309 protein-coding genes, 11 tRNA genes, 2 rRNA genes and 3 pseudogenes are annotated in these 426,074 nt (G+C 41.7%); 193 read left to right on the forward strand and 132 right to left on the reverse strand.

Annotation, left to right across the window (positions count from 1 at the left end; all coding sequences use genetic code 11):
• The 3 genes from HMPREF1532_RS20545 to HMPREF1532_RS09785 all read right to left on the reverse strand — a co-directional run.
• Window positions 1-1,412: leucine-rich repeat domain-containing protein (locus HMPREF1532_RS20545; RefSeq protein ID WP_005928392.1), on the reverse strand; the 1,412-nt coding region annotated here is incomplete at its 3' end.
• Window positions 1,413-1,433: 21 nt separating this feature from the next.
• Window positions 1,434-3,998 (reverse strand): fibronectin type III domain-containing protein, encoded by a 2,565-nt coding sequence (locus tag HMPREF1532_RS09780; protein ID WP_005928395.1) that lies wholly within the window; start codon window positions 3,996-3,998, stop codon window positions 1,434-1,436.
• Between the two features lie 26 nt (window positions 3,999-4,024).
• Window positions 4,025-5,374 carry a PEGA domain-containing protein gene (locus tag HMPREF1532_RS09785; RefSeq protein ID WP_005928398.1) on the reverse strand — a complete coding sequence of 450 codons (1,350 nt, stop codon included), beginning with the start codon at window positions 5,372-5,374 and terminating at the stop codon, window positions 4,025-4,027.
• Between the two features lie 783 nt (window positions 5,375-6,157).
• Here HMPREF1532_RS09785 and HMPREF1532_RS09790 point away from each other — a divergent pair.
• Window positions 6,158-8,224 (forward strand): acetate--CoA ligase family protein, encoded by a 2,067-nt coding sequence (locus HMPREF1532_RS09790; protein WP_005928401.1) that lies wholly within the window; start codon window positions 6,158-6,160, stop codon window positions 8,222-8,224.
• A 26-nt stretch (window positions 8,225-8,250) separates the two neighbouring features.
• Here HMPREF1532_RS09790 and HMPREF1532_RS09795 read toward each other — a convergent pair whose 3' ends face one another.
• From HMPREF1532_RS09795 to xerD, 4 genes are all read right to left on the reverse strand, one after another.
• Window positions 8,251-9,789: a YifB family Mg chelatase-like AAA ATPase gene (locus tag HMPREF1532_RS09795; protein WP_005928404.1), complete on the reverse strand. Its 1,539-nt coding sequence runs from the start codon at window positions 9,787-9,789 to the stop codon at window positions 8,251-8,253.
• 25 nt (window positions 9,790-9,814) lie between these two features.
• Entirely contained in the window at window positions 9,815-10,849 is a 1,035-nt protein-coding gene (locus HMPREF1532_RS09800; protein WP_005928407.1) for a TlpA disulfide reductase family protein, read from the reverse strand.
• A gap of 111 nt (window positions 10,850-10,960) precedes the next feature.
• On the reverse strand, window positions 10,961-12,652 hold the full coding sequence (locus HMPREF1532_RS09805) for a tetratricopeptide repeat protein (RefSeq protein ID WP_005928409.1): 1,692 nt from the start codon (window positions 12,650-12,652) through the stop codon (window positions 10,961-10,963).
• A gap of 149 nt (window positions 12,653-12,801) precedes the next feature.
• Window positions 12,802-13,749, reverse strand: coding sequence for a site-specific tyrosine recombinase XerD (gene xerD, locus HMPREF1532_RS09810; protein ID WP_005928411.1), 948 nt, complete (start codon window positions 13,747-13,749; stop codon window positions 12,802-12,804).
• A 145-nt stretch (window positions 13,750-13,894) separates the two neighbouring features.
• Here xerD and aroQ point away from each other — a divergent pair, with 145 nt between their 5' ends.
• The 5 genes from aroQ to HMPREF1532_RS09835 all read left to right on the forward strand — a co-directional run bounded on the left by aroQ (window position 13,895) and on the right by HMPREF1532_RS09835 (window position 18,595).
• Window positions 13,895-14,323 (forward strand): type II 3-dehydroquinate dehydratase, encoded by a 429-nt coding sequence (aroQ, locus tag HMPREF1532_RS09815; RefSeq protein WP_005928413.1) that lies wholly within the window; start codon window positions 13,895-13,897, stop codon window positions 14,321-14,323.
• Between the two features lie 147 nt (window positions 14,324-14,470).
• Complete coding sequence (gene pyk, locus HMPREF1532_RS09820) at window positions 14,471-15,928, forward strand: pyruvate kinase (protein WP_005928415.1); 1,458 nt, start codon at window positions 14,471-14,473, stop codon at window positions 15,926-15,928.
• 126 nt (window positions 15,929-16,054) lie between these two features.
• Window positions 16,055-16,687, forward strand: coding sequence for an O-methyltransferase (locus HMPREF1532_RS09825; RefSeq protein WP_005928418.1), 633 nt, complete (start codon window positions 16,055-16,057; stop codon window positions 16,685-16,687).
• Window positions 16,688-17,030: 343 nt separating this feature from the next.
• Window positions 17,031-17,366 (forward strand): 30S ribosome-binding factor RbfA, encoded by a 336-nt coding sequence (gene rbfA / locus HMPREF1532_RS09830; RefSeq protein ID WP_005928421.1) that lies wholly within the window; start codon window positions 17,031-17,033, stop codon window positions 17,364-17,366.
• Window positions 17,363-18,595, forward strand: a complete 1,233-nt coding sequence (locus HMPREF1532_RS09835; protein WP_005928424.1) for an FtsX-like permease family protein — start codon at window positions 17,363-17,365, stop codon at window positions 18,593-18,595. The genes rbfA and HMPREF1532_RS09835 overlap by 4 nt, the downstream gene beginning before the upstream one ends.
• A 421-nt stretch (window positions 18,596-19,016) precedes the next feature.
• On the opposite strand, the gene HMPREF1532_RS09840 is transcribed toward HMPREF1532_RS09835, so the two are convergent.
• The 10 genes from HMPREF1532_RS09840 to HMPREF1532_RS09885 all read right to left on the reverse strand — a co-directional run bounded on the left by HMPREF1532_RS09840 (window position 19,017) and on the right by HMPREF1532_RS09885 (window position 36,248).
• A complete protein-coding gene (locus tag HMPREF1532_RS09840; protein ID WP_244266419.1) occupies window positions 19,017-22,979 on the reverse strand; it encodes a leucine-rich repeat domain-containing protein in 3,963 nt (1,320 codons plus the stop codon).
• 107 nt (window positions 22,980-23,086) lie between these two features.
• Window positions 23,087-24,937: a T9SS type A sorting domain-containing protein gene (locus tag HMPREF1532_RS09845; protein WP_005928430.1), complete on the reverse strand. Its 1,851-nt coding sequence runs from the start codon at window positions 24,935-24,937 to the stop codon at window positions 23,087-23,089.
• Between the two features lie 19 nt (window positions 24,938-24,956).
• Complete coding sequence (locus HMPREF1532_RS09850; protein ID WP_005928432.1) at window positions 24,957-26,240, reverse strand: DUF4302 domain-containing protein; 1,284 nt, start codon at window positions 26,238-26,240, stop codon at window positions 24,957-24,959.
• Window positions 26,233-27,132 (reverse strand): zinc-binding metallopeptidase, encoded by a 900-nt coding sequence (locus tag HMPREF1532_RS09855; protein WP_005928436.1) that lies wholly within the window; start codon window positions 27,130-27,132, stop codon window positions 26,233-26,235. Before HMPREF1532_RS09855 ends, HMPREF1532_RS09850 begins: the two co-directional genes overlap by 8 nt.
• A gap of 21 nt (window positions 27,133-27,153) precedes the next feature.
• Window positions 27,154-28,683, reverse strand: coding sequence for a RagB/SusD family nutrient uptake outer membrane protein (locus HMPREF1532_RS09860; protein WP_005928439.1), 1,530 nt, complete (start codon window positions 28,681-28,683; stop codon window positions 27,154-27,156).
• A 15-nt stretch (window positions 28,684-28,698) separates the two neighbouring features.
• Window positions 28,699-32,310, reverse strand: coding sequence for a SusC/RagA family TonB-linked outer membrane protein (locus tag HMPREF1532_RS09865; protein WP_005928442.1), 3,612 nt, complete (start codon window positions 32,308-32,310; stop codon window positions 28,699-28,701).
• 26 nt (window positions 32,311-32,336) lie between these two features.
• Window positions 32,337-33,434 carry a FecR family protein gene (locus HMPREF1532_RS09870; protein WP_005928445.1) on the reverse strand — a complete coding sequence of 366 codons (1,098 nt, stop codon included), beginning with the start codon at window positions 33,432-33,434 and terminating at the stop codon, window positions 32,337-32,339.
• A 124-nt stretch (window positions 33,435-33,558) separates the two neighbouring features.
• Window positions 33,559-34,146, reverse strand: a complete 588-nt coding sequence (locus HMPREF1532_RS09875; protein WP_005928449.1) for an RNA polymerase sigma-70 factor — start codon at window positions 34,144-34,146, stop codon at window positions 33,559-33,561.
• A gap of 24 nt (window positions 34,147-34,170) precedes the next feature.
• Window positions 34,171-34,893, reverse strand: a complete 723-nt coding sequence (locus tag HMPREF1532_RS09880) for a response regulator transcription factor (protein ID WP_005928451.1) — start codon at window positions 34,891-34,893, stop codon at window positions 34,171-34,173.
• Window positions 34,890-36,248 carry a sensor histidine kinase gene (locus HMPREF1532_RS09885; RefSeq protein ID WP_005928454.1) on the reverse strand — a complete coding sequence of 453 codons (1,359 nt, stop codon included), beginning with the start codon at window positions 36,246-36,248 and terminating at the stop codon, window positions 34,890-34,892. The genes HMPREF1532_RS09880 and HMPREF1532_RS09885 overlap by 4 nt, the downstream gene beginning before the upstream one ends.
• Before the next feature lie 184 nt (window positions 36,249-36,432).
• Here HMPREF1532_RS09885 and HMPREF1532_RS09890 point away from each other — a divergent pair, with 184 nt between their 5' ends.
• Window positions 36,433-36,876: a DUF3267 domain-containing protein gene (locus HMPREF1532_RS09890; RefSeq protein WP_005928457.1), complete on the forward strand. Its 444-nt coding sequence runs from the start codon at window positions 36,433-36,435 to the stop codon at window positions 36,874-36,876.
• A 38-nt stretch (window positions 36,877-36,914) separates the two neighbouring features.
• Here HMPREF1532_RS09890 and HMPREF1532_RS09895 read toward each other — a convergent pair whose 3' ends face one another.
• Window positions 36,915-40,619: a hypothetical protein gene (locus tag HMPREF1532_RS09895; RefSeq protein WP_005928460.1), complete on the reverse strand. Its 3,705-nt coding sequence runs from the start codon at window positions 40,617-40,619 to the stop codon at window positions 36,915-36,917.
• A 645-nt stretch (window positions 40,620-41,264) separates the two neighbouring features.
• Window positions 41,265-43,499: a sensor histidine kinase gene (locus HMPREF1532_RS09905; RefSeq protein WP_005928463.1), complete on the reverse strand. Its 2,235-nt coding sequence runs from the start codon at window positions 43,497-43,499 to the stop codon at window positions 41,265-41,267.
• Between the two features lie 134 nt (window positions 43,500-43,633).
• On the opposite strand from HMPREF1532_RS09905, the gene HMPREF1532_RS09910 reads away from it, so the two are divergent.
• On the forward strand, window positions 43,634-44,161 hold the full coding sequence (locus HMPREF1532_RS09910; protein WP_005928466.1) for a Spy/CpxP family protein refolding chaperone: 528 nt from the start codon (window positions 43,634-43,636) through the stop codon (window positions 44,159-44,161).
• A 60-nt stretch (window positions 44,162-44,221) separates the two neighbouring features.
• Here the strand turns inward: HMPREF1532_RS09910 and HMPREF1532_RS09915 are convergent, their stop codons facing one another.
• Entirely contained in the window at window positions 44,222-46,732 is a 2,511-nt protein-coding gene (locus tag HMPREF1532_RS09915; protein ID WP_005928469.1) for a YfhO family protein, read from the reverse strand.
• Between the two features lie 129 nt (window positions 46,733-46,861).
• Window positions 46,862-48,280 (reverse strand): adenosylhomocysteinase, encoded by a 1,419-nt coding sequence (ahcY, locus tag HMPREF1532_RS09920; RefSeq protein ID WP_005928473.1) that lies wholly within the window; start codon window positions 48,278-48,280, stop codon window positions 46,862-46,864.
• Between the two features lie 189 nt (window positions 48,281-48,469).
• On the opposite strand from ahcY, the gene HMPREF1532_RS09925 reads away from it, so the two are divergent.
• The 12 genes from HMPREF1532_RS09925 (at window position 48,470) to HMPREF1532_RS09985 (ending at window position 72,255) form a co-directional block, all read left to right on the forward strand.
• Window positions 48,470-50,050 (forward strand): sensor histidine kinase, encoded by a 1,581-nt coding sequence (locus HMPREF1532_RS09925; RefSeq protein WP_005928476.1) that lies wholly within the window; start codon window positions 48,470-48,472, stop codon window positions 50,048-50,050.
• A 373-nt stretch (window positions 50,051-50,423) separates the two neighbouring features.
• Entirely contained in the window at window positions 50,424-52,022 is a 1,599-nt protein-coding gene (locus HMPREF1532_RS09935) for a tetratricopeptide repeat protein (RefSeq protein ID WP_005928479.1), read from the forward strand.
• 205 nt (window positions 52,023-52,227) lie between these two features.
• Window positions 52,228-55,380: a SusC/RagA family TonB-linked outer membrane protein gene (locus tag HMPREF1532_RS09940; RefSeq protein WP_005928482.1), complete on the forward strand. Its 3,153-nt coding sequence runs from the start codon at window positions 52,228-52,230 to the stop codon at window positions 55,378-55,380.
• Window positions 55,381-55,404: 24 nt separating this feature from the next.
• Entirely contained in the window at window positions 55,405-56,925 is a 1,521-nt protein-coding gene (locus HMPREF1532_RS09945; protein ID WP_005928484.1) for a RagB/SusD family nutrient uptake outer membrane protein, read from the forward strand.
• 78 nt (window positions 56,926-57,003) lie between these two features.
• Window positions 57,004-59,619 carry a zinc-dependent metalloprotease gene (locus HMPREF1532_RS09950; RefSeq protein WP_005928487.1) on the forward strand — a complete coding sequence of 872 codons (2,616 nt, stop codon included), beginning with the start codon at window positions 57,004-57,006 and terminating at the stop codon, window positions 59,617-59,619.
• Between the two features lie 78 nt (window positions 59,620-59,697).
• Window positions 59,698-60,531, forward strand: coding sequence for a T9SS type A sorting domain-containing protein (locus HMPREF1532_RS09955; protein WP_005928490.1), 834 nt, complete (start codon window positions 59,698-59,700; stop codon window positions 60,529-60,531).
• Between the two features lie 115 nt (window positions 60,532-60,646).
• A complete protein-coding gene (locus tag HMPREF1532_RS09960) occupies window positions 60,647-63,316 on the forward strand; it encodes an MGH1-like glycoside hydrolase domain-containing protein (protein WP_005928493.1) in 2,670 nt (889 codons plus the stop codon).
• A gap of 22 nt (window positions 63,317-63,338) precedes the next feature.
• Window positions 63,339-63,623, forward strand: coding sequence for a LysO family transporter (locus HMPREF1532_RS09965; protein ID WP_025818991.1), 285 nt, complete (start codon window positions 63,339-63,341; stop codon window positions 63,621-63,623).
• Window positions 63,620-64,222, forward strand: coding sequence for a LysO family transporter (locus HMPREF1532_RS09970; protein ID WP_005928499.1), 603 nt, complete (start codon window positions 63,620-63,622; stop codon window positions 64,220-64,222). Before HMPREF1532_RS09965 ends, HMPREF1532_RS09970 begins: the two co-directional genes overlap by 4 nt.
• Window positions 64,223-64,234: 12 nt before the next feature.
• Window positions 64,235-67,378 (forward strand): beta-galactosidase, LacZ type, encoded by a 3,144-nt coding sequence (gene lacZ, locus HMPREF1532_RS09975; RefSeq protein ID WP_005928502.1) that lies wholly within the window; start codon window positions 64,235-64,237, stop codon window positions 67,376-67,378.
• Window positions 67,379-67,394: 16 nt separating this feature from the next.
• On the forward strand, window positions 67,395-69,323 hold the full coding sequence (locus HMPREF1532_RS09980; RefSeq protein ID WP_005928505.1) for an MGH1-like glycoside hydrolase domain-containing protein: 1,929 nt from the start codon (window positions 67,395-67,397) through the stop codon (window positions 69,321-69,323).
• 37 nt (window positions 69,324-69,360) lie between these two features.
• Window positions 69,361-72,255 carry a zinc-dependent metalloprotease gene (locus tag HMPREF1532_RS09985; RefSeq protein WP_005928508.1) on the forward strand — a complete coding sequence of 965 codons (2,895 nt, stop codon included), beginning with the start codon at window positions 69,361-69,363 and terminating at the stop codon, window positions 72,253-72,255.
• A gap of 102 nt (window positions 72,256-72,357) precedes the next feature.
• On the opposite strand, the gene HMPREF1532_RS09990 is transcribed toward HMPREF1532_RS09985, so the two are convergent.
• From HMPREF1532_RS09990 to rpsO, 3 genes are all read right to left on the reverse strand, one after another.
• Entirely contained in the window at window positions 72,358-74,007 is a 1,650-nt protein-coding gene (locus HMPREF1532_RS09990) for an AMP-binding protein (protein WP_005928510.1), read from the reverse strand.
• Between the two features lie 107 nt (window positions 74,008-74,114).
• Window positions 74,115-74,690: a helix-turn-helix domain-containing protein gene (locus tag HMPREF1532_RS09995; protein WP_005928514.1), complete on the reverse strand. Its 576-nt coding sequence runs from the start codon at window positions 74,688-74,690 to the stop codon at window positions 74,115-74,117.
• A gap of 178 nt (window positions 74,691-74,868) precedes the next feature.
• Window positions 74,869-75,138 carry a 30S ribosomal protein S15 gene (gene rpsO, locus HMPREF1532_RS10000; protein WP_005928517.1) on the reverse strand — a complete coding sequence of 90 codons (270 nt, stop codon included), beginning with the start codon at window positions 75,136-75,138 and terminating at the stop codon, window positions 74,869-74,871.
• 158 nt (window positions 75,139-75,296) lie between these two features.
• Here rpsO and typA point away from each other — a divergent pair, with 158 nt between their 5' ends.
• Both typA and HMPREF1532_RS10010 read left to right on the forward strand, forming a co-directional pair.
• The gene (gene typA, locus HMPREF1532_RS10005; protein ID WP_005928520.1) at window positions 75,297-77,096 is read left to right on the forward strand and encodes a translational GTPase TypA; all 1,800 of its coding nucleotides are present in this window, start codon (window positions 75,297-75,299) and stop codon (window positions 77,094-77,096) included.
• Window positions 77,097-77,274: 178 nt separating this feature from the next.
• Entirely contained in the window at window positions 77,275-78,729 is a 1,455-nt protein-coding gene (locus HMPREF1532_RS10010; RefSeq protein WP_005928523.1) for a chitobiase/beta-hexosaminidase C-terminal domain-containing protein, read from the forward strand.
• A gap of 138 nt (window positions 78,730-78,867) precedes the next feature.
• Here HMPREF1532_RS10010 and HMPREF1532_RS10015 read toward each other — a convergent pair whose 3' ends face one another.
• The 9 genes from HMPREF1532_RS10015 to HMPREF1532_RS10055 all read right to left on the reverse strand — a co-directional run bounded on the left by HMPREF1532_RS10015 (window position 78,868) and on the right by HMPREF1532_RS10055 (window position 96,632).
• Window positions 78,868-81,852 carry a glycoside hydrolase family 2 protein gene (locus HMPREF1532_RS10015; protein WP_005928526.1) on the reverse strand — a complete coding sequence of 995 codons (2,985 nt, stop codon included), beginning with the start codon at window positions 81,850-81,852 and terminating at the stop codon, window positions 78,868-78,870.
• A gap of 463 nt (window positions 81,853-82,315) precedes the next feature.
• Window positions 82,316-83,326 carry a hypothetical protein gene (locus HMPREF1532_RS10020; protein WP_005928528.1) on the reverse strand — a complete coding sequence of 337 codons (1,011 nt, stop codon included), beginning with the start codon at window positions 83,324-83,326 and terminating at the stop codon, window positions 82,316-82,318.
• A 26-nt stretch (window positions 83,327-83,352) separates the two neighbouring features.
• A complete protein-coding gene (locus HMPREF1532_RS10025) occupies window positions 83,353-84,384 on the reverse strand; it encodes a hypothetical protein (RefSeq protein WP_227096940.1) in 1,032 nt (343 codons plus the stop codon).
• Window positions 84,385-84,579: 195 nt separating this feature from the next.
• A complete protein-coding gene (locus tag HMPREF1532_RS10030; protein WP_005928534.1) occupies window positions 84,580-85,479 on the reverse strand; it encodes a hypothetical protein in 900 nt (299 codons plus the stop codon).
• A 50-nt stretch (window positions 85,480-85,529) separates the two neighbouring features.
• A complete protein-coding gene (locus HMPREF1532_RS10035) occupies window positions 85,530-87,221 on the reverse strand; it encodes a RagB/SusD family nutrient uptake outer membrane protein (RefSeq protein WP_005928537.1) in 1,692 nt (563 codons plus the stop codon).
• A 12-nt stretch (window positions 87,222-87,233) separates the two neighbouring features.
• A complete protein-coding gene (locus tag HMPREF1532_RS10040) occupies window positions 87,234-90,398 on the reverse strand; it encodes a SusC/RagA family TonB-linked outer membrane protein (RefSeq protein ID WP_005928538.1) in 3,165 nt (1,054 codons plus the stop codon).
• Window positions 90,399-90,442: 44 nt separating this feature from the next.
• Complete coding sequence (locus tag HMPREF1532_RS10045) at window positions 90,443-92,194, reverse strand: RagB/SusD family nutrient uptake outer membrane protein (RefSeq protein WP_005928539.1); 1,752 nt, start codon at window positions 92,192-92,194, stop codon at window positions 90,443-90,445.
• 40 nt (window positions 92,195-92,234) lie between these two features.
• Window positions 92,235-95,117 carry a SusC/RagA family TonB-linked outer membrane protein gene (locus HMPREF1532_RS10050; protein ID WP_005928541.1) on the reverse strand — a complete coding sequence of 961 codons (2,883 nt, stop codon included), beginning with the start codon at window positions 95,115-95,117 and terminating at the stop codon, window positions 92,235-92,237.
• Window positions 95,118-95,264: 147 nt separating this feature from the next.
• Window positions 95,265-96,632, reverse strand: a complete 1,368-nt coding sequence (locus tag HMPREF1532_RS10055) for a sulfatase family protein (protein WP_005928542.1) — start codon at window positions 96,630-96,632, stop codon at window positions 95,265-95,267.
• A 264-nt stretch (window positions 96,633-96,896) separates the two neighbouring features.
• Between HMPREF1532_RS10055 and HMPREF1532_RS10060 the strand changes: the two genes are divergently transcribed.
• The 6 genes from HMPREF1532_RS10060 to HMPREF1532_RS10085 all read left to right on the forward strand — a co-directional run bounded on the left by HMPREF1532_RS10060 (window position 96,897) and on the right by HMPREF1532_RS10085 (window position 106,229).
• The gene (locus HMPREF1532_RS10060) at window positions 96,897-98,924 is read left to right on the forward strand and encodes a beta-L-arabinofuranosidase domain-containing protein (protein ID WP_005928543.1); all 2,028 of its coding nucleotides are present in this window, start codon (window positions 96,897-96,899) and stop codon (window positions 98,922-98,924) included.
• Between the two features lie 24 nt (window positions 98,925-98,948).
• Complete coding sequence (locus tag HMPREF1532_RS10065) at window positions 98,949-100,067, forward strand: glycoside hydrolase family 43 protein (protein ID WP_005928545.1); 1,119 nt, start codon at window positions 98,949-98,951, stop codon at window positions 100,065-100,067.
• Between the two features lie 165 nt (window positions 100,068-100,232).
• On the forward strand, window positions 100,233-102,437 hold the full coding sequence (locus HMPREF1532_RS10070; RefSeq protein ID WP_005928547.1) for a glycoside hydrolase family 2 protein: 2,205 nt from the start codon (window positions 100,233-100,235) through the stop codon (window positions 102,435-102,437).
• Window positions 102,438-102,486: 49 nt separating this feature from the next.
• Window positions 102,487-103,620 (forward strand): aldose epimerase family protein, encoded by a 1,134-nt coding sequence (locus HMPREF1532_RS10075; RefSeq protein ID WP_005928549.1) that lies wholly within the window; start codon window positions 102,487-102,489, stop codon window positions 103,618-103,620.
• A complete protein-coding gene (locus HMPREF1532_RS10080; RefSeq protein ID WP_005928552.1) occupies window positions 103,613-104,722 on the forward strand; it encodes a glycoside hydrolase family 43 protein in 1,110 nt (369 codons plus the stop codon). The genes HMPREF1532_RS10075 and HMPREF1532_RS10080 overlap by 8 nt, the downstream gene beginning before the upstream one ends.
• Window positions 104,723-104,729: 7 nt before the next feature.
• On the forward strand, window positions 104,730-106,229 hold the full coding sequence (locus HMPREF1532_RS10085) for a sulfatase family protein (RefSeq protein WP_005928555.1): 1,500 nt from the start codon (window positions 104,730-104,732) through the stop codon (window positions 106,227-106,229).
• Between the two features lie 66 nt (window positions 106,230-106,295).
• On the opposite strand, the gene HMPREF1532_RS10090 is transcribed toward HMPREF1532_RS10085, so the two are convergent.
• Complete coding sequence (locus tag HMPREF1532_RS10090) at window positions 106,296-110,396, reverse strand: hybrid sensor histidine kinase/response regulator transcription factor (RefSeq protein ID WP_005928558.1); 4,101 nt, start codon at window positions 110,394-110,396, stop codon at window positions 106,296-106,298.
• 368 nt (window positions 110,397-110,764) lie between these two features.
• Complete coding sequence (gene pckA / locus HMPREF1532_RS10095) at window positions 110,765-112,372, reverse strand: phosphoenolpyruvate carboxykinase (ATP) (RefSeq protein ID WP_005928562.1); 1,608 nt, start codon at window positions 112,370-112,372, stop codon at window positions 110,765-110,767.
• A 267-nt stretch (window positions 112,373-112,639) separates the two neighbouring features.
• Between pckA and upp the strand changes: the two genes are divergently transcribed.
• Window positions 112,640-113,293: a uracil phosphoribosyltransferase gene (upp, locus tag HMPREF1532_RS10100; RefSeq protein ID WP_005928565.1), complete on the forward strand. Its 654-nt coding sequence runs from the start codon at window positions 112,640-112,642 to the stop codon at window positions 113,291-113,293.
• Between the two features lie 65 nt (window positions 113,294-113,358).
• On the opposite strand, the gene HMPREF1532_RS10105 is transcribed toward upp, so the two are convergent.
• Window positions 113,359-116,073, reverse strand: a complete 2,715-nt coding sequence (locus HMPREF1532_RS10105) for a sulfatase-like hydrolase/transferase (protein ID WP_005928568.1) — start codon at window positions 116,071-116,073, stop codon at window positions 113,359-113,361.
• Window positions 116,074-116,312: 239 nt separating this feature from the next.
• Here HMPREF1532_RS10105 and HMPREF1532_RS10110 point away from each other — a divergent pair, with 239 nt between their 5' ends.
• The 3 genes from HMPREF1532_RS10110 (at window position 116,313) to HMPREF1532_RS10120 (ending at window position 120,220) form a co-directional block, all read left to right on the forward strand.
• Window positions 116,313-117,761: a sialidase family protein gene (locus HMPREF1532_RS10110; protein WP_005928571.1), complete on the forward strand. Its 1,449-nt coding sequence runs from the start codon at window positions 116,313-116,315 to the stop codon at window positions 117,759-117,761.
• Between the two features lie 53 nt (window positions 117,762-117,814).
• Window positions 117,815-118,756 carry a T9SS type A sorting domain-containing protein gene (locus HMPREF1532_RS10115; RefSeq protein ID WP_229103586.1) on the forward strand — a complete coding sequence of 314 codons (942 nt, stop codon included), beginning with the start codon at window positions 117,815-117,817 and terminating at the stop codon, window positions 118,754-118,756.
• Window positions 118,757-118,837: 81 nt separating this feature from the next.
• Window positions 118,838-120,220 carry a sulfatase family protein gene (locus tag HMPREF1532_RS10120; RefSeq protein ID WP_005928576.1) on the forward strand — a complete coding sequence of 461 codons (1,383 nt, stop codon included), beginning with the start codon at window positions 118,838-118,840 and terminating at the stop codon, window positions 120,218-120,220.
• A 95-nt stretch (window positions 120,221-120,315) separates the two neighbouring features.
• Here the strand turns inward: HMPREF1532_RS10120 and HMPREF1532_RS10125 are convergent, their stop codons facing one another.
• From HMPREF1532_RS10125 to HMPREF1532_RS10135, 3 genes are all read right to left on the reverse strand, one after another.
• Complete coding sequence (locus HMPREF1532_RS10125; protein ID WP_240043655.1) at window positions 120,316-121,536, reverse strand: IS256 family transposase; 1,221 nt, start codon at window positions 121,534-121,536, stop codon at window positions 120,316-120,318.
• Window positions 121,537-121,756: 220 nt separating this feature from the next.
• Window positions 121,757-122,767: a 2-oxoacid:ferredoxin oxidoreductase subunit beta gene (locus HMPREF1532_RS10130; protein WP_005928580.1), complete on the reverse strand. Its 1,011-nt coding sequence runs from the start codon at window positions 122,765-122,767 to the stop codon at window positions 121,757-121,759.
• Between the two features lie 3 nt (window positions 122,768-122,770).
• Window positions 122,771-124,621 (reverse strand): 2-oxoacid:acceptor oxidoreductase subunit alpha, encoded by a 1,851-nt coding sequence (locus HMPREF1532_RS10135; RefSeq protein WP_005928583.1) that lies wholly within the window; start codon window positions 124,619-124,621, stop codon window positions 122,771-122,773.
• A 500-nt stretch (window positions 124,622-125,121) separates the two neighbouring features.
• On the opposite strand from HMPREF1532_RS10135, the gene HMPREF1532_RS10140 reads away from it, so the two are divergent.
• Window positions 125,122-125,193, forward strand: a tRNA-Arg gene (locus HMPREF1532_RS10140).
• Between the two features lie 305 nt (window positions 125,194-125,498).
• On the opposite strand, the gene HMPREF1532_RS10145 is transcribed toward HMPREF1532_RS10140, so the two are convergent.
• The 8 genes from HMPREF1532_RS10145 to HMPREF1532_RS10180 form a co-directional block, all read right to left on the reverse strand.
• The gene (locus HMPREF1532_RS10145; protein ID WP_005928588.1) at window positions 125,499-128,531 is read right to left on the reverse strand and encodes an endo-beta-N-acetylglucosaminidase; all 3,033 of its coding nucleotides are present in this window, start codon (window positions 128,529-128,531) and stop codon (window positions 125,499-125,501) included.
• Window positions 128,532-128,621: 90 nt separating this feature from the next.
• A complete protein-coding gene (locus tag HMPREF1532_RS10150) occupies window positions 128,622-130,403 on the reverse strand; it encodes a SusD/RagB family nutrient-binding outer membrane lipoprotein (protein WP_005928590.1) in 1,782 nt (593 codons plus the stop codon).
• A gap of 11 nt (window positions 130,404-130,414) precedes the next feature.
• Window positions 130,415-133,918, reverse strand: coding sequence for a SusC/RagA family TonB-linked outer membrane protein (locus HMPREF1532_RS10155; RefSeq protein ID WP_005928593.1), 3,504 nt, complete (start codon window positions 133,916-133,918; stop codon window positions 130,415-130,417).
• A 1,156-nt stretch (window positions 133,919-135,074) separates the two neighbouring features.
• Window positions 135,075-138,095 (reverse strand): protein translocase subunit SecDF, encoded by a 3,021-nt coding sequence (secDF, locus tag HMPREF1532_RS10160; RefSeq protein WP_005928599.1) that lies wholly within the window; start codon window positions 138,093-138,095, stop codon window positions 135,075-135,077.
• 249 nt (window positions 138,096-138,344) lie between these two features.
• A complete protein-coding gene (locus HMPREF1532_RS10165) occupies window positions 138,345-140,432 on the reverse strand; it encodes a M3 family metallopeptidase (protein WP_005928602.1) in 2,088 nt (695 codons plus the stop codon).
• 39 nt (window positions 140,433-140,471) lie between these two features.
• Complete coding sequence (locus tag HMPREF1532_RS10170) at window positions 140,472-141,566, reverse strand: endonuclease/exonuclease/phosphatase family protein (RefSeq protein ID WP_005928605.1); 1,095 nt, start codon at window positions 141,564-141,566, stop codon at window positions 140,472-140,474.
• A 3-nt stretch (window positions 141,567-141,569) separates the two neighbouring features.
• Window positions 141,570-142,469: a rhomboid family protein gene (locus tag HMPREF1532_RS10175; RefSeq protein ID WP_005928608.1), complete on the reverse strand. Its 900-nt coding sequence runs from the start codon at window positions 142,467-142,469 to the stop codon at window positions 141,570-141,572.
• Window positions 142,450-143,124, reverse strand: a complete 675-nt coding sequence (locus HMPREF1532_RS10180) for a rhomboid family intramembrane serine protease (RefSeq protein WP_025819228.1) — start codon at window positions 143,122-143,124, stop codon at window positions 142,450-142,452. Before HMPREF1532_RS10180 ends, HMPREF1532_RS10175 begins: the two co-directional genes overlap by 20 nt.
• Window positions 143,125-143,352: 228 nt before the next feature.
• Here HMPREF1532_RS10180 and HMPREF1532_RS10185 point away from each other — a divergent pair, with 228 nt between their 5' ends.
• Complete coding sequence (locus HMPREF1532_RS10185; protein WP_005928615.1) at window positions 143,353-143,625, forward strand: HU family DNA-binding protein; 273 nt, start codon at window positions 143,353-143,355, stop codon at window positions 143,623-143,625.
• 86 nt (window positions 143,626-143,711) lie between these two features.
• Window positions 143,712-145,505, forward strand: coding sequence for an arginine--tRNA ligase (gene argS, locus HMPREF1532_RS10190; protein ID WP_005928618.1), 1,794 nt, complete (start codon window positions 143,712-143,714; stop codon window positions 145,503-145,505).
• A 147-nt stretch (window positions 145,506-145,652) separates the two neighbouring features.
• Here the strand turns inward: argS and HMPREF1532_RS10195 are convergent, their stop codons facing one another.
• The 5 genes from HMPREF1532_RS10195 to HMPREF1532_RS10215 form a co-directional block, all read right to left on the reverse strand.
• Window positions 145,653-147,596, reverse strand: coding sequence for an LruC domain-containing protein (locus tag HMPREF1532_RS10195; protein WP_005928621.1), 1,944 nt, complete (start codon window positions 147,594-147,596; stop codon window positions 145,653-145,655).
• Between the two features lie 127 nt (window positions 147,597-147,723).
• Window positions 147,724-150,069, reverse strand: a complete 2,346-nt coding sequence (gene topA, locus HMPREF1532_RS10200) for a type I DNA topoisomerase (protein WP_025819229.1) — start codon at window positions 150,067-150,069, stop codon at window positions 147,724-147,726.
• Between the two features lie 227 nt (window positions 150,070-150,296).
• On the reverse strand, window positions 150,297-151,160 hold the full coding sequence (locus HMPREF1532_RS10205; protein ID WP_005928628.1) for a hypothetical protein: 864 nt from the start codon (window positions 151,158-151,160) through the stop codon (window positions 150,297-150,299).
• A gap of 226 nt (window positions 151,161-151,386) precedes the next feature.
• Window positions 151,387-153,102 (reverse strand): TonB-dependent receptor, encoded by a 1,716-nt coding sequence (locus HMPREF1532_RS10210; protein WP_005928630.1) that lies wholly within the window; start codon window positions 153,100-153,102, stop codon window positions 151,387-151,389.
• A gap of 6 nt (window positions 153,103-153,108) precedes the next feature.
• Window positions 153,109-156,117 (reverse strand): tetratricopeptide repeat protein, encoded by a 3,009-nt coding sequence (locus tag HMPREF1532_RS10215; protein ID WP_005928632.1) that lies wholly within the window; start codon window positions 156,115-156,117, stop codon window positions 153,109-153,111.
• Window positions 156,118-156,771: 654 nt separating this feature from the next.
• Here HMPREF1532_RS10215 and HMPREF1532_RS10220 point away from each other — a divergent pair.
• From HMPREF1532_RS10220 to HMPREF1532_RS10230, 3 genes are all read left to right on the forward strand, one after another.
• Window positions 156,772-157,107: a type II toxin-antitoxin system RelE/ParE family toxin gene (locus HMPREF1532_RS10220; protein ID WP_025819230.1), complete on the forward strand. Its 336-nt coding sequence runs from the start codon at window positions 156,772-156,774 to the stop codon at window positions 157,105-157,107.
• Window positions 157,091-157,393 (forward strand): helix-turn-helix domain-containing protein, encoded by a 303-nt coding sequence (locus tag HMPREF1532_RS10225; RefSeq protein ID WP_005928638.1) that lies wholly within the window; start codon window positions 157,091-157,093, stop codon window positions 157,391-157,393. Before HMPREF1532_RS10220 ends, HMPREF1532_RS10225 begins: the two co-directional genes overlap by 17 nt.
• Before the next feature lie 213 nt (window positions 157,394-157,606).
• Window positions 157,607-157,975: a thioredoxin family protein gene (locus HMPREF1532_RS10230; RefSeq protein WP_005928642.1), complete on the forward strand. Its 369-nt coding sequence runs from the start codon at window positions 157,607-157,609 to the stop codon at window positions 157,973-157,975.
• Here the strand turns inward: HMPREF1532_RS10230 and HMPREF1532_RS10235 are convergent.
• Complete coding sequence (locus HMPREF1532_RS10235) at window positions 157,966-158,502, reverse strand: NUDIX domain-containing protein (protein ID WP_025819231.1); 537 nt, start codon at window positions 158,500-158,502, stop codon at window positions 157,966-157,968. The genes HMPREF1532_RS10230 and HMPREF1532_RS10235 overlap by 10 nt on opposite strands.
• A gap of 257 nt (window positions 158,503-158,759) precedes the next feature.
• On the opposite strand from HMPREF1532_RS10235, the gene ahpC reads away from it, so the two are divergent.
• The 5 genes from ahpC to HMPREF1532_RS10260 all read left to right on the forward strand — a co-directional run bounded on the left by ahpC (window position 158,760) and on the right by HMPREF1532_RS10260 (window position 164,715).
• Window positions 158,760-159,326 carry an alkyl hydroperoxide reductase subunit C gene (ahpC, locus tag HMPREF1532_RS10240; RefSeq protein ID WP_005928647.1) on the forward strand — a complete coding sequence of 189 codons (567 nt, stop codon included), beginning with the start codon at window positions 158,760-158,762 and terminating at the stop codon, window positions 159,324-159,326.
• Window positions 159,327-159,344: 18 nt separating this feature from the next.
• Window positions 159,345-160,895 (forward strand): alkyl hydroperoxide reductase subunit F, encoded by a 1,551-nt coding sequence (gene ahpF, locus HMPREF1532_RS10245; RefSeq protein WP_005928649.1) that lies wholly within the window; start codon window positions 159,345-159,347, stop codon window positions 160,893-160,895.
• A gap of 106 nt (window positions 160,896-161,001) precedes the next feature.
• Window positions 161,002-163,140: a polysaccharide lyase 8 family protein gene (locus HMPREF1532_RS10250; RefSeq protein WP_005928651.1), complete on the forward strand. Its 2,139-nt coding sequence runs from the start codon at window positions 161,002-161,004 to the stop codon at window positions 163,138-163,140.
• A gap of 43 nt (window positions 163,141-163,183) precedes the next feature.
• Window positions 163,184-163,978 (forward strand): inositol monophosphatase family protein, encoded by a 795-nt coding sequence (locus HMPREF1532_RS10255; RefSeq protein WP_005928654.1) that lies wholly within the window; start codon window positions 163,184-163,186, stop codon window positions 163,976-163,978.
• On the forward strand, window positions 163,978-164,715 hold the full coding sequence (locus tag HMPREF1532_RS10260; RefSeq protein WP_005928657.1) for a ComF family protein: 738 nt from the start codon (window positions 163,978-163,980) through the stop codon (window positions 164,713-164,715). Before HMPREF1532_RS10255 ends, HMPREF1532_RS10260 begins: the two co-directional genes overlap by 1 nt.
• A 22-nt stretch (window positions 164,716-164,737) precedes the next feature.
• Here the strand turns inward: HMPREF1532_RS10260 and HMPREF1532_RS10265 are convergent, their stop codons facing one another.
• The 6 genes from HMPREF1532_RS10265 to HMPREF1532_RS10290 form a co-directional block, all read right to left on the reverse strand.
• Window positions 164,738-165,019: a putative quinol monooxygenase gene (locus HMPREF1532_RS10265; RefSeq protein WP_005928659.1), complete on the reverse strand. Its 282-nt coding sequence runs from the start codon at window positions 165,017-165,019 to the stop codon at window positions 164,738-164,740.
• Window positions 165,020-165,090: 71 nt separating this feature from the next.
• Window positions 165,091-165,678: an RNA polymerase sigma factor gene (locus HMPREF1532_RS10270; protein ID WP_005928661.1), complete on the reverse strand. Its 588-nt coding sequence runs from the start codon at window positions 165,676-165,678 to the stop codon at window positions 165,091-165,093.
• Entirely contained in the window at window positions 165,671-166,006 is a 336-nt protein-coding gene (locus HMPREF1532_RS10275) for a hypothetical protein (RefSeq protein WP_005928663.1), read from the reverse strand. Before HMPREF1532_RS10275 ends, HMPREF1532_RS10270 begins: the two co-directional genes overlap by 8 nt.
• A gap of 19 nt (window positions 166,007-166,025) precedes the next feature.
• Window positions 166,026-166,259 (reverse strand): ATP-binding protein, encoded by a 234-nt coding sequence (locus HMPREF1532_RS10280; RefSeq protein ID WP_005928665.1) that lies wholly within the window; start codon window positions 166,257-166,259, stop codon window positions 166,026-166,028.
• Between the two features lie 268 nt (window positions 166,260-166,527).
• A tRNA-Asn gene (locus HMPREF1532_RS10285) sits at window positions 166,528-166,601 on the reverse strand.
• Window positions 166,602-166,631: 30 nt separating this feature from the next.
• Window positions 166,632-166,705: transfer RNA gene (locus tag HMPREF1532_RS10290), tRNA-Asn, on the reverse strand.
• Window positions 166,706-166,781: 76 nt separating this feature from the next.
• Here HMPREF1532_RS10290 and HMPREF1532_RS10295 point away from each other — a divergent pair.
• The 11 genes from HMPREF1532_RS10295 (at window position 166,782) to HMPREF1532_RS10345 (ending at window position 187,921) form a co-directional block, all read left to right on the forward strand.
• Entirely contained in the window at window positions 166,782-167,768 is a 987-nt protein-coding gene (locus HMPREF1532_RS10295) for an adenosine kinase (protein WP_005928667.1), read from the forward strand.
• Window positions 167,769-167,812: 44 nt separating this feature from the next.
• Window positions 167,813-169,495 carry a S41 family peptidase gene (locus tag HMPREF1532_RS10300; protein WP_005928670.1) on the forward strand — a complete coding sequence of 561 codons (1,683 nt, stop codon included), beginning with the start codon at window positions 167,813-167,815 and terminating at the stop codon, window positions 169,493-169,495.
• A gap of 412 nt (window positions 169,496-169,907) precedes the next feature.
• Window positions 169,908-173,924: a hybrid sensor histidine kinase/response regulator transcription factor gene (locus HMPREF1532_RS10305; protein ID WP_025819233.1), complete on the forward strand. Its 4,017-nt coding sequence runs from the start codon at window positions 169,908-169,910 to the stop codon at window positions 173,922-173,924.
• Window positions 173,925-174,397: 473 nt separating this feature from the next.
• The gene (locus HMPREF1532_RS10310; protein WP_130058586.1) at window positions 174,398-177,502 is read left to right on the forward strand and encodes a SusC/RagA family TonB-linked outer membrane protein; all 3,105 of its coding nucleotides are present in this window, start codon (window positions 174,398-174,400) and stop codon (window positions 177,500-177,502) included.
• 10 nt (window positions 177,503-177,512) lie between these two features.
• Window positions 177,513-179,366, forward strand: coding sequence for a RagB/SusD family nutrient uptake outer membrane protein (locus tag HMPREF1532_RS10315; protein ID WP_005928679.1), 1,854 nt, complete (start codon window positions 177,513-177,515; stop codon window positions 179,364-179,366).
• Between the two features lie 58 nt (window positions 179,367-179,424).
• The gene (locus HMPREF1532_RS10320) at window positions 179,425-180,648 is read left to right on the forward strand and encodes a DUF2264 domain-containing protein (RefSeq protein ID WP_005928682.1); all 1,224 of its coding nucleotides are present in this window, start codon (window positions 179,425-179,427) and stop codon (window positions 180,646-180,648) included.
• A gap of 77 nt (window positions 180,649-180,725) precedes the next feature.
• Window positions 180,726-182,522, forward strand: coding sequence for a T9SS type A sorting domain-containing protein (locus HMPREF1532_RS10325; protein ID WP_005928684.1), 1,797 nt, complete (start codon window positions 180,726-180,728; stop codon window positions 182,520-182,522).
• Between the two features lie 85 nt (window positions 182,523-182,607).
• A complete protein-coding gene (locus HMPREF1532_RS10330) occupies window positions 182,608-184,635 on the forward strand; it encodes an exo-alpha-sialidase (protein ID WP_005928687.1) in 2,028 nt (675 codons plus the stop codon).
• A gap of 83 nt (window positions 184,636-184,718) precedes the next feature.
• Window positions 184,719-185,915: a glycoside hydrolase family 88 protein gene (locus HMPREF1532_RS10335; RefSeq protein WP_005928689.1), complete on the forward strand. Its 1,197-nt coding sequence runs from the start codon at window positions 184,719-184,721 to the stop codon at window positions 185,913-185,915.
• Window positions 185,912-186,943, forward strand: a complete 1,032-nt coding sequence (locus HMPREF1532_RS10340) for a glycoside hydrolase family 43 protein (RefSeq protein WP_005928693.1) — start codon at window positions 185,912-185,914, stop codon at window positions 186,941-186,943. The genes HMPREF1532_RS10335 and HMPREF1532_RS10340 overlap by 4 nt, the downstream gene beginning before the upstream one ends.
• Window positions 186,944-187,150: 207 nt before the next feature.
• Window positions 187,151-187,921, forward strand: a complete 771-nt coding sequence (locus HMPREF1532_RS10345; protein ID WP_005928696.1) for a carboxylesterase family protein — start codon at window positions 187,151-187,153, stop codon at window positions 187,919-187,921.
• Window positions 187,922-187,989: 68 nt separating this feature from the next.
• Here HMPREF1532_RS10345 and HMPREF1532_RS10350 read toward each other — a convergent pair whose 3' ends face one another.
• From HMPREF1532_RS10350 to rpoN, 5 genes are all read right to left on the reverse strand, one after another.
• Window positions 187,990-189,837 (reverse strand): 4-hydroxy-3-methylbut-2-en-1-yl diphosphate synthase, encoded by a 1,848-nt coding sequence (locus HMPREF1532_RS10350; protein WP_005928699.1) that lies wholly within the window; start codon window positions 189,835-189,837, stop codon window positions 187,990-187,992.
• Between the two features lie 119 nt (window positions 189,838-189,956).
• Window positions 189,957-190,466 (reverse strand): 5-(carboxyamino)imidazole ribonucleotide mutase, encoded by a 510-nt coding sequence (purE, locus tag HMPREF1532_RS10355; protein WP_005928702.1) that lies wholly within the window; start codon window positions 190,464-190,466, stop codon window positions 189,957-189,959.
• A 123-nt stretch (window positions 190,467-190,589) separates the two neighbouring features.
• Window positions 190,590-190,970, reverse strand: coding sequence for a glycine cleavage system protein GcvH (gene gcvH / locus HMPREF1532_RS10360; protein ID WP_005928705.1), 381 nt, complete (start codon window positions 190,968-190,970; stop codon window positions 190,590-190,592).
• Window positions 190,971-190,996: 26 nt separating this feature from the next.
• Entirely contained in the window at window positions 190,997-191,674 is a 678-nt protein-coding gene (locus tag HMPREF1532_RS10365) for a hypothetical protein (protein WP_005928710.1), read from the reverse strand.
• Between the two features lie 35 nt (window positions 191,675-191,709).
• On the reverse strand, window positions 191,710-193,191 hold the full coding sequence (gene rpoN, locus HMPREF1532_RS10370; RefSeq protein WP_005928714.1) for an RNA polymerase factor sigma-54: 1,482 nt from the start codon (window positions 193,189-193,191) through the stop codon (window positions 191,710-191,712).
• A gap of 144 nt (window positions 193,192-193,335) precedes the next feature.
• Between rpoN and HMPREF1532_RS10375 the strand changes: the two genes are divergently transcribed.
• Window positions 193,336-194,706 carry an aminopeptidase P family protein gene (locus tag HMPREF1532_RS10375; RefSeq protein ID WP_005928717.1) on the forward strand — a complete coding sequence of 457 codons (1,371 nt, stop codon included), beginning with the start codon at window positions 193,336-193,338 and terminating at the stop codon, window positions 194,704-194,706.
• 100 nt (window positions 194,707-194,806) lie between these two features.
• On the opposite strand, the gene HMPREF1532_RS10380 is transcribed toward HMPREF1532_RS10375, so the two are convergent.
• Both HMPREF1532_RS10380 and HMPREF1532_RS10385 read right to left on the reverse strand, forming a co-directional pair.
• Window positions 194,807-196,360, reverse strand: a complete 1,554-nt coding sequence (locus HMPREF1532_RS10380; RefSeq protein ID WP_005928720.1) for a sensor histidine kinase — start codon at window positions 196,358-196,360, stop codon at window positions 194,807-194,809.
• A 117-nt stretch (window positions 196,361-196,477) separates the two neighbouring features.
• Entirely contained in the window at window positions 196,478-198,151 is a 1,674-nt protein-coding gene (locus tag HMPREF1532_RS10385) for a nucleoside kinase (protein WP_005928724.1), read from the reverse strand.
• 85 nt (window positions 198,152-198,236) lie between these two features.
• Here HMPREF1532_RS10385 and HMPREF1532_RS10390 point away from each other — a divergent pair, with 85 nt between their 5' ends.
• Entirely contained in the window at window positions 198,237-199,934 is a 1,698-nt protein-coding gene (locus HMPREF1532_RS10390) for a Na/Pi cotransporter family protein (protein WP_005928727.1), read from the forward strand.
• A gap of 81 nt (window positions 199,935-200,015) precedes the next feature.
• On the opposite strand, the gene rd is transcribed toward HMPREF1532_RS10390, so the two are convergent.
• Window positions 200,016-200,177, reverse strand: a complete 162-nt coding sequence (gene rd / locus HMPREF1532_RS10395; RefSeq protein ID WP_005928729.1) for a rubredoxin — start codon at window positions 200,175-200,177, stop codon at window positions 200,016-200,018.
• 138 nt (window positions 200,178-200,315) lie between these two features.
• On the opposite strand from rd, the gene HMPREF1532_RS10400 reads away from it, so the two are divergent.
• The 9 genes from HMPREF1532_RS10400 (at window position 200,316) to HMPREF1532_RS10440 (ending at window position 208,720) form a co-directional block, all read left to right on the forward strand.
• Window positions 200,316-200,882, forward strand: coding sequence for a hypothetical protein (locus tag HMPREF1532_RS10400; RefSeq protein WP_005928731.1), 567 nt, complete (start codon window positions 200,316-200,318; stop codon window positions 200,880-200,882).
• An 80-nt stretch (window positions 200,883-200,962) separates the two neighbouring features.
• Complete coding sequence (locus HMPREF1532_RS10405; RefSeq protein ID WP_005928733.1) at window positions 200,963-203,647, forward strand: calcium-translocating P-type ATPase, PMCA-type; 2,685 nt, start codon at window positions 200,963-200,965, stop codon at window positions 203,645-203,647.
• Window positions 203,648-203,650: 3 nt separating this feature from the next.
• Window positions 203,651-204,277: an HAD family hydrolase gene (locus tag HMPREF1532_RS10410; protein ID WP_005928735.1), complete on the forward strand. Its 627-nt coding sequence runs from the start codon at window positions 203,651-203,653 to the stop codon at window positions 204,275-204,277.
• A 7-nt stretch (window positions 204,278-204,284) separates the two neighbouring features.
• Window positions 204,285-205,208, forward strand: a complete 924-nt coding sequence (gene ribF / locus HMPREF1532_RS10415; RefSeq protein WP_005928737.1) for a riboflavin biosynthesis protein RibF — start codon at window positions 204,285-204,287, stop codon at window positions 205,206-205,208.
• A gap of 598 nt (window positions 205,209-205,806) precedes the next feature.
• Window positions 205,807-206,313 (forward strand): DUF3836 domain-containing protein, encoded by a 507-nt coding sequence (locus HMPREF1532_RS10420; RefSeq protein WP_005928740.1) that lies wholly within the window; start codon window positions 205,807-205,809, stop codon window positions 206,311-206,313.
• Window positions 206,314-206,350: 37 nt separating this feature from the next.
• Entirely contained in the window at window positions 206,351-207,169 is an 819-nt protein-coding gene (locus HMPREF1532_RS10425) for a CPBP family intramembrane glutamic endopeptidase (protein ID WP_005928742.1), read from the forward strand.
• A gap of 5 nt (window positions 207,170-207,174) precedes the next feature.
• Complete coding sequence (locus tag HMPREF1532_RS10430; RefSeq protein WP_005928746.1) at window positions 207,175-207,825, forward strand: DUF2975 domain-containing protein; 651 nt, start codon at window positions 207,175-207,177, stop codon at window positions 207,823-207,825.
• A gap of 11 nt (window positions 207,826-207,836) precedes the next feature.
• On the forward strand, window positions 207,837-208,484 hold the full coding sequence (locus HMPREF1532_RS10435) for a DUF2975 domain-containing protein (protein ID WP_005928749.1): 648 nt from the start codon (window positions 207,837-207,839) through the stop codon (window positions 208,482-208,484).
• 23 nt (window positions 208,485-208,507) lie between these two features.
• Window positions 208,508-208,720: a helix-turn-helix domain-containing protein gene (locus HMPREF1532_RS10440; RefSeq protein ID WP_005928752.1), complete on the forward strand. Its 213-nt coding sequence runs from the start codon at window positions 208,508-208,510 to the stop codon at window positions 208,718-208,720.
• A 32-nt stretch (window positions 208,721-208,752) separates the two neighbouring features.
• Here HMPREF1532_RS10440 and HMPREF1532_RS10445 read toward each other — a convergent pair whose 3' ends face one another.
• Window positions 208,753-209,409 carry a YczE/YyaS/YitT family protein gene (locus HMPREF1532_RS10445; RefSeq protein WP_025819234.1) on the reverse strand — a complete coding sequence of 219 codons (657 nt, stop codon included), beginning with the start codon at window positions 209,407-209,409 and terminating at the stop codon, window positions 208,753-208,755.
• Window positions 209,410-209,491: 82 nt separating this feature from the next.
• Here HMPREF1532_RS10445 and HMPREF1532_RS10450 point away from each other — a divergent pair, with 82 nt between their 5' ends.
• A complete protein-coding gene (locus HMPREF1532_RS10450) occupies window positions 209,492-210,337 on the forward strand; it encodes a helix-turn-helix domain-containing protein (protein WP_240059876.1) in 846 nt (281 codons plus the stop codon).
• A 33-nt stretch (window positions 210,338-210,370) separates the two neighbouring features.
• Here HMPREF1532_RS10450 and HMPREF1532_RS10455 read toward each other — a convergent pair whose 3' ends face one another.
• Together HMPREF1532_RS10455 and HMPREF1532_RS10460 are read right to left on the reverse strand one after the other, a co-directional pair.
• Window positions 210,371-212,326 (reverse strand): FG-GAP repeat domain-containing protein, encoded by a 1,956-nt coding sequence (locus HMPREF1532_RS10455; protein ID WP_005928760.1) that lies wholly within the window; start codon window positions 212,324-212,326, stop codon window positions 210,371-210,373.
• A gap of 210 nt (window positions 212,327-212,536) precedes the next feature.
• Window positions 212,537-214,804: a glycoside hydrolase family 97 protein gene (locus HMPREF1532_RS10460; RefSeq protein WP_005928764.1), complete on the reverse strand. Its 2,268-nt coding sequence runs from the start codon at window positions 214,802-214,804 to the stop codon at window positions 212,537-212,539.
• 376 nt (window positions 214,805-215,180) lie between these two features.
• On the opposite strand from HMPREF1532_RS10460, the gene HMPREF1532_RS10465 reads away from it, so the two are divergent.
• The 5 genes from HMPREF1532_RS10465 to HMPREF1532_RS10485 all read left to right on the forward strand — a co-directional run bounded on the left by HMPREF1532_RS10465 (window position 215,181) and on the right by HMPREF1532_RS10485 (window position 223,293).
• A complete protein-coding gene (locus HMPREF1532_RS10465) occupies window positions 215,181-218,120 on the forward strand; it encodes a glycoside hydrolase family 2 (protein ID WP_005928766.1) in 2,940 nt (979 codons plus the stop codon).
• Between the two features lie 292 nt (window positions 218,121-218,412).
• The gene (locus tag HMPREF1532_RS10470) at window positions 218,413-220,188 is read left to right on the forward strand and encodes a glycoside hydrolase family 43 protein (protein ID WP_005928769.1); all 1,776 of its coding nucleotides are present in this window, start codon (window positions 218,413-218,415) and stop codon (window positions 220,186-220,188) included.
• Between the two features lie 12 nt (window positions 220,189-220,200).
• On the forward strand, window positions 220,201-221,919 hold the full coding sequence (locus HMPREF1532_RS10475; protein ID WP_005928772.1) for an FG-GAP-like repeat-containing protein: 1,719 nt from the start codon (window positions 220,201-220,203) through the stop codon (window positions 221,917-221,919).
• A 100-nt stretch (window positions 221,920-222,019) separates the two neighbouring features.
• Complete coding sequence (locus HMPREF1532_RS10480; protein WP_005927532.1) at window positions 222,020-222,409, forward strand: hypothetical protein; 390 nt, start codon at window positions 222,020-222,022, stop codon at window positions 222,407-222,409.
• Between the two features lie 8 nt (window positions 222,410-222,417).
• Entirely contained in the window at window positions 222,418-223,293 is an 876-nt protein-coding gene (locus HMPREF1532_RS10485) for an IS3 family transposase (protein ID WP_129649191.1), read from the forward strand.
• Between the two features lie 626 nt (window positions 223,294-223,919).
• Here HMPREF1532_RS10485 and HMPREF1532_RS10490 read toward each other — a convergent pair.
• Entirely contained in the window at window positions 223,920-224,858 is a 939-nt protein-coding gene (locus HMPREF1532_RS10490) for an AraC family transcriptional regulator (protein ID WP_005928775.1), read from the reverse strand.
• Window positions 224,859-225,096: 238 nt separating this feature from the next.
• Between HMPREF1532_RS10490 and HMPREF1532_RS10495 the strand changes: the two genes are divergently transcribed.
• From HMPREF1532_RS10495 to HMPREF1532_RS10510, 4 genes are all read left to right on the forward strand, one after another.
• Window positions 225,097-229,047 carry a hybrid sensor histidine kinase/response regulator transcription factor gene (locus tag HMPREF1532_RS10495; protein WP_005928778.1) on the forward strand — a complete coding sequence of 1,317 codons (3,951 nt, stop codon included), beginning with the start codon at window positions 225,097-225,099 and terminating at the stop codon, window positions 229,045-229,047.
• A gap of 90 nt (window positions 229,048-229,137) precedes the next feature.
• Window positions 229,138-230,532, forward strand: a complete 1,395-nt coding sequence (locus tag HMPREF1532_RS10500; protein WP_005928781.1) for a sugar porter family MFS transporter — start codon at window positions 229,138-229,140, stop codon at window positions 230,530-230,532.
• A gap of 13 nt (window positions 230,533-230,545) precedes the next feature.
• Entirely contained in the window at window positions 230,546-233,887 is a 3,342-nt protein-coding gene (locus HMPREF1532_RS10505) for a DUF5107 domain-containing protein (protein ID WP_005928784.1), read from the forward strand.
• A 65-nt stretch (window positions 233,888-233,952) separates the two neighbouring features.
• Entirely contained in the window at window positions 233,953-234,975 is a 1,023-nt protein-coding gene (locus HMPREF1532_RS10510) for an aldose epimerase family protein (protein WP_005928788.1), read from the forward strand.
• Window positions 234,976-234,988: 13 nt separating this feature from the next.
• Here HMPREF1532_RS10510 and HMPREF1532_RS10515 read toward each other — a convergent pair whose 3' ends face one another.
• Window positions 234,989-235,879, reverse strand: coding sequence for an AraC family transcriptional regulator (locus tag HMPREF1532_RS10515; RefSeq protein ID WP_005928791.1), 891 nt, complete (start codon window positions 235,877-235,879; stop codon window positions 234,989-234,991).
• A 260-nt stretch (window positions 235,880-236,139) separates the two neighbouring features.
• Between HMPREF1532_RS10515 and HMPREF1532_RS10520 the strand changes: the two genes are divergently transcribed.
• The 5 genes from HMPREF1532_RS10520 to HMPREF1532_RS10540 are packed head-to-tail and all read left to right on the forward strand — an operon-like array spanning window position 236,140 to window position 246,105.
• A complete protein-coding gene (locus HMPREF1532_RS10520) occupies window positions 236,140-239,334 on the forward strand; it encodes a SusC/RagA family TonB-linked outer membrane protein (protein ID WP_005928794.1) in 3,195 nt (1,064 codons plus the stop codon).
• Complete coding sequence (locus HMPREF1532_RS10525; RefSeq protein ID WP_005928797.1) at window positions 239,335-241,329, forward strand: RagB/SusD family nutrient uptake outer membrane protein; 1,995 nt, start codon at window positions 239,335-239,337, stop codon at window positions 241,327-241,329. It abuts the gene before it with no gap.
• A gap of 30 nt (window positions 241,330-241,359) precedes the next feature.
• Window positions 241,360-242,568 carry a DUF5000 domain-containing lipoprotein gene (locus HMPREF1532_RS10530; protein ID WP_005928800.1) on the forward strand — a complete coding sequence of 403 codons (1,209 nt, stop codon included), beginning with the start codon at window positions 241,360-241,362 and terminating at the stop codon, window positions 242,566-242,568.
• A gap of 14 nt (window positions 242,569-242,582) precedes the next feature.
• Window positions 242,583-243,809 carry a DUF4998 domain-containing protein gene (locus HMPREF1532_RS10535; RefSeq protein WP_005928803.1) on the forward strand — a complete coding sequence of 409 codons (1,227 nt, stop codon included), beginning with the start codon at window positions 242,583-242,585 and terminating at the stop codon, window positions 243,807-243,809.
• A gap of 16 nt (window positions 243,810-243,825) precedes the next feature.
• Window positions 243,826-246,105 carry a glycoside hydrolase family 3 N-terminal domain-containing protein gene (locus HMPREF1532_RS10540; protein WP_005928806.1) on the forward strand — a complete coding sequence of 760 codons (2,280 nt, stop codon included), beginning with the start codon at window positions 243,826-243,828 and terminating at the stop codon, window positions 246,103-246,105.
• A gap of 421 nt (window positions 246,106-246,526) precedes the next feature.
• On the opposite strand, the gene HMPREF1532_RS10545 is transcribed toward HMPREF1532_RS10540, so the two are convergent.
• The 9 genes from HMPREF1532_RS10545 to HMPREF1532_RS10585 all read right to left on the reverse strand — a co-directional run bounded on the left by HMPREF1532_RS10545 (window position 246,527) and on the right by HMPREF1532_RS10585 (window position 255,660).
• Window positions 246,527-247,027 carry a hypothetical protein gene (locus HMPREF1532_RS10545; protein WP_148301702.1) on the reverse strand — a complete coding sequence of 167 codons (501 nt, stop codon included), beginning with the start codon at window positions 247,025-247,027 and terminating at the stop codon, window positions 246,527-246,529.
• A gap of 270 nt (window positions 247,028-247,297) precedes the next feature.
• Window positions 247,298-247,582 carry a hypothetical protein gene (locus HMPREF1532_RS10550; protein ID WP_224203521.1) on the reverse strand — a complete coding sequence of 95 codons (285 nt, stop codon included), beginning with the start codon at window positions 247,580-247,582 and terminating at the stop codon, window positions 247,298-247,300.
• Window positions 247,583-247,622: 40 nt separating this feature from the next.
• Window positions 247,623-248,057, reverse strand: a complete 435-nt coding sequence (locus tag HMPREF1532_RS10555) for a hypothetical protein (RefSeq protein ID WP_224203520.1) — start codon at window positions 248,055-248,057, stop codon at window positions 247,623-247,625.
• Window positions 248,047-249,069 carry an RHS repeat-associated core domain-containing protein gene (locus HMPREF1532_RS10560; RefSeq protein ID WP_005928816.1) on the reverse strand — a complete coding sequence of 341 codons (1,023 nt, stop codon included), beginning with the start codon at window positions 249,067-249,069 and terminating at the stop codon, window positions 248,047-248,049. Before HMPREF1532_RS10560 ends, HMPREF1532_RS10555 begins: the two co-directional genes overlap by 11 nt.
• A gap of 18 nt (window positions 249,070-249,087) precedes the next feature.
• Entirely contained in the window at window positions 249,088-250,176 is a 1,089-nt protein-coding gene (locus HMPREF1532_RS10565; RefSeq protein WP_005928819.1) for a hypothetical protein, read from the reverse strand.
• Between the two features lie 350 nt (window positions 250,177-250,526).
• Entirely contained in the window at window positions 250,527-252,689 is a 2,163-nt protein-coding gene (locus HMPREF1532_RS10570) for an alpha-galactosidase (RefSeq protein ID WP_005928821.1), read from the reverse strand.
• 413 nt (window positions 252,690-253,102) lie between these two features.
• A complete protein-coding gene (locus tag HMPREF1532_RS10575; RefSeq protein ID WP_005928823.1) occupies window positions 253,103-253,531 on the reverse strand; it encodes a SufE family protein in 429 nt (142 codons plus the stop codon).
• A gap of 142 nt (window positions 253,532-253,673) precedes the next feature.
• Window positions 253,674-254,675, reverse strand: a complete 1,002-nt coding sequence (locus tag HMPREF1532_RS10580; protein ID WP_025819471.1) for a M20 family metallopeptidase — start codon at window positions 254,673-254,675, stop codon at window positions 253,674-253,676.
• Window positions 254,676-254,748: 73 nt separating this feature from the next.
• Window positions 254,749-255,660: a S66 peptidase family protein gene (locus tag HMPREF1532_RS10585; RefSeq protein WP_005928829.1), complete on the reverse strand. Its 912-nt coding sequence runs from the start codon at window positions 255,658-255,660 to the stop codon at window positions 254,749-254,751.
• A 165-nt stretch (window positions 255,661-255,825) separates the two neighbouring features.
• On the opposite strand from HMPREF1532_RS10585, the gene HMPREF1532_RS10590 reads away from it, so the two are divergent.
• The 4 genes from HMPREF1532_RS10590 to HMPREF1532_RS10605 all read left to right on the forward strand — a co-directional run bounded on the left by HMPREF1532_RS10590 (window position 255,826) and on the right by HMPREF1532_RS10605 (window position 260,685).
• Window positions 255,826-256,734 (forward strand): phosphate acyltransferase, encoded by a 909-nt coding sequence (locus tag HMPREF1532_RS10590; protein ID WP_005928831.1) that lies wholly within the window; start codon window positions 255,826-255,828, stop codon window positions 256,732-256,734.
• Between the two features lie 7 nt (window positions 256,735-256,741).
• Complete coding sequence (gene buk, locus HMPREF1532_RS10595) at window positions 256,742-257,803, forward strand: butyrate kinase (protein WP_005928833.1); 1,062 nt, start codon at window positions 256,742-256,744, stop codon at window positions 257,801-257,803.
• Window positions 257,804-257,875: 72 nt separating this feature from the next.
• On the forward strand, window positions 257,876-258,448 hold the full coding sequence (locus tag HMPREF1532_RS10600) for a DNA-3-methyladenine glycosylase I (RefSeq protein ID WP_005928835.1): 573 nt from the start codon (window positions 257,876-257,878) through the stop codon (window positions 258,446-258,448).
• Window positions 258,449-258,864: 416 nt separating this feature from the next.
• Window positions 258,865-260,685: a glycoside hydrolase family 2 protein gene (locus HMPREF1532_RS10605; protein ID WP_005928837.1), complete on the forward strand. Its 1,821-nt coding sequence runs from the start codon at window positions 258,865-258,867 to the stop codon at window positions 260,683-260,685.
• A 265-nt stretch (window positions 260,686-260,950) separates the two neighbouring features.
• Here the strand turns inward: HMPREF1532_RS10605 and HMPREF1532_RS10610 are convergent, their stop codons facing one another.
• The 5 genes from HMPREF1532_RS10610 to pnp all read right to left on the reverse strand — a co-directional run bounded on the left by HMPREF1532_RS10610 (window position 260,951) and on the right by pnp (window position 270,032).
• Window positions 260,951-262,558, reverse strand: a complete 1,608-nt coding sequence (locus tag HMPREF1532_RS10610) for a SusD/RagB family nutrient-binding outer membrane lipoprotein (RefSeq protein WP_005928839.1) — start codon at window positions 262,556-262,558, stop codon at window positions 260,951-260,953.
• A 20-nt stretch (window positions 262,559-262,578) separates the two neighbouring features.
• Entirely contained in the window at window positions 262,579-265,983 is a 3,405-nt protein-coding gene (locus tag HMPREF1532_RS10615; RefSeq protein ID WP_005928842.1) for a TonB-dependent receptor, read from the reverse strand.
• Between the two features lie 186 nt (window positions 265,984-266,169).
• Window positions 266,170-267,102, reverse strand: a complete 933-nt coding sequence (locus HMPREF1532_RS10620; protein WP_005928845.1) for a FecR family protein — start codon at window positions 267,100-267,102, stop codon at window positions 266,170-266,172.
• A gap of 102 nt (window positions 267,103-267,204) precedes the next feature.
• Window positions 267,205-267,765 carry an RNA polymerase sigma-70 factor gene (locus HMPREF1532_RS10625; protein ID WP_005928848.1) on the reverse strand — a complete coding sequence of 187 codons (561 nt, stop codon included), beginning with the start codon at window positions 267,763-267,765 and terminating at the stop codon, window positions 267,205-267,207.
• A 140-nt stretch (window positions 267,766-267,905) separates the two neighbouring features.
• Window positions 267,906-270,032 (reverse strand): polyribonucleotide nucleotidyltransferase, encoded by a 2,127-nt coding sequence (pnp, locus tag HMPREF1532_RS10630; protein ID WP_025819476.1) that lies wholly within the window; start codon window positions 270,030-270,032, stop codon window positions 267,906-267,908.
• Between the two features lie 196 nt (window positions 270,033-270,228).
• Between pnp and HMPREF1532_RS10635 the strand changes: the two genes are divergently transcribed.
• The 3 genes from HMPREF1532_RS10635 (at window position 270,229) to HMPREF1532_RS10645 (ending at window position 272,483) form a co-directional block, all read left to right on the forward strand.
• Window positions 270,229-271,380 (forward strand): DUF4369 domain-containing protein, encoded by a 1,152-nt coding sequence (locus HMPREF1532_RS10635; RefSeq protein WP_005928854.1) that lies wholly within the window; start codon window positions 270,229-270,231, stop codon window positions 271,378-271,380.
• A 179-nt stretch (window positions 271,381-271,559) separates the two neighbouring features.
• On the forward strand, window positions 271,560-272,024 hold the full coding sequence (greA, locus tag HMPREF1532_RS10640; RefSeq protein ID WP_005928859.1) for a transcription elongation factor GreA: 465 nt from the start codon (window positions 271,560-271,562) through the stop codon (window positions 272,022-272,024).
• 57 nt (window positions 272,025-272,081) lie between these two features.
• Window positions 272,082-272,483: an HIT family protein gene (locus HMPREF1532_RS10645; RefSeq protein WP_005928862.1), complete on the forward strand. Its 402-nt coding sequence runs from the start codon at window positions 272,082-272,084 to the stop codon at window positions 272,481-272,483.
• 83 nt (window positions 272,484-272,566) lie between these two features.
• Here the strand turns inward: HMPREF1532_RS10645 and HMPREF1532_RS10650 are convergent, their stop codons facing one another.
• Window positions 272,567-273,742 carry a DUF418 domain-containing protein gene (locus HMPREF1532_RS10650; RefSeq protein ID WP_005928865.1) on the reverse strand — a complete coding sequence of 392 codons (1,176 nt, stop codon included), beginning with the start codon at window positions 273,740-273,742 and terminating at the stop codon, window positions 272,567-272,569.
• 184 nt (window positions 273,743-273,926) lie between these two features.
• Entirely contained in the window at window positions 273,927-275,009 is a 1,083-nt protein-coding gene (locus HMPREF1532_RS10655) for a mannose-1-phosphate guanylyltransferase (protein ID WP_005928868.1), read from the reverse strand.
• 157 nt (window positions 275,010-275,166) lie between these two features.
• On the opposite strand from HMPREF1532_RS10655, the gene HMPREF1532_RS10660 reads away from it, so the two are divergent.
• From HMPREF1532_RS10660 to HMPREF1532_RS10695, 8 genes are all read left to right on the forward strand, one after another.
• Window positions 275,167-275,250: transfer RNA gene (locus HMPREF1532_RS10660), tRNA-Leu, on the forward strand.
• Window positions 275,251-275,486: 236 nt separating this feature from the next.
• Entirely contained in the window at window positions 275,487-276,395 is a 909-nt protein-coding gene (locus HMPREF1532_RS10665) for a hypothetical protein (protein ID WP_004323660.1), read from the forward strand.
• 124 nt (window positions 276,396-276,519) lie between these two features.
• Window positions 276,520-276,807: a helix-turn-helix domain-containing protein gene (locus HMPREF1532_RS10670; protein WP_004310673.1), complete on the forward strand. Its 288-nt coding sequence runs from the start codon at window positions 276,520-276,522 to the stop codon at window positions 276,805-276,807.
• A gap of 5 nt (window positions 276,808-276,812) precedes the next feature.
• Window positions 276,813-277,886, forward strand: coding sequence for an AAA family ATPase (locus tag HMPREF1532_RS10675; protein WP_004323659.1), 1,074 nt, complete (start codon window positions 276,813-276,815; stop codon window positions 277,884-277,886).
• A 163-nt stretch (window positions 277,887-278,049) separates the two neighbouring features.
• Window positions 278,050-279,015 (forward strand): toprim domain-containing protein, encoded by a 966-nt coding sequence (locus tag HMPREF1532_RS10680; protein WP_004323658.1) that lies wholly within the window; start codon window positions 278,050-278,052, stop codon window positions 279,013-279,015.
• Window positions 279,016-279,162: 147 nt separating this feature from the next.
• Window positions 279,163-279,546 carry a MobC family plasmid mobilization relaxosome protein gene (locus HMPREF1532_RS10685; RefSeq protein ID WP_004310825.1) on the forward strand — a complete coding sequence of 128 codons (384 nt, stop codon included), beginning with the start codon at window positions 279,163-279,165 and terminating at the stop codon, window positions 279,544-279,546.
• A complete protein-coding gene (locus tag HMPREF1532_RS10690) occupies window positions 279,512-280,432 on the forward strand; it encodes a relaxase/mobilization nuclease domain-containing protein (protein ID WP_004323657.1) in 921 nt (306 codons plus the stop codon). The genes HMPREF1532_RS10685 and HMPREF1532_RS10690 overlap by 35 nt, the downstream gene beginning before the upstream one ends.
• A 4-nt stretch (window positions 280,433-280,436) precedes the next feature.
• Complete coding sequence (locus HMPREF1532_RS10695; RefSeq protein ID WP_004323656.1) at window positions 280,437-281,156, forward strand: hypothetical protein; 720 nt, start codon at window positions 280,437-280,439, stop codon at window positions 281,154-281,156.
• Between the two features lie 52 nt (window positions 281,157-281,208).
• Here HMPREF1532_RS10695 and HMPREF1532_RS10700 read toward each other — a convergent pair whose 3' ends face one another.
• The 11 genes from HMPREF1532_RS10700 to HMPREF1532_RS10750 form a co-directional block, all read right to left on the reverse strand.
• Entirely contained in the window at window positions 281,209-281,541 is a 333-nt protein-coding gene (locus HMPREF1532_RS10700) for a helix-turn-helix domain-containing protein (RefSeq protein ID WP_004323655.1), read from the reverse strand.
• Between the two features lie 130 nt (window positions 281,542-281,671).
• Window positions 281,672-282,091, reverse strand: coding sequence for a hypothetical protein (locus tag HMPREF1532_RS10705; protein WP_004323654.1), 420 nt, complete (start codon window positions 282,089-282,091; stop codon window positions 281,672-281,674).
• Window positions 282,045-282,284 carry a hypothetical protein gene (locus HMPREF1532_RS10710; RefSeq protein WP_080720260.1) on the reverse strand — a complete coding sequence of 80 codons (240 nt, stop codon included), beginning with the start codon at window positions 282,282-282,284 and terminating at the stop codon, window positions 282,045-282,047. Before HMPREF1532_RS10710 ends, HMPREF1532_RS10705 begins: the two co-directional genes overlap by 47 nt.
• A 98-nt stretch (window positions 282,285-282,382) precedes the next feature.
• Complete coding sequence (locus tag HMPREF1532_RS21785) at window positions 282,383-282,673, reverse strand: hypothetical protein (RefSeq protein ID WP_004323652.1); 291 nt, start codon at window positions 282,671-282,673, stop codon at window positions 282,383-282,385.
• Window positions 282,674-282,687: 14 nt separating this feature from the next.
• Complete coding sequence (locus HMPREF1532_RS10720; protein WP_004323651.1) at window positions 282,688-283,110, reverse strand: SecDF P1 head subdomain-containing protein; 423 nt, start codon at window positions 283,108-283,110, stop codon at window positions 282,688-282,690.
• Between the two features lie 16 nt (window positions 283,111-283,126).
• On the reverse strand, window positions 283,127-283,540 hold the full coding sequence (locus HMPREF1532_RS10725) for a hypothetical protein (protein ID WP_004294812.1): 414 nt from the start codon (window positions 283,538-283,540) through the stop codon (window positions 283,127-283,129).
• Between the two features lie 30 nt (window positions 283,541-283,570).
• On the reverse strand, window positions 283,571-284,002 hold the full coding sequence (locus HMPREF1532_RS10730; RefSeq protein ID WP_004323650.1) for a GNAT family N-acetyltransferase: 432 nt from the start codon (window positions 284,000-284,002) through the stop codon (window positions 283,571-283,573).
• 99 nt (window positions 284,003-284,101) lie between these two features.
• A complete protein-coding gene (locus tag HMPREF1532_RS10735) occupies window positions 284,102-284,644 on the reverse strand; it encodes a Crp/Fnr family transcriptional regulator (protein ID WP_004323649.1) in 543 nt (180 codons plus the stop codon).
• Between the two features lie 9 nt (window positions 284,645-284,653).
• Window positions 284,654-285,226 carry a Crp/Fnr family transcriptional regulator gene (locus HMPREF1532_RS10740; RefSeq protein ID WP_004323648.1) on the reverse strand — a complete coding sequence of 191 codons (573 nt, stop codon included), beginning with the start codon at window positions 285,224-285,226 and terminating at the stop codon, window positions 284,654-284,656.
• 247 nt (window positions 285,227-285,473) lie between these two features.
• Window positions 285,474-286,613 carry a PDDEXK nuclease domain-containing protein gene (locus HMPREF1532_RS10745; RefSeq protein WP_005644680.1) on the reverse strand — a complete coding sequence of 380 codons (1,140 nt, stop codon included), beginning with the start codon at window positions 286,611-286,613 and terminating at the stop codon, window positions 285,474-285,476.
• Between the two features lie 25 nt (window positions 286,614-286,638).
• On the reverse strand, window positions 286,639-287,862 hold the full coding sequence (locus HMPREF1532_RS10750) for a site-specific integrase (protein ID WP_004323157.1): 1,224 nt from the start codon (window positions 287,860-287,862) through the stop codon (window positions 286,639-286,641).
• Window positions 287,863-288,379: 517 nt separating this feature from the next.
• Here HMPREF1532_RS10750 and HMPREF1532_RS10755 point away from each other — a divergent pair.
• Together HMPREF1532_RS10755 and HMPREF1532_RS10760 are read left to right on the forward strand one after the other, a co-directional pair.
• On the forward strand, window positions 288,380-288,973 hold the full coding sequence (locus HMPREF1532_RS10755; RefSeq protein ID WP_005928871.1) for a hypothetical protein: 594 nt from the start codon (window positions 288,380-288,382) through the stop codon (window positions 288,971-288,973).
• Window positions 288,974-288,977: 4 nt separating this feature from the next.
• On the forward strand, window positions 288,978-289,712 hold the full coding sequence (locus tag HMPREF1532_RS10760) for a DUF4145 domain-containing protein (RefSeq protein ID WP_005928873.1): 735 nt from the start codon (window positions 288,978-288,980) through the stop codon (window positions 289,710-289,712).
• Window positions 289,713-289,956: 244 nt separating this feature from the next.
• Here the strand turns inward: HMPREF1532_RS10760 and HMPREF1532_RS20895 are convergent.
• A pseudogene (locus HMPREF1532_RS20895) lies at window positions 289,957-290,130 on the reverse strand (transposase); the annotation flags it as partial.
• A gap of 45 nt (window positions 290,131-290,175) precedes the next feature.
• On the opposite strand from HMPREF1532_RS20895, the gene HMPREF1532_RS10765 reads away from it, so the two are divergent.
• Window positions 290,176-290,640: a CPBP family intramembrane glutamic endopeptidase gene (locus tag HMPREF1532_RS10765; protein ID WP_005928877.1), complete on the forward strand. Its 465-nt coding sequence runs from the start codon at window positions 290,176-290,178 to the stop codon at window positions 290,638-290,640.
• 999 nt (window positions 290,641-291,639) lie between these two features.
• On the opposite strand, the gene HMPREF1532_RS10770 is transcribed toward HMPREF1532_RS10765, so the two are convergent.
• Window positions 291,640-292,128: a prolyl-tRNA synthetase associated domain-containing protein gene (locus tag HMPREF1532_RS10770; RefSeq protein ID WP_005928880.1), complete on the reverse strand. Its 489-nt coding sequence runs from the start codon at window positions 292,126-292,128 to the stop codon at window positions 291,640-291,642.
• A gap of 335 nt (window positions 292,129-292,463) precedes the next feature.
• Here HMPREF1532_RS10770 and HMPREF1532_RS10775 point away from each other — a divergent pair, with 335 nt between their 5' ends.
• Window positions 292,464-294,002 (forward strand): hypothetical protein, encoded by a 1,539-nt coding sequence (locus tag HMPREF1532_RS10775; RefSeq protein WP_005928883.1) that lies wholly within the window; start codon window positions 292,464-292,466, stop codon window positions 294,000-294,002.
• Between the two features lie 255 nt (window positions 294,003-294,257).
• The gene (locus HMPREF1532_RS10780; protein ID WP_005928885.1) at window positions 294,258-294,677 is read left to right on the forward strand and encodes a DUF3836 domain-containing protein; all 420 of its coding nucleotides are present in this window, start codon (window positions 294,258-294,260) and stop codon (window positions 294,675-294,677) included.
• A gap of 96 nt (window positions 294,678-294,773) precedes the next feature.
• Here the strand turns inward: HMPREF1532_RS10780 and HMPREF1532_RS10785 are convergent, their stop codons facing one another.
• The 6 genes from HMPREF1532_RS10785 to HMPREF1532_RS10810 all read right to left on the reverse strand — a co-directional run bounded on the left by HMPREF1532_RS10785 (window position 294,774) and on the right by HMPREF1532_RS10810 (window position 301,746).
• Window positions 294,774-295,319, reverse strand: coding sequence for a DUF3836 domain-containing protein (locus HMPREF1532_RS10785; RefSeq protein ID WP_374693073.1), 546 nt, complete (start codon window positions 295,317-295,319; stop codon window positions 294,774-294,776).
• A 95-nt stretch (window positions 295,320-295,414) separates the two neighbouring features.
• The gene (locus HMPREF1532_RS10790; RefSeq protein WP_005928890.1) at window positions 295,415-296,770 is read right to left on the reverse strand and encodes a glycosyltransferase family 39 protein; all 1,356 of its coding nucleotides are present in this window, start codon (window positions 296,768-296,770) and stop codon (window positions 295,415-295,417) included.
• A gap of 6 nt (window positions 296,771-296,776) precedes the next feature.
• The gene (locus tag HMPREF1532_RS10795) at window positions 296,777-298,087 is read right to left on the reverse strand and encodes a glycosyltransferase family 2 protein (protein ID WP_005928892.1); all 1,311 of its coding nucleotides are present in this window, start codon (window positions 298,085-298,087) and stop codon (window positions 296,777-296,779) included.
• Window positions 298,088-298,183: 96 nt separating this feature from the next.
• Window positions 298,184-299,812, reverse strand: a complete 1,629-nt coding sequence (locus HMPREF1532_RS10800; RefSeq protein WP_005928894.1) for a sigma-70 family RNA polymerase sigma factor — start codon at window positions 299,810-299,812, stop codon at window positions 298,184-298,186.
• 334 nt (window positions 299,813-300,146) lie between these two features.
• Complete coding sequence (locus tag HMPREF1532_RS10805; protein ID WP_005928898.1) at window positions 300,147-301,166, reverse strand: energy transducer TonB; 1,020 nt, start codon at window positions 301,164-301,166, stop codon at window positions 300,147-300,149.
• A gap of 22 nt (window positions 301,167-301,188) precedes the next feature.
• Entirely contained in the window at window positions 301,189-301,746 is a 558-nt protein-coding gene (locus tag HMPREF1532_RS10810; RefSeq protein WP_044097459.1) for an NUDIX hydrolase, read from the reverse strand.
• A 218-nt stretch (window positions 301,747-301,964) separates the two neighbouring features.
• Between HMPREF1532_RS10810 and HMPREF1532_RS10815 the strand changes: the two genes are divergently transcribed.
• The 4 genes from HMPREF1532_RS10815 (at window position 301,965) to HMPREF1532_RS10830 (ending at window position 304,323) form a co-directional block, all read left to right on the forward strand.
• The gene (locus HMPREF1532_RS10815; RefSeq protein WP_005928904.1) at window positions 301,965-302,651 is read left to right on the forward strand and encodes an energy transducer TonB; all 687 of its coding nucleotides are present in this window, start codon (window positions 301,965-301,967) and stop codon (window positions 302,649-302,651) included.
• A 134-nt stretch (window positions 302,652-302,785) separates the two neighbouring features.
• Window positions 302,786-303,415 carry a Cdc6/Cdc18 family protein gene (locus HMPREF1532_RS10820; protein ID WP_005928907.1) on the forward strand — a complete coding sequence of 210 codons (630 nt, stop codon included), beginning with the start codon at window positions 302,786-302,788 and terminating at the stop codon, window positions 303,413-303,415.
• A 50-nt stretch (window positions 303,416-303,465) separates the two neighbouring features.
• Window positions 303,466-304,029, forward strand: a complete 564-nt coding sequence (locus HMPREF1532_RS10825; RefSeq protein ID WP_005928910.1) for a cob(I)yrinic acid a,c-diamide adenosyltransferase — start codon at window positions 303,466-303,468, stop codon at window positions 304,027-304,029.
• Between the two features lie 72 nt (window positions 304,030-304,101).
• On the forward strand, window positions 304,102-304,323 hold the full coding sequence (locus HMPREF1532_RS10830) for a DUF2795 domain-containing protein (RefSeq protein ID WP_002558131.1): 222 nt from the start codon (window positions 304,102-304,104) through the stop codon (window positions 304,321-304,323).
• A gap of 69 nt (window positions 304,324-304,392) precedes the next feature.
• Here the strand turns inward: HMPREF1532_RS10830 and HMPREF1532_RS10835 are convergent, their stop codons facing one another.
• The 3 genes from HMPREF1532_RS10835 to HMPREF1532_RS10845 all read right to left on the reverse strand — a co-directional run bounded on the left by HMPREF1532_RS10835 (window position 304,393) and on the right by HMPREF1532_RS10845 (window position 308,060).
• Entirely contained in the window at window positions 304,393-305,580 is a 1,188-nt protein-coding gene (locus HMPREF1532_RS10835; RefSeq protein ID WP_005928913.1) for a porin, read from the reverse strand.
• Between the two features lie 72 nt (window positions 305,581-305,652).
• Window positions 305,653-306,714, reverse strand: a complete 1,062-nt coding sequence (ansB, locus tag HMPREF1532_RS10840) for an L-asparaginase 2 (RefSeq protein ID WP_005928916.1) — start codon at window positions 306,712-306,714, stop codon at window positions 305,653-305,655.
• A 35-nt stretch (window positions 306,715-306,749) separates the two neighbouring features.
• The gene (locus HMPREF1532_RS10845; protein WP_005928919.1) at window positions 306,750-308,060 is read right to left on the reverse strand and encodes an anaerobic C4-dicarboxylate transporter family protein; all 1,311 of its coding nucleotides are present in this window, start codon (window positions 308,058-308,060) and stop codon (window positions 306,750-306,752) included.
• A gap of 165 nt (window positions 308,061-308,225) precedes the next feature.
• On the opposite strand from HMPREF1532_RS10845, the gene HMPREF1532_RS10850 reads away from it, so the two are divergent.
• The 10 genes from HMPREF1532_RS10850 (at window position 308,226) to HMPREF1532_RS10895 (ending at window position 321,883) form a co-directional block, all read left to right on the forward strand.
• On the forward strand, window positions 308,226-309,659 hold the full coding sequence (locus HMPREF1532_RS10850) for an aspartate ammonia-lyase (RefSeq protein ID WP_005928928.1): 1,434 nt from the start codon (window positions 308,226-308,228) through the stop codon (window positions 309,657-309,659).
• Between the two features lie 684 nt (window positions 309,660-310,343).
• Window positions 310,344-311,309, forward strand: coding sequence for a PorP/SprF family type IX secretion system membrane protein (locus HMPREF1532_RS10855; protein ID WP_005928933.1), 966 nt, complete (start codon window positions 310,344-310,346; stop codon window positions 311,307-311,309).
• A gap of 14 nt (window positions 311,310-311,323) precedes the next feature.
• A complete protein-coding gene (porK, locus tag HMPREF1532_RS10860) occupies window positions 311,324-312,754 on the forward strand; it encodes a T9SS ring complex lipoprotein PorK/GldK (RefSeq protein WP_005928935.1) in 1,431 nt (476 codons plus the stop codon).
• Window positions 312,755-312,756: 2 nt separating this feature from the next.
• A complete protein-coding gene (gene porL, locus HMPREF1532_RS10865) occupies window positions 312,757-313,608 on the forward strand; it encodes a type IX secretion system motor protein PorL/GldL (protein ID WP_005928938.1) in 852 nt (283 codons plus the stop codon).
• Window positions 313,609-313,620: 12 nt separating this feature from the next.
• Window positions 313,621-315,117 carry a type IX secretion system motor protein PorM/GldM gene (gene porM, locus HMPREF1532_RS10870; RefSeq protein ID WP_005928940.1) on the forward strand — a complete coding sequence of 499 codons (1,497 nt, stop codon included), beginning with the start codon at window positions 313,621-313,623 and terminating at the stop codon, window positions 315,115-315,117.
• Between the two features lie 26 nt (window positions 315,118-315,143).
• Window positions 315,144-316,256, forward strand: coding sequence for a type IX secretion system ring subunit PorN/GldN (gene porN / locus HMPREF1532_RS10875; protein WP_005928942.1), 1,113 nt, complete (start codon window positions 315,144-315,146; stop codon window positions 316,254-316,256).
• Between the two features lie 75 nt (window positions 316,257-316,331).
• The gene (locus tag HMPREF1532_RS10880; RefSeq protein WP_005928944.1) at window positions 316,332-316,916 is read left to right on the forward strand and encodes a porin family protein; all 585 of its coding nucleotides are present in this window, start codon (window positions 316,332-316,334) and stop codon (window positions 316,914-316,916) included.
• Window positions 316,917-316,992: 76 nt separating this feature from the next.
• Window positions 316,993-319,449 (forward strand): replication restart helicase PriA, encoded by a 2,457-nt coding sequence (gene priA, locus HMPREF1532_RS10885; protein ID WP_005928947.1) that lies wholly within the window; start codon window positions 316,993-316,995, stop codon window positions 319,447-319,449.
• A gap of 33 nt (window positions 319,450-319,482) precedes the next feature.
• Window positions 319,483-321,282: a DUF4091 domain-containing protein gene (locus HMPREF1532_RS10890; RefSeq protein ID WP_005928950.1), complete on the forward strand. Its 1,800-nt coding sequence runs from the start codon at window positions 319,483-319,485 to the stop codon at window positions 321,280-321,282.
• 136 nt (window positions 321,283-321,418) lie between these two features.
• Window positions 321,419-321,883, forward strand: a complete 465-nt coding sequence (locus HMPREF1532_RS10895) for a low molecular weight protein-tyrosine-phosphatase (protein ID WP_005928953.1) — start codon at window positions 321,419-321,421, stop codon at window positions 321,881-321,883.
• Window positions 321,884-321,886: 3 nt separating this feature from the next.
• On the opposite strand, the gene HMPREF1532_RS10900 is transcribed toward HMPREF1532_RS10895, so the two are convergent.
• Window positions 321,887-322,663, reverse strand: a complete 777-nt coding sequence (locus tag HMPREF1532_RS10900) for a hypothetical protein (RefSeq protein WP_005928956.1) — start codon at window positions 322,661-322,663, stop codon at window positions 321,887-321,889.
• Window positions 322,629-324,719, reverse strand: a complete 2,091-nt coding sequence (locus tag HMPREF1532_RS10905) for an HD family phosphohydrolase (RefSeq protein ID WP_005928959.1) — start codon at window positions 324,717-324,719, stop codon at window positions 322,629-322,631. Before HMPREF1532_RS10905 ends, HMPREF1532_RS10900 begins: the two co-directional genes overlap by 35 nt.
• Before the next feature lie 94 nt (window positions 324,720-324,813).
• Here HMPREF1532_RS10905 and gltX point away from each other — a divergent pair, with 94 nt between their 5' ends.
• Window positions 324,814-326,331 (forward strand): glutamate--tRNA ligase, encoded by a 1,518-nt coding sequence (gltX, locus tag HMPREF1532_RS10910; protein ID WP_005928962.1) that lies wholly within the window; start codon window positions 324,814-324,816, stop codon window positions 326,329-326,331.
• A 10-nt stretch (window positions 326,332-326,341) separates the two neighbouring features.
• On the forward strand, window positions 326,342-327,562 hold the full coding sequence (locus HMPREF1532_RS10915; RefSeq protein ID WP_005928964.1) for a 3-deoxy-D-manno-octulosonic acid transferase: 1,221 nt from the start codon (window positions 326,342-326,344) through the stop codon (window positions 327,560-327,562).
• A gap of 114 nt (window positions 327,563-327,676) precedes the next feature.
• Here the strand turns inward: HMPREF1532_RS10915 and HMPREF1532_RS10920 are convergent, their stop codons facing one another.
• Together HMPREF1532_RS10920 and HMPREF1532_RS10925 are read right to left on the reverse strand one after the other, a co-directional pair.
• Window positions 327,677-328,198, reverse strand: a complete 522-nt coding sequence (locus HMPREF1532_RS10920; protein WP_005928970.1) for a gamma carbonic anhydrase family protein — start codon at window positions 328,196-328,198, stop codon at window positions 327,677-327,679.
• A gap of 16 nt (window positions 328,199-328,214) precedes the next feature.
• On the reverse strand, window positions 328,215-329,996 hold the full coding sequence (locus tag HMPREF1532_RS10925; protein ID WP_005928972.1) for an aminopeptidase P family protein: 1,782 nt from the start codon (window positions 329,994-329,996) through the stop codon (window positions 328,215-328,217).
• Window positions 329,997-330,186: 190 nt separating this feature from the next.
• Here HMPREF1532_RS10925 and rpsU point away from each other — a divergent pair, with 190 nt between their 5' ends.
• The 17 genes from rpsU to rpoC all read left to right on the forward strand — a co-directional run bounded on the left by rpsU (window position 330,187) and on the right by rpoC (window position 344,884).
• Window positions 330,187-330,378: a 30S ribosomal protein S21 gene (rpsU, locus tag HMPREF1532_RS10930; RefSeq protein ID WP_005782152.1), complete on the forward strand. Its 192-nt coding sequence runs from the start codon at window positions 330,187-330,189 to the stop codon at window positions 330,376-330,378.
• Window positions 330,379-330,451: 73 nt separating this feature from the next.
• Complete coding sequence (gene xerC, locus HMPREF1532_RS10935) at window positions 330,452-331,333, forward strand: tyrosine recombinase XerC (protein WP_005928974.1); 882 nt, start codon at window positions 330,452-330,454, stop codon at window positions 331,331-331,333.
• 14 nt (window positions 331,334-331,347) lie between these two features.
• Entirely contained in the window at window positions 331,348-331,647 is a 300-nt protein-coding gene (gene hpf, locus HMPREF1532_RS10940) for a ribosome hibernation-promoting factor, HPF/YfiA family (RefSeq protein WP_005928976.1), read from the forward strand.
• Between the two features lie 96 nt (window positions 331,648-331,743).
• A tRNA-Thr gene (locus HMPREF1532_RS10945) sits at window positions 331,744-331,817 on the forward strand.
• Between the two features lie 154 nt (window positions 331,818-331,971).
• Window positions 331,972-332,057: transfer RNA gene (locus HMPREF1532_RS10950), tRNA-Tyr, on the forward strand.
• 31 nt (window positions 332,058-332,088) lie between these two features.
• A tRNA-Gly gene (locus HMPREF1532_RS10955) sits at window positions 332,089-332,161 on the forward strand.
• Between the two features lie 13 nt (window positions 332,162-332,174).
• A tRNA-Thr gene (locus tag HMPREF1532_RS10960) sits at window positions 332,175-332,246 on the forward strand.
• A gap of 50 nt (window positions 332,247-332,296) precedes the next feature.
• Window positions 332,297-333,481: an elongation factor Tu gene (gene tuf / locus HMPREF1532_RS10965; protein ID WP_005928979.1), complete on the forward strand. Its 1,185-nt coding sequence runs from the start codon at window positions 332,297-332,299 to the stop codon at window positions 333,479-333,481.
• 53 nt (window positions 333,482-333,534) lie between these two features.
• Window positions 333,535-333,607 (forward strand) — tRNA-Trp (locus HMPREF1532_RS10970).
• 14 nt (window positions 333,608-333,621) lie between these two features.
• On the forward strand, window positions 333,622-333,813 hold the full coding sequence (gene secE / locus HMPREF1532_RS22020) for a preprotein translocase subunit SecE (RefSeq protein WP_025819171.1): 192 nt from the start codon (window positions 333,622-333,624) through the stop codon (window positions 333,811-333,813).
• 9 nt (window positions 333,814-333,822) lie between these two features.
• Entirely contained in the window at window positions 333,823-334,365 is a 543-nt protein-coding gene (gene nusG, locus HMPREF1532_RS10980; RefSeq protein WP_002558086.1) for a transcription termination/antitermination protein NusG, read from the forward strand.
• A gap of 57 nt (window positions 334,366-334,422) precedes the next feature.
• Window positions 334,423-334,866 (forward strand): 50S ribosomal protein L11, encoded by a 444-nt coding sequence (gene rplK, locus HMPREF1532_RS10985; protein ID WP_005928985.1) that lies wholly within the window; start codon window positions 334,423-334,425, stop codon window positions 334,864-334,866.
• A gap of 15 nt (window positions 334,867-334,881) precedes the next feature.
• Entirely contained in the window at window positions 334,882-335,580 is a 699-nt protein-coding gene (rplA, locus tag HMPREF1532_RS10990; RefSeq protein WP_002558084.1) for a 50S ribosomal protein L1, read from the forward strand.
• A 15-nt stretch (window positions 335,581-335,595) separates the two neighbouring features.
• On the forward strand, window positions 335,596-336,117 hold the full coding sequence (gene rplJ / locus HMPREF1532_RS10995) for a 50S ribosomal protein L10 (protein ID WP_005928988.1): 522 nt from the start codon (window positions 335,596-335,598) through the stop codon (window positions 336,115-336,117).
• A gap of 88 nt (window positions 336,118-336,205) precedes the next feature.
• On the forward strand, window positions 336,206-336,580 hold the full coding sequence (gene rplL / locus HMPREF1532_RS11000; protein WP_005928990.1) for a 50S ribosomal protein L7/L12: 375 nt from the start codon (window positions 336,206-336,208) through the stop codon (window positions 336,578-336,580).
• 104 nt (window positions 336,581-336,684) lie between these two features.
• A complete protein-coding gene (gene rpoB / locus HMPREF1532_RS11005; RefSeq protein WP_005928992.1) occupies window positions 336,685-340,497 on the forward strand; it encodes a DNA-directed RNA polymerase subunit beta in 3,813 nt (1,270 codons plus the stop codon).
• 103 nt (window positions 340,498-340,600) lie between these two features.
• Complete coding sequence (gene rpoC / locus HMPREF1532_RS11010) at window positions 340,601-344,884, forward strand: DNA-directed RNA polymerase subunit beta' (protein ID WP_005928995.1); 4,284 nt, start codon at window positions 340,601-340,603, stop codon at window positions 344,882-344,884.
• A 156-nt stretch (window positions 344,885-345,040) separates the two neighbouring features.
• Here rpoC and HMPREF1532_RS22025 read toward each other — a convergent pair whose 3' ends face one another.
• The 3 genes and pseudogenes from HMPREF1532_RS22025 to HMPREF1532_RS22035 all read right to left on the reverse strand — a co-directional run bounded on the left by HMPREF1532_RS22025 (window position 345,041) and on the right by HMPREF1532_RS22035 (window position 346,303).
• A complete protein-coding gene (locus tag HMPREF1532_RS22025; protein WP_373133579.1) occupies window positions 345,041-345,280 on the reverse strand; it encodes a DUF3874 domain-containing protein in 240 nt (79 codons plus the stop codon).
• A 30-nt stretch (window positions 345,281-345,310) separates the two neighbouring features.
• Window positions 345,311-345,904: pseudogene (locus tag HMPREF1532_RS22030) on the reverse strand (VapE domain-containing protein); the annotation flags it as partial.
• A 15-nt stretch (window positions 345,905-345,919) separates the two neighbouring features.
• A complete protein-coding gene (locus HMPREF1532_RS22035; RefSeq protein ID WP_005929001.1) occupies window positions 345,920-346,303 on the reverse strand; it encodes a hypothetical protein in 384 nt (127 codons plus the stop codon).
• A gap of 330 nt (window positions 346,304-346,633) precedes the next feature.
• On the opposite strand from HMPREF1532_RS22035, the pseudogene HMPREF1532_RS11025 reads away from it, so the two are divergent.
• The 37 genes and pseudogenes from HMPREF1532_RS11025 to HMPREF1532_RS11200 all read left to right on the forward strand — a co-directional run bounded on the left by HMPREF1532_RS11025 (window position 346,634) and on the right by HMPREF1532_RS11200 (window position 367,270).
• Window positions 346,634-347,223, forward strand: a pseudogene (locus tag HMPREF1532_RS11025) (HU family DNA-binding protein).
• A 104-nt stretch (window positions 347,224-347,327) separates the two neighbouring features.
• Window positions 347,328-347,648 carry a DUF3467 domain-containing protein gene (locus HMPREF1532_RS11030; protein ID WP_005929010.1) on the forward strand — a complete coding sequence of 107 codons (321 nt, stop codon included), beginning with the start codon at window positions 347,328-347,330 and terminating at the stop codon, window positions 347,646-347,648.
• Window positions 347,649-347,981: 333 nt separating this feature from the next.
• The gene (gene rpsL, locus HMPREF1532_RS11035; protein WP_002558078.1) at window positions 347,982-348,392 is read left to right on the forward strand and encodes a 30S ribosomal protein S12; all 411 of its coding nucleotides are present in this window, start codon (window positions 347,982-347,984) and stop codon (window positions 348,390-348,392) included.
• Window positions 348,393-348,526: 134 nt separating this feature from the next.
• A complete protein-coding gene (rpsG, locus tag HMPREF1532_RS11040; RefSeq protein ID WP_002558077.1) occupies window positions 348,527-349,003 on the forward strand; it encodes a 30S ribosomal protein S7 in 477 nt (158 codons plus the stop codon).
• Between the two features lie 54 nt (window positions 349,004-349,057).
• A complete protein-coding gene (fusA, locus tag HMPREF1532_RS11045) occupies window positions 349,058-351,175 on the forward strand; it encodes an elongation factor G (RefSeq protein WP_005929017.1) in 2,118 nt (705 codons plus the stop codon).
• Window positions 351,176-351,258: 83 nt separating this feature from the next.
• Window positions 351,259-351,564: a 30S ribosomal protein S10 gene (gene rpsJ, locus HMPREF1532_RS11050; RefSeq protein WP_002558075.1), complete on the forward strand. Its 306-nt coding sequence runs from the start codon at window positions 351,259-351,261 to the stop codon at window positions 351,562-351,564.
• A gap of 18 nt (window positions 351,565-351,582) precedes the next feature.
• Window positions 351,583-352,200, forward strand: coding sequence for a 50S ribosomal protein L3 (gene rplC / locus HMPREF1532_RS11055; RefSeq protein WP_005929021.1), 618 nt, complete (start codon window positions 351,583-351,585; stop codon window positions 352,198-352,200).
• Complete coding sequence (gene rplD / locus HMPREF1532_RS11060; protein ID WP_005929024.1) at window positions 352,200-352,826, forward strand: 50S ribosomal protein L4; 627 nt, start codon at window positions 352,200-352,202, stop codon at window positions 352,824-352,826. The genes rplC and rplD overlap by 1 nt, the downstream gene beginning before the upstream one ends.
• 16 nt (window positions 352,827-352,842) lie before the next feature.
• Window positions 352,843-353,133 carry a 50S ribosomal protein L23 gene (rplW, locus tag HMPREF1532_RS11065; protein ID WP_005929027.1) on the forward strand — a complete coding sequence of 97 codons (291 nt, stop codon included), beginning with the start codon at window positions 352,843-352,845 and terminating at the stop codon, window positions 353,131-353,133.
• A gap of 5 nt (window positions 353,134-353,138) precedes the next feature.
• Window positions 353,139-353,963 carry a 50S ribosomal protein L2 gene (gene rplB, locus HMPREF1532_RS11070; RefSeq protein ID WP_002558071.1) on the forward strand — a complete coding sequence of 275 codons (825 nt, stop codon included), beginning with the start codon at window positions 353,139-353,141 and terminating at the stop codon, window positions 353,961-353,963.
• Between the two features lie 20 nt (window positions 353,964-353,983).
• Window positions 353,984-354,253: a 30S ribosomal protein S19 gene (rpsS, locus tag HMPREF1532_RS11075; RefSeq protein WP_002558070.1), complete on the forward strand. Its 270-nt coding sequence runs from the start codon at window positions 353,984-353,986 to the stop codon at window positions 354,251-354,253.
• Window positions 354,254-354,288: 35 nt separating this feature from the next.
• Window positions 354,289-354,699, forward strand: coding sequence for a 50S ribosomal protein L22 (gene rplV, locus HMPREF1532_RS11080; RefSeq protein WP_002558069.1), 411 nt, complete (start codon window positions 354,289-354,291; stop codon window positions 354,697-354,699).
• Window positions 354,700-354,704: 5 nt separating this feature from the next.
• Window positions 354,705-355,439, forward strand: a complete 735-nt coding sequence (rpsC, locus tag HMPREF1532_RS11085; RefSeq protein ID WP_005929031.1) for a 30S ribosomal protein S3 — start codon at window positions 354,705-354,707, stop codon at window positions 355,437-355,439.
• 23 nt (window positions 355,440-355,462) lie between these two features.
• Window positions 355,463-355,897: a 50S ribosomal protein L16 gene (gene rplP / locus HMPREF1532_RS11090; protein WP_005929034.1), complete on the forward strand. Its 435-nt coding sequence runs from the start codon at window positions 355,463-355,465 to the stop codon at window positions 355,895-355,897.
• A 5-nt stretch (window positions 355,898-355,902) separates the two neighbouring features.
• Window positions 355,903-356,100: a 50S ribosomal protein L29 gene (rpmC, locus tag HMPREF1532_RS11095; protein ID WP_005929037.1), complete on the forward strand. Its 198-nt coding sequence runs from the start codon at window positions 355,903-355,905 to the stop codon at window positions 356,098-356,100.
• Window positions 356,097-356,366, forward strand: a complete 270-nt coding sequence (gene rpsQ, locus HMPREF1532_RS11100) for a 30S ribosomal protein S17 (RefSeq protein WP_085930778.1) — start codon at window positions 356,097-356,099, stop codon at window positions 356,364-356,366. The genes rpmC and rpsQ overlap by 4 nt, the downstream gene beginning before the upstream one ends.
• Before the next feature lie 2 nt (window positions 356,367-356,368).
• Window positions 356,369-356,734 carry a 50S ribosomal protein L14 gene (gene rplN, locus HMPREF1532_RS11105; protein ID WP_005929039.1) on the forward strand — a complete coding sequence of 122 codons (366 nt, stop codon included), beginning with the start codon at window positions 356,369-356,371 and terminating at the stop codon, window positions 356,732-356,734.
• A 20-nt stretch (window positions 356,735-356,754) separates the two neighbouring features.
• Entirely contained in the window at window positions 356,755-357,099 is a 345-nt protein-coding gene (rplX, locus tag HMPREF1532_RS11110) for a 50S ribosomal protein L24 (protein WP_005929042.1), read from the forward strand.
• Window positions 357,099-357,656 carry a 50S ribosomal protein L5 gene (gene rplE / locus HMPREF1532_RS11115; RefSeq protein WP_005929044.1) on the forward strand — a complete coding sequence of 186 codons (558 nt, stop codon included), beginning with the start codon at window positions 357,099-357,101 and terminating at the stop codon, window positions 357,654-357,656. The genes rplX and rplE overlap by 1 nt, the downstream gene beginning before the upstream one ends.
• Before the next feature lie 6 nt (window positions 357,657-357,662).
• Window positions 357,663-357,962, forward strand: coding sequence for a 30S ribosomal protein S14 (gene rpsN, locus HMPREF1532_RS11120; RefSeq protein WP_004296337.1), 300 nt, complete (start codon window positions 357,663-357,665; stop codon window positions 357,960-357,962).
• Window positions 357,963-358,016: 54 nt separating this feature from the next.
• The gene (rpsH, locus tag HMPREF1532_RS11125) at window positions 358,017-358,412 is read left to right on the forward strand and encodes a 30S ribosomal protein S8 (protein ID WP_005929047.1); all 396 of its coding nucleotides are present in this window, start codon (window positions 358,017-358,019) and stop codon (window positions 358,410-358,412) included.
• A gap of 15 nt (window positions 358,413-358,427) precedes the next feature.
• Window positions 358,428-358,997 carry a 50S ribosomal protein L6 gene (gene rplF, locus HMPREF1532_RS11130; protein WP_005929051.1) on the forward strand — a complete coding sequence of 190 codons (570 nt, stop codon included), beginning with the start codon at window positions 358,428-358,430 and terminating at the stop codon, window positions 358,995-358,997.
• 21 nt (window positions 358,998-359,018) lie between these two features.
• On the forward strand, window positions 359,019-359,363 hold the full coding sequence (rplR, locus tag HMPREF1532_RS11135; protein ID WP_005929054.1) for a 50S ribosomal protein L18: 345 nt from the start codon (window positions 359,019-359,021) through the stop codon (window positions 359,361-359,363).
• Between the two features lie 5 nt (window positions 359,364-359,368).
• Complete coding sequence (rpsE, locus tag HMPREF1532_RS11140) at window positions 359,369-359,887, forward strand: 30S ribosomal protein S5 (RefSeq protein WP_005929056.1); 519 nt, start codon at window positions 359,369-359,371, stop codon at window positions 359,885-359,887.
• 9 nt (window positions 359,888-359,896) lie between these two features.
• Window positions 359,897-360,073 carry a 50S ribosomal protein L30 gene (gene rpmD, locus HMPREF1532_RS11145; protein WP_005929058.1) on the forward strand — a complete coding sequence of 59 codons (177 nt, stop codon included), beginning with the start codon at window positions 359,897-359,899 and terminating at the stop codon, window positions 360,071-360,073.
• A 32-nt stretch (window positions 360,074-360,105) separates the two neighbouring features.
• Entirely contained in the window at window positions 360,106-360,552 is a 447-nt protein-coding gene (gene rplO / locus HMPREF1532_RS11150; RefSeq protein WP_005929059.1) for a 50S ribosomal protein L15, read from the forward strand.
• 4 nt (window positions 360,553-360,556) lie between these two features.
• Window positions 360,557-361,897: a preprotein translocase subunit SecY gene (secY, locus tag HMPREF1532_RS11155; protein WP_005929061.1), complete on the forward strand. Its 1,341-nt coding sequence runs from the start codon at window positions 360,557-360,559 to the stop codon at window positions 361,895-361,897.
• Between the two features lie 14 nt (window positions 361,898-361,911).
• Window positions 361,912-362,709 carry a type I methionyl aminopeptidase gene (map, locus tag HMPREF1532_RS11160; RefSeq protein ID WP_005929063.1) on the forward strand — a complete coding sequence of 266 codons (798 nt, stop codon included), beginning with the start codon at window positions 361,912-361,914 and terminating at the stop codon, window positions 362,707-362,709.
• Between the two features lies 1 nt (window position 362,710).
• Entirely contained in the window at window positions 362,711-362,929 is a 219-nt protein-coding gene (infA, locus tag HMPREF1532_RS11165) for a translation initiation factor IF-1 (protein WP_002558052.1), read from the forward strand.
• A 9-nt stretch (window positions 362,930-362,938) separates the two neighbouring features.
• On the forward strand, window positions 362,939-363,055 hold the full coding sequence (gene ykgO / locus HMPREF1532_RS20900; protein WP_002558051.1) for a type B 50S ribosomal protein L36: 117 nt from the start codon (window positions 362,939-362,941) through the stop codon (window positions 363,053-363,055).
• 36 nt (window positions 363,056-363,091) lie between these two features.
• On the forward strand, window positions 363,092-363,472 hold the full coding sequence (gene rpsM / locus HMPREF1532_RS11170) for a 30S ribosomal protein S13 (protein WP_004296328.1): 381 nt from the start codon (window positions 363,092-363,094) through the stop codon (window positions 363,470-363,472).
• Between the two features lie 11 nt (window positions 363,473-363,483).
• On the forward strand, window positions 363,484-363,873 hold the full coding sequence (rpsK, locus tag HMPREF1532_RS11175; protein WP_005656474.1) for a 30S ribosomal protein S11: 390 nt from the start codon (window positions 363,484-363,486) through the stop codon (window positions 363,871-363,873).
• A 119-nt stretch (window positions 363,874-363,992) separates the two neighbouring features.
• Window positions 363,993-364,598: a 30S ribosomal protein S4 gene (rpsD, locus tag HMPREF1532_RS11180; protein WP_005929066.1), complete on the forward strand. Its 606-nt coding sequence runs from the start codon at window positions 363,993-363,995 to the stop codon at window positions 364,596-364,598.
• A gap of 11 nt (window positions 364,599-364,609) precedes the next feature.
• The gene (locus HMPREF1532_RS11185) at window positions 364,610-365,602 is read left to right on the forward strand and encodes a DNA-directed RNA polymerase subunit alpha (protein ID WP_005929068.1); all 993 of its coding nucleotides are present in this window, start codon (window positions 364,610-364,612) and stop codon (window positions 365,600-365,602) included.
• Between the two features lie 3 nt (window positions 365,603-365,605).
• The gene (rplQ, locus tag HMPREF1532_RS11190; protein WP_005929070.1) at window positions 365,606-366,094 is read left to right on the forward strand and encodes a 50S ribosomal protein L17; all 489 of its coding nucleotides are present in this window, start codon (window positions 365,606-365,608) and stop codon (window positions 366,092-366,094) included.
• A 138-nt stretch (window positions 366,095-366,232) separates the two neighbouring features.
• Window positions 366,233-366,625, forward strand: a complete 393-nt coding sequence (locus tag HMPREF1532_RS11195) for a hypothetical protein (RefSeq protein WP_005929073.1) — start codon at window positions 366,233-366,235, stop codon at window positions 366,623-366,625.
• Between the two features lie 105 nt (window positions 366,626-366,730).
• Window positions 366,731-367,270, forward strand: coding sequence for a hypothetical protein (locus tag HMPREF1532_RS11200; protein ID WP_005929075.1), 540 nt, complete (start codon window positions 366,731-366,733; stop codon window positions 367,268-367,270).
• A gap of 30 nt (window positions 367,271-367,300) precedes the next feature.
• Here HMPREF1532_RS11200 and HMPREF1532_RS11205 read toward each other — a convergent pair whose 3' ends face one another.
• The gene (locus HMPREF1532_RS11205) at window positions 367,301-369,115 is read right to left on the reverse strand and encodes a MutS family DNA mismatch repair protein (RefSeq protein WP_005929078.1); all 1,815 of its coding nucleotides are present in this window, start codon (window positions 369,113-369,115) and stop codon (window positions 367,301-367,303) included.
• A gap of 486 nt (window positions 369,116-369,601) precedes the next feature.
• Here HMPREF1532_RS11205 and HMPREF1532_RS11210 point away from each other — a divergent pair, with 486 nt between their 5' ends.
• From HMPREF1532_RS11210 to HMPREF1532_RS11275, 14 genes are all read left to right on the forward strand, one after another.
• Window positions 369,602-370,234: a DUF6563 family protein gene (locus HMPREF1532_RS11210; RefSeq protein WP_025819175.1), complete on the forward strand. Its 633-nt coding sequence runs from the start codon at window positions 369,602-369,604 to the stop codon at window positions 370,232-370,234.
• Between the two features lie 115 nt (window positions 370,235-370,349).
• On the forward strand, window positions 370,350-372,338 hold the full coding sequence (locus HMPREF1532_RS11215) for a urocanate hydratase (RefSeq protein ID WP_005929084.1): 1,989 nt from the start codon (window positions 370,350-370,352) through the stop codon (window positions 372,336-372,338).
• Window positions 372,335-373,240 (forward strand): glutamate formimidoyltransferase, encoded by a 906-nt coding sequence (gene ftcD, locus HMPREF1532_RS11220; protein ID WP_005929086.1) that lies wholly within the window; start codon window positions 372,335-372,337, stop codon window positions 373,238-373,240. The genes HMPREF1532_RS11215 and ftcD overlap by 4 nt, the downstream gene beginning before the upstream one ends.
• Window positions 373,241-373,278: 38 nt before the next feature.
• Complete coding sequence (gene hutI, locus HMPREF1532_RS11225) at window positions 373,279-374,532, forward strand: imidazolonepropionase (protein WP_005929089.1); 1,254 nt, start codon at window positions 373,279-373,281, stop codon at window positions 374,530-374,532.
• A 26-nt stretch (window positions 374,533-374,558) separates the two neighbouring features.
• Complete coding sequence (locus HMPREF1532_RS11230; RefSeq protein WP_005929092.1) at window positions 374,559-375,188, forward strand: cyclodeaminase/cyclohydrolase family protein; 630 nt, start codon at window positions 374,559-374,561, stop codon at window positions 375,186-375,188.
• The gene (gene hutH / locus HMPREF1532_RS11235) at window positions 375,185-376,681 is read left to right on the forward strand and encodes a histidine ammonia-lyase (protein WP_005929095.1); all 1,497 of its coding nucleotides are present in this window, start codon (window positions 375,185-375,187) and stop codon (window positions 376,679-376,681) included. Before HMPREF1532_RS11230 ends, hutH begins: the two co-directional genes overlap by 4 nt.
• Window positions 376,682-377,025: 344 nt before the next feature.
• Window positions 377,026-377,706 (forward strand): TetR/AcrR family transcriptional regulator, encoded by a 681-nt coding sequence (locus tag HMPREF1532_RS11240; RefSeq protein ID WP_005929098.1) that lies wholly within the window; start codon window positions 377,026-377,028, stop codon window positions 377,704-377,706.
• 26 nt (window positions 377,707-377,732) lie between these two features.
• Entirely contained in the window at window positions 377,733-379,088 is a 1,356-nt protein-coding gene (locus tag HMPREF1532_RS11245) for a TolC family protein (protein ID WP_005929101.1), read from the forward strand.
• A 31-nt stretch (window positions 379,089-379,119) separates the two neighbouring features.
• On the forward strand, window positions 379,120-380,136 hold the full coding sequence (locus HMPREF1532_RS11250; RefSeq protein WP_005929104.1) for an efflux RND transporter periplasmic adaptor subunit: 1,017 nt from the start codon (window positions 379,120-379,122) through the stop codon (window positions 380,134-380,136).
• 92 nt (window positions 380,137-380,228) lie between these two features.
• Window positions 380,229-383,387, forward strand: coding sequence for an efflux RND transporter permease subunit (locus HMPREF1532_RS11255; protein ID WP_005929107.1), 3,159 nt, complete (start codon window positions 380,229-380,231; stop codon window positions 383,385-383,387).
• Window positions 383,388-383,448: 61 nt separating this feature from the next.
• Entirely contained in the window at window positions 383,449-383,742 is a 294-nt protein-coding gene (locus HMPREF1532_RS11260) for a PG0541 family transporter-associated protein (protein WP_005929110.1), read from the forward strand.
• Between the two features lie 192 nt (window positions 383,743-383,934).
• Window positions 383,935-385,308, forward strand: a complete 1,374-nt coding sequence (locus tag HMPREF1532_RS11265; protein WP_005929113.1) for an SGNH/GDSL hydrolase family protein — start codon at window positions 383,935-383,937, stop codon at window positions 385,306-385,308.
• Window positions 385,262-386,191 carry an SGNH/GDSL hydrolase family protein gene (locus HMPREF1532_RS11270; protein WP_148301681.1) on the forward strand — a complete coding sequence of 310 codons (930 nt, stop codon included), beginning with the start codon at window positions 385,262-385,264 and terminating at the stop codon, window positions 386,189-386,191. The genes HMPREF1532_RS11265 and HMPREF1532_RS11270 overlap by 47 nt, the downstream gene beginning before the upstream one ends.
• Complete coding sequence (locus tag HMPREF1532_RS11275) at window positions 386,178-387,665, forward strand: MBOAT family O-acyltransferase (protein WP_005929120.1); 1,488 nt, start codon at window positions 386,178-386,180, stop codon at window positions 387,663-387,665. Before HMPREF1532_RS11270 ends, HMPREF1532_RS11275 begins: the two co-directional genes overlap by 14 nt.
• A 215-nt stretch (window positions 387,666-387,880) precedes the next feature.
• Here the strand turns inward: HMPREF1532_RS11275 and HMPREF1532_RS11280 are convergent, their stop codons facing one another.
• Window positions 387,881-390,223, reverse strand: a complete 2,343-nt coding sequence (locus HMPREF1532_RS11280) for a glycoside hydrolase family 20 protein (protein ID WP_005929123.1) — start codon at window positions 390,221-390,223, stop codon at window positions 387,881-387,883.
• A 304-nt stretch (window positions 390,224-390,527) separates the two neighbouring features.
• On the opposite strand from HMPREF1532_RS11280, the gene HMPREF1532_RS11285 reads away from it, so the two are divergent.
• Window positions 390,528-391,097 (forward strand): RNA polymerase sigma-70 factor, encoded by a 570-nt coding sequence (locus tag HMPREF1532_RS11285; protein ID WP_005929125.1) that lies wholly within the window; start codon window positions 390,528-390,530, stop codon window positions 391,095-391,097.
• 23 nt (window positions 391,098-391,120) lie between these two features.
• Here the strand turns inward: HMPREF1532_RS11285 and HMPREF1532_RS11290 are convergent, their stop codons facing one another.
• From HMPREF1532_RS11290 to HMPREF1532_RS11305, 4 genes are all read right to left on the reverse strand, one after another.
• The gene (locus HMPREF1532_RS11290; RefSeq protein ID WP_005929128.1) at window positions 391,121-394,621 is read right to left on the reverse strand and encodes a DUF4886 domain-containing protein; all 3,501 of its coding nucleotides are present in this window, start codon (window positions 394,619-394,621) and stop codon (window positions 391,121-391,123) included.
• 32 nt (window positions 394,622-394,653) lie between these two features.
• On the reverse strand, window positions 394,654-396,351 hold the full coding sequence (locus HMPREF1532_RS11295) for an alpha-amylase family glycosyl hydrolase (protein WP_005929131.1): 1,698 nt from the start codon (window positions 396,349-396,351) through the stop codon (window positions 394,654-394,656).
• 52 nt (window positions 396,352-396,403) lie between these two features.
• Window positions 396,404-397,378, reverse strand: a complete 975-nt coding sequence (locus HMPREF1532_RS11300; protein ID WP_005929134.1) for a FecR family protein — start codon at window positions 397,376-397,378, stop codon at window positions 396,404-396,406.
• Window positions 397,379-397,462: 84 nt separating this feature from the next.
• Window positions 397,463-398,641 (reverse strand): dicarboxylate/amino acid:cation symporter, encoded by a 1,179-nt coding sequence (locus HMPREF1532_RS11305; RefSeq protein ID WP_005929137.1) that lies wholly within the window; start codon window positions 398,639-398,641, stop codon window positions 397,463-397,465.
• A 226-nt stretch (window positions 398,642-398,867) separates the two neighbouring features.
• On the opposite strand from HMPREF1532_RS11305, the gene HMPREF1532_RS11310 reads away from it, so the two are divergent.
• Together HMPREF1532_RS11310 and HMPREF1532_RS11315 are read left to right on the forward strand one after the other, a co-directional pair.
• Window positions 398,868-399,773, forward strand: a complete 906-nt coding sequence (locus HMPREF1532_RS11310) for an endonuclease/exonuclease/phosphatase family protein (protein ID WP_005929140.1) — start codon at window positions 398,868-398,870, stop codon at window positions 399,771-399,773.
• A gap of 9 nt (window positions 399,774-399,782) precedes the next feature.
• Complete coding sequence (locus HMPREF1532_RS11315) at window positions 399,783-401,780, forward strand: retaining alpha-galactosidase (protein WP_025819180.1); 1,998 nt, start codon at window positions 399,783-399,785, stop codon at window positions 401,778-401,780.
• Window positions 401,781-401,905: 125 nt separating this feature from the next.
• On the opposite strand, the gene HMPREF1532_RS11320 is transcribed toward HMPREF1532_RS11315, so the two are convergent.
• The 5 genes from HMPREF1532_RS11320 to HMPREF1532_RS11340 all read right to left on the reverse strand — a co-directional run bounded on the left by HMPREF1532_RS11320 (window position 401,906) and on the right by HMPREF1532_RS11340 (window position 412,840).
• Complete coding sequence (locus HMPREF1532_RS11320) at window positions 401,906-404,503, reverse strand: endonuclease/exonuclease/phosphatase family protein (protein ID WP_005929146.1); 2,598 nt, start codon at window positions 404,501-404,503, stop codon at window positions 401,906-401,908.
• A gap of 85 nt (window positions 404,504-404,588) precedes the next feature.
• Complete coding sequence (locus HMPREF1532_RS11325) at window positions 404,589-406,385, reverse strand: T9SS type A sorting domain-containing protein (RefSeq protein WP_005929148.1); 1,797 nt, start codon at window positions 406,383-406,385, stop codon at window positions 404,589-404,591.
• Between the two features lie 140 nt (window positions 406,386-406,525).
• Window positions 406,526-407,488 (reverse strand): sugar phosphate isomerase/epimerase family protein, encoded by a 963-nt coding sequence (locus tag HMPREF1532_RS11330; RefSeq protein WP_005929151.1) that lies wholly within the window; start codon window positions 407,486-407,488, stop codon window positions 406,526-406,528.
• Between the two features lie 51 nt (window positions 407,489-407,539).
• On the reverse strand, window positions 407,540-409,303 hold the full coding sequence (locus tag HMPREF1532_RS11335) for a RagB/SusD family nutrient uptake outer membrane protein (protein ID WP_005929154.1): 1,764 nt from the start codon (window positions 409,301-409,303) through the stop codon (window positions 407,540-407,542).
• Between the two features lie 15 nt (window positions 409,304-409,318).
• Window positions 409,319-412,840 carry a TonB-dependent receptor gene (locus HMPREF1532_RS11340; RefSeq protein WP_005929156.1) on the reverse strand — a complete coding sequence of 1,174 codons (3,522 nt, stop codon included), beginning with the start codon at window positions 412,838-412,840 and terminating at the stop codon, window positions 409,319-409,321.
• A gap of 674 nt (window positions 412,841-413,514) precedes the next feature.
• Here HMPREF1532_RS11340 and HMPREF1532_RS11345 point away from each other — a divergent pair.
• Both HMPREF1532_RS11345 and HMPREF1532_RS11350 read left to right on the forward strand, forming a co-directional pair.
• Window positions 413,515-414,861, forward strand: a complete 1,347-nt coding sequence (locus tag HMPREF1532_RS11345; protein WP_005929160.1) for a PEGA domain-containing protein — start codon at window positions 413,515-413,517, stop codon at window positions 414,859-414,861.
• 15 nt (window positions 414,862-414,876) lie between these two features.
• Window positions 414,877-416,940 carry a fibronectin type III domain-containing protein gene (locus HMPREF1532_RS11350; protein WP_005929162.1) on the forward strand — a complete coding sequence of 688 codons (2,064 nt, stop codon included), beginning with the start codon at window positions 414,877-414,879 and terminating at the stop codon, window positions 416,938-416,940.
• Between the two features lie 808 nt (window positions 416,941-417,748).
• Here the strand turns inward: HMPREF1532_RS11350 and HMPREF1532_RS11355 are convergent.
• From HMPREF1532_RS11355 to HMPREF1532_RS11370, 4 genes are all read right to left on the reverse strand, one after another.
• Window positions 417,749-418,822: an alpha/beta hydrolase gene (locus tag HMPREF1532_RS11355; protein ID WP_172680711.1), complete on the reverse strand. Its 1,074-nt coding sequence runs from the start codon at window positions 418,820-418,822 to the stop codon at window positions 417,749-417,751.
• Window position 418,823: 1 nt separating this feature from the next.
• Window positions 418,824-419,384 carry a flavin reductase family protein gene (locus tag HMPREF1532_RS11360; protein WP_005929168.1) on the reverse strand — a complete coding sequence of 187 codons (561 nt, stop codon included), beginning with the start codon at window positions 419,382-419,384 and terminating at the stop codon, window positions 418,824-418,826.
• Window positions 419,381-419,926: a flavodoxin gene (locus tag HMPREF1532_RS11365; protein WP_005929170.1), complete on the reverse strand. Its 546-nt coding sequence runs from the start codon at window positions 419,924-419,926 to the stop codon at window positions 419,381-419,383. Before HMPREF1532_RS11365 ends, HMPREF1532_RS11360 begins: the two co-directional genes overlap by 4 nt.
• 753 nt (window positions 419,927-420,679) lie before the next feature.
• A complete protein-coding gene (locus tag HMPREF1532_RS11370; protein ID WP_005929179.1) occupies window positions 420,680-420,862 on the reverse strand; it encodes a hypothetical protein in 183 nt (60 codons plus the stop codon).
• Window positions 420,863-421,428: 566 nt separating this feature from the next.
• Here HMPREF1532_RS11370 and HMPREF1532_RS11380 point away from each other — a divergent pair.
• From HMPREF1532_RS11380 to HMPREF1532_RS11395, 4 genes are all read left to right on the forward strand, one after another.
• A 16S ribosomal RNA gene (locus tag HMPREF1532_RS11380) occupies window positions 421,429-422,951 on the forward strand.
• A gap of 153 nt (window positions 422,952-423,104) precedes the next feature.
• A tRNA-Ile gene (locus tag HMPREF1532_RS11385) sits at window positions 423,105-423,178 on the forward strand.
• 82 nt (window positions 423,179-423,260) lie between these two features.
• Window positions 423,261-423,334 (forward strand) — tRNA-Ala (locus HMPREF1532_RS11390).
• Window positions 423,335-423,526: 192 nt separating this feature from the next.
• Window positions 423,527-426,074: ribosomal RNA gene (locus tag HMPREF1532_RS11395) — 23S ribosomal RNA — on the forward strand; the annotation flags it as partial.

The raw sequence follows: 426,074 nt of genomic DNA on the forward strand, positions 1-426,074 counted from the left end.
TGGAATATACTGCCGGTTAAATCTGTCAGGCCGTTTCCGATGACCACTTTCTTAAGGTTGTTACATCCCTCAAATGGGCCATAACCCGATATGCTTTTTACTCCGTTTCCGATAATTATTTCTTCGAGAGCACTGCATTCATAGAATACATATTGTTCGATAGATTCAACTCTGTCCGGAATCGTTATGGCTTTTAATGACGCACAATCATTAAAAGCTCTTATGCCGATAGTTCGTAGAGTGGATGGGAGGACGATATTTTGTAAAGAACTACACTTGTAAAAAGCATTAGAATTTATGTCTGTCAATCCTTCGGGCAATACGATACTTTGTAGCCATTCACTCTCTTGGAGTGCCGCAGAATTGATTGTCAATGTTCCTTTTGGCAATATCAACGTCACCCATGTATTCTTTTGGAATTGCGTATTGATGCTGTTGTTTATAAATGAGGCATCCAATAAGTCCAGCGTCTTGACAGCTGTTAGGTTTTGCTTGATGAAAGCGATATCTGTATCATTAATAACGCCTGTCAGCTTAAGATTGTTGATTTTTGCATAATCGCTCGCTGATACTTGATTGCTGAGGTTCCCCGGACTTGTCACAGCGATGCTTGTTATATCGCTTGTACAATTGGCCCGCAAGGAAACCTCCCGTGTGCCTCCATTGGTTACTATGATAGCTTTGGCTTCAATCAGTCCTTCGGCTGTTACAGTGACGGTGAAAGGGATTGTGCGTGTCTCCAATGCTGGAATATTCTTTTCATAATCTCCTATGGAGAAAATGGTATTGTCGGTTGTTACTTTCGTTATGTTTAGTTGTTCACTACCGATATTGCGGACATTCAGGTTGACCGTTGTCGGTGCATTTTTTACTACATTTCCGAAGTAAAGTTGGGTCTCGCATACAGGGTAAGCGACGCCCGGCATTATGAATGATGTTGGCGACATATAGATATTTTTCACATAGCCGCGATCATCTCCGGTGGTAGCGGAACTACTGTTTTTGTAGCTCCATTTCAAAGTATGCACACCCGTTTTTAGATCATAACTATAAGGGGTATAGTTGGATATAATGCCGGATATATTAGTTACTTGCTTGTTGTCCACATAAAATATCAGTTGGTCGCCATTGACAGACCAGTCGAAAGAAACCGTAGCATCAAATGATAGGTTGAACGTTGTACTGAACCCTACTTCAGAGTTCGCTTCTTTATTACTGCTGGTCACAACCCCGTTTCCCGCAGTTGTCCACGGGGCAGTGGTAGATTCCTGTTCAAAGGTCAGTGGGAAAGAGCCTTCTTTCAGCGCATTGGTGGCAAAAGTGTCATCGTTTGCTTGTGTTCCGTTTATGGCAGCGTAGGTGCTCAGACCTGCCAGGCATATCATACATATATATAAGAATATCTTTTTCATATTACTTTTCTGTTTCGAGGGTTATTTATCCGGATTACCCATATCTCCATCACCCGGTACGGGGTCGATGGCGGTGGTGAATGAGGTGATATTAGAGAGAGTTGTGCCTTGTGAATTTGTGGCAAAAGCACGTACATAGTAAGTGGTACTTGATTTCAGGTCGCTCATGTTCAGAACCATCTGGTCTCCTGTGCCTTCGATGGCTTTTACTTGGTCGTTTTCGCCCGGTTCGTGGTTGGTGCTGCTCCAATAAAAACCTTTCCGTGTGATTTCCTGGTTTCCGTTACTGCTGATACGTGCAGTGACTTTAGCTGTGGTGATTGCCACGTCTGTCACGGAGATATTTCCGAAAGTCGGCTTATTGACGGCATCCGTGGTGAATTGTGCATGGCTATTGTAGGTCACTCCCGCTTCGTTGACGGCATATGCACGTACGTAATAGGTCTTTCCGGGCGTTAAGCCGGTGAGGGTGTGGTTGAGGGCGGTTACGTTGCCTTCAATGTCTTGGTGGGTGTTTTTATCCATATCCGGCTGACTCGTTTCGGTGCTCCAGCAGAAACCTTTCCGGCTGATGGTGCCGTTACCTGCCGAGTAGATCGTGGCGGTAAGTACTGCGCTGTTGATGGTGACGCCTGAGACATTTGTACTATACAGGCCGGGAGCGGTGATTTGAGTGGTGGTGAAACTTTCGCTGCTGCTATATCCCGTACCTACGCTGTTGGTTGCAAAAGCGCGTATGTAATAGAGGGTACCGTGATTCAGCCCGAGCAGTTGCTGCGTGAAGTCGTTGCCTTCAACACTGATCACTTTATCAGAGGTTGTCGGGTTGGGATTCGTTGTACTATAACAGAACCCTTTTCCTGTGACCGGAGAATTATTGTCATTGATAATACTGCTACGCACATAGGCCGAGGTGGTATTGATGGCCGAAATATACGGAATGTCCAACGTGGGTTCGGAAATAGTTACAGTGGTGAAGCTTCCGGCCTGAGAATATCCCGTTCCTGCTTCATTGGTGGCGTAAGCCGTCACGTAGTACGGAGTACCGGGGTTTAGTCCGGTAAATTCATGCAGAAATTCCGTGCCTGTCATCTGTATTTTTTCGCATCCTTGCATGTCCAATCGAGGATTCTGTACGGAGGTGCTCCAGCAGAATCCGCGTTCGGTCACGGTACCGTTGCCGTTGCTGAGCAGTGTGCAGTTGACGCTTGCGCCATCTGTTTTGGGTGTGGAGATGACGAGTGCATCCAGTCGGGGCACTGTGAGCTCCATGGTTTTAAATTCTTTGACGTTCGAGTATCCGGTTCCTTTTTCGTTGACGGCATAGGCTGTCACGTAATAGGTGGTTCCCGGTGTCAGTTCTTCTAACATGTACTTGAAGTCGTCGCCTTCTATTGCTTTATGTTCGCATCCTTCCGTGCCTGTTTGCGGATTGTGTACGGATGCACTCCAACAGAATCCCTGTTCGGTGATTGTACCGCCTCCGTTGCTGGCTATGGCGGCACTGAGGTCGGCTGTTTTGGTAGTAAACGTAGGGGTGGTGATCGTAACTTCCGGCAGTGTCACACTGGTGGTAGTGATGGTGACAGCATTGCCGTATCCGGTTCCTTTTCCGTTGGTTGCATAAGCCCGGATATGATAAACGGTGCCTTCTTTGAGTTTATTGATTTCTCCTGCGAATACATTACTTTCTGTTAAAGGCATTTCTGTCTGTCCGTCGCAAGCACCAAGCATGGGGGTAGAGTTTGTACTGCTCCAGCAGAATCCCCGGGAGGTTACGGCAGAAGTTCCGGCATCGGTCACTTCAGCGGTTACTACGGCATAATTACCGCGTACAGTTGGCTCGTCGTATGTGCGTACAGTTGGCTTTTCCGAATTCTCGGTGCGGATAACGGTTGTTTTGCCGTATCCTACGATGCCTTCGTTGTTCATGGCAAAAGCCCGTATGGTATAGTCGGTAGAGGCGCTCAAATTGCTGATGGTGACTACGAAATCGGTTTCGCCTTCGGGTACGGCCACATTGTTGTCTCCCAATTTAGGGTCGCCTTCGGTTCCTTTGACGTAGCAGACACCTCGCAGTTCGATGCTTTCTGCCCCGCTGGAGATGACCTCGCTTGCGACCGTGATACTTTGATTGTCTTTGGTTCGGAGGGTTATTGCATCCAGTTCGGGCGCATTGTTGGCAACTGTGGCAAACTGCAGAATTTCCGGACTGATGACAGTGGTGTTGCCGCAGGTGATGAAAAGGCAGTAAAAATAGTTCGTTCCCGGAATGAGTTCTTCCAATTGTACTTTTACTTCACCGGATGTTTGCTCTACAAGCACTTTGATTACATCTTTGTCACCCAATGCTTTACTTTCGAGCAGAGTCTTGTTGATGGAGTAGAGGAAGCCGCATTCGGTAATTTCCAGATCGTTTTCTCCGATATTCCCTTTCAGTATGGCGCTTTTGCGTTTAATGTCATCTTGCGGTACTACTTGGATCTCCATTTTCGGGGCAATCCAAGTGGGTTCTGTATCTTTTTCACAACCTCCTGTCAGCCAGATAAAGCACAGGATGGCGATGGTTCGTATGAGTCGTTTCATATCGTTTGAAGTGATTTATGTTATTCTTAGAAAATAATACCTACACCGGCGGTGACCTGGTGCTGTTTGAAATTGATTGTGTTGAATCCTGCCGAAAGCAGGAACCCTTTCAGGCGCAGGATAGCCCCTATTTCTGCCGCTACTCCGGATGCGGAGTGATCGGTGTTTTTATACCAGTTGTCTTCCGTGTCGGCTTCGAGCCAGGCAAAAGTGCGGTTACCGTATCCTACGCCGGCATAGCCATAAAGTGGTTTAGCCAGACGGCGCATATATCCGGCTGTAATGCAGAGGTAGGATTTCTCTGTTCTTCCCGGTTCGTAGATGATGGAGGCGCCTTCGGTGGTCTTTTGGTTATCGTCACATTCACCTACGGTTTTGATCGAGTTGAAGTCACTCTTGAAAGCGGCATAGAATCCGTTGGTGCGTGTAAAACCGATCATGCCGCCGAAGGAGGTTTGCCCGCCACCGCCAAATCCTGCCTGTACCATAATGAGCGTGTTCATCGGAACTTTCGGTTTGATGGTGGATATCATGTGGAAGGTAGGGCGTACGGTTTCTCCGGCGGTTACATTCAGCACGGTGTCTATCGGGAAGTATGTTTGTTTCTCGATACGCACTTTATATTCCTTGATCCCCATGCGGTCACTGCGGTAGGGAGTTTTTCCTACCCGTACGCTGTCGATGTATACGTCGGCATCCTGCTCGGGCAGTGAGAAGATTTCCATGTAACCGAATTTGGGTTTTAATGCAACGCTTTTGGTGACCGGAGTATTACCTAACTTGATGACACCGGCATCGGGCTGATACATCGGTGCTTCCACCCGATAGGTGTGTTCTCCTTTCGGCATGGTTGCGTTGAAAAGTCCGTTTTCCACAGGTACCGGTTCTTCGTCAATGTAAACATTGGCTGTGGCCGGCTCGGGGCGGACTACGAGAAATTGCATGTTACTTTCCGCCACGGGCTTGTTCTGGTCGTCGCTTGTGTTGAGTACCATCTCGTATACGGTTGCCTTTTCGATGATGTCCGGATAGAAATAGTTGCGCAGAATTCCCAGTTTGTCATGCAGGATTGAGATGCGTCGTGCACCACGGGGGACATAAACCCACACTTCTCCTGTCTTGTTTTCGCGGGCTGTAATGCCTAAGGCATCGGGCTCGAACATAAGGTCTTTTTCGTTGGTCACGATGCGTATCAACGCACATATTTCTCCGTTTTGATCCCGTTTCGGTGCTGTGATACGGGCGGTGATGTCGTTTTCCATCCGATTAAAGGAAGTTACCATAATTTTACTCTGTTGGGCCGATAGAATACTCGGACATAAGAACAACAGAAAATAAAAAAGTAAAAACAGATGTTTGAAATTGTTTTGATTCATGTAATAATTGTTTGTTTGCGACAGTCTCCTTTCGCAATCATCCCTAATTTTTTAGAAGTATGGAGACTTTTATATTATTAATACTTCGCCTACAAATGTAGTTAATAAAACAGAAATAAGAAGCATTCATTCTTAAAAAAAATAGTTGCATGCCTTATTTCCTTTTACTTGTTTTTGTTTTGTAACGGTTTACAGTGACAAAATTTATATTAGTGTGCTGTTATTTATTTGTTTAATTTGTGTGACGATTGTGCTTTTGACGGATTTTAACAATATGATGATGCTCCGATGGAGCCTTAACTGTACTGTTGCATTGCACATGTCCCCTTGTACAATAGCTAAAAAGCCTTGGTGGCAAGCATTACGGAGCGGAAGAGCTTGCGATATTACGGAAGGGCTTCGGTGATTGGCACTGCAGAACGGAGAGATTTTTGAAAATGGGAGTCTATGTTCATAACCGGAAGATATGGATTATATGGGAGGAAATATATCTTCCTTATTTAATTCTTTACAGATTGTATAACTGTTATTGTATGTTGACAGTAGTCAATTTATCTATTGGTAGTTGTCGGCTTATCCGTTGACTACTGTCAATCGATCAGTTGATGATTACCGACGGGGAATTATATTTAAAACTTTCTTCCCCTCCCTTCCGCACTTAAATGCCGATGAATAACGAAAAGCGGAAGGGGGAAAGGGGAAATGAATTTCCATGTTTTAAGTTGCTTATGTTTTTGGGAAATACTATATTTGTGCATTAATAACCGAATAATATACAATCGTATGATTACAACACAGTTGCTCCGTCCGGAGAGCATCGTCGTCGTGGGTGCATCGAATAATGTGCATAAACCGGGCGGTGCTATATTAAAGAATCTTATCAATGGTGGTTATCGTGGTGAACTTCGTGCCGTCAACCCGAAGGAGACGGAAGTGCAGGGGATTCCTTCTTTTGCCGATGCCAAAGACATACCCGATACCGATTTGGCGATTCTTGCCATTCCGGCGGCGTTGTGTCCGGATGTGGTAGAAGCGTTGGCGAGCGGAAAGCAAACGAAGGCATTTATCATTCTCTCTGCCGGTTTTGGCGAAGAGACGCACGAAGGTGCACTGCTCGAAGAACGGATTCTGGCAACGGTGAATACATACGGTGCTTCGCTGATCGGGCCGAACTGCATCGGGTTGATGAACACGTGGCATCACAGCGTATTCAGTCAGCCTATTCCGCAATTGAGCTTGCAGGGAGTAGATTTGATTTCCAGTTCCGGTGCAACGGCAGTCTTTATTTTGGAGAGTGCGGTGACAAAAGGATTGCAGTTCAATTCTGTCTGGTCAGTAGGCAATGCGAAGCAGATCGGTGTGGAAGATGTGTTGGAATATATGGATAATACATTTGATCCGGAAAAGGATTCACGGATTAAATTGCTTTATATCGAGAGTATCGGTGATCCCGACCGTTTGCTGTTTCATGCTTCGTCGTTGATCAAGAAAGGCTGTAAGATTGCTGCCATCAAAGCGGGAAGTTCCGAAAGCGGGAGCCGTGCGGCCTCTTCGCATACGGGGGCTATTGCCAGTTCCGACTCTGCTGTCGAGGCTCTGTTCCGTAAAGCAGGTATCGTGCGTTGTTTCTCCCGTGAAGAGTTGACTACGGTAGGCTGCGTTTTCACGTTACCGGAATTGCGGGGGAAGAATTTTGCTATTATTACGCACGCCGGCGGTCCCGGGGTGATGCTGACCGATGCTCTGAGCAAAGGCGGACTGAATGTTCCCCGGTTGGAAGGCCCGTTGGCAGATGAATTAAAATCCCGCCTTTATCCCGGTGCTGCCGTTGGCAATCCGATTGATATCTTAGCTACCGGTACTCCCGAGCATTTGCGGCTTTGCATCGATTATTGTGAAGAGAAGTTTGAGAATATAGATGCGATGATGGCTATTTTCGGTACTCCGGGCCTGGTTACTATGTTTGAAATGTATGATGTGCTACATGAAAAGATGCAGACTTGCCGTAAACCGATTTTTCCGATTCTTCCTTCTATCAATACGGCAGGAGCCGAGGTTGCCGCTTTTCTGGCAAAAGGGCATGTGAACTTTGCTGATGAGGTGACATTGGGTACGGCCTTGTCGAGGATAGTGAATGCCCCGCAACCGGCCACCAATGAAATAGAGCTTTTCGGTGTGGATGTACCTCGTATCAGGCGTATCATCGACTCTATCCCCGAAGATGGTTATATCGCCCCCCATTATGTGCAGGCATTGCTGCATTCCGCCGGTATTCCGCTTGTCGATGAGTTTGTTTCCGGCAATAAAGAAGAGGTGGTTGCTTTTGCACGCCGTTGTGGATTCCCGGTAGTGGCAAAGATTGTCGGTCCGGTACACAAATCCGATGTGGGAGGAGTGGTACTGAACATAAAAGGCGAGCAGCATCTCGCTTTGGAGTTCGATCGGATGATGCAGATTCCCGAGGCACATGCCATTATGGTTCAACCCATGCTGAAAGGTACGGAACTCTTTATCGGTGCAAAATATGAAGAGAAATTCGGACACGTTGTACTTTGTGGTTTAGGAGGTATTTTTGTTGAAGTTTTGAAGGATGTTTCTTCCGGTCTTGCCCCGTTGTCTTATGAAGAGGCTTATTCTATGATCCATTCCCTCCGTGCCTATAAGATTATTCAGGGAACCCGTGGGCAGAAAGGGGTAAACGAAGATAAATTTGCCGAGATCATCGTCCGTCTTTCCACCCTGCTACGTTTTGCCACGGAGATCAAGGAGATGGATATCAATCCGCTATTGGCTACGGAGAAAGAGGTGATAGCGGTGGATGCGCGGATAAGAATCGAAAAAGAAAGATGAAGAGAGGGGAGAATTCTCCCTTCTTTTCACCCTCCCCAATTCTCCCTGTCCAGATTCCGATAGCTGATGGCTTCGGCCAGGTGAGCGGAGAGTATTTGTTCGCTACCTTCCAGATCGGCAATGGTGCGCGATACTTTTAATATGCGGTCGTAGGCGCGGGCGGAGAGGTTGAGCCGGTTCATGGCATTTTTTAGTAAAGTCAGGCCTTTGTTGTCGGGTTGGGCATATTGGGCAAGCAGTTTGCTCGTCATTTGTGCATTGCAATAAATGCCTGGTTGGTCGGCAAAACGGGTATCCTGTATTTGCCGGGCTTTGATAACCCGTTTACGAATTTCTGAGCTTGGCTCGGCAGGATGGTTGTTGGCCATCTCTTCAAAAGGAACCGGCACAATTTCTATTTGTATGTCGATACGATCCAGTAAAGGCCCTGATATTTTATTCAGATATTTCTGCACTTGCCCCGGAGAACAGACACAGGCTTTTGTGGGGTGATTATAATATCCGCAAGGACATGGATTCATAGAAGCGATCAGTGTGAAACTCGCCGGATAATCAATGCTGCATCTTACCCGGGATATAGAGATGCGGCGATCTTCCAACGGTTGACGCAATACTTCCAATACACTGCGTTGGAATTCCGGAAGTTCATCTAAAAAGAGTACGCCGTTATGGGCAAGGCTGATCTCACCCGGTTGTGGAAAATTTCCACCGCCAACCATAGCTGATTGCGAAATCGTATGATGGGGGTTACGAAACGGACGTTTTGTAATCAGTGAGGTGTCTCGGCTCAGTTTTCCGGCTACGGAATGTATTTTGGTGGTCTCCAGACTTTCACCGAGAGACAGAGGCGGCAGGATGGACGGTAAACGTTTGGCCATCATGGATTTCCCGCTTCCGGGTGCTCCGATCATAATAAGATTATGCCCGCCGGCCGCCGCCACTTCTAATGCTCTTTTTACATTTTCCTGCCCCTTGACATCTGCAAAGTCGTATTCAAACTCTTCCTGGCGGGTATAGAACTCTTCCCGTGTATTGACGATCGTGGGCTGTAACTCGCATTTCCCGTTGAAAAATTCGATGACCTCTTTGATATTCGTAACTCCGTATACGTTCAGGTTATTGACGACTGCCGCTTCACGGGCATTCTGCAGGGGAACGATCAGTCCGTCGAATTTCTCTTCCCGTGCTTTGATAGCTATGGGAAGTGCCCCTTTGATCGGTTGTATGCTACCGTCGAGACTTAGTTCTCCCATGAGTAAATAATGGGGCAGTTTCTCGGAAGAGATGGTTTCATTGGCAGCAAGGATGCCTATGGCAAGCGGGAGGTCGTAGGCCGAACCTTCTTTACGAATATCTGCTGGTGCCATGTTGATGACTATATTGCTGGTGGGCATTTTGTACCCGGTCACTTGCAGGGCGGAGATGATACGTTGATGGCTCTCTTTTACGGCAGAGTCGGGCAGACCTACCAGATAGAACATGCAACCTCTTGAGCTGTTTACTTCGATGGTGATAAGGGTTGCGTTTATACCTTGTACGGCCGCTCCGAATACTTTTATGAGCATGTTTTTCTTAGTAATTTAAGGGCAATTATTTCTTTTCGTTTTTCTTTAGCACTTCTTCCACTTTGTGGCTTAGGCTGTCTGCCGGGATATCTCTTGCAAGTATTCTTCCGCTCGGGGATACGAGTATGCTGACAGGCAGCTTCTGAACGGCGTATTGTTTGGCTGTTTCCATGTCCCATCCGGTGAAGGTACATACCTGTTCCCAGTTTAATGTGTCTTGTTTGATTTTGTTTTTCCAGGCTTTCTTGTCTATATCGAGTGAAATGCCGAGTATCCCGAAATCTTTGCTCTTCTTGTATTTGGCGTTTATCTTGCGCAGTTCGACATTTGTGGAGTCACAGTCTTCGCACCAGGATGCCCAGAAGTTGATAAGCAGATACTTATCTTTAAATTGCCCTGTGCGGGTTATTTTTTCTCCTTTTTCATTGGGGATACTGAAGAATGGCGCTGCTTTGTCTTTATTTACTTTTTCCAGTTGGCCGATATATTCTGTAAGTTGTCCGATACGAGGTTTGTCCTGTAAGATTCCGGCCATGATGTTGATAAGCTCTTTAATTTTATCGAAATCGGGGTTTTCTTTCTGAACAAAATATTTGTCGAGCAGATAGATACTGGCAAAAGAAAAGTTGTGTTGGCGGATAAATGTTTCGGCTTTTTCTTCAAGTGCTTTATCCGACGGGGTGTCAAGCTCTTGCAGGCTGGCTTGAAAAGCGGAAAACTCTTCGTTATAGATGTTACCGTTGATGTTCAGGCAGCTCAGATTATTTACGTTTCCTGCTATTTTTATTTTATTCTTTTTATCAAGGAAAATGGGGTATTCCGTATTTTTTTTAAATAATAATACGGCAGAAGTAATGGTATCTATTTTGAGGGAATGAGAGAATTTGTCTCCTTTTACGCAGATAGTATCTATCTGTTCGTAAAGTCCGTCCACCCCATACAGATAGATTGTGTCATTACCCAGTCCTTTAATTTCTCCGGTGATACTTGTTGTGTCGGCTTCCTTTTTGCAGCCTGTCATGCAGAGTATCAGAATGAACAGAATATTAATCTTCTTCATTTTCCATTTCTTTTCTGCGAAAGTACGTGTTTTTACAGATAAAAAAAAGAATTGCCCGCCATTTGTCTGGCGGGCAACTCTCTTTTTTATTATTACGTATAAGATATTATCTTATTTGATAATGTTCATGAAGTCTGAATTTGTGAAATATTTAGCAAATTCAAGATCTGTTGCAGCTTTCTTTGCCAAAGAAGAATCTTTAGCAACAGCGTTCTTCAAGCTGCTTGTCAACATAGACTGATTGTTAGTTCTTGCACCCAGAACAGCCATCAGATAATCTGTATAAGCATCCGGCTTTTCAATGTTAGCCAAAGTGTTTTTAGCTTTGTTGTAGTCTTTAGCCAAGATCTGAGCAAGTGCGGCACTGTTAGTCTTAGCATCACCGAATGAGTTTACTGCTCTTTCATACTGACCTTGTGCGATATACAGGTTACCCAATGTTTCGCCTAATTCTTTAGCACCGGCAGCTTTGCCTAAGTATGCTTCAGCAGCATTCTTGTCGCCTTTAGCCAAAGCAACAAGACCGAGGTTCATGTTTACTTCAGGAGCAGCCTGGATGTTTGCAGCTTTCTTCAGGTAAGATTCTGCTTTGTCGATGTTACCGGCTTGATAAGCTAATTTACCAAGGTTGTTGAATGCACGGTAATCGTTCGGGAACAGCTCAGTAGCTTTTGTATAGATAACTTCTTTCTTACCGTTGTCGTTAGTCAGAGTTGCGGCATACAACAGTTCTTCCAGTGTCAGTTCTTTCGGATTAGAAGCAGCCAAAGAAGCGATTTCGTCGTCAGACTTACCGATGATTTCATAGTTCAAAGTCAAACGAGAACGACGCAGTTGCGGCAGGATTTCGTCAGCCAAAGTTTTGTAAACAGAAGAGATGTTTTTGATTTCCTGTTCTCTTTGTTCAGGATCCTGATACATAGACAATACGCGAAGGATCAGTTCTTTGTCCTGGATGTTTGATTTAGAAACCAATTCCTGGAAACCTTCCCAGTCCTGAGCAGTATATTTTGAATCGATAGGAGCGTCCACTTTTGCTTTCTTCAAGTCTTTGCTCAACATTTTAGTAGTGTTGCTTTCACGATTTTCAGCCAAACCTGTGTTCAGTTTCACACCACCGTCAGGAGATGCATAAGCAGATACCTCGATGTTGCTGATCTTCTTGTTGGCAGCTTCGTTTACTTCAGCTACTTCCTTATTGAATTCTTTAGCAGTCTTCAATTCGCTTGCACGGATGTTAGCCTGTTGGATAAGGAACATGATGTTCGCATTGTGCTTTTCTTTGATGATACGTTGGAAAGCGTCGTCACCGTTAGCAGGATTGGCACTTTGCAGTGTGTTTTCAACCAATTCGGATGTCGAGATCACACCATCAGCAATTTTAACGGCAGGAATAGTAACAGTTTTGTTACCGATCTTTGCGTTGAATTCAAGATACAATTCAGACTTAGCCATTTCAGGAACATAGTCGAATGAAGTCTTCATTGTGTAGTTTCCACCTACTTTGTAAGAAATAGTTTGGTCGTTACCTTCCACTTTTTCGCCTTGGAATACAGCTGGCTGACCTTTAGCTTCGCCGCCGTTCCATCTCAGAACCGGAGTTACTTCTACAACCGCTTTCTTGTTGAAATACTTTTCAGGGAATTTTCCATTGATGGTTACGGGAACCTTACCAGCTACTGCCTCCAGCACTTGCGGAGTCGTAGTGAAGTAATCAGATGATAATTCACCCATTTTCTTGTTACATGACGATAATGCAACAACCAATGCCATAAGTAAAGGCAAATACAGCTTCTTAATCATTTTAGGTATAATTTAAATGTTTGTAATTGAAATATTCGTCTATTCGTTCACACATCTTTTCCCATTAACCCGGAAAAAGTAACGCAAAGATATTAAATCTTAAGATATATATATAAACAAGGTATTGTTTTTATTATAATTTAATGAAATCAGCCTTTCTTTTCTTGTCGATATTTAATATTGCGCGGGTGATGCTCTATTATTTCACTCCGCAACATGTTCCGGTCGATGTGGGTATATATTTCGGTGGTGGCAATGGATTCGTGTCCGAGCATACACTGGATGGCACGGAGATTGGCCCCTCCTTCCAGCAGATGAGTGGCGAAAGAGTGGCGAAAAGTGTGCGGACTGATGTTCTTGGTGATACCTGCGGTCTGTGCCAATTCCTTGATGAGATGGAACACCATGATGCGTGATATGTTTTTACCCCATCGTGCCAGAAAAACATAATCTTCGTATTCTTTTTTTATTTTTCCACGGTTACGGTCTGTGAAATAGAGTTTAATTTCTTTAATGGCTCTTGGTGAGATGGGGACTAACCGTTGTTTGCTTCCTTTGCCTTCCACCTTTATGAAACCTTCGTCGAAATAGAGATCGGAGAGTTTCAGATTAGTCAGTTCCGATACACGCAGACCGCAACTGTACAGTGTTTCAAGGATCGCCCGGTTGCGTTGGCCTTCGTTTTTACTCAGATCGATGGCGGCGATGATGGAGTCGATCTCTTCTACGGTAAGTACTTCCGGTAACTTTAAACCGATTTTAGGCCCTTCGAGCAATTCGCTCGGGTCGGCTTCCAGATAATCTGCCATAATCAGGAAATGAAAAAAAGACTTAATGCCCGAGATGATCCGTGCTTGTGAACGCGGATGAATGCCGATGTCGTGCAGTCCGGCAGAGAAACGTTCCAAATCGTCCAGGCATACATCCGATATCTCTATATTTTCTGATTGTAGAAAATTAAGCAGTTTATCCAGATCGGTCATATAAGCATCCAACGTGTTTTTGGATAAAGACTTTTCCAGTTTCAGATATTGTTGGTACTTCCTGATTATCAGAGCCGCCGTATCCTTCTTTTCTGTTTTTTCGTTTACTTTCATTTCTTTTTTCTACCTTTGCCCCGCGAAGACAGGTTGCCCCTCGGCAAAATACAAATAAATTTGCTACTGCATTCGGTTTACGCTATCTTTGCATCTTGAAATAATGTTCTCGGGACAAAGGTATTAAAATTAGTAGGATTGTGTTATGAGGATACAAATTATTAATGGCCCCAATATTAATCTGCTGGGCAAACGTGAACCTTCCATATACGGAAGTGTTACATTTGAAGACTATCTGACCGGTCTTCGTGAAACGTATAAGGATATAGAGATTAACTATTTTCAATCTAACATTGAGGGAGAAATGATTGATTGCATCCAACAGACCGGATTTGAAGCGGATGGTATCATTCTGAATGCGGGAGCTTACACGCATACGTCTATTGCATTGCAGGATGCTATTCGTTCGGTGACGGCTCCGGTGATAGAGGTACATATCTCTAACGTGCACAGTCGCGAAGCGTTTCGTCACGTTTCCATGATTGCCTGTGCGTGCAGAGGGGTTATCTGTGGTTTCGGACTCGATTCGTACCGGCTGGCGCTTGAAGCTCTGAAAGGATGCGCCGGTGAATAATGCGCCGATGTGTTCATGAAAGGTATGTACTAATGTCATAATGGTAAAGAATATAATAAAATAAGTATAGATAAATATAATTAATGTGTGGCTATGCCGAACGGTAATCGGCTATGAATGCATTAACAAATTAAACAATTATTCAAGATGTTGCTGAAACAGACCAAAATCGTAGCTTCCATCTCAGACAGGCGCTGTGATGTAGACTTTATAAAACAGTTGTTCGATGCCGGAATGAACGTTGTTCGTATGAATACGGCTCATGCCAGCCGTGAGGGTTTCGAGGCATTGATTGCCAATGTGCGTGCCGTTTCAAATCGCATTGCTATCCTGATGGATACCAAAGGTCCGGAAGTGCGGACTACCGCGAATGCGGAACCGATTCCTTACCAGATCGGTGAAAGAGTGAAGATTGTCGGTAACCCCGATTTGGAAACGACGCGTGAGTGCATTGCCGTTTCATACCCCAATTTTGTGCGCGATCTCAATGTAGGTGGAACCATTCTTATCGATGACGGTGATCTGGAACTTCGGGTGATCGATAAAACGGATGACTATCTGATATGTGAAGTTCAGAATGAAGCAACTTTGGGTAGCCGTAAAAGTGTGAATGTGCCGGGTGTACGTATTAACTTGCCTTCGTTGACGGAAAAAGACCGTAACAATATATTGTATGCCATTGAAAAGGATATTGATTTTATCGCCCATTCGTTTGTCCGTAACAGGCAGGATGTGCTCGATATCCGTGAAATACTTGATGCGCATAACAGTGATATTAAAATTATCGCCAAAATTGAAAATCAGGAGGGAGTGGATAATATTGACGAGATACTTGAAGTGGCCGATGGCGTTATGGTAGCGCGTGGTGACTTGGGTATCGAGGTGCCGCAGGAACGTATTCCGGGCATCCAGCGTACGCTTATCCGCAAATGTGTATTGGCTAAGAAACCGGTCATCGTGGCTACGCAGATGCTGCATACGATGATTAATAATCCGCGTCCGACTCGTGCGGAGGTTACTGATATCGCCAATGCCATCTATTATCGTACGGATGCCTTGATGCTGAGTGGTGAAACTGCTTATGGGAAATATCCGGTGGAAGCCGTGAAAACCATGACGAAAATTGCTGCACAGGCGGAAAAGGATAAGTTGGAAGAAAACGATATCCGCATTCCGTTGAATGAGAATAGCAATGACGTGACGGCTTTCTTGGCGAAGCAGGCTGTGAAAGCAACGGCGAAATTGAAAATGCGCGCCATCATTACCGATAGTTATAGTGGACGTACGGCCCGTAATCTGGCTGCTTTCCGTGGTAAATACCCTGTATTGGCTATTTGTTACAAAGAGAAAACGATGCGTCATCTGGCTCTTTCCTATGGTGTGGAAGCGATTTATATGCCGGAGTTGGCAAACGGACAGGAGTACTATTTCGCAGCTTTGCGCCGTTTGCTGAAAGAGGGACGTTTGCAGCCTGCCGATATGGTAGGTTACTTGAGTAGCGGTAAAGCCGGTACGCAGACTTCTTTCCTTGAGATCAACGTTGTGGAAGATGCGTTGAAGCATGCGGAGGAAACGGTACTGCCTAATAAAAACAGATATTTGTAATTTGAGATTGGACGATTTACGATTGAAAGAACTATTGTCTTGTGATAGCAGTGTAATTTTAATCGTAAATCGTAAATTGTCCAATCGTCAATCCTTCCACTTGTATAGTCTTGATTTCACTGATGTATGGAAACTATTGATGAATATATCTTGCGTCATATTGACGACGAAGGTGATTACCTGAAGGCGTTGTATCGGGATACTCATGTCAAGTTGCTTCGTCCCCGTATGGCTTCCGGGCACTTGCAAGGGAGGATGCTGAAAATGTTTGTCGAGATGATCCGTCCCCGGCAGATACTTGAGATAGGAACTTATAGCGGATATTCGGCTCTTTGCCTTGCCGAAGGCTTGAGTGAGGGAGGAATGCTTCATACATTTGAGATTAATGACGAGCAGGAGGACTTTACCCGCCCTTGGTTGGAGAAGTCCGCTTATGCTGATAAGATAAAGTTTTATATCGGTGATGCTCTTGAATTGGTGCCGAAGTTGGACATTACGTTCGATCTTGCTTTTATAGACGGGGACAAGCGTAAGTATATCGAATATTATGAGATGACACTTGCCCATCTTTCTACGGGTGGTTATATTATTGCAGATAATACATTGTGGGACGGCCACGTATTGGAGGAACATCCGCACAATAATGATTATCAGACTATCGGTATTAAGGCATTTAATGATCTGGTGGCTTGTGACTCTCGGGTGGAGAAAGTAATTCTTCCTTTGCGTGACGGGCTGACGATTATCCGCAAGAAATAAAATAGATATTTTTATTTATGGTGTCATTGAAATATCCATATATCTATTGAGTCCATGATCCCATTTTCCCATATAGTAAACTTCTCTCATGCGAAATGGGGCATTGCTGTTCAGCGCTATTATTGATTCATTATTCCTGAGTATTCTTTTAGAGAGAACAAATAATACCGGTTCGGTTTGCCGCAAAGATAGCTTTGTGAGTGTAATTCAATAATGAAAACTAAAAATAAGCTATAAATCATTATCCAAACGATATATTTCTGTAACTTTGTGTTCTATACAGGCAGGCTGGAATAGCCTTTGCAATAGAAAAATTACGTTGAACAAACTAACATGTATATTTATGGAAACAACCCGTCAAAATAAAATATCCCGTTTGTTGCAGAAAGAATTGAGTGAAATATTCTTGCTTCAGACAAAGGCGATGACCGGTGTATTGGTATCGGTAAGTGCGGTACGTATCAGTCCCGATATGAGCATTGCACGTGTGTATCTTAGCATTTTCCCATCCGATAAGGGGGAGGAGATGGTGAAGAATATTAATAACAATATGAAATCTATCCGGTACGAACTCGGTACGCGTGTCCGTCACCAGCTACGTATCATCCCCGAATTGAAATTCTTTGTGGATGATTCATTGGATTATATCGAGAAAATAGACTCACTGCTTCAGAAGTGAATCTCCCTTTCTACATAGCCCGGCGTTATCTTTTTTCGAAAAAGAAGCACAATGCCATTAATATCATTTCCGGTATATCAGTATGCGGGGTGGCACTTGCTACGTTAGCGTTAGTCTGTACGCTTTCTGTTTTTAACGGTTTTCAGGATATGGTGGCCAGTTTTTTTACGGCTTTTGATCCGGAGCTGAAAATCACGGTTCGTGAAGGGAAAGTATTTGACGCACAGGACGAACGTATACAAGCGATCCGGGCTTTACCGGAGATTGCCGTGTTTACTGAAACCTTGGAGGAAAATGCGATGGTACAGTATAAAGACCGGCAGACGATGACTGTAATAAAAGGGGTGGAAGATAATTTTGAGGAACTTACGGCTATCGATAGTATTCTTTATGGCTCCGGTGAGTTTTTGCTCCATGATTCTATTGTGGATTATGGTGTGATGGGCATTGAACTGGTCTCGACTTTAGGTACCGGCATCCAGTTTGTTGATCCGTTGAAGATTTATAGTCCGAAGCGGAATGCGAAGGTGAACATGGCCAATCCTTCCGCTTCTTTTAATATGGATTATCTTTTTTCTCCCGGTGCTGTTTTTGTGGTCAATCAGCAGAAGTATGATAGTAACTATATCCTTACTTCCCTTGCGTTTGCACGACGGATGCTCGATTATACGACCGAGGTTTCTGCCATTGAATTGAAACTGAAACCAAATGCCGGCGTATCTTCCGTCAAATCAAAAATCGCTTCTGTGCTGGGTGATGATTTTGTGGTGCAGGATCGTTATGAACAGCAAGCGGATGTGTTCCGTATCATGGAGATCGAAAAATTAATCTCCTACCTTTTCCTTACATTTATTCTGATGATCGCTTGTTTTAACGTAATCGGTTCACTTTCTATGCTGATCCTCGATAAAAAAGAAGATGTAGTGACTTTACGTAATTTGGGAGCGGACGATCGGCTAATTTCCCGAATATTTCTTTTTGAGGGGCGGTTGATCTCTCTTTTCGGTGCTGTATCCGGAATTGTATTGGGCTTGGCTCTTTGCCTGATACAGGAGAAATTCGGCCTTATCTCTTTAGGTGGGGGAGGCGGTACGTTCTTGGTGGATGCTTATCCGGTCAGTGTCCATTTCTGGGATGTGGTATTGATATTTGTAACGGTACTTACAGTCGGCTTTCTTTCGGTATGGTATCCGGTACGTTATTTGAGTAAACGATTACTTTCACATTGAAGAATATAATCAGTTTTGTCTAATTATATTGTCTGATTGGATACCTGTTTTTATTAAGATAATGATGGCTTTGGACTTGAAAATAGGATACAAAAATGGCGGTTTGCAAGTATTTGTATATCAGTGTGTTATATGATGACTTTTTCCCTCTACGAGAAACAGAGTGAAACTCTACGGGAAATGAGGCGAAACTCTACGACGAACTGTTCGGATGTTTATAAGATGTGACAATCAGGTAGATGAGAAAGACGTTCCTTCTCTGTTTTTTTGTACAATTATTTTCTTAGGCTGATTTTCCTGTTTCTTTTGTTTACTCTCTTTATATAAACAGAACTGCCTGTCAATATTTACCGATTATTATCGGTAAATATTGACAGGCAGTTCTGGCCGGAGTTATAAAGACATTGCTTTATAGGCTATTTTATTGAACTGCTACTTTATAGCTCTTAACCTTGTTGTCTGCTGTACGGACAGATACGATATAGATACCGGATAAATGTACAGGGACTTCAATACTTTGTCCGGTCTCGCCGTTGGTGATCACCTGTCCGGTAGCAGTACTCACTGAATATGTGCAGTCTTCGGTCGGTATGATTGTAATGTTTGTACCAGTGGCATAAACTTTGGCTATATTTGCATGGTTTTCTTTCACACTCGTACCTCGTGTTATAACGCAGGAAGTCGTTTTGTAAGGTTCTCCATAATTTTCATAATCGGGATATGCTCTGGAAGAAATCACACAGTAAACAGCGTCGTCCGGTATAGTTATAAATTGGAATTTACACCCTTCTGTTATCGTATAATCCGTTCCGGATTCGAGTTGCTCGTTACTGCCTTGCAGATACCATTCGAAAGTAGGATAAACCCCATTGGCGAAATAAGAGCTTTGTAACCCTTTCTTTTTCACATACCAATCAGAAAAATCGATCGTTTCGTCGGTTGTATAGCTGCTCTCCAGTTCATATTTCATTACTTTTTCTTTCTGGTAGATATAGCTCATTTTGATTTTCTCGCCTTCCGGGAAGGTCGGCATGGTCAGATAATTGTAAGAGCAATCGATTTCCAGAACTTGGTTCGGGTTTTCCGGAACGGTTATTTCAGTCAGTTCGTTGTACGAACAGTCCAGATAAGTCAGGTTGACGCATGAGCTTATATCCAATGTCTTTAGCCCGTTTTCTTTGCATGTCAGAGAGGTTAGTGTAGACGGGTCTGACGGCAGAACCACCTCTTTGATTCCACTACAATTCAAAACCTGCAGAGCGGTGTATTCTCTTAAGTTTATGTCGGTCAATCCGGTATACTCACAGCTCAATTCCATTAGAGCGGTTTTTGCAGTCGGGAGAATCAGGCTTGTAAGCTTGGTATTGGCTTTACAGATCAGTTTGCTTAACTTACCGCATGCATTGACGTCCAATGTTTCTAATGAAGAATTATTGGTGATTTCCAATGAGTTTAGATTACCGTACTTGTTTAGGTCTATCGTTTTCAGGGATAATCTTTTTAGAGTAACGTTTTCCAATTTTTCCGTTTCATCCGGTAGGATAATAGTACCTGTTCCGTATGGGGCGTAATTCAAGCTTCTTAGTCCGGTCCACTCATGTATATCGAGATTTTTGATACTGCTGTTGTCAATCGTCAGATTTTCGATGGTCGTGACATCTTCGGGATATGTGAATGTAGTAATCTTGGAACTTTCTTTCACGATGAGCGTTTTTAAGGCTGTACATTTGCTTAGATTAACCTCTGTGAGATAGTCACAGTAAGCCAAAGACAGTTCTTTGATAGCAGAGGCTTCCCCGTAAATCTTGATAACTTTTGTTCCGGTGGGAGTACCTTGTATCGAAGTTCTGGTTGTATTTATGGTCTTGTCGACCAAAGTGCCGTCTCCCCAATCTATTTGAATGGAGGTATTATCTTCGGCAGCTCCGATAGAGAAGCCGATCAGGTTTTCCTTGGAGGTTGTCAGTGTAATAGCCGGATCGGGTGCTTTCTCTATGATAATATTGGTGGTACGATAAGGAGAGCCATAGTCCTGATAAGCTGGATAGCCCTTGGAAGCAATCACGCAATAAATATCGTTTTCGGGAACTGCTTTAAATTTGAATTTGGCCGGTTCTACTACTGAATAATCCGTTCCTTCTACGAGCGGCTCACTGCTTCCATTCATGTACCAAGTGAAGGTAGGATAGACTCCTTCCGGAAAGTAGGAACCTTTGATTCCTTTTTTCAAGACATAGAGTTCTGACAGATCGATGATATCGTTTGTGCTATATTTCTCACTTAACGTATATCGGGATACTTTTTCCCGTTGGTCCATATAAGATAATTCTATGTTCTCTCCTTCGGGGAAATTGGGCATAAACAGGTAGTTATAGGAGCAATCTATGCTTATGGTCTGACCCGGATTTTCGGGAACCCGTATTTCGGTTAACTGGTTGTATGAGCAATCCAGATTGGTCAGGTTGGTACATGTGCTTACATCCAGTGTTGTTAATCCGTTCTCTTTGCAAGTCAAGGAAATTAAAGTCGACGGATCTTCTGGTAAAACGGTTTCTGCGATTCCGCTACAGTTCAAAATCTGAAGATGAGTGTATTCTTTTAAATTAATGGTTGTCAATGCAGTATACTCGCAATCCAATTCTGTCAAAACATTTCTGACAGTGGGCAGGGTAAGGGCTTTAAGTTTGGTATTTCTTTTACAAATCAGTTTTGCCAATTTGCCGCATGCATTTACATCCAGTGCTTCCAGTGCGGATAGAGAGGTTACTTCGAGTGTAGTTAGGTTGACGTATTTATTCAGGTCTATGGTTTTCAGAGATAGTTTGCTTAAGACAAGGCTTTCCAGCTTTTCCGCTTCATCCGGTAATACGATGGTGCTGGTGCCATAAGGTATATATTTTAAATTCTTTAGCCCTGCCCAATCATGTACATCTATGTTTTTTATACTGCTGTTATCAATGGTCAGGTTTTCAATGGTGGTTACATCTTCAGGATATGTAAACGCGGTAATTCTGTAGCTGTCTTTGACGGACAGGGTTTGCAACGCTGTACACTTGCTTAGATCGACCTCTGTGAGATAGTCGCAATAAGCTAAAGATAATTCTTTGATTTTAGAGGCATCTGCGTAAATCCTGATGATTTTTGTTCCGGCAGGTGTACCTTGGACGGATGTTTTAGTCGTATTTATGGTTTTATCAACCAAAGTTCCGTTCCCCCAGTCTATTTGGATAGAGGTGTTGTCTTCGGTGGCTCCGATGGAGAATCCGATGGGGCTTTCTTTGGTGGTAGTCAAGGTGATAACCGGATCGATCGCTTTTTCTATTACAACATCAGTGGTACGGTATGGCGAACCGTAGTCTTGATAGGCAGGATATGCTTTAGAAGCAATCACACAATAGATTTCGTTTTCGGGAACTGTGCTGAATTTGAATTTGCCCGGTTCTATTGTCAGGTAATCCGTTCCTTCTACCAACGGTTCACTGCTTCCGCTCATGTACCAGGTGAAAGTGGGGTAAACCCCTTCTGGAAAATAAGAACCTTTGATTCCTTTCTTCAAGGCATAGAGTTCTGACAGGTCGATGATGTCGTTCGTACTATATTTTTCATTTAAAGTATACCGTGATACTTTTTCCCGTTGGTCCATGTAGTATAAGGTGATTTTTTCACCTTCCGGAAAATTCGGCATGATCATGTAATTGTAGGAACAATCTACGGATAAATTATTGACAGGGTTTTCAGGGATCTGTACGGAAGTCAAATAGTTGTATTGGCAGTCCAGGTTAGTCAGTTTGGTGTATTTGCTGACGTCCAGAGTGGTCAATCCACATTGCATCAAAGTTAAATCGTCCAATGCATCACTGTTTTCCGGGAGTATCAGTGTTTCCAATGTTGCATTCGAATTGGAAAGATACAACGTTTTGAGTTTCGAACATTGGCTGGCATCAAAAGAGCCCAAGTTGATATAACGGCAATTTACTTTCGTCAATTGGTTTTCTGCAGAAGCAGGCAATGTAATTTCGGTTATATTCGGACTGCTTGAGCATGATAACTCCGTCAAGGCCGTGCATTTGCTGAAATCCAGTGTCTTGAGAATCTGATTAGAGGATACTTCAAACTTTTTTATCAAAAGGGCATCTCCGTATACCGCTATTGAGTTTGATGTGGCAGAACCACTGATAGCTGTTCCGGTAGTCTTGACCGTTTGTTCTACCGGTCCTTCTCCAAAATCTATCTGAAAGGTCGTTTCTTCAGTGGCATACAGTTTGAAGCTTATCTTGCCGGGTGTACAAGTCATACCGATGATCGGTTCGTTCTCACTCTTCTCAGCCCATGCCCCGATGACTATCAGTGACATAAGACAGGTGATTAGTAGTCGTTTTTTCATACTCTTTTGATATGTATTAGTGGTGAATAAAAATTGTCCGGTACGTTAAACGCGGGGTTTAACGCCCGGACAACTGTTTAGAATAAAGTAAAGAGAGAGTATCGTTTTTATTTTTTGATAATTTTCATAGAGGAATTCGTAGAATTACCTTCAACTTTTACCAGATAAATGCCTGCGGTCCAATCGGAAGCTGTAACATCAATGCTGGTTTCGTGGGTTGTTTTCTCAAAAACGACCTGTCCGTTTGCATTAAATACCCGGACGAGTTTGGCGGCATTGTCTTTGGTTGTAATAGTAAAGCCGGACTCGAATATCGCAGGGTAGACATTGACTTTATTATCTTTCACTTCGTTGACAGAAGTTCCTGTGGTCTTATGGAAAGTAATTTCCGGTGACAGGTAGAAAGAGAATCCTGTTTTGTCGAGTTCATTGAAAGGCCAAGGCAGATCCGGAACACAATACCATCCTCCGTTAAGGTTTAATTCTGCAGCTCCGGCAGCATGAATCCGGACATAGGCAGAAGCTACTTTGTCTGCTCTGCGTACGTCATAAGCTAAAGCTAATTTGGTCGTAGCATCCGGCACGATAGACTCATCCAGCTCTATAGATAAATAAAAGCTTCCTTTTACTTTTATAGGTTTGTCAAATTTTATTTTTCTGACAACATTTTCATAGTCTACGGAAACCGAACCGAAAGCGCCACTCATGGTTGTGACATACTCGCCGAATACGTTGTCTGTATCCGGTGCTCCCCATTTGTCGGCGTATAGTCTGACTCTTACCGGTTTACCTTTATTGGTAGTAGCCGCCTTGTATAGATATAATCTGAAATGAACTCCGCTAATGCTTGCTTCGGCTTCTGAAGGCAGTTCGAACTTCTCTGCAAAGGTGGTATAGTATTTATTTATACCGCTTACATAGTCATTGGTACCGGGAACATCTTTTTCCGGTAAAGAGGCTTCGTCATACTTATTTGAACTGTTGCAAACAATGTCTGTAATTTCCTCTTTTCCGAGAACCGTGACATTGACAACATCTGAGAATGAATCCGTATATTTGGCATTTGTGGCATTTAATAACGGTCTGTAATCTCCGCTTTCCGAGTAAGTTACCTCAGGGTTTTCTTCATTCGTAGTTGCCGGATTACCGAATGTATCCCATTGATAATCGGTTGCATACTTTGACTGGTTAATAAATGTAATGGGTTGTCCCGGATATATGTATCGCATATCATCGTTCAAGTGATTGACCGAAGTCGACCATAGCCCGCCATATGCGACATATTTAGCTTCAACCGGGAAAGGATTTTCGTTGTCGTAAACTTCGAAATCATCTATTCCTACTCCATTGGCAGCCGTAGCAGTAAAGCCGAAACCGAAGTAATAGACTCCATCGGTTTGAGGGGTAAAGTCGGCCTCTACCTTTTTCCATTCCTTGTATTTGATATTTTTCAAATCTTTCAATATAATACATTCAGCCTCTTTTGACTGTCCTTTACCAACTGTAAAGCGTACGCTCTCGCTTTTGTTGTCTGATTCGGAAAGTCCCGGAGCCAATAGTTGGAAACTGGCATGATATACTTTGCCGGCTTTCATCTGAAATCCGATGGAATAGGTCCAATTGTCTTCTGTGGCAGAAGAATAAGCACCTAAACAGTTGGGCTCGGAATATATTTCTTTCCAGCCATTGAATGTAGTGACGGCAAAAGCATCTTTTTCGCCTGTACATACCCATCCTTCGGGAACGGTACGGATTTCATAACTGTCAAAGTTGTTGGAATAGGGTAGAGTACCCAACATAGTTGCCCGTGTCTGCGGTACCTGGAATTTTGTTGCTTCCGGTGTGCCTACTTTTTCTGTCTTGTTTCTTTCCGGCTTGATCTGCTGTGCATTCACTTGAAAGCAAGTCAAAGAAACGAATAAAAACATCTGGATGAAAATGTAATAATTCTTTTTCATATTCGTAATTTTTATGTGGTTATTTAATGTATCTGGTGGTCTTGAACCAAACGACGTCGGGGTTATCGTTTCTTCTGAAAGTTATTTCACTCGGACTTTTCAGATTGTCATAGGTCATGTTGTATGGTTCGTCATCGCTCATATAACCCAGCATCATGTCGAAATACTCCATATAGAAATACCGTGCAAAGTCGTCTCCGCCTCCCGCGAAAATGATTTTCATCTGGTCGGCACCTTCAATGGGAATGAAATCCATATAGAAGTTAGCGCTGTATAGCTGTTCGTCGTTGATGGAATAACTGTATATTGTGAATACCTGATAAGAGCCCTGTAGGGAAATTTGTTGCAAAAGTTCCGATCCTTGGCCATTCTGATCCTTTTCCATATTTTCGGCAATTGTACTCCACATCGTGGTCAATCGTGGTCCCATCTGGTTTTTATCAAAGAACCAGTTGCCTTTCTTGGTTACGAAGGCCTCTCCCAAAGGCATTTGTACGATTTGTACTCCGTTTGCTCCTTCATCCGTACAAGTCAGATAAGTGCCGTCTGCCGATGCAGTGAAATGTTGTATTGTTTTTCCCGCAATGGTTACAGGAAATTTGAATTTAATCCCATCCGGTGTATAAATAAAGGCTATACCTTCGGCGGAAGAATTGGTTTTTGCCGGTAGTTTGAACGTTTGATAGCGTCCTATCTCGTCAGATTCTTCCATGTCTATTACTGTGCCGTCTATATTCAGGCGCATGGTAAATCCGGGAAATGCCTGTATCATCTTGTTGAGTCGGTCGCTATAACTCTCCCAGGTCGTACCGGCCGGTAGGGGAATCATCTGCATTTTTACGCCGGTTTTCTTTCCTCTTAATTCGATCCCTTCTTTATTGATGGTAAGAATAACGAATTCATAATCACCCTCATAACCCAATCCGTCCGGGTTCGGGTCAGAAAACTGATGCAATATCCGATTGTATGTGTCAAAACTCAGGACGGGTCCCATATCGGCTTTCACCTGATACATGCTTGTGACCTGTTCGTCCGGCGACTCCAATATGGGCGATTCTGCAGTGACTTTTACTTCTCCCTCTTTGGAAAAAGTCATGTACAGTTGAAAACCTCCGTACTTACTGTCTTCCGGATAGTATTCAAAAATCCAACCGTTTTCCGCACCGGTCAGTATTTCATTACATTCTTGCAACATTGCGTTCATCCTGCGTGCGGAAGAACTGTCGAATATATCGTTTTCATCCGAGCATGAAGAGATGCACAATGTGAATAGGGCGATAAGGATATAAACTGATTTATTCATTGTCCGTCATTTTTTCATTTAAAATTGAATCAATATTTTCAGAGCGTCTGATGATGATCGTTCTTAATTCTTCTATGTCGATGCTCCATGAGGCCATGAGCCATTCTTTAGCCATATCAAACTTGGACTGTATCTTGGCTGCTCCCTCTGTGCCGGCATTTGCCAGCATATTTTCCCAAAAACCATCCGGCTTGACAAGATAGTTTGCTATCACCTCTACGAAATCCTCTTGTGGTTGCATACCTGCATAGGGAGTAACGAATCCCAGTTTCCATGCTTGCAGTTCCGTACGGTTTTGCCAGCCGGTAGAAGAGTAGTCGGCTGCGGATATTTGGTTATATTCCGTAGGATAACTTTTCTTTTGGTGAAGAATATGGGCAAACTCATGGTGCATGGTTTCGAAGTAATATTCATTCAGCATTTCCACGTCCGTAGGATCAATGGAATTCACTTTGTACAATACTACTTTGATACCTTCTTCCGCAGAACCTAAAATCTCCGTTGAAGAAGAGGGATTGATGGCCGACGAGCCGATAAGGAGAATCACCTTAGGAGCGTAGGTCCGCATGAAATCCTTGTTTACTCCGGTCTTGTCGAACATCTCGTCGTATGATTCGAGCCACAGATATTTGATGATCTTTGCCAGTTTCTTGGATTTCTCTACTTCTGCCGGAATATGATTGTACGACATATTGGCTTCTATGTCTTCCAGCCGGTATTTGAAGTCGATGTTGTATTCTTTCACATAATTCCGGAGTAGCCAATTGTCGAACTCTGTGCGTGCCGGAGGATTCGTATCAAAAATACTGTCTCCGAGTTTGTCTTCAGAACAGGAGGAGATCATTCCGCCGGTTAAAAAGATTGCCAATGCGTATAATAAAATCTTTTTCATATTTTTTTTCTGATTTCGTTATTATCTGGGGTTAGGTTGCATGCCGGCTCCGATTACATCTGCCGGTAGTTGTAATGCTCTTCGGGGGTCATCTTTGGTCAGTATGTCATTGGCCTGTCCGGCAATGTTGTGTTCTATCTCTATGCCGAACCGTTTGATGTCAAACCATCTAAGGCCTTCGTGTACCGTTTCTATGCGTCGGAAATGAAGCAGACAATACATAAAGTTGAGTTGTTTACCCGGTTCGATTTCAAACATCGGATGGAGCTCAGGGCGTACTGCCTGGTCTGCTGTTTCATAATAAGAATCGATCCGGTCTTCTGTTAGGGCTTTGACTCCCGGTAAAGTGTGCGAATCATACCAATAGCTCAGGTCTTTTGTCGCGTTGGAATAGTCTTTCATATGAATGTAAGCTTCTGCGCGGCAAAGGAGGGTCTCGTCTGTTGTAAAGACCGTATTCACGATATTCAGATAGCCTATTCCGGAAATGACATCCGTATATTCAATGAAACCATACAATTTGGGATAATAGGATACTTGATCGTTTCCGTATATTTTGAGTGCCTGATAGAGATAATCCGGGGCTACCCATGGTCCGAGGCTCCAGTAGGTGGTCTGCAGTTTAGCGGTGTTCATAGCATATCTGCTATATTGAGATCTCCAATGGTTGTAGTTCCACATGGATGTAGCGGGCATCAGTAAGAGATTGCATGCTAATTCAGATTTGACATAAGCGATACCGCAATCTTTTGCTGCGGCGATACTTTTGTACTGAACTTGATCACGGAGTACTTTTGCCGGATTCTCTCCAATTGCTTTGGTGGCATATTTTATGGCTTTTTCATAGTTGCCGTAATACAAATTGAACCGGGCGGCGAAAGCATATGCCGCTTTCTGATTGAAATGATATTTGATAACGGAACTTTTGTACTTCGTGTCGTCGATAAGGGGCAATCCCTCTTCTATGTCACGGTTTATTTTTTCGTATACTTCGGCAACGGTTCCTCTTGCATATTGTCCGGATACTATCTTTTCCGGCTTTTCCACATAAGGTATTCCCAGATCGACGCTACTTGTCTGGGAATTGTATGCTTTACAAAAAACATTGACTAAGATGAAGTGGGAATAAGCGCGGCAGACAAGGGCTTCTCCTCTGGAGGCAAGCTCGTCTTCGGTTCCTTCTTCAGAATTATTCAGGTATTCCAATGCATGATTGGCGGCAGCTATTGCTTTATAATATTCGTTCCATATGTATTGTGGAGTATCTTGCTGGTTATCGGTGAAATCCTGCCATTTATAACTCTCTTCCACACTTTTATTGAAGGTCATATAGAGCGGTCCGTTATCTGCCACGTTGTCGGACATTAGTTCGGTTATCTGCATATACGTTCCACTGGGGTAGGCGGATACGAGCAGTTGTAACACTTTCTCACTGTTGTCGAGTTCGGTTCTGTTGTCCGGCATCTTATCCAGAAAGCCTTCACAGGAGGATGTGGCCAATAACATTGCTATGGCTGCCAGACCTATTGAGTATTTATTTTGATTTTTCATATTTATTGTCTTTTTTTATAATCCTAATCTTAAAGTTAGAGTAAACTGTTTGGGTACAGGAGAAGCCACCCCGCCGGAACGAAAGAATTCCGGGTCTTGTCCGTTCAATTTAGAATCCGAATAAACGAGGAAGAGGTTGGTTGCCTGCAGTTTCAGTTGCAGATTATTCAGCTTGAATTGCTTGATCCAGGCCGGGTTGAAATCGTATGATAAAGAGATCTCTTTCATCCGGATAAAATCGCCTTTTGCAACGCGGACATCCGAATAGTTATACGCATTATAGGCATATTTTAGATTGGGGATGTCTTGTACCTGGCGTTTGTGAGCTATTACCGGAATGTTGGTATGGGCTTCGTCTCCGGGCACCGTCCATCTGTTCTTAAATTCTTTGGGCATTGCATCCAGATCGGAGTACTCGCTTTTGAATACAGGGTCCAGGCGGACTACATTTCCGAAAGAGTAGGTCATGAAGACATTTAATCTGAAATTCTTGTATGAAAAGATATTTCCGAAACTTCCCGTAATGGTGGGATCGGTAGGACCTTCGTATTTCAGGAAACCTTTTTTCATCGATTCCTGGAAATTGATTTCTGTGATGGTTATCTCTCCGTTTTCATTGATAAAAGTAGGTAGCCCGTCTTCATTCAAACCTTGGAAAGGGATTGAAAACAGTGCACGTACGGGATACCCTTTTTCGGCAAATCCCATTCCGGAGATGAGGCTCATTACTCGTGCTTTAGAGTCCAGTTCGGTTATTTCATTCTTGGATTTTGAGAAGATAAAATCCGTAGTCCACTGAAAACTCTTTGTCCGTATGTTTTTGGTAGACAAGGTCAGTTCGAATCCGCTTGATTTCATAGAAGCCACATTGGCGTATTTCATTCCTTGTCCGCCACTACCTTGTGTATTGATGACTCCGATCAGGTCATAATTATTACGGGTGTAATAGTCTGCACTAAGATTGATCCGATTGTCGATAAAGCCGAAATCAACACCGATATTGAATTCATGCTTTTTTTCATAAGTCAGTTCGCTGTTTTCCAAATCTTCTATTTGCAAACCCGATTCTTTTACATCGGCGAAAGGGCGGTAAGGGGAGTAGTTGCGGTATACCACACGGGAGTTGGTAACAAAGGCCGGGCCCCTGTCGGCAGTCAGACTATAAGAAGCCTTTAGCGTAAAGTGCGACAAGGCCGGAGTCAGTTTCTCAAAAAACTCTTCTTCATGCATGTTCCATGCTAAGGCCGCGTTCCAGGTAGGCAGCCAGCGAGCCGACCGGGCTTTTCCCAATCTGTTGGAACCTTCATAGCGGAGCGTTCCGGTGGCTGTATATTTTCCCATATATGAGTAGGTTGCCATACCGAAGAAGGCAAGGTTCCGGGAATAGGTCAGGTCATTGTAGTAGTATTGGTTATTCTGTTCTATTCCTTGTTTGAATATCAGGTAATCGTAAAAAGGCACCCCTCCTTTTTCATATTGGTAGCCCCAACCTCTTGACCAGTATTGGGTACGGTCGGCCGAGTTCGCTTCTGTTCCGGCAAACAGGTTCATAATATGTTTGTCCTTGAAGCTGGTGTTATAGCTCAGGCTGGCTCTGAAGTCATATCCGAACAACTTGTATTCGTTTTTATCGAAGATACCTCCTTCCGGTAATACGACTACGGGAAGTGAGTTCGGAAGATCCGGATTTTTGTATAGGAGCGGATTCTTATCGAGTATGGTTGCATCTCCTGCGGCACGATATGCCTCGGGTTGATTAGAGTTCTCTTTTATAAGATGATCTTGTGAGGTCATCTGGTATTTTACTGCACCTACAACTTTAGCTTCCAAGCCTTTGATGATTTTCCAATTCAGTTCACCCTGGAATTTGAGATCTACCACATCCAGATCGATGTAGTTTTTGTCCAATTCATTCAGAATGTTGAAAGGGGCATAGTTTCTGGTATAATATACCAGTCCGTTTTCATCTTTCAGAGCTAATGTTCTTGATGTATTCAGCGCATAGCTATATGGGTTGATGTCAAAGTCACGTCTAACTTCTCCGCTCACTACATCTATCTCCTGGCTTAACGTTCCGGGAGCTTTTTGTTTTCTGTAAGAACCGTTGGAAAGCAGCGTCAACGTCAGATTGTCGGACAGGTTGAAGGAAGCATTGGCATTGGCTGTATATCTTTTGACCGAGCTTGCTTTGGTCCAGCCCGGATCATTATAGATACTGATCGAACCGTAGTACTTCGCTTTTTCCGTACCGGAACTGATACTGATCGAGTGATTCATGGTGATGTTGTTATTAAACAATTCGTCAAACCAGTTCGTGTTTCTCATTTCGGCCATCTGAAGGTATCCGGCACGTGCTTCGGGGGTATTTTCCAGTCCCCATGTCTGGGTCTTCGGATTATAATCGTTGATGAGCTGGTACATCTTTCCATAAACTCCGCTATTGGAGGCCCGGTAAGTATCAGAGAAGATCAGCCAGCCTTTTTCTGCCATTTCATTGTAAACACCCATCTGTTCCTGCGAATCCATTATGTTGAAATCGTTATAGTTAGGTTTCAGGCGGGATGTGAATTCACCGGTATAGTTGATCCGGCTGACACCGGCCTGCCCTCTCTTTGTGGTGATTACTACTACGCCCGCCATGGCTCTGGCACCGTATATGGAGGTAGCCGAACCGTCTTTCAGAATTTGAAAACTTTCGATATCGTCGGCACTCAATCCGGCTATTGCAGAACTGATCAAGGTGACGGCGTCGCCGGAAGACAGGTCATCGGCGTTGATTTCAACGGCATCTTCCATGACAACGCCATCGACCACCCATAGCGGTTTGGAACTGCCGTAGATAGAGGTGGCACCGCGTACACGAATCTTCGGGGCAGTGCCGAAAGTACCGGACACATTCTGTACGGATACTCCTGCGGAGCGTCCTTCCAGTGCGCGGCTTACATCGGGTATACCGTCCAGGCGGGCATCTTCTGCTTTCAGTCTGTCGGTTGCACCGGTAAACAGGCGTTTGTCTACTTTTGTCATACCCGTCACGACCACTTCGTCCAGAATCTGCGAATCGGAGTTAAGAACCACCTTTATCGTCCCCTCTTTGATCGGGAGTTCTTTGGTCTCCATTCCGATGTAGGAGACGATCAGGGTTTTTGCCTTTTCCGGAATGTTTATCTGGAAGTGGCCGTCGAGATCGGTGACTGTCCCGACTGTTTCATCCTCTTTAAACCGGATGCTCACCCCTGGCAGACTTTCCCCTTTATCATCTACCACAATACCCGACGCCTGTTTTACTTTCCCTTTCTCGGGAGCTTTACGGGGTTTGAATATCTGGATGTATTTGTCTTTTATTTCATAACTAAGAGATTGTCCTTTCAAAATGATCTCCAATGCTTCGTTGATCGATTTATCCTGGAAACGAACGGTTATTTTCCGTCCCAGGTCTACATCATTCACATTGAACCATAGGGAATAGGTGGTTTTTGCTTTTAGTTGTTCCAAAGCTTCTTTTACTGTTACGTCTTTCAGATCGAGAGAGAAGTTCTTCTCCTGAGCGGAAATGACCTGTGCACAGATTAAAAAACAGGTGATTAAAGCCATTTTCATAAGGGCTTTCCATTCTTTTACATACATCGGCGCTATTATTAAATTATGATTGATTATTTTCTTGATATAATTATTTCATCTCCATCGATCGTGTAATACAGATTGTTGTTGGCGGCCATGATATCCAGTATCTCTGTAATCGTTTCGTCGTTTCGGAAATCGCCATAGAAGCGTTCAGTGCTCAGTTGGCGGTCTTTTATTTCGATTTTCACATTGAATGCCCGTTCCAGATCACGTACAATCTGACTTAGCGGTTCTTCGTTGAAAAAGAGGGTGTTTCGTATCGTTACGCTTGGAACCCGTATGGATGCTGTGGGTTGCCCGGTGACATTGCTCGGGATAACATCCAATATTTCCTGTTTCGGATGTGTCCACATGGCATAACTTTTGGCATCTACGTTTTTCACGGTAACCCGGTTTTCCTTTTTGTTGATGACTGCCTGCTGGTTGGGGATAAGCAGCACGTTTCTTACATTGTTTTCGATATTTCCGACATTCAGGCTACCTTCTACCAAAGTAACCCGTGCACTTTCATCTTCCTTATAAGATTTAAAGTTGAATTTGGTACCGAGTACTTTAATCTTTACCTTTCCGGAAAGTACACTGAACGGGAGTTTCTTATTTTTGGTGACCTCAAAATAGGCTTCGCCGTCCAGAGAAACATTCCGGTTGGAATGACCGAAACTTTCCAGATAAGATAACCGGCTTCCGGAATTCAACCATACAGAGGTTCCATCGGGTAAAGTAACTTTAGATTTGGAGCCATAAGGGATTTCAATTGTTTGTGCCAGGCGAGAGCCTGATGAGCCGGAGCGGGCTATATAGTAGGAACCTGCACCCAGCCCGAATGCTATGGCAAAAACGGCTGCATACCGTATCCAGGAGCGGGGCACGGAATATCGCCTGCTTTCTTTCTGCTTTAGACCGGTCTTTCTGGCGAAGCCGGCATAGGCATCTCCGATTTGTGAGGAGAAGAATTTCTTGTTTTGAGAGATTCGCAATCCTTTTATCAACAGATAATACTCTTTGTACACCTGCTTGTTTTCTGCGCTGTTTTCATACCATGCTTTCAAAACAGCCTCTTCCTCTTTGGATATCTGCTTGGAGAACTGCCTGTTGATAAGATTAAAAATATCGATGTCGTTGTCCATACTTGTCGCCTTTTATAAGTAGGACGTCCGGGAAATACAGTAGGGTAGTGAGAAAAGAACTTTTTTCGATAAAAGTTTTCTTTTTTATCGAAAAAAGTATCACGAAGCTTGTTTAATGCGGATTTTACTGATTAAAAAGATAGAAATATAAGGCTGTAATGGTGAGGAGGTAATCTTTCAGTTCCTCTCTGAATAGGCTGAGTGCTTTTTTGATGTGGTATTTCACCGTATTGACGGAGATGTTCAGCTCATTAGCTATTTCGGCATAGCTCTTGTTTCCATACCGGCTCAGCAGGAATACTTTTTTGCATTCTTCGGGCATCGATTGGATAATTTCTTCTATTTTCTTTTCCAGTTCCGATGAGACGATCTGCTCGAACATCTCTTGATCCGGGATGTAACAGCTCGACGAGCCGATTTCACTTTCAAGGCTGAATACTTCCGCTTCTCTGGACCGGCTTCGTAAGTAATCGATGCATTTATTGTGAACGGAGGTGAGCAGATAGGATTTTACAGAAGTTGAAATGATCAGTTGTTCTCTTTTTTCCCAAATAGACATCATTACATCTTCCACTATGTTCTGGCTGATATAGTAATCTTCTACATATTCATACGCAATGGCGCCCATCAAAGCATAATAATGATCAAAAATGAATTTATATGCATGATGGTCCCCTTCTCTGAGCTTCTTTATCAGTTGCGCATTGTACATGAAAAACGGTCTATTTGGGGTTGTTCATATTTCTAACAGGCTTAATCCTATTCCTTTCACGGTTTTGATATTTACAGACGGATCTTCCGCGAACAGCTTTCTTAGTTTGGTGACAAATACATCCAGGCTGCGTGAAGCGAAGTAATCGTCCTCCGTTCCCCAGAGTTTTTCAAGGATGGTTTCGCGTTTCACTACTTCGCCTTTCTTTTCGCAAAGCATTTGCAATAGTTTTGTCTCGCGGGCTGTCAGTGTTTTATTGGTACCCGATGCGTGTTTCAGGGTAGCATGCTCTGCATCCAGCGTATAGTTCTTTCCTATTTGATAGATACCTTCCGCCATGACCGGTGTTTTCGGGGCCGGTGTTGCGGCGGGTGCTTTCTGCTTCATTTTCATTAAAGCCTGTACGTGTGCATTCAGCTCTTCGGGGAGAAACGGCTTTTTCAGGTAGTTGTTGACTCCCAATTCGTAACCTTTCACCACATCCTTGGGTGAAACACGTCCCGAACTGAAAAGGATAGGGGTATCCGGATCGGTTTCACGAATACGTTTTACCATCTCGTAACCATCCATAACCGGCATTTCGATGTCCGAAACGATTACGTCCGGTTGCCATTCCTGCCACACTTTCAGTCCTTCTTCTCCATTGGCGGCATCTTTTATTTCGTATCCGCCGATCATGTCTTCAAGTCCTCCCCGGATGATGTATCTCAGGTTGGCATCGTCTTCAACCAATAATAACTTTATCATGCTGTTTCTCCGTTATGTTGTGGAATGTTTATCGTAAATTTGCTGTATTCTCCTTCTATGCTTTCCAGCTTTACGCTGCCGTGGTGTGCTTCGACGACATGCAGGACATAGTTCAGCCCGAGTCCGAAACCGGAAGCGCCTCCTTTGCGGTTGCGTATCACGGCCGAAGCGCGTTCGAATTTCTCGAAAATCTTTCCTTGCTCTTTCAAGGGGATGCCCATACCGTTGTCTGTTACACTGATATGGGTATATCCGTCGGTGGAGGCAGAAGAGGATATTTTTATCTGCACACTCTCACCCGAATATTTGATGGCATTGTCTATCAGGTTACTGAGGGCCTCTTTTAGGAATTCTTCGTCAGCGTATGCTTTTTCTTCTTGCAGGTCAAGAACAAATTCCACTTGCTTTTCTGCCTTGGCGGTGAACTTCTCGATCAGGTCTTCGATGATCGGGCGCAGTTCCACTTCTGTTTTCTCAAGTAGCAGTTTTCCTTCTTCCAGTTTCGATAAGGTCAGTACTTTGTTGACCAATGCCAGCAGATGTTCCTCTTCGTCTTCCATGATGTCGAAGTACTTCTCTTTCCGTTCCGGCTTATCGTCGAGTTTTCCACTGCGCAGGATACGTGTGCCCATGAGGATGGAGCTAAGCGGTGTTTTCATGTCATGAATCATGGCATACGAGAAGTCTTCACGTATTTTGGCTATTTTGTTTTGTTTCGCAATCACTTTGATTTGTTGCACCAGGCAATAGATGACGATGAACAGAAGGAGTACGGTTCCTATAAGGAACATACGCATCTGCAGGATGATCATTTTATAAGGATTTTCAATGGTAGCCTGTATACCTTTGGAGAAATCTTCCCGGATAGGGTAGATTTGTGTCTGCATCTTGCTGTGGAGCCGGACGAGATTGTTGTCCTCCGCGAAATCTTCTACGTATTTGTAATGGGCAGAGTCTATTGCAATGGAGTCGATGCGGAAGCGAAGCTTTCCCAGATTGATTTTATCCAGTTCTTCCCGATAACATGAATCCAGTAGTTGATAATCGAGCGGAATGTTGTATTGGTGATGAATGCAATGCAAAGCGGTCACCAAAATCAATCTGTCGGCCAAATCATTCTTTGCACGTACTTTGGTAGAATCGAGCTGGAGTACGGTGCCATTGGGGATATTGTTTTTAAACCGATCGCTGGTCCGTGAGGACTCCTGTAACTGCGCTTCCAGAAAAGCATTGTTTATTTTGTCGTATAATTCATTCTCCAACAGATGGTAGGAGTTGGAAAACCACATTCCCTGTAATGCCATTACCGCAAGGATGGCAATGACAGTAATATAACGAAATAGCGGTTTATTCATACTTTTGTCTTTTAATTTGCTGGCAAATATAACAAATTTCTTCGTTAACGTAACGTTAACCTAACGATAACGTTGTAATAACATTCTTTTTGCAAGCCGCGCCTTACCTTTGTATCATCCGGAATCAGTGATAGGACTGTATGAAGAGTGAAATGTTCCGGTCGGTAGGATCAGAAAGAATGCGATGAGAGAAGACGATACGGAATATGAAAAATCTCCGGTGACTGTGAGCCGTGGCATGAGTGGGACGCAAATCACACTTTGCATGGTTTCATGCGCTTATTCGTTCATAATGTATGAATGGGTTCGCGCACTCTTTTTTCTGCTTTTCTCTAAAAAAGGGAAACGGTCGGTTTCTTTCAGGATGAGAGGACGTTGCCTGTCTGCCCGTTGTCTATGTTGTGAATATCTGCGTGTATGGCAATATGTGGTCGTTTCCTTGATGCCTGCTGTTCTTCTGGGCGTGATTCCTTTGTTTTATGCTTTGCTCTCCGGCAGATATCTGTTACTCCCGGTTGCTGTCCTGTTTCTATTGATGGGGGCGAATGATTATAAGACTGTCTGGCTGCTTCGATATTTTGAGGCGGGGCATTGGGTAAAAAACGACCCTGCACCCCCGGGATGCTGATAACGGATGATAGCATGACGGGGATGCAGGGGGATGAATTATCTTCTCATAAACTTGATGGTAGTTGTTTTCGTTTTGGCGATATACAGGCCGGCATGCAAGTGTTGTACGCTAATATGACTTTCACTTGAAGTGAGCAGGGGCATACCTACACTGTTGTATATAGTCACGGTTTCCTGTTCCGGGTTATTGATGAATCCGTTGAAGTATCCGATTCGGGCGGTGGCTGCGCTGTTTTTTATGCCTACCGGTAATTTGGATGCATAATCGTAATATACGTTCGGGTTCAGCAGATAAGCTGCTGCGTTCTTTAATAGATTGACGGTATTTGTATTGAACAATGTATAGCTGTCTCCTTCGTTGCTTAATCCGATGAGCAGATATTTGGCAGAATTGTCGAGGTTCAGTTCGTGTATATGAACTTTGGCATCGTCTCCGTCAATGGTAGCTAAAGTATGGTTGGCTGTTTCCATTGGAACCGTCCAGCTTGTACCGGTAAAAGGTGCTGAGACATATTGGAATGCGTTGATTACCGTGCTGGGTTGGGCAAGCAATTCCAATTTATCACCGTCGAAAGCTACGTTGGTAAAGATCGGATGGTTTTGCAAAGTTACATTCACATTGCTGTGCATGCGGCCTATTTCCGTATTGTTCGGTGTGGACCAGCTCCATCTGTCTTTGCTATAAGTAAAGGCTTTCAGGTTCAGAATAGGCTTTATGCCTGCCAGATCCGAAGTAGCTACGCCGATCGGGTTATTACCGGCAACACTGGCATGTATCACAATCAGATCGTAATTCCGGTAATAGGCTTCCATGTCTGCCGGTTTAGTTGCCGAGGCATCGAGGAACTGTACGTCATAATCGGCAAAAGCGGATAGAAGCAGACCGTCGTAAGAGGCTGCGGCACCGGTAGCGGTCAGCATGCCTACTGCAATTTTATCTGAAACGATCGCATTTACCGTATATACTGCTTTGCTCCCGTCTTGTGCGGTAACTTCGATGGACAAGGGGCCGTTGGCAAAATTATGCGGATTGCCGCTTTCAAAGTCGGCACTTGCCAGGCTTGAGTTGAGCAGGAAAGTGACAGGCCATTCGCCTGGAATTGTTCCTTTGACGAACTGACAGGTGATTGTTTTGGCTTCATTGTCCACAATGGCTTTTTTTCCGTTGATTGTTGCACTTTTAATCGTATTATCCGGGCTCTTGCTGTTACCGTCATCGTTGGAAAGAAGTTCGGTTGTAGCCGCCAGATAAGCGATGCGCGGACTTCCGCCGCCGGTAAGCGTCATCGGATTCAGGCTGCCGCCGATCTGATAAAGATCTTCTCCGGCAGTAGAAATGGTTACTTTGCGGTAGATACGGAACGATTTGGTTCCGATGGAGGCGGGTATGACGACTCCCTCGCCACCGCTGCGAACCGGAGGCAGTTCGGCTTCTTCATATCCGATAATCGATTGGGCGTCAAAGCTCAGCCCGTCAGAGAACAGGATGATGATACCGCATCCGGAGTCGAGGTCTGCACTGGTTCCGTTCACTTTGACAGAAGCGATATTTTTTTCCGAGCTTTTTTCTGTCAGTGTTCCCTGAATATAGTAGTCATCGCTGGATATATACATGAACGTGTAATTGCCGGAGGTTTCATAGACTCCGTTTTTACTGGTTGTATTCATCATCTTGCTGTTCGAAGCGGAGAAGATCATCTCGTCTATGCTGCCGGCATTGATGGTATATTTGCTGTCGGTAGTAATCAGTGTACCGGTCTGGGCATTTGAAGAAGAATTACCGTCAAAATCTCTTCCTAAGTCCACGCAGGTAGTGGTGAACGAATAGGTACCGGTTTTGAAACTCCATACGCTGCCCGGTGTTGTACCTAAAGTGTTGGTTGCATCCACCCGCCAATAGTAAGTTTTGTTCATTTCCATCTCTCCTTCAAAAGTGAAAGAGGTGGTGGTGAGGTTATTGGCCACTTCTGTCAAGCTGGCTGCATCGGCGCCAAAGAAGAGACTGTAAGAGACATCTCCCGCCCATGGGCCGGTTTCGTTTTCCCATGAAAAATCGACTGAGGTATAAAAGCGGGATACCTCGTTTACGGCAGGAGAGGGAGTATGGCTCTGGTGGGGTATTTGAGGTTCTCCTTCCGTAGCGGTTTTTAGAATTTCCGAGGGAGTCGAAGCATCTAATCCGGCTTTTTGGGTGATGAGACGGAAATGATAAGTTTGGTCTACTAACAGGTTTGTGGCATTGTAGGAAGTGGCATCGGCTTGCAGGGTGGCACAAGTAGTGAACGTTGTTCCGCCGTCGATCGATTGTTCCAATACGATCTGGTCACTTTCCGTAGCATTGTTTTTCCAAGACAGGTTGATCGATGTTTTCGTACGGCCGGTCATTTTCAGATCCGAAGCGCAGCGTACGTAGGCTGCTGTGGGCTTGTCGATGCTGTTGAAGTAATTCTCAATGTTCGGATATCCGTTTGCTCCCAGTTGGAGTGCATCCGATGCGTCGTTTTTGTTCAGTCCGTTTGCATCCTCCCACCAATCGGGTATTCCGTCATTGTCTGTATCCGGTGCTTTGGGGCCTTTACTGATCACTCCGATGTAATTGTATATCTCGTTTTCTCTTTCGTGAACGATTAGCTTTCCTTTTTTTCCATAAGATAATAATTCATCGATCATAAACTGATCTACGGCTGTGCGTGCAGGTAAGGAAGCACCTACTGATGCCACTACCTTATCCAAAGCCTCTTGGGGAGACAGGATACCTCCTGAAATTTCGGGATGTACTTTCGGGATACCGGTGAATGCGCTACGTTCGTTGATGAAGCCGGCATTGCCGTAATCAGAGTTGGTAGTGACTCTTCCATCCAGAACCCCGTCTTTGTTCGTGTCTACGAAGTCATTGTTGTGATATAACTGGAATGTGGGCGTTGCCCGGGTAAAAGGACTGGAACTGTTGGGGCCGGCGATGAAATAGTTACCTTCCAGCCATGCCCATGAAGAGGCTTCCGTATCGCCTAAGATATAACCGTTGCCGCCTCCCCAGTTATAGACTACATTGTTGATAAACTGGTTCAATCCTTTTACTTTCGGATTACGGGTTTTGTTGTCGATGTACAGGCAACCGATGATAGAGACCCCGTTGTTGGTCTGGATCAGACCGCCGGCAGAGTGGGACATGATTCCTTGCCCCATAATCGAATTTTGGATCGTGATATCACCCGGCTCGGTTCCCTTGCCGTCCCAGTTGATGGAAAAGTTCTCATCCAATCCCCAAGCTACAGACAGATGGTCGAAGATCATATTCTGTCCGTTGGCTATGCCGGCGGCATCTTTCCCGGAAGAACCTTTGTCTTTGCCCATGTAGATGCGCAGATAGCGAACGATCAGGTTGCTGGCTCCCGAAAAGGAGACACCGTTTCCATGGATGATAATGCCATCGCCCGGTGCTGTCTGTCCTGCTATGTAGGAATTACCACTGAAGACGAGGCGTGATTTCAGTTTGATTTCACCGCATACGTCAAAAACGATGTAACGTCCGGGCTGGCTTATGGCATCGCGCAATGAGCCGGGGCCGGAATCGTCCAGATTGGTCACATGATATATTTGCGGATTGGCAACCGCACGTGCACCTGTGGCGTATCGTCCGAATCCTTCAGCTCCGGGAAAAGCCAATTGTTGGGCTTGCAGGGATACTGATACAACATTTATCAGTAGAAACAACGATAATAGAAGTAATTTGTTTTTCATTGTACTGTTAATCTAAATTGTTATAAAAAATGATTTAAGCAAAAGGTGCGGGCTATAAACTAACCGGTTATTGATTAGTAAATATGCCAACATGCAAATAAACGGCAAAAAAAAGAAATGGCAAATGTGAGAAATGATACTATTAGTATTGATTTTGACCATTTTGTGCACATTGAGTTATTTTTACCTCGATATAAAACAGAATATCACCTTGTTTTTATCCCCCTTCACCGCCTTCACCTTTTCCGGTCAATCGGCTTATTCATCGGTGTTTGGAGGTGAAGCCCCATTCTGTTTTTTTTATGTATTGTGCAAAAGCCCCTTACGAACGGTGCGTACAGATTGTATGAACAATGCCTAGCGGAGGTAAGCACCGTGCTTACGATTGCTGATGTGCCGTGTTATTTTCTTCGGTGGCGCTTCACCCCGTATGGTCGATGAACAGGGAGATTGACCGGAAAAGGTGAAGACGGTGAAGGGGGCAAAAACTGGTTGAATGAGCGACTTATTGTAGTGTGACGTCGCGGTTCACTGCCGATTGCATGGTGCTTCACTGCCGGTTGCATCACAATAGATTGCCGGTTGCATATTACCAATAAGCGACTATGATTTTTCTTTTTTTTTGAACGATGTATTAACCCGGCATCAATTATCTCTGACCGGAAAAAATAAGGTGAACTCACTGAATTTATTTTCAATACTTTCCAAACTTACTTTACCGTTATGCGCCGTCATCACTCGCTGCACGTAGTTCAACCCCAACCCGAAGCCACCGGCATTGCTTCGTTTGCCGGCATCGGCCCGTTCAAACTTGTCGAATATTTTATTTTGTTCTTTGAAGGAGATTCCTAAACCGTTGTCGTGCACTTTTATTTTTGTGTAATTACTTTCTTCTTCACATACGATGTCTATTTTCACCGTTTCACCGGAATATTTGATGGCATTGTCTATCAAGTTACTAAGAATCTCGCGTAAGCAAAAGGCATCCGCATATACAGAATTACAGTGATGAAATGCTTTTGAAAATTCTACGGGCTTGTGGGTTTTTAGTCGGAACTTCTCTATAAGGTCGTCGATGAGAGGTTCCAGCACGACTGTTTCTTTGTGCAGTTGCAATTCGTCCTTTTCTATTTGAGTCAATAAGATGACGCGATTGGACAGTGTGAGCAGATGATTGCATTCATCGGAAATGGCTTGCAGGTATTTTTTCTTTTTTTCCGCTTGTTCTTCCAGTTTGCCTGTGTTTAATATATGTGCACCCATGAGGATGGTATTCAGTGGTGATTTCATGTCATGAATCATTGCATAGGTGAAATCTCTCTGAAATAGTGCGAGACGGCGTTGCATAAATATCATCTTTACCTGATAGAATACGCAACAGGCAATGAGCAGGAACATAAGCCCCAGTGAAAGAAGCAAGGGCCATAAGGGCATTAATATAAGTACTTGGGGTGAAGACAGCCTTCCTTGTATCACCTTGCTGCTGTCATTGTTCAGAGGGATGAAGCGGGTTGCCAGGTCTGAAATCCTCGCTGCATGGCCGGGGCAGGTACTTTCTTCTGTTTCTCGATCGGGGTAGGTTAATATGTCTATACAGGTGGGGCGGGTGATGCCCGCTTCGTATAGGCGTGCAGTGAATGCCGAATCCATATATTGCAAAGAGAAAGGGGCGGGAGTGGCACAGGAATTTATAGCTTCGAGCATCTTGAGCGCAGAGCGCAGTGTGTAGTTTGCATCTATCGAGTTATACTGATGAAAAACATACACCCTTGTTGCGGGCGATTGGGTTCGGGCTGCTTCCTCTTTTTGTCTTCGGGCAAAGGGTGTGAGGCCGGTTTCGGGATAGTTCAGTATCTCCTTTTTCTCGTCGCTTGCCATATACTGTGGGAACTGGTGATATCCCACTTCCTTGAAGAAAGCCTCTTCGAAATAGGTGTTTACCTCATGCTTTAGGGTCGTATATCCGGTGTGATACAGAAAGCCGAACCAGATAGCCAGTAATAAAAAAGTTCCTGTCAGGCTTATTATCGATAGTATTCTGGAAGAACGTTGTTTCTTTTCCTGACTCTTGCGGGCTGCTTCTTTGGCTGCCGTTAGAGTGTCTTCGGTCATACCGAGCAAAGTATTGCTTTCATTTTCTATTGCTTGCCATTGCTCCAATTCCATTTTCTTCTGAATGCCGGTAACCGGGGTAGCCATGTTTTCGGCCAATTTATAAAAAGATTTTTCTTGTGCTTTGATCGATTGTTGTTGGCGGATGATCCGTTTTATCTGAGAAATGATACTGTATATGACTACGATCATCAAGCCGAATGTCAATAGATAGAATAAGGAGATTTTTTCCAAGATGAGCGTATAAGGAGAAACGATAATGGCTTGTACGGCTATTTGATTGCTGCGGTCGATGAAGAACGGTTCGGATTTCAATACCCCTACTTTCCGGTCGAATGTAGGGTTGGTGCTGTCTAATATCCGATTGATGCCGTTATTTATTTTATTGATTACGACTTCGCTGTCTATATTGTCTATTTTCAGTTTCTTTCTCAATACGGTGGCTAATTCGTCGATAGGGAACTCCACTTTGTATTCTGTTTTTAATATTTGGGCCAGATCCTCGTTTGTTCGCAGATTCTGTTCATCTTGCGAAAGTTTGGAGTTTGGTGCGGTAGGTATGTAGGCGATGGTTGTACCATCGGGATAGGGAAGTTGGTTGGCCAGATTATCGTTGGTTTCGTAAAAGGCAATGGCAAAGTTTTTATTTACGGTAAGTTGCATGGCTTCCATGTTGCTCCGGTAGGCATAGAAGAGTCCTCCGATTTGCAGGATAAGAGTGATGATGAGGCCTATAATCGTAATGATCGTAACTTTTCGGATACGCATGGTCTATATTTTTGTTGCAAAGATAGCATTTTATTTATTTTCTGCTGGTCGGTGAAATAATCCTGCTTGTCGATTTTGCTTTTAAAGGTGTTATGTACATGCTATCTTTGATTATCAATAAATTAAATAGGATTATGAAAACAAATTTTAAAATCGCTTGGCTTATCGCTTTACTGGCGGGTATGCCTCTTTTATTATCAGCACAAGAAAAAGACCGTTCTTCGTTACCGCGTGAAGTTCTTTCGCCCGAGAAGGTAGCCAAACGCGAAACGGATGAGATGAAAAAACAATTGCAACTGACAGAGAAGCAGTATAAGAAAATCTATAAACTTAATCTGAAAGAACAGAAGAAACGGTTTAGTGCGATGCAGAATTCCGAACGGCCGAATCCTCCTATGGACAGACCTCACGGCATGGGCGGAGGACGTCCGCCGATGATGGGCGGAGAGCCACCTGCGATGGGCGGAGGACGTCCGGATAGAGGTGAAAACTCTCAAAGAGAAGATAAAGCTGAGGAAATGCAAGAGGCAGTGGCCGCCAAACAAAAAAAAATAAAGAAGATATTGACAACAGAGCAATATGAGAAATGGCAGGAGATAGGTACTAGGCAGAAAGACAGGCATCCTCAACGTTCGGTTATGAAGGAAGGAGATAATGGATAAAGAAATGAGAGCGTATCCGAAAATTCGGGCACGCTCTCATTCTTTTATTTAAGCAGGTCTTTATTTCTTCTTTTTATAGTATATCCATATGACTGCTATTACTCCAATAAGCAATAGTATCAGTGCGCCATAAGCAATTCCCTCTGTCACATGCAGGCTCTGCGGATCAAAACGCATCTCGATCGTGTGTGTGCCGGCCGGAACATTCATGGCACGCAAAATATAATTAGCACGGGCTATATCCGCCGGCTGGCCATCAACGGTTACCTGCCATCCCGGCTGATAATAGATTTCGGAGAATACGACCACACCGTCTTTGGGAGAAGAAGTCTCATATATCAGGTGGTTAGGCTTGTAGCTGACAAGTTTGACGGTACTTGCTGAGTCGACTTTCAAGCCTTCGGTCACCCCTTTCAGGATATCTTTAAATTTGACATCGACGATGGCCGTATTTTTCAGGTCTACTTTACCTACGGCATCGATCTCTTCGTTGGCATTGTCAACGTATTGCACTTTGTCGACGAACCAGGCATTACCGTACGCGTATGGATTCAGAATAGGGGCTGTTTGTCCCTGCTGGTTGACAGGGAAAATGAAATACTTCGTATTCAGCATATTCAATACCTGGAACTTGCCGGCATCTACACTGTCCATTTCTCCACCGGACGCTGCTACCTCCTTAAAGGCTGCTTGCATTTCGGGTTTGATGTGGTGGTCTATCATTTCCTGATAACGGCGCAATTTGGCGGCATGGTATCCACCGACGCTTTTGTGCCAGTAAGCAGTGTTGTTTTCGTCAAATGTGGAAGTGGCAAAGTTTAGTACCCGGTAATCCAAACTTTTGTCTTGCAGAATCAGTTCATCGGTTTTTGTCTTGTTAAATGTTTCTGTCCGAATGGAACGGGGTACAAACTGGTCATCATGGAGATAACGTTTGTTGACGATCCACATATCCCCCAAACAAAGCAGCGCAATGCCCGCGATGGTAAATGATTTGCGCAACTTGCCCGTTGCATAAAGCCAAAGCAACACACAGCCGATGGCTATGATGATAAAGCTGCGCAGGGCATCGGCACTGACAAGTGCTCCGCGCATGTCTGTAAGGCTGGCCAAAATGCCGGAAAGTTCGTTAGCAGGTATCATCTGCTGGTCGACGGCATTTTGAAGCATCTGAACCTCCCGGGCAGATACAAAACCGGAATTGAGACTACTGGGGGCTATGAACAGCAGTAAGGCAACGCCGGCAGTCAGTACGAAACTAATGCCGAATGCTTTTTTATCTTTCTTCCATATGCCGGGCTCTTCTAAAATGCGCTTTAAGGCAAAGATGGCCAACAGGGGTATTGTGAACTCTGCAATGACGAGAATAGACGATACTGCACGAAACTTGTTGTACATCGGGATATAATCGATGAAAAAGTCCGTCAACGGCATAAAGTTCTTACCCCATGACAGGAGGATGGAGAAGAGTGTTGCTCCGACCAATGCCCATTTCAGAGGCCCTTTTACGATAAAGCATCCTAAGACGAACAGGAATAATACGAATGCGCCTACATAGACGGGGCCTGCTGTCCAAGGTTGGTCACCGAAATATTGCGGGAACGAACTATATAATCCGCCGTACATCGGGTTTGCTTTTTTCATGGCCGTATCGCTTTGGTTGAGGACAGCGCCGGAAGAACCACCTTTAAAGTTGGGAACAAGCAGCGTCCATGTTTCTCCGATACCATAACTCCAGTTTGTAATGTAATCGCGGTCTAATCCGCTACTGGTCTGTTTGGCTGCATCCCCGGTTTGAACCAGTTCGCTTTTACTGCGCATGGTTTCTTTACTGTATGTGTAAGTGTGGTAAAGATTGGTAATATTGGTTGCCACACCGACAAGGGCCGCCACTATTAATATGGCACTTGCCTTGAAGAACTTCGGTAGTGTTTTGTTGCGCCATGCGTCTTCAAAGTAAGCCCCTACAAAAAAGAGGATGACGAACAGGAAGTAATAAGACATCTGTACGTGGTTCGATGTAATCTGTAGGGCAATGAAGACGGCAGTGACAATACCACCTAATAACAGACGCCCCCGGTAGGCAAGGACAATACCGGCCAGAGTAGGCGGTATGTAAGCAAGAGTGATGAACTTCCAGAGGTGTCCGGCGGATATTAATATGAAAAAGTAGGAGGAGAATGCCCACATGATTCCTCCTAATCCGGCAAGCCAGGCCGGTATGCCGAATGCTCGCAGCAAGATGTAGAAACCGAGCATCAGAATAAATGTCAGGCTGACATAATTGGGTAGAAACAGCTGATACACTTTCTGTACCCACTGCAATGGTTTACTCGTGTCGTAAGAGGGGGCTATCTGATAGGTTGGCATACCGCCGAAGATGGAATTTGTCCAACGGGTACGTTCGCCTGTCTGTTCGTAGTACTCTTTGGCTTCTTGTCCGGCACCGGCACCGGCAGCAATATCATGCTGGAACAAAATGCGGTTCTCTATGTCCGCCGGAAAAAAGTAGACGAAGGAAATCAGAATAAATGCCAGAATGGCAATGAGGTCGGGAAGAAATTTTTTCATTTACAATTTGACGATTTACGATTTACAATTGAAATTTGTATCATTTACGATTTGACGATTTACGGGTTCAGATGTTGATATCCAAAGGCTGTTATCAATCGTAAAATCGTAAATCGTCAAATTGAAAAATTAATAGCGATAGTGATCCGCTTTATATGGACCGTCTACCGATACGCCGATATATGCAGCCTGTTCGGGAGTCAGTTTTGTCAGTTTCACACCTATCTTCTCAAGATGCAGACGAGCTACTTCTTCATCAAGATGCTTAGGCAAACGGTATACATTGATATCGTATTTTTTGTTGAACAATTCGATTTGTGCCAATGTCTGGTTAGTGAAAGAATTGCTCATTACAAATGACGGATGCCCCGTTGCACATCCTAAATTTACCAGACGTCCGTCGGCCAGCAGGATGATGCTGTGACCGTCAGGGAAATAATATCGGTCTACCTGTGGTTTGATATTTACACATTTGATACCGGGGTAGTGTTTTAATGCATCCACTTGTATTTCGTTGTCGAAGTGTCCGATATTGCAGACGATAGCCTGGTCTTTCATCTGTTCCATATGGTCGATACGGATAATGTCGATATTACCGGTAGTCGTTACAAATATATTTCCCTCTTTGCACGCGTCTTCCATAGTTACTACTTCGAAGCCTTCCATAGCCGCTTGTAAAGCACAGATCGGATCTACTTCCGTTACCAAAACACGCGCTCCGTACGAACGCATGGAGTGTGAGCAGCCTTTTCCTACATCACCATAACCGCAAACTACTACCACTTTGCCGGCAATCATCACGTCTGTTGCGCGTTTGATACCGTCTGCCAATGATTCACGGCAACCATACAGATTGTCGAATTTCGATTTGGTTACCGAATCGTTTACGTTGAATGCCGGGAAAAGTAATTTTCCTTCTTCCTGCATTTGATACAGACGGTGTACACCGGTAGTCGTTTCTTCGGATACGCCACGTACTTCAGCGGCAACACGGTGCCAACGGCTATTATCTACTGCCAATACTTTTTTCAGAATGGCATTCAGTTCGATTTCGTCTTCGGCATGCACTTCTTTATCTAATACGGCAGCATTGTTTTCTGCTTCATATCCCACATGGATCATCATGGTGGCATCACCGCCATCGTCTACAATGACAGTAGGACCTTTACCACCGGGGAAGTTCAAAGCTTGAAGAGTACACCACCAATAGTCTTCCAGTGTTTCGCCTTTCCATGCATATACGGCAACGCCCGAAGCGGCAATGGCTGCTGCTGCATGATCTTGTGTTGAATATATATTGCAAGAACACCAGCGTACCTCTGCACCCAATGCAACGAGTGTTTCAATCAGTACGGCTGTCTGGATAGTCATGTGCAATGAACCCATAATACGGGCGCCTTTCAATGGTTTGGATTCTCCATACTTTTCGCGAAGAGCCATAAGGCCGGGCATTTCTTTTTCTGCCAGATCGATTTCCTTGCGTCCGAAGTCTGCAAGTTTAATATCTGCCACTTTGTAGGGCAGTGTAGAGAATAATTCTGTAGACATATTTTAATTTGTTTAAAAAATAAAAGTAGTTGCAAAGATAGAACTTTCTGATTAGTAGGACAAAAGCTATCGTTCTTTTTTAATCAATAATAACTTCGATGATGCCGTAGTTTTAATTGTAAATGTTATATATTTGCATGTTTATGGGCAATATATACAACAAAACGGATAAAAATCTAAAGAATCTTTATGGGACTATATGATCAGAAAACGAAAGATGAACTTCTTGAAATTGTAAAAGAATTGGAGAGAAAGGTGGAGGACCTTACCTCGGAGTTGTCTTCGTTGGAAACAGGAAGATTCCGGGATAAATATAGTACCCGTATTTTAGATGCATTGCCTGATATGCTTACTGTCTTTGATCATGATGCAAATATTATAGAACTTGCTTCTTCTCCGGAAACAAACCATGTGGAGGGTACTACTACAGAAAGTATTGTTGGTGCAAATGTAAAGGATATTGTACCTGAAAAAGCTTACGAGAGTGTTCGGGAAAACATGGATAAAGTGATAGAGACCGGTAAGGGATCGATAGCTAAACATTCGTTGATGCTCGATGGAGTTTGGCATCATTATGAGAATCGAATTTTTCCGCTTGATGATAAATATTTGCTTTGTATGTGCCGTGATGTCTCGGAAAAGGTGAAAGTCGAAGAGGTGAATGCCATTCAGCGAAACGAAATAATTCGTCTTAATTCTTTAATGCAGGCCATATTGAATAATGTGCCTGTATATTTATTTATAAAAGACACCGGTAATGATTTCCGCTATCTTTATTGGAACAAGGCTTTTGCGGACCGAACCGGCATTACAGCGGAATTTGCTGTAGGTAAAACGGATGTGGAAATTTTCCGTAGTGATGAGGAGGTCAGACGTTTCAGAAAGGGAGACTTAGCCGTGATGGAGGCCGAGAAGGTAGAGTATCTGGAAGAATATACTACGCTAACCGGTAATACGCGTACCGTGGCAATGATAAAAACACTTGTACCTTCCGGTAATAAGCAACCTTATATTGTCGGAGTAGGATGGGATATGACCGATATTAAAAAGACGGAAAAAGAACTGATCGATGCCAGAGTCAAGGCAGAGGAAGCCGATAAACTGAAATCTTCTTTTCTCGCCAATATGAGCCACGAGATACGGACACCTTTGAATGCAATTGTCGGTTTTTCGAAACTTATCATCGAATCCGGAGACAAAGAAGAACAATCCCAATATGCAGAGATTGTAGAAAAGAATTCCGGTTTGTTGCTAAATCTTTTTAATGACATTCTCGATTTATCTGCTTTGGAAGCCGGATCGCTGAAATTTTCGATAGGATCGGTCAGAATGAGGGACATATGCGCCCGGTTGTATCATCAATATTGCGATTCCGTTCATCCCGGAGTAATCCTTGTGTTTGATGAGGTTGACCCGGACTTGTGTGTGCAGGGTGATTGGGACCGTATTTCTCAGATATGGCTGAATTTGCTTAGTAATGCTATCAAATTCACTTCCGAAGGAGAGATTCATTTCGGTTTTGAGAGAAAAGGGGGGATGATTCAAGGATATGTGTCCGATACGGGTATCGGGATTCCGGTAGAACGTGCTGCAACCATTTTTAGCCGTTTTGGGAAAGTCAACGATTTTGTTCAGGGAACCGGACTCGGACTGACTATTTGCCGGATGTTAGTTGAAAAAATGGGAGGACGTATCTGGGTGCGTTCAAAAGTAGGAGCAGGGACTATATTTTATTTTACGCTTCCGATGGTATGCAAAACCAAAGGATGATATAGATGGAGTTGTGGTCTTTAAAACTGTAAATTGATAGATGAACCGTAAGTAAAAAATGTAACGCATCTTTTTGCGTTATTTATGTAAAGTTGTATATTTGCGGTATGTTCATTTTGTGAACATACCGGTTTTTTGTAAATATAGCCCAAAACGCTGTCGAACTACCACTTGATGCAAATCGGCTATTTTGAGAACTTACTCTATGGGTGAGGTGTATATATACGTCTTTGGCGTAGAAACACTCCCATTGAGTAAGTAGGCTGTGGTAGGCCTTGACAGCGTTGGGCAGTGGTTCTACGTCTTTTTTCATATTTTGCGTAGCACTTGCTGATTGTGAATATTTTAATATTAACTATGGAACTACCAGACTATGAAACCACTATTGCTTATTCTGCTATATTTTGTTTCTGTAGATGTGAACTATTCAGATTCTTATCAAAAAGATGCCTGGAAGTGTTTGGATAATTCTTATAAAACCTTATTGACTGATCCTAAGCAATCTGCTGCATATTCCATGCAGGCTTATGATATATTGAAACAGACAACGGATTCTGCATTGATTGTCTATACTTTGTCCATGTCGGGACATGCTTATATGCTTTATGGGAATTTTGATCTGAGTATGAATGTGTACTATAAAGCTTTATCCTATTGTCCGGAAAAAGATCTAAAAGCAAAGGCTAAGATAAATCTTAATTTGGGAACTTTGTATGGTTCATTGAAAGACTTTTCAAAAGCAATGGAGTTGATTGATAATGCCACTTCAACATATAAGGTTTTGAATGATTCGGCGGGAATAGCCAATGCTTATAATGCCCGTGGTTTGATTCATGTCTATATGAACGAAACGAACATAGCTGATAAATTTTTTAAAGACGCTTTACGCATAAACAAGGTTTTGGGAGATAAAAAAAATATGGCAGCCAATATAAACAACTTATGTCTTTATGAAGGTAATACGGAAGAAAAAATAATGTTGTTGGAAGAGGCCATTGGTATTAATAAACATTTGAATGCATTATGGTCGTTAGCCGAGAATTATAATAATATGGGGATGCAACTATTCTATGCAAAGAAATATGATGATGCTTTAGATGCTTTGAAGCAGGCGGAGGGGTATGCATCTGAGGTGAATGCTCATGAATTGATATGTGATAATTATGAATACCTTTCTAAAGTGCATTCGGCGCAAGGGCATTATAAAGAGGCTTATGTCAACTTACTGAATTTTGAAAAAAAGAAAGAGCAATTACTTCGAAAAAAAGAGCTCGTTGATATTGAAAGAAGTTTGATAAGGAATAAATTGCAAGAACAGAAGAAGGAGGCAGAGTTAGTTCACCAGCGATATCAACTGTCATTATTAAGACGAAATATATGTATTGCGATCGTAATCTTTTTAGGTATCAATGTGCTGACATTTTTGTTAGTCAAACAACTTAAGCGAAAGAAGGATTTACAGATTGCGAAAGCACAAAAGGAATTGGCAGATTTAAAATTACATCAGCAGACGGTGGAATTGGAGGTGCAATCGGAAAAGCTTGAGAGTACCCAGAGTGAACTGACTAATTTTGTTCTCTTTCTGAATAGTAGGAATGAACTGTTGGAGAAAATCAGAGAGATGATAAAAGCTGCCTATAAAATGAATGCTAATGAGATATTGACTCATTTAAAAAGGATAAATACATATATTCTTCAAGTAAAGAAGATGGAGGAAGAAAATGATTGCCTGACGCACGAGGTCGAAATGCAAAATACTGAATTTCTTAACCGGTTAGTACAGAAACATCCGGGATTGACTCCCGGTGAAAAAAGGTTAGCTACTTTTTTGCGGGTTAATTTATCTACCAAGGAAATTTCTTTATTAACGGGGATCTCTGTTAAAGCTATCAGTATGGCAAGATATCGCTTAAGAAAGTCATTGAACCTACATCCTCAAGAGGACATTTTTTGTTATCTGCGTAATATTTGAAAAAGTGATTTTGTAGAGTACTTTTCTGTTGTTAAATTATTGCTAATTAGTGTTTTAGTTCTTGCTTGTGTAGGGCGTAAATATGATTGTTTTATGCTTTTGTAGGGTCTGTGTAGACCCTTTTTTTTAGGCTATATTTAGGTTTTGGGGTTTATTTGCTGCTGTGTTTGAAAAGCGCATTTATTAACTTTAAAATTTAATTGCTATGAAGCAAAGTTATTGTTGGGGAGGCATATTACTATATGCTATAATGCTATTCCTTTTATTTATTCCATCCTCTGCTTATGCACAAAACTACCAATTAAAAGGCTACGTACTGGATACTGCCAATGAGCCGTTGATCGGTGCCAATGTAATTGTGGCCGGGACAACTAACGGGGTAATTTCCGGTTTGGATGGTGGCTTTACCTTATCTGTTTCTCCTAACGATCGGATTGAAGTATCCTATATGGGATATATAAAGCAGATCATTCCTTTGAACGGGCGGAAAACAATTAAGGTGATTATGCAGGATGACAGTCAGTTGTTGGAAGAGACTGTGGTAATCGGTTATGGTACTTTGAAGAAAAGCGATATGACAGGGGCAATTTCTTCGGTAGATGTAGAATCCTTGGCAAGCCGTGCGACGACTAATCCGGCGGAGGCCTTACAAGGAAAAGTTGCGGGAGTTAGCATTTTGAAGTCGGGAGGAAATGCAGGAGCTTCTATCTCTGTTAAAATACGTGGTATCAAGACGATGGGCAGCAATGAACCTCTTTATATAATCGACGGTTTTCCCGGAGATATTACTACGGTTAATACACAGGATATCGAGGCGATGGAGATTTTGAAAGACGGTGCGGCGGCTGCCATATATGGTTCAGTTGCAGCCAATGGTGTGGTCATCGTAACTACTAAAAATGGGAAAAAAGGTGATGTCAAGGTTGATTTTAATACATTTTTCCAGTTTACGAGTGCGGCTAAGAAGTTTGAAATGCTGAATGCAGATGAATACTTAAATGTGCATAATATGATGTATGAGAATGCCGAAGCGAAGAAAATCGGTTATCTGACATTTACTGATAGCGATGGAAGACTGAAAAACCCAACAGGTTTTGATACGAACTGGCAGGATGAAATGCTTCGTGGCGGGTTGTCTCAAAACTATAATGTGAATGTCAGAGGTGGATCTGATATTGCCAAATATTCTGTCTCTTACAATCATTCGGATGAGAAAGGAATTTTAAGAGGGAATAAATATGTTCAGGATAATGCCCGGATGAAATTGAACGTGCAGAAATATATTTTTAATTTCGACGCTTCCTTATCTCTTAAAGTTACCCAAAGCCAGCAACCGCAATATTCTATAAAAGAGATGTATGCAATGGCTCCATTGGTACCTGTATACGATGAAGATCAACCCTCCGGTTATGGTTTGAATGAAATGAAAGTAGACGGTGTTCGTCTGGAACTGCCCAATAATCGCAATGTAATGGCCGATGACCACTTCAAGCATAAAAAATCGAATGGATACGATCTTATAGGAAATATCGGGCTAACGGTTGATTTTGCTCCGTGGCTTAAATTTAAGACCGCATATGCATACAGAGGGTACTACACGAATACAAAATACCATTCTGAAAAATTCACTGCCGATGTTCAAGGACAACAGTTATACCCGTATAATTACGATTATAATTCTTATTGGTTCGAACAGACTTTTGACAATGTGCTGACTTTTGATAAAACCTTTGGTAAACATTCATTGAATGTAATGGCCGGTAGTTCACTGACTGCTGCAAGGAAAGATTGGAGCCAAATAAATGTTGAGGGTAAAAAGACAGTGTATGATGTAGTAAACGGCAAGTTGGATATCAAAGATGAAGCCGCCGGCTTTTTTGATCCTACTTCGCCTACCATTGATGCCGGTAATGGCGGCACATTCACAGGCAACGGTTCATTCTGGAACTATAACCGGGCGTCTTTCTTCGGGCGCGTCAACTACTCCTATGGAGGTAAGTATATGCTTCAGGCAACAGTTCGTGCCGATGGCTCTTCTAAGTTCGGTAAGAATAACCGTTGGGGTGTTTTCCCGTCTGTTGCCTTAGGTTGGCGTATCAGTGAGGAAGAGTTTTTCTCTAAAGATATTATGAGTAATTTGAAGTTGAGGGTCAGTTGGGGACGACTCGGAAATGAAAATGCGTTGGGCTATTATTATGCTCCTACCATGACTAATGACAACACTCAATGGATGAGCTACATACAAGGGGGAAATCCTTGGCCCGGAATGAGTAACCTATATTTGGTAAACGACGATTTGCGTTGGGAAACTACGGATACTAAAAATATCGGAGTAGACTTTGGTTTCTTTAACAATAAACTTTATGGATCGTTGAATTATTATTACAACACTACGGAAGACTTATTGATTGAAAAAGTGATGCCACCTTCTGCCGGTATTTATAATCCTACGGTAAATGTCGGTAAAATGAGAAATAAAGGGTTTGAACTTGAACTGAACTATGCTGACAATATTAATGGGTTCGAATATAATGTAGGATTTAATCTTTTTACGACCAAAAATGAAATGTTGAAAGCAGACCCTAACCAGATTCTGTATGGGTCGGGGTTGAAGGGGGCCGGCCATTTTGTAACTCAGACGTTGGAGGGGTATCCTGTTGCTGCTTTCTTTTTATACCAAACGGACGGTATTTTCCAGTCGGCAGAAGAAGTGGCGAATCACACTGCTGAAATCGAACAGCCGGATGGCTCTGTAAAAACAGTACTTCTCCAACCGAATGCCAAACCGGGAGATATCCGTTTCAAAAATGTAAATGGTGACGGTGTCATCGATGAGAGCGACAAGGAATATTGTGGCTCGGGAATTCCTAAGTTGGAAGCTAATTTATCGTTTAGTGGTTCTTATAAAGGATTAGACCTGTCTTTTTTGTTAGGGAGTGCTTGGGGACATAAACTATATAATGCTAATCGTTTGTATTATGAGGCAATGGACTCTGGAACGAATATGTTTAAATCTACTTTAAATGCTTGGACGGAAAACAATTCGAATACCGCAATGCCCCGTGCGGTTTTGAAAGATCCGAATATGAATACCCGTGAATCGGATCGTTTCTTGGAGAAAGGTAACTTTATTCGTTTGCGGCAATTACAGTTGGGCTATACGTTGCCTAAAACTTGGACAAAGAAAGTCTATATTGACAAATGCCGGTTGTATGTTAGTGGTGAGAATCTCCTGACTTGGACTAATTATTCCGGCATCGATCCCGAATTCTCATCCGATATTTTGGACACGGGTGTGGATGTATTCATTTTTCCTTTTACTCGCTCGTATGTAGTCGGATTGCAGGTGACGTTTTAATTAATTTCTAAAAATAGCTTAATCATGAAAAAACATATTTATATAGCTTTTCTTTTCTGCATTGTCTCTTTGACGGGATGCGATAATTTCCTGACGGTGGAAAGCCCGGACTTTTCGACGGATAAGTTCTGGAGGGACTCTGTTGACGTGGAATCCGGACTGTCGGCTGCTTATGGGCAGTTGGATAACAGAGCCGGTAGTTATAATTTTGCTGAAATAAAATTTGTTGTAGAGACGTTTCGTGAAGATATAATGAATATTGGTGCTGATGTCAATAATTATCCTGAGTGGGGGCCGATGTATGATTTTACGTACAACAACGAAAGTTCACGGATCAAGGAGTATTGGATGAATTGTTACAATGGCATTAACTATACCAACAATGTGTTGTTTGGAATAAGAAAAGTACAGTCCGGTAATAATCCGATGAGTACCGCCAAATGCAATAGCGTACAAGGAGAGGCCTTGTTTCTGCGTGCTTATTATCATATGAAGTTATTATTGAACTGGGAAAAGATAGTCATTCGTAACGAGTATCTGACTACTGAGGTAGAAGTACATAAAGCCCTTTCCTCAAGGGAAGACGGTTGGGATTTTGTCTGTTCGGAATTGTCGGATGCAGCTAAGATCCTGCCACAAACCCGTCCGTCGCTTGAAGTCGGCCGCGTGACTAATGGCACTGCCTATGCCTATTTAGGATGGGCGTATTTGACGAGAGCTTATGAGGTTCCTGATAAAAAGGCGGAATATCTTGAAAAAGCGGCCGGGGCTCTCGATCAGGTAAAAGGATATAGTCTGGAGAAAGATTTTCTGAGTATGTTTAACGGAACAAATAAAAATTGCAAAGAATCTATTTTTGAGATTCAGTTTACCGGAAATACCTCAGATGGTGCTTTCCACCAACATGTATTGCATTATTGGGTCGCTGCTCCGGTGTTGAGAGGTTGGGATGAAATCCGTCCCAGCCAGATGATTTTGGATGAGTTCAGAAAAGAAGGCCGGGTAGCTACTACCGGTAATCTGGATTCACGGGCTTATGCAACCATGTTTTTTAATGATCCTTATTTTAATGATGGTGAAGGGCGTATTTATGGATTTGAGTATTCGGACTTATTTGATGAAAATGATGAAATTAACCGTTGCTTCCGGAAATATATGCCGGATGACATGCAGAAATTAAAACAGTCTTATACTTCGACAAATGTACCGTTGATGCGTTATGCCAATGTGTTGTTGATGCAGGCCGAAATTCATAATGAACAAGGACATCCGGAACTGGCTGCCCCCTTGGTAAATGATATTCGAAAAGTACATGGAGATATGCCGGAGATTTCAGGTGATTCTTATGATTTTATAAAGGCACAGATTGAACACGAACGTTTGATGGAATTTGCATTGGAGAACTATCGCTTTTATGATCTTCGACGTTGGGGTAAATTGGATGAGGCTTTGCATGCGGCCGGACGGGTGAATTTCCATTCGGAAAAACATGCCTTTCTGCCGATTCCGTTAATGGAGATTCAGAGTAATAACAATATCGATTAGAGTAACTTTTTATTAATTGTTGAATGGGATTCGGGGGGTCTGAGAAGACCTTCCTAACCCGCTTAATACCGTAACAGAATGAAGAAAAATGCACTTTTTTTATTGAATGTACTTCTTGGAATAGGGAGTATGGGTACCGTAGCAGGACAACAGGATGTGTGTGGTTTTGAACACCAACAAGCGGAGTATAGAAGAACACATCCCGATGCGAAGTTCGAGTCGGAGAATATTCCGAATTGGAAGCAAACGCGGGCAGCAGCCGATTATTATCAAGGACAATATGTAATTCCTGTTGTGTTTCATGTATTTGGTGAACCCACCAATGATACCCGTCTGAAGGTTACTTATAGTTTGATAGAGAAAGCTCTTAAACAAACGAGTGAAGATTTCCAGGGATTGACGGCAGATTATGATCAGACGGGAGCCAGTAGTCGCTTTGAAAATATCAAGAAACCGTTGAATATTGATTTCCGTTTGGCAAAAATCGATCCGGAAGGTAATCCTACGAAAGGTGTCATCTTCTATGACGAAGCTGAGAAAGGTTTTGGCAACGGTGGGGGATACGATGAAGCTATTCAGAAATATGCATGGGACAATAGTAAATATATGAATGTATACATCATGAAAGATCTTTATGCCGATGGTGATCTCTATAATTCGGGGGTGTCTTGGCTTCCGGATAATGGAATGATGTTGGACAATTTGGCACGGGTGGTTTATAATGGAAGTTATATAGGGAGCAATACGAGCGAGAACTTTCGTCGTGTCTTGACTCATGAGTTTGGCCATTTTATGGGGCTACATCATACATTTGAGGGAGGATGTAATTATCCGAATGACGGAATAGAAGATACTCCGCCGGTAGCAACCTCCAAATGGCCTGCCGATAAGGTAAATTGTGAGGGCGATTATACCGATTGGGAGAATTTTATGAATTATACGGATGCTTACCGGCATTTCACAACAGGGCAGGTGGCGCGGATGGAGTATTATTTGAACGAATCTATGTCTCGTAGCCAGTTGTGGCAGGAAGATAATTTATTGGCCACAGGTGTGGAAGACGGACATCAACTCTCACCGTCGGTATTGGTAGTAAAAGGTCGGAATTTTACGGAGACAGATAATAACCAGGGAGAAGTAGGAGGTACTTTACAACTGGAAGCTGCCTATGGTTTAACTTTTGCCCGGATCGGCACTCTTGAGGAAGGTACGGATTATACGGTTACCAATTTACCGGAAGGCTTGAAGGTGGTAGTTACTCTTTCAAGTGATGTGACTGCCATTGTTAAATTGGAAGGAAAAGCAACCAGTCATCGGTTGGCTGATAGTCAAAAAGAGGTGGGTATAACTTTGGATCCATCAGTTTTGAAACTTGAAGGAGGAGCGGTTACCGCTCAGAAGATTAGTTTTGGGGTTCTGTTTAACGATCCTTACACTTCTTATTGCCTGTTTAATCCACGTTTTGCTCCTTATGCACATATCTCTAAAATAAAATTTGCCCAAATAGAAAGGAATACGGAGTTTGACGGACAGCAGTATAAAGATTTTAGGACAGATTATGTGGCTGGTGTGGAAAAAGGAAAAACTTATCAGTTGGAAGTGACAGTACAGAACTGGAAGTCGGGAGAAGGTGACCCATATACTGTTCGTGCATGGTTTGATTGGAATGGTGACTATGTATTTCAACAAGATGAAATGATAGCTCCCCAAAAAATAGCCAGAATAGGTAAAGCAGGAACCGAACATGTGTTGATCTTTGATATAGCGGTTCCTGATGATATGGTTGAGAATAAAGAAGTTGGATTCCGTGTTATGTTGCACTATACATTGGGAAATGATGGAGCAGATCCTTGTGGAGAGATAGATAGTGGTGATGTGGAAGATTACGGAATGATTATAGGCGAGGACAAAGCTCATGTATTGCCTCCGGATGGACCGGATGAACCGACGGAAGAGGTCTGCACTCCTGAATTCTCTTATCAGGCTTATGCACATATCCAGAAAGTTGAATTTGCCGGGATGTCTAACGAGACTTTCGGAGAACCCGGGAATACGGATATTATAGAGGATTTTAGAGAAAATGAAAAGCTGAACGTACATCTTGAGAAAGGGAAGGAATATGTGATGAAAGTAACTTATGCCAATTTAAATTCTCACCCGAAGGACAGTTATGTATTGCGTGCTTATATCGACTGGAATAATAACAGGATATTGGAAAAGTCGGAATCACAAAAGATAGCTATTCCCGCTATTGGAGCAGCAGGCAGTCCTACTACCGTTGAGTTTAAATGGAAAGCCCCTGAAGATGTCGTTGTAAAGCAAAAATTACACATGCGTGTTTTTATCCATTATGGCGATGCAAACAGCATGGCTGGTGAGTTACCTTGTGGAACCGTTGAGAACGGTCAACTGGAAGAGTATTATGTAATTGTTTCTCCAGACCCGACCGGAATTACGGATAAGCACATGGATGAATGGAATGTATATCCAAACCCGACAGATGGTATTTTACATATAAGTGGCACAGATACGAATGTTTGCAGATATCGACTTTATAGTGTGGATGGTCGTTTGGTTCAGGAAGGGAGCGTATCGGATTCAGTAATCGATATTAGCGGACAGGTCAAAGGTATGTATATTCTGAAAATAGAGACTAAAGAATCTGTTTTACAGAGAACTGTAATTTTAAGATAAATAAAACCGGCCGGTAGGCAGGTGTTGTCTACCGGCTTATTCTATTAAATTATTAATTTATTAAAACAAAATTGGATTATGAAAAAAAGTTTACTTTGTTGCTTTTTGCTGTTTAGTATGATAGCAGGGCAGATGATGGCTCAATCTCAGTTGTGCAGACCGGAATTAACTTGGGGTGCTTATGCCTGCATCTCGAAAGTTGAGATTAATGGAATGGTAAGTGAATCGTCTACTGCTCCGGAAGGGTGGAATGGAGAAATAGGTTCTAATACGTATGATGAAACGGTTATGTATGCTGATTATACGCTGGATAAAGACAGAGTTGTAAAATTAGAACCCGGAAAAGAGTATGAATTGAAAATTACTGTGTGTAACTTTTCATCCGGTGCGGGAGATGAATATTATGTAACTGCATTTTTTGACTGGAATGGAGATAGCCAGTTGACAGCAAGTGAAACCGCTTTTCAGAAATCAATAATGGTAGGAAAGCCCGGACAGACTTCTTTTAAGGTGGTTACAGGTAAGATTACGGTTCCTGCAGATGCTGCAAAAACAGTTACTATGCGTGCATATCTGCACTATAAGACTCCGGATGTACCTTATACAGATCCTTGTTGTACTCAAGATGGTGGAGTATTACAGGATTATACTGTAGATCTTAGCGGTGCCTCTTCTATCCAAAACATTCAATCTGATTCGTTTGTGGTTTATCCTAATCCCACTGAGGGGGAGCTTTCCGTTAATTTGGAGGATGCCAGTGAATATATGCTTTATAGTATTGATGGCAGACTTGTTCAGAAAGGTATTGTAGATAGAAATGTGATTGATGTAACTGGAAACGCTTCGGGGATGTATATTTTGAAGGTAAAATCCGGTGCTGAGATTAAGTGCGCTAATATAATTATCAAATAACATTTTAGAAACTGTATAATAGAACCGGCTTGATAAAAATATTTATCGAGAGTACGAAACCGGTAATGAATATCGAGCCGGTTCTTATTTCTATATTATAATAATGCTGATATTTATGGGAATTTTTAGATTCAGAATAGTACGATTGCTGTTTTATATAGTTTGTTTTTCTATATCAATATCAGCTATGGGGCACAATGATATTTATAGTGTAGACTCTTACAGAAATATTCTGGACATCCGTTATACTCCTTATAGTAATGATTATTTTACGGGCGGCTTTTCTGATTCCGGTGCCTGGGTCTGTTTTACCTTGCCGTCTGAGGATAACTGGGTGAATGGATTTTGCGGTCCTTTTGAATTGGATCATCGTTTATGGATTTCGGACGCTTTGTTGCAAGTCGGATTTACCCCTAATGTAAAAACAGAAATGTTTAAACCTGTGGAGGTGTCTTATGCGCCGGGGGAACTTTATATATCTTCTTCTTCCGACATGGGGAACATACAGCAACGTTTATTTTTCGTTGATCGCTATACGGCACTATGGAGCTGCGAAGCGGCAATGCGGAATCTCTATGTTCTCAATGGCTCGTTGAGTGGTATAAAACAGGTTCAACTGACGGATCATGTCCTTTCTATGACCCTCTTCACCGGAGAATTGTGTACTGTCACATTCTCATCAGATTTTAAGCTATCTTATGAAAATTCAAAGTTTCAGGCTGTACTTCCCAAGGGGATGAAAGGCTATGCGGCAATTTCTTATTTCTATGAATCACAGCGACCGGAAGGATATACAGCTTTTTTACAGAATATGATAGAACGCCCTGATGCGTGTATTGCTAATCATAAAGATCGGTGGTTTCGGTATTTGAAATCCGTGCTACGTCCGGAAATGCCCATTGAATACCATCGGATTGCTGTAAAGGCAATGGTCACTTTGTTGTCCAATTGGCGGGCATCGAGAGGAGACCTGCTTCACGATGGAGTGATACCTTCTCATGCAATGAGTTATTTTATCGGTTTTTGGGGGTGGGATTCTTGGAAGCATGCAGTGGCACTGAGCTGGTTCGAACCGGAATTAGCAAAGAATCAGGTTCGTGCCATGTTTGATTATCAAACGCCGGAAGGGATGATTATTGATTGTATTTATATAGATAAGAATGAGAACAATGAGCGTAATAGTAAGCCTCCTTTAGCAGCCTGGGCAGTGAGTGAGATCTATAAATCGACGCAAGATGCCGATTTTGTGAAAGAGATATATCCTAAACTATTGCATTATCACCAATGGTGGTATAAATATAGAGATCACGATCGGAATGGGTATTGTGAATTCGGGGCGGTAGATGGTACACTCGAGGCAGCGGCTTGGGAAAGCGGAATGGACAATGCCATCCGATTTGATCGTTCTTCTATGGTAAGTAATGGTGCGGGAGCTTGGAGTTTAAACCAAGAGTCTGTTGACTTGAATGCTTATCTGGCTTATGAATACCGCTTATTGAAAGAACTGGCCATAATTGCCGGATATGAATTTGTGGAACCGGACCGGACGGCATCTGTTGCAGATTACTTCTTTGATGCTGAGAAAGGATTCTTCTATGACAGAAAATTGAAAGGTGGAGACTTTGTAAAGGTGGAGGGCTGTGAGGCATATATCCCGTTTTGGACACAAATAGCTACCCCGGAACAAGCTAAAGCGGTATTACCTTATTTCACTGATCCGTTGAAGTTCTCTACTTATATTCCTTTTCCTACAGTGACGGCGGATCATCCGCAGTTTTCTCCGAATGGTTATTGGCGGGGTCCTATTTGGTTAGATCAAGTCTATTTCGGTATACGAGGACTGAGAAACTATGGTTATGCACAATTGGCTGATGATTACACCAAGCGGGTTTTTGACCGATTGAATGGTTTACGTGGAGATGCTCCCATTCATGAAAACTATGAGACAAATACCGGAAAGAGATTAAAATCACCACATTTCAGTTGGTCGGCAGCTCATTTGCTGATGTTGTATCGTGAGGCTGGTGTGTTGGATGCTAAGTCAACCGATTTGTGTCTGTTCCAATCGGATTATCGGAATTATGCATACATTCAGGAAGTAGAGTTCGAAAATATACATCACAAAATGTCTTATTCAGAGACGGGGTGGACAGATTATTCATCGGAATATACGGCTGAAGTGGAAAACGGCAAGACTTACCAACTGAAGGCTACGGTTGCGAATTGGGATTCGGGTGATTCGGATACTTATAAATTGAGACTTTGGATTGATTGGAATAGGAATTACGAACTGGAAGAAACAGAGCTGATCGATACTAAATTGATTAGTCCGATAGGGGAACGAGGTAAAGAGCATATCTGTCGGTTTTCAGTCACTATTCCTGAAAGTTTGGTGAAAGGGGAAAAGCTGAAGTTCAGGTTGTTCCTCCATTTTGTGACCGATGAAGCGGATGGAACAGATCCTTGTGGCTGGGTGGATAGTGGGATAGCTTGTGATTACGGATTGGTGGCAACGCAGAGTAGCGGCTTTATAAGTAATGAAGAAGGAGTTGCAACGGCAAAGGTTTATCCGAATCCGGTGGCTGATAATTTATATATTGAAAGTGCTACTTCTATTAGTCGGTGTTTTATTTATGATATGGAGGGTTGTGAACGGTTCGGGCATTCGGGTAATATCTCTAAGATTGATGTGACGCCTTTACCTCCGGGTAATTATATTCTCCGGATCGTGTATGACGAGAAAGCGAAAAGACGGGATGATTTTTTTAAGGTAGTTGTTCAATAAACTTAGCTTGATACATATGTTTATATTCCTTATTATCGGACTTATGCTGTGCGGAGTACTGACCGGATATCTTTTCCGCAAAAGAAAACTTAACTTTATATATCGTGTAATTACTTTTTTGATCTGGATACTGCTGTTTCTTTTGGGTATAGAAGTAGGAGATAATAAAATGATCATTGAAGGTTTGCATTCGTTAGGGTTGGAAGCATTGGTTATTACTCTGGCTGCTGTCGGGGGTAGTGTATTGTGTGCTTGGTGGTTATGGATTTTTATTTCGACCGGAAAGCTGAAAGGAGGTGAAGAATGAGAGACAGTCTTATTATTGTACTGTTCTTTGCCGTAGGAATATTGTTGAGTTTTTTTGATCTTTATCCATCCGGATTGGAGCAGTTTAATCTGAGCTTTTATGCATTGTGTTTTTTGATGTTCTGTGTGGGTATTAGCATTGGTAATAATCCTCATATACTATTGAGTTTCAGAAGACTTTCCCCGAAATTCTTTTTACTTCCTGTATGTACGATTTTAGGGACACTTGCCGGTTGCTATGTCAGTAGTTTCTTTTTTGAAAGGCATTCTTCTGTTGATTGTATGGCAGTGGGGGCCGGTTTCGGATATTATTCATTATCAAGTATCATTATCACGGAATATAAAAATGCGGAACTCGGTACGATTGCTTTGCTATCTAATATAATGAGAGAAATCATTGCTTTACTGGCCGCTCCTTTTTTAGTTCGTTTTTTTGGAAAACTTGCGCCTATTTCAGTAGGAGGTGCCACAACGATGGATACCACTTTGCCGATAATAACCCGCTGCTCGGGACAGGAATATGTTATTGTTTCTATTTTTCACGGCTGTACGTTGGATTTTTTAGTTCCTTTTTTAGTGACGTTACTATGTTCAATCTAAATTATAATAAATATGGGAAAACATATTTTGTGTCTTATTATTAATAGTTTGTTCTGTTCTACACTTCTATTGGCAGAACAACAAGTAGTTCCTTGGCAGGATCCTCAAGTTTGCGGTATAAACAGGGAACCGGCATGTGCTCATTTTATTCCTTTTTCTTCTGAGGAGAAAGCCCTGGCCAATGATTTACAGTCGAATGAACGACGAATGTCATTGGATGGAACTTGGAAATTCCTTTACTCGAGAAATGTGGATGAGTGCCCGAAGGATTTTTTTAATGAGAAATTTAATGTACGGAAATGGAAAAGTATCCAAGTTCCCGGGAGTTGGGAGTTACAAGGATTTGATGCTCCGATTTATACGGATGTGAAGTATCCTTTTCCGGCTGATCCTCCTTTCGTCCCGTCGGATTATAACCCGGTGGGAATTTATGTCCGTGAGTTTATCGTACCGGTATCTTTTCAAGAGATGGATGTCTTTTTAGATTTTGAAGGGGTTGAGTCGGCTTTTTACTGTTGGGTAAATGGTAAATTGGTTGGTTATGGTGAAGATAGCCGGTTACCATCTCATTTTGATGTAACTTCTTTTCTTCGACCGGGTAAAAATAAGATAGCGGTTCAGGTATTCCGTTATAGTGACGGTTCTTATCTGGAAGGGCAAGACTACTGGAAATATAGTGGTATCGAGAGAAGTGTATATCTGGTGGCACGTCCTACATGCCGTGTAAAGGACTTTAAGATATCGGCTCCATTGAATAAGGATTATAGAGATGGTGATTTTCAATTGGGGGTTACGATGAAATTATCTGATAATTCCATTGGGAACCGGCTTCAATTGAAATTAATGGATGGAAATGAGCTATTGTATGCCGATCAAAAGACGGTAACTTCTCCATCCGATACTCTTTTTAACTTTAAACATCTTGTTCCGAATGTGAAAGCGTGGAGTGCGGAGACACCTTATCTTTATACAATGCTGGTCAGTGTGACGGATAAAGAGGGGAAAATGTTGGAAACATTTCGGCATCGTGTCGGCTTTCGTACGATTGAAATGCGTAACGGGCAATTTTTAGTAAACAATGTTCCTATTCTCATTAAAGGGGTAAACAGGCAGGAACATGATCCTCTTCATGGTCGGACATTGACGTTAGAGACCATGCTGAAAGATGTGAAGATGATGAAGCAGTTTAATATTAATGCAGTTCGTTGCAGTCACTATCCCAATAGGCCGGAATGGTATGAACTGTGTGAAGAATATGGACTTTATATGATTGATGAAGCTAATATAGAATCACATGGAATGGAATATCATGAAGACGGAACTTTGGCTGATAATCCGGATTGGGAACATGCTTTTATGGAACGTATGAAACGTATGGTGATGCGTGACAGGAATTTTACGGCTATTATCACTTGGTCATTGGGTAATGAATCCGGCTACGGAAAACATTTTGAAACCTTATATCATTGGACGAAAGGTTTTGATCCCAGCCGTCCTGTGCAATATGAGGGTGCACGCCGGGAAGGGTTATCGGATATTTATTGCCCGATGTATCCTCGTATCTGGTGGTTAAGGGAGTTTGTGAATGAACGCAAGGCAAGGCCGCTGATCATGTGTGAGTATGCACACTCTATGGGAAACAGTACGGGAAATCTTCAGGATTACTGGGATTTAATTTATAAATATGACAATCTGCAAGGAGGTTTTATCTGGGATTGGGTGGATCAGACTTTTGCAGAGAAAGATCAGGAAGGTCATCTTATCTGGGCTTATGGAGGCGATATGGGATATGTGGGAGTACCTAATGATTCCAATTTTTGTGCCAATGGTTTGGTGGCAGCCGACCGTTCGCTTCATCCGCACATATGGGAGGTAAAAAAAGTTTATCAATATGTACATTGTGAGCCTGTTCCGTTTGCTGATAACAAACTGCTTGTTACCAACCGCCATGATTTTATAGATTTATCCGGTTATTATATGCGGTGGACAATTGAAGCGGACGGAGAAGAGGTACAAACCGGTGAAATTGATTTTCCGGTGATTCCTCCCCACTCTCATATGGAGATGACTGTTCCGTTTCGGAAAATCAAGCCGGATTCAAGAGAATATTTTTTGAGAGTAGAAACTTTGTTGAAAAATGACAAACCGCATGTTTCGAAAGATTTTATAGTTGCGATGGATCAGTGGCAGCTTCCTGTTGAGAGACAGGAAGGGGTGAAAATGGTAACTCATGAACCGATAGTGGTATCCCGGCAAGAGAATGGGTTGAAGATTGGTAATAAAGAATTTGATGTAGAATTTTCTGCAGTTTCGGGAGAAATGATTTCTTTAAAGTATAAGGGTGAGGAGATGCTTCTTGCAGGTTTACAGCCTAATTTTTGGCGTCCGTCGACTGATAATGATGTACCGAGCGGGCTTCTATCACGTTGTATCGGTTGGAAAGAACCGATGAAAAATAGTAAACTGCTTAAACTGGATATGCAAGTTGAACCGGATAGTTCATTGGTTATTGTCGTTGCCGATTATTATTTGCAGGAACAGGAATCTGCGATACAGATGACTTATCATATTTTGGGGAATGGTATAATAAAGGTCGAGATGACCTTTACACCCGGAAATAAACCTCTGTCGGAGATGCCCCGGTTCGGAATGCGTATGATACTAACAAAGGAGTATGACCGTATGTCTTGGTTGGGCAGGGGGCCGCATGAGAATTATGCTGATCGGAAAATGTCTGCTGCGGTAGGGGTATATCAATCCGGTGTGTGGGAACAATACCATCCCTATGTTCGTGCGCAGGAAACTGCTAATAAATGTGATACACGTTGGTTTTCTCTTTGTAATACAGAAGGGGAGGGGCTGTTGTTTGTGGGAACAGAACCTTTGTCTGTAAGTGCATGGAATTTTATGCAGGATGATATAAACTATGTTCCTTTTGAGATAGAGCGCAGGCACGGAGGAAGTATTAAAAAGAGAGATTTGGTTTGGGTTAATATAGATTTGTTACAAATGGGTGTCGGTGGAGATAATAGCTGGGGGGCTCAAGTTCATCCGGAATATACGATTACACCTCTTCCCCGGAAGTATAGCTTTGTTATACAGCCGGTCGATACCTCAGAGAGCATAAGTAAACAGGCACGTCAAATATGGTTTTAACTAAAGAATAGAGATGATGAAAAAACTGATAATGAGAATTTGCGGATTAGTTGGGGCGGTTATGTTTTTTATAAACTGCTCGGAGCGGAAACCGGTGGCTTATAATTCTTTGGTGCATGAATATGGAAATATTCTCGACATAGCTTACACTCCCAATGATTCGGCTTTTGGTAGAGGATGGTTTTCTGATCAGGGTTCCTGGATGGGATTTACTCTACCAGAGAAAGAGCAATGGATAAATGGATTTTGTGGACCATTCGACTTGGAGAGCCGTCGCTGGATTTCCAAATCGCTCTTGACAGTGGGACTGACGGAATATCCGGATGCGGTCTTCCATGCAGACTCGGTGAATTATTTTCCGGGGGAATTATTTATGCGTTCATCAATGGAAAAAGGAGTGATCACTCAACGGTTGATTTTTATAGACCGGTCTAATGTATTGTTGGAGTGTGTTTTGGAGGATGAACAGTCTTTGTGCTTTTCGGGTCGGATAAGCGAACGGAGTACTTGTAATGTAGTTAATAATTCATGTGTCTTATCCTTGTCTTCCGGTCAACAATGTATGCTTACTTTTCCCGACCGTACGAAAATTACTCTTTCGAATGATGGATATGAAGCACGAACAGCTCCAGAGCGTACAGTATATGTGATTATGTCTTTTTTGGATAATCCACAGATACGAAGTTTTGATTTTGGGGCGATTGGTGATATGGAAGCTCATCCTGCGGGATACATTGAAAAACATTATCAGCGCTGGAATGGATATTTGGGAAAGGTGTTACGTTCCGATATGCCCGAAGAATACAATCGGATCGCTGTCAAAGCGGTTGTCACATTAATTTCTAATTGGCGTAGCAGTCGGGCCGGACTACTGCATGAAGGGGTTGTACCTTCCCATGCTGTGGGGTATTTTATGGGCTTCTGGGCGTGGGATTCTTGGAAGCATGCTGCTGCGCTTGCCGATTTTGCTCCGGAACTGGCGAAGAACCAGATACGGGCGATGTTTGATTATCAGTTGGACAATGGAATGATTATTGATTGTATTTATACGGATATCCGTGAAAATAATGCGAGAGATAGTAAACCGCCTTTGGCGGCATGGGCTGTGGATCGTGTTTTCGAAGAAACCGGGGATACTTCATTTGTAAAAGAGATGTATCCTCAGTTATTGAATTATTATCGTTGGTGGTATATCGACCGTGATCATAATTCAAATGGAATTTGTGAATTTGGATCAGTTGACGGTACTCTTGAAGCAGCTGCTTGGGAAAGTGGTATGGATAATGCTATCCGGTTTGATGATGCCCGGATGGTGAAGAATAGTGATACTGCCTGGAGTTTTGATCAGGAATCGGTTGATCTGAATGCTTTTCTGGCTTACGAATATAAGCTGTTGAAGAAACTGGCGAACGTATCGGGACAGGCATTTGATGAAAAAGATCGTACAGATTCCATACGGACTTATTTTTATGATGAAGATGCCGGATTCTTTTTTGACAGACGTATGGATGGAACTTTTGTAAAAGTGGCCGGTAGTGAAGCGTATATTCCTCTTTGGACCGGTATTGCTACGGAAGCGCAAACGAGTGATGTCATGAGACAATTGGAGGACACAACGAAATTTTCAACATATATTCCTTTTCCTACCGTGGCTGCCGATAATCCGGATTTTATGCCTAAAGGGTATTGGAGAGGTCCGATTTGGTTGGACCAGACTTACTTTGCCATTTCCGGATTGAGAAAATACGGTTATGTGAAAGAGGCGGATAAATATACCCGGCAAGTCTTTGACCGGTTGAACGGCTTAAAAGGAAATGGGGCGATACATGAGAATTATGAAGCCCATACGGGTGAGCGATTGAAAGCGCCGCACTTCAGTTGGTCTGCTGCACATCTTTTGATGTTGTATGAAGAGTATGGGCAAAGGGGAAAAGAACGAATGTGAACTGTATCTATTAATATGAATAACAAATTTTTTTAAAATGAACAACAGAAAATGTTACTTGGCTGCATTAGTGTATTTGTTGGCAGCTATGGGAGGAACGGCACAAAATATACCCGGATATAGAGTCGGAGCACCTTTGCCGTGTCGCGCTCACGAACAGATCAAAACTTTTTTTGAAGAAAATCCGCAGGCATTGGAACGGCATAAGGTTCCTTGCCGGACACGAGCAGTAGCGGAGCGTCCGGATCATTATGTAATTCCGGTGGTATTCCATATTTTTGGTGTGGATTTTAACGGGACTACCATTAATGATGAGATTATAAAGGATGCTTTAAGGAAAACGAATGAAGATTTTCAAGGTGTAACGACGAATACCGGAGATGATAATCCGGATTTTAATATGAGGCAGGCCAATATGAATATTACTTTTAAATTGGCAGAAAAAGGACCTCAGGGAGAGGCAACGACCGGTATTTTGTACCATCGTCTCGAAAGTGGATTTGGTAATTATTATGCACCCCGTATGGCTTTGTATGCATGGGATAATCATAAATATATGAATGTGTATGTAATGAATGATCTTTATGGGGACGGAGTGACTAATAATTCGGGTGTTTCCTGGTATCCGGATATCGAAATGACGGATGAGAATTTGGCACGTGTGGTATATAACGGTGCATATATCGGTACGAATACGGATGAGAATTTTCGGCGTGTACTGACTCATGAATTCGGACATTTTTTGAATCTTGCACATACCTTTGATGATAATAGCGGAGCATGGCCCGACGGATGTAACCTGAATAAAGCGGGAGAACCTAATCCGGGAGACTGGGTGGAAGATACTCCTAAGGCCGATCAACCGTTGATGGGGGCAACAGACCGGAACTGTGAGGGAGATTTGACGAATTGGACCAATTATATGAATTATTCTTATGTGCGTACTTCCATGTTTACTAAAGGACAGGTGGATAGGATGTTGGATGCTTTGGATCATCCGGCACGCATAGAGTTATGGCAGGAGGATACTTATAAGCAAGTCTTTTTTACAGACAATAAAACAAAACGCATTGCACTTTCTAATAGGGGAGATATTTTGGAGGCTCCGGCCAATGACGGATCTTTTGATGGAAGTTTTGACTTTACATTGATGAATGGTACGTTGGCTAATAAGGATTTTGTGTATAATACCGATTTTACAGTGGAAGGATTACCGGAAGGATTGACTGCAAAATTACAACGAGTGAATGATACGCGACTAACACTGTCTTTTGAGGGGAAGGCCATATCTAATGACCAAAATATAAATTTATATGTGATCTTCAAAAATGGTATGTTGTCCAGTGGTGAATTATATGATTGTAAATTACCCGTAACTTTGGAATGCCGGGCATCTTATGCCATTAAATATGTTGATTGTGAGGATGTTCGTATATCTTCGACTTATGGTTGGGAGTTTCTTCAGTTGGATTCCAGATATGAACATTCGGACTTTGGTTTGATGTGGAATAGTAATGCCGGAAATTATTATGGATATTTGTTTATCGAATCATATGGTAAGGAAATGATGGGAGCAAGAACCAACTTGACTGTAGTCGATTATGGTGAGGAGATCGGTGCTTCGTCTACGTGGTCAACGGGGATTGATCAATATCCTAATCTTGGAACTTTAGTTTCTAAAGGCTATGACGCTTGGAAAGGTAAAATAGCATTTGTGGGCATTCAGTTTGAAGGTACTCTTCCGGGCGAGACACTATATGGCTGGATGAGGGTATCGGTTGCCGATGACGGAAATTCCTTCACTCTCCTTGATTATGCTTTCAATGAGGCACCTGGAGAGACAATTATGGCGGGTCAAAAAGGGAAAACCCTGTCTAAAGCAGAGATGGTATACGGAGGAACATCGGTGACGGAAGACAGCGAACTGAATGATGGAACCATTACCCAGACCGTTAATCTTGTTATTATGGGAGACAATACATTCAAAAGGACCGGTGAGTTGGCGATGGGAACGGATTATCGGATGACTGTTTCTACGGGGTTGGTATCCAAATTAGAAGTTGTTTCCGCTAAAAAAGCAATTTTATCTTTTACTGGGAAGGCGGAACGTCATGATGCCAAGGATCTTGATATTTCAGAATTGACATTGGAGCCGATGATATTCACTCACTCGGATATATCTAATTTGTCTTTACAGTTGACTTTTAATTTCCTTGATTCTTATAAGATTATTGTTGAAGATTTGCAGATAGGTGCCGGCGCTGATTATGGAAGTTGGACCTATTTTACGGCTCCTATTGTGTCGGAAAATGCTTATGGGGCGTGGGAGTTTGCTGCGCGGCATTTAAAACTGGAAACCTATATGAAACCAATGGTCTGCCTGTCGAATACAAGGAATATTGCTCCTTTAGCTAAGGGGACTATAATAGGGGGCAATTCTAATTGGGTTATTCCCGGTACATATCCTGATCAATTGGATATTGCTACACGGGAGTATACTGATTGGTGTGGTAAGACGGCATATGCCGGTTTCTGTTTCGAATATTTGGGCAAAGATTTATATGGTTGGTTTGAAATCACAGTGGCGGAAGACGGATCTTATTTCACAATAGATAAATATGGATATAATGAAAATCCGGGTCAATCAATTCTTGCTGGAGAGGCGAAAGGTGACGGTGGTACCGGTTTGCAGAAAGATGTGGAACTTGATGGAATTCTTTTATCTCCCAATCCGGTTCATGAACAATTGAGCGTAATGGCTCCGGCAAATACACGGATTATGATTTATAATGCTTCAGGAATGATAGTATGGAATGGTACTATGGAAAATGATCAGACGATAATTCCGGTATCTTCATGGGACAAAGGTTTCTACTTCGTTCGTTTATCTAAGAATGGAATAAATGTAGTGGAGAAGATAATTGTCAGATAAGAGTAAGAAGGGTACATTAAAAAATCCGCTTCACAAATCATTATATTTTTTGTATTCAGATTTATAATGATTTATGAAGCGGATTTTTTGAATAAAACCGGTTTATATGATTTCGATGCCTTGTTCTTTGCAAAGCTGTAATCCCAAATCCTTCAGTTTGAATTTCTGTATTTTACCACTTCCTGTCATTGGAAATTCATCGATAAAGAATACATATTTAGGGATTTTATAACGGGATATTTTGTTTTTGCAGAATTCTCTTACATCCGATTCGTGCATTTTCACTCCTTCATGGAGAATGATGAAGGCGCCTACGGCTTCACCATATTTTTTGGAGGGGATACCTGCAACCTGTACATCTTTTACTCCTTCGAGTTTGTAGAGGAATTCTTCTATTTCACGCGGATAAATATTTTCTCCTCCACGAATAATCATATCTTTAATGCGTCCTGTGATACGGTAATTCCCGTCTTCATCTTTGATACCAAGATCACCCGAATGCAGGAAGTTGTTTTTATCGAGTACTTCCGCCGTAGCTTCCGGGTTCTTATAATATCCTTTCATGGTGTTGTATCCACGATTACACATTTCGCCTTGTACGCCTATGGGACATTCTTCTCCTGTTTCCGGATCGATAACTTTTACTTCCGTAAATTCGAAATCACGTCCTACAGTATTACAACGGACATCAAACGGGTCGTCAATACGGGAGGCTGTCATGCCCGGAGCGGTTTCGGTGAGCCCATATACGCTGGTCACTTTCATGTACATTTTCTCTTCTACCTGTTTCATCAGTTCGACGGGACAAAGCGAACCTGCCATAATTCCTGTGCGGAGACTGGACATATCAAACATGTCGAACATCGGATGGTGCAGTTCGGCGATGAACATGGTAGGAACTCCGTAGAGTGCGGTACAGCGTTCTTTGTGAATGGATGCCAGCACTACAAGCGGATCGAAACGTTCTACCATCACTTGGGTGCAACCATGGGTCAGGCAGTTCATGGTGGCTAATACTACACCAAAACAATGGAATAGAGGGACACAGCAACATAATTTATCGTCTGCCGTGAATTTCATGTGCTCACCGGTAAGAAATCCGTTATTGCTGATATTGTAGTGGGTGAGCATTACTCCTTTAGGAAAACCGGTGGTTCCCGATGTGTATTGCATATTTACCACATCGTGGCAATCTACCTGGTTCTTGAGTTGGGTTAACTCTTTATCTTCTACATTATTTCCCAACAGAAGAATTTCTGCGGTATTGTACATACCTCTGTATTTCTCTTGCCCAACGTAGATAACGTTTTTCATATATGGGAAACGTTCGCTTTTCAAATGACCGCGTTCGCAAGTTTTAAGTTCCGGGAGCATGGTGTAGGTCATTTGTACGAAATCACTGTCTTTTTCACCGTTTACGATGCAGAGTGTATGCATGTCGGAATTTTGGCAAAGATATTCCAGTTCCGCCTGTTTGTAATTGGTATTTACCGTTACATAAACGGCACCTATCTTTGCACAGGCATATAATAGAGTAAGCCAGTCGGGAACGTTTGCCGCCCAAATGCCAACGTGCGTTCCTCTTTCTACTCCGATGGCGATAAGTCCCTTTGCCATATCGTCTACACGGTGGTTGAACTGTTTCCATGTAAAGCGAAGGTTCCGGTCGGAGTATATTATATATTCTTTGTCAGGGGTTGTTTCTGCCCAATGCTCAAGCCATTGACCAAGAGTTCGATTGTATAATTGCATAATTAATGATTAAGAAAGGAAAGGGGGAAGAATGGAGATGGGAGAGGTAAACTGCGCTATCATGCTGCATAGTACCTCTCTATTCTCCCATCTCCATTTTCCCATCTTTAAATAGGTGTATAAATTACTGCCAGGATTTTTGCAGCCTGACCTTCGTAGGCATGTACGTGGTGAGGGACGATGGAATCATAATAAATGCTGTCTCCTTCTTCGAGCAGATAGGTGGCTTTGCCATAGCTGATTTCCATAATGCCTTCCATTACAATAATGAATTCTTCTCCTTCATGAGAGGAAAGAACAAAATCATTGTCCGATGTCGGAGCTACATCGATGATGAATGGCTCCATATGGCGGTCCGCTTTCGATTTTGACAAAGAATGGTACTCCATATGCTTACGTGAGTGAATGGCATTGTTGGAGAAACTGATTGTATCTTTTGCCTCCTCCTTGCGACATACCACAGGCCCTGTTTCGTCCTGATCGTCAAGAAATGTTCCGAGACGTACCCCCAGTACACGGGCTATTTTGATAAGCGGAGCCAAAGAGGGGAGATCGATATTTCCTTCAATACGTTCCACCTGTTCGATAGCCAAACCGGAGCGCTGGGCCAGTTCTTCTATGGTAATCGATTTGTCTTCGCGGAGTGCTTTGATTTTTTCTCCGACAATCTTGCTTGTATCCATATTGATAGTATTTAATCTTAATAAGGTTATAATTTAAAATCGTTAGGGTGCAAAAATAACAAATTCTTTATATCGCAGCAATTATAATAGTGAAAAATGTCAATTTTGCACAGAATAACAAAAGGCCGTTTCCTTTTGTAAGGGAACGGCCTTTTCAATTTTGTTCAGAACAAATAGATTACTTACGCAATCCAAGAGTTTTGATGATAGCACGATATCTTTCGATATCTTTTGCTTTCAAGTAGTCGAGCAAGCGACGACGCTTACCTACCAACATTGTCAAAGCTCTTTCTGTACTATAATCTTTTCTGTTGAGCTTCATGTGCTCAGTCAGGTGAGAAATACGGTATGAAAACAAAGCTATCTGCGCCTCAGCTGAGCCAGTATCAGAGTTAGACTTTCCGTACTTTTCAAAGATTTCTTGCTTTTTAGCAGCATCTAAATACATAATTCTTAGATTTTTTAAATATATAAAATTTTTCTTTTGAGCGTGCAAAGATAGCCATTATCTTTATATCTCACAACGTTTTGCAGGAAATATTTTGTTGTATAGTATATATTTTCTAATCCATTTTCGTACCTTTGTGCCCAAATAATAGGTATTATATGCAAAATATTAGAAACATTGCAATTATTGCCCATGTTGACCATGGGAAAACGACGTTAGTCGACAAGATGCTTTTGGCCGGAAATTTATTCCGTGACAATCAGACGAACGGTGAACTAATTCTGGATAACAATGACTTGGAACGCGAACGGGGGATTACGATTCTTTCTAAAAACGTTTCTATCACTTATAACGGAACTAAGATTAACATTATTGATACTCCGGGGCACAGTGACTTCGGTGGCGAAGTAGAACGTGTACTTAATATGGCTGACGGGTGCATCCTGTTAGTGGATGCTTTTGAAGGGCCGATGCCTCAGACGCGTTTTGTGTTGCAGAAAGCGTTGGAAATCGGTTTGAAACCCATCGTTGTGATAAATAAGGTGGATAAGCCGAACTGTCGTCCGGACGAAGTTCATGAGATGGTATTTGATCTCATGTTCAGCTTGGATGCGACGGAAGAACAGCTTGATTTTCCAACCATCTATGGTTCGGCTAAGAATGGTTGGATGAGTACTGACTGGCAAAAGCCTACAGAATCTATCACTCCGTTGCTGGATTGCATTGTCGAGAACATCCCGGCTCCTACACAATTGGACGGTACACCTCAGATGCTGATTACCTCACTCGATTATTCTTCATATACAGGTCGTATTGCAGTAGGCCGTGTGCATCGTGGTACTTTAAAAGAAGGCATGAATGTATCGTTGGCTAAACGGGACGGTAGTTTTGTAAAGACAAAGATCAAGGAGGTACATGTTTTTGAGGGACTGGGACGCGTGAAAACGACCGAGGTTTCTTCCGGTGACATCTGTGCTTTGGTGGGTATCGACGGTTTTGAGATCGGTGATACTATCTGTGACTATGAAAATCCGGAAGCATTGCCGCCTATCGCTATCGATGAGCCTACGATGAGTATGTTGTTTGCTATCAACGATTCTCCGTTCTTCGGAAAGGATGGTAAATTCGTGACTTCACGCCATATTCATGACCGCTTGATGAAAGAGTTGGATAAGAATCTGGCGCTTCGTGTTCGCAAGAGTGAAGAAGATGGTAAATGGGTGGTTTCCGGTCGTGGTGTGCTCCATCTGTCTGTGCTTATCGAGACGATGCGTCGCGAGGGATATGAGTTGCAGGTAGGTCAGCCGCAGGTTATCTATAAAGAGATCGACGGTGTGAAGTGCGAGCCTATCGAAGAATTGACAGTCAATGTGCCGGAAGAATATTCAAGTAAAATAATCGATATGGTGACTCGTCGTAAGGGCGAAATGACGATGATGGAAAGCAACGGTGAACGGGTAAATTTGGAGTTCGATATGCCGTCACGCGGTATTATCGGTTTGCGTACCAATGTGTTGACTGCTTCTGCCGGTGAAGCGATCATGGCTCACCGTTTCAAAGAATATCAACCGTACAAAGGAGAAATAGAACGTCGTACCAATGGTTCTATTATCGCTATGGAGAGCGGAACGGCATTTGCTTATGCTATTGATAAGTTGCAGGATCGCGGTAAGTTCTTTATTTTCCCGCAAGAAGAGGTATATGCCGGACAGGTAGTCGGAGAGCATTCTCATGATAATGATTTGGTGGTAAATGTTACTAAATCGAAGAAACTGACCAATATGCGTGCTTCCGGTTCGGATGAAAAAGTCCGTTTGATTCCTCCCGTACAGTTTTCTTTGGAAGAAGCCTTGGAATATATCAAGGAAGATGAATATGTAGAGGTAACTCCGAAAGCAATGCGTATGCGCAAAGTGATTCTGGACGAGACAGAGCGTAAGCGGGCGAACAAGAATTGATATTTTACAATATAGTAAGTAAAAGCCTGACAGAATACCATTTGTCAGGCTTTTCTTTTTTTAGAACGCTTTTTTAATATGACAATACTGTAACATTTTGATATTTTAAATATTGGACACTTGATGAATTTAAAATATTACATAACTTTGTAGAGTAATCTTTAAAAACATTATAATTATGAGGAAATTATTACTTTCATTATTTACAGTAGTTGCTGCTTTGAGTATGGCAAATGCAGGAGAAGTAACACTTCTGACAAATTCAGGTGCTTCCACATGGGAAGGAGATTCGGATGGATACTCCACGGTTATTGACGGATTTACAATCTCTTATACAAAAGGTGGATCACCTGCTATTGCTCCATCTGCTGATCACATAAGAGTTTACAAGGGGGCAACTTTTACGGTGAAGAATAACAGTGGCGAAGCGATAACCGGCATTGTTATTAATTGTACGGCAAAATCATATTGCGCAAACATTATGGTTGGCGAAGAGACGGTTGTAGCAGACAAAGATAATAATACGATTACTTGGTCTGGAAATTTGTCGGAATTCATAGCAAAATCTAATGAAGCCCAAATACGTGTCAAATCAATAGTCATTACTTATGGACAGCCGGCTGCTGTAGCTATTCCAAAATTCTCACCGGTAGAAGGAACTTATTATGCAGCTCAAGAGGTCACTTTGTCTTGTGCTACAGCTGATGCTACTATTCACTATACAACTGACAATAGTGATCCTACTACATCTTCTGCTACTTATAGTGATCCTATCAAAATAGAAACCACCACGACAATTAAAGCTATTGCAGTGAAAGGTGGTGACAAGAGTGATATTGCTTCTGCTACTTATACAATTGCTGAGCCTGCAACGGTTGAAAATATAGCTGCTTTTAATGAATTGTCTAAAGAAACTGTTGTTAAGTTTGTCAATCCGGTTAATGTTATTTATCAAAATGATGTATATTTGTTTGTTCAAGATGCAACTGGAGCACTTCAGATTTATGGAACGATTGGACAAACATACAAGAATGGTAATGTAATTCCTGCTGGTTTTATGGGTACAGTTGATGTGTATAGTGGACTTATCCAGATGAAACCTATGATGGAAACGTTTGAGCCTGCTGCTGATGGTGCGGTTATTGAGCCGGTTGTAGTTACGAGTCAGGAAGTAAGTGATAATATGGTGAACAAATTGGTGAAGATAATGAACGCTACTTTAACTCTTGATGACGGTAAGAGTAAAAATTATACTTTGACCGATGATAAAGGACAAATAGCTGTTTATGATCGTTTTAAAGGGGTTACGGTGCCAGATCTTGAGAAAAAGTATGATATTACAGCTATTGTGAATATCTTTAATGGAGCCATTCAGTTGTTCCCGATAGAATATAAGGAATCCGAAGGTGGTGTAGGTTTTGCTGATGTTGAAAGTGCTTCTTCAATTGTTGCCGCCGGTGATAAAGCTATCAATATCGATGCTGCTGAAAATGCCCAAGTACTTGTAGTGAATGCAGTCGGACAGGTGGTTGCGAATAAGGCGATTACTGCCGGTGCTAATACCATTGATGTGCCTGCCGGTTTTTATGTTGTTAGAGTGAATAATGCTGTAACAAAAGTTATTATTAAGTAAATGGCACATATGTGTAAAAGTAAACAGATTGTTTTTATTCAGTTGAGAGACGATTCTGGAAAATTGAATAAATAAAAATATGTTTTCTGATAAAGAGCCTGGTATGCTGATTACATCCGGGCTCTTTTTATTGTTGTTTTAAAATAGCTTCTCCAGGAATTCCACCTCTACAATGTGTAAACTATTTTTTCCTTCGGCTTTTTTATCAATTTCACCGGTTGTTCCGCCTGCCACCTCTACGATTTGCCCGAAAGCATCTTTGTCTGTTATGCTGCCCTTTAAACGGATTGTTATTTTATCTGAGCGAATCGGTCGTATTGGTTGAAGGTGTATGTATCCTAAGCTTTTGTCTGTATCACCTTCCCAAATTTTAGTATCTCCGGCATATATTTCCAATGGATAACTACGAGATCGCCAGCCACTGAGTTTTATACAGATATCATCAATTTTCGCTTCTCGTTCCAGAGTATAAGTGATCCAGGCATTGCTTAATTCTCCGTCATTACACCATTCGCTCAGCTCGTTGTCATCGTAACTTTTCTCTACATCCTGCAGGTTGGAGCCGGCGGTGGCTTTGACAATCGTTACTTCCCTTTTAGTATCTATATAAGAAGGGGTCAATGGTGTTTCACCTTTGTCAAGTCTGCCTTTCAGTGTCGCTTGCGGCAAGTATTCACTCAGACCGTCTGTAACTTTTACAGGAATGGTTTTTAAGGTAACTGATGCAGTGGGTAAACCTTCTGCCTGGGCAGTGACAGTGATTTTTCCGGCTTTGGTGATACTACGGATTAATACCCGGTTGACTCCGCATTCCATCGGCAGATTTTTGTTTAAGATATAGTTTTCTTCCCCTTGGGCAATACCTCCCCGCCATTCGCCTTCACCATCTAAAATGAATTTCACTGTACGATTGTCCAACGGGCAACGTCTCCCGTCTGCATCTACTACTTCTATCTGCAGGAGAGCCATGTCTGCACCGTCAGCATGAAAACCTTCGGGATTTTGTATAGTGGTTAGTTTTAGCGCGGTCGGTTCTCCGACCGTATTCAAGGTATAACGACTTACTTCTTTATTTTTAATATAGCTGACCGCTTCTAATTTTCCGGGTTCGAAAGTTATGTTGTCAAAGGTAAAAAGGAAGTCATAATCACGTTTGCCTTTTCCTAAAGATTTTTCGTTTAGAAGTAGTTCCACCTCATCAGCGTTTGAAACCACATAAACGGGTTTTACAGTATTTTGAGGATAATTCCAATGTCCTATGATATAAGTTTGATACACATCCGTATCGACCCAGCCGTTCCACATCACCTGATGGACGAAGAAACCGTCTTTGGGTATGCGCATGGCATCGGCTACACCGCTTCGGCGGTAATTCTCCATCCCGCGGAAGTGGGTGTTCGAGTCGGAAAAGATAATTTTGGCACCGCCTGAACTCACCCTTGAACCTGTGCCCGGACGCTCGCGCCAATAGTCGTACCAGCGTCGGATTAGTTCTAAGGCGAATGAGTCTTGATTACGGTTGTAGGCACGTGCGTCTATTCCTTTTTTTATTTGGTTGGTGACTGTGGATTTATAAGAACCATTACTGTCTCCGTCTTTGTGGAACGGATATGAATATTCGTCCCAGTATTTGCGTAGGGCTTCATCTCGGCAGTATTCGGTAGCCCACATGGGATGATGCTTGCTTTTGTTTATATAGAGCATCTCTCCACCATATTCCGCTTCACGGATGTCGAGCATCTCGCGTGAGCCGATGGCGCGTCCGCCGAAAGGATCGAACCTGTCACGGATAGCTTTCATTTCAATCATATGTTCGCGGCTGATTGATTCGTTGCCGCATTCATAGAACAGAATGCTGGGGTTGTTACGGTTGTAGATAATGGCGTCCTGCATGAGCTCGGTACGTTGTTCCCATTGGCGACCTTGGCAATCTTTCTCGGCATCTCCGGCAGGCATGGCATGTATGAGGCCGACGCGATCGCATGACTCTACATCCTGCTTCCAGGGAGTGACATGCATCCAACGGATCAGGTTGCCATTTCCTGCCACTACAAGATAATTGGAATAATCGCTCAACCATGCCGGTACGGAGATACCGACGGCAGGCCATTCGTTACTGGTGCGTTGGGCATATCCTTTCATTTGAATAACGCGGTCGTTCAACCGGATTTTTCCTTCTCCGAAATAGGTTTTACGAAATCCTGTACGGGTAGATACTTCATCAAATACCCGGTTACGACTGTCCGTTAGCGTGGTTTTTACAGTGTAAAGATAGCCGTATCCCCAACTCCAGAAGTGCAGGTTATCTACTTCTGCAGAAGCTTTTGCCGTTTTTATTTCACCGGGATTCAAAGAGATATTTCCACCATTAAAGGTTTTTATTTCATTTCCGTCGGTATCGGTTAGGGTCACCCGGTAACTAAAGTTTCGCTTTTCGGGGCTATCGTTTTTTATTTCCGATTCAGCGTGTATGGTGGCTTTGCGGCCTTTAATGTCGAAGTCTGTGGCATAAATATATACACCGGTTGTTTTTAGGGAGCTGTACAAAGGTAATGTTTGATAGACTTTATCCGTGACGTGAAGGAATACATTCTTGGGGATTCCACCGTAATTGGCATTGAAATTACGGTCGTTCCACTGGAATTTTGTATTGCTTTTCTTTTCACGATATTGCCAGTTGTTGTCGATGCGTACAGCCAGGACATTGTCGCCCTTTTGCATATAAGGGGTAAGGTCGAAGCCTACTGCCATAACACCGTTTTCGTGTAATCCTAAATGATGTCCGTTCAGATAAAAATCACCTGCCATACGTATACCTTCAAATTCAATAAAAACTTTTTTGTCCTTGCAGTCCTTCACCCGGAAGTGTTTTCTATACCAGACAGTCGTATCGGTCAGTTGCTCGATGGAAAGTTTGAATGCCTCATCCTCGTTGAAGGCACGGGGTAGGGTTACCTGTAGCCAATGATTGTCATTATATTCCTGTTGATAAGCATTGGCATCATCTCCTATGTGCAGGCGCCATTCGCTGTTGAAGTTATACTTTTTACGTTCGGTAGCAGTGATATTCAGGGTATACAATCCTAATAGCAGGCAGATAAGGAGGTTCGTTTTCAAATTCATGGAATTCGTATTTTTATGTTTCCGGGATTTTGGTCATTGGTCACAAAAATAACTGATTTCGTTTGTAGAAAGAGGCAAAGAAGAATGTAAAATTCTGCGGTTTTTGCTCTTTTATCTATAAAATATGTTTTCTCCGGAAGGGGGGGGAGCAGGTGCTTTTATGTGTTTTTTTCTATGTTAGTGTCCGATAATTAGTAATAAGTTATTGTGTTTTAGTGTTATAAGTGTCTAATGTGTTTTAGTGTACAAAGGAAAAGATTCTTATGTTATAGGATATATATTTCTTATATGCACAACATCCGGATGTTGTTGGTTAAAACACCCGGATGTTGTTACCCGAAACATCCGGATGTTGTGAGGACTAAAATATATACTTTCGCCTATCTATAATATATCTGACATAAATAGAGAAGTATTACGTTTTATATACAGTGATTATATAATGAGGCATTGTCTGATTTTATCAGATTCCCCCTTGCCATGGCAGGTCGGTAACCGGGTCATCTTCTAATTCGCCTTCGTCGGCTATTTTGATACTTAAGCCGGCGTCCGTACCGAAGTTGTCTATGTCACTGATGGCAATCATCGACCTGTAGTTTCGTTTGAAAGAACGGTTGTATTTCATGATTTCTTTTCCTTGACTTTCATCTCCTTTAAAAAGCTCGACCTTGAAAGATACATTTTCAGAGAGTATGTTATTCGTTATAACTTTTCCGGTTAGAGATTTAAAAGAGACGTAGGTGTATTCTGTCTCATTCTTTTTCGGTGTCAATATCCATTTCGGAGAATCGTCCAATTGAATTTCCAGTCTGTAGTTCTCGTGCAAACCGTTTGCTATGAATTTAACGGCAAAATAGCGACGGTACAATTCGAGTTCATTGCCTGTGGTTTTTGTTTCCAATGAATCGATGACCCCGTGATATCGCTTGATATAAGGGCGTGAGACACCATTTTGGTATTTTGTTCCTATTTTGCTGTTATCTGCATCGAAAAGGAAAAGTTGTGAACCATCCGGCTGGTCTGCCAGAAAGAATTGGTTCTTTATTTCTCCAAATACTTCTCCATTACGGTCGAGTGAGAAAGGACGTGCAAATTTGTTGTCTTTATGTTGTAGAGAATCTTTGGCATTCTCTATCATGGTGCAGGCGACACGGTATTTATATCCGTCCAGCAGATTTAGTTTTAGGTTACTCACGTCGTCAAATATTCCGTAAGCATAAGGCTTGCTTTGCAGCCGGCCTCCTGTATCTCTGATCCATTGTGATACGGTGATACCATAGACTTCCCTTATCTGATCCGATGCACGTGACATTGGCGTTTCGGTAGTATTACATTCACCTCCGATGCTGAGAGCTACTTCCGAATAAGTTTCGGGCTTGTTTGTGATCTGTGACAGATCCTTGTCTTTAATACACGAGCTTAACATTGCAATAGTCAGAATGGCAGCTACGGATATTTTTTTTGAGTAATTCATGGTAATATTATGTTTTGTTGATTGTTTTAAGAAATTTCCTGGTATTCCGAATCAGTGGGCGAACCGGTTATTTCACCTTCGCCCATATGGATGTTACCTTCTCCGGTTGCCTGGTCTATATTGACGAATTTGATGATGTTCCGTTTGTTCCGTTTTAAGGTGATACTGGGGGAATTCTGATAGATAAGACGCCACTCATGGGTGGTTGAAGAGTAGTATTGCACGGTAATGCCTACCGATTCGCTGGCATTGATCGCGCCTCCCCAGCGATCGGCAGTTTTATTCAGTGCCAACAGGTGTTCTTCCGATTGTATGATGTTTTTTCCTCCGGTACCTGTGATATAGAAAGCCCGATTGGTACCGGATAAAGTTACTTCTATTTTATCTCCTTGAGGGATATCTTTGGATTCGAACAACAGGTTACAGTATGCCCGGCGCAACTCTATATTTACAATAACATGGGATTCGGTTGTTCGGGTAAGGTCAACCGTATTACTTCCATAATAGCGGTGATTGGATGGATATGGAAGTACCACTCCTTCTTCTGTTTCCGTATTGCCGGAGTATGTTCCTTGATAAAACTGGGTGTTGGTATCGAATGGAGTCAAGGATACTGTCAATTTATTGGTGACAGGCGCATAGATATTACCGTCTTTTGCCAAGGCAAAAGGACGACCGTATTTAGTGATTCCGTTTTCTGAAATGGAATAGGGAAGTTCGCTTTCTTCTAAGAAAGAACAGTCAAAGCGGTACTTATATCCATCGATGAGGCTAATGTCTATTTGGCTGACGTCGTTGAATAAGCCGGAAACATAGGGCTGGTAGCTTGTCAAGCCCTTGCCCTGCCAATATACATTGATGGCGTATAAACCGCGTGAGGTGGAACTGCTGGCACGTACCATCGGTATTTCGCTTTGTTCGATAGAAGGCTCTATGGCAAGGGAAATCTGAGAAGTGGTTTCTTGAATTTCCGGATAGTCTGCGTTTTCATCGTTACTGCATGATGCAATGATGAAAATAGCAGGCAATAAGATTAAGGCAGTGAATCTTAATTTCATCTTAGTTTGAGAGTAAGCTACAAAAGTAGGAATTAATTTCTTACTTGGGCATTTATTATCAAGGAATTGTTGGTGTATTATAATATTCGTGCAAATGAAATCATGATTTGTGAAACGGAGATGTAGATAAAAAAGAACCGGGACATGGCTATAAAGCAATGCCCGATTTCTTTTTGTATTGTGTGATTGCCTGCTTTAAGCAATAACTTTAGTAGTTATAACTACTCTGTAGTATTCTGTATCTTTTACCCATTCACCATTTGCTGTTTCGATTGTGCCTGTACGTTTTGTCATACTGGTGATTGCAATCAGTCCTTTCTTTCCATCGGCTGTTTTAAAGAGATATACTTTATTAGCGCTTATTCCGATGTTTGAAAGTGTAGGATCTGTTAATGTGGAGATCGGTTCGGCATTTACTTTTGAAATATTGTTATATTCAGTAATGGTGAGAGTTGTCAATTCAAACTTAGTATCTTTCAATCCATCGAAAGTAGGAAGATTATATTGACTTCTTTGTGCAGGTGAAATCAAAGAAGGTATACCGTCTATCATTCCCATTGAGAAATCTATCTCTGGTACGTACTGTTCTCCGTTACTTCTTAGATATACTCTACCGTTTAGCCAGGTTGCATAATAGGAGCCGTAATAATCATCGGCCGTTTCGATATTCACAGTTTCCGAGAAGAGAACGGAAGGCGTTATTTTTACTAATAAGTTCCGTTCGATTACTGTTCCTTCCGTGTCGGTGACTGAGACACGGATACACTTATTATCCGTTAGACCTGTCATATGAAATTCCTCAGTGTATTCTGTTTGCGAATCGAAAGACTTGCCGGTACCTTCAATCAAACTGCCCTTTGCCCCGGTTTTAATATCTGCATTATAGATTTCAAAATAACTAATTCCATTAGTGGCCTGCACTCTTATTTTAGCAGTATAGTTGTCAGCCCCTTTTGCAGTAACGGCTATTCCGTCTTCTACTCCATCAAAGGAGATCTTAACCGGAGCATTGTAATTTACTTCGTATGCATCATCACAGGATGCAAATGAGGAAAGGCAAATAAGCGCCAGTAAAAAATTGATTACTTTTTTCATATCTGTAATTTTTTAGTTGTTGCAATATTATTATTCAATGTCTTTTTGTATTAATATCCCGGATTTTGGTATATTAACGGACAGTTATTGACTTCATTCATCGGTAGTGGAGAGAGATCCATGCGATCTACATAAAACCGTGTATCCATGACCCTACGGACAAAACGGCCGTTTTGTATTGTGATGCCTACTGCGGGACGAGTCATCACATTTTTTGCAATTCTCCAACGACGAATATCAAAGAAACGGTGTTCTTCAAAACATAATTCAACACGACGTTCTTTTCTGATTCGCTCGCGTAAAGTGGATTGGGTGAACTTTTCAGCTTCCAGGTCGGTAGTGATGCCTGCCCGTCGACGTATCTGATTCAAAGCATCCACAGCAGAAAATCTTGCGCTTGGAGTATCTTCTGTTTCGTTGATTGCTTCGGCATAGTTCAAAAGAACTTCCGCATAGCGCATCATAATGAAGTTCTGTTGTGACTTGCCGTTTTTGCGATAGTCTATTCTGTTGTCCGACCATTTCAGCAGGAAGTACCCGCTTCCCATATTCTCCGGTTTGGTAATATCCAATGTTTGTTGCGAACCGTTAACCAAAGGCCATGTGTTACCGTGATACAATACTATTTGTTGAAGTCGCGGGTCTCTGTTTGCATACGGATTCTGTTCATCGTATCCGGATTCCGGATTAATGATTGGTTCTGTTCCGTTGTATCCGATAATCGGTTCTGTTCCGTCTGCCATGTCGAATGCATCGATCAGCCATTGCGTCGGACAGGTTGCAAGTTCTTTTCCTACGTTCCATGGATTCCAGGGTGGCATACATTTCATCATAAGATCGGTATCGCTTCCTAAATAGCTGAGTATTATTTCACTGTTCACGCGGGTGTTGAATAGGCGGGCATAATTTCTTTCACCACTGGGATCATAGTATAATTCGTAAAGCCCTTCATCGATCAGTGCTTTGGCGGCATCGGCCGCTTCTTTCCAAGTACGTCCCGAAGCTTTGTGCAATTCGCTGGCGGCATAGAGTAGAGTGCGTGCCTTGTAAGCCATAGCCATGCCACGGGTTGCTCTTCCATAGTCGGAAGCTTCGTAGGAGTCGGGTAATACGCCCGGTTGGGATAATGCGTCAAATTCATCCACGATGAAATCGACTGTTGTCTTAAGGTCTGCCCGTTCGGTCGTTTCAAAAGCAAACGGATCTATCTCTTCGGTAGTAATAACCAACGGACCGAACCAACGGAATAGTTCGTGATAGAAATAAGCTCTCAGGAAGCGTGCCTGATTCTTGCTACTTGTCTTTTCTGAGTTTTCCAGTGGTGACGAGTCTACATTGGCAATAAACACATTGGCATTTTTAATTGCTTTGTAATAGAATGTCCAGGGATGGGTATTGGCTACCGGATTCGAAGAAGCACTGATAGCGCCGGTCAGGTATTGTTGTATGCCGGCTACAAATCCGCCCGGACGCGTACTGTTGCCTGCTCCGTCATCCGTTGCATTATCGAGCATGGCAACCGTGGCATTCATGTTCATCAACATGGAAAAACTATTGCTGTTGGCATCGGTAATCTGACGCATACGGCCGTATAAATCATATAGGACTTGTTTGGTTAGATTTACGTCCGAATAAACTTTCTCTTTAGTCTGAGCATCGATGTCGACTTCAAAGAGCCCGTCTACATCGCACGATATCAGTAAGAGGCTCAAAACTAAATATATTATACTATTTTTTTTCATATCCATGCTTTGTTAGAATGATACATTGATACCCATGTTATACTGTCTCTGTTGTGGATAAAAATATCCTGTATTACTGCTTGGAGCAACTTCTGGGTCTACTTTTTTCAATTTATCCCAAGTGATCAGATTAAAACCGCTGGCAAATATTTTCAGAGAACTGAAAGGTGTTTTCCTTAACATCTTCTTATCAAATGTATAAGAAATCATCACGTTTTTCAAGCGGAGGTATTTCCCGTCTTTTAGCCAGAAGTCTGACAGGTAATAGTTCTGGTGACTCTCTTTGGAACCTTGTAAGAAGCGGGGATAGGTAGCCGTTGCTGCCGTTTCCGGAGTCCATCGATTTATATGTTCTTCATAATAATTTCCGGTCATATTATCCCATCCGAGGTCTTGATAAAGATATACTGAGCTTCTTGCAGCTCCTTGAAACATTACGCTAACATCAAATCCTTTATAACTTGCTCCTAATTGTAATGAGTAGGTCATTTCCGGTACTGTGGAATATCCGATAGGAGCTTGGTCGTTTTCATCAACTATTCCGTCTCCGTTGATATCTTTATATTTAATATCTCCGGGTTTGAGATTGGTCAGTCCGAATTGCTGGGGAGAACTTGCTATTTCATCGTATGAAGAAAAAAATCCGTCATATTGATATCCGATGAATTGTTTGATCGGTAATCCTGCTTCATACATATAAGGATACGGTTTGGCTGCTTCACTCTTTTCAATGACTTTATTACGGTTGAAAGCATAAATACCTTTCAGATAATAGTTTACTTTCCCGATTGTACTGTTCCAACCCAATTCCATTTCAAACCCCTTGTTTTCTACGATACCGAAGTTATAAGGTGGTAATCCTACTGCACCGGCTGCCAGAACATAACGTTTAGGATTCGTGAGAATGTCTTCACGCCTTTCTTTGAAAAAATCTATGTTCATACTTAAGGACGAATCAAACCAAGCCGATTCGACCCCTATGTTATATTTGGTCGCAGTTTCCCAAGTTACCACATTGGGCATTTGAATTTCCGATAATCCCGCAGTGATAGCAGTTCCTGTTCCTTCTCCGAAAGCGTATCCTGAATTAACTCCACCCATTTTCTCTGTTCCGTATGCTCCGACGTAATAGTAATTAAAGGAACTTCCTAAATTATCATTCCCGACTTTACCTATTGAAGCACGGAGTTTCATAAAATTCAGAATTTTGTTTTCCGGGAAGAATGTTTCGCTGGTCGGAATCCATCCGATAGAACCTGAGGGGAAAAATGCATACCGATTTCCTTTAGAGAAACGGTTCGAACCATTGTATCCGCCATTTACTTCGATCAGATAACGACCTCCGAAGTCGTAGTTGATACGGCCTACCAGGTTTTGGTATATATGCGGTACGTATACATATTCCGTTCCTCCTGATGGTCTTGAAATGGATTGGATACTTCCGGAGATCATTCCCGATAGATTATGTAATTCGGCCAGAGTTGTCTTATATCGGAGGGCTATTTCTCCATAGGTTTTATAAGTTGCGGCGATTTTATCGGATCCGACGTTTGGAGGAGAAATTCCTGCCAATCCTTGGGTATAAGAATCACTTTCCGGATTGTATTTATAGATATAAGGTCTCCATTGCATGCCACGCCAGTTACCCCAATCAGAGTCGAAAGAAAATCGTCCATCAATGCTCAGACCTTTTAATAACTTTCTCAGGTTGTATTTAAAGCGGATGGAGGATTCCATCGAACTGTTATAGTCTGTGCGATACCCAGTATAGGCCAGTGTTACTAAAGGATTTTGACGCCATAACCCATCGTTGGCAGCCATGCTTCCGTCAGGGTTTACAATCGGGTAACTTTGCGGTGAACAACGGTAGAACATGCCGAAAAGGCGCATATTCTCGGAATTGGAAGTCAGCCCATCGTAAGCCGCCGGACGGTTCTGTTTACGAAAGATATAAGATAGATCTACACTCAATGTAAAATCATCGTTTAGAGATATGTCAATGTTTGACCGGGCCGTGGTACGGGTAAAATAGTATTCGGCGTCATAATCCGGTTGTGTCAGTGCTTCGCCTACCGCAGGAGACAGTTCTATCAGCTTCTGAATAGTCGGGTGTTTTTTTATTTCGTTGACATCAGTTTGGAACATGCCGTCTTGTTGAAAATGAGAGAAAGAAACAAAATACTTTAATTTCTTTGTTCCGCCGGATATATTCACATTGTATTTTTGGGTAAAACCATTTTTGGTGAACATGTCTACATAGTGATTGTCCGGGTGTGTGAAAGGTGATAGCTGGGTTTTGTACAGATAGATATCGTATTCGGAAACACCGATTCTCTTGGTGTTAGCGACTTTAGAAGGGTCTAAGTCATCGTTCATGGTACCTTCCCTTTGAAATCGTCCTACAGTAGCAGCATCCAATACTTCAGGAATACGGTTGAATTCTGTTATACCTAATTCGGCTGAGAAATTGATTTGTGCTTTAGAGCGTTCCTGACCACGGCGAGTGGTTACCAGGATTACTCCGTTAGCGCCACGGACACCGTATACGGCTGTTGCCGAGGCATCTTTCAGGATAGAGATACTTTCGATATCGTCCTGATTGATTTGTGTAAAACTTCTTTCTACTCCATCTACCAGTACCAATGGTTCCGTTTCATTGAACGAAGCATTCCCACGAATAAACATTTTAGCCTCATCCCCACCGGGACGACCGCTTTCCTGTCGGGTAACTAATCCTGGGATGCGTCCTGTCAAGGCATTGGTAACACTGGATACGGGAACCGAGGTCAGTTCTTTATTTCCCACATTGCTGATAGCCCCTGTGATGGATGCTTTTTTTTGGGTGCCGTAACCAACTACAACTACTTCATCGAGGTTTACATTATCTTCCGTCAGAACAACATTCAAGAGGGAAGTGCCTTGCTTTTGAAGATTCAGTTCTGCCTTTTTGTAACCGATCATGCTTACTTGTATGATTTCCGGCACATTGGGCAGCAACGAGATGGTGAATATCCCGTCGATATTGGTAATTACGCCATTGGATGTTCCTTTTTGGATAACGGTTGCCCCGATAAGGGTTTCGCCGGAACTATCTGTGACTTTACCGTTTATAGTGCGTTGTGCAAATAGAGATAAATAGCTCAACAGGCACAAGCATATTAATAGTATTTTTTTCATATTAATGTTTTTATTTCAAATCATTCATACTGTTTTATTTTCCCTTACCATCCCGGATTCTGCTCTATATTGGGGCTGTTCCGTAGTTCCTGAAGTGGAATGGGGTGGTAGTACATATGCCGGGAGAAACTGCGTCTGCTATCTACGGTGAAGTATGAATAATGGTCTTCTCCTGCGATAGTTTGTATTTCGACCCCTGTTATGTTTTGATTCAGACTTTGTTCGGCATCCAGCCAACGGCGCAGATCGAAGTATCTGTGTTCTTCAAAGCTGAGTTCGATGCGTCTTTCCTGTTTGATCTTTTCCAGCATTTTTTCCGGAGTCGTTACTCCTTCAAGGAATTTGTCGGTTGTGGTGAAACCGGCACGGCGTCTTACCATTTCGATGGCTCCTTTGGCGGTCAGCCCGAAACCTTCCGGATCCGTATCGATGCCGTATCCCAATGTCATTGCTTCTGAATACATCAGTAGGACATCTGCCAGACGAATGATGGGGTAATAATGAAAAGCTGTGGCCGGATTCTGCACTCCATTGAATTTCACGTTCAGGTCGAGGAACTTTTTCAGATAGTATCCTGTGGTAGTTGATCCTCTGACTACTGTATTCAACCCGTTATTATCACCCGGATCCCTTCGGGTGTAGATAGTGCCGTGAGTGCCGAATGTGGCGGCATTATATACTATTGTGCTGTACAGGCGGGGATCACGTCCGATGTATTGTTCTGCGCCGGTGGTTGTAGAGCGTACAAACTGGCTTCCGTCTGCCATTGTAAATGCATCTACGAATTCCTGTGATGGTACGGTTCCACCTCCTTTATTCTCCCCTTGCCGGGACAAGGCAGGAGGATATTGCCGTTCTTCCAGTCCATTTGCCTTTACACTGTTTCGTGTTACGATATATTCTGTATTATTATTGGGTTGTATAATAAATAATTTCTCGTAATCGGTGTTCAGTGTGTATTTATTCTGACCGTTGGTTTTCTTCAGATTAATAACATCTGCACAGGCTTTAGCAGCCGTTTGCCACTTCGTCGTAACATCTGTGCTGCCTACATATCCAAGTAATGGATTGGTATTGGTGGTTTGGTTGTATAGCGGACTGGCAGCATACACTAATGTTTTGGCTTTGATTGCAAGTGCTGCTCCTTTGGTCATGTTGCCATATCCTCCGGCAGCTCCACGCGGTTCTACATTCAGATCGGCGGCTGCAGCATCGCACAGGCCGATAATATGATTCACGCAATCGGCAAATGAACTGCGGCGTATATTGCGCATTTCTTCGCTTCCCAACTCGTATACCTTGTCGATGATCGGATAACCTCCGTAATGGCGGAGCAAGTCGAATTCGAACACTGCCCGGAGCACATTTAGTTCGGCAATGAGTGTCTTTTTGGTCTGTTCGATTTCTTCAGGAGTTTTATTTTGCAAACGCAGTGTATACTTCCGGTAATTCTCTATTGCATACAAAGCTTGGTGAATCCCTTTATAAGAGTTCTTCCAGCATTCTTCTACAGGTGTGTTGGAGGTCGCAAATCCCTGTGCCAGCGTATGTATCTTAGAGTCGTAAACCACAGAAGTTCCATTGTCGGTGGCTGCTTCGAGAAAAGCATCGTCCACTCGGCTCATGCCACCTTTCAGGTAACTGTATGCCTGAGTCGTGGGACGTTCGTACAAGGCTTCCGATGAAAATATATCTTCAGCATCCGAGCGTTCGTAGGGAAGTTCGTCCATGTAGTTGCATCCGGTCATTCCCACCGCTACAAATAATAGAAATAGTATGTTGTTTCTTTTTTTCATATCGTAATCATTGTTTTATTTACAATCATTGTCATGCCGGTCAGAATTTAATGGATAACCCTAAATTGATATTTCGGGTCAAAGGTACGCTGTTACCGTTTTCGTCAGCTTCCGGATCGATTACTTCCATGTTGCTCCAGGTACACACATTGTATGCATTGGCAAATACTTGCAGGCCTTTGACGAAACTCTTGGCGAACATCTTTTCGGGAAATTTATATTCCAATTGAATGGTATTCAACCGGAGGTATCTGATGTTCTTAATCCAGATAGTGTTGTCCATTGTGTTATTGGTCCCTGTAGTATTGTCGAGCGATATACGCGGATATTTTGCTGTCGGGTTTTCTGGTGTCCAGTAATCGGTTTGGTGTGCATAGATCGTTCCGTTATTGTAGAACGGATAAGCTACTCTACCGCCATTGATGTTGCGTGAGAATTTTCCCGCACCGGTAAATACGGCCGAAAGACTGAAACCTTTATAAGAGAAACCGATATTTGCACTGTAATAAAGTTTGGGTACATCGGCATATCCGATAGGCACCTGGTCTTCTGAGTTGATTACACCGTCGCCGTTGATATCTTTATAGCGGATGTCTCCCGGATGAACAGTTCCGAACGTGTGATAAGGTGCTGCGGCTATCTCTTCATAGGAGTTGAAAAAGCCTTCGGCTATATATCCTCTTTTGGTACCGATAGAGTAACCCGCATTACGCATCCACGGGTAGGGCTGTTCAGCCTGTCCGTCTTCTTCCAACAGGTTGTTGGCATAAGAGAAAGTTCCGCCTACTATATATCCCCAGTCACCGATTTTATCGTTCCATCTTGCGGTAAGTTCCACGCCTTGTGAATGTGTTTTTCCCAGATTCTCCGAGATTCCCACATCATATCCGTATAGGAAACTTAAGCGATTGTTGGTCATATAGATGTCTGTTCGTTTATCATGGAAATATTCGGCTGTGATGTTGAATCGGTTATTGAATAAACCGGCTTCAAGTCCGATGTTGCCTTGTTGAACTTTTTCCCAAGTTGCATTGGGATCAGCGATAATACCTTCCCGGTATCCGGGAGAACCCGCCATACTGTTTCCAAAGGGATAACTGCCCGGTACGTTTTCGAGCGACCCGATATAAGCATGTTCGGCAATACCCCGATAGTTTCCTGTTTTGCCGAAGGAACCTTTTAGCTTTAGATAAGGGATCCACTCTTTGATGCCTTCGAAGAAGGATTCATTGGATAGAGTCCAGCCGGCGGCAATGGTCGGGAAGAATCCGAAACGGTCGCCTTTTTTGAAAAGATAGGCACCGGAGTAGCTCATCAGAAGGTCGATTCCATATCTTTGGTCATAATTGTATCCCAACCATGCGTTGGCACTTTGAAAGCGTTTCGGGATACTCACTTCATTGGAACTTTCGTATTGGTTATAGAAAGCAAGTGCGGAGAGCTTATGTTCACCGAAGTTTCTGACGTAGGATAGTTGGGCTTCGATGGTGGTGCGCCTGTATGAATCTTTGGTACCTATGGTATTCTGCATCTTGGTGTCCTCGCCTGTCTTCATCAGTACGTTGGGAGTGTTGCTTTCCGGATTCAACAGATAGGAGGCATATCCTTTGGAACGGTTGGTAACAGCCTGCGTATAGGAATCCATAGAGAACGTGACGGATGCTGAAAGCCCTTTGGTTATCATATTCAGATTTTGGGAAACTTTGGCCCGGAAAGATCCGTATGTGGAATGAAAAGTACCATATCCGGCTCTGTTTAAGAGTGCCCACGGATTGATTCTTCCGTCACCGGCTACTATTTTTCCATTATAACTGCTTACTCTGTCACCTGATTGATCTACATATTTTCCGTTGTCAACGTAATACTCCGGGAACAAGTTGGGCGGAGTGGATAATAGAGCTTGATATACGGCTGCCGAGTTGTTGCCTGGGCGGTTTTGCTTTTCATCGAGCCCGTATAAATCCAGCGAAAACAGGGTAGTGGATGTAACGTCGAATTCTACATTAGAACGTACGTTAAAGCGGTCTATTCCGTTGTTAGTGCTGTAATCGTATTCGTCACCTGTCTTATAGAAACCGTCCTGGGTAAGAAGCCCGGCGTTGATGAAATACCGTACTTTTGCAGAGCCACCGTATAGGTTGAGGTTGTATCGTTGCATCCACGAACATGATTTCATCAGATTATCGAGCCAGTTTACATCCGGATAAAGTTCGTTGTTGGTACCATTGCGGTATCTGGATAAATAATAGTCTGTATAAAGAGGTTCACCTCCCTTGTTTAGCATCGCTTTGTTGTAATGAGTGGCATAACCTAAAGCGTTCAGTCTGTCCAGTTGTTTTAACGGTTGCTGGTTTATGACCTGTGCGGTCAATTCTATTTGTGGCTTGCCAATCACGCCTTTGCGTGTATTAACCAGTATGGCACCGTTCGAGCCACGCATTCCATACAAAGCTGTGGCAGCTGCGTCTTTCAGGACAATGACCTCTTCGATCTCGTATGGGGATAAAGAGCCAAACTCCCGCTCCTGCCCGTCTACCAGCACCAGTACCCCTTCTGAATTGGTTCCTGTACGCAATCCTCTTATCCAATAGTTCGGTGCTTCGTTAAGTATCCCGCCGCTTTTCTGACGGGAATAAAAACCCGGAACGAGACCGGCCAATGCATTACCTAAATTAGAAATGGGTAAATTACGAATTTGATCGCCGCTTACCCGATAAGCTGATCCGTTGAACTCGTCCCAGTTGATTTTCTGGAAGGACAAATCCAGCTCTTTAGTTTTCTCCTTGTCCGTATCCATTGTCTCCTGAGAGAAAGTGAAATTTGAGAAAAGCAGCATGTGGCATGCCAACAGACACCATAACCGTTTTCTTACCAAAGGACGAAAAGTTCGAAAGCGTTTCATGTTTTCGTGTTCTTTCATCATAAAATTAAGTATTAACATTTGATTAATTTATTTAGAAGCGTTTCTTCTTTGTCGTTGCGAAGGTATACGCTTTTTAAAGTTTGTATCTTCATCATTGTTCTTAAGATAGCTATTTATGTTCATCGGAAGGCTTTTCGTGCAGGTATCCTATTGTTTTTTGCGAATATCCATTTCGGCGCCTGTATCGCCCTGTTCCGTCATCCACTTTTCCAATGCCGCTTGCATGGTGGCGATGCGTTTGGTATGTTTTCGTTCGGTGGCGATGTTATTCAGTTCCCAAGGGTCGTTCTTCAAATCGTAGAATTCGATGGCGGGACGTGTGGTATAATGATCGACCAGAAAGCGGGCCTGTTCATTTTGTCCGGCCTGTTGCAGCCAACTTTCCCACATCTCATCTTTATTTTTCTTTCCCATCATATGTTTAAGAAAGAAAGGCTGATCGTGCTTCAGATTCAGAATCAGTTTATAGCGTTTGTCCTGTATGCTTCTGACCGGATACGGATTCCCTTCCGGGACATTGTTGTGCATGCAGTAAGCCCATTCCCGGTGTTCTTTCTTCTTTCCCTGCAATACGGGCAGGAAGCTGCGGCCATCGATCTGCCCGATTGTTCCGTTTCCGGTGAAATCCATCAGGGTGGGTAATATATCTTCGTATTGCACAATGGCGTCGGTGGTACTCCGGGGCTTTATGGCTTTGGGATACCGGGCCAGCATGGCACTGTGGGTTCCGTATTGCCAGCATGTCCATTTGCCGAAAGGGAACTTCGGACCTTGCTCACCCAGAAAAAGAACCAGGGTATTGTCCAATTGCCCGGTACTTCCGAGTACCTCTAATACGGAACCTACTTCATTGTCTAAGGCGCGTATTTCTGCTAAGTACCGGCGGAATAGTTCGCGGGTTTCGTCGTTGTCCACGCAGTTAGGGGGCAACACGATCTTTTCTTTATCGAATTCCTCCGGATTTCCCCATGTCCAGGGGGCATGAGGATGGATGCTGCACACAAAAAGGCAAAAAGGCTCGTTGTCCCTCGTTATAAATTCCCTGATTCCATCGGTGGTATATTCGGCTGTGCGGGAGGTGCAGATGGTTTCGAAACCGGGTACCTCTTCGAAGTTGAATACGGAACGTGGATTAGTGTGCTGCTTGCCTGCGCGTCCCACCCTGTAACCGGCCTGCGAAAGATAATGTGTCACACTTTTTATGTCCGGGTAGGATGCTTTATGGTTTTGAAACGAACCGTGATGGGCCGGATAGAGGCCGGTATACAATGATGCCCGGAGTGGTACACTCATGGCACAGGATGCGTAGTTGTTTGTAAAACGCATCCCTTCAGTAGCTATCCTGTCTATATGGGGGGTGATTAAATTTTCTCCGCCGTAACAACTCAGCTCGTTGGAACCCAAATCATCTGCCAGAATAACGACTATATTAGGTGAATCGGTGCCGGCTGGGGTTACTCCCCAACTTGTAAATAATGGCAGGCCGGAAAAAAGGGTTAACAAATAAGATCTCATAACACGCGATTTTTATTTTTATCTTTTGCAAATGTAAGCAAAGGTAGAGATGTGGATATGCACAGTCTTTCTTTTCAATAGCACTATTGTGCAATGAACTCTGCATTTTGTTTAATATATCTTCACTATGGTTGCCGGCAGGAGCACTTTTAATCTAAATTTCGACCATGAACAATGCTTGTTGTCCTACGAACAATGCTGTCTCGCAGTATGTATACATATGCCTACTTTTGCTTTCGATATAAAACATAAATTTGAATAAAGATGAAACGAGTAAAATTCTTAGTGTTCACCATTATCAGTCTGATGTCATTAACGGTGTATAGCCAAAAGGGGGCAACCCCCAACTATACAAACAATCATTATCCTCTACTGGAGAAGCCTTACGTTGAATTACCTATCGGCGCGATAAAACCTGCCGGCTGGCTGGAACATCAACTCTCTACAATGGTTTCCGGCCTTACCGGTAATTTAGATAAAATCTACGGGCAGGTGATGGGGGAACGTAACGGATGGCTTGGGGGAGATGGAGATGTGTGGGAAAGAGGACCTTACTGGATTGACGGCCTGCTACCGTTGGCTTACATCTTGGATAATGACACTCTGAAACAAAAAGTGCAACCTTGGATTGAGTGGGCGCTGGCTTCTCAAAAAGCGAATGGCTATTTCGGCCCGGATAAAGACAGAGGACCGGAGCGGGGACTTCAGCGTAATAATGCACAAGACTGGTGGCCCAAAATGGTTGTACTAAAAATCATGCAACAATATTATTCTGCTACAGGAGACGAGCGGGTCATTACCTTTATGACTAATTATTTTAAATATCAATTGGAGCAATTACCCCAAAATCCGTTGGACAGATGGACGCATTGGGGAAAATTCCGTGGAGGTGATAATCTGATGGTGATTTATTGGCTTTATAATATTACCGGAGATAAGTTCTTGCTCGAGTTAGGCGATTTGGTACACCAACAAACATTGGACTGGACGAATGTTTTTCTCGAAGGAACTCAATTGATGACACAGCACAGCCTGCATACTGTAAACCTGGCTCAAGGCTTTAAAGAACCTGTTATCTATTATCAGCGTGATTATGACCGCAAGCGCATCGACGCCGTGAAAAAGGCATCGGAGGTGATACGCAATACCATTGGGTTTCCTACCGGTATTTGGGCAGGCGATGAGTTGATCCGCTTCGGCGATCCTACGCAAGGTTCTGAATTGTGTGCGGCTGTAGAGATGATGTTTTCTCTTGAAAAGATGTTGGAAATTACCGGAGACACGCAGTGGGCCGATCAACTGGAAAGAATAGCTTATAATGCGTTGCCTACGCAGGTGGATGACAACTGTTCTGTGCGGCAATATTATCAACAGGTGAATCAGATAAAAGTGTCTTATGAACCGAGGACGTTCGTTACTCCTCATTCGCATACGGGAAATCTTTTCGGAGTATTGGCGGGCTTTCCTTGCTGTACCTCCAATTTACATCAGGGATGGCCTAAGTTGGTACAGAATCTTTGGTTTGCCACCTATGATAACGGAATTGCGGCATTGGTATATGCACCCTCTAAAGTCACGGCGAAGGTGGCTGGGAATGTGACGGTGGATATAGAAGAGAACACCGGTTATCCGTTTGATGAGATCATTCGGTTTAAGATGAATTTCCCCGATAAAAAAGCTCGGACGGCCCGTTTCCCTTTCCATCTGCGTATTCCTGAGTGGTGTGAAAAGCCGGTGATCCGCGTCAATGGCGAAGTCGTTTCGTGTGTACCGGTTGCCAATATTGCCGTGTTGGAACGTACTTGGAAGAGTAACGATGAGGTTACTTTGGAACTGCCGATGTCGGTGACTGCCAGCTATTGGTATGATGGGGCTGCTGTTATAGAGCGTGGGGCACTTATCTACGCACTTAAACTGAATGAAAACTGGGAAGCAAAAAACATTGATGATGGTTCGGAACGTAACGGGGAGAAATATTATCAGGTCACTACCGATTCTCCTTGGAATTATTGCTTGTACAAAAGGAATCTCCGACCAGAGAATTTAAAGGAAAGGTTCGTGGTTGAAAAAACAGGACCGGTTTCGGCGAACCCTTGGAATCAGGAAAATGCACCGGTTATTATTAAGACTAAAGCACGCCGTTTACCGGAATGGACAGAGCACAATGGATCGACGGGGCCTGTTAGTTACTTCTTCCAGCGTATGGAACCTATCAGGGAAAATGCAGAAGTGATAGAACTGATTCCATATGGATGTACCACACTGCGTATAGCCGAATTCCCTATCAGATGAGAATAACCTTCAACAGTAAGTATCATGAATATTAGGCATATTTTATATTTTGTTTTTTTGTTCTGTGCAATAAGTTGTAAGAGACCGGATGCTACGGTCATAAGTTATTGCAATCCGATTCCTATAAATCTGGGGGATCCTTATATTCTAATGGCTTCGGACGGGAAATATTATCTGTACGGTACTTCTGGTGAGAATGGTTTCAGGGCCTACTCTTCCGATAATCTGTCCGATTGGAAAGAAGAGGGAATAGTTTATCAGGGCAGATCGTCTACTTCGTGGGCAACAGACTGTTTCTGGGCGCCGGAGGTATATGAAAGAGATGGAAAATACTACTTATGGTATAGTGCGAACTGGAAATATAATCCGACCGGTGAAAAAGAAAATTTCCGGATAGGCGTAGCTGTTTCCGATAATCCTTTGGGGCCTTTTAAGGAGATGAACGATGGCCCTTTATTTGATCCGGGATATCCTGTGATTGATGCCAATGTGCTCTTTGATGATGAGAGCGGAAAGGTGTACCTTTATTATTCCCGTTGCTGTTACAAACATCCGGTGGAAAGTGAGATTGCTGACTATGCAAAGAAGAATGGATGGTTTGACGAGATTGAGGAGAGTTGGATTTACGGAGTTGAAGTAGCTCCCGACTTTTCGAAGGTGATAGGTGAACCGGTATTGCTTTTGCAACCGCCTTTCTCAATGGATGATTTACAGGCAGAATGGGAGAGCCGCTCGGTACTGAATAAGGAGGTGAACAGGCGCTGGACGGAAGGTTCGTTTATATTCAAGGAGGGGGAGACATATTACATGATGTATTCTGCTAATTATTTTGTGGGTAATGATTATGCAGTAGGGTATGCTACAGCTACTCATCCGTTGGGGCCTTTCCGTAAATCGGCAGATAACCCGGTATTACAGAAGAATGTGGAGAATGGGGGAGAAGTAACTGGAACCGGACATAATATGGTATTGTCACTTCCCGATGGTCAGAAACTTTGTGTTTATCACGGGCGAACCCGGAAAACAGGAAGAAAACGGGTCGTGTTTATAGATCGTATGGAGATAAAGGCAGATGAGACACTCGTTGTTTACGGCCCTACTATCGGAACTCAAGCGATCGAAGTTGTAAAGACGCTCTTTTAAACAGCGTTTCACTATTGTGAGACGAACGTCTCTCAATAGTGAGATGATCATTTCATAGATGTGAGACGTGCGTCTCTCAATAGTGAAACGAAAAATGTTCTTACTGGAAACCGGCTATGAGGACATTAAAATCGATTAATAATAAATTACTCTAATTTTATATTTATGGTACGAATGTTCATGATTATCTGTTCTTTATGTTTTTCTTACATCTCATTTGCCTGGTCTCCACAGGGCAACAAGATAAAGACCCGATGGGCAGAACAAGTAACAGTAGAAAATGTTTGGCAAATTTATCCACGCCCGCAATTGAAGCGAGTGAACTGGAAGAACCTCAATGGTTTGTGGAAATATCAAGTGACGGAAATGAATCGGAAAAAGAAAGATGTGCACTACGGTGATGAAATACTGGTTCCTTTTTCCATTGAATCGTCTTTGTCGGGAGTAGAGGGACAGTTTGGCCCTTCGGATAAGCTATGGTATCGTAAAGAGTTTACTATTGATCCGGACTGGAAGGGCAAGCAGATTCTTTTGCATTTCGGTGCTGTTGATTATGAATGCCAGGTATGGGTGAACAATATACTGGTCGGGAAGCATACAGGAGGAAACAATCCTTTCTCTTTTAACATTACTCGTTTCTTGAAAAAGGATGGTAAGCAGGTAGTTGAATTGAGTGTGACTGATCCTACGGATACGGAATCCATTACCCGGGGGAAACAGCAGCTCAACCAGCGGGGTATTTGGTATACTCCTGTTTCCGGTATCTGGCAGACTGTTTGGATAGAACCGGTGAATCCTGTTTATATTCGGCAGATGTGCCCCGAAACCAATATTGAGAATAGTACGGTGAAACTTCACTTTGACATTGCCGAATCTGTAGGAGACGAATCTCTGCTTGTGAAAGTATTTGATGGGGAAAAGAATATCCTGACCTCCGAACAGAAACTGGGTAAGGACATCGAGTTGCAGATTCCTGGCCTTGTATGGTGGTCGCCGGAAAACCCGAAACTTTACGATTTGGAAGTCTCTTTGTGCCGGAATGGGAGAACATTGGACAAGGTAACCAGCTATTTTGCAATGAGAGATGTTTCGATTGTCAGGGATGAAGCCGGATACAAAAGAATTTGTTTGAATGGAAAGCCTGTGTTCCAGTATGGCACATTGGATCAGGGCTGGTGGCCTGATGGCTTGTTGACACCTCCTTCACCCGAAGCTATGATCTGGGATATGGTTCAATTAAAAGAGATGGGATTCAACACCATACGCAAACATATTAAAGTGGAACCTGCTACTTACTATTATTATGCCGATTCGCTGGGAATAATGATTTGGCAGGATATGCCTTCGGGATTCGCTACGGCACGTAAAGAGACGGAACATCTTTCGCATACGGATGAAAAGGATTGGGATGCTCCTACGGAGGTCTCGGCTCAGTGGCTTAAAGAACTGGACGAGATGATCGATCATTTACGCTTTTTCCCCTGTATCACGAGCTGGGTTGTTTTTAATGAAGGGTGGGGACAACACAACACAGTCGAAGTAGTGGAGAATATGATGCAGAAAGACCGGACGAGAATTATTAATGGCGTGAGCGGATGGACCGACCGAAAGGTGGGACATGTGCACGATATTCATAATTATCCGTCTGCTTCGATGGTGTTGCCTGAGTTTACTGATGACCGGGTAGCCGTATTGGGAGAATTCGGCGGATTGGGGTTTCCGGTAGAAGGTTCGCTTTGGAATCCCGGTATGAATAACTGGGGTTATAAGAATATTGACGGAAGCATTGAACTGTTGGCCGATTATAGCCGGCTGATGTATGATCTTGAAACGCTCATTGCTCAAGGTTTAAGCGCCGCCATTTATACCCAAACGACGGATGTGGAGGGTGAAGTGAACGGGTTGATTACTTACGACCGTAAGAAAATAAAGATTCCGGCCAATACATTGCATATGTTACACTCCCGTTTGTATAGTATTCGTTCGACCCAACCCGTATTTCTGATACCGCATTCACAAAAGCAGAAACAGACCAAGCATGAAGTCAGCGTGAATGGTGAAGTGTATCATACCGAGTTTCCTTTTAAGATTAAAGATAAGGGGGTGATACGGTTGAAGGAGATATTTCATGTGGACAAACCTTTTGAACGTCTGTCTTTATGGTTATATGCGAATGGTCCGACCACCGTGTGGCTGAATGGTGTAAAAGTGCTGGATCAACCGATTAGATATACCCGTAACTATAATCAATATAATCTGAGTGATTATAGTTATTTATTGCACAATGGGGAAAATACGGTGGAGATTACTATAAATAAGCAGAATGGAGAAAGGAGTTTGCTTTTTGATTATGGGTTGACTGCATTTTAAGAGAAAGTATTTCAATTTCTGAAAATTATATATCATAATTAATAATATCATGAAAATTTATCTTTTGTTCATGTTGACGGTGTTTTGTGCTTCCTGTAGAAATGATGGGAAGCCTATACTTCCTTTGTTAGATGCTGATGATTTTTCCACGACGGTCGATGGAAAACCAGTTGCATTATATACGCTTGAATCCGGTAATGGGATATATGCACAAATAACGAACTATGGCGCACGTGTGGTGAGTTTGCTTACTCCCGATAGAAATAGTAATTATGAAGATATCACGTTAGGTTTCGAAAAGATAGATCATTATCTGGATAATAAAGGTGAACGGTTTCTGGGGCCGGTTGTGGGGCGTTATGCCAACCGTATAGCAAATGGCAAGTTTTCCTTGGATGGAACGGAATATAACTTAGTCCGAAACAATGATGGACAAAGTTTGCATGGAGGAAACAAGGGATTGGATAGAATTGTTTGGAATGTAGATAGGGTCACAGATAACGAAGTCGCTTTTTCATACATGTCTCCTGATGGAGAAGAAGGCTATCCCGGTACAGTTGTTTTTAAAGTTGTTTATATGCTGACTTCGGATAACGAACTGAAAATAACGTATAATGCCGTGACTGATAAACCAACTGTCGTGAACCTCTCTTGTCATGCTTTTTTTAATCTGAAAGGTGCGGGTAACGGGACGGTCGATGACCATATTCTAACCATAAATTCCAGTCGTATCACACCGGTTGATTCGTTCTTGATTCCTACTGGCGAAAGAGTGCCGGTAGAGGGAACTCCTTTTGATTTTAGGGTACCAACGGCCATAGGAGCGCGTCTTGATCAGGATAATGAGCAATTGAGATTTGGTAAGGGATATGATCATAATTGGATTATTGATAAGAAAATAGAGGGTGTGGAACAGATAGCTTCTGTCTATGAACCTACTTTGGGCCGTTATATGGAAGTATGGTCTGATCAACCGGGACTACAGTTTTATGGGGGTAACTTTTTCAATGGGAAGGTGAAAGACAAATATGGGAAACCGATGAGGTTTCGGGAGGCAATTGCATTGGAGACACAAAAGTTTCCGGATAGTCCCAATCATCCAGACTTTCCGACTACTCGCCTTAATCCGGGGGAAGTTTATGTTCATACGTGTATTTATAAATTTATGACGAAAAATGAATAACGAGGAACATCCTTTTTCAGAGCAGGCCGGTTGGAGAGAAAGTTGGATTCTGTTTACTCTGCTTCTTTTATTTTCCAGTTCCGGAGTAATACGGGCTGTAGAAGGTGACACCGTAAGAACCTTTAGTAATCCTGTTTTTAAGGGAGCCGATCCTTGGGTATATAAGACCGATAGTTGTTACTATTACTGTTTTGTATATAAAAAAGGACTTGCGGTTTCGAAGACAAAGGAACTACATAAAAAAGGGCAACTTGTAGAAGTTTGGAAGGCTCCGGCAGAAGGATGGAACAGGAGTTGTATTTGGGCTCCCGAACTGCACTATGTGTGTGGAAAGTGGTACATTTATTATGCGGCCGGTGAGTCTGGACCTCCTTATATACATCAGCGTACTGGTGTACTCGAGGCAGTAAGCTCGGATCCTCAAGGAGCTTATATCGACAAAGGGATGATTTATACGGGAGACAATGTAGATTGTTGGCCGGATACCGATGCGAACCGTTGGGCTATCGATATGACTGTTTTTGAATGGCAGAAAAAACTGTATGCCGTTTGGTCTGGATGGGAGAATAATGAATCGACCGATAAAACACGTCAGAACTTGTACATCGCTGAAATGGAAAATCCTTGGACTATATCGACCAATCGGACACTTTTATCCGAGCCGGATCAACCTTGGGAAACAGACGGAAGATTAGACTTGAACGAGGGACCACAGGTATTGATAAACGAAGACCGGTTGTTCATCATTTATTCTTGTGGACAATCGTGGCTACCTACGTATAAATTAGCTCAGTTGAAGTTAAAGAATCCTGACAACAATCTGTTGGATCGTGACAATTGGATAAAGTCGGGGCCTGTTTTTACGGGTAATGAGGAAGTTTATGGGGTGGGGCATGCTGGTTTTACGACTTCCCCCGATGGCACTGAGCATTGGATTGTATATCATACAAAAGTGGATCGAAAACCAGGATGGGAGCGGCATATTTGCTTGCAGCGTTTTATTTTTGATTTTGATGGCTCTCCGTATTTTGGGAAAGCACAACCAGTCACCGTTCGTCAACCTTTACCGTCTGTTAGTGGAATAAATAAAAGGAATAATTAGGTATATTATGAAAAAGAATTTATTTATCGGGGTGTCTCTGACGGTGGGTATTCCCACTACGACAATGGCACAACAGAAACAGCCGGAACACCCCAATCTGATATTTATTATTACCGATCAGTTGAGAAATGACGTATTTGGCTGCCGGGGAGATGAGATAGCCAAGACTCCCAATATCGATCGTTTTAAGGCGGAAAGTGTTGACTTTACAAATGCCGTGGCTGTTACTCCGGTGTCGGCAGCAGCACGGGCCTCTCTTTTTACTGGAAAGTATTCATCCAGCACGGGAATGGTCATTAATGAACTTCGTCTGAACCCTAATCAGCGCGCTATGGGACATGTTTTTACAGAAAATGGATACAATACTTCTTATATCGGGAAATGGCATTTATATGGTACTTGCTCGGATCATGAAAATGATGACTGTGCTTTTATTCCGAAAGGTCCCGACCGTTTGGGGTTTGATGATGAATGGAAAGCTTATAATTTTCATCATACGAATATGAACTCTTATTATTATGAAGATAGGAAAGAAAAAATCTATTACGGTGAAGGAAGTTATGAACCGGAGGAACAGTTCCGTTTAGCGATCCGTTCTTTAGAACGGTTGCAGAAAGAAAATAAGCCATTCGCCTTGTTTCTGTCAGTAGGTGTTCCTCATGATCCGTGGACAAAAGCAAATGTGCCCGAAAAATATTATAACCGTTACAAGGATGTTCCTTTTACGTTACCATCTAATTGGAACGATATTCCGGATAAATATATGGATCGGAATACAAATCCTCAGAGATGGGTGAATTATTGGAAAAAAAATATACCGGAAATGAAGCGGGTGTATTATTCTATGGTGTCCAGCATCGATGATTATTTGGGAGACTTAATGTTGAAAGTTACTGAGCTCGGGCTGGATGAGAATACGATTATTGTTTTTTTCTCTGATCATGGTGAAATGTTCGGAGAGAATGGACGTATCTTCAAGATGATTTTTTACGATAGCGCGGCGAAAGTTCCGTTTATGGTACGTTGGAATGGAAAAATCAAACCCGGTCGGGAGGTAGATACTTGTTTGAATACTCCTGATATTATGCCTACTTTATTAGGGATGATGAATCTGCCAGTTCCAGATTCTGTAGAAGGTATGAACTTGTCTCCATTGGTTTTAGGTGAAAAATGCAAAGAACCGGAGTTTGCTTTTATGCAAGGGATGGGACATACGTTTCAATGGAAAGACGGATATGAATGGAGAGCCGTACGGGATAAACGATATACGTATGCGACGTATCTGGTAGATAATTCCGAATTGTTGTTTGATAATATTAAAGACCCGAAACAAACGGTTAATCTGGTAAATGATCCGAAATTGTTTAAAGTCTTGGAAGAGAAGCGGAGACAGATGAAGAATAAAATGAGAGAATTAAATGATGAATTTAAACCTTGCTCTTGGTATCGTGGGCGTTGGGTCGATGAAGATAGATGTATACAAGCATCAGCGAAAGGTAAATTTTGATTGTTGTGCATTTCAGGAGGACAGAGAAGAAGTTGCTAAAAAACTCCTTCTCTGTTTTTTTAGGTCCTAATTTGTCGGAGATTCTGCCAAAGAGTTGTTTTCATTTTTTTTGGGCGGATGCAGGTTAGCGATATACTCGTTGGGGGATATTCCGAAAACTCTTTTGAAATAACGTGAATAGTAGTTGGGCGAAGTGAAACCTGTAGCATAGGCAGCTTCAGAAACATTCTTTCCTGTTGCCAGGATTTTTAATGACTCTTTCAAGCGTATATTATTAATGAATTCAGTGGCAGAAAGCCCTACGATATTTTTAAGTTTCATATGCAATAAGGTACGTCCTATTCCTATTTCTTTTAACAGGTAATTTAATGAGAATTCATTATTGTCCAGATTTGCTATAATCAACTTTTCGATATTAGCAATCAGTTCTTTGTCTTTATCATCGGCTTTCATTTCATAGACCTCCATTTTGTTAGCAGCAAAGAGTTTTTTCTGGTTTTCTTTTGTTGCTATCAGATTAGAAATCTGTCTTTGGATAAGTACTGGGTGGAATGGTTTCTCTACATATATATCTGCTCCACTTTCATAGCCTTCCAATTGGGCCTCTTCACCTGTTTTAGCAGTTAGCAATATGAGCGGAATGTGACAAGTCTCAATTCTGGATTTTAATTTGTGAGCTAATTCAAAACCATTCATTTCGGGCATCATGACATCGCTGATAATGATATCCGGAAGTTCCTTTTTAGCAATTTGATATCCTTCTTTACCGTTCTGAGCCGTAATGACTGTATACATGTCCGAAAACATTTCTGCATAGGTCGATAGTAGTTCGGAGTTGTCCTCAACCACTAATAATTTATACTCTTTTCTGGAAAGTTTTTTTTCTGTCTCGACTTTTTCAGCGTTATTATCGTACTTGACGGGGAGGTATCTATATTCTTCTATAAAGGAAGCATCGGCATCCTTATCTGATATTTCATCTGTAGAAAAGGCACGGGCTGTAATATTTAATTTCACTATAAAATTGCTCCCTTTGTTAATTTCACTTTCTACTTTGATTTCTCCTTTATGTAGTAAAACCAGTTGGCGGGTAAGTGCCAGACCTATACCAAAACCGGCTTTCTTGCTTTTAACAAAATCATTGATCTGATAATAGTTCTCGAAGATTTTATCCTGCTGATCGGGAGCAATTCCTACACCTGTATCCGAAACGATGAAATTTAGGTAGGTGTAGTCTTTTTTATGTTCATAAAAAGCTCTAACTATGATTTCTCCTTTATCCGTATATTTGAAAGCATTGGAAAGCAAATTGTATATAATCTTCTCGACTTTTACAGGAGCGAACCACACATCTTCTTCTGAATTTTCTATTTTCAATATGTATTCTAATCCTTTTTCATCGGCGAGCATCTGGAAACCTTCGCAGATACTTCTTAGAAAATTTAATAAGTTACCTTTCTTTACGCGAATCTTCTCTTGTCTGGTTTCAACCTTGCTGAAGAGCATTAGTTCGTCTAATAGTATATTCATTCTCATTGCATTGTTGATAACTAATTTCATTTTGGGCCTTATTTCCGGGCTGAAAACGTTTTTCTCAAGAAAAGATTGTAGAGGAATGAGAATTAGGCTTAATGGTGTTCTCAATTCGTGGGAGATATTTGTAAAAAAGTTGAGTTTCAGTGTATTTACTTCTTCCATTTTTTTCTTTTCCATGCGTTCGGACAGTATAAGGCTTTTCTCATATTGTCTTTTCTTGATAAATAGGTAAAGCCCTGTTCCTAAAACTCCGGTCAAGATGAGGTAGGTTAGATATGCGAGGTCCGATCGCCAGAAAGGAGGGGCTACTATGATTTTGATACTCCTTGTCGGTTCTTTGTTGTCCCATTTATTATTAAAAACTGCTTTGACGGTGAGTGTATATTTTCCTTCTGATAAATTGGCATATGTCAGTTGGTTTTGGTTTCCTATATAATTCCATTCTCTGTCTGTATCCAGTTTATATGCAAAGAAAGTACTGTTCGGATGACTGACTGTAGGTACGGTAAATTCGAAAGAGAAGGATTTAGCTTGTTCGCTGTTTAGGTATATTTCATCTGCCTCTTCTATATTTTTATTTAATGGAGAACCGATTGTGTCTGGAGTTACTGATTTTCCATAGATTTTGAAATCTGTAAATTCTACTTGTGCCATGTTGTGATGCATCTGTAGATTTTCTGGATAGAAAGCAATCATACCATTGATTGTTCCGAAATATAAAAGACCGTCGTCTGCCCGATAAACTGAATTATAATTGAACTGTTTGTTGGGCAATCCTTCACTAATGGAATAATTCACAAAAAACAGTTTGTTTATATCTAAGCAACTTAGCCCGTTGTTTGTACTGAGCCATAAATTGCCGGAACTACTTTCAGTAATGGCATATATAGTGTTTGAAGGAAGCCCGTCTTCGATAGTATAGGTTGTAAAGGATTCGTTTGTTTTATTAAATTTGCAGAGTCCTCCTTCCAATGTTCCAATCCAGATATTTTTTCTACTATCTTCAAAAATGTAATTTATGAAATTATCGGGGATACCACTTCTATCCTGTTGATAAGAATAACTTTGCAGGCTTTGCATGGATTTGTTGTAACGGAATATACCGTTGGTTCTTGTCGCAATCCAGATGTCTCCGTCTGAATCTTCCAATAGGTTATTAATACTTTTAGGACCAACTATATTTTTTTCGAATTGTCTGAATTGGTCTTTTCCCGGATTATAAATGAATAATCCGTTGGTAGTTCCAATCCAGATTTCTTCGTCTTTGTCTTGTAGCAGTGTGAATATGTTATTAGATAACAGATCTGGATATTCTGGATGAATGTAGTGAGAGAACTTTTGAGTTTTTAGGTTGTATTTGTTTAATCCACCCAGATAAGTTCCGATCCATAAATTATCTTTTTGGTCGAGAAGTAGAGAGTGAACGTTGTGATATGATAAACAGTTTCCTGTCTGTTGCGGTTTGAAATATTCGAAGCTTTTCTCTTTTTTGTTATAATAATTTAACCCTCCATCTTCGGTGGCTATCCATAAATTGCCTTTTTTATCACCGATAATTTGTCGTACTGCCTTTCCCGACAAGTATTTGTCGGAATATCCACAATCATAATAGGTAAATTGTAGGAAAGAATTTAAGAATATGTTTAAACCACCAAAATAAGTACCTACTAACATATTATTTTCCTTGTCTTTGAAAATGGTGTAGATTGCATTATCGTTCAGCGAGTATTTATCATTATAGTTTTGTTTGTAATTGATGAATTTATTTTCATCTGATAAATATATATATAGTCCGTTTTCCGAACCAATCCATATATTTCCTTCAGCATCTTCTGCAAAAGTGCGTACACAGATTTGTGGAAAACCTTCTATACGGATAAACTTATTGGTGGAACTGTCAAAATAACAAATTCCTTTATCTTCGGTTCCTATCCATATTCTGCCATGATGGTCGGTAAATAATGAGGTGACTTTATTGGAAATTAATGAATTTATATTATGGTCATTATGTTTGTAGCGGGTCAATTTTCCATTTTCTACATCTGCACAAATTAGTCCCCCATACATCCGTCCAAACCACATCTGTCCTTTTTGATCAGAGGTTATGGCGGTGATGAATGCAGTAATTGTTTCATCTTGATTCACATAGAATGGATCGAACTTACTTGTTTGTTCGTTATATATAAAAGCTCCGGAACCACCCATGTAAATTTTTCCTTTATCATCTTGATAAATAACACGGCTAAAATTATTTAAAGAATCAACCGATACAAAATTGAAATTATCTTTATTTCTATTGTATAAGTTTACTCCTTTGTGTGTGATGACCCATAGTCTGTGGCGCTTATCTTCAAATACATGACGTATAATTCCACCTTTTTTTCTTTCACCTTTTGTAGGTTCCACTTCATAGACTGAGATGCTCCTCCCATCATATTTACATAATCCGTTTGCCGTAGCAATCCATATAAAACCCTTAAAGTCTTGGCAGAGTGAATAAATAGTATTGGTAGGGAGGCCGTTGTCATTGGTCAGATGAGTGAATCGAAGATTTCTGTCTACTTGGGCAACTATGTTGATGGTATATCCTATCAATAAAAATAGAGCTAATAAAACGGAATGTGCTTTCATATCATATAAACGTTTATGTAAAAGTAAAAAGAACTATGAATATCCTGTATAGATAAGGTGAAAAAAGGTGAGGCTATGTTTATGACCTCTGTTTTTCCAATACAAATGAAATAAAAAAAAGTGGATGTACATAGTAAAAGTATTCAATTAACTGATTTGTAAAATTCTGATAATCAATACAGTGAACATTCGTGCTTAAAAAGAGAACAATAATACAACTATAGTTATAATATCGAATAGAAAGAATAAACAAAAATAAAGTTTGCTTTGCTTGTTAAAAAGAGGATAAAAAATAGGAGAGAAATTCTTTGATTTCCCTCCTATTCATATGGTTGATTTCTAAATTATTTTAGAAACAAGATGTTGGTTTAGAGTTTTGGACCGGCAGCAACTAAAGCTTTACCAGCTTCGTTACCTTCGAACTTAGCAAAGTTCTTGATGAAACGAGCAGAAAGGTCTTTTGCTTTTTCTTCCCATTGGCAAGCACATTCATAAGTGTCGCGTGGGTCAAGGATTTTCGGATCAACTCCAGGAAGTTCTGTAGGAACAACAAAGTCGAAGAAAGGAATAATCTTAGTAGGAGCTTTGTCGATAGAACCGTCAAGGATAGCGTCGATGATACCACGAGTATCTTTGATAGAGATACGTTTGCCGGAACCATTCCAACCTGTGTTAACCAAGTAAGCCTTAGCACCGGATTTCTCCATTTTCTTAACCAACTCTTCTGCATATTTAGTTGGGTGCAGTGACAAGAAAGCAGCACCGAAACAAGCAGAGAATGTAGGAGTCGGCTCAGTAATACCGCGTTCTGTTCCAGCCAATTTAGCTGTAAAACCAGACAGGAAGTAATATTTAGTTTGCTCAGCGTTCAGGATAGATACCGGAGGCAATACACCGAATGCATCGGCGGACAAGAAGATAACTTGTTTTGCAGCCGGGCCTTTAGATACCGGTTTAACGATATTATCGATGTGATAGATAGGATAAGAAACACGAGTGTTTTCTGTAACGCTCTTATCAGCGAAATCAATTTTACCGTTAGCATCTACTGTAACGTTTTCAAGAAGAGCGTCACGTTTGATAGCTTTGTAGATATCCGGTTCGCTGTCTTTATCAAGGTTGATAACTTTAGCATAGCAACCGCCTTCGAAGTTGAATACACCTTCATCATCCCATCCGTGTTCGTCATCACCGATCAACAGACGTTTCGGGTCAGTAGACAAGGTTGTTTTACCTGTACCTGACAGACCGAAGAAGATAGCTGTGTTTTTGCCTTCTTTGTCGGTGTTGGCAGAACAGTGCATAGAAGCCATACCGTTCAATGGAAGCAGATAGTTCATGTAAGAGAACATACCTTTCTTCATTTCACCACCGTACCAAGTGTTCAAGATAACTTGAATCTTCTCAGTCAAGTTGAATACAACAGCAGTTTCTGAGTTCAAGCCCAATTCTTTGTAGTTCTCAACTTTTGCTTTAGAAGCGTTCATGATAACGAAATCAGGCTCACCGAAGTTAGCCAGTTCTTCAGCTGTAGGACGGATGAACATGTTTGTTACGAAATGAGCTTGCCAAGCAACTTCCATGATGAAACGCAGTTTCAGGCGAGAGTTAGGATTAGCACCGCAGAATGCATCAACAACATACAATTTCTTGTTAGAAAGTTCTTTAGTTGCCAATTCTTTAACGGCTTTCCAGCATTTTTCGTCTACAGGTTTGTTGTCGTTTTTATATTCGTCAGAAGTCCACCATACTGTATTTTCGCTGGTAGCATCTTTAACGAAGAATTTATCTTTAGGAGAACGACCGGTGTAAACACCTGTCATTACGTTTACAGCGCCCAGTTCAGTTACCTGACCTTTCTCAAAGCCTTCCAGACCCGGTTTTGTTTCTTCGGCGAACAAAACATCATAAGACGGGTTGTGCACAATCTCAGTAGCACCGGTAATACCGTACTTGCTTAAATCTAAATTTGCCATTTTCTTTTGAATTAATTAAAATTGGTATTTTGTTTATTATCTCATTCCAGGTATTTATGGAAAGGATGTTTTATAACATCCTCTTGTAAACCGGCTACAAAAGTAACACTTTCTTTCGAAACAAGTGTCGTATTAGAGAAATTTTTCCCTAATTGAATCTCTTTTATAGATTCCTAACAAAATCTGCAAACTGAATGTTGCAAATTGAAACTTTATCATTTACTTTGCATCATATAAATTCTGAATAAATAATAATGATATATAGAAATGAAAATAATCGACTTTAGTAAAACGAATTCAATTCTGAATCAATATGTGTCAGAAATAAGGAATGTAGAGGTGCAGAACGACCGTTTGCGTTTTCGCCGTAATATCGAACGGATAGGTGAGATCATGGCGTATGAAATGAGTAAATCGTTTGCTTATTCGACAAAAGATATCCGTACACCCTTGGGGATAGCGCCGGTTTGTACACCGGACAATCAATTGGTAATAAGTACCATTCTCCGTGCGGGATTGCCTTTTCATCAAGGCTTTTTGAGCTATTTCGACAATGCGGAAAATGCTTTTGTATCTGCTTATCGCAAATATAAAGATACATTGAAATTCGATATTCATATAGAATATATTGCTTCACCTCGTATCGATGGGAAAACATTGATTATTACCGATCCGATGCTTGCTACCGGAAGCAGTATGGAATTGAGTTATCAGGCCATGCTTACCAAAGGGCATCCGTCAGAAATTCATGTGGCGTCTATTATAGCCAGTCGCCAGGCTGTGGAGCATATTATGTCGATATTTCCGGAAGAAAAAACGACTATATGGTGTGCGGCCATTGACCCGGAGATCAATGAGCATTCGTATATTGTGCCGGGACTTGGAGATGCCGGTGACTTGGCTTATGGAGAAAAGGAATAGCCCGTTTATATGCTTTCTTTCATATGGGAAAGAATTTATCTTTGTTGCAGATGTCGGATGTTTTTTCAGAATCTTACTTTTATTGTATCTTTTCCGATGGTAACAATGTATATTCCTCTTTCCCTCAGTTGAAAAATTGTATAGTCTTTATCGTTTTTTACTGTTATTGCATCAATAAGTATGCCTTGTAGGTTGTATAAATGAAGTGTTTCTCCTTTAATAGCTCCGCTGATATATATTTCATTTTCTACCACAAACACTTTTATATGATTGCTAATCTCTGTATAAATATTGTTGGTAAGAGATTGGGTTTCATAAACACCCATGTCGACGGCTTTTCCTTGTATTCTGTCCTGGTGTTGTAAATCAAACAGTATGTCTAATGCTTCGTAGTCCGATCCTGTATCAATACAAGGTGATCCTGGTGCTAACATGTAGATTGCAGTATAAATTGTCTCTATCTCATCATGTGTGCTTCCTTTCCCTATAATACTGGATGGAGATAGAAATGAGGGATTTTTGCTTCTATTTAGATACATGTGATCTGTATCGTCTCCGTCCATGAATTTTTTGCTGTTACTTTCTACTGCACTGTGTGTAGAGATAATAGTTCCTCCTCCGTTTATATCTGTATTCTGGCCGTAGCTATTGTATTTCTTTCCATACATATTGTTGTATAGAATTGAATTTATCAATGTTAAATTGGATTTGTTGGTAGCTGTTCCTATGGCTCCTCCTGGCTTTACGGCACTATTGTTTGCAAATGTACAATTGCGAACAGTAGCGGTTGTTCCTGTTCCAATTTGTATAGCACCTCCGTTACCGTCTGATGTATTATTTATAAATAATGAATTTTCTATAATGCAATGTCCACTGTTACAATGGATAGCTGCGCCATTTCTCCCATTTCGTGTGGCATTGTTTCTAAAAATACAATTTCTCACGAAAGCGCCATTGCTTAGAATCATGGCTCCTCCATTTTCTTCTGGAGGATTGATTGCGTTTTGTATGATAACACCATCAATAATGCAGGGGATATAAGCATCTCTTCCTCCTGGACGATTGTTGCCGGTTGTACTACGGAATGGAGAAATACGATCTTTACATTCGATGACTACTCTGTTTTTATCCCAATTCCGGTCTGTTGACCGTGTTTCGTTTCCCTTGAAACCTCCGAAGATGAAAGTATTATCGAGGTTAATTGGAGCACTTAAGTTGTATGTTCCAGCTTTTAGCCATATTTCATGATTGGGGATGGAATGTGCCAATGTGATAGCCTGTTCTAAGTTGGATGCGTTCTCCCAAGTATTACCAGGGCCTGTACCTTGGGGAGAGACATATATAATTTGATTTACGGACTTATTTTCTCCTTTTTCGATTTCTTCTCTCCAAATTTTTAGTTTTCGGTTTAAAATTCTGGTTGTTTCTATATTTTTAGTTGATAGATTATTCTTTTCATATGGATCGGTCGATAGATCAAATAGTTCTTGCTCTATTACAGATAATTGGCACCCATTGTATGTATATCTTTCGATCAATTTATATTTTCCGGATATAATTGAAGCTTCTATGTTACGTGAATTATCCGATTCTTTTACGCAAGGAGGGTAATACCAGTGAAATTCACGTTCTTCAATCTCTTTATTATTAAAAAGAGGCAATATGGATACACCATCACAAATTTGTTCGGGCATATTGGTGTGAGTCAGTTCACAAAATGTAGGAAAGAAGTCCATGGAAATAATCCGCTGATCAATTATTTTAGGAGCAGAGTCGGTGCCATATCCATAGAAGATCATAGGTATACGATTGCCTCCTTCATACATACTTGTTTTTCCTCCCCTTAAAGGGGTATTAGTGGTTACTCCGGTCGCTCCGCCATTATCGCTTGTAAAGATCACTAAAGTATTATTTAAAAGGTCATTGTCGCGTAAACATTGGAGGATTTCGCCCACTCCTGTATCTATGTGTTTCAGCTGAGCGGCCAAATGTGGATTATTGGGTTTTCCTCGATAATCTGCTGGAAATTTTTTATAAGGATCGTTTTCCGGATTATTCTCCGAAGGCGCACTGATGCCGGATTTAGGCTTGACACGAAAATGATCTACGGTTTCGGGAGGCCCCATCAGTCCGTTATGTACAGCATAATGACTTAAATATAAAAAAAATGGTTTCTCTTTATTTCTTTTGATGAACTCTACTGCTTCGTAGTTCATACGGTCTATCAGAAATTCTTTTTCTTCTGGAAGAATTTTAACGACGGATTCATTGAAATGGTATGGATGGAAATAACTTCCGTTACCTATGTATCTGTTTTCTGAAATAATCATTTCTTGAAAGCCTCTTTCCGAAGGGAGTATTTGGCTCTTTGCTCCTGATAGTGAATATCCAGTTAAATGCCATTTCCCGATAATCCCAGTGTGGTAACCGTTGTCGTGTAATGTTTCGGCAATAGTTTTTATATCTGTTCGCATTGGGTCCGAGTTACCACGAAGATAGTCAACAACTCCTATTCGATACGGATATTGTCCGGTCATTAAGGCTGCCCGGGTGGGGGAACTCAGAGAAGCGGCTGTTTGAGCATGAGTGAAACGAACACCATCGGCTGCCATTTGGTCTAATACAGGTGTTTCATTGAATTTATTCCCATAACATCCTAATTCGGCGTACCCTAAATCATCTGCCATGATAAATATAATGTTAGGACGCTTTTCTTCCTTTGTTTGTGCTATTGATGAAATCAACAAAAGAGTACTTGTCAAAAGGGTTTGTTTTTTCATGGTTATTATTAATTAGATTATAAATGTAATGACTGATGCAAAGGTATTCGATCCCTACCTTAATTGATGAGCACTATCGTTTTTGAGTTTAAAATTTTTGTTCAATAGAGTCTGTCTGCTATTATTTTTTCTCTTTGAACGATACTACTTATACTTAAAACATTCGTGAGGGTATCTTTAAATCGGAAGGCTTACTTTTGCTTACAAATTATCAATGTGCGAAAATGATGATCTGATTTATGAGAAAGGTATTGTTATTCTTTATGTTGTTTTTAATGTGTGGACCACTGTTTGCACAAAATGAAATTACCTGGTTCGGAGATGTCATGGAGATACCTGGTCCGGCCAAATATGCCAGAATGGTTTTGATGAAACAAGGACCAAAAGCTGGACAAATTCTACTGACCTATCAGAAATTCACTTATGGGCGAAAGATTGTTAAGCGATATAGTTCTGATGATGGAGTGACATGGTCGCCGGAAAGTCTATTATTGCAAAAGACGGGAGACTGGACGTATGCTAATTGTAATATAATAGAGTTGACCGACGGGCGATTGTTGATGACTTATCAAAAGCGAAAAGAGGACGGTTATTATTTTACAGGAAGAGATCGCTATGTATGTGTTAAATATAGTGTAGATGGTGGTTCTACTTGGAGTAAGGAAGAAGAAGTTTTTCAGGGAGGTAATTGGGAACCGACTCCTATTCAAACACCTTTGGGTATTTATATTTTCTTTACTTTACAGGATATATATCCGACTTTTTTGTCGGAAGAGGAGTGTATTCAGGAAAATGAGATTGGAGGAAGGGCAGTGGCTTTTGTCGCTTCATTTGATAATGGAGCGACATGGACGAATTTCAGTAATGAACGCTATACGGCTAGGATGTTATTGAGAGATTATAACGAGGAGAGGGCCGGTAATAATTTTTGTGGGAGTGGCGGGGGAATGCCTACTCCGTTTTTGACGGAAGACAATCGTTTAGGGTTTATTGCGGAAAGTATAGAAAGAAAAGTATCTCCATGGATTGTCATTGCTCCGGCCGATGATTATACTTTTGAATCTTCTTATTTTGAAGGTAATTGGCAAACTGCTAATTATAATGGGTTGGGAGATAATAATGTATATCCATTGTCTACCACTGTTCGTTGGGCATTAACAAGGGAACATACCGGTGGTGCACCGTTTGCTTTGAAATTGTCAAATGGTAAAATAGCATTTAGTTATAATAGTGGAAAGAAAATATATTGCTGGGTAGCCGATAAAAATGCAAAAAATCCTGTTAAGCAGGCAATGCCATTTGGGGAACTTAATACTTTTTATTCATCTATGATTCATTTGAATGACAGTACGATTTTGATTGCGGCCCATGAAACGAGCCCAGGAGAAGAAATGAGGGCTTTATATCTTCGTAAAGGTAGAATAAAGGATTATGTTACTACTTCTGTTACTCGATTAAAATCTCCTTTTTATCAGGTTACTGTCTCTAACCGAAATATTCATATCCGAGGTCTCTCTGGAAATGAAACTGTACAAATATCTCAAGTAGCGGGTTGTGCTGTATTGGTTGTAAAAAAAGTGTTGTCGGAAGAGTATTCTTTTCGAACTCTTTGTCCGGGAGTATATATTGTCCGGATTATTAACGGTATTTCCGGAAAAACAGCCTATAAAATAATGGTAAATGACTAAGTTCTGATCACAATATAGGATGTCCGGTTTTTATGAACATTTGTGAACGTGTTATGGCTGAAAGTGACGGTCGTATTACAGATGTCTGCATACATTTATATTATAAATTGTTTGATATAAAATTATTAACTCTAAAAATTACTATTATGAAAAAAAGATTACTTTCTGCACTTTTATTTGTTAGTTTGAGTTTTTTTACGGTGAATGCACAAGATTATTGGTTAAATGAAGATTTTAGTTCTCAAGAATGGCAGGATGCCATACGTGCGTGGATTGATGAAACTGGTGTAGGTACATTTCCGGAAGCTACTCCTTCTAATATAGATATTCCTGACGGGACGGAAATCAATGGATTTACGTTGAATGGGGCATACATCAGACCCGGAGCGGCAGAATTGGAGCAAACTTGTTCGGATGGTGATACTCATCAGTATGGTTTGCGTTTACGGAATAAAGGAGATAGTTATATACAGTTACCGCAAATAGATAATGCTAAAAAAATCTCTATTCATGTAAGAAATGGGAATGGTAACAATGAAAATTGTATTTTGCTTGAAGAATATGATGCTTCTTCATTTACATGGAATTTGCTTGAAACGATTCCTGTTCAGCGCGCTAATGATTATACGAATCAGGACGAAATATTGGAAGTCAATCTGGATAAAACGACTCCGGTTACACTTCGGCTTTTCAGAGGGGGGAATTTCTTTACTGCTGTCTATAAGATAACCGTTGAGAAAAATGTAGGAGGCACGTTGGTTCAGTCTACATCTGTAAATGACATTAATATATATGTCGATCATGCAAGGCTATATGTTATGGGGGATATTGACGTAGCAAAGATTTTATTTTTTGATGTTTGTGGGAAGGTAATCTTTGAGTCTGTTTTGAATGGAAGTACAGTTGATTTACCATCGTCTGTTCAATCGGGTACATACATTGTTAAATTGGTATCACCAGAAATCTCTTTAACAAAAAAAGTTTGTATTCAATGAATTGAAAAAGTAATGGAGAGATAGTTCTTTTATCAATATTTCTCTATTTTTACATGAATAAATGGTTTAAATAAAATACTTATGAATAATAAACTGCTAATTAGTGGGGTTTTAGGCTTGGGCACTTGTATGATATATACGCCTATACACGCTGGAGAGGCTCAGGCACAGAGTAAACCTAATGTTTTGATAATCTATACGGATGACATGGGGGCAGGTGATGTTTCTTTTCTTAATAATGGATGGGTAAAAACACCGAATATTGACAAACTGGCTTCTGGGGGCTTAATTGTAACCAACTACTATTCTTCCTCACCGGTGAGTTCGCCTTCTCGTGTTGGGTTGACAACAGGACGGTTTCCTACTGAAATGGGGATAAATTGTTATCTGCAAACGCGCAAAGGTAATGCAGCCTGTGAACAATTTGATTATTTGGACGCTTCGGTTCCTACGATGGCTAAAGTAATGAAAAGTGCGGGCTACACGACTGGACATTTTGGTAAATGGCATATGGGGGGAGGGCGTGATGTAATAGATGCCCCGCAGATAACCGAATATGGCTTTGATGAATATATTTCTACTTGGGAGAGTCCCAACCCAGATCCTGTTATTACGGATTCGGCGTGGATATGGAGTCGGACTGATCAAGTGAAGCGTTGGGATAGAACAGCCTATTTTGTAGATAAAACACTTGATTTTCTGAAAAGGCATAAAGGAGAACCGTGTTTTGTAAATTTATGGCCTGATGATATGCATACTCCTTGGGTACCAAGTCAGAAAACAATGGACTCGGAAAGGACATCTTGGACTACACCTCCTAATTTTAAAGAAGTATTGACTGAATATGATAAACAGATCGGGCGTTTGATGGAAGGGCTGACTAAACTGGGGTTGGAGAAAAATACAATTGTTATTTTTACCAGTGATAATGGTCCTGCTCCTAGCTTTCAGCAAATGCGTACTAATTCATTGCTTGGCGTGAAGTGTAGCCTTTATGAAGGTGGAATTCGAATGCCGTTTGCTATCCATTGGCCGGAAAAAATCAAGGCTGGTGGAATAAATGATTCTAGTATTGTTTGTGCAGTTGACCTTTTACCCTCTTTATGTGCGTTGACAGGTGCTAAATTACCATTAGATATGGAGCTGAGTGGAGAAGATATGAGTAGAGCCTTATTGGGTGAACCTCAAATACGTAAAAAAGATTTAATGTGGGACTTTGGTAGAAATAAAGCCTTCAATTATCCGCGTGGTAAAAATGCCAAACAGAAAAGTCCGCATTTGGCAATCAGGCGCGGTAGTATGAAACTTTTGGTGGATTCATGGGATGAGAATTTTGAGTTATATGATCTTGTAGCTGATCCGAAGGAAACTACAAATATTGCCGAACAGAACCCTGATCTTGTAAAGGAATTGCATATAGAACTGATGGAGTGGTGGGCAAAAAGAAAAATACCTGCTAAATGAAAAACTGTAGATTTATTTGAAGACTTGTATTTTTATTATGTAGGCAGTATCCATAATTTTGTGTAAATAGAAACGGGATTCAGTTATAAGTTCTCTTATATCTGAATTCTGTTTTCAAAAATAAGCATAAATTGATTCATAATCAATCCCCAGTTAGTAATCGGCATTGTCCATTTCTTCTCAATCTCCATCAGAGAAAGGTATACCATTTTCTTCACAGCATCATCCGAAGGGAATGAAAGTTTTGATTTAGTGTACTTTCTGATTTTTCCATTCAGATTTTCTATGAGGTTTGTTGTGTAGATTATTTTCCTGATTTCCAATGGGAACTGGAAGAAAACAGTCAGGTCATCCCAGTTATTCCTCCATGAGAGGATGGCATAAGGGTACTTCCCTCCCCATTTCTTTTCCAAATTATCCAGTTCCACGGCAGCAGCCTCCTTGTTGGGCGCGTTATAGATGTTCTTCATATCGGCTGTAAACTCTTTCTTGTCCTTGTAAACGACATATTTGCAGGAGTTCCTAATCTGATGTACGACACATATTTGCGTGGAAGATTGAGGAAATACGGCACGTATGGTGTCGGTAAATCCGTTCAGGTTGTCAGTGCAGGTAATCAGTATGTCCTGCACTCCGCGGGCCTTCAAATCTGTCAGGACACCCATCCAGAATGAAGAACTTTCTGATTTTCCAACCCACATGCCAAGGACTTCCTTCAAGCCGTTCTGTTTCAGACCGATACAGAGATAGACAGTCTTGTTGATGATTTTGCCGTTGTCACGAACCTTGAAGACAATACCGTCCATCCAAACGATAAGATAGACCGGGTCCAAAGGGCGGTTCTGCCATTCCTGAGCAGCTTGATTGACTTTGTTCGTGATGATGGAAATGGCTGATGTGGACAGTTCTATCTCATAGATTTCACGCATCTCCTCTTCTATGTCGGACACGCTCATTCCTTTGGCATATAGGGAGATAACAAGTTTTTCTATGGAAAGCCCACGACTCTCGTGTTTGGGAACAACTATGGGCTCGAATTCACCGTTACGGTCACGGGGAATAGGTATGACCGCTTCACCGTGTTCGGTTTGGATTTTCTTGGGGTAGCTGCCGTTACGGGAATTGCCGCTGTTATGACCGGAAACCGAATTCTTCTCATAACCCAGATGGGCATCCATCTCACCTTCAAGCATTTTCTCCAATACCTGCGCGTGTAACTGCTTCAGAAACTTGCTGACATCAGCTTCTGTTTTGAACTGGCTAAGGAACTCCTTACTTAATACCTCATCAGGCACTACATGATTCTTCTCTTTCATAATTTTCTTCATTTTGCAAAGCTATTAAATAAAAAATACGGAACCCATACTGAAGCCCGTATTTTACATTTACACAAAATATTTTATAGTGCCATTATGTATGTTTTCGGGTATATCTATAAGAAAATGTAAACGGAATAATTCTGATGTTTATATAACACAAACGAAAGGGATGACCGACAGCGACCATCCCTTTCGTTTGTATATGTATTTAATAGGATCATTTTACTTCCCAAGTGTCGTTAGTCATAAGCAATTCATTGAAATTGTGATATTTCTTTTTGCCTTTCACTTCTTCGATTTGCTCCATAACTGCATCGTTGTATGTAGGAGCTTCCACATCACGAATTACTCCTAAAGCTATTGGGAACTCCGGACCTTCCATTAACGCCAGTTTTAATTGAAGGGTATTGTCCATACAATGAGCATCGTGTATCAGAATGTCTTTTTCCGTAATCCCGTTTTCACCCAACTTCACTACTTTCAGTCCGAATCCTTGTTGCATCAATCCGTATTCTTTGTTCTCGCCGAATAACATTGGTTTTCCGTGTTCCAGATAGATGGCGTTTTTGGCGCGTCCTTCTTTGGTCGCGACACTTTCATGGGTACCGTCATTGAAGATAACGCAATTTTGCAGTACTTCTACTACAGATGCACCTTTGTGATTAGCGGCAGCTTTCAAAACTTCCACGGAGGCAGCACCGTCAACGGCTACACAGCGTGCAAAGAAGCGGCCGCGTGCACCGAAGCAGAGTTCGGCCGGATGGAAAGGATCTTCAACCGTTCCATAAGGAGAGGACTTGCTGACAAAACCACGTTCTGATGTGGGCGAATACTGTCCTTTAGTTAATCCGTAGATACGATTGTTTAACAAGATCATATTAAGATCGACGTTACGACGGATGGCGTGAATGAAATGGTTGCCACCGATAGCCAAACCATCGCCATCTCCGGATACTTGCCAAACGGTAAGATCGGGATTGGCCACTTTGGCACCTGTAGCTACCGCAGCAGCACGTCCGTGGATGGTATGAAAGCCATAGGTGTTTACGTAATAAGGCAAACGCGATGAGCAACCGATACCGGAGATAACGGCAATATTGTGTGGAGCCACTCCCAATTCGGCCATAGCTTTATGCAGGGAGTTCAGGAAAGCATGATCGCCACATCCCGGGCACCAGCGTGGTTGCCCCGATTTATAATCTTTAGCTGTATATACTGTTTCGCTCATTTCTTATTCCTCCAATAATTTAGTAAATGTATCTACAAGTTCTCTTGTAACGAAAGGCTGTCCTTTCACCTGATTAAACTGGTTGATATTCAGTCCGGGTACTTTCATACGCAGATATCCGGCAAACTGTCCCAGATTTTGTTCGGCTACGATAATTTTTTTGTATTTCTTCAGTACGTCTGCTGTATTTTTAGGCAGCGGGTTGATATACTGGAAATGAGCAAGTGCCACTTTTTGGCCATTTTTACGCATATGTTCTACAGCGGAGTAGAGGTGACCATATGTTCCACCCCATCCTACTACCAACAGCTCGGCATCGGCATCACCCTGTACTTCCAGTTCGGGAATGCAGTCTGCAATCTTATCCACTTTGGCTTGACGCAATAATGTCATCTTTTGGTGATTTTCCGGTTCGGTAGAGATAACGCCGGTTTCATTACTTTTTTCCAGACCGCCGATACGATGCATGAAGCCTTCTGTTCCGGGAACCGCCCAATAGCGTGAACCTGTTTTCTCGTTACGCTGGAACGGTGTCCAAGTACCTTCCATTTCGGGAGTGACATAGGGCGGGTTTATGGCCGGATATTCATCCAAGTTGGGTAATTTCCATGCAGCGGAACCATTAGCGATGAAAGCATCGGTCAGTAGTACTACCGGTGTCATGTGTTCCAATGCGATTTTTGCAGCCATATAAGCGGCATCAAAGCAGTTGGTTGGTGAAGTAGCGGCAATAACCGGCATTGGGCTTTCACCATTGCGTCCATAGAGCGCCTGTAGCAGGTCTGTTTGTTCTGATTTAGTAGGCATACCGGTTGATGGACCTCCACGTTGTACATTAACAACAACTAATGGGAGCTCTGCGATGACAGCAAGGTTCATGGCCTCACTTTTCAGACATACCCCCGGGCCGGAAGTCGTAGTGACTGCAAGGTCACCTGCAAAGGCAGCACCTACCGCAGAAGCGCATCCGGCAATCTCGTCTTCGCATTGTACGGTCTTTATGCCGAGTGATTTGTGCTTAGACAGTTCGTGAAGAATATCTGTAGCCGGGGTGATCGGATAAGAGCCCAGATAGAGTTCCAGACCGGCCTTTTCTGCTGCTGCAATCAAACCGTAGGAGGTAGCTTTATTACCGTTTATGTCTGTATAGAGTCCTTTTGCCTTGGGACTTTTACTTTCTATCTTATAAGTAGAGGTAGAAGCGTGGGTATTTGCACCATAATTATAGCCATCGTTCAAAACTTTGATGTTAGCTGCTGCAATTTCCGGTTTCTTGGCAAACTTCTGGCGAAGCATATTTTCGGCAGCTTTAAGATTTCGATTGAACAGCCAGCAGACTAATCCTAAAGCGAACATGTTTTTACAACGTAGCATGGCTTTGTTGTCCAGACCGGAATCTTTTAGGCTTTCCTTACACATAGAAGATATGGGCACTTCAAGAACTTCTTGTTTGATACCTAATTCTTCGAATGCATTATTTGTCGTAAATTTCGCTTTTTCCAAGTCCTTTGCTCCAAAAGAATCAGAATCGGTAATGACCAGCCCTTGTGGTTTGCAGAATTTGATCTGCGTTTTTAGAGCTGCGGGATTCATTGCTACTAATACATTACAACGATCGCCTGGAGTAAATATTCTGTTTGCTCCGATATGTACTTGAAAGCCGGATACACCGGTCAAAGACCCTTGCGGGGCACGAATATCTGCCGGATAATCGGGGAATGTACAGATGTCATTCCCTACTGTTGCCGACACGTTCGAGAAGATGTTACCGGCCAGTTGCATACCGTCGCCGGAATCGCCGGAGAAGCGTACTACCACTTGCTCCAATTCTTTAACCATCATTTCGTCTGCCATAATTTTACTTACTATTTTAATTTTAGGATCGACTTGTTGTATTCTTGCATAAATATAACCCTTGTGTTGGTCACTTTTGTATATTCATTTATTATGCAGAAGGTTTCGCAAAGGTCGTAAAGTTAAACGACTTAGCAAAATCTTTTTTAGTTTATCTATAGCTGTCTATCAAAAGATTTGAAATATTGTTTGTATTGGACGTATATGTTAGTGTATTGGATAGGTTTCAATTTGTTTGTGATTCATTTTGTGTCATATTGATATCGATGTTTGTGAGGTAAAATGACGAATTGTTGCAGTTTTTATGCAAAATACAATCTTTCTGCTACTTTTTGTTGTGTATTATCTTGCAATGATAAGAATAAATCCCCTCTTTTCTAACTCTATTTCCTGAAATTGTTAATGCCTGCTTCCTTATTGTCCGGATACTTTATAAATCTATGCATTCTGTCTTGTTAAATCGATAGAATACATTATCTTTGCAACTAAAATTAAAAGTAGGTCCTGTAGTTCAACGGATAGAATAGAAGTTTCCTAAACTTTAGATAGGGGTTCGATTCCCCTCGGGACTACTTATGAAAAGTCAATTATTGAGTTTCTATATAGTTTTTTTGAGTTTTACTTCCGCTTTTACTTTTCCCATTTTGTTAAGATTATATTTAGCTTTTATAGATTGTTGTTTGTGTTTTTTCTCATGAAAACAATGGGACATTTGCAAGAATGTGTTTATAAATAAGTCAACTTTGAGAAATGTTTCGGAGGAGGAATTCTGATTGAAACAAAAAGGAAGAGTTATCTGAAACTATAGCTTAACTATAAAAAACAGATAACTCTTCGAATACAATCTTTTTTCCTTAAAGAAAAATGTTATAACTGTTTATTTCTTTATCAGTTTTTGACTGCGTACAATATTTCCTTTTTGCATCTTAACGACATATATAGCCGGAGTGATGTCGGATATATCTGTAGAAGAAGGATTATTGGGCACATATTTAACTAACTGTCCATCAGTTGTATATATCCATGCTTTTTCTACATTGTTGAAATAAATCGTACCTTCGGTAGTTGTTGGCCACATTGTAGAAATAACAGATTCACTGTCTTTCCAAACATTTTCAACACCATCCGGATTGTTATTCAGTCCTTCCGGTTCATCAGCTTCACCTTGATCATGCATATCCGGTGCCGGTTCGCGCGAAGGATTATTACCAATAATTTCTACTGGAATATCCAAAGTGAATCCTTTAGCTGTAAATCCGCAAGGGCCGGGGTGTGCAAACCATGCATCGGAGAACACAAGACGTAGACGACTTTCTCCTGGTTTTGCATCAGCAGGAATAGTAAATTTCTGCGTTACGCCTGTCGTTTGGAATTCAGGAGTTCCCTGTTTTACTGTGCCTAATTCAAAAATTGTTTCAGTGGCCGGTTCGTGGGACTTACTTCCATCTAAATCGATATAAGCTTTTCCTAAGCAGAATTTTAACCCATCATCTAAATCAGCTGCTTTGAAGAAAAGTTCTACTTCTTGTCCTTGATTTACTTTCAATGTTTGATCGCACATTGCATATTGAGTTCCGTCGGCTTGTGGAGCATCAGCAGTGTAATTAATATCTTCAACAGCACCGGTAGTTTTAAACTGTTCGATATAACGAACTTCAATGGCGATGTCAGCACCTTCTGCGTTATAATTTAATGTAGACTCGCAATAAGGATCATTATTGAATGCAGGTAATTCAGAAGCGTTGCCACGACCAATATGAATCCATTCTACGGGAGAATAGGTTTTTCCATCTACAGAAACCGAACGAATACCGATATACGGGTCATCTGTAGCAGTTTCAAACATAATATTACCTAAATAAGCAGACCATGTAGAGGTACGTCCTATTTCTGAAACTTTACCATTTTCACCATTCTTATACATTAGCTGGAAATGGTCAATATTCACTTCGTCATTGTAAATCAAACCATATTTAGCATTATCACTATTGTAACCTGTGGCATTTACTGCCCAATTCAGCTTCACAGAAAGAGATTGAGTTGTTTCTTCTTTCACTTCTACAATAATACTTTCCGCATCAATCGGTGCAGGAGTTTTCACTGCGCAATCGTCAGTCAAAGCAAGTTTACCAATCAGCATATTATAGTTTCCTTCATATGTTCCTTTCACGCGAAAACCGATGTATTCAATTATATCACCACTATTAATACCTGAAAGTGCAATTTCCTTCTCTTCCCATGTCGGTCCATTCAGATTACCTACAGGAAACTCCATCCATGTGTCATCATTAAATTTCTTTAGAATCACATAGAGGTTGGAAGCATTTGTACCATTTACACCAGATTTCAATGCAACATTTGCTTTTGCATTACCACCGGATACGTTCAATTTTGCACGGTAGAGAACAACATCTGACCCTTTTGCTGTCGGCTCACCTGAAAGACGGAGAGCAGAACCGCCGGTATAAGCATCTTCGTGTGTAAATTCGGCATCAACGGCAGTAGAACGAGTCTTTGTGTTGGCATCATAAATTAACCAGCGATATGTAGGAACTATATCCTGTTGTCCCATATTATACCAGCTACCAAATGTTTTCTTTCCTTTGTAGTTATAGCGTTCACCATTACCCAAAGAAAAATGTGTAGTGAAAGGCAAATCTCCTTGAATAGCAGTACGCTCAGGTACAAAATCAGCAAAACCAGCAAAATTAACCATTTGATTTGGTTTATCATCATTGTTGGATATTTCAAAAATATTTCCACTGTTAGACAATGCAGGACGGTCAATTGGAGAACGTTTACCACCAGAAAAACCTTTTTCCAACAATTTCTGGTAATTACTTTGTAATTCCATGGTATTGTCGCCAATGGCAAACTGGAAGAAGCGACTAATCTTGTGCTCACCCCACAAGCAAAGGCCAACTTGTTCAGCGCCATCGGCATGGAAGTTGGTCCATTGGCGATCCATACTGGCAATCCACACACCTTGATACAATCCCTCGCAGTCACCTTGGATAGCAATAGCGTTTTTCTGGGACATAGCTAAAGTTCTCGGAATATCATTAGCAGAATAATTCATCATAACCTCTGTTGTTCTACCATTTTCGTTGGCAAAATAATCAGCAGGATTAGTTAGATAAGATGGACCTCCATACAGCCCAATGTGAAAACTATCAAAATTCAATTCTGCTGCACGTTTATAAAGAGCTTGATGAAAGGCTATTACGGTTTCATTGTTGTAGCCGGTATCTTCCCAATTGTAGTTAATACCATCTAAACCAAAGAATTTTAATACGTTGATAAAAGCATCGACATATCGGAATGAACCATCTGGATTTTTTGTAGAAATCAAATTAATATATTCCGTAGCAGTCTGCCCACGACCACCGGTAGTATCAAAAAATTTAATTCCACTGAACATATCGGTACCATTCTTATGTGCAGCATCCGCCCAAGAACCTGGAGCTTGGAATGGAGAATGATTCCATGCCCCGTAAAGGTTTACATAGTTCCACATAGAAAAAGTATCATTATTGAATAAGGAACTAGGATATCCTCCGACTAAATCGCCTTGACCAGTTGGCATATTCATCCACAAACGACGTTTTGCATATACCTCAGGAACCACATTTTTAGAAGCATCTTCAATAATGTCACGTGGACGAACATGCGAACGGGAAAACTCCAGATCTAAGTTAAATCCAGCTTCTGTCCATTCTTCCGCAGAAGGATAATTTCGACCTTCATTCATTGCTTTGACAAACAACTCCAAGATGGTAGATTCCTTCCATGGGGTAAAGTCGAACACTTCTGTTGAAGCCGAAGGAGGATAATCTGTCTTATCCTGTGCCGGAGCTTGTCCTGAAAGCAGCAACATGGCAGCCATGCTAAACAAAGTAAATTTCTTCATAATACAGAAAATTAAATTATTAAATAAAAATGATTTCTTGAGAGGGGAAGGATCCCCCCCTTTCTCTTATAAATAGTTTGGATTATATCATTAAAAATTTGGCGTTCCTTCTACATCCCACCAAATACGAGTAGATTGGAGATCGGCTCCACCTAAAGCTTTAAGTCCTGTAGCTGCTACATCAGCAGCAACTGCTTGTGTGTCAGTGCCAGGGAAGCGCATTCTGCGCAACAGATCCCCTTCTTGTAGATTGGCGTCGGCGTCTTCCCAATTAAGTACCGGCAAGGTTTTCGGGTAACCTGTACGGCGCATTTCTGTCCATGCCTCAAAAGAGTAGGGAAATAGAGCGATATACTTTTGAGTGATAATTTTTTCCAGTTTTGTTTCATCACTATCACCTGCATTCCACTTTACACCAATGGTTATTGGACTCTGATAGTTGTTAGATGCATCAATTGGGTCAATATATTGATATGGAACAGCTTCTTCCACTTGCTTATAATCAGCTAACCCGGCATCATACTCAAAGGCTGTCATGCGCCATTCACAAGTTGCATTGTCAATACCGCGATTGTAGTAAAATTGTGCATCGCAACCTTCATCACCAACATTCCAACCACGTACTAACCCTTCTGCACGCAAGAAGTCTACTTCTGAAAGTTTAATAAAATAGAGTGGTGCTTCTGTGAAATATTGATAAATAGAAGAATATCCGCAATCTTTATTGCTGGCGGCAGATTGTCCTTCACCCATTTTCTTTCCGGCACGAAGACCTATAACACGAGTATTAGCTTCCAAATCGCCCAATTTTACTGAATTTTTATCAAATAAAAAATTACAATAAGGATGTTTTAATGAAAAAAGGATTGTCTCAAAAGAAGCGTTTAAGCGAGAGTCTCCCCATGAACGGGATATTTCGGCAAGTGGATGATTGGTGCCACTTTTATCTGTTGAAAACGATACTTCGTCTTCTAAAGAGTTAGCAACACCTTCCATAACGGCTTCTTCTGCCCATTTTTTGGCTAAGTCTTTATCTCTTTTTACCACATGCATAGCCATACGGAGTTTTAGAGAATTTCCCATTTTGCGCCAGGTCTCAAAATCTTTTGTATCAGTGATTTCATCTACATCTTTTAATAGTTTGTTCACTTTAGTTTTATACCATTCCGGGCGATTGGGATAATTCTTTAAACAGGCATTAATGCTGTCAAGATTGTCCACAATACCTTTGTAAATATCCTCACAGCTATCGTATGTATAAGGATGTTCCTGTTGATTGGCTTTAAATTGTGTATATGGAAATGAACCATAAAGGTCGACTTCTTCTTGAGAAGCATAATCAAAAAGTAATAAAGCTACTGCTTTCATCTCGGGAATGGAATCAATATCTGGATGATTTAAAATCGGAGATAGATAATTCTTTGTCAATGTATAATTACCATTCGGACCTGCGTTTACTGACTGCTCAAAGGCATAGGTAGAATTTAGGGTAATCATAGCAAATGGAAAGTCTGTATGAGGAACCACCATGTATCCGGCATAATTATCAACTGACATATTAAATTGGTATTGATAGGCATGTGCCCCAGGACGCGTCGCTTCCTTACCGCCACGCATAGAGTAAGTAGCTGAAAGAATATAACCTAACGGTGCTTCTTTAGCAAGGTTTGTTAAAGCAAGGTCAAGTCCCTCTTGAGAAATTTCTTTATGATAATCCAATATATCAGCCGCCCCATGATAAACCTCGTCAGAACCTTCTTCTGTGTTACCTGTTAACTCATCACCTGGCACATCAAAATCCATACAAGATTGCATACCTAACAGTGACATCACAATGCAAGCAATAAAAAAATTATTTTTTTTCATATTCATCTGTCTAATATTTAGAAGTTAGCTTTTAATGAAATACCGAATGAACGAGCAGATGGCATATTAAATACATCGAACGCTCCTAAACCATTCTGAGTAGAAAGAGCAAGGTCTGGATCAACCGGGGCATCTTTATAAAGGAAACAAAGGTTACGAGCTACAAGAGAGAGTGACAAATGTTTAGAAGCACCAAACAAATTTCTAAAGGTATATCCCAGTGATAATTCACCTAAACGGAAATTAGTAGCATTGTAAACATATTGCGTGCCATAAGTATTCCCACCTACTTGTCTATAATATTTTTCGATAGAAACCAATTGTCCATCGGACATGTACATGGCAGGTTCACCCGTAGCAGTATATAGGTTATTGGCTTCGGCTGCTAAACGTGCATCCGCAGTACGTTGAGAATTGCCTACAGCATCCAACATTCCTTCTGTCAAAGAGATTACTTTACCTCCAATACGTCCGTTGATCAAGAAATAAAGTGAAAAGTCTTTATAATTAATTGTATTACTCCATCCTAAATTAAACTTGGAGTTCATATTGCCTAAATAAACATAATTTTGCGTATCAAGTTGTGGCGCTCCATTTACTAATTTAATAGAGCCGTCTTCATTACGCTTAAAGTCTTGTGCGTACAAATCGCCATAAGAACCTCCCTCATCATACCGAACCATTACTTTGCCTCCGGCAATACTTTGTTCTAATTTGGCAGAAGTACCGTCTTCTTTAGTGTAAGTTTTTTCGATTTTATTATAATTATAGGAGAAATTCACGGAAGTACGCCACATCCAATCTTTAGCAAATGCTAAATTATAGCTAAGAGTCGTTTCGATACCTTGATTACGGATAACTCCTGCATTTACAGGCTTTTTTAATCCTCCAAGATCACTAATGGTTAAATAACTATTATGCATGGCACTGTTATAATAGGTCATATCCCAGTTTAGAGCACTCCCAAATAAAGAAATATCAAAACCGGCTTCGAAAGATTTTGTTTTTTCTGGTATTGGGTTATTGAAATAACTATAAGAAGAAGGTACGGCAGCACCTGTAAGTGGGTCTGTGTTACGAGCATTATAGAGAACGTTCGGGATAGAGTTACCCACTTCTGAATATGAAGCGCGAACTTTCAGATTGGTAATTACTTCAGGCAGGGTAACTATTTGATGTAATAGCGCATTGGCACCCACTGAAAAGTAACCATAATTAGTAGGGGTTCCACGATACGAGTACTGTTTGAAAGCGCGGTACCAGTCTCGACGATAACTACCCTCCAGATATACTTTTTCTTGCCACCCTATCTGACCAGTAAAAAGTAAACCCTTATCCCAGTTGGAAGAAAGTGTGTATGAACGTTCACTTACGTTGCCTTGTGAAACAGAAGGTTCGAAAAAGTTGATTAGTGTTGGCATAGTGTCGTGTTTCCAATTGGCTGTAGTAGCTTTGGCCCAAAGTTTTTGCGTTTCTCCTTTTAATGTATGTCCTGTCCAACCGGTAGTGGCTGAGATAGAGAAATCTTTAATTTGTTTGTCATAGCTTAGTAAAGCGTCTACATATACTTCATTTATCCAATTAAGGTCTTGTCCATACATACCATAATCTTCCATAGCTGATATATTCCATGTGGTAGCCATGCGCTCTGATGTTCCTTTCATTTTTGTACGGTCCAAACTCAAACGTCCCTGTATCTTCAAACCATCAATGATCTGATAATTGGCAGAGATATAACCATAAGCACGTTCTTCTTCACTTATAGAATTGCGAGTATTTACCATCCAATAAGGGTTGTTCATACCATTTTGCCAATATGCCCATTCCTGTTTGGGCCCGGTTAGCTCAACAGTACCAGTAGTCCATTTATTGTTTTTAGAATCGAAATAGCTTTGTTCGTTAGAAGTCCATTTACCATTTTCTATGTAGTAATTTTCCTTATAATAATTTAGATCCACATTTCTTGGCATACGATAAAGATCATAAAGTGGATTCATCACTGTTCCTCCTCCAGGACGATTCTTGGTTTTTGCCTGTACATAATTTAGTGATAAATCGACATTTAACTTTTTATTAAATAGTGAATAACTCTGACGAAAAGAGAGCGTGTTACGTTTGTAATTATTGTTGCGCATCATACCGTCAGAATATGAATTTGCGTATGAAAAATAAGTACGAACAGTCTCAGTACCTCCACTAACGGATATTGAGTTATTGAATGTGGCACCTGTACGGAAAAAGTCATTTACGTCATCATTGGAAGCTGTATTACGTAATTTAGCACCTGAATAATTAAGTTCGTCAGCCGTTAAATCTGATAATTTTTTCCCCCAGCTATCTACAGATAAAGTCTCGGCAGTAGGATCAACTGTAGCACCATATACATTTTGGATTTTGGGAGTGAGCAAAGGGCGATCAAATGTTGCACTTGAAGATACATTAATAGAAATACGACCTTCTTTGCCTTTTTTTGTGGTAATCATTAATACGCCATTGGCAGCAGCACTACCATATAATGCAGCAGCATTAGCATCTTTTAGGATATTCAAACTTTCAATATCATCAGGATTGACAAGCGATAACGGATCAGAACCTTCAGAGGTACTGGAATATGTCAGATTAGAGCCTCCATCAAAACCAGTTTGACCATTCACATTATTAGTCATTGGTACACCGTCTATTACAATCAACGGACTGTTGTTACCCAAAATAGATTTATTACCACGAAGCAAAATTTTAGAGGCACCACCAGCACCACCAGCACTTGGGGTAATGGTAACTCCGGAAGCTTTTCCGGAAAGTGCATTCACGAAATTGGCATCCTGCACTTTCATTAATTCATCTCCTTTCACTTGTTGAGTTGCATAAGTCAATGACTTCTCTTTGCGTTCTATACCCATGGCTGTAACAACTACCTCATTTAGCTGTTGTGCATCTTCTTTCATTATTATGTTAAATGAAGAAGCACCAGCTACTCGCAGTGATATTTTCTGATAACCAATGTAGCTGAATTCTAATACAGCTTCGTCATTAAGTATTTCTAAAGTGTAATTACCATCAATATCGGTAATTGTACCTGTAGTAGTACCTTGTACTAATACACTAACCCCGATAAGTGGTTCGCCATATTCATCAGACACGGTACCCTTAATTGTGCGTTGTTTTTGCTGCATGGTAGAATGTACGGTTGGGGTTTCTTTAGTAGAATAAACTACCAAATGATTATCACGTACGGAATAGGTCGTGTTAGTGTTTTTGAGCAAGTCTGTCATGACTTTAGACAACTTTTCACGGTTAGCATGTATCGTAACTTTACGGTTAGGATCCACATCTTTCGCGTTATAAACCATACTCAGTGAAGTCTGACGACTAATTTCATTCAAAACCTCGCTCAAAGGTGCATTCGCAAAATCCAAACTTATTACTATCTCGCTTTGTGCGGTAGCATTCGTTAAGAATGGAACAAAAAGGAATAGGGAAAACAACAGAATTTTAATTCTGTACTCTAAATTTTTCTTCATTTAGCATTCTTTATTACGTTAACAAATACTGATTACTTTACTACTTTAATTGTAGACGTGCATTGCATATCGCACGATATAAGTTTTTTCTATTATCTTCTTTTATTCATGTTCTTCATTATCCAATATAAAACAACATATATTAATTTTAATTCTTTTTTTGAGATTCTTTTCTTATATTACAATTCAGAGATAAAGGTTACTAAATAAATGGAGCGAAAAAATCACTTTTTGGTATTTTTTTATTTAAATATTCTGCTTTATTCGGGATTCATAGATAAGATTAGCTTATTTTTTAAATTTATTCTTTTATGGGTTTTGTTTTTATGTATCAATTTTGTACTTGATCTAAAATGTATCTTGTATTTATGTTCTAAATATATATTATAATAGATGTATATTTTGTTAGATTCTGTTTTTCTTATCTTTATATGCTGTATAGAATTCTTTTCGGTACGCTGTGTAAGGGGTACGGCATATTTTATTATGTTATTTGTGAGGGCAATATTTTATTATAGGGGATAATGCTCTATGTAGCGTCTGGGATATAGCTGGTTGTGCTTTTGTGCAAGTAAATTGTTATAGAGAGTTCTTTTTTGATAGTTTTTAGCAGGAAAGTAAGGATATCACGAAAGTTTATTCGGGCTATGTGAACTGAACCTATGTGGACGTGCATGAAATGGATTGCTTTCAGAGGGTACAGGAAGATTTACTTTATTGATATAATTTTAGAGATATTTTACATTTCTGCAATATATCTTTTTTTGAAAAGATAAGGTCGAAGGTACTCGTTTTGTTTTCCGGTCTTATCTTTTAATTTATACTGTTTTTTACCTTTAATATCTAATAAACAGATATGGCTCTATTAATAGTAGGATAAACGGTGAGCTACCATAAAAAAGAAGAGACTGTCTTAAAATGGAGTGAACCCTAAAAGTTAGATAAAAAACTTTTAGGGTTCACTCCAAAATAGAAATTGAAAGTTGAAAATCTTATAGATTGAAGCTTTAGAAGAAAAAAATTCCCTCTTTTAGTCTTGTATTGTGATGAATTAAGGCTAAAAGAGGGAGGTTTTTATATTGTGACTTACAAGTTATAAGTAAGGCTGTCTCAAAATGAGAAATGAGACAGCCTCTTTTTCTTTTATATGAATAGGTTATTCAGCTTCAATAGCAGTTGTTTCTGCTGTTTCTTTCTTCTTGCTTAGCATTGTGTAAGCAATCGGAGAAGCAATAAATAATGAAGACAATGTACCAATGATAACACCCAGAATCATTGCAAATGCAAAGCTGCGGATAGAATCACCACCGAGGATAAAGATACACAGCAATACGATCAATGTACTTAATGAGGTGTTGATTGTACGGGCCAAAGTTGTATTTAGTGAGTCGTTGAACAATTGACGTTTGTTACGTTTCGGATATAAACCAAAGAACTCGCGTACACGATCAAAGATTACCACTTTATCGTTGATGGAGTATCCGATAGCTGTTAGGATAGCACCGATAAACGTTTGGTCTATTTCCAATGAGAAAGGAACAAAACCCCATAATAATGAGTATGCACCGATGATCATGATCGTATCACTGGTAAGTGCTACTACGGAGCCAACACTGTAAGCAATATTACGGAAGCGAAGCAAAATGTATAAGCCGATAGCAATCAATGCTAAAACTACCGACCAGACGGCCGATGTCTTGATATCATCTGCAATACTTGGACCTACTTTCTGTGAACTGATGATACTGCCACCTGTGTGGTTGTCACGGTCAATGAAAGTAGCCAATGAAATGTTTTGAGTTAACAACGGCTTTAATGTTTCATATAAGTATGCTTCAATTTCAGAATCCACATTGTTACCTTCTTCTTCGATGCGGTAATTAGTACTGATACGAACGGTTTTTTTGTCTGTACCAATAGCGATAACACTTACATTTGCATCACCGAATTTACTTGCGATCAACTCACGTACTTGTTCGGGCTCGATAGCTTGTTCGAACTGTACCTTATAATTACGTCCACCTGTAAAATCGATACTTTGGCTCAAGCCACGAATAGCGAATGATGCTATACATACCAAAATAATAATACCTGTAATCATGAAGGAACGTTTGTTACCTTTCATGAAGTCGAAATGAGTATTTACCAACAGGTTTTTAGAAATTCCGGAAGTAAATGTCAAGTTCAGCAGTTTATCTTTATTCATGTAATGTTCGTAAACTAAACGAGTCATGAATACTGCTGTAAAGAACGAGCAGAGAATACCGATAATCAATGTAGTGGCAAAACCACGAATAGGACCAGTACCGAAATTAAACAGAATAATACCGGTAATAATAGATGTTAAGTTGGAGTCGAAGATTGCCGAGAAAGCATTGGAGTAACCATCAGCTAATGCTTTTTTCACTCCTTTGCCGCTACGTAATTCTTCTTTAGTACGTTCGTAGATAAGTACGTTCGCATCCACAGCCATACCGAGTGCTAATACCATACCGGCAATACCGGACATTGTCAGCGCAGCTTGGAAGGATGAAAGAATACCTAATGTGAAGAAGAAGTTGAGGATTAAAGCACCGTTGGCAATCATACCTGGGATGAAACCGTACATGGCGCACATGTAAATCATCAAAAGGATGAGTGCCACTACAAATGAGAAAATACCTGCATTGATAGATTCCTGACCCAATGACGGACCGACAATATCTTCTTGCACGATGTGTGCCGGTGCCGGCATTTTACCTGATTTCAATACGTTTGCCAAGTCTTTGGATTGTTCCGGACTGAAATTACCGGTAATGATTGAGTTACCGCCTGTGATTTCCGTACTTACGTTCGGAGCAGAATATACATAATTATCAAGTACGATTGCAATAGAGCGTCCGATATTTTGTTTGGTCAATTGTGCCCAACGGCGTGCACCGTCTGTGTTCATAGACATGCTTACAGATGGTTTACCATGTTGGTCGAAATCGTCTTTGGCATCTGTTACTACATCACCTTCCAACGGAGCTTTACCGTTGCGTTCGGTAGATTTGATAGCATACAACTCGAAAGTCTGTCCTTTTTTGTCGAAATCAGCAGGAGCAACTCCCCATTTTAGACGGAGGTCCTTAGGAAGTTCTGCTATTACTTCTCTCATCGCCAAATATTTGTTGATTTCAGCAGTGTCTTTGTAATTAGCATAACCGATAATGGGGCCTTGACCACTTGAATTTAACTGAAGAATGGCCATCAAAGGATGTTCTTTTTTGATTTGCTCCATATTTATAGAAGCTTCCTGTTGGTTACCTTTCAGTGCAGCTGCGATACTGTCGGCAGCACTGATGGCTTTTGCCGGTGTTGCTTCCGCTACTACTTCTTCTGTTGCTATTACTTCAGTAGAGTCGGTTGTTGTGCTTGCGGTTGTTGCCAGAACATCACGCAGTTTACTGTCTACAGACTGCATTACCGGCAATAATTCTTTCGCTGTATAGGTTTCCCAGAATTCCAGATTGGCAGAACCTTGGAGGAGTTTTCTCACACGTTCCGGTTCTTTGATACCCGGAAGCTCTACCATGATACGCCCCATTCTGTCTTCAAGACTTTGGATATTCGGCTGAACTACACCGAAACGGTCGATACGTGTACGGAGTACATTATAAGAGTTTTCTACGGCAGCTTTTACTTCAGAACGCAATACTTTTTCTACTTCAGCATCAGATGACTTCTGGTTAACTTTGTCTTTCAACTGTTGCGTTGCAAAAAGTTCGGAAAGTTTAGCGTCCGGTGCTATTCTGTGGTATTCTTTAATGAAAAGAGTGATAACATCGTCCTGGCTGTTGGTAGCTTGTTTGGCAGCAGTTGCCAGTGCCTGATTGAAATTTTCATCGGGCTTGTTATCAGCCAATGCTTTAATAACATCGGGTATGGATACTTCAAGGATAACGTTCATACCGCCCTTGAGGTCCAAACCTAAACTAATTTCCATTTCACGACACTGTTTCAGCGTATAATTACCCAGCCATACTTTCTCGTTTGAAAGAGAGTCGAGGTAGTCTTGTTCTACTTTAGTATCGCCGTTCGCTATCTCTTTTGCCTTATTGGTATAATGGCGGGTAACGAAGGAGAAAGAGAGGTAGAACACGCATACCAGCGTGAGTAATACCGCAAAAACTTTTACAAATCCTTTGTTTTGCATTTTACTTTTAATTTATTATGATTACTTTTTTAATTAATTCTGTCGCTATAAGGCTGCAAATATAGTTTTTTTTTCACATCCAGTGGTAATTAGCAGCTAAATATTTGAGGTTAAAACCGCATTTTGCCGTTAAACTGATATTTCTTTCAAAGAAATAAAATTTATCCCCGAAGGAAAGTAGCAATCCTCCGAGGATAAATTAGTCGGCTTCGAGTTTATTCTTTTTTAGCCTTAGATCGCTTTTTTTATTTAATTCATGCCTCTGTTTCTCAGCATTGGTTCCAATTGCGGCTCTGTTCCACGAAAGTTTTTGTAGAGTGTCATCGGGTCTTCGCTGTCTCCTTTTTCAAGCACATTGGAGCGGAATAAATTGGCTGTTGCTTTATCAAAGATGCCATGTTCTTTGAAAGCTTCAAAAGCATCATTATCCAGCACGTTTGCCCAAAGATAGCTGTAGTATCCTGCAGCATATCCACCGATGATGTGATTGAAATAGGTCGTACGGTAGCGTGGGGCTATTTCGGGGATGAGTCCTAATTTATCCATTGCTTCTTTTTCGTAAGAGATTACATCCAGATTCTTTACATCTGTCAGGTTGTGCAGATTCATGTCGAGGATGGCGGCGGCCAGTAATTCTGTTGTCATGAAGCCTTGATTGAAAGTCTTCTGTTTTAATATCTTATTGATGAGTGAATCGGGGATTACTTCTCCTGTCTGGTAATGTTTTGCATACATTTTCAACACTTCTGGTTCGGTGACCCAATGTTCGTTTATTTGTGAAGGAAGTTCTACAAAATCACGAACGACGTTGGTGCCCGAAGTACCTTTGTAATTACACTTGGTCAACAGTCCGTGAAGCCCGTGCCCGAATTCATGGAAAAGCGTTTCTACTTCGTCCATCGTTAGTAAGGATGGTGTATCGCCTATTGGTTTGGTAAAGCTGGCTACATTGCAAACCAACGGTCGGATATCTCCCTGCTGTTCACGATAATTGCTCATCCAGGCACCCCCACTTTTTCCAGGACGTGGAAAGTAATCTACATAGAAGATTCCTAAGTGGGAACCATCGGCGTCTTTTACTTCAAAAACTTCTACATCGGGATGATAAACCGGAATGTTTTGCAGTTTTGTCAATGTGATACCATACAGTTTATTGGCTACTGCAAAAGCGCCTTCGCGTACGTTTTCCAATTTGAAGTAGGGCTTGATCTCTTCTTCGTCCAGGTTGTATTTTTCTTTACGCAGCTTTTCCGTGTAGTACCACCAGTCCCAAGCTTCCAATTTTTCACCTTTACCTTCTTTATCCATCAATTTTTGCAGTTCAACAGCTTCTGCTTTGGCTTTGGGAAGTGAATGGTTCCATAAATTATTGAGGAATTCCATTACGGTGGTTGAATTTTTGGCCATTGTATTCTCCAAAACAAAGTTTGAGTAGCAGTCAAAACCTAATAAGTTTGCTTTCTCAAGGCGTAAACTGACAATTTGGGTGATTACTTTCTTGTTGTCGTTCTTGTCATCGTTATTACCACGGTGGGTGTATGCTTTGTATATCTTTTCACGGAGCGGGCGATTCTCAGAATACTGTAAGAAAGGCAGGCGGCTGGCATTGTGTAAGGTGAATAACCATTTTCCTTCTTGCCCGGCAGCTTTAGCTTCTTCCGCAGCACTTTGGCAGAACCATTCGGGCAATCCTGCAAGGTCTTCTTCTTTGTCGACAAAGAGTTGGAAGGCATTATTCTCATTTAATATATTATTACTGAATGTGATACCAAGAGTCGATAGCTCTTTGTTTATTTCACGCAGGCGTGCTTGTTTGTCAGCAGGCAGGTTTGCTCCCGAACGAACAAAATCTTTGTAGGTTTTATCCAACAGGCGTTCTTGTTCGGTGGTAAGGTGCAGGCTGTTTTTCTGCTGATATACGGCATCTACCTTTTTGAATAGTTCTTGATTGAGGGAAATGTTGTCGCTGTGTTCGGAAAGTACCGGCGCTATTTTTATGGAAAGTTCGGTTAGTGCGTCTGTTGTTTCTGCATCTGTCATATTGTAGAAAACGGCACTGACACGATCTAATATAGGAGAGCTGTTATCCAACGCTACGATTGTATTCTCAAACGTGGGCGTTTCGCTATTTTCAATGATTGCTTTAATGTTCCGGTTTTGCTCTTCTATCCCTTTCAGGAAAGCAGGTTCGTAATGTTCCAGCTTGATTTTATCAAAAGCCGGAACACCATACTCGGTTTGAAATTTGTTTAAAAACGGATTACTTTCTGTTTTCGTAGTGCAGGAGTACATCATACAACTTGCTGCTAAAATAATTATTGTTCTTTTTAATTTCATAAGTATTATAATTGGGTTATGATTATCATTTGTAGTGAATTACCGCTTGGCAACATAGCACCATATGGGGTAGTGGTCGGAGTCTTTAATAGAACGGTCTACCGTGCAGTTATAAGCTCTCAGGCTTTTACTGATTAGGATGTTGTCTATTCGAAAATAAAACTTATTCTGATTATAAGAAATTCCCAATCCCTGTCCTGATTCGGTGAAGGCATCATCTAACTTTTCGGCTATAACCCGGTGGGTATAGGAGATCGCAGTATCGTTAAAGTCCCCACATACAATAATATACGGATGCCGGGAAGCTGCAATTTCGGCTGCAATAACATCTGCTTGTTTGGCGCGGATGGCGGAAGCCTCTGCTAATTTACCGACCAAATGTTGAGTGCCACTTTTCACTTTATGGGCATTGGGATCTTTCAGCATTTCTTCATATACCGCTTTATCCGCTTTTGTTAACTTGTTAGATTCCAAATGGTTGTTGATAAGGGTAATTGTATCTTCATTGATTTTTAATTCATAAATGGCCGAGCCGTTGTAGCTACTGTCATATTGTAGTTTTCGTGCCGAAAGGATCGGAAATCGGGAGTAAACAGCTATCCGGTTATTGCCGTTCTCTTGACCTACACGTTGAATATGCCGATAAGGATATGCTTTCATACCCTCTTCTACTTCTTTGGCATTAAGATGTATTTTGGCAGTCGGAGAGATGTTGTGTTCCTGTAAGCAGATGATGTCGGCATCGCTCTTACGGAGATATTCGAGTACCGGATTTTTGCCGTTTTCCTTTTCCATGTTGCCAAAGGACATAATATTGTAGGATAGTATTTTAATGCTTCCCTCCGGAATATTTGCTGTATGAAGATTGATAGGAAGATAGGCCCGGATTTGCGGATAGCAGAAAGCAAAGCCAAGTATAGACAGAAGAGCGAACTTATAGCGTACGATTAACCAGAAAATAAGAAAACAAAAATTGATGGAGAGGAAAATAGGAAAAGTAAGTCCCATGCATGCTTCGACCGGGTGTATTACGGGAGAAATGTGTGGGCTATAGGCGGTCAGCAAGAGAACTCCGACAAAGAATGCATTGACTGCCAAGATCAGATAAGCGAAGACTTTTCCGATGTGTTTCATATCTTATTTTTTACTTGCATCGAAGAGGCTTTTCTTTTCTTCGGTAGTGAGGCTCTCGTATCCTGACTTTTTCAGCTTATCGAGAATGCGGTCCACCTCATCCGATTGCGCTTTTTTCCGGGCATTATAATCATAGTCTTGTTCGCGGCTGTAATTGCCATAATGCACTTTCATTTTGGGTTTACGCTTCCAGTTTTTTTTATAGAAAAGAGAACTCACTCCGTCTAATATTCTGTTTATCCAAACAGTGATATCTGTGCCTTTACTCAGACTGGCGGCAAACCAGAGACCTGCCAATGCACCACCTAAGTGGGCGATGTGTCCTCCGGCATTACCGGAAGTGATGAACAACAGATCTGTCAGGACCACTATTAAGGCCAAATATTTTAGGCGTATAGTACCAAAAAGAAAAAGGCGTACGGGATAGTTGGGCTCTCGATAGGCGGTTGCCACCACGATGGCAAGTACGGATGCGGATGCACCTACCATTGTCGATACTTCCACCATGGGACGGAAATAAGGAAACAAATTATAGGAAATCATGTACAATAATCCTCCGCATATACCTCCCAAAATATATAAACCGCGTAAATGCTTGCCGGAAAAGAAGTAAAGGAATAATTGACCAAACCAATATAGCCAAAGCATATTAAACAGAATATGCATAAAACCGGCATGCATGAACATATAAGTGAACAGTGACCACGGTTGCAGGATAAACCGGGTAAAGGAGGCCGGAAGTGCCAACAGTTCGAATATTCCGGCAGCGCTTCTATTGAATAGTTGCAATAGAATGTTTATCAATGCAGTTGCTACAAAAATCCCTACATTGATGTATATGAGTTGTATAAAGACATTTCCTCTGCGAAAAGCTTCTTTAAGATCAGTTATAATATGTCCCATGATCATTGTTTTTTTTCTTCCAATACATAATCAGAATAAAACCGAATATCATTCCTCCTAAATGGGCAAAATGAGCTACATTATCATTAGGATTATTGGCAAATCCGGAATATAGTTCGATTAAGGCATATCCGATGACAAAATATTTGGCCTTGATAGGAAATGGAAGCGGGAAAATGAACAATTGTTGATTAGGAAATAACATTCCGAAACCTAACAGGATCGCATATACGGCTCCTGAGGCTCCTACGGTATTCATCATATTCAGGTATTCGCTCATCGGTATTGTCCCGCTAAAAGTCTGGACCATGGAATATCCTGATAAGACAGTCTGGTATTCAACGAATTGTACGATCTCCTGGATAATTCCTGCACCGATACCACAAAGAATATAGTAGAATAAAAAACGTTTCGGCCCCCACACTTGTTCGAGAATGCGTCCGAACATCCACACGGCGAACATATTGAAGAAAAGGTGAGTGAATCCTCCGTGCATGAACATATAGGTTATCAACTGGGCGGGATTAAAGTCTTCGGCCATAAAAAAATGCAAACCTAAATAGTTTGCGAGATCTATACCATAACTTTGTGCAACGATTGTTCCTAAATAAAACAGTACATTGATAATTATCAGGTTTTTAGTAACTGTAGGCATCATATATTTGAATCTCTTTTATGCTAATTTACGAGTAATGGTTGCAAAAATACGAATAAATTCTGTTTTAAAGCAGAAAAATGAATCCCTATTAGCTCTTTTTCAGCAAATTGATGCGTTTTTTTGATGTTTTTATTTGATATATTGTTTTGTTAGTCTATATTTGTGAGGATTTTACGTCGTCTATCTTTTTGTGTAACACATATATTAATTAATCATTTACGAATTATGAATAAGGCTGATCTTATTAATGCTATCGCAGCTGAGTCTGGTTTGAGCAAAGCTGACTCAAAAAAAGCACTTGATGCTTTTGTGTCTTCAGTTACTGGCGCTTTAAAAGGTGGTGACAAGGTTTCTTTGGTTGGTTTCGGAACTTTCTCTGTTTCTGAGAGAGCTGAAAGAACCGGTATTAACCCTTCTACAAAACAAGCTATCACTATTCCGGCAAAGAAGGTTGCTAAGTTTAAAGCAGGTGCAGAACTCTCTGAGGCTGTTGAATAAACTATATAGTTGAAAGATTTTAAAAAAAGGGGGCGTGCTAACGCCTCCTTTTTTGTATCTTTGCGCGCAGAAAATAATTGTAAGCTATGAATATAGAGAATAAACTTGTAATGTCCGTAATAAGCGGACTGAAAGCTCTTTATGGTCAGGATGTTCCTGCCGTACAGGTGCAATTGCAGAAAACGAAAAAGGAATTTGAAGGACATCTTACCTTGGTTGTGTTCCCTTTCCTGCGTATGTCGAAGAAAGGACCGGAACAAACTGCACAGGAGATCGGTGAGTACTTACAAGCTAATGAGCCGGCAATAGCTGCTTTTAATGTGATAAAAGGCTTTTTGAATTTGACAATAGCTTCTTCTGCGTGGATTGAATTGCTGAATATGATTCATGCTGACGAACGGTATGGTATAATGGCTGCCGATGCTGATTCTCCACTGGTGATGATTGAATATTCTTCACCTAATACGAATAAACCCCTACATCTGGGGCATGTACGCAATAATCTGCTTGGAAATGCATTAGCCAATATTATTATGGCGAATGGCAATAAGGTCGTAAAAACCAATATTGTAAACGATCGGGGTATCCATATCTGTAAGTCTATGTTGGCCTGGAAACTTTATGGTAATGGTGAGACTCCCGAATCATCCGGTAAAAAGGGAGATCACTTGGTTGGGGATTATTATGTCTCTTTCGATAAGCATTATAAAGCGGAAATAGCTTCGCTGATGGAGAAGGGCATGACGAAGGAAGAGGCGGAGGCAGCTTCTCCACTGATGAATGAAGCCCGTGAAATGTTGGTGAAATGGGAGGCGGGAGATCCTGAAGTACGTGCTTTGTGGGCTATGATGAATAATTGGGTGTATGCCGGATTTGACGAGACTTACCGTAAGATGGGAGTTGGTTTCGATAAGATATATTATGAGTCGGATACTTATCTCGAGGGAAAGGAAAAGGTAATGGAAGGATTGGAAAAAGGTTTCTTCTATAAGAAAGAAGACGGTTCGGTATGGGCTGATCTTACGGGAGAAGGGCTCGATCATAAGTTGCTGCTACGTGCTGACGGTACTTCTGTGTATATGACTCAAGACATCGGGACAGCCAAATTGCGTTTTGCCGACTATCCCATCGATAAGATGATTTATGTGGTGGGTAATGAGCAGAATTATCACTTTCAAGTGCTCTCTATCCTGCTTGATAAGTTAGGATTCGAATGGGGTAAAAGCTTGGTTCATTTCTCATATGGTATGGTCGAACTTCCGGAAGGTAAGATGAAATCACGGGAAGGAACAGTGGTGGATGCCGACGATCTGATGGAAGAGATGATTGCAACTGCTAAAGAAACCTCTCAGGAGCTTGGTAAACTGGATGGATTGACACAGGAAGAGGCAGATGATATTGCCCGCATTGTCGGTTTAGGTGCATTGAAATATTTTATCCTTAAAGTGGATGCCCGCAAGAACATGACATTCAATCCGAAAGAGTCCATCGATTTTAATGGAAATACCGGGCCGTTTATCCAATATACCTATGCACGTATACAATCTGTACTTCGTAAGGCGGCAGAGAACGGTATCGTTATTCCTGAGCAACTTCCTTTAGGAGTTGAATTGAGTGAAAAAGAAGAAGGATTAATCCAGATGGTAGCTGATTTTGCAGCAATTGTTAAACAGGCCGGGACAGATTACAGTCCGTCTGTTATTGCCAATTATACTTATGACTTGGTGAAGGAGTATAATCAATTCTACCATGATTTTAGCATCCTGCGCGAAGAGAATGAAACGGTGAAGATATTCCGTATCGCATTATCTGCCAATGTGGCTAAGGTAGTACGTTTGGGAATGGGCTTATTGGGCATTGAAGTGCCGGCCAGGATGTAAGAGTTGATGTGAGCTAATATAGAACATACGGGAATTCTTCAAGTAAGATTGACTTGCTGAAGAGTTCCCGTATATTGTTTTTATTCCAGTTAGTGTTTTAAGTGAAGTTAGAAAGACTTTTTTGACAGGGATGAATGATGTTTCTGATTATTCTTTCTTGTGTAAGTACCAGTCAGTGTTTTCATTACCATTACTTTTTACCCAATTTGTGAAATTCGGATAAATCTCGTCAATTCGTATGCCTTCATTTGAGCAGTCGAAGTCTTTGATGTTAGGCAAATGTATGGCATAAGGCATGTTGTCTTTAGAGATATAATACATTTGTTGGCTCTCATCGGTCAGATCATTTCCTTTTCCAAAATGGCTGCTGTCTGCCCGTTTAGTGGGTACATAATTGGGAAGATGCAGTTCTTTACCTCTTTCATTCAAGGCATTGATAATGATAAACGGATTATAAGGGGGGAGCATGGCTGCTGATTCGATCTGTGGAGTTCCGAAAGTTGTAGTGACGGTAAACTTACCTTTTTGTTTTACAGCTTGCTTCATGTTGTCTGCAACAATAATAATGGCATTGTCATTATCTGCTCTTTCCTCCAAACCTTTATTGTCAAACTGGAACAGGGGGCTTGCTGTGAATGTATAGTTCTCATAAGCAATATTTACGGCAGTTACTTTATCGGGAGTAACTGATAGGCGGTATCCGAATCCGTTAAAATTATTGTATCCGGCGCCATCCCAATAGGGAGTGAATTCGTCTATAGTAGAGGTAATCCGGTTTTGCATATTCTTATATACTCTTGATTGATAGTATACCACTACGTCGTTCAAGTCATAGTCTCCTTGATCTGGCCATAGATCTTCAAAAGCGAGCAATCCGAAATAGGTTGTATAGTTATCCTCTTCGGAAGGACCCGGATCTTCTGGCTTTTCCAATTCAGCCATGTTGCTCCCATCAATAGCTCCTTCCACATCTGCATGACAATACATAATAACGTCGGTATAGTTTGGTCGCTGGCTTTCCAATGGTCTGTCTTCTATCCCTATGGTAACCGAGCTGTTGGCCTTATCAAAAATAGCGATTGTGTGCTGATTGTTTTCATCGCCGTTTTTGGTATTGAGTGCATTGACGGAGTAATAGTTATGATTTCCACTGGAGTGGCCGATATTTCCTTTGATAAAAGCACTCGAAGAGACTCCCCAACCAATAGTAACTCCTGCTGGAAATTTATCTTCGAATTGATTGGTTTCCTTATTCCAATAATGTAGTTGTATCGTACTTCCACAAGAGATACCTGCCGATACAGGGAAAGCAATAATTTTTTGTATGTCGTTGACAGAACTTGGTAGCTGTCCGGTGGGGTAGGTATAATAGAGAATCGTATTACTTACTGAAGGTGCATATTTTCCTATCATAGCCAAGTTCACCTTTGTTTCCTTCATAATGGGAATGCCTGTTTCTACTCCCGGTGTGAAATATTGTGGAAAATAACTTTGCATTTCTTCTTTGTATGGAGATGTAGTAGCTTTGGTAATGTTGTATAGTTCGTTTTCCGGGAAGATGAAACGCTCCGATAGTAAATAGCTGGGGTAACCGGATTCGTTCCAATTTCCTAATACCAGCATATCGGAAGGATAGGTGTATGTCATGGCTCTGGTATTTCCGCTTCTGTTTTTGGGGGCTTCTATGCCAGCAGAAATCCTGCTTGCAGTAACCTCTGTCTCTATGAAAGGTACACCTACATACGGTGAGTAGATATAGGCTTTCTTGATATAGGCTGGCAGGGTCGTTTCTCCTTTCAGTATGCCTTTGGCATCTGTTATACCGCGATAGATCGGCTCAATATCTTTCTTTGTACTGATCCCATCGTTTTCTTCAAAAGGGTTTTCGCTGTAAATTTCTATCGATACAGTATAGTCCTGCAAGCCTAAGTCTATGTCTATCGGACAATTAAGCGTAGTTTGAAAATCGAAATAATCGCCTTTTACAGGCTTCTCGGGAGCTTGTGATAAATCTACATCTTTTACGCAAGATGATAAACCGAACAGTAATATACTACTGGCGCAGAGGAGTCGGGTCGTAATTTTTTTCATATATATGTTATTTGATTTGTTTGCTGCTGCAAAGATAATAAGAAATAGATATAAAACACTGAAAATGAGTAAAAAATAAGAGACATTCTACAAAATGAGAATGTCTCTTAGAAAAAATCTTATTATGTTATTTCTTTTTTGCTGTCCGTCCCTTTTTAGGAGTGGACGTTGCTTTTTCGCTTTGCAGCTTGATAATCTCCAAACAAGTTTTCAGATTCAAATCTGCGGGAACCACATCTTTAGGGATTTTATAGTTACTTCCTTTATAAGAGATATATGGTCCGTATCTTCCGTTCAGTATTTCCAGTTCCGGTTCTTCGGCGAATTGCTTGATGTGGCGTTTGGCCTCTGTGGCTCTCTTCTCTGTGATAAGTTCGATGGCTTCTTCAAGCGTAATGGCCATTGGATCGAGTGTCTTAGGCAGAGATATGTATTTACCGTCATGGCGTACGTACGGTCCAAAGCGTCCTGTACCTATGCTTACTTCTTTATCCTCGTATTCGCCAACGACACGCGGAAGTTTAAACAAGTCCAATGCTTCCTGAAGAGTGATCGTTTCCATTGACAGGCCCTTCTCCAAACGTGCAAAACGGGGCTTTTCTTCCGAATCCGTACTGCCGACTTGTACGACAGGTCCAAAGCGTCCGATTTTGACTGATACTACCTTCCCGGTTCCCGGTTCTTCACCCAGAATACGTTCACCTACTTTATGTTCTGTTTTAGTAGCTAATGTCGACTCTACCGAAGGATGGAATCCTTTATAGAAGTGTTTCATGATTGCTGTCCATTGCTTCTCTCCGTCTGCTACCTCGTCAAACTCTTTTTCGATATTAGCCGTAAAGTTGTAGTCCAGAATATTTGAGAAATATTCGTTCAGGAAGTCATTCACTACCGTTCCGATATCGGTAGGCAGTAATTTTGATTTTTCTGCTCCTACTATTTCGGTATGTATGGCATCACTTATATTTTGGCCTTTTAGTGTCAGTATATTGAAAGAGCGTTCCTCACCTGCTTTGTCTCCTTTCTCTACATACTCGCGTTGTTGGATAGTAGAGATAGTAGGAGCATATGTGGAAGGACGGCCGATACCTAATTCTTCAAGTTTGCGTACGAGACTGGCTTCTGTGTAACGCGGCGGACGTTGGGTGAAACGTTCGGTAGCGACAATATCATTGTGCTCGAGCACCTGTCCTTTTTTCAATGGAGGAAGCAGATGGCTTTCATCTTCCTGTTCGTTTTCGTCGTCATACGATTCTTTATATACGCGAAGGAAACCGTCGAAAGTAATAACTTCTCCGGTTGCTGTAAACACATCATCATTGGTACTGATACCGATGGTTGCAGTTGTCTTTTCCAGTTCGGCTTCTGCCATTTGTGAAGCGATGGTACGTTTCCAGATCAGGTCGTACAATCTTTTTTCCTGTGAGGGTGCTTCTACGGTGGAGTTTTCCATATAGGTAGGACGGATGGCCTCATGCGCTTCTTGTGCACCTTTGGTTTTGGTGGTAAAGTGGCGCGGATGCACGTATTGTTCTCCCATCATGTTGATGATAGCCTGTTTGCTACCTTCAGTTGCATATTCCGACAAGTTGACCGAATCGGTACGCATATAAGTGATTAATCCGGCTTCGTATAATTTTTGTGCCAACATCATGGTTTGTGCCACTGTATACCCCAATTTGCGGGCCGCTTCCTGTTGCAGAGTCGAGGTTGTGAATGGTGCGGCCGGGCTTTTCTTTATCGGGCGTTTGGTAATATCTTCGATTGTGAATATAGCATCTTTGCAACTTTCCAAAAATGCTTTGGCTTCTTCTTTTGTCTTAAGGCGATGAGCCAGTTCCGCTTTCATTTCTGTCAGTTTACCGTCAGTGTCCGGTACGAGGAATATGGCGATAACGCGATAAGACGCTTCGCTCTTGAATGCCTGTATTTCCCGTTCCCGCTCTACAATTAGCCGTACGGCTACTGATTGAACACGTCCGGCGGAAAGAGCCGGTTTGACTTTCTTCCACAATACTGGAGAAAGTTCGAAACCAACGATACGGTCGAGGATGCGTCGTGCCTGTTGTGCATTGACCAAGTTGATATCGATTTCGCGTGGATTCTCGATGGCTTTTAATATGGCATTCTTGGTGATTTCATGAAAGACGATTCTCCGGGTCTGTTCCGGTTTTAGTTTCAATACCTCATAAAGATGCCAGGCGATGGCTTCTCCTTCGCGGTCCTCATCGGATGCTAACCATACAACGTCTGCTTTCTGGGCTTCTGCCTGTAGTTTTGTTACCAACTCTTTCTTGTCTGCCGGTATTTCATAATTGGGCTTGAAGTTTTTATCGATATCGATACTGAACTCTTTCTTCTTCAAGTCTCTGATATGACCATAGCTGGAGAGTACTTTGAAATCTTTCCCCAGAAATTTTTCAATGGTTTTTGCTTTTGCTGGAGACTCGACAATAACAAGGTTTTTCTGCATAACTTTTACTTTAATTAAGAATGCCGAGAGTGGTGCTTTTCTAAGTTTCAACTCCCATTTATTCTGAAATTCGCCGACAAAAGTAGAAAAAAACATTTTCCTTACCTTATAATATAGAGAGAATCTGTTCCTTTTTTGCAAAAAAAGACTTTTTTTAGGAGTCAGGGAAGCGGGGAGACGAGATTTTTTAGTAATGGACAAATCCCGGAATAGAGTGCAATATAGCTTTATCGTATCGGTATCGAAAAGCGTGGCGGTGTGAGGGTGGGACCGCTGCTGTTTTGTTTGTCAAAAACTACTTCACGGAGAATTTCGTATATCAATCCGCCTACGTCCAATCCGAGTTTGAATTTCTCAAAGCGGTAGTAAGGAATCACGATCGGCACTGTTTCCCAACGCCCTCTCATAGCATTATAATAGCGCTGTGCCCCTACTTCCATACTGAACCGGTCGGACATGTCGACGGACATGGTGGCGCCGTATCGGTGGGTGCTCATCCCATAGGAGTTTCCAATATCATACGAGCCGAAGAACTTGAGGGTAACTTGATCCGAAGGATGATAGAGCAAGGCCCCCGAGGTACTGAATGCTTGTCCACTGATGTGGCTCATATTTATTTTCATAGCATTGACGCTCAGTTGTAATGCCAGTTTGGGATTTAAAACATGTTGGTAACCGAGAGAAGCGTTGTTGAAGCGTCCGATTCCCGGTAGACTTGTCTGTGTTCCGGAACCGAAGAAAGCTCCGTGGCGGAATTGTTTTATGATGCCGTCTGTTTGATAGTCTCCCCGAAAGATCGGGGAGGGATTGGTATAATAGGGCAGATAGATTTCCTTTTTCAGTGAGATTTCAGGTGGATGATTCATAGGTTTGTATGGATACGCATCGGACGGATACAAAGGATAAGTGGCTCTCTCCATAAACGGATCGGGTGGAAGAAGCTTAAATGAGGTTCGGGAGGAGGTATGTATGCTGTCGTTGATCATGTGTGTACTATCTTCTTGGGCAGAGAGCGACAGCGAAACCGAAATCAGCAGGAGAAACATGCCTAAACGGATTGAAAGACACGATATATCGGCTTTTTGTATCATATGCTTTTACCCTCCTTTGTTTTTGTGAGTTTTATGTACAAAAATAACTAAAATATTCTGAATAGCAAATAGTTAGTCTGTTTTTTGATTCTGTTGACAGGCGCTTTGTAGGGAATTTCCTTTTCGAAGAAACAGAATATGGGAATGGTACATAATAAAACACCCTTTGCTTTTGAAGTGCAGAGAGTGTTTTATCGTACCTATATTAATGAGAAAGTGATTCTGTTTAGAATTGGAAACTCAGTCCGCCTACGAAATTGATGCCTTGGGTCGGATAATCCAGGTAGTACTGATACTCCTTATTCAGTAAATTGTCTGCTTTGGCGTAGATGGAAACGCCTTTGAACAGGTTATAAGTCGCCTTTAGTCCAAGGTTACTGACAGCCGGCAGTTTGGCTCCGGTAAAGAAATAGGGTTCCGTCCGGGAGATATATTGATAGCTGATGTTCAATGACAGTGCATGGATGGGGCGCGCTTCTATCTGCAATCCGAGTTTAAACTGAGGTTTCATTAATAGGGCGTCGTTATAATTGACTGTTTCCGAATCGACGTTAGGATCGTCGGCATCCCAATGATAATAAGTAGCATCGGCAGCGAAAGAGAACAAATCCTTATAAGCATAACTGATTTGTGCTCCGGCATGGAAATTGTAACTGTCCGTTTGCCCGTAATCTGTAAATACGCCTCCCTGACCACCGGTTATGTCACTCATGTATGGGTACAGGTCGTTTTTCAGATTCTGGTATCCACCAAATAAGTCAAACCAAAGTCCGTTCACCGGACTGGCTTTGAAACCGATACGGGCATTGACCTGTTCATACGTGTCTGTAATGGGGTGTGAGAAACAAGCGTATGGGTTTATCTGCTCCAGACGACGGAAATCGTTCAGCAATCGTCCTCCGGTTGCTCGGGCATAAAGTACATAGCTGTCTGAGAAAATGTAGGCAAGATCAATATCGGGAGAGACATAAAAACTTTTGCCGTTTTTGAAAGACAGGTCTACGTTAGCTCCGATATGAAGTCGCCAACTGTCGTCATTCAGTTCATAATATGGGTTTAAGTTTACCGTGGTACGGTTGTGGAATAACGTTTCTTTGTAGCTTCCCATTTGTCGCGGATCATAAAGGAGGTTATCCATTTCTACAGCGATACTAATCAATTGTTCTTCGTTGATCATTCCCGTTACATTTCCTTTGGTGCGAATTTGGGTTTCGGTGACTCCTAATTTATTTATCGCCGGGAAGCCTTGTTGTCGGTTGTACAACAACAGATTCGTTTCTGCCTGAAATTGAAGCGGTAATGTTTCGTCGGTCGACTTTAATCCGACGTGCATATCACCGGAAGTAAACTTCTGTTTATTGAAGATGGAATACGGGCGATAGTTGAAGTTGCTCAGTCCGAAGTGTCCGGCTATGTTCAGATTCATTCGGTTGAACTGGTGCAGGTAATCGATGCCTGCTCGTGTACGGTAGTAAAATGCATCCCATTCATCTGGCTTTGAAGTGCGGTAAGAAGGCATGTCCAATGTTCCTTTCATTCCCGCCATGTTGAAATTCACATTCAACTTATCCCGGTCGGAAAGGCGGAAAAGGTAATTGGCATAAGCGTCCAGATTATTGTAATTACCGTATCCTAAGCGTACATATCCCGGATGACTCGTGGCTTGTGTCTCTTTTCCCGTATAGGCCTGCATGGTTCCTGCCGGGATATTCGAAGCCGGTGTGGAACTGACAGCATATTCCACCTCTTTTTTATTAACTACGGGCTCTTCTACTTTCGGCAGAACATTCACCTTAGCGGCATCCATGATAATGGGATTGTATTCCTGCTCCACCACTACCGTGCGGTTTAGGGTAGTATCTTTTGGCTGGGTTTGTGCCTGTACTAATGAAGGGATGGCAATAAAGACCATTCCCAAGAAGATATATTGATTACGTTTCATACTTCGTTACTTATTAAGTTTTTCCAGTCTGCTTTCAATCATACTTTCGATATCGTCATTGGCATGGTAATTCTGTTGCAAGCTCAACAAGTATTGGCGTGCATCCAGTTTTTTATCCATGGCTACGTATACATCCGACAACAGGACGAAACTCCGTGCCAGCCAATAAGCATGTGGGGTGCTCCGTTCGATATAATCGAGTAGTTCTTTCTCGGCTGCTTCGTATTCTCCGGAGATGTAATATTGCTGGGCTACCAGGTATTTAGCTTCCGCACCGTAAAGGTTTCGGGTATCTTTGGCGAGTGCTTGTAAGTCGGCCAGTGCCTTTTTATCTGCCTTCTGATTCATATATGCCTTGGCACGATAGTAGAGAGCCTCGTTGCCCAATTCCGGAGTCAGTTTGGCTTCGGCCAGCAGATCGGTTGCTGCATGAATGGTTTCCGTATCATCTTTGATGAGATAGGCACAGCGCAGCATTCCTGTTTCGGCCAATAGGCGGCGGTCGGCTGTGGTTGCCTTTTCTTTCAGCATTTTATACGAAGCCAATGCATCGGCAAACTGTTGCATGTTGAATTGTACCTCTGCACGCATCACCAATGCCTCTTCTGAGAACGGATTATCCGGATATTCCAGTAACTTGCCCGAATGAAGCAGAATCATATCGTAGTTTTTCTGTTCTTTGCCGATGAGACAGAGATAATAATGGGCATTCAGACCGAAAGCCCCTTCAGGGAATGTTTGCAGGTATTTATTGAAACTGCTCTTGGCTTCTTCGATGCGGCCACGTCCATAAATCTTCTCGGCAGCAATGTAAGTCAGTGAATCCTGTTCGCTCGCATCGAAGCGGATATTGCCGGGCATGGCAGCCGCCAACGCTGCGAATTCGTCGATACGGTTCATGTCTACATAGATGGATTTGAGGTCGAGCATGGCCAGGCGGGCCTCTTCACTTCCCGGATATTTATTGATCACCTGTTTATAAGCCTCGATGGCTTGGTCGTAGTTCCCGTCCTGATAGTACAGCAATCCGATTTCGGCGGCGGCTTTTCTTCCGACCGGACTTTCGGGGTATTTGCTTAACAGATCTTTGAAAGAGGAGATGGCTTGACTGTTATTGTCCATCAGTACGTATGAACGTCCTTTTTCATAAAGGGCGCTGACTGCATAAGGGGATGAAGGGTACTTCCCGACCAAGCGGTTCAACAAGGTTATTTTTCCTGAATAATCTTTCTGTAATCCCGAAACAAGGGCAAGCTGATAGAACGAATAGTCTCCCGAAGGTGTCCCCATGTTTTCTGCCTGAGCATAATATTGCTTTGCTTCATCAAAACTGCGTTCGTTCAGGAAGCAGTCGCCGATGCGGTTGTAAGCATCCGCCAAGGCCGTTCTGTTTTCGCCTTTTTCCAGTTGTATGTATTTAAGGAACCAGTTTCGTGCTTGTGCGTAGTCTTTCTGGTGGAAAGCAGTATAGCCCAGGTTATAGTGTGCCAGTGCATACATTTCGTTGTTTGTCTGGCGCGTCAGTTGCAGGTATTCGTTGAAGTTGCGGGTGGCTTCCTGCATCCGGTTCAGCCGGTAGTAAGATTCGCCACGCCAGTAAAGGGCATCCGCCTTTATCTGTCGGTTATATTGGCCGATGGCGATAGATCGGTCGAAATACCCGATGGCCTGTTCAAAAGAAGCATTGGCAAAAGCCTGCGTACCCAGTTGGAACAGGATTCTTTGTTTGGCTTCCAGAATGCGTGCACCCGGATGTGTGATACGGTCAATCGATTTTAAAGCTGCATCGTAACTGCGGGTGTTTAGATAGACCTCCACCAGATAGTTGCTTACCATGTCGGCATAGGCAGAATTCGGGAACTCGTTTAAGAACTTCTCGAATACGGTGACCGACTCTCCGAAAGCGGAGTAGGACGTCTCATGGATACACAGCGCGTAATTGTAGGCTGCCTGTTCTTTGATCTTCATATCGGCATTGGAGGCGGCTGCCTGCTCGAAAGCCATGCGGGCTTTATTCTTCTCGGCCAGTTGCAGATAGGCAAGTCCCATATGCAGATAAGCATTTTGCGTCAGGGCATCATTAACGGTGGTTACTTCTCCCAATGTTTCGGCGGCCTTGGAGTATACGCCTATCTGAAAATAGGAGAGTCCCAACATGTAGAGAGCGTCCCGGCGGGGAGAAGCGTCGCTTTCAAGATAGCTTTCGAATGCTTTGATGGCTTCCTGATATTTACGGAAATGATAAGAAGCGTCTCCCAAAATACGGTACATTTCGGCGGCATGTTCGTTTTGCGGATAAGCCGACAGGTAATTTTGCGCTACTATTTCCGCTTTGTCGTAGTTTTTCTTGACGATGTAAATCTCGGCTATGTAATAAGGTACCAATGCTTTGTATTTCGGGTCGTCTTGCAAAGGCAGAAATCCCGCAAGGGCCTCGTCGTAACGTTTTTGAGTATAACGGATGTATGAGATGTAGTAAGCACAATCTTTTTCATATTTTTCGCTGCTGGCTCTCAGTGTCTCAAACCAGATAGCTGCCTCTTTCAAGTTTCCTGTTTTCAAATAACAGGTAGCCAGGAGGTAGGTCATATCATCGCGTTCGGTGTTACTCAGTTGGTCGAGCCGGGAAGAGTTGAGAAGTGCCAACGCTTCGTCGTATTTCCCTTCGTAGAAATAGCAGGCCCCTAACAGTGCATAAATCCGGTTGGCATAAGGAGTGTCCGGATGCTGTTCGAGATAGTCTCGAAGCAGGGTAATACTGTTTTTATCTTTCAGTTCGTAGGCCGAACATACAAGCATATACTCTGCTTCTTCGCGAAATCGGGTAGCAGGTTCCTGTTTCACAAAAGCTTTCAGGGAGGCAGTTGCCGCTGCATAATTTTTCTGTTCGAACAGGTATCTTCCTTCTTTATATAAATTGGCAGGCGAAGTGATCTTTTCGCTGGTTTGTGCCGAAGTAATGATAGGTGCACAACATATCAGGGCACATATAAATCGTGAAATTTCTCTTTTCATAATTTAGTGTTTTGGCAAAAGTACTTGTTTTTGTAGACTTTACAGCAAACAACTCTTTAGTTTTACAGGTTTTAACGTCAACGGGAAGAAAATGTTTTTGTTATCTGACAAAATATCTTTGTGAGGGAGTTGTTTCTGTAATCCGATCGGATAAGCATATAGTTGCTTAAAACCGAAGTAGAGATCTTGGAATGAAAAAGTTACTTAGAAAAATTAAACGAGTGTTTGGATTGTAATGTTTTGGTTTATAGTGATTTATTGCTTCTAATTCTAAGAGTGCAAGAGTCTGTATTTATCTGGATGAAAAGTCTATGCTTTTACTATGTAAGAGTATAGAGGTTTGTAGTGCTTAAGTGTATACTTTTGCATCACAAAGATTGGAATGTTAAATCAGAAGGTTAATAAGGTTAATGCAGATAAAGGAATAGGTGGATATTAGCGCTTCTCATTTAGGATTATACTTTATCTTAGAAACACCTCAACTGTGGGAAGAAGTTTAAGATGAAGGATAAATTTCTCATTTTTCTTTATTTGGAGAAGGGAAACTTCTGTAAAGCCGGTACAATAATAAAGAATCAAAGTAAGTTGTGGCTGAAATCGAAGAAAAAGCCGAATGAAGTTGTTATATATGTAAACTTTATCTATATTTGCACCATGAGAAAAGAAAGAGAAATATTATACTATGAGAATTATTTCATAGACTTCTTTATGTCATTAGAAAATGGCGCAAAGAAAAAAATCTCTTATGTGCTCGATATGCTTAAAACACAAGAACGGCTTAACAAGAATTTCGTTAAGCTAATTCGTGATGGTGTTTACGAGTTGAGAGCAAGCCATAATGGAAATATTTATCGGGCTTTCTTCATCTTTGATGATGGGAATATAGTAATGCTATTCAATGGATTTCAGAAAAAGACGCAGAAAACGCCGGATAGTGAGATAGAAAAAGCATTAAAACTTAAAAATGAATATTATGCAAGCAAACCCTAAGATTGGAAGCATGGATGCCGTATTAGATAAATTGTACGGTAAGGTTGGCTCACCTGAAAGAGAGGAGTTTCGCAAAGAAGCATACTCTTACTGTGTGGGGCAGATAATCAGTAACGCGCGGAAACAAGAAAAAATGACACAATCCGAATTGGCTGAAAAAGTAGGAACTAATAAAACTTATATATCAAGAATAGAAAAGGGAGTTATAGAACCGGGGGTTGGTTTGTTTTTTCGTATTATTGATGCGCTTGGGCTTAAAATTGAAATTGTAAAACCGATCATGTAGGCAAGGGCCGGAATACTAAACTGTTACAATAGAAGTCTCTCTCCAACTCTCTCCGTGGGAGAGGGGGTATAGATACTCTTGTTTGTTAATTAGTTACAGAACTAACTTGGCTCCCTCTCCTATGGAGAGGGTTGGGGAGAGGCTTTTTCGACTTCCGAAACCCGTAATTTTGCATTGTGAAGATTGATAATGATAAATGGAAAATAAGAAGATATGAAAGTAGTTGATTTGACACATGAGAGTTTTGCCGAGAGAGTATCGGATTTTCAACAATATCCCAATGGTTGGGAATTTAAAGGCAACAGGCCTTGCATCGTTGATTTTCATGCTCCGTGGTGTATTTATTGTAAAAGATTATCCCCTGTTCTTGATGAACTGGCAGTAGAGTACGATGGTAAAATCGACTTTTATAAAGTGGACGTTGATCAAGAACCTTTGCTGGAATCAGCCTTTTCCATCCGTACCATTCCGAATCTCCTGTTTGCACCGGTAGAGGGTACCCCTTGGATGAAGTTGGGGACAATCGGAAAGCCTCAATTAAAGAAAATGCTCGACGATTTGCTGGCCGGGATTCATGAATAACTCGGAGAGTTACTGTGAATAAACATGTCCAGTCCTTTCCGGATAGAATCCAATCCGAAATCTTCCGGGTGTATTTCCATAAGAGGAACGAAGAATGCATCAGCTGCATCGTCCATAGCGGCGATGTGGCTGGTGTCTTTAACTCTGCAGAGGAAGAACATGTCCAATGTGTGAACCGGGAATCCCGAATAAACGTAAATGTTCGGTAGCGTAAACAGATAGGTCGTTTTTTCTACTTTGAGTCCTGTCTCTTCCAGTACTTCACGGGCCACTCCTTCTTCTCCGGTTTCATTCATATCAATAAATCCACCGGGGAGGTCAAGCGTGCCTTTTGCGGGGTCTTTTGCCCGGCGGCATACAAGCAATTCGTTTTTCTCATTCAAAATCAATGCAACAGTGGCGGACGAGGGATTGAAGTAGTATATAAACCCGCAATCGGCGCATTGTTTGGATTTCTCATTATGTACCTTAAAATGCTCCGAACCGCATTTCGGGCAATATCTGAATTGGGATAGAGGATGTTCCATGTCTGATAAAGATTGATTCATTACTGCTTTTTTGATGTGTATCCAACAAATACTTGTTGCAAAAGTATTTTATAAAATGGAGAAAACAAAAGAATAGGCTATAACATTTAAGGAAAGTTGATATACGCCTGTATGATGGATTTTATCTATCAAGGCATAGAATTATTCGATTGGACTTTTTTTGTTTTTCCGGTAGCCATCCCCTTATCTTTGCATCGAAATCAAAACAAGTTTAATCAATAAATAATAAGTTTAGTATGGAACCAATTCTTAATTCTCAACTTCCTGAATTCAGTGTTCAGGCTTTTCATAATGGTAGTTTTAAAACAGTGACCAACAATGATGTTAAAGGTAAATGGGCTATTTTCTTTTTCTATCCTGCCGACTTTACTTTTGTTTGTCCGACAGAGTTGGTGGACGTGGCCGAGAAATATGATCAGCTTCAGGCAATGGGTGTCGAAGTGTATTCCGTAAGTTGCGATTCGCACTTTGTACATAAGGCATGGCATGATGCTTCCGATAGTATCCGTAAAATTAAGTATCCGATGTTGGCAGACCCTACAGGCGCTTTGGCACGTGCTTTTGGTGTGTACATTGAATCGGAAGGTATGGCTTATCGTGGTACTTTCCTGATTAATCCGGAAGGTCAGATTAAAGTGGCAGAGATGCATGATAATAATATCGGTCGTGATGCAAACGAATTACTTCGTAAAGTAGAGGCTGCTCAGTTTGTGGCTACCCACGATGGAGAAGTTTGCCCTGCCAAATGGAAGAAAGGGGAAGCTACCTTGAAACCGAGTATTGATCTGGTAGGGAAGATTTAACTTCTAATTTTCACCACTATGCTTGAATCCGCACTAAAAGAACAACTGAAAGGCATATTTGCCAATTTGGAAGGTAATTTTACCTTTGATATCTATGTATCCCCTCAACATGAACATCGCAATGAGCTGGTTGAGCTGCTGACTGATGTAGCTGATTGCTCTTCTCATATCTCTTGCCGGGTGAATGAGGGAAAGAGATTGGAATTCACTTTGTTGAAAAACGGCCATAAAACCGGTATTACTTTCCGGGGAGTACCTAACGGACATGAGTTCACCTCTTTACTGTTGGCAATTCTTAATCTGGATGGGAAAGGTAAAAACTTTCCTGATGAACAGGTTTGTAACCGGGTGAAGGCTTTGAAAGGGCCGATACGGTTGACTACTTATGTCTCATTAACTTGTACCAACTGTCCCGATGTTGTACAGGCACTTAATGCCATGACTACGTTGAATGAGGCCATTACCCATGAGATGGTGGATGGCGCTCTTTATCAAGATGAAGTGGAAGCTTTGAAAATTCAAGGTGTACCTTCTGTTTTTGCCGACGGCAAGCTATTGCATGTAGGACGTGGCGATTTCGGTGAACTTCTGTCTGAATTGGAAGCCCGATATGGTGTGGAGGAAAGCCGGATAGAGGCAACGGTGAAGAATTATGACGTTATTGTTGCCGGTGGAGGCCCTGCCGGAGTTTCTGCCGCCATTTATTCGGCCCGTAAAGGTTTGCGTGTTGCCATTGTTGCTGAACGTGTCGGTGGTCAGGTGAAGGAGACAGTCGGTATTGAAAATTTGATTTCTGTAGTACATACTACAGGGAATGAACTGGCTGATAACCTCAAAAGCCATCTCTTGCAGTATCCGGTTGATTTATTGGAACATCGGAAAATAGTATCAGTCGAAGTCATCGGGAAAGAAAAGGTGGTAACTACCTCTGTCGGCGAAAAGTTTTCCGCTCCTGCTTTCATCATTGCTACGGGGGCGAGTTGGCGTAAACTGAATGTTCCGAGAGAAGCTGACTATATCGGCAAAGGGGTTGCTTTCTGTCCCCATTGTGACGGCCCGTTCTATAAAGGAAAACATGTTGCGGTAGTGGGTGGTGGAAATTCCGGTATAGAAGCAGCTATCGATCTTGCCGGAATCTGTTCGAAAGTGACGGTTTTTGAATTTATGGATGAGTTGAAAGCTGATAGCGTTTTGCAGGAAAAAGCAAAAAGTCTTTCCAATGTCGAGATTTTTGTAAGTTCTCAAACGGTTGAAGTTATTGGAGACGGTGATAAGTTGACGGCTCTTCGTATAAAAGACCGTAAGACGGAGGAAGAGCGTCTGGTAGAGTTGGATGGAGTCTTTGTACAAATCGGCCTGGCTGCCAATAGCGCATCTTTCCGTGATGTTGTGGAGATGAATCGTTCCGGTGAAATTGTGATTGATACACATGGTCGCACCAATGTACCCGGTATTTATGCTGCCGGTGATGTTTCAACTGTCCCTTATAAGCAAATTATAATTGCCATGGGAGAAGGTGCAAAAGCTGCTTTATCAGCGTTTGAGGATAGGGTACGCGGAGTTATTTGACAAATAGGTTTTTCTTAGGAGATTTTTTTAAGAAGGATAATCGGTATTTCATGAAAAATCGCCAACTTTACTCACTGTTATGATAACTCTTAAAAAAACGTACAGTATGAGAACCGTATTTCATTGCATGTGGTTGGTTGTGTTGTTGGTGGTGCCTTTTGTGTCCGGAATGGCAGCTTCTCCGGAAGTCGATGAATTTGAAATACTTATGGACAAAATACGGATGGATTTTGTCCATAATCCTTCGATAGAATCTGCTTTGTCCAAATACAATCCGGCTGATGGCTCGTTTACCGATATCGATTATAGTCGAACGGATCGTACAAACTGGGAGCCGTTGATTCATATCGATCGTATTTCTGATTTTGTTTTTGCTTATACGAATGAGGAAAATAAATATTTTCAGGATGAGGCGCTTTATGATAAGATTGTTGCAGCTCTTGAATATTGGTATCGGCGTAATCCGAATTGCAGTAATTGGTGGTACAACCAGATTGCCGAACCGCAAAAAACAGGTGTACTTTTGATTCAGATGCGGGCAGGGAAAAAGCAAATACCATCTGATTTGGAAAACAGGACGCTGCAACGGATGAAGGCGGAGGGCGGTGATCCCGGCAAATGGACCGGAGCCAACATGACCGATATTGCCCTGCATTGGATTTACCGGGCTTGCCTGACAGCTGATGAAGATTTGCTGAAAACGGCTATCGATTATTCGTATAGTACGGTCAAGTATACCACGGCTGAGGGGTTTCAGTATGATAATAGCTATTTTCAGCACGGTGTGCAATTGTATATCGGTGGATATGGTGACGAGATATTAAAAGGAGTGACGCAGGTGGCAATGTATACACAGGGTACTCAGTACGCTTTGCCTTCTGAGAAAATGGCTATTCTGGATAAGTTCATGCGGGAGACTTATTATCAGACCATTCGTGGTAAGTATATGTTGTTTGATGTACTGGGACGTGGAATGAGCCGTCCCGGTATTACCGATAAAAGCGCTATGTCTCTGTTTGCCAAACGAATGATTGTATTGGCTCCGGAGCATGCCGATGAATATCGGGCTATTGTGGAACGTCTGGAGGGACAAAGACCGGCCGATTATGGGATAACTCCTTTGCATACACATTACTTCCGGGGAGATTATACTTTGCATGTACGCCCGGGTTATACGTTTGATGTCCGTATGGTTTCTGCCCGTACGGCCCGATGTGAGTATGGTAATGGTGAGAATCTGAAAACTTATTTTCTTTCGGACGGTTGTACGAATATGGTTATTGACGGGGATGAATATTTCGGGATTTTCCCTGTATGGAACTGGACAAAGATTCCAGGGGTGACGGCTCCACAAATGCCTGTTGTGCCGAAAGCTGCCAGTGACTGGCAAACACCGGGAACTGCCACATTTGCCGGTGGGGTTTCGGATAGTATTTATGGAGTAACCGCTTACGCTTACGATGATAAGTATGCCGGAATAAATACGGCTGCTAAAAAGGCGTGGTTCTTTTTTGATGATGAGATTGTATGTCTCGGGGCAGGCATTACCTCTACGGCAACAACGGATTTATATACTACTGTCAATCAATGCCTTCTTAAAGAAAAACCGGTTACCGCATCTGTAAATGACCGGATCACTACATTGGGAATGGGAGATTTCTCTTATGAAAATAATCTGAACTGGGTTTTGCACAATGGGATGGGATATATGTTTCCGTCAGGCGGTCGTCTGTCTCTTACCAATCGTATACAGACGGGAGACTGGTATGATATCAATACTTCGGCTCCTAAGGGCGAACAGGAAAAAGAGGTGTTTACATTGGGGGTTGAGCATGGACGGTCTCCTAAGAGTGCGGCTTATGCTTATATAATTATTCCTAATAAAAATACAGTGGAAGAAATGGAGGCTTATCGGACTGATGATCTGGAGATATTGACCAATACTGATTCAGTACAGGTAGTCAGGCATAAGAAATTGGGTATCTGGCAGATGGTATTCTACCGGGAAGCGACCTTTAAGCATAAGCAGATAAGTGTAACGGTAGATAGAGGGTGTGCTTTGCTTTTTAAAGAGACAGATCGGACTATCACGCAGTTTCATATTGCAGATCCTGCTCAAACACAATCTGTAATTAATGTAGATATTCGTATACCTGCTAAAGTGAAGAAAACCCAAAGAGTAGTATGTGATTTTACCGGTACGGGAATTTATGCCGGAATGTCTAAGGTATATTCTCTCAAATGAATTATCTTCGCCGGGAGAATCGGAGAAATAAATAAAAGAAGATATGTTGGATTTAGAGCAATTGACAGCGGATGTATGCCGTATCGCTACTGCTGCCGGGCATTTTTTGAAAGAAGAGCGAAAGAATTTTCGTCGTGAATCAGTGATTGAGAAATGTACGCATGATTACGTCTCTTATGTCGATAAGGAATCGGAACGCAGATTGGTTACCGAACTTTCGGCTTTGCTTCCGGAAGCGGGATTTATTGCAGAGGAAGGTTCTGCTACATATAATGACGAGCCTTATTGCTGGGTGATCGATCCTTTGGATGGTACTACCAATTATATTCATGATAATGCGCCTTATTGTGTCAGTATCGCTTTGCGCAGTCGGGATGAGTTATTGCTTGGTGTTGTCTATGAAGTTTGCCGCGATGAATGTTTTTATGCATGGAAAGGTGGAAAGGCGTGGTTGAATGGTGAACCGTTACATATCTCCGATATCGATGATGTGACAAACGCTTTCTTGATTGTAGAACTGCCCTATAATGATGCGGCTTATAAGCAGATTGCCATGCATTTGCTTGATGATTTATATGGCAAAGCCGGTGCTATCCGTATGAACGGCTCTGCTGCTGCCGCTATTTGTTATGTAGCTGCCGGACGCTTTGACGGTTGGCTGGAGGCTTTCATCGGGAAATGGGATTATTCTGCCGCTGCACTGATTGTGCTCGAAGCCGGTGGGGAAGTTACGGATTTCTATGGAAGTAGAGATTTTATGGAAGGACATCATATTATCGCTACCAATGGTCATCTGCATGCTTATTTGCAGGATTTGGTGAAAGAGTTTCGTTTTTAGTGATAAGCGAGGTAGTGATAAGTACTGTGCGGAGGAAGAGTATATTGATAAAAGACTGGTTGGATGCTTTTCTTTCGATCTTTTTTCCGCGGTGCTGCCTTGTATGTGGTGGGGTGCTGGCAAAGGGAGAAGAGTGCTTGTGTGCCCGTTGTAACATGGACCTGCCTCGTACGAATTATCATCAAATGAAGGATAATCCGGTGGAAAAGCTTTTCTGGGGGAAAATTCCTTTGGAACGGGCTACTTCTTATTTCTTTTACCGGCGGGGAGGAGACACGCGGCGCATACTTCATTCACTGAAATATGGCGGGCAGAAGGAAATCGGGGAAATTATGGGGCGGCATCTGGCGGTGGAATTATTGTCTTCCGGCTTTTTTGAAGGAATCGATATGCTTGTTCCCGTCCCTCTTCACAAGAAAAAGGAAAAGCTTCGTGGCTATAACCAGAGTGAATGGATTGCCCGTGGAGTTTCGGTAATAACGTTGATACCCGTGTTCATTTCCGGTATGGTACGTGAGAAGAATACCGAGACACAAACTCACAAATCTGCTTTTGAGCGTTGGGAAAATGTGGACGGTATTTTTCGGGTTACTATTCCTGAATATTTTTCGGGTAAGCACATACTTATCATTGATGATGTGCTTACTACCGGAGCGACTACCGTAGCTTGTGCTTCTGCTTTTGACAAAGTGGAAGATATCCGTATCAGCATTCTGACATTGGCAGTAGCGGAGTAATGCCTCTTTTGGAGCTTACCTTTTAGAATGACTCGATTACTAACTCTGAAGCCAATAACCTTTCGATTGCCTTTCCGAATGCCTGAAAATGTGCAGATGCGGCATGTACACTTATGGCATTTTGGTCTTTGTACTCCTCATAAAAAATAAATGCTGTAGGATTGGAAGGATTTTGATAAAGGTTGTAACTGATGTTGCCCTCTTCTGCTCTTGTTCCCTGAATCAGCGGCTCAGCCTTACTGATAAATTCCTGTTCTTTGCCCGGGAGTACCTCGGCACGGGCTACGATTGTTTTCTTTTCCATGATGTTATGTGATTGATATACTGCAAAAATAGATATTAGTCTTGAGAAAAGGCTTGGTTTACATCAAAAAATCAATTGTCATTCAGAAGTTCGTCGTATAATCGTGCTAAACGTTTCCGCAAATGAAGCACGGCATAGCGTTTTCTTGATATCAACGTGTTGACTGTGATACCTGTGGATTCGGATATTTCTTTAAAAGAAAATCCTTCCAGTTCTGTCAGTTTAAATATGGTGCTCTGCTCTTCCGGAAGTTCATTCATGGCATTTTCCAGTTCTTCCCAAACCAGTGAACGGATGAAATCCATTTCCGGTGAAGCATCCTCGTCTAAAAGCAGACCGGTGAGCTCACTGATAAATGATTGATCCTCTTCGTTATTGTGAACTTCGGGTAATGCTTCTTCACGCTTTTTGCGGCTCCAATCTATGATCTGGTTGCGCGTTACGGAATAGAGCCATGCTGATACCTGCTCAATAGGATTGGTTTCAATGTTTATTTTAGCAAGCTGATAGAAAACATTCTGCAAAATATCTTCGCAATCCTCTTTGGAGGGAACCCGCTTGGCAATGAAACCTTTCAGTTGGGCTTGGTATTTCCGGAAGAGCTCTGATACATATTGATTCTGATTATCTCCGATTTTCTGAGACTTTTTCTCATTCATGTGCTTCTTGCTCGTGGAATTTAGCCATACGGCTACGTATATAAGCGCGTTTTTCGTCCCAGGTCATATGTTTCATTCTGTCGTGCATTTCAATATGCTCTTTGTTGAAACGGAAAGTGTTTGCGGGATGAGGGAAACCGAATCCCTTGAATAAAATGCGGCATAGGATCAGCAATCCGGCAGCTTGCCAGTAATTGATGGTACTCCAGCCGATGATAGATGGAATTAACGCATTCCATAACAACATAACAATGACAGCAGCAACAGCTATCGACAATATTACAATGGTGATTCCCCGAAAGATGTGTACGGCATTTCTTCTTTTCATTTTCATATTTCTTTTTTGATTAATCTACTATTTTCTTTGTCATTAAGCGGATAGCGTCTTCCGGACAATATCTTTGACATCTGCCACAACCGGTACATTCATCCGGACGTACCGCCCAAGCCCATTTATATCCGCCTTCTTCTGCAAGAGATATTACATTTCTGCGACATTTGTCTATGCATGTTCCACAACCGGTGCACTTGGCATCTATAATGAGTAAAGATATGATTTTTCTACTTCTTATTCCAAACATATTTCTAACTTGTTTTTATTCAACTGATTTTTATTTGATGGTATACCTTCTACTGTTGAAGACGAATCAGCACCGAAGATATTTTAAAGAAAAGTGTTTTTGTGTGTCGTTTTCGCACTTGTTACGATGGGATAGTCTTTGTATGGATATTAGAGAGTGAGAACGGCCCTTCACCCTGTATTGCCGATGAATAAGACTTAGAACTTATGTGTGGGTGTATCAAAAATCGTTTATAAAAAAAGGCTCGCCATTATGGCGAACCTTCTTGCTCTTCCTCTTGGACTTGAACCAAGGACCCTCTGATTAACAGTCAGATGCTCTAACCGACTGAGCTAAGGAAGAATGTCTTGCAACTGAGATTTTCGAACTTTGCTCTTCCTCTTGGACTTGAACCAAGGACCCTCTGATTAACAGTCAGATGCTCTAACCGACTGAGCTAAGGAAGAATGTTTTTCTCAATTGCGATGCAAAAGTAATAGGATATTTTGAAATATGCAATATCTTTGCAAAAAAAATATTGAAATGGACAAAATAATTGGTTTGGGCAATGCCCTTGTAGACGTACTTGCAACCTTGAAAGATGATACTCTGCTTGATGAAATGGGTTTACCGAAGGGGAGCATGCAACTCATCGATGACATTAAGTTACAGCAGATTAACGAGAAATTTGCTAACATGAAAACCCATCTTGCAACCGGCGGATCAGCAGGAAATACCATTCTCGGACTCTCTTGTCTCGGAGCAGCAACCGGTTTTATTGGAAAAGTGGGAAATGATGATTATGGGAAATTTTTCCGCGAAAATCTGCAAAAAAACAATATTGAAGATAAAATTCTCCTCTCTGATTTGCCTTCGGGGGTAGCTTCCACTTTTATTTCTCCTGGTGGTGAGCGTACTTTTGGTACTTATTTGGGAGCAGCCTCCACTTTGAGAGCCGAAGACTTATCTTTGGATATGTTTAAGGGATATGCTTACCTATATATTGAAGGATATCTGGTGCAAGATCACGATATGATTCTCCGGGCTATTAAATTAGCGAAAGAAGCCGGTCTGCAGATATGTCTTGATATGGCAAGTTATAATATCGTTGAAAATGATAAAGAATTCTTTTCCTTATTAATAAGTAAATATGTGGATATTGTGTTTGCTAATGAAGAAGAAGCAAAAGCGTTCACTGGAGAAGAACCTGAACAGGCTTTGGAAACGATAGGCAAACAGTGTAGTATTGCCATTGTAAAGATAGGTTGCAGAGGGTCTTTGATCCGTAAAGGTACGGAGGAGGTAAGGGTATCTGCTATTCCTGTGGCGAAAGTGATAGATACGACCGGAGCCGGTGACTATTTCGCTGCAGGGTTTTTATATGGTTTGACCTGCGGTTATTCATTGGAGAAATGCGCAAAAATAGGTTCTATTCTTTCGGGAAATGTTATACAAGTTATTGGAACCACTATCTCAAAGGGACGTTGGGATGAAATAAAGTTAAATATTAACGAAGTTCTGTCTGAATAAGCAGGTAATGAGTTACTTTTACGTTTCATTTTAACTAAAAGTGTATGAAAAAGTTTCTGAATAGGCGAAATGGTATCATTGTAGCAATTGTATTGATTACTGTTGCGTTCTTTAGTTTTAAAAGCGGTGACGACCGTAATTTTCAGATCGCTAAGAATCTGGACATATTCAATTCTATTGTAAAAGAGCTGGATATGTTTTATGTAGATACGATTGATCCTAACAAGACGATCCGTGAGGGAATCGATAATATGCTGTATTCTCTTGATCCTTATACCGTATATTATCCTGAAAATGATCAGGATGAATTGGAAATGATGGTGAAGGGGTCCTATGGTGGTATCGGATCTTTAATCAGATATAATCCCAAAAGCAAATATACGGTAATTGCCGAACCTTATGAAGGAATGCCGGCAGCAGAGAGTGGACTCAAAGCCGGAGATTTATTGTTAGAGATCGATGGAAAGGATTTGAAAGGGAATTCGGATGTGAGCACGCTGCTTCGTGGACAGGTAGGTACCAGTTTTAAACTGAAAGTACAACGTCCCGGTGTAAAAGAACCACTCGAATTTAATATTGTACGTCGCTCTATTCAGATGCCGACTATTCCTTATTATGGAGTCATGGACGGCCAGGTCGGCTATATTAACCTTAGTAGTTTTTCTGGAAACCCTTCAAAAGATTTCAAGAAAGCTTTTCTTGATTTGAAGAAACAAGGAATTACTTCATTGGTGATCGATTTGCGTAATAATGGCGGTGGTTTGCTGGATCAGGCGGTGGAGATTGTGAATATGTTTGTGCCGCGTGGTAAAACGATTGTGACAACAAAGGGTAAAATCAAGCAGGCAAGTAATACCTATAAAACTCTACGCGAGCCGTTGGATACCGATATTCCGATTGCAGTGTTGGTAAATAGCGGTACGGCTTCTTCTTCGGAAATTCTTTCCGGATCATTGCAGGATCTTGATCGTGCTGTCATTGTGGGTAATCGTACTTATGGAAAAGGTCTGGTACAGGTGCCCCGTTCTTTGCCCTATGGCGGTAATTTGAAGATCACTACTTCCAAATATTATATTCCCAGTGGTAGGTGTGTGCAGGCTATAGATTATGCACATCGTAATGAAGATGGCAGTGTGGCACGTATTCCCGATAGTTTGACAACAGTCTTTCATACAGCTGCCGGACGTGAAGTGCGGGATGGGGGCGGAGTAAGTCCCGATATTGAAGTGAAGCAGGAACGGTTACCCAATATTTTGTTCTATCTGGTACGTGATAATTTGATTTTTGATTATGCAACGGACTATTGTCTCAAACATCCGGCCATTGCTTCGGCAAAAGAATTTGAGTTGACGGATGCTGATTACGAAGAATTTAAGAATAAGGTGAAAGGGGCGGATTTCAAGTATGACCAACAAAGTGAGAAGATTTTAAATACTCTGAAAGAAGCAGCCGAATTTGAGGGCTATATGAAAGACGCTTCTGATGAATTCAAGGCATTGGAGAATAAGCTTAAGCACAATCTGGATCGCGATCTTGATTATTTTTCTAAAGATATAAAGAAGATGATCGCCGAAGAAATAATTAAGCGCTATTATTACCAAGAAGGTGCAATCATTCAGCAGTTGAAGGACGATAAAGACTTGGATGAGGCTGTTAAGGTTTTGACGAATCCGGAACGTTATCAACAGATATTGAGTGTAACTGCCGTTACTGCAAAAAAAGAATAGTTTGATGCCAATATAGAGGATGCCTGTTATTGATGGTAACTTGTGGTATACTGGTATTTTTAATGATTTAAGATTGTGTGAGTAGAGAAATACAGGATTCGGTATCGAATCCTGTATTTCTCTATTTATTTATGAAAAATAGATGATTTTTTTGTTGGGAAATAAGTATATTTTAGCGGTGTGTTAAAAACAAGTAAGTTCTAATAGAAAGTAAATAGCGATAAAGTTTTAATATTTAAATATGTTAAGAAGAAAGTTGACATGAATGTTCGTGTGTCAGCGATATATTGAGTCTATACAAATTAATTATGAATATGGTATTAGACAATTTTGCTATTTTTTGGGTAGATTTTGGGGCTTTCAAAATGTAACATGTTTTATATTTGGTCGCTATTTTATATCACGAATAATTATGAGGTATGTTTTTAGTACAGTTATTTTTTTATGTATACATATAATTTGTGTTGCTCAACAAACTGATAATTGTTATTATTTTAAGAATATCAGTATTCGGGATGGACTATCACAAAATACAGTTAGTGCTATTCTACAGGATAAAAAGGGGTTTATGTGGTTTGGGACTAAGGATGGGTTAAATCGTTATGATGGACAAACGTTTCGTGTTTTTAAACACGATTTACATAACAAACAAAGCATAGGTAATAATTTTATTACAGCTTTGTATGAGGATGCCGATGGAAATATTTGGGTTGGAACTGATGCTGGGATATATGTATATCAACCGGAAAAAGAGTCTTTTGAGCAATTTATGCAATCTAGCACAAAAGGAACAAAAATAGAGCGGGCTATATCAATGATTACTGATGATAAAGATGGAAATATTTGGATAGCGGTAGAATCTCAGGGCTTATTTTGTTATAATCCCCAAAACAGCTTACTTAATAATTATATTCTAAGTGACTCGAAACAGGTCTCCAGTAATGTAAAATGTTTTGCTGTTGATAACAGTGGAACAATGTGGATTGGTTTTTATGGTGATGGATTGTTTTATTCAAAAGATAATATGGAGACAATTGTTCCATTTGTCTCATCAGATAATGAAGAAACATTTAAGAATGACGTTGTCACCAAAATACTACAAGGGCCTTATAATCGTTTGTATATTGGTTCATTAAAAGGAGGAGTTAAAGAATTGAATCTTACTTCGGGAAAAATTAGTAATCTTTTACTAACAGATGAAAACGGTGAAAATATTTTTTTTCGTGAATTTATTTTGTGTTCGGAGAATGAACTATGGATAGGTACCGAGTCTGGAGTATATATTTATAATCTTCGTACAAAGAAATTGATTCATCTCCAGAGTTCAGCATACGACATCTATGCGTTATCCGATAATGCCATTTATTCTTTATATAAAGATAGAGAAGAAGGTATTTGGCTTGGTTCTTATTTTGGTGGTATAAATTATTTTCCAAAACAATATACTTATTTTGAGAAGTATTATTCTCGGAATAGTGGAGATGGATTGCATGGAAAACGTGTTAGAGAATTTTGTCAGGATAAAAATGGGATACTTTGGATAGGGACAGAAGATGGTGGATTAAATACATTTAATCCACATACGAATAAATTTCGTTATTTCAATCCTAGTAAGGCATTTACCAATATTCATGGATTATGTATGGATGGTGATAATCTTTGGGTAGGAACTTTTTCTCGGGGTGTAAAAATTATTAATACAAAGACTGGAACTATTATAAAGAGTTATAAAAAAGAGGATAAATCTTCTAAATCTTTGAGCGATAATAGCGTCTTTGCTATATGTAAAACATCTTCTGGGGACATTTATCTCGGTACTTTATTGGGATTACATCGTTATAACCGCCAAAATGATAATTTTGAATATATACGTGAATTGACTGGTAAATTTGTTTATGATATAAAAGAAGATTCATATGGTAATCTCTGGATTGCGACTTATGCAAATGGGGCTTATTGTTATGATATTAATGCTAAAAAGTGGAATAATTACTTATATGACGAGAAGGATAGTACAAGTCTTCCTTATAATAAAGTAATCAGTGTTTTTGAAGATAGTCGTCACCGAATATGGTTGACAACGCAAGGAGGAGGTTTCTGTGAGTTTAATCCAGAAATGGGAAATTTCGTTAGATATAGTTCCAAAGATGGATTACCTAATGATGTTGTATATCAAATGTTGGAGGATAGTGATGGCTTTTTATGGTTAACTACTAATAATGGATTAGTACGGTTTAATCCACAAAATAAGGAATTTAGGGCATTTACAACAGCAAATGGATTGTTGGGCAATCAGTTTAATTATCGTTCGAGTTTTAACGATAATAATGGTAAATTATATTTTGGAAGTATTGATGGATTTATAGCTTTTAATCCAAAATCATTCACTGAGAATAAGTATATTCCTCCGATAGTAATTACTGATTTTTTATTATTTAATAAAAAAGTTCCAGTGAATTCACCAAAATCACCTTTAAAGAAGAGTGTGACTTTTTCTGATACTATTACACTCAATGCTAATCAGAATTCGTTTTCGCTTCGCATAGCGGCATTGGGTTATCAAGAACTTCAAATAAATAAATTGATTTATAAATTGGATGGTTTTGATAGAGAATGGAATTTTGTCAATGAAAGTTTTATGGTTAATTATTCGAATCTGAGACATGGAAATTATGTTTTTAAAGTAAAGGCATCACATGATAATGGAACATCAGATGGATCGGAAACAACTCTGTTTATTCAAATACTTCCTCCTTTTTATCTTTCAATGTGGGCATATTTTATTTATATATTTGTGTCCATAGGATGTGCTACATGTATATTTCTTTATTTTAAAAGACGTAGTTATAAAAAACATTTTCATCAAATGGAGAAATTTGAACAAGAGAAAGAACGAGAAATTTATAATGCTAAGATAGAATTCTTTACTAATGTTGCACACGAAATCCGAACTCCGCTAACTCTTATAAAAGGTCCACTTGAAAATATCATTTTAAAAAAAGAGGTAGATTTTGAGACTAAGGAGGATTTAAATATTATGAGTCAGAATACAGAACGACTATTGAGTTTGATTAACCAGTTGTTGGATTTTCGGCGTACAGAGCATCAGGGTTTTCGCCTTAACTTTATCGAATGTAATATTTCTGAAATTCTAAAAGAGACGCAAACTCGTTTTACTTCTTTGTCAAAACAGAGAAATATAGAATTTACATTAAATATACCTGAAGTTGATTTTTATGCGCATGTTGACAAGGAAGCATTTACAAAAATTATCAGTAATCTGTTTAATAATGCAATTAAATACTCGTCAAGTTATATTCATGTTACTTTAGAAATAGATGTATATGGCGAGAATAAATGTTTTCATATATATACTAAAAATGATGGAATAATTGTTCCTGACGAAATGAAAGAAGAGATATTTAAACCATTTGTTCAGTTTAATGCTGGTAATACAAATAAAATAGCTGCAGGTACTGGTATTGGTTTAGCTCTTTCTCGTTCTTTAGCTGAGCTTCATCAAGGGACGCTTTATATGGTAAAAGGTGAAAATTGTAACAGCTTTTGTCTTACTCTTCCGTCTATTCAGAATAATGCTATAAATTTGACATCAGAACCGATACTTAGAACAGATGAAATCGTTAAACAGCCGTTTGTCGAGAAAATGAAAACAGTGGCAAGTAGACAGACAGTACTTGTTGTTGAAGATAATTTGGATATGCTTTCTTTTATTACCCGTCAATTATCAGTAGAATATTCTGTTTTAGCAGCAGAAAATGGGAGAAATGCCTTGGAAATCTTAGACAATAATTATGTAAGTCTTATAGTTAGTGATGTTGTCATGCCACAAATGGATGGGTTTGAATTGTGTAGAATGATAAAATCAAATATTAGCTATAGTCATATTCCTTTAATACTGCTTACAGCTAAAACAAATATTCAGTCGAAAATAGAAGGATTAGAGTTGGGTGCAGATGCCTATATTGAAAAACCTTTTTCTATGGAATATTTACAAGCCAATATCGTTAGTCTTATAAATAATAGAGAAAAGTTGAGAGAAGCATTTACAAAATCACCTTTTATAGCAGTAAATACAGTGGCAATAACAAAGGCTGATGAAGAATTTGTTAGAAAATTGGATGAGATAATTCAAAATAATCTTGATAATCCTGATTTCTCTATGGAGGATATAGCAGATATGCTTAATATGAGCCGTTCCAGTTTTTATCGAAAAATCAAGGGGGTTCTAAATTTAACTCCTAATGATTATCTTCGTCTTGAACGGCTTAAGAAGGCAGCTCAATTATTAAAAGAAGGAGAGAGGCGGATAAATGAAATTTGTTATACTGTCGGATTTAACTCTCCGTCTTATTTTACAAAATGTTTTCTTAAGCAATTTGGAGTATTACCTAAAGATTTTCAGGGATAAAATAAGAATATTTTTTCATTGTAAGTATCATTGTCTTCATGTGTATTTTTACATATGTGGAATTGGTATGGAATAGTGCCAGACATTTTATTACTGTTGTATTGATTTTATAAGTTTCTTTTGCTGCTTTTGAAATTACTAAAGTATTGTTTTGGTATAAAGAAAGTTTTTTGGAAAAGAACTTATGCTATTATAAATTCTATATTATTGATAATCAGTGCATTTTTTGTGATGTTCTAATGTGTTGAATTGATATTTTCATTTTCTTGTCGATTGAGACGTTTGTTTTATTTATTGGGATGTTTATTTTACTCAAAGTTAATGACGGGTAGTAATTTTGCTACCATCCAAGGAACGTAATATATGCGAAATAGACATTTGTATAATAATAATTTATAATACCTCGATATGTGAGAGAGAATAAATACTTGTTAATGTATAAGAATCTTTTATTAATTGTAAAATTGTGGGATATGAAAAATGCATTTCTTGAATGGTGTAAATTGAAAACACACCTATTTGTACTTATTGGACTATTTCTAACAATAGGATTGCATGCACAACAAAAGGTAATAACTGGAAAGGTGCTAGATGAAATAGGAGAACCTATTGTTGGCGCTAATGTTGTTGAAAAGGGTACAACGAATGGTACAATTTCTGATGTGGAAGGAGATTTTTCTTTGAAAATAGATTCCGATGCGTCAATAACAATCTCTTTTTTGGGTTATGTACAACAAGAGATTTCCGTCAGAAATAAGACTAATATAACGGTGAAACTTATTGAAGATTCGAAATCTCTAGATGAAGTAGTCGTAATAGGATATGGTAGTGCTCGTAAAAGAGATTTGACGGGAGCTGTGGCACAAGTAAAATCATCTGATTTACAAAATGAAAGTCCTTCATCTATGCAGGATCTATTAAGGGCAAATATTCCAGGGCTGAATGTTGGTTTTAGTGCTGGACCTAAACCGGGGGGGAGTCTTCAAATTCGTGGTCGTAATTCGATTAATGCAGGAACCGATCCTCTAATTGTGCTAGATGGAGTGATTTATCCAGGCGATTTATCTGATATTAATGCTAATGACATTGAGCAAATTGATGTGTTGAAAGATGCTAGTTCGGCAGCAATCTATGGGGCACGATCGGCAAGTGGTGTTATTATTATTACAACCAAAATGGGGAAAAGTGTTAAGCCGACAGTAAAATTCGATGTGACTTTAGGTATAGCATCTATGCAAAAAAGACAAAGGGTATATGGCCCGGAGGAATTTTTAGCATGGAGGGGGGATGTTCTTGAAAGTATCAATGTCAATCATAAGCCTTATGAGTATGACGACCCTAGGACACTGCCATCTGATATTTCTGTTGAAGATTGGCTGGCATACGATAATTCTAAAGGGGATCCTGTCGAAGTTTGGTTGGGAAGACTTTCTTTAAAGCCGATTGAGATACAAAATTACTTGGCTGGTAAGACGGTTGATTGGGAAGATATGGTATTTCAGAATGGATTCCGTCAAGATTATAATGCAAGTATTTCGGGAAAGAGTAATGGTTTAAATTATTTTTGGTCAATGGGATATACCAATAATGAAGGATTATCTGTAGGAAATGGATATAAATCATTCCGCACTCGTTTGAATCTCGATACAAAAATTACGGACTTTTTAACTATTGGTTTGAATTCTCAATTTGTTTCCCGTGATGGTAGTGCCATAGGTGCAGATTGGGCTCAATATCAGAAGCTGACACCTTATGGTTCTCCAACCAATGAAGATGGAAGTCTTAAATTAAACCCGACCGATGACAGGGAAAGTAAACATCCATTAATTGATGCATATTACACTGATAAGAAAATGATGACAAATAATTTAAATGCCAACATTTATGCAAAAGTCACATTACCTTATAATATTTCTTATCAGATGAATTTCTCGCCACGATATGAATGGGTAGATGATTATGAACATAAATCTTCCAATCATCCGGGTTGGGCAGATTTAGGTGGAACAGCATATAGGAATACTCGTAAAGACTTTTTGTGGCAATTAGATAACATTGTAAAATGGCAGCAGTGTTTCAATAATGCACATGATATTGACTTTACATTTCTATTTAATGCGGAAAAATTTCAGAGATGGACAGGTAAAATGAGTAATGAGCAGTTTAGTCCGACTGATATTTTGGGGTTTCATAATATTGGTGCGGGTTCGAATCCTATAATATCCAGTAATGATGAATATAGAACTGGAGATGCTTTAATGGCTCGAATATTTTATTCATATAAGCAACGCTATATGACTACTGTTACAGTTAGAAGAGATGGTTATTCTGCCTTTGGGCAAGAAAATCCCCGGGCTGTTTTTCCTTCAGCTGCTCTTGGTTGGGTATTCTCTGACGAATCTTTTCTTAAGCATGCAAAATGGCTCGATTATGGAAAATTACGTGTATCATGGGGGGTAAATGGTAATAGAGATATAGGAGTATACCGTGCTTTAGCTCAACTAACAGATAATAAATATTTGTATGTAAAACCAGATGGTACTGTATATGAAGGGGCTTATATTTATGTAAATTCATTAGCAAATAAAAGCTTGAAATGGGAAAGAACGACCTCAACCAATATTGGGATTGATTTTACTGTGCTCCATAATAGGTTGAGAGGTAGTATTGATGTGTACAAGATGAATACAAAAGACTTGTTAATAGCTCGTACTCTTCCTAATATAATAGGCTACGCTAGTGTAATGTCTAATTTGGGAGAGGTTGGAAATAAAGGATTAGAATTTACGTTGTCATCTGTTAATATTCAAAAGAAAAATTTTATATGGAGTTCAACATTTAATTTTTCGTTGAATAGAAATAAAATACTTCATCTTTATGGTGATATGGAAGATATTCTCGATGCTGATGGAAATGTCATAGGGCAGAAAGAAGCTGATGATAAGAAAAATAAATGGTTTATTGGGAAGGCTATTGACGAAATATGGGAACCCAGAGTTATTGGAGTTTGGCAGAGTGATGAGGCTGAAGAAGCTGCGAAATATGGATTGAGTCCAGGGGATTTCAAGGTGAAGGATGTTAATAAAGATTATAAATATACGGAAGATGATAATGAATTCTTGGGAACTACCACTCCCAAATTTCGCTGGACTCTTAGAAATGATTTTCAAATATATAAAAACTTTGATATATCTTTTATGCTATATTCTTACTGGGGGCATAAAGGTAATTTTAATATAGCAAAACATAATTCTGGTTATCAAGATAGGTATAATGGCTTTGTATTACCTTATTGGACTCCTGAAAATCCAACAAACAATTGGGCTCGGTTGAATTCGAGCAATGGTAGTGCCAGTTTTAATGTTTGGAGGGATAAATCGTTTGTTCGTTTGGATAATATATCTATAGGGTATAATTTCCCTAAAAAGTTATTGAAAAAAGTAAAGTTTGAGAATTTGCGGATATTTACTAATATTCGAAATGTAGCGGTTTGGGCACCTGATTGGGAGTTCTGGGACCCAGAGAATGATGGTCCTGTCCCACGTACATATTCGTTTGGATTAAGTCTTACTTTATAAAAATACAATCATGAAAAATTATGTAAATATATTTTATACACTGTCTCTCGGCATGTGTATTATGAGTCTACTCGGTTGTGATGATGAATGGTTAAAACCTAAACCATTATCTTTTTATGCACCAGAAAATACTTTAGTGGATGCAAAAGGAATGAGAGCGGCATTGGCTACTTGCGAGAAACATATTCGTTCTGAATTTTATGGGGATGGAGCACCTATCATTACAGAACACATATTCTCGGAAGTTGCAGTTGAAGGTACTACTGATAAAACTAGCCCAGCTCAAGATTTGAATTTGTTAATACGACCAGATGCAAACTTAAATAGCCCCAATAGTAACAGAATTGGTTGGTATTGGGATGAGGAATTTAAAGGAGTTAAATATGCGAATACAGTGATATCTCGTATAGATGATGCTTTGTATTCTTCAGAGGCGGAAAGAAATGAGATTCTTGGTACCGCTTATTTCTTTAGGGCTTATTACTATTATAGACTGACACATCAATTTGGAGATGTTCCGCTTATTCTTGAAGAAATAACATATGCTAAATTGGACTTTTATACGACAAAAAGATCTGTCATTTTACAAAAAATGAAAGAAGACATGGAGTTTGCTGTTAAGTGGATGCCTGAAATAGTGGATAGAGGTAAAGTTTCTCGTGGAGCAGCCTATCATTTATTGACAAAGATAAATTTGGCACTTGGCCTTTTTGATGATGCAATATCTTCTGCTTCTGCGGTTATCGAAGATAGCCGGTATGCTCTGATGAAAGAGCGGTTTGGGAAAGATAAAAATGATAATACAAAAAATGTGATTTGGGATTTACACAGACCAGATAATAAGTGTTTGGCAGAGAATACAGAGACGTTATTGTTGGTTGTGGATAAATTAGGATATAATGGTTCTACTGGAGGAATATCATCAATGAGACAAGCTGTGCCTTATTATGGAAATACTACAAATAAGATATTAACTCCTACTGGTAGAACAGGGATCACGGACAGAAAAGATCAAGATGGTTCTGTGGAAATCTCATTGGTAATGAATTATGGTAGAGGCATTGGACGTTGTAGGGGGACATCTTACCATACTAGTCAAATATGGTCAGATCCGAATGATTTGCGTCATGCCAAAGGCAACTGGATGAATATGGAAGATTTAGTTTATAATGACCCTAATCTGAAGAAATTAAAAGATCCTTATTATGGGAAACCATTACAACTTTATACATCGGCGGGAAAAATATTATGTAAAGATACGATCCGTAGTTGGTATGGATGGCCACATTATAAATTATTTATTGATGATCCTGAGCATTCTTTACAACCTGAAGGAGGAAATACGGATTGGTATGTTTTTCGTTTAGCGGAGACGTACTTGCTAAGGGCTGAAGCTTACTGTTGGAAAGGAGATGAGGAAAGTTTAAAAAAAGCTGCTGCCGATTTGAATGAGGTGAGGACAAGAGCAGGTGGAGCTAGTGTTCAAAGTAGTGATGTGAATATAGGGGTTATATTAGATGAACGTGCCCGTGAGTTATTCTATGAGGAGCCCCGCAAATGCGAGTTGACTCGTATAGCTTATTTATTTGCAGAAACCGGTAAACCGTCCGAATCGGGTAAGACATATAATACAAATGATTTCTCCACAGATAATTATTTTTATGATCGTATATTGGCGAAAAATGAATTTTATAATAAGGGGGTAATGACTGTAAGTGGGGCGACCTATACGATAAGCCCATACCATGTTTTATGGCCAATTCCGGCAAGTGCGATTAATACAAATACTCAAGGGCGGATAAATCAGAATTTGGGATATTCCGGATCAGAAAATAATATTCCTCCTTTGGAGTCAGTATATTGAAAATAGATTATAATATCATGTTTTTATTTATGAATCAATTTAATTTTAGAAATAAAGTATGAATAATTGGATAAAGATATTATCTTTTACATTATGTATTGCATTTTTGGCTAATACAAGTTCAGCAAAAAATAAAGATCGTGATTATTGGGTTAAGACAATGGTCAAAATAGTTGAACCTGTATTTGAAAATCTTAGCCAAAATAAATTGAGAGCGAATATGCCTGTTGAAACAAATGATGGGTTAAATACAGGTAGAAGAAAAGAGGTTACTCATCTTGAAGCCTTGGGGCGCTCTTTCTCTGGTATTTCTCCATGGCTAAATTTAGGGATAGATGATACAAGCGAAGGAAAGTTAAGAGGAAAATTTATTGACCTTTGTGTCAAATCTATAACTAATGCCGTTAATCCGGATTCTCCTGATTATATGCGTTTTGATGGCCCTGGTGGGCAACCTCTTGTTGATGCTGCATTTTTTGCACATGGATTATTAAGGTCAAAAGAACAAATATGGCCGAAATTGGATAATGAAACTCAACAGCGAATTATCAAAGAACTAAAAGCTTCAAGAAAAATAAAACCATCTCAATCAAACTGGTTGCTGTTTTCTGCAATGATTGAAGCTGCTTTGTTGGAATTCACAGGAACATGTGATAAAGTACCTATTCAATATGCAATATCTAAGCACAAAGAGTGGTATAAGGGGGATGGTTGGTATGGTGATGGTAAAGATTTTCATTTAGATTATTATAATAGTTATGTCATTCAACCGATGCTTTTAGATATTGTTTCCCTTTTAAAGCAAAAAGGATTAGAGGGCGGAGAATTTTATGATGTTCAGTTGAAAAGATTTACCAGGTTTGCAATACAACAAGAGAAGATGATTTCTCCGGAAGGTTCCTACCCTGTATTGGGGCGTTCTATGGCTTATCGATTTGGTGCTTTTCAAGTTTTGTCACAAGCATCCTTAATGAAAATTTTACCCCAAGAGATTCAGCCTGCTCAGATTCGTTGTGCATTAACGAAAGTTATTAAACGGCAGATGAAGGGAAAAAACACTTTTGATAGAAATGGATGGCTACGGTTAGGATTTTGTGGACATCAGCCTGAAATTGCGGATAACTATATTTCAACTGGAAGTTTGTACTTATGTACATTTGTTTTTTTGCCATTGGGTTTAGATGCAAATGATGAATTTTGGGTTAACCCACCCGAAGAGTGGTCGTCAGTAAAGGCGTGGAGTGGAAAAAAAATAAAGGCTGATCACTCTATTCGTGACTAAAAAATAATGTGATATGAAATTTAGAATATTTGTATTTAATAATATTTACTAATACTAATTATTAAAAAAGGAAAGACATGAAAAAGATTTTACTTGCTGCTGTCGTGTTTGCCAATGTTGCAATTTTATCAGCTCAACAGGAACTGTTGTTAATTAATGAAAATGGTACTGGGCTTCGTGAAGGGAAAATTTCTGTTATTGATAGCGATAATGACGGAAAACACAATGTTATTTTTGCTGGTCGTGCGGATAAGAATACGAAAGATATGGTTTACATTTTTAAAGTCCAAGGAGATGATACATTTACTCCTGTAGATAATACTATTCCGATTCCAGGCGGACAATGGATCTCAACTACGTGGGAAGATATAAATGGTGATGGGAGAATAGATTTATTTACGTCTGGTATTAAAGGAGAAGGAGGTGGAAACTATGTAATTTTATTAACAAATAATGGAGATGGAACTTATACAGACAATTGGGAATTGGATTTACCACAAAATGCGCCAGGATCGGCTGCTGCTGATTTTGACAATGATGGTATTATTGATTTCCTCATTTATGGTTTCAAAACAGATGGCACATTAACATTCCGGAATGAAGATAACTCTGTGGATGAATCTATCAATGTTTTACCACAAGGTGTTACTTTGTTTGGCGATGCCAATGTTACTTTATTGGATATAAATAATGACGGGTATATAGATTTTTATCTGTGTGGTTATGTACATGATGCTGATGCAAAGAGAAGATATTCCGGATTGTTTATAAATAATGGAAATAGAACATTTACAGAAACCTCTGTATTACCGAGTGGTAAAGCATCGAATCAGGCTACAACTCTTTTTGCTGATATTAATGGAGATGGGATTATGGAAATGATTTTTTATGGTCATGAGGGTTCGGGATCTATGTATGTATATCAATATATCGATGGAGAGTTTGTTGAATCAATGCCTATTGAGGGAATCTACCAGACTAAAACAGTGGTTAATTCAGGAGTTTTAGCAGATATAAATAATGATGGTTATTACGATTTGATTGCTAATGTTTACAATGGTATAAATAATAATCCTAGGGAGAGACTATTCTTTTTTATAGGGGATGAATTTGGATTGTTTGAACTTAACGAAGAACTCTCATCTCAGGTTATGGGAGGGAGTAATGGTAGTGTTGCTGTATTAGACAGTAATAACGATGGAATATTAGATTTTGCCGTGATGGGATATAATTTTAATCAAAATAACAATGATGCTTTTTGCGCGATTTACAAGAATACTACTTATACAGCAACCAATGCAGCGCCATCGGCACCGAGTAACTTAGAGAATTCGGTTGATGGGAATAATGTTGTTTTGTCATGGGGAGAGGCTACGGATGACAAAACTCCTACCCAAAGTTTAACCTATAATATTTATCTCAGGAACAAAACGACAGGTAGATATTATAGACATCCCAAAGCTAATTTGTCAACAGGCAAACGAATGGTATTAGAGCATGGAAATACTTTTCTTGCTAAACAAATATCTTTCAATAATCTGCCTGATGGTGACTATGAGTGGACTGTTCAGGCGATAGATGCTGCTTATGCAGGTGGAGCTTTTGCTGAGATGAAAAATTTTACTATAGGTAAAGGTATGTCTATAAATACTCAAGAATCTGAAGCTGTAAAAGTTACCGTTGATGTACAAAATAAAAATATAAAGATTGTTACAGCTGATGCTATTAGTGAAGTGTGTATATATAACATGGAAGGAGAATTATTGAAATCTACTTCCAATAATGTTATTTCTGATTTTGGGTATACGTCTGGGGTGTATATTATTAAAGTCAGAACTCTAAAAGATATTATTACTAAGAAGATTGTTTTCTGATAAATACGAATTAACATGGAAGCTGGCTATACGACAATTGATTTGTGTAATAGCCGGCTTTATAACTTAATGAAGTTAAACTATCATGAAAAATATTATTGTAAGTTTTTTTGTTGGATATTGTTTTTTCCCTTTGGGTATCAAATCTCAACCGGTAGATGTGCGTATAGGCTGGAACTATCGTACTTATCAAGAACTTCGCTCGTATACTGTAAAGACTAATAATACGATTGTGAAATCAGCTCATTATCCTCGTATAAAACGTTTAAGTGGAGGTGATTTACTTATGATATACATGGATGGAAAATTTGGATGGAATATTTATGCAAGAAAAAGTAAAGACGATGGATTGACATGGTCAGATGCGGTCATTGTGCGTCAATCTTATAAAGACCCTGGAAAGAACGATAATGTATGTTATGCTTGCCCGGATTTTATAGAATTGCCGGATGGAAAAATTATGGTTGCATATCAATGGAGATATAATAATGGCTATAATGATTTGGAAAATACGAACAGTAATTGTGGTATAGAAATAATACAGAGTATTAATCAAGGTGAATCTTTTATTGCGGCTTCAGCTAAAAAAGCTTTTTGGGGTCGAAATTGGGAACCGTCTTTTATTTTGTTACCTACGGGGGAATTGCAACTGTTTTGTACTGATACTCATACCTTAAAATGTAATGTGGGACTACTACGTTCTTTTGATTATGGAAAAACATGGCTTCCAGCTACTTCTTCTACATTTTCAGAAACTGAATATATATCACGAACTCAAGAAGGAGAGAAGACAATGGATGGAATGGCTGTGGGGCAGTATCTTGATAATGACAACGGAATTGCTATTGCTGTGGAATGCGATGGGGGTACACAAACCCCTTGGATTGTCTGGACATCAAAAGAGAATAACTGGAGATATGCAGATTTCCAAGCTCCTATGATTGGTCCGGGAGAGGATCGGAAATGGCTTGTACATGAAAATTTCCGTGGTTTTGCTCCATATATGATGAAATTACCTACTGGAGAAATTGTAGTTCAGTCTAATGGTAAATTTAAAAATGAGACAGCTGAGAAAATGTGGGTTTTTATTGGGAATGACAAGGCAAAAGATTTTTCTTATGCTTCATCACCTTATGCAGCTTGGTGGGGGTCGATTTCTTATATAGGTAATGATGAAGTGATAAGCTCTGGCAATAGCGGATATAAGGAAAATGGAGCGGATTATCAAATGCTAAAAGTGATGAAAGGTGTGATAAATCGTAGCAAAAAAGTCCAAAAAGGAGATACGGAATGTGTCGATTTAGATAAATTTGACCGTTCTTTAAATAATGATTGGTTCATCGGAGGAAAATCTCAAGCGCAGGCATATCTGAATTTGGAGTATACAGATAAGGATTTAAATGTTAATGCTCATGTTTTTGATAAAAAACTAAATTATTATTCTCCACTTAATTGTGATGGTCTCCAATTACTTGTTTACCGAAAAAATAAAGTAACTTTGTCAGAGTGTGTTTATCGTTTGACTATAAATATAAATGGAGGTACTAAATTAGAACTGCAAAATGGTGGCGGAGGGTTTGACCCATTTTCAACAGAAGGGTTTATAAATAATGTAAATTTGGAGGGTTCTTTAAATAATAATGAAGATCAAGATATCGGATATACATCAAAGTCATCTGTTTTGTGGACATTAATTGGAGGGTATCCTTCTGAATCGGATGAGTTCAGAGTACATTTGATTCAAAAAAATAATGACAATTCTACTGCTGTTTTACCAGTGACAACAGAGGATATGCCTGGTGAAAAAGCGGATGATCCAACAACTTGGTTACCTATCTATTTTGTTGAAGATGAAGTCTCATCTGTCAAAAGTATAGGTATGGAGAAAGTAAAAGTTTTTATTACTGAAGATAAAATGCTGAACGTTGATTTTGATAAAGGTTTAAATGGGGCTGTAAGGGTTGGTATCTATGACGTTAAAGGTATCTGCTTTTTTAGCCATTTAATATATAAGCCAGGTATTATTACTATTCCGACATTAGAGCGAGGAGTTTATTGTATTGTTTCAATAAACGATAATGGTGAACAGTTCGTGAAGAAAATAATAATTTAGAAGTTACATGGGTCTAAATAATGAAGTATTAGATAACTGGAATTAAATAATTTATTCTTATTGATTATAAAAATAAACAAATGATGAAATATCTTTTTAGAATCGTGTGTGCGGTATGCCTATTTGCAGGGTGTAGCAATGGTGGAAAAGACGGAATGGACGATCTTGTCGATAGGAGTCTTGAGAGGGCTATAGTGCAATCTAAATTAATGGCATCTGATTTAATAAGTAAGCCGGGGCTCCTTCCTCGAACCATAGATAAAGAGGGAAAGTTGGAGACATCAACTTCTCGTTGGTGGTGTAGTGGTTTTTTTCCTGGGGTATTATGGTATTTGTATGAAGTGTCTTCGGATGATTCATTAAAAAATTATGCACAAGAATTTACTAAACGAATAGAACGTGAACAGTATACCACTACTAATCACGATGTTGGTTTCATGCTTTATTGTAGTTTTGGAAATGGACTACGACTTACAAAAGACGAATCTTATAAAAAGGTTTTATTACAGGGCTCTAAATCATTATCTACTCGTTATCGTCCAATGGTAGGTTGTATACGTTCTTGGGATTGGAATAAGAAAGTATGGCAATATCCTGTTATTATCGATAATATGATGAATCTGGAAATGCTGATGTGGGCATCTAAAAACTCTGATAATCCGGAATTCTCAAAGATTGCACGATCACATGCTGACGTAACAATGAAAAATCACTTCCGTTCTGATTATAGTTGTTATCATGTTGTGTCATACGATACGATTACGGGATTGCCGGAAAAGAAAAATACATGTCAAGGTTATTCTCATGAATCATCTTGGGCCAGAGGGCAGGCGTGGGCACTTTATGGCTATACAATGATGTATAGAGAAACAAAGGATCTTCGCTATTTGGAACAAGCAACTAACATTGCAAAATTTATTATAAATCATCCCAATTTACCAACAGATAAAGTACCATATTGGGATTTCGATGCTCCGGATATTCCTAATACATTGAGAGATGCTTCAGCTGCTGCTATTATGGCTTCGGCTTTTATAGAATTAAGTGTATATGCAGAAACGAATATTGCAAAACTGTGTTTGGAAACAGCAAAAATACAAATAAAGACTCTTTCTTCACCAGAATATTTGTCTGAACCGAATACAAACTGTAATTTTATTCTAAAACATTCGGTTGGCAATTATCCGGGGAAGGGAGAAATAGATGTTCCTCTTACTTATGCAGATTATTATTATGTAGAAGCATTGGTACGTTATAAAAAATATGTGTTAAAAAAATGAGGAGTATATTAGCTGTTTACTTATTGGCCATACTGTTATTAGGAGCTTGTCGGTCTGGTGGTTTTTATACTAATCCCATCCTCTCTAATGGAGCAGATCCTTGGATTGTGAGATATGACAGTAACTATTATTACTGTTGTGTTATGCCAGGGAATAGGATCGGGGTTTCAAAATCACAAAAATTACATCAAATTAATGGGCCTATCGAGGTATGGAAAGCACCAATAGGGAATAAATGGAATTCGTCTTGTATTTGGGCACCTGAATTACATTTTTGGAATGGGAAATGGTATATTTTTTATGCTGCCGGTTATTCTGGACCTCCATTTATTCATCAAAAAACCGGGGTACTTGAGTCTGTTACGTCTGATCCACAAGGAGAATACATAGATAAAGGGATGTTGTTTACAGGTGATACTTTAGGGGATTGGAGCAATAATATGTGGGCTATTGATATGACTTTGCTGGAACATAAAAAAGAGTTATATGCGATATGGTCTGGTTGGGAGAAAAAGGAAATGACAGATAAAACTCAGCAACATTTATATATTGCAAAAATGGAAAATCCTTGGACAATAGCTTCTAGTAGGGTTAAAATCTCCTCTCCTGAACTTGATTATGAACAAGGAGAACTTCCACTAAATGAAGGACCACAAATTTTGAAAAACAAAAATGATCTTTTCATTATTTATTCTTGTGGACAATCTTGGTTACCGACTTATAAATTGGCGTATCTAAAACTGAAAGATGAGAATGCTGATCCGCTTGATAAAGATAGTTGGATTAAAGGAACTAAACCTTTGTTTGAAGGGAATAAGAATGCATATGGAGTGGGACATGCTAGTTTTACAACCTCTCCGGACGGAGAAGAATTCTATATTATGTATCATGCTAAAGTAGAGAAAAAGCCTGGATGGAGGAGAGATATAAGACTACAGAAGTTTGCATTTGACGAGAAAACAGGATTACCTGATTTTGGTAAACCTATGTCGATTAAAAAGAAGATGAAATTGCCTTCAGGTAGCTAATTCTAAAAAAATATTCTTGTGCATCAGGCTATTGTAGTTTTATGGGGGATAATCCTCTTTTGTTGTTTTTGTTTTTGAATACTAATGTCAACACGCAGTAATGAAAGAGAGACTATATTATCAGATGCTATAGATAAACAAGTAATATGGTTATTTGATGAATATAGTGTATCTTTACGTTTAATTTTCAATTAGATAGAAGAATATATGCGAAAGATTTTTAGTTTTTACTTGCTGTGTCTGTTAACTGTTTCAAGCTGGGCACAAGAGAATTATCAAAAGAAAGAATTTGTTTCTTCTTTCGGTGATTCATTGTCATACCGTCTGTTACGACCGGAAAATGAACAAGCCGGTAGTAAATATCCGCTTGTTCTTTTTCTGCATGGTGCCGGAGAACGGGGAAGTGACAATGAAAAGCAGCTTACACATGGTGCACAGATGTTTCTTAATCCGGTGAACCGTGAAAAATATCCGGCTTTTGTTTTAATCCCGCAGTGTCCGGCAGATGCTTATTGGGCATATACATCCCGTCCGGCCTCGTTTTTCCCGGCAGAGATGCCTGTGGTACAGGACATATCTCCGATATTCAAATCATTGAAGGAGTTATTGGATACTTATTTGGCTTTGCCACAAATCGATAAGAACCGTATTTATATTATAGGGCTTTCAATGGGAGGAATGGGGACATATGACATGGCTATCCGCTTTCCGGAGGTGTTTGCGGCAGCTATTCCTATTTGCGGTACGGTCCATCCAATCCGGTTGGCAAACGCTAAAGGAGTGAGATTTCGTATATTTCATGGAGATGCGGACAATGTAGTAACGGTAGAAGGTTCCCGTATGGCTTATAGAGCATTAAAGGCGGCCGGTGCTGATGTGGAATACATTGAATTTCCGGGATGTGGTCATGATAGTTGGACTCCGGCATTTAATTATCCGGGATTTATGGATTGGCTGTTTAGCCAAAAGAAGAAATAAGAATAAAAACAAGGACGCGTTCCTGAGAGAGTTCTTGGGGGCGCGTCCTTGTTTTATGTATCTGGTGATTATTTCTCCGTATAATCGTTGTTCCTTTTGATTAGCTCGATCAATTTTTCCACGGCTTCTTCTTCCGGAATATTTTTCTCTATACATTCCTTGCGCTTGTATAGGCTGACTTTTCCCCGTCCGGCTCCGACATATCCGTAATCGGCATCTGCCATTTCTCCAGGACCATTAACGATGCAACCCATAATTCCTATTTTTAAACCTTTCAAGTGTGAGGTGGCTTCTTTAATACGGGCAATGGTATGCTGCAAATTGAATAAGGTACGTCCGCATCCCGGACAAGAAATGTATTCTGTCTTGGAGGTACGGATACGTCCAGCCTGCAAGATCCCAAAGGCAGTAGCATCTATTACGGAATGGCTTAGTGAACCTTGGTTGAAAAGGAAAATACCGTCGCATAAACCGTCGAATATTAATGCCCCCATATCAGCGGCGGCCTTTATTTGCAGGTCTTCAGCAACTTCTTCCTGATAGTGCTGGAAGAAGATTACCGGATTTTTCAGTCCTTCGGACATTAACTGGTGTATCAGTGCGCGGTGTTCACCTACCCGGTTGGGATGATTACTTTGAGAAATAATGACGACTTCCGGATGTATTTTGAGACAGGCGATCACTTCATCGGTCTGTGCCATATAAGGCATAAACAGAAATTTCAGTTCTGACTGACACATGCCTATCAATGGAAGCTGGGCATGATTGAATGCCGGCCATGTCCCTGTCTCGCCCTCCCATACATCTGCATCCAAAATGTACTCGACATTGGCTTCACGTTCGGCCGGAAGTTCTCTTCCTGCATAGATATAATCGGGAGTAAATTGCGGATTTACTTCTGTGTTACCATCCATGCGGTCAGCCAGAACAACAGGGAGGTGATCACCGCCTATATTACGGATGGCATTTGTCTTTCTCCGGGAAGGAGACACGTAATTGAATCCGGTTGCTTCTATACCGGGAATATAGGGGTGTTCGTGACGGGCAGTGATATAATCGACTAATTTACGTGCAACCGGAATTTCTGCTTCCGGTTCTTCACTGAGCGACACGCGAATCGTATCTCCTAATCCATCTGCCAACAGGGCACCGATGCCCAAGGCCGATTTGATACGTCCGTCTTCTCCATCTCCGGCTTCGGTAACGCCTAAATGCAATGGGAATGCCATTCCCTCTTTTTCCATAACAGTTACCAGCAGGCGGACCGTTTTAACCATTACCACAGTGTTGGATGCTTTGATGGAAATTACTACGTCGTGAAATTGTTCTTCTACACAGATTCGTAGAAACTCCATACACGACTCTACCATACCTTCGGGGGTATCACCATAACGGGACATGATACGGTCGGACAACGAACCATGATTTACTCCGATACGGATAGCCGTACGATTCTCTTTGCAGATATTTAGAAAAGGAACAAAGCGGTCACGGATTTTCTGCAATTCCTGGGCATACTCTTCATCCGTATATTCCAGTTGTTTGAAAGTACGTCCCGGGTCAACGTAGTTTCCCGGATTGATGCGTACCTTTTCGGCATATTGTGCCGCCACATCGGCTACTTTGGGGTTGAAGTGTACGTCGGCTACCAATGGTACCATGTATCCCTGACTGCGCAAGCCGATATTGATATTCATCAGATTTTCCGCCTCTTTGATACCCTGCGTTGTGAGACGGACATATTCTCCACCTGCATCTACGATACGTTTGGCTTGCTCTACGCATGCTTCCGTATCTTGTGTCGATGTGTTTGTCATCGACTGAATGCGGATAGGATGGGGGCCGCCCAATGGGACGGCCCCGATATTTACTTCTGATGTCTCTCTGCGGGAGTAATTGAATAAATCCCTTTCCATTTACTGTTTGCTATTTATTATTTACCCTTTGAACCGTTGCGATTTACATCTTGCGACTGCGACAAACATGCGGCTGTCATGCAGCTAAACAGTAAATTGCAAATCGTTCAATCGTAAATTTAATTGGTTTTATATTCAAACTTAACTTCTTTCAGTTCCTCATTGGCTTTTACAATTTTCTTTTTCAAGCCTTCTTTGTAAGTCGCAAAAGTGTTTGCAAGTTCTGTATCGCCCAAAGCTAACATCTGTACAGCCAAGATAGCTGCATTCATTGCCCCGTTGATTGCTACGGTTGCTACCGGTATTCCGGGAGGCATCTGGATGATAGAATAGAGCGCATCTACACCATCGAGTACGGAACCTTTAATAGGTACACCGATAACCGGAAGAGTCGTATTGGCAGCGATTACCCCCGGAAGTGCAGCCGCCATGCCAGCAGCGGCAATGATTACTTTTATACCGCGTGAACGGGCATTCTTGGCAAATTCTTCTACTGCCTCAGGAGTGCGATGGGCAGAGAGGGCGTTCATTTCGAACGGCACATGCAAATCATTGAGCAGTTGTGCCGCCTTCTCCATAACAGGAAGGTCGGATGTGCTACCCATGATGATACTTACAATTGGAGTCATGATTTTATTTAAAAATTTAATGATTCTAAATTTGGCATTCTGATTAGTAAAAGTATAGCTGTGTAGTCATTAATCACTTATCACTAATCATTTATCACTATTTATATTACTATTTACCAGGTCTTATCCATTAACTACCGCTTTATATGCTTCCGCATCCAGCAAGTCGTCGATGTCTTTTATATCGGCAGGTTTCATTTTGATGAGCCAACCTTCGCCGTAAGGGTCTTTATTTACCAATTCCGGGTTTTCTTCAAGACTCTCGTTCTGTTCGAGCACTTCACCGGCTACCGGCAAGAAAAGGTCGGAGATGGTTTTTACCACTTCAATCGTACCGAAAGTTTCATTTGCTTCCAGTGTTTCGCCTACCGTCGGGATGTCAACGAATACGATATCACCTAATTGTTCTTGTGCGTAATCAGTGATACCTACATAAGCGATGTCACCTTCTACACGAATCCATTCGTGTTCGTTGGTGTACTTTAAATTTTGTGGGAAGTTCATAATAATTAGTTTTTAAGAATTTATATTTAAAATAAAAAGATTCGAAACAATACATTACTTAGCGGATGCAGTACAAGTAATGCACATATCAGTCCGACGGCAAAGCCGGATAATACTTCACCCAATGAATGATGCCGTAGTATGATTCGTGCCGATCCCAATACTCCGGCAACCAGAATAAACAAACATAGCCACCATACCGGGTTATATCCGAAGAGTTCGCTGAATGAGATTAATCCACCGATAATTCCACCTATACCGGCCATATGTTCACTCAACTTCCATCTCAGATTGACGATGATGCAAATGATCTGTACGACCAGTGCAGCCAGTATAATGCCGGTCATATACCAGGGGATATTCAACTTATGCATCATCAGCAGGCAGAAAACATATGAGATGATGGTGAGTGTAAAAGGTATGTAGCGTTTTTTACGTTCGCTTAGTTCCTGTAAGGCAAATCCGTTAATCTTACGAAACAGGAAAATGGTGATGGTAGGCATCAGTATGGTGAAACAATATACGATTCCCAATACAATTAGCTTGTATTGTAAAGGCATAATACGCAGGTAAGAAAACAGGAAAAGAACCAAAAAGGCTAAAAAGGGGATAGAGAACGGGGTCAGTATCCATGATGTAACCTGTGCTGTTCTGATAAGCGTTTTATCTGCAATAATATGTTGTTCTACATTCACTTCTCCCATACGACGGGCCTTTGATTTTAATTATTAATTCTTCATTATTTCCTCAGCCTTGCTACCGGTATATTCAATTGTTGCCGGTATTTGGCTACGGTACGTCTTGCGATTGGATATCCTTTTTCTTTCAGGATATCTGCCAGCTCGTCGTCTGTCAACGGTTTCTTTTTATCTTCGTTGTCGATACATTCTTTTAATATTTTACGTATTTCACGGACAGACATCTCTTCACCATCTTCAGTGGTATATCCGTCACTGAAGAAAAATTTTAACGGGTAAATTCCGAAATTAGTTTGTACGTATTTACTGTTGCTGACACGTGAAATGGTCGAGATATCCAACCCTGTACGCTCAGCAACGTCTTTCAGAATCATGGGGCGAAGCAATGATTCGTCTCCTTCAAGGAAGAACGGCCGTTGCAGGTCGATGATAGCCTGCATGGTGGTCATCAATGTATTCTGCCGTTGCTTGACGGCGTCGATAAATCCTTGGGCTGCATCCATTTTTTGCTTTAGAAACATCATGGCTTCTTTGGCCTCTTTGGATTGATTGGCTCTGTTTTTCGTATGTTCTTCCACCATCTCCGTGAAATCACGGCTCATGCGAAGTTCCGGTACATTCCGGTTGTTGAGGCTGACATTGATACTGCCGTCGTCATAAGTGTCTACGATGAAGTCGGGAACGATTTGTTGCAAGTTACGTCCGATGGCTTCTCCTAAAGAGGCACCGGGGCGCGGATTTAGTTTCGTAATTTCCGCAATGGCAGCATTGAAATACTCTTCATCACAGCAGAGTTTTTTTATAATTTTATCCCAGTGTTTACGGGTGAATTCTTCATAATGATCTTGGATAATTCTTATTTCCATCATCAGTAACCCGTTGGGTTTTCCTTTCTTTATTTTTCGGCGAAGTTGTATCAGCAGGCATTCCTGAAGATTTCGTGCACCCAATCCGGGTGGGTCGAAACTCTGAATAATATGCAGGGCGTCTTCCAGTTCTTCTTCTGTGGCATCGATACCGGCGTAAATCGCCAATTCGTCACTGATGCTTTCAAGTGATTTGCGGAGCAAACCATCGTCGTCCAGTGATCCGATAAGGTATTCTGTCAGTTCACGTTGGTGTTCCGTGAGATTACGCTCGCGCAATTGCTCTTTCAGTATTTCATAAAAAGAGGTAGCATCGGAAAAGGGAATTTCTTCCGCTTGTTCGCCTTTCGAACGGTTGTTTTCCTGTAATTTATAATCGGGGATATCGTCTTCGTTCAAGTAGTCACTTAAAGAATCATAGTCATTGCTGTCGCCTTCTGTTTCGCTATCTGCAGCATTGCTTTCGCCCAGTTCATCGGAGGAGGATTCTTCTTTTCCTTCTTCAAGTGCCGGATTCTCCAGTAGCTCGGCATGTACACGATCTTCCAGTTCTACGGCAGGAAGCTCCAGCAGTTTTACTACCAGAATCTGCTGCGGAGAAAGCGTTTGTATCTGTTGCTGCGCCTGGGATTGTATTTGACGGGAACCTTGTGCCATACAATTTTTGTTTTCTATATTTGGTTATTTCTCGCTACAAAAGTAGCTTTTTCACCACAGATTACACATATTATGAAGATTATTTTTATTTGTATAACGCTAAATTCTCTATCTTTGTTGCATTAACTTAAAAAATAGAACATTATGTTTGGCAAAGAGACGTATGTGCAGCGACGAGCCCTGCTAAAAAAGAAATTAGGCTCCGGGGTATTGTTATTTCTTGGTAATGACGACTATGGGTTGAATTATGAGAGTAACACGTTCCGTTACCGTCAGGATTCTACTTTCCTTTATTATTTCGGCTTACCGTTTGCCGGGCTTTCTGCCATTATTGATATTGATGATGATAAAGAGATTATTTTCGGTGATGAACTGACGATTGATGACATTGTATGGATGGGAGTTCAGCCTACTTTGAAGGAGAAAAGTGAGCGGGTAGGAGTGACACAGACCTTACCGTCTGCGGAAATTATGAATTATCTGCATAAGTGTGTTCAGAAAGGCAAGGCTATTCATTATTTACCCCCTTATCGTGCCGAACATAAATTGAAGCTGATGGACTGGTTGGGCATACCGCCTGCGCGTCAGGAAGGTTCTATCCCATTTATCCGTGCCGTAATAGCCCAACGGAATTATAAATCTGCCGAAGAAATAGTCGAAATAGAAAAGGCGTGTGATGTTACTGCCGATATGCATATTACTGCTATGCGAGTTCTTCGTCCGGGAATGTATGAATATGAAGTGGTGGCGGAAATGAATCGGGTAGCGGAGGCAAATAATTGTGAACTATCCTTTGCCACAATTGCTACAATTAACGGACAAACATTGCACAACCATTATCACGGGAATAAAGTGAAATCGGGTGATTTATTTTTGATTGATGCCGGTGCAGAGGTAGAATCGGGATATGCCGGTGATATGTCATCTACTATTCCTGCCGATAAGAAATTCACTACTCGTCAGCGTGAAGTGTACGAGGTGCAGAACGCAATGCATTTGGAGTCGGTGAAAGCGCTTCGTCCGGGCATCCCGTATATGGATGTATATGAATTGTCTGCCCGTGTGCTGGTAGAAGGGTTGAAAGGGCTTGGCTTGATGAAAGGCAATGCTGCCGATGCGGTACAGGAAGGTGCTCATGCCTTGTTTTATCCGCATGGATTGGGACATATGATGGGGTTGGACGTGCATGATATGGAAAATTTAGGTGAAATCTGGGTAGGCTATAACGGCGAGCCGAAGAGTACGCAGTTCGGGCGTAAATCACAACGTTTGGCCGTTCCTTTGGAACCGGGCTTTGTGCATACTGTGGAGCCGGGTATTTACTTTATCCCCGAATTGATCGATATGTGGAAAGCGGAAAAGAAATTTACTGATTTTATCAATTATGATAAAGTGGAGACTTATAAGGATTTCGGCGGTATACGTAATGAAGAAGATTATTTGATTACCGAAACCGGCGCCCGGCGATTAGGTAAAAAGATTCCGTTGACACCGGAAGAGGTGGAAGCGGTATAAAGGCAGAGGATGTAATAAAGGGAGATGGGAGAATGGAGATGGGAGAAGTGCTATGCAACATGATAGCGCAGCCACTTCTCCCATCTCCATTCTCCCTTTATTACCCGTGTAGTTCCAGTATAAACCGGCTTCCCTTTGTATAACTATTATCCAATGTCAGACTGCCGTTCATCTTTGTGGCAATAAGTGAGCAAATGGGTAACCCCAATCCGTCACCCAGAGTGAGGTCTTTTACTTCCGTGAAAGGTTTGAAGATTGTTTCTTGTTGCTCTGCCGGAATGCCTGTACCGGTATCCGTTACGATAAACTGATGGGTATGTGCACCGCGTTTTTTAAAGTCGAGACTGATACGTCCTTCTTCCGTATAGTAGGCGGCATTTTGCAACAGATGGAGAAGGATGCGTTCCAATTGTTCTTTATTTGCTTTTACTTGTAGTTTGGGTGCATTTACTGAAGTCGTAATGTCTGCTTTTATATTGTTTTTAGCCTTCTCCATTATTTCTTCACAGAAAGTATTTGCGTTGATTTCGTTCATTTCATAAGGTTCGGTTAAAGAACTCTCAAGAGAAGAGAGTTCTTGAATGTCGTCACTGAATTTCTTCAATGCTCCTACTTGAGTCTGTATCTGCCGGGACTGTTGCGCTGCTATCGCGGACAAACCGTTTGCCGAGGCCGACAGGGTATTCAAGGTCGGTTCCATTTGCGAAGATATATTTTGGATAAATTGAGTCTTCAATTCGTTGTGTTCATTGGCTATTTGAATGTTCTTTTTTAGTTTTCGGTTGCCAGCCATGAAACGTAGCAATACGAATGCTAAAAGTACCAATGCGGCGACGAGAATGGCTGCGAGGGTACAAAGTCCTATGATAACATACTGTTTGGTCGATAGTGTATCATCTTTATCTTGTATCGTTTGCAGGCTTTCATCATATTTTCTTTTCAATACATTCAGTTCATCTTGGGCGGTAAGTGCTTTTACCGAATCTGTCCATACAATATAGTTTTCGTAGGTACGTCCCATCAGTGCAGCATTATTTGCTTTACGGGCTATGGATATCAGATTTTTATAACATTCGTCCACCTTCTCATAGTTTTTCTTTTCTTTGTATTGGAGGATGAGCTTCCGAAAACATGCATCTCCTTGTGTATTCAGTCCGAAAGTGTAATAGTAATTGGTCTTTGTATAAAGAAGATCTTCATTGATCGAATCGTTTTTAGCAAGCTTGGCTGTTTCTTCCAACTTGTCGAGTTGGAGTTTGGCTTGTGCAGGATTTTTCAGTGCAATATACATTTGCAGACGCTCTTTGGTGATTAGAAAACGTAGGTCGTACAGCGTTTTTTTAGTTTTCTGCTCGCCGGCCCAGACCAGTTGATCCATGCTACGGCAGAGTTCGAACCCTTCTTTGTAGAAATTTTCCCGGATATAGAGCCCGTTGGCTTTTATGCCGCATTCGATGGCTTGTGGATAGTCTTCCCGGGCAGCAAATGCTTCATAGGCTTTCTTGAAAAGATAGCGTGCTTTGATATAATCTTTCTGACTCAGACTGTTTTGAGCTTGTTCTTTTAACTCTTGTCCTCTGTTTGGAGTTGTTTGCGCTTGAGAGAGTACATTGAAACAGAGCATTATGGCAATGATGACTATGGGTGTTTTCATCTTTATATTGTTTGTTTATAACCGACACAAAAATAGGATAAATATATTATTTAAGGCAGGAAAACGAATTAAAAAACAGGATTATCTGTAATTACAGATAATCCTGATGATGCTTTGTTAATATTTAAAGCTGCTTCCTCCTAAAAATTCCCTTAACAAAGAGGTTGGTGGAATTTCTTTATCTTGTACGGGAGTGAAATATTTTATGAATTTTAATAACCGGTACGCTTCACAATATTCCGGACAATTTCGTGGTACTCCCATAAGGATAGGCTCGGCATGAAGCCTCAGTACTGCAAATTCAAAAAGTAGGGCGGAATTGAACATTACGTCGGCATTTTCCTGATAAGGGAATATCCATTTATCTTCGCCGGCACGTACACTGGGCCAACGAGAGATTGTTTCCTGCGCCGAATATCCGCGATAATTAAAATCACGAATGATGCGCCGTAGCAGGCGGTTGTCTGTCGTAGGAATCCAGTTATGGTCATCCAGTGAAATGGTGGTCAGTGCCGATACATATATTTTGAATTTATTCTCACTCGGAATATGTGGAGTCAGTTCCGGATTGAGTGCGTGAATACCTTCCAATATTAAAATGGTATGTTCGTCTATTTTTAGCTTGTCCCCTTTGTACTCCTTTTTTCCGATGTTGAAGTTGAATCGCGGCAACTCGACTTCTTCTCCGCGGAGTAATGCTTGAAGTTGCCGGTTGAACAGATCCAGATCGAGGGCGTATAAGGATTCATAGTCATAGTTTCCATTTTCATCGCGGGGAGTTTCTTCGCGGTCAACAAAGTAATTGTCCAATGAAATCGGATAAGGCTTTAAGCCGTTTGTCATCAGTTGGATAGAGAGACGCTTGCTGAAAGTGGTCTTTCCCGACGAAGACGGTCCGGCTATCAGTACTAATTTTATACGGTCACCGTTTTCTCCACGATGGAAGATCGTATCGGCTATTTGGGCAATTTTCTTTTCTTGCAGTGCTTCTGCTACATTGATCAGGTCGGTGGCATGTCCTTCTTCACAGGCCATGTTAAAGTCACCGGCATTGTTCAGTCCCATGATGTTGCTCCAGTTCAGATACTCTTTAAATACGTCGAGCATTTTTTCCTGCTTTACTACTTCTTCGAGTATTTCCGGATTTTCTTTGTTGGGAATACGTAATAGCAGTCCATCGTAATATTTTACCAGATCGAACAATTTGATAAAACCGGTACTGGGTAACAGATTCCCATAATAATAATCGATGGTATCACCTAACGTATAATAATAGGTGTATAATGAACCGGAGGTTTCCAGTAATTTAACCTTGTCATTCATCCCGTGCTCGCTGAAAATGCGTACGGCTTCCGCAGTATGGCATTCGATACGGTGGTAGGGAATGTTTTCGGCAATAATCTCCTGCATCCTTTTTTTGATGAGCGATACATCTTCCAATGTGATGGCACGGCCGATGCGGAGGTTACAGAAGTATCCTTTTGATACGGGATGCTCCACGAAAAGTTTACCATCGGGAAACAATTCGCTGACAGCTTTGTATAATACAAAGCAAAGCGAACGCACATAGGTGCGCATTCCGGAAGAATCTCTTACATCGAGAAAGTCTACATCTTTGTTGTTATAGACACGGAAGTTGAGACCTTCGGAACGATTATTTACCTTGGCGCTAACAACCTGATAGGGAAAATTAAGATTAAAACCGTAATAAATATCCAAAAGTGAACTGCCAATAGGGAATTCTTTAGAAATATTATTATTTTTGCAATATATTTGTAACATCTGTTTCATTTTGGCTTTTTAAGGGGTTAAAATAGAATTGGATAAATATAGACATAATCGGTTAGAGAACAAACAACTATTAAAATAATTATAGATGGAATATTCTTTTTATGATTTTTTAAAGCTCATCGGTTCATTAGGGCTTTTCCTTTATGGAATGAAAATAATGAGCGAGGGCTTACAAAAAGTCGCAGGTGACAGATTACGAAGTATTCTGACAGCAATGACCACCAATCGGGTAACAGGCGTTTTAACAGGAGTGCTAATAACCGCCCTTATCCAATCCTCGTCGGCAACAACAGTAATGGTGGTTAGTTTCGTAAATGCCGGGTTGTTGACTCTAACCGAGTCTATCAGTGTGATTATGGGAGCTAATATCGGTACTACGGTTACTGCCTGGATCATTTCCATATTTGGTTTTAAAGTCGATATGTCTGCTTTTGCTCTCCCGCTTCTGGCCATTGCACTTCCACTTATCTTTTCCGGAAAAAGTAACCGCAAGTCTGTCGGTGAATTTATTTTTGGCTTTTCTTTCCTTTTCATGGGACTTGCTTATTTAAAAAGTAATGCTCCCGATCTGAATGCTAACCCCGATATGTTGGCTTTTGTACAGAATTATACGGATATGGGTTTTTTCTCTGTGCTCCTGTTCCTTTTTATCGGTACGATATTGACAATGATTGTACAGGCTTCTGCGGCAACCATGGCTATTACTTTGATAATGTGTGCTAATGGTTGGATTAGTCTCGAACTTGGAGCGGCATTGGTGTTGGGTGAGAATATCGGTACTACTATTACCGCTAATCTGGCTGCTCTTACTGCCAATTCGCAGGCCAAACGGGCAGCGTTGGCGCACTTGGTATTCAATGTGTTCGGCGTTATCTGGGTATTGATTATTTTCCATCCGTTTATGACTTTTGTTAATTGGGTAGTCGATACTTTCTTCCATCCGGGAAGCGCAGAAGTCGCTATCTCTTATAAGTTGTCCGCTTTCCACTCTATCTTTAATATATGCAACGTTTGTTTATTGATATGGGGGGTAAAATTAATAGAACGTACGGTGTGTGCTATTATCCGTCCGAAAGAGGAGGATGAAGAACCGCGTTTGCGATTCATTACCGGCGGTATGCTTTCTACGGCAGAACTTTCTATTCTCCAGGCCCGTAAGGAGATTCATCTTTTTGCAGAACGGACGCATCGGATGTTTGGCATGGTACAGGATCTTCTCCATACGGATAAGGATGATGATTTTAATAAAGTGTTCAGCCGTGTAGAGAAGTATGAAAATATTAGCGATAATATGGAATTGGAAATAGCTAACTATCTGAATCAGGTTTCCGAAGGACGTTTAAGTTCGGAAAGTAAATTGCAGATACGTGCCATGCTTCGTGAAGTAACGGAGATTGAAAGTATTGGTGATAGTTGCTATAATCTGGCGCGTACAATCAATCGTAAGCGACAGACCAATCAGGACTTTACCGAAAAGCAGTATGAACATATCCATTTTATGATGAAACTCACAAACGATGCTTTGGAACAAATGATTGTTGTCGTAGAAAAACCGGAACATCACAGCATCGATGTCAATAAATCGTTTAACATCGAAAATGAAATAAATAATTATCGTAACCAATTGAAGAACCAGAACATTTTGGATGTCAATAATAAGGAATACGATTATCAGATGGGTGTTTATTACATGGACATTATTGCAGAATGCGAAAAGCTTGGAGACTATGTAGTCAATGTAGTAGAAGCAAGCAGTGATGTGAAGGAGAAAAAAGCATCATAAATAAAGGGAGATGGGAGAATTGCTATGCAGCATAATAGCGCAGCTACTTCTCAATTCTCCCATCTCACATCTCCCTTTCAATTACCCTTCGTACGGTTCGAAATCTTCTTTTCCTACCCCACAGAGCGGACATACCCAATCATCTGGAATGTCTTCGAAGGCTGTACCTGGTTCAATACCACTTTCCGGATCGCCCAATTCTGGGTCGTAAATGTATTCGCATACAGTGCAAATGTACTTCATATGTTTTATTTTTTAATAGTTTACCATATAATATAACGGAGAAAAACCGGATATTGTTCATCGAGCTTTCTTTTTTATCTGATAAAAATAAGTATCTTTGTCACAAGATAGGTGTAACAATCAGCTATTAAAAGAATTATGGTTATAGAAATCTTCTTAATTACTTTATGTTTAGTTCTTTTAATCGCTTTCCTTTGGGAGAGAAGAAAGTGGATGCAGACACGCCGGGCATTGCAGAAAGAGGCGGATGAATTGAAAAAGACAAGTTATATTGCAGGGGCGGTATTGAGAAGCGTACATGCTTTTGTATTGTTGATCGATTCAAGCTTCACTGTATTGAATACAAATTATTACAGGCGTACCGGAACCAGAAAAGGATCGGCTGAAAAGAAAGTCGGTGATTTGCTACAATGCCGTAATGCTTTGTCTGCATCGGGCGGATGCGGTACACACGAACTTTGTGGTACTTGCCCTGTGCGTTGTGCTATTCAAAGTGCTTTTGATAAGAAAGCAAATTTTACCGACTTGGAAGTTATTTTGAACATCTATACTTCTAATTACGAATCGGTAGAGTGTGATACAATTGTTTCGGGAAACTATCTTTTATTGAATGGCGAGGACCGGATGGTTATTACTGTACATGATATTACTCGTCAAAAGCGTGCCGAACATGCTTTGCAGCAATTGAGAAGCAAAGAGAACTGACTCCTTAAAAAAAACTAATAAACATTCTATACCAATTTAATGTTGTATTTTTGTGACTTAAACTTAACGTATGTATCTGAATGACTGCAAAGAACGATGATTATTATCATTTAGGCCTTACAGATAGTGAGGTTTTACAAAGTAGAGAAAAAAATGGTGTAAACTTATTGACACCTCCTAAGCGCCCTTCCCTCTGGAAACTCTATCTGGAAAAATTTGAAGACCCTGTTGTACGCGTATTACTTGTGGCTGCTGTTTTTTCATTGATTATCTCAATCATAGAGAATGAGTATGCAGAAACCATCGGTATCATAGCTGCTATTTTGCTGGCTACTGGTATCGGTTTCTTTTTTGAGTATGATGCGAACAAGAAATTTGACTTGCTGAATGCTGTCAATGAAGAAACCTTGGTAAAGGTGATTCGGAACGGAAAGATTCAGGAGATTCCCCGTAAGGATGTGGTTGTGGGGGATATAGTAGTACTCGAAACCGGAGAAGAGATTCCTGCTGATGGTGAACTGATAGAAGCTATCTCATTGCAAGTCAATGAATCGAACTTGACGGGTGAACCGGTTATTAATAAAACGATTATCAAAGCCGATTTTGATGAAGAGGCTACGTATGCTTCCAATAGGGTGATGCGCGGTACGACGGTAGTCGATGGACATGGTATGATGAAAGTGCTTCAGGTAGGAGATGCCACTGAGATTGGGAAAGTAGCCCGCCAAAGTACGGAACAGAGCGGGGAGCCTACTCCTTTGAATATACAGTTGACTAAACTGGCTAAACTGATTGGCAAGATAGGCTTTACGGTAGCTGCCGCTACTTTTATTGTTTTTGTTTCCAAAGATTTGTACCAATATATTTCGGCGAATGAGATTAGCGGGTGGCACCATTACATGGCCATCGCCCAGATTGTATTGAAATATTTTATGATGGCCGTAACGCTGATTGTTGTTGCTGTCCCCGAGGGGCTTCCGATGAGTGTTACCCTTAGCTTGGCATTGAATATGCGGCGTATGCTTTCTACTAATAATCTTGTACGCAAAATGCATGCTTGTGAAACAATGGGAGCTATTACCGTTATCTGTACGGATAAGACCGGTACATTGACACAAAATTTGATGCAGGTGTACGAGCCCGGTTTCTATGCATTGAAAGAGAGAGGTATCCTTTCGGATGACGATATCAGTAAGTTGGTAATGGAGGGAATCAGTGTCAACTCTACGGCTTTTCTTGAAGAAACGGACGATGGTGGCAAGCCGAAAGGTGTCGGTAATCCGACAGAAGTCGCGTTGTTGCTGTGGCTGAATTCTCAACACCGTAATTATTTGGAGTTGCGTGAACAAGCTGGTGTGTTGGACCAGCTTACTTTTTCTACCGAGCGTAAATTTATGGCAACATTGGTACAGTCTCCTCTCATCGGGAAGAAGGTATTGTATATAAAAGGTGCGCCTGAGATCGTGTTGGGAAAATGTAAAGAGGTGGTGCTCGATGGCAAACGGATAGATGCAACGGAATATCGTTCCACTGTGGAAGAACAGTTGTTAGGGTATCAGAATATGGCGATGCGTACTTTGGGTTTTGCTTTTAAAATAGTGGACGATCATGCTCCGGATGATTGTGTGGCATTGGTTGCGGAAAATGACCTGAACTTCTTGGGAGTGGTTGCCATTTCCGATCCGATCCGCCCTGATGTACCTGCTGCTGTGGCAAAATGTCAATCGGCAGGCATCGATGTTAAGATAGTGACAGGTGATACTCCGGGTACCGCTACGGAAATAGCTCGGCAGATCGGACTTTGGAAACCGGAAGATACGGAGCGTAATCGAATTACGGGCACTGCATTTGCAGATCTCACGGATGAGGAGGCTTTGGATCGGGTGATGGACTTGAAAATAATGTCCCGTGCCCGGCCTACCGATAAACAGCGTTTGGTACAACTGCTTCAGCAAAAAGGAGCCGTTGTTGCCGTAACCGGTGACGGAACAAACGATGCACCTGCTTTGAATCATGCGCAGGTAGGACTTTCAATGGGTACGGGAACTTCCGTTGCCAAAGAGGCCAGTGATATTACATTGCTGGATGATTCGTTCAATAGCATTGGAACCGCCGTTATGTGGGGACGTTCGCTTTATAAAAACATTCAGCGTTTTATCGTATTCCAGCTTACCATCAATTTTGTGGCGTTGCTCATTGTGCTGCTCGGATCGTTCGTGGGGACAGCCTTGCCTTTGACCGTAACTCAAATGCTGTGGGTGAACCTTATTATGGATACTTTTGCTGCTCTGGCTCTTGCTTCGATTCCGCCCAGTGAGGATGTAATGAATGAAAAGCCGCGTCGTAGCACTGATTTTATTATCAGCAAAGCGATGCGATACAACATATTCGGAGTCGGTACTGTCTTTTTGATCGTATTGATGGGAATGATTTACTATTTTACGAATGCTGAAAGTGGAATGACGGTACACCGGCTTACTATTTTCTTTACTTTCTTTGTCATGTTGCAATTCTGGAACCTGTTCAATGCCCGTGTATTTGGAACGAACGACTCTGCTTTCAAAGGACTTACCAAGTCTTATGGAATGGAATTGATTGTGATTGCCATTTTGGGTGGTCAGATTCTCATTGTGCAGTTCGGTGGAGCTGTGTTCCGTACGGAACCGCTCGATTGGCAAACGTGGTTAGTGATAATAGGGGCTTCGTCACTTGTTTTATGGGTGGGAGAACTTATTCGTTTCGTTCAGCGTTTAATACATAAATAAGGAATGAAAGCTAAAGGAATTAAAAACCTTCTTATTGATTTTGGCGGTGTCTTGATCAATCTCGATCGTCAGCGTTGTATAGAGAATTTTAGGAAACTGGGCCTGCAAAATGTAGATGAACTATTGAATGTCTATCATCAGCAAGGGATTTTTATGCAGCAGGAAAAGGGATTGATCACTTCTGCGGAATTCCGGGACAGCATTCGGGAGATGGCGTCAAAGTCGTTGACCGATCAGCAGATTGATGAGGCATGGAACTCTTTTTTGGTGGATGTACCGACTTATAAACTCGATTTGTTGCTGAAACTTCGTGAAAAATATGTCGTTTATCTTCTGAGCAATACCAATGAGATACATTGGAGGTGGTCTTGCGAGCATGCCTTTCCTTATCGGGGCTTCCGGGTGGAAGATTATTTTGAAAAAATATATCTCTCATTTGAAATGAGGATGGTGAAGCCCGATGCGGAGATATTCGAGACGGTGCTTGCTGATGCCAATATCGACCCGAAAGAGACTTTTTTTATAGATGATTCCGAAGCAAACTGTCAGGCGGCACAGAAATTAGGTATTTCTACCTATACACCGCAGGCTGGTGAAGATTGGAGTTCTATTTTTAACTTGAAGAGATAGCTTACTGATGCAGATTATTAGTGATATACCGGATATATTGTCCGAACTTTGTGTAGCTACCATCGGATTCTTTGATGGAGTACATGCCGGACACCGTTTCCTGATCGAACAGGTGAAAGAGGTGGCGGCTGCTCGTGGAATGCGTTCGGCATTGATTACTTTTCCTGTTCATCCCCGTAAAGTGATGAAGACGGACTATCGTCCGGAGTTACTGACTACTTTGGATGAGAAAACAGCATTGCTTTCTGAAACCGGGGTCGATTACTGCATCATGCTTGATTTTACTCCGGCGGTTTCACAACTTACCGCCAGAGAATTCATGACCGATATTTTGAAAGAACGTTATCGGGTAGAGGCGCTCGTGATTGGCTACGATCATCGCTTCGGTCATAATCGCAGTGAGGGCTTCGAAGAGTATCGCCGTTATGGTGAAGCGATTGGGATGCAGGTTATCCTCGCGCGCGCGTACATATATAATGATCTTCATATCAGCTCTTCCGCCATACGCGATTATTTGCATTTAGGAGATGTGAGCATGGCAAACCGTTGTCTTGGATATGATTATTTTCTGGATGGTATCGTTGTGGGAGGATATCAGGTAGGACGTAAGATCGGTTTTCCTACTGCTAATTTGAATGTGGACGATCCGGATAAACTTATACCGGCAGATGGTGTATATGCAGTTCATGTCAGTTTTGATGGCCGTATTTATGCCGGAATGTTGAATATCGGACATCGGCCTACTCTTGATAATGGTATGAACCGGAGTATCGAGGTACATATTCTTCATTTTCATTCTGATATTTATGATAAGTTTATCCGTATCTCTTTTGTACAACGTATCCGTTCTGAAATGAAATTCGATGGGATAGATGCACTTATCGAACAGCTTCATAAGGATGCGGCAACTGTAGAGGCATTATTGCTGTAACTATTGTCATTCTTTTATTTTTTTTGGACTTTTTCTTACATGATAGGAGCAGGCTTTTTCTGCTTGCTGTACTTTTTGTTGTATTTTATAAATAGACCTCTTATTGGTCGTAGAGTTTTGAACCGTTCCTCGTAGAGAAACGACCTCTTTCTCTACGAGTTTCACTCTTTTTCTCTATGGGGAAAAGTATGAGTGATTAATATGTTGATAACTAATGTGTTGTATATCTACTTTCCTGTTCGTATTTTTCATTTCCGAATACCTTCTTACTTTTCTTTTAGGAGTGAGTGATTGATGTTAAATAGTTACAAACGACTAATGACTGTTTTCATATACTGTATTTGGAACTGAATTGCTGTTGTCAGTTACTCTCTCTGCGGATCATTTTTCGGGTTGGTATTCCCTTTTCCCACCTCGTAAAACTCATATTTTTCGTATGATTATCGAAAAATAGGTGGAAAATATCGAAAAACGCACTTTTTTTATTGTTTTTCGATAATTTTTTATCGATTTACTTTGTGGGTTTAAAAAATATATCTTTCTTTGCATATCGAAAAACGATAAATAATCATTGAATAACAATTAAAAATATAGTCTTATGAAAAAGTCATTTATGAGTATCTCGATGTTGGTTGTATCCATCTCAATGTTAGCCCTGTTTTTGTGTAGCTCTGCAATTAATGCACAGGCCTCTTCAAAGTTTATTTATGATAAGAGTGAAAATTCGGAAACTGTGTATACTCTTGACAAAAGTGGAAAGTATCTGACTCCGAAACTTAAATACGAATATAATAAGGAAACAAAAGGCAATAAGGAGACGAAGAAAGCATACCGTTGGAATGCAAGTGAACGGAAATGGATACCTTATTACTTGATCAGTATGTCCGAGTCGGGAAATAATTCTATTGTAGAGTATGCGGCATGGGATAACCAAACGCAGGATTTTTCATTAAACTGCCAGAAAGCCGTATATAACAGAGGTTTTGAAAATGATATTCTGTCATATGTGCTTTATAAATGGAATCCGGTAGAGGAAAATTGGGAAGCCGATCAATACTTATTGTGCGGGGATTATCTGGCATTGGAAGCTGACAGTATGAATTAAAACAATTATCTTTGTACTCCTTTAAATACAGAATGAGATGAAAACTGCTATACAATTAGTCCTTATTTACTTTGGATTTCTACAGATTTTGGCACCGATGTTGATGGTTGTCCCTTGTATAATTTATTTACTGGCCACTACCGGTGCGGTAGACAAAGATTCGCTGATGCAGATGATCATTATTCCGGCACAGATGACGGGAATCCTGTTGATGGTAATCTATCTTTGGAAAGCAGGCTATATAAGTAAAGAGAAAACAACCTGGTCTGCGGTATCCCCTTCTTATTTGGGACTGAGTGTTGTTAGTCTTCTCTCATGTTCATGGCTGGTTTCTACATTAATTTCTCATATGGAGTGGTTGCCCAACATAATGGAGCAGACTTTCGATATTCTGCAATCCGGTTGGGGAGGTATCTTGGCTATCGCCGTGGCAGGGCCTGTTCTTGAAGAACTGTTGTTTCGCGGTGCTATCACCAAAGCCTTGTTGAAGCAGTACGATCCAGCAAAAGCAATTCTGATTTCCGCATTTATATTCGGCATTTTCCATATCAATCCGATACAGGTGGTTGCTGCATTTCTCATCGGGCTTTTGTTGGCGTGGGTGTATTATAAAACGGCCAGTTTGCTGCCTTGTATTCTGATGCACATATTGAATAATAGTATTTCGGTATATCTTAATATAAAATATCCCGGCGTGGATGATATGGATGCTCTTGTTGGAGGAACGGCCAGTTTGATAATTACTTGCGTGGCTGTTGTATTATTGGTTGGATGTTATTGGCTGATGAAACGGACCACGATATCTTATCCCTGGAAAAAAGATACTGACATAGAAATATTGACTGATAACGATTGATAGCCATGAAAAAAAGATTGAATATACTTTGTTTATTGGTGATGCTGGTATTCTGCTACTCGGTATTCGAGTCCGCTTACTACATTAGTAGTGCGTTTGTAGATGGCTTTCGGGCGGGTATGAACCATGTTGACAACAAGGAGCAGTTTCAGAAGACGAATAATATGAAGAGCATTGCCTTGTTTCCGGATAACTTTGCAAACTTGAAAGATTCGGTTTATAATGAGAAAATGGGCGAGTTCGTTCCGGCTATTTATGGTAAACTGGTTGTGAGTGTGAATACACCTGTCAATATCTGGCTGAAGTTTATCACCATGATGTGTAACTTTATAGGGATTTTCACCATGATCTTCTCTGTGGTATTTTTTGCCAAATTGATTATTGCCATCAATAAGTCCAGAATATTTGATTGGAAGAATGTCCGGCGGCTTCGTTGGTTAGGGGCTATACTCATTCTTAATTTTATTTGTTCGGCTTTTCCTGCTTATATTTCCGCTTATGAGTTATCGGGGGTATTTTCTATATCCGGTTATTCAGTGAATTTGTCCGGTCTTGTTTCTAAATTGACTTTAGTCCTGGGGCTGGTTGCATTGATCGTTGGTGAGGTCTTCGCTATCGGATTGAAGATGAAAGAGGAGCAGGATTTGACTATTTAAAGAAAGAGGTTATGAAAAGAATTAGTTTTTTAGCTTTTTTTACATTATTATTTATGGCGGTAGAAATGGTAACTGCATTTATTGATATGTGGGGACATACCAATCCGCGTACTTTGGTAGAAAAGAGAACGGAACTGATACAAGAACAGGTGGAAACAGGAAGTCAGATTGGGACAAAGTTTGTGCAGGAACTGAATATAATGCCGGCTGATGATCAATTGACTTTAGATTCTGTACAAAACACCCGTTTTGACGTGCAGACCCCTTACGCAGTGAAGAAAGTGATCGCTTGCGGGTGGGTTCCCTGGTGGATGGGGCTTTTCGGAATTTTGTTTTTGCCGATTCTTCCGTTGCTTATTTGGGGGGCTGTCAACTTTATTAAATTGTTGATTTCTGTATTTAAGCATGAAATATTTACGCGGAAAAATGCGCGTAGATTGCGCATATTCGTATATACTATCAATGGCTCTTTGGCCTTCATCTCATTGTATGATTGGTTGGTATATCATTGTATAGCCAGTCAGACTACAGTGCCCGGATATGTGATAAGCAATTATGAATTTGCTATAAGCTGGAGTGATATGTTCCTGATGTTGCTTTTCGCCGAGATTTTTGCATTGGGTGTGAAGTTGCAAGAGGAACAGGAACTGACCATTTGACCTAAACTGAAAATAAAGAAATTATGGCTATAATAGTAAACCTTGATATTATGATGGCCCGAAGAAAAATCTCTTTGGGCGAGTTGGCGGAAAAGGTGGATATTACACCTGCTAATCTTTCGATCTTGAAAACCGGTAAGGCAAAAGCGATCCGGTTTTCTACGCTTGAAGCTATTTGTAAGGAGTTGGATTGCCAACCGGGAGATATTTTGGAGTATAAGGAAGGCGACGAATAAAAGGAGGGGCTTCCTGTTCGGTGCAATTTAGTTTACAGATGAACCGGATCAGGAAGCCTTTTCTGCAGGAAAGTCAGCTTATGGTTGAAGTACCGGGCTACTATCCCGACAAGTAATGCCGCAATGATGGTGCCTTCGCGTACTCCCGTCACTCCACCGGACAATAGCAGCGATGTGATGCATGCCAGTGTCATTAACGTGCAGTCAAAACCTATTTTTACCCATCCGAATTCTTTCTTCTTTTTCTGTGAGATTGCATGTACGAATGCTTCTCCGGATAGCATTACCACATTGGCTATTACTTCCAGACTTACCCCTAACCCCAAGATGATACAGCCCAAGACCAGAGTTGTTATTTTCCAAAGATAAAATTCGGGCACGACCCATGACAGCATAAGCATGGATATGTCTATGAAAAAGCCGAAAAGGACGGAAATGGGGAGCTGTAGCCATTGCTTTTTCTGGAAATCTTTTTTTAATAATAGCATTTGTCCCGTTATGAGGAGCAGATTCAGGATAAAAGTCAATGTTCCCAAAGTGACAGGGAATCCTAAGCTGATGGTGTAGGGTAAACTGGAAATGGGAGAGGAACCGAGACCTGCTTTGATAATTAAACTGATACCTACTGCATTTGTGAATAGTCCGATGGTGAATAGTGTGTATCTTCTTACCGTTTCTTTTTTTGACATCTTTATTACTTTTCTTTTCGGCGGCAAAATTAAGCAATTCTTCTTTGGTAAATTTATCGCTAAGTTTCAAAGTTTGTTGTCTGTGAGAGTCAGATTTGTTACCTTTGCCGGTATGAATCAACAGCGTGAATTTCGAAAATCAGAAGAACCTTTCTATTTTGTGTGTTATGACAAGCCGACACAGAAAGAGTTGTACGAACGCAATTATAAGCTGATAAAGGTAGCGGAAGGCGGAACGATTACCTTGTCTTGCTGTGGGGAGACACTTACCGCGAAGGAGGGAGATTATTTGTTTGTAAATCGTGGTGGATTTTCAAAAATACGGATATTACCCGGAAAAAGCGGCCGTTTTCGTTTGTTATGTTTGAATCTTACAGAAAAGTTTCTGAAAACATATGCGCAGAATAATTTGATTCCCGTGTATTCCTGCTCTACTTCATTTTATTTTCGGAAGATCGGTGAGAATACTCTGCTGAAAGCTCTCTTTTCTTCCTTGGCTGTTTATGCGGATGAGGAGGTAAAGCCCGATAAAAAGCTGGTTGAGTTGAAGTTAGAAGAATGTTTGCATCTGTTGACTTTTATAGATAAGGAAATTGTTTCGGCTCTTTTTTCCGGTCAACTGGATATTCAGAAAGATTTGGTGGAGTTTATGAATGCAAATTATATGTTTAATGCACCTTTGGAACATTTTGCCGAGTTTTCCGGCAGGAGTCTTTCCACTTTCCGTCGGGAGTTTGTACGGCTTTTCGGTACCACACCCAATAAATGGTTAATAGCTAAACGGCTTGAAGTGGCTTATCAGAAGATAACGGAAGAAAATCTGAAACCATCGGATATTTATTGGGAGTTGGGTTTTGAAACATTGGCACATTTTTCCCGAAAATTTAAAGAGCGGTATCATATAGCGCCTTCACAGTTGAGAAAATAATGTGCCAATGTGTCAATAGGTTAATGTGCCGGATTAAGGCAGTACGCACACTTTGTGCATAGTACCGGCTACTTTTACAATATAGATGCCGTTGTTTACCGTTTCGTCGGCTTTCTGATTGCATGTACCGTTTGCCACCGGTTTGCCATCGGTTGTAACGATTGTATAGTCTGCACAAATATCGCTTTCGATGATGATTTTACCATTGGCAGCATATACTTTTGCGTTTACGGCTTGAGCTTGTTTGATGCCGGTATCCTTGGAACTTGCCACGACAAATTTGCCGCCAAGATTACCGTTATCTACCGGCTGCACGGCAAATTCATAATCGGTAGTATTGAAACCTTTCATGCGGATTTGCTGACCGTTGATTAAACGCGCGCTTACTTTGGAGTCATAAGTGGTGTTTCCGAGTTGAAGATTGGTTTCAATGTTGGCAGGAACATAGGTATATGTATAGGTAGTTCCGAATTCATCCGCTTTTTTGGCTTTGATGTATATATTGTAACGGATTGCTTCTGCCGGAGTGGTATCATCTGTTGCACTTCCCCAAGAGATGATTACGTCGGAATCTTCTTCTTTTACTTGCACATCTGCATCATTCACGAACTTCGGAGCTTCGTTCATGGCCAGATCGCTGGTCAGATTGTTAGGAACGACCCGGTTGAACCAGTTAGGTTCTTTCGGTCCCCATCCACTGATAGAGTAGTCCAAAGCACCGTCATGGTTGAAATCAACGAAGTTAACATCGGATTCGTGAGAGTTAACATTGTCATTCAGGTATTCACGGGTAAAACTATTGTCTCCGTTGTTGTAATACAGGTTGGTAAGTGAATATTCTGTTTCGGTCTGTCCGTCTGTCGATGACCAGCCACACTGAATCATAATGTCGATTTTTCCATCGTTATTGATGTCACCTACAGCCGGTACGGCTCTGGCTGCCAACAACTGAGTCACTTCGGTTTTTAAAGGTTCGGCAAAAGTTCCGTCACCATTGTTGATATATAGGTTACCGATGGTGTTTTGAGTTTCTGTTTCGCTGTTTTTAAAGTCTCCAAACTCCAGAATATCCGGATAGCCGTCGTTATTGACATCTGCGGTAAAGGTGGTACCGCTTTTTTGTCCTTCAAAGAAGCCTTGTTGGGTTGTTTCGCGGAAAGTTCCGTCACCATTATTAAAGTAGATGGTAGTTGTAGCCACCCAGCCATTGGTCTGATCGTTTCCGGAGACAATGAGGTCGAGATAACCGTCTTTGTTTAAGTCACTCAAGTAGATAGAACCGGTTGTGATTGTCTTGAAAGGCTCGATCCCTTCACCGTTTTCTCCTACCGGATTTTGTACCTCTTCGAAGGTTCCCTGATTATTCCGGTATAGAATGACGTGCCAGCTTTCGTCTTTACGCGCCCAGCCGGTCATGAATAAATCTGTCCAGCCATCATTGTCATAGTCGCCGGCTGCACAGAAATATCCCCGGTGTTGGCCTTCGCTTTCTCCGATGCCCAATTCGTCTATTTCTTGCTGAACCGCATGCTCAAAAGGATTTTCCGGGTCTCCCGTTCCTCTCCAAATGGCTGTATAGTTTTCCCGGCCGTTATCGGTTGCTCTTTTTCCTTGCACGTAGAGGTCCATGATACCGTCGTTGTCAAAATCTAAGACCACCGCTCCGGCAATTTCCAATTTGGGGATATCGACCGGTATGTTTGTGAATTCGCTTCCCTCTTCATTTCTGAACAGATATGCATGTCCCAAATCTTCGTGTTTTCCACCGATAACAAAGCGATCCATGTATCCGTCGTTGTTATAATCGAACCATAAATCCTGTCCCCATTGGAACCAGGAGCATACATTTGCCCCTTCCGGGTCGCTGGGGTCTCCCCAAGGTTGTTTGACGGGATCTCCCCATTCCACTTTTACAGGTTCTGTTGCCAGTGCATTCGAGGCTACTATAGCGCTCAATGCCATTGTCGATAGTAATTTTCTAATTTTCATAGCGTGAATATTTAATAGTTAATATTAATCAGAATAACTCATGGTCAGTAGTAAGCTGCTAAGTAGTAAATTTTTTAGTAGTAAGTAGTTAAGTAGTAAGTAGTTAAGGAGGATACATTAGACAAGTCATTTCTACTTAACTACTTGACTACTTAACTACTTACTACTGATCAGCTTACTACTGCATATGAATGATTCCGGTTGAAATGATTAGTTTTTATAAATAAGTGTACTTTGGCTGATATCGGGGGTGGTACATTTTATACAGTAATATCCTTTGGATAAATAGGGTACCGGGATGCAAAGCGGATTATTATTGGCTGCATAGTTCGGATAAAACGGACGCCCTGCAATATCGTAAAGACGAATGTCGGCAGTAAGCTCCCGTTCCGGAAGTTGTACGTAGATACTTTCATTCTTCTGCTCATACCATATTTTTACTTTCTCCGTTATTTCCGTGCCTTTCATTCCGGTGTCATCGGGATCCGGATAAATACGTATCACGAAACCGCCTCCTTCTGCTACTTGAAAACTCATTTGAGTCTGACTGGTAACATCGGCCGTATAACATTTGCATGCTGTCGCATCTCCGGTACGGCTCGATGTGTCGTTGTTCTTTTCCGGTATATCTTCAATAATGTAGGCTTTATAACGTGTATTAGGATCAAGGAATGAAAAACCAACGTTGAGACTGCGTTCTGTCCAGTTGCTTAATCCGCCTATATACCATTCGTTTCCTGCCCTGCGTGCCATGACTGCATATTCGCCGATTTTCCCTTGCAGGGGTTTTGTCTCATTCCAGACGGTAGGTACGTGCTTTAAGAACTCCATTATCTCCGGGAATTTCCGGTATTCCGTCGGTGCATCGCTCACGAATCCCAATGTCTGATGATATACTACATACTGAGCCATCTGGTGTGCGCGTGTACCCAAGCTCCAAGGGGCGCCGGTACCTTTCCAGGTCCATCCTTTCCGGGTTTTGTTGCGCAGAGAGCCGGGGGTCATATCCATTGCTCCTCCAAGCATGCGCAGGAAAGGGATCACCGTGTGGTATACCGGGTTACAATTATCGTTCCATTTGTTACTTTCTTCACCTGTCACTGCCTCATAACTGATGATATTCGGGTAGGTACGGTGCCATGCCACCGGTTTGGGACAGCCGTGCAGCAACAGCATCAACTGGTTCTTTGCACAACGTTCTGCCATAGTCGGTATCCAGCCGGCTGCAATCTGATCGTCTCTGGACATGAAGTCGGCTTTCACACCGGATACCCCCCATTCTTTGAAACGGGCAAGCATCGGTTCGTCAACAAGCAGGAAATTGAAATAGCTCCACACCATAATTTTAATGTTCTTGCTCCGGGCATATGTACACAGCTCTTTGATGTACTCTTCCCCCCAGCCGGCATCACAGGTCATCCATTCAAATCCCATTTCTGCTGCAAAGTCGACATAATACTTATAGAATTCGAGCGTATGAGGACGTCCGTCGCCGAACGGACCATAGATAAAGCCTAAATCACCTTCAAGCTCGCCGTCGTGCAACCATTCGAAAGCGGTTCTGCCTCCCGATATCCAGGAAAAGTCTCCTTCTACCTGTGGCTTTGCTAATTTGTAAACCAAGTCATTGTTCATAAGTTCCGAATCATCATGGCTGATGATAAATCCACGCCACGGGTAAGTGCGTTTTCCCGGTGTCACGGCAATGTAGTCGTAACGCTCTAATACAGCCTGAGAGTCGTATTTATTTTCGTTCTTGATCTTTTTGGGATATTCGGCCCATTTGCCTACTAATTTATTTCCGGCCTCTTTTTTTAATAAGTACATACCCGGGTAATTTTCCAAATCGGACTCGATAACCGTGATTCCGATTGCTTTCTTATTATTTCTGAAAAAGCAGGGATTAATGCCGTAGTCTCCTGTTTTGATCGACTTCACACTTAACTCACGTTTATAGGGGAGTTCCCACTGGCTCATGGTACGTTTGTCTTCGTCATAGGCAATCCAGACTTGCGGATTGTCTTTAAAATTGAATTCTGCTATTTCGGTACGAACGGTGATACTTCCACTGATTTTACTTTCCATCCGGTAGGCTACTCCTTCGTCATACGCCCGGCAGTGCAAGGAGTAAAGAGAGCCTAAATCGAGTATCATTTCGTTGTAGGTGTCGTCTATTTCGTCATTTTCGCCCAGATGCATCGGGATTTTCTGACTGATAAAATTCCGGGTACACTTCTCCACTACCGGATTTTCTCCTAAAACCAGTTGGCGGCCGTTCCTCTCTACCACCATTGCAATGGGAGAGATTTCAGAGATCGCCTCTCCGCCGGAAAATAGTTGGTAAGAGAGAGTATCTTCTGTTATAATTTTAAGTTCCAGCGTTCCGTTAGGCGAACTGACTGTATACTCTTTTTGTGCTTTTAGCTGCAAGGTTGCTGCAAAGCATAAGACGATGATTAAAATAAGATGTTTTTTCATATTCCGTATGGTTATTAACAAGTTCTATCTGTCTCTTTTATTGGCTGCTACAAAGGAACGGCATAGTTGTCACATGTGGAATGGATAATTCTATTCTGAATATGGATAATTTTACCTTTACAGAAAGCGTTATCATGAAAAGTAAGATTATCCATATTCGTGGTAAGATTATCTATTCTTTTTTTCCTGTCAATCAGCTTATTTTGCAATCGGATAGGTCAGGGGGAGGTAAGTAGTCAGGTATTAGGTAGCAAGTAGTAAGCAGGTAGGTGGATAAGTAGTTAATTAATAGGGTTGTAGATAGGTAAGTGGTTCGATGGTAAGGTAAGTATAAGTTATATATTATAAATACGATAAAATGGAAATAAAAAGAAAGATGAGTAACACATTGGGGGCCGGCCTTTTACTGCTGGCATCCGCTTTTAGTTTTTCTGCACAGGCTGCACAGGTTTTTCTGCATAGCGGCGAACCGGTTGTTGCCTGGAAGTTGAAACCGCAGGCCGAAGTGAAAGAAGACGCAAACACTTTGTGTAATAAGGGATACAATGCATCTTCATGGGTAGATGCTGTAGTTCCGGGGACTGCTTTTACGGCTTATGTAAATGCCGGACTGGAAAAAGACCCTAACTTCGGTGATAATATCCATAATGTAGATCGTGCCAAATACGATCGCAGTTTCTGGTACCGTACCGAGTTCAGGATTCCTGCCGATTTTGATAAAGAACTGATCTGGCTCAATTTTAACGGGGTGAACCGTAAGGCGGAAATTTATCTGAACGGACACAATTTGGGTATTCTGGATGGCTTTATGCACCGGGGACGTTTTAATGTAACCGATATGGTGGATAAAACCGGTGAAAATGTATTGGCTGTGCTGGTGCATATGCCGCAAACTCCGTTGGCCAACTGCGGTAGTCCTACCTATCTTTCCAGTGGTGGCTGGGACTGGATGCCATATGTCCCGGGATTGAATATGGGTATTACCGATAAAGTATTTTTGAGCAATACGGGAGGTGTGACCTTGATTGATCCGTGGATACGTACTGATTTACCCACTCGTGCGCGGGCGGATATATCTGCACAATTGGAAGTGAAGAATAATGAGAATAAATCGGTTAAGGTCGTAGTGACGGGTATGATCAAGCCGGGTAATATTACTTTTAGCAAAGAGATCGATTTATCTGCCAATACGACTTCTACCGTCAGCTTTGACAAACGTTATTATCCGCAATTGATGCTCGACAGTCCCCGGTTGTGGTGGCCGAACGGATACGGAGAGCCGAATCTGTATACTTGTACTTTCGAAGTAAAGGTGGATGACAAAGTTTCCGAAACGAAAGATGTTACTTTCGGTATAAAGAAATATACTTATGATAAGGAGAATAACACTTTCCACATTTATATCAATGGGGTTCCCGTATTTGTAAAAGGGGCCAATTGGGGGATGTCGGAATACATGCTTCGTTGCCGTGGTGCCGAATATGATACAAAGGTTCGTTTGCATAAAGAGATGAACTTTAATATGATACGTAATTGGCTGGGCTCTGTGACCGATGAGGAATTTTATGAAGCTTGTGACAAATATGGAATTATGGTGTGGGATGATTTCTGGATTAATTCCAATCCGAATTTGCCTTACGATCTTAACGTGTTCAATAATAACATGATGGAGAAGATTAAACGCATACGCAATCATCCGAGTGTGGCAGTGTGGTGTGGAGATAATGAGTCCAATCCACAACCGCCGTTGGAAGGCTGGATGGCCGAGAACATCAAAACGTTTGATGGGGGCGACCGTTATTTTCAGGCAAATTCCCATGCACAGGGGCTGACCGGTAGTGGCCCGTGGGGGGCTTTCGAACCTCGTTTCTACTTCTCTAAATATCCTGACGGATTGGAAGGCGATCCGGCACGCGGCTGGGGATTCCGTACGGAAATAGGTACTGCTGTAATGACTACTTTTGAGAGCTTTAAAAAGTTTATGCCGGAAGAAAACTGGTGGCCGCGTGATGATATGTGGAATAAGCACTATTTCGGGCAGAATGCTTTCAATGCGGCTCCCGAGCGTTATGACGCTTCTATCGCAAAAGGTTTCGGTAAGCCTGAAGGCATTGAAGATTATTGCCGTAAAGCGCAGCTTATCAATATCGAGTCGAACAAAGCAATGTATGAAGGCTGGCTGGATCGTATGTGGGAAGATGCATCGGGCATCATGACCTGGATGGGGCAGTCGGCATATCCTTCAATGGTTTGGCAGACATATGATTATTATTATGATCTGACAGGTGCCTATTGGGGGGCGAAGTCGGCTTGCGAACCGGTACATATTCTTTGGAATCCGGTGACGGATGGTGTAAAGATTGCCAACACAACGGCACGTGATCTGGAAGGGTTGACTGCCGAGGTTAAAGTATACAATCTGGATGGTAAACCGGTAGCGGCTTACACGAAATCGGCTACGGTCAATTCGCCCAGTAACACTACCGTACAGTGTTTTACCATCGATTTTAATAAAGAACGCAAAAATCTGTCTTTAGGAAAACCGACTTATGCGTCGAGTGTCACTTACGGGCAACCTTCGGATGCTACGGACGGTAAGAAGGACACCCGTTGGGCAGCAGCTAAAGCGGATAATGAGTGGATCTATGTAGATCTTGGTAGTGTGCAGCCTGTCGGTGGTGTTCGTTTAGATTGGGAGGCTTCGTTCGGAAAAGCTTATAAGATACAGGTATCGAACGATGCGGAAAACTGGAAGGAAGTCTATAAGACGGATGAAGGACGCGGTGGTGTAGACGAAATTACCTTCCCCGAAGTGGATGCCCGTTATGTACGTATGTTCGGTATCGAACTCGGCTGGTGGTTCGGTTATTCCTTGTGGAGTTTCGATGTCTTGAGTGGAACGCAGCCCAGTGAAGGATTGAGCGATGTTCATTTTATCCGCCTGACCTTGAAAGATAAAGCCGGAAATGTAGTTTCGGAAAATAACTATTGGCGTGGTAACGACCGTTTGAACTTTACGGCTTTGAACACTTTGCCGAAAGCGGATTTGAAGGTTTCTTCCAAAATGGTGAAAAAAGATGGAAAGGCGGAAATCCAGGCTTCCATCACCAACCCCGCTTCTGCCAAAGGTGTTGCCTTTGCCGTGCATGTGCAGGCATACCGCACCTCGGATGGTGAGCGCATTTTGCCGGCTATCATGAATGACAACTATTTTACCCTTATGGCGGGTGAGAGGAAGAATGTTACCATTACGTTCGACGAAAAGTTATTGGACGGCGGTTCTTATAAACTGGTGGTGACCCCTTATAACAACTAACATATAACTGTTCGGGATTTGCGATTAGACGGTTTATGATGTTGTACGATTGAAATAACTCCAATCGCATATCATAACCGTCTAACTGCAAATCCCAATTTTTTTCTCGAAGATAGATCAATACTCTCATTTTATAGTACAAATGTAGAAGATCGGCCCGGAATATATTTAAACACACCAAGATATCTACATTGATTATATTTATCGATACATTTAAAACTCGATCCGAGAGTCGATAATACTACATTTGCAACAGGTCTTTGACTATTAACCAAGTTTTAAATTAAAAATTATGAAGCACATTTTCTCTTTAAAGAAAAGTATTTCCCTTTTGTCGGTTGCGTTTGCCTGCTTACCTTTTACAAGTGGCGTTGCCCAGCAAATGACTGCTTTTGAAAGGGTGGGAACAGATGATGAATCCGTACAGGAGTTTTTTCCCGGTGAGCACCGGGCGCGCCCGGTATTGGGCGCATATACCAATAGCGGATATATGGGATTGTTCAGTGGTGGCCAGGATTTAGGCGGTTCGAGTGGTTGGTACACCGATTCCCGTTGGGGAGATTTGGGTGACGGGACATTTGCCAACCCCATCCTGAATGGCGACTATTCCGATCCGGATGTTATCCGGGTGGGAAATAAATATTATATGATCTGTTCTGAGTTCCATTTTATGGGAATACCGGTTCTCGAATCCGAAGATATGGTTAACTGGACCATTATCGGTCAGATATACGATCGTATCGACTATCCCGGCTTTTCGGAAATGAAACGTTATGGCGACGGTAGCTGGGCGCCTGCTTTGCGCTATCATGACGGGAAATTCTGGATGTTCGTCTGTATGCCGAATGACGGTTTGTTTATGTCTACCGCTACAAATCCGGCCGGCCCCTGGTCTCCGTTGCATTGTGTGAAGAGTGCCGGTGGTTGGGAAGATCCTTGTCCGTTCTGGGATGAGGATGGGCAAGCTTATGTCGGGCGTAGCCAGTTGGGCGGTGGCCCTATTTATATTCATAAAATGAGTGCGGACGGCACACGGCTTCTTGACGATGGCCAGAAAGTATATGAAGGTCCGGTGGCCGAAGGCACGAAACTTTTTAAAAAGGATGGTTACTATTACATCAGCATTCCCGAAGGCGGCGTCGGTTCCGGTTGGCAGACGGTGATGCGTTCTAAAGATATTTACGGTCCTTATGAATCGAAGCGTGTGCTGGAGATGGGAGTGACCAAAGTAAATGGTCCGCATCAAGGTGCTTTGGTAGATACTCCCGAAGGAGAATGGTGGTTCTATCATTTCCAGTCGGCCGATCCTCAGGGGCGTGTCGTACATTTGCAGCCGGTGGTATGGGAAGACGGTTTCCCGGTTATCGGTATGGATTATGACAAGAATGGAGTAGGCGAGCCGATGAAAGTCTGCAAGAAGCCTTCTATAAAATGTAATGTAACCCCTCATGCCCCGCAATCGAGTGACGACTTCACATCGGATAAGTTGGCTTTGCAATGGCAGTTCAACCACAATCCGGCAAACGAAAACTGGTCTTTGACATCCCGTCCCGGCTGGCTGGAAATTAAAGCGTTAAAGGCAGAAAACGTGCGCGAATCCCGTAATCAGTTTACACAGAAAACGATGGGATATAAAGGAGAAGCCGTCATTCGGATGGATTATTCGGATATGACAGAAGGACAACGGGCCGGTCTGGAATGTATCGGTGATAAATTCTGTGGTGCAGGTATCTTGATGCAAATGGACGGCGGAGTGTTGCAGCCGGTTGTTTATTATGAGAATGAAGGGCAGGTAAAATTGATTAAAACAATAGAGGGAGCGGATGACCGGATAGTTTATGTGAAATTAGCGATCGACGCCTTGACGAATAATCATCAATTTTCCTACAGTTTGGACGGACAGAATTATCTGGACTGCGGCGATTCGTTTCGGGAAGGTTCCCGCGACTGGAAGGGTTCCCGCGTAGGCCTTTACTCCTATAATACGAAAGCGGATGGCGGAAGTGCCTGGTTTGATTCATTTGAGTATAAATTTGACGGCCCCGGCGGGTTGGCGGCAGAAGAATAAAAGGAGGGACTTATGAAAAAGAGATTGATTGCCTGTCTGCTTATGGCATTGCCCTGTATCGGGGGGATTGCCCACGTCTGGGATGAATTGGCTATTCTTGTACGGCGTAATAGTGATGGAACTTTTACACTTGAAAAGGAATCCTATCTGCCGATAAGTACGTATACTAATGCAGTGTTTTTTGATTTTAACAATGACGGGAATCTCGATTTGCTGATTATGGGGCAGGGAGGAGATTGGAATGTAAGCAGTGATGTTAAGATTGTGGCCTTGTATCGGAACTTGGGAGAAGAGAATGATTATCGTTTTGAGAAAGTTGCCAATCCGGGATTCTTCCCATACAAAGATGAAGGTTTTTACAATCCGATCTCCGTAGGCGATTATAATCACGACGGATATACGGACGTTGTTGTGATGAACTATCACGAGGGGAGGCGTGTGGACTTGTATCTGAATGACCGTGGGAGCGGTACCTTTATCCATCAGGAGCAACAAGTGTTTGAGGGGGCTACCAATGGTTCGGTTATGTTTGGCGATCTGAATAACGACGGTTGGCTCGATATTGAATTTTCCGGATATAGTGACCGGGCGTCTACCGGAATTAAAACCTATATCAACAAGCGTGACGGCTCATTTGCAGACGAGACTCCGGCAAATATTTATGGCGCTTTTCAAGGACAATCCACGTTGGCAGATATTAACGGTGACGGAACATTGGATATTATCAGTACCGGGAATGGCGATAATTGGGTTTGTCTTGCTTCTTTGTTCTACAACACGGTTGATAAGGACGGTAAATGTACCTATCGGTATGTTTCGGAAAAAGAAAGCAACCTTTTGGGAGTCAGTAGGGCCAATCCGTTGGTTGCCGACTTTAACGGTGACGGCCGGATGGATATGGTGATAAACGGGGAACCCAGTGACGGTTCCGGATATAGAAACCGTATCTATTATCAGACTCCGGAAGGAAAGTTTGTGATGGATAAATCTTATCCGGTGGTTCCGGTCAATCAGGACGGGGGTATTAATATGGGTGATGTGAATGGCGACGGCAATATGGACTTGATAGTCGGCGGTTATGTAGGAACTTACGATAAAGCTCCCGACTCTTATTATTCTTCACCGTTGCGGGTTTATGAGAACAATCCTCAGAAAAACGGGCTTCCTGTAAATACTTTTCCCGAGCCTCCCGCCAAGGTTACGGCTACGATGGAGGGGAATGAACTCCTGATCACCTGGTTACCCGGTTCCGATAAAGAGACCCCCGAAGCGGCCCTGCGCTATAATATTTATGTTCGTAACGAGACTACCGGTGAACTGTACACCATGATCCCGGTAGATATTGAAACCGGTAAGCTGAAAGTCGGTACTGATTTGCAGACTTCTCTTTCTTCCGCTCTCAACTCTTATCGGATGCGTGTGTTCGGTGAAGGTAAATATACGGTAGGGGTTCAGACGTTGGACCAGTCATATGCCGGTAGTAAGTTTGCGACGGCAGGTTTCTCGGCAACGGGTATCCGGCAAGTTGCGGCGTTCGATCATTTCAGAGTCGTTACTGTAGATTCCGGAGTAGTGATCCGGGGAGTGGATAACCACAAGGTGGTGGTTTATGACATGGATGGCAGAACGGTTAATACGGGCTTTTCCAATACGGTTATCCCTTTGTCGGAAAAAGGAGTGTACGTTGTTTCGGTAAGTGGAGAAGACGCACCGCTAAAGTGCATGTATTGACTACTCCGAGAAATATACTGATTAAGTAATGGTAATATAGTTTATTATTCGCTTCTTGTAGTGTACTGAATAAGTTGACACTTTCTAAATCAAAAAAAGTATGTCAACCAAAAGAAAACCTCACAGAAAGTTTACAGAATTGGAAAGTAAGTCTTATATTCGCGAGTATCTTTCCAGCTCCGACCGTCGGAAAACATTTGAACGACGTAATGGATTAAGTTTAGGTACATTGTCCCGCTGGATGAAAATGTACGAGATAGAAGATCCTAAGATGCAAAAATCCATCATTGATCCACAGCTGATAGACGAAGACTCAGCGTCCCTTATCGCTCAGCTTCGTGCTGAAAATGAAGCGTTACACAAGTCTAACCGTCAACTTCAACGGGATTTGGATACGACAAAGATGCTTCATGAAGCCTGCGAGGTGCTAATTGATCTGACAGAGCAGACCTATCATATCCCCGTGCGAAAAAACTCAGATGCCAAGTAATCGACACCTTGTCACAGAGAGGCTCGGTCAACCGTAAATGCGGTGGTCTGAACAGACTCTGTGGTTACTTCGGCATAACCAGACAAGGTTACTATAAACATGTGGACAGACAGTGTGAAGTTAATGTTTTGAAGACAAGTATTGTTCTGTATTGCAAAGAATTAAGAACTTTAATGCCCCAATCGGGTATGCGTGAGCTATATGTATGCTGTGTTCGTTACTTTAAGGAGAAAATGGTGATAGGTCGTGACCAGTGCTATGAGATATTCCGCTCTAATGGTCTGGTCCAGAGGAAGAAGCGTGTACGTCCCAAAACAACGAACTCCAATCATAATTATTATATATATCCTGATTTGCTGAACACGACACCTAAGTTCGTAGCAAGCACAAGCGGAAGTATGGTTGTGGCAGATATTACCTATGTCTCCACCAGGGATGGCTGGGCATACCTGTCCTTGCTTACTGATAGCCACAGTCGTGCAATAGTAGGCTATTCGTTCTGTCCTTCATTGACAACGGAAGGCCCGATGAAAGCTTTGGAGTCAGCTTTTCTGTTTTACAGAGAGAACGGGATAGACATCAGCGGGTTGATACATCATTCAGACCGTGGGGTTCAATACTGCTCAAACCAATACGTTGACACGTTAAAAGCACAACATATAAGCATAAGCATGACACAGTGTGGTGATCCTCTGCATAATGCATTGGCCGAGCGGATGAACAATACTATTAAGAACGGATGGCTCTTTGACTGCGGGAAGGAGACTTTTAACCAGGTGGAAGAACGTATTAAACAGGCTGTGTACACATATAATAATATCCGGCCACACCAAGCTTTGAAAATGCGCACACCAATGGAAATTATAAAGGAGGAGAAGGTATGAAAGTGCCCCGACTCAGATTGTGCTCGTCGGGACGGGTGGTCCCGCCCCTTGCCGCACGGCGATCCCCGACCAAGGATATTTCTTGGCAAACGAGATAATAACAAAAATCAGTTCAACAACATTTGGAATAAATAGAATAATTAGCATTATATTTGGAAATCCAAATAGGACAACTACAGTAGGTCTAACAAACAGAAATGTAAACCTATTCAGGTATTGAAAATTGTTGAGTGAACGAATACAGTAATAACAATCGAAGTTGTCAACTAAATCCAGTACACATCATCTTGATAAACTTTAGGTGTAAAAACATCCGGATGTTTTCATGCACAACATCCCCATGTTGCATATAAGAACATCCCCATGTTTTGTGTGACAACATCCGGATGTTTTGATATCCCGGTTTTATAGAAAAATGATGGCGGAGCATATATGGCTATGGAATTACTTGTTATGTATTGGTAATAAGGATGTTTATGCTTGTTTTTAAATAAAAGCTTCTGGAAGTCACGTATATAAGTTAGTCCTGAAATGTAAAAAGGAGTGAGTGGGCGAAGAGGATACTACTTTGAACACTGGATTACATGGATATGGCAAAAAAACTTGTAATCCAGTATTTAAAGTATTTATATGGCCATTGTATGATGTGCTGTCTGTGTTGTTGTTCTGAAAAATAGAGTTCTGTTTCTATTTTCTCTATATTGGGTAGGAGATAATTTCAGATAATTGGTAAATAGCCTTGAGAAATAAAGAGGATCATCGAATCCGACCAACGGACTGATTTGATTCACTTTCATCTCCGTTTCTTCTAAATAATGGCAGGCTTTCTCCATACGGAGCTGTGCCAGATACTTGGATGGTGAAGTGCCGATCTGGGCAATAAATATTCTGGAGAAGTAAGAGACGGAAAGATTCACGTGCTCTGCCATATTTCTTAAAGAAAGATGCTTGTGCAGATTCTCCCGCATGAATTTCAAGGAAGTATCGATAATGCTACTCTCTTTGATGGCTTCCGATTCTTTCTTTCCCGAACTAGAACACTTTATGATGCCTAAGAAATGGAAAAATACGCTGGTGGCATAAGACATTTGTTCGGTACTGCTTTCTGATTGCAGGGTACTGAATATTTCCTCAAACAGATCTATTTTGTTTTTGAATCTCGATTGTGAGTTATACGGCATATCTTGAGGGATATCGAAACCTTTACTGAAATACCCGGCTTTTTTACCGTTGAAGTGTATCCAGTAGATAGACCACGGCTTCCCTTTGCTGCTTCCGTAAGCATGGGACATGCCTTGTGGAATGATAAAGAACTGATCTTCTGCAACTTTTAATTTTTTTCCGTTATATTCGAGCCAGCCTTCGCCTTTTACGCAATAGATAAGAATATAGTCGGCAGAATTAGCTGCTTCTCTCCGGCAATAATGATATTCGGCATTTGGAAAATAACCTATATTAGTAAGGTATAACTCTTTGCCTAATTCATCCTTTTTGAACTTCTCGATAGCAAATAAGGGAAGACTGATCAGTCGTTCGCCTTTAAATCCTTCTTTGATCTTCAGCATAGCATTAAAATAATTAAAGGTTATTGTTCATGATGCAAATATAGGAGAGTGGTTTCGCAATGGATATTCGATAAAAATGAAAAAGTATCAAATTTTAATTTTGACGGGGATTACCCGGCTTTTGAGTGAATATTTTATATTTTGATATCAAAATTTTATATTGTGAGACTTTATATTGGTCTGAAAAGGCGTTTTTTGATACTTTATGGTTATTTTTGCATTTATATATTATATAATCATGAGAATAACTCTGTGTTTTATCATCTTTATTAATCTATGTATATCGTTGTTCGGGCAGGTACATTTTACTCGTTTGAATAATGAAGACGGGTTGTCGCATAGTGAAGTGAAAGCCATATTGCAGGATAGCTACGGTTATATGTGGATCGGAACCCGTAACAAACTGAATCGTTATGACGGATGCGAGTTTAAGGTGCTGGATTGTTATGATCCGGTGGCGAACAGACGGAATAATAACATTGCTGCTTTGTGTGAAGACGCTAACCGGCTTTTGTGGATAGGCACGGACGACGGAGTTTTTGTCTATGATCCGGCTTTGGAAACTTTTACGTATTTGGAACGTTGGTTGAATCCCGACCAGAGTGCGGACTTTTTATATAATTGGGTCTCAAATATTGTTGCCGATAAGGAGGGGAATATGTGGGTCGTCTTACCTTCCCGTGGTATACTGAAAGTGAATATACAGACAAAAGCCTATCGACTCTATTCGATATCGGAGGATACGGTATTTGGAAAGGGGGGGCCGTTGTCACTGACGGTAGATGAACAGGGAACGATCTGGGCCGGTTGTATCGAACAGGGCATTTGCCGGTATGACAGGAAGAAAGACGAATTTGTGCGGGTATTGAAAGAAACCGGAATGTTTCAGGGAAAAGGAGTTTATACGATGCTGTCTTATAAGGAATTCCTGCTTATAGCTTTGCATGAGGGGGGCTTACTGAAATATAATATGGATACGAAAACACTTTCCCTGCATGATTTTCCGGAAGTGGATAAGGTAATGCTCCGTTGCCTGATGATGTCCAAGGAGGAGGAATTGTGGGTGGGTACGAATAATGGTATCTATATCTATAATGTGTTGACCGGGAGCTGTACTAATGTCAAAAATGATTCTTTCGATTCGCATTCGCTTAGTAATAATACGGTAACAACGATGTATACCGATAGGGAAAAGGGGATCTGGGTAGGTACGTTGTATGGCGGTTTGAATTATCAGAGCCGTAGTGCGGAGAATTTTACGGTTTATATTCCGAATGATCATCCGCAGAGTGTACAGAGCCAGTGGATTCATGGTTTGTATTGGGATGAAGAGACCCAGAAGCTCTGGGTGGGAACGGAAGATGAGGGCTGTTCGGTTTTCGATAAGAATATGTCTGTTTTTACTCCGGTCAATACGCATCCTACTGTTACGGTCACCTGTATCCGGAAAATCGACGGGAATATCTGGATCGGATATTTTAAGAATGGTTTGGATGTGGTGTCTCCGTCTATGAAGGTGACGCATTATACAGGTAAAGAACTGGGCTTGAAAGAGGAAAGCATCTTTGCTTTTTGTGAAGATCATACAGGTACTATTTGGATAAGCGACGGCGGGGGCGTATATACGGCGAAAAAAGGGACGATGCATTTTGAGAAAGTGACGGAGTTCGGCTACGGATATATACAGGATATCAAAGAAGACAGCCAGGGGAATATTTGGATTGCGGCAATGGGAAATGGGGTATATCGGTATAATATCCGTTCACAGGAGGCGGAGCAGTATCTTGCGGATGGTAAGCCCGGTTCTATCAGTTCGAATTCGGTCAGCAGCATTTTGGAAGATAGCAAGGGACGCATCTGGCTTAGCACGGACCGGGGAGGTATCTGTTGTTTTCAGGATGAGGCTTTCGAAGTCTATTCGCTTGAAGAGGAATTGCCGGACGATATTGTTTTCAAGGCTGTGGAGGATACTCGTGGAAATATCTGGTTTGGAACGAACCACGGGCTTGTGTGTCTGAATCCGGAGAGCAAAGAAGTACAGGTGTTTGGTAAAAAAGACGGTTTGAGCGTCTCCCGGTTTAATTATAACTCGGCGGTTGTGGTGGATGGAGAAACGATTTTTATGGGAACCATGCATGGGTTGGTCTCATTCAATCCGGAGCAGTTCGTCAGAAACGATTTAATGCCTTCCGTCTATTTCACAGATTTTCTTGTAAATGGGAAAAACCTTCTCCCCAATGTCATCAACCGGTATGATAAGGATTATAAAATAACACTTAAATACGACGAGCGAAACATCAGTATCCGTTTCGTTGCATTGAGTTTCGCTTCTCCGGGGGCTAACCGGTATGCCTATCGTATGAGTAACGTCGATAATGACTGGATCTATACGGATAAGAATGTGATATCTTATGCGGGGCTTACTACCGGAAAATATGTTCTCCACGTGAAAGGGGCGAATAATATGGGAGTATGGGATGAATCGGAGAAGGTCTTGATGATTGATGTACTGCCGCCTTGGTGGGCATCGCCTGTTGCTTATATCATTTATATTCTGGTAGTGTTTTCATTGCTTTTTTACTGGATACGTTCTTACCTGAAAAGAATTGCCCGTAGAAATGAGGAGAAGAATCTGATTTATACAATCGAGAAAGAGAAAGAGCTTTATGAATCCAAAGTGGCTTTCTTTACGAATATTACGCATGAGATACGTACGCCTCTGACATTGATCAGTGGTCCGATGGATCTGGTGATACAGGAGTCTGTACAGTTTCCGAAGAATATACAACGTTATCTGGGATTGATCAAACAGAATGTAGACCAGTTATTGAATCTGGTAAATCAATTATTGGACTTCAAAGCGGCCGGAAATATGAATAAACCGTTGATCTTTTCGGAGATAAAGGCATTGCATCTGATTGAGTCCTTGAAAGAAAGATTCTCTGTGTTGCTCTCGGAAAAGAATAAGACTTTTGAGATTATAGCAGACCGCGTAGATCCGGATATCTGTGTGATAGCCGATAAGGATGCGGTTGACAAGATAATGAATAACTTGATATTCAATGCTATAAAATACAGTGACGCTCGTATTACGGTACGGGTGAGTCGTGATGACGAATACCTGACACTTGAAATTATAAATGACGGCTTGTTGGTATCGAAGGATATGCATGAAGCGATTTTCGAACCGTTTGTCCGGGCAGAAAACAGTAAGGAGAATATAGGCGTGGGGATCGGATTATCGCTTTGCCGGAGCTTGGTGGAACAGCACCGGGGTACTTTGACCTACGAGGAGATGGATGGGCTGAACTGCTTTGTTCTTAAACTTCCGGTTCGGCAGAAGATAACCGAGAATGTACAGACGGTGGAGATGAGCGACGGGCAGATTCTGCTGAATAAAAACAGCATGAGGGTTACTCTGTTGATTGTGGACGATCATCCGGATGTGGTGGATTTCTTATCGGAACAGTTGCATGAAGAATATACTGTCCTGACGGCGGCCGATGGCAGACAGGCTTTGGACGTGATAGAACATAATAAGGTGGACATCGTATTGAGTGACATCATCATGCCCAATTTAGACGGATTGTCTCTCTGCCGGAAATTGAAGGCGGAGATAGCTACCAGCCATATATTGGTGGTGCTGTTGACATCGAAGAATGACGTTAGCACGAAGATTCAGGGACTGGAGGCCGGGGCGGATGCTTATGTCGAGAAACCATTCAACCTGAATTACTTATCGGCTTTGCTGAGAAGCTTGATAGTGAACAAAAACCGGGACATCAGCCTGCAGAACACCAAACCACTGATACCGATCGGGCAGGTAGAGATCAATAAGTCTGATGAGAACTTTGTAAATCAGGTAGTGGATATTGTGAATGCAAACATATCCGATCCCACTTTTAATGTGGAGATACTGACGGCCAAGATGCATATGAGTCATTCTAATTTTAGTAAAAAGCTGAAGGGCATTGTAAATATGAGTCCGGTGGAGTTTATCCGTTTCATTCGGCTGAACCGTGCAGCCACTATTTTGTCGCAGGAAGATTGTCAGGTTAATGAGGTGAGTGTGTTGGTCGGCATCAACTCTACAAGTAATTTTATCCAGCAATTCCAGAAACAGTTCGGAAAAACGCCTAATGAATTCCGGAAAGAATGCAAACGGAGAAGGAGCGAACCGGAAAAGTAAAATCGTCCATACTTTAAGTGATTCTCTCTATTTCTTTATAGGGTAAATCCCGGTTACTTTGCGGTCATCAAATGAATGATTAATATTTGTATGACCCTGATGAAAACACAATCGAATCTTTATCTGTTCCTGATAGCCCTGATATCGGCTATGGGAGGTTTTCTTTTTGGCTATGACTGGGTAGTGATAGGAGGTGCGAAACCTTTCTACGAACAATACTTTCAGATAGCAGGTAATCCCGTACTGCAAGGATGGGCGATGAGTAGTGCACTGATAGGTTGCCTGATAGGTGCGTTAAGTGCCGGAAAAATGAGTGACCGCTTCGGTCGGAAGCCGGTTCTTACATTGGCGGCAGGACTCTTTATTTGTACCGCTATCGGTACGGGAGCCGCCAATTCCTTTACTTTTTTCAATGTTTTCAGACTGGTCGGCGGGTTTGCCATCGGTATTGCTTCCAGCCTGTCGCCGATGTATATTGCGGAGATAGCTCCGGCTCATCTGCGCGGACGTTTTGTCGCTATCAATCAGTTGACGGTTGTGCTGGGTATTTTAGCTTCTCAGATCGTGAACTGGCAGATCGCGGAACCGGTAGCGATAGGAGCTACGTATGAAATGATACGTGAATCGTGGAACGGGCAGATGGGATGGCGCTGGATGTTTTGGGCGATGACTGTGCCGGCTGCTTTGTTTTTCATTTTTAGTTTTATACTTCCCGAGAGTCCTCGCTGGCTGGCCTCTTCCGGCCGTAGGGAAGCCGCTTTAAAAGTCTTTACCCGTATGGGCGGATCTGATTATGCCCGTCGGGAATTGGAAGCGATTGCCGTGGCGTCTTCGGATAAAAACCGGCAAGGTAGCTTTAAGCAATTATTGCGTCCCGGCATGCGTAAAGTGCTGGTAATTGGTGTTGTGATGGCCGTTTTGCAGCAATGGTGCGGTATCAATGTGATATTCAATTATGCACAGGAGATATTTATGGCTGCCGGATATGGAGTATCGGATGTACTGATGAATATCGTTGTGACCGGAATTACGAATGTCGTGTTTACGGTTCTGGCCATGTTCGTGGTCGATCGTTGGGGACGCAAGGCGCTTACTTTGATAGGGGCATTCGGGCTGACTGTGATTTATGCCTTTATGGGGGCAGCCTATTATTTTCACATTACCGGGGTCGTGTTGCTGATTATTGTCGTGACTGCCATTGCATGTTATGCCATGACGTTGGCTACAACCATGTGGGTGATTATCTCCGAGATCTTCCCCAATCGGGTTCGTGGAGTGGCGATGTCGGTTTGCACTTTCGCCTTGTGGGCTGCCTGTTTCATCCTTACTTATACTTTTCCGGTATTGAATAACGGGTTGGGAGCGGCCGGTACTTTCTGGCTTTACGGCATCATCTGCCTTACCGGCGGAATATTTGTAGCACTCTATTTACCCGAGACCAAGGGAAAGAGTCTGGAAGAATTGGAAAAAGAATTAATAAAATAGCAATTATTATAGTATGGAAAAAGTAACTCAATATCTGATTAAGAGTACAGTGTATACCAGTGAGGTACGCGCGTGGGAAGAGGATATTCTACTTCCCACCTATGAAATAGGAAAGGAAGAAAAGAATCCTATTTTCCTGGAAAAGAGAGTGTATCAAGGTAGTAGCGGGTCTGTCTACCCTTACCCTGTGGTGGAAAAGATCTCCGATACGAAAGTGGAAAAGAAATATCATGCTCTCTTTATCGAGAATGAATATATCAAGGTCATGATCCTGCCGGAATTGGGTGGTCGCATACACATGGCTTATGATAAGGTGAAACAACGCCATTTCGTATATTATAATCAAGTGGTGAAACCTGCTTTGGTAGGTCTTACCGGTCCGTGGATATCAGGAGGAATCGAGTTCAACTGGCCGCAACATCACCGCCCCTCTACTTTTCTGCCTACCGACTTTTCTATCGAGGAGAATGCCGACGGCAGTAAAACGATCTGGTGTAATGAAGTGGAGCGCATGTTCCGTACCAAAGGGATGCAGGGTTTTACACTCTATCCGGGCAAGGCCTATATTGAAATCAATGTGAAGATCTATAATCGTACAGCATTTCCCCAGACATTCTTGTGGTGGGCCAATCCGGCCGTGGTGGTGAATGACCATTACCATTCGGTGTTTCCACCCGATGTAAATGCCGTGTTCGATCATGGTAAGCGGGATGTATCTTCTTTCCCTATTGCTACCGGGGTGTATTATAAACAAGACTATTCGGCCGGGGTGGATATTTCCAAATATAAAAACATTCCTGTTCCCACTTCTTATATGGCTATCCAATCGAAATATGATTTTGTAGGTGGTTATGAAGACGATATCCGGGGAGGTTTGCTGCATGTTGCCGACCATCATGTTTCTCCGGGTAAGAAACAATGGACTTGGGGAAACGGGGATTTTGGCAAGGCTTGGGACCGGAATCTTACGGATGAGGACGGACCTTATATCGAACTGATGACAGGAATGTATACGGATAATCAGCCAGACTTTTCATGGTTGCAACCTTATGAGGAGAAGTCGTGGGTGCAATATTTCATGCCTTACAGCGAGGTGGGTTATGTAAAGAACGCCACTAAGGATGCCCTGTTGAATGTAGAACTGAAAGACGACAATGCCCGTTTGGTTCTTTATACGTCAGGTGTCAACAAGGATGTGCATCTGTTGGTGAAAGATGTCCGGGGAACATTGCTGTTCGATAAAACGATTCAGGTTTCTCCGGCAGAGCCGTTCATTGCCACTTTCCCGGCCGAAGGATTGAAAGAGGAAGAGATCCGAATAGAGGTTCGGGATAGCGAGGGCAAGGTAATGTTGACTTATCAGGCTGATAAGCCGGAGATAAAACCGATACCGGATCCTGCTAAGGCAGCAAAAGATCCGAAGGAGATCGCTTCGATGGAACAACTGTTCCTGACCGGGCTTCATTTGGAGCAATATCGCCATGCTACCTATAATCCGATGGATTATTATCAGGAAGCTTTGCGGCGTGAACCGGGAGATGTACGGTGCAATAATGCCATCGGGTTGTTACTGATGCGTAAAGGGCAATTTGCTGCTGCCGAGAAGTATTTCCGTACGGCTGTGGACACGCTGACCGAACGCAATCCCAATCCATATGACGGTGAACCCTATTATAATTTAGGCTGGAGCTGTAAGATGCAGGGAAAGATGGACGAAGCTTATGATGCGTTTTTCAAATCGGCCTGGAATGCGGCCTGGCAGGATGCCGCTTATTATGCCCTGGCACAAATAGATACGGCAAGGGGTAAGTATGAGAGTGCTTTGGATAAGGTGGAACGTTCGCTCATTCGTAACTGGCACAATCATAAGGCTCGCCAGTTGAAAGCCTCTATTCTGCGTAAACTGAACCGGAAGGAAGAAGCATTGGATCTGATACGGGAATCTTTGAAAATAGACCGTTTCAATATGGGATGCCGTTTCGAGCATTATTTATTGACGGAGGATCGGAATTTAATGGCAGAGATGAACGGATTAATGCGTCGTTGGGAACATACATTTATTGAATATGCGCTCGACTTTGCCGGTGCGGGTCTGTATGATGAAGCCATTTTGTTTTTGGAAAGCTATCTTTCGGAAACCCGTAAAGTGTATCCGATGATTTATTATGCCCTCGGGTATTTTCATGCCTGCCGGGGAGAGAAAGCGCATGCACTGGACTATTACCGGAAAGCGGAAAAGGAAGACCACTCCTATTGTTTTCCGAACCGTATAGAAGAGGTCTTGATTTTGCAAAATGCCTTGGAATTGAACGACCGGGCTGCTAAGGCCGCTTACAGCTTGGGGAACTTCTGGTATGCTGCCCGGCAGTATGACCGTGCCATTGAATGTTGGGAGACCTCGGCCGCTATTTGTCCTGATTTCCCTACCGTATGGCGTAACTTGTCATTGGCGTATTATAACAAACAGGATAATAAGGCCAAAGCATTGGAGGCGTTGGAAAAGGCATTCCGTCTGGATGAGAACGATTCACGTATCTTGATGGAGTTGGATCAATTGTACAAGCGTTTGGGGTATTCGCATGAACGGCGTCTTGCATTTCTTGAAACTCATTTGTCCACAACGGAAGAACGGGATGACTTGGCTATCGAACGCATCACGCTCTATAATCAACTGGGACGTTATGATGAGGCGAAAGCATTGATTGCTGGTCGTAAATTTCATCCGTGGGAAGGTGGAGAAGGAAAGATTACCGGTCAGTACGTGTTGTGCCGGGTGGAGCTTGCCAGGGTGGCATTGCGTGAACAGCGTTATGCGGACGCATTAGCTTTGCTGGAAGAGACGGATCAGTATCCCCACAATTTAGGAGAGGGCAAACTGGCAAATGCCGAAGAAAATGATATTTGGTATTATAAAGGAGAGGCTTACCGAGGTTTGGGTGATGAAGAGAAGGCGAAAGTTTGCTTCGAGAAAGCGACTGTCGGTTCCGCCGAACCGCAGCAGGCATTCTATTATAACGATCAGCAGCCGGATAAGATATTTTATCAAGGTCTGGCCTGGCGTGCATTGGGAGATGAGAACCGGGCTCGGGGTTGTTTTAACAAGCTGATCAAACATGGAGAAAAGCACTTGTTTGATACTTGCCGCATCGATTATTTTGCCGTTTCATTGCCCGATCTGGCTATTTGGGAAGACGACTTGAACAAGCGGAACCGCATTCATTGCAATTATGTGATGGGACTGGGTTATCTGGGATTGGATGAAATCCCGGAAGCTGCCGGCTTTCTGGATAAAGTCATAGAGTTGGATATCAATCATCAAGGTGCGCAAATTCACCGCAGTTTATGTGACGCTTAATTTTTATATGAGAAGATCTCCATAGGTTTGCATATGGGGATCTTTTTTCTTTTCAATACTTTATAATGAAGGTAATACACGAAATCGCAGGTTATACGGCAATGGGTGAACCTGTTTTTTATTTTAAGGTAGTCAATGCTTCCGGTGCCTGGGTAGGATTTACCAATTGGGGAGCCCGGTGGATTGAAGCGGGGGTACCCGATAATGAAGGACGGCTGACGGATGTGATAACCGGTTATGATAATCCGATGGAGTATTTGTCCGATACCTATTATATGGGAGCTACGGTCGGTCGTTTTGCCAACCGGATCGCAAACGCATCGTTTCTGATAGACGGCCTTACCTATCGGTTGGAGACGAATGACGGGCGACATACAAATCATGGAGGCTATTCCGGTTTTCATCAGCGATTGTGGAAATGGGAAAAGTTGGCTGACGGCATCTGTTTTATGTTGGCTTCACCGGATGGCGATGGAGGATATCCCGGTAATTTGGAGGTAACGGTGGAGTATCGCTGGAGCGAATGTAATGAATTGTCGGTGGATTATTTCGGAGTGTCGGACAAGCCTACCTATTTGAATATGACGAATCATGCCTATTTCAATTTAAGCGGAACAAAGGAGAAGATTCTTTCGCATTCATTGTATATTCCTGCCCAAAAGATAGTAGAGACAAACGCCGGGTTTATCCCTACGGGTATGGTAACTCCGGTGGCAGGCACTCCTTTTGATTTCACTTGCCGTAAACAACTTGGTGTGGATATATATACGGATAATCAGCAGTTGCGTGATAATAGGGGATATAATCATTGTTATATCCTGAAAGAACAGCCTTCCCGTGATATGGTATTGGCGGCTTGTCTCTGCGAACCTGCATCCAAGCGCCGTCTGACAGTGATGACGGATCTGCCGGGGGTATTACTCTATACGGCAGGCTATTATGAATCCCCCGATACGGCAGTCTGCCTGGAGACGCAATTCTTTCCGGATACGCCTTCGCATTCTCATTTCCCTTCGTGCCTGTTAAGACCCGGAAACGAATACAGACAACGGACCGTCTACCGGTTTGACTTGGATTTTTCGGAATGATACAGGATGTTTTTTATCCCTTCTTTTTGGCTTTGTATTCCGAGGGAGGTATGCCCATCGTTTTAGTAAATAACCGGGAAAAGTAGAGAGAATCTTCATAACCCACCAACGGACTGATCTGGCTGATTTTCATATCGGTGAAATCCAGATAGTGGCATGCTTCCTGTATTCTTAGATAGTTCAGATACCGCAAAGGCGAAGATCCGGTCTTCTCTTCGAACAGGTTGGAGAAATAAGAAGTGGATAATTTTACTTCACCGGCAATGTCTGTCAGACGAATCTTCTTATTCAGGTTCTCTTTCATGTAATGAATGGCAAGCTGTACTACATCTTTTTGTGAATAGTTCATAGAACCGCAGTCACGGTATTCTCCGATAAATTTCATAGAACCTAAAAAGTGGAACAGGCTGGTGGTGGCGTACAACATATAATTCTTGTTGTATCCGGAATTGATGGCGGAATAAATCTCCTCAAAGAGCGTCAGCCGTTCTTTTATCCGGGAGTGTGCTTCGGGAGTAATGTTACATGGACGGTCGAATCCGCTACTGAAGAACGCCGCCTTTTTCCCGTCGAAGTGTATCCAGTAGATGGTCCAGGGATTGGCGGTATTACTGCCATAAGCATGTGCCACGTGTTTGGGGAGAATAAAGAATTGGTTGGAATTGATTTCGTTCCGCCGGTGGGCCAGTTCAAACCAGCCTTGTCCTTCTACACAGTAGATAAGGACAAACTCATTAACCTCTTCGGCGGTACGTTCGCAATAATGAAAATTGGCATGCGGATAATAGCCTATATCAGTGATATATAGCTCCTGGCCCAGAGGGTCTTGTTTTAATTTTTCGATCAGGAAAGCCGGTAATACAATGGTACGCTCTCCTTTGAATCCATTTTTAATTCGTGGCATGTCTTGTCAGGTATAGGGTTGATAAATCTGAATATAACAGTTCACGTTATCTGTATTCAAAGTTACCAAAATATTTCTAAACCGGATTGGTTTTATCATAAGTTTTTGATCGCTTTTTTTAGGGTAAGATTCTCCATATCCATAATTTTTTTCTCTATTGATTTCCCTTTCTTTTTAAGCTTACTTTGCATATGATAAATATAATTCTTATTAATATGTTTTTATGATAATATAAAGTGATAGATTTAAAATAATTATATATGGAAAAACACATGTTTGAAGAACTTTCTTTCCGGAAAGTTTTTAAGTTCATTTTAGCCTTGTTGTTGTTTTCCTGTGGTGCGTCGGGATATGCCGGAGTACTTGACAACCGGGTTGTGAAAGGAGTGGTTAAGGATGAAACCGGTGAACCGCTGCCGGCTGTTACCGTGGTGGTGAAGGGTACGACCAACGGTGTCACTACCGATATGGACGGTGAGTACACTTTGTCTAATGTTCCCGCCGGTTCCACACTGGTATTCTCTTTTTTGGGAATGCAGACACAGGAGATTGTGGTACGAAACCAGAAACGTATCGATGTGGAGATGAAAGAAGATGCCGTCAGCATTGACGAGGTGGTGGTAGTGGCATTCGGTACTCAGAAGAAGGAGAGTATGGTCAGTTCCATCGAGACGGTGAAGCCGGCTGCGCTGAAAGTGCCTTCGAGTAACTTGACTACCGCACTGGCCGGGCGTATGTCCGGTTTGATAGCTTACCAGCGTAGTGGAGAACCGGGACAGGACAATGCCGACTTCTTTATCCGTGGTGTGACGACTTTCGGTTATAAAAAAGACCCGTTGATCCTGATCGACGGTATCGAAACAACGTCTACCGAACTGGCTCGTTTGCAGCCGGATGATATCGCTGCTTTTTCTATCTTGAAAGATGCGACCGCAACCGCTTTGTATGGTGCACGTGGTGCTAACGGCGTTATTCAGGTGCAGACAAAAGAAGGAAAGGAAGGGCCGGCTAAGGTCAGTTTACGCGTGGAGAATTCATTTTCATCCAATACGTCGAATATAGAGTTGGCAGACCCGATCACTTACATGCAAATGGCCAATGAAGCGGCTGTTACACGTAATCCGTTGTCTCCGTTGGTCTATTCGCGCGAGAAGATTGCCAATACGATTGCGGGTAAGAATCCTTATCTGTATCCGGCCAACGACTGGCGTAAGTTGATGACTAATCCGCTTGTGGCAAACCAACGTGCCAATTTGAGTGTGAGCGGTGGTGGTAAGGTAGCCCGTTATTATATTGCGGCCACTTTCTCGAAAGATAATGGTAACCTGAAGAATGACAAGTATGCCGGTTATAAGAATAATATCGATTTGAGCACTTATCAGTTACGGTCGAATGTAAATATTAATCTGACAAAGACGACTGAGGCTATTGTGCGTCTGGCCGGTACGTTCGACGATTACACCGGTCCATTGGATGGCGGTGATACGATGTATAAGAAGATCATGGTTTCCAATCCGGTATTGTTTCCGGCTTATTATCCGTCTTCCGACCTGCCCTCTGCCAAGCACGTGTTGTATGGTAATGCACTGTACAATAACGGTGTGGAATACACGAACCCTTATGCCGAGTTGACAAAGGGATATAAAGATTATTCGAAATCGACGATGGACGCACAGTTCGAGTTGAAACAGGACCTGTCGTTCATCACGAAAGGATTGAATGTTCGTGGTCTGTTCAATACTTCCCGTTATGCCTATTTTGAGGTGGGACGTGCATCGAATCCTTATTTCTATAATGTAGGATCTTATGACAAGAATAGCTCGTATACCATCATGCAATTGAACGAAGATGCCAACCCGACGGAATATCTGGAGTCTACCGGTTCATGGACAGACGTACAGTCTACGGTCTATATGGAGGCGGCTATGTCTTACAACCGTTCTTTCGGTAATCATGATATAAGCGGTTTGCTGGTTTATCAACGTCGCGAAAAGAAGGTATCCAATATCACTGACGATTCGGGGAAAGACAATTTGCAGAAATCGTTGCCTTACCGTAACCAGGGCTTATCCGGCCGTTTTACTTATGCATTCGACAATCGCTATATGGCTGAGTTTAACTTCGGGTACAACGGTTCGGAACGCTTTTACCGTTCGGAACGTTACGGTTTCTTCCCGGCTATCGGTGTCGGTTATGACCTTTCGAACGAGAAGTTCTGGAAACCATTGAAAAAGGTTCTTCCCAAGTTTAAGTTGAAATATACCTATGGTCTGGTCGGAAATGATGCGATTGGTGACGAAGACGACCGTTTCTTCTATCTTTCCGAGGTGGATGCAAACGATGCCGGCAAGAGCTATAATTTCGGTACGGACTTCAATTATACAAAGAACGGTGTGACCGTGAGGCGTTATGATAACCGTGATATCACTTGGGAGAAAGCCTACAAATCGAATTATGGCGTAGAATTTACATTGTTCGACGGATTGAATATCCAAGCCGACTATTTTACGGAACACCGTACTAATATCCTGATGGATAGGGAGTCTATACCTTCTACAATGGGACTTTCGGCAAAGGTGCGTGCCAATGTGGGTGAAGCGAAAGCGCGTGGCTTGGACTTGTCGCTCGATTATAACAAGGCATACCGGAATGGCATGTGGTTGCAGGTGCACGGAAACTTCACCTATGCCCATAGCGAATTCCTGAAATATGAAGAACCGGAATACAATGAGAAGTACAAACTTCACGTCGGACAATCGTTAAATCAGGAATTCGGTTATATTGCCGAGCGTCTGTTCATTGACGATGCCGATGTGGCCAACTCTCCGAAGCAGACCTTTGGCGAATATGGGGCGGGTGATATCAAATACCGGGATGTAAACGGTGACGGACAGATTACCGAACTGGACCAAGTGCCTATCGGTTTTCCTACCGTTCCGGAAATCATCTACGGTTTCGGTTTCTCTTTCGGTAGCGCCCGTTTTGACGTTTCCGCTTTCTTCCAAGGGTCTGCCCGTTCCTCTTTCTGGATCGATGCAAAGAATACTTCTCCGTTTGTGCACGTATACGAGGATACCAATTGGGATAACGCTTATATGTGGAAGGATATTCCTTTGCTGAAAGCTTACGCTGACAACCATTGGACAGAGACCAACCGGGACATTTACGCTTTGTGGCCACGCCTGAGTACGACCCGTATGGAGAACAATATCCAGAAAAGTACCTGGTTTATGCGTAACGGTGCTTTCCTGCGTATGAAGACGCTGGAAGTGGGATATACTTTCCCGGAGACATTGACGAAAAAGGCTTATATAAATTCGGCCCGTATCTATTGTAGCGGTAACAACCTGTTTGTTTTGAGCGGATTCAGCATGTGGGATATCGAAATGGGAGGTAATGGCCTGGGATATCCTATTCAACGGGTGATTAATATAGGTGTTCAATTAACTTTTTAAATGAAGGAGACGAAAGCAATGAAATATAATCTTAAAAATAAATTGAGAAATCTGGCATGTGTCTCGTTATTGACCGGCGGAATGTGGGGATTGAGTGCATGTAGTGACTATCTGGATGTCGTGCCCGATAATGTCGGTACGATCGAACATTCTTTCAGCAACCGTAATGAAGCCGAGAAGTATCTGTTTACCTGTTACTCATACATCCCTGAGTATCATAGCGAGCGTGCCAACGTAGGGTTGATGGGAGGTGACGAGCTGGCTACTTTTTATCCCATCCAGAGTGGGGATGATTATGCAACCTGGCGCATCGGTTTGGGATATCAGAATGTGAACGAGCCTTATATGAATTATTGGGACGGCGGTAATGGGGCAGCCCACAGCTTGTACGAAGGGCTTCGTGATTGCAATACCTTTCTTACTTATGTTTCCGATCTGAACTATGTAGGTGATCTTGCACCTTCCATGCGAAAGAGATGGCTGGCGGAGGCAAAATTCCTGAAGGCTTATTATCACTATCTGCTGTTGCGTATGTATGGTCCGATTGTGATTATTAATGAGAACCTGCCTATCTCTTCCACACCCGAAGAGGTGCGCTTGAAACGTGCCCCGGTCGATAAGGTGGTGGCTTTTATTTCCGACCTGCTTGATGAAGCAAAAACAGATTTGCCTGTGAAAATAGATGATCAGGCAACCGAACTGGGGCGTATCACCCGTCCGGCCGTTTTGATGCTGAAAGCTAAGTTGCTGGTGATGGCAGCCAGCCCGTTGTTCAACGGAAATCCGGATTATGCCGATTTTACGAATAAAGACGGGGAGCATCTGTTTAGTCAGGAATACAGCGTACAGAAATGGATCGATGCCCAAGAGGCCTGTGAAGAAGCAATCGAGATGTGCGAACAGGGAGAGGGCGGTGTCAGCCCGGAGATCGTATTGCACGAAACCCATACGAACATGCTGTTCAGTGACCGGTTGAAACGGGAGTTGAGCTTGCGTGAATGCGTGACGGAGAAATGGAACGATGAACTGATCTGGGGATTGTCCGGTCGTCCGGTAAGCGGCTTGCAGCAGTCTTGTATGTCACGTGTCGGTAAATATCCGTCGAATATGCACGGTGCTTCCGAGAAGATTAATCCGACCATGTATGTTACGGAATTGTATTATACTAAAAATGGTATTCCTCTCGACGAGGATAAGGAGTGGGAATATGCCAACCGTCTGAAAGTGAAGAAAAATACCAGTAACACGGTGAATGAATTTTATCTGATACCGGATTACGAAACGGTGACTGCCAATTTCGACCGTGAACCTCGCTATTATGCCAATATCGGTTTTGACGGTGGTTTGTGGTATCAGAGTAACTGTGTTTCCGGAAACTCATCCGATATTTGGCAGTTGAAAGGACGTGCCGGTCAGGCACAAGGTATCTTAGGAGCTTACGGATATTCTAAAACAGGTTATTGGGCAAAGAAACTGGTCAATCTGGGCTTCGTAAACACAGAGAGCGGCTGGAACTCGGAACAGTATCCGTGGCCGGAATTTCGTTTGGCCGATCTGTATTTGCTGTATGCAGAGGCTGTTAATGAGGCTTCCGATTCGGAAGCGGCCCGTACTTTGGCAATCAGCTATGTCGATAAAATCAGAGAACGTGCCGGTTTGTCGGGTGTAAAAGAATCTTGGGAAGAGCATTCGCGTAAACCGAATAAGTTCAGAACGCAGTTGGGATTACGGGAAATTATCCAGCGTGAACGCACCATCGAGTTGATGTTTGAAGGGCAGCGTTTCTGGGACGTCCGTCGTTGGAAGATTGCCGATAAAGAATATAACAAGACGCTGATGGCATGGAATCCCCGTGGCAAAACAGTGGATACTTATTATCAGCTCACTACGATGTATACGCAGCAGTTTGTGGCACCGCGCGATTACTTTTGGCCGATTAAAGAGAAATCGTTGGTAATCAATCCCAATCTGGTGCAGAATCCGGGATGGCAATAAATGGTTTTAGGATTAAAAACAGAAAGAAATATGAAATCAATAAAAATATATGCACTCACTTTAGGGCTGCTGGCGGTCTTTGCCGGTTGTCAGAACGACGTTGTGAAGCCTTTGGAAAACGACAAGGAAGCACCGGCGCCGGTACGTGATGTTACTTATACAAAGATGTCCGGTTCGGTACTTCTTACCTATACCCTGCCTTCGGATCCGGACTTGCTTTATGTGGCGGCGAGTTACACGAACAAGGCAGGAAAGAAATACGAATTCAAGGCTTCCTACTTCACCAATACATTGCTTGTAGAGGGGTTTGGAGATACGGATACTTATTCGTTGGATGTATATGCCGTGGATCGCAGTGAAAATTATTCGGAACCGGTGAACATACAGGTCGCGGCAGATACGCCTCCGGTGCAGGCTGCTTACGAAACATTGGAGGTGCAACCGGACTTCGGCGGAATGACTTTCTCATTTGACAATGCTTCGAAAGCCGACCTCACAGTGTACGTCTCTACTCCGAATGCAGACAATGAAATGGCCAATGCGGAGACTTTCTATACAGGATTGGCCAAAGCGACTTTCTCTGTACGTGGTTTTCTGGATGTTCCCCGTGATTTTGAGATCTGTTTTGAAGATAAATGGGGAAACAGATCTCCGGTGAAAAAGGAAAACCTGACTCCGATATACGAGGCCGAACTCGATAAGAAGAAGTTTAAAGAAGTTATTTTGCCGGGCGACTTCCCCTGTACTTTCTATGAAAGCAAGATGGAATATATCTGGGACGGACGGGCGGCAGCCGATGGTGACGGACAAACCGGCGCTCATACGGGTATTGAAGAACACGATGGGCCTACCTGGTTCACTTTCGATCTCGGTGTGCTGGTCAAGTTGAGCCGTTTCAATTTGAAATTCGTGCAAGACGATAAGCACTTCTATAATGACGTTTCTCCGAAGATCTATGAAGTCTGGGGATGTGCGGAATTGGATAAATCCGGAAGTTGGGACAGTTGGACAAAACTGCTTCATATTGAGAATGAAAAGCCGTCCGGCCTGCCGGGAAGCGAACTGACCGAAGACGACCGTCTGGCCGCCAAGGAAGGGGATAACGCGAATTTCCCGTTGGATGCACCGCGTGTACGCTATATCCGCATTAAGTGTATCGATAACTGGACTGGTAACTCGAATATGACGTTTACGGAAGTTACTTTCTGGGGAGATGATAAATCGGAAACGAATAATTGATAAATGCTTGAATTATGAAATTGATAGTTAAATATATATCGGCAATAGGAGTGTTGCTTTTGTTGCTTGGCAATTTTTCCTCTTGCACAAAGATGGATGATTATCTGAAGTATACAGATGGAAAGGAAATACTGTATATCGGCAGACCGGAGGCGATGCAGATGCGTTCGGGCAGAGGACGTGTGCAGTTTTACGGTATTCTGATCGATCCGAAGATTACCCGGTTGCGTATCACTTACAACATGGGAAAGGATGTGATCGACCTGCCTGTTCAGCGTCAGGAGGGAGCGGAAGTGTTTACATACGATATTCCGTTGAAAGAGGGTATTTATAACTTTGTAGTACAGACTTTTGATGATGAAGGACATGCTTCCGTACCGGAATCGCTGATCGGTTCTTCTTACGGCTCGATCTATGAGAGCACATTGTACAACCGGGGCATTTCGGATGTGAAATGTGAGAACAACTCTACCACGATTAGTTGGTCTACTGCCGACAGCCATTCTCCGTACGTCCGTATCTGGTATACGGACGTCAATGGGCAGGAACGTATGGTTCAGGTAGAACAGAGTGAACAGGAAACCATTTTAGAGGAGTACAAATCGATGAGTGGTTTCAGAATGAAAACTTACTATCTGCCGGATACGGCTGCTGTGGATATCTTTGACATTGAGGCGAATGTGGAGGCGGATGAAACATTGACGGGGACTGTGATGAAGAATGCTACCGAACCGTTTGCGCGTCAGGATGAGGGGACAGAAAAGAGCGGTGTATTGAAAGATTGGGAATATACTCCTAATCTGCTTACTCAAAACGGCGGTCGTACGGGAACTTTCTATGAGGCTTCTGCCGGTAAGACATTCATCAATATGTCTACTCTCAATTATGACAGTGCCATTGAAAACGGTAAAATCTGGCAAAAGGTGACCTTGCCTGCCGGAACCTATGAATTCTCCTTTAATGTGAATACCTCTAAGGGGAATAATCTGAACCCGTATGGCGCTGTGGTGGTGGCAGATGTTTTTCCGGATACCGATCAGGTAGCGGCTGCCGCTTTGGTTTCTGTCAATTGGGGGCGTACTACCGGTACAAAGACTTTGAGTTTCACATTGGATGAGGAAACAACGCTTTTGTTGGGTTGGGTAGCCAGTATGGGAGAAAAGAGCGCGGATATCCGTATCAATGCCGTTGCTCTGAACAAGATTCATAAAATAAACACGATAGAGAAAGAAGTAGAATAACATTTTAGGATAAGGTATGAAAACAAGGAAACTTTTGATTGCCCTCGTATTAGGTATGGGAACTGCCACCGCTTGGGCTGGGGAAACGGAGGAGAGACCTTTGTATAAAGATTCTCTGGCGCCTATCGAGAGCCGGGTAGAGGATTTGCTGAGGCGTATGACGCTTCATGAAAAAACATTGCAATTGCAAAATAAGCCTGTCGGGAGAATAGATGAGATAGAATCCATCTTTCAAGGGCAGAGCTATGGTTGCACACACGAAATGGGAAAGACTGCCGAAGAGTGTGCGGGCATCTATAATGAATTGCAAAAGTATATGCTTACCAAGACCCGTCTGGGAATTCCTATCCTGACAGCCGTGGAGGGTATTCAAGGAATCCTTCAGAATAATTCGACTCTTTTCCCACATTCCATTGCGCAGGGGAGTACTTTCAATCCGGAACTGATTGAGCGTATGACGGATGCTGCCGGCAAGGAGGCTGCGGCAATGGGAATCCACCAGGTACTTTCACCGGTATTCGACATTGCCCGTGAATTGCGTTGGGGAAGAGTAGAGGAGACCTATGGAGAAGACCCTTTCCTTATCTCGGAAATGGGAATTGGCTTTGTGAAAGGATACCAGAAACATCAGATAACCTGTACGCCCAAACATTTCGTGGCCCACGGAACACCGGCCGGTGGTCTGAATTGCGCTTTTGTCAGTGGCGGTGAACGGGAATTCCGGAGTATCTATCTTTATCCTTTTGCCCGTGTGATTAAGGAGACGAATCCGTTGTGCATCATGAGTTGTTACAGTGCATATGATGGCATACCTGTGTCGGCTTCTCCTTACTATATGACGGATGTGCTGCGTGATGAATTGGGCTTTAAAGGGTATGTTTATTCCGACTGGGGGTCTGTGGACCGGGTGATGACTTTTCATTATGCCGTCCCCACCCGTGAAGAGGCTGCAAAGGTTTCGTTGATTGCCGGTGTGGATCTGGACGTGGATTCGGATTATGAAACGTTGGAGCAACAGGTGAAAGAGGGTAAAATCGATGAAGCTTATATCGATAAGGCGGTTCGTCGTGTTTTGTACGTGAAGTTTGCTTTGGGCTTGTTTGACCGCCCTTATTACGGTGACCCGAAATTGGTGAAAAAGGTGGTTCGCTCGGACAAACACATTGCATTGGCAAAAGAGGTAGCCGACGAAAGCACTATTCTGTTGGAAAATAAGAATAATATCCTTCCGCTCGATTTGTCTAAATATAAATCTATTGCCGTAGTAGGCCCAAATAGTAATCAGACTGTTTTCGGCGATTATTCCTGGACAACACCGGATACCAAAGAGGGTGTGACGTTGTATCAGGGATTGCAGCAAGTGTTGGGTAAAAAGAAAACCATTTTGCAGGCGGATGGCTGTAACTGGTGGAACCGGGCGGATAGTAAAGACATAGAGCAGGCTGTGAAAGCCGTAGAGCAGAGTGATCTGGCTATTGTGGCGGTAGGCACGCGCAGTACGTTTCTGGGTCGTGGCCCTCGTTACTCGACAGCCGGTGAAGGCTTCGACCTTTCTTCTTTGGAGCTTCCCGGAAACCAATCGGAACTGTTGAAGGCTGTCAAGGCCACGGGCAAACCGATGATTGTCGTTTTGATATCCGGTAAGCCGTTGGTAATGAGCTGGGCAAAGGAAAATGCAGATGCAGTGCTGGTGCAATGGTATGCAGGAGAACAGCAGGGACGCTCGCTTGCCGATATTCTGGTAGGGAACGTCAATCCTTCGGGACGCGTGAATGTGTCGTTTCCGAGGAGTACGGGTAACACGCCTTGTTTCTATAATTATTATCCTACGGACCGTGTGCAGCGTTTTGACCGTCCGGGTACCTATGAAGAACCTGCCGGACATTATATTTTTGAACATCCGTATGCACTTTGGGAGTTTGGTTATGGATTGAGTTATACGAACTTCAATTATTCCGGATGTACATTGAATGACTCCATTTACTCCGATCAGAGTACGATTGTGGCCACAGTAGAGGTGGAAAATACCGGAAAGCGGGATGGAAAAGAGGTGGTTCAGCTTTATGTCCGCGATAAGATCAGTTCGGTATCTACTCCTATCAAGCAATTAAAGGCTTTTAAAAAAGTATTTATTAAAGCCGGAGAGAAGAAAAAAGTGACTTTGGAAGTACCGATGTCCGAACTGGCCCTTTACGATGTCCGGATGAAACCTGTGGTGGAACCGGGTGAGTTTGAAATACAGATAGGAAGTTCTTCCGACCGTATTCATTTTAATAAAACGATTCTGGTAAAATAATCGGTCGGTAAGGTTGCTCAAAAGATAAAATCCGGTTCCGGATAACAGAATATCACTTGGGATTTACCCCCTTCACCGCTTTCACCCTTCACTCTGTATCGCCTTGTTCAAGGGGGATACGGGGTGAAGGGTTTTTGCAACCGTGCAAAAGCTGTCCGAACACGGTGCCCGTAGGAGCTAAGGACCGTTTGCAGGATTCGTAAGGACACATCCCGGCGTGCCTTCACCCTGTATCTCCGATGAATAAACCGATTGAGAAAAAAAGTGAAGGGGTAAAAACATACTGAATGCAGCTTATTTTGCAGAATAGATTCTGTTTATGAAAAAGATGTAGCGTCTTTCAGAAAAATTTGCTACGTCTTTGGGGAACTTCTCATACAGTGTTTTGAGTTCTGTTTCGTATTGACATATAGACTAATTGTTAATGGCAATCCTGACCTTTGAACTCAATATTTCCAGTTTGGATATGATATATTAAAGTCCAAAAAGGGGGATCGTAGAAAGCAGGAATAGGTTCTTTGTAAGAAAACCTTTTTTTAGTTTTAGTTTTTGATATAATATTAGGAGGTATTTCTCCATGTAACCAGTAATAAAAATCATTATACTTAAAAAAAACTATAGATTTTTCTGCTGGTATATCCTCAAGACTTAAACAGATCGAATAACTCGTACTGTCTATTGCCTTAAAAAGTATGAAAAAATTTTTCCACTTACTATCTTTCTTTACTCCACATCCTTTTTGAGAAAATAATACAGTGTTTAAATTAGTAATAAAAGTACTGTCAATTTGCAATTCAGGTAATGCGAATGTATGAGTTTTTTGTGTCATATTTGGAGGGGTAAACCTTTCGTTTTTTTGTGCTTGAATTACGGTTACACCTCCAATGAGCAAAAATAAAAAAATCTTTTTTTTAACGTCCATATTGACTCCTTGTTGGTTTACAATAAGTATCATACATGTCTCTAAAAAAGAATCTATCACTAATATAATGATAAATCCAAAAAGAATAGGTGTCGTTATAGTAGTTTATGACAACATTATTGGTTTCTATATAATAAGAAATTTGCTTCTTTTGGTTTGTGTTGATGAATAATGAATTCTTATATCTTTCTACAAGAAACAAATGTCCGGCATATTCAAAGCACTTCTCATCCAATTCTAATCTGGTTAATATTGAACCTATCGCGCGATTTACACTTCATCAATAGAATCGTTAAGGTTACGGGAATAAATGTTAAAAATTAAGTTGGGAGTATAGTAAACACATTGTTGCTCATGTTTGATTATACAATCAAGAATAGGTAGTAATTTTTTATTTTTTTTACTTCCAAAACCTCCAAGTAGGCTGTATGACTGACTGCCTCTAATCTCAATGATAAACAAAGGCTGACTACAGTTAATAGTAGTGAGGAATAGCATATCTTCATATCCATTTTTTATAGATTGATTACCTGTGGAATTTAATTTACCTTTCAAGTTTTTTTTAATCACAAAACAGTATTTACTACGATAAATACTATTTGAAATAATCAATATAAATAACTATCCATCTGTTTTGGCGTTTTTCTAATCCGTAAGTTATCTTTTTTATAGAACTGTTTGTATTCCTTGCTTTGAAACAAACGACCGCATTATTTTCTGTTATAGTTTCTTCTATGTTATAGTCATAATATTTAAAATCGTTTGAGATTTTTTTGTCTTTACCGAGATTGTATTGAAGTTTTATTGTTCTTTTCCAATCCGATTCAGGATTTTCTAACCCTAATTTTGAATATACCTGTATTACATCTATGTATTGTATTGCTTCTTCAAAAGCCAAACTTTGTTCTGCAGATACTAATTTCACCACCGTTACAAATGGGGTTTCTAAAATTGTGGATTTATTTTCGGTACAAGAAAGCATTATCAACGCAGATATAATTATATAAGATTTTAAATGTCTATTTTCCATAATATTGCAAATAAGGTTTAGCAACAACAGATTTTGGCCCCTTTATATTTGTAGCACCTGGTAATGCCATTGTAGCATTGTATAAATTGTTTGGTGCTACAACTCTTGTGTCGTTATATATAAACCTTAAAGCACCTGGGATTTTCACAAACTGGCTGGCATCTAATGTTGGAAATACCTGTTTTAAAGCATTTTCGGCAAATGTAGAACAATTAAAACTGCTAGCATTATATGCTTTTCCCGAATTTGATGTATTAGAAGCATAACCTTGAATTTTTGTATCTTGGTCGTAAGTTGTATTTATCTGCACAATTCCATCAGCAGCTCTGCCTTCAGCACTAACACTTCCACTTCTCAATCCTGTTGGATCTTTTGTTTGTAAATCAGATAAACTATTGATTGTCACCCCTTTCGAGTAATCAGATTTTACATTGCTTTGTAACTCAGTTTTTCCTACAGGACTATTGGGCCACAAATCGTAATATGTCATAGTCCCATCTTTGACCATTTCATAAGTGGGATTTCCTTTACTGTCTAATACGACATTTCCTTTCTTATCTCTGACTTCTTGTTGTTTATAGTTATCAATTGCAATTCCAGCATGTCCAGTTTCGTTATTTCCTGAAAACCAAATCAATAGATAGCTGTCTTTTCCATCTGGATCAATAACATTTACGGGATTATTAAAACAATAGGCATAAGGACTAATACTATAGTACTTTTCAGCATGTGGATCAATCGACATAAATTTTTTCTCATTTGGGTTGAGGATAATTGATTTAAGCACACTGTCGCTCTCATTTAATAAATTCAAAGACAAGGTGTTTTTATCAAACTCAATGCTATGTATTTTGCTATTTGAGTCCGAATTTACTACTTTGAATTTCGTTTCGGGCATTTCAATCATTGATTTTACACTCTGTTCCGGTGCAAAATTGTCATAAGGAGTCTGTGCCAAAGCACTCAACGCAAAAAACGTTATTATGCTCAAAAATAAAATTTGCCTTTTCATAATGTATACTGATTTATGTTATTTCTCTGTATTCAATTTTGTCTGTTTCACTTTTATATCATTGACCATCTTTTCATAATCTTCAGGTTTTATTGTAGAGTAGCCAATTTTCGAAAGATATTGGAACGTGGAATCCATTGCTTCAAATTCTCTCATAAGTTCCGGATAATTAATAATGTCCCTATATCCTTTCAGACCCATATCGATTATTTTACTGTCTAATCGGAATTTTAAATCGTTTCCTTTGTTAGTTTGCAATTGGCTATTGGGATAGTACTGTAAACCAATGCTGTAACATTTCCTGATAAAATCATCTGAATATCTTCCTGTTTTATACTCATAATAATTTAATAGGTCACATATGCAATATGCAACAGATTCAATATCTGACAATGATTTCATAAACAAACCGCTTTCTATAGCAATTTCGGAAACATTGAAGGTTTCCATAATAAAGCTTGATCGTGAAAAAGATCCGGTTGTCATTTCTAAATTCCACCAATTTCCTTTTTCATCCCTGTGCTTTACATAGCAGTGCATAGGAGCAATTGCTATAAATGCCTCTACATTCACTTCATTGGCCAAAATCTTATAAAGAAAAGGTAAGGACCTACAATTGCCTCTTTTGGTTTTTAAAAGGCGTGAAACTAAAGAACTTTCCAGATCTGAATCACTCATGAAATTTTCAAAATCATATTGATACGGTTTGAAGTTATTTTCCGGGATACTATCAGACATATAGGTAAATACAGCCCAATTTCCAGCGGTTTTATATTGTCTTAAATTGCGGTTGTCTATCATTTTATTAAGTATGGGCTTTATTCTCAATATTTCATTGTTATAATCCTCCCAACTCATTTTGCCTTCATAATAAGCATTCTCTACAAGAAAAACCGCCCTTTTAAAACTTAAAGGTTTTTCCCTTTTCAACATCTGGCTTATTTCATTTATAGCAATGTCGAAATGTTTCTGGATATTGGTAGGTACGGGATGAGATAAAGCCTTTTTGTTGGTATGAAAATCTGCCCATTTCTGACCTGAACCGAATGTTTGTGCATTTAATTGCAAAAACACAATAAAAGGCAATATATAAATTAATCTTTTCATATTCTACGAAGTCTATATGACCATAAATTCTTATTCAATTAACTTTATAAATTACATTGTTTTTTTTATATCATGGGCATTTCATAATGAATTTATGTTGTTAGCAAAATTAGAAAAAAATATGAAATAAAATAGTGATTACATCATATTTTTTAAAAACTTCTATTTCAGTTACTTATTTGCTGAGTAAATTCCACTATGTGAAAAGAGAAGAAATTGTGCGAGATGAATTTTATATTGAATTCTGATTAAAAAAGTTAGTGCCCCTGCACTGCCGGAGGGCAGATACAGGGGCACAGGATACTAATGAAGAATTTTTATAAGATAGTACTTTCTCTTGACGGATTTTCTTATTGGGCACTAACCTCTATGATGCGGCTGCTTAAATCTTGTCCTGTGAACAGGCCGAGACCTACCGTCATCAGGTATTCTCCGGAATAAACCTGATCATTTCCTCCCAAGCTGGGCCATGCGCCCGGCATCAGGTTGATCTCTTTCACTTTATACATTCTGTTAGCTTCCAAGCCTTGCAGACGTACCGGAAGCAGCCGTTCTCCGTAGCGCGGATGGATATCGAAAGCAAATACGACTGCATTGCTTTTGTCCTTGCTGATGTACATGGAAGAGGTATGTTCGCGTTCACCTTCATAAGGAGATACGAGACGATAAAGGTCACCCTCTAAAATAACGGGTTTCAGGCGATTATATTCCTGTACGGCTTGGCGGCAATACGTTTGTTCGTCGTTTGTCAGATCATCCATTTTGATGTCGAACCCTAATTTGCACATCATGGCTACGTCGGTACGGAATTTGACACTGGTTTTCTTGTTCCATGTAGTCACGTGTGCACACAGGGTTTTGCTGGGGAATACCTGTGAGAATCCCCATTGGATGAACAGGCGTTCGATCGGATCGGTGTTGTCACTTGGCCAGAATTCTGTAAAGTACTTCAATGCCTCGAAGTCGGAACGTCCTCCGCCACCGGCGCAGAGCATCATCGGCAAGTTCGGATATTTGGCTTTGACGCGTTCAAGCACTTTATAGAGTCCGCGCACATAGTCTATATATAGATGTGTTTGTTTCCCTTTCAGGTAGGTTGAATAAATGTTGGTGATGGGGCTGTTGCAATCCCATTTAAAGAAAGCGATATCCGGATATTTTGTCATCAGTTGGTCTACTACGCCGAATACATGGTCTTGTACGGCCGGATTACTGAGGTCGAGTACCAATTGGTTGCGGAAATAATATTCTTCGCGATTGGGGAAACGAATCACCCAGTCTTTATGTTTTTCATAAAGTTCACTTTTAGGATTTACCATTTCCGGTTCGATCCAGATACCGAACTTGACTCCTTGTTTCTTTGCTTCGGCAGTCAATTTACCGATGCCGTTAGGCAGTTTGTCGGCGGTTTCCGTCCAGTCGCCCAAACCTTGATGATCACTGCTGCGCGGGTATTTATTGGCAAACCATCCGTCATCCAGCAGGAACATGTCTACACCTAAATGTTTGGCTTCGCCGATAAGAGCAACTAATTTATCTTCGTTGAAATCAAAATAAGTAGCTTCCCAGTTGTTGAGCAGCGTCATGCGTGTTTCGTCTCCGGCTTTCACCTGATAGCGGCGCGCCCAGTCGTGGAAATTGCGGCTGGCCTGTCCTTTACCGTTCAAACTATAGGTAAAGTAGAAATCCGGTGTACGGAACACTTCATTCGCCGGCAGGCTGTATTCCGATGCATAAGGGTTGATACCACTGATAACGCGCAGATGATTCTGATGATCTACTTCGAAAGTAAAACGGAAGTTACCGGTCCATCCTAAAGTACCTACCAATACCTCACCGGCATTTTCTTCCGATGGATTATCCAGCGATACCTGGAAGAAAGGGGATACGAACATGTTGGCGCGTGCACCTAATTTGGTGTCGATTACTTTTTTACCGTAGGCCAGTTCGCGTTCGGTGACATTGGCTTCGTGTGACCAGTCACCGCTAAATTCCGTCAGGAAGTATTTATTGCGGTTCAGATGCAACATGGATGAAGCATACTTCTGCAAGCTGACCGGTTTTTTTTCTTTGTGGCTGATTTCGCTGAATGTCTTGATGATGTTTTCGGCGGGATAGGCCACATAATGCAGTTTGACGGTGATCGGATACTGGTCGTCATTCAGAGTGATGACCGTTTCGGTAGCACCGTCTGCCAATTTTTGGCTGCTATGTGAGGTGTATTTCAGCAATGTCGAAGGATTGCCGTCATTGTGTACGATGTGCAGGGCCGGTTCATAATAATCTTCCAGACCGTGTGTCAGATAACCCTCTGTACCTTGGGGCAGATGACGGATGTCGGCTTCGTTGTGAAGTCGTTTCCCCAGATAGGATTGATAGAGCCGGCCGTTATCTCCTACGCGGAAAATAAGGCTGGTAGTTGCCGTCTCGATTTTTATTACTGGGTTATCTGCGGCATGGATGATGCCGGAGAGGCAGAGAAGTCCTGCCAGTAAAATCGCTTTTAATTTCATGGTATAAATACTATTTAGTTTGTAAATGAATTCTGCTGTTTTATTCATATTGCAAAGTAATCGGGTTTTTCTGCACAGGGAAATAGAGAAAAATACTTTGAATATGGATTATTTTGCTTTATTCATGTTATTCCGGAAAAACAGACAGGTATACAGTACGCCCCGGATAAGGCAAAGTTAGCCGTTTTGGAAGTTTTATACTGTTGTAAATTTGGCAATAAATGAGACTTTTGTAGCAATAATGCTGCATGGAAAGCACGTGGAGAGGGATTTTCTACATGTGAGCTATATTTTGCGTCATTTGTTAGATGAATGATCCGGCATAAAAAATGCACAGAGGTCACAGAGTTTACCATCTTTTGATTGTAACTCTGTGACCTCTGCACATTTCTGACGGGCGGACGGACCGGATCTTATTCTTTACTCTCTTTGGCTTTGAATGCCAATGCATAGAGTCGCATTTGTTTTACCATCGAAAGCAATCCGTTGCTCCGGGTAGGAGACAGGTGCTCTTTCAATCCTATTTTGTCTATAAAGTAAAGGTCGGCATTCAGAATCTCGTCCGGAGTATGCCCCGAAACGACTTTAATCAGTAGGGCTATGATGCCTTTTACGATCAGCGCATCGCTTTCGGCTTTGAATATAACTTTTCCGTCCACCTCATCCGCCTGCAACCACACGCGGCTTTGGCAACCTTCAATGAGGTTTTGCTCCGTTTTATATTTCTCATCGAGCGCTTCTTGCTCGTTTCCTAAGTCGATAAGTAATTGATAGCGGTCCATCCAGTCGTCGAAATCACTGAATTCCGCAATTACTTCGTCTTGTAATTCATTAATTGACATAGTTATAATATTTTGGTGGTCTTTCTTTCAAGAACCTCTCCACAGGAGAGGGGATCAAAGATGCTTTATGATTACCATCCGGTTACAGATCCAACTTTACTCCCTCTCCCACGGAGAGGGTCGGGGAGAGGCTTCCCCTCTCTTATTTCTCGTTGTAAATGACTCCCATCACCGTTTGTCCCACAGCCTTGAGGGTATTCCGGTCAATGTTGTCCATATCATCTTTGATTGTGTGCCATGTAGGATCGAACGAATATTCTCCTTCCGGGTCACAAGGGATGATGTCGATCGTCTTGATTCCGGCAATTTCGTTGATGAACAGGTGGTCGTCTGTAGCACCCCCCATTACTTCATCGATGAAATATTTCCCGTATCCCAATTCGTTAGCCTTTTTCCAGACTTTCCGGTTGACGTCTTTGGCATATTTTTCAGAATAGGCTTCGCGATAGAAAGTAGGTTGCTGGCCGCCTACCATGTCGAGCAATATGCCGAAACGGGCGTTATACCCCGGCACATGCGGATTACGTGCCCAGTATTGTGATCCCAGACACCAGGAGTCCTCCTGATGCTTGCCGCTGGCCTGGTGCGTGCCGTAGTCTTCGGCATCGAGGAAGATGATATCGATACCGAGTTCGGGTTGTTGCTGTTGAATCTGACGGGCTATCTCAAGAAGTACTCCTACACCGCTTGCACCGTCATTGGCTCCTAAGATTGGCGTATAGTGGTTCTTTTTATCCGGATCATTGTCTGCCCAGGGACGGGTATCCCAGTGTGCAAAGAGGGCGATGCGCTTTTTATTTTCCGGCTTATAAGAACCGATAATGTTGCGTGCTTTCAGCAGGGTACCGTCATAGGCGATAAGATCGGCATACTGGTTGGTAACCGTAGCACCGAACTTTTCCAGTTGTCCGGCAAGATAGTTGCCGCAGGCCACATGCCCTTTGCTGTTGGGCACACGCGGTCCGAAATCGACCTGTTCTTTTACATATTGATAGGCACTGTCGGCATCGAACTGAGGTGCCTGTATGGTGGCTACGGTCTCTTTCGTCATTTCGCTTGCTTTATTCTTGTTGCCGCAAGAAGAAAGTGACAGTGTGAAAAGTAATAATAACCCCACTAATGACATGATATAATTCTTTTTCATTTTAAGTAACTGTTGTATTATATCGGCAAAAGTAATGATTTTCACTGTAGTTTGCTTCTGCGGACATGGTTTATTAACAAATGAACTTTAATTCTGTTGCTTTCTTGCCGACATTCAATTCTACTTCCGCTCCGTTGATCAGAGGAAGATTGCGGGTGACGTGCCCTACCGGAAAGTCAAAACAGACCGGATAATCGTACTCTTTTACCAGATCGGCCAGTGCGGCGTATAGCTCTTTCCCTAATGAACGGTCTTCTTCATATTCCGTGAATTGACCGATGATGAGTCCGGAGAGCTTTTCAAGTACCCCTCCTAACTTCAAATTATACATCATACGCTCTATGGCATGCGGGCGTTCGCTGATGTCTTCGATAAACAGAATGCTGCCTTCGGGCGGAATGTCGTAAGGAGTGCCGCGCAATCCGTAAAATACGGCCATATTCCCCCCTCTCAGAATCCCCCTGGCGGTTCCTTGGCGGTTCAATTTGTGTTTCGGACAGGAGTATTCCGGTAACGTGCCGCTTAGAATATTTTTCAGATGCAGAGAACAGGGATCGTCTTCGGGTTCTACTGTCAGATGCCGTGCCATGGGGGCATGCAAAGAAGCAAAACCGTTGGATTGAATCAGATTGTGCAATGCTGTGATGTCACTGAATCCTATCAGCCATTTGGGGGATTCGCGAAAGAGGGTGAAATCCAGTGCCTGTACGAGGTGTACCGCACCGTATCCGCCACGACTGCAGAAAATGGCCTTTATCTCCGGGTCATTCATCATGCTTTGGAGGTCGCTCAAACGTTGCTTGACGGTTCCGGCATATCTACCGGAAGCACTGCCGGCGTGTTTGCCCATAATCACCTTCAGTCCCCAGGATTCCAATCGCTTTTTCGCTCCTTTCAGAAATGATTTGTCTATCTTGCTCGATGGAGAGACGATGGCGACTTTATCGCCTTCGTGCAAATAAGGGGGAAGAATCAGGCTGTTCATATGTTCGGTTATTTTTGCAAATGTACGTATTCACCGGATTATGACATAAGTTTTTAAAATAATTTTTCTTTCCATGACAAAATGTTATATAAACGCGTTATTTTTCTCCCTTACTATGCTGTATTTCTCAATCATTTTTCTGATATTTGCTAAAAATCTAACGTTATGGAACCTATTAGAACTTTCGATCAGCTGACTTCCCATCTGAAAACACTGAACCGACGCAAGAGAATTGCGGTAGTATGTGCCAATGACGCCAATACGGAATATGCCATAGCCCGTGCTCTTGAAGAAGGAATTGCCGAGTTCCTGATGATTGGTGATTCGGCTATTCTTGAAAAGTATCCGACTCTGAGAAAATATCCGGAATATGTAAAGACGATCCATATGGAAGATTCGGATGAGGCGGCCCGAGAGGCGGTGCGTATTGTCCGTGAAGGCGGTGCGGATATTCTGATGAAAGGTATTATTAATACGGATAATCTGCTTCATGCTATTTTGGACAAGGAAAAAGGGCTGCTACCCAAAGGGAAAGTGCTGACGCATCTTGCGGTCATGCAGATACCTACTTATAATAAACTGCTGTTTTTTTCTGATGCTGCCGTTATTCCGCGACCTACTTTGCAGCAACGTATCGAGATGATCTGGTATGCCATTCATACTTGCCGTTCTTTCGGAATAGAGCAGCCGCGCATCTCTCTTATCCATTGCACGGAGAAAGTCAGTGCCAAATTTCCTCATTCCCTGGACTATGTAAATATCGTCGAGTTGGCGGAGGCTGGTGAATTCGGTAATGTAATTATTGACGGTCCGCTGGATGTCCGTACTTCTTGTGAACAGGCAAGCGGTAGCATAAAGGGAATTGTTTCTCCTATCGACGGGCAGGCGGATGTACTGATATTCCCTAATATAGAATCGGGCAATACGTTCTATAAGTCGGTTTCCCTTTTTGCCAATGCCGATATGGCGGGACTGCTGCAAGGTCCTGTTTGTCCGGTTGTATTGCCCTCGCGTAGCGATTCCGGTCTGTCTAAATATTATAGCATGGCGATGGCCTGCCTCACCTGTAAATAAACAACTTATGAAGATTCTTGCTATTAATCCCGGTTCTACCTCGACAAAGATTGCCGTCTATGAAGACGAAACGCCGTTGCTGGTTCGAAACATCCGACATACGGTAGAAGAACTGGCTGTTTTCCCGGAGGTGACCGATCAGTTCGAATTTCGTAAATCACTTGTGCTTACCGAATTGGAGAAGGAGGGCATTCCTTTCCGGTTTGATGCCATTATCGGTCGTGGCGGTTTGGTGAAACCTATTCCCGGCGGGGTGTACGAGGTGAATGAGGCCATGCGGCAGGATACGCTTCATGCCATGCGTACGCATGCCTGTAACTTGGGGTGTCTCATAGCTGATGAGTTGGCTTCCATGCTTCCCGGTTGCCGTGCCTTTATAGCAGATCCCGGTGTAGTGGACGAGATGGATGAGATTCCTCACATTACAGGCTCTCCTCTGATGCCGCGCATCACCATCTGGCATGCGTTGAATCAACGGGCGATTGCTCGTCGGTATGCCCGTGAGCATCATACGAGATACGAAGATCTGAACCTGGTGATTTGCCATCTTGGCGGTGGAATTTCCATCGGTGCGCATGAACATGGCCGTGCCATCGATGTGAATAATGCGCTCGACGGTGAGGGGCCATTCTCACCCGAACGTGCTGGCACGCTTCCGGCAGGACCATTGATCGACCTTTGTTATAGCGGGCGTTTCACAAAGGATGAATTAAAGAAACGCATTTCCGGTCGTGCCGGGCTGACAGCCCATTTGGGTACGACCGATATTCCCGCTATCGTGGCTTCTATCGAAAAAGGAGATCAAAAAGCCGAACTGATATTGAATGCCATGATCTATCAGGTAGCCAAAGGTATCGGTGCGGCGGCTGTTACCCTTTACGGCAAAATCGACGCTATCCTGTTGACTGGCGGAATTGCCCATTCCGAGTATGTAGTTTCCCGCCTCACGGCACGCATCTCTTTTCTGGCACCGGTGCATGTATATCCGGGTGAGGATGAGTTGGAGGCTTTGGCACAGAACGCATTGGGAGCTTTGCGGGGAGAATTGCCGGTTGCTGTTTATGAGTAGAATAGTTTGTTGAGCATTTGGTGTGCTGCGGTGAATCCATTATCTTTGAAACGTATTATAAATGTTATGATTATGCAAGATATAATAAACGGACGTTGCGGTTGGTGCGGAACTGACGAACTGTATGTGAAATACCATGATCAAGAGTGGGGGAAATTGGTGACCGACGACAAGACGCTGTTTGAGTTTCTTGTATTGGAGGGTGCGCAAGCCGGATTGAGCTGGATAACGATCCTTAGGAAACGGGAGGGATATCGCAAGGCTTTTTGTAATTTTGATGCCGGGTTGGTGGCACAAATGACCGATGAAGATGTAGAGCGGTTGATGCAGTTTGACGGCATTGTGAAAAACCGTCTGAAAATCAAGTCGACCATCATCAATGCAAGGCTGTTTCTCGGCCTGCAAAAAGAGTTCGGTAGCTTTTATGAATATACATTGTCATTCTTTCCCGACAGGAAACCGATTATCAATACTTTTCGTTCATTGAGTGAGATTCCTGTATCGTCTCCCGAATCCGATGCTATGAGCAAGGATATGAAAAAAAGGGGATTCAAATTCTTCGGGACGACCATTTGCTATGCTCATTTGCAGGCTTCGGGGTTTATCAATGATCATCTGGCGGACTGTTTTTGCCGGAAAGGATAAATCACGATATAACTTTCACAATAACCATGATATACTTATGCTATGGTCGAGCACTATGGTAATGAGTTGTTGATGATAGAGTATACTTGACATTAGGATAGTAGATGATGCATGAAAACATCCGGATGTTGTGGTGTACAACATGGGGATGTTCTATTTCAAAACATGGGGATGTTTTACTTGAGAACATGGGGATGTTCTGCTTCTGAAAATATATATTTATCAACAGCAGGAAGGTATGTGCTTTGTCGGGAGGAATATATGGGACTGCTCTCCTTAATTTTGTATTTTGATTCTAATTTCTCCTTATAAACCCTCATTTGGCATAATAGAACTATTAAATGGCTTAAATCTTGTATTCAGAAAGAGAACTTCGGGCTATTTTTGTGCAAATTTAAAACTAAAAACATAGCACGATGAAGAAACTTTTATTTTTCTCTTTTTTATTAATCTCTTTTGTGTCTGTATCTTTTGCTCAGTGGAAACCGGCTGGAGACCGTATTAAAACAAAGTGGGCCGATGAGATAAATATAGCTGAAGTGTTACCGGAATATCCCCGGCCGATAATGGCTCGCGATGACTGGAAAAATCTGAACGGTTTGTGGGATTATGCAATTACGGAAGTCGGTAAACCGGGGATACCTACCAGCTTTGACGGACAGATTCTGGTTCCTTTTGCGGTAGAATCTTCTCTTTCGGGAGTAGGAAAAACGGTAGGCGCAAAGAGAGAGCTCTGGTATCGGCGTACATTCAGTGTGCCGCAGGCATGGAAAGAAAAGAAACTACTGTTGCATTTTGGTGCTGTAGACTGGAGAACTGACGTGTGGGTAAATGATGTGAAGGTTGGTAGCCATACCGGAGGTTTTACTCCGTTTTCTTTCGACATAACGACAGCAATGAACCGTAAGGGTGATAACAAGCTGGTTGTAAAGGTATGGGATCCGACGGATGACGGCTATCAGTCTCGTGGAAAACAGGTAAACCGCCCGGAAGGTATTTGGTATACACCGGTCACCGGAATATGGCAGACAGTGTGGCTGGAACCCGTGGCCGGTCATTATATCACCAATTTGCGTATTACACCCGATATTGACAGGAATCAGTTATCTGTGAAAGTCTTGACGAATAAAATCGATGCTTCGGATTTGCTGGAAGTGAATGTATTCGACGGAACTCGTCTGGTGGCTACCGGAAAAAGTGTGAATGGGGAAACGGTGGATATTGCCATGCCTGCCGACATGAAATTGTGGAGCCCTTCTTCTCCTTTCCTCTACACGCTGAAAGTGGCATTGAAGAATGGAGGGAAGATTGTGGACGAGGTGGATAGTTATGCTGCCATGCGTAAATTCTCTACCGGACGCGATGCCAACGGGATTGTTCGTCTGGAATTGAACAATGCACCTTTATTCCAGTTTGGTCCCCTCGATCAGGGCTGGTGGCCGGATGGTCTGTATACGGCGCCTGCCGATGAGGCTTTGCTGTATGACATTCAGAAAACCAAGGATTTCGGTTATAATATGATCCGTAAACACATCAAGGTGGAGCCGGCACGCTGGTACACCCATTGTGACCGTTTGGGCATTATCGTATGGCAGGACATGCCGAGTGGTGATCGTGGTCCCGAATGGCAGAATCGCAGATATTTTGATGGTACGGAGAATAAGCGTTCGGCAGAGTCGGAGGCTTGTTACCGCAAAGAATGGAAAGAGATCATGGATTGTCTGTATTCATATCCCTGTATCGGTACATGGGTGCCGTTTAATGAAGCATGGGGACAGTTTAAAACACCGGAAATCGCCGAGTGGACGAAACGGTATGATCCCACCCGTCTGGTGAATCCTGCGAGTGGCGGTAATCATTATACTTGTGGTGATATGCTCGATCTGCATAATTATCCGGCTCCTGACATGTATCTCTATGACGGGCAACGGGCCAATGTGTTGGGTGAATATGGCGGTATAGGATGGGTTGTGAAAGATCATATCTGGGAACCGAACCGTAACTGGGGCTATGTTCAGTTTAATTCATCGGAAGATGTGACGAATGAATACATTAAATATGCCAATCAACTGTATGACTTGATTGCACGCGGGTTCAGTGCAGCCGTTTATACACAGACTACTGATGTGGAAGTAGAGGTGAACGGGTTGATGACTTATGACAGGAAGGTTATTAAGCTGGACGGGAAGAAGTTGAAGGCTATCAATGGGAAACTGGTAGATTCATTGAATCAATGATGAGGATATCGATTTTTTTATTTGTGAGATGTTCGGGAAGGTTTTAAAAATCGAGTTGCTCTTGCTGTAACATTGCGGTTATAAGAGTGATTTGCTTCGAATCTTTCAAGCGTTTGGATTCTGATTTTTATGAAAATAAGTTACCGGCAGTCTTAAAATACGAAGGAGTAAAATCTCACGATCTTACTCCTTCCAATCTTCTCCTTACAACACTAAACTAATACGGAGAAAACACCATTAATCAAAGTCTTTATGTTTGGGCTTTTTAGAAGTTATTTTTGCCTGCATCCCACCATAAACGGGTACCGCCGTGATCCGGACCTCCGAGAGCTTTCTTTAGGAGATCGTATTGTACGGGATCTTTATCTGCGTCGTCCGTAGAGAAAGGCAGACGGCGTATCATATCATTCGTATCGATGGTGCCGCCACTGTTGTTTGTTTGTACCTTAAATAGTTTAGGATAACCGGTACGGCGTTGTTCGCTCCATGCTTCGTAACTTTCGGGCCAGCAAGCCAACCATTTCTGAGTAATGATTTGCTCTAATTGTCCTTCTTTTCCGGCAGTATCATTCCATTTAGGGGAGATGGTGATAAGAGCTTTCATATCTTTTCCACCACTGGCAGGAACCATTTCTTTATAGTCCGACGGTTTTTTATCGCTTGCCAAATAGTTGGTTGCATCACCCACACCCCATTGGGCAAATGAAGTTTTTATACCTGTTTCATAACAGGTTTTGGGAGTTTCGTTGCTGAACCCACGTAAAGCGGCTTCTGCACGGAGAAACCAGACTTCGGCAGCTGTCATCAGAATAGCCGGAGTCGTTTCGCCGCCGGCCGTATTGAGAGCTGAATATCCACCGTAATAATTAGGATCGCCCTCTTGCATGAATACACCTTGCGGTATTCCTAACCATTCATTTTCATATCCTTTTAAAGTTGCCTTGTTATACCATTTTTCCCGACGGGGATCTTCGTAACCATTGAGCACGGAGGCCATGGTAGCACCCATATACGCTTCGCCCCAACCGCCGATCGCGATGAGCGGATTGGTATAGCCATGTCCGGAAACTTGGATGATTTCATTGGCGGCTTCAAGTACTCCGTATGGATTTGCCAATGCTTTCTTAGCTTGGATTTCGGCATTTGTTTTATCTACGTTGGATATACGCATGGCCAGGCGGAGACGCAGGGAATTAGCGAACTTGATCCAGCCTTTTATGCTTTTGGCATTCAGCATGTCGTTGGCGTTGAGTGAAAGGTCATCACCTCCGTTTTTCAGATATTTGTCCATAGCATCGATTCCCTTGTCAAGGTCACTGAAGAAAGCGGCATACGCTTCTTGCTGTGTATCTACGGAATTGACTTCACCGTTTCCGAATTTGCTGTACACTACAGGGCCGTAAGTGTCCGAGATGCGGTGCATAAGCTCGACTTTCAGAATTTGGGTCAATCCATAATAGTGAATGGCTTGTTCTACGCCTTCACTGTTCAGCTCGGAAGAGTGGACTACGGGAAATATGTATTTATAAGTATAATTCCAGGCTGCATTCGTCCATCCGGTATTGATTTTATATACAGAATTTTTGTCATTGAACTTCGAAACCTGATCATGGAAATAACCGGAGAACATATCGTGCTGAAGAGCCTGAGTGATCTGCCAGGGCCAATTGATTCCGTCGCCCCAGTTATACTGAAAGTAAATACCGGATTGAATGATTTCGAGAGGCATCGTGTATTTTTGATAATCGTACTCTTTTACTTCGTCATTGAAGGCGCCTTTTATTTCATTGTCCGATTCGAAATTATCGGTACATCCGGAAAAACCGATCAAACTTCCTATGAGTAATGCTGCAATATATTTATATCTTTTCATAATGATCTGTGGATAAAGGGTTAAAATGTAAATTTTACGTTGAAACCGATGTTACGGGTGGTGGGCATACCAAAGACATCGATGCCTTGATTGTTGTTTCCTACCGACAGGGTGGCATCCGGGTCGAACGGTGCATCTTTGTAGAAGAAGAACAAGTTGCGGGCTACCAATGAGAGGTCGATGCCTTTAAATACTTTTGTCTTTGCCAACAATGACTGCGGAAACGAATAGCCGAGCGATAATTCGCGTAAACGGATATTGGTTGCATCATACATATAGTATTCGGAAATACCGTTACGACCACCTGTTGTACCGTAGAATCCTTTGACGTTCTCGAATCTCTGGCCTTGATATTCTACGTAGCCGCGATCACGGGCTTCTGCTGTTTCCTTAGTTACCCCGCGTGAATCGAGATCGGCCTGCGTGAGTGACATAACATCTCCTCCGATACGGGCATCGATCAGGAAGTAAAGGCTGAATCCTTTGTAAGTAAAGGTATTGCTCCATCCCAGCATGCAGTCCGGGTTACTGTTACCCAAAAGGTCTTGGTTACCGGTTTTCCCGATTGGAGTGCCGTCGGCATTGGTTTGAATGGTACCGTCTGCATTGCGGGCAAATGCGTTTCCATAGATGTCACCCAGCTTGCCGCCTTCCTTGATGCGCATTTGGTAAGCCATGGAGAAACCTTCTTGTCCATAGCTGAATTGGGTATAATCGGGATGGAGGGAGATCACTTCATTGCGATTGGCCGATACATTGATAGCGGTTTTCCAACGGAAATTATCATTCATAAGAGGTGTGGCATCGACTGTCAGTTCGAACCCTTTGTTCCGGATTTTTCCGGCATTGACATAGCGGTATGCAAAAAGCGAACCGGCCGGGTTGGGCATTCTCAACAATTGGTTCTTCGTGTCTGTCTGATACCAGGTGAAGTCGATACCCAGGCGACTGCTGAAGAAGCGCCATTCTGTTCCGAACTCGATGGAATTGCTTATTTCCGGTTTTAAGTCGCCACGCTGCTCGGTATCATTGACTTGGATGGTACCTCCTGCCTGAATGATATCGGCCGGATTGGTGATTCCGATCGGAAGGTCGTTACCTACCTGTGCCCATGAACCTCGGATTTTACTGAAAGAGATCCAATCCGGCATTCTCAGACTTTTGGATAAAATCCAGGTAAGCCCTACTGACGGATAGAAGAATCCGGAGTTCATGCTGTTGGTATGTGCTAAAGTGGAAGACCAATCGTTACGGGCAGTAATGTCCATATAGATTGCTTCGTCCCAACCCAACTGGGCGGTTGCAAATACCGATTGGGTCGTTCTTTTGGAATCGATCTCTTGCGTTATGCTCGCCTTTGAAGAGGTCACGACATTGGCTACGGTAAATACGTTCGGACGGTATAGAGAAGCCGTCTTGGAGTCTATCATCAATGAGTTGACTGTGCTGACGTTGATACTTGCACCGATTGCACCGTTTATGGAGAACTTGTCGAATGTCTTGTTGAACATGGCCATTGCATCTCCGTAGAGCAGCAACTGCTGGTTGTCCGACCACACATAGCGTCCGTTCATTTTACCTTCGTATGTTCCTGCAATATTCGGTGAGGTGGATGCATACATTTTGTTTTCAAATTTATCGCTTACGTAGTCTACATTACCACGGGCTTGGATGGTCAGCCATTCCGTAGCTTCCACACTTGCGGTCAGGGCAGCCATGGCACGATAGCGTTTATTGTTGTTTGTAACCCGGTTTTTAATCCAGTAAGGATTCTGATCCCATTCGCTGATAGTACCGTCTTCATTGGTGACATACCAGTTTTGGAGATTCATGTTACGGTCGGTGTCGTATGTTTCGAAGCTGTCCCGGTAGGGAGCCATATCCATACCACGGGGGAAACCGTATACATTTACCAATGGGTTGAGGTAATAACCGCCGGATGACGGGCTGTTCTTGATGGTTTGCGTCATCAGATTGGCATTTCCATCCAGTTTCAAACGTTCGTTGAAGAAGTTTGCCGTTTCTCGCAAAGTAAGATTGTGTTTTTGCAATTTGTTGGAATCGATGATACCTTTGGCGGTAGTGTTCGCATAAGAAAAATAGGTCTGCATCTTTTCGTTTCCCGTCATGATGGATACGGAATTCATAGCAGTGATGCCGTTGTTAAAGAAATTTCCGGCATTATCATAATCGGTGAGAGACGCTTGGTTGCCCCAACTGCTTGTCCCGTTTTCCAGGCGTCCGTAAGAATTTTGAAATTCGGGCAGGCTGATGGCATGATCTACGGTCAGATTGGAAGAATAAGTAATGCGTTGCATACCGGCTTTCCCTTTTTTGGTCGTTATCAGAATAACGCCATTGGCAGCTTGTGAGCCGTATAGGGCGGCTGCGGAGGCTCCTTTTAGTATATTCATACTTTCGATGTCGTCCGGGTTCAGATTGGAAATACCGTCACCGGCATCCCGGTTTACACCGTCGTTCTCGCCACCCATTACGGTAGAAGTCGATTCCGTACTGTTGTTCAGCATGGGGACACCGTCAATGACATACAACGGCTGGTTGTTGCCGGTAGCGAAAGCCGAACGGGCACCACGGATGGCCACTTTAGCCGATCCACCCAAACCGGCGGCACTTTTGGTGATCTGTACACCGGCTGTTTTTCCTGCCAGGGCATTGATCATGTTCGGATCTTTGGCCCGTGTAAGTTCATCGCCGCCGAGCTGCTGGGTAGAGTAAGTCAAAGAAGCTTCTTTTTTCTTGATACCCATTGCCGTAACTACTACGGTTTCGAGGGTGAGTGCTTCTTCTTCTAGCTTTATGTTGAAATTCCTCAACCCGTTTACACTGATTGTTTGTGGCTGATAGCCTACATAGGTGACCACCAGAATGGCGTCGGCAGGAACGTTCAGGCTGAAATTGCCATCTATATCGGTGATTGTACCGTTGGTGGTGCCTTTCTCCAAAATGTTGGCGCCGATTATCGGTTCGCCTTTTGTATCGGTTACTATTCCTTTGATAGCAAGCTTGTTTTGTTGTACGGATGCTGTATCTTCGTTATTTCTGGTAAGAACAATGTTGTGTCCTTCCATGACATAATGGATACCTGTGCCTTCGAACGCTTCATCCAGTATTTCTGATACGGCTTTATTTTCTGCATCGACAGTTACGGTGCGTTTGGTATCCACATTCTGTTTATTGTAAACAAACAGATAATCGGTCTGTGATTCTATTTTGGATAGTAACTCACTTACCGTCAAGCTTGAGCGGGGGATACTGATTTTGGCGCTTTGAGAGTACCCGTTTTCGCTGTAGACCTGGAATGTTACGAACAAAAGAAAGAAAATAGTAATCTTCATAGTAAGTAATATTTGCTTGAATGCTAAACTTTTTGGGCATAAATGCCCTTTCAAAGAAATTTTTCTCATATCTTTGTAATGTGTTAAGTTAATAAATTGATTAAGGTCGATTTTTGACTGTTTCGAATCGGAAAGTATGGGGGTACTTTCCGATTCTCTTTTTTAGAGGATAAATGGATTTTTTATAACTTCATGTGCATTCTGGTTTTTAAAGGGTTAGTACTAAATTAAAGGTTTTATTGAGCTCTTTTTTTCCTATTCTATGGCTATGCTATCTCTTTCTTCGTTGATGTGATAAGTGAATTTATGATCTTTTTGAATCACTCGGAGGATATGTTCGATGCCGTCTTGCTCTTTAAATTTGCCGGTACAATGGTAATCTAATAATTTCGGATTATTGACGGTAATCTTTACATTATAGTATTTTTCCAACTTAGAGAACATGCAGCTCAGAGGGGAGTCGTCGAAACAGTACAGGCCCTCTTTCCATCTCAGATAGTCGTAAGAAGGAAGGATTTTCTTTTGTGCTTTTCCGTTATATAAACCGAAAAATTCTCCTTTTTCCAGGCGGGTGATCGGTTTTTCCCCTTTCAAGGTATAGATGTCGACTATACCCGTTACGAGGGTCGTTTCAAATTCGTTGCTTCCGTTATAGGCACATACATTAAAACTGGTGCCTACCACACGTACTTTATTCGTTTCGGTATTGACGAAAAAAGGAATCTTTTCGTTCTTGCTAACTTCAAAATAGGCTTCTCCGTCCAGCAGGACGTTTCTTTCCTGGCGTCCGAAGTTACTGGCATAAGTCAGGGTCGATTGAGAGTTCAACCATACCTTGGTTCCGTCTGCCAGTGTGATTTGTGCGCGTTGCCCTGCGGGCACTGCAACTGTTTGCAGTTGGGCGGATTTATTATACCGGTAATCTTTGAACAGAAGGCCGCTGCCGAATAAGATTATCATTACTGCGGCAATACGGGCTGTCCATTGCAGTATTGGCAGGATGCGGGTTTTTCTTTTGAGACGCTCGGATTGTTTTTCTTCGGAGAAGAGGGCGATGTCATAAAGCATACGTTCTTTTTGAAACGCTTTTCTGTTTTCATCGGAGGCGTCTACCCAATCAAGGATTTGCTTTTCTTCTTCGATATTGGCATTCCCTTTAAAATACTTATATAATAGATCTTGGTTCATAAGGTTTTTTGTTTCTGTTATTATAGGGAGAGGTCTTTCTTCCCCCTTCTATAATAATAACAGGTTACCCTAAGGTTACCCTAACGGAAAAAGAATCTTTTTTTAAAAAAGAATAGAGATCAGGTAATCTTTTAGTTCGGTACGTAGTATTTTTAGGGCTTTGGTGATATGGAACTCTACACTTTTGATGGAGATGCCGAGTTTTTCAGCTATCATTTTGTTAGGGTTGTTTTGATAGCGGCTCAATATGAATATATCCCGGCTTTGTTCCGGCATTTTGGTGAGTGCTTTGCGGACTATATGTTGGATCTCTGTGTTGAAGATCGTATCCGGTTCGCAGGCTTCAAGGGTAGATATGCGTAAGTTCAGTTCTCTTTGCCGGTGGGTGTTGATGTCGTCTTCCGCACGCAGACGTACTTGTTCGTGTGCGAGATAGTTTAAAGCCCTGTTTTTGATAATGGTTAGTAATAGCGCTTGTAGATTGGAATCATTTTCCCATTTATCGCGGTTCTCCCAAAGAGCAATCATTGATTCCATCAGTATATCTTCGGCCTCTGTCTTATTTCTGATATAGGAATAAGCGAATGATAGAAACTTGGCCTGGTTCTCTTGAAAGAACCGGGTGAAAGTATCCATGGTATGAAGATGGTTGCTCTGAGACATTAACTGGTTTTAAAGGTTTTTTCTTTTTCTTATAACAAAGCAACGTATTCTTTTTGAGAAAAACAAATTAATTGGAAAGAAAATGGCTGAATCTGTTGTGATTCAGCCATCTGTCTATAAATATAAGAATTGTATTCTGCTTATTTCTTTTCCGGTTTCGGAAGTAATACTTTTCTTGATAGTTTGAATTTTCCTGTCTTAGGATCGATATCCATCAATTTTACGTCGATTTCGTCTCCCTCTTTGATACCGGCTTCTTCTACTGTTTCCAGACGTTTCCAGTCGATTTCAGAGATATGCAACAGACCATCTTTGCCCGGCAGGAATTCAACGAATGCACCGTAAGGCATGATCGAACGTACTTTACCTTTATATACTTCTCCGACCTCCGGTACGGCAACAATACCTTTGATCATACGCATTGCGTCGTCAATAGATTTTTTGTTAGTGCCTGCAATCTCGATATGGCCTACACCGTCTACCTCTTCGATGGTGATAGTAGCACCGGTATCCTCTTGCATTCCCTGAATAATCTTTCCGCCCGGGCCGATGATGGCTCCGATGAATTCTTTCGGAATAGTCATGGTCTCGATACGTGGAGCATGGTCTTTCAGTTCGGTACGTGGTTCTTCAATGGTTTCATGTATCTTGCCGAGGATGTGCATACGGCCTTCTTTTGCTTGTTCCAATGCGCGTTCGAGAATGTCGAATGACAAACCGTCTACTTTGATATCCATTTGGGTAGCAGTGATACCGTCTTTGGTTCCGGTAACTTTGAAGTCCATATCTCCCAAGTGGTCCTCGTCACCTAAGATATCCGAAAGTACTGCGTATTTGTCTTCACCGGCATTCTTGATCAATCCCATGGCAATACCGGATACCGGTTTTTTGATCTTCACACCGGCATCCATCAATGCCAGTGTTCCGGCGCATACGGTAGCCATAGAAGAAGAACCGTTTGATTCGAGAATATCGGAAACTACACGAACTACGTACGGATAGTTTTCAGGGATCATTCCTTTCAGGGCACGCCATGCCAAATGTCCGTGGCCTATTTCACGACGTCCTACACCACGCTGTGCTTTTGCTTCACCTGTTGAGAACGGAGGGAAATTATAGTGCAATAGGAAACGTTCTTTTCCGTGAACCAATACATCGTCTATGATTTTTTCATCCAGTTTGGTGCCTAATGTCACAGAAGTCAGTGATTGAGTTTCACCACGGGTGAAGATAGCAGAACCGTGAGGTCCCGGCAGATAATCGACTTCACACCAGATAGGACGAATTTCGTTTGTTTTACGTCCGTCAAGGCGTTTGCCTTCGTCGAGAATACAACGACGCATCGCCTCTTTTTCTACATCATGGTAATAACGATCGATCAAAGCTCCTTTTTCTGCCAGTTCTTCTTCTGTGAATTGTGATTTGAATTCGTCGCGGATCGCATCGAAAGCATCTTGACGTTCGTGCTTGTTTCTGTTTCCGGAAGCAGCGATGGCATATGATTTCTCATAGCAAGCTTCGCGAACGGCTTTACGAAGATCTTCGTCATTGACTTCGTGATTGTATTCGCGTTTCACCGTTTTACCAACCTCTTGAGCCAATTCCATCTGAGCTTTACAGTGGCCTTTGATTGCTTCGTGGGCAACTTTCATTGCTTCCAGTAATTCTACTTCTGATACTTCGTGCATTTCACCTTCTACCATCATGATATTTTCATAGGTAGCGGCAACCATGATATCCATATCGGCCTTTTCGAGTTGATCGAAAGTAGGATTGATCACATAATTACCGTCAATACGTGCTACACGTACTTCTGAGATAGGTCCGTTGAATGGAATATCTGAAACAGCGAGTGCGGCCGAAGCGGCAAGCCCTGCCAATGCATCAGGCATGTCGACACCATCGGCAGAGAACAGGATAATATTTACGTAAACTTCTGCGTGATAATTATCGGGGAATAAAGGGCGGAGAGCACGGTCTACCAAACGGCAGGTAAGGATTTCGTAATCAGAAGCTCTTCCTTCTCTTTTGGTAAAGCCACCGGGAAAACGGCCGAATGCTGAAAATTTCTCTTTGTACTCTACCTGAAGCGGCATAAAATCTGTTCCGGGAACTGCATCTTTAGCGGCACAAACAGTAGCAAGCAACATGGTGTTTCCCATGCGAAGCATTACAGAACCGTCTGCCTGTTTTGCCAACTTTCCCGTCTCGAGCGTGATGGTTCTGCCATCTCCTAACTCGATTGTCTTAACAATTGGGTTAATCATAAAAATTGTTTTATCTATATTTTCTTTCAAAATTCCTGCAAAGATATACATTTATCATTCTAATATAGTGGAAATGAGATAAAAAGTTATTGCTTATTTGAATTTTTTATCCAAAAAAGGTGAAGAACGAGGCAAAATGCTTTGACAAGTCTTGAAAAGAAGTATATTTGCAGTTCAAAAAATAACACGCATGGATATGAAAAAAATAACTTTTGTAGCACTTGCTGCCTTAGCTTTGAGCTCTTGTAATTCCGGTTCTCAATTTAAGGTAAACGGAGAAGTCTCGGATGCTAATGGGAAAATGCTTTATTTGGAATCATCGGCCTTGGAGGGAATTATCCCTTTGGATTCGGTAAGAATAAAAGGCAATGGTTCGTTTAATTTTACACAACCCCGTCCCGAGTCTCCGGAGTTTTATCGGTTGCGTGTGGAAGATAAGGTTATTAATTTTTCTGTTGATTCTACTGAAACTGTCACAATCAAAGCGCCTTATGTTGATTTTGCAACGGCCTATACGGTAGAAGGGTCTGAAAGCAGTCGGAAAATTAAAGAACTTAGTTTGAAGCAGGCACGCTTGCAGAGTGATGTAAATGCTTTGTTGATGGCCGTCCGTACCGACAAAATGGGGCACGATGTTTTTGAAGACAGTCTGGCGATACTGATTAAAAATTATAAGGACGATGTGAAGGTTAACTATATTTTTGCAGCACCTAATACGGCGGCAGCTTATTTTGCTTTGTTTCAGAAATTGAATGATTATCTGATTTTCGATCCTTTAAACAGTAAGGACGATGTGAAGTGTTTTGCTGCTGTAGCTACCAGCCTGAACAATTCTTATCCTCATGCAGTCCGCTCTAAGAATCTGTATAATATCGTTATAAAAGGGATGAAGAATACCCGGGCTCCCCGGCAAAAAACAATCGATATACCGGAAGATAAAATAGCTGAGACAGGAATCATTGATATCAGCCTTCGTGATATAAAAGGGAATGTCCGTAAGCTGACGGAACTGAAAGGTAAGGTCGTGTTGTTGGATTTCTCTGTCTATCAAACGCCTGCGGGGGCGCCTCATAATCTGATGTTGCGTGAGCTTTATAATAAGTATGCAGGGCAGGGATTGGAAATCTATCAGGTGTCTTTGGATGCTGATGAGCATTTTTGGAAAACATCGGCAGATAATTTGCCATGGATTTGTGTGCGAGACGGTAATGGCGTGTATTCTACCAACGCGGCGGTATATAATGTTCGCGAGGTTCCTGCTTATTTCCTTATCAACCGGAATAATGAGCTAAGTGCACGTGGTGAAGATGTGAAAGATTTGGAGAACGCGATCAAATCACTGCTTTAAGTTGTTATAAATAAGAAGATTTCCTTTAAAGTATGTTACATAGCATTGTTTTTTGCTTGACGCATATCATTTAAAAGCTTATCTTTGCAGAGGAATAATGAGAAGAGGGTTCCAGCATGATTCATGTTGGAATTCTTTTTTGTTTTATATGACCGTTTAAAATAAAGGAGGAAAAAATCATGGCTTATATGTCAGAAGATGGTTACAAAAAATTGATGGCAGAACTGAAAGAGCTGGAAACAGTAGAGCGCCCGAAGATTTCTGCTGCTATAGCCGAAGCGCGCGATAAGGGTGACTTGTCGGAAAATGCGGAATACGATGCGGCTAAAGAGGCTCAGGGCATGCTTGAGATGAGAATCAATAAGCTGAAAACAGTGATTGCTGATGCGAAGATTATTGATGAATCAAAGTTAAAGACAGATTCAGTACAGATTCTTAATAGAGTGGAGCTGAAGAATATGAAGAATGGTATGAAGATGACTTATACCATCGTTTCCGAAAGTGAGGCAAATCTGAAAGAAGGAAAGATTTCCGTAAATACACCGATTGCACAGGGTTTACTTGGTAAGAAAGTAGGTGATATAGCTGAAATCCAGGTGCCACAAGGTAAGATTAATCTGGAAGTAGTAAATATTTCGATTTAACACAAAGGCAAGTCTCTGCAAAAGGGCTTGCCTTATTTTATATATCATATTTAGATTATGGCAACAATATTCAGTAGAATTATCGCAGGTGAGATTCCCTGCTATAAGGTGGCGGAAGACGAACGCTTTTTTGCTTTCCTTGATATCAATCCGCTGGTGAAAGGACATACCCTGGTGATTCCTAAGCAAGAGATTGATTATATTTTCGATTTGAGTGATGATGATCTGGCTGCTATGCATGTCTTTGCCAAATCTGTAGCTCGAGCTATTGAAAAAGCTGTTCCTTGCAAACGCGTGGGGGTAGCGGTTATGGGAATGGAAGTTCCTCATGCTCACATTCATCTTATTCCTATCAATAAGGAGTCGGATATGATTATTTCTAATCCAAAACTAAAATTATCTGGTGATGAGTTTAAGGAGATAGCCGAACGAATTCATCAAGCTTGGAATAATAAATGATATTTTCTTCTTTTTAATGAATAGAAAGGCGTACTGTCCGGTTGGATCGTACGCCTTATTGCTTTTCTATGATTTGATCTTTTTTATAATTTTATCCATGTGCCTTTCCGCCATAAGAATTCCAATGGCCCTTGTTTATGCAGTGTCAGCCAATAACGGCTGAATATCAGTTGGATTGTGAATATAAGGAGTCCGATGAACAAAGTTGCCGTTGCTCCGGTGGACGAGTAAAGTCCTAAACCGAAGCCGTAATAGATGCAGACGCCCATAATTGATTGGGATATATAATTTGTCAGACTCATTCGTCCGTATGGGATAATAATTTGTTGCCACTTATATCCGTTCTCTCTTTTGAACCATAGCAGCGTAAAGGCCGATACCAGAATGGTCATAAAGGAAAAATTGGCTAATGATGAGAGGACGACGTTGTAAGGTGTCAGTATGGAAGGATTACTGATATGTTCCGGTATGAATGTGCGCAGGATATACAGTGGAATGAAAGCAATGACGGATAGTCTTAATATGCGTTTCCATATTCTGATGGAGGCATTGCTCTTGACGAAATACTTCATACGTCCCAGTAACATACCGAACATGAACAATGCGGCAGTTTGGAATAGGCGTCCGTTTTCTACCTGCCAGATGTTGCTGTATAATTGCCCGTTCCATATATTATTGTTCAGCACTTCTAAGAATGTACCGTGACTTGTAACTTCCGTAGCAAGCAGGGCGTAAGGCATGAATTTATTTCCATTGATCACATAATCGGGATTACACATCGCGTAGAACATTCGTCCCCATTCAAAAGGTTGTAATAGCAGGATTAATGCGATCCAGAATACGGTTTTGTTTTTCAATTTGCAAACGGGAATCAGGGTAAAACCTACAATTGAATATAAAACCAGAATGTCGCCATTGTAGAATAATGCATGAAGCTGGGCAAATAAGAATAATAGAACCATTCGCCAGGCGAAACGTCCCCGGAAATCTATTCCCCTTTTTTCTGCATTGTGATATTGAATGTAAAAACTGAATCCGAATAACAGTGAGAAAGTGGCATAAGCTTTCCCGGCGAATAAGAAAAACAGTGTATCCCACACTCCCTTGTCTATAATTTGTAACCATTCGGGCTGAGAATTGGGGATAAAGTAAATGTTGTAATGTTCCAAATTGTGTAATAATACAATTGCCAGTAAGGCAAAACCACGGAGTGCATCCACTACACCGAGTCGGGAAGATGTCTGAAGAGGTTTGTTCATTTTCTAATAGGTTGTTCTTTTATTGGGGGATAAACAAAATGGTCATAGATTTAGTGGCAAATATAAAGAAATAGTTGTTATAAAACCGATATCTTTAGAAAAATGTGGATGAATAATTGTAATGATATAAAAAAGACCGGAAAATACATTTTCCCGGTCTTATATTGATTTTATTTTCTGTCTTTTAGATATAGTCGTCTCCCAATTTAATTTGGGCGTCATTTACGTATTTGCGTATAGCGTGTTCTTCGTCTTTCTTACAAATGAGCAATACGTTGTCTGATTCTGCAACCAGAAATCCTTCAAGGCCTTCGATAACAGCTAACTTTCCTTGAGGGAGTACGACTATGTTGTCTTTGCTGTTGTATATCAGTGAATCGCATTTCAAAGTGACATTGTCGTTCTCGTCTTTGGGTGAAAGGTCATAAAGAGAACCCCAGGTTCCCAAATCCGACCATCCGAAGTCTCCGAGAGAAACGTATACGTTTTCTGCCTTTTCCATTATACCGAAATCGATAGATACATTGGGGCAGGCGGGGAAATTTTCTTTAATAAACGCTTTTTCTTCTGGTGTTCCGTAAAGGTCTTTTCCGGCTATCAACTTGGAAGCAAGTTCCGGAAGTAATGTTTCACCGGCTTTAATAATGGTGTTAACGTTCCACATGAATAATCCGGAATTCCAATAAAACTCACCACTTTCTACAAAGACTTTTGCAAGTTCAAGTTCCGGCTTTTCCGTGAAAGTTTTCACTTTGTAGAAATTATCGCCATCCTGTTCGGCTATCTGGATATATCCATAGCCTGTTTCCGGGCGATTGGGTTTAATGCCTAATGTGAGTAGTTTGTCTGAATGTGAAACAAAATCAAGTCCCTTTTCAATTGCTTCCAAAAACTCCCCCTCTTTTAATATTAAATGATCCGAAGGCGCTACTACGATATTGGCATTTGGATTTAGTGCACGGATATGGTATGCTGCCCAGGCGATGCAAGGAGCAGTATTTCTTCTTGCCGGTTCCAACAGGATTTGGTCCGGATTCAGTTCCGGAAGTTGCTCTTGTACAAGATCCGAATACATTGCGTTGGTTACAATGAATATATTTTCAGTAGGGATCACTTTACTAAAGCGGTCGAAGGTTTGTTGCAACAAAGAACGCCCCGTGCCAAAGAAATCCAAGAATTGTTTTGGAAGTGTTTTGCGGCTGAATGGCCAAAAGCGGCTGCCAATGCCGCCTCCCATGATTACACAATAATTATCTTTACTTGTCATGTCGTAGACTGTTTTAAAAGTTTCTGCTAATGTACAATATATTCCTTTAACAGGGAAGCATTTGGAGAATGTTTTATATCTTTTCTCTCTTTTTTTTATTAAAACGCTTGCAGGTTTAGAAAAAAGCTGTATCTTTGCACCGCATTTGAAACTAATTGCCCAGATGGCGGAATCGGTAGACGCGCTGGTCTCAAACACCAGTGGATTCACTTCCATCCCGGTTCGACCCCGGGTCTGGGTACGAAAAACCCCTGATAATCACTTGATTATCAGGGGTTTTTGTTTTTATAGGGCGTACTAAATGTGTACTGAATGACGAATACAAAGAAAAGGTGTACTTTTATAATTTTTCTCCCTGTATCTTTATAATTTCTTAACTCTTATCCTGTCTTTTCTTCCTTATTATTGCCGATGTTTTCGGGAAAAGTGAGATTCTTACCTTATATTTGTAGTAAGAACGTTTAAAGGCACACGATTATGGAAAATCATATAGAAACCAATTTCAGAGAAATACAGAAGATATTAGATAGTTGTATAGCTCATGACTATAAAACTAAAGTAGATGCACTCTTTTTAAAACGTGAGTATTTGACGCAAGCCCAGCTAAAGGACTATTTGCGCCAAGAAATTTTTCGTGTGACTGAAAATATTGTAGCCATCCAACAAAAATACCGTGTCGTGCGTAACATTGTATTGGATATGGATATTCCCGATTTTTTGTGGGAAAGCGGTTATTTTGAGGACTTGAATTCTGATGAAAGAAAAAAGTATATCGGTTTCCGCTGCTCTGATTTTGATATGGACGCATATTTGCACGAACCGTCCTGCTATGATGGGCGGCTTCCTTATTTGTCCATCATCGTTAACCTTGTCGTTCTTTCCAAGTATTTGCGCCATCTGCAAGAACAGGAAAGTAATTACTATACAGATGTAGTTACCATCCAAGAGCAATCCTTACCAAAAGAGAAAGAGGAAAGTGTAGTTACTAATCCAACCAAGATTGTGGGCAAAAGCAATCCTTTCAAGTCCACGTTGAAAGCCAATGAAATCAAACTTCTGACTGAATGTGTGAACGAAGCGAATATGTTTACTACTACCGTCAGTGCCAAAATACTTACCGATTTTTTCAACTGCAAACTGAATGGGGTATTGAAAGTTAATAATACCCGTCTGTTAGCCTATCTTATGATGCAATTGAGTTGCTATAATTATATTGTTTATGAATGGCAGTCTGTCATAGCAAACAACAAACTGATATTGAAGAAGATAAAAGGAGAACCGCTTACACGTACTGACCTGTCGAGTGCGACAGACCAAGCAAAAAATATCTATCCGAAAGGATATGAAATCATAGACAAATACATCAAACAACTGAAAAAAGGTTGAGCATAGATTGAACGCTCAAACAAAGGTCAATTAGACTTCATTTTCAAGCTCTTAACTTTGCCCTCGTTAACAAAAAAACGAGGGTGCGCACCTTCATATTGTTTCACCTAAATTCCTAAACAATATGGAAAGAGATTTAGAGTTAAGAGTTTCCGAACTCGAAAAGATGTTGTTCCTTTCAAAGAACGTGCTTAGCTTCGATGAAGCGAGCAAGTTCTTGAACCTTTCTAAAAGTTATTTGTACAAGTTGACTTCGGGTAACTTGATACCCCATTACAAGCCGCAGGGCAAAATGCTTTATTTTGAGAAAGCGGAGTTGGAAGCATGGTTACGTCAGAATCCGGTCAAGACGCAGGCGCAGATAGAGCAGGAAGCGCAGAAGTATATCCTTAACCGTCCTCTAAAGAAATAACGGCTATGGAAAATAGAAAAGCGACAGAAGCCGGGCAGGACATCACCATGCAGAAAGAGGATTTCGCAGCCCTTTGGAAAACCATTCATCTAAAGGTGACGGACACTTACGAAGTGCCACCCGAAATACTCTGGGTGAACGGCTCTACCATTGGCACGTTGGGTAATTTCAGTGCATCCACGGGTAAAGCCAAGAGCAAAAAGACATTCAACATTTCCGCTATCGTTGCGGCAGCGTTGAAGAATGACGAGGTATTGAAGTATTCGGCATACCTGCCACCGAACAAACGGAAAATCCTCTATGTAGATACCGAGCAGAGCAAATACCATTGCCACAAGGTCATGGAGCGTATTTTGCGGCTTGCCGGACTGCCTACCGACAAGGACAGGGACGATTTTGTTTTCATCGTGCTAAGGGAGCAGACACCCGATAAGCGGAAACAGATTATCGGTTATATGCTTGAAAATATGCCCGATGTGGGGTTGCTCATCATTGACGGAATCCGTGACTTGATGTATGACATCAACAGCCCCAGCGAATCGACTGACCTAATCAACCTCTTGATGCGCTGGTCAAGCGGATATAACCTGCATATCCATACCGTACTGCATTTGAACAAGGGGGATGACAACACAAGGGGGCATATCGGTACGGAACTGAACAATAAGGCTGAAACCGTCCTGCAAATTACCAAAAGTACGCAGGACGGCAACATAAGCGAGGTAAAGGCGATGCACATACGTGACCGGGAGTTTGACCCGTTCGCATTCCGTATCAACGACAGCGCATTGCCCGAAGCCGTGGACGGTTATGTATTCAAGCAGCCCAGCCAAGACAGGGGCTTTCCACTGGCAGAACTGACGGAGCAACAGCACAGGACAGCTTTGGAAAACGGTTTTGGCAAACAGGTCATATATGGTTACGAGAATGTCCTAAAGACCTTGAAACAGGGTTATGCAAGTATCGGCTACAAGCGTGGACGCAATATCCATGTGGATTTGAACAAGTTCCTTGTGAACAAGCGCATGATTGTGAAAGAGGGCAAGGGCTACCGCTATAATCCCGATTTCCATTATTAAAAGTCAGTTTGGTTTAGTCCGGGTGTATATATAAGAGGAACGGACTTACTATTTCCCTGTATCGGAACAGGCAGGTTTAGTATGGTACGGGTATATATATAACGGACTAAACAGGACTGGCGCACTTTTCAACTATTTTTTAATCCCCAAAAAAGAAAATGTTATGAACATCGAAGATGTGAAACAAATACCCATCGTAGACTATCTGCATAGTTTAGGTTACTCTCCTGTCAAGCAGCAGGGTAACGGCTTATGGTACAAATCACCGTTAAGGGAGGAACACGAACCGTCTTTCAAGGTGAACACTGACCGCAACCTTTGGTATGACTTTGGCGCAGGCAAGGGCGGCAACATCATCGCACTGGCAAAGGAACTCTATTGCTCCGACAGCCTGCCATACCTGTTAAACCGGATAGCGGAACAGACACCGCACGTCCGCCCGGTCAGTTTTTCTTTTCCCCAGCGTAGGACAGAACCGAGTTTCCAACATTTGGAAGTCCGTGACTTGACCCATCCGGCATTGCTCCGTTACTTGCAGGGACGGGGTATCAATATCGAACTGGCAAAAAGAGAATGTAAGGAACTCCATTTTACCAATAACGGCAGACCGTTCTTTGCTATCGGTTTCCCGAACATAGCAGGAGGTTACGAGGTTCGCAATTCCTTTTTCAAAGGCTGCATCGCCCCGAAAGACATCACCCATATACGGCAGCAGGGAGAGTCGAGAGAGAAGTGTTTGGTATTCGAGGGTTTTATGGACTATCTTTCTTTCCTCACGCTCCGGATGAAGAACTGCCCGACCATGCCCGACCTTGACAGGCAGGATTATGTCATACTCAACTCTACTGTCAATGTGCCGAAAGCTATTGACGTGCTGTACCCGTATGAACGCATCCACTGTATGCTTGACAATGACAAGGCAGGATATGAAGCGACACGGGCTATCGAATTGGAATACTCCTACCGTGTGCGTGACTTCTCGGGCAATTACAGGGGGTATTCGGACTTAAACGATTACCTGTGCGGCAGGAAGCAGGAACAGAAGAACAGCACCAGCCAAGCGCAGGAGATAAAGCAGGAAACCGGACAACGTGCCGCCCCAAGACAGAAAAGGGGCAGGGGCATTTAGTCCGGCAGGATTACCAGCGACAGGCGGTTTAATTTGGAGAGCAAGGTTATGTTTCGGTAAACCGAAACTACCTTGCTTTGCTTGACAGCAAAGAAAATTTCTCCCGTTGGTCGCAATTTTTAAGATACTATTTAAATGTAAAAACCTATGACGAATATAAAGGATAAGCCGGGGGGACGTCCGGCAAAGAAACGGATAGAGAAGCAGCAACGGGTAGTCAGCACGAAGCTGACCGAGTTGCAGTATTATGCCATCAGGAAGCGAGCCGGGGAAGCCGGGTTGCGTGTCAGTGAGTATGTCCGGCAGGCGGTTGTTTCGGCAGAGGTCATACCCCGGCTGAATAGGCAGGATGCGGACACCATCCGCAAGCTGGCAGGGGAAGCCAACAACATCAACCAGCTGGCGCACCGAGCGAATGCCGGAGGTTTCGCACTGGTGGCGGTGGAACTGGTGAAACTCAAAAACAGGATTGTCGAAATTATAAATCAGTTGTCGGATGATTGGAAAAATAAAAAAGGGAAGCGGGTTTAAGGGCTGTGTGAACTATGTGCTTGGTAAGGAGCAGGCGGTTTTGCTTCATGCGGACGGGGTTCTGACTGAAAGCCGGGGCGATATAATCCGCAGCTTCTGTATGCAGACCGGGATGAATCCCGATTTGAAGAAGCCTGTCGGACATATTGCGTTAAGTTATTCGGCAGTGGATGCACCCAAATTGACAGACGAGAAGATGGTACAGCTTGCGCAGGAGTATATGCGTGAAATGAAAATCACCGATACGCAGTATATCATCGTGCGCCATCAAGACCGGGAACACCCACATGTGCATATCGTGTTCAACCGCATAGACAACAACGGCAAGACCATTTCGGACAGGAACGATATGTACCGTAACGAGCAGGTATGCAAGAAGCTGAAAACCAAACACGGGCTTTATTTTGCTGGTGGAAAAGAACAGGTAAAGCAGCACCGCTTGAAAGAGCCGGACAAGTCGAAATACGAGATTTACACGGCTGTAAAGAACGAAATCGGGAAGTCCAAGAACTGGCGGCAGTTACAGGAGCGGTTAGCGGAAAAGGGTATTACTGTCCGGTTCAAGTACAAAGGGCAGACAAGCGAGATACAAGGTGTTTCCTTTTCCAAAGGCGAATACACGTTCAAGGGTTCGGAGATAGACCGCAATTTTAGTTTCTCCAAACTGGATAAATGTTTCGGGGATGCAGGACTGAATACGGTCGGAAATCAACGGCAGACAGCTTTTACACCCGTTCGGGAGCCATTGCCGACACAGGGAAAGACTGACAGTCCGTTGATAACTGGCTCACTCGGTCTGTTCACCGCTTCATCGCCCCCTGCGGATGAAGAACCCAACTTGAATTTAAGAAAGAAGAAGAAAAAGAAAAAACAACTTAATTTGTAAACACATGGAGAAAAATTTGATTTTAGAGGGGCTTCTCTCAATGGTTACAGAACTGAAAGAGAAGCAGGAAGCACAGGTAACGCCAGCCAGTCGGGAGGAAACTCTTGAAAGGCTGAACGCAATCGAACAGGTATTGTCGGAATTGCACAGCAACCCGGCTATTCCCGAAAAAGATTTGCAGGCTATTCAAAGCCAGCTTGACGAGATACGGAACGGGATGCAAAGTCAGCAGAAACATATCGAAGACACCAAGAAAATAGTATTGGAAACCTACCGTTGTTTCAAGGTAATGCTTGATACTTTGGGCTCTTGCAAGACGGATAAAGAGGAAGCTGCGCCCTTACCGCTCTATCAACGGATTTACAACAAGGTCGCTTCTTGGATTCGTCCGGGATTGTTCCTTTTTTCGGCAGTGCTGGTTATCTGTTCCGTTTCCATATTCTTGAATATCCGTTTGGCTGAACGTATGCAGCAGTTACAGGACAACGATATGAAATACCGCTATTTGCTGATGCAAGGACAGGCAGACGGGGAAACTTTTGATATACTGGAAAACAAGTTCAAGTGGCAACGGGATAACGGCTTTATCCGAAGTCTGACCGATTCAGTGATGGATTTTGAATACCGCATCCAAAAGCAGGCGGAAGCACTGGAACGTGCAAGGCTGTTGAACGAGCAAGCCGAACAGCTAAAGAAAGAAGCTGATAAGCTGGGTAAGCCATAAACGGGGAAAGCCGGGATGGATGAAGCACATTCACCGTTCCGGCTTTTCAGATTCACTTCTTTTTCTTCGTACAGTGTTCTTTCTCGAACTGGCGTAGCGTGGTGACGCTGAACCTTTCCTTGATGAACTCCCGGACATCGGAAGCCTTGTAATACACTTTTCCGCTGATAGTGAAGTATGGCAACGCACCGATAGCCCGGTAGCGTTGCAGGGTTTTGATGCTTACTTTGAACAGCAGGCACAAGTCTTGATTATCCAATAGGTTATCATCTTCGGGCAGTACCCTGTCTGCATTGCGTAGTACCCGTACATCTTTGCAGAGTTCTTCCAGTTTGGCATACAGCTTCTGCATCCATCCACCAAATTCGTCATTGTCTATATACATAATTGCTTCATGTTTCAGATTATACATTCTTGTTTGTCAATCGATTGATGAAGCAAAGTTCTAAAAACGGATACAAAGAAATTACAGGAGAACTAATGGAGTCCCCTATAAATAAATCATAAGTTGCTGATTATCTATATCCTTTCTTATCATGTTCATTTTTGATTAGGTTTGCCAGTCCATTAAGAAATTCGGTGAGTTTGCCCGGCTTCCGTTTTATCACGTCCTCATGTTTTTGGTGGCAGTCGCTTATCTTAATGTTAAACAACCATTCAAAACCTTTGGATAAGTCCACTAAATAGGCAGGTTTACCGTTCTGATAAACGATGTCTTTGGAGAGGAATAAGCCGCTTACCACTTCCATGATATTGATAAGGGTTGTTTTGTCGGCGAGGTAGAGAGGGGAAAGGGGCTGTTTATTGATGCGTTGCTGTAGTTGTTCCGGGTATTTGATGCGCCATTCAATAAGGCGTATTTCAGTGTTCAAAAGTCCTATCGCTTCATCAATTAAATGCAAATAGGGCATTTTTTTCTTGCTCAAACCGTACACGATACGATTTAAGACGGTGTAAACCAAAGGAAAAATAGCGAAGTAAAATACTGTAATCCTGTTCGTTGATACCAAAATCGGCTACATGCGTAGCCAATTCCTCAATAGCTTCTGTAAACTCCGATGCAGAAACTTTACGTTGTGAATATTCCGACAATAAGCGGAAAAATCGCTGTTCTAAAATTAGATTCATGTATGTATTCATATAAAAAATAAGCCTTAGCGAGACTTAGGAAAAGGCTTATTTCAATTCATAATATTGTAATCCGCAAGTTGTTGTTTTGGGGGAATTTAGAAAAATAGTTTATAGCAAAGTAATCCCAATAAAAATAGCACTAAAAGGCATATTGTAAGAAATATATATATCCTAAACATATATATTTGGTCTGATTGCTCCTTTTCTATGGTTTTTTTACGGATTTCTTCTATCTTTTCAATGGAAACATTGGATAAATCAGCATTTTTACCTTTGCCTACAAGATATTTGTGATGTTCTTTCATCCTGTCTCTATTCAACTTGCGAAGCTCACGGTTCTCTTTGTCCCGTTGTAGCATATCATTTATGCAACCTAATGTTCCCATTTTCCAGTTAACATTTAATTTCCAAACCTTGATATATCAATTTCTTTTTGTAGTTCCCTAAAGATACGTTCCAAATCATATCCATGCGGATTGGAAATTTGGAAACATCCGCTTTCTATGGGGCTATTAACCTGAGGGGCAGTTATCACTGTGTCATTGAAAACGAAAGCGATGTACTTTCCTACACTCTTTGTTGTGGCTTCTCTCCATATAGGCAATTTATCTTGGAGGAAGACACCGGTAATGACCGAGTGTCCAAAAGCATCAGTTTCCAAACGTAAAGAATCGAAATCCTTAACAGTAAGGAAAGGTGTTTGTGAAAGGCTGTCTGTAATCTGTGATGTTACGTAGTACCAGCCGTTTATCCGGTGAAAGGATTTTGTCTGCATACAGGCTGTCATTAGTAGGCAGAAAAAGAGAATTGTTGAAATCTTCATATCCGCTATTTTTAGGTTAATACATCTTCTCCAACGTCCACACCATCTTATTGGGATTATAGGCTTCCATTACGAGGTGTGTTCCTGTGTATTCCAGCACTGTCCACGGACCTGCTATGTTGTCGAACGTGATGATTTTTCCATTTACTTGGTAAGTAAAATCTGTGTTCCACATATATCCGTCTTCTTCGTTCGTCCTTGTATAAATGCCTTCTGATTCGTTGGTAAACTGAAGAATGGATTGTTTTGTGTAGTCTATCTCATCTTCGATATTGTACACGGTCATTTGCGCTTGCCAAGTAGTTTGCTTCAGGGCTTCGGGGGTGAAGACAGAAGTAGGGGCATCATCGTTACTACAATTTGTCAGACATAACATGGCGCAAATAATGAATGTGGAAAGCACCATACATAAAGTAATTTTCTTTTTCATCTTATCTCTATTTTAAGTGATTGACAATAATTATATATTTCTCTTCATAGGGATACTAACAATACCTTTATTAATCTCTTTTTCACCCACTTTTTTGAAGCCTAAAGATGTATAAAAAGTTTCTGCATAGGTTGAAGAATTAACTGTTATATAAGTGAAATTACAATTGCTCATCATATAGTCAAATAGCGATTTCCCTATTCCTTGCCGATGATAGTGTGGCAAGACAAAGAAGAGGGATATATGTTGCCTTTCCTGATGTACACCGATTATTCCTATCAATAAATGATTGTCAAAAGCACCATATATGTCAAGTGTATTCATCAACGATGTGTCATACACGAAACTTTTAAAGGTTTCAATACCTTCTTGGGTGAAATCATTCCTGCCACATTCCATATATACTTGATAGGACAAATCAGCAGCATTATTATATTCTTCTTGTGTTAATTTACGTATCATATCAATGTTATTAAATCATGAATGCAAAATACGGAAGAATAAAGAAAAAAGGTCTTGACAATTGTCAAGACCCCGGTATAATGGATGTTAAAAGATTGGCTATTTCTCCAGTTTGCGGCGTATGCGGCTAATGGTTTCCGGTGTAACCCCTAAGAATGAAGCGATGTTTTTCAAAGGAACTACTTCTGTCAAGTTCCTGTATCGTATTTCAGGCGTACAATATGAATCAAGTAATCGTTCATATACCATTTCAAATAGACTCTCCGCCACATGCCTTCCGAATCGTTGAGTTTTCATATCCGTTTCCCAATATTCAATAATGTCATGACGGGATATTTCATGTACAGAGCAATCTGTTATAGCTTGAATATTCACTAATGATAAACTACCTTTCATAAAAGAAGAATAGTCACAAATAAATTCATCCGTAAAAGAGTATCCTACAATATGTTCTTCTCCTTCCTTATCTATATATGTATATTGGAATGTACCGTTTTCTACCCACCCGGCAAAACGTTCTATTTCATTCTGACGGATAAAGAAATTTTTTTTGCGGTATATACGTTGCTTCCCTTTTTCATGAAATAAATCTTTTACGAGGGAATAGTCTAAATTGTCGAGGTATGAATTAAAATCTTTCATTGTCGTAAGCTATTTATTCAGTCCACGGCGTATGCGACTGATTGTTTCCGGTGTGACTTGCAAGAAAGAGGCAATCTCCTTTAACGTAATGTACTCTTGAATATCGGGGCATCTATTCAATAAGTCAAGATACAGTTCTGCCGTGGTCTTGCAGTACATATCTATTAATCTATGATACATTAATAAGTATGATTGTTCAATAAGAGTACATTTTACTTGCATGGTTTCTACATTTGTGGCAAAGAATTCCTCTACTTTTAAATAGGGTATATAACAAATCTTTGTATCGCAAACGGCTTCAATTGTTACTAATGACGGTTGATTAGGTGCTATAAGTGTGCATAAACTTCCTGCAAATTCTCCGGAGAAAGTATATCCTACTATGTGTATATTTCCTTTTTCATCCACACGAGTATATCTCAATAAGCCGTGTTCGATATAAGCTCCTCGATGATTCACTTTGCCTTGAATAGTGAATTGTTCACCCTTTTTGAGTTCGATATAAGTGCCATGTTCCAAAATGAACTGCTTTAGCTGTTCTAATTTCGAATGGTTGGCATATTGTGAGTTAAAATCTTCCATACTATAAACTAATTGCAATTAAAATATAGAATAATCTCGTGAGTTGTTCTCTTAAAAAGCAAAAATAGATTCCTGACTTTATCAAAACATCTTCCTCCCTTTTTATAAATCCATTTTATTGTGAGTTTAGTTTATGCTTTTGTATATATATCCAAAACGAACTAAACTTATTTCTATTGACTGAAAGTATATGCTGGCGAAAAGAAAAAAAGTATTCTTCTTTTCGCCAGTTTTTAGGTTTGTTGTTCTAATAGTTTGAAGAAGAAATGAACTCCTTTATTTCTTCTTCGGTTGGAAGCTCTATCCTATACTTCTGTACAAAGATATTTGGGTCTAACCCGGCAGTGGCATACTTTACTAATGTATCTCCCTTTTCGGTGCAGAGCAAAATACCGATAGGCGGGTTATCATCCGGCTGCATCACTTCTGCTTTAAAATAGTTCAGATACATATTTAGTTGCGAAGCATACTCATGGTGGAACTTGTCTATCTTCAATTCTACAATAACATGACATTTCAAAATACGATGATAGAACACAAGGTCGGCAAAGAAATAATCTTCATCAATCAAGATGCGTTTTTGCCGGGCTTCAAAGCAGAAGCCATGTCCCATTTCCAATAGGAAGCGTTGCAAGTTGTCAAGAATGGATTGTTCCAAATCGTTTTCCGTCACTAATGCACGTTCATTCAACCCTAAGAATTCCAAAGTAACAGGTGTATTGATAACATCTTTAGGTTGTAATAAGGTTGCTTGTTGCTGGACTAAAGCGGAGAGAGCTTCTTTGTTTTTGGATAGTCCGCTACGTTCGTAATATAAAGATGCGATTTGTCGCTCCAACTCCTTAACAGACCAGCAGCCACGAATAGTTTCCATTTCATAGAAAGCACGTTTTACCGGGTTCTCAATTCCCGATATAGTGTTTAAATGGGTGGAAGATAATCTATTGAATAATCTATCAGCCGGAATCATCCATGTTTCGGTTTGTGGGTATTCTGTTGATAGTTTCCAAACGCCATTTTCAGATTCGGCGGTCACCAACCGCCGAATTGGTTCTGTGAATTCGGCGGTCAATGACTGCCGAATTTGAATTTGTGATGCAATATATTGTGTAACAGGTCCTTTTAGTTGTGGATAAACAAGGTACAACCGCCTAAATTCACGGAATCTACGTTCATTCAGACCTTTTGTTTTCAGTTGTTGTTCCAGCTTCTTCAAGAGTTGTTCACCGTAGGCGGCACGGTCTTCTCCGTTCTGCTCAAATTCTACGATATAGCACCCCATAAGCCAGTTACGGGAAGTAAGGGCAAGGTTTACAGCGTGTGCGGCTTGTGCCTGCAACGTGTTCTGTATCGTGCTGATATGTTTTACTAATGCTTCAAAGTTCATAGTTACAAAGATAAGTCTTTTATGGTTAAAACTTTAGTTCGGGTAAGCTGTTTATTGCTTCCTCTTTCAATTTATCCACCGCACGGGTGTACTTCTCCGTATGCTTCAATCCGCTATGCCCTAAAAGGCTGGCTACGGTTTTGATATTTGCCCCATTGTTCAGAATGTTCACAGCAAACGAATGCCGGGCACAATGCCAGCTTATATGTTTGTCTATCCCAGCTCTCTTTACCCAACGCTTTACTGATTTACAGCAACTTTCGTAAGTAGGTAAATCGAATATCAAGCAGTTTTTATCTGCCGGGGTTTCACCAATGATAGACAATAGACCATCATTCAGGGGAATAACCACACCACTACTGGCAGAATGTCCCTTTGTCTTGCTTTGTTCAAATTTCAATAACCGATTAGCGTAATCCACATTCTTATAGGTAAGGTCTTTTACATCACAGAAGCGCAGACCGCAGTATAAGCAGAAGATAAAAGCACGTCTAACATTCGGGTTCTCGTTGTCATAATGGCAAGCCGCCAACTTTTGTATTTCTTCGGGAGAAAGAACATCTTTTCGAAGCATTTGGCTATCCACTTTACAGGTAACACTTTTGCATGGGTCTTTCAACATTACATCGTGGTCAATCGCATATCGAATAACTTTCTTGAAACGCTGGTAAATGCTTTTAGCACCCTCACCCACACTTCGGGATTGCAGATAGGTTACAAACTGTTCCATCATTTCTTTGGTGATAAGTTCCGGTTTGATACTAAACTCATTCATGGGGTATTGCTCTTTTAAGAAGTCTTTAAAACGGCTAAGCGCAATTTGCACCATGCGAATATCTTTCTTGGTATAACTGTTGATATAGGCTTGGAAATAGTCTAAGAAATTGACCGTTCTATCTTTTTTCAACCGATAGCCCAACATACTTTCTTTAAATTCCTGCTCACGCTCCGCACGTATCTTTGTGGCAAGCTCCAATGTTTCTTTGTTCTGCTGGCGTTCCGCAGGGGTACGGGGCTTATCTATCAGATACAGACTAAGGTTTTCTTTTCGCCTGTTATGCTTTACTGCAAACTTGGGTTTACCTTGCATCTTTCCACTATCATAGTACACTTGATTGCCGTTTTCATCTAATACGGGCTTTTCCTCTCTACCTAAATAATACTCTAAGTAAAGGCTGATTCTACCATCCGAGAGCTTATTTTGCTCTAACTTGGGGTTTTCTTTCGTTTTATTTTCTAACTTTGCCATTGTTTAGAGGTTTTATCCCGATTTAGGTACCATAACCGGGTGATTACGCTAAACAGTTGATTTTCTTTTGTTTTCCGATATTGCAAAGGTACAAAAGAAAATGATATTTCAAAGTGTACTAAAAGTGTACTGAATAACGGAAAATGGGCAAAATATGGCAAAAATAGAGAAAATAGGAAATACTCAAGTGATTGATAATAAGGAAGATAATTTCTTTTATTTTCCTATGATTTCTATGGCTTGTACCGGGTCTGGGTACTGAAGCGGAGAAAGTTGAAAAACTCTCTCCGCTTTTCTTTTCTATCCATCGTAACTCGTTGGTTTGCTGATATATTAAGTCAAGTACTTTGTTATAAGAATTGGTTCGGTATATACTATAGAACTCTTCTTCTAAAGAAGAAAAATGAAAGGTAGGGGTATGGATGTATTTTATGCTTAACTGAAATTCGCAATTATCTTTATTAATATTTCGTAATGAAAAAAAAACTAATTATTTTTGCATAAAATAAATCTAATTATGGGAGTTTACGATGACGATTTAGAATCAGAAGCTATTGCTAAATGTGCAAAAGCACTTTCTTTGATTGAGAATAATGCAAAGGTAAGAGTAATTAAACACTTGCTGGATAGATTTGAACTAATAGAGACAAATAATGCTATAAGTTCTATTTCTAATCAAGCTAATGTCTCCAATTTGACACCTACCACTTTTGCCCAAATTGAATCACACATACCACACTCTCAAGAAGTGGTGGAAGTCGATAACTGTGAGCCAGATGTTCCTTCAATATATGAGCTAATGACTAAAGGATTTGCGAAAAGTGAAATGGATATTTTATTATTAGTTTTTTATTTTAAATCTAATAAAGGTACTCAACCAGTTGAGAGATTAGCTTTGATAGATGGTTATAAAGAATATGATATTCATACGCCTACACGAACTAAAAATTTATCTTCAGCACTTAATAATTTGCTTAAAGCAGAATATATTACAGCACTAAATAAAACTAAATTTTCCATTACCTCCAAGGGAAAAGAACAAATTTCATTAATTGCTTTAGGAAAGTCTGTGACAAGAACTAAGAAGAAGTCTCTTTCTAAGAAAAAATAATCTTATGGATTTGAATACACAGTCATTGTTGTATGCAATTTGTCGTGAATATGCTAAAAAAATAGATAAAGCATCGGCCTTTATATGGTTGCACTATAAAATGTTTCCAGATGGCTGTGATATAAAAATGATAAATAAATATTTTGAGGCTTGTGATTTGCCTAAATACAATCCAACATACCTAAAAAATGATTTGAGAAAATCAAAGGGTATTATTGCAGGTAAAACTATTGGGACATATAAACCAAATCGTGAGCTAATTGAAAAATTGGATGCTCAATTCTGTGATTTGATATTAAAAGATGAAACAATTATTTCTGATGATAGAATTATTCCTAAAATATTATATGAAGAAACAAGGGGGTATATTGAATGTCTTTGTAAACAAATAAATGCGAGTTATGAATATAATATCTATGACGGGTGTGCTATTCTTATGCGAAGATTATTAGAAATATTACTCATTCATTCTTACGAAGCTATTGGTAAAATAGGACTAATACAAGAAGCCAGCGGAGAGTATAAAGGGTTGAGTTATATAATTAACTATACCTTAAGCAATAAACCTTTTTCTTTAGCAAAAGAGAGTCAAGAATTATTGGACACTTTTAGGCAGCTTGGAAATTTCTCTGCACATAAAATTCAATATAATGCTAAAAGAAAATATATTGACGATGTTAAGGTGGTATATCGTTTGACAATGGAAGAGCTATTGTATATTTCGAAAATGAAAAAATAATCAGATTATATTGTTGTAAGATAAGATTGGTGATTATGGATTTGGTATCCAAGATTTTAATTCATAAATTAGGTCCAAATCATGTAGGAATTGGTTCGAGAACAGAACGGTCAAGGGTACTGAAGCGGACAAAATTGAATTATTCAGTTTGTCCGTTTTTTCTTTTCTTCTTAACTTATTGGTTGGGGATCAAGGATCCATAAGCAAAAACGGATCAACGTAAAAACCTGAGGGATTTTCTTTTTTAAGCATACAACATTTTCAGTCTATATAAAAAGAAAGCCTTATCTTTTACGCCTCTGAACTGTGCCCTAAACGCTTTGATCTTAGCATTGAACGATTCCGCCGCTGCATTGGTTGCCCTCCTTTCAAAGAAATTGATAATATTCAGATAGTGAGTCTGAATGGATCGTGCCAAAAACTTTTCCAAACAATAGGATTAGATAAAGGGTTCTTTACAGGAGTGAAATTAGCTCTGTTGAGTGTTTCGCCTATGCTCCTATATTCTCTCATTTGGGGAACTTGGGATGATTCTATTTCTCTTATGAAGTTATTCAATATAGTGGTTATAGGCGCTTTTTTTGAGGAGCTTTTTTTTCGAGGATTTCTGTTAGGACAGCTTTTTAGATATGCAAAATGGGGATTCATTCCTGCCGGTTTAATTGTTGCTGTGATTTTTGGATGTGGACATTTATACGAAGGGACTGATATTGTATCTTCTATAATGGCAGGACTCGTTACCGGATTGGGAAGTCTGCTCTTCGGCTGGATATTTATAGAGTGTAAGTATAATCTGTGGTGTAGCATCTTTTTGCATATGTTTATGAATTTCGCGTGGAGTTCTTTTGCTATTGCTGATAATGGGGCTGTTGGGGATATCACGACTAATGTTTTTCGTATTTTAACGGTAGTAATGGCAATAATGTGAATTGTTATTTATAAAAGAAAAAACAATATTCCATATTATATAACGAAAGTAACTCTATGGACTAACAAATAATCTGACATTAGAGAATAAATTAAAAAACTGACAGACAGAAGGAAATACATTCTCTTTCCCAGTTCGTTTAGTCCTTTAGTCTTCAATTACTTTCCCGACTTTTTTGAAAGTTGTTTACCGTAGGATGGGATCTATCTTATATCTTATTATTTTCGTAATATTCCTTGTTGCCGTTCTTGTTCAAAACGGGCTACTCTTGTTTGCCTAAATAATATTCAAATAGAGACTTATCCTCTGTCTAAAAGTTTATTTTACTCTAATTTTGGGAGTCTTTCGTTTTATTTTCTATGGTTTGTTGATTACCTACCATCATATACATACAAGTGAAATACATCCCAAGGTTAAAATACGAAACTTCTGAGTGCTTCAAAAATATTATGGCAAAAAATTTTCATTTTGTTTGTTGGAGAGCGTCATTTAGTAATGATAAAAAATAACTTAGTATACATTAGGACGTTAGAAGAAACGTACAACTGAAGTTGTTAATTTGATAAGTACAGGCAGGAACTGTTTTTGGAACCGATGAGAGGCATTCCATACAGAAATACAGATGTAGATGATACTAAATGTTGTATATCAGCGACTTAGTTGTTCGTTTTGTAACCAAATAAACCGATATTCTTAGCTTGTAAGAATACGTGTTTAATGCTGTGTTAAACGCGTGTTCTTGTCAGCAGGAATAGGCTCCTTTGCAAACAAAGAACGTATGTTTTGTGGAGAAAGGAACGATGTGTTGAAAACGGGAATTAACAATGTTAAAATCCGACGTGGGATATTCCCACTGTATACTATTTGATGATCCGTGAAAACTATTTACGTTTTTCTGTGAATGGTTGTAAGATTAATCGTTCTGTTTCTATGTAATTCATTATTTCCTTCTTTATTGTGCAAGCAAAATTCTCTGTAAAAAACATCGAAAGTGAATGCTTAATCCGCATCTATTTCTTCAAAATCTGCGTGACCGATTGCAGGAAGGAAAATGTCTAATATATCTTTTGTTTTTAATTTTAGACTGTAAGTGTTTTCGCATGGGTGGCAACCTATATAGTCAGTTCTCATGATTTCTTTATCTATCAGTAGCTTTACTTTATTCGTATTGTCATAAATAAGCCCAAGAATACTAACAGCTCCGGGTGTTGTGGAAAGAAGTCTTTTCATGTCTTCATCGGAAGCGAAAGAAAGATGTGAACTATCTATTTGTTTAGCGATGCTTTTCGCTGATAATTTTTTGTTCTCCGAAAGTAGAAGTAGAAAATATTCTTTTTGTTTGTTTACCAAAAACAGATTCTTGCATGGTGTAACGTTTAACTTTTGTGCTATCATCGTGCCTTCCTCCATTGTCATAATGGGAGAGTGTTCAAGGCTTGTGTAATCAATGCCTAACTTGTCGAGTGTATGATAGATTTCTGGTTTCATTTATAGCTCTGCGTTTACTTTTATTTTCTTAAAGGTTATGGATATCATGTGTCATGAAAACGTTCAAGTTTTGCAAATATAATAAAAATGCAATTTGTCATAAATAACTTTTCTGAAATAGTCTTCAGCACGATGTACTTTCTCCATAGGACTTTCAATTTTTTGTTTTCTTGAGTACATAGTCTCTTTGAGCGATTGTGTGCAGAGTTGTTTTATGCGATGCTTTAAAATCTCGTAGAAATACAGGATGTTTTGTTTTCTTCGCAATCTTTGTTATATTTGAATGTGATTAAACTATTATCTATCAATTTATTATACTAACCAAAAGCTAAACGATGGAAACAGTAAGGACTTTTTCAATTGGAGCAGTCGTTGTTGCTGCACTCTCTTTGTATTCGCAAATTACAACACGGACACTTCACCGAAATTTAAAGCGGGCTCTCTTTCTTGTTTTTACTTTACACTTTTCTGTATTGGCTTATTGCCAGACTTATCCCTATGTCCGACATGATGTATTACCAAAGAATCATGTCTATCTCCGTGAGACCCCCGGTATGGATCAGCCTGTAACGGATACGGTCGGTTCCGGGCCTGTAAATACCCTGTATATGATTGATAACAGTGATCCTAAATGGGTAAAAGTTGAAATTATAAAAACGATAGTAGTAGATGAATATAAGGGGATTCAAGATTATGAGGCCGTTTTTGTGCCACGGTATGCCGAGAGGGCAAGCTTTGAAGCAGCGACAGCGTGCGAGTATAAAGTGACCGAAGGAAAGGAGATTCTGCTTCGAGAACGTCCGAATATACAAAGTAAAGTGGCTGATACGCTGAAGTCCAATGCTGTTTTTCAAGTTATGGGGCCCCGTTCCCGGCAATGGGTGGAAGTCGGTGTGACAAAGTATGTGCATAAGTATAACCGCAGAGGAAAAATTACGGGGGTTGATAAGGTCGACTATACTTATTATATGACACAAAAAGATTTTAGCAGCAGTACTTATGCTAATGAAGTCGATCTTTCTGATTATGAGCCCGATCTGATAGAAAAATTTGGTGTAATACAAGAGAAGATTACCAAAACGGTTACCAGAACAATAGGCAGGCATATAGATAGTGAGGTTTGGTTCCCGTGGTTGGTGCTGGGCGGAATAGTGCTTTATTTTTTACTTTCTCTCCTGTTGACAAATACTCCCAGGCTTGCATTAGCGGTAAAATATCTGATACTTACGTTTGTTTTCCTGATTGAGGTGGTCTATATTGCCCTGTTAGGAAATGACTTTTGGTTCTGTGAACCCGAGCAGGTCGGATGGCTCAAAGCTATATTGTTTACCCTTGTGACGCTTGGGGTGGTTTTTGTGGAATTTAATCTGTTCTTCAGCTTATTGGCTGAAATGAAAACCGAAAGCCGTGATTTTAATACTTCGATCGGAGTTATACTTTTCACAGTTATTGCTCTTGTCATGTTCGTTTATGCGTTATTTTCGGGTGGGTTGAGTGATGAGGAAAATATGTGGCTGATCTACGCTTTACTCGGAACACAAGTGCTACAAGTAATAATCTCGGCAGTGCAGTTAAGGCGTTATCCGCTATTTGCGTTAATGGTGATCCTATTCATTCCTTTGGGTACGTTCGCTATTCTTCTTACGGCTTTGAGTGTATTTAAGTTTCTTGTCTTTTTTGCTATTATCGGCCTGGTTCTCGGAGGAATTGCCAACGGACGGACGGGGCGTCCCAAAAGCGGATATGGTTCTGAAGGCTGGGAGTTGGCAAAAAACTGTCTTCATTATATCCCGAGTGGTAGCGGGTACCGGCTTAAACATGGAGAGGGGTGTTCGCTGGTATATAATGGTAAATGTGAGTTTGGCAGAATGTAGTTTCACAGAACGATGCTTGCAGAGAAGAATGTTATTTCAACGTTATTTTTACGTTAACGTGGCATATTTCATCTCCATTGTTCGTTTCTGTGCGGACACCTGTTCGGAAACGAACGTATCCTTAAAATAAATATTTTCTGATAATCAGTGTTTTATGATTTTGGCACAGCTCTTGACTATATAAAAGCGAAGGCGGCTGATAAAAACCTCCGCCGATAGTCAAAGAAAATAATAACAATAAAAAAAATAACGATTATGAAGACAAATGTATTTTTCAAAGCAGTGGTAATGGTAGTAGTGGTAATGGCAAGTGTAATGAGTGCAAATGCAGGTAATCCCACCAATTATGTGAAGAATGATGAGATGAACGGTGAGCAGTTGGTAGTTAAAACGATCTATCGGAATGAAGACGGTCATCTGTTCCGCCACCTCCGCTACACGTATACTTATGATTCCGAGAACCGGGTGGTCTGTAAGGAAGCTGCCAAGTGGGACAGTGTAAAAGCATGCTGGACTCCTTATTTCAAACTGAATGTGTCCTATCATTCCGATGCCGTAGAAATGAATTATGCCCTCTGGAATACAAAGAGCAATTCTTTCGATAAGAATACGGAAAAGAGCACTTATGATTTGAATAGCGATGGTATGACCCGTCTTCTGGCAAGTACGAAATAAGAGAATACGAAACGGGTACATATGTAATACGGCTGTGAGGGGCAAACCTTTCGCAGCCGTATTTTTTGTTAGAGTTTTTATAGAGAGAGAATTTATTTACTTGTTAGCCAACAGGGTACTGTTTCCATAAAGGATGGCGTGTTCTTTCGCTAAATTCCAGTTATTTTCTTTCTTATTCCACTCGTAGCTCAGATAATTAAAGCCTTGTCCGGTATTCGTAGTTTGATACACGGCTTTGGCTCTGGAATCGGAGTATGCCCCTGTTTTGTTATCCCATGCGGTGTATTCGATGCTTGTTTCCTGCGCATTGTACGTAATATTCAGGCAATATTGCTTTTCGAAAACTTTTGTGATCTCATTCCATTTCAGAACCTCTTTCTGCGATACATTTCCTTTATTGTCATAGGTATAGTTGTACTTCAGATATTGTTGGAGATACTTTTCGTTTTCCACTGTATATACGGTCTGACTTTCTACTTTTTCTCCGTCTGTAGTGGTGTTATAAGCAAACTGGGTGAGATTTCCGTTACTGAATGCATTGAATACGGTTGTCATTACGATTACTACTGATACTACTAAAGCTTTCATATGGCTCTTGTTTTTATGGTTTATATTCGATTTTTGTTTCTTTCGATGTTGCAAAGATAGGATAGCCTTATATCATAGTATGTTATCGTAACGTTATCTTTACGTTAATGTTTTTCTTCATATATCTCCGGAATATTGCTTTGTTTTGGTTATTCCAGTTTTTTCAAAATTTGCCTGATCCAATTGTTCGACATGGCGTAAAACCAGGCCATAGGTACAAAACAAAACAGGAATCGTTTAGCCGAATATGCCAGAACATTTTGGATACTGTCCCACTTGTAGTCGATTTGGTAGAGAGCAATCATATATAAAGCAGACGAAATTAGGATCATCATCAGTATCGGGAGATTATCTCTCTTTTTTATTAAATACCAACTGTTCAGTATGAGTGATAGTGATAGGAAAGTAAAGGTCCAACCGTAATAAGTCGTATTCATAAAATGTAGTTTCATGTATTGCCAGATGATACCGGCTTTGTCCGCATCCCAATAAGGGTGAAGTATTGCGATGCTTTCTGCATATAAATTGGCCAGCTTCTCAAAAAGTATCCATAATAAAGCTGGAATGAAAGAAAAAAGTACAGGCATCGGACTTTTCCATGTTTTCTTTATTATTGCATCTATCGTAATAACGAATAATGCAGCCAGAATAAACACGATTCCATCCGTGCGGGTCCAGATATTCAGCCCCAGTGATAAGGCACCGAGATATAAGTCTTTTTTTTCTCTGTATTTAAACCAGATAGCTATATAAATAATTCCCAATGATGCACTGACGGCATGAATGACATTCGTGGCTGACAGTGATGAAAAGGCAAACATCTCCGGGGTAATCATCATGAAAAATACGGCAATGGCGGAACCTGTCTTGTTTATGACGCGTTTCATGCAGCCATAGAATGCTATCAGAAAGGACAGGTATATCAATGCCGGAATAAGTTTTGAGGTTTCCGCTCCCAATAGATATACGAATGCATAGCTTAATTGGACCATCGGTGCATATACGATATAGCTTCCTGCATTGTGAATTTGTGGCATATAATCTGCCTGGAATAAACTTAATCCTTTCAATGTATGTTCCTGTGCTATTACATAGCCTATGGTGTCGAATCCGGCAAGGCTGTCCCTATCGTAGGTCGGGAAATAGATGCATTTGGAAAAATTCATATATTCCAGATACACAATAAGCGCAATGAAGAAGAGCCAGATAAGATTATAATCAGATAATTTGAAAGAAAGGGGTTGCTTGTAGTATGCCATAAGCTCTTCTTTCCGCAGATATAGCGGAACCGATAAGATGATAATCAGAAAGAGACCGGCTGTCAATATACTTGTGGCGGTTAGTGGAATCCCCGACAGATCAATCAGAGCCATCATCATGGTTTCCAGTCCCAGTCCGACGGGAAAGGCAAGGCCTGCTTTTTCACTTGTAGAAAACCGGATCGAAATAAGATGGATCGTGAGAAATCCTATTATGAATAGGATAATTATTCCTAAGATAAGCATATGTTATTATTTGGTTTGAGGTTTTAGAGGTAATACGCCGTGCTGAAATTCTGTATCGACCGGATAAGGCAATTTTTCCATTCCTTTTCCGTTTACGATGGCAACATGGGTTATTTCATTCTTATATTTGCCGGTTTTCCGTTCACTTTCCAATATTAATTTACGGGGATACAGGAAACGGGTGGCGTAGATTTTGTTATCGATGTTTTGGGTGAATGGGCTGCCTTTCTCACGGAAATCTTTTGAGTCGGGATAAAGAATAACGGCATTTTCCGGTGTTGCCTGTTTAAGGTATAAGAGATATTCATAGCTGGTGCCGAGTTTCATCTGCATTTTCTGTTCAAAAGTCAGTTTGGGATACTTTTTGATTGTTTCCATATTGCCCCTGAGTAAGTTAAAATACACCCAGTGATATCCGGGTTGTTTGGAGAATGCATAAAATACTAAAAGTGCGGCAAGGATTAAAAAGGATACATTTTTTAGAAGCCTTCTTCTGTTTGTCACAGGCCGTGATTGGTAAGCGGTGTTTGCTTTACGCATGTTTCTGTATTGCATCGGTTGCCACTTGTTGTGGAATCGGAATTTGAATAGAATGCAGATTGCTTCAACCCCATCACACCATTTAATCTTTTTTCCCTCTTGCTTGGAACGTGGATAATAATTTATCGGAACTTCTTTTATAGCGTAGCCGCATCTGCGTGCCTTTGCGGTAATTTCGGGACAGAATCCGAACCGGTCATAGGTAAGCGGGATAGATTTCAACACAGATGCATCGAACATTTTGTAGCAAGTAGGTTCATCGGTAATTTTGCAGGAGAAAAGCAGACTTGTAATCAAGGAAATCAGTCTGCCGCCCCAATAGAAACTGTGATACGAATATTTATTATTTCTGTTTAAGAGTCTGGAGCCGTACACGATCTTGTACTTTCCCGATAAAATAGGTTGCAATAAGATTGAATAATCATTGGGATCGTATTCTAAATCGGCATCTTGTACGATGATAATCTCGCCTGTGGCATTGGTAATTCCGGTTCGTACGGCATATCCTTTTCCTCTGTTTTCTTTGAGCCTGATATATTTGATGTACATCTCGGAATGCGATTTCATTACCTGTGCCACTTTCTCGTCTGTGTGATCGGTAGAGCAATCATCGATGATGATGATTTCTTTTTTAATGGTTTCGGGTAAATCCACACGTATGATCTTTTCTAAAATACCGACGATTGTTTTAGATTCGTTGTAAGCAGGTATCAGTATCGAGAGTTTTTTAATGCTATTCTTCGCTTGCTTTTTATTTTTCATGGTATACGCATTCATTCTTTTTTATTATCTATAAGTAAGATAATCTTTCCGGCAAAAGACTGCATGCCCAAATGATTTTACGGAGAATTTCTTTCTTTTTTATTCAACTCTTTACCAGCTAAAACGTATCCCGACAGGGATGGTGAAGGTCACCGGATGCTCTTTTCGGATGGTGCGTAGTCCGCTTCCGTCGGGAATGTAATAATTGAGAGTAGGCTCTACGTAAAAGCTGGTGTGAGGAGTGAAATGATATTGCGCACCCACACTTGCATTGATCGACCATTGGAGAGGCACGCTCAGTGAACGGTTGTCAATGTTGACTGATGCGCTGTCCATCATGTGCGAAAAGGTGTGGAGCGTTCCTTTCAGAGGAATATCTACCTGTATACCGGCCGTAGAGTAGAATGAAAGTTTTTTGAAATGTCCCCAACGGTAGGAGGCGCGTAGTGGAATGCCTATATAATGGAGCTTTTGTATTTCCTGGATGCGGTATTCTTCTCCCGTACTGAAGTCCGATTTCAGAAAGGTATATTGCAATCCCGTTTCGAGACTCCAACGACTGTTTAGCTTTTTATTTATGGCAAGTCCGATTGTAATCGGAGAATCATGATGTTGGTATTCTACAATCCTTCCCTGATTGTTTTCGGCAATTTTCATCAGGGTAAGCGAATCTCCTAAAGTTCCCTCTTGGTAACGGGTGTTCAGATAAGCATAATATTCTTCCCAAGTGCCTACTTGTTGGGGGAAGTCTGCACCTACTTCATCATCATGAGGGGTCGCGATCAATTTGTATAGATTCTGTGCTAATTGCGGGCCTACCGATCCTGCTAACATAAGTTTCCATTTCCCGGTTTTCCGGGTACGCTGGTGGGGTACAATCTTTTCTATCGGATATGTACCGGAGATCGTTGCGTCTGGTAATTTCGAATCGGACGATGGTAAAGGTATGCTTGCCGTAAGTTCACTTATAGGCAGGGTAGATGGAAGTGGCTCAGTATATACCGGCGGAGGGGTAATGGCCATATCGGGTAGTTGCCGGTATTTATCTTTGTGGCGAACAGGCTGTTCCGAGGAATCTGTCTGTTTGGTCTCCTGCTTTTTCTCTGCTTTTGTTTGGCGTATTACCAATTTCGACAGACAGTTTTGTTTTTTCCAATGATCATGAAAGTTGAACAATGGAATGAAGAACAGTAACAACAGGATGAGAATCAAGCGGTAATTGACGATCATCTTTTTTAGCAGGGCTTTTGCGCGATGCAGTTGAGAAGATGATGAATGAGGGGCTATATTCAGTAGATCGCCTATTTCTTTGTGGGATAATCCTTCGAGCACTGCCAGTTTGAAAACTTTTGAGTATCCTTCCGGCAAGCGTTCCACCAGTTCCATCATTCGGTCGTACGATATGAACTCCGTCACTAAAGGATTGTCTGCCGGTTCGTCTTCTTCGCACATTTCGGATAAAGGAACGGTGTAAGTAGAATTACTTTGATTGAGATACCGGAGTACTGTGTTCTTCATTATGACTCCCATCCAGCTTTCCAGCCTTTCAGGATTACGCAAAGAGCCGATAGAACTAAAAATAACAATGAAACCATCATGAAGCAGGTCTTGTGCAATTTGCCTGTCGGGCACATAACGAAGGCATATCTTCATCATCTTCCCCGAATAAGTATTGTAGAGCGAGTTTAGAGCCTGCTCATCTCCTTTTTTGCACAAATCTACAAAATCAGTTCTATCCATGTATGTATCACGACAATATTATAAATATGATACATAAAAATAGTAAAGACTGCATAAACCGGATAAATTTAACATTATAAAACGATCGGTCTTTTTGTAACAGTATGAAGTTGAGGAAAAATGTTGGTTATATATAATTACAAATGTTGAATATTAATTGAAATGTATAATTAGTTGATAAATAATGGATTATAATCTTTACTTTTTCGACATGGAGTTTCGATCTATTTCTCGTAGAGTTTCGGACTGTTCCTCGTAGAGGAACGGTTCGTTTCTCTACGAGAAACAAATTTGTAACATTGCTTCTTGATGATAAATTGTGACGTTTTAGCTGTTACTGTTTTTGTGCTACCGATGGTCTGAAAGGTATATAGAGCACATAGTTGCATGCCACCGGTCGGCTTTCTGACATTGCCGGCAGATATTTGGGCATGCCCTTGACTATTCTCAGTGCCTCTTCTGCGAATTCCGGATGCGAGTATTGCAAGATATGTGCATTTGTCACATTACCTTCCCTGCTTACTGTAAACTGGCAGAGGGCATATCCTTTGATTGATTTTTCCAGTAGAGAAGGCGGGTAGGTCATGTGCTTTGTCGCATAAGTTTCCGGAGTACCTTCCGGAAATTGCGGTATCGCTTCCAGTTCTTTTCCGGATTCGATACTTTGCCACAGCCCGGCAGGAAAGATACCCGAATATTTCGGCTGTTTGTATTCATCGGGAAATGCTTTGTTTCGGTCGCGCAAATCTTTTAGCAATGTTTGAGTGTCTTTTATAATCATACTTTCCGGAACCTCTTTTCCTGTGGATAAGGCATAGGCCGATTCGCAGATCTGCACCAGGCGGCCCATCAGCGTAGTACTATCCGGTGACCATTTTTTTCCTGTCATTACTTTTCCCTTATCGTTTGTGGCGCTAAAATAATAAGTGGTTCCGTCCAGTCCGGTGGTCGAACCGTCCATATCTTGTATCTGCCCGGTGGTTAGTTGCAGAAGTTCACCGAATGCCTGATAGAGTGCTTTGCTTATTGCCACGGATTTCCTGTTTACTTTAATTTGGTTCCTTTCTGCTTGCCAGCTATTTTGCGACAGTGTGTTCGAAACAAGGTAATATTTGCCACCTTGTACTTCTGTCGATACGGTGTATTCCGGTGAGAAAGAGGGCAAGGCGGTATATTGTGCGTAAGGCTGTTTGGTCAGTCCGGTGTTCAATAGTGAGAATACGTTGCAATAATATCCGCTTAATTCGTCTTTATATTTGGTGTAATCCTTTATAGGTTCCAGATAGTCGATTTGTCCCATCACCCGGCATGACAGCAGGAAAAGCAGGAGTAGAATCGTCGTTGTTTTTTTCATATCCGATGTTAGTTGAGAATGTTTAGATGAGCCGCTTTTCTGCCATGTACCTCCAGAGCGGGGCGGCGTGCAGTGATTGCATTATTTCATTGTTCAATAGTAGTTGTTTCACCTCTTCCAGTGTGAGCAGGTGTACCGTCAGGTCTTCCGTATCTTCCAGATGCTGTGGGGCTATGGGTTCCACGTCAGTTGCTAAAAAACAATAGGTAACGTTGGTATGTGTACTGGGATTGGGCGACAGTACCATGTATTCCTGCCAGTTTCCGTTTCCATATCCGGTCTCTTCCAGCAGTTCGCGTTGTGCGGAGACCAGTGGTGAAGCGTCTTCTGTTTCGCATACTCCGGCGCACAATTCATAGCAGGTCCGGGCAATTCCCGGTCGGTACTGGCGTACAAAGATAAAACGGTCGTCGCGGGTTATTGCGATCATGTTTACCCAGTCGGGATATTCGAGGATATAATATTCCGGTATGCGGTTGCCGTTGGGCAATTCCATGTCGTCACGGCGTACGGTGAGCCACGGACGGCGGAAAATATATTCACTGCTGAGGGTTTTCCAGACAGAATCTTTTGTCTTCATAAAATCAAAGTTTGGTACATCTGTAGGCAAAGATACTACTTTTAGCTTAATTTTAAGAAAATAACGCACTTATTTCTTAAATAATCATTTGAGAATGAACAGGCTATCGGTAAAAATGCTATATTCACAGTAAATAAAAAAGCGCGTTAAGTAATCTGAGCAAGAGATAGTATATACTATATATATTTTCTATTATTAATTACTTAAATTCATTTTTTATGGAAGTAAAGAAATCCAAAAGAGCAGCGATTGAGAACCAACGCGGTACTTGGTTGCTTATGGGTTTTGTAGTAGTGCTTGCTTTCATGTTTGTTACGTTCGAATGGACACAGCATGATATCAAAGTTGCTACCGGCTCGCTCGCCGATGAACCCGTTTTCGTTGAGACACTTCTCCCTATCACGTATCCCGAAGAGAAGTTGGAACCACCGCCCCCACCGGTTGTAAAAGTGGCAGAATTGCTCAATATAGTCGATGATGATGATCTGGAAGCAGATGCAGTGGTTTTGGGATTTGATGATTTTGAAGATCCGGTTGAAATAAAATACAGACCGGTTGTTGTAGAAACAGAAAACGAGCCAGTCGAAGATGAAATTCTTGTTACGGCCGAAAAGATGCCGGAATTTCCGGGTGGAAATGGGGCTTTGTTACAGTACCTTAACAAGAATATTAAGTATCCTGTTGTCCCCCAGGAACAGGGGATCCAAGGGAGGGTGATTATTCAATTTGTGGTTGACAAAGACGGAACGATTACCGATCCTGTGGTAGTGCGCAGTGTAGATCCTTATCTGGATAAAGAGGCGCTTCGTGTGATTAAAGCAATGCCGAAATGGAAACCGGGTATTCAGGGAGCCAGATCGGTTAGAGTGAAATACACAGTGCCTGTTACCTTTAGATTGCAGTAAGATCTTTTAATTGATTGAATGAATAAGCCGGCCCGGTTGTAAACGAGCCGGCTCATTTTTTATTCCGGTGTTTGATTATTCTCTATGAACTAAAAAATATATCTTTGCTGCAAAATATTACAGTATACCCCGCTATGAACATCATACTTGCTTTAAAACGGCCTTTTATCTGGCTTTCCCGTGTGCGCCATCGCTGTGGATATGGCGTACATTCCCCTTTTGCCTTTGAATTGATCACTTGTCTTTTCTACGAGAAAACTCCTTATTACGCTTATAAGGAATTGGCGCAGGAAGAAAAAAAACAGAAGAGGAATCATGGTAAAGGATGGCGAAACGAGTCTCTTAAAGTAAAGCGTCTGCTGTTCCGGTTGGTAAACAGGATACAACCCGGTACGATTATCGATTTTGGTACTCCATCCTCTTCTTCTTTGTATTTGCAATCCGGAAAGGCAACTGCCGATTATACGTTTGCTTCCGAGCTTTCCGAACTTTTTCTGGAAGCGGACGTACCCGTAGATTTTCTTTATATACATTGTCATCAGAGTCCGGTTCTGGTGGAAGATGTTTTTCGTATTTGTCTTGCACGGGTCGTTCAGCAGAGTGTTTTCGTGATTCGTGGCATTCATTATTCCAAAGCAATGAAGAACCTTTGGGAGCGATTGAAAGCGGATGATCGGGTAGGTATTACTTTTGATCTTTATGACGTGGGGATTCTTTTCTTTGATAAAACAAAGATAAAACAGCACTATATAGTCAACTTCTGATTATATTTGTGTGTTAACCATATAAAATGAATTCCTAAAGAACGATGATTATGAAGAAGAGCCTTGTATATACAAAGACCGGAGACCGTGGTACTACCGGATTGATTGGAGGAACACGCGTGTCGAAAACACATATTCGTCTGGAGGCCTATGGTACGGTAGACGAACTGAATGCTAATCTTGGATTATTGATCACTTATCTCAATGAAGAGCATGATAGGGAATTTCTTTTGCATGTGCAAAATAAATTGTTTGCTATAGGCTCTCACCTGGCTACCGATCAAGACAAAGTACGGTTGAATGAAGTCAGCATCATTACCCCTGCCGATGTGGAGCAGATTGAACATGAGATAGATGCTGCCGACGAAATCCTTCCCCCTTTGAGTAATTTTGTGCTTCCCGGTGGCGCGGCCGGTGCTGCCGTCTGTCATATCTGCCGTACGGTGTGCCGGCGTGCCGAACGGCGGATACTTACTCTGTCCGAAAGTAGTACAATTTCTCCTGAATTGTTAGCTTATGTAAACAGATTATCAGATTATTTATTCATTTTATCACGTAAAATCAATTTTAACGAGGGAAAAGAAGAAATATTTTGGAATAATAGTTGCAAGTGAAATTTTTTGTTATACTTTTGCCGAAAAATAGAAACCTAAGATTAATATTCACAATTTAAATACTTATAGCTTATGTATTGGACATTGGAATTAGCATCAAAGTTGGAAGATGCTCCTTGGCCGGCAACTAAGGATGAGTTGATTGATTATGCCATGCGTTCGGGAGCTCCTCTTGAGGTAATAGAGAACTTGCAGGAAATGGAAGATGAGGGCGAAATCTATGAAAGTATAGAAGATATATGGCCGGATTATCCGAGTAAGGAAGACTTCTTTTTCAACGAGGAGGAGTATTGATTCTGAAAAAATGACACAAATAAAAAAATGCCCGGTAGTGATAAACTTCCGGGTATTTTTTATTTATGCTTAAAATACAGGCATTTGCCAGATGAACCCTACGGATATGCGGTTGGTGGAGTAGTTTTCTTGTCCCAGTATTTTGGCACGGGAGGTGAAGTTGTACGAACGTCCTACATAGGTAAGGAAAAAATGCAGATTTGTTTCCATTGGATAATATTCTACTCCGGCAAGATAGCCCCAGGAAGTACGGTAATTGCCTTTAGCGATATCTTCTGTGCTTTTAGTTACAGAAGCGGTCTCGTACATCCCTTTTACGAATACATTCCATTTGGGTAGGAAACGGTAGTTCAGCTTGGTGACTACCGACAGATAACCAGTATCAAAAACATTGTGTCCGCCGGGGCGCCCGACAATTCCGGTGATTGTTCCGTTTCTGTCTATCCCTTCTTGGGCATACATAAAATCGAGAAACATATTGAACTTGTCCAGATTTAACTCGTTACCTAATGCATAGTAATACATGTTTTTGCTTTTTGCTTCGTTTAGAATAGAAGCAGACCAACGGGTCTTGAATATATCGTTGAAAGTTCCGTTCCAGTTCAATGTATATACCAGTGGGAGTTTACCTGATTTCAAGTCGGGCAGTTTCCCCTCTTCATTCTCGGTAATTCCATAGGTACTGTCAAATGAGCCGTTCCGGCTGTTCAATATCTGTAGATTAAGCTGCTGGGTGGAGGTCAGATTATAGCCGATATTCAATCCGGTCATGAAATTACTCATGTTCTCGATCATATCACTGTATTCGTAGATATCGATCGGATTCAGATCGAATTCAATTCCACCGTAGGCGGTACATTGCTTACCGGCAAAAAGGTTGAAGCGATTGTTCAGCTTTATTCCGATTCCGGCATAATCGATGGAAGTAGGAACATTATCAATCATTCCGCCTCCGTCGTTGGAACGGTTCAAGCGTTGGCGATAGCGGTAAGAGAGCCAGTTGTTGATGTTTCCTTTCATTTCGATACGTAGCTGCCTCATTTTGAAAGCCCCTTCTTCGAATCCGTCTCTGAAGTTTGCATCAAATCCTCCTTGCATATTGAGGTAAAGGTTGAATTTATCCGATTTCTTTTTTACATCGGTCAATTCCTCAAATAGCGTTTTATCAACCATGAATTTCTTACTCTTCTCTGTCCTTTGGGCATATACCCCCTGAATACTACCCAAAATGAGTAGCATAAACATTAATTTTTTCATAAACAGTTAGGTTAATGAATTAGTGATTAGTGATAAGTGAATTTACTAATCACTCACTACCAATCACTAATTTTAGTATTCATTGAAATATTCCTGTATCTTTTTCCAGTCATTGGTTTTGGTCAATGCAAGCATGAGTAATACGCGTGCTTTCTGCGGATTTAGCTCCTGAGATGCAACAAACTGATATTGGGCATCGTCCACTTCTGCATCCAGCGTTGTAGGACCGGTGGGTACTCTGGAAGAACGGACAACGAGTATTCCTTTTTTACGGGCATCAATCAGTACAGGGAAAATGTTTTTATGAATATTTCCATTACCTACTCCTGCATGGATAATACCTTTATATCCATTTTCCAACAGGGGAGTTACCATGTCGGCTTCTATGTTTGAGTAACTATAGACGATACCTACTTTGGGGAGTGATTCCAGGTAGGTCACGTCAAAAACGGATTGTAGGGTATGTCTCTTTAATGGAGCCTGATTATAATAGGCTTTTCCGTTGAAGATGTACCCCAAAGCTCCGGAGTTGGGAGCTTGAAAAGTCTGCACGTCGATCGTGTTCATTTTCTGAACGCTTTCTGCTCCTAAGATGAGGCCGTTCATGGCTACCAATACGCCCTTACCTATGGATTCTTTGGCACCTGCGGTGACTACGGCATTGTAAATATTGAGCGGACCGTCTGCACTTAAAGCGGTAGAAGGGCGCATGGCTCCCACCAACACCACCGGCTTATTGCTTCTTACTGTCAGATTTAGGAAATAAGCAGTTTCTTCCATGGTATCTGTTCCGTGGGTAATCACGATACCGTCTATATCCGAACGTTTCAATAATTCGTTTATCTTTTTGGCAAGCGTGAGCCAAACAGCATCATTCATGTCCTGTGAACCGATTTTTACAATCTGTTCACCGGTCACATTGGCAATATCGTTCAATCCCGGAACGGCATCCAGAAGGGTACTGATAGCTACTTGGCCGGCTGTATAGTTTGTAGAAGTGGCCGAGGTACCTGTTCCGGCAATGGTTCCACCGGTTGCGAGGATGTGGATGTTAGGTTTTCCGGCAGCGAGAGCTGCGGTTGCGGATAGTAATAACACGACTACTACCAGGCTTAATTTTTTTAATTCTTTCATGACTGAATGGTTGTTTAGGTTTAATATATTACAGTTTAATAAATTTGTATGAACAGAAGTCCCAGTACGATGGCCACCACTGTCGATACGATACCGGGCATCATAAAGGAATGATTCAACACATATTTGCCTATTTTTGTTGTACCGGTACGGTCAAAATTAATAGCTGCTACCACTGTGGGGTAGTTGGGTATGAAAAAATATCCGTTGACAGCCGGAAACATGGCAATAAGCATATAAGGAGAAATGCCTAAAGCAATTCCTAAGGGCATCAATGCCCGTACAGTGGCAGCTTGGCTATAAAGCAAGATGGACATGATAAACAGCGCGATACCGAATAGCCAAGGCATTTCACGCACGAACCCCTCAATAGATTGGGTCAGTTCACCCATATTTCCTTGCAGGAATGTATCACCCATCCAGGCAATACCGAAAATCGCTATTACTGCCTGCATTCCGGCCGGGAAAACAGAGCCTTGTGTTGCTTTCAAACCGTCCGTTTTGGTGAACAGAAGGATCAGTGCGGCTGCCGATAACATCACAATTTCAATGATGGACGACATTCCTAACGTAACGATTTCTCCGTCTATCAGAAAAGAAGGGCGCATCCCTTCAAACGATCCGAAAAATACAATAAATATAGTGGCCAGTATGAAGATAAGTACGGAAACCAACGCGTGACGCTTGTTCTGCACATCTTTAATGGTTACTTTGTGCTCTTTGATGAGTCCTTCTGCTATACGTTTCTGATATTCGGGATCATCTACTAACTCTTTTCCTACACGCATCGAGAAGAAAGCTCCTGCCAATACACCGATAATAGTTGCAGGAATCGTTATTTTTAAAATATCGAATAAAGTAATATCGAATCCGGCCAATAAGCCTAACAGGGCTACGGTTGCTGCCGATATGGGACTTGCCGTAATGGCCTGTTGTGAAGCGATAACGGCAATGCCGAGGGGCCTTTCCGGGCGGATTTTGGTTTCGGTAGCTACCTCTGCTATTACCGGAAGAACGGAGTAGGCAACATGCCCTGTTCCGGCTACAAACGTAAACAAATAGGTTACGATCGGACTTAGAATAGTAACGTGAGAAGGATTTTTACGCAATAACTTTTCAGCAAGTTTTACCATGTAGTCGAGACCGCCTGCGGCCTGCATACACGAAGCTGCCGAGATTACGGCAGCGATCATCAGCATGACATCTATCGGAGGGGCTGTGGGTTGTAATCCAAAGCCGAAAGTAAGTATGGCAAGCCCGACGCCTCCCATTACTCCGAGTCCGATGCCGCCCAAACGGGCACCGACAATAATTGCAGTTAATACGAATGCTAATTGTAAAATCATATCATTTCTTTTAAGAATTCTGACAAAGGTAACTGAAATCTGTTACTGTAGTTTAAACAACAAAAAAAACGTTGAATGGTTTTTGCATATTTATTAAAACAATAACAGCCGGGGGTGGTTATTATATTAGAACAAATAAAAAATATCCTATTAAAAATAGAAATTATGGAACAGAATTTATCAAGAGAAACCCGTACGGAAAGTGACTTGATCGGTAGTCGTGAAGTACCGGCAGATGCATTGTACGGTGTTCAGACATTAAGGGGAATTGAAAATTTCCGTATCAGTAAATTCCATTTAAACGAGTATCCCTTGTTTATAAATGCGCTTGCTATCACCAAGATGGGGGCGGCAGTTGCTAACTATGAACTCGGCTTATTGACAAAGGAACAGGTGGATGCTATTCTTAAGGCCTGTAAAGAAATTCTTGAAGGCGAACATCATGAGCAGTTTCCGGTGGATATGATTCAGGGCGGTGCCGGAACGACTACCAATATGAATGCCAATGAAGTGATAGCAAACCGTGCGCTCGAGTTGATGGGACATCAGCGGGGAGAATATCAATACTGCTCACCCAACGATCACGTGAACCGTTCACAATCTACCAATGATGCCTATCCCACGGCTATACATCTTGGCATGTACTATACCCATCTCAAATTAGTGAAACATTTCAGTGAATTGATCGAGGCTTTTCAGAAGAAAGCTACTCTGTTTGCACATATTATCAAGATGGGGCGTACCCAATTGGAAGACGCCGTACCGATGACTTTGGGGCAGACATTTAACGGCTTTGCAAGCATTCTTCGTGATGAGATTAAGAATTTGGATTTTGCAGCACAGGATTTTCTGACAGTCAACATGGGGGCTACCGCTATCGGGACCGGAATTACTGCCGAACCGGAATATGCAGAGAAATGTATTGAAGCTCTGCGCAAAATTACCGGTTGGGATATCAAGCTGGCCGAAGATTTGGTGGGTGCCACTTCGGATACTTCCGCCATGGTGGGGTATTCATCGGCTATGCGGCGTGTCGCTGTGAAAATGAATAAGATTTGTAATGACTTGCGTCTGTTGGCTTCCGGTCCGCGTTGTGGCTTAGGGGAGATTAATCTTCCTGCCATGCAACCCGGATCGTCTATTATGCCGGGCAAGGTCAATCCGGTGATTCCCGAGGTGATGAATCAAGTCTCCTATAAAGTGATTGGAAACGACCTTTGTGTAGCCATGAGTGGTGAAGCAGCACAAATGGAACTCAATGCTATGGAGCCTGTGATGGCGCAGTGCTGTTTTGAGTCGGCGGATCTGTTGATGAACGGATTTGATACCTTGCGTACTTTATGTATCGATGGCATTACGGCGAATGAAGAAGTCTGTCGTCGTTATGTGCACGACAGCATTGGTGTGGTTACTGCGCTTAATCCTGTAATTGGTTATAAGAACTCCACAAAGATAGCCAAAGAGGCTCTTGAAACAGGCAGAGGTGTTTATGAATTAGTATTGGAGCACGGCATTCTTTCAAAGAAAGATCTCGATACTATTTTGAAACCGGAAAATATGATCAAACCGGTAAAGTTGGATATTAAGTCTAATAAATAATGGCTGATTTTGATTGGATCAGGATAAATGTGGGAATCTACTTTCAGGGGGATAGTGCATGATGATTGTCGGTTTGTTGAAGAACAACTGTCATACATTATTTATGAGAGTAGATTTATGGATATAATAGAATTTCAAATATTATTCGTTCTTACCTAAATAGAGAAACAAATCAATCTCTAAAAAAGAAGATATGAGTGATACTTACTTTTCCATATATAAACTATATATTTTTCGGTAATTTGATGATAGGTTTTTAAGATTGAGGATATTAGCATGAAACAATAACAACATGGGGATGTTTCTGGTGAAAACATCCCCATGTTGTTATGCAAAACACCCGGATGTTCTTACCGACAACATCCGGGTGTTTTTTACATTAGATTTTATGGCTATATGATAATACCTTGTTTATTAATTGTTTAAACTCTTCATGAGCAAAGGCAAAGATACGATTATTCTCGGGGCATTTGTTTTGAATAAATTATTTTTTATTTTTTATCCAATGCTTTTTCAAATCAGGTTGTCTTCTAAAAGTATAGTAATAAAAAAGATGTGGAAATATGGAAACGACGACATTAGTTAAGGGGCGTTCTTTTATTTTTGGAAAGTCTGATTAACAGAAAAATACTTGATTTATTTCTTTCACACAATTTTTTTTCGGTTTTGTAGTTCTTTATACTGATGAACCGGTTTTTTTTTATATGTATTCTCACCACTTTGGCTTTATTTACCTCATCAAAGGTCAAAGCGCAGTTTGATGTGCACTTCAATCAATATTGGGACTTGAAGGGCTTCTATAATCCTGCTTGGGCGGGACAAACAGATAAACTAAATATCGCCGGAACTTATTCCATGCAGATGATGGGTTTCACTCATTCACCCCGTACGATGTATTTTGGAGCAGATATGCCTTTTTCGCTGTTTAATAAAAAACATGGAGCAGGAGCGGGATTTTTTAGTGATGCGATCGGTCTTTTTCGCAACCAGCGTGTTTGGCTGCAATATTCTTATAAACACCAGATTGGAAAAGGAAGGCTGGGCGTGGGATTACAATTGGGTTTTGTCAGTGTCTCGTTTGATCCGGAAAATATCTATTTAGGAGAAGATAAGCAGGAGGACCCTGCTTTTCCGACGGAACAGAAAAATGGTATGGGGCTTGACTTGGGGGTCGGAGGATTTTATTCACATCCGAAATTTTATGTCGGCTTCTCCGGACATCACCTTACTTCGCCGACCATAGAAATGGGGACTACAGAGGCCGGTGCAACGAGTAGTCTAAAGATTGATCCAATGCTTTATTTCACTGGCGGATACAATATTCAGACTCGTAATCCGTTAGTTTCCATACAACCGTCGCTATTATTACAGAGTGATTTAAATAAGGTAAGAGCCGATCTGACAGGACGTGTATTGTATACTTTTAATGAAAGAGTTTTTGTCGGAGGGCTTACTTATTCACCGGGAGTTTCCTTTACAGTAAGTATCGGAGCTACGATTCGTGGAGTGACGGTGGGATATGCTTACGAAGCTTATACGTCAAAAATCGGAATCGGGAATGGCAGTCACGATTTGATAGTAAGTTATGCGATGGATATCAATTTATTTAAGAAAAGTAAGAATAAACATAAGAGTGTACGAATCTTATAATTGTGGAGAAAAGGATGAAAAGTAAAAACTGTATAGCAGTGGCGTTACTGGTCGCTTTGCTTTCTTCGTGTATGGGACGCATGGCAGGAGGTGGCGGTACCGGCGGAGAAGTGGTAGGCGTCAGTGTCACGGCATGGAACGAGCCGGCTCCTTATGGTATGGTGCTGATAAAACGCGGTTCTCTTAAGATAGGACCGGAAGAACAGGACTCACTTTGGGGAGCACCTGTGCCGACAAAGGAAATCTCGGTTGAGTCTTTTTGGATGGATGAGACAGAAGTAACGGTATCTGAATACAAGCAATTTGTGTACTGGGTGCGCGACTCTATTATCCGTGAACGTCTGGCAGATCCTGCGTACGGAGGTAATGAAGCTTATAAAATCGAAGAAGACCGGGAGGGTAATCCTATCAAGCCATATCTGAACTGGTCGAAACCCATTCCTTGGAAAAAGCCTACGGAAGATGAGTTGATGGCGATTCAGAGTGTATACAAAAAGCATCCGATCGATGGTACGACGATGCTGGACGCTTCTCAGATGAACTATTATTATGAGGTTTTTGATTATGTGGAAGCTGCCAAGCGTCGGAATCGTTTGAATCCGAATGAACGGAATAAGAATACAGATATCGAAGTTAATCCGGACGAGGTGATCATGATCTCCAAAGATACGGCTTATATTGATGATGACGGTCGTATTGTGAATCGTACGATTACGCGGCCTCTCTCCAGCGAATGGGATTTCCTGAACAGTTATATAATCAACGTTTATCCAGATACGACATGTTGGGTGAATGATTTTCCGAATGCGAATAATGAATCGTACATGCGGTTGTATTTCAATCATCCGAGTTACAATGAGAATCCGATCGTAGGAGTTAGCTGGGAACAGGCGAATGCTTTCTGTGTGTGGCGTACGAACTATTTAATGGCTGGTTTGAAAGGACAGGCGCGATTCATACAGCGTTATCGGCTCCCGACAGAAGTGGAGTGGGAGTTTGCCGCGCGTGGACGTGACGGTAATAAGTATCCGTGGTCGGATGAAGAGACCAAGGATGAAAAAGGATGTTATAAAGCCAACTATAAACCGGGCAAGGGTGATTATACCAAAGACGGTAACCTGATAACTACTCGTGTAGGTGCCTATTCTCCTAATGTGAACGGGTTGTATGATATGGCTGGTAATGTTTCCGAATGGACATCGACTGTTTATACTGAATCAGGAGTGATGTCGATGAACGATTTTAATCCGGAATTGCAATACAATGCTGCTGTTGAAGACCCTTACCGTATGAAGAAGAAAGTGATTCGCGGCGGTTCATGGAAAGACGTGAATGCCCTTATCCGTTCGGATGCCCGTGCTTCGGAATATCAGAATGAACAACGTTCCTATATCGGTTTCCGGTGCGTGCGTACACAAGTTGGTTATAATAAGAAAGGAAGGTAATTATGACAAATAGAGAAAACAAGAGAAGCCTGCGGCAGAAAATACAAGATTTTATGTCTACTCCTAAAGGACAGACGATTATGAATTATGCTTATAATTGGGGAGCATCGGTTGTAATTATGGGTACACTTTTTAAGTTGACTCATTTGCCGGGAGCTAACTTTATGCTATTTGCCGGGATGGGTACGGAGGTTTTGATATTTTTCCTTTCGGCTTTCGATCTTTCGGGAGTGAAAAGGGATGGCACCAATGCAGGGGCTTCTGTATCATTGGGAGGAAACATACAAGCCGGAAATATTGTGTCCGGTGATGCTGTTGCCGATAATACGGAATTTTCCGGAATGTCGTCTGCGGATGATGTACCTGCCGGAAATAGGATTGCAGGGGGAGGCCCTTCGATTGTAGTGGTGCAAGGAGGAAGTGCTATGCAGGCGGGTACTCCGATACAGACCGGTTCTCAGAATATATCTCCGATGCCTGCCGGCCAGCCGGTTCAGCCAATTCAGCCTGTTCAAACTGTTCAGCCTGCTCCTGCTGCTCCGTCGGCCCCGCCTATCACACCGGAAATGGAGGAAGCTACCACAGCTTATTTGGAGCAGTTGAAAGCAATGACCGAGATGCTTTCCCGTTGTACAGAGCAGGCACAAAGTGTTTCACAAGACACAGAACAGATGAATATGCTCAGCAAGAACCTTGCCGGTATCAATGCTATCTACGAAATGCAGTTGCGTAGTGTCAGCACACAGATAGGAACCATCGATCAGGTACATGAACAAACCCGCAGAATGGCTCGTCAGATTGAAGAACTTAATGAAGTATATGCTCGTATGTTGCAGGCTATGACTTCTAAATAAAAAAGAACGATTATGAGTTTTGGATCACAGACACCGCGCCAGAAGATGATAAACCTTATGTATATCGTTCTTATGGCATTGCTGGCACTCAACGTATCATCGGATGTGTTGCGTGGTTTTACTCTTGTGGACGAAAGCCTGACGCGTTCTACCTCCAACTCTGCCGAACAGAACCGTTCTCTTTATAATTCGCTGGCGGAATATATGGAGAAGAATCCGGAGAAAGTGGGGCCGTGGTATGAGAAAGCAATGCATGTAAAGCGGATATCCGACTCGCTCTATGTTTTTGTAGGAGATTTAAAGGCAAAGATCAACGAATCGAATCAGGAAGATTTGGAAGCAGCTTCCTATGTGATGTTTTCTCCGCGTACCGGGAAAGGTAAAGAGTTGGCATTAGGCATAAGTCAATATAAAAATGAAATTTTGGCACTGATAGAAGATCCGGTGCAGAAAAAAATTATTAGTGATAATCTTACGTTGAATATTCCCCGTCTTTTTGAAGGTACTCCGGTTGCAGCTGCCGTTACATTGCTGACCAAATTGCAGAGTGATGTGCGCTATGCCGAGGGGGAAGTCCTCCATACGCTGACAAAAGATATCGATGTACATGATGTACGTGTGAACCAGATCAATGCCTATGTGATTCCAAGTTCGCAGAATGTTGTGCGGGGAGGAAAGTTGAGTGCACAGATTATTTTGGCAGCCGTAGATACGACTCAGCGTCCTTCTATATTTATCGGTGACAAGCAATTACCGGAAGAGGCTCATGGCTTTTATGAAACGGTATGCAACAATACAGGGGAATTTACGCTTGCCGGATATCTGGAGTTGAATCATGGAAACGGAGATGTGTTGCGGCGTGATTTTTCACAGAAATATACGGTGGTAGAACCTTCTGCTACGGTGTCGGCAACATTGATGAATGTATTGTATGCCGGATATGACAACCCGATCAGTATATCTGTTCCGGGAGTACCGAGCGGGCAGGTGCAGGCAAGCATTGTGAATGGGAATGGTACCCTGCAGCGGGTAGCTAATGGATATGTGGCACGGCCTGCAACCATCGGTAAAGAGGCCGTGATACGGGTCACTGCAACAGTAGACGGACGTACACAGGTGATGGGTGATCATTCTTACCGGGTGCGCCAATTGCCCGACCCTTCTCCGTTCATTGAATATAAGGATGCTAACGGTAATTTGAAGCGTTATAGAGGTGGAAGCGGATTGTCGAAAGCTGTGTTGATGAATACGGAAGGTATTGTTGCTGCTATCGATGACGGACTGTTGAATATAAACTTCCAGGTACTTGGCTTTGAAACTACTTTTTTTGATAATATGGGTAATGCGGTTCCGGAAGTTTCGTCCGGCTCTAATTTCTCATCCCGTCAGAAAGATATGTTCCGGCGTTTATCCCGCGGAAAACGGTTTTATATCTCCCGGGTACGTGCTAAAGGACCGGACGGTGTAGAACGGTCATTGCCTACGACGTTGGAAGTAATAGTAAATTAGTAAAGAATTAAAATTACGAGTTACGAATGATGAAACGTAAGATTATTATAGCTGTTGGAGTTGCATTATTGTTGGGTACGCTTCCCACATGGGCGCAACCGAAAGCACGCGCTGCTCAGGAAGAGGATAAGAGTGCTAACGAACTTTCTGTTCGTGCTCAGACGAGATATCCTCATTCGAAAGCGCTTCCACAGGACGTGGTATGGACGCGTGAGATTTATCGTACATTGGATATGACGAAGGAGGAGAACGGTGCCCTGTACTATCCTGTCGAACCTATCGGAGATAGGATGAATCTTTTTACACTGATCTTTAAATTGCTGGCACAGAAGAAGATTCCGGCTTATGAGTATATGCTGGATGGAACTGAACGGTTGACTGCAGATAATGAAATAAAATTCCGTGACGTGCTGGATCGTTTCAGCATTTATTACGAACAGAAAAAGCTGAAGAATCGGAAAGACAGTGTGCTGATGATTGATAATAGTGATGTGCCCTCTGCCGATATATTGAGTTATTTCATTAAAGAAGTGTGGTATTTCGATCAGAGAACTTCAACATATGGTTCGGTAATAACAGCTATTTGCCCGGTGTATCACCGTTCGGAGGATTTTAGCTCGGAACGGGTCAAATTGCCTATGTTCTGGATTGATTATAAGGATCTTGCACCTTATCTGAATGGAGCCATGGTAATGGCCAGTAATTTTAATAATGTAGCTAATCGTAGTATGGATGATTTCTTTGTAACCCGTCAATATGCCGGTGAGATTTATAAAACTACCAATCTACAGAATCGTCCATTGGCTGAGTATTGTAAAACGGATAGTGCAATGACGGCAGAGCAAAAGCGTATTGAGGCTGAATTGGTTAGTTTTGAGAAGCATTTGTATGGTTCCGATACTCTTTCGACAGTAGCCAAACAAACGGCCAAAGAAAAGGTAACTACAAAGAAAGCTGCCAAAACGGCTACTAAAGGAGAAGAGGGGGCAAACGTTGAGCAGGGAGCGGCCGAACCACAAGAAGCGGTGAAAACGAATTCGAAAAAGAAAGGACGCGAAAAATCTTCTTCCAGCGCTCGTCAAGGATCTAAGCGCGAGTCTGCAGCACCGAAAGCATCGGTTCGAAGACAAAGACGATGAACAAAATAGTTCTAATTTGTGTTTTTAATTTTTAAATACATATCTTTGTATCGGATTTTAAATACAATTTGATTTATGAAAAGAATTATTAATGTATTATTGGTAGCTGTATGTATCGCTATGGCTATGCCCGCTCAGGCACAACTTAAATGGGGTGTTAAAGGTGGTTTGAATGTTTCGAAGGTTACTTTCGATAGTGATTTGCTGAAATCAGATAATATGGCTGGTTTCTTTATCGGGCCGATGGCAGAATTTACGATTCCAGTGGTGGGGCTCGGTGTAGACGGCTCGTTATTGTTTTCTCAGAAAGGTGTGAAGGCTGATAGTGATGCTTCTAAACAGTACGGTTTTGATATTCCTGTAAATTTGAAATATAATATAGGTTTGGGAAGCCTGTTTGGTATTTATATAGCCGCCGGTCCTGATTTCTATTTTGATATCTCTAAGGATAAAAGTGTGGCAAATATAGCTGAGGCTAAGAAAAAACGTGCACAAGTTGGTATAAACGTGGGAGCTGGTGTGAAGTTGTTGGGACATCTCCAAATAGGTGCGAATTATAATATCCCATTGGGGGACAGCTTTTCATTGGAAGCTGTAGGGCATGCTCTGGGCGGTGCTAAAACCAAGACTTGGCAAGTTTCTGCCGCTTACATTTTTTAAAGATATTTTCTTTAACAACTAAACATAGAGGCTCCTGCTAAGCGGGAGCCTCTTTTTTTGTATCTTTGTATCCGCAATGAAGAAATACGTCGATGTCATATTACCGTTACCGCTTCCAAGGAGTTTCACTTATTCTTTATCGGATGACAGTGCTGAGGATATAGAACCGGGGTGCCGTGTTGTGGTACCGTTCGGGCGAAAGAAATTCTATACGGCTATTGTTTGTAATGTACATTATTACGCACCTGCGGAGTATGAAGTGAAGGAAATTTCTGCTGTACTGGATGCTACTCCTGTATTATTGCCGGTTCAGTTTAAGTTTTGGGAATGGCTGGCCGATTATTATCTTTGTACGCAAGGAGATGTTTACAAGGCTGCGTTACCTTCCGGGTTAAAACTGGAGAGTGAAACCATAGTGGAGTATAATCCGGATTTCGAGTCGGAAGTGCGGCTCTCGGAAAGGGAACAATTGATTCTCGACTTGCTATCTGTAGATCCGGAACAATGCGTTACTAAACTTGAAAAGGAAAGCGGAATTAAAAACATTCTTACCGTAATAAAATCTCTGCTTGATAAAGAAGCTATTTTTGTAAAGGAAGAACTCAGAAGAACTTATAAGCCGAAAACGGAAGCTCGCGTTCGGTTGACCGGAGAAGCCGATGAGAGGCGGTTGCACATCTTATTTGATATTTTATCCCGTGCGCCTAAACAATTAGCATTGTTAATGAAGTATGTCGAGCTTTCGGGGGTAATGGGTAAGGGTACTGTAAAAGAGGTTGCCAAAAAGGAACTTTTGCAGCGTGCCGGTGTTTCTCCTTCCATATTGAACGGATTGGTAGAGAAAAAGATATTTGAAATATATTATCATGAAATCGGACGCCTGAATGGTTGTGGTGGTGAAACTTTTTCACTTAATCCGCTAAATGAACATCAGCAGCGCGCTTACGGTGAAATAACGGAAGTGTTTCTTGAGAAAAGTGTCTGTTTGCTTCACGGGGTTACTTCCAGTGGAAAAACGGAAGTCTACATTCACCTGATTGATGAAGTGATCAGGCAGGGCAAACAGGTGTTGTATCTATTGCCGGAAATTGCATTGACTACACAGATAACAGAACGGTTAAGACGGGTGTTCGGCACTCGATTGGGAATCTACCATTCTAAGTTTCCAGATGCTGAACGGGTGGAGATATGGCAGAAACAATTGGGAGATAAAGGATACGATATAATATTGGGAGTACGTTCTTCTGTTTTTTTGCCGTTTCGTAATCTTGGTCTGGTGATTGTGGACGAAGAACATGAAAATACGTATAAACAACAGGATCCGGCACCGCGCTATCATGCCCGTAATGCTGCTATTGTGTTGGCAGCTATGTATGGGGCGAAGGTTTTGTTGGGAACTGCTACGCCGTCTGTGGAAACCTGGTACAATGCTACTAACGGAAAATACGGGCTGGTTGAATTGAAAGAGCGGTATCAGGAAATCCGATTGCCGGAGATTCTTCCTGTCGATATAAAGGAATTGCATCGTAAGAAGCGGATGATCGGTCAATTTTCTCCCCTGCTTATTCAATATATACGTGAAGCATTGGATCAGAAAGAACAGGTAATCTTGTTTCAGAACCGGCGTGGATTTGCTCCGATGATCGAGTGCCGTACTTGTGGGTGGGTACCGAAGTGTAAAAATTGCGATGTCAGTCTGACTTATCATAAAGGAATCAATCAACTGACATGCCATTATTGCGGATATACCTATCAGTTGCCTCGTTCGTGTCCTGCTTGTGATGGGGTAGAGTTGGTGAACCGTGGTTTTGGAACCGAGAAAATCGAAGATGATATAAAAATAGCTTTTCCTGAAGCTTCCGTAGCACGTATGGACTTGGATACCACCCGTACCCGCTCGGCTTATGAAAAGATTATTGCTGATTTTGAACAGGGGAAAACGGATATACTTATCGGTACGCAAATGGTATCGAAAGGGTTGGATTTTGACCATGTAAGTGTGGTAGGTATTCTTAATGCGGATACGATGCTGAATTATCCTGATTTTCGTTCATATGAACGGGCTTTTCAGTTGATGGCACAGGTTGCCGGGCGTGCCGGAAGGAAAAACAAACAGGGGCGTGTCATTTTACAGACCAAAAGTATCGACCATCCTATCATTGCTCAGGTGATGGCGAACGATTATGAACAGATGGTTGCCGGCCAACTTGCCGAAAGGCAGATGTTTCACTATCCGCCTTATTATCGTCTGGTGTATGTTTATCTGAAAAATCGGAATGAGATCCTGTTGGAACAGATGGCTGATGTGATGGCGGGAAAGTTGCGTACTGTATTCGGGGCGCGTGTGTTAGGACCGGATAAGCCGCCGGTAGGCCGGATACAGACCCTTTTTATAAAAAAGATAATCGTGAAGATAGAATATAATGCGTCGATGGGGCGTGCCAGGGAGTTGTTGTTGCAAGTACAACGGGAAATGATTGAAGATGAGCGTTTCAAATCGTTGATTGTGTATTATGATGTAGATCCCATGTAATTTGAATATATATTTATCCTTAAAATAGAAGCTATGAAGCGAATAACCTTATCATTATTTTCTTGTCTATTGAGTTTTGGAGTGCTTTCTGCACAGCAGGGAGTCACTCAGTGTGGAGTACCTACGGGGCAGACGCCTTTTCCGGTTTTGACTTATACGGAATTACCCGATCCGATGCAGCCCGTGCTCCGGGAATGGGCTATGGTTAAGACTCCGCATGTCTCTTGGGGTAGTACGGATGTGCGTTATGCAAAACATAAAGTGCCGCAGTTGAAACAGCAAAATACACTTCGTCTACATGCTTGGCGGGGTGAAAAGGTAAATGCTCAAGCCGTTGTATGGACCGGTAGTGAAGTGGAGAATTTGAAATGTACGCTTTCTGATTTAAAAAACAATAAAGGAGGGGTACTTCCCTCTGATGCCTGGAATATCGGTTTTATACGTTATGTGATGACGGATGAGTTGAACAAAGATGGAAAAGGGGCTTGCGGACATCGTCCTGACCATTCACTGTATGATTCTTTGTTAGTGGCCGATCCGATAGATCATATGCTGCAAAGCGGATTGCTTGAGGCTATGACTACACAACCGGTTTGGGTGAAGTGCCAAATACCGCAGTCGGCTGCTCCCGGTATTTATAAAGGAGAGGTGTGTGTTAAAGACGGCGACCGTTTGTTAGGCAAGTTAAAATTGGAAATTCATGTTTCTGACCGCGTGTTGCCTGTACCTTCAGAATGGACTTATCATTTGGATCTTTGGCAGAATCCGTTTGCTGTGGCCCGCTACTATCAGGTTCCGCTCTGGAGTCAGGCTCATTTGGATGCCATGCGTCCGTTGATGAAAATGTTGGCAGATGCCGGTCAGAAAATAATTACGGCAAGTATTATGCATAAACCTTGGAACGGGCAGACGGAGGACTTTTTTGAAACGATGGTAACCTGGATGAAAAAGGCAGACGGTACTTGGGGCTTTGACTATACTGTGTTCGACCGTTGGGTGGAGTTCATGATGAGTGTTGGCATTGACCGGCAGATAAACTGTTATTCAATGGTACCGTGGGAACTTTCATTTCAGTATTTCGATCAGGCTACCAATAGTATGAAGTCTGTGAAGACGGCTCCGGGAGAGAAAGAATATGAGGAAATGTGGATAGCTATGTTATCTTCTTTTTCACGGCATTTACGTGAAAAGGGTTGGTTTGGTATTTGTACGATAGCAATGGACGAGCGGCCAATGGAGGTTATGCAGAAAACTTTGGCGGTTATTCGAAAGGCTGATCCGGAATTTAAAGTTTCTCTGGCCGGGAACTATCATGCGGAAATAGAACCGGCTCTTTATGATTATTGTATCTGTATCGGACAGGAGTTTCCGGTGGATGTGCGTATGCGTCGCGCTTCGGAGAATAAACTGACGACCTATTATACATCTTGTGCAGAAGCGTATCCGAATACGTTCACTTTTTCGGATCCGGCAGAGGCGGTATGGATGAGTTTCTATTCGGCTCAGAAACATCTGGACGGGTATTTACGTTGGGCATACAATAGCTGGCCTCTTGAGCCCTTGCTCGATTCACGGTTCAAGACATGGGCCGGTGGTGATACTTATCTGGTGTATCCGGGGGCTCGTAGTTCCATTCGTTTTGAAAAATTGATAGAGGGTATTCAGGCACATGAAAAAATAACCATATTGCGTAAGGAGTTCTTGGATAAGGGAAATAAGAACGGTTGGAAGAAGATAGAAAAGATGCTGTCTACTTTCCGTCTGGAGGATTTTCCGGAGATTCCTGCTGCCGTGACCGTAAATCGTGCAAATGAAATTTTGAATTCGTTTTAATGATGTGCCAATTAATAATATGCCAATATGCCAATGTGCCAATGTGCCAATTGGCTGCGCTATCATGCCGAACGGCACATTGGCATATTATTTAATTGGCATATTGGCACATTATTAATTGTCACATTATTTATATATGAAGAAGATACTGTTTGTTTGTCTGGGAAATATATGTCGTTCCTCTACGGCCGAAGGGGTGATGCTTCACTTATTGAAAGAAGCCGGACTGGAAAAAGAGTTTGTAATTGATTCGGCTGGTATTTTGGCTTATCATGAAGGAGAACTGCCCGATAGTAGAATGCGTGCTCATGCTGCCCGCCGTGGTTATAAGCTTGTGCATCGTTCCAGACCGGTACGTACGGAAGACTTTTATAACTTTGACCTTATTATCGGGATGGACGACCGTAATATAGACGATTTACAAGAGCGTGCTCCGGGGGTTGAGGAGCAGAAGAAGATACACCGTATGACGGAATACTGTAGGCGTATTCCGGCCGATCATGTTCCCGATCCGTACTATGGAGGGGCTGAGGGGTTTGAATACGTTCTCGATATACTTGAAGATGCCTGTTCCGGTTTGTTGGAGAAGCTTGGTTGTTAGGTATTAATGTCTACTGTACAAGTCTCGGTAGAAACGTTTGTCTTGCTCTATGTAGCAGGTGGCGTCAATACCGACTTGCTGTAGATATTTTGTGATCTCTCCCAGTTTTTTACGGGGAACTCTTCCTATATAATATAAATGATAATTGTAGTCATTGTCTAATACTTCCATAGTATAAGTGAACGTTTGTTCGCGCGCATAATCAAAATTCACCTTTTGCAGGTTACTGTATGGGAATGATACTTTCCGGCCGATACTGTGTATGGTAATCATGTCGTTGGTTAAAGTTATGTAACCGAAACGGGCTAATAGTGCATATAGTAGGAAAGCACTTAAAACGAGAAAAAAGCTTCCCGGAATAATTCCCCATAATACGCCGGAAATAATCATTCTACATCCCAGTACGGCAAATGCAATGAACAATGAGACAAAGTAGAGCATGTAGAGAGAGGATCGGCAATATTTCTTTTCCGGCACAATCATTTCTGCCGCTCTCTTTCCCGGTCTATAATTGTCAAATGGTATTCCGTTTGACACCAGATAACGGATGACAGACGTCGGATGTCGAAATGGGGTCAAGTAGATCGACTTGTCAGCACTTTGTATTAGATGCAGGGTAAGTATTCCTGCACCATATTTATCTTTTGAAACACGACTGTCTTTACGAGGTGCTTGATGATAACGTTCCATAAAACTGAAACTCTTAATATCGTGAAGCTGTATTTTGTTGCGTTGCAGTAACTTCTCAGCTTGTTTTTGTTCGGGGAGGGTTGTTTTCATTTTTTAATTCCGGATAACTGATACGAGTGTGATAAATCATTTTTAGTTTCTCTTTAAAAACAGCTTTAACGGTTGCGATATCCTTAAAAGTGATAGGACATTCTTTAAAGTAACCTTCTTCCATCTGTGAATCGATGATTTTCTCTACCAGATTGCTGATGCTCTCTTCCGTGTATTCGGGTAAACTGCGTGAAGCGGCTTCTACTGCATCTGCCATCATCAGTATAGCGGTTTCTTTAGAGAAAGGGTTGGGACCCGGGTAAGTGAATTTCTCATCGTCAGGCTCTTCGCCGGGATGTTCATTTTTCCAGGAGATATAGAAGAATTTTGTTTTTCCACGTCCATGATGGGTACTGATAAAATCTTTTATGGCTTTAGGAAGATTATGTTTTTCTGCTAGTTTAAGACCGTCTGTCACATGGCTGATTACTACCTGTGCGCTCTGTTCATAGCTCAAGTTTTTATGTGGGTTTACTCCTCCGGACTGGTTTTCTGTAAAAAACGCAGGGTTTTCCATTTTTCCTATGTCATGATATAAGGCACCGGTACGCACGAGTTGGCTTTTGGCACCTATGCGGATAGCCGCTTCTGCGGCAAGATTGGCTACTTGCATCGAGTGTTGGAAAGTTCCAGGTACAGTTTCGGACATTTGGCGGAGCAGATCGGTGTTGATGTTCGATAGCTCTACCAATGTTACATTAGATGTGAATCCGAATGTCTTTTCCAGTAAAAATAGAAGAGGATATGCAAACAATAATAGGATTCCGTTAGTGATAAAATAGGTATACATGCGGACATTCAGCTTCGATAGATCGTTTTCTGTGATCAGTTCGATAGCAAAATAAATGGCGGCATAAGTTAATATGACCAAAAGCGCAGTACGGAAAAGCTGTGATCTTTGTGATAATTCCCGTAAACTGAAGATGGCAACCAGGCCGGCGGCCAACTGAACTAAGATGAATTCGTGCGGGAACCGCAGTGTTATCGAACAGATCAGTATGGTAATGACATGTGTAAGAAAAGCTGTACGGGAATCGAGGAATACCCGTATGATGATGGGAAGCATTGCATAAGGCAAGATATATACATTGGATATGTTATGCGTCACCATTAATGCAGTGATTACATTGTAGAAAACAATGAGAATAAAGAGGAGAGACAAGCTACCTTTGCGCTGGTAATAGTCTTTGCGGAATAACTCCAAATAGAGCATGAAGCAGAGTATGAAGATGCTGACAAAAAGGATCTGACCTCCTAAGATCAGACGCTTTTGGCCGAGTGATTCACTCCGTTTGATGGATTCTTTCCGAAGGGATTCCAATATGTTGTATGTTCCTTGGTCTACAATCTCTCCGCGGTCTATGATTTTTTGTCCGCTGACTACCACTCCATTCGACCAGGAATAATTGTCCAGAATTTCTTTTTTTGTACTTTCGGAACGTTCTTGATCATAAATCAGATTGGGGAAAATGTATTCATTGAGAGCACATTGTCGCAGAATATTCCGGTTATAATGGGCTGTATCGGCAGACAGTAGATGTTCATATGCTTTCTTTACGGTATAAGTGCCGGATATGGCTTGCGACTTTGCTAGTTTATTGTCTATTTTTCTGATGTATTCCGCACTGTCCTTATTCAGGCTTTGGGCATCTTCTGTTGATAGGATGCCGGAAGTATAAATATCTTTTAGCGTCCGTTCGATATAGCGAATATAATCCGTTGAGGGAAGGATGCCTTTAAGATGGTTATGGTAATCTTCTTTCAGCTTGTTGAGGGCATTTGTTTCTATATTTTTATCTAATTGGTAGTAAGGTTGGAAAGTACTTAGCAGACTGTCTTGTTCGCGTTTTACCACTTCATTGTCTTTGTAGATCGGAAAATTGAAGGTGGCGATCAACTGTCCGTATTTCCAAGGCTTGTTAATGTCAAACTGATAGTTGAATTTACCGTCTCGAGGCAGAAAGTATACAATAACTGTTACTGTAGCCACAAATATCAGTGCTTTGTACAACAAATCTCTGTAAGAGAAGCTCTTTTTTTTCTTGAGATGATTCATATCCTTTGAATTTTTTGCGAAAAGTACAAAAAAAAACAATCGTGTGGAAAAAAAAGTTTAATTTTGCGGCGATTTACCTATACTAACCCAAATTATGGCAGAAAGAAAAGTAAGAGTTCGCTTTGCTCCGAGCCCGACAGGGGCATTGCACATCGGTGGTGTGCGTACAGCTTTGTATAATTATCTCTTTGCTCGTCAGCACGGAGGCGATATGATTTTCCGTATTGAAGATACTGATTCGAACCGTTTCGTTCCGGGAGCGGAAGAATATATCCTCGAGTCTTTTAAATGGCTGGGAATTCATTTTGATGAGGGGGTGAGCTTTGGAGGAGAGTATGGCCCGTATCGCCAGTCTGAACGCCGTGAAATATACAAGAAGTATGTGAAAGTATTATTGGATAACGGCAAGGCTTATATTGCTTTTGATACTCCCGAAGAGTTGGATGCTAAACGTGCTGAGATTGCAAATTTTCAATATGATGCTTCCACGCGTGGTATGATGCGTAATTCGCTGACCCTTTCGAAAGAAGAAGTGGATGCGTTAATTGCTGAAGGCAAACAATATGTGGTTCGTTTTAAAATAGAGCCCAATGAAGATGTGCATGTCGATGATCTGATTCGCGGTGAGGTGATTATAAATTCTTCTATTTTAGATGATAAGGTGCTTTACAAATCGGCTGATGAATTACCTACTTACCATCTTGCAAATATAGTGGATGACCATTTGATGGAGGTTTCCCATGTGATTCGTGGGGAAGAATGGTTGCCTTCGGCACCTTTGCATGTGTTGCTCTACCGGGCTTTTGGTTGGGAGGATACGATGCCTGCTTTTGCACATCTGCCTTTACTGTTGAAGCCGGAAGGAAACGGTAAGTTGAGCAAGCGTGACGGTGATCGTTTGGGATTCCCGGTATTCCCGTTGGAGTGGCATGATCCTAAAACGGGTGAGGTGTCGTCAGGCTATCGTGAATCGGGTTATCTTCCTGAAGCTGTTATCAATTTCCTTGCTTTGCTGGGATGGAATCCGGGAAATGATCAGGAAGTGATGTCAATGGATGAATTGATCGGGCTCTTCGATTTGCATCGTTGTAGTAAATCGGGAGCCAAGTTCGACTATAAAAAAGGAATTTGGTTCAATCATCAATATATTCAACAGAAATCGAATGAAGAAATTGCCGAGCTTTTTGTGCCTGTCTTGAAAGAACATGGGATAGAGGTGCCTTTCGAAAAAGTCGTGACTGTGATGGGAATGATGAAAGACCGGGTCAGCTTTGTTCGCGAATTGTGGGATGTTTGCAGCTTTTTCTTTGTTGCTCCTGTAGAATATGATGAGAAGACGGTGAAGAAACGCTGGAAAGAGGATTCTGCCAAGTGTATGACTGAATTGGCGGAGGTATTGGCAGGTATCGAAGATTTCAGTATTGAAGGTCAAGAGAAGATAGTGATGGATTGGATTGCAGAAAAAGGTTACCATACAGGTAATATCATGAATGCATTTCGTTTGACATTGGTAGGAGAAGGGAAAGGGCCGCACATGTTTGATATTTCATGGGTGTTGGGTAAAGAAGAAACATTGGCTCGTATAAAGCGTGCCGTAGAGATTTTGAAGTAATAAAAACGATATGCTCTACAATCTGGCAATAGTCCTTTATGACATTGTGATACATTTGGCCGCCCCCTTTAGCCGGAAGCCCCGGAAGATGATGAAAGGGCATTGGGTGGTATACGAACTTCTTCGTCAACAGGTGGAGAAAGATGTTCGCTATATATGGTTTCATGCTGCTTCTTTAGGTGAATTTGAGCAGGGCAGACCGTTGATTGAGAAGATAAGGGAGAAATATCCGGATTATAAGATATTGTTGACATTCTTTTCTCCATCGGGATATGAAGTGCGCAAAAATTACCGGGGGGCGGATATTGTCTGTTATCTGCCGTTTGATAAGCCGCGCAATGTGAAGAAGTTCTTGGATATCATCAATCCTTGTATGGCTTTCTTTATCAAGTATGAATTCTGGAAAAATTATCTGGATGAAATGCATAGACGCCGTATTCCTGTGTATAGCGTTTCTTCTATATTTCGCCGGGAGCAGATATTTTTTAAATGGTATGGAGGCGCATATCGTGATGTTTTGAAAGACTTTGATCATCTGTTTGTACAAAACGAGACTTCTAAACGGTATCTGTCAAAAATCGGAATTACACGTGTGACGGTGGTTGGTGATACTCGTTTCGATCGGGTGTTGCAGATTAGGGAAGAAGCCAAATATTTGCCTTTGGTGGAGAAATTTAAGGCTCATTCACCAACGTTTGTTGCTGGAAGCTCATGGGGGCCGGATGAAGATTTATTTTTGGAGTATTTCAATACCCATCCGGAAATGAAACTTATTATTGCTCCGCATGTGATCGATGAAAATCATTTGGTAGAGATTATAGGAAAATTGAAGAGACCTTATGTGCGATATACACGCGCTGACGAAAAAAATGTGTTGAAAGCCGATTGTCTCATAATCGATTGTTATGGTTTGTTGTCGTCTATTTATCGTTACGGTGAAATTGCTTACATTGGCGGTGGTTTTGGAGTTGGTATTCACAATACATTGGAGGCTGCCGTTTATGGTATTCCGGTAATATTCGGACCTAAATACCAGAAATTTATGGAGGCTGTTCAACTTCTTGAAGCAAAGGGTGCATATTCAATTAAAAACTATGAAGAGTTGGAAGCATTGCTCGACAGGTTATTCTCTGATAAAGCTTTCTTGAGCGAAACCGGAGCTAATGCCGGATATTATGTCACCAATAATGCCGGGGCAACAGAGAGAATATTGCATATGATAAACTTTTAAGAACTGTTTATAAAAAGAGATGTCTAAAATTCTCTTTCAACGAAATTACCCACGCTGCAAATTTGTTTGCGGCGTGGGTGATTTCTTTTATAAGCATTTAGGCACTTTGGGGGCTTATTTTTCTTCTTTATACCAGGAAGAATACATTAGATAATTATGGGCTATTTTCTGGTTTAGCTCTTTGGCTTGTTCCGGATCTACTTTTTTAATGAATTTGGCCGGCACACCTCCCCAAATACTTCCCGGTTCGATAACGGTATTGCTTAAAACTAACGAACCTGCTGCTACGATGGCACCTTCTCCGATGACTGCGTGATCGAGTAGAGTGGAACCCATGCCTATTAGCGCATAATCTTTTATACAGGCTCCGTGAATGGTAACATTATGTCCGACGGATACATGGTCCCCTATCTCGATGGTGGATTTTTCATATAGTGTATGGAGTACGCTGCCATCCTGTATATTGACCCCATTACCGATACGGATTGAGTTAACATCTCCACGTAATACGGTACTGAACCAGATACTACAATCACGTCCTGTTTTTACATCACCGATAATAACCGCATTGTCGGCGAGGAAGCAATTCTCTCCGATTTCGGGAGTGAATCCTCTTACTGATTTTATTAAAGCCATATTCTTTTGATTTTTATTAGATTGCTGCAGTGGCTTCTTTCAACCACATTTTTTCTTCTTCGTTTAAGTCCGGTGCTAATTGGTCATATACATTTTGATGATAAGTGTTTAACCATGTCACTTCTTCTTCTGTGAGCATCTTTTTGATAATTCCTTTTTTACATATAGGACAGAGTGTGATTGTCTCGAATTCCAGATAATCACCGAACATCCCTTCTCCTGCACGACGTACCAAAGTCAGGTTCTCAGTCCGAATGCCATGTTTCCCGGCTTTGTATACACCGGGTTCATTGGATGTTACCATGCCGGGTTGAAGAACGACCGGATTTTCGTTCATGCGGATACTCTGAGGCCCTTCGTGTACGCTTAAAAAATGTCCTACACCGTGACCGGTGCCATGTAGAAAGTTCATTTTATATTGCCATATCGGCATTCTTGCCAATACATCGAGCTGGCTCCCGCGGGTTCCTGCCGGAAACTTAGCCATGGCTAAGGCTATGTGGCCTTTTAATATTAAGGTATAGTCTGTTTTCTCTTCCTCTGTTAGTTCTCCTAAAGCAATGGTACGTGTAATATCTGTGGTACCGTCTAAATATTGTGCTCCCGAGTCTATGAGTAGAAAACCTTTCGGATATAAAATAGCGTTGGTATCTGGTGTTGCGGAGTAGTGTACAATAGCGGCATGTTCCCTGTATCCGGCAATTGTATCGAAGCTTTCTCCCATATATAGCGTTTGAGCAGCCCGATATTCATGTAGTTTTTGGTCTATGCTGAGTTCGGTTTCCTTCTCTGAAACGACTGCTTCTTCCAGCCACTTAATAAATCGTACCAAGGCTATGCCGTCTCGTCGCATAGCTGCATGGATGCCGGCTATTTCTTGTTCATTGCGGATTGCTTTCAATAAAGTTATGGGAGAATTACAATGATTAATTCTGCAGGCGGGATTTATTGCAGAATAGATTGCATAGTTTGTTTGATTCGGATTGAGTGATATGCTTTTGATATTTAGTTTTCTTAAATAATCCTCTGTTTCACTGTAAGGTTGTATACTTACTTGTTGCTCTTCTAAATAGTTTTTTATCTCTTCAGTGATCTTTTGCGGAGAGACAAAGAAAGTTATATTATTTTGAGTGATCAGCAAATAGCTGATTATAACTGGATTGCAATGTACGTCGCTTCCTCGCAGATTAAGAGTCCAAGCTATTTCGTCCAAGGCGGAAATAAAAAGTCCGTCGGTTCCTTGCTTTTGTATTTCTGTACGTATGGAAGCTATTTTTTCTTCACAACTTTTTCCTGCATATTTGAGATCGTATATGAAGGCTGGTGCATCGGGCATATCCGGCCGGTTATTCCATATTTTTCCTGGTAAATCTCCATAATCTTTCAGATGGACATTGGCCGTTTCCAGTTTTTGTTTCATTTGTTCTACTTGGTTGGCAGAAAACATCTTGCCGTCGATACCTACAGTTTCCCCAGGGAGCAGATTTTGGCATATAAATTCGATGATTGTCGGCGTCTCCGGCAACATCTCTTTGTATAAAGTGATGTCTGTTCCTTCCAGTTGCTGGGCTGCTTGCAAAAAATAACGGGAATCTGTCCACAAACCGGCTTTATCTTTTAGTATGACAATGGTTCCGGCAGAACCTGTAAATCCGGAAATCCATTCTCGGGTTTTCCAGTAGGAGGCTACGTATTCACTTAAATGAGGGTCGGTACTGGGGATGATGAAAGCACTAATTGCTTCGGATTTAAGCATCATCCGTAGTGCACGTATTCGTTCTTTAACCGTTTGTTGCATATGTATAAAAGGTATTATAAGTTTTTTCAAAGATACTACTTTTCTGCGAAAATAGCTTGTGAGAGTGTTCTTATACACTGATTTTGAGAAATAATTGCTGAAAGTTTTGTGAATAAAGAAAGTATGTGTAATTTTGCGGCGCAATTTGACTGCGGAAATTTTAAACCATAACATATTTAATAGTAACAAAATGATTGTAGTACCTGTAAAAGAAGGCGAAAACATTGAAAAAGCGCTGAAGAAGTTTAAGAGAAAATTTGAAAAGACTGGTATCGTAAAAGAACTTAGAAGCAGACAGCAGTTTGATAAACCGTCTGTAACTAAAAGACTTAAGAAAGAACGTGCAGTTTATGTTCAGAAACTTCAGCAAGTAGAAGATTAATAATTCGTAATTTCCTTTGAATTATTGAATTCTTTTCATACATTCGTTGCAAAATTATAGACGTAGCGATGTTATGTTGACAGATTCTTTTCTTGATTATCTTCGGTATGAGCGGAACTATTCTGAAAAAACAGTTTTAGCTTACGGAGAGGATATTTCTCAATTACGGGAATTTGCACAAGAAGAGATTGGAGACTTCAATCCGGCAGAAGTGACGCCTGAACTTATTCGTGAATGGATTGTTTCGTTGATGGATAAGGGGTATGCTTCGACTTCTGTGAATCGTAAGCTGAGTTCGCTCCGGTCGTTTTATAAATTCCTTTTGAAAAAAAAAGTGGTTCTTGTGGATCCGTTACGAAAAATAACAGGACCGAAGAATAAAAAGCCACTTCCTTCTTTTTTGAAAGAGAATGAAATGAATAGATTGTTGGATGATACGGATTTTGGTGAAGGGTTTGAGGGTTGCCGGGATCATCTGATTATAGAAATGTTTTATGCCACCGGTATAAGGCTTTCTGAATTAATTGGATTGGATGATAAAGATGTTGATTTCTCTGCTTCTCTTTTGAAAGTGACGGGAAAAAGAAACAAACAGCGGTTGATTCCTTTTGGTGATGAACTGAAAGAGGGCATGTTGGAATATGTCAATGTAAGAAATGAGCAGGTTTTAGAGAGCGGAGGCGCTTTTTTTGTTAGAAAGAATGGTGAGCGACTTTATAAAAATCTGGTCTATAATTTAGTGAAACGGAACCTTTCGAAGGTAGTGACGCTTAAGAAGCGAAGTCCTCATGTGTTGAGGCATACTTTTGCTACAACGATGCTGAATAATGAGGCGGAATTGGGGGCTGTAAAAGAACTTCTGGGTCATAGTAGTTTGGCGACTACTGAGATTTATACGCACACTACGTTTGAAGAACTTAAAAAAGTGTATAAACAGGCTCATCCACGAGCTTAAAAAAGGAGGTAAGTATGGAAATTAGAATTCAATCGATTCACTTTGATGCAACAGAGCAATTGCAGGCTTTCATTCAGAAGAAAGTGTCTAAGTTGGAGAAATATTACGAAGATATAAAGAAAGTAGAGGTGTCATTAAAGGTAACTAAGCCGGAGACTGCTGAAAATAAGGAAGCAGGGGTGAAAGTGCTTGTTCCGAATGGGGAGTTTTATGCAAGTAAAATCTGTAATACGTTTGAGGAATCTGTAGATGTTTGCATAGAAGCGCTTGAAAAACAACTGGTGAAATACAAGGAAAAACAACGTAGTAAATAAAAAGTTCGCAAATGTTTTGCGGAAAAGAAATAAATAACTAAATTTGCAGCCGTTTCGCTCGCGTTAGAACGTGACGGTTGCATTTTTTGAGTAATCGCCTCTTTAGCTCAGTTGGCCAGAGCACGTGATTTGTAATCTCGGGGTCGTTGGTTCGAATCCGACAAGAGGCTCGAAAAAGTTAAAAGTTGAGAGTTGAAAATTGGAAGTTTTAGATGGCTTTTATGATTTAGCTGGAAAACTGAAGACTTATCGAAAAAAAAGTTGATACTGATGTTTAGGGGGTTGATTGTTTGGTTTTCAACTTTTAATTTTCAACTAAAAGAGGGGCAAATACCAGAGTGGCCAAATGGGGCAGACTGTAAATCTGCTGGCTTACGCCTTCGGTGGTTCGAATCCATCTTTGCCCACCAACAAGAAAATAGAGTGTAAACTTTAGCAAATGCGGAAGTAGCTCAGTTGATAGAGCATTAGCCTTCCAAGCTGAGGGTCGCGGGTTTGAGCCCCGTCTTCCGCTCTCTTTTTTTCTTGCTGTTATAGCTCAGTGGTAGAGCACTTCCTTGGTAAGGAAGAGGTCCCGGGTTCAAATCCCGGTAACAGCTCAGTAAGATGTAAATGCTGATTATTAATCAAATAAATAACAAGTAAAGCTATGGCTAAAGAGAAATTTAATCGTGACAAACCGCACGTAAACATTGGTACAATCGGTCACGTAGACCACGGTAAGACAACTTTGACTGCTGCTATCACTACTGTGTTGGCAAAAAAAGGTCTTTCAGAATTGCGTTCTTTCGATTCAATCGATAATGCTCCTGAAGAAAAAGAAAGAGGTATTACAATTAATACTTCACACGTAGAGTATCAGACTGCTAACCGTCACTATGCACACGTAGACTGTCCGGGTCACGCCGACTACGTTAAGAACATGGTAACTGGTGCTGCTCAGATGGACGGTGCTATCATTGTGGTTGCTGCTACTGATGGTCCGATGCCTCAAACTCGTGAGCACATTCTGTTGGCTCGTCAGGTAAACGTTCCTCGTCTGGTTGTATTCATGAACAAATGCGATATGGTTGATGATGAAGAAATGTTGGAACTTGTTGAAATGGAAATGAGAGAACTTCTTTCATTCTATGATTTCGATGGTGACAATACTCCTATCATCCGTGGTTCTGCTCTGGGTGCATTGAACGGTGTAGAAAAATGGGAAAATAAGGTTATGGAGTTGATGGATGCTGTTGATACTTGGATTCCACTGCCTCCGCGTGATGTTGATAAACCTTTCTTGATGCCGGTTGAAGATGTGTTCTCTATTACAGGCCGTGGTACTGTAGCAACAGGTCGTATCGAAACAGGTGTTATTCATGTAGGTGACGAAGTTGAAATCCTTGGTCTGGGTGAAGATAAGAAATCAGTTGTAACTGGTGTTGAAATGTTCCGCAAATTATTGGATCAGGGTGAAGCTGGTGATAACGTTGGTCTGTTGCTTCGCGGTATTGACAAGAACGAAATCAAACGTGGTATGGTTCTTTGTAAACCGGGTCAGATCAAACCTCACTCTAAATTCAAAGCTGAGGTTTATATCCTGAAGAAAGAAGAAGGTGGTCGTCATACTCCGTTCCACAACAAATACCGTCCTCAGTTCTATTTGCGTACTATGGACTGTACAGGTGAAATTACTCTTCCGGAAGGAACTGAAATGGTAATGCCGGGTGATAACGTAACTATTACTGTAGAATTGATCTATCCGGTAGCATTGAATCCGGGTCTTCGTTTCGCTATCCGTGAAGGTGGACGTACGGTAGGTGCTGGTCAGATTACTGAAATTCTTGACTAATATTAAATAATTTAATCAGTTCCCGGTGTATATCGGGAACTGATTATGTACAAACGGGAGTAGCTCAGTTGGTAGAGCACCGGTCTCCAAAACCGGGTGTCGGGAGTTCGAGCCTCTCCTCCCGTGCTAATTTTTATAAGATGAAAAAAGTAGTAGCTTATATTAAAGAATCTTACGACGAACTTGTTCATAAAGTATCGTGGCCTACGTATTCAGAATTATCCAGTAATGCAGTTGCTGTTTTATATGCTTCCCTGATAATTGCAGTATTGGTATTCCTGATGGATCTTTGTTTCCAAAATTTTATGGAAAAATTAATTTATCCACATTAAAGAATGGCGATGTCTGAGATAGAAAAAAAATGGTACGTTTTACGTGCTATTAGTGGAAAAGAAGCTAAGGTTAAAGAGTATCTTGAAGCTGATATTAAAAACAGCGATCTTGGTGAATATGTGTCTCAGGTATTGATTCCTACCGAAAAGGTATATCAGGTTCGCAATGGTAAAAAAATTGTGAAAGAGAGAAGTTATCTTCCTGGTTACGTTTTGGTGGAGGCCGCTCTGGTAGGTGAGGTATCTCATCACTTGAGAAATACTCCTAATGTGATAGGTTTTTTGGGCGGCTCTGAAAAGCCGGTACCCCTTAGACAATCAGAAGTGAATCGTATACTTGGTACAGTGGATGAACTGCAAGAGACGGGAGAAGAATTGAATATCCCGTATGTTGTGGGTGAAACTGTAAAGGTTACTTTTGGCCCTTTCAGCGGATTCAGTGGTATCATTGAAGAGGTGAATAGTGAAAAAAAGAAACTGAAGGTCATGGTAAAGATATTCGGGCGCAAAACACCGCTTGAATTAGGCTTTATGCAAGTGGAAAAGGAATAGTACAGGTGTTACGCTGTAGTATTCTTTATTAATGTTTATATATAAATCAATTAAAAAATGGCTAAAGAAGTTGCTGGACTAATCAAATTACAGATTAAAGGAGGCGCTGCAAATCCATCACCTCCCGTTGGACCTGCATTGGGTTCTAAGGGAATCAATATCATGGAATTTTGCAAGCAATTCAATGCCAGAACCCAAGACAAGGCAGGTAAGATTTTACCTGTTATCATTACTTACTACGCAGATAAGTCTTTCGATTTTGTAATCAAGACTCCTCCCGTTGCAATTCAATTACTTGAGTTGACTAAGGTAAAGAGTGGTTCTGCTGAGCCTAACCGTAAGAAAGTTGCCGAGATTACTTGGGAACAAGTTCGTACGATTGCTCAGGACAAAATGGTTGACTTGAACTGTTTTACTGTGGAAGCTGCTATGAGAATGGTTGCAGGTACAGCTAGAAGTATGGGTATCGCTGTAAAAGGGGAGTTCCCGGTTAATAATTAATAAACTTCAATTGTAATGGGTAAACTGACAAAAAATCAAAAGTTAGCTGCAGGAAAAATTGAAGCAGGGAAAGCATACTCACTGAAAGAAGCTGCGTCTTTGGTAAAGGAAATCACTTTTACTAAGTTTGATGCTTCATTAGATATTGATGTACGTTTAGGTGTTGACCCACGTAAGGCCAATCAGATGGTGAGAGGTGTTGTTTCACTTCCTCATGGAACTGGTAAGGAGGTTCGTGTGTTGGTATTATGTACACCGGATGCTGAAGCTGCTGCAAAAGAAGCTGGTGCTGATTATGTTGGTCTGGACGAATATATCGAAAAGATCAAAGGTGGATGGACTGATATTGATGTGATCATCACTATGCCGTCTATCATGGGTAAAATTGGTGCACTCGGTCGTGTGCTCGGTCCTCGTGGATTGATGCCTAACCCGAAGAGTGGTACTGTGACTATGGATGTTGCTAAAGCTGTGAAAGAAGTAAAACAAGGTAAGATTGACTTTAAAGTTGATAAGAGTGGTATTGTTCATACCTCAATCGGTAAGGTTTCATTTGATGCAGAAAAGATTCGCGATAACGCAAAAGAATTTATTGCTACATTGAATAAGTTGAAACCGACTGCAGCCAAGGGTACATATATTAAGAGTATTTATCTTTCTAGCACGATGAGTGCGGGTATCAAAATCGACCCGAAAACGGTAGAGGAAATCTAATAAAACGGAGGAATAATGAGAAAGGAAGATAAAAATACGATTATTGCGCATATTGCTGATACGGTAAAGGAATACGGTCACTTCTATTTGGTAGATGTAACAGCTATGAATGCTGCTGCTACAAGTGAATTGAGAAGAGCTTGTTTCAAGGCTGGCATCAAATTGATGTTGGTTAAGAATACATTGCTTCATAAGGCACTTGAATCTTTGGAAGAAGACTTCTCTCCTCTTTATAATTCTTTGGTTGGTACTACTGCTATCATGTTTAGTAATGTTGCTAATGCACCTGCTAAATTGATCAAAGATAAGGCTAAAGACGGAATTCCCGGACTGAAAGCTGCTTATGCAGAAGAAAGCTTCTATGTTGGTGCTGACCAGTTGGATGCTCTCGTAGCTATTAAGAGTAAAAATGAAGTTATTGCTGACGTTATTGCCCTGTTGCAGTCACCGGCCAAGAATGTTATTTCTGCTCTTCAATCAGGTGGTAACACCCTTCACGGAGTTCTCAAGACTCTTGGTGAACGTACCGAAGCGTAAGTTTCGAAAAAGGGTCACTGACTGTGAAGGAAGAATGACCCAAAATATTATACAATTAAGTAATTAAACAATTAAAATCATACAAAAAATGGCAGATTTGAAAGCTTTTGCAGAACAATTAGTTAACTTGACAGTAAAAGAAGTTAATGAACTTGCAACTATCCTTAAAGAAGAATACGGTATTGAACCTGCTGCTGCAGCTGTAGCTGTTGCTGCTGGTCCTGCAGCTGGTGCTGCTGCCGCAGAAGAAAAAACTTCTTTCGACGTAGTATTGAAAAGCGCTGGTGCAGCTAAACTTCAGGTTGTTAAAGCTGTTAAAGAAGCTTGTGGTCTTGGCTTGAAGGAAGCTAAAGACATGGTAGACGGTGCTCCTAGCGTAGTAAAAGAAGGTTTGGCTAAAGACGAAGCAGAATCATTGAAGAAAACATTGGAAGAAGCTGGAGCTGAAGTTGAACTTAAATAACATTAGCCTGGTAATCAGGTAATTCGGTTAAGAATCCTTCGCAAGAGGATTCTTAACCTTTTTGTGTATATATTTAAAATTAAGTTCTTCAAATTCATTGACAGATGTCTTCAAATACTGTAAATCAAAGAGTTAATTTTGCTTCGACTAAGAATCCGCTTGAATATCCGGATTTTCTGGAAGTACAATTGAAGTCATTCCAAGACTTTCTACAACTAGACACCCCGCCCGAGAAGCGTAAGAACGAGGGATTGTATAAAGTATTTGCTGAAAACTTCCCCATTGCCGATACAAGAAATAATTTTGTTCTTGAGTTTTTGGACTATTATATTGATCCGCCGCGTTATACCATTGATGATTGTATAGAGCGTGGGCTTACTTATAGTGTCCCTTTGAAAGCGAAACTCAAGCTCTACTGTACCGACCCTGATCATGAGGATTTCGATACGGTGATTCAGGATGTGTTCCTCGGTCCGATTCCTTACATGACAGATAAAGCTACTTTTGTCATTAATGGTGCCGAGCGTGTAGTTGTGTCTCAGCTTCATCGTTCTCCAGGTGTATTTTTCGGTCAGAGTGTTCATGCTAATGGTACGAAGCTTTACTCGGCACGTATTATTCCGTTCAAGGGTTCATGGATTGAGTTTGCTACCGACATCAATAATGTGATGTACGCATACATCGATCGAAAGAAAAAATTGCCTGTAACAACGCTGTTGAGAGCGATAGGCTTCGAAAATGATAAAGATATTCTTGAGATTTTTAACTTGGCAGAAGATGTTAAGGTGAATAAGACAAATCTTAAGAAGGTAGTAGGCCGCAAGTTGGCTGCACGTGTATTGAAAACTTGGATTGAAGATTTCGTTGATGAAGATACCGGTGAGGTTGTTTCTATCGAGCGTAATGAGGTAGTTATCGACCGTGAGACTGTCATTGAGGAAGAACATATCAATGAGATTATCGATTCGGGTGTCCAGAATATCTTGATTCATAAGGATGAGCCGAATCAATCTGATTATTCTATTATATATAATACTCTGCAGAAGGACCCGAGTAACTCGGAAAAGGAGGCAGTGCTTTATATTTATCGTCAGTTGCGTAATGCAGATCCTGCTGATGATGCAAGTGCACGTGAGGTTATTAATAACCTGTTCTTCTCAGAGAAGAGATATGACCTTGGTGATGTAGGTCGTTACAGAATCAATAAAAAGTTGAACTTGACGACGGATATGGACGTACGTGTCCTCACCAAAGAAGATATTATTGAAATCATCAAATATCTGATTGAATTGATTAATTCAAAGGCGGATGTGGATGATATTGACCACTTGAGCAATCGTCGTGTGCGTACGGTAGGCGAACAGTTGTCTAACCAATTTGCTGTTGGTTTGGCACGTATGTCACGTACTATCCGTGAACGTATGAATGTTCGTGATAATGAGGTGTTTACCCCGATTGACTTGATCAATGCGAAGACGATTTCTTCTGTGATCAATTCTTTCTTTGGAACGAATGCATTATCGCAATTTATGGACCAGACAAACCCGTTGGCGGAAATTACTCACAAACGCCGTATGTCGGCTTTAGGTCCTGGTGGTCTTTCTCGTGAACGTGCCGGATTTGAGGTTCGTGACGTTCATTACACGCATTATGGTCGTCTTTGCCCGATTGAAACGCCGGAAGGTCCGAATATCGGTTTGATTTCATCATTGTGTGTGTTTGCTAAAATCAATGACCTCGGATTCATCGAGACTCCTTATCGTAAGGTTGCGGATGCCAAAGTGGATCTTTCGGATAACGGCTTGATTTATTTGACTGCCGAAGAAGAAGAAGGTAAGATTATTGCCCAGGGAAATGCTCCGTTGAACGATGATGGAACATTTGTTCGTAATAAAGTAAAATCCCGTCAGGATGCCGACTTCCCGGTAGTAGAGCCGGCAGAAGTTGAACTGATGGACGTATCTCCTCAGCAGATTGCTTCGATTGCTGCTTCTTTGATTCCGTTCCTTGAACATGACGATGCTAACCGTGCGTTGATGGGATCGAACATGATGCGTCAGGCAGTTCCTTTGTTGAGAAGTGAAGCTCCTATTGTAGGAACCGGTATCGAGCGTCAGCTGGTTAGGGATTCACGTACGCAGATTACGGCGGAAGGTGACGGTGTGATTGATTACGTAGATGCAACCACTATCCGTATTTTGTATGATCGTACGGAAGATGAAGAGTTTGTAAGTTTTGAATCGGCTCTGAAAGAATATAGAATTCCTAAATTCCGCAAGACTAACCAGAATATGACTATTGACCTTCGTCCGATCTGCAACAGAGGTGACAGGGTAACAAAAGGCCAGATATTGACGGAGGGTTATTCTACTGAGAACGGTGAATTGGCATTGGGTAAGAATTTGCTTGTTGCTTATATGCCGTGGAAAGGTTATAACTATGAGGATGCCATCGTATTGAACGAACGTGTGGTTCGTGAAGATTTGCTGACTTCTGTCCATGTAGAGGAATACTCGTTGGAAGTTCGTGAGACAAAACGTGGTATGGAGGAATTGACTTCTGATATTCCTAATGTGAGTGAAGAAGCAACTAAAGATCTTGACGAAAACGGTATTGTGCGTATTGGTGCACGTATTCAGCCGGGTGATATCATGATCGGAAAGATTACTCCGAAGGGAGAATCAGATCCTTCACCGGAAGAAAAATTGCTTCGTGCTATTTTCGGTGATAAAGCCGGTGACGTGAAAGATGCTTCTTTGAAAGCTTCTCCTTCATTGAAAGGTGTGGTGATCGATAAAAAACTCTTCTCTCGCGTAATCAAGAACCGTAGTTCCAAGTTGGCAGATAAGGCTTTACTTCCTAAAATCGATGACGAATTCGAAGGTAAAGTATCTGATCTGAAACGTATCTTGGTGAAGAAGTTGATGACGCTGACTGAAGGTAAAGTTTCTCAGGGGGTCAAAGACTATTTGGGTGCTGAAGTTATTGCCAAAGGTTCTAAGTTTAGTGCTTCCGATTTTGACTCACTTGATTTTACATCTATCCAGCTGAGTAATTGGACAAGTGACGAACACACCAATAGTATGATTCGTGACTTGGTGATGAACTATATTAAGAAGTATAAAGAACTGGATGCCGAACTGAAACGTAAGAAGTTTGCTATCACGATCGGTGATGAGCTTCCTGCCGGTATTATCCAGATGGCTAAAGTATATATTGCTAAGAAACGTAAGATCGGTGTAGGTGATAAGATGGCGGGTCGTCACGGTAACAAGGGTATTGTTTCACGTGTCGTACGCCAGGAGGACATGCCGTTCCTTGAAGATGGAACTCCGGTTGATATTGTTTTGAATCCGTTGGGTGTACCTTCACGTATGAATATCGGACAGATATTTGAAGCTGTTCTCGGACGTGCCGGAAAAACGCTGGGTGTGAAGTTTGCAACTCCTATCTTTGATGGTGCTACCATGGAAGATCTCGATGAGTGGACAGACAAGGCCGGTTTGCCTCGTTACTGTAAGACTTATCTTTGTGATGGTGGTACCGGTGAACAATTCGACCAGCCGGCAACTGTTGGTGTGACTTATATGTTGAAACTCGGTCACATGGTTGAAGATAAGATGCATGCTCGTTCTATCGGTCCGTACTCGCTCATAACTCAGCAACCTTTGGGTGGTAAAGCTCAGTTTGGTGGTCAGCGTTTCGGAGAAATGGAGGTTTGGGCACTCGAAGGTTTCGGTGCAGCGCATATTCTTCAGGAAATTTTGACGATTAAGTCAGATGATGTTGTAGGACGTTCCAAAGCCTATGAAGCGATTGTGAAGGGCGAACCTATGCCGCAACCCGGTATTCCGGAATCTCTGAACGTGTTGTTGCACGAGTTGAGAGGTTTAGGATTAAGCATCAACCTGGAATAATTATTTAGTTGAAAGTTGATAATTGATGCTGGAGTGATTCTGCTTTCAATTATCAATCTTCAACTTTCAACTTTCAACTTTTAATTTTCAACTATATTATAGTATGGCTTTTAGAAAAGAAAATAAGACGAAGAGCAATTTCTCGAAAATCTCTATCGGTTTGGCTTCTCCGGAGGAAATCCTTGAGAATTCGAGTGGTGAAGTATTAAAGCCTGAAACCATTAACTACCGTACGTACAAACCGGAACGTGATGGCTTGTTCTGTGAGCGTATCTTTGGTCCTATCAAAGACTACGAATGCCATTGTGGTAAGTACAAACGTATCCGTTATAAAGGGATTGTGTGTGACCGTTGCGGTGTGGAAGTTACAGAAAAGAAAGTGCGTCGTGAACGGATGGGACATATCCAGTTGGTTGTGCCGGTGGCTCACATCTGGTATTTCCGTTCGCTTCCTAATAAGATAGGTTACTTGCTGGGATTGCCTACCAAGAAACTCGATTCCATTATTTATTATGAGCGTTATGTTGTTATTCAGCCGGGTATAAAGGCGGAAGATGGCATAGCTGAATATGATTTGCTTTCAGAGGAGGAATATCTGGATATTCTGGATACACTTCCGAAAGAAAATCAGTATCTGGAAGACACAGACCCGAATAAATTCATCGCCAAGATGGGTGCAGAGGCTATCTATGACTTGTTGGCCCGTCTGGATCTGGACGCGTTGTCGTATGAATTGCGCCATCGTGCCGGAAACGATGCTTCACAGCAGCGTAAGAACGAGGCGTTGAAACGTCTGCAGGTTGTAGAATCATTCCGTGCATCACGTGGACGCAACAAACCGGAATGGATGATCGTACGTATCGTACCGGTTATTCCGCCTGAACTTCGTCCGTTGGTTCCGTTGGATGGTGGTCGTTTTGCTACTTCTGATTTGAATGACTTGTATCGTCGTGTCATTATTCGTAATAACCGTTTGAAACGTCTGATCGAGATCAAGGCTCCCGAAGTAATTTTGCGTAATGAAAAACGTATGCTTCAGGAATCGGTGGATTCACTGTTCGACAACTCACGTAAATCAAGTGCTGTTAAGACAGATGCTAACCGTCCGTTGAAATCATTGTCAGACAGTTTGAAAGGTAAGCAAGGACGTTTCCGTCAGAATCTGCTCGGTAAGCGTGTTGACTACTCTGCTCGTTCGGTAATCGTTGTAGGTCCCGAGTTGAAAATGGGTGAATGCGGTATTCCTAAGTTGATGGCTGCAGAACTTTACAAACCGTTTATCATACGTAAATTGATTGAACGCGGTATTGTGAAGACCGTAAAATCCGCGAAGAAGATTGTTGACCGCAAGGAACCGGTGATCTGGGATATTCTTGAGCATGTAATGAAAGGACATCCGGTATTGCTGAACCGTGCACCGACGCTTCACCGTCTGGGTATTCAGGCGTTCCAGCCGAAGATGATTGAAGGTAAAGCTATCCAGTTGCATCCGCTTGCTTGTACGGCATTTAATGCCGACTTCGACGGTGACCAGATGGCGGTTCACTTGCCTTTAAGTAATGAAGCTATTCTTGAGGCACAAATGTTGATGCTTCAATCACATAATATTCTGAATCCGGCCAATGGTGCTCCTATCACTGTGCCTGCACAGGATATGGTTCTTGGTTTGTATTATATTACCAAGTTGCGTACCGGTGCTAAAGGTGAAGGTTTGACTTTCTACGGACCGGAAGAGGCATTGATTGCGTATAACGAGGGTAAGGTGGATATCCATGCTCCGGTAAAAGTAATCGTGAAGGATGTTGACGAGAATGGTAATATTGTGGATGTAATGCGTGAGACTTCTGTCGGACGTGTTATTGTGAACGAGATTGTTCCGCCTGAAGCTGGCTATATCAATACGATTATCTCTAAGAAATCGCTTCGTGATATTATTAGTGATGTAATTAAGGTGTGTGGTGTGGCGAAGGCTGCCGATTTCCTTGACGGAATCAAGAACCTCGGTTATCAGATGGCCTTCAAGGGCGGTCTGTCATTCAACTTGGGTGATATTATTATCCCGAAAGAGAAAGAGACACTGGTTCAAAAGGGGTATGACGAAGTAGAGCAGGTGATCAATAACTATAATATGGGTTTCATTACCAACAACGAACGTTACAATCAGGTTATTGATATTTGGACACATGTCAACTCGGAGTTGTCTAATATTCTGATGAAGACTATTTCTTCTGACGATCAGGGCTTTAACTCTGTATACATGATGCTTGATTCGGGTGCCCGTGGTTCTAAGGAGCAGATTCGTCAGTTGTCTGGTATGCGCGGTTTGATGGCTAAACCGCAGAAAGCCGGTGCAGAGGGTGGTCAGATTATTGAAAACCCGATTTTGTCGAACTTTAAAGAGGGACTTTCGGTGTTGGAGTATTTTATCTCTACCCACGGTGCTCGTAAAGGTTTGGCTGATACGGCGTTGAAGACTGCTGATGCCGGTTATTTGACTCGTCGTCTGGTAGATGTTTCACACGATGTTATTATTAATGAAGAAGACTGTGGAACTCTTCGTGGATTGGTTTGTACGGACTTGAAGAATAACGATGAAGTTATTGCTACTCTGTATGAGCGTATACTCGGACGTGTATCTGTACATGATATAATTCATCCTACTACAGGCGAATTATTGGTTGCCGGTGGGGATGAAATTACAGAAGATATCGCTAAGAAGATTCAGGAATCTCCGATTGAAAGTGTTGAAATCCGTTCAGTGTTGACTTGTGAATCTAAGAAAGGTGTATGTGCTAAATGTTATGGACGTAACCTTGCAACGAGCCGCATGGTTCAGAAAGGTGAAGCTGTCGGTGTAATCGCTGCCCAGTCAATTGGTGAGCCGGGTACACAGTTGACATTGCGTACGTTCCATGCCGGTGGTACAGCCGCCAATATTGCAGCTAATGCGAGCATTGTAGCTAAAAATGCCGCTCGTCTGGAATTCGATGAGCTCCGCACGGTTGACATTGTTGATGAGATGGGCGAATCTGCGAAAGTGGTGGTAGGTCGTTTGGCTGAAGTACGTTTTGTGGATGTAAACACTAATATTGTTCTGTCTACTCATAACGTTCCTTACGGTTCGACATTGTATGTATCGGATGGCGATGTGGTTGAAAAGGGTAAGCTGATTGCTAAGTGGGACCCGTTCAATGCCGTTATTATCACGGAAGCTACCGGTAAGATTGAATTTGAGAGTGTTGTTGAGAATGTCACTTATAAGGTTGAATCGGATGAAGCGACCGGACTTCGTGAAATCATCATCATTGAGTCTAAGGATAAGACAAAAGTGCCTTCGGTTCATATTCTTACTGAAGATGGCGATTTGATCCGTACTTATAACTTACCTGTGGGTGGACACGTTATTGTTGAAAACGGACAGAAAGTGAAAGCTGGTGAGGTTATTGTCAAGATACCGCGTGCTGTAGGTAAGGCCGGTGATATTACCGGTGGTCTTCCCCGTGTTACGGAGCTTTTCGAAGCGCGTAATCCGTCGAATCCTGCCGTTGTATCAGAAATCGATGGTGAGGTTACGATGGGTAAGATTAAACGTGGTAACCGTGAGATCATCGTTACATCTAAGACCGGTGAGGTTAAGAAGTATCTCGTGGCCCTATCTAAGCAAATTCTGGTACAGGAGAACGACTATGTGCGTGCTGGTACTCCGCTATCGGATGGTGCTATTACTCCGGCAGACATTTTGGCAATTAAAGGTCCTACGGCAGTGCAGGAATATATTGTGAACGAAGTTCAGGATGTATACCGTCTGCAAGGTGTGAAGATCAATGATAAGCATTTCGAAATAATCGTTCGTCAGATGATGCGTAAGGTGGAAATTGACGAGCCGGGAGATACGCGTTTCCTTGAACAGCAGGTTGTGGATAAACTTGAGTTTATGGAAGAAAACGATCGTATCTGGGGTAAGAAAGTGGTCGTTGATGCCGGTGATTCTCAGAATATGCAGCCGGGTCAGATTGTTACTGCCCGCAAGTTGCGTGATGAAAACAGTATGTTGAAACGTCGTGACTTGAAACCGGTTGAAGTACGTGATGCCATTGCGGCTACATCTACGCAGATACTCCAAGGTATCACGCGTGCTGCATTGCAGACTTCCAGCTTTATGTCGGCAGCATCTTTCCAGGAGACTACGAAAGTGTTGAATGAGGCTGCTATCAATGGTAAGATCGATAAGCTCGAAGGAATGAAAGAGAACGTTATTTGCGGTCATTTAATTCCGGCAGGTACAGGTCAGCGTGAATTTGACAAGGTTATTGTCGGCTCAAAAGAGGAGTATGATCGTATCTTGGCAAACAAGAAGACTGTGCTTGATTATAATGAAGTAGAATAAGAATACCGAATTGGTTATTATAAAAAGAAGGGGCAATCACTGTAATAGTGGCTGCTCCTTTGTTTTAATAACTGTTTTTCAGTTTTGTTTTACCTCCTTCACCGCATTCACCTTTTTGGTGTAATACCTTTTCCATCGGCTTTGTAGGGTGAAGGGTCACTCTTTTTGAGGTGAATTGTTTAACCGGTGTACCCGGTACACATTTCCCCATTTTGTATGTTTTCGGACAACTCCTGCCGTTGCTAATATCTGGCTGAAATGATTCGGATTTGCACCCCGCATGGCCGTCGGATTGTGACGTTGTAATGTTTGGAAAATCTCGGCGGCCGATAGCAGTTCATAAGTATCTTCTTCAAAAGCCGGTCGGAAACAATTGCGAAGTACTTCTTCAGCCAATGTCTGACGATAGAACGAAAGATTGTGTTGCTGGATTTGTTGTTCTTCTTCTTTATTGAAGAAGTAACGCCTGTCTGCCATGAGCTCTGCTTTTAATTGGGCATAGATCTGCGAATGCTCAATCCCCTCCAGATTAATGGCTTGCTTCACTTCAATGCAAATATATCTTCGGCTACCGCTTGGGTCTGTTAATAAATCCATACGATTGGATGTGCCGATAAATGAGGCGATACGGGGAAGTAGACGGTAACTTTTTTGATGTGGTTTCCGGAGATTCAGTGTAGACAGTTGCATTAGGTTTTTAAGCTGTGGCATTTGGACGAGTGAGTATCGGTCGAATTCATCCAGGTTTATAAGAGCCATTTCTGCCAGTTTCCGTTCGGCATCTCCTTGTGAGGTGAGCGAAAATTTTTCGGTGTAATAGCGATGAAGGCAAGGGGGGGGCAAACCTTTGCAAAAGGTAGATTTCAGATGTCCCTGTTCGCTGCTGACAAGGATGGGAACTACACAATTTGCATGTACTTGTTCCTTTCCGGTCCATTGAGCTACAACTGCCAGCATCCAGGTGTGAAAACTTTTGATCCATATGGGTGATGTCGATACGCGCTGCGCCAGATCGGTGAGTCGGTCGTGACCATCTCATTCGGGGAGTTCTTTCATATAAAGTTGTAATGGGTGATACGAAGGTATGCGTGTGGAGAGTAGATAGCGGTTTAAATCCCGATCCCAGCATTTGATGCCTATTGTACGGGCATCCATACAAAGTGTATTCATTTCCCGTTGCCCGATCGGTGTGAATGCCGGGTCGGAAGAACTGTTTGGCCGGAATTCTGTCTCTTCTGTCAGCAAGTTATAACGAAAGTCATACTGCATTAATAAATAGTTTTGAAGTGCTTCGCTCGCTTCCTGCTCTTGGACCATCGTTTTGTTTTCGATTCTTCTTTTTTGCCCTGTTTTTGACTCATTGTTTGTTACTTTCCGATTCCACCGGAAGAAATTTCTGATCATTTCCGTAAGTTTCATGTTATTTTCGTTATTGGTTCTTAGGGGAAATGTAAGGTCGTCGATCCCTCTTTTTCGGATTTTCGGGGAATAGATTTATTGAAATCTGCTTAGTTGAAAATAACCTGGTAAATGCTTTGTTTCCTGCTTGTATTTACCTACTTTTGCATGAGAGTTATTAGCGTTTCACAATTGTGAGAAATTCGTCTCTCAATAATGAAACGTGCGTCTCTCATTTGTGAAAAACACGTCTCATAATTGTGAAACGATAATGTTTCCGGTGAGATTTTATGATTATCCTTAAAGAGAATACCGTTTATGGCAGTAGAATTTGAGTTTGCTCCGGTGCCGATGCCTTCAGGACGCCCGAAGAAATTACGTTACTATCCCCGCGTTGTAAATCGTCGCACAGTTTCGACTCCCGACATTGTGAAAGAAATTGAAATGGCTTGTACATTGACAAGAACCGATGTGGTGCTGTGCTTGATGCATTGAACCGTTCGTTGGTAGGCTGGTTGAAAGATGGATGGCGTGTTCATATCGATGGTATCGGATATTTTGATGTATCTTTGACTGCTCCGGAAACGCGAAATCCGAAGGATACCAGAGCTTCGAGCGTGAAATTTAAGAATGTTAACTTTCGTGCCGATAAAGAATTGCGTTACCGGGTGGCCGAACTGAAAGCTGAACGCTCAAAGGCCGGAAGCCATTCGGCTCATTTGTCGGAAATAGAGATAGATATGAAATTGACAGAGTTTTTTAGTGAGAACAGTATATTGGTCCGTCGCGATATCGAAAAAATCTGCCAAATGACACGTGTTACCGCTGGACGTTGTTTGAAGCGGTTGCAGGAAGAGAAGAAATTGAAGAATATCAATACCAAGCAGCAACCGGTATACGTTCCCGTACCCGGACATTACCGGACTTCATTGGAACGGTAGTCTCTTTCACCCTGAATCTCTTTACCACAGCCGGTTACAGTGAGAATGGTGAAAGCGATGAAGGGAGATAAAAACATGGAAATACTCACTATAAATATATTATTATGGAAAATCAGAATCCAAACAATCAGTTGCAGATAGAATTGAAAGAAGAAGTAGCTCAAGGCACTTATGCCAATTTGGCTATCATTACTCATTCCAGTTCAGAGTTTATTCTCGACTTTGTACGCGTGATGCCCGGGATACCGAAAGCCGGAGTTCAATCGCGTGTTGTTTTGGCACCCGAACATGCCAAACGACTGCTTCGTGCATTGGAAGAAAATATTGGTAAATATGAACGGGTATTTGGAGAAATTCGTATGCCCGGAGAGCATCAAGGGGGGACATTTATTCCGCCGATATCGGGTTTTAAAGGTGAAGCTTGATTCGGAAAAATGAATACCAGAGAGGCTTCTCACTACCTTCAAACAATAATTATTGCAGTTTGGAAAGAGGCGGGACTGGATACATGGGTATTGATGTATTGTAAAGCTTTACGATATGATCATGTCTGTGGATTTTTTAGCGAAAGAGGGGAATGGTACTTATATAGCGCTATTCCCTTTTTCTTTTATTGACAGTGAATTGATTATGAAAGCGTTTTTCTAAAAATAATCATATAACTCATTGTGTTTTCAAATATTATTCGTATTTTTGCAGCCCAAAATGTATAGTTACGAAATTAATATAACAATAATATAAATTAAAAACAATTTGAAATGCCTACAATTCAGCAATTAGTAAGAAAAGGACGCGAAGTGCTGGTGGAGAAAAGTAAATCTCCGGCCCTTGATTCATGTCCTCAAAGACGTGGCGTTTGCGTGAGAGTGTATACAACCACTCCGAAGAAACCGAACTCTGCAATGCGTAAAGTTGCCCGTGTACGTTTGACTAACCAAAAAGAGGTTAACTCATACATTCCGGGAGAAGGACACAACTTGCAGGAACACTCTATCGTATTGGTACGCGGTGGTCGTGTAAAAGACCTTCCGGGTGTGCGTTATCACATCGTTCGTGGTACTCTTGATACAGCAGGTGTAGCCGGACGTACTCAAAGACGTTCTAAATACGGTGCTAAACGTCCGAAACCGGGACAAGCAGCAGCTCCTGCAAAAGGAAAGAAAAAATAAAGAATAATTTCAAGTAATAACTTTCGTTTTAGTTTGTTGGAATAAGCTATAAGGTTGAGTAAATTCTCCGGTGGGAGAGTTGAAGACGTCGAAAAATAGACAACCAAAAACAAAAAACATTATTTTTCAAACAAATGAGAAAAGCTAAACCCAAAAAACGCGTTATCCTGCCGGATCCCGTTTACAATGACCAAAAGGTTTCAAAATTTGTGAATCACTTGATGTATGATGGTAAGAAAAATACATCTTATGAAATCTTTTACGCTGCTTTAGAAACAGTTAAAACAAAACTTCCTAACGAGGAAAAATCAGCTCTTGAAATTTGGAAAAAAGCGTTGGATAACGTGACTCCGCAAGTTGAAGTTAAGTCTCGCCGTGTAGGTGGTGCTACTTTCCAAGTTCCTACAGAAATCCGTCCGGATCGTAAAGAGTCAATTTCAATGAAAAATTTGATTTTGTTTGCTCGTAAAAGAGGTGGCAAATCAATGGCTGATAAACTTGCTGCCGAAATCATGGATGCATTCAATGAACAAGGTGGTGCTTACAAACGTAAAGAAGATATGCATAGAATGGCTGAAGCTAACCGTGCATTTGCTCATTTTAGATTCTAATGCTATAAGAAATAACCAATTCAGATTAAAAACTTAAAGTAAAGGAAGAACAAAATGGCAAAGAATGATTTACATTTGACTCGTAATATCGGTATCATGGCTCACATCGATGCCGGAAAAACAACTACTTCTGAACGTATCCTGTTTTACACCGGATTGACTCATAAAATTGGTGAGGTGCATGATGGCGCTGCTACAATGGACTGGATGGCTCAGGAGCAGGAACGTGGTATTACTATTACATCTGCTGCTACAACGACCAGATGGAAATATGATGGTAATACATATAAAATCAACTTGATTGATACTCCGGGACACGTTGACTTTACTGCCGAGGTAGAGCGTTCATTGCGTGTTCTTGATGGTGCTGTAGCTGCTTACTGTGCGGTAGGTGGTGTAGAACCGCAGTCGGAGACTGTATGGCGTCAGGCTGATAAATATAATGTACCGCGTATTGCGTACGTTAATAAAATGGACCGCTCTGGTGCTAATTTCTTTGATGTAGTAAGCCAGATGAAATCCGTTTTGGGTGCTAATCCGTGTCCGGTTGTGATCCCTATCGGTGCAGAAGAATCTTTCAAAGGGCTGGTTGATCTGATCAAGATGAAAGCTATCTACTGGCATGATGAGACAATGGGTGCTGACTATACAGTGGAAGAAATTCCTGCTAATCTCGTAGATGAAGCTCAGGAATGGAGAGACAAGATGTTGGAGAAAGTGGCAGAGTTTGATGATGCTTTGATGGAGAAATATTTCGATGATCCTTCTACTATTACTGAAGAAGAAATCTTGAGAGCTCTTCGTAATGCAACTGTTCGGATGGCTGTTGTCCCGATGCTTTGCGGTTCTTCGTTTAAGAATAAAGGTGTGCAGACGTTACTTGATTATGTTTGTGCTTTCCTGCCTTCTCCTTTGGATACAGAGAACGTGATCGGTACAAATCCGAATACGGGTGCTGAAGAAGACCGTAAACCGAGTGAGGATGAGAAAACTTCTGCTTTGGCGTTTAAAATCGCAACTGACCCTTATGTAGGCCGTTTGACTTTCTTCCGTGTATATTCTGGTAAGATTGAAGCTGGCTCTTATATTTATAACTCTCGTTCGGGTAAGAAAGAGCGTGTGTCTCGTCTGTTCCAGATGCACTCAAACAAGCAGAATCCGGTAGAGGTGATTAGCGCTGGTGATATCGGTGCTGGTGTTGGTTTCAAAGATATTCACACAGGTGATACTCTTTGCGACGAGACTGCTCCTATCGTACTTGAATCTATGGACTTCCCGGAACCGGTAATTGGTATCGCTGTTGAGCCTAAGACTCAGAAGGATATGGATAAACTGTCTAACGGTTTAGCTAAGTTAGCTGAAGAAGACCCGACGTTCACTGTGAAAACTGACGAACAGACTGGTCAGACGGTTATTTCCGGTATGGGTGAGCTTCACTTGGATATTATTATCGACCGTTTGAAACGTGAGTTTAAGGTAGAATGTAACCAAGGTAAGCCACAGGTAAACTATAAGGAGGCTATTACTAAGACGGTTAATCTCCGCGAAGTTTATAAGAAACAGTCTGGAGGTCGTGGTAAGTTTGCTGATATCATCGTAAATATCGGTCCGGTTGATGAAGATTTCAAAGAAGGCGGATTGCAGTTTGTTGACGAAGTGAAAGGTGGTAATATTCCTAAAGAATTTATCCCTGCTGTACAGAAAGGCTTTGCGAGTGCAATGAAAAATGGTGTATTGGCCGGTTATCCGCTTGATTCACTGAAGGTGACTTTGGTTGACGGTTCGTTCCATCCGGTTGACTCTGACCAGTTGTCATTTGAAATCTGTGCTATTCAGGCTTATAAAAATGCTTGTGCTAAGGCGGGTCCTGTTTTGATGGAGCCTATTATGAAACTGGAAGTTGTAACTCCGGAAGAGAATATGGGTGACGTTATTGGTGACTTGAACAAACGTCGCGGACAAGTTGAAGGTATGGAATCAAGCCGTTCTGGTGCCCGTATTGTGAAAGCAATGGTTCCGTTGGCAGAAATGTTCGGTTATGTAACCGCATTGCGTACCATCACTTCCGGTCGCGCGACCTCATCAATGGTATATTCTCATCATGCTCAAGTTTCTAACTCTATTGCTAAGGCAGTATTGGAAGAAGTTAAAGGACGTGCTGATCTACTCTAATAAAATACTGAAGCAGCAGGCTAGCGAATGACTCTTAGCCTGCCGCTTGTCTTATTTATATATATTATTAATTTAAACGAACAATGAGTCAGAAAATTAGAATTAAACTGAAATCTTATGACCACAACTTGGTTGACAAGTCAGCTGAGAAGATCGTGAGAACCGTGAAGGCTACAGGTGCTATCGTTAGTGGCCCGATTCCCCTTCCTACGCACAAGCGTATCTTTACTGTGAACCGTTCGACTTTCGTTAACAAGAAGTCTCGTGAACAGTTCGAACTCTCTTCTTATAAGAGATTGATTGATATCTATAGCTCAACGGCTAAGACTGTAGACGCTCTTATGAAACTGGAGTTGCCGAGTGGTGTAGAAGTAGAAATTAAAGTTTGATAATTAAAAATTAGTGAAATGCCAGGATTATTAGGAAAAAAAATCGGAATGACATCCGTTTTCAGTGCTGATGGTAAGAATGTACCATGCACTGTTATCGAAGCAGGTCCTTGTGTTGTTACTCAGATTAAGACCGTAGAAAAAGATGGCTATGCGGCTGTGCAGTTGGGTTTCCAGGATAAAAAGGAAAAACATACTACTAAACCGTTGATGGGGCACTTTAAAAAGGCAGGAGTAACACCGAAGAGACACTTGGCCGAGTTCAAAGAATTTGAGAATGAGTTAAACCTTGGTGATGCAGTTACCGTAGAATTGTTCGAAGGCGCTGATTATGTTGATGTAGTCGGAACTTCTAAAGGTAAGGGCTTTCAAGGTGTTGTTAAGAGACACGGCTTTGGTGGTGTAGGCCAGACTACTCACGGTCAGCACAATCGTGCCCGTAAACCGGGTTCTATCGGTGCTTGTTCTTACCCTGCAAAAGTATTCAAAGGAATGCGTATGGGTGGACAAATGGGTGGTGACAGAGTTACCGTTCAAAACTTGCAGGTATTAAAAGTAATCGCGGAGCACAATCTTCTTTTGATTAAGGGTTCTGTACCGGGTTGCAAAGGTTCAATCGTAATAATTGAGAAATAATGGAAGTTAACGTATATAACATTAAAGGTGAAGACACTGGGAGAAAGGTTACGTTAAACGAATCTATCTTCGGAATTGAGCCCAACGACCACGCTATCTATTTGGATGTAAAGCAATTTTTGGCTAATCAGCGTCAGGGTACTCATAAATCGAAAGAAAGAAGTGAGATCAGTGGTTCTACGCGTAAGATCGGCCGTCAAAAAGGTGGTGGCGGTGCACGTCGTGGTGATATGAACTCGCCGGTCCTTGTTGGTGGTGGTCGTGTATTTGGTCCTCAACCAAGAGACTATTACTTCAAGTTGAATAAAAAAGTTAAGACATTGGCTCGTAAGTCAGCTTTGTCTTATAAAGCTCAAAACAACGCAATTGTTGTGCTTGAAGACTTCGTTTTTGAAGCTCCAAAGACGAAAGATTTCGTTGCAATGACAAAAAAACTTAAAGTTTCTGATAAAAAGCTGCTTATGATTTTACCAGAAGCAAATAAAAACGTATATTTGTCAGCTCGTAACATAAAGGGTGCTAACGTGCAGACTATCTCAGGATTAAATACTTACAGAGTATTGAATGCTGGGGTTGTTGTGCTTACTGAAAACTCTTTGAAGGCTATTGACAATATCTTAATTTAAAAAGGAGGCTTAAATAATGGGAATTATTATTAAACCGTTGGTGACAGAAAAAATGACTGCAATAACTGATAAGCTGAATCGTTTCGGCTTTGTTGTGCGTCCTGAAGCTAATAAACTGGAAATTAAGAGCGAAGTTGAAGCCCTTTATAATGTTACGGTTGTTGATGTGAATACTGTGAAGTATGCCGGTAAAAATAAGAGCCGTTATACGAAAGCGGGTATCATCAACGGTCGTACAAATGCTTACAAGAAAGCAATTGTAACGCTGAAAGAAGGAGATACTATTGATTTTTATAGCAATATTTAATAAAAATGGCAGTACGTAAATTTAAGCCCACAACACCGGGGCAAAGACATAAGATTATTGGTACTTTCGAAGAAATTACTGCATCAGTACCAGAAAAGTCGCTTGTATATGGTAAGAAATCATCTGGTGGTCGCAATAGCGAAGGTAAGATGACTATGCGCTACATTGGTGGCGGCCACAGAAAAGTGATCAGAATTGTCGATTTCAAGAGAAATAAAGACGGTGTTCCAGCAGTTGTTAAGACAATTGAGTATGATCCGAACCGTTCGGCTCGTATCGCTTTGTTGTATTATGCTGATGGTGAAAAAAGATATATTATTGCTCCCAATGGATTGCAAGTTGGTGCGACTTTGATGTCAGGTGAAAATGCAGCGCCAGAGATTGGTAATGCACTTCCTCTTCAGAATATTCCGGTCGGTACTGTAATTCACAACATCGAATTACGTCCGGGACAGGGCGCTGCTCTGGTTCGCTCGGCTGGTAATTTTGCTCAGTTAACTTCGAGAGAAGGTAAATACTGTGTTATTAAATTACCTTCAGGTGAGGTTAGACAAATACTTAGCACTTGTAAAGCTACTGTCGGTAGTGTAGGAAACTCAGATCATGGATTGGAAAGCTCAGGTAAGGCAGGTCGCTCTCGTTGGCAGGGTCGTCGTCCTCGTAACCGTGGTGTTGTAATGAACCCGGTTGATCACCCGATGGGTGGTGGTGAAGGACGTGCTTCCGGAGGACACCCGAGATCTCGTAAGGGATTGTACGCTAAGGGACTTAAGACTAGAGCTCCTAAGAAACAGTCGTCTAAGTATATTATTGAGAGAAGAAAGAAGTAATCTGATTAATTGAGTAAACTATGAGTCGTTCATTAAAAAAAGGTCCGTATATTAACGTAAAGCTTGAGAAGAAAGTTCTTGCTATGAATGAATCGGGCAAGAAAGTTGTTGTTAAGACTTGGGCCAGAGCTTCAATGATTTCGCCTGATTTCGTAGGCCATACAGTTGCAGTTCATAACGGAAATAAATTTATTCCTGTATACGTTACCGAAAATATGGTAGGTCACAAGTTGGGCGAATTTGCTCCAACTCGTACTTTCAGAGGACACGCTGGTAACAAGAAAAAATAACAGGATTTATCTGAAATAATAAAGTAATAAATATAATGGGAGCAAGAAAAAAAATATCGGCTGAAAAAAGAAAGGAAGCCCTTAAGACCATGTATTTTGCTAAATTGCAAAATGTTCCTACTTCTCCTCGCAAAATGCGTCTCGTGGCTGACATGATTCGCGGGATGGAAGTGAACAGAGCACTTGGCGTTTTGAAGTTTTCTTCAAAAGAAGCTGCTGCAAGAGTGGAGAAATTGCTGCGCTCTGCTATAGCTAACTGGGAGCAGAAAAACGAACGTAAAGCTGAAAGCGGCGAATTATTTGTAACTAAGATTTTTGTTGATGGTGGTGCTACACTCAAACGAATGAGACCGGCTCCGCAGGGTAGAGGTTACAGAATCCGCAAACGTTCAAATCACGTAACATTGTTCGTTGATTCAAAGAGTAATAACGAAGATCAAAATTAAGGTAGATGGGACAAAAAGTTAATCCAATAAGCAACCGTTTAGGAATTATCAGAGGATGGGATTCTAACTGGTATGGTGGAAATGATTACGGTGATTCTTTGCTGGAAGATAGCAAGATCCGTAAATATCTTAATGCTAGACTTGCAAAGGCAAGCGTTTCAAGAATCGTGATCGAACGTACATTGAAACTCGTTACTATTACTGTTTGTACAGCTCGTCCGGGTATTATTATCGGTAAAGGTGGCCAGGAAGTTGATAAGTTGAAAGAAGAGTTGAAGAAGGTTACCGACAAAGATATTCAGATCAATATCTTTGAAGTAAAAAGACCGGAACTGGATGCTGTGATTGTTGCTAACAACATCGCTCGTCAGGTAGAAGGTAAAATTGCCTATCGCCGTGCCATTAAGATGGCTATCGCAAATACTATGCGTATGGGTGCTGAAGGTATCAAAATTCAGATTTCAGGACGTTTGAATGGAGCTGAAATGGCTCGTTCTGAAATGTATAAAGAAGGAAGAACTCCGTTGCACACTTTTAGAGCAGATATCGATTATTGTCATGCGGAAGCTTTGACTAAAGTGGGTCTTCTCGGTATTAAAGTTTGGATTTGTAGAGGTGAAGTGTTTGGTAAGAAAGAATTGGCTCCGAACTTTACACAAAACAAAGAAAGTGGTCGTGGAAACAATGGTGGAAACAACGGCGGCGGAAAGAACTTCAAAAGAAAGAAAAATAATCGCTAAACGAATTTGAATTTTAGGAAACTATGTTACAACCGAAAAAGACAAAATTCAGAAGACAACAGAAAGGACGGGCTAAAGGTGTTGCACAAAGAGGCAACCAGCTTGCTTTTGGTTCTTTTGGAATTAAGGCTTTGGAAACGAAATGGATCACAGGCCGCCAGATTGAAGCTGCTCGTATTGCAGTAACAAGATATATGCAACGTCAGGGACAAATTTGGATTCGTATATTCCCGGATAAACCTATTACAAGAAAACCTGCTGATGTACGTATGGGTAAAGGTAAGGGTGCTCCCGAAGGATTCGTGGCTCCTGTTACTCCGGGTAGAATTATTATTGAAGCAGAAGGTGTTTCTTACGAAATCGCAAAAGAAGCTCTTCGCTTAGCTGCTCAAAAACTTCCTATCACTACGAAGTTTGTAGTGAGACGTGATTATGATATTCAAAATCAAAATGCGTAACGTTTATGAAAATTGCAGAAATTAAAGAAATGTCTACTGCTGACTTAGCAGAAAGAATTGAAGCAGAAGTAGTGAATTATAACCAGACGGTTATTAACCATGCTATTTCTCCTCTGGAAAACCCTGCGCAAATTAAACAGTTACGCAGGACTATTGCGCGTATGAAAACAGAGTTGCGCGAAAGAGAACTTAACAATAAATGATCAGCTCGATGGAAGCAAGAAATTTAAGAAAAGAAAGAACAGGTGTTGTATTGAGCAATAAGATGGATAAAACCGTTACTGTTGCTGCCAAATTCAAGGAAAAACACCCTATATATGGTAAGTTCGTTAGTAAAACGAAGAAGTACCATGCTCACGATGAAAAGAATGAATGCAATGTAGGTGATACAGTACGCATTATGGAAACTCGTCCTTTGAGCAAGACTAAGAGATGGAGATTAGTAGAAATAATTGAAAGAGCTAAGTAATTATGATACAAGTAGAATCCAGACTTACAGTATGTGACAACAGTGGAGCTAAAGAAGCTCTTTGTATCCGCGTTTTGGGCGGTACAAGACGTCGCTATGCTTCAGTAGGGGACGTTATTGTCGTTTCTGTAAAGAGCGTCATTCCCTCGGGTGATATTAAAAAAGGTGCAGTGTCTAAAGCTTTGATCGTACGTACTAAGAAAGAAATCCGTCGTCCCGATGGCTCTTATATACGTTTTGATGATAATGCTTGCGTTTTGTTAAACAATGCAGGTGAAATTAGAGGTAGTCGTATTTTCGGTCCGGTAGCTCGTGAACTTCGTGCTACTAACATGAAAGTTGTGTCACTTGCGCCTGAGGTACTTTAATTTTTTAAAGGATTTAAGTAATGAGTAAATTACATATTAAAAAAGGCGATACAGTATGTATCATAGCGGGAGAATCTAAAAGCCAAGATCGTAGTAATGGCACTTGGAAAACCGGGAAGGTTTTGAAGGTTCTTGTAAAAGAACAGAAGGTGATAGTGGAAGGCTTTAACATGATATCAAAGAGTACTAAACCGAATGCGAAGAATCCGCAGGGTGGTATCATTAAACAGGAAGCACCTATTCACATCTCTAACGTTGCATTGGTGGATCCGAAAACTGGTAAGCCTACTCGCGTTGCTATTAAAGTTAAAGAAGATGGTACTAAAGTACGCATCGCTAAAAAATCAGGAGAGGAGATTAAGTAATGAGTAATACTGCAAGCCTTAAGAAAGAATATGCAGAGCGTATTGCGCCTGCACTGAAGTCAAAGTTCCAGTACTCTTCATCAATGCAGGTGCCCGTACTTAAGAAGATTGTTATCAATCAGGGGTTAGGTATGGCTGTTGCCGACAAGAAGATCATTGAAGTAGCTATTAACGAGTTGACAGCAATTACCGGCCAGAAAGCCGTAGCAACTATCTCTCGTAAAGATATCGCTAACTTTAAGTTGCGTAAGAAGATGCCGATTGGAGTAATGGTTACTTTGCGTCGTGAAAGAATGTACGAATTCCTAGAAAAATTGGTTCGCGTGGCTCTACCACGTATCCGTGACTTCAAAGGTATTGAAAGTAAGTTCGATGGAATGGGTAACTATACCCTTGGTATTCAGGAGCAAATAATTTTCCCTGAAATTAATATCGATAGTATTACAAGAATTCTCGGAATGAATATTACCTTTGTAACCTCTGCGCAGACAGATGAAGAAGGTTATGCCTTGTTGAAGGAATTCGGTTTACCGTTTAAAAACGCTAAAAAAGACTGATAAATTATGGCAAAGGAATCAATGAAAGCACGCGAAGTTAAGCGTGCTAAATTAGTAGCCAAATATGCCGAAAGAAGAGCTGCTTTGAAGCAAATTGTGAGAACAGGTGATCCTGCTGATGCTTTTGAAGCAGCACAGAAATTGCAGGAACTGCCTAAGAATTCTAATCCGATCCGCATGCACAATCGTTGCAAGCTGACTGGTCGTCCGAAAGGATATATCCGTCAATTCGGTATTTCAAGAATCCAGTTCCGCGAGATGGCATCTAACGGCCTTATTCCAGGTGTAAAGAAAGCAAGCTGGTAATTTTATTGTTTAAATATTGTCAGGGTAGTCCTGATTAATTTAATTATTTATTATATGACTGATCCAATAGCAGATTATTTGACGAGGTTGCGGAACGCTATTCAAGCAAAACACAGAGTAGTAGAAGTTCCTGCTTCAAATTTGAAAAAAGAAATCACTAAGATTCTTTTTGAAAAAGGCTACATCCTTAATTATAAGTTTGTAGAAGATGGTCCTCAGGGAACGATCAAGGTTGCCTTGAAGTACGATTCAGTTAACAAGGTTAACGCAATCAAAAAACTTGTAAGAATATCTTCTCCGGGTTTACGCCAGTATACCGGTTACAAAGATATGCCGCGTGTTATTAATGGTTTGGGTATTGCTATTATATCTACTTCCAAAGGTGTAATGACAAACAAAGAAGCTGCTGAGCTGAAAATCGGTGGTGAAGTATTGTGTTATGTATATTAATAGGAGGAAAAAGCAATGTCAAGAATAGGAAAATTACCCATTAGTATTCCTGCGGGAGTAACAGTTACTCTGAAGGATAATGTGGTTACCGTAAAGGGACCCAAAGGCGAACTTAGCCAATATGTGAATCCTGCTATCAATGTTTCTATTGAAGATGGACACGTAACTTTAAGTGAAAACGAAAATGCAATGCTTGATAATCCGAAGCAAAAACATGCTTTCCACGGTTTGTACCGTTCATTGGTTCACAACATGGTTGTGGGCGTATCTGAAGGTTACAAGAAAGAGTTGGAGCTTGTCGGTGTAGGTTATCGTGCTTCTAACCAGGGAAACATCATTGAATTGGCCTTAGGTTACACACACAATATCTTTATACAGTTGCCTTCTGAGGTTAAAGTAGAGACAAAATCTGAAAGAAATAAGAATCCTCTTATTATCTTAGAGTCTTGCGATAAACAGTTGCTAGGTCAAGTTTGCTCTAAAATACGTTCTTTCCGTAAGCCTGAACCATATAAGGGAAAAGGTATTAAGTTTGTTGGCGAAGAGATTCGCAGAAAGTCTGGTAAATCAGCCGGCGCTAAGTAGATTAAATAAATTTATATCATCATGACAACAAAAATAGAAAGACGAATTAAGATCAAATATAGAGTACGCAATAAAGTGTCAGGTACTACTGCATGTCCGCGTATGAGTGTATTTAGAAGTAACAAGCAAATCTATGTCCAGATTATCGACGATTTGTCAGGTAAGACTTTGGCAGCTGCTTCATCTCTTGGTATGACTGAGAAGTTACCCAAAAAAGAGCAAGCTGTTAAGGTTGGGGAAATGATTGCTAAAAAGGCTCAGGAAGCAGGTATTACTACCGTTGTTTTCGACCGTAATGGTTACTTGTATCATGGGAGAGTAAAAGAAGTGGCTGATGCTGCTCGTAACGGTGGACTTAAATTTTAATCATTATGGCAGGAGTAAATAATAGAGTTAAAGTTTCTAACGATATAGAACTGAAAGATAGACTGGTTGCTATCAATCGTGTTACTAAGGTAACCAAAGGTGGTAGAACTTTTAGTTTCTCTGCAATTGTTGTTGTAGGTAACGAAGAAGGAATCATTGGTTGGGGGCTTGGTAAAGCAGGTGAAGTAACAGCGGCTATCGCAAAGGGTGTTGAATCTGCTAAGAAAAATCTGGTTAAAGTTCCGGTTTTGAAAGGTACGGTTCCTCACGAACAAACAGCAAAATTTGGTGGAGCTGAAGTATTCATCAAGCCTGCATCCCACGGAACCGGTGTTGTAGCTGGTGGTGCTATGCGTGCTGTATTGGAGAGTGTTGGTGTAACAGATGTTTTGGCCAAATCAAAAGGTTCTTCCAATCCGCACAACTTGGTTAAGGCTACTATCATGGCTTTAGGCGAAATGCGTGATGCAAGAATGGTTGCTCAGAACAGAGGAATTAGTGTTGAAAAAGTATTTAGAGGATAAGGAGGAGATATGTCAACTATAAAGATCAAACAAGTTAAAAGCAGAATTGGTGCTCCAGCTGATCAAAAAAGAACTCTTGATGCACTGGGACTTCGTAAACTGAATCGTGTGGTTGAGCACGAATGTACTCCTTCAATTCTTGGGATGGTAGATAAGGTTAAACACTTGGTTACCATTGTTAAGTAATTATTTGTTGAATAAATAAAACGAATTACAATATGAACTTAAGTAATTTAAAACCTGCAGAAGGCTCTACTAAAACAAGAAAAAGAATCGGACGCGGTCCGGGATCTGGTTTAGGAGGTACTTCTACAAGAGGTCATAAAGGAGCTAAATCAAGATCTGGATACTCTAAAAAGATCGGTTTTGAAGGTGGTCAGATGCCTCTTCAACGTCGTGTACCTAAATTTGGTTTTAAGAATATCAATCGCGTAGAATATAAGGCTATTAATCTTGATACAATTCAGAAATTGGCTGAAGCTAAGAATTTGGAGAAAGTAGGTGTTAATGACTTTATCGAAGCTGGATTTATTTCTTCAAGCCAGTTGGTAAAAGTATTAGGTAACGGAACTTTGACTACTAAGCTGGATGTAGAAGCTCATGCATTTTCAAAGAGTGCAACTGCTGCTATCGAAGCTATAGGTGGAACTGTAGTAAAACTCTGATTCAATGAGAAAAGCTATTGAAACATTAAAGAATATATGGAAGATTGAGGATCTGAGACAGCGGATCCTCATCACCATATTGTTTGTGGCGATTTACCGTTTTGGTTCGTATGTTGTGCTGCCTGGTATTAATCCGGGTATGCTGACACAATTGCATCAACAAACAAGCGAAGGCCTTTTAGCCTTGTTAAACATGTTCTCAGGAGGAGCATTTTCTAATGCCTCTATTTTTGCATTAGGAATTATGCCTTATATCTCTGCATCTATCGTTATCCAGTTGTTGGGAATTGCTGTGCCATATTTCCAGAAGCTGCAACGGGAGGGAGAGAGCGGCAGAAGAAAAATGAACCAGTATACACGTTATTTGACGATTGCTATCCTTTTGGTTCAGGCCCCTTCTTATTTGCTCAATCTTAAAATGCAGGCTGGACCTTCCTTAAATGCTTCATTAGATTGGACTCTGTTCATGGTTACTTCTACCATTATTCTGGCAGCTGGAAGTATGTTTATCTTGTGGCTTGGTGAAAGAATCACAGATAAGGGTATTGGTAATGGTATTTCATTTATCATTTTGATTGGTATCATTGCTCGTCTTCCGCAGTCTTTGGCTCAGGAATTTATTTCCCGTATGACTGATAAGACAGGAGGAATGATCATGTTTTTGTTTGAAATGGTATTCCTGTTGATAGTAATTGCCGGTGCGATTCTTTTAGTGCAAGGAACGAGAAAGATTCCTGTACAGTATGCAAAAAGAATTGTTGGTAATAAACAGTATGGTGGTGCAAGACAGTATATCCCTTTGAAGGTAAATGCTGCAGGTGTAATGCCTATCATCTTTGCTCAGGCGATAATGTTTATCCCGATCACTTTAATTGGATTTTCGAATGTCAATAATGTGAGCGGTTTTGTACGTGCATTTACTGATCATACGAGTTTCTGGTATAACTTTGTTTTTGCTGTAATGATTATATTGTTTACATACTTCTATACGGCAATTACGATTAATCCGAACCAGATGGCTGAAGATATGAAGAGAAATAACGGTTTCATCCCGGGTATCAAGCCTGGTAAGAAAACGGCTGAATACATTGACGATATAATGTCGCGTATTACATTGCCCGGTTCTTTCTTCTTGGCTTTGGTTGCCATTATGCCTGCATTTGCCGGTTTGATTGGTGTGAAAGCTGAGTTTGCTCAATTCTTCGGTGGTACATCTTTGTTAATTCTTGTAGGTGTAGTTCTTGATACGCTGCAACAGGTTGAAAGTCATTTGTTAATGAGACATTATGACGGTCTGTTGAAATCGGGTCGTATTAAGGGGCGTGCTGGTGTAGCCGCATATTAATTCTTTTAATAGAAATGATATTTCTTAAAACAGAAGATGAAATTGAGCTGCTCCGTCAGAGTAATTTGCTTGTAGGAAAAACATTGGCTGAAGTTGCTAAATTGATTAAGCCAGGCATAACCACTCGTGAATTGGATAAAGTCGCCGAAGAGTTTATTAGAGATAATGGAGCTGTTCCGACTTTCAAAGGATTTCCTAATCAATATGGAGATCCGTTTCCTGGTTCTTTATGTACTTCTGTTAATGACGAAGTCGTACATGGTATTCCGGGAAATATTGTTTTGAAAGAAGGCGATATTGTATCTGTGGATTGTGGAACTTATATGAATGGTTTTTGTGGTGATTCAGCGTATACGTTTTGTGTAGGCGAGGTGGACGAGGAAGTTCGGAATTTGTTGAAAGTTACTAAGGAGGCATTATATATAGGTATTCAGAATGCTGTACAAGGTAAGAGAATCGGTGATATTGGATATGCTATTCAACAATATTGTGAATCCCATTCTTATGGCGTAGTACGTGAGTTTGTCGGTCATGGCATTGGTAAGGAGATGCATGAGGATCCTCAGGTTCCTAATTATGGTAAAAGAGGATACGGTACGCTATTGAAAAAGGGACTTTGTATTGCAATAGAACCTATGATAACTTTGGGTAATCGGCAAGTTATAATGGAGCGTGACGGATGGACTGTGAGAACAAGAGACCGGAAATGTGCTGCACATTTTGAGCATACCATTGCAGTAGGTGCAGGCGAGGCGGATATTCTTTCATCATTTAAATTCATTGAAGAAGTTTTAGGAGATAAAGCAATATAGTATGGCAAAGCAATCTGCAATAGAACAAGATGGAGTTATAGTTGAAGCATTGTCTAATGCAATGTTTCGTGTTGAATTAGAAAACGGGCATGAAATTACTGCTCATATTTCTGGTAAGATGAGAATGCACTACATTAAAATCTTGCCGGGGGATAAAGTAAGAGTTGAAATGTCTCCTTACGATTTATCAAAAGGAAGAATTGTATTTAGATATAAATAAAAATTAGATATGAAAGTAAGAGCATCATTAAAGAAACGTACGCCAGAATGTAAGATCGTTAGACGTAATGGCCGTTTGTATGTTATTAACAAGAAAAATCCTAAGTATAAACAACGTCAAGGATAATTTATTATTTTTGCAAAAAAAATAATTTAATATAATATGGCTATAAGAATAGTTGGTGTAGATTTACCTCAGAATAAGAGAGGTGAGATTGCGTTGACCTATGTATATGGAATAGGTCGTAGTAGTTCAGCAAAAATTTTAGATAAAGCTGGTGTAGACAAAGATCTGAAGGTGAAAGACTGGACAGATGATCAGGCTGCAAAGATTCGTGAGATCATCGGTGCAGAGTATAAGGTTGAAGGTGATCTTCGTTCTGAAATACAATTGAACATTAAGCGATTAATGGATATTGGTTGTTATCGTGGTGTACGTCACCGTATTGGACTACCTGTTAGAGGTCAGAGCACCAAGAACAATGCACGTACTCGTAAGGGTAGAAAGAAAACCGTTGCTAATAAGAAAAAAGCTACTAAATAATAATTGTTGATATGGCAAAAAAAACAGTCGCAGCTAAGAAGAGAAATGTAAAGGTAGATGCTAATGGACAGTTGCACGTTCATTCATCTTTCAACAATATTATTGTTTCTCTTGCAAATAGTGAAGGGCAGATTATTTCTTGGTCATCTGCTGGAAAAATGGGATTTAGAGGTTCTAAAAAGAATACTCCTTATGCAGCTCAGATGGCTGCCCAAGATTGCGCGAAAGTGGCATATGATCTTGGCCTGAGAAAGGTAAAAGCATACGTAAAGGGACCGGGTAACGGACGTGAGTCTGCTATTAGAACTATCCACGGTGCAGGTATTGAAGTTACTGAAATTATTGACGTAACTCCGCTTCCACATAATGGTTGTCGCCCTCCGAAAAGACGTAGAGTTTAAAATTTACCTTTAATGAAAATGATACTTGATTTTGTTTTTGGATTGCATCAAATTCTTCTCTGTAATCGCGGCTGCAACAAATTTAAGTTCATGAATAAACAATTAAATATTTAAAAGAAATGGCTAGATATACTGGACCAAAATCAAGAATAGCCCGTAAATTCGGTGAAGGTATCTTTGGAGCTGATAAAGTTTTATCAAAGAAGAATTATCCTCCCGGACAACATGGAAATTCAAGAAAAAGAAAAACTTCAGAATACGGTATTCAGCTTCGTGAGAAACAGAAAGCTAAATATACTTATGGAGTATTAGAAAAACAATTCCGTAACTTGTTTGAGAAAGCAGAAGCCGCTAAAGGTATTACCGGTGAAATTCTTCTTCAATTGTTGGAAGGTCGCTTAGATAACATTGTATTCCGTTTGGGTATTGCGCCTACTCGCGCAGCGGCTCGTCAGTTGGTAAGTCACAGACATATTACTGTTGACGGACAGGTGGTGAACATTCCTTCATATGCAGTGAAACCCGGACAGTTGATCGGTGTTCGCGAAAGATCCAAATCTTTGGAAGTGATTGCTAATTCTCTTGCGGGTTTTAATCACAGCAAATATGCTTGGTTGGAATGGGATGAAGCTTCAAAGGTTGGCAAATTGTTGCATATTCCTGAAAGAGCAGACATTCCTGAGAACATTAAAGAGCATTTGATCGTTGAATTGTATTCTAAATAATAATTAATTTCATGGCGATATTAGCATTTCAAAAACCTGATAAAGTATTAATGTTGGAAGCGGATTCTAGATTCGGTAAGTTCGAATTTCGTCCGTTGGAACCCGGTTTTGGTATTACTGTAGGTAATGCATTACGCCGTATCCTCCTTTCTTCATTAGAGGGTTTTGCCATTACCACTATTCGCATAGATGGTGTTGAGCATGAATTTTCTAGTGTTCCTGGAGTAAAAGAGGATGTTACCAACATTATCTTGAATCTGAAGCAAGTTAGGTTCAAGCAAGTAGTTGAAGAATTCGAAAGTGAGAAAGTGAGTATCACGGTGGAGAATTCAAGTGAATTTAGAGCAGGTGACATAGGTAAATATTTGACTGGATTTGAAGTGTTAAATCCGGAATTAGTTATTTGTCATTTAGATTCTAAGTCAACTATGCAGATTGATATTACAATCAATAAGGGTCGTGGTTATGTCCCCGCTGATGAAAACCGCGAATATTGTACTGATGTGAATGTAATTCCAATCGACTCTATTTATACGCCGATACGTAATGTGAAGTATGCTGTAGAAAACTTCCGTGTAGAACAGAAGACTGACTATGAAAAGCTGATACTTGAGATTGCTACGGACGGTTCCATTCATCCGAAGGAAGCACTGAAAGAAGCTGCTAAAATTTTGATTTATCATTTCATGTTATTCTCAGACGAAAAGATTACTCTTGAGAATAATGATGTGGATGGTAACGAAGAATTTGATGAGGAAGTTCTGCATATGCGTCAATTGTTGAAAACTAAACTTGTTGATATGGACTTATCAGTTCGTGCTCTCAATTGCTTGAAGGCTGCTGATGTAGAAACTCTTGGCGATTTAGTGCAGTTCAACAAAACTGATTTGCTGAAATTCAGAAACTTCGGAAAGAAATCGCTTACCGAGCTTGATGATTTGCTGGAAAGTCTGAATCTGTCGTTTGGAACCGACATTTCTAAATATAAATTAGATAAAGAATAAAAAATGAGACATAATAAGAAATTTAATCATTTAGGTCGTACTGCTTCTCATAGAAGTGCTATGTTATCTAACATGGCTTGTTCTTTGATCAAGCACAAAAGAATCACTACGACTGTAGCAAAGGCGAAGGCGTTGAAGAAATTTGTTGAGCCTTTGATCACAAAGTCTAAAGAAGACACGACAAACTCTCGTCGTGTTGTATTTAGCAATTTGCAAGATAAGATTGCTGTAACAGAATTGTTCAAGGAAATCTCTGTGAAAATTGCAGATCGTCCGGGTGGTTATACTCGTATTATCAAGACTGGTCATCGTTTAGGTGATAATGCAGAAATGTGCTTCATTGAACTTGTTGATTACAACGAAAACATGGCAAAAGAGAAAGTTGCAAAGAAAGCTACTCGTACTCGTCGTTCGAAAAAAGCCGCTACAGAGGCTGCTCCTGTTGCTGAAGTTCTTGCAACTGAAGAACCTAAGGCTGAATCGGCAGAATAATTTAGTAATTGTTCTTATAGATATAGAAAAGGTTGCCTTGAAAAAGGTGACCTTTTTTGTTTTCAATTCTAAAGATACTTTAATTAACTCTTTCACTGAACATTCGGATTGGATATTCTGTTATATTTGCAGGGAGATATGGCAAAATTTGTAAAGGTAATATTGTTTTTGTTGTTTGCTGTAACACTTCATTGTGTAGCGAGCAATCTTTTCACTGAAATACCGGTGGAAGGTCAATATGATTTTACTTATACGGCATATTCGCAGAAAGTGACCAGTGCTCAATTGCCTTATTTCCCTGAAGGTGAGTTGTCAAGTGCAGTTCAATCCCATCAGATAATGACTTCCCGTATACAGCGTATTAATCTACTTGAATATTCAATGTCCTTGAAAGCCTTGGCTCTGAAGCTTTCATCGCGAGAAGCTGTTTTGGTGCAGCATCGTGGGCGACTATATGGTACTACTACTTCTTATTATTGTCACCCGTCGAGTGAATATTATGTCTTTACTTTAAGGCGTATTATTATTTAGCTGTTTTAATTTATTGGTTCTGTTTTATTTTGGATAATGCATCAAATATATGTGTTATTATTTATCTTATTTTTTATTCTACTAATAAATTAAACTCATTATAATATGGCAACTCAAACTATCGATGCAACGATTTTTGCATCTTCTCATCCTGATATTGTAAAACGTACAAGTCTTTCTGGAGTTATTTTTTCTGGTTTAATTTTACTTGTTGGTGTATTAGCTTTTGTCTCTACTTTTGAGATGGAAGACCGTTCTTCTACCTTAAGTATGGGATTAATGGTTATAGGCTCCGGAATGTTCTTAATTGGTATTTTCCGTTTGTTCTGGAAATCAAAAGAGGTTGTTTATCTACCTACTGGTAGTGTTGCAAAAGAACAAAGTATATTTTTTGATTTGAAATATATGGATCAATTGAAGGAAATGGTGAAATCTGGTATGTTTCCTGTTGATACGATGCTGAAAAGTGAGAGTAGTGGGAACATCCGTATGGATGTAATACTTTCCGAAGATAAGAAGTTTGCGGCTGTGCAGTTGTTCCAGTTTGTACCTTATACATATAATCCTATAACTTCAGTGCAGTATTTTACGAATGGAGAGGCATCTGCTGTAGCTGCTTTTCTGTCAAAATGTAAGTTACGCTAAGGCTTAACTTTAATTTGCAGGGAATGGGGATTAGTCGTCTATGACGGCTATCCCCATTTTTTTCATTAAAAAGCATGCATTCATATTTTGTGCAACACCATTCCTCATTTGGTAAGAGAAGGTGAGTTCATTGTTTGTAATATCTGCTTCAAAGCAGTAATTGCGAATGTTGCTCGGAAAGAGATCGATAAGAGTACCTAACATTAGGTCATGAGTAGCTATGATACCATTCGTATGTAGGGTCATGAATTGCTTGATTAAGGCGAAGGAGCCTTTCTGTTTATCGGTAGAGTTTGTACCTTTTAAAATTTCATCGAGGATAATAAATAGCTCTTCACCGGCATTTAGCTTGTCGATAATCAGTTTCAGCCGTTTTAATTCGGCGAAGAAATAGGATTCGTTGTCTGTGAGTGAGTCACTGGTGCGCAGGCTGGTAATCAATCGAGAAGGGTATAGCTTTATTTGTTCGGCCCATACGGGAGCACCGATGCAGGCAAGCAGATAGTTGATTCCTACGGTACGGAGATAAGTACTTTTACCTGCCATGTTGGCTCCGGTAATGATAATGAAGAATGGGCGTTTGGTGATATTTATATTATTGCGAATACATTTATCCCGATTCATCAGTGGATGCCCGAGTGCTTTAGCTGTCATCTCAAAAGGTTGCGAACTGATTTCCGGATAGATATATTCCGGATGATTGTAGGCGAAAGTAGCCAATGAACAATAAGCATCTATTTCTCCAATGGCTTTGAGCCAAGACGGAAGCTCCGAAGCATGATCTTCTTTCCAGGCTTCAATTCTCATGATTTGTCTCAGTTCCCAAAACAACGAGCCATTGAGAACAAAAGACATCAGCATATTGCCGCGTTGGTCGAGGGCATTCATTAGAGCTGTGAGTTTTTTAACAGCTTGCGATGCAGTTTGTTTTTTGCCGCCTACCAATTGTTGTATTTCCTGAAGAACGGTGCTTTGTAGGCTTTTTTCTTCTATTATACGGATAAGATTAGCATATGTTGCCAATATCTGAAGTTTCTTGCCATATAGGGTTTGTATTTTGGTAATGCCTTTGGAAAAAGCCAGACTGAGCAAAAAGAATCCTACAAAGGCCACACTTGGTATTGTACTGGATATTATACCTGCGATAGCCAATGTAATAAGTATAATATTAGTTACAGGAACAATGATGGGAAGTGCTCGTAGCAAGATGCGATTTCGATAATAACTCGGACTGTCGGCCCAGGCTATTATCTCTTTTTCATCTGCAGATTTCCCTTTGTACAATAAGCCGAGGATACGAAAATGCTGCCGCATTTCAAATTCCGAGGTCAGTTCTTTTACTCCTTCTTGCCGTTTTTCTATTTCTTCTTTACTTTCCAAGTGATTATTAAGCCAGTGGACTAAGCGCTTTTTACCCAGATCGGTTGATGTACGATTAATGTATTGGAAAAGTGAGTGTTCACCGAATACGTCTAAGTCATACGAATAAAGATGCGCCGGATCGATAAATTCCTTCCCACCGTCAAAAGAAGAAGTATCGTAATTTATAGCTTGCAGTTCCTGCTGGTTTATTTCTATTTTTTTTTCAAGATATTCTTTTTCATAAAACAGACGATTGTGGAGCTTTACCAAAAAGATGAAAGGAAGAAAAGTGATGGCAGCTATTCCGGTTACGATGAGCCATCCGTTTTCCCAGAAATGAATGACTCCTACAATTCCTGCAATAAAAAGAATGAATCGTAAAGTACTGATACGGTAGATACGTCGTTTCTCTTTACTTAGCTTTTGTTCTGTTTCTCTAATGATATTCTGATAAGTTTGAATGATGTCATCTAATTGTTTCATTACCGCTTTATTGTTTTTTACAAATGTACTATATTAACAGTCAGGCTGTATTAAGCTTGTTTTTGTCAAGAGTAGATTTACTTTTTATTAACTAAAGCCTATCTGTTTCGAAAGTCGTTCTCAATTTTTTCGTCACATAGTATGTGAAGTGGGTTGATAAGTAATGTGATTACTCTTGACATACTATCTAATTAGTCGTAAGACGGCATTAAAAATGACAAAACTATGGTAGAAATCTTGTTCGGATATCCGGTATATTAGTTTTTTCTCCGGTAGGTAAAATAAAAAAGGAAAAAGCCGCAACCTTTTCCTTTTATCCTATTTAAATCTTAATATACTTTATAAATAGTGATACAAAGATACTATAATCTGCGGCTTCTATCAAGCTTTTCCCTTTTTTTTTGAAACTTTTGCTTTGAAAACTTGCTTCAGTAAGTCAAATGGTGTAACTTTCCAAACGATTAATGCCAGTGAAAGGAGATGCTTATGAAGAAACTGTGGATTATTTGTTTTATGACTCTTGTGGGACTGCATCTGGCTGCACAAGATATTGTTTATTCCACCTTAAAAGATTTGTTAGCCCATAAGGGGGATACGGTGGCGGCGTTGAAAATCGAAAAACGGACGAAGAATCAGATTTCATTGTCTGGAGGGGCCGATTATAAAATTAGTGCCGATGATAATAAAGCATTGTGTAAGTATCTGAAAGGGCGTTGTTATGCGGTACAGTCGGATACATCACTTTATGTTAATTGCAAGAAGTTGCGTTATAAACGTTTACGCTTCGGCGGTTGGTATGCTCCTGCTATGTGGCTTGACGGGAATGTCTTTTTTAGTGCAGTACCTTTGGGATCTGTTGCAGGCGGTTCGTCAGTGACGATGGATGTTACATTAGGGGGATCGGTCGGTGACGCCATTGCAGCTTCGGGTTTGGTTTCGAAACGAGTGTATTACGAGATCGATGCAACTACCGGTAAAGTAGATTTTGTCGGAAAGGATCGTATGTGTGCTTTGTTGGAGTCGTATCCCGAGTGGAAAGAGGAATATTTGAAGGAAAACAGTGAGTCGGCGAAGACCACCGGCAAGTATCTGCAGTTGCTTAAGGAACTCGATAAATAATCTTTTTGATAATAAATATTCCGAATACTTTGTAATTCCATCTCTTTTATTTATCTTGCGGAGAGTTATCAGGCTGTAAAAACTGACAGTTTGTAATCCTTAATCATCGTTTATTATGAAAATAACTCTCAGCAACACTTTGCCTGCCTATCCGGCTTTTGTGGAAGGCATACGGCGAGCACCGGATCGCGGCTATACTCTTACCCCGGCACAGACGGTCATGGCTTTGAAGAATGCCTTACGTTACATTCCTACCGAACTTCATGAACAACTTATTCCAGAGTTTATGGAAGAACTTCGTACTCGTGGAAGAATTTACGGTTATCGTTTCCGTCCCACAGGAGATTTGAAAGCCAAACCTATCGATGAATATCGGGGAAAGTGCATAGAGGGGAAAGCCTTTCAAGTGATGATTGATAATAACCTCTGTTTCGATATCGCTCTTTACCCTTACGAACTTGTTACTTATGGTGAAACCGGACAAGTATGCCAGAATTGGATGCAGTATCGTCTTATAAAGCAATATCTTGAAGAACTGACACAGGAACAAACCTTAGTAATCGAGTCCGGACATCCGTTGGGATTATTCCGTTCGCGCCCCGATGCTCCGCGAGTGATTATTACGAATGCCATGATGGTGGGGCAGTTTGATAATCAGCGTGACTGGCACATCGCCATGCAGATGGGAGTGGCCAATTATGGGCAGATGACGGCCGGTGGCTGGATGTATATTGGGCCGCAAGGTATTGTGCACGGTACTTTCAATACTTTATTGAATGCCGGACGGATGAAACTCGGTATTCCTCAAGATAAAGATTTGCGCGGACATTTGTTTGCCTCTTCCGGCTTGGGAGGAATGAGCGGGGCACAACCCAAAGCGGCGGAAATTGCCGGAGCCGCCTGTATCATTGCCGAAGTGGATGCTTCGCGTATCGAAACCCGTTACAAACAGGGATGGGTAGGGCATGTTACCGATTGTATAGTTGAAGCGTTCCGTATCGTATATGAGGCGATGGAGCGTCGAGAGCCTTGTTCGGTCGCTTATCATGGTAATGTGGTTGATCTGCTGGAATATGCGGAAAAAGAAAATATATCGATTGAATTGCTCTCTGATCAAACCTCCTGCCATGCTGTTTACGAAGGAGGTTATTGTCCTGCCGGACTGACATTTGAGGAACGCACCCGGATGTTGCATGAATCTCCCGAAAAATTTCGTCTTTTGGTGAACCAGGCCTTGCGCCGTCATTTTGAAGTTATAAAGAAACTCGTGGCGCGTGGCACTTATTTCTTCGATTATGGAAATTCTTTTATGAAAGCCATTTATGATGCCGGTATCCGGGAAATTTCCCGGAATGGTACGGACGAAAAGGACGGTTTTATCTGGCCCAGCTATGTGGAAGATATTATGGGGCCGGAGTTGTTTGATTATGGATATGGTCCTTTTCGTTGGGTATGCTTGAGCGGCAAGCACGAAGACTTGATAAAGACCGATCATGCTGCGATGGAATGTATTGATGTGAATCGCCGAGGGCAAGACTTGGATAATTATAACTGGATACGTGATGCAGAGAAGAACCGTCTGGTGGTGGGCACTCAAGCCCGTATTTTGTATCAAGATGCAGTGGGACGGATGAACATCGCTCTTCGTTTCAATGAAATGGTGCGGCGGGGCGAAGTCGGTCCTATCATGTTGGGGCGCGATCATCATGATGTCAGCGGTACAGATTCTCCTTTCCGTGAAACCTCCAACATCAAAGACGGAAGTAATGTGATGGCTGATATGGCCGTGCAGTGTTTTGCCGGTAACTGTGCACGGGGCATGAGTCTTGTTGCCTTGCATAATGGGGGAGGAGTAGGCATCGGAAAGGCCATAAACGGCGGATTCGGTATGGTGTGCGATGGTAGCGAACGTGTCGATGAGATTCTGCGTTCGGCCATGCTTTGGGACGTGATGGGAGGTGTGGCCCGCCGTTCGTGGGCCCGTAACGGGCATGCCATGGAAACGAGTGAAACTTTTAACACGACCCACGGTGATAATTATCACATTACCATGCCTTACGTAGCAGATGAAGAGCTTATTAATAAATTAATTGCCCAACTATGAATTGGAATAAGATCATTGAGTGTGTCCCTAACTTCAGCGAGGGACGCGACCTAAAGAAAATAGATAAAATAGTATCCCCATTCCGGGCCCGTTCCGGCGTGAAACTACTTGATTACAGTAATGATGAAGATCATAACCGATTGGTCGTAACCCTTGTCGGTGAGCCGGCGGCACTATGTGATGCTGTGATCGAAGCCATCGGGATTGCCGTTGAACTTATCGATCTGAATCATCATACCGGACAACATCCACGCATGGGAGCCGTTGATGTTGTTCCTTTCATTCCGATAAAGAATGTTACTATGGAGGAAGCCATCGCCCTTTCCAAAGAAGTGGGTGCAAAAGTGGCAGAACTCTACCACCTTCCCGTCTTCCTTTATGAAAAGTCTGCTTCCGCCCCTCATCGTGAAAATCTGGCAGTTGTTCGCAAAGGAGAATTTGAAGGCATGGCTGAAAAGATCAAACTTCCCGAATGGACTCCTGATTTCGGCCCTGCTGAACGGCATCCGACTGCCGGAACCGTCGCCATCGGTGCCCGTATGCCATTGGTAGCTTACAATATCAATCTCAGTACACCTAATTTGGAGATTGCCCATGACATTGCCAAGAAAATCCGTTTTATCGGCGGTGGCTTGCGTTACTGCAAGGCGATGGGAGTTGAATTGAAAGACCGTGGAATAACACAAGTTTCCATTAATATGACCGATTATACGAAAACCGCCCTTTATCGTGCCTTTGAACTGGTACGTATTGAAGCCCGTCGGTATGGCGTCAGTATTGTGGGTAGCGAGATTATCGGTCTTGTTCCGATGGAAGCATTGATAGATACGGCTTCCTATTACCTCGGTTTAGAGAACTTCTCGATGCAGCAAGTGCTTGAAGCGCGGATTATGGAGGAATAGGAGAAGGCAAATTTGTGTTCTGATAATAATGAACTATAATGAGTGAAAACCTGATAATATTTAATGCAAAGGTTGTGACCCCTCTGGGATTCTCGGCTCGAAAGGGGAAGGAAATGTCCCGGTTGCATGTAATTGAAAACGGAACGGTGGAAGTGACCGATGGCATTATCACTTATGTCGGTGAAAATCGCGGTGAGGAGCGTGATGGCTTTTATCACCGTTATTGGCACTATAATGCCCGTGGGAAATGCTTGTTACCCGGTTTTGTAGATTCACATACCCATTTTGTTTTTGGTGGCGAGCGTGCCGAAGAGTTCTCCTGGCGGCTGAAAGGTGAAAGCTATATGTCCATTATGCAGCGTGGGGGAGGAATTGCCAGCACAGTGAAAGCAACCCGTGAGCTGAACTTTATAAAGATGCGTACCAAAGCGGAAAGTTTTCTGAGAAAGATGAGCACGATGGGGGTTACCACGGTTGAGGGCAAGAGTGGTTACGGGCTCGATCGCGAGACCGAACTGCTGCAGTTGAAAGTCATGCGCAGTTTGAATAATGATGAACACAAGCGGGTGGATATTGTTTCCACCTTCTTGGGTGCACATGCTTTGCCACCGGAGTATGCGGGAGAAAGTGATGCGTATATCGATTTTCTTATCGACAAAATGCTTCCGTTGGTTCGTGAGAATGAACTGGCAGAATGTTGCGATGTATTCTGTGAGCAAGGTGTGTTCTCCATCGCGCAATCCCGGCGTCTGCTTGCTGCTGCCAAAGAACAAGGCTTTTTGTTGAAACTCCACGCCGACGAAATTGTTTCTTTAGGTGGTGCCGAGCTGGCTGCCGAGCTGAAAGCCTTATCCGCCGATCATTTGCTGCATGCTTCTGATGCCGGTATTCGTGCTATGGCCGATGCCGGAGTGGTGGCTACCTTGCTTCCTCTGACTGCATTTGCCCTGAAAGAACCTTATGCCCGAGGGCGAGACATGATAGATGCCGGCTGTGCCGTAGCTTTGGCAACCGATCTCAATCCCGGCAGTTGTTTTTCCGGTTCTATTCCTCTCACTTTTGCTTTGGCCTGCATTTATATGGGCTTTACCATCGAAGAAGCCATCACTGCGCTTACCCTGAATGGGGCTGCCGCATTGAATCGTGCAGACCGAATCGGCAGTATCGAGGTCGGCAAGCAGGGTGATTTTGTAGTACTCGACTCAGCAGATTATAATATTCTACCTTATTATATAGGTATGAATTGTGTGAATACCACGATAAAGAACGGAGTTCTTTATCCCGTAGTTTAATGATAAAAATAAAAAAGAAAATAACTATGTTAGTAGATTCAACCGTCAAAGATTTTCTGGCTAAAGTGGCCGGGAGTGATCCGGTTCCCGGTGGTGGCAGTATTGCCGCTCTTAACGGTGCTATAGCAGCCGCATTGGCAGCTATGGTTGCAGGGCTGACTGTCGGTAAGAAAGGATATGAAGAGAATGAAGAACAGATGCAGCGTATCCAGACCCTTGCCATTCGTCAGAAAGAGGAGTTTCTGATTGATGTCGATCGTGATTCTGAGGCTTATAATAAAGTGTTCGATTGTTTTCGGATGCCTAAATCGACAGAGGACGAGAAGAGTGCCCGTAGCGCTGCCATCCAGGAAGCAACACGGTTTGCCGCTCTCGTGCCTATGCAGGTGGCACGCAATGCTTATGAGCTAATGGCTATTATTGCCGATGTGGCCAGACTGGGCAACCGAAACGCGGTGACTGATGCCTGTGTTGCTATGATGTCCGCCCGGTCTGCCGTACTGGGAGCTTTGATGAATGTCCGTATAAATCTTGGAACATTAAAAGATAAAGCATTTGTCGCAGAACTCCAGTCCGAAGCCGATGAACTGGAACGTAAGACCTGTGAAAAAGAGAAAGAATTACTGGATATAGTCAATCAGGATTTAAGAGTATGAATAACGTTTATTACGTAGGTTCCGGTGAACTTACTTTCGATATTATCGAACGCATTATCAATGAAAATCTGAAACTGGAGCTTGCTCCCGAAGCAAAGCTGCGTATTCAGAAATGTCGCGATTATCTGGATCAGAAGATTGCTGCTTCCAACACCCCTCTTTACGGTATAACTACCGGTTTCGGTTCGTTGTGCAATAAAAACATCTCTCCTGATGAGTTGGGTACTCTTCAGGAGAACCTTATAAAGAGTCATGCATGCAGTGTCGGCGAAGAAATTCGTCCGGTGATTATTAAATTAATGATGCTTTTTAAGGCTCATGCCCTTTCATTGGGACATAGTGGTGTACAGGTAATTACTGTGCAGCGTATTTTAGATTTCTTTAATAACGATGTAATGCCCATCGTTTACGACCGTGGATCATTGGGGGCATCCGGTGATCTGGCGCCATTGGCCAATCTCTTTTTGCCATTGATCGGAGTTGGTGATGTTTATTATAAAGGCAAGAAGCGTGAAGCTATCAGTGTGCTCGATGAATTTGGCTGGGAACCGGTGAAACTGATGAGTAAAGAAGGGCTTGCCCTGCTCAACGGAACCCAGTTTATGAGCGCCAACGGTGTGTTTGCTATTCTTAAGGCCTTCCGGCTTTCTAAAAGAGCCGATCTCATAGCCGCCCTTTCTCTTGAGGCTTTTGACGGCCGGATAGAACCTTTCATGGACTGTATCCAGCAGATTCGTCCGCATAAAGGGCAGATAGAAACCGGTGAAGCCTTTCGTACTCTTCTTGAAGGTAGTGAACTCATTTCCAGACCCAAAGAACATGTACAAGACCCCTATTCGTTTCGTTGCATTCCGCAGGTACACGGTGCTACTAAAGATGCCATCCGTTATGTCGCTTCCGTGCTACTGACCGAAATTAACTCCGTAACGGATAATCCCACCATTTTTCCCGATGACGACCGTATCATTTCCGGTGGAAATTTTCATGGCCAGCCTCTTGCCATCTCCTATGATTTTCTTGCCATCGCCCTTGCCGAGCTTGGAAATATATCAGAGCGCCGTATAGCACAACTTATTATGGGGCTTCGTGGATTGCCGGAATTTCTGGTGGCCAATCCCGGACTCAATTCCGGATTTATGATTCCTCAGTATGCAGCCGCCTCAATGGTTAGTCAGAATAAAATGTACTGCTATGCTGCATCCAGTGATTCCATTGTTTCCTCCAACGGACAAGAAGACCATGTCAGCATGGGGGCCAATGCTGCTACGAAGCTATATAAGGTAATGGACAATCTGGAGCATATTCTGGCCATCGAACTAATGAATGCCGCCCAAGGCATTGAATTCCGGCGTCCGGAGAAAACCTCTCCGAGATTGGAGCGTTTCCTTACCGAGTATCGTAAGGAGGTTCCTTTTGTTAAAGACGATATTGTAATGTACAAAGAGATTCATAAAACAGTCGCTTTCCTCAACCGTACAAAGTTCGATTATTGAAAACTGCTTTCTTTTTTGCGTGCAAACAACACTCGATACAAGGAAAACAGCAACGGATATATCCCGGTGATTTATCGGAATATATCCGTTGTTTATCGATTATTACCCTTATGTCGACGAGAAAACTTTTTCGGCGTATAGTCGTTTTTCTATTTTTGCAATAGATTAAATGTTAACACTTGTTTTCAGATTGCTTATTAACCTATAATAATTATCAAATGTAGGGGATTTATATGGAAACTAAATTCGTAATCTGAGTTTTCTATCTATCTTTGTCCCGCTTCCATTATTTATAAATTATGGAATCATTGGCAATTAGAAGTCTAATTATAAAGAAACGGATGATGGGTGATAACGCAAAAGAAACTTCCAACAGAGCGGAATTGAGGGATAGAATTATTGTGAAGGCGACCGAAGCATTCACTGCACATGGTATTAAAAGCATAACGATGGATGATATTGCCACTTCGTTAGGTATATCGAAACGTACGCTTTATGAAGTTTTTGAGGACAAAGAAACTCTGTTGAGAGAGGTTCTTTTGAAAAATCAAGTTGATAAGAATGAGTTTTTGGAAAATCTTCTTGCTGAATCGACTAATGTACTGGAAGTTATTTTAGTCTGTTTCCAGAAAAGTATCGAGATGTTTCATAAGACCAACAAGCGTTTTTTTGAAGATCTGAAGAAATACCCCAGTATATATAATATGATGAAGAACAGTCGCGAAAAAGAGTCGGAAAGTACGATTGCTTTCTTCAAGTCCGGAGTAGAGCAGGGGATATTTCGTGATGATGTCAATTTTGCGATTATCAATTTGTTGGTTCGTGAGCAATTTGATTTATTGCTGAATACGAATATTTGTAGTGAATATCCTTTTTTGGAAGTTTATGAATCTATAATGTTCACTTTTATCAGGGGAATTGCTACGGAAAAAGGAGCAAAAGTATTGGAAACATTTATACAGGAATATCGGAAAAATAGAATAGAGCGCGCAGAAAATAACCCTTTCGGATTGATAAACAACTAAAATGTAAAAAGTAGAAAATTGATTTTATGAACAGAATGAGAAAATTATTGGGCAAGAAGATACTTCTGGCTGTAGTGCTGGCTGTCTTTACCGGTGGCTTGGTACGGGCGCAAGAGGTGAAAGATACCTTGACCTTGACTTTGGATAAAGCGTTGGAGATTGCACTGAGCGAGAATCCCACCATGAGGGTGGCCGATCAGGAAATCCAATTGAAAAAAGAAGCAAAGAAGGAAGCTTATGGAGGATTATTTCCGGAAGTGGCATTGTCAGGAAGCTACTCGCGTACCCTGAAAAAACAGACCATGGTGATGGACTTCGCAGGCGAGGCGCAAACTATTCAGGTCGGTTCGGACAACTCTTACAGTGGAGGATTGACGGTGAATCTGCCGATTTTTGCACCGGCTCTTTATAAGAGTATAAATCTGACTAAAGCAGATGTGGATCTGGCTATGGAAAAGGCCCGTTCTTCCAAATTGGATTTGATAAACCAAGTGACGAAAGCATACTATCAATTGCTGTTGGCGCAGGATAGCTATGAAGTAATGTTGCAGAGCTACAATCAGGCAGAGATTAACTTTGAGATAGTGAGTGCTAAATATGCACAGGGAACTGTGAGCGAATACGATAAGATTCGTGCAGATGTGCAGGTACGTAGTTTGAAGCCGGGGGTTGTTTCCGCCCGTAACGGCATTAATCTGGCCAGATTGCAATTGCAGGTGCTGATGGGGATGAATACGGATATTCCTGTGGCAGTCGAGGGTAATTTGAAAGACTATGAAATGGTCATGTTTCGTCGTCAGTTAAGCGCTGATCCGTTGAGCTTGCAGAATAATAGCAGCTTGAAGCAGATGGATATGAACGGTGTTTTGCTGGAAAAGAACCTGTCATTATTGCGTACAAACTTCATGCCTACGTTGGCGGCATCGTTCAGCTATATGTATACTTCGTTGAACAATGATTTTAAGATGGCGCATTATAAGTGGTTCCCTTATTCAACGGTCGGATTGAGTTTGAGTATCCCTTTGTTCAAAGCAAGTAACTTTACGAAAGTGAAACAGACAAAGATCCAGATACAACAATTGGCTGAGAATCGTGTGAATACGGAACGTCAATTGACGATGCAAGCCACCAGTTATCTCGATAATATGGCAGCGAGTACTGAGCAGGTAGTCAGCAATAAAGAAAATATAGTTCAGGCTGAAAAAGGGCGTTTGATTGCGCAGAAACGTTACGAAGTAGGTAAGGGGACTATTCTTGAATTGAACGATTCGGAAGTGGCGTTGACTCAGGCACAACTTACTTACAACCAGTCAATTTATGATTATCTGGTATCTAAGGCAGACCTTGACCAGGTATTAGGAAGAGAAGAGATAACAGAATAAATCAGAAAAATAAAATAACATAGAAAACGATATGAAAAAGAGTATCCAATTAGTAGCCCTGTTTGCCCTTACGCTGTTGGGCTCATGTACTGGAGGAAATGAACAGAAGGCTGCTGAAAAAGTAGAAGAAAAACCAAGAGTGAAATTGGCAGATGTAACGGCACGCCCTGTAGACCAGATACAAGAATATACGGCAACTGTAGAAGCAGAAGTCAAGAATAATATAGCACCGTCGTCTCCAGTAAGAATCGACCGGATTTTTGTTGAAGTTGGCGATCGCGTTTCCAAAGGGCAGAAATTGGTACTGATGGATGCTGCCAATCTGCAACAGATGAAATTGCAGCTTGAAAACAAACGTCTCGAATTTAATCGTGCCGATGAACTTTATAAAGTGGGCGGTACCTCTAAATCGGAGTGGGATGCTTTGAAAATGGCACTTGAAGTACAGGAAACTGCTTATAAAAACCTGATGGAGAATACCACATTGGTTAGCCCCATTAATGGTGTGGTTACTGCGCGTAATTATGACAACGGTGATATGTATAGCGGTGGAAATCCGGTATTGGTGGTAGAACAGATTACTCCGGTGAAATTGATGATCAATGTTTCTGAAACTTATTTTACAAAGGTGAAGAAAGGCGCTCCCGTTTCTGTAAAACTCGATGTATATGGAGACGAAGAATTTACAGGAAAGATCAGCTTGGTTTATCCGACGGTAGATGCAGCTACCCGTACTTTCCCGGTAGAGATTAAATTGGAGAATAAGGACCAGCGTGTTCGTCCGGGAATGTTTGCCCGTGCCACTCTCAATTTCGGAACCCAGGATAATGTGGTTGTTCCAGATTTGGCTATTGTGAAGCAGGCCGGTTCCGGTGACCGTTATGTATTTGTATACAAAGATGGAAAAGTTTCCTACAACAAGGTAGAACTGGGACGTCGTATGGGTACGGAATATGAGTTGAAGTCTGGTGTACCCAACAACTCTCAAGTGGTGATTGCCGGGCAGACACGCTTGATAAACGGTGCTGAAGTAGAGGTAGAAAAATAAGTATTAACGATTAGTGATGAGTGATAAGTGGCCGGCATAGTTATATGCTTTCATTGATCGTTAATCACTAAACAACTAATCACTAAAATAACATGAGTTTATACGAAGGAGCGGTAAAAAAACCGATTATGACCTCCCTCTGCTTCCTTGCAGTGGTGATCTTTGGTCTGTTCTCTTTATCAAAGTTGCCTATCGACTTGTATCCGGATATCGATACGAATACGATCATGGTAATGACCGCTTATCCGGGCGCCAGTGCTTCGGATATAGAAAATAATGTAACCCGGCCGTTGGAAAATACGTTGAATGCTGTCAGTAATTTGAAGCATATCACTTCCCGGTCGTCAGAAAATATGTCTCTGATTACGTTGGAGTTCGAGTTTGGTAATGATATCGACGTATTGACGAATGATGTCCGTGACAAACTCGATATGGTAAGTTCACAGCTTCCCGATGATGTGGAGAATCCCATCATCTTCAAGTTCAGTACGGACATGATTCCTATTGTACTGTTGTCAGTACAGGCCAATGAAAGCCAGTCGGCACTTTATAAGATATTGGACGACCGCGTTGTGAATCCTTTGGCGCGTATCCCCGGTGTAGGTACAGTGTCTATTAGTGGTGCGCCGCAACGTGAAATCCAGGTTTATTGCGACCCGAACAAATTGGAGGCTTATAATCTGTCGGTCGAGACAATCAGCTCCATTATCGGTGCCGAGAATAAGAATATTCCGGGTGGTAATTTCGATATTGGTAATGAGACTTATTCGTTGCGCGTAGAGGGTGAGTTTCAGGATTCCCGCCAGTTGGAGGATGTTGTGGTAGGAACCTATAATGGTGCCAGCATCTATTTGCGCGATGTAGCCCGGGTGGTGGATACGGTGGAAGAGCGTGCACAGGAAACTTATAATAACGGAGTGAAGGGTGCGATGATTGTCGTACAGAAACAGTCCGGTGCCAACTCTGTGGAGATTTCGAAGAAAGTGGAGGAAGCGCTTCCCCGTTTGCAGAAGAATTTGCCGAGCGATGTGAAACTGGGGGTTATCGTAGATACTTCCGATAACATTCTGAATACAATCGACAGTTTGGCTGAAACGGTGCTCTATGCCTTGTTGTTTGTGGTAATCGTGGTATTCCTTTTCTTGGGACGTTGGCGGGCTACGCTGATTATTTGTATCACTATCCCGCTTTCATTGATTGCCTCATTTATTTATCTGGCCATTACCGGGAATACGATTAATATCATTTCATTGTCTTCGCTTTCTATTGCTATCGGTATGGTGGTGGATGATGCCATTGTAGTATTGGAAAACGTTACTACGCATATTGAGCGTGGTTCCGATCCGAAACAGGCAGCCGTTCACGGAACGAATGAGGTTGCTATTTCCGTTATCGCGTCTACGTTGACGATGATTGCCGTATTCTTCCCGTTGACAATGGTGAGCGGTATGTCCGGTGTCATGTTCAAACAGTTGGGATGGATGATGTGTGCTATCATGTTTATTTCTACCGTGGCTGCTTTGTCATTGACTCCGATGCTTTGCGCCCAGTTGCTGAAGCTTCAGAAGAAACAGTCGAAAGCGTTTACGATGTTCTACCGTCCTATCGAGAAGTCACTGGATGGTTTGGATAACTGGTATGCCCGTATGTTGAACTGGTCGGTTCGTCACCGTTCGGTTATAGTTATCGGTTGTATCGTGTTCTTTGTTGCCAGTTTGTTCTGTGCCAAAGGGATCGGTACGGAATTCTTCCCGGCACAGGATAATGCCCGTATTGCCGTAAAACTGGAATTACCGATCGGTACCCGTAAGGAACTGGCACAGGAAATTTCGGAGAAGCTGACCAATTATTGGTTGGAGCACTACAAAGGTATTATGAAAGTATGTAACTACACTGTAGGACAGGCCGATTCGGATAATACATTTGCTTCGATGCAGGACAACGGTTCACATATTATCTCTTTCAATATCAGTTTGGTGGATCCGGGCGATCGTGATATTACACTGGAACAGGTCTGTGATGAAATGCGCGAGGAATTGAAGAAATATCCGGAGTTCAGTAAAGCGCAGGTTATTCTTGGTGGTAGTAACACCGGTATGTCTGCCCAGGCAAGTGCCGACTTTGAAATTTATGGTTATGATATGGCTACTACCGATAGTGTGGCTGCCCGTTTGAAACGTCAGTTGCTGGATGTGAAAGGAGTGTCTGAGGTAAATATCAGCCGTAGTGATTACCAGCCGGAATATCAGGTAGATTTTGATCGTGAGAAGTTAGCATTGCATGGATTGAATCTTTCTACAGCCGCAACTTATCTGCGGAACCGTATTAACGGCGCGGTCGCTTCGAAGTATCGTGAAGATGGAGATGAGTATGATATCAAAGTGCGTTATGCTCCTGAATATCGCACGAGTCTCGAAAGCCTTGAAAACATTCTGGTATACAATGCTAAAGGTGAGGCCGTTCGTATTAAAGACCTCGGTACGGTAGTCGAACGCTTTGCACCGCCTACTATCGAGCGTAAAGACCGTGAGCGTATTGTTACCGTGTCTGCTGTTATTTCCGGTGCACCGTTGGGTGACGTGGTGAATGCCGGTAATGCGATCATTGACAAAATGGAAATGCCTTCGGAAGTGACGATACAGGTGGCCGGTTCCTATGAAGACCAGCAGGATTCGTTCCGTGATTTGGGAACTTTGGCAGTCTTGATTGTGATTCTGGTATTCATCGTGATGGCGGCACAGTTCGAATCGTTGACCTATCCGTTTATCATTATGTTCTCCCTTCCGTTTGCATTCAGCGGTGTATTGATGGCTTTGTTCTTTACCAACAGTACATTGAGTGTCATGAGTTTGCTGGGAGCCATTATGTTGATCGGTATTGTGGTAAAGAACGGTATTGTGCTTATTGACTATATTACGTTGTGTCGTGAACGCGGTCAGTCGGTATTGCACTCTGTAGTAACCGCCGGTAAGAGTCGTCTTCGTCCGGTATTGATGACTACTGCCACAACCGTTCTCGGTATGATTCCGATGGCAGTTGGCGGTGGACAAGGTTCGGAAATGTGGAGCCCGATGGCAATTGCCGTAATTGGCGGTTTGACGGTATCTACCATTCTTACACTGGTTCTGATCCCGACGCTGTATTGTATATTCGCCGGTACGGGTATCAAGCATCAGCGTAAGGTGATGAAGCGTAAACGCGAACTCGATGTCTATTTCGAAGCGCATAAAGACGAGATTATAAAGAAATAACAAAATAGGACTATAAGCTGCTCCCTTGTGGCTTATAGTTCATAAATAACCCTATGAAATAATGAAATCAGTATTAATAACATTCGACCAGGCCTATTATGAACGTATCATAGCTCTATTGGATCGTTTAGGATGCCGTGGTTTTACCTATTTGGAGCGTGTGCAGGGACGTGGCTCAAAGACCGGTGACCCACACTTCGGAAGCCATGCCTGGCCAAGTATGTGTTCGGCCATCTTGTCGGTAGTTGAAGACGAAAAAGTAGATCCGCTACTGGATACTTTACATAAAATGGATTTGCAAACGGAACAGCTCGGACTGCGGGCATTTGTTTGGAATATAGAACGGACGATCTGATTCGTATCGATCATTAACATAAGAAAGGAGAATCTCATGAATCATATGGATTTTCCTTTTTTTATGCGTTTATCTATCTTTGGTTTCAAGCAAAGATGAGCTGCATCTTGGCATAAAAAATGAACTCGTTCATTTTATTCTGCTCTCGGTTTGCATTATCTTTGCAACTCCTTATAAAAATAAGAGAGTGCAATGAAGAATTATCTGAAATATTCGTTAGGACTTATTGTCTTTGTGATGATTGCTCTGATTGCAATGCACTGGTTACCGGCTATAACCATTGACGGACATACCATGCGGCGGGTGGACTTGTTAAGCGATGTACGTCCGTCTAAATCCGATATGGAAGAGTTAGATACAGATAGTCTGCCTCCCGTGCCGGCGGTAAAGCCGATTTTTGTAGACACTTGCCGCACCGGTATGACTTGTATAGAAGATTACAGCGATTCTACCTTACGTGGTATGACACCTTTTTATCGTGCGTTGGATGAGGTCTCTTCAAAAGGGCGTCTGGTACGTATCGCTGTCTTCGGCGATTCTTTTATTGAAGCCGATATATTTACTGCGGATTTGCGGGAGATGTTGCAAAAGCGTTTTGGAGGCTGTGGAGTAGGTTTTGTTACTATTACTTCCATGACCAATGGGTATCGTCCTACCGTGCGGCATACCTTTGAAGGGTGGTCGAGCCATGCCGTAACCGATAGTGTCTATTTTGATCGCCGGAAACAGGGGATATCAGGGCATTATTTCATCCCCGGTAAAAATGCATATGTTGAACTGCGTGGACAGAATAAATATGCTTCTTTACTGGATACTTGCCGGGAAGCATCTATCTTTTTCTACACTAAAGATACTGTCGACTTTTCCGTCCGTGTGAATCGCGGTGAAATACAAAACCACCGTTTTGCTCCTAATGGGCATTTACAGGAACTACAAATCGACGGGCGTATCGGTTCTATACGTTGGACGATAAACCGGGCAGATTCTACTCTGTTTTACGGCATGGCTATGGATGGCACGGAAGGTATCGTTGTCGATAATTTCTCTTTGCGTGGCAGTTCCGGTCTCTCTTTGCGGACGATTCCTGCCGATATGCTGAAAGAATTTAACAGGCAGCGCCCTTATGATCTTATCATTTTGCAATATGGTTTGAATGTGGCTACCCAGCGCGGATACAATTATGACAGTTATCAAAAGGGCTTGGTTACTGCTATTGAACATTTGAAGAAGTGTTTTCCACAATCCGGTTTCTTGCTGCTCAGTGTTGGCGACCGTGATTATAAAACGGATACGGGTGAATTACGCACAATGCCTGGTGTAAAGAACCTGATTCGTTATCAGCAAAATATTGCAGCAGAGAGCGGCATTGCTTTTTGGAACATGTTCGAGGCAATGGGTGGAGACGGTAGCATGGCGAAGCTGGTACACGCCAAGCCGTCGATGGCCAATTATGACTATACGCATATCAACTTCCGGGGAGGGAAGTATCTGGCCGGATTGCTTTATGAAACGTTGATTTATGGAAAGGAACAATACGACAGGAGACATGCTTATGAGACTGAATAAATCTTTGTGCGTATTGTTGTTTTGTCTTCTTTCTGTCTTGAAGCTTCTGGCACAAGACCCTTTACCTGCTTGTCCGGTGAAAGGTAAGCTGATGCAAAGCGTCAAGCCGATGAAAGAGATGAAACTGCTTTATGATACAATACAAGTCCGGGTGGATTTTCCTGCTACTTTTAAGGAAGTAGGATATAATGAGATTATCGACAGCCTGGGTATCTTATCTCCTGTATTAGAGCATCTGCGTTTGGTGAAGGGAGGAATTCTGGAAGACACGGTACGTATTCTGCATATTGGAGACAGTCATATCCGGGGGCATATCTATCCTCAGACTACCGGACAAAGATTGGCCGAAACATTCGGCGCGGTATCTTATACAGATATGGGAGTCAATGGAGCGACTTGTCTTACTTTTACTCATCCTAACCGTATTGCCGCTATTGCCGCTTTGAAGCCGGAACTATTGATACTCTCTTTCGGGACGAACGAGAGCCACAATAAGCGTTACAACTCCAATTTGCATTATCATCAAATGGATGAACTTATTTCACTGATTCGTGACAGCTTGCCGGATGTTCCGATTTTATTGACCACTCCTCCCGGCTCATACGAAAGTTTTCGTCAGAAACGGAGACGCAGGACGTATGCTGTGAATCCGCGGACGGTGACTGCTGTAAATATGATTCAGAAGTATGCCCGTGATCATCATTTGGTTGTGTGGGATATGTACAATGTGGTTGGAGGTAACCGGCATGCCTGTAAAAACTGGCAGGAAGCCGGCTTGATGCGTCCCGACCACGTGCATTATATGCCTGAAGGCTATATTCTTCAAGGCAATTTATTATACGAAGCCCTTATAAAAGCCTATAACGATTATGTTACCCATTGACATTGATTTTAGCCGCCTCTGTGAAGTGTTTACATACGATCCGCAAGCTCCGTTGATATTTACCAGTGGAATATTTCTTTGGCTGTTTGCCGCCTTTATGGTGGTGTATGTGTTTTTACAATATAAATACACGGCACGTATTCTGTTTGTTACCCTGTTTTCTTATTATTTCTATTATAAAAGTAGCGGTACGTACTTTTTCCTGTTGGCATTTGTCACTGTGGGTGATTTTGTATTTGCACGTTTGATGGATCGTACTACCGGTAAGTACGGGCGAAAAGCATGGGTGGTTTTGAGTTTGTGTCTCAATTTGGGTTTACTTTGCTATTTCAAGTATACCAACTTTTTGGGCGGGGTGATTGCTTCATTGATGGGCGGGGAGTTCACGGCTCTTGATATTTTTTTGCCGGTGGGCATTTCTTTTTTCACTTTCCAGTCGCTCAGCTATACGATTGATGTCTATCGGCGGGAGATAAAACCGTTGACCAGTCTGTTGGATTATGCTTTTTATGTCTCTTTCTTTCCGCAGTTGGTAGCCGGTCCGATTGTCCGGGCACGCGATTTTATTCCTCAGATTCGTAAGCCGCTTTATGTGTCGCAGGAAATGTTCGGACGTGGAATATACCTCATTGTGGCCGGCCTTTTCAAGAAGGCAGTAATCTCCGATTATATCAGCATAAACTTTGTAGAACGCATATTCGATAATCCTACTCTTTATTCTGGGGTGGAGAACCTGATGGGGCTTTATGGATACGCTTTACAGATTTATTGCGACTTTTCCGGATATAGCGATATAGCCATCGGCATTGCGCTCTTGCTGGGTTTTCATTTCAACATGAACTTTGATTCCCCTTATAAGTCGGCTTCCATTACCGAATTTTGGAGACGTTGGCATATTTCTTTATCCAGTTGGTTGCGTGATTATTTGTATATATCGTTGGGTGGAAACCGGCACGGGAAGTTTCGTCAGTATCTCAATTTGATTATTACCATGTTTTTGGGCGGACTGTGGCATGGGGCTTCCTGGAATTTTGTTCTTTGGGGGATGTTCCATGGAGTGGCATTAGCACTTCATAAAGCTTGGATGAGTATTACCGGTCGTAAAAAAGGGGAACAGAGTCATGGCATCCGCCGTGTTTTCGGTGTCATTATCACTTTTCATTTCGTTTGTTTCTGCTGGATCTTCTTCCGTAATGCCGATATACACAATTCAATGGATATGCTGAGGCAGATATTTACGGTGTTCCGTCCGCAACTCTTTCCACAATTAATCGAGGGATATTGGGAAGTCTTTGCTTTGATGTTGCTGGGCTTTCTACTTCATTTCGCTCCCGATCGTTGGGAGAATGTGGTTTGTCGTGGAGTAATCCGTCTCCCCTTTCTCGGGAAGGCGGTATTGATGGTCGCTATGATTTATCTGGTCATTCAGATGAAGAGCAGTGAAATCCAGCCGTTTATTTATTTCCAATTTTAGCCGGAATAATTTATATAGAGTAGTCAAGTAGTCAAGTAGTTAAGTAGTAAGTAGTAAGTAGTTAAGTAGTAAGTAGTAAGTAGCTAAGTAGTAAATAGTTAAGACAAATACATCAAACAAATCATTTCTACTTAACTACTTAACTACTTAACTACTTAACTACTTAACTACTTGACTACTAACTCCTAACTCCTATCTTCTATCTCCCATCTTCCTTATTCCACACTTATTTCATCTACAAAGAGGAAAGGAGCTTTTCCTTCTCCGGTATGTCCTTTCGGCAAAGCAGGGGTATGTTTGATAATGACTTTTACGAAGTTTGCCTTTACAGGAGGAAATTCTACGCTGTAACTCTCAGTTGTTTTAGGAGCAGCAGAACCTGTTTCAATCGGATAGTCTTTGGAAGCCACCTCCCGGAAATCTTTTCCATCATCCGATACGGCAACACTCAGTCCACAGGCTCCCATGATCCAGGCACTGAGGTCGATGATGGCTTCTGTTGATACCCGGCTTATTTCCGTAGATTCTTCCAGATGAATGGTTGCTTCGACGTCTTTTCCCGGGAAACCGAGCCAACGTCCACTGGCATAAGAATTTGTTCCTTTTAAACCATCTACGAGCACAATGGCACCATCATAAGAATATTTAGGAGACGGCTGGTTTTTCAGTTCGATGGGGCGACAAGTTGCTTTATTGAAATCGATCTGTTCCGATTTGATTTTACTGTTATTACCGTTAGGGCGTATGGCGATTGCTTTGAAATTAGCGGCTTGTGTAACGGCTATCGGCTCTTTGTATAGTGTTCCGTTCTTTGCACTCGGTTCCGTTCCGTCCAATGTATAGTAAATAGGTGCATCGTCGATAGTGCTCAGTTCTATCATAACTGCTTTTTTTTCTGGATCAGACGTGATTTTTGAGTCTATATTAAATACGTGCTTGCCATAGTTGAGACCTTCACGGTCATAGAACGCCAAAAGTTGTGGCAGGCGTTTGGTGAAGTTGCGGTAGTCTTTCTTTTCCGGAAGTGTCCATTGCACCTCTGCCAAGGCTGCCATACGTGGGAGCACCATGTATTCTATTTGCTGGGTGGTGGCTATATATTCGGTCCATAAGTTAGCTTGTACACCGATGATATGTTTTTTTTCATTTTCATTTAGTGAAGCTGGAACGGGTTCCAGGCTATATACTTTCTCCAAAGGAACACAACCACCGATAGCATCCGGCTCATCTTTGGTATCTGCCGTCTGGTAATAATCGAAATATACATACGTATTGGGAGTCATGATGACGTCATGTCCTAGCTTGGCCGCTTCCAGACCGCCATTCATTCCACGCCATGACATAACGGTAGCGTTCGGTGCCACATCACCTTCCAGTATTTCATCCCATCCGATGATGCGTCGTCCCTTACTATTGAGAAATTTTTCAATGCGTGACATACAATAACTTTGCAGGCGGTCTTCTGCCGTATGTTTCTTGTCGGCTTTTAGGTTTTCCGATTTGATACGTGCCTGGCATTTCGGACATTTTTTCCAACGGTCTCGTGGCGCTTCATCACCGCCGATGTGGATATACTCGGATGGAAACAACTCAACGATCTCGCTTAACACATCTTCAAGAAACACCATGGCTTTTTCATTACCGATACAGATGACATCCGGGAATACTCCCCATGTTTTTTCTACTTCATACGGGCCACCCGTACAACCCAATTCCGGATAAGAGGCCAATGCGGCAAGCATATGTCCGGGCAGGTCTACTTCGGGAATAATGGTAATATATCTTTCCTGTGCATAGGCTACTACCTCCTTTATTTGTTCTTGCGTATAGAAACCTCCGTAAGGTGTTCCGTCATATTGGCCGGAGTTGTGTCCTATTACTGTTTCCGAACGTTGCGAGCCGATCTCTGTCAATCTCGGATATTTCTTAATTTCAATTCTCCATCCCTGATCTTCTGTCAAGTGCCAGTGGAAAGTATTCATATTATGCAGAGCCAGCAGGTCGATATACTCTTTTACAAACTCTACCGGGAAAAAGTGACGTCCTACATCGAGATGCATACCTCGATAACTGAAACGTGGATAGTCTTTAATGGTTACTGCCGGAAGTGTGATCTTGGCACCGGCAACTATTGCCGGAATTGACTTTCGCAAGGTTTGTATACCATAGAACACTCCATTAGGTGTTTGCCCGTTGATGGTGATTTGCCGGGAAGATACTGTAAGTTCGTATCCTTCTTTTTCTACGATACTTTTGTCCAATCCTAAGACAATAGCATTGGGTGGTGTACTTTCCGACGTGATTGTTGCAATGTCGAGTTCTTTTCCGGTTGCCTCTTTGATATATCCGGATAAAAACTCTGCATTTCGTTTTAGCAGTTCGTTTCCTTCCGGATAAAGGATTTTTGTAGTTTCCTGTAGGGTGAAAGGAGTTTCTTGATTAACAACGACCTCTTGGGGGAGAGGGATTACCTGATAATTGATTTCTTCCTTTTGCGTGTTGCATGAAGTGAAAGTCAATGTAGCGACCGCAAAAAGTACTTGGTTAAGTTTTCTCATAATAAAATTGATTAGTATTAGTTCGGGCAAATATAGTAAAAATTATAGTTATGATTTGTTTAAATAAGATATTAAGTGTGGAGATTCTTTTTTAGATAAAAAGAATGGTTATATTAGAGTAACTCCGCAATTAATAGGAAAAATCAGAGAAGATATTTCACCTTGAATTACGTATTATACCTTTCTTAACACTTCTGTAATATATAGGAGAGTTGCAAATATATCAGAGAACGAAAAAGTTCGGCACAATTGTTCTTTCTTATTATTAAAATGTTATGTTTGTATAGTCTTAAATATAATAGTAATGAATGAACCTGATTTGATAACCGGCATAAAGAATGGGGATGTACAGTGTTTTGAAGAACTTTTTATAAAATACTATTCACATTTCAACCAATTTATATTCGGGTTGGTGAAGGACGAATGGATTTCTGAAGATATTACGCAAAACACATTTATCAAAGTGTGGGTCAATAGGGAGAAATTACAAAGCAATTTATCGATTCACTCTTATTTGTATGTAATTGCTAAATATGAGGTATACAATCATTTTCGTTCTAAGCAAAACCAGATAGTAGACCGATTTTTAGATGGTGTACACGACACTGTAGTTACTCCAAGTGCAGAGAACGAACTGTTTTGGAATGAAATGCAGAAAGCGATTGCGGATACCATTGAAACAATGCCGGAGAAACGGCGTGCCATTTTCAAAATGAGTCGGTTTGAACATAAATCTGCAAAAGAAATAGCCGAAATAATGCATATTTCGGCACGTACGGTAGAAAAACATATTGAACTTGCCCTTCGTGAATTACGTACGAAATTAACTCCTTTCTTATTTTGGATATTGGTTTATGGACACATTACATTGTGATTTGAGTTACGAGTTCTCTCATCTTATTTCTTTGTGAATTTGATACAATCCTTTTTGCTCTTAAAAAGATATATACCATTTTGCAATGAATTTATATCTAATTCTGTGGTTGTCTCTCTGATCGTTTTATTAATAACTTTTGTGCCGTGTATGTTCCAAATAGTGATGTCGCCAATTTCACTTTCCGAATTTATATCGATTTTATTATTATTGATGCTAATTTTATCTTTAGTTTTTAGGTTATCGGTGCCTGTTGCTACGATTTTAGCATAGAGTGTTAGGTCGGTTTGGGTAGTTGAGTTCCCGTCATAGCGATTTCCTTTTTCATCATACCATCCTTCGAATATCGGGCTGTCATCAGGAACAGGATTTTTGGGAAACTTCATTTCTGTGTTATTATAAAGTACTGCATATTCGTTGTCATTATACATAAAGATTGTTTTGTATACTCTGTTGGAACCTCTATAGACAACCGGCATGTTGTCATCAGAATCAAGCTCTTGTCCGAAAAGAAACTCCATTTGATCACCGTTTAATAAATAGGCAACTTCTCCGGAATGAAATTCTTCTATTTTCATAGGAATTCCACCTTTGCCTGTCAAGGTGTAGTCGGCGTAATAATAGTTATTTTCACAATCAAAATTTGTCGTGTTGGTTTTTCCATAAACGGTGCCTTGGTCTGTGGCCGTGCAATCGATAGTACCGATAACATAATTGTTCGTAATGGTTTCGGCAGCTTTTGACAAATTAGAATATGAATTGATTCCGGCTACATATTTGGGGATTCCGGAACCGTTATTTTTAATACTACCGTCAAAGTAGCATCCGTTAATAACGGCTTCGATGCCGGTAGTACTTGAATTTGTACATCCCAAAATACCGCCGATACCATTGGTTACTTTTCCGGATGTCGCGATTGTTATATTACCTGAGTATGAACAGTTCTTTATATTGGCATTTTTCATAAATGCCAATACACCACCTACATATGCCGGTGCTCCCATGATATTAATTTCAACATCGCTATGACAATTAATCATATTTCCTAAGGCATTGGCTTTGCCGACGAATGATCCGACCTGGGTTTTCTGAGCCACTGATGCGGGAATGTCGATTTTTCCTGAGAGGTTGATATTAATAATATCACAACTCTCACTGTTTGTACCACCTATGAAGCCTGCAAAGTTCGATTTCTCAGTAAGGTCGCTTTTATTTATATACATATTATAAATGTGATAACCTTGTCCGTCTATTTTTCCGGTAAAATAAGTTCCGTATCCTATTGGAGTCCATGGTTGGTTACCTAAATCTATATCTTTGGCAATCTTTATACTCGTTATGGCATGTCCTTGATTGACTTGATTGGCTGCCCATGCTAATTCTGCTCCTGTATAAATAACACAATTACCGGAAACGTCACGGGCAGGTTCAATCATGGAAATGCCATCCCACGGGCCTTCTGCCACAGGTTCGAATGGTATGACTTTCACAATCCCCGGAATCATAATGGCCATAGCATTGATATAACCTATTTTGTAGATATCCGCACTTGTAGCCCCAGGGGTGACTGTAAATCGGATATGTCCGTCCGCATCGGGATATATCGAGGTGAGTTCAGCGACCGACTGATCATTGTTGTTGCCATTTAGTCCGATGTAATTTTCTACAGTTCCAAAGGTCGAATATTCTGCTTCATGAACTTCTGTTGTATTCATGTAAGAACCGAACATATAAAAATCATAGGATTTTTCGGGATTCAAGCCACTGAATACAATTTCGGCATTGTCTGCAAGAATACCGTCTTTTTCGACACCGTTTACCCAATAACCTGTTGAAGATACATTTGCAGGCATGTTGAGTAACGTATTTGTTTCGGATGCACCGTTTTCAGTAATGCCGGCAAAACTTTTTGTGATGTTTAGAGAGATGCTTGAAGTATTCTCTTCCGAATCTGTCAAATTTTCTATTTTAGTTCCGGCAAGATGGGATGTCACATTATTCCAAAGGTTTTCTTGAGTTGCTTTTTCACTGGTGGTAAAGTTAATATGGACAGGAATTTTCCCCGGGATCTCAAGGTGTGGGGTTATCATTAATGCTCCCAGATAATAAGTTTCCTTTTCTTCGTTGTTGTTTGTGCCGGCTTTTACAGTTAAACAGATACGTCCTTTGTCATCAGCGATTATTCCTTGAACCGTTGCAATGTTTGCAGTGTTGTCCGTTGGATTCAGAGAGGCACTTCCGTCATTTTCTCCTTTGAAGGAGTAGGCGGTTTCAGCATTGGCCGATGCATTCATAACCGAAGCAAATACGCTCATATCATACGCTTGCCCCGGATATAATCCGGAAATAATAACCGAACTCTCTGTGGTACCGTAAAAGGTTGATTTAGACACATTCGAAGGCATATCTAAGGCTGTTGCCGATGATATTGTTCCAATGGAGGAAATGCCGTCGAATGGTTTTTCTATCGAGGCTTTCACATCTGTTCCATACCCTTTGCTGTTATATAAACTTCCCGTATTTGCTCCGGTTAATGCAGTTGTCAAACTATTCCATGAATATTGAGAAACTGCAGATGAGCCGAGACCGATGCCGAAATTGATCATTAACGGTCTGTCGATGACTTTGAATTTTGTATTTGGGTTTACTCCATAGGTATCCACAAGGCTGCTGATACTTTGGGGGTTGATAATAGCTTCATGGGCGGCATGTTGACACATCTCTGCACAGAAATCGCTGACGGAAGCAGGGTGATAACTTAATCCGATGACACTTTTCCCAAAGATTTTTTCATACCATGTTAATGCTACGGTATAACGGCCGTGGCTGAGATTCATGTGATAGCCATCACGGTTATAATCATCGCCGATGTAACTGGTACGCCCGTTTTGGACGGCTGTCCCGCCCGGAATTATATTTTCTTCGCCAATTCCCGATTGTACGGCGGCGCGGCTTGCACAATCAATGATTTTTGTATATTGATCCATCTGACCGGTATAAAGACCTTTGTTGATTAACTCTTCTAATTTGGCCGAACCGTTTTGATAGGCCCAGGTCATGTAAAGATAAAACTTGGCGTTTTTATTCGTAAGATAAGTTTTAAGATAGGTAATCAGATTGTCCAAATATGGAAAGTAATGGCTATATGCGCCCGAATAATTATGGTCGGTTTGTATAATGACAATATCCCAGTCTTCATCCGTAATGATATTTGCATCGAATTTGCGGCTGTTTCCTCCTGTCGATGTCATTTTCCCATCTTTGATTTTGTAGTAATTGTATATCTGTTGATTTCCGGTAATATAATTCGTGTGAAGTTCTAATGTAGTTCCTCCTTTATATGGGAATCCCAATACGATATCATCTCCTGCAGCTTGTACTATCGGAAGAAGTTCCTGCAAAGCTGCATCGAATGAGAAACTGTTTCCAACAACGAGAATTTTTTTAGTTTCTGCATTCGTTGTAAAAACTGTTCCTGTGATACTTAAGAACAGCATTAAATAGAATTTGAAAACCTTTTTCATTGATTTATTATTTTGTTGATGACTAATATGAATTACAGAACTTTACAGATGACGGAACTTACTCCTTGGATTTTCAGCGATAACTTACCTTTCGATTTTTTTATTGACAAACTTTTGGGATCTCCCCAAATAATTTCTAATTGATCATACCCTCCAATGAGTGCCGTAGCATTTTTTTCTCTTGGATTGATAATTACCAGATATTTTGAGTGATTGTCGGAGCGTTCGTATATGGCAGGGTATGCCTGCTGCGGATCACTGACAAGCTTCCATCCTCCGGTATTCCCCAATGCAGGGACTGAAGAACGGAGGGCCAGAAGCCCTTTCGTACAGTTGAGTATGGAATGCGGATCATTGATTTGACCGGCCACTGTCGGACGCTTCGGATCCGGGTCTATGGGTAAGTACAATTTTGAAGGGGCGCAGGTAGAGAAACCGGCTGTTGCGCCTGCTTCCCATTGCATGGGCGTTCTTTGGGCCGACCGGTCCCGACTGCCTTCAATAAACGGCCATCCGTCCATTGAACGCATCCCGATTTCTTCTCCGTAATATACAATCGGTACCCATGGCATTGTCAGGAAGAATGTCATGGCTACTTTTAGTTCCTCCGGAGTGGAACGCTGGTTACGATTTAGTCTCCAGGTGTCATGGCTGGATGTGGGCATGCATGGGAAACCGTGTCCTTTGGTTACTTCATACATTTTTTTAAAAGGTTCCACGAAAGAAGCGAACTGTCCTTTTCCCGCCCTGTCAAACCAACAGTTTTTCGGTTGGTACATACCGGTTTCCGGGTCTGCATATCGAAGTGTATTGTGCACCAGATCGCGATACATGGTTTTTCCACATCCGTTGTGGCGGATAATATCGATATCGAAACCGCAAGAAATGGCCTCTATCGGACTTGACCATTCTGACAGGAAGATCGTTTCGGGATACTTTTCTGCCTGCCAGGAAAATATTTCATTCCAAAGTTTTCTTACCCCGTGAAACTCTGCATCATCTCCTTTTACCAATGACCAGGCCAGGTCGCAACGAAAACCGTCGACTCCTTTATCAAACCAAAAAGAGATGATATTCTTTATCTCCTGGCGGACTGCTTTCGGACCGGGAGCATCATAGGCTTGTTCCCACGAATTTTCCGGGTCCGGTTGATAATATCCGTAATTGAGTGCCGGTTGAATATCGTAATAATTCATCAGATAGTATCCGTCGCGCGGATATTCATTTTTTACCCAGCCTCCTCTTTCCGGTTTCGGCGGAGTTGTTTTTTTACCTTTCGTCCAAATGTAATAATCGGCATAATGCCCGTTGGGATCTCCATTCGCAGACTCCAGAAACCAAGGATGCTTGTCTGAAGTGTGACCGGCCACAAGGTCGAGGCACACCTTGATACCCTTTGCATGTGCATCGTTTACCAGATTTACTAAATCGGTATTTGTACCGAAACGTGGGTCGATTTTATAGAAATCGGTGATATCATAACCGCCGTCTTCAAATTCGCTGCAAAAGACCGGACTGATCCAGATGGTATTAAAACCTAAATTTTTTATGTAATCCAAACGTGAACGGATACCTTCCAAATCGCCATATCCGTTTCCATCGCTATCCATGTAAGAAGAAGGATAGATATGATATATGGCCGCACTTTCCAGCCATTTGGGATAGTCTCGGGCGGCAAGAAGGTTGCTTGCAAGAACTATAAAGGTGAAGAATAAAATGATTCGTTTCATCTGATTGTTTTTTGTGGGTTCTATCATTTACCTGTTGAAAACTGAAATTGTGTTACCGTATCTCTATAGTGGTGTTATCATGATATATAATGCTCATCTGTTGTGATGCGTTCAAGTAATTTAAAATCTGTTCAATTGTCTCATCGTTGGCAAATATTGCATCGTATTTTATTGATTTTAATTGGGGGTTGGTGATTACAATTTTCTTTTGGAAATGGCGTTCGAGCTGGTTGGTTATATCTTCCAGCTTTTTATCGATAAAGTAGAACTTACGGGATTGCCCTTGATTAGCTATAGTCGAAATGTTCATTTGCGACATATTTCCGGTAGTTTTGTCGATCTTTACAATATCACCGGGCGCCATGAGTACCTCTACCTGTTTATTGTTGAATTCAGATTCTACGTCTACACATCCTTCGTACAGCATTACTTCAAATTCCGAATCGGATTCATGCGATTGTACGTTGAATTTAGTTCCCAATACTTTGATTGTGGCATTGTTGCATACAACGGAAAACGGATGTTTCGCATCCTTGGTTACCTCTACGTACGCTTCGCCAAACAAATGAACTTTTCTGTTGTGGGTAAAGTCGTTTGCTTCATAAAAAAGGGTACTTGTGGGTTTGAGGTAGACCTTTGTAGAGTCGGGAAGTATCACCATCTTTGAATTGCCTGCCGATGCGTATACCTTTTCCAAATTGATATCGCCGGACCGGGAATTCCATAAATGTGTACCCAATAGGAAACCGCATACCAATACGGTAGCTGCTATTCCCGATATCCAACGGTATATTATTTTTCTCTTTTGAGTGACTTTGGGGGAGCCGATACCTATGCGATGGCATGTGCGGCTGAACGCGCATCTGGCTTTTTGCTCATCTTGATGGGTACATTTTTTCAATAATTCCAGAAGGATGGTATCCAATTCGGTATTATTGATATTGTCTATATACCATTGTTCTATTTTCTCGGAATCAGGGGGTGTAGACTGACTCTCGAAAAACATCTTTATGCTTTCTTTCTCCATATATTTTTTTAATTATTCTTTCCTCTATATAAAAAGAACACATGACATAATATGACTACGTAATCTGATTTTGAAATAGATCTTTTATTGTTGCGCAGATGCATATTTTTTTGCGAAAAAGCGGTCGATAATAAGGGTGATAGCACCGTCTCCACTGACATTACATGCCGGGCCATATCCGTCGAGAGCCAGATAAATGGTCATCATCAAGGCACTTTGTTCCGGCGAAAAACCGAGAACAGATTCCAGTAATCCGATCGATGCCATCAAGACACCTCCCATTACTCCGGGAGCAGCTACGGCAGAAATTCCTTGTAAAAGAATGAAATTGACAAAGAGTGCAAAACTGATATTCATTCCGCTCAGATACATCACTGCAACCGATGTAGTGATAAGTTTGATAGTCGACCCGCACATATGGACTGTAGAACAAAGAGGGACGGTAAAATTGGCGATCTCTTTGGTGGCACCGTTTTTCATGGTACATTCGAGAGTGACAGGAATAACAGCCGAACTGGAGCAGATTGAAAAGCCTGTCAGATATGCCGGAATAATGTTCCATATACATTTAAAAGGATTTTTCTTAGCTATCAGTCCGGCTATGATATATTGGATAATGAGATAGCAGATAGACAGGATGACACCGGTTGCAATGACTTTGATGCCTGTTCCCATGACAGTTGACAGATGACCGGCGGCACTCATTTCGCATATCATTGTGAAGATATAAAACGGCAGGAGGGGAATGATGGCACGTTCAATTGTGAGTTTTACTATTTCTCCGAATTCATCAAAGGCTTTTTTCAGTCCCGGAGCTTTGGTGAAAATGATGCCGACACCGAGCATGAATGATAGAAGGAGAGCCGTCAGTATATCGCAAATCGGAGGGAATTTGATATTGAAATAAGGTTCGAATACTTTTCCTTCCAGCGCGGAAGTGGAAATTTCACCGATACTTAGATAATGGGGAAGCAGGTTTGAGGCACAACCGTATGCAAAAAATCCTGCACCTATCGTCGACAGATAGGAGATAACAATAACACTCAACAGCATTTTTCCCGCTCCGCGTCCTAAGTTGGCAACGGAAGGAGTCACCAGACCTAATACGAGCAAGGGCACGATAAATTTGAGGATTTGCGCAAAGAACACATTGAAGGTCTTAAGTATTCTGATCATAATATCCGGGGCTATCAACCCCAATAACGAACCGATAGTTATCGCAATCAATACTTTAGGGAACAATCCTAATTTTCTTTTTTTCATTTTGTCAATATTTTAATTTAAAGGAACATTCATTCAAGGAACACATTACATCATGCATCTACGTAGCCGGTATTTTTATTTGGTTTGAATATTGTGGCTTGTGACGGCTTGGATTATCAGAATAAAGCATGTTAATGTTTTTTAAATCAGTGTTGGCTTTGTATTGGCGGTTACGTATTCAGTGCCTTTTGTTAAGTCTTCATAGTATAATTTTAAAGATACATATATGAAAAAAAACATTCTTTTATCCGGCATTTTACTGCTGAGTTTTTCTTGTGCCGTCGCCCAGGATTATCATGACGATGTTGTCGTGCTGGATTCTGTAAAGGTGATGTCGTTCAATATTCGTTTCAATAATCCGAACGATTCTCTCGATACGTCATGGGATCGGCGTCGGGAACCATGTGCCCGTATGATGGCTCAGTATCGTCCCGACGTGGTGGGGATGCAGGAACCACGCAACGAGATGTGGCAACAAATCTTTGATATGCTACCTGATTACGGTTATTATCGTATAGAGATGAACGACACACTGTCCGATTCCCGTACCGGAGGAGTATTGTTGTTATATCTCCGTGATAAATATTCAGTGGAACGTTCGGGACATTTTTGGTTGAGTGCTACTCCGGAAGTTCCGTCTCAGCCGTGGAATTCGACTGACCGGCATTATCGGGCTGCCTTGTGGTTGCAACTCAAAGATAAAAAAAGCCGGAAAGACTTTTATATTGTCACCACCCATCTGCCCTATAAAAAAGATCCGGTGGATACTGAGGTACGTGCCCGGTGCGCCTCATTGATAAACAATCAGATGAAGACCATCGCCGGTAGGGACGCAACTGTATTCGTAACCGGTGATATGAATGCTTCCTACAATCCCGATGATCCACGACGTGAGAGTCTGACTCCGTTTTACCGTTGGTTCGCTTCTGCCCGGGAAGATGCGGCCGGAACGGATGATCATTCCAGCTTTAATGGTTTCGGACGTGTGTCTCCTTTGGTCAGAGGCAAAAATCTGGATCATATATTCTATCGTAACGCTTGCCCGTTGGTGTTTGAAACGGTTGATAAGCCGGTTTACGGTGTAAGGTGGATTTCAGACCATTATCCTATCATTTGTACATTTACTTATTGATTTGAAAAGATGAAGAAATATAAGATAATTTTTTTGATGTTTATGGCGGTTTTCACTGCTACAATGGCTGCTGCTACCGGATATAAGCTGGTTTCTCCTAATGGGAGGCTTATGAGTGAAATAAATGTCGGTGACAGTCTTACGTTTACTTTTTCTGACGAACGTCAATCGATATTGTCACCATCGACCATTGCTATAGAATGGACGGATGGTACAGTTTGGGGAGCCGGTATGAAAGTAAGAAAAGCACAATGCTTGTCTGTCGATGAAATGATTCCTTCTCCAATGTATAAGAAATCGCAGGTACGAGATAAGTATAACCGATTGGTATTGAACGCGACTGCCGGTTTCAGTATTGAATTCCGGATGTATGATGATGGAATGGCTTATCGCTTCATATCTTCGCTTTCGGGGGAACATACTATAAAGAATGAAAAGGCGGTGTATCGGTTGTCTCAGAACTTTGAGACATGGGCTCCGTATGTGCGTGACCGTAAGAAACGAAAGAACGCTACCCGTGAACAGCAGTTCTGGAATGATATGCAAAATCTTTATACATATCTTCCGGTGCAAGACTTTGATGCTAATAATCTGTTGTTTACACCGATACTTGTCAATCTGGAGCATGACGAAAAATTGTGTATTGCCGAAGCTGACGTTGAAGATTATCCTGGGATGTATTTAGCCGCAGATAATTGCAGGCCGCAGTTGCAAGGAGTCTTTGCTCCTTATCCGAAGAGTGTGGTGCGGGGCGGGCATAATGACCTTGAATATCTGGTTACTTCGCGGTATCCCTATATGGCAAAGATCGATGCACCGCGTGCTTTTCCGTGGCGTACTTTCATTGTAACGAAGCGCGATGGAGAGTTGACGGAAAATGATATGGTATACCGGTTAGCTGCTCCGTCACGTATTGCCGACCGGTCATGGATCAAGCCGGGGAAGGTTGCTTGGGAGTGGTGGAATGACTGGGGGCTTTACGGAGTAGATTTCAAAGCCGGCATCAATACAGAAACTTATAAATACTACATCGATTTTGCTTCCGAAAACGGTATCGAGTATGTTATTCTCGATGAGGGATGGGCTACCAAAGGAAAGTGTGATCTTTTTGATGTCGTTCCGGAAATCGATCTTCAGACAATAGTAGATCATGGAAGGAGAAAAGGGGTCGATATTATTTTGTGGGCCGGTTATCTGGCGATGGAACTTAATTTGGAAAAGGTGGTATCGCATTATGCCGATATGGGTATTAAAGGTTTTAAAATAGATTTCCTTAATCGTGACGATCAGGAGATGATTGCTTTTATGTACCGTACAGCCAAAGTATGTGCTGCTCATAAAATGCTTGTCGATTTTCACGGTTGCCCCAAACCGACGGGCATGCAACGTACGTATCCCAATGTGGTCAATTATGAAGCGGTATTCGGCCTTGAACAATTGAAGTGGTCTAAACCCGATGTCGATATGGTTTCTTACGATGTTTTATTACCATACATCCGTATGGTGGCCGGCCCGATGGATTATACGCAGGGAGCGATGCGTAATAGTGTCAAAGGCGGATATTTCCCGAACAGGAGTAATCCGATGAGTCAGGGCACCCGTTGTCATCAGCTTGCAGAATATGTCGTATTCGATTCCCCGCTTAACATGCTTTGTGATTCTCCGTCCAATTATATGCGTGAACAGGAATGTATCCGCTTTATTTCCCGGATTCCTACTGTTTGGGATGACACTTTCGTGCTCGATGGTAAAGTCGGGGAGTATATCGTTGTGGCTCGGCGCAAAGGTGATGATTGGTATATCGGAGTATTGGGCAATTGGAATGCTCGTGAACTGACAGTGAAATTGCCGGATGATTGTATCGGGAAACGAATCGAGATATTCAGTGATGGGATAAATGCCCATCGGTCGGCTCAAGACTATCGGAAAACGTCCGGGATATTGGAACAGAATGAGATTGTCATCCGACTTGCGCCGGGTGGGGGATGGGTAGCTTGTATTCAATAAGATCATCCATGCTACAGTCTGAACTATATTCCCAAAGTTATCTATCCAACTTTTAGAATACAGTCAGACTGTAGTATGGGTGATTTTATAAAGGTTTTTGATGTAAAATGGAAACAGATTCTTATTTATCCTTTTACAAATCGGGTAGTTCCTCCTTTCCAGGACAATATATATACTCCGGAATAAAGTCGGGAAATATTGACCGGAGTTTCTCCTGCATTAACTTCACCTAAATGAATGACTGTTGATCCGGTCATGGAGAATATCCTCACATCCTGCAACACCATAGCAGCAGACAGATATAGTATCGGACCATTCTGGTATGTTTGGACCGGACTGGTAGTGATTGTTGTTTCAGTAATGCCCGTACCTCCCTTGCCATACTCATACGCACCGATCGATGAAGTACCATCCGTCGAACGTTCTACTCCTCGTTGGTCGAATATAAGCTTGTCTCGTAATTCAATCGTATTGTCTACATCTCCTTTCAATAATTTTTCTTCAAACTGCGATGCCGGCAGCACATTGATTGCATTTGATCCGAAAAAGCGTCTTTTCACCTTGACTGTCTCAATTGAGCCACCGTTTAAAGCCAAAACAGGAACGATATCTCCTTCTACTATATTGCTTTCGAGCATATTGCCGAGCAATAGGATCGATGCATCGGCTGAAGTTCCTAAAATATCGGTTTCTGCCGGTGTTATACCGATGTTATCGGTACTCGAAAAGATATTATAGCCGGTAGTCGCCGGTTGCCCTGCATTGTAAACATCACCGGTATATATAGAGGTAGAACGGTTTCCGGCAATCACGTTGTTGAAAATGAATGGTGTGCCGTTGTAGATATGTACGGCAGCACCGTAAAAGTCGGCGGTAGGTGCACCGTTTTTATAGCACGAGGCATGGTTTCCGACAATCGTATTGTTGACGATCGAAAGTGTAGATGCTGCATTCAAATTGGCATAGACGGCCGATCCTCCTTTTATTTCGTTGATGACACCGCCGGTAGCTTCTATCCGGTTGTTGACAAAAGTATTATTGACTAAGGTTGTTTTAGAAGCATAAGCCGTTCCGTTGAGTGAGACGGTGCCTCCGTAAGTTGCCCTGTTGCAGGCATACGTGTTGTACCCCAGATAAGCCCACGAGTATCCGGAATGGTATCCGGCAGAACCTTGTACCGCTTCATTTTCAGAGAAGTAGCAACCTGTCATGGCATAGCGCCACCATAGCTCCACACCGGCATAGGCGGTGAAGTATGCACCACCGTTGGCTGATGAAATGTTACGGATAAATCGGCAGCCGGTGCATAATAATTGGCCGGCTGCATAGATTCCCGCACCCTGACCTGTGGATTGGTTGTCGCGAATAATCACATTGTTGAGTATCAGTGGCGAACCCAGCCCGGCGATGCCTGCACCTGTAGCAACACTTCCGTTGGCGTTTCCTCCCACAATTTCAAAATTGCAAAGCGTCAGTGCACAGTATTTTTGAACGGTCACTACGCGATAAGCGTTTTCTTCGTTACCGGTCAATACTCCGTCGGCAATTTCATCATTGCCGTTTATATCTCCCGATAGGACTGTGCGTCCTGTCACTTCTTTAAATGTAGAATCGTAGCCGCCGAATATATCCAGCGAATGGGGAATGTTGAGTGTAGCACTACGGCCTTTTAATAGCTCCGATTCGGTTACGGAATAGTGTCCTTGGGCAACGTAAATGGTATCACCGTTACAGGTGGCATCGACAGCCTCCTGAATATTGCGGAAAGGGGCTGACTTGCTTCCGTCGCCGCCATCAGCGGCGTTTATATCCACATAGCGGGTATGGGAGGCTACGAAAGGCATTAATGAAATGCTTACTATCACAGGGAAATGATCGGAAGGCGTGACACCGCGTCCAAAAGTTTCATTAATGTGATTGTATGTATGCACTTTCATTCCTTTTACCCATACATAATCCAGCCGGGTCCCATCTTTTTTCTCAGGGTCCCATTTGCACAAGGTGCCGTCCTTAGGCCACGGAAATGGGGTTTCCGATACTTTGCGGCTGTCCGACAGATAGGCACTGCAAAGGTCATAGAACGGATAGCGTATGGCCGATGAGTTATGGTCACCACATATAATTGCCGGATAATGACCGGAGATGGAACGTACTTTTTCTATGTTAATACGTGTTCCTTCATTACGGGCATCGCTTCCTAAATGATCGAGGTGGGTGATGAAATAGTAAAACAGTTCACCGGTCTCTTTCACTCTTAACTTGGCCCATACGGCAAAACGTTTGTTACCACTGCTGTTGTCCCATGAAATTAGCGATTTGGAGGGGTCTGTACATAAAAAGTAATGTCCCTCTTCAAGAAGGTCGAATTTGTCGGTGCGAAACAATACCGCATTGACTGTGCCTTGATTGGGCACCGTCGACGAGTTACCTCCCCATTCTACAAATGAATACTCCGGAAGCAAACTTTTCATATCCTCTTGTTGCGAACCGGCGTTCATTTCATTGACCCCGACAATGTCGTACTTGAAATCGATAATTGTCCGGGCAACATAGCTCTTGCGGTTGTCCCAGCTTAATTCTCCTTGATCGGCAGTTGTTTTGAAACGGATATTGAAACACCCCACATTTAAAGTCGTGGTATTGGCTACACTGACCGTTGGAATGGTCGGTAGAAGCACCCATAGGATGGCAAATAGCCTATATTTGATGTGATAGAAAGCCATATAATAATGATTTATAAAACAAACAAGTCGTCTGCTTCCTGTATCCGGGAGGCAGACGGACCTGTTTAATAAATGAGTGACAATATTATCTGGTAACTTTGAACGTTTGTCCGTTCACGTTAGCCATGTAAATACCCTTTGCAAGTTTACGCAAATCAATCGTATCGCTTTGTGTAATAGATTGGATGCGCATACCTTGTAAATTATAAATATGTATGGTAGCATTATCGGTGAGTCCTACCACCTTGTAGATACCATTACCCGAAGCTTGTAATTTGAGAGAACTCCCCGGGGAGGCCGTATTGGCAATACCGGTCCCATGATTGGTTAAGAAGTCATAAGCTCCCGGAGCAGTTTCACCGTTAACCTCTTCCTGACTACGTTTCGAACCGGTTTGGTCTACTGTAACATCAATCTCAAACGGTAGATATCTGCCTTCATCTTTTAGCGTTTTGATGTACTCTCCGAGTTCGAAGCCATAAAGGGCATAAACCCCGAGCTGATCGAGAATTCCATTATCCACAGGTTTCAATGTCTTGGTAAATCCACCATTCTCTCCGGCTGCTGTTGTACCGAATATCTTTGAATAAGTATTCGGGTTGTTGCCATCCATATGATCATTGTTCCAGTTGATAGCAATAGTAGGAGATTCCATGACCGAGCCGAATGTGCCCAGTATGCTGCCGCCATAAGAATTTAGATAAGCGCTGGAAAGTGTTTTCTCCGTACCGGTAAGAACGATGGCAGCTTTGGCTACCGCACCGTCATCATCGCGTCCCACGATGATCGAATTGCAGATATTCACCGCCGGATCACAGGCAATGCGTATTTGCGACCCCAACCATGAACCGGGGTTAGTGACAGTACCGGTTTCCGTATCTTCGGTATATAGCTCCGAAGGGTCGGCAGAACAGGTATTACCGGCAATGGTACAGTTAATAATATGTACCGCGCGTACATCGTCATCAAAAGAACTGCCATTGGCACAAACTCCTGCACCTTCATAAAAAGCCTTGTTGTCGACGATGGTAGAATTTATGATCCACATATTCTCTCCCGAAGACTGGGCGATGGCACCACCATAACGGGATTCTACTTCATTATTACCGAAGTAGCAACGTTCGATTACGCCATTCGCTTTCTTCGAACTACGGGTGGTACAGCGGAATCCGGCTCCGGTCTTGTGCGCTTTGTTGTTGTATACATTGCAGTCTTTTATATGATAAAGTCCGCCATAGATGTGGATACCGGCGCCGATTCCGTCTCCTGCACCTTCGCCTTTGCTTACATTATTATATATATTGCAATACTGGAGCTCGATGGCCCCCTGTGTGCAATAAACGGCTCCGCTTGCATTAGTCGAACCTTCGGGAGAGTATGAACAGGTGAAATCGATACCTATCAGCCGGCAGATATGGGCCAAGTTCTCGGCATCATCGTTCCTTGCCTGGCGCACATGGATTAAGTTGCGGAGGTCGCCTGCGCTCGGCCCCCCGTTTTCATCGAGGTCGCCGGAGAATATCGTGGGTGTGTCCGATGGATAGGCAGGCCATTCGGTAACCGCGCCTTTGCTCTGATCGCATCCTCCTACAAAAACATAACCACGGTAAATACGCCCGGCGTCGGCACCGGGACTGGTAGCATTGTAATAGGTACCGCCTGCAAGAAAGAATACGTCTCCGGTTTTATATTTGGATACCTCGTCGTTTTTTGCAGCAGAGGCATCATTCTCGAAAACGTCGTACATGGTAATCGCTTTTTCCCAAGATGAACCGTCGTTACCTGTGGAGCGTAAACCCGGTACGACATAGTATTCGGCCGAAAAAACGGTTGTAGGAATCAAAATTCCCATTGCGTAGAGTAAGAAATGTTTTAGTTTCATAATTCTCATAGATTTGTTAATAATGTATTGATAAAATCACTTGGAACTTTTAGTACCTGTTTAAATTTTGTTCAGTATTATTTTAAGAGGAAAGTTTAAACAGGCTCTTATACTTTTGAGGGAGTCCCCAAGGCAGCTTTTTAAGGTTGTAAAGACCTTATGTAGTCTTCATAAATCCGGTGATAGGTGGCAACGAGATCCGTAAACCCATTGACCTCCTTTGCCCTTATTTCGTAGAGGAACGGGCCGGTATAGCCGGCACGGTCAAGCGCCTGAAGAATAAGGGTCCAATTGTTTTTGCCACGTCCCGGGAGCTGATGGCACTCTTTCTCTCCGTCTCCGTCGGCAATATGGACACTCTTTATGCGAGAGCCGAGTGCTGCGATCAGCCGTTCGGGATTTTTAATGTGATTCATGTCGATGGCAGCATAAACATCAGCTGGCATTAAATCCATGATTTCAACCATCTCCTCGACCGTACGGCCCAGCGGGCGTTCTACTCCGGGGCTGCGAAGCAACTTATACCCGAGAAGATTTTCCAGTACGATAATGGCTCCTGTCTCCTTTACATCTTTATTCAGGGAGGTGATGGTTTTTACCAACTGGCTCATGCGTTGCTTGCGTTCGTTGAGGCCCAACCGCCAGCTTGGATGAAACAGTATAACTTCCGGCTCCAATACACCGACAACATCAATATAGCCACGGTAGGCATTTTCCGAATGCGAACGGATCGTTTCGTCAACGTGCGACGGGTCACAGTCGGCCCCATAAGGCATATGTATCGACCAGATGTTGATTCCGGCACTGTCGGCATCGTGTTTTACCCGGCGGAACTTCTCTTTTAATTCGGCATTTGGAATAGGATGATCTCCATTGACCAAGCCGGTGAGAGAAATCTCTATGTCGGAGATACCTGCAGACCGCGCTTCTTTCAGATTTTCATAGGTCAGTCCCTCTAAACCGCCGAAAACGCTTATGGTTGTTCCTATACGCAACTTCTGCGGAGTGCGTACTTCATCTCCATTCATGGTATCCATGCAAAAACCGCTTATGGAAACCATCAAGACAGATATCCATGCATAGATTGATTTTCTTTTTAACATACTGTTTACTTGTAATTTAAAACTTAGTAATAGCTTATTTGTGAGTAACGATTAAAAATCAAGTCCATCGTCCCAGCCGGTGTTCTGTGTAATCATGCCTTTGGTAAGTGTGCGTTCGTTACTCGGGACCGGATAGAGATAATCGCGGTCCTCATTGAAAGCCCTCATCAATTGTCCGTGAGCCAGGATATAGCCGGTCTCTCCTTCTGAAAGGAATATATCCTGATTTATTTTCAATGGAGTTACTCCCGGAGCAGGAATACGGCGGTCCAGATAAACCACAAAGTCGATTTTTCCATTACCATCCATGTCATAACGGCCTTCACCGGGTACATAAGGACCATAAAATGGCTGGGCCAGAAGCTGACCTTCACGCCATCGGCATAGATCGGAAAAACGGATACCTTCACTTACCATCTCTATCGAACGTTCCCGGCGGATCTCAAGAATAACTCCTTTATTGGAGCCACTGTCTACATTCTTATATCCATAAAGTTCAGATGTAAGGAACGGGTCGGGATTAGCATTTGCAGCCGATTTATTCAGATGAGGCATCCCTACGCGATCCCGGATTAAATTGACTGAGTGATCGAGATCGTCTTGTGTCAATGTCCCTAATTCGGCTTTGGCTTCGGCGTAATTGAGATATACTTCGGCCATACGGTAAATAGGCACATCTATTGTAGAGGCATTGATATAATTGGGTCCCGAAATATACTTCAGCATCGGATATCCTGTCACGGTATTGGCAAAATTGAAAGTTCCTTCTGTACCATCGACGTATTGGGCATTTTGTGTCAGTACTGTCTGTGCAAGACGGGGATCGCGCTCTTTTGTCTCTTCAGTAAATGGCATCGTTGCCCATCCCTCTCTATCGGTGAAGCGGCTGCCGTCTTGCATTAAATAAGAGAAAACGAGTGCTTTGGTATAACCGGCCATACCTTTGGACGGCATCAGTGCATAGGCATCGACTGCATGTGCGAAATTACCCCCATAACAACGTGCAAGGATCACTTCCTGTGCAATGGCGTTTTCTGAAGTAAAGAGCGAATAATAGGGATTTTTCCCTGTCGAGTAGATAGAATACTTTTTATCATTCATAATATCAAGTGACGCATTGACGCATTCCTGCAAGATAGCTTCATAAGGTAAGTTGTTTTTATTAAATGTGTGGCCGGCATGGTATTTACGGAAAGTACCTTCAAAAAGACACGCACGCGATTTTAACGCAAGGGCTGCATAACGCGAAACTTTGTAAATAGAGGATGATGCCGGAAGATTTTCTGCCGCCTTATCACAGTCTTCTATAATATGATTTATGATGACGTCGCGACTGTCGCGCGGCTTGGCCAGAAGTTCATCTTGGTCTGATGCCAATACTTGGTCATACCATGGCACTTCGCCAAAGCGTTTCAGCTTTTCAAAGTAAAAGTAAGCGCGCCAGAAATAAGCAACACCATCGTAGCGTTTGCGGGCGGTTGCATCTTCGCAACGGTGGGAGTTCTGAAGATAATAATTGATATATCTCAGATAAGACCATGACCATCCTCCACCGGAGGAAGGAACAGTGCGTGTCAGCCCTACTACGACATCGCTTTGAGACAGACCGTCGACAATTAGGTTGGATGGTTCGTCATACAGATTGACTGCGGTGGGTTCCATGAGGTAAAACTGGTTGGTATAAAGTTCCAACTCTGACTCTGTATGAAAAAAAGTGTCGGGACTGATGGAATCCTTAGGAAACTCATTAAGGTCACACGATGCAAAGCCTGTTAATAAGGCGGCGGATATGAATATATGTTTTATAGTACGCATAGCTGGTTTGTTTTTTTAGAATGTAATATCGATGCCAAATGAGAATACCTTGCTGAAATTGTATACTTCACCGGAGTTCTCAATGTAAGATGAAGATGAAACTGCCGCTTCGGGGTCGATGTATTTACAGTATTTTTTCATCGGCGACCAGTAAGCAAGATTCTCTCCGGTAAAATAAATGCGTATCTGCTGAAGATATTTTTTTAATACCGGAAGGGTATAACCTACTGTCAGATTCTTAAGCCGCAGATAGGCCACGTTCTGAATATACCGGTCATTAGGCGATGTCAGAGTATAGTGGGAATTGGTATTATCGGAGTATGCTTCATAACCGCGAGGGAATGGAAAGTATGCATCCAGATTATCTTCACTCCATACCTGATCTACCAATTGCTGGCTTAAGAATGTATTGTGCGGACGACAATAGGGACCCCAGAAAAGATTGGCCTGGCCGGAGCTGGGATACCAGTTGCGTTTGCCTACACCTTGAAACAGGATAGAAAAATCAATACCGTTCCACGAAAAATCACCACCGAATGTATAAGAGTATCTTGGAAGTGAATTACCGATGATTACCCGGTCTCCCGGATCTTCGACAGTGTTTTTCCCGATGGAAATTTTATTGTCGCCGTTGAGATCCAAGAATTTCGGATCACCTGCATGAAGTCCCTTACGGGTGGCAGTAGCATCGATGCGTTTGGTAAAGTAGGAACAGTCCACTTTTTGGGTATATTCTGCCGCTTCTTCATCCGTACGGAAAAGACCATCGATTTTGTATCCCCAGATATCTCCGAGTTTTTCGCCTACATAGTGTTCCGAAATTAGTCGGGTATCATTGTCGAACCGGGTGACTTTGGTCTGGTAATCGCCAAGGCCGGCACGTAATGAGTAAGAGAATGGCCGGTTAAGCAGGGTCGTTCTGTCACGCCAGACGAAACTGAGTTCCCAACCTTTGGTGCGCATATCGGCAGCATTGGTGCGCGGTTCGCTTGCACCGTAAACTCCGGGGAGCGATGCACCCGGCATCATCATGTCGGTAGTGTTGCGTACGTAATAATCGCCGCTGAATGTCAGCCTGTTGTTTAGGAAAGCAAGGTCGACTCCCCAGTCATACGTCGTTACTTTTTCCCATGTTAAATCATTGGCTACAGGGGCGTCTTCACGAGCGTATGTCAGTTTATCCGTACCGTTGAATGTAAAATCTCCATTGGTGAGATTGGTATTGATCTTTTGAACAAACAGATAGTCAGATACCTGTTGGTTGCCAAGGCTGCCGATAGAAAAACGTATTTTGGCATTGTTCCACCATTGTCGCATAGGTTCCCAGAAATTTTCCTGACTGATACGCCATCCTACAGAACCTGAAGGGAAGTATCCCCAACGGTTGTGACTCCAGAAGCGCGACGATCCGTCGGCACGGCCGGAGGCTTCGAACAGGTATTTGCCATCGTAGTCATAATTGATACGTCCGAAGACACCGAGTGTCTTATATTTCGATTGTCCGCCACTGACGGCATAAGTCGATCCGGCTGATAAGTTGAAGTCATTCAGGTCTTCCGAAAGATTTCCATCAACCGATATTGCATTCTTGCGGTAGTAACGGGTGTCATATTGCATACCACCTACAATCTTGAAGTTATGTACTTTATTCCAAGTGTGTGAATAATCGGCAAATGCTTCAAATGTCTGTTTATAGAGTGACTGGTTAGTTTCTTGAAGGTCGTTACGGAACTTGCTGGTGGTTTCCCATGAAATCACGCCTTCATGTGAAGAATATGGTGCATTATTATAGCGATACTGTCCGAATTCATGAGAAAAACGATAGGCATGACTTAAATGTAGGGTTAGCCCTTTAACGATATCTAATTCAAGGTTGTTTTTAATCGTCGCTTCATTTACTACCTCTTCGTTGGACGTTTTTCCATAAGTAAGCATCAGATTCATGTCACCGAGTACACCGGCTCCTTGATTTACTATTTCAGTGCTGTGTACGATAGTTCCATTAGGATTTCTGGGGACAAATAACGGAGAACCTCCCATGGTTACGTTACGAAATGTCGTTTGCTGGTTTTTCATTCCCGGCCACCACATTTTACCATAAAAATAGTTCAGGTTGGTACTAAAGCGGGCCCATTTTGTAATGTTGATATCCAGTTTTCCGCGAATGCTGTAATTGTCATAAGGGTCATTCTGCTGGTTCATAACCCCTTGGGTATTGTAATAGCGGCCGCTGACGTAGTATTTCACCCTGTCATTTCCCCCTCTTATCGATACATTATGCTCATGTTGCATGCGGGTACGTTTGTAAATGTAATCGTACCAATCGAAATTTCCGTAATACTTGTATGTTCCGTCTTCTTCGGTTACTACCCATGGGCGGGCGGGATTTTCCGTCTTATCGCCGCGACGCATCTCGAGTTCGTTCCAGTCGTCCTCATCATATTTAAGGTAGTTTATCCCTTTATTCGAATAATAGAAAAAGCGGTCGACTACTTTGGCCCAGTCGTAACCACTGGTTATGTAGTCGGTACTCGTGGTGTTTTTTAATAAACCGAAACGGCCGTTATAAGTAACCTTTACGTTCGAATCACTGCCGGTTTTAGTAGTAACCAATACTACGCCGGCTGAGGCCTTTGCACCGTATACCGAAGCTGCTGCAGCATCTTTTAATATGGAAACCGATTCTATATCGTTAGGGTTGAGTCTGTTTAGTTCCATTTCTACACCGTCGACAAGAATGAGCGGGGTTCCTCCGTTTAAGGATGCGGCACCGCGAATATCTATTTCATAACCCGAATCGGCCCTACCGGTATTAATACCGATGTTTAGTGATGGATCCAGGCCTTGCAGGGCTTGTGCAGCCGAAGAGACAGGACGCCCGTTGATCTCTTCATTTCCGATAACTCCGACAGCTCCTGTCAGGTTTACCTTTTTCTGGCTGCCGAATCCGACTACTACTACTTCATTGAGTATAGTCGAATTTTCAGTCATGGTAATATTCAAAACGGTCGAGCTACCTACTTTTATCGAAATATCGGAAAAACCTACATAAGAAAATTTGAGTGTTTGTCCCGGAATCGCTTCAATGGAATAATCACCGTTTACATTGGTGATTACGCCTTTGCCCGATTCGGGATTTTGGACGGTAACACCGATCAGTGGTTCTTTATCTGCACCGTTTATCACTCTCCCGGTAATCAGGCGTGGCCTTTGTGTCGCAGGTGTATTCCCGGTAGGTTGTTTCCGACTTTGGATGACAATACTTTTGTTGGTTACCGTATAGGTGACATTTTGCCCCGTAAATATATGGCTGAGTATTGTACTTATGGATTCATTTTTAGCTGAGACTGAAACTTTACGATTCATATCCACCTCATTCGATTCTACTGTTACGGAAAATCCATATTGCTGTTGCAGTTTCAATACAGCTTCGCGTACAGTCACATTCTTTACTTGAAAATCAATACCTGTAGCAAGTGCCTTACCGGGAAGCAGTACACTGATAACCAGCGTGAGCACTATGAAAGTGTTTCTCATAATTGATTGATTTAAATGATAGCTGTTGTACATGTTATAAGATTTAATTATAATTGATTGATCGGAATTGATTCATTGACATTGTTTTCATTTGTCATAGCAGGGGTGTTTTTTAGTATTTCATAAAATGCTTCATCCTATCTATATTATTGGACTTAGTTTTCTATGAGTCGTCGTCCCATCGTTTCCGGGTGGATGAGGGAACTTGGTCTTTCATTGTATTGGATGGTAGTTTTCTTATCATAAAAGAAACTGATATAGATGGTTTTACTTAAAGAACTCGTGATAGGAAGAGATTACGTAACGGGGAGTTGTTTTTTTGTTTCAATTCAGTATCTCTTACGTGAATTGGTTGTGAAATGCATGTTTTTATGGATAGATAAATTGTGATATTTTATCCACAAATGTATTTGAGTGACATTAATGGCGTTGTATGTTGTAACGGTTTTCCGGTATGTAAAAATAAAACAATATATGATCTTCTATTTTTTCTTTCTATTTAGTGTGTAGATGGTTAAAATAATAATATATTTGCGGTGGTTTTTATATCTTAAAAAAAACAAAGAAGCGTAAAGCTGTTATTCATAGTTGAAGAATAGGCTTAACAGCCCTCATGCTTTTTTTATCTATTAACCGCCGTTGATGGGGGCAGACGGAATAAACAATTACATACAATGACAAACAGTATAAGGTATGGCATTTTTTTGCCTTTCTTTCTTTTGTTCAGTTTCTTTTCCCAACATCAGATTTTTGCCCAAGGCAAAATAGAAGTTGTTTCTTTTCAACGTATGGAGACTGACATCACCGCTCGTGTCACCGCTCCCAAACGTGACCAGAATGGCGAGCTCTGTGCTTTGATCCGTATCGTTACCACAGTTAAAGATTTGATGTTCGAACCTGACGCCTTAGGTATCACTGCCCGTGAGAATAAACCCGGCGAGATCTGGCTTTATGTTCCCCGTGGTGCCCGTCGCATTTCTATCATGCATGATCAATATGGTGTTTTGCGCAACTACTTCTACCCTGATATAATCGATAAAAGCACTGTTTATGAGATGGAGGTCCGTGTGAATGACGGTACTTCCCAAGCTCCTGTGGATACGAATACGCAACTGTTGGTGATGCGTCCCGAGCCTGCTGATGCTACCGTTTATATCGATGATGAAAAAGTTCCTACCGAGAAAGGCCTTTTTACTGCCACGATGAAGAAGGGTAGCCACACTTATCGTGTTGAATCTCCTATGTATGCTCCCGAAGCCGGTGTAATCGATCTTGGCAGTGAACAAAAGATTATGAGCGTTACCTTGAAACCTAAGTTCGGCTATCTGGAAGTCTTCTCTTTGCCCGAACAGGATGCCAATGTCTATATTGACGGCATGTTGGCGGGACAGACCCCTTACAAGAGTGACCGTATGCCTATCCGTGATTACCGTATACGCATTGAAAAGGATCTTTTCTTTCCCATTGATACCTTGGTCAGCATCTCTTCCGGTGAGACGAATAGCCAGACTTTTACCATGATTTCCACCATCAAGCCCAAAGAGCCACGTCGTATGCTGGTTATGGCTGAGGTTGGTTATCATTCTTCTCAAGTTTCTTATGGTGGTATGATCGGTTTTGTCCGTAAGAACGGTGCCTATGTGAAATTCCGGAGTGATTTCGGTTCTGCTTCTGCCGATCTTGAATGCGACGACAGTGGTGCTCTGACTTCCGGTGGTGAAGGTACTCCTTATTATAAAGAAGGATTCAGCCAGAAATCCCGCTTGTCTGTGACGGCCGGTTATTTGCGTCAGCTTTGGAAGCCTGTTTATGTGTATGCCGGTGGTGGCTATGGTAGCCGTACACTGGCATGGGAAACGGTCGAGGGTGAATTGGTGAAGAATACGGATCATTCTGCATCCGGTGTTGCTGCCGAGCTGGGTGTCATCGGTCGTTTAGGGAAGTTTGCCCTTTCGGTCGGTTTTCATACCGTTAATTTTAAGCACCATGAGGTTGCTGTAGGTATTGGTATAATGTTTTAATTATTTGCAATGAAAATGAAAAGAATCGGATATCTTCTTATATTATGTAGCCTGTTTTTTGTGATGTCGGGCTGTGAAAAGGATACGGAGCCTGTAAATTTTGCTCCTAAATTAACAACGGGTAAGGTTGACGGTATCTTCCGTACAGGTGCTACGCTGTTTGGTGAAATGGTAAAACCCGAGGGGGTAGTTGTGAAAGAATACGGTATTCTTTATTCCACTCTTCAGAGTATGGCGGAATATGAGACAAAGACAGCCGATAATGACAATAATGGTAAATTCAGTGCCCAGTTAGTCGATTTGGAGGCTGGTAAGACTTATTATTATTGTGCTTATGCCAGCAGTGGATATAGCATTGCCCGTGGTGAGGTGAAGAGTTTTGTTACGGTTGCCAGTGAAGTTCCCGTTTTCAGTACTTTACAGATCAAAGATGTGGATGAGAAAAGCTTTGTGGTGAATACTTCTATCCTTGACGAGGGTGGCAGTAATATTGTCATGAAGGGTTTCTGTTGGAAGGAAGTGAGTGGTGATTCCGATGATCCCGAGGTAATCGATGAATCGAAGAATCTGGATCTTTCTGCCGAATATCAATGGCGTGTGAACGATTTGAAGCCCGGTCGTAAGTATGCAGTTCGTGCATTTGCAGTCAATAGTAATGGCCTGGGGTATGGAACCACTACGTATCTGACAACTAATGCTACAGATCTTCCGGTTGTATCTTCTTGTACTCCCAGTGATTCGACCTCTACCTCTATCACTATGTTAGCCCGTATTTTGGGTAATGCTTCTACTGTGACTGAGAAAGGATTTTGTTATAGTTCGACTAAAGAATTGCCGGAGGTTACCGATATGCGTGTCATTTCCAATATACCGGATACGGTGATATACGAAACTGTCAGTGGATTGGTTCCCGGAAATACCTATTATATCCGTGCTTATGCTACCGGTTCCCAAGGAACGGGTTATGGTGATGTATTTTCGTATACGATTCCCGGAGGAAATGTGGGGCAGGGCATTAATTCTGCAGAAGATTTGATGGCTTTTCGGGATGCGTGTAATGCGGGAGCTGATTTATCAAATTGGAAAGATGCATCAGGTGTTGTGAATATTAATGCGGATATAGATATGGCGGGTAAGGTGAGTTGGCAGCCGATCAATAGATTTGACTATGTTTTGGAAGGAAATGGGCATACCATATCAAATTTGAAAATCTATTATTCGGAATTGCAGGAAAAACCGGCAGCCAGTACCGGATGGATAGTACTTGGTTTTATCAATCAAAATTATGGGGTTATACGTAATCTGACGATGGGAGAAGGATGTGAACTTAAAATGACTCCGGATGATAGTCCGATAAATATAGCTGAATCAGTAATTACTTTTGGCATGTTTTGTGGAGCTTTGTGGGACAATGCTTCTATTTCCAACTGCAAAAATTATGCTTATGTGAAGGCTTGTTCGGGAGCCGGGATAGTAGGTATGATGTATGGAGGCATGGTAGAGAAATGTATCAATTATGGAAATATTGTGGCTGTTGGTACAGAGGTTATAGCAGAAGAATATGTGGATAATTCTACGTCAGGAATTGCATATGGCTGTGTGAAGTCGTTGAATCAAATTCGCGGCCGCATTGTTGATTGTCAAAACAATGGGGTAATAAAAGGCGGCTATAGGGCAGCCGGTATCTGTTCGCGGCACGAAGAAGGTGGAGACATAGTCGGTTGCATAAATTATGCGAAAGTAACTTCTGATGAATGGGCCGCCGGAGGTATTTGTTCTGAGGTCGGAATGGGAAATGCCACTCTTGAATCCTGTGTGAATATGGGAGAAGTGTCTTCTACGAATATTGCCGGTGGTATTGTGGGAGTAGCGGATATTTATAATCTGACTTTCTCTTTATCTCGTTGTAGACATGAAGGACAGGTAAATTCGACGGATATAGCAGGTGGAGTATGTGGATTGGTAAAGAAGACAGATGGAATACTATCGATGGATAGTAACACAAATTCTGGTACTGTTAATGGAGTCGCTGGTTCTGAAACCAATATCATTGGAAAAGATGAACGTATCTCTTTATAATAAATCTGATATTTGGGAATAGCTCCCTTTGGTGAGCAGATAAAGGGAGATGTATATGTTGTCAACGAGGTTTCTCCTCCTCCTTTGGAATTTGAATAGTATATACCGGGGCAGTAATACTATCCCCTTTTGGGAGGGGAAGAAGACTGTCATAACGGATTAGTCTTCCTCAGTTACACCTCTTTTCTTTGTAGAATCTTCCTTTTAGTATTTGAAGAAATACTGGAAGGGAGATTTTTTCTACTTAATCTTTTGATACAACGCTTTTTGCATTTCTTAATTTGTTTTCTTGTGATAGGGTGTCCCGGATATCACGTCTCTGTTTTTGAACATTGTTGATAGTTCTCTTGGGATATAATCTTCTGCTTGTCGAAATATATATTTCTTACGTACAAAGAAATGTATTTTTATATATCAAACAACTTCAATAACATGTCTTGGGAAATGTCTAAGAAATGTTTTTCTTATAGACATAATTAAACTAAAGTGTGAACTTTTTATTTTGCTTCTTTTTTTCTTTACGGAATGTGCGTGTTTTTATTTTTAGTTTTATAATGCTTGTCGTATTTTATAAATATTCAGTTGGTCCCTCACCGAGAAAAGCGTCGTTTCTCTACGAGGGGCGGACTGTTTCTCTACGAAGAACGGCTTGTTCCTCGTAGAGGAAAATAATGAATTATTTAATGTATTGATATATAGAGGTTTGTCTAATATTGAAAATGTCTTTTATTTTTAATGTTTAAATTGTACTTTTATTTCTTTCTTTATTATTTTCTTTTGTCTGAAATATTAACATTTGTGCTCTTGCTTATTTAAGATACTCGCGGAAGAATTGTTCTATCTTGTCGAATGGGATCACTTCCAGATTATCATACAGATCTACATGACTCGCATCGGGAATGATCTGTAGTTCTTTGTTACTCCCTTTCAATTTTTTGAAAGCATCTTCGCTGAAATAACGTGAATGGGCCTTTTCGCCGTGAAGCATCAATACCGCACTGCGAATTTCATCACTATATGATAGTAGAGGCATATTGATGAATGAAAGTGAGGATGTTTTGTTCCAGCCATTGTTTGAGTTGAGTGAACGTTTGTGGAAACCACGTGATGTTTTGTAATAGGCATGGTAATCTTTTATGAATTGGGGCGCATCATCAGGCAATGGATCTACAACGCCACCTGCCAGGGCATATGTACCGCTACGATAGTCCTCTGTGCGTTGGGCATTGAGCTGCTTGCGGAGTTCATAACGGGCGTTGGCATCCACTGTGTCAAAATAGCCCTTGGCATTTACACGTCCCATGTCGTACATCGTTACTGTTGCCGTTGCTTTGATACGGGTGTCGATGGCGGCTGCATTGAGTGCTATACCGCCCCAACCACAGATGCCAAGGATGCCGATACGTTCTGTATCCACGTCATTACGGGTAGAAAGGTAATCGACTGCTGCACAGAAATCCTCTGTATTGATATCCGGAGAAGCTACATAACGGGGTTCTCCACTGCTTTCTCCTGTGTATGACGGATCGAAAGCAATTGTTAGGAATCCGCGTTCTGCCAGTGTTTGTGCGTACAAGCCTGAAGCCTGTTCCTTTACTGCGCCAAAAGGGCCGCTAATGGCAATGGCAGGTAATTTCTCCGTAGTATTTTTAGGAATATAAAGGTCGGCAGCCAGTGTAATGCCGTATCGGTTATGGAAAGTTATTTTGGTATGGTTCACTTTATCGCTCTGAGGGAACGTCTTGTCCCATTCTTGAGTCAGGTTTAATTTCTCTTCCATGATCTTATTGTTGTTGGTATGATTGTCTGTTGCAAACAGATGCCCTGCGATGCAAAGGCACATTGCCGTTATTGTGCATACGTTTTTTAATCGGTTATTCATCTTATTTTAGTATTTTGCCATCTGAAAAAGCGTTACCTACTTTTTCGCCTACTTTCAGATAGTCATTGTTGAACGGATCGAAAATGATGGGAACTACTTTGGAAGCATCTACTTTGCCGTTTTCGCCGAGTACACGTTCATCTACGCTCACATTTACTATCTCGCCGCGCAGAATACTGGTTTCGGGATTGTAGTCTTTCAGTCTGCATTCCATTGCTACGGATAATTCGTCAATTAACGGAGCATCCACAAACTCCGAACGGGTAGCGTGGAAACCGGCACGTGCAAATTTATCTGCTACTTTATTGCCGGAAACAATGCCTACATAATCGCAGGCTACGACTTGTCCGGCTTCTGCCATACTTACTGTAAACGCTTTGCGTTTTAGGATATTTGCAGTTGTCTTGTGTCCTTTGCTGACACAAATACTGATTTCATTCATTTCGCTGATACCACCCCAAGCTGCATTCATCGCATTGGGGATATGGTTTTCATCGTAAGCAGCGATGATAAATACCGGCTGCGGATAGGTAAAGGGCTTTGCCCCGAAATTCTTTCTCATAATGATTTATTTTTTATCCATTGTTTGACATCTTCCAAGCTTGCGTTATTCAGTAGTTTACCTTTCTGCCATTTTATGGTGGGATAAGTTTTCTGCAACTCTTTTTCGGCGTTGGAGATACTACTACCGCCCGATGTGGCGAACGGAATAATTGTTTTACCTGTAAGATCACAACTTTCTATAAAAGTGTTAATGATTCTCGGAGCCAGATCCCACCAAATGGGAAAACCGATATAAACAGTATTGTAATCTGCTAAATTCTTCGGTTTAGAACTTAAAGCAGGACGCGATTTTATATCTGCCATCTCTACACTGCTGCGTGAGGATTTGTTGTGCCAGTTCAGGTCGGCAGCAACATACTCTTTCACAGGCTGTATTTCGTAGAGCGTTCCGCTTGTGGCTTCGGCAATCAGTTTGCCTGCTTTTTCCGTCGTTCCCGTTGCCGAGAAATAAACAACCAAAGTTTTGTTACTTTGTTCTTGTGCATTTACGGTAATACATAACATGATGATTGCCGTCATAATCAATACAATTCTTCTCATACGGTATATTATTTAGTTTAAATATCTCGAATTTTGAGGTGTTTTCTCTTTGTTCATGTTCTGTGCATTTAATGAAATTCTTGTATGGAGCAACGATATAGATATTGTCGCTACTATAATTATGCTTTGGATCGTCATTCTCGATTTGGTTTTATTGTGATGATGCAAAATTACGGAGTATTATCCATCATACCGGTATATAAATTACAGATTATATAACCCGAATTACTGATATAGAGAAAGATAAAGATGATTTGCAAGTTTTTTAGCATAAGTCGAGCTTTATTATCTTCTACGATTTTTATGTTTACTGGTTCATTAAGGGAATTAAAGAAGCATAAGATACTTTATATTGGTGTCTGTAATTTGTGTTGCTGTTATTACTTCATTTTTCAATGAAAAATACAATATTATGGAGAGTCCCTTATAAAACCGGAATCCCGTAGTTTTCTATTGGTATTAAATTGCGGACAGTACTGTTGGATCGTCCCTCTTTCCTTCTGATATGTTTTTCTCTTTTGTTCCCTCTTTTTCCCATACCTAATTTTCAGTTTTCTTTCTTTCCTTCTTAGCGTCTTTGTTTTTTTAACCTTCCCTTTTACCTGTCTTTCCCCTTGATTTTAATAGTGTACTCTTTTATCCAATCAAAGTCTATACTTTAATCTGGTAATAGTCTATACTTTATTCTTTTATAACTCTATACTTTTGTCTGCCCTGCATCGGTCTTTTGCTATTTCTTTAATAATCAGCGTTTTATCCTTTTTCCTTTTTCTTCTTCCTTAATAATATCTTCCTTGTTTTTTTGATAACCTCGCCTTTTCTTTTCTTCTTTTCTTTTCCCCTTTTCTCTGCTTTCCCTTTTTTTTCTTCTTCTCTTTCTATTTTCCCCTTTCCCTTTTTCAATACTTTCTGCTTATATATATAATAAGGTGTCATTCTTTTCCCGTCTTTTTTTCTTTTTCCCCTTTCTTTCCTTTTTCTCTTCTTTCACATATTTCAAAATCAGCCTGTTATAAAAAACGTTTCATTTTTTTTGAAAAAAAAGTATCATATATTTTGTTCGTATTGTAAAATGCCCTACTTTTGCACCCGCTTTGCAAGAGAAGCAAGGCTGAATGATTGACATGGTGAGGGTGATTGGCAGTATGGAAACTTCCAGTTTTTTCTTTTTCCTTTCGCTTCAGAAGTGACCGGAAAAAAGAAAAATAAAAAAAAACTTCCGAAAACATTTGGAAGTAATGCCTGAAAGTTTCTATCTTTGCATCCGCTTTCCGAAAAGAAAAGCATTCAAAAAATAGTTCTTTGAAATATTGATAAACAATACAAGTAGTACGATTCTGTCTTATTAAGTTATGACAGATTAAAATTTAGAACCGTCAATACTTATAGTATAGGTATTAGAATGACGTCAATAGATTTACGGTATCCTGAACAGAGCAATATACTGCCGCGTTTTAATTGTTGATTCATTAATGATTGATTCGTGCAGTCACAATACTTTTACAATGAAGAGTTTGATCCTGGCTCAGGATGAACGCTAGCTACAGGCTTAACACATGCAAGTCGAGGGGCATCAGGGTGTAGCAATACACCGCTGGCGACCGGCGCACGGGTGAGTAACACGTATCCAACCTGCCCTTTACTCGGGGATAGCCTTTCGAAAGAAAGATTAATACCCGATGGTATAACATGACCTCCTGGTTTTGTTATTAAAGAATTTCGGTAGAGGATGGGGATGCGTTCCATTAGGCAGTTGGCGGGGTAACGGCCCACCAAACCTTCGATGGATAGGGGTTCTGAGAGGAAGGTCCCCCACATTGGAACTGAGACACGGTCCAAACTCCTACGGGAGGCAGCAGTGAGGAATATTGGTCAATGGGCGAGAGCCTGAACCAGCCAAGTAGCGTGAAGGATGACCGCCCTATGGGTTGTAAACTTCTTTTATATGGGAATAAAGGGTGCCACGTGTGGCATTTTGTATGTACCATATGAATAAGGATCGGCTAACTCCGTGCCAGCAGCCGCGGTAATACGGAGGATCCGAGCGTTATCCGGATTTATTGGGTTTAAAGGGAGCGTAGGTGGACATGTAAGTCAGTTGTGAAAGTTTGCGGCTCAACCGTAAAATTGCAGTTGATACTGCGTGTCTTGAGTACAGTAGAGGTGGGCGGAATTCGTGGTGTAGCGGTGAAATGCTTAGATATCACGAAGAACTCCGATTGCGAAGGCAGCTCACTGGACTGCAACTGACACTGATGCTCGAAAGTGTGGGTATCAAACAGGATTAGATACCCTGGTAGTCCACACAGTAAACGATGAATACTCGCTGTTTGCGATATACAGTAAGCGGCCAAGCGAAAGCATTAAGTATTCCACCTGGGGAGTACGCCGGCAACGGTGAAACTCAAAGGAATTGACGGGGGCCCGCACAAGCGGAGGAACATGTGGTTTAATTCGATGATACGCGAGGAACCTTACCCGGGCTTAAATTGCAAATGAATATGCCGGAAACGGCATAGCCGCAAGGCATTTGTGAAGGTGCTGCATGGTTGTCGTCAGCTCGTGCCGTGAGGTGTCGGCTTAAGTGCCATAACGAGCGCAACCCTTATCTTCAGTTACTAACAGGTTATGCTGAGGACTCTGGAGAGACTGCCGTCGTAAGATGTGAGGAAGGTGGGGATGACGTCAAATCAGCACGGCCCTTACGTCCGGGGCTACACACGTGTTACAATGGGGGGTACAGAAGGCCGCTACACAGCGATGTGATGCCAATCCCTAAAGCCCCTCTCAGTTCGGATCGAAGTCTGCAACCCGACTTCGTGAAGCTGGATTCGCTAGTAATCGCGCATCAGCCACGGCGCGGTGAATACGTTCCCGGGCCTTGTACACACCGCCCGTCAAGCCATGGGAGCCGGGGGTACCTGAAGTACGTAACCGCAAGGAGCGTCCTAGGGTAAAACTGGTGACTGGGGCTAAGTCGTAACAAGGTAGCCGTACCGGAAGGTGCGGCTGGAACACCTCCTTTCTGGAGCGATGCCGTAAAGGGCGTCCATTTCCGGTTCTGAATGTACTACTGGTACTTGTTTATTTATAGCATATAGATCGACCGTCTATATTATATTATAGATAGAGATAAACAAGAGAAAGAAGAAGCCGAGCCGCATGGCGAGGTTGAACTAGTCCTATAGCTCAGTTGGTTAGAGCGCTACACTGATAATGTAGAGGTCGGCAGTTCAACTCTGCCTGGGACTACTTCCGCAAGTCGACGCCTGGTGGATTGCGAGCCTGAAATTACACTTTCAACTCTCAACTTCCAACTTTCAACTTGTACGAAGGGGGATTAGCTCAGCTGGCTAGAGCATCTGCCTTGCACGCAGAGGGTCAACGGTTCGAATCCGTTATTCTCCACTCCGCTTCGGATTGCCGGTTGTCAAAGGACGACTGACAGTTTAGGGCAAACGATCTTTGACATGATGTACAAAAAGTAAATTTTAGTAAAGAGCTAAAAGTATATATCAAACCGTAGTGTTTCGATTTTGGATTCCTGATTATTAATTTTTAAATTCTTAATTATTGATTTCAAATCGATCCGGTGATATAAAGAAAGTAAGAAAGGGCGCATGGCGGATGCCTTGGCTCTCGGAGGCGATGAAGGACGTGATAAGCTGCGATAAGCTGCGGGTAGGTGCAAATAACCTTTGATCCGCGGATTTCCGAATGGGACAACCCAACCGGTTGAAGACCGGTTATCTATCCAATGATAGAGGCTAACGCAGGGAACTGAAACATCTTAGTACCTGCAGGAAAAGAAAATAAACAATGATTCCCCTAGTAGTGGCGAGCGAACGGGGATTAGCCCAAACCATGGATGTCACGGCATCCATGGGGTTGTAGGACCACGATGTCGCACGACATCTGACGAGTAGAACGATCTGGAAAGTTCGACCATAGACGGTGATAGTCCGGTACACGAAGTCAGACGAAGCGTAGTGGTATCCTGAGTAGCGCGGAGCACGAGGAATTCTGCGTGAACCAGCCGGGACCATCCGGTAAGGCTAAATACTCCCGAGAGACCGATAGCGAACCAGTACTGTGAAGGAAAGGTGAAAAGCACTTCGAATAGAAGAGTGAAATAGTCCCTGAAACCGTGCGCCTACAAGCGGTCGGAGCTGTTTTAAACAGTGACGGCGTGCCTTTTGCATAATGAACCTACGAGTTACTTTTACTGGCAAGGTTAAGCATCTTGAGATGTGTATCCGAAGCGAAAGCGAGTCTGAACAGGGCGTATAGTCAGTAGGAGTAGACGCGAAACCAAGTGATCTACCCTTGGGCAGGTTGAAGGTTAGGTAACACTAACTGGAGGACCGAACCGATAAGCGTTGAAAAGCTTCCGGATGACCTGAGGGTGGGGGTGAAAGGCTAATCAAACTTGGAGATAGCTCGTACTCCCCGAAATGCATTTAGGTGCAGCCTTGTGAGTTACTAATGTGAGGTAGAGCGACTGATAAGATGCGAGGGCTTCGCCGCCTATCAAGTCTTGATAAACTCCGAATGCGCATTAGTCCTATCACAGGAGTGAGGGCATGGGTGCTAAGGTCCATGTCCGAAAGGAGAAGAATCCAGACCATCAGCTAAGGTCCCCAAATAAATGCTAAGTTGAACTAACGAAGTCAGATTGCTAAGACAGCTAGGATGTTGGCTTGGAAGCAGCCATTCATTTAAAGAGTGCGTAACAGCTCACTAGTCGAGGAGTTTGGCGTGGATAATAATCGGGCATCAAGCATTTTACCGAAGCTATGGGATACGTAAGTATCGGTAGGGGAGCATTCCACTCGGCGTCGAAGGTGAAGCGCGAGCTTTGCTGGAGCGTGTGGAAAAGCAAATGTAGGTATAAGTAACGATAAAGGGGGTGGGAAACCCCCTCGCCGAAAGACTAAGGTTTCCTGATCAACGCTAATCGGATCAGGGTTAGTCGGGTCCTAAGGCTCAGCCGAACGGTGATGCCGATGGCAGAACAGGTTAATATTCCTGTACTACCTTAAGGAGTGACGTGGAGACGGAGTCGTGACAGCGCCGCGGACTGACGGAATAGTCCGTTGAAGGGTGTAGATGTTGATTGCGGCAGGCAAATCCACCGCAAGAGTCGAACCTGATAGTATGGAGCGTTCTTCTGAACAATCCAATAGTGCGTGTAAGCATACTCCCAAGAAAATCCGCTAAACTTAATCCTTGAGGTACCCGTACCGTAAACGGACACACGTAGTCGGGTTGAATATACTAAGGCGCTTGAGTGATTCACGGTTAAGGAACTAGGCAAATTGACCCTGTAACTTCGGGATAAAGGGTCCCTGCTGAGAGGTAGGGCGCAGAGAATAGGTCCAGGCAACTGTTTAACAAAAACACAGGGCTGTGCAAAATTGAAAGATCACGTATACAGCCTGACACCTGCCCGGTGCTGGAAGGTTAAGAGGAGATGTCATCGCAAGAGAAGCATTGAATTGAAGCCCCAGTAAACGGCGGCCGTAACTATAACGGTCCTAAGGTAGCGAAATTCCTTGTCGGGTAAGTTCCGACCTGCACGAATGGTGTAATGATCTGGACACTGTCTCAACCGTGAGCTCAGTGAAATTGTAGTATCGGTGAAGATGCCGATTACCCGCGATGGGACGAAAAGACCCCGTGAACCTTTACTATAGCTTAACATTGAATTTGGGTAATTGATGTGTAGGATAGGCCGGAGACTTTGAAGCGGGTACGCCAGTATCTGTGGAGTCGCTGTTGAAATACGGCCCTTTGATTATTTGAGTTCTAACTCGTTGTTACGAGGACACTGTTTGGTGGGTAGTTTGACTGGGGTGGTCGCCTCCAAAAGTGTAACGGAGGCTTCTAAAGGTGCCCTCAGGACGATTGGTAACCGTCCGCAGAGTGTAATGGCATAAGGGCGCTTGACTGGGAGACTCACAAGTCGATCAGGTAGGAAACTAGAGCATAGTGATCCGGTGTTTCCGCATGGAAGGGACATCGCTCAAAGGATAAAAGGTACTCCGGGGATAACAGGCTGATCCCTCCCAAGAGCTCATATCGACGGAGGGGTTTGGCACCTCGATGTCGGCTCGTCACATCCTGGGGCTGGAGAAGGTCCCAAGGG

It is taken from the genome of Bacteroides salyersiae WAL 10018 = DSM 18765 = JCM 12988 (assembly GCF_000381365.1).
Classification (GTDB): Bacteria; Bacteroidota; Bacteroidia; order Bacteroidales; family Bacteroidaceae; genus Bacteroides; species Bacteroides salyersiae.

Coding starts and splice junctions, on each gene's coding strand:
- HMPREF1532_RS11185 (WP_005929068.1), top strand. CDS start 364,610: ATGGCGATATTAGCATTTCAAAAACCTGATAAAGTATTAATGTTGGAA.
- HMPREF1532_RS09995 (WP_005928514.1), bottom strand. CDS start 74,690: ATGGATACAAGCAAGATTGTCGGAGAAAAAATCAAAGCACTCCGCGAA.
- HMPREF1532_RS11315 (WP_025819180.1), top strand. CDS start 399,783: ATGAAGAAATATAAGATAATTTTTTTGATGTTTATGGCGGTTTTCACT.
- rpsO (WP_005928517.1), bottom strand. CDS start 75,138: ATGTATTTAGATGCTGCTAAAAAGCAAGAAATCTTTGAAAAGTACGGA.
- rpsK (WP_005656474.1), top strand. CDS start 363,484: ATGGCAAAAAAAACAGTCGCAGCTAAGAAGAGAAATGTAAAGGTAGAT.
- HMPREF1532_RS10050 (WP_005928541.1), bottom strand. CDS start 95,117: ATGATGAAAGAACACGAAAACATGAAACGCTTTCGAACTTTTCGTCCT.
- HMPREF1532_RS10405 (WP_005928733.1), top strand. CDS start 200,963: ATGACTGCAAAGAACGATGATTATTATCATTTAGGCCTTACAGATAGT.
- HMPREF1532_RS10725 (WP_004294812.1), bottom strand. CDS start 283,540: ATGAAAAAGAAAATTACTTTATGTATGGTGCTTTCCACATTCATTATT.
- HMPREF1532_RS10730 (WP_004323650.1), bottom strand. CDS start 284,002: ATGATACGTAAATTAACACAAGAAGAATATAATAATGCTGCTGATTTG.
- HMPREF1532_RS10850 (WP_005928928.1), top strand. CDS start 308,226: ATGGAACAGAATTTATCAAGAGAAACCCGTACGGAAAGTGACTTGATC.
- HMPREF1532_RS10580 (WP_025819471.1), bottom strand. CDS start 254,675: ATGAAAAAGAATTATATCATGTCATTAGTGGGGTTATTATTACTTTTC.
- HMPREF1532_RS10775 (WP_005928883.1), top strand. CDS start 292,464: ATGGAAACAGTAAGGACTTTTTCAATTGGAGCAGTCGTTGTTGCTGCA.
- HMPREF1532_RS10555 (WP_224203520.1), bottom strand. CDS start 248,057: ATGGAAAATAGACATTTAAAATCTTATATAATTATATCTGCGTTGATA.
- HMPREF1532_RS11245 (WP_005929101.1), top strand. CDS start 377,733: ATGAACAGAATGAGAAAATTATTGGGCAAGAAGATACTTCTGGCTGTA.
- rpoC (WP_005928995.1), top strand. CDS start 340,601: ATGGCTTTTAGAAAAGAAAATAAGACGAAGAGCAATTTCTCGAAAATC.
- HMPREF1532_RS10170 (WP_005928605.1), bottom strand. CDS start 141,566: ATGAAACACATCGGAAAAGTCTTCGCTTATCTGATCTTGGCAGTCAAT.
- HMPREF1532_RS09955 (WP_005928490.1), top strand. CDS start 59,698: ATGAAAAAAAGTTTACTTTGTTGCTTTTTGCTGTTTAGTATGATAGCA.
- HMPREF1532_RS10295 (WP_005928667.1), top strand. CDS start 166,782: ATGGACAAAATAATTGGTTTGGGCAATGCCCTTGTAGACGTACTTGCA.
- HMPREF1532_RS10280 (WP_005928665.1), bottom strand. CDS start 166,259: ATGTTTGGAATAAGAAGTAGAAAAATCATATCTTTACTCATTATAGAT.
- HMPREF1532_RS10680 (WP_004323658.1), top strand. CDS start 278,050: ATGAACATCGAAGATGTGAAACAAATACCCATCGTAGACTATCTGCAT.
- hutI (WP_005929089.1), top strand. CDS start 373,279: ATGAGTGAAAACCTGATAATATTTAATGCAAAGGTTGTGACCCCTCTG.
- HMPREF1532_RS10690 (WP_004323657.1), top strand. CDS start 279,512: ATGATTGGAAAAATAAAAAAGGGAAGCGGGTTTAAGGGCTGTGTGAAC.
- HMPREF1532_RS11310 (WP_005929140.1), top strand. CDS start 398,868: ATGAAAAAAAACATTCTTTTATCCGGCATTTTACTGCTGAGTTTTTCT.
- HMPREF1532_RS21785 (WP_004323652.1), bottom strand. CDS start 282,673: ATGGGAACATTAGGTTGCATAAATGATATGCTACAACGGGACAAAGAG.
- HMPREF1532_RS10565 (WP_005928819.1), bottom strand. CDS start 250,176: ATGAAAAGATTAATTTATATATTGCCTTTTATTGTGTTTTTGCAATTA.
- HMPREF1532_RS09780 (WP_005928395.1), bottom strand. CDS start 3,998: ATGAAACGACTCATACGAACCATCGCCATCCTGTGCTTTATCTGGCTG.
- pnp (WP_025819476.1), bottom strand. CDS start 270,032: ATGATTAACCCAATTGTTAAGACAATCGAGTTAGGAGATGGCAGAACC.
- rpsQ (WP_085930778.1), top strand. CDS start 356,097: ATGATCAGCTCGATGGAAGCAAGAAATTTAAGAAAAGAAAGAACAGGT.
- HMPREF1532_RS10255 (WP_005928654.1), top strand. CDS start 163,184: ATGTTGGATTTAGAGCAATTGACAGCGGATGTATGCCGTATCGCTACT.
- secDF (WP_005928599.1), bottom strand. CDS start 138,095: ATGCAAAACAAAGGATTTGTAAAAGTTTTTGCGGTATTACTCACGCTG.
- HMPREF1532_RS10835 (WP_005928913.1), bottom strand. CDS start 305,580: ATGAAAAAATTAATGTTTATGCTACTCATTTTGGGTAGTATTCAGGGG.
- HMPREF1532_RS10760 (WP_005928873.1), top strand. CDS start 288,978: ATGGATTTGAATACACAGTCATTGTTGTATGCAATTTGTCGTGAATAT.
- HMPREF1532_RS11340 (WP_005929156.1), bottom strand. CDS start 412,840: ATGAGAAACACTTTCATAGTGCTCACGCTGGTTATCAGTGTACTGCTT.
- HMPREF1532_RS10535 (WP_005928803.1), top strand. CDS start 242,583: ATGAAATTGATAGTTAAATATATATCGGCAATAGGAGTGTTGCTTTTG.
- HMPREF1532_RS22035 (WP_005929001.1), bottom strand. CDS start 346,303: ATGAAACTTACGGAAATGATCAGAAATTTCTTCCGGTGGAATCGGAAA.
- HMPREF1532_RS10720 (WP_004323651.1), bottom strand. CDS start 283,110: ATGAAGATTTCAACAATTCTCTTTTTCTGCCTACTAATGACAGCCTGT.
- HMPREF1532_RS09910 (WP_005928466.1), top strand. CDS start 43,634: ATGAAAACAAATTTTAAAATCGCTTGGCTTATCGCTTTACTGGCGGGT.
- HMPREF1532_RS09805 (WP_005928409.1), bottom strand. CDS start 12,652: ATGATTAAGAAGCTGTATTTGCCTTTACTTATGGCATTGGTTGTTGCA.
- rpsD (WP_005929066.1), top strand. CDS start 363,993: ATGGCTAGATATACTGGACCAAAATCAAGAATAGCCCGTAAATTCGGT.
- HMPREF1532_RS10490 (WP_005928775.1), bottom strand. CDS start 224,858: ATGCTGAAGATCAAAGAAGGATTTAAAGGCGAACGACTGATCAGTCTT.
- rpsL (WP_002558078.1), top strand. CDS start 347,982: ATGCCTACAATTCAGCAATTAGTAAGAAAAGGACGCGAAGTGCTGGTG.
- HMPREF1532_RS10040 (WP_005928538.1), bottom strand. CDS start 90,398: ATGAAAAAAATACTATTAATATGCTTGTGCCTGTTGAGCTATTTATCT.
- HMPREF1532_RS11265 (WP_005929113.1), top strand. CDS start 383,935: ATGAAGAATTATCTGAAATATTCGTTAGGACTTATTGTCTTTGTGATG.
- HMPREF1532_RS10475 (WP_005928772.1), top strand. CDS start 220,201: ATGAAAAAGAGATTGATTGCCTGTCTGCTTATGGCATTGCCCTGTATC.
- HMPREF1532_RS11290 (WP_005929128.1), bottom strand. CDS start 394,621: ATGAAAAAGGTTTTCAAATTCTATTTAATGCTGTTCTTAAGTATCACA.
- HMPREF1532_RS10090 (WP_005928558.1), bottom strand. CDS start 110,396: ATGAAAGCACATTCCGTTTTATTAGCTCTATTTTTATTGATAGGATAT.
- HMPREF1532_RS10695 (WP_004323656.1), top strand. CDS start 280,437: ATGGAGAAAAATTTGATTTTAGAGGGGCTTCTCTCAATGGTTACAGAA.
- xerC (WP_005928974.1), top strand. CDS start 330,452: ATGTTGACAGATTCTTTTCTTGATTATCTTCGGTATGAGCGGAACTAT.
- HMPREF1532_RS10510 (WP_005928788.1), top strand. CDS start 233,953: ATGAAGGTAATACACGAAATCGCAGGTTATACGGCAATGGGTGAACCT.
- HMPREF1532_RS10915 (WP_005928964.1), top strand. CDS start 326,342: ATGCTCTACAATCTGGCAATAGTCCTTTATGACATTGTGATACATTTG.
- HMPREF1532_RS10220 (WP_025819230.1), top strand. CDS start 156,772: ATGAGAAAAGAAAGAGAAATATTATACTATGAGAATTATTTCATAGAC.
- HMPREF1532_RS10665 (WP_004323660.1), top strand. CDS start 275,487: ATGGAAAATCATATAGAAACCAATTTCAGAGAAATACAGAAGATATTA.
- HMPREF1532_RS10330 (WP_005928687.1), top strand. CDS start 182,608: ATGAAAAATATTATTGTAAGTTTTTTTGTTGGATATTGTTTTTTCCCT.
- rpoB (WP_005928992.1), top strand. CDS start 336,685: ATGTCTTCAAATACTGTAAATCAAAGAGTTAATTTTGCTTCGACTAAG.
- HMPREF1532_RS10070 (WP_005928547.1), top strand. CDS start 100,233: ATGGTACGAATGTTCATGATTATCTGTTCTTTATGTTTTTCTTACATC.
- HMPREF1532_RS10465 (WP_005928766.1), top strand. CDS start 215,181: ATGAGTAACACATTGGGGGCCGGCCTTTTACTGCTGGCATCCGCTTTT.
- HMPREF1532_RS10225 (WP_005928638.1), top strand. CDS start 157,091: ATGCAAGCAAACCCTAAGATTGGAAGCATGGATGCCGTATTAGATAAA.
- HMPREF1532_RS09885 (WP_005928454.1), bottom strand. CDS start 36,248: ATGAATAAACCGCTATTTCGTTATATTACTGTCATTGCCATCCTTGCG.
- map (WP_005929063.1), top strand. CDS start 361,912: ATGATATTTCTTAAAACAGAAGATGAAATTGAGCTGCTCCGTCAGAGT.
- rd (WP_005928729.1), bottom strand. CDS start 200,177: ATGAAGTACATTTGCACTGTATGCGAATACATTTACGACCCAGAATTG.
- HMPREF1532_RS10800 (WP_005928894.1), bottom strand. CDS start 299,812: ATGGATAGAACTGATTTTGTAGATTTGTGCAAAAAAGGAGATGAGCAG.
- HMPREF1532_RS10435 (WP_005928749.1), top strand. CDS start 207,837: ATGAAAAGAATTAGTTTTTTAGCTTTTTTTACATTATTATTTATGGCG.
- HMPREF1532_RS10500 (WP_005928781.1), top strand. CDS start 229,138: ATGACCCTGATGAAAACACAATCGAATCTTTATCTGTTCCTGATAGCC.
- HMPREF1532_RS10440 (WP_005928752.1), top strand. CDS start 208,508: ATGGCTATAATAGTAAACCTTGATATTATGATGGCCCGAAGAAAAATC.
- HMPREF1532_RS10520 (WP_005928794.1), top strand. CDS start 236,140: ATGGAAAAACACATGTTTGAAGAACTTTCTTTCCGGAAAGTTTTTAAG.
- hpf (WP_005928976.1), top strand. CDS start 331,348: ATGGAAATTAGAATTCAATCGATTCACTTTGATGCAACAGAGCAATTG.
- rpmD (WP_005929058.1), top strand. CDS start 359,897: ATGTCAACTATAAAGATCAAACAAGTTAAAAGCAGAATTGGTGCTCCA.
- HMPREF1532_RS09950 (WP_005928487.1), top strand. CDS start 57,004: ATGAAGAAAAATGCACTTTTTTTATTGAATGTACTTCTTGGAATAGGG.
- HMPREF1532_RS10805 (WP_005928898.1), bottom strand. CDS start 301,166: ATGAAAAAAACAACGACGATTCTACTCCTGCTTTTCCTGCTGTCATGC.
- HMPREF1532_RS10350 (WP_005928699.1), bottom strand. CDS start 189,837: ATGGAAAGGGATTTATTCAATTACTCCCGCAGAGAGACATCAGAAGTA.
- lacZ (WP_005928502.1), top strand. CDS start 64,235: ATGGGAAAACATATTTTGTGTCTTATTATTAATAGTTTGTTCTGTTCT.
- HMPREF1532_RS10080 (WP_005928552.1), top strand. CDS start 103,613: ATGAATAACGAGGAACATCCTTTTTCAGAGCAGGCCGGTTGGAGAGAA.
- HMPREF1532_RS10305 (WP_025819233.1), top strand. CDS start 169,908: ATGAGGTATGTTTTTAGTACAGTTATTTTTTTATGTATACATATAATT.
- rplP (WP_005929034.1), top strand. CDS start 355,463: ATGTTACAACCGAAAAAGACAAAATTCAGAAGACAACAGAAAGGACGG.
- rpmC (WP_005929037.1), top strand. CDS start 355,903: ATGAAAATTGCAGAAATTAAAGAAATGTCTACTGCTGACTTAGCAGAA.
- HMPREF1532_RS09925 (WP_005928476.1), top strand. CDS start 48,470: ATGGGACTATATGATCAGAAAACGAAAGATGAACTTCTTGAAATTGTA.
- HMPREF1532_RS10380 (WP_005928720.1), bottom strand. CDS start 196,360: ATGAAAACACCCATAGTCATCATTGCCATAATGCTCTGTTTCAATGTA.
- HMPREF1532_RS10825 (WP_005928910.1), top strand. CDS start 303,466: ATGAAGAAGAGCCTTGTATATACAAAGACCGGAGACCGTGGTACTACC.
- HMPREF1532_RS10700 (WP_004323655.1), bottom strand. CDS start 281,541: ATGTATATAGACAATGACGAATTTGGTGGATGGATGCAGAAGCTGTAT.
- HMPREF1532_RS10740 (WP_004323648.1), bottom strand. CDS start 285,226: ATGGAAGATTTTAACTCACAATATGCCAACCATTCGAAATTAGAACAG.
- rplN (WP_005929039.1), top strand. CDS start 356,369: ATGATACAAGTAGAATCCAGACTTACAGTATGTGACAACAGTGGAGCT.
- HMPREF1532_RS10150 (WP_005928590.1), bottom strand. CDS start 130,403: ATGAATATGAAAAAAAATAATTTTTTTATTGCTTGCATTGTGATGTCA.
- rplJ (WP_005928988.1), top strand. CDS start 335,596: ATGAGAAAGGAAGATAAAAATACGATTATTGCGCATATTGCTGATACG.
- HMPREF1532_RS09945 (WP_005928484.1), top strand. CDS start 55,405: ATGAAAAAACATATTTATATAGCTTTTCTTTTCTGCATTGTCTCTTTG.
- HMPREF1532_RS10710 (WP_080720260.1), bottom strand. CDS start 282,284: ATGAATCTAATTTTAGAACAGCGATTTTTCCGCTTATTGTCGGAATAT.
- porM (WP_005928940.1), top strand. CDS start 313,621: ATGAGTTTTGGATCACAGACACCGCGCCAGAAGATGATAAACCTTATG.
- xerD (WP_005928411.1), bottom strand. CDS start 13,749: ATGAAAGTAAACGAAAAAACAGAAAAGAAGGATACGGCGGCTCTGATA.
- HMPREF1532_RS11330 (WP_005929151.1), bottom strand. CDS start 407,488: ATGTTAAAAAGAAAATCAATCTATGCATGGATATCTGTCTTGATGGTT.
- rplW (WP_005929027.1), top strand. CDS start 352,843: ATGGGAATTATTATTAAACCGTTGGTGACAGAAAAAATGACTGCAATA.
- HMPREF1532_RS10325 (WP_005928684.1), top strand. CDS start 180,726: ATGAAAAAGATTTTACTTGCTGCTGTCGTGTTTGCCAATGTTGCAATT.
- HMPREF1532_RS11325 (WP_005929148.1), bottom strand. CDS start 406,385: ATGAAACTAAAACATTTCTTACTCTACGCAATGGGAATTTTGATTCCT.
- HMPREF1532_RS10590 (WP_005928831.1), top strand. CDS start 255,826: ATGGAACCTATTAGAACTTTCGATCAGCTGACTTCCCATCTGAAAACA.
- HMPREF1532_RS11365 (WP_005929170.1), bottom strand. CDS start 419,926: ATGAGAAGAATTGTATTGATTATGACGGCAATCATCATGTTATGTATT.
- rplB (WP_002558071.1), top strand. CDS start 353,139: ATGGCAGTACGTAAATTTAAGCCCACAACACCGGGGCAAAGACATAAG.
- ahcY (WP_005928473.1), bottom strand. CDS start 48,280: ATGTCTACAGAATTATTCTCTACACTGCCCTACAAAGTGGCAGATATT.
- HMPREF1532_RS11350 (WP_005929162.1), top strand. CDS start 414,877: ATGAAAAGAATCGGATATCTTCTTATATTATGTAGCCTGTTTTTTGTG.
- rplF (WP_005929051.1), top strand. CDS start 358,428: ATGTCAAGAATAGGAAAATTACCCATTAGTATTCCTGCGGGAGTAACA.
- HMPREF1532_RS11205 (WP_005929078.1), bottom strand. CDS start 369,115: ATGAAACAATTAGATGACATCATTCAAACTTATCAGAATATCATTAGA.
- HMPREF1532_RS11200 (WP_005929075.1), top strand. CDS start 366,731: ATGGCAACTCAAACTATCGATGCAACGATTTTTGCATCTTCTCATCCT.
- HMPREF1532_RS10575 (WP_005928823.1), bottom strand. CDS start 253,531: ATGTCAATTAATGAATTACAAGACGAAGTAATTGCGGAATTCAGTGAT.
- HMPREF1532_RS10205 (WP_005928628.1), bottom strand. CDS start 151,160: ATGATACAAAAAGCCGATATATCGTGTCTTTCAATCCGTTTAGGCATG.
- HMPREF1532_RS09970 (WP_005928499.1), top strand. CDS start 63,620: ATGAGAGACAGTCTTATTATTGTACTGTTCTTTGCCGTAGGAATATTG.
- HMPREF1532_RS11230 (WP_005929092.1), top strand. CDS start 374,559: ATGTTAGTAGATTCAACCGTCAAAGATTTTCTGGCTAAAGTGGCCGGG.
- ribF (WP_005928737.1), top strand. CDS start 204,285: ATGCAGATTATTAGTGATATACCGGATATATTGTCCGAACTTTGTGTA.
- HMPREF1532_RS10635 (WP_005928854.1), top strand. CDS start 270,229: ATGAAAAAAATAACTTTTGTAGCACTTGCTGCCTTAGCTTTGAGCTCT.
- rplD (WP_005929024.1), top strand. CDS start 352,200: ATGGAAGTTAACGTATATAACATTAAAGGTGAAGACACTGGGAGAAAG.
- HMPREF1532_RS09845 (WP_005928430.1), bottom strand. CDS start 24,937: ATGAAAAAGAATTATTACATTTTCATCCAGATGTTTTTATTCGTTTCT.
- rplQ (WP_005929070.1), top strand. CDS start 365,606: ATGAGACATAATAAGAAATTTAATCATTTAGGTCGTACTGCTTCTCAT.
- HMPREF1532_RS10230 (WP_005928642.1), top strand. CDS start 157,607: ATGAAAGTAGTTGATTTGACACATGAGAGTTTTGCCGAGAGAGTATCG.
- HMPREF1532_RS10525 (WP_005928797.1), top strand. CDS start 239,335: ATGAAGGAGACGAAAGCAATGAAATATAATCTTAAAAATAAATTGAGA.
- HMPREF1532_RS10025 (WP_227096940.1), bottom strand. CDS start 84,384: ATGAAATTAAGATTCACTGCCTTAATCTTATTGCCTGCTATTTTCATC.
- HMPREF1532_RS10155 (WP_005928593.1), bottom strand. CDS start 133,918: ATGAAGAAAAATTTAGAGTACAGAATTAAAATTCTGTTGTTTTCCCTA.
- HMPREF1532_RS11275 (WP_005929120.1), top strand. CDS start 386,178: ATGTTACCCATTGACATTGATTTTAGCCGCCTCTGTGAAGTGTTTACA.
- rbfA (WP_005928421.1), top strand. CDS start 17,031: ATGGAAACAACCCGTCAAAATAAAATATCCCGTTTGTTGCAGAAAGAA.
- HMPREF1532_RS10030 (WP_005928534.1), bottom strand. CDS start 85,479: ATGAAAAAAGTAATCAATTTTTTACTGGCGCTTATTTGCCTTTCCTCA.
- HMPREF1532_RS10345 (WP_005928696.1), top strand. CDS start 187,151: ATGCGAAAGATTTTTAGTTTTTACTTGCTGTGTCTGTTAACTGTTTCA.
- HMPREF1532_RS10810 (WP_044097459.1), bottom strand. CDS start 301,746: ATGAAGACAAAAGATTCTGTCTGGAAAACCCTCAGCAGTGAATATATT.
- HMPREF1532_RS10180 (WP_025819228.1), bottom strand. CDS start 143,124: ATGCCTACAGTTACTAAAAACCTGATAATTATCAATGTACTGTTTTAT.
- HMPREF1532_RS10315 (WP_005928679.1), top strand. CDS start 177,513: ATGAAAAATTATGTAAATATATTTTATACACTGTCTCTCGGCATGTGT.
- HMPREF1532_RS10815 (WP_005928904.1), top strand. CDS start 301,965: ATGGAAGTAAAGAAATCCAAAAGAGCAGCGATTGAGAACCAACGCGGT.
- rplO (WP_005929059.1), top strand. CDS start 360,106: ATGAACTTAAGTAATTTAAAACCTGCAGAAGGCTCTACTAAAACAAGA.
- HMPREF1532_RS11250 (WP_005929104.1), top strand. CDS start 379,120: ATGAAAAAGAGTATCCAATTAGTAGCCCTGTTTGCCCTTACGCTGTTG.
- HMPREF1532_RS10890 (WP_005928950.1), top strand. CDS start 319,483: ATGAAGCGAATAACCTTATCATTATTTTCTTGTCTATTGAGTTTTGGA.
- HMPREF1532_RS10610 (WP_005928839.1), bottom strand. CDS start 262,558: ATGAAAAGATATAAATATATTGCAGCATTACTCATAGGAAGTTTGATC.
- HMPREF1532_RS10335 (WP_005928689.1), top strand. CDS start 184,719: ATGAAATATCTTTTTAGAATCGTGTGTGCGGTATGCCTATTTGCAGGG.
- HMPREF1532_RS09875 (WP_005928449.1), bottom strand. CDS start 34,146: ATGTACAATGCGCAACTGATAAAGAAGCTCAGAGAAGGGGACCATCAT.
- hutH (WP_005929095.1), top strand. CDS start 375,185: ATGAATAACGTTTATTACGTAGGTTCCGGTGAACTTACTTTCGATATT.
- porL (WP_005928938.1), top strand. CDS start 312,757: ATGACAAATAGAGAAAACAAGAGAAGCCTGCGGCAGAAAATACAAGAT.
- HMPREF1532_RS10400 (WP_005928731.1), top strand. CDS start 200,316: ATGGTTATAGAAATCTTCTTAATTACTTTATGTTTAGTTCTTTTAATC.
- HMPREF1532_RS09905 (WP_005928463.1), bottom strand. CDS start 43,499: ATGCGTATCCGAAAAGTTACGATCATTACGATTATAGGCCTCATCATC.
- HMPREF1532_RS10130 (WP_005928580.1), bottom strand. CDS start 122,767: ATGAGCGAAACAGTATATACAGCTAAAGATTATAAATCGGGGCAACCA.
- HMPREF1532_RS10790 (WP_005928890.1), bottom strand. CDS start 296,770: ATGCTTATCTTAGGAATAATTATCCTATTCATAATAGGATTTCTCACG.
- purE (WP_005928702.1), bottom strand. CDS start 190,466: ATGACTCCAATTGTAAGTATCATCATGGGTAGCACATCCGACCTTCCT.
- nusG (WP_002558086.1), top strand. CDS start 333,823: ATGTCTGAGATAGAAAAAAAATGGTACGTTTTACGTGCTATTAGTGGA.
- HMPREF1532_RS10655 (WP_005928868.1), bottom strand. CDS start 275,009: ATGACAAGTAAAGATAATTATTGTGTAATCATGGGAGGCGGCATTGGC.
- HMPREF1532_RS10685 (WP_004310825.1), top strand. CDS start 279,163: ATGACGAATATAAAGGATAAGCCGGGGGGACGTCCGGCAAAGAAACGG.
- HMPREF1532_RS10320 (WP_005928682.1), top strand. CDS start 179,425: ATGAATAATTGGATAAAGATATTATCTTTTACATTATGTATTGCATTT.
- HMPREF1532_RS10770 (WP_005928880.1), bottom strand. CDS start 292,128: ATGAAACCAGAAATCTATCATACACTCGACAAGTTAGGCATTGATTAC.
- HMPREF1532_RS10015 (WP_005928526.1), bottom strand. CDS start 81,852: ATGAATTTGAAAACGAACCTCCTTATCTGCCTGCTATTAGGATTGTAT.
- HMPREF1532_RS10505 (WP_005928784.1), top strand. CDS start 230,546: ATGGAAAAAGTAACTCAATATCTGATTAAGAGTACAGTGTATACCAGT.
- HMPREF1532_RS10540 (WP_005928806.1), top strand. CDS start 243,826: ATGAAAACAAGGAAACTTTTGATTGCCCTCGTATTAGGTATGGGAACT.
- HMPREF1532_RS10215 (WP_005928632.1), bottom strand. CDS start 156,117: ATGAAAAGAGAAATTTCACGATTTATATGTGCCCTGATATGTTGTGCA.
- HMPREF1532_RS10430 (WP_005928746.1), top strand. CDS start 207,175: ATGAAAAAAAGATTGAATATACTTTGTTTATTGGTGATGCTGGTATTC.
- HMPREF1532_RS09860 (WP_005928439.1), bottom strand. CDS start 28,683: ATGAAAAATCAAAATAAATACTCAATAGGTCTGGCAGCCATAGCAATG.
- HMPREF1532_RS10270 (WP_005928661.1), bottom strand. CDS start 165,678: ATGAATGAGAAAAAGTCTCAGAAAATCGGAGATAATCAGAATCAATAT.
- rpsN (WP_004296337.1), top strand. CDS start 357,663: ATGGCAAAGGAATCAATGAAAGCACGCGAAGTTAAGCGTGCTAAATTA.
- HMPREF1532_RS11305 (WP_005929137.1), bottom strand. CDS start 398,641: ATGAAAAAAAGAAAATTAGGATTGTTCCCTAAAGTATTGATTGCGATA.
- HMPREF1532_RS10855 (WP_005928933.1), top strand. CDS start 310,344: ATGAACCGGTTTTTTTTTATATGTATTCTCACCACTTTGGCTTTATTT.
- HMPREF1532_RS10085 (WP_005928555.1), top strand. CDS start 104,730: ATGAAAAAGAATTTATTTATCGGGGTGTCTCTGACGGTGGGTATTCCC.
- HMPREF1532_RS10165 (WP_005928602.1), bottom strand. CDS start 140,432: ATGAAATTAAAAAGAACAATAATTATTTTAGCAGCAAGTTGTATGATG.
- HMPREF1532_RS10645 (WP_005928862.1), top strand. CDS start 272,082: ATGGCAACAATATTCAGTAGAATTATCGCAGGTGAGATTCCCTGCTAT.
- rplE (WP_005929044.1), top strand. CDS start 357,099: ATGAGTAATACTGCAAGCCTTAAGAAAGAATATGCAGAGCGTATTGCG.
- rpsE (WP_005929056.1), top strand. CDS start 359,369: ATGGCAGGAGTAAATAATAGAGTTAAAGTTTCTAACGATATAGAACTG.
- HMPREF1532_RS10210 (WP_005928630.1), bottom strand. CDS start 153,102: ATGAAACGTAATCAATATATCTTCTTGGGAATGGTCTTTATTGCCATC.
- HMPREF1532_RS09935 (WP_005928479.1), top strand. CDS start 50,424: ATGAAACCACTATTGCTTATTCTGCTATATTTTGTTTCTGTAGATGTG.
- HMPREF1532_RS10115 (WP_229103586.1), top strand. CDS start 117,815: ATGGCTGAAAGTGACGGTCGTATTACAGATGTCTGCATACATTTATAT.
- tuf (WP_005928979.1), top strand. CDS start 332,297: ATGGCTAAAGAGAAATTTAATCGTGACAAACCGCACGTAAACATTGGT.
- HMPREF1532_RS10480 (WP_005927532.1), top strand. CDS start 222,020: ATGTCAACCAAAAGAAAACCTCACAGAAAGTTTACAGAATTGGAAAGT.
- HMPREF1532_RS10120 (WP_005928576.1), top strand. CDS start 118,838: ATGAATAATAAACTGCTAATTAGTGGGGTTTTAGGCTTGGGCACTTGT.
- HMPREF1532_RS10410 (WP_005928735.1), top strand. CDS start 203,651: ATGAAAGCTAAAGGAATTAAAAACCTTCTTATTGATTTTGGCGGTGTC.
- HMPREF1532_RS09865 (WP_005928442.1), bottom strand. CDS start 32,310: ATGTATGTAAAAGAATGGAAAGCCCTTATGAAAATGGCTTTAATCACC.
- HMPREF1532_RS11360 (WP_005929168.1), bottom strand. CDS start 419,384: ATGAGAAAGAATTTCGGGGCAAAGCCCTTTACCTATCCGCAGCCGGTA.
- HMPREF1532_RS11030 (WP_005929010.1), top strand. CDS start 347,328: ATGGAAAATCAGAATCCAAACAATCAGTTGCAGATAGAATTGAAAGAA.
- HMPREF1532_RS10925 (WP_005928972.1), bottom strand. CDS start 329,996: ATGCAACAAACGGTTAAAGAACGAATACGTGCACTACGGATGATGCTT.
- HMPREF1532_RS10880 (WP_005928944.1), top strand. CDS start 316,332: ATGAAAAGAATTATTAATGTATTATTGGTAGCTGTATGTATCGCTATG.
- HMPREF1532_RS10045 (WP_005928539.1), bottom strand. CDS start 92,194: ATGAAAAAAAGAAACAACATACTATTTCTATTATTTGTAGCGGTGGGA.
- HMPREF1532_RS10600 (WP_005928835.1), top strand. CDS start 257,876: ATGCAAGATATAATAAACGGACGTTGCGGTTGGTGCGGAACTGACGAA.
- rplR (WP_005929054.1), top strand. CDS start 359,019: ATGACAACAAAAATAGAAAGACGAATTAAGATCAAATATAGAGTACGC.
- HMPREF1532_RS10035 (WP_005928537.1), bottom strand. CDS start 87,221: ATGAAAAAAAATAGTATAATATATTTAGTTTTGAGCCTCTTACTGATA.
- HMPREF1532_RS10920 (WP_005928970.1), bottom strand. CDS start 328,198: ATGGCTTTAATAAAATCAGTAAGAGGATTCACTCCCGAAATCGGAGAG.
- HMPREF1532_RS10530 (WP_005928800.1), top strand. CDS start 241,360: ATGAAATCAATAAAAATATATGCACTCACTTTAGGGCTGCTGGCGGTC.
- HMPREF1532_RS09800 (WP_005928407.1), bottom strand. CDS start 10,849: ATGAAGAAGATTAATATTCTGTTCATTCTGATACTCTGCATGACAGGC.
- greA (WP_005928859.1), top strand. CDS start 271,560: ATGGCTTATATGTCAGAAGATGGTTACAAAAAATTGATGGCAGAACTG.
- HMPREF1532_RS10310 (WP_130058586.1), top strand. CDS start 174,398: ATGAAAAATGCATTTCTTGAATGGTGTAAATTGAAAACACACCTATTT.
- HMPREF1532_RS10515 (WP_005928791.1), bottom strand. CDS start 235,879: ATGCCACGAATTAAAAATGGATTCAAAGGAGAGCGTACCATTGTATTA.
- HMPREF1532_RS10750 (WP_004323157.1), bottom strand. CDS start 287,862: ATGGCAAAGTTAGAAAATAAAACGAAAGAAAACCCCAAGTTAGAGCAA.
- secY (WP_005929061.1), top strand. CDS start 360,557: ATGAGAAAAGCTATTGAAACATTAAAGAATATATGGAAGATTGAGGAT.
- HMPREF1532_RS09850 (WP_005928432.1), bottom strand. CDS start 26,240: ATGAATAAATCAGTTTATATCCTTATCGCCCTATTCACATTGTGCATC.
- rpoN (WP_005928714.1), bottom strand. CDS start 193,191: ATGGCACAAGGTTCCCGTCAAATACAATCCCAGGCGCAGCAACAGATA.
- HMPREF1532_RS10830 (WP_002558131.1), top strand. CDS start 304,102: ATGTATTGGACATTGGAATTAGCATCAAAGTTGGAAGATGCTCCTTGG.
- HMPREF1532_RS10055 (WP_005928542.1), bottom strand. CDS start 96,632: ATGAGATCTTATTTGTTAACCCTTTTTTCCGGCCTGCCATTATTTACA.
- HMPREF1532_RS10670 (WP_004310673.1), top strand. CDS start 276,520: ATGGAAAGAGATTTAGAGTTAAGAGTTTCCGAACTCGAAAAGATGTTG.
- rpsJ (WP_002558075.1), top strand. CDS start 351,259: ATGAGTCAGAAAATTAGAATTAAACTGAAATCTTATGACCACAACTTG.
- HMPREF1532_RS11195 (WP_005929073.1), top strand. CDS start 366,233: ATGGCAAAATTTGTAAAGGTAATATTGTTTTTGTTGTTTGCTGTAACA.
- HMPREF1532_RS10650 (WP_005928865.1), bottom strand. CDS start 273,742: ATGAACAAACCTCTTCAGACATCTTCCCGACTCGGTGTAGTGGATGCA.
- priA (WP_005928947.1), top strand. CDS start 316,993: ATGAAGAAATACGTCGATGTCATATTACCGTTACCGCTTCCAAGGAGT.
- rplC (WP_005929021.1), top strand. CDS start 351,583: ATGCCAGGATTATTAGGAAAAAAAATCGGAATGACATCCGTTTTCAGT.
- HMPREF1532_RS10175 (WP_005928608.1), bottom strand. CDS start 142,469: ATGGGACATATTATAACTGATCTTAAAGAAGCTTTTCGCAGAGGAAAT.
- HMPREF1532_RS10585 (WP_005928829.1), bottom strand. CDS start 255,660: ATGAACAGCCTGATTCTTCCCCCTTATTTGCACGAAGGCGATAAAGTC.
- HMPREF1532_RS10235 (WP_025819231.1), bottom strand. CDS start 158,502: ATGGAACATCCTCTATCCCAATTCAGATATTGCCCGAAATGCGGTTCG.
- HMPREF1532_RS10905 (WP_005928959.1), bottom strand. CDS start 324,719: ATGAATCATCTCAAGAAAAAAAAGAGCTTCTCTTACAGAGATTTGTTG.
- HMPREF1532_RS10900 (WP_005928956.1), bottom strand. CDS start 322,663: ATGAAAACAACCCTCCCCGAACAAAAACAAGCTGAGAAGTTACTGCAA.
- HMPREF1532_RS10075 (WP_005928549.1), top strand. CDS start 102,487: ATGAAAATTTATCTTTTGTTCATGTTGACGGTGTTTTGTGCTTCCTGT.
- HMPREF1532_RS11355 (WP_172680711.1), bottom strand. CDS start 418,822: ATGAATAACCGATTAAAAAACGTATGCACAATAACGGCAATGTGCCTT.
- HMPREF1532_RS11320 (WP_005929146.1), bottom strand. CDS start 404,503: ATGGCTTTCTATCACATCAAATATAGGCTATTTGCCATCCTATGGGTG.
- rpsS (WP_002558070.1), top strand. CDS start 353,984: ATGAGTCGTTCATTAAAAAAAGGTCCGTATATTAACGTAAAGCTTGAG.
- HMPREF1532_RS10445 (WP_025819234.1), bottom strand. CDS start 209,409: ATGTCAAAAAAAGAAACGGTAAGAAGATACACACTATTCACCATCGGA.
- argS (WP_005928618.1), top strand. CDS start 143,712: ATGAATATAGAGAATAAACTTGTAATGTCCGTAATAAGCGGACTGAAA.
- HMPREF1532_RS10010 (WP_005928523.1), top strand. CDS start 77,275: ATGAGGAAATTATTACTTTCATTATTTACAGTAGTTGCTGCTTTGAGT.
- rplA (WP_002558084.1), top strand. CDS start 334,882: ATGGGTAAACTGACAAAAAATCAAAAGTTAGCTGCAGGAAAAATTGAA.
- HMPREF1532_RS10735 (WP_004323649.1), bottom strand. CDS start 284,644: ATGAAAGATTTTAATTCATACCTCGACAATTTAGACTATTCCCTCGTA.
- HMPREF1532_RS10195 (WP_005928621.1), bottom strand. CDS start 147,596: ATGAAAAAAATTACGACCCGACTCCTCTGCGCCAGTAGTATATTACTG.
- HMPREF1532_RS10105 (WP_005928568.1), bottom strand. CDS start 116,073: ATGAAAAAACAAACCCTTTTGACAAGTACTCTTTTGTTGATTTCATCA.
- infA (WP_002558052.1), top strand. CDS start 362,711: ATGGCAAAGCAATCTGCAATAGAACAAGATGGAGTTATAGTTGAAGCA.
- HMPREF1532_RS09890 (WP_005928457.1), top strand. CDS start 36,433: ATGAGAGAAGACGATACGGAATATGAAAAATCTCCGGTGACTGTGAGC.
- rplK (WP_005928985.1), top strand. CDS start 334,423: ATGGCTAAAGAAGTTGCTGGACTAATCAAATTACAGATTAAAGGAGGC.
- HMPREF1532_RS09915 (WP_005928469.1), bottom strand. CDS start 46,732: ATGAAAAAATTTCTTCCCGACCTCATTGCCATTCTGGCATTTATTCTG.
- rplL (WP_005928990.1), top strand. CDS start 336,206: ATGGCAGATTTGAAAGCTTTTGCAGAACAATTAGTTAACTTGACAGTA.
- HMPREF1532_RS09960 (WP_005928493.1), top strand. CDS start 60,647: ATGGGAATTTTTAGATTCAGAATAGTACGATTGCTGTTTTATATAGTT.
- HMPREF1532_RS10625 (WP_005928848.1), bottom strand. CDS start 267,765: ATGTCTCAGAGCAACCATCTTCATACCATGGATACTTTCACCCGGTTC.
- HMPREF1532_RS10755 (WP_005928871.1), top strand. CDS start 288,380: ATGGGAGTTTACGATGACGATTTAGAATCAGAAGCTATTGCTAAATGT.
- HMPREF1532_RS10545 (WP_148301702.1), bottom strand. CDS start 247,027: ATGGACGTTAAAAAAAAGATTTTTTTATTTTTGCTCATTGGAGGTGTA.
- rplX (WP_005929042.1), top strand. CDS start 356,755: ATGAGTAAATTACATATTAAAAAAGGCGATACAGTATGTATCATAGCG.
- HMPREF1532_RS10460 (WP_005928764.1), bottom strand. CDS start 214,804: ATGAAAAAACATCTTATTTTAATCATCGTCTTATGCTTTGCAGCAACC.
- HMPREF1532_RS10470 (WP_005928769.1), top strand. CDS start 218,413: ATGAAGCACATTTTCTCTTTAAAGAAAAGTATTTCCCTTTTGTCGGTT.
- HMPREF1532_RS10675 (WP_004323659.1), top strand. CDS start 276,813: ATGGAAAATAGAAAAGCGACAGAAGCCGGGCAGGACATCACCATGCAG.
- HMPREF1532_RS11295 (WP_005929131.1), bottom strand. CDS start 396,351: ATGAAACGAATCATTTTATTCTTCACCTTTATAGTTCTTGCAAGCAAC.
- HMPREF1532_RS09985 (WP_005928508.1), top strand. CDS start 69,361: ATGAACAACAGAAAATGTTACTTGGCTGCATTAGTGTATTTGTTGGCA.
- rpsG (WP_002558077.1), top strand. CDS start 348,527: ATGAGAAAAGCTAAACCCAAAAAACGCGTTATCCTGCCGGATCCCGTT.
- HMPREF1532_RS10560 (WP_005928816.1), bottom strand. CDS start 249,069: ATGAAAAGGCAAATTTTATTTTTGAGCATAATAACGTTTTTTGCGTTG.
- HMPREF1532_RS11345 (WP_005929160.1), top strand. CDS start 413,515: ATGACAAACAGTATAAGGTATGGCATTTTTTTGCCTTTCTTTCTTTTG.
- HMPREF1532_RS10185 (WP_005928615.1), top strand. CDS start 143,353: ATGAATAAGGCTGATCTTATTAATGCTATCGCAGCTGAGTCTGGTTTG.
- HMPREF1532_RS10820 (WP_005928907.1), top strand. CDS start 302,786: ATGAACATCATACTTGCTTTAAAACGGCCTTTTATCTGGCTTTCCCGT.
- HMPREF1532_RS09895 (WP_005928460.1), bottom strand. CDS start 40,619: ATGAAAAACAAATTACTTCTATTATCGTTGTTTCTACTGATAAATGTT.
- gltX (WP_005928962.1), top strand. CDS start 324,814: ATGGCAGAAAGAAAAGTAAGAGTTCGCTTTGCTCCGAGCCCGACAGGG.
- pyk (WP_005928415.1), top strand. CDS start 14,471: ATGTTGCTGAAACAGACCAAAATCGTAGCTTCCATCTCAGACAGGCGC.
- HMPREF1532_RS09880 (WP_005928451.1), bottom strand. CDS start 34,893: ATGATAAAGTTATTATTGGTTGAAGACGATGCCAACCTGAGATACATC.
- HMPREF1532_RS10125 (WP_240043655.1), bottom strand. CDS start 121,536: ATGAAAGAGAAGAATCATGTAGTGCCTGATGAGGTATTAAGTAAGGAG.
- buk (WP_005928833.1), top strand. CDS start 256,742: ATGAAGATTCTTGCTATTAATCCCGGTTCTACCTCGACAAAGATTGCC.
- HMPREF1532_RS10615 (WP_005928842.1), bottom strand. CDS start 265,983: ATGAGAAAAATTTCTTTGAAAGGGCATTTATGCCCAAAAAGTTTAGCA.
- HMPREF1532_RS10275 (WP_005928663.1), bottom strand. CDS start 166,006: ATGAAAAGAAGAAATGCCGTACACATCTTTCGGGGAATCACCATTGTA.
- rpsM (WP_004296328.1), top strand. CDS start 363,092: ATGGCTATAAGAATAGTTGGTGTAGATTTACCTCAGAATAAGAGAGGT.
- HMPREF1532_RS11240 (WP_005929098.1), top strand. CDS start 377,026: ATGGGTGATAACGCAAAAGAAACTTCCAACAGAGCGGAATTGAGGGAT.
- HMPREF1532_RS09980 (WP_005928505.1), top strand. CDS start 67,395: ATGAAAAAACTGATAATGAGAATTTGCGGATTAGTTGGGGCGGTTATG.
- HMPREF1532_RS10265 (WP_005928659.1), bottom strand. CDS start 165,019: ATGGAAAAGAAAACAATCGTAGCCCGTGCCGAGGTACTCCCGGGCAAA.
- upp (WP_005928565.1), top strand. CDS start 112,640: ATGAAAATAATCGACTTTAGTAAAACGAATTCAATTCTGAATCAATAT.
- HMPREF1532_RS11260 (WP_005929110.1), top strand. CDS start 383,449: ATGAAATCAGTATTAATAACATTCGACCAGGCCTATTATGAACGTATC.
- HMPREF1532_RS10110 (WP_005928571.1), top strand. CDS start 116,313: ATGAGAAAGGTATTGTTATTCTTTATGTTGTTTTTAATGTGTGGACCA.
- HMPREF1532_RS10605 (WP_005928837.1), top strand. CDS start 258,865: ATGAAGAAACTTTTATTTTTCTCTTTTTTATTAATCTCTTTTGTGTCT.
- HMPREF1532_RS09940 (WP_005928482.1), top strand. CDS start 52,228: ATGAAGCAAAGTTATTGTTGGGGAGGCATATTACTATATGCTATAATG.
- HMPREF1532_RS09825 (WP_005928418.1), top strand. CDS start 16,055: ATGGAAACTATTGATGAATATATCTTGCGTCATATTGACGACGAAGGT.
- HMPREF1532_RS10620 (WP_005928845.1), bottom strand. CDS start 267,102: ATGAACCAAGATCTATTATATAAGTATTTTAAAGGGAATGCCAATATC.
- HMPREF1532_RS10060 (WP_005928543.1), top strand. CDS start 96,897: ATGAAACGAGTAAAATTCTTAGTGTTCACCATTATCAGTCTGATGTCA.
- topA (WP_025819229.1), bottom strand. CDS start 150,069: ATGCAGAAAAACCTTGTTATTGTCGAGTCTCCAGCAAAAGCAAAAACC.
- HMPREF1532_RS10845 (WP_005928919.1), bottom strand. CDS start 308,060: ATGATTTTACAATTAGCATTCGTATTAACTGCAATTATTGTCGGTGCC.
- ahpF (WP_005928649.1), top strand. CDS start 159,345: ATGCTTGAATCCGCACTAAAAGAACAACTGAAAGGCATATTTGCCAAT.
- porK (WP_005928935.1), top strand. CDS start 311,324: ATGAAAAGTAAAAACTGTATAGCAGTGGCGTTACTGGTCGCTTTGCTT.
- HMPREF1532_RS11285 (WP_005929125.1), top strand. CDS start 390,528: ATGAATGAACCTGATTTGATAACCGGCATAAAGAATGGGGATGTACAG.
- typA (WP_005928520.1), top strand. CDS start 75,297: ATGCAAAATATTAGAAACATTGCAATTATTGCCCATGTTGACCATGGG.
- rpsC (WP_005929031.1), top strand. CDS start 354,705: ATGGGACAAAAAGTTAATCCAATAAGCAACCGTTTAGGAATTATCAGA.
- fusA (WP_005929017.1), top strand. CDS start 349,058: ATGGCAAAGAATGATTTACATTTGACTCGTAATATCGGTATCATGGCT.
- HMPREF1532_RS10780 (WP_005928885.1), top strand. CDS start 294,258: ATGAAGACAAATGTATTTTTCAAAGCAGTGGTAATGGTAGTAGTGGTA.
- rpsU (WP_005782152.1), top strand. CDS start 330,187: ATGATTGTAGTACCTGTAAAAGAAGGCGAAAACATTGAAAAAGCGCTG.
- HMPREF1532_RS10745 (WP_005644680.1), bottom strand. CDS start 286,613: ATGAACTTTGAAGCATTAGTAAAACATATCAGCACGATACAGAACACG.
- porN (WP_005928942.1), top strand. CDS start 315,144: ATGATGAAACGTAAGATTATTATAGCTGTTGGAGTTGCATTATTGTTG.
- ansB (WP_005928916.1), bottom strand. CDS start 306,714: ATGAAAGAATTAAAAAAATTAAGCCTGGTAGTAGTCGTGTTATTACTA.
- HMPREF1532_RS10250 (WP_005928651.1), top strand. CDS start 161,002: ATGAGAACCGTATTTCATTGCATGTGGTTGGTTGTGTTGTTGGTGGTG.
- HMPREF1532_RS10420 (WP_005928740.1), top strand. CDS start 205,807: ATGAAAAAGTCATTTATGAGTATCTCGATGTTGGTTGTATCCATCTCA.
- HMPREF1532_RS11280 (WP_005929123.1), bottom strand. CDS start 390,223: ATGAGAAAACTTAACCAAGTACTTTTTGCGGTCGCTACATTGACTTTC.
- HMPREF1532_RS11270 (WP_148301681.1), top strand. CDS start 385,262: ATGGAAAGGAACAATACGACAGGAGACATGCTTATGAGACTGAATAAA.
- HMPREF1532_RS10495 (WP_005928778.1), top strand. CDS start 225,097: ATGAGAATAACTCTGTGTTTTATCATCTTTATTAATCTATGTATATCG.
- HMPREF1532_RS11210 (WP_025819175.1), top strand. CDS start 369,602: ATGAAGAAACTGTGGATTATTTGTTTTATGACTCTTGTGGGACTGCAT.
- HMPREF1532_RS10340 (WP_005928693.1), top strand. CDS start 185,912: ATGAGGAGTATATTAGCTGTTTACTTATTGGCCATACTGTTATTAGGA.
- HMPREF1532_RS11370 (WP_005929179.1), bottom strand. CDS start 420,862: ATGACACCTTATTATATATATAAGCAGAAAGTATTGAAAAAGGGAAAG.
- HMPREF1532_RS10300 (WP_005928670.1), top strand. CDS start 167,813: ATGAAAAAGTTTCTGAATAGGCGAAATGGTATCATTGTAGCAATTGTA.
- HMPREF1532_RS10375 (WP_005928717.1), top strand. CDS start 193,336: ATGTTTGGCAAAGAGACGTATGTGCAGCGACGAGCCCTGCTAAAAAAG.
- pckA (WP_005928562.1), bottom strand. CDS start 112,372: ATGGCAAATTTAGATTTAAGCAAGTACGGTATTACCGGTGCTACTGAG.
- ahpC (WP_005928647.1), top strand. CDS start 158,760: ATGGAACCAATTCTTAATTCTCAACTTCCTGAATTCAGTGTTCAGGCT.
- ftcD (WP_005929086.1), top strand. CDS start 372,335: ATGAATTGGAATAAGATCATTGAGTGTGTCCCTAACTTCAGCGAGGGA.
- HMPREF1532_RS10145 (WP_005928588.1), bottom strand. CDS start 128,531: ATGAAGAAATTTACTTTGTTTAGCATGGCTGCCATGTTGCTGCTTTCA.
- HMPREF1532_RS11300 (WP_005929134.1), bottom strand. CDS start 397,378: ATGGAGAAAGAAAGCATAAAGATGTTTTTCGAGAGTCAGTCTACACCC.
- HMPREF1532_RS10385 (WP_005928724.1), bottom strand. CDS start 198,151: ATGAAACAGATGTTACAAATATATTGCAAAAATAATAATATTTCTAAA.
- rplV (WP_002558069.1), top strand. CDS start 354,289: ATGGGAGCAAGAAAAAAAATATCGGCTGAAAAAAGAAAGGAAGCCCTT.
- HMPREF1532_RS09795 (WP_005928404.1), bottom strand. CDS start 9,789: ATGCTCATAAAAGTATTCGGAGCGGCCGTACAAGGTATAAACGCAACC.
- HMPREF1532_RS09990 (WP_005928510.1), bottom strand. CDS start 74,007: ATGCAATTATACAATCGAACTCTTGGTCAATGGCTTGAGCATTGGGCA.
- HMPREF1532_RS09855 (WP_005928436.1), bottom strand. CDS start 27,132: ATGAAAAAGATTTTATTATACGCATTGGCAATCTTTTTAACCGGCGGA.
- HMPREF1532_RS10895 (WP_005928953.1), top strand. CDS start 321,419: ATGAAGAAGATACTGTTTGTTTGTCTGGGAAATATATGTCGTTCCTCT.
- HMPREF1532_RS10020 (WP_005928528.1), bottom strand. CDS start 83,326: ATGAATTACTCAAAAAAAATATCCGTAGCTGCCATTCTGACTATTGCA.
- HMPREF1532_RS10570 (WP_005928821.1), bottom strand. CDS start 252,689: ATGAAATTAAAAGCGATTTTACTGGCAGGACTTCTCTGCCTCTCCGGC.
- HMPREF1532_RS10135 (WP_005928583.1), bottom strand. CDS start 124,621: ATGGCAGACGAAATGATGGTTAAAGAATTGGAGCAAGTGGTAGTACGC.
- HMPREF1532_RS10455 (WP_005928760.1), bottom strand. CDS start 212,326: ATGAAAATTAGAAAATTACTATCGACAATGGCATTGAGCGCTATAGTA.
- HMPREF1532_RS10065 (WP_005928545.1), top strand. CDS start 98,949: ATGAATATTAGGCATATTTTATATTTTGTTTTTTTGTTCTGTGCAATA.
- HMPREF1532_RS11335 (WP_005929154.1), bottom strand. CDS start 409,303: ATGCGTACTATAAAACATATATTCATATCCGCCGCCTTATTAACAGGC.
- HMPREF1532_RS10425 (WP_005928742.1), top strand. CDS start 206,351: ATGAAAACTGCTATACAATTAGTCCTTATTTACTTTGGATTTCTACAG.
- HMPREF1532_RS09840 (WP_244266419.1), bottom strand. CDS start 22,979: ATGAAAAAACGACTACTAATCACCTGTCTTATGTCACTGATAGTCATC.
- ykgO (WP_002558051.1), top strand. CDS start 362,939: ATGAAAGTAAGAGCATCATTAAAGAAACGTACGCCAGAATGTAAGATC.
- HMPREF1532_RS11215 (WP_005929084.1), top strand. CDS start 370,350: ATGAAAATAACTCTCAGCAACACTTTGCCTGCCTATCCGGCTTTTGTG.
- aroQ (WP_005928413.1), top strand. CDS start 13,895: ATGAGGATACAAATTATTAATGGCCCCAATATTAATCTGCTGGGCAAA.
- HMPREF1532_RS10390 (WP_005928727.1), top strand. CDS start 198,237: ATGGAATATTCTTTTTATGATTTTTTAAAGCTCATCGGTTCATTAGGG.
- rpsH (WP_005929047.1), top strand. CDS start 358,017: ATGACTGATCCAATAGCAGATTATTTGACGAGGTTGCGGAACGCTATT.
- HMPREF1532_RS09790 (WP_005928401.1), top strand. CDS start 6,158: ATGATTACAACACAGTTGCTCCGTCCGGAGAGCATCGTCGTCGTGGGT.
- HMPREF1532_RS09870 (WP_005928445.1), bottom strand. CDS start 33,434: ATGGACAACGACATCGATATTTTTAATCTTATCAACAGGCAGTTCTCC.
- secE (WP_025819171.1), top strand. CDS start 333,622: ATGAAAAAAGTAGTAGCTTATATTAAAGAATCTTACGACGAACTTGTT.
- HMPREF1532_RS11255 (WP_005929107.1), top strand. CDS start 380,229: ATGAGTTTATACGAAGGAGCGGTAAAAAAACCGATTATGACCTCCCTC.
- HMPREF1532_RS10795 (WP_005928892.1), bottom strand. CDS start 298,087: ATGAATGCGTATACCATGAAAAATAAAAAGCAAGCGAAGAATAGCATT.
- HMPREF1532_RS09785 (WP_005928398.1), bottom strand. CDS start 5,374: ATGAATCAAAACAATTTCAAACATCTGTTTTTACTTTTTTATTTTCTG.
- gcvH (WP_005928705.1), bottom strand. CDS start 190,970: ATGAACTTCCCACAAAATTTAAAGTACACCAACGAACACGAATGGATT.
- HMPREF1532_RS10365 (WP_005928710.1), bottom strand. CDS start 191,674: ATGGGAGAAGTGAATGTAGAACAACATATTATTGCAGATAAAACGCTT.